The 461373-nt window shown below is 73.0% G+C and carries 369 protein-coding genes, 4 tRNA genes, 2 rRNA genes and 4 pseudogenes (2 of these 379 only partly in view); 199 read left to right on the top strand and 180 right to left on the bottom strand.

Going from position 1 to position 461373, the window contains the following annotated elements:
• The 4 genes from WMF31_RS20150 to WMF31_RS20135 form a co-directional block, all read left to right on the top strand.
• Nucleotides 1–243, top strand: the 3' end of a protein-coding gene (locus tag WMF31_RS20150; RefSeq protein ID WP_436606577.1) for a WYL domain-containing protein. It extends 837 nt beyond the left edge of the window; 243 of the gene's 1080 nt are visible here — the last part of the coding sequence; its start codon lies off the left edge, out of view; the stop codon is at nt 241–243.
• Between the two features lie 235 nt (nt 244–478).
• Nucleotides 479–652, top strand: coding sequence for a hypothetical protein (locus WMF31_RS20145; RefSeq protein WP_436603512.1), 174 nt, complete (start codon nt 479–481; stop codon nt 650–652).
• A complete protein-coding gene (locus WMF31_RS20140) occupies nt 649–903 on the top strand; it encodes a hypothetical protein (protein WP_436603511.1) in 255 nt (84 codons plus the stop codon). Before WMF31_RS20145 ends, WMF31_RS20140 begins: the two co-directional genes overlap by 4 nt.
• Nucleotides 900–1355 (top strand): type II toxin-antitoxin system VapC family toxin, encoded by a 456-nt coding sequence (locus WMF31_RS20135; protein WP_436603510.1) that lies wholly within the window; start codon nt 900–902, stop codon nt 1353–1355. The genes WMF31_RS20140 and WMF31_RS20135 overlap by 4 nt, the downstream gene beginning before the upstream one ends.
• A 317-nt stretch (nt 1356–1672) precedes the next feature.
• Here the strand turns inward: WMF31_RS20135 and WMF31_RS20130 are convergent, their stop codons facing one another.
• Nucleotides 1673–2299, bottom strand: a complete 627-nt coding sequence (locus tag WMF31_RS20130; protein ID WP_436603509.1) for a JAB domain-containing protein — start codon at nt 2297–2299, stop codon at nt 1673–1675.
• Nucleotides 2296–2847, bottom strand: a complete 552-nt coding sequence (locus tag WMF31_RS20125; RefSeq protein ID WP_436603508.1) for an RNA polymerase sigma factor — start codon at nt 2845–2847, stop codon at nt 2296–2298. Before WMF31_RS20125 ends, WMF31_RS20130 begins: the two co-directional genes overlap by 4 nt.
• A gap of 266 nt (nt 2848–3113) precedes the next feature.
• Between WMF31_RS20125 and WMF31_RS20120 the strand changes: the two genes are divergently transcribed.
• The gene (locus tag WMF31_RS20120; protein ID WP_129347920.1) at nt 3114–3407 is read left to right on the top strand and encodes a helix-turn-helix domain-containing protein; all 294 of its coding nucleotides are present in this window, start codon (nt 3114–3116) and stop codon (nt 3405–3407) included.
• A 363-nt stretch (nt 3408–3770) separates the two neighbouring features.
• Here the strand turns inward: WMF31_RS20120 and WMF31_RS20115 are convergent, their stop codons facing one another.
• The gene (locus tag WMF31_RS20115; RefSeq protein WP_436603507.1) at nt 3771–4721 is read right to left on the bottom strand and encodes an integron integrase; all 951 of its coding nucleotides are present in this window, start codon (nt 4719–4721) and stop codon (nt 3771–3773) included.
• Between the two features lie 410 nt (nt 4722–5131).
• On the opposite strand from WMF31_RS20115, the gene WMF31_RS20110 reads away from it, so the two are divergent.
• Entirely contained in the window at nt 5132–5653 is a 522-nt protein-coding gene (locus WMF31_RS20110) for a dihydrofolate reductase family protein (RefSeq protein WP_436603506.1), read from the top strand.
• A gap of 90 nt (nt 5654–5743) precedes the next feature.
• On the opposite strand, the gene WMF31_RS20105 is transcribed toward WMF31_RS20110, so the two are convergent.
• The 6 genes and pseudogenes from WMF31_RS20105 to WMF31_RS20080 form a co-directional block, all read right to left on the bottom strand.
• Entirely contained in the window at nt 5744–6097 is a 354-nt protein-coding gene (locus WMF31_RS20105) for a hypothetical protein (protein WP_129347919.1), read from the bottom strand.
• A gap of 106 nt (nt 6098–6203) precedes the next feature.
• Entirely contained in the window at nt 6204–6473 is a 270-nt protein-coding gene (locus WMF31_RS20100) for a hypothetical protein (RefSeq protein WP_129348459.1), read from the bottom strand.
• Nucleotides 6470–7306 (bottom strand): ExeA family protein, encoded by an 837-nt coding sequence (locus WMF31_RS20095; protein WP_129348457.1) that lies wholly within the window; start codon nt 7304–7306, stop codon nt 6470–6472. Before WMF31_RS20095 ends, WMF31_RS20100 begins: the two co-directional genes overlap by 4 nt.
• A gap of 86 nt (nt 7307–7392) precedes the next feature.
• Nucleotides 7393–8802, bottom strand: a pseudogene (locus WMF31_RS20090) (IS481 family transposase); the annotation flags it as partial.
• Between the two features lie 100 nt (nt 8803–8902).
• Nucleotides 8903–9592, bottom strand: a complete 690-nt coding sequence (locus WMF31_RS20085) for a hypothetical protein (protein WP_129348455.1) — start codon at nt 9590–9592, stop codon at nt 8903–8905.
• A gap of 116 nt (nt 9593–9708) precedes the next feature.
• Complete coding sequence (locus tag WMF31_RS20080) at nt 9709–9921, bottom strand: DUF6036 family nucleotidyltransferase (protein ID WP_436603505.1); 213 nt, start codon at nt 9919–9921, stop codon at nt 9709–9711.
• Between the two features lie 350 nt (nt 9922–10271).
• Here WMF31_RS20080 and WMF31_RS20075 point away from each other — a divergent pair, with 350 nt between their 5' ends.
• Together WMF31_RS20075 and WMF31_RS20070 are read left to right on the top strand one after the other, a co-directional pair.
• Entirely contained in the window at nt 10272–10622 is a 351-nt protein-coding gene (locus WMF31_RS20075) for a hypothetical protein (protein ID WP_436603504.1), read from the top strand.
• A gap of 336 nt (nt 10623–10958) precedes the next feature.
• On the top strand, nt 10959–11219 hold the full coding sequence (locus WMF31_RS20070) for an AbrB/MazE/SpoVT family DNA-binding domain-containing protein (RefSeq protein WP_436603503.1): 261 nt from the start codon (nt 10959–10961) through the stop codon (nt 11217–11219).
• Between the two features lie 191 nt (nt 11220–11410).
• Here WMF31_RS20070 and WMF31_RS20065 read toward each other — a convergent pair whose 3' ends face one another.
• A complete protein-coding gene (locus WMF31_RS20065; RefSeq protein ID WP_436603502.1) occupies nt 11411–11824 on the bottom strand; it encodes an LIC_13387 family protein in 414 nt (137 codons plus the stop codon).
• A gap of 1281 nt (nt 11825–13105) precedes the next feature.
• Here WMF31_RS20065 and WMF31_RS20060 point away from each other — a divergent pair.
• From WMF31_RS20060 to WMF31_RS20045, 4 genes are all read left to right on the top strand, one after another.
• Nucleotides 13106–13291 (top strand): hypothetical protein, encoded by a 186-nt coding sequence (locus WMF31_RS20060; RefSeq protein WP_436603501.1) that lies wholly within the window; start codon nt 13106–13108, stop codon nt 13289–13291.
• Complete coding sequence (locus WMF31_RS20055; protein ID WP_436603500.1) at nt 13236–13610, top strand: hypothetical protein; 375 nt, start codon at nt 13236–13238, stop codon at nt 13608–13610. Before WMF31_RS20060 ends, WMF31_RS20055 begins: the two co-directional genes overlap by 56 nt.
• 594 nt (nt 13611–14204) lie before the next feature.
• The gene (locus WMF31_RS20050) at nt 14205–14747 is read left to right on the top strand and encodes a hypothetical protein (RefSeq protein WP_436603499.1); all 543 of its coding nucleotides are present in this window, start codon (nt 14205–14207) and stop codon (nt 14745–14747) included.
• Nucleotides 14748–14813: 66 nt separating this feature from the next.
• Nucleotides 14814–15050: an AMP-binding enzyme gene (locus WMF31_RS20045; protein WP_436603498.1), complete on the top strand. Its 237-nt coding sequence runs from the start codon at nt 14814–14816 to the stop codon at nt 15048–15050.
• On the opposite strand, the gene WMF31_RS20040 is transcribed toward WMF31_RS20045, so the two are convergent.
• The 4 genes from WMF31_RS20040 to WMF31_RS20025 all read right to left on the bottom strand — a co-directional run bounded on the left by WMF31_RS20040 (nt 15019) and on the right by WMF31_RS20025 (nt 20137).
• Nucleotides 15019–15471: a hypothetical protein gene (locus WMF31_RS20040; protein WP_436603497.1), complete on the bottom strand. Its 453-nt coding sequence runs from the start codon at nt 15469–15471 to the stop codon at nt 15019–15021. The two genes, WMF31_RS20045 and WMF31_RS20040, sit on opposite strands and share 32 nt — an antisense overlap.
• Before the next feature lie 298 nt (nt 15472–15769).
• The gene (locus WMF31_RS20035; RefSeq protein WP_436603496.1) at nt 15770–18289 is read right to left on the bottom strand and encodes an ATP-binding protein; all 2520 of its coding nucleotides are present in this window, start codon (nt 18287–18289) and stop codon (nt 15770–15772) included.
• Entirely contained in the window at nt 18219–18899 is a 681-nt protein-coding gene (locus tag WMF31_RS20030) for a hypothetical protein (RefSeq protein ID WP_436603495.1), read from the bottom strand. Before WMF31_RS20030 ends, WMF31_RS20035 begins: the two co-directional genes overlap by 71 nt.
• A 968-nt stretch (nt 18900–19867) precedes the next feature.
• A complete protein-coding gene (locus WMF31_RS20025; protein WP_436603494.1) occupies nt 19868–20137 on the bottom strand; it encodes a hypothetical protein in 270 nt (89 codons plus the stop codon).
• A gap of 984 nt (nt 20138–21121) precedes the next feature.
• Here WMF31_RS20025 and WMF31_RS20020 point away from each other — a divergent pair.
• A pseudogene (locus tag WMF31_RS20020) lies at nt 21122–21562 on the top strand (IS21 family transposase); the annotation flags it as partial.
• Here WMF31_RS20020 and WMF31_RS20015 read toward each other — a convergent pair.
• Together WMF31_RS20015 and WMF31_RS20010 are read right to left on the bottom strand one after the other, a co-directional pair.
• Entirely contained in the window at nt 21514–21810 is a 297-nt protein-coding gene (locus WMF31_RS20015; RefSeq protein WP_436603493.1) for a hypothetical protein, read from the bottom strand. The pseudogene WMF31_RS20020 and the gene WMF31_RS20015 sit on opposite strands and share 49 nt — an antisense overlap.
• Before the next feature lie 176 nt (nt 21811–21986).
• Nucleotides 21987–22349 (bottom strand): hypothetical protein, encoded by a 363-nt coding sequence (locus tag WMF31_RS20010; protein ID WP_436603492.1) that lies wholly within the window; start codon nt 22347–22349, stop codon nt 21987–21989.
• Between WMF31_RS20010 and WMF31_RS20005 the strand changes: the two genes are divergently transcribed.
• The 5 genes from WMF31_RS20005 (at nt 22335) to WMF31_RS19985 (ending at nt 27205) form a co-directional block, all read left to right on the top strand.
• Nucleotides 22335–22619, top strand: coding sequence for a hypothetical protein (locus WMF31_RS20005; RefSeq protein ID WP_436603491.1), 285 nt, complete (start codon nt 22335–22337; stop codon nt 22617–22619). The two genes, WMF31_RS20010 and WMF31_RS20005, sit on opposite strands and share 15 nt — an antisense overlap.
• 484 nt (nt 22620–23103) lie before the next feature.
• Nucleotides 23104–23289, top strand: a complete 186-nt coding sequence (locus tag WMF31_RS20000; protein ID WP_436603490.1) for a hypothetical protein — start codon at nt 23104–23106, stop codon at nt 23287–23289.
• A gap of 205 nt (nt 23290–23494) precedes the next feature.
• Complete coding sequence (locus tag WMF31_RS19995) at nt 23495–23746, top strand: addiction module protein (RefSeq protein WP_436603489.1); 252 nt, start codon at nt 23495–23497, stop codon at nt 23744–23746.
• A gap of 742 nt (nt 23747–24488) precedes the next feature.
• Nucleotides 24489–25757, top strand: a complete 1269-nt coding sequence (locus WMF31_RS19990) for a peptidylglycine alpha-amidating monooxygenase (protein WP_436603488.1) — start codon at nt 24489–24491, stop codon at nt 25755–25757.
• Between the two features lie 530 nt (nt 25758–26287).
• Nucleotides 26288–27205 (top strand): hypothetical protein, encoded by a 918-nt coding sequence (locus tag WMF31_RS19985; protein ID WP_436603487.1) that lies wholly within the window; start codon nt 26288–26290, stop codon nt 27203–27205.
• A 32-nt stretch (nt 27206–27237) separates the two neighbouring features.
• On the opposite strand, the gene WMF31_RS19980 is transcribed toward WMF31_RS19985, so the two are convergent.
• Nucleotides 27238–27438 carry a hypothetical protein gene (locus WMF31_RS19980; RefSeq protein WP_436603486.1) on the bottom strand — a complete coding sequence of 67 codons (201 nt, stop codon included), beginning with the start codon at nt 27436–27438 and terminating at the stop codon, nt 27238–27240.
• A gap of 24 nt (nt 27439–27462) precedes the next feature.
• Here WMF31_RS19980 and WMF31_RS19975 point away from each other — a divergent pair, with 24 nt between their 5' ends.
• The gene (locus WMF31_RS19975; protein ID WP_436603485.1) at nt 27463–28098 is read left to right on the top strand and encodes a glutathione S-transferase family protein; all 636 of its coding nucleotides are present in this window, start codon (nt 27463–27465) and stop codon (nt 28096–28098) included.
• A 6-nt stretch (nt 28099–28104) separates the two neighbouring features.
• Here WMF31_RS19975 and WMF31_RS19970 read toward each other — a convergent pair whose 3' ends face one another.
• The gene (locus WMF31_RS19970) at nt 28105–28227 is read right to left on the bottom strand and encodes a helix-turn-helix domain-containing protein (RefSeq protein WP_436603484.1); all 123 of its coding nucleotides are present in this window, start codon (nt 28225–28227) and stop codon (nt 28105–28107) included.
• 113 nt (nt 28228–28340) lie between these two features.
• Between WMF31_RS19970 and WMF31_RS19965 the strand changes: the two genes are divergently transcribed.
• The gene (locus WMF31_RS19965) at nt 28341–28838 is read left to right on the top strand and encodes a DUF4260 domain-containing protein (RefSeq protein ID WP_436603483.1); all 498 of its coding nucleotides are present in this window, start codon (nt 28341–28343) and stop codon (nt 28836–28838) included.
• A 183-nt stretch (nt 28839–29021) separates the two neighbouring features.
• Here the strand turns inward: WMF31_RS19965 and WMF31_RS19960 are convergent, their stop codons facing one another.
• Nucleotides 29022–30968 (bottom strand): family 43 glycosylhydrolase, encoded by a 1947-nt coding sequence (locus WMF31_RS19960; protein ID WP_436603482.1) that lies wholly within the window; start codon nt 30966–30968, stop codon nt 29022–29024.
• Nucleotides 30969–31011: 43 nt separating this feature from the next.
• On the opposite strand from WMF31_RS19960, the gene WMF31_RS19955 reads away from it, so the two are divergent.
• On the top strand, nt 31012–31368 hold the full coding sequence (locus WMF31_RS19955; RefSeq protein WP_436603481.1) for a hypothetical protein: 357 nt from the start codon (nt 31012–31014) through the stop codon (nt 31366–31368).
• Between the two features lie 23 nt (nt 31369–31391).
• Here WMF31_RS19955 and WMF31_RS19950 read toward each other — a convergent pair whose 3' ends face one another.
• A complete protein-coding gene (locus tag WMF31_RS19950; RefSeq protein ID WP_436603480.1) occupies nt 31392–32948 on the bottom strand; it encodes a hypothetical protein in 1557 nt (518 codons plus the stop codon).
• Nucleotides 32949–33569: 621 nt separating this feature from the next.
• Between WMF31_RS19950 and WMF31_RS19945 the strand changes: the two genes are divergently transcribed.
• The 4 genes from WMF31_RS19945 to WMF31_RS19930 all read left to right on the top strand — a co-directional run bounded on the left by WMF31_RS19945 (nt 33570) and on the right by WMF31_RS19930 (nt 38591).
• The gene (locus WMF31_RS19945) at nt 33570–34124 is read left to right on the top strand and encodes a hypothetical protein (protein ID WP_436603479.1); all 555 of its coding nucleotides are present in this window, start codon (nt 33570–33572) and stop codon (nt 34122–34124) included.
• Between the two features lie 280 nt (nt 34125–34404).
• Nucleotides 34405–35376, top strand: a complete 972-nt coding sequence (locus tag WMF31_RS19940) for a hypothetical protein (RefSeq protein ID WP_436603478.1) — start codon at nt 34405–34407, stop codon at nt 35374–35376.
• Nucleotides 35377–36279: 903 nt separating this feature from the next.
• Nucleotides 36280–36888, top strand: coding sequence for a GyrI-like domain-containing protein (locus tag WMF31_RS19935; RefSeq protein WP_436603477.1), 609 nt, complete (start codon nt 36280–36282; stop codon nt 36886–36888).
• A 1136-nt stretch (nt 36889–38024) separates the two neighbouring features.
• On the top strand, nt 38025–38591 hold the full coding sequence (locus WMF31_RS19930) for a hypothetical protein (RefSeq protein WP_436603476.1): 567 nt from the start codon (nt 38025–38027) through the stop codon (nt 38589–38591).
• 114 nt (nt 38592–38705) lie between these two features.
• On the opposite strand, the gene WMF31_RS19925 is transcribed toward WMF31_RS19930, so the two are convergent.
• Entirely contained in the window at nt 38706–40460 is a 1755-nt protein-coding gene (locus WMF31_RS19925) for a hypothetical protein (protein WP_436603475.1), read from the bottom strand.
• Between the two features lie 332 nt (nt 40461–40792).
• Here WMF31_RS19925 and WMF31_RS19920 point away from each other — a divergent pair, with 332 nt between their 5' ends.
• From WMF31_RS19920 to WMF31_RS19910, 3 genes are all read left to right on the top strand, one after another.
• Complete coding sequence (locus tag WMF31_RS19920) at nt 40793–41791, top strand: hypothetical protein (RefSeq protein WP_436603474.1); 999 nt, start codon at nt 40793–40795, stop codon at nt 41789–41791.
• Nucleotides 41781–42965, top strand: coding sequence for an alpha/beta hydrolase family esterase (locus WMF31_RS19915; protein WP_436603473.1), 1185 nt, complete (start codon nt 41781–41783; stop codon nt 42963–42965). The genes WMF31_RS19920 and WMF31_RS19915 overlap by 11 nt, the downstream gene beginning before the upstream one ends.
• 787 nt (nt 42966–43752) lie before the next feature.
• Nucleotides 43753–45516, top strand: coding sequence for a trypsin-like serine protease (locus WMF31_RS19910; RefSeq protein ID WP_436603472.1), 1764 nt, complete (start codon nt 43753–43755; stop codon nt 45514–45516).
• A gap of 95 nt (nt 45517–45611) precedes the next feature.
• Here the strand turns inward: WMF31_RS19910 and WMF31_RS19905 are convergent, their stop codons facing one another.
• The 3 genes from WMF31_RS19905 to WMF31_RS19895 form a co-directional block, all read right to left on the bottom strand.
• On the bottom strand, nt 45612–46823 hold the full coding sequence (locus WMF31_RS19905) for a methylated-DNA--[protein]-cysteine S-methyltransferase (protein ID WP_436603471.1): 1212 nt from the start codon (nt 46821–46823) through the stop codon (nt 45612–45614).
• Nucleotides 46824–46980: 157 nt separating this feature from the next.
• Nucleotides 46981–47829 carry a helix-turn-helix transcriptional regulator gene (locus tag WMF31_RS19900; protein ID WP_436603470.1) on the bottom strand — a complete coding sequence of 283 codons (849 nt, stop codon included), beginning with the start codon at nt 47827–47829 and terminating at the stop codon, nt 46981–46983.
• 108 nt (nt 47830–47937) lie between these two features.
• Nucleotides 47938–51948, bottom strand: coding sequence for a serine/threonine-protein kinase (locus WMF31_RS19895; RefSeq protein WP_436603469.1), 4011 nt, complete (start codon nt 51946–51948; stop codon nt 47938–47940).
• A 256-nt stretch (nt 51949–52204) separates the two neighbouring features.
• On the opposite strand from WMF31_RS19895, the gene WMF31_RS19890 reads away from it, so the two are divergent.
• Nucleotides 52205–53218, top strand: a complete 1014-nt coding sequence (locus tag WMF31_RS19890; protein WP_436603468.1) for a hypothetical protein — start codon at nt 52205–52207, stop codon at nt 53216–53218.
• Nucleotides 53219–53692: 474 nt separating this feature from the next.
• Here the strand turns inward: WMF31_RS19890 and WMF31_RS19885 are convergent, their stop codons facing one another.
• Complete coding sequence (locus tag WMF31_RS19885) at nt 53693–55231, bottom strand: hypothetical protein (RefSeq protein WP_436603467.1); 1539 nt, start codon at nt 55229–55231, stop codon at nt 53693–53695.
• A gap of 331 nt (nt 55232–55562) precedes the next feature.
• Here WMF31_RS19885 and WMF31_RS19880 point away from each other — a divergent pair, with 331 nt between their 5' ends.
• Complete coding sequence (locus WMF31_RS19880) at nt 55563–56297, top strand: hypothetical protein (protein ID WP_436603466.1); 735 nt, start codon at nt 55563–55565, stop codon at nt 56295–56297.
• A 16-nt stretch (nt 56298–56313) separates the two neighbouring features.
• Here the strand turns inward: WMF31_RS19880 and WMF31_RS19875 are convergent, their stop codons facing one another.
• The 3 genes from WMF31_RS19875 to WMF31_RS19865 form a co-directional block, all read right to left on the bottom strand.
• On the bottom strand, nt 56314–57336 hold the full coding sequence (locus WMF31_RS19875) for an outer membrane protein assembly factor BamB family protein (RefSeq protein ID WP_436603465.1): 1023 nt from the start codon (nt 57334–57336) through the stop codon (nt 56314–56316).
• A gap of 271 nt (nt 57337–57607) precedes the next feature.
• A complete protein-coding gene (locus WMF31_RS19870; RefSeq protein ID WP_436603464.1) occupies nt 57608–58198 on the bottom strand; it encodes a Uma2 family endonuclease in 591 nt (196 codons plus the stop codon).
• A 139-nt stretch (nt 58199–58337) separates the two neighbouring features.
• Complete coding sequence (locus WMF31_RS19865; protein ID WP_436603463.1) at nt 58338–58964, bottom strand: CDP-alcohol phosphatidyltransferase family protein; 627 nt, start codon at nt 58962–58964, stop codon at nt 58338–58340.
• Between the two features lie 212 nt (nt 58965–59176).
• Between WMF31_RS19865 and WMF31_RS19860 the strand changes: the two genes are divergently transcribed.
• Complete coding sequence (locus tag WMF31_RS19860; protein ID WP_436603462.1) at nt 59177–61594, top strand: PQQ-binding-like beta-propeller repeat protein; 2418 nt, start codon at nt 59177–59179, stop codon at nt 61592–61594.
• 161 nt (nt 61595–61755) lie between these two features.
• Here WMF31_RS19860 and WMF31_RS19855 read toward each other — a convergent pair whose 3' ends face one another.
• The 3 genes from WMF31_RS19855 to WMF31_RS19845 all read right to left on the bottom strand — a co-directional run bounded on the left by WMF31_RS19855 (nt 61756) and on the right by WMF31_RS19845 (nt 64531).
• Nucleotides 61756–62118 (bottom strand): septal ring lytic transglycosylase RlpA family protein, encoded by a 363-nt coding sequence (locus WMF31_RS19855; protein WP_420878038.1) that lies wholly within the window; start codon nt 62116–62118, stop codon nt 61756–61758.
• Between the two features lie 215 nt (nt 62119–62333).
• A complete protein-coding gene (locus tag WMF31_RS19850) occupies nt 62334–62879 on the bottom strand; it encodes a hypothetical protein (RefSeq protein ID WP_436603461.1) in 546 nt (181 codons plus the stop codon).
• Between the two features lie 977 nt (nt 62880–63856).
• A complete protein-coding gene (locus WMF31_RS19845; RefSeq protein ID WP_436603460.1) occupies nt 63857–64531 on the bottom strand; it encodes a carbonic anhydrase in 675 nt (224 codons plus the stop codon).
• A gap of 109 nt (nt 64532–64640) precedes the next feature.
• On the opposite strand from WMF31_RS19845, the gene WMF31_RS19840 reads away from it, so the two are divergent.
• The 5 genes from WMF31_RS19840 to WMF31_RS19820 all read left to right on the top strand — a co-directional run bounded on the left by WMF31_RS19840 (nt 64641) and on the right by WMF31_RS19820 (nt 71383).
• A complete protein-coding gene (locus WMF31_RS19840) occupies nt 64641–65633 on the top strand; it encodes a bestrophin family protein (protein ID WP_436603459.1) in 993 nt (330 codons plus the stop codon).
• A gap of 222 nt (nt 65634–65855) precedes the next feature.
• On the top strand, nt 65856–67247 hold the full coding sequence (locus WMF31_RS19835) for a KamA family radical SAM protein (protein WP_436603458.1): 1392 nt from the start codon (nt 65856–65858) through the stop codon (nt 67245–67247).
• Nucleotides 67247–68566 (top strand): pyridoxal phosphate-dependent aminotransferase, encoded by a 1320-nt coding sequence (locus WMF31_RS19830; protein WP_436603457.1) that lies wholly within the window; start codon nt 67247–67249, stop codon nt 68564–68566. The genes WMF31_RS19835 and WMF31_RS19830 overlap by 1 nt, the downstream gene beginning before the upstream one ends.
• Nucleotides 68567–68663: 97 nt before the next feature.
• Complete coding sequence (locus WMF31_RS19825; protein WP_436603456.1) at nt 68664–68834, top strand: hypothetical protein; 171 nt, start codon at nt 68664–68666, stop codon at nt 68832–68834.
• Nucleotides 68822–71383 carry a hypothetical protein gene (locus tag WMF31_RS19820; protein WP_436603455.1) on the top strand — a complete coding sequence of 854 codons (2562 nt, stop codon included), beginning with the start codon at nt 68822–68824 and terminating at the stop codon, nt 71381–71383. The genes WMF31_RS19825 and WMF31_RS19820 overlap by 13 nt, the downstream gene beginning before the upstream one ends.
• Here the strand turns inward: WMF31_RS19820 and WMF31_RS19815 are convergent, their stop codons facing one another.
• Both WMF31_RS19815 and WMF31_RS19810 read right to left on the bottom strand, forming a co-directional pair.
• Entirely contained in the window at nt 71384–72163 is a 780-nt protein-coding gene (locus WMF31_RS19815; protein WP_436603454.1) for a sigma factor-like helix-turn-helix DNA-binding protein, read from the bottom strand.
• A gap of 238 nt (nt 72164–72401) precedes the next feature.
• Entirely contained in the window at nt 72402–72899 is a 498-nt protein-coding gene (locus WMF31_RS19810) for a MerR family transcriptional regulator (RefSeq protein ID WP_242516274.1), read from the bottom strand.
• 475 nt (nt 72900–73374) lie between these two features.
• On the opposite strand from WMF31_RS19810, the gene WMF31_RS19805 reads away from it, so the two are divergent.
• The 3 genes from WMF31_RS19805 to WMF31_RS19795 are packed head-to-tail and all read left to right on the top strand — an operon-like array spanning nt 73375 to nt 77848.
• Nucleotides 73375–74166: an alpha/beta fold hydrolase gene (locus WMF31_RS19805; RefSeq protein ID WP_436603453.1), complete on the top strand. Its 792-nt coding sequence runs from the start codon at nt 73375–73377 to the stop codon at nt 74164–74166.
• Nucleotides 74166–76805 carry an ABC transporter substrate-binding protein gene (locus tag WMF31_RS19800; protein WP_436603452.1) on the top strand — a complete coding sequence of 880 codons (2640 nt, stop codon included), beginning with the start codon at nt 74166–74168 and terminating at the stop codon, nt 76803–76805. The genes WMF31_RS19805 and WMF31_RS19800 overlap by 1 nt, the downstream gene beginning before the upstream one ends.
• The gene (locus tag WMF31_RS19795; RefSeq protein WP_436603451.1) at nt 76802–77848 is read left to right on the top strand and encodes an ABC transporter permease; all 1047 of its coding nucleotides are present in this window, start codon (nt 76802–76804) and stop codon (nt 77846–77848) included. The genes WMF31_RS19800 and WMF31_RS19795 overlap by 4 nt, the downstream gene beginning before the upstream one ends.
• Before the next feature lie 61 nt (nt 77849–77909).
• Here WMF31_RS19795 and WMF31_RS19790 read toward each other — a convergent pair whose 3' ends face one another.
• From WMF31_RS19790 to WMF31_RS19780, 3 genes are all read right to left on the bottom strand, one after another.
• A complete protein-coding gene (locus WMF31_RS19790; protein WP_436603450.1) occupies nt 77910–80843 on the bottom strand; it encodes a response regulator in 2934 nt (977 codons plus the stop codon).
• Between the two features lie 181 nt (nt 80844–81024).
• Nucleotides 81025–82815: a serine/threonine-protein kinase gene (locus WMF31_RS19785; RefSeq protein WP_436603449.1), complete on the bottom strand. Its 1791-nt coding sequence runs from the start codon at nt 82813–82815 to the stop codon at nt 81025–81027.
• 140 nt (nt 82816–82955) lie between these two features.
• The gene (locus tag WMF31_RS19780; protein ID WP_436603448.1) at nt 82956–84227 is read right to left on the bottom strand and encodes an SPFH domain-containing protein; all 1272 of its coding nucleotides are present in this window, start codon (nt 84225–84227) and stop codon (nt 82956–82958) included.
• A gap of 304 nt (nt 84228–84531) precedes the next feature.
• On the opposite strand from WMF31_RS19780, the gene WMF31_RS19775 reads away from it, so the two are divergent.
• Entirely contained in the window at nt 84532–85650 is a 1119-nt protein-coding gene (locus tag WMF31_RS19775) for a hypothetical protein (protein WP_129347980.1), read from the top strand.
• Between the two features lie 113 nt (nt 85651–85763).
• Nucleotides 85764–86189 carry a nickel-responsive transcriptional regulator NikR gene (nikR, locus tag WMF31_RS19770; RefSeq protein WP_436603447.1) on the top strand — a complete coding sequence of 142 codons (426 nt, stop codon included), beginning with the start codon at nt 85764–85766 and terminating at the stop codon, nt 86187–86189.
• Here the strand turns inward: nikR and WMF31_RS19765 are convergent.
• The gene (locus tag WMF31_RS19765; RefSeq protein ID WP_436603446.1) at nt 86186–87013 is read right to left on the bottom strand and encodes an SPOR domain-containing protein; all 828 of its coding nucleotides are present in this window, start codon (nt 87011–87013) and stop codon (nt 86186–86188) included. The genes nikR and WMF31_RS19765 overlap by 4 nt on opposite strands.
• A gap of 349 nt (nt 87014–87362) precedes the next feature.
• On the opposite strand from WMF31_RS19765, the gene WMF31_RS19760 reads away from it, so the two are divergent.
• Together WMF31_RS19760 and WMF31_RS19755 are read left to right on the top strand one after the other, a co-directional pair.
• A complete protein-coding gene (locus WMF31_RS19760) occupies nt 87363–88754 on the top strand; it encodes a hypothetical protein (RefSeq protein ID WP_436603445.1) in 1392 nt (463 codons plus the stop codon).
• A gap of 102 nt (nt 88755–88856) precedes the next feature.
• Nucleotides 88857–89459: a TetR/AcrR family transcriptional regulator gene (locus WMF31_RS19755; RefSeq protein WP_436603444.1), complete on the top strand. Its 603-nt coding sequence runs from the start codon at nt 88857–88859 to the stop codon at nt 89457–89459.
• Nucleotides 89460–89468: 9 nt separating this feature from the next.
• Here the strand turns inward: WMF31_RS19755 and WMF31_RS19750 are convergent, their stop codons facing one another.
• Entirely contained in the window at nt 89469–90206 is a 738-nt protein-coding gene (locus WMF31_RS19750) for an iron-containing redox enzyme family protein (protein ID WP_436603443.1), read from the bottom strand.
• Between the two features lie 263 nt (nt 90207–90469).
• On the opposite strand from WMF31_RS19750, the pseudogene WMF31_RS19745 reads away from it, so the two are divergent.
• A pseudogene (locus WMF31_RS19745) lies at nt 90470–91804 on the top strand (DNRLRE domain-containing protein); the annotation flags it as partial.
• Between the two features lie 271 nt (nt 91805–92075).
• Here the strand turns inward: WMF31_RS19745 and WMF31_RS19740 are convergent.
• A complete protein-coding gene (locus WMF31_RS19740) occupies nt 92076–93218 on the bottom strand; it encodes a helix-turn-helix transcriptional regulator (protein ID WP_436603442.1) in 1143 nt (380 codons plus the stop codon).
• A 202-nt stretch (nt 93219–93420) separates the two neighbouring features.
• On the opposite strand from WMF31_RS19740, the gene WMF31_RS19735 reads away from it, so the two are divergent.
• Nucleotides 93421–94374, top strand: coding sequence for an SDR family oxidoreductase (locus WMF31_RS19735; protein WP_436603441.1), 954 nt, complete (start codon nt 93421–93423; stop codon nt 94372–94374).
• 471 nt (nt 94375–94845) lie between these two features.
• Here the strand turns inward: WMF31_RS19735 and WMF31_RS19730 are convergent, their stop codons facing one another.
• The 3 genes from WMF31_RS19730 to WMF31_RS19720 are packed head-to-tail and all read right to left on the bottom strand — an operon-like array spanning nt 94846 to nt 97503.
• Entirely contained in the window at nt 94846–95283 is a 438-nt protein-coding gene (locus WMF31_RS19730; RefSeq protein ID WP_436603440.1) for a 23S rRNA (pseudouridine(1915)-N(3))-methyltransferase RlmH, read from the bottom strand.
• A gap of 7 nt (nt 95284–95290) precedes the next feature.
• Nucleotides 95291–96172, bottom strand: a complete 882-nt coding sequence (rsfS, locus tag WMF31_RS19725; protein ID WP_436603439.1) for a ribosome silencing factor — start codon at nt 96170–96172, stop codon at nt 95291–95293.
• Nucleotides 96173–96222: 50 nt separating this feature from the next.
• Nucleotides 96223–97503 (bottom strand): glutamate-5-semialdehyde dehydrogenase, encoded by a 1281-nt coding sequence (locus tag WMF31_RS19720; protein ID WP_436603438.1) that lies wholly within the window; start codon nt 97501–97503, stop codon nt 96223–96225.
• Between the two features lie 136 nt (nt 97504–97639).
• On the opposite strand from WMF31_RS19720, the gene WMF31_RS19715 reads away from it, so the two are divergent.
• The 12 genes from WMF31_RS19715 (at nt 97640) to WMF31_RS19660 (ending at nt 109140) form a co-directional block, all read left to right on the top strand.
• Nucleotides 97640–97963, top strand: coding sequence for a hypothetical protein (locus tag WMF31_RS19715; RefSeq protein ID WP_436603437.1), 324 nt, complete (start codon nt 97640–97642; stop codon nt 97961–97963).
• Complete coding sequence (locus tag WMF31_RS19710) at nt 97960–98256, top strand: hypothetical protein (RefSeq protein WP_436603436.1); 297 nt, start codon at nt 97960–97962, stop codon at nt 98254–98256. The genes WMF31_RS19715 and WMF31_RS19710 overlap by 4 nt, the downstream gene beginning before the upstream one ends.
• Nucleotides 98257–98326: 70 nt before the next feature.
• Nucleotides 98327–99901 (top strand): glutamine-hydrolyzing GMP synthase, encoded by a 1575-nt coding sequence (guaA, locus tag WMF31_RS19705; RefSeq protein ID WP_436603435.1) that lies wholly within the window; start codon nt 98327–98329, stop codon nt 99899–99901.
• Nucleotides 99901–100209 (top strand): PEGA domain-containing protein, encoded by a 309-nt coding sequence (locus WMF31_RS19700; protein WP_436603434.1) that lies wholly within the window; start codon nt 99901–99903, stop codon nt 100207–100209. Before guaA ends, WMF31_RS19700 begins: the two co-directional genes overlap by 1 nt.
• A gap of 177 nt (nt 100210–100386) precedes the next feature.
• On the top strand, nt 100387–100809 hold the full coding sequence (locus tag WMF31_RS19695; RefSeq protein ID WP_436603433.1) for a hypothetical protein: 423 nt from the start codon (nt 100387–100389) through the stop codon (nt 100807–100809).
• Nucleotides 100806–101783 (top strand): RNA polymerase sigma factor, encoded by a 978-nt coding sequence (locus WMF31_RS19690; protein WP_436603432.1) that lies wholly within the window; start codon nt 100806–100808, stop codon nt 101781–101783. The genes WMF31_RS19695 and WMF31_RS19690 overlap by 4 nt, the downstream gene beginning before the upstream one ends.
• A gap of 385 nt (nt 101784–102168) precedes the next feature.
• Nucleotides 102169–103818, top strand: coding sequence for a serine/threonine-protein kinase (locus WMF31_RS19685; protein WP_436603431.1), 1650 nt, complete (start codon nt 102169–102171; stop codon nt 103816–103818).
• A gap of 68 nt (nt 103819–103886) precedes the next feature.
• On the top strand, nt 103887–104891 hold the full coding sequence (locus tag WMF31_RS19680; RefSeq protein WP_436603430.1) for a hypothetical protein: 1005 nt from the start codon (nt 103887–103889) through the stop codon (nt 104889–104891).
• Between the two features lie 72 nt (nt 104892–104963).
• On the top strand, nt 104964–106337 hold the full coding sequence (locus WMF31_RS19675; RefSeq protein ID WP_436603429.1) for a 3-deoxy-7-phosphoheptulonate synthase class II: 1374 nt from the start codon (nt 104964–104966) through the stop codon (nt 106335–106337).
• Between the two features lie 174 nt (nt 106338–106511).
• Nucleotides 106512–107246, top strand: coding sequence for a hypothetical protein (locus WMF31_RS19670; RefSeq protein ID WP_436603428.1), 735 nt, complete (start codon nt 106512–106514; stop codon nt 107244–107246).
• Nucleotides 107247–107612: 366 nt separating this feature from the next.
• A complete protein-coding gene (locus WMF31_RS19665; RefSeq protein WP_436603427.1) occupies nt 107613–107996 on the top strand; it encodes a ribosome-binding factor A in 384 nt (127 codons plus the stop codon).
• A 16-nt stretch (nt 107997–108012) separates the two neighbouring features.
• Nucleotides 108013–109140, top strand: a complete 1128-nt coding sequence (locus tag WMF31_RS19660; RefSeq protein WP_436603426.1) for an RtcB family protein — start codon at nt 108013–108015, stop codon at nt 109138–109140.
• Nucleotides 109141–109190: 50 nt separating this feature from the next.
• Here WMF31_RS19660 and WMF31_RS19655 read toward each other — a convergent pair whose 3' ends face one another.
• On the bottom strand, nt 109191–111791 hold the full coding sequence (locus WMF31_RS19655; RefSeq protein WP_436603425.1) for a S8 family serine peptidase: 2601 nt from the start codon (nt 111789–111791) through the stop codon (nt 109191–109193).
• A gap of 423 nt (nt 111792–112214) precedes the next feature.
• Here WMF31_RS19655 and WMF31_RS19650 point away from each other — a divergent pair, with 423 nt between their 5' ends.
• The 5 genes from WMF31_RS19650 (at nt 112215) to WMF31_RS19630 (ending at nt 116576) form a co-directional block, all read left to right on the top strand.
• Nucleotides 112215–112847, top strand: a complete 633-nt coding sequence (locus tag WMF31_RS19650) for a class I SAM-dependent methyltransferase (RefSeq protein WP_436603424.1) — start codon at nt 112215–112217, stop codon at nt 112845–112847.
• Nucleotides 112844–113809, top strand: a complete 966-nt coding sequence (locus WMF31_RS19645; protein WP_436603423.1) for an NAD-dependent epimerase/dehydratase family protein — start codon at nt 112844–112846, stop codon at nt 113807–113809. The genes WMF31_RS19650 and WMF31_RS19645 overlap by 4 nt, the downstream gene beginning before the upstream one ends.
• Nucleotides 113810–113866: 57 nt before the next feature.
• On the top strand, nt 113867–114553 hold the full coding sequence (locus WMF31_RS19640) for a glutathione S-transferase N-terminal domain-containing protein (RefSeq protein ID WP_436603422.1): 687 nt from the start codon (nt 113867–113869) through the stop codon (nt 114551–114553).
• A gap of 254 nt (nt 114554–114807) precedes the next feature.
• Nucleotides 114808–115683 (top strand): MlaE family ABC transporter permease, encoded by an 876-nt coding sequence (locus tag WMF31_RS19635; RefSeq protein ID WP_436603421.1) that lies wholly within the window; start codon nt 114808–114810, stop codon nt 115681–115683.
• Between the two features lie 17 nt (nt 115684–115700).
• Nucleotides 115701–116576: an MlaE family ABC transporter permease gene (locus WMF31_RS19630; protein WP_436603420.1), complete on the top strand. Its 876-nt coding sequence runs from the start codon at nt 115701–115703 to the stop codon at nt 116574–116576.
• Between the two features lie 15 nt (nt 116577–116591).
• Here WMF31_RS19630 and WMF31_RS19625 read toward each other — a convergent pair whose 3' ends face one another.
• Nucleotides 116592–117332 carry an ABC transporter ATP-binding protein gene (locus WMF31_RS19625; protein ID WP_436603419.1) on the bottom strand — a complete coding sequence of 247 codons (741 nt, stop codon included), beginning with the start codon at nt 117330–117332 and terminating at the stop codon, nt 116592–116594.
• A gap of 219 nt (nt 117333–117551) precedes the next feature.
• Here WMF31_RS19625 and WMF31_RS19620 point away from each other — a divergent pair, with 219 nt between their 5' ends.
• Nucleotides 117552–118574, top strand: a complete 1023-nt coding sequence (locus WMF31_RS19620; RefSeq protein WP_436603418.1) for an MlaD family protein — start codon at nt 117552–117554, stop codon at nt 118572–118574.
• Between the two features lie 216 nt (nt 118575–118790).
• On the opposite strand, the gene WMF31_RS19615 is transcribed toward WMF31_RS19620, so the two are convergent.
• A complete protein-coding gene (locus WMF31_RS19615) occupies nt 118791–119006 on the bottom strand; it encodes an acetyl-CoA carboxylase biotin carboxyl carrier protein subunit (protein WP_129348010.1) in 216 nt (71 codons plus the stop codon).
• A gap of 455 nt (nt 119007–119461) precedes the next feature.
• Between WMF31_RS19615 and WMF31_RS19610 the strand changes: the two genes are divergently transcribed.
• From WMF31_RS19610 to WMF31_RS19600, 3 genes are read left to right on the top strand one after another with little or no spacing between them, the layout of a single operon-like run.
• Entirely contained in the window at nt 119462–120232 is a 771-nt protein-coding gene (locus WMF31_RS19610) for a hypothetical protein (protein WP_436603417.1), read from the top strand.
• Nucleotides 120233–120253: 21 nt separating this feature from the next.
• On the top strand, nt 120254–121033 hold the full coding sequence (gene pyrF / locus WMF31_RS19605) for an orotidine-5'-phosphate decarboxylase (protein ID WP_436603416.1): 780 nt from the start codon (nt 120254–120256) through the stop codon (nt 121031–121033).
• Between the two features lies 1 nt (nt 121034).
• Nucleotides 121035–121787 (top strand): TrmH family RNA methyltransferase, encoded by a 753-nt coding sequence (locus WMF31_RS19600; RefSeq protein WP_436603415.1) that lies wholly within the window; start codon nt 121035–121037, stop codon nt 121785–121787.
• Between the two features lie 745 nt (nt 121788–122532).
• On the opposite strand, the gene WMF31_RS19595 is transcribed toward WMF31_RS19600, so the two are convergent.
• Both WMF31_RS19595 and WMF31_RS19590 read right to left on the bottom strand, forming a co-directional pair.
• Nucleotides 122533–123753, bottom strand: a complete 1221-nt coding sequence (locus tag WMF31_RS19595; protein WP_436603414.1) for a cysteine desulfurase family protein — start codon at nt 123751–123753, stop codon at nt 122533–122535.
• A gap of 1 nt (nt 123754) precedes the next feature.
• A complete protein-coding gene (locus WMF31_RS19590) occupies nt 123755–125026 on the bottom strand; it encodes a hybrid sensor histidine kinase/response regulator (protein WP_436603413.1) in 1272 nt (423 codons plus the stop codon).
• Between the two features lie 297 nt (nt 125027–125323).
• Here WMF31_RS19590 and lnt point away from each other — a divergent pair, with 297 nt between their 5' ends.
• Entirely contained in the window at nt 125324–127081 is a 1758-nt protein-coding gene (gene lnt, locus WMF31_RS19585) for an apolipoprotein N-acyltransferase (RefSeq protein ID WP_436603412.1), read from the top strand.
• 222 nt (nt 127082–127303) lie between these two features.
• Here the strand turns inward: lnt and WMF31_RS19580 are convergent, their stop codons facing one another.
• The 3 genes from WMF31_RS19580 to coaE form a co-directional block, all read right to left on the bottom strand.
• Nucleotides 127304–127954 (bottom strand): DUF72 domain-containing protein, encoded by a 651-nt coding sequence (locus WMF31_RS19580; protein ID WP_436603411.1) that lies wholly within the window; start codon nt 127952–127954, stop codon nt 127304–127306.
• 172 nt (nt 127955–128126) lie between these two features.
• Nucleotides 128127–129629, bottom strand: coding sequence for a ribonuclease H-like domain-containing protein (locus WMF31_RS19575; protein ID WP_436603410.1), 1503 nt, complete (start codon nt 129627–129629; stop codon nt 128127–128129).
• A gap of 37 nt (nt 129630–129666) precedes the next feature.
• Nucleotides 129667–130296, bottom strand: a complete 630-nt coding sequence (coaE, locus tag WMF31_RS19570) for a dephospho-CoA kinase (RefSeq protein ID WP_436603409.1) — start codon at nt 130294–130296, stop codon at nt 129667–129669.
• 298 nt (nt 130297–130594) lie between these two features.
• Here coaE and WMF31_RS19565 point away from each other — a divergent pair, with 298 nt between their 5' ends.
• A complete protein-coding gene (locus WMF31_RS19565; RefSeq protein ID WP_436603408.1) occupies nt 130595–132655 on the top strand; it encodes a putative bifunctional diguanylate cyclase/phosphodiesterase in 2061 nt (686 codons plus the stop codon).
• A 29-nt stretch (nt 132656–132684) separates the two neighbouring features.
• On the opposite strand, the gene WMF31_RS19560 is transcribed toward WMF31_RS19565, so the two are convergent.
• Together WMF31_RS19560 and WMF31_RS19555 are read right to left on the bottom strand one after the other, a co-directional pair.
• Nucleotides 132685–133374 (bottom strand): cysteine hydrolase family protein, encoded by a 690-nt coding sequence (locus tag WMF31_RS19560; protein ID WP_436603407.1) that lies wholly within the window; start codon nt 133372–133374, stop codon nt 132685–132687.
• Nucleotides 133375–133447: 73 nt separating this feature from the next.
• A complete protein-coding gene (locus WMF31_RS19555; RefSeq protein ID WP_436603406.1) occupies nt 133448–134815 on the bottom strand; it encodes a nicotinate phosphoribosyltransferase in 1368 nt (455 codons plus the stop codon).
• A gap of 168 nt (nt 134816–134983) precedes the next feature.
• On the opposite strand from WMF31_RS19555, the gene WMF31_RS19550 reads away from it, so the two are divergent.
• From WMF31_RS19550 to WMF31_RS19535, 4 genes are all read left to right on the top strand, one after another.
• The gene (locus WMF31_RS19550; RefSeq protein WP_436603405.1) at nt 134984–135853 is read left to right on the top strand and encodes a bifunctional 5,10-methylenetetrahydrofolate dehydrogenase/5,10-methenyltetrahydrofolate cyclohydrolase; all 870 of its coding nucleotides are present in this window, start codon (nt 134984–134986) and stop codon (nt 135851–135853) included.
• Complete coding sequence (locus WMF31_RS19545; RefSeq protein ID WP_129348024.1) at nt 135850–136536, top strand: class I SAM-dependent methyltransferase; 687 nt, start codon at nt 135850–135852, stop codon at nt 136534–136536. Before WMF31_RS19550 ends, WMF31_RS19545 begins: the two co-directional genes overlap by 4 nt.
• A gap of 275 nt (nt 136537–136811) precedes the next feature.
• Complete coding sequence (locus tag WMF31_RS19540) at nt 136812–138023, top strand: RNA-binding domain-containing protein (protein ID WP_207213850.1); 1212 nt, start codon at nt 136812–136814, stop codon at nt 138021–138023.
• On the top strand, nt 138020–139027 hold the full coding sequence (locus WMF31_RS19535) for a ParA family protein (RefSeq protein WP_436603404.1): 1008 nt from the start codon (nt 138020–138022) through the stop codon (nt 139025–139027). Before WMF31_RS19540 ends, WMF31_RS19535 begins: the two co-directional genes overlap by 4 nt.
• A gap of 28 nt (nt 139028–139055) precedes the next feature.
• Here WMF31_RS19535 and WMF31_RS19530 read toward each other — a convergent pair whose 3' ends face one another.
• Nucleotides 139056–139514 carry a hypothetical protein gene (locus WMF31_RS19530; RefSeq protein ID WP_436603403.1) on the bottom strand — a complete coding sequence of 153 codons (459 nt, stop codon included), beginning with the start codon at nt 139512–139514 and terminating at the stop codon, nt 139056–139058.
• A gap of 138 nt (nt 139515–139652) precedes the next feature.
• On the opposite strand from WMF31_RS19530, the gene WMF31_RS19525 reads away from it, so the two are divergent.
• Both WMF31_RS19525 and WMF31_RS19520 read left to right on the top strand, forming a co-directional pair.
• Nucleotides 139653–140741 (top strand): DUF72 domain-containing protein, encoded by a 1089-nt coding sequence (locus WMF31_RS19525; protein ID WP_436603402.1) that lies wholly within the window; start codon nt 139653–139655, stop codon nt 140739–140741.
• Between the two features lie 319 nt (nt 140742–141060).
• Nucleotides 141061–142632 (top strand): phytoene desaturase family protein, encoded by a 1572-nt coding sequence (locus WMF31_RS19520; RefSeq protein ID WP_436603401.1) that lies wholly within the window; start codon nt 141061–141063, stop codon nt 142630–142632.
• Nucleotides 142633–142664: 32 nt separating this feature from the next.
• On the opposite strand, the gene WMF31_RS19515 is transcribed toward WMF31_RS19520, so the two are convergent.
• Nucleotides 142665–143567 (bottom strand): sugar phosphate nucleotidyltransferase, encoded by a 903-nt coding sequence (locus tag WMF31_RS19515; protein ID WP_436603400.1) that lies wholly within the window; start codon nt 143565–143567, stop codon nt 142665–142667.
• Nucleotides 143568–143687: 120 nt separating this feature from the next.
• Complete coding sequence (locus tag WMF31_RS19510; protein ID WP_436603399.1) at nt 143688–145292, bottom strand: protein kinase domain-containing protein; 1605 nt, start codon at nt 145290–145292, stop codon at nt 143688–143690.
• A 281-nt stretch (nt 145293–145573) separates the two neighbouring features.
• On the opposite strand from WMF31_RS19510, the gene WMF31_RS19505 reads away from it, so the two are divergent.
• The 3 genes from WMF31_RS19505 to gyrA all read left to right on the top strand — a co-directional run bounded on the left by WMF31_RS19505 (nt 145574) and on the right by gyrA (nt 150949).
• Nucleotides 145574–146224 (top strand): hypothetical protein, encoded by a 651-nt coding sequence (locus tag WMF31_RS19505; RefSeq protein ID WP_129348030.1) that lies wholly within the window; start codon nt 145574–145576, stop codon nt 146222–146224.
• Between the two features lie 599 nt (nt 146225–146823).
• A complete protein-coding gene (locus WMF31_RS19500; RefSeq protein WP_436603398.1) occupies nt 146824–147996 on the top strand; it encodes a hypothetical protein in 1173 nt (390 codons plus the stop codon).
• A gap of 295 nt (nt 147997–148291) precedes the next feature.
• The gene (gene gyrA / locus WMF31_RS19495) at nt 148292–150949 is read left to right on the top strand and encodes a DNA gyrase subunit A (protein ID WP_436603397.1); all 2658 of its coding nucleotides are present in this window, start codon (nt 148292–148294) and stop codon (nt 150947–150949) included.
• Here the strand turns inward: gyrA and WMF31_RS19490 are convergent.
• Both WMF31_RS19490 and WMF31_RS19485 read right to left on the bottom strand, forming a co-directional pair.
• Nucleotides 150946–151530, bottom strand: a complete 585-nt coding sequence (locus WMF31_RS19490) for a gamma-glutamylcyclotransferase (protein WP_436603396.1) — start codon at nt 151528–151530, stop codon at nt 150946–150948. The genes gyrA and WMF31_RS19490 overlap by 4 nt on opposite strands.
• A 98-nt stretch (nt 151531–151628) precedes the next feature.
• Nucleotides 151629–153305 carry an AAA family ATPase gene (locus WMF31_RS19485; RefSeq protein WP_436606576.1) on the bottom strand — a complete coding sequence of 559 codons (1677 nt, stop codon included), beginning with the start codon at nt 153303–153305 and terminating at the stop codon, nt 151629–151631.
• On the opposite strand from WMF31_RS19485, the gene WMF31_RS19480 reads away from it, so the two are divergent.
• Together WMF31_RS19480 and WMF31_RS19475 are read left to right on the top strand one after the other, a co-directional pair.
• Nucleotides 153228–155474 carry a protein kinase domain-containing protein gene (locus WMF31_RS19480; protein ID WP_436603395.1) on the top strand — a complete coding sequence of 749 codons (2247 nt, stop codon included), beginning with the start codon at nt 153228–153230 and terminating at the stop codon, nt 155472–155474. The two genes, WMF31_RS19485 and WMF31_RS19480, sit on opposite strands and share 78 nt — an antisense overlap.
• The gene (locus WMF31_RS19475; protein WP_436603394.1) at nt 155449–156462 is read left to right on the top strand and encodes a PEGA domain-containing protein; all 1014 of its coding nucleotides are present in this window, start codon (nt 155449–155451) and stop codon (nt 156460–156462) included. The genes WMF31_RS19480 and WMF31_RS19475 overlap by 26 nt, the downstream gene beginning before the upstream one ends.
• 60 nt (nt 156463–156522) lie before the next feature.
• Here the strand turns inward: WMF31_RS19475 and WMF31_RS19470 are convergent, their stop codons facing one another.
• Together WMF31_RS19470 and WMF31_RS19465 are read right to left on the bottom strand one after the other, a co-directional pair.
• Nucleotides 156523–157719 (bottom strand): saccharopine dehydrogenase family protein, encoded by a 1197-nt coding sequence (locus WMF31_RS19470; protein ID WP_436603393.1) that lies wholly within the window; start codon nt 157717–157719, stop codon nt 156523–156525.
• A 35-nt stretch (nt 157720–157754) separates the two neighbouring features.
• A complete protein-coding gene (locus tag WMF31_RS19465) occupies nt 157755–159215 on the bottom strand; it encodes an amidase (RefSeq protein WP_436603392.1) in 1461 nt (486 codons plus the stop codon).
• A gap of 213 nt (nt 159216–159428) precedes the next feature.
• Here WMF31_RS19465 and WMF31_RS19460 point away from each other — a divergent pair, with 213 nt between their 5' ends.
• Nucleotides 159429–159917, top strand: a complete 489-nt coding sequence (locus tag WMF31_RS19460) for a CBS domain-containing protein (RefSeq protein WP_436603391.1) — start codon at nt 159429–159431, stop codon at nt 159915–159917.
• A 51-nt stretch (nt 159918–159968) separates the two neighbouring features.
• Here the strand turns inward: WMF31_RS19460 and WMF31_RS19455 are convergent, their stop codons facing one another.
• Nucleotides 159969–160961 (bottom strand): hypothetical protein, encoded by a 993-nt coding sequence (locus tag WMF31_RS19455; protein WP_436603390.1) that lies wholly within the window; start codon nt 160959–160961, stop codon nt 159969–159971.
• 780 nt (nt 160962–161741) lie between these two features.
• Here WMF31_RS19455 and WMF31_RS19450 point away from each other — a divergent pair.
• The 8 genes from WMF31_RS19450 (at nt 161742) to WMF31_RS19415 (ending at nt 171607) form a co-directional block, all read left to right on the top strand.
• Nucleotides 161742–162176 carry a hypothetical protein gene (locus WMF31_RS19450; RefSeq protein WP_436603389.1) on the top strand — a complete coding sequence of 145 codons (435 nt, stop codon included), beginning with the start codon at nt 161742–161744 and terminating at the stop codon, nt 162174–162176.
• Between the two features lie 91 nt (nt 162177–162267).
• On the top strand, nt 162268–163977 hold the full coding sequence (gene ilvB, locus WMF31_RS19445; protein WP_436603388.1) for a biosynthetic-type acetolactate synthase large subunit: 1710 nt from the start codon (nt 162268–162270) through the stop codon (nt 163975–163977).
• Between the two features lie 128 nt (nt 163978–164105).
• Nucleotides 164106–164657, top strand: coding sequence for an acetolactate synthase small subunit (ilvN, locus tag WMF31_RS19440; RefSeq protein ID WP_436603387.1), 552 nt, complete (start codon nt 164106–164108; stop codon nt 164655–164657).
• A 50-nt stretch (nt 164658–164707) separates the two neighbouring features.
• The gene (gene ilvC / locus WMF31_RS19435) at nt 164708–165721 is read left to right on the top strand and encodes a ketol-acid reductoisomerase (RefSeq protein ID WP_436603386.1); all 1014 of its coding nucleotides are present in this window, start codon (nt 164708–164710) and stop codon (nt 165719–165721) included.
• Between the two features lie 42 nt (nt 165722–165763).
• On the top strand, nt 165764–167449 hold the full coding sequence (locus tag WMF31_RS19430; protein WP_436603385.1) for a 2-isopropylmalate synthase: 1686 nt from the start codon (nt 165764–165766) through the stop codon (nt 167447–167449).
• A gap of 84 nt (nt 167450–167533) precedes the next feature.
• Nucleotides 167534–169180: a citramalate synthase gene (gene cimA, locus WMF31_RS19425; RefSeq protein ID WP_436603384.1), complete on the top strand. Its 1647-nt coding sequence runs from the start codon at nt 167534–167536 to the stop codon at nt 169178–169180.
• On the top strand, nt 169177–170241 hold the full coding sequence (gene leuB / locus WMF31_RS19420; RefSeq protein ID WP_436603383.1) for a 3-isopropylmalate dehydrogenase: 1065 nt from the start codon (nt 169177–169179) through the stop codon (nt 170239–170241). The genes cimA and leuB overlap by 4 nt, the downstream gene beginning before the upstream one ends.
• 883 nt (nt 170242–171124) lie before the next feature.
• Nucleotides 171125–171607 (top strand): hypothetical protein, encoded by a 483-nt coding sequence (locus tag WMF31_RS19415; protein WP_436603382.1) that lies wholly within the window; start codon nt 171125–171127, stop codon nt 171605–171607.
• 270 nt (nt 171608–171877) lie between these two features.
• Here WMF31_RS19415 and WMF31_RS19410 read toward each other — a convergent pair whose 3' ends face one another.
• Nucleotides 171878–173254, bottom strand: coding sequence for an MFS transporter (locus WMF31_RS19410; RefSeq protein ID WP_436603381.1), 1377 nt, complete (start codon nt 173252–173254; stop codon nt 171878–171880).
• Nucleotides 173255–173483: 229 nt separating this feature from the next.
• Nucleotides 173484–175139 carry a serine/threonine-protein kinase gene (locus tag WMF31_RS19405; RefSeq protein WP_436603380.1) on the bottom strand — a complete coding sequence of 552 codons (1656 nt, stop codon included), beginning with the start codon at nt 175137–175139 and terminating at the stop codon, nt 173484–173486.
• A gap of 463 nt (nt 175140–175602) precedes the next feature.
• On the opposite strand from WMF31_RS19405, the gene dusB reads away from it, so the two are divergent.
• Nucleotides 175603–176589, top strand: a complete 987-nt coding sequence (gene dusB, locus WMF31_RS19400; protein ID WP_436603379.1) for a tRNA dihydrouridine synthase DusB — start codon at nt 175603–175605, stop codon at nt 176587–176589.
• A gap of 72 nt (nt 176590–176661) precedes the next feature.
• Here dusB and WMF31_RS19395 read toward each other — a convergent pair whose 3' ends face one another.
• The 6 genes from WMF31_RS19395 to WMF31_RS19370 all read right to left on the bottom strand — a co-directional run bounded on the left by WMF31_RS19395 (nt 176662) and on the right by WMF31_RS19370 (nt 181762).
• Complete coding sequence (locus WMF31_RS19395; protein WP_436603378.1) at nt 176662–178167, bottom strand: HAD-IG family 5'-nucleotidase; 1506 nt, start codon at nt 178165–178167, stop codon at nt 176662–176664.
• 162 nt (nt 178168–178329) lie between these two features.
• On the bottom strand, nt 178330–178884 hold the full coding sequence (locus WMF31_RS19390; protein WP_436603377.1) for an STAS domain-containing protein: 555 nt from the start codon (nt 178882–178884) through the stop codon (nt 178330–178332).
• 7 nt (nt 178885–178891) lie between these two features.
• Nucleotides 178892–179431, bottom strand: a complete 540-nt coding sequence (locus tag WMF31_RS19385) for a SpoIIE family protein phosphatase (protein ID WP_436603376.1) — start codon at nt 179429–179431, stop codon at nt 178892–178894.
• 23 nt (nt 179432–179454) lie between these two features.
• Nucleotides 179455–180084, bottom strand: coding sequence for an ATP-binding protein (locus WMF31_RS19380; RefSeq protein ID WP_436603375.1), 630 nt, complete (start codon nt 180082–180084; stop codon nt 179455–179457).
• 405 nt (nt 180085–180489) lie between these two features.
• Nucleotides 180490–181197, bottom strand: a complete 708-nt coding sequence (locus tag WMF31_RS19375; RefSeq protein ID WP_436603374.1) for a hypothetical protein — start codon at nt 181195–181197, stop codon at nt 180490–180492.
• Nucleotides 181198–181489: 292 nt separating this feature from the next.
• A complete protein-coding gene (locus WMF31_RS19370; RefSeq protein WP_436603373.1) occupies nt 181490–181762 on the bottom strand; it encodes a hypothetical protein in 273 nt (90 codons plus the stop codon).
• A 132-nt stretch (nt 181763–181894) separates the two neighbouring features.
• Here WMF31_RS19370 and WMF31_RS19365 point away from each other — a divergent pair, with 132 nt between their 5' ends.
• The 5 genes from WMF31_RS19365 (at nt 181895) to WMF31_RS19345 (ending at nt 185960) form a co-directional block, all read left to right on the top strand.
• The gene (locus WMF31_RS19365; RefSeq protein ID WP_436603372.1) at nt 181895–182635 is read left to right on the top strand and encodes a nucleotidyltransferase family protein; all 741 of its coding nucleotides are present in this window, start codon (nt 181895–181897) and stop codon (nt 182633–182635) included.
• Nucleotides 182632–183627 carry a GHMP family kinase ATP-binding protein gene (locus WMF31_RS19360; RefSeq protein WP_436603371.1) on the top strand — a complete coding sequence of 332 codons (996 nt, stop codon included), beginning with the start codon at nt 182632–182634 and terminating at the stop codon, nt 183625–183627. Before WMF31_RS19365 ends, WMF31_RS19360 begins: the two co-directional genes overlap by 4 nt.
• 65 nt (nt 183628–183692) lie before the next feature.
• Entirely contained in the window at nt 183693–184313 is a 621-nt protein-coding gene (locus WMF31_RS19355; protein ID WP_436603370.1) for a D-sedoheptulose-7-phosphate isomerase, read from the top strand.
• A 9-nt stretch (nt 184314–184322) separates the two neighbouring features.
• Entirely contained in the window at nt 184323–184937 is a 615-nt protein-coding gene (locus WMF31_RS19350; RefSeq protein WP_436603369.1) for a D-glycero-alpha-D-manno-heptose-1,7-bisphosphate 7-phosphatase, read from the top strand.
• A 30-nt stretch (nt 184938–184967) separates the two neighbouring features.
• The gene (locus WMF31_RS19345; protein WP_436603368.1) at nt 184968–185960 is read left to right on the top strand and encodes an AAA family ATPase; all 993 of its coding nucleotides are present in this window, start codon (nt 184968–184970) and stop codon (nt 185958–185960) included.
• Here WMF31_RS19345 and dnaE read toward each other — a convergent pair.
• Nucleotides 185953–189600, bottom strand: a complete 3648-nt coding sequence (gene dnaE / locus WMF31_RS19340; protein WP_436603367.1) for a DNA polymerase III subunit alpha — start codon at nt 189598–189600, stop codon at nt 185953–185955. The genes WMF31_RS19345 and dnaE overlap by 8 nt on opposite strands.
• 243 nt (nt 189601–189843) lie before the next feature.
• Between dnaE and WMF31_RS19335 the strand changes: the two genes are divergently transcribed.
• From WMF31_RS19335 to WMF31_RS19310, 6 genes are all read left to right on the top strand, one after another.
• On the top strand, nt 189844–190929 hold the full coding sequence (locus WMF31_RS19335; RefSeq protein WP_436603366.1) for a hypothetical protein: 1086 nt from the start codon (nt 189844–189846) through the stop codon (nt 190927–190929).
• 464 nt (nt 190930–191393) lie between these two features.
• Nucleotides 191394–192017: an OmpA family protein gene (locus WMF31_RS19330; protein ID WP_436603365.1), complete on the top strand. Its 624-nt coding sequence runs from the start codon at nt 191394–191396 to the stop codon at nt 192015–192017.
• A 204-nt stretch (nt 192018–192221) separates the two neighbouring features.
• Nucleotides 192222–192674: a c-type cytochrome gene (locus WMF31_RS19325; RefSeq protein WP_436603364.1), complete on the top strand. Its 453-nt coding sequence runs from the start codon at nt 192222–192224 to the stop codon at nt 192672–192674.
• Nucleotides 192675–192928: 254 nt separating this feature from the next.
• Nucleotides 192929–193294, top strand: coding sequence for a hypothetical protein (locus WMF31_RS19320; RefSeq protein WP_436603363.1), 366 nt, complete (start codon nt 192929–192931; stop codon nt 193292–193294).
• A gap of 513 nt (nt 193295–193807) precedes the next feature.
• Entirely contained in the window at nt 193808–193984 is a 177-nt protein-coding gene (locus WMF31_RS19315; protein WP_436603362.1) for a hypothetical protein, read from the top strand.
• A 93-nt stretch (nt 193985–194077) separates the two neighbouring features.
• Complete coding sequence (locus tag WMF31_RS19310; RefSeq protein ID WP_436603361.1) at nt 194078–195169, top strand: TIGR04552 family protein; 1092 nt, start codon at nt 194078–194080, stop codon at nt 195167–195169.
• A gap of 167 nt (nt 195170–195336) precedes the next feature.
• Here WMF31_RS19310 and WMF31_RS19305 read toward each other — a convergent pair whose 3' ends face one another.
• Entirely contained in the window at nt 195337–196077 is a 741-nt protein-coding gene (locus WMF31_RS19305; RefSeq protein WP_436603360.1) for a Crp/Fnr family transcriptional regulator, read from the bottom strand.
• Between the two features lie 233 nt (nt 196078–196310).
• Between WMF31_RS19305 and WMF31_RS19300 the strand changes: the two genes are divergently transcribed.
• From WMF31_RS19300 to WMF31_RS19255, 10 genes are all read left to right on the top strand, one after another.
• Complete coding sequence (locus WMF31_RS19300) at nt 196311–196823, top strand: DUF507 family protein (RefSeq protein WP_436603359.1); 513 nt, start codon at nt 196311–196313, stop codon at nt 196821–196823.
• 241 nt (nt 196824–197064) lie between these two features.
• Entirely contained in the window at nt 197065–197382 is a 318-nt protein-coding gene (locus WMF31_RS19295) for a hypothetical protein (RefSeq protein ID WP_129348066.1), read from the top strand.
• 23 nt (nt 197383–197405) lie between these two features.
• Entirely contained in the window at nt 197406–198452 is a 1047-nt protein-coding gene (locus tag WMF31_RS19290; RefSeq protein ID WP_436603358.1) for an NAD-dependent epimerase/dehydratase family protein, read from the top strand.
• 26 nt (nt 198453–198478) lie between these two features.
• Complete coding sequence (locus tag WMF31_RS19285; RefSeq protein ID WP_242516593.1) at nt 198479–199348, top strand: YicC/YloC family endoribonuclease; 870 nt, start codon at nt 198479–198481, stop codon at nt 199346–199348.
• 9 nt (nt 199349–199357) lie between these two features.
• Nucleotides 199358–199996, top strand: coding sequence for a guanylate kinase (gene gmk / locus WMF31_RS19280; protein ID WP_436603357.1), 639 nt, complete (start codon nt 199358–199360; stop codon nt 199994–199996).
• Nucleotides 199993–200880, top strand: a complete 888-nt coding sequence (gene mtnP / locus WMF31_RS19275) for an S-methyl-5'-thioadenosine phosphorylase (protein ID WP_436603356.1) — start codon at nt 199993–199995, stop codon at nt 200878–200880. The genes gmk and mtnP overlap by 4 nt, the downstream gene beginning before the upstream one ends.
• Before the next feature lie 166 nt (nt 200881–201046).
• Complete coding sequence (locus tag WMF31_RS19270; RefSeq protein WP_436603355.1) at nt 201047–201973, top strand: PfkB family carbohydrate kinase; 927 nt, start codon at nt 201047–201049, stop codon at nt 201971–201973.
• A gap of 94 nt (nt 201974–202067) precedes the next feature.
• A complete protein-coding gene (locus WMF31_RS19265; RefSeq protein ID WP_436603354.1) occupies nt 202068–202712 on the top strand; it encodes a hypothetical protein in 645 nt (214 codons plus the stop codon).
• Between the two features lie 145 nt (nt 202713–202857).
• Nucleotides 202858–204507: a serine/threonine-protein kinase gene (locus tag WMF31_RS19260; RefSeq protein ID WP_436603353.1), complete on the top strand. Its 1650-nt coding sequence runs from the start codon at nt 202858–202860 to the stop codon at nt 204505–204507.
• The gene (locus WMF31_RS19255; RefSeq protein WP_436603352.1) at nt 204474–205529 is read left to right on the top strand and encodes a hypothetical protein; all 1056 of its coding nucleotides are present in this window, start codon (nt 204474–204476) and stop codon (nt 205527–205529) included. The genes WMF31_RS19260 and WMF31_RS19255 overlap by 34 nt, the downstream gene beginning before the upstream one ends.
• 88 nt (nt 205530–205617) lie before the next feature.
• On the opposite strand, the gene proS is transcribed toward WMF31_RS19255, so the two are convergent.
• A complete protein-coding gene (proS, locus tag WMF31_RS19250) occupies nt 205618–207174 on the bottom strand; it encodes a proline--tRNA ligase (protein ID WP_436603351.1) in 1557 nt (518 codons plus the stop codon).
• Nucleotides 207175–207428: 254 nt separating this feature from the next.
• Between proS and WMF31_RS19245 the strand changes: the two genes are divergently transcribed.
• Together WMF31_RS19245 and WMF31_RS19240 are read left to right on the top strand one after the other, a co-directional pair.
• The gene (locus WMF31_RS19245; protein ID WP_436603350.1) at nt 207429–208322 is read left to right on the top strand and encodes an isoaspartyl peptidase/L-asparaginase; all 894 of its coding nucleotides are present in this window, start codon (nt 207429–207431) and stop codon (nt 208320–208322) included.
• Between the two features lie 13 nt (nt 208323–208335).
• The gene (locus tag WMF31_RS19240; protein ID WP_436603349.1) at nt 208336–209853 is read left to right on the top strand and encodes a phytoene desaturase family protein; all 1518 of its coding nucleotides are present in this window, start codon (nt 208336–208338) and stop codon (nt 209851–209853) included.
• A 48-nt stretch (nt 209854–209901) separates the two neighbouring features.
• Here WMF31_RS19240 and WMF31_RS19235 read toward each other — a convergent pair whose 3' ends face one another.
• Together WMF31_RS19235 and WMF31_RS19230 are read right to left on the bottom strand one after the other, a co-directional pair.
• Entirely contained in the window at nt 209902–211605 is a 1704-nt protein-coding gene (locus WMF31_RS19235; protein ID WP_436603348.1) for a sigma 54-interacting transcriptional regulator, read from the bottom strand.
• Between the two features lie 249 nt (nt 211606–211854).
• Complete coding sequence (locus WMF31_RS19230; protein ID WP_436603347.1) at nt 211855–212835, bottom strand: hypothetical protein; 981 nt, start codon at nt 212833–212835, stop codon at nt 211855–211857.
• A 245-nt stretch (nt 212836–213080) separates the two neighbouring features.
• On the opposite strand from WMF31_RS19230, the gene WMF31_RS19225 reads away from it, so the two are divergent.
• Together WMF31_RS19225 and murJ are read left to right on the top strand one after the other, a co-directional pair.
• Nucleotides 213081–214556 carry an alkaline phosphatase family protein gene (locus tag WMF31_RS19225; RefSeq protein WP_436603346.1) on the top strand — a complete coding sequence of 492 codons (1476 nt, stop codon included), beginning with the start codon at nt 213081–213083 and terminating at the stop codon, nt 214554–214556.
• Between the two features lie 81 nt (nt 214557–214637).
• A complete protein-coding gene (gene murJ / locus WMF31_RS19220; RefSeq protein ID WP_436603345.1) occupies nt 214638–216296 on the top strand; it encodes a murein biosynthesis integral membrane protein MurJ in 1659 nt (552 codons plus the stop codon).
• On the opposite strand, the gene WMF31_RS19215 is transcribed toward murJ, so the two are convergent.
• The 11 genes from WMF31_RS19215 to WMF31_RS19165 form a co-directional block, all read right to left on the bottom strand.
• Complete coding sequence (locus WMF31_RS19215; RefSeq protein WP_436603344.1) at nt 216262–216876, bottom strand: protein-tyrosine phosphatase family protein; 615 nt, start codon at nt 216874–216876, stop codon at nt 216262–216264. The genes murJ and WMF31_RS19215 overlap by 35 nt on opposite strands.
• Nucleotides 216877–217114: 238 nt before the next feature.
• Nucleotides 217115–217191, bottom strand: a tRNA-Met gene (locus WMF31_RS19210).
• A gap of 66 nt (nt 217192–217257) precedes the next feature.
• On the bottom strand, nt 217258–218694 hold the full coding sequence (locus tag WMF31_RS19205) for an energy transducer TonB family protein (RefSeq protein ID WP_436603343.1): 1437 nt from the start codon (nt 218692–218694) through the stop codon (nt 217258–217260).
• 219 nt (nt 218695–218913) lie between these two features.
• Nucleotides 218914–219708, bottom strand: coding sequence for a TatD family hydrolase (locus WMF31_RS19200; RefSeq protein ID WP_436603342.1), 795 nt, complete (start codon nt 219706–219708; stop codon nt 218914–218916).
• Between the two features lie 8 nt (nt 219709–219716).
• Complete coding sequence (locus WMF31_RS19195) at nt 219717–221984, bottom strand: PrkA family serine protein kinase (protein ID WP_436603341.1); 2268 nt, start codon at nt 221982–221984, stop codon at nt 219717–219719.
• A 154-nt stretch (nt 221985–222138) separates the two neighbouring features.
• Nucleotides 222139–222666 carry a hypothetical protein gene (locus tag WMF31_RS19190; RefSeq protein ID WP_436603340.1) on the bottom strand — a complete coding sequence of 176 codons (528 nt, stop codon included), beginning with the start codon at nt 222664–222666 and terminating at the stop codon, nt 222139–222141.
• A 136-nt stretch (nt 222667–222802) separates the two neighbouring features.
• Entirely contained in the window at nt 222803–224074 is a 1272-nt protein-coding gene (locus WMF31_RS19185; RefSeq protein WP_436603339.1) for a serine/threonine-protein kinase, read from the bottom strand.
• A 12-nt stretch (nt 224075–224086) separates the two neighbouring features.
• Nucleotides 224087–224842 carry a zinc ribbon domain-containing protein gene (locus WMF31_RS19180; protein WP_129348087.1) on the bottom strand — a complete coding sequence of 252 codons (756 nt, stop codon included), beginning with the start codon at nt 224840–224842 and terminating at the stop codon, nt 224087–224089.
• Between the two features lie 35 nt (nt 224843–224877).
• Nucleotides 224878–224951, bottom strand: a tRNA-Ile gene (locus WMF31_RS19175).
• Nucleotides 224952–225179: 228 nt separating this feature from the next.
• The gene (locus WMF31_RS19170) at nt 225180–226172 is read right to left on the bottom strand and encodes a formylglycine-generating enzyme family protein (RefSeq protein WP_436603338.1); all 993 of its coding nucleotides are present in this window, start codon (nt 226170–226172) and stop codon (nt 225180–225182) included.
• Nucleotide 226173: 1 nt separating this feature from the next.
• Nucleotides 226174–227259: an SUMF1/EgtB/PvdO family nonheme iron enzyme gene (locus WMF31_RS19165; protein WP_436603337.1), complete on the bottom strand. Its 1086-nt coding sequence runs from the start codon at nt 227257–227259 to the stop codon at nt 226174–226176.
• A 258-nt stretch (nt 227260–227517) separates the two neighbouring features.
• On the opposite strand from WMF31_RS19165, the gene uvrA reads away from it, so the two are divergent.
• Nucleotides 227518–230484, top strand: coding sequence for an excinuclease ABC subunit UvrA (gene uvrA / locus WMF31_RS19160; protein WP_436603336.1), 2967 nt, complete (start codon nt 227518–227520; stop codon nt 230482–230484).
• 126 nt (nt 230485–230610) lie between these two features.
• On the opposite strand, the gene WMF31_RS19155 is transcribed toward uvrA, so the two are convergent.
• Nucleotides 230611–230973, bottom strand: a complete 363-nt coding sequence (locus WMF31_RS19155) for a TraR/DksA family transcriptional regulator (protein WP_436603335.1) — start codon at nt 230971–230973, stop codon at nt 230611–230613.
• 450 nt (nt 230974–231423) lie between these two features.
• Between WMF31_RS19155 and WMF31_RS19150 the strand changes: the two genes are divergently transcribed.
• Both WMF31_RS19150 and WMF31_RS19145 read left to right on the top strand, forming a co-directional pair.
• Nucleotides 231424–232410: an NUDIX hydrolase gene (locus WMF31_RS19150; protein ID WP_436603334.1), complete on the top strand. Its 987-nt coding sequence runs from the start codon at nt 231424–231426 to the stop codon at nt 232408–232410.
• A gap of 3 nt (nt 232411–232413) precedes the next feature.
• Nucleotides 232414–233001, top strand: coding sequence for a response regulator (locus WMF31_RS19145; RefSeq protein WP_436603333.1), 588 nt, complete (start codon nt 232414–232416; stop codon nt 232999–233001).
• A 39-nt stretch (nt 233002–233040) separates the two neighbouring features.
• Here the strand turns inward: WMF31_RS19145 and WMF31_RS19140 are convergent, their stop codons facing one another.
• The gene (locus tag WMF31_RS19140) at nt 233041–234876 is read right to left on the bottom strand and encodes an N-acetylmuramoyl-L-alanine amidase (RefSeq protein WP_436603332.1); all 1836 of its coding nucleotides are present in this window, start codon (nt 234874–234876) and stop codon (nt 233041–233043) included.
• A gap of 192 nt (nt 234877–235068) precedes the next feature.
• On the opposite strand from WMF31_RS19140, the gene WMF31_RS19135 reads away from it, so the two are divergent.
• Entirely contained in the window at nt 235069–235485 is a 417-nt protein-coding gene (locus tag WMF31_RS19135) for a YbjN domain-containing protein (protein WP_436603331.1), read from the top strand.
• A 947-nt stretch (nt 235486–236432) separates the two neighbouring features.
• Here WMF31_RS19135 and WMF31_RS19130 read toward each other — a convergent pair.
• Nucleotides 236433–236849: a hypothetical protein gene (locus tag WMF31_RS19130; RefSeq protein WP_436603330.1), complete on the bottom strand. Its 417-nt coding sequence runs from the start codon at nt 236847–236849 to the stop codon at nt 236433–236435.
• 181 nt (nt 236850–237030) lie between these two features.
• On the opposite strand from WMF31_RS19130, the gene WMF31_RS19125 reads away from it, so the two are divergent.
• A complete protein-coding gene (locus tag WMF31_RS19125; RefSeq protein WP_436603329.1) occupies nt 237031–238494 on the top strand; it encodes a tetratricopeptide repeat protein in 1464 nt (487 codons plus the stop codon).
• Nucleotides 238495–239155: 661 nt separating this feature from the next.
• Here the strand turns inward: WMF31_RS19125 and WMF31_RS19120 are convergent.
• A complete protein-coding gene (locus WMF31_RS19120; RefSeq protein ID WP_436603328.1) occupies nt 239156–240586 on the bottom strand; it encodes a sigma 54-interacting transcriptional regulator in 1431 nt (476 codons plus the stop codon).
• Between the two features lie 118 nt (nt 240587–240704).
• Here WMF31_RS19120 and WMF31_RS19115 point away from each other — a divergent pair, with 118 nt between their 5' ends.
• The gene (locus tag WMF31_RS19115; RefSeq protein ID WP_436603327.1) at nt 240705–241499 is read left to right on the top strand and encodes a hypothetical protein; all 795 of its coding nucleotides are present in this window, start codon (nt 240705–240707) and stop codon (nt 241497–241499) included.
• A 101-nt stretch (nt 241500–241600) separates the two neighbouring features.
• Nucleotides 241601–242806, top strand: a complete 1206-nt coding sequence (locus WMF31_RS19110) for a Stp1/IreP family PP2C-type Ser/Thr phosphatase (protein ID WP_436603326.1) — start codon at nt 241601–241603, stop codon at nt 242804–242806.
• Nucleotides 242807–242814: 8 nt separating this feature from the next.
• On the opposite strand, the gene WMF31_RS19105 is transcribed toward WMF31_RS19110, so the two are convergent.
• Nucleotides 242815–243144: an FKBP-type peptidyl-prolyl cis-trans isomerase gene (locus tag WMF31_RS19105; protein ID WP_436603325.1), complete on the bottom strand. Its 330-nt coding sequence runs from the start codon at nt 243142–243144 to the stop codon at nt 242815–242817.
• Between the two features lie 117 nt (nt 243145–243261).
• Entirely contained in the window at nt 243262–244365 is a 1104-nt protein-coding gene (locus tag WMF31_RS19100; RefSeq protein ID WP_436603324.1) for a M48 family metalloprotease, read from the bottom strand.
• A gap of 139 nt (nt 244366–244504) precedes the next feature.
• Between WMF31_RS19100 and WMF31_RS19095 the strand changes: the two genes are divergently transcribed.
• Nucleotides 244505–245062 carry a hypothetical protein gene (locus tag WMF31_RS19095; RefSeq protein ID WP_436603323.1) on the top strand — a complete coding sequence of 186 codons (558 nt, stop codon included), beginning with the start codon at nt 244505–244507 and terminating at the stop codon, nt 245060–245062.
• Nucleotides 245063–245154: 92 nt separating this feature from the next.
• Here WMF31_RS19095 and WMF31_RS19090 read toward each other — a convergent pair whose 3' ends face one another.
• Complete coding sequence (locus tag WMF31_RS19090) at nt 245155–246210, bottom strand: hypothetical protein (protein ID WP_436603322.1); 1056 nt, start codon at nt 246208–246210, stop codon at nt 245155–245157.
• A 174-nt stretch (nt 246211–246384) separates the two neighbouring features.
• On the opposite strand from WMF31_RS19090, the gene WMF31_RS19085 reads away from it, so the two are divergent.
• From WMF31_RS19085 to WMF31_RS19070, 4 genes are all read left to right on the top strand, one after another.
• Nucleotides 246385–247908 carry a protein kinase domain-containing protein gene (locus tag WMF31_RS19085; protein WP_436603321.1) on the top strand — a complete coding sequence of 508 codons (1524 nt, stop codon included), beginning with the start codon at nt 246385–246387 and terminating at the stop codon, nt 247906–247908.
• A 200-nt stretch (nt 247909–248108) separates the two neighbouring features.
• Nucleotides 248109–249086, top strand: coding sequence for a pyruvate dehydrogenase (acetyl-transferring) E1 component subunit alpha (gene pdhA, locus WMF31_RS19080; protein ID WP_436603320.1), 978 nt, complete (start codon nt 248109–248111; stop codon nt 249084–249086).
• Nucleotides 249083–250066 (top strand): pyruvate dehydrogenase complex E1 component subunit beta, encoded by a 984-nt coding sequence (locus WMF31_RS19075; RefSeq protein ID WP_436603319.1) that lies wholly within the window; start codon nt 249083–249085, stop codon nt 250064–250066. Before pdhA ends, WMF31_RS19075 begins: the two co-directional genes overlap by 4 nt.
• A gap of 39 nt (nt 250067–250105) precedes the next feature.
• A complete protein-coding gene (locus tag WMF31_RS19070) occupies nt 250106–251464 on the top strand; it encodes a dihydrolipoamide acetyltransferase family protein (protein WP_436603318.1) in 1359 nt (452 codons plus the stop codon).
• A 94-nt stretch (nt 251465–251558) separates the two neighbouring features.
• Here the strand turns inward: WMF31_RS19070 and fxsT are convergent, their stop codons facing one another.
• The 3 genes from fxsT to WMF31_RS19055 all read right to left on the bottom strand — a co-directional run bounded on the left by fxsT (nt 251559) and on the right by WMF31_RS19055 (nt 257186).
• Nucleotides 251559–254429, bottom strand: a complete 2871-nt coding sequence (gene fxsT, locus WMF31_RS19065) for an FxSxx-COOH system tetratricopeptide repeat protein (protein ID WP_436603317.1) — start codon at nt 254427–254429, stop codon at nt 251559–251561.
• Between the two features lie 160 nt (nt 254430–254589).
• Complete coding sequence (locus WMF31_RS19060) at nt 254590–255651, bottom strand: ATP/GTP-binding protein (protein WP_436603316.1); 1062 nt, start codon at nt 255649–255651, stop codon at nt 254590–254592.
• 41 nt (nt 255652–255692) lie between these two features.
• Nucleotides 255693–257186: an SIR2 family protein gene (locus WMF31_RS19055; RefSeq protein WP_436603315.1), complete on the bottom strand. Its 1494-nt coding sequence runs from the start codon at nt 257184–257186 to the stop codon at nt 255693–255695.
• Nucleotides 257187–257490: 304 nt separating this feature from the next.
• Between WMF31_RS19055 and WMF31_RS19050 the strand changes: the two genes are divergently transcribed.
• Together WMF31_RS19050 and WMF31_RS19045 are read left to right on the top strand one after the other, a co-directional pair.
• The gene (locus WMF31_RS19050; protein WP_436603314.1) at nt 257491–258402 is read left to right on the top strand and encodes a formylglycine-generating enzyme family protein; all 912 of its coding nucleotides are present in this window, start codon (nt 257491–257493) and stop codon (nt 258400–258402) included.
• 61 nt (nt 258403–258463) lie between these two features.
• Nucleotides 258464–259408: a metallophosphoesterase family protein gene (locus WMF31_RS19045; protein ID WP_436603313.1), complete on the top strand. Its 945-nt coding sequence runs from the start codon at nt 258464–258466 to the stop codon at nt 259406–259408.
• 218 nt (nt 259409–259626) lie between these two features.
• Here WMF31_RS19045 and WMF31_RS19040 read toward each other — a convergent pair whose 3' ends face one another.
• Complete coding sequence (locus tag WMF31_RS19040; protein ID WP_012236438.1) at nt 259627–259833, bottom strand: cold-shock protein; 207 nt, start codon at nt 259831–259833, stop codon at nt 259627–259629.
• A 1048-nt stretch (nt 259834–260881) separates the two neighbouring features.
• Here WMF31_RS19040 and WMF31_RS19035 point away from each other — a divergent pair.
• Nucleotides 260882–263002 carry an ATPase, T2SS/T4P/T4SS family gene (locus WMF31_RS19035; protein WP_436603312.1) on the top strand — a complete coding sequence of 707 codons (2121 nt, stop codon included), beginning with the start codon at nt 260882–260884 and terminating at the stop codon, nt 263000–263002.
• A 51-nt stretch (nt 263003–263053) separates the two neighbouring features.
• A complete protein-coding gene (gene def, locus WMF31_RS19030; protein WP_129348109.1) occupies nt 263054–263566 on the top strand; it encodes a peptide deformylase in 513 nt (170 codons plus the stop codon).
• 84 nt (nt 263567–263650) lie between these two features.
• Here def and ribD read toward each other — a convergent pair whose 3' ends face one another.
• The 9 genes from ribD to WMF31_RS18985 form a co-directional block, all read right to left on the bottom strand.
• Entirely contained in the window at nt 263651–264796 is a 1146-nt protein-coding gene (ribD, locus tag WMF31_RS19025) for a bifunctional diaminohydroxyphosphoribosylaminopyrimidine deaminase/5-amino-6-(5-phosphoribosylamino)uracil reductase RibD (protein WP_436603311.1), read from the bottom strand.
• A 16-nt stretch (nt 264797–264812) separates the two neighbouring features.
• A complete protein-coding gene (nrdR, locus tag WMF31_RS19020) occupies nt 264813–265274 on the bottom strand; it encodes a transcriptional regulator NrdR (RefSeq protein ID WP_129348111.1) in 462 nt (153 codons plus the stop codon).
• A 24-nt stretch (nt 265275–265298) separates the two neighbouring features.
• Complete coding sequence (gene fabF, locus WMF31_RS19015) at nt 265299–266543, bottom strand: beta-ketoacyl-ACP synthase II (protein WP_436603310.1); 1245 nt, start codon at nt 266541–266543, stop codon at nt 265299–265301.
• 128 nt (nt 266544–266671) lie between these two features.
• Nucleotides 266672–266920, bottom strand: a complete 249-nt coding sequence (acpP, locus tag WMF31_RS19010) for an acyl carrier protein (protein ID WP_436603309.1) — start codon at nt 266918–266920, stop codon at nt 266672–266674.
• 146 nt (nt 266921–267066) lie between these two features.
• Nucleotides 267067–267813 (bottom strand): 3-oxoacyl-ACP reductase FabG, encoded by a 747-nt coding sequence (fabG, locus tag WMF31_RS19005; protein WP_436603308.1) that lies wholly within the window; start codon nt 267811–267813, stop codon nt 267067–267069.
• A 6-nt stretch (nt 267814–267819) separates the two neighbouring features.
• Nucleotides 267820–268761, bottom strand: coding sequence for an ACP S-malonyltransferase (gene fabD, locus WMF31_RS19000; RefSeq protein WP_436603307.1), 942 nt, complete (start codon nt 268759–268761; stop codon nt 267820–267822).
• 163 nt (nt 268762–268924) lie between these two features.
• Nucleotides 268925–269920, bottom strand: a complete 996-nt coding sequence (locus WMF31_RS18995; RefSeq protein WP_436603306.1) for a beta-ketoacyl-ACP synthase III — start codon at nt 269918–269920, stop codon at nt 268925–268927.
• 94 nt (nt 269921–270014) lie between these two features.
• The gene (gene rpmF / locus WMF31_RS18990) at nt 270015–270209 is read right to left on the bottom strand and encodes a 50S ribosomal protein L32 (protein WP_129348117.1); all 195 of its coding nucleotides are present in this window, start codon (nt 270207–270209) and stop codon (nt 270015–270017) included.
• Nucleotides 270210–270213: 4 nt separating this feature from the next.
• Nucleotides 270214–270942, bottom strand: a complete 729-nt coding sequence (locus WMF31_RS18985; protein WP_436603305.1) for a YceD family protein — start codon at nt 270940–270942, stop codon at nt 270214–270216.
• Between the two features lie 297 nt (nt 270943–271239).
• Here WMF31_RS18985 and WMF31_RS18980 point away from each other — a divergent pair, with 297 nt between their 5' ends.
• The 7 genes from WMF31_RS18980 to asnB all read left to right on the top strand — a co-directional run bounded on the left by WMF31_RS18980 (nt 271240) and on the right by asnB (nt 279617).
• Nucleotides 271240–272574, top strand: a complete 1335-nt coding sequence (locus tag WMF31_RS18980) for a hypothetical protein (protein ID WP_436603304.1) — start codon at nt 271240–271242, stop codon at nt 272572–272574.
• Nucleotides 272575–272766: 192 nt separating this feature from the next.
• On the top strand, nt 272767–273345 hold the full coding sequence (gene pyrR, locus WMF31_RS18975; RefSeq protein ID WP_436603303.1) for a bifunctional pyr operon transcriptional regulator/uracil phosphoribosyltransferase PyrR: 579 nt from the start codon (nt 272767–272769) through the stop codon (nt 273343–273345).
• On the top strand, nt 273342–274307 hold the full coding sequence (locus WMF31_RS18970; RefSeq protein ID WP_436603302.1) for an aspartate carbamoyltransferase catalytic subunit: 966 nt from the start codon (nt 273342–273344) through the stop codon (nt 274305–274307). The genes pyrR and WMF31_RS18970 overlap by 4 nt, the downstream gene beginning before the upstream one ends.
• Nucleotides 274308–274461: 154 nt before the next feature.
• Nucleotides 274462–275436 carry an NAD(+) synthase gene (nadE, locus tag WMF31_RS18965; protein WP_436603301.1) on the top strand — a complete coding sequence of 325 codons (975 nt, stop codon included), beginning with the start codon at nt 274462–274464 and terminating at the stop codon, nt 275434–275436.
• 291 nt (nt 275437–275727) lie between these two features.
• The gene (locus WMF31_RS18960; protein ID WP_436603300.1) at nt 275728–275988 is read left to right on the top strand and encodes an acyl carrier protein; all 261 of its coding nucleotides are present in this window, start codon (nt 275728–275730) and stop codon (nt 275986–275988) included.
• Nucleotides 275989–276010: 22 nt separating this feature from the next.
• On the top strand, nt 276011–277597 hold the full coding sequence (locus tag WMF31_RS18955; protein ID WP_436603299.1) for a class I adenylate-forming enzyme family protein: 1587 nt from the start codon (nt 276011–276013) through the stop codon (nt 277595–277597).
• Between the two features lies 1 nt (nt 277598).
• Nucleotides 277599–279617 carry an asparagine synthase (glutamine-hydrolyzing) gene (gene asnB, locus WMF31_RS18950; protein WP_436603298.1) on the top strand — a complete coding sequence of 673 codons (2019 nt, stop codon included), beginning with the start codon at nt 277599–277601 and terminating at the stop codon, nt 279615–279617.
• A 33-nt stretch (nt 279618–279650) separates the two neighbouring features.
• Here the strand turns inward: asnB and WMF31_RS18945 are convergent, their stop codons facing one another.
• The 9 genes from WMF31_RS18945 to WMF31_RS18905 all read right to left on the bottom strand — a co-directional run bounded on the left by WMF31_RS18945 (nt 279651) and on the right by WMF31_RS18905 (nt 291057).
• A complete protein-coding gene (locus WMF31_RS18945; RefSeq protein ID WP_436603297.1) occupies nt 279651–280886 on the bottom strand; it encodes a lipoprotein receptor in 1236 nt (411 codons plus the stop codon).
• Nucleotides 280886–281893, bottom strand: coding sequence for a hypothetical protein (locus WMF31_RS18940; protein ID WP_436603296.1), 1008 nt, complete (start codon nt 281891–281893; stop codon nt 280886–280888). Before WMF31_RS18940 ends, WMF31_RS18945 begins: the two co-directional genes overlap by 1 nt.
• Nucleotides 281894–281947: 54 nt before the next feature.
• Nucleotides 281948–283528, bottom strand: coding sequence for a protein kinase domain-containing protein (locus WMF31_RS18935; protein ID WP_436603295.1), 1581 nt, complete (start codon nt 283526–283528; stop codon nt 281948–281950).
• 134 nt (nt 283529–283662) lie between these two features.
• The gene (locus WMF31_RS18930; protein ID WP_436603294.1) at nt 283663–285042 is read right to left on the bottom strand and encodes a tetratricopeptide repeat protein; all 1380 of its coding nucleotides are present in this window, start codon (nt 285040–285042) and stop codon (nt 283663–283665) included.
• 167 nt (nt 285043–285209) lie between these two features.
• Nucleotides 285210–286574, bottom strand: coding sequence for a M16 family metallopeptidase (locus tag WMF31_RS18925; protein WP_436603293.1), 1365 nt, complete (start codon nt 286572–286574; stop codon nt 285210–285212).
• Nucleotides 286571–288025, bottom strand: coding sequence for a M16 family metallopeptidase (locus WMF31_RS18920; RefSeq protein ID WP_436603292.1), 1455 nt, complete (start codon nt 288023–288025; stop codon nt 286571–286573). Before WMF31_RS18920 ends, WMF31_RS18925 begins: the two co-directional genes overlap by 4 nt.
• 23 nt (nt 288026–288048) lie before the next feature.
• Entirely contained in the window at nt 288049–288684 is a 636-nt protein-coding gene (locus tag WMF31_RS18915) for a hypothetical protein (protein WP_436603291.1), read from the bottom strand.
• A gap of 99 nt (nt 288685–288783) precedes the next feature.
• Nucleotides 288784–290586, bottom strand: coding sequence for a translation elongation factor 4 (gene lepA / locus WMF31_RS18910; protein WP_436603290.1), 1803 nt, complete (start codon nt 290584–290586; stop codon nt 288784–288786).
• Nucleotides 290587–290841: 255 nt separating this feature from the next.
• Nucleotides 290842–291057, bottom strand: a complete 216-nt coding sequence (locus tag WMF31_RS18905; protein WP_436603289.1) for a ribbon-helix-helix domain-containing protein — start codon at nt 291055–291057, stop codon at nt 290842–290844.
• 290 nt (nt 291058–291347) lie between these two features.
• Between WMF31_RS18905 and WMF31_RS18900 the strand changes: the two genes are divergently transcribed.
• The 3 genes from WMF31_RS18900 (at nt 291348) to WMF31_RS18890 (ending at nt 294353) form a co-directional block, all read left to right on the top strand.
• Complete coding sequence (locus WMF31_RS18900; RefSeq protein WP_436603288.1) at nt 291348–292172, top strand: hypothetical protein; 825 nt, start codon at nt 291348–291350, stop codon at nt 292170–292172.
• Nucleotide 292173: 1 nt separating this feature from the next.
• Entirely contained in the window at nt 292174–292944 is a 771-nt protein-coding gene (locus WMF31_RS18895) for a hypothetical protein (RefSeq protein WP_436603287.1), read from the top strand.
• A gap of 266 nt (nt 292945–293210) precedes the next feature.
• Complete coding sequence (locus WMF31_RS18890) at nt 293211–294353, top strand: pseudouridine synthase (protein ID WP_436603286.1); 1143 nt, start codon at nt 293211–293213, stop codon at nt 294351–294353.
• Here WMF31_RS18890 and WMF31_RS18885 read toward each other — a convergent pair.
• Nucleotides 294265–295428, bottom strand: coding sequence for an AAA family ATPase (locus WMF31_RS18885; RefSeq protein ID WP_129348136.1), 1164 nt, complete (start codon nt 295426–295428; stop codon nt 294265–294267). The genes WMF31_RS18890 and WMF31_RS18885 overlap by 89 nt on opposite strands.
• A 176-nt stretch (nt 295429–295604) precedes the next feature.
• Nucleotides 295605–295679, bottom strand: a tRNA-Gly gene (locus tag WMF31_RS18880).
• A 457-nt stretch (nt 295680–296136) separates the two neighbouring features.
• Here WMF31_RS18880 and WMF31_RS18875 point away from each other — a divergent pair.
• On the top strand, nt 296137–297366 hold the full coding sequence (locus WMF31_RS18875; protein WP_242516303.1) for an FHA domain-containing protein: 1230 nt from the start codon (nt 296137–296139) through the stop codon (nt 297364–297366).
• 146 nt (nt 297367–297512) lie between these two features.
• On the opposite strand, the gene amrB is transcribed toward WMF31_RS18875, so the two are convergent.
• Nucleotides 297513–298781: an AmmeMemoRadiSam system protein B gene (gene amrB, locus WMF31_RS18870; protein ID WP_436603285.1), complete on the bottom strand. Its 1269-nt coding sequence runs from the start codon at nt 298779–298781 to the stop codon at nt 297513–297515.
• A 142-nt stretch (nt 298782–298923) separates the two neighbouring features.
• Between amrB and WMF31_RS18865 the strand changes: the two genes are divergently transcribed.
• Nucleotides 298924–299526 carry a YkgJ family cysteine cluster protein gene (locus WMF31_RS18865; protein WP_436603284.1) on the top strand — a complete coding sequence of 201 codons (603 nt, stop codon included), beginning with the start codon at nt 298924–298926 and terminating at the stop codon, nt 299524–299526.
• A 31-nt stretch (nt 299527–299557) separates the two neighbouring features.
• Here WMF31_RS18865 and WMF31_RS18860 read toward each other — a convergent pair whose 3' ends face one another.
• Complete coding sequence (locus WMF31_RS18860) at nt 299558–301732, bottom strand: RelA/SpoT family protein (RefSeq protein ID WP_436603283.1); 2175 nt, start codon at nt 301730–301732, stop codon at nt 299558–299560.
• A 136-nt stretch (nt 301733–301868) separates the two neighbouring features.
• Between WMF31_RS18860 and hemW the strand changes: the two genes are divergently transcribed.
• Complete coding sequence (gene hemW, locus WMF31_RS18855) at nt 301869–303116, top strand: radical SAM family heme chaperone HemW (RefSeq protein WP_436603282.1); 1248 nt, start codon at nt 301869–301871, stop codon at nt 303114–303116.
• A 16-nt stretch (nt 303117–303132) separates the two neighbouring features.
• Here hemW and WMF31_RS18850 read toward each other — a convergent pair whose 3' ends face one another.
• Nucleotides 303133–303918, bottom strand: a complete 786-nt coding sequence (locus tag WMF31_RS18850; protein ID WP_436603281.1) for a carbon-nitrogen hydrolase family protein — start codon at nt 303916–303918, stop codon at nt 303133–303135.
• Nucleotides 303919–303923: 5 nt separating this feature from the next.
• Entirely contained in the window at nt 303924–304343 is a 420-nt protein-coding gene (locus tag WMF31_RS18845; RefSeq protein WP_436603280.1) for a response regulator, read from the bottom strand.
• A gap of 325 nt (nt 304344–304668) precedes the next feature.
• Here WMF31_RS18845 and WMF31_RS18840 point away from each other — a divergent pair, with 325 nt between their 5' ends.
• Complete coding sequence (locus WMF31_RS18840; RefSeq protein ID WP_436603279.1) at nt 304669–309153, top strand: protein kinase domain-containing protein; 4485 nt, start codon at nt 304669–304671, stop codon at nt 309151–309153.
• Between the two features lie 36 nt (nt 309154–309189).
• Here the strand turns inward: WMF31_RS18840 and WMF31_RS18835 are convergent, their stop codons facing one another.
• Together WMF31_RS18835 and WMF31_RS18830 are read right to left on the bottom strand one after the other, a co-directional pair.
• Entirely contained in the window at nt 309190–310482 is a 1293-nt protein-coding gene (locus tag WMF31_RS18835) for a hypothetical protein (RefSeq protein ID WP_436606575.1), read from the bottom strand.
• A gap of 244 nt (nt 310483–310726) precedes the next feature.
• Nucleotides 310727–313615, bottom strand: a complete 2889-nt coding sequence (locus tag WMF31_RS18830; protein ID WP_436603278.1) for a transglycosylase SLT domain-containing protein — start codon at nt 313613–313615, stop codon at nt 310727–310729.
• 324 nt (nt 313616–313939) lie between these two features.
• On the opposite strand from WMF31_RS18830, the gene WMF31_RS18825 reads away from it, so the two are divergent.
• The 4 genes and pseudogenes from WMF31_RS18825 to WMF31_RS18810 all read left to right on the top strand — a co-directional run.
• Nucleotides 313940–314422 (top strand): MarR family winged helix-turn-helix transcriptional regulator, encoded by a 483-nt coding sequence (locus WMF31_RS18825; RefSeq protein WP_436603277.1) that lies wholly within the window; start codon nt 313940–313942, stop codon nt 314420–314422.
• Nucleotides 314423–314765: 343 nt separating this feature from the next.
• On the top strand, nt 314766–315929 hold the full coding sequence (locus tag WMF31_RS18820; protein WP_436603276.1) for a hypothetical protein: 1164 nt from the start codon (nt 314766–314768) through the stop codon (nt 315927–315929).
• 183 nt (nt 315930–316112) lie between these two features.
• The gene (locus tag WMF31_RS18815) at nt 316113–316913 is read left to right on the top strand and encodes a CDP-alcohol phosphatidyltransferase family protein (protein WP_436603275.1); all 801 of its coding nucleotides are present in this window, start codon (nt 316113–316115) and stop codon (nt 316911–316913) included.
• Nucleotides 316910–317761: pseudogene (locus WMF31_RS18810) on the top strand (phosphatase PAP2 family protein); the annotation flags it as partial. The gene WMF31_RS18815 and the pseudogene WMF31_RS18810, both read left to right, overlap by 4 nt.
• Before the next feature lie 50 nt (nt 317762–317811).
• Here the strand turns inward: WMF31_RS18810 and WMF31_RS18805 are convergent.
• On the bottom strand, nt 317812–318525 hold the full coding sequence (locus WMF31_RS18805) for a cob(I)yrinic acid a,c-diamide adenosyltransferase (RefSeq protein WP_436603274.1): 714 nt from the start codon (nt 318523–318525) through the stop codon (nt 317812–317814).
• A gap of 97 nt (nt 318526–318622) precedes the next feature.
• Between WMF31_RS18805 and WMF31_RS18800 the strand changes: the two genes are divergently transcribed.
• Together WMF31_RS18800 and moeB are read left to right on the top strand one after the other, a co-directional pair.
• Nucleotides 318623–320164: a hypothetical protein gene (locus tag WMF31_RS18800; RefSeq protein ID WP_436603273.1), complete on the top strand. Its 1542-nt coding sequence runs from the start codon at nt 318623–318625 to the stop codon at nt 320162–320164.
• A 134-nt stretch (nt 320165–320298) separates the two neighbouring features.
• A complete protein-coding gene (gene moeB, locus WMF31_RS18795) occupies nt 320299–321462 on the top strand; it encodes a molybdopterin-synthase adenylyltransferase MoeB (protein ID WP_436603272.1) in 1164 nt (387 codons plus the stop codon).
• 107 nt (nt 321463–321569) lie between these two features.
• Here the strand turns inward: moeB and WMF31_RS18790 are convergent, their stop codons facing one another.
• Nucleotides 321570–321905, bottom strand: coding sequence for a hypothetical protein (locus tag WMF31_RS18790; protein ID WP_242516307.1), 336 nt, complete (start codon nt 321903–321905; stop codon nt 321570–321572).
• A gap of 127 nt (nt 321906–322032) precedes the next feature.
• On the opposite strand from WMF31_RS18790, the gene WMF31_RS18785 reads away from it, so the two are divergent.
• From WMF31_RS18785 to WMF31_RS18770, 4 genes are all read left to right on the top strand, one after another.
• Entirely contained in the window at nt 322033–322545 is a 513-nt protein-coding gene (locus WMF31_RS18785; RefSeq protein ID WP_436603271.1) for a hypothetical protein, read from the top strand.
• 241 nt (nt 322546–322786) lie between these two features.
• Nucleotides 322787–323803: a tetratricopeptide repeat protein gene (locus WMF31_RS18780; RefSeq protein WP_436603270.1), complete on the top strand. Its 1017-nt coding sequence runs from the start codon at nt 322787–322789 to the stop codon at nt 323801–323803.
• 166 nt (nt 323804–323969) lie between these two features.
• Nucleotides 323970–324185 (top strand): hypothetical protein, encoded by a 216-nt coding sequence (locus WMF31_RS18775; RefSeq protein ID WP_436603269.1) that lies wholly within the window; start codon nt 323970–323972, stop codon nt 324183–324185.
• Between the two features lie 62 nt (nt 324186–324247).
• The gene (locus WMF31_RS18770) at nt 324248–325855 is read left to right on the top strand and encodes a hypothetical protein (RefSeq protein WP_436603268.1); all 1608 of its coding nucleotides are present in this window, start codon (nt 324248–324250) and stop codon (nt 325853–325855) included.
• A gap of 5 nt (nt 325856–325860) precedes the next feature.
• Here the strand turns inward: WMF31_RS18770 and WMF31_RS18765 are convergent, their stop codons facing one another.
• The 3 genes from WMF31_RS18765 to WMF31_RS18755 are packed head-to-tail and all read right to left on the bottom strand — an operon-like array spanning nt 325861 to nt 330816.
• Nucleotides 325861–327765 carry an ArnT family glycosyltransferase gene (locus WMF31_RS18765; RefSeq protein WP_436603267.1) on the bottom strand — a complete coding sequence of 635 codons (1905 nt, stop codon included), beginning with the start codon at nt 327763–327765 and terminating at the stop codon, nt 325861–325863.
• A complete protein-coding gene (locus tag WMF31_RS18760) occupies nt 327762–328748 on the bottom strand; it encodes a hypothetical protein (protein ID WP_436603266.1) in 987 nt (328 codons plus the stop codon). Before WMF31_RS18760 ends, WMF31_RS18765 begins: the two co-directional genes overlap by 4 nt.
• A 7-nt stretch (nt 328749–328755) precedes the next feature.
• Entirely contained in the window at nt 328756–330816 is a 2061-nt protein-coding gene (locus tag WMF31_RS18755) for a hypothetical protein (RefSeq protein WP_436603265.1), read from the bottom strand.
• A gap of 343 nt (nt 330817–331159) precedes the next feature.
• On the opposite strand from WMF31_RS18755, the gene WMF31_RS18750 reads away from it, so the two are divergent.
• The gene (locus WMF31_RS18750) at nt 331160–331633 is read left to right on the top strand and encodes a type II toxin-antitoxin system RatA family toxin (protein ID WP_436603264.1); all 474 of its coding nucleotides are present in this window, start codon (nt 331160–331162) and stop codon (nt 331631–331633) included.
• A gap of 81 nt (nt 331634–331714) precedes the next feature.
• On the opposite strand, the gene WMF31_RS18745 is transcribed toward WMF31_RS18750, so the two are convergent.
• Entirely contained in the window at nt 331715–332569 is an 855-nt protein-coding gene (locus WMF31_RS18745; protein WP_436603263.1) for an NAD-dependent protein deacetylase, read from the bottom strand.
• Between the two features lie 717 nt (nt 332570–333286).
• On the opposite strand from WMF31_RS18745, the gene dhbC reads away from it, so the two are divergent.
• The 5 genes from dhbC (at nt 333287) to WMF31_RS18720 (ending at nt 338990) form a co-directional block, all read left to right on the top strand.
• Nucleotides 333287–334540 carry an isochorismate synthase DhbC gene (gene dhbC, locus WMF31_RS18740; RefSeq protein WP_436603262.1) on the top strand — a complete coding sequence of 418 codons (1254 nt, stop codon included), beginning with the start codon at nt 333287–333289 and terminating at the stop codon, nt 334538–334540.
• Entirely contained in the window at nt 334540–336183 is a 1644-nt protein-coding gene (locus WMF31_RS18735) for a (2,3-dihydroxybenzoyl)adenylate synthase (RefSeq protein ID WP_436603261.1), read from the top strand. The genes dhbC and WMF31_RS18735 overlap by 1 nt, the downstream gene beginning before the upstream one ends.
• A 98-nt stretch (nt 336184–336281) precedes the next feature.
• On the top strand, nt 336282–337280 hold the full coding sequence (locus tag WMF31_RS18730; protein WP_436603260.1) for an isochorismatase family protein: 999 nt from the start codon (nt 336282–336284) through the stop codon (nt 337278–337280).
• 39 nt (nt 337281–337319) lie between these two features.
• Nucleotides 337320–338201, top strand: a complete 882-nt coding sequence (locus WMF31_RS18725) for a siderophore-interacting protein (RefSeq protein ID WP_436603259.1) — start codon at nt 337320–337322, stop codon at nt 338199–338201.
• Nucleotides 338202–338213: 12 nt separating this feature from the next.
• Nucleotides 338214–338990, top strand: a complete 777-nt coding sequence (locus tag WMF31_RS18720; RefSeq protein WP_436603258.1) for a 2,3-dihydro-2,3-dihydroxybenzoate dehydrogenase — start codon at nt 338214–338216, stop codon at nt 338988–338990.
• A 156-nt stretch (nt 338991–339146) separates the two neighbouring features.
• Here the strand turns inward: WMF31_RS18720 and WMF31_RS18715 are convergent, their stop codons facing one another.
• The 4 genes from WMF31_RS18715 to WMF31_RS18700 all read right to left on the bottom strand — a co-directional run bounded on the left by WMF31_RS18715 (nt 339147) and on the right by WMF31_RS18700 (nt 344524).
• Nucleotides 339147–340142, bottom strand: a complete 996-nt coding sequence (locus WMF31_RS18715) for a PepSY domain-containing protein (RefSeq protein ID WP_436603257.1) — start codon at nt 340140–340142, stop codon at nt 339147–339149.
• Nucleotides 340139–341386: a hypothetical protein gene (locus WMF31_RS18710; protein WP_436603256.1), complete on the bottom strand. Its 1248-nt coding sequence runs from the start codon at nt 341384–341386 to the stop codon at nt 340139–340141. Before WMF31_RS18710 ends, WMF31_RS18715 begins: the two co-directional genes overlap by 4 nt.
• 49 nt (nt 341387–341435) lie before the next feature.
• Complete coding sequence (gene mxcH, locus WMF31_RS18705) at nt 341436–344105, bottom strand: TonB-dependent siderophore myxochelin receptor MxcH (protein WP_436603255.1); 2670 nt, start codon at nt 344103–344105, stop codon at nt 341436–341438.
• 188 nt (nt 344106–344293) lie between these two features.
• Nucleotides 344294–344524 (bottom strand): hypothetical protein, encoded by a 231-nt coding sequence (locus WMF31_RS18700; protein WP_436603254.1) that lies wholly within the window; start codon nt 344522–344524, stop codon nt 344294–344296.
• 398 nt (nt 344525–344922) lie between these two features.
• Between WMF31_RS18700 and mxcG the strand changes: the two genes are divergently transcribed.
• The 3 genes from mxcG to WMF31_RS18685 are packed head-to-tail and all read left to right on the top strand — an operon-like array spanning nt 344923 to nt 351954.
• A complete protein-coding gene (gene mxcG / locus WMF31_RS18695) occupies nt 344923–349317 on the top strand; it encodes a myxochelin non-ribosomal peptide synthetase MxcG (RefSeq protein WP_436603253.1) in 4395 nt (1464 codons plus the stop codon).
• A gap of 47 nt (nt 349318–349364) precedes the next feature.
• The gene (locus tag WMF31_RS18690) at nt 349365–350687 is read left to right on the top strand and encodes an aspartate aminotransferase family protein (RefSeq protein WP_436603252.1); all 1323 of its coding nucleotides are present in this window, start codon (nt 349365–349367) and stop codon (nt 350685–350687) included.
• Complete coding sequence (locus WMF31_RS18685; RefSeq protein ID WP_436603251.1) at nt 350680–351954, top strand: MFS transporter; 1275 nt, start codon at nt 350680–350682, stop codon at nt 351952–351954. The genes WMF31_RS18690 and WMF31_RS18685 overlap by 8 nt, the downstream gene beginning before the upstream one ends.
• A 22-nt stretch (nt 351955–351976) precedes the next feature.
• Here WMF31_RS18685 and WMF31_RS18680 read toward each other — a convergent pair whose 3' ends face one another.
• Entirely contained in the window at nt 351977–352411 is a 435-nt protein-coding gene (locus WMF31_RS18680) for a TlpA family protein disulfide reductase (RefSeq protein ID WP_436603250.1), read from the bottom strand.
• 10 nt (nt 352412–352421) lie between these two features.
• Complete coding sequence (locus tag WMF31_RS18675) at nt 352422–352997, bottom strand: peroxiredoxin (RefSeq protein WP_436603249.1); 576 nt, start codon at nt 352995–352997, stop codon at nt 352422–352424.
• A gap of 195 nt (nt 352998–353192) precedes the next feature.
• Here WMF31_RS18675 and WMF31_RS18670 point away from each other — a divergent pair, with 195 nt between their 5' ends.
• The 7 genes from WMF31_RS18670 to WMF31_RS18640 all read left to right on the top strand — a co-directional run bounded on the left by WMF31_RS18670 (nt 353193) and on the right by WMF31_RS18640 (nt 362509).
• Entirely contained in the window at nt 353193–354248 is a 1056-nt protein-coding gene (locus tag WMF31_RS18670; RefSeq protein WP_436603248.1) for a hypothetical protein, read from the top strand.
• Nucleotides 354249–354351: 103 nt separating this feature from the next.
• A complete protein-coding gene (locus WMF31_RS18665; protein ID WP_436603247.1) occupies nt 354352–356349 on the top strand; it encodes a DUF2169 domain-containing protein in 1998 nt (665 codons plus the stop codon).
• A gap of 167 nt (nt 356350–356516) precedes the next feature.
• Nucleotides 356517–358847, top strand: coding sequence for a type VI secretion system Vgr family protein (locus WMF31_RS18660; protein ID WP_436603246.1), 2331 nt, complete (start codon nt 356517–356519; stop codon nt 358845–358847).
• 27 nt (nt 358848–358874) lie between these two features.
• Nucleotides 358875–359318, top strand: a complete 444-nt coding sequence (locus WMF31_RS18655) for a hypothetical protein (protein ID WP_436603245.1) — start codon at nt 358875–358877, stop codon at nt 359316–359318.
• Nucleotides 359319–359333: 15 nt separating this feature from the next.
• Nucleotides 359334–360323 (top strand): DUF2169 family type VI secretion system accessory protein, encoded by a 990-nt coding sequence (locus WMF31_RS18650; RefSeq protein ID WP_436603244.1) that lies wholly within the window; start codon nt 359334–359336, stop codon nt 360321–360323.
• 9 nt (nt 360324–360332) lie between these two features.
• Nucleotides 360333–361346, top strand: a complete 1014-nt coding sequence (locus tag WMF31_RS18645; RefSeq protein ID WP_436603243.1) for a hypothetical protein — start codon at nt 360333–360335, stop codon at nt 361344–361346.
• Nucleotides 361343–362509 carry a DUF2169 family type VI secretion system accessory protein gene (locus WMF31_RS18640; RefSeq protein ID WP_436603242.1) on the top strand — a complete coding sequence of 389 codons (1167 nt, stop codon included), beginning with the start codon at nt 361343–361345 and terminating at the stop codon, nt 362507–362509. Before WMF31_RS18645 ends, WMF31_RS18640 begins: the two co-directional genes overlap by 4 nt.
• 511 nt (nt 362510–363020) lie before the next feature.
• Here the strand turns inward: WMF31_RS18640 and WMF31_RS18635 are convergent.
• Together WMF31_RS18635 and WMF31_RS18630 are read right to left on the bottom strand one after the other, a co-directional pair.
• The gene (locus WMF31_RS18635) at nt 363021–363383 is read right to left on the bottom strand and encodes a DUF5615 family PIN-like protein (RefSeq protein WP_436603241.1); all 363 of its coding nucleotides are present in this window, start codon (nt 363381–363383) and stop codon (nt 363021–363023) included.
• A gap of 2 nt (nt 363384–363385) precedes the next feature.
• Nucleotides 363386–363622, bottom strand: a complete 237-nt coding sequence (locus tag WMF31_RS18630; protein ID WP_129348184.1) for a DUF433 domain-containing protein — start codon at nt 363620–363622, stop codon at nt 363386–363388.
• A gap of 200 nt (nt 363623–363822) precedes the next feature.
• Here WMF31_RS18630 and rlmN point away from each other — a divergent pair, with 200 nt between their 5' ends.
• The 3 genes from rlmN to tatC are packed head-to-tail and all read left to right on the top strand — an operon-like array spanning nt 363823 to nt 366676.
• Nucleotides 363823–365115, top strand: coding sequence for a 23S rRNA (adenine(2503)-C(2))-methyltransferase RlmN (rlmN, locus tag WMF31_RS18625; protein WP_436603240.1), 1293 nt, complete (start codon nt 363823–363825; stop codon nt 365113–365115).
• 44 nt (nt 365116–365159) lie between these two features.
• Nucleotides 365160–365795, top strand: a complete 636-nt coding sequence (gene tatB / locus WMF31_RS18620; RefSeq protein ID WP_436603239.1) for a Sec-independent protein translocase protein TatB — start codon at nt 365160–365162, stop codon at nt 365793–365795.
• The gene (gene tatC / locus WMF31_RS18615) at nt 365792–366676 is read left to right on the top strand and encodes a twin-arginine translocase subunit TatC (protein ID WP_436603238.1); all 885 of its coding nucleotides are present in this window, start codon (nt 365792–365794) and stop codon (nt 366674–366676) included. The genes tatB and tatC overlap by 4 nt, the downstream gene beginning before the upstream one ends.
• A 220-nt stretch (nt 366677–366896) precedes the next feature.
• On the opposite strand, the gene WMF31_RS18610 is transcribed toward tatC, so the two are convergent.
• The 5 genes from WMF31_RS18610 to WMF31_RS18590 all read right to left on the bottom strand — a co-directional run bounded on the left by WMF31_RS18610 (nt 366897) and on the right by WMF31_RS18590 (nt 370453).
• Nucleotides 366897–367835: a prolipoprotein diacylglyceryl transferase gene (locus WMF31_RS18610; RefSeq protein ID WP_436603237.1), complete on the bottom strand. Its 939-nt coding sequence runs from the start codon at nt 367833–367835 to the stop codon at nt 366897–366899.
• Nucleotides 367836–367837: 2 nt separating this feature from the next.
• Complete coding sequence (gene lspA / locus WMF31_RS18605) at nt 367838–368581, bottom strand: signal peptidase II (protein WP_436603236.1); 744 nt, start codon at nt 368579–368581, stop codon at nt 367838–367840.
• A gap of 147 nt (nt 368582–368728) precedes the next feature.
• Nucleotides 368729–369406 carry a signal peptidase II gene (gene lspA / locus WMF31_RS18600; RefSeq protein ID WP_436603235.1) on the bottom strand — a complete coding sequence of 226 codons (678 nt, stop codon included), beginning with the start codon at nt 369404–369406 and terminating at the stop codon, nt 368729–368731.
• A 123-nt stretch (nt 369407–369529) separates the two neighbouring features.
• A complete protein-coding gene (locus WMF31_RS18595) occupies nt 369530–370072 on the bottom strand; it encodes a DUF4398 domain-containing protein (RefSeq protein ID WP_436603234.1) in 543 nt (180 codons plus the stop codon).
• Nucleotides 370073–370099: 27 nt separating this feature from the next.
• Nucleotides 370100–370453, bottom strand: coding sequence for a DUF4398 domain-containing protein (locus WMF31_RS18590; protein WP_436603233.1), 354 nt, complete (start codon nt 370451–370453; stop codon nt 370100–370102).
• 384 nt (nt 370454–370837) lie between these two features.
• On the opposite strand from WMF31_RS18590, the gene WMF31_RS18585 reads away from it, so the two are divergent.
• The gene (locus WMF31_RS18585; protein WP_436603232.1) at nt 370838–373231 is read left to right on the top strand and encodes a DEAD/DEAH box helicase; all 2394 of its coding nucleotides are present in this window, start codon (nt 370838–370840) and stop codon (nt 373229–373231) included.
• A 35-nt stretch (nt 373232–373266) separates the two neighbouring features.
• Here the strand turns inward: WMF31_RS18585 and WMF31_RS18580 are convergent, their stop codons facing one another.
• Nucleotides 373267–374082, bottom strand: a complete 816-nt coding sequence (locus WMF31_RS18580; RefSeq protein ID WP_436603231.1) for an SDR family oxidoreductase — start codon at nt 374080–374082, stop codon at nt 373267–373269.
• Between the two features lie 298 nt (nt 374083–374380).
• Here WMF31_RS18580 and WMF31_RS18575 point away from each other — a divergent pair, with 298 nt between their 5' ends.
• Both WMF31_RS18575 and WMF31_RS18570 read left to right on the top strand, forming a co-directional pair.
• Nucleotides 374381–375979 (top strand): serine/threonine-protein kinase, encoded by a 1599-nt coding sequence (locus WMF31_RS18575; RefSeq protein WP_436603230.1) that lies wholly within the window; start codon nt 374381–374383, stop codon nt 375977–375979.
• A gap of 273 nt (nt 375980–376252) precedes the next feature.
• Nucleotides 376253–376960: a class I SAM-dependent methyltransferase gene (locus WMF31_RS18570; RefSeq protein WP_436603229.1), complete on the top strand. Its 708-nt coding sequence runs from the start codon at nt 376253–376255 to the stop codon at nt 376958–376960.
• Nucleotides 376961–377115: 155 nt separating this feature from the next.
• On the opposite strand, the gene WMF31_RS18565 is transcribed toward WMF31_RS18570, so the two are convergent.
• The 5 genes from WMF31_RS18565 to WMF31_RS18545 all read right to left on the bottom strand — a co-directional run bounded on the left by WMF31_RS18565 (nt 377116) and on the right by WMF31_RS18545 (nt 384395).
• Entirely contained in the window at nt 377116–378267 is a 1152-nt protein-coding gene (locus WMF31_RS18565) for a DUF1566 domain-containing protein (RefSeq protein ID WP_436603228.1), read from the bottom strand.
• A gap of 355 nt (nt 378268–378622) precedes the next feature.
• A complete protein-coding gene (locus tag WMF31_RS18560; protein WP_436603227.1) occupies nt 378623–379918 on the bottom strand; it encodes a pre-peptidase C-terminal domain-containing protein in 1296 nt (431 codons plus the stop codon).
• A 792-nt stretch (nt 379919–380710) separates the two neighbouring features.
• Nucleotides 380711–382399, bottom strand: a complete 1689-nt coding sequence (locus WMF31_RS18555) for an acyl-CoA mutase large subunit family protein (RefSeq protein ID WP_436603226.1) — start codon at nt 382397–382399, stop codon at nt 380711–380713.
• Between the two features lie 79 nt (nt 382400–382478).
• Nucleotides 382479–384041 (bottom strand): hypothetical protein, encoded by a 1563-nt coding sequence (locus tag WMF31_RS18550; protein ID WP_436603225.1) that lies wholly within the window; start codon nt 384039–384041, stop codon nt 382479–382481.
• 54 nt (nt 384042–384095) lie between these two features.
• On the bottom strand, nt 384096–384395 hold the full coding sequence (locus WMF31_RS18545; protein WP_436603224.1) for an FtsB family cell division protein: 300 nt from the start codon (nt 384393–384395) through the stop codon (nt 384096–384098).
• Nucleotides 384396–384686: 291 nt separating this feature from the next.
• On the opposite strand from WMF31_RS18545, the gene WMF31_RS18540 reads away from it, so the two are divergent.
• Nucleotides 384687–389978, top strand: a complete 5292-nt coding sequence (locus tag WMF31_RS18540) for a protein kinase domain-containing protein (protein WP_436603223.1) — start codon at nt 384687–384689, stop codon at nt 389976–389978.
• A gap of 342 nt (nt 389979–390320) precedes the next feature.
• Here the strand turns inward: WMF31_RS18540 and WMF31_RS18535 are convergent, their stop codons facing one another.
• The gene (locus WMF31_RS18535; RefSeq protein ID WP_436603222.1) at nt 390321–391160 is read right to left on the bottom strand and encodes a hypothetical protein; all 840 of its coding nucleotides are present in this window, start codon (nt 391158–391160) and stop codon (nt 390321–390323) included.
• Between WMF31_RS18535 and WMF31_RS18530 the strand changes: the two genes are divergently transcribed.
• From WMF31_RS18530 to WMF31_RS18520, 3 genes are all read left to right on the top strand, one after another.
• The gene (locus WMF31_RS18530) at nt 391105–392163 is read left to right on the top strand and encodes a Fic family protein (protein ID WP_436603221.1); all 1059 of its coding nucleotides are present in this window, start codon (nt 391105–391107) and stop codon (nt 392161–392163) included. The genes WMF31_RS18535 and WMF31_RS18530 overlap by 56 nt on opposite strands.
• A gap of 241 nt (nt 392164–392404) precedes the next feature.
• Entirely contained in the window at nt 392405–393121 is a 717-nt protein-coding gene (nth, locus tag WMF31_RS18525; RefSeq protein ID WP_436603220.1) for an endonuclease III, read from the top strand.
• A gap of 71 nt (nt 393122–393192) precedes the next feature.
• Nucleotides 393193–393486 (top strand): hypothetical protein, encoded by a 294-nt coding sequence (locus tag WMF31_RS18520; RefSeq protein WP_436603219.1) that lies wholly within the window; start codon nt 393193–393195, stop codon nt 393484–393486.
• 151 nt (nt 393487–393637) lie between these two features.
• On the opposite strand, the gene meaB is transcribed toward WMF31_RS18520, so the two are convergent.
• The 3 genes from meaB to WMF31_RS18505 all read right to left on the bottom strand — a co-directional run bounded on the left by meaB (nt 393638) and on the right by WMF31_RS18505 (nt 395908).
• Nucleotides 393638–394693 (bottom strand): methylmalonyl Co-A mutase-associated GTPase MeaB, encoded by a 1056-nt coding sequence (gene meaB, locus WMF31_RS18515; protein ID WP_436603218.1) that lies wholly within the window; start codon nt 394691–394693, stop codon nt 393638–393640.
• 61 nt (nt 394694–394754) lie between these two features.
• On the bottom strand, nt 394755–395111 hold the full coding sequence (locus WMF31_RS18510; protein ID WP_436603217.1) for a hypothetical protein: 357 nt from the start codon (nt 395109–395111) through the stop codon (nt 394755–394757).
• A gap of 50 nt (nt 395112–395161) precedes the next feature.
• On the bottom strand, nt 395162–395908 hold the full coding sequence (locus tag WMF31_RS18505; protein WP_436603216.1) for an arginyltransferase: 747 nt from the start codon (nt 395906–395908) through the stop codon (nt 395162–395164).
• Between the two features lie 534 nt (nt 395909–396442).
• Between WMF31_RS18505 and yhbY the strand changes: the two genes are divergently transcribed.
• Nucleotides 396443–396745, top strand: a complete 303-nt coding sequence (gene yhbY, locus WMF31_RS18500; RefSeq protein ID WP_436603215.1) for a ribosome assembly RNA-binding protein YhbY — start codon at nt 396443–396445, stop codon at nt 396743–396745.
• 90 nt (nt 396746–396835) lie between these two features.
• Here yhbY and WMF31_RS18495 read toward each other — a convergent pair whose 3' ends face one another.
• The 5 genes from WMF31_RS18495 to WMF31_RS18475 form a co-directional block, all read right to left on the bottom strand.
• Nucleotides 396836–400681 (bottom strand): FAD-dependent oxidoreductase, encoded by a 3846-nt coding sequence (locus WMF31_RS18495; RefSeq protein ID WP_436603214.1) that lies wholly within the window; start codon nt 400679–400681, stop codon nt 396836–396838.
• A gap of 331 nt (nt 400682–401012) precedes the next feature.
• Nucleotides 401013–402359: an acetyl-CoA carboxylase biotin carboxylase subunit gene (gene accC, locus WMF31_RS18490; protein ID WP_436603213.1), complete on the bottom strand. Its 1347-nt coding sequence runs from the start codon at nt 402357–402359 to the stop codon at nt 401013–401015.
• Nucleotides 402360–402382: 23 nt separating this feature from the next.
• The gene (accB, locus tag WMF31_RS18485; RefSeq protein WP_436603212.1) at nt 402383–402901 is read right to left on the bottom strand and encodes an acetyl-CoA carboxylase biotin carboxyl carrier protein; all 519 of its coding nucleotides are present in this window, start codon (nt 402899–402901) and stop codon (nt 402383–402385) included.
• Between the two features lie 60 nt (nt 402902–402961).
• On the bottom strand, nt 402962–403405 hold the full coding sequence (locus tag WMF31_RS18480; RefSeq protein ID WP_436606574.1) for a type II 3-dehydroquinate dehydratase: 444 nt from the start codon (nt 403403–403405) through the stop codon (nt 402962–402964).
• 20 nt (nt 403406–403425) lie between these two features.
• Complete coding sequence (locus tag WMF31_RS18475) at nt 403426–403785, bottom strand: roadblock/LC7 domain-containing protein (RefSeq protein ID WP_129348210.1); 360 nt, start codon at nt 403783–403785, stop codon at nt 403426–403428.
• 486 nt (nt 403786–404271) lie between these two features.
• On the opposite strand from WMF31_RS18475, the gene WMF31_RS18470 reads away from it, so the two are divergent.
• Entirely contained in the window at nt 404272–406245 is a 1974-nt protein-coding gene (locus WMF31_RS18470) for an aconitase family protein (RefSeq protein ID WP_436603211.1), read from the top strand.
• 71 nt (nt 406246–406316) lie between these two features.
• On the opposite strand, the gene WMF31_RS18465 is transcribed toward WMF31_RS18470, so the two are convergent.
• Nucleotides 406317–408386 carry a hypothetical protein gene (locus WMF31_RS18465; protein ID WP_436603210.1) on the bottom strand — a complete coding sequence of 690 codons (2070 nt, stop codon included), beginning with the start codon at nt 408384–408386 and terminating at the stop codon, nt 406317–406319.
• A 22-nt stretch (nt 408387–408408) separates the two neighbouring features.
• Nucleotides 408409–409518, bottom strand: a complete 1110-nt coding sequence (locus WMF31_RS18460) for a hypothetical protein (protein WP_436603209.1) — start codon at nt 409516–409518, stop codon at nt 408409–408411.
• Between the two features lie 77 nt (nt 409519–409595).
• Between WMF31_RS18460 and WMF31_RS18455 the strand changes: the two genes are divergently transcribed.
• The gene (locus tag WMF31_RS18455; RefSeq protein WP_436603208.1) at nt 409596–411089 is read left to right on the top strand and encodes a sulfatase; all 1494 of its coding nucleotides are present in this window, start codon (nt 409596–409598) and stop codon (nt 411087–411089) included.
• On the opposite strand, the gene WMF31_RS18450 is transcribed toward WMF31_RS18455, so the two are convergent.
• On the bottom strand, nt 411086–411214 hold the full coding sequence (locus WMF31_RS18450; protein WP_436603207.1) for a hypothetical protein: 129 nt from the start codon (nt 411212–411214) through the stop codon (nt 411086–411088). The two genes, WMF31_RS18455 and WMF31_RS18450, sit on opposite strands and share 4 nt — an antisense overlap.
• 302 nt (nt 411215–411516) lie before the next feature.
• Here WMF31_RS18450 and WMF31_RS18445 point away from each other — a divergent pair, with 302 nt between their 5' ends.
• Nucleotides 411517–412035, top strand: coding sequence for a hypothetical protein (locus tag WMF31_RS18445; protein WP_436603206.1), 519 nt, complete (start codon nt 411517–411519; stop codon nt 412033–412035).
• A gap of 127 nt (nt 412036–412162) precedes the next feature.
• Here the strand turns inward: WMF31_RS18445 and WMF31_RS18440 are convergent, their stop codons facing one another.
• Nucleotides 412163–412318 carry a hypothetical protein gene (locus WMF31_RS18440; RefSeq protein WP_020736650.1) on the bottom strand — a complete coding sequence of 52 codons (156 nt, stop codon included), beginning with the start codon at nt 412316–412318 and terminating at the stop codon, nt 412163–412165.
• Between the two features lie 379 nt (nt 412319–412697).
• Entirely contained in the window at nt 412698–413945 is a 1248-nt protein-coding gene (mutY, locus tag WMF31_RS18435; RefSeq protein WP_436603205.1) for an A/G-specific adenine glycosylase, read from the bottom strand.
• A 229-nt stretch (nt 413946–414174) separates the two neighbouring features.
• Here mutY and WMF31_RS18430 point away from each other — a divergent pair, with 229 nt between their 5' ends.
• The 4 genes from WMF31_RS18430 (at nt 414175) to WMF31_RS18415 (ending at nt 417296) form a co-directional block, all read left to right on the top strand.
• On the top strand, nt 414175–414786 hold the full coding sequence (locus tag WMF31_RS18430; RefSeq protein WP_436603204.1) for a hypothetical protein: 612 nt from the start codon (nt 414175–414177) through the stop codon (nt 414784–414786).
• 214 nt (nt 414787–415000) lie between these two features.
• Entirely contained in the window at nt 415001–415507 is a 507-nt protein-coding gene (locus WMF31_RS18425; RefSeq protein ID WP_436603203.1) for a hypothetical protein, read from the top strand.
• Nucleotides 415504–415989 (top strand): hypothetical protein, encoded by a 486-nt coding sequence (locus WMF31_RS18420; RefSeq protein ID WP_436603202.1) that lies wholly within the window; start codon nt 415504–415506, stop codon nt 415987–415989. The genes WMF31_RS18425 and WMF31_RS18420 overlap by 4 nt, the downstream gene beginning before the upstream one ends.
• Nucleotides 415990–416075: 86 nt before the next feature.
• The gene (locus tag WMF31_RS18415; protein WP_436603201.1) at nt 416076–417296 is read left to right on the top strand and encodes a phosphodiester glycosidase family protein; all 1221 of its coding nucleotides are present in this window, start codon (nt 416076–416078) and stop codon (nt 417294–417296) included.
• Between the two features lie 185 nt (nt 417297–417481).
• Here WMF31_RS18415 and WMF31_RS18410 read toward each other — a convergent pair whose 3' ends face one another.
• On the bottom strand, nt 417482–419770 hold the full coding sequence (locus WMF31_RS18410; protein ID WP_436603200.1) for an ATP-binding protein: 2289 nt from the start codon (nt 419768–419770) through the stop codon (nt 417482–417484).
• Nucleotides 419771–419774: 4 nt separating this feature from the next.
• Nucleotides 419775–422306, bottom strand: coding sequence for a hypothetical protein (locus WMF31_RS18405; RefSeq protein WP_436603199.1), 2532 nt, complete (start codon nt 422304–422306; stop codon nt 419775–419777).
• Between the two features lie 213 nt (nt 422307–422519).
• On the opposite strand from WMF31_RS18405, the gene WMF31_RS18400 reads away from it, so the two are divergent.
• Nucleotides 422520–424043, top strand: coding sequence for a serine/threonine-protein kinase (locus WMF31_RS18400; RefSeq protein WP_436603198.1), 1524 nt, complete (start codon nt 422520–422522; stop codon nt 424041–424043).
• Nucleotides 424044–424159: 116 nt separating this feature from the next.
• On the opposite strand, the gene WMF31_RS18395 is transcribed toward WMF31_RS18400, so the two are convergent.
• Complete coding sequence (locus tag WMF31_RS18395) at nt 424160–425242, bottom strand: hypothetical protein (RefSeq protein ID WP_436603197.1); 1083 nt, start codon at nt 425240–425242, stop codon at nt 424160–424162.
• A gap of 285 nt (nt 425243–425527) precedes the next feature.
• On the opposite strand from WMF31_RS18395, the gene WMF31_RS18390 reads away from it, so the two are divergent.
• A complete protein-coding gene (locus WMF31_RS18390) occupies nt 425528–427405 on the top strand; it encodes a protein kinase domain-containing protein (protein ID WP_436603196.1) in 1878 nt (625 codons plus the stop codon).
• A gap of 442 nt (nt 427406–427847) precedes the next feature.
• Complete coding sequence (locus WMF31_RS18385) at nt 427848–428108, top strand: GlsB/YeaQ/YmgE family stress response membrane protein (RefSeq protein ID WP_436603195.1); 261 nt, start codon at nt 427848–427850, stop codon at nt 428106–428108.
• Here WMF31_RS18385 and WMF31_RS18380 read toward each other — a convergent pair.
• From WMF31_RS18380 to WMF31_RS18360, 5 genes are all read right to left on the bottom strand, one after another.
• On the bottom strand, nt 428072–428887 hold the full coding sequence (locus WMF31_RS18380) for a hypothetical protein (protein WP_436603194.1): 816 nt from the start codon (nt 428885–428887) through the stop codon (nt 428072–428074). The two genes, WMF31_RS18385 and WMF31_RS18380, sit on opposite strands and share 37 nt — an antisense overlap.
• A gap of 296 nt (nt 428888–429183) precedes the next feature.
• A complete protein-coding gene (locus WMF31_RS18375) occupies nt 429184–430521 on the bottom strand; it encodes a serine/threonine-protein kinase (RefSeq protein ID WP_436603193.1) in 1338 nt (445 codons plus the stop codon).
• 416 nt (nt 430522–430937) lie between these two features.
• Nucleotides 430938–432386, bottom strand: a complete 1449-nt coding sequence (locus WMF31_RS18370) for a flippase (RefSeq protein ID WP_436603192.1) — start codon at nt 432384–432386, stop codon at nt 430938–430940.
• A 300-nt stretch (nt 432387–432686) separates the two neighbouring features.
• Nucleotides 432687–432759, bottom strand: a tRNA-Gly gene (locus WMF31_RS18365).
• A 217-nt stretch (nt 432760–432976) separates the two neighbouring features.
• Nucleotides 432977–433531, bottom strand: coding sequence for a hypothetical protein (locus WMF31_RS18360; protein WP_436603191.1), 555 nt, complete (start codon nt 433529–433531; stop codon nt 432977–432979).
• A 297-nt stretch (nt 433532–433828) separates the two neighbouring features.
• Between WMF31_RS18360 and WMF31_RS18355 the strand changes: the two genes are divergently transcribed.
• A complete protein-coding gene (locus tag WMF31_RS18355; protein ID WP_436603190.1) occupies nt 433829–434137 on the top strand; it encodes a hypothetical protein in 309 nt (102 codons plus the stop codon).
• A gap of 398 nt (nt 434138–434535) precedes the next feature.
• Here WMF31_RS18355 and WMF31_RS18350 read toward each other — a convergent pair whose 3' ends face one another.
• From WMF31_RS18350 to WMF31_RS18325, 6 genes are all read right to left on the bottom strand, one after another.
• A complete protein-coding gene (locus WMF31_RS18350; RefSeq protein ID WP_436603189.1) occupies nt 434536–435195 on the bottom strand; it encodes a sterol desaturase family protein in 660 nt (219 codons plus the stop codon).
• 119 nt (nt 435196–435314) lie between these two features.
• Nucleotides 435315–436469, bottom strand: a complete 1155-nt coding sequence (locus WMF31_RS18345; protein WP_436603188.1) for an iron-containing alcohol dehydrogenase — start codon at nt 436467–436469, stop codon at nt 435315–435317.
• Complete coding sequence (locus WMF31_RS18340) at nt 436466–437827, bottom strand: glutamine synthetase family protein (protein ID WP_436603187.1); 1362 nt, start codon at nt 437825–437827, stop codon at nt 436466–436468. Before WMF31_RS18340 ends, WMF31_RS18345 begins: the two co-directional genes overlap by 4 nt.
• 81 nt (nt 437828–437908) lie before the next feature.
• Nucleotides 437909–438583 (bottom strand): hypothetical protein, encoded by a 675-nt coding sequence (locus tag WMF31_RS18335; protein ID WP_436603186.1) that lies wholly within the window; start codon nt 438581–438583, stop codon nt 437909–437911.
• Complete coding sequence (locus tag WMF31_RS18330; RefSeq protein ID WP_436603185.1) at nt 438502–440457, bottom strand: serine/threonine protein kinase; 1956 nt, start codon at nt 440455–440457, stop codon at nt 438502–438504. Before WMF31_RS18330 ends, WMF31_RS18335 begins: the two co-directional genes overlap by 82 nt.
• 375 nt (nt 440458–440832) lie before the next feature.
• Nucleotides 440833–441060, bottom strand: a complete 228-nt coding sequence (locus tag WMF31_RS18325; RefSeq protein WP_436603184.1) for a hypothetical protein — start codon at nt 441058–441060, stop codon at nt 440833–440835.
• A gap of 733 nt (nt 441061–441793) precedes the next feature.
• Here WMF31_RS18325 and WMF31_RS18320 point away from each other — a divergent pair.
• The 4 genes from WMF31_RS18320 to WMF31_RS18305 all read left to right on the top strand — a co-directional run bounded on the left by WMF31_RS18320 (nt 441794) and on the right by WMF31_RS18305 (nt 446271).
• Nucleotides 441794–442180, top strand: coding sequence for an energy transducer TonB (locus WMF31_RS18320; protein ID WP_436603183.1), 387 nt, complete (start codon nt 441794–441796; stop codon nt 442178–442180).
• Between the two features lie 238 nt (nt 442181–442418).
• Nucleotides 442419–443627 carry a hypothetical protein gene (locus WMF31_RS18315; RefSeq protein ID WP_436603182.1) on the top strand — a complete coding sequence of 403 codons (1209 nt, stop codon included), beginning with the start codon at nt 442419–442421 and terminating at the stop codon, nt 443625–443627.
• Nucleotides 443628–443885: 258 nt separating this feature from the next.
• Entirely contained in the window at nt 443886–445481 is a 1596-nt protein-coding gene (locus WMF31_RS18310; protein WP_436603181.1) for a hypothetical protein, read from the top strand.
• Nucleotides 445482–445533: 52 nt separating this feature from the next.
• Nucleotides 445534–446271, top strand: coding sequence for an ABC transporter ATP-binding protein (locus WMF31_RS18305; RefSeq protein WP_436603180.1), 738 nt, complete (start codon nt 445534–445536; stop codon nt 446269–446271).
• Between the two features lie 159 nt (nt 446272–446430).
• Here WMF31_RS18305 and WMF31_RS18300 read toward each other — a convergent pair whose 3' ends face one another.
• Complete coding sequence (locus WMF31_RS18300; protein WP_436603179.1) at nt 446431–447366, bottom strand: lysophospholipid acyltransferase family protein; 936 nt, start codon at nt 447364–447366, stop codon at nt 446431–446433.
• Between the two features lie 231 nt (nt 447367–447597).
• Here WMF31_RS18300 and WMF31_RS18295 point away from each other — a divergent pair, with 231 nt between their 5' ends.
• Nucleotides 447598–448233 carry a response regulator gene (locus WMF31_RS18295; RefSeq protein WP_436603178.1) on the top strand — a complete coding sequence of 212 codons (636 nt, stop codon included), beginning with the start codon at nt 447598–447600 and terminating at the stop codon, nt 448231–448233.
• 16 nt (nt 448234–448249) lie between these two features.
• On the opposite strand, the gene WMF31_RS18290 is transcribed toward WMF31_RS18295, so the two are convergent.
• Nucleotides 448250–448522, bottom strand: coding sequence for a hypothetical protein (locus WMF31_RS18290; RefSeq protein ID WP_436603177.1), 273 nt, complete (start codon nt 448520–448522; stop codon nt 448250–448252).
• Nucleotides 448523–448991: 469 nt separating this feature from the next.
• Between WMF31_RS18290 and WMF31_RS18285 the strand changes: the two genes are divergently transcribed.
• Nucleotides 448992–452861 carry a serine/threonine-protein kinase gene (locus tag WMF31_RS18285; RefSeq protein ID WP_436603176.1) on the top strand — a complete coding sequence of 1290 codons (3870 nt, stop codon included), beginning with the start codon at nt 448992–448994 and terminating at the stop codon, nt 452859–452861.
• Nucleotides 452862–452942: 81 nt separating this feature from the next.
• Here WMF31_RS18285 and WMF31_RS18280 read toward each other — a convergent pair whose 3' ends face one another.
• Nucleotides 452943–454265 carry a hypothetical protein gene (locus WMF31_RS18280; protein ID WP_436603175.1) on the bottom strand — a complete coding sequence of 441 codons (1323 nt, stop codon included), beginning with the start codon at nt 454263–454265 and terminating at the stop codon, nt 452943–452945.
• A gap of 516 nt (nt 454266–454781) precedes the next feature.
• Between WMF31_RS18280 and WMF31_RS18275 the strand changes: the two genes are divergently transcribed.
• Nucleotides 454782–455093 (top strand): KGG domain-containing protein, encoded by a 312-nt coding sequence (locus tag WMF31_RS18275; protein ID WP_436603174.1) that lies wholly within the window; start codon nt 454782–454784, stop codon nt 455091–455093.
• A gap of 59 nt (nt 455094–455152) precedes the next feature.
• Here WMF31_RS18275 and WMF31_RS18270 read toward each other — a convergent pair whose 3' ends face one another.
• The 3 genes from WMF31_RS18270 to WMF31_RS18260 all read right to left on the bottom strand — a co-directional run.
• Nucleotides 455153–460096 (bottom strand): DEAD/DEAH box helicase, encoded by a 4944-nt coding sequence (locus tag WMF31_RS18270; protein WP_436603173.1) that lies wholly within the window; start codon nt 460094–460096, stop codon nt 455153–455155.
• 480 nt (nt 460097–460576) lie between these two features.
• Nucleotides 460577–460693 (bottom strand): 5S ribosomal RNA (rrf, locus tag WMF31_RS18265).
• Nucleotides 460694–460825: 132 nt separating this feature from the next.
• Nucleotides 460826–461373, bottom strand: a 23S ribosomal RNA gene (locus tag WMF31_RS18260) (it continues 2495 nt past the right edge of the window).

The raw sequence follows: 461373 nt of genomic DNA, 5'->3' as shown, positions 1-461373 counted from the left end.
CGTGAGGACGGAGTTCTCGTCCGCCTGCACGTAAAACCATGCCCCGAGCTCGAGAGCTGGATTCTCGGCTTCGGCGAGGAGGCTCGCGTCTTGAAGCCGGCATCGCTCGCGAGAAAGATCGCCGGACGCGTCGCTGCGATGGCAGCCAAGCACGGGCTCGTCTCCCGGGCGGCCCCCCCGGCTGGGACGTCGCCTTCCACTCGGAGGCGCTCGCGCCCGCAGAAACCGCGAACGCGACGGTAAGCGTGAGGCGGGTTCATCCGCGCGCCAAGACGATGCGCTCTGCGGTGAGGCGTCGTCAGAGCAGACAGCAGGGGGGATCGCCCGCTGATGCCGCCGGCGCGCAGGCGGTCTACGGAGGCGGCACGTGGGTGCGGGTCGACCTCGAGGCGGTGCCCTGCGTCGGTCCCGCGGTGGATCCACATGCGTCAGCGCCTCGTGCAGCCGCCGGAGGCATGCGGAGTTCCCGACCGGGGCGGTGAGCTGGATAGCGCGGCTGCACCGGGAGTTGCCCGTCTACGCGGAGTTCCTGGACGACGTGGCGGCGCTGCTCGCCGAGGACGCGGCCGCGCTCGTTCCGCCTGTTGAAACCATCTGCAACCGATCCTCGACTTCCTTCCTCGCTGCGGGGGTGGCATCCTGCCGGGCATGACCGTCGAGCAGATCGTCGCCGCCATCCGCGCCCTCCCTGTAACCGACCGGCTTCGCGTGATCGAGCTGGTCGCGCACGAGGCCGTCAGCGACGTCCCTGCTGCAGATCATCCACCTCGACGTGAGGGCGTCACCTTGACCGAGCGGCATGGCCTCCTGCTTGTCGACGCTGACGCCACCATGCCGGCCGAAGTGTTCGACCATCGCTCCGATCGCGATGAACGAGCGGACCGGATCCAGGGAGACTTGTGAAGCTCGCCTTCGATACGAGCGTGCTCGTCGCCGGACTGCACCGGGCGCATCCGCTCCACGGTCGCGCCGTCGTTTGGATCGACGCGGTGGCCAAGGGACGGGTGAGCGGCCTGGCCACCTGGCACGCCCTCGCGGAGCTCTGGTCCGTACTCACGCGCCTGCCGAAGCCGGCGCGAGCGAGCCCGGAGCAGGCGTTGCAAGTCGTCCGTCGGGTCCGGAGTGTGTACGACGTCCGCCCTGTGGATCCGGCCGTGTACGACGAGGCACTACAGCGGTGCACCGATCGCCAGCTCTCTTCCGGCGTCCTCTTCGATGCCCTGCACCTCGTGGCTGCCGAGCACGCCGGCGCGGATGCGCTCGTGACGTTCAACGGCTCGGACTTCCTCCGGCTTGCCGCTCCGACCTCTCCGCGCATCGTGATCCCTCCGGATCCACCCGAGGTCACCGTTTAACCCCTGACAGGGCTTCGTCCGGCGTGAGCTCTGTCCGCGACCACGCCTTACTTGCCGGACGATCCGCGCGAGCTCCGCGTGGAGGCGCCGGTCGTGGTGAGAGGCGGCGGGTCCTCGGCCACGAGGCGGAGTGACCCCCGACCGAGGTTGGGGTGACCAGGCCACGGCCAGTGGCTCCACGTGGTCCAGCTCGCCGTTCGGCTGCTTGAGTGCGCGGAGCTCCTGGCCGAGCCGGTCCTCTGGAGGCTGGCTGCTGGATGCGCAGGGGGGCGCAGGGGGCGCAGCGCCCCTTCACAGAGGTCTGCGCCCCGCGCGGCCTACTCGTGGACGGCGGCGTAGCGGCCGCTGGGGGTGACGATGACGTGGGCCTTGAGCGGGACGTTGAGCTCGGAGGCGAGGTGGCGCAGCGCCAGGGTCATCTCCTCGTCCTCGGGGGTGGGCGTGGGGTCGCCGCTCGGGTGGTTGTGGGCCAGGACGAAGCTGTGGGCGGCCATGTCCAGCGCGGTGCGCAGGACGGTGGCGGCGCCGACGTAGAGGCCGTCGTCGATGCCGCGGGCGAGCAGGCGCGTCTCGCGGACGCGGCCGTGGGTGTCGAGCGCGGCGATCCAGAGCTCCTCGTGGACCAGGGAGGCGAGCCTCGGGCCGAAGTACCGCGCCACGCGGGCGGCGTCGGTGAGGAGCGCGCCCCGGCGCGCGCGGGCGGCGTGGGTGCGGCGGCCGAGCTCGAAGGCGGCGGCGAGCCGGGTCGCGTCGAAGAGGGCGATCTGGGTGCGCTCGGCGAGCGCGGCGGGCGAGAGGCGACCGAGCGAGGCGAGAGCGGCCGTGCCGAGGAGGCGCGGGCCGACGCCGGGCAGGCCGAGCACCATCTCGAGGAGGGCGGCCTCGGTCGCGGTCGGCAGCTCGGCCGCCGTCTCGGCGGGGGCGTCGACGGGGGCGCGGCTCATCGGGCGCATCGGGGCCACCTCCGAGAGCGGGTGAGGGCGCGGGCGAAGAGGCGGCGCGCGAGGCGGAGGCGGGTGGCGACCGTGGGGCGCGGGAGCGAGAGGGAGGCGGCGATCTCGAGCGAGGAAAGGCCGGTGGCGGCGAGCGACAGGATCTCGCGCAGCTCGGGGCGGAGACGGTGGAAGGCCCGGAGGAGGCCGCGGGCGACGAGGCGGGCCTCGGGAGAGGGGGCGGCGAAGGCGGAGAGGCGGTCCGGGTCGACCGCGGGGAGCTCGTGGCGGCGGTGGGCCTTGTCGCGGTAGTGCGAGGCCTGCCGCGAGGCGATGCCGGCGAGCCAGCGGCGGAGGGCGTCGGCGGGAGGAAGCGCGGGCGGCGGGCGGAAGCGGTCGGCGCGCAGGCTGCGCCAGGCGCCGAGGAGGGTGTCCTGGGTGAGGTCGTCGAGATCGGCGGGGAGAACGCCGCGGGCGCGAAGGGTGCTGCGGATGAGCGGGCGCTGTTCGAGGAGCGCGGTGGGGTCGAGGTAGACGGCGGGGTGCGCGGCGGGAGACACGCGCCTGCCAGGCCAACGCCCGAGCGGGCGTGGAGCGCCGGAGCGGACGCGGCGGCAGGAGGGCGGATCGATCTCTTGGCCCTGTTCAGGGCGTGAACGTACTGTTCCCATGTCGGACCTCGTTCGAGCGGGGTTCGGCCACGCCGCCCGGGGTGTTACCAGCACCCGCGGGCGGCACTATTCGTGGTCCCGCAACCCTACGGGCTGCCGGCAGGAAGCGTCAAGGAAAAGCACGGTCGCGCCGCGTTATTCTGGGCCGGGCAAGGGTGTACGCCGACCTGGTGCGAACGCTCACCGTGGAGGCCGTTCTGGTCTACATCGCCGCGAATCTTCGGCGTCTGCGCCAGAAGCGCGGCATGACCCAGGAGGGCCTCGCGGAGGCTGCCGAGCTCGATCTCCGGACGTTGCAGGACATCGAGGGCATGCGGCAGAGCGTGAGCTTGGGCGCGCTCGTTCGGCTCGCGAACGCGCTCGACGTGTCACCAGCGGCTCTCCTCCGGCCGGCGGAGATGCCGGAGATCAAGCGCGGCCGGCCGCGCAAGCGTCCCGCCGGCAGCTGACAGCTAGACCCCAGTGTCCGCACCTCGACAGCCCCGGCCGTCCGCGCGCTTGGCTCAGCGTTGACGCGCGCTTCGCTACGACAGCGGACGCCGTCCCGCATGATGGATGACTCCGCAAGCCGCGGCAAACTGAATAGCCCCGCCGCTGATCGGCCGGACCTTTCCAGGGCTTCTTCTTCGGTTCGGAACGGCAGGGCGTCGTGGGCTCGGTCGCGCCTTCGTCCGGCGGAGACCCCGCACGCGCCTGCGCTGACCTCCTTGACAAGGTGGGGCAGCCGTCGGATACGCTATCTTTCCACGATGCGTGGGGGTGGCACGACGGCATGGGGGCGGAGTTCAAGGCGCTCCACGCGGAAGTGGCGATCAGCGGTCGAGAGGGCTGATCACGCCGAGAGGGCCGCGGTCGACGATGTGGGTGTAGATCATCGTGGTCCGCACATCCTTGTGGCCGAGCAATGTCTGGATCGTCCGGATGTCGGTGCCCGCCTCGAGCAGGTGGGTCGCGAAGCTGTGGCGGAGGGTATGGCATGTCGCGCGCTTGGTGAGCCCCGACGCCCGTCCGGCATTGTTCACGGCCCTTTGCACCGCCGATTCGTGCAGGTGGTAGAGGACCTGTCGACCCGTCGCTGGATCGGTGCAAGGGCGAGAGGCGGGGAAGAGGTACTGCCAGGGGAGGCTCGTGGCTGCTCCTGGCATCTTCGCTCGCAGAGCGTGGGGCAGGTCGACCTCGCCGCGGCCAGCCGCGAGTTCCTTCTTGTGCCGCTGCGCCACGGCGTCGAGCTGGGCCTGCAGCTCGTCGCGCGCCCGAGCGGGGAGCAAGGCCGGCCGATCGTGCTGTCCTTTCCCGCGGCGCACCATGATTTGCCGTCGATCAAGGTCGACGTCTTTGACGCGAATCGAAAGCGCTTCGAGGAGGCGGAGGCCGCTTCCGTAGAGGAGCTCGTCGATGAGCCGAAAAGGTGGGATCAGGTGCTCGAGCAAGGTGAGAGCGTCCTGTCGCGAGAGGACCGTGGGGAGGTGCTCCGGCCGGCGGGCACGCTCGAGCGCTTCGAGCCGGGGTATCTGCAGGCCGAGGACCCGTTTGTAAAGGAAGAGGAGCGCGCACAGCGCTTGGTTCTGCGTGGACGCCGCGCTGCGGCGCGCGACCGCAACATCGTTGAGGAAGGCCGTGACCTCTTCCGCGCCCATCTGCCGTGGGTGCTTGCCGTGATGAAAGCGAATAAATTCCCGAATCCAGTGGACATACGCCTCTTCGGTACGCGGCGAGTAATGCAGGCGCCGGATGGTGGCGCGCACGGCTTCGATGAGGGTCATGGGGGTGCTTCCCAGTGGTTAGGGCCGGTTCGTCGGACCCGCATTGACCCTTATCGGCGCAGGGCGGGCGCGAGTTGCGGCGGCCAGCGGATATTTGGGCCGCACATCAGTCGCTCGAGGCAATCAATTACAGGCACGCATTTTGCTTCTCGGCGCACCGTCGCCGTCCGAAGCCCCTCAACGGCGATACGTAGTTGTGCAGCGGCGGCCTATCTCCGGAGATGCGCAGATAGCCTGCGGAAGATCGCGACCTACCCGCGGGGATATCTAGATATGCTGCGGGGTGCCGCGACTCATCCGCGAGAACACGGTGATCGGGCACCGCGGTTCGCAGCCTACATGCAAAAACGCGAAGATATGTCGCGCGGCACAGATGATTGCGACGTTAGCCAGCAAGGGAGATCTACGCTATGAGAGGGTCCGTTTTTGTCGGTACCAGCCTCGACGGATACATTGCTCGCACAGACGGGACGCTCGATTTCCTTGATCCTTGGGCCGGTGAAGACGCAGGTTTCAAGGAGTTCTTGGCTTCGGTGGATGCGCTTGTTATGGGCCGCAAGACCTACGACATCGTCCTGGATGGCGGCACCTGGCATTACGGCGAGAAGCCTGTCTACGTCCTCAGTTCAAGGGATATCGCTCGACTCCCGGCTGGCGGCGTGGTGGAACGTATGTCTGGCACCGCCAACGACATCGCGTCAGCACTCGCCGTGCGAGGAATCGGGCACATCTATGTCGATGGTGGTGCCATCGTTCAGCAGTTTTTGCGTGCTGGGCTCATTCAGCGATTGATCATCTCTCGTGTGCCAGTTCTCATCGGTTCAGGAATTCCACTGTTCGGTGAGCTCGAACGTGATGTTGTCCTGAGGCATGTGGCCACTCGCAACTTTGCCAATGGTCTCGTTCAAAGCGAGTATGAAGTTGCTGGCTAACAACAGCATGCAGCGGACGGCGCTGCGCGCCGCCGCTGATGCTGGGCGTTGGGCGGCTTCCCCCCAAGCGGGCTTCGAGAGCGGGCGCGATCACGCCACCTTCAAGAACTCAGGCGGCGCGAGGATCCCGCGGCGCCGGAGCGGCTCCGGACCCTCCTGCTCGCAGAGCTGCCGAAGCCGCGGCATCGTTCGCGCGGCCTTCACCAGGCAGACAGGGGTGGGTGCCGCCTCGACCGTGCTCGTCCAGGGCGGGGGGGCCTGCCCGGCGCGCGCCGCCAGGAGCTCGGCGACACCGGCCGCGACACCGAGGGCGACCGGATCGAGGTCGGTCGGCGCCGGGATCGACGCCCATAGGATGCCCTGTCGGAGGCTGTCCGCGACCCACTGCCGGGCCACGAGCGCGTCGAACGACAGAAGGGCACGCACCAGGTCACGCAGATCCATGCTCGGCCTCCCAGAGATCACAGAAGGTGAGCATAACCACGAGAATTGAGGGGCTCTTGCGCACGGAGCTTGAGGGACGCGGAGCGTCAAGCGGGTAGCTTGCGCGTCAGAAGGGGATGCCGTCATCGTCGGGTTGTTCGAGGACGCGGTGGACGGCCGAGCGGTAGGAGCGGATGGCGCCGCGGAGCGAGCGGATCTGGACGAGCAGATGGCGTGCCGCGCACAGCGTAGGCGGCTCCGTCGGCTCGGCGAGCGTGTCGAGGGTCGGGTGCTCGAGCCGGAGCGCGGTGGAGACGGCATCGAGCGCAGCGGAGAGCAGCCGAAGCTCCAGGAGCTCGCGCGCGGCGTAGAGCCTGCGGCGGACCGAGGGGCTCATCGCTTCTTCGTCGATGCTTTCGGCCGCTGGGGCGGAGAGAAGACCTCGAGGTAGAGCTTCTCGTCGAGCCGTGGCAGGCCGCGGTCGGCGCCGGCGGCGAGCAGCTCGTCGCAGAGGTTCATCAGGATGCGGTAGTTGCCAGCGGCGTGATCGACGAGGGTGGCCTTCAGCTCCGGGGTCATCAAGGCGAGGTTGCCGGCGGCCTCGAGGAGATGGTCGAGACAGGCGGTGAGATCGTCGCGGGAGGCGTAATCGAGGTGGAGGCGGCGGCGGATGCGGCTGCCGAGGGGCAAGAGCTCGGGGGTACGCAGCCGCTCGGGCAGGCGGCCGTCGCCGGCGAAGATGACGCAGAGCAGCTGGCGAGCGTCGAAGTCCTTGCTGGCGAGGATGCGCAGCTCGCAGAGCACCTGAGTGAGCGCCTCCTGCGCCTCATCGAGGATGAGCACGGGGCGGCTGCGCGTCGTGCTGATGTGCTCGCTCCAGCGCGTCCGCAGCGCCTTGAAGCCGCCCCAGCGGTTATGGGCGCTCAGGGGCACGCCGAAGAGCTCGCCGAGCTCACGATAGAAGTCGGGCACGCGGCTCTGCGGGTGCTCGATGGTCCCGACCGTCACGTCAGGCAAGGTGCCGAGGTGCTCACGCACGAGCCTGAGCGCGACGCTCTTGCCGGTGCCGGGGTCGCCGGTGACGAGCGCGAAGCCGCCGTCGGTGACGCCGCTCTCGACGCGCCGCAGGAAGGTGTGGACCTGTGGCGTGACGTGGAGCGCCTCGACGGGGAGGTCGGGTCGGAAGGGGTTGAAGATGAGACTGTAGAGGGACAGGATCTTCGAGGTCATGAGAGGGCCTCCTCCGTCGATTCAAGACAAGGATCTTGGTTCGCTGGGTCGAGCGCGGCGCCATCCTCGGGAGCGCCGTCCTGCCCGCCGTCGTCGAGCGCCAGGTACGCAGGCGGCAACCCGGTGGCGGCGTACTCGGCCATCAGCGCCTTGAGGTGCGGCGCGATCCCGGAGCGCCGCGGCGCCGGCGCGGGCTCGGAGAGCGCGCGGCGCGCGCGATCGGCGTTCTTGACCTTGTCGAGCGGCCGGAGCGTGGTGAGGTGAGCGCCGGTGCGCGGGTCGACCAGATCGACATGGCTGAGGTCCCAGCGCGCCACGCGAAGGCGGAGCCGGTTCAGGGTGCGATAGGCAGAGGGGACCTCGTAGCGCACGCCGCACGCCGTCACGGTCCCATCGCTTTTGCGCTGGGTACGCGTGATCTCCATGCGAAAGGCGCGGCGCAGCTCCTCGGAGCCAGGGCTGGGCCGGCCGACGTCGGGACCGCGAAGGTAGCGTTCCAGCGGCGTCTCCTTGAGCTCGCTATGGACAGCGCGGTGGTACTCCTGCTCGATCCATGCCTGGGTGGCCTGGTTGAGCAGGCTGAGGGTCAACCCCTCGACGCCCTCGAGCATGGCGAGCAGGCGCTTTTCGATCGGGCCCCAGAAGGACTCTTGTTTGCCGTTCTGGGCGGGCGTGCGGGGCATCGTGTTGAAGTTGACGATGCCGAGGCGCAAGAGCCCCTCCGTGGTCTCGGCGGCGACCATCTGCGAGCCGTTGTCGTCGAGCAGGGCGCGCGGCAGTCCTCGCTTCTGGATCCCCTGCGAGAGCGCATGCACCAGGGCTTGCGTGTTCTCCTTGTAGTACCACTGCCCGTGGCAGCAGACCCGCGAGGCATCGTCGAGTACGCCGAGCATGACCGGCTTCACCCACGCGCCGGACGGGTGGAGCACCTTGAGCGAGCCCTTGTGGAAGTCGAGGTGCCACAGCCCGTTGACATGCTCGACCTCGAAGGACCTGACCTCGCGGGGCACGTAGCCCTCGCCCCGGGCGATACGGGTCTGCCGCTTCTTCTTCGTCAGGCCCTGGTCCTTCATGAAGCGGCAGATCGTCGCGTAACCGGGGAGCTTCCCGAGCGATGGATCCTGCTTCGCGCTCGCACAGAGGTTGTCATAGTGGAGCTGGTAACTCCAGGTCTCGTGCTCGGCGTGCTGCTTGCCGAGCGCGGCGGCGAGAGCCGGCGTGACGCTCGGATGGGTGCCGGCGTGCTTGGGCACCTTGCGTGCGAGCGCCCGAAACGGGTCGAGCTCGCTGCGCGCGGCGTAGTACCACCGCTCGATCGTCTTGGCGGAGAAACAGACCGTCTCGCCGGTCGTCGGGTGATGCCAGGGGCGGCCGGAGAGCTCGGCGATGGTCTCGCCGAGCCGCCCCCGCACCGCCGGCGAGGCGAGCAGCGGTCCGATGATCGAAAGGCGCAGACGTGCCCATCGCACGCGCGCTGGCGTGTCTTCGTGGCTCATGGGTCCTCTCCGCGGGCAGGGTCATCTGTCCGTGCGCCGCGAGGGAAACCCTACGCCAACCTGCGAATCCCTTCATTTTACATCTTCTGCGTGCCCCTCATCAGGCCCCAGCGCTCCTCAGAAATCGTGCGCCGTCAGCGACAGACCCCGTGCTCAGCGGCGCCAGCAGCTTGAGCAGCGCCGTGACCTGCTCGACGGCGCTGCCGGTCAGCCGCTCGAGCAGCGAGCAGGGCAGTCTCGCCGCGTCCACGGGCGAGGCGAGCAGCCCGCGCAACGCCACGAACAGGCCCGTGACCGGCAACTCCGTCTGCCACCACCTCGACCACCGCCCGAGCGTCCGCGCCGGGACCTGCGTCGCCGGGGTCCGTCTCGGCGAGGCCTGCGCCGGCGCGACCTCTGCCGGCGGCACGTCTGCCGGCGGGACCTGCGCCGGCGGACACGCCGTCGTGCGCCGCAAAAGCGCGCTCGCGCTCGCGACGATGACGACCGCGCCGAGGTAGACGCGCCGGCCCAGAAAGACGACCGACGGCGGCGTGCGCCGCCGCCGGCACCCCTCCCGGCGGCAGCAGTAGCTGATCCTTCGCACCGGCGGCTCCGCGGTCGCCGCGATGAAGCGATCGCCGCGGGGCTTGCGGTCATAGTCGCTACGATCCAGCGGGCCGCCGCACCGCGGGCACCCCGCCCGCGCCACCTGCCGCGCGATCTCCTGGTCGATCTCCTGGAGGCATGAGAAAAATTTGTCCCCGAGGACAAAGGCGAGCCAGCATGCATCCTCTCCGGTCTTCCACACCCGGAGCGGGCCCTCTCGGACGACTTATGGCAAGTTTTCTGAGGGGGCTTCGTCTTTTGTTCCTCGGCAAACCTGATCGGAATCGAGCGAACGCCCCTCCATCTTGAAGGCGCTGCTCAGTCCGCGACTCGCTGGACGGCCTTGCGGACGAGCGCCGGATCGATGCGGCTCAGGATCAGGGCATCGACGTCCTTCGTGGCCTCGCGGGCGCCGTACAGCAACACGACGGCCGCACCGCCGACGACCACGATCTCGCAGCGCGTAGACATGTCCGCGAGCTCGTCGGCGAGCGCCACGAGAGCGCGGCGGATGTCGTCACGCGAGAGCATGGTGCCATGCTACCGCGCTGCGCCGCGGAGCGCACGCTGCGACGTCCTCAAGGAGGTCGGTGCCGGCTGCGCCGGCGGCTCCGGCTGCCCTCGTTCACCACCATCTGCGCGAGCGGGGCCGCGAGCGCGTGGTGGAGGGTCCCACCTCATCGTTGCCCTTTCGGCCGCGCCCGCTCGGCGTACGCTCGTCCGCACCTGCCCCCCCCCCGCGACCATGCCGCCCAACCAGCCGCTGCTGCTGACGATCGCGCACAGGCGCGCCTTAAGCACTTTAGGTAGTTCCGACGCGGGATGCGACCGTGAACGGAATATGAACGAGATCGCTCGGCGCAACGCTAAACGGAGTGAAGATGAAGATCGAACGGTCACGAAACGTCGGAGCCGAAAATTGCGAAGAGTGTAGGGACCGCGAACCATGGGACAAGACCATCGCTGCCGTCGCGCGCCAATTGGCTGCACACGGCGTGACTTGGCCCGCGTTCGTCATCATGCACGGGCACGACCGTCGGTGCGCGGAAGCGCTGGGCGCGGAGAACTTCGATCGCAGTCACTACATTGTTGCGGTTGATGAAGAAGGCAAGAAAGCAAAGGACGCCTCCGTGTTCGACCGGAAGGACGGGAGCTTCGTCGGGGTGACCAGCGTCATCAACGGCAGTGCCTTCCACCGAGGAAGATCTTCGTGTGAGCGCTGCTCTCGATAGTCGCGTTGAGCATGGGCGGCGGCTGGGGTGGCGGAATGCGGCGAGGTTCTTCGTGACCGATGCCTGTCGCAGCGCAACGGTTCTCTGCGCCGCCCAACTCAGCGATGGAGACCGACGCGGTGGGCTGGCGAGCGAAGCTAGCCTGCCCACCGCGCGGCTCATCGCCAAATCGTTGGGCCGGCGGAGGCCCCGGTGCGGTACCATCGGGGCATCCCTGGAGGCGCACCGTCCGCGATGTTCTATGGGGCGGATATGGCTCGTCGCTTCCAGCCGGGCTCATCGACGGGCCGAGCGGCCGTCGTTTCTCAGGGCTCATTACCGTGGTACTGTGCCAGCATGAAGCTCGCGCAATCCAGGGTCACGGCTCAGGGGCAGATCTCGGTTCCCGCGGAGGTGCGCATGCGCCTCGAACTGGTGCCGGGATCCATCCTGGAATGGGATGCCGAAGGTGATCGAATCACCGTGCGGCGCGTTGGTCGGCACAGCTTCGAGGACCTTCACCGGGCACTGTTCTCGCGGGAACCTCAGCCGCGCAGCCTTGAGGATCTCAAGGAGGCCATCAGGCAGCGCATGAGGGCCCGCCATGCGCGCCGTTGACATGAATGTCCTCGTTCGCTTGCTGGCACGCGACGACGCCGCGCCGCACACGCCGAGCCCGCCCCTGCAGCCCGCCGCCCCGCGATAGCGGCGCGCTCCGCCGGAACCTGAACGAGCGATGCCGCAACGGTTCGTCCGACGGGCCGCTCGTGGCGACTGCGATGGGCTACAGGCTATCTTCGCCCGCACGCTCAGCGCACCACGAGCGCCGCGCCGAAGCACGCCGTCGCGACCCGCATGGTCACGATCGGCGGCGGCGGAAACGCGCGGACGGCGATGGCCAGCAGCGCCAGCGACACCGCCGCGTTCAGCGCCGCGACCGCAGGGAGCGCGGCGAGGGCGGGCGCGGCGAGCACGCAGACGGCGCCGTGCAGCGCGAGCACCAGGCCCATGGCCACGCTGACCCCCCTGAACAGGCCGAGCAGGTCGCGCGACAGCCCCATCATGGTCATCCGGTGCGCCCGCATCGCGCCGAGGACCGCGGTCTCCGCGGCGGGCGTCGCGGGGCGACCGAGCAGCAGCGCGGTGATCGCGAGGTGCCGGAGCCCGGTGACGACCCACGTCCACGCGCCCACCTGAGACAGCACCTGTGCACGGCACCTCATGACAGCCCTCGTTTCTTTGCCGCCGGTCCCTGGCGGGTGCGCTCCACATGCTGCCGTGTGGGCGTGGAGCACGGCCCTGGAGACTTCAATACGGCACCGGATGATCTCACCGGCCGACCGCGCCGGGCCGCCGTCGCGCCCGTCCTCCGCGCCGCCGGGCAATCCGTCAGCCCCGTTGCCGCCGATGCTCGAGAGCCCGCCGTCCGCCTCGCTGGGGCTCGCCGCCGTCGCCGCCCTGGCCACCGTCGGACGTCTCGATCTCGCTGTCGCGCACGGTCACCCCGGCGTGCAGCGCGACGAGGCCGATGCTCGGGTCGCAGGACGACGGAACGGAAGACGGCGAGCCGGAAGGGAGAAAGGCACCCGAGACGGCGACGGGGCTGCGCAGGAGACCACCGGGGCTGCGTAGGAGACCACCGGGGCTGCGCAGGAGCCGGACGGTTGTAACAAAGGACACCAATGGAGGCGCCCAGGAGGGGCACGGGGCCGCGTAGGACGGCGGCGACTGTTGCATAGGACACCAACGGCGGTGCACAGGAGGGCGCCGGGGCCGCGCAGGAGGGCGCCGAGGCCGCGCAGGAGGGCGCCGAGGCCGCGCAGGAGGGCGCCGGGGCCGCGCAGGACGGCCGACGGCGCTGCGCAGGACGGCCGACGCGGCCGCCCCGATCGAGCACGCCGTGGGACTCGCCCTGGACCGGCGTGCGCATGGCAAGTGTTGCCTTCATGGCAAGGCTTGCCAGCCCCCCGGGAGGCAAAAGCGGCAAGGACTGCCATCACGCGCCGATGCCCGCGCCCCGGACGCGACGAGGCGACCGCTCCCGCGCTCCGCCGGGACGGGCGCCCCCTCGTCGCGCCGGAGCGTCACAGGCCAGATCTCCGTGGCACGCTCGTTGCGATGTTGCGATGTCGCGATGTCGATGGGTGTACGCCGAGCGAGGTGAGGGCGCCGCTCCTATCACGGATCGGCCGCTCGCCTCGCATCCACATCCCACATGCTCCGCGTCGCGCAAGCGTCGCCGGAACTGCGTCGCAGGCGGCGGGTGGCGGCACGCGCCATGGGACCGGGAAAGCTGCCCGGCCACTCGGCCCCCTCCGTCCAGGAGTACGAGAAAGCCGCGCGCTGCATTCCCGTACTGAAGAACACGTGTGCGGACTTCCTCGATATCGACGCTCTGTTCGACTCGCACCCCGAGTGCTCCACGGTCTTCGTAGGCAAGGTGGCCGATGGCGGCGAATGCACCGATGACAACGATTGCAGCAGCGCGACCTCGATCAGGCAGGATGAAGCTCGTCGCCATGATCACCGAGCCGAGCAGCATCGCCCGCTTCCTCACCGCGCTCGGCGAGCCGACCGACGTTCCAGCTCGCTCACCCAGCGCCGACGCGGCGGCCGCCGTACTGGAAGAGCACCGTGCTCCGTCGCAGCGTTCCGAGCCTCCGGACGGATATCCGAAGGACCCAACGTGACGGCGGCATCCAGTTCCCAGCGCGGCCCCGACGAGGGCAGGACGGCCCTCGTGAGCACGAGCCGGAGGACTGGGCCGACATCGTCCAGAGGTTCGGCGGCGAGCCGGCGGTCGTCGTGAGCGCCGACGTGTCCGGGCGGCACCGCGGCGACGAGCAGGTGGCCGGGTTCGTGGCCGGGCTGCTGTCCCGGTTCAGCGGGGCGGCGATGGACGACGACACCGCGCACCTGGGGTCGCTGGACGAGCTACGGGGCGGGCACCGGGTTCAGGGGCACCCGTTCTTTGACTACAACGGCTGGTTCGCGGAGAAGAGCCGGTAGGGCCGGACCAGGCGCTGCACCCGACCTGGCGGGCCCGTAGGCCTTTCCTGATTCGTAGCTCCCCCCGCCCGCCGGGCAGGTGAGCTCGTGTGTCAGGCTCACAGCGCGAATCCCTGCAGGAACCCCCTGGCAATCGGTAACGGCGAACATGATCCTCCGCTCCTCCGCAGATCTTCAGCGCTGGCTCGCTGGCAACGGTTGGCTTCAGGATGCGGTCGTGGAACGCCTCGATCCACCGCCGACGTCGGCCCCGGGCTCCGCGCTTCCGGGCAGCGTACGCATGTCGCTCTGGATTCAGGCTGGCGGCAGCCATCGCGCGGGGGAGCAGCGGGTCGTCCGTCAGCTTGAGCTCCGCGCCATGGACATCGAACACCACTCGGTCTCGGAGGGCGGCTATGTCCCCGGGCACTGCAAGCCCATCGCAGCGCCGACGCATCTCCATGATCGGCTGCAGGTGTCACTGTTGGCGGCGGGAGGGAACAATTGCGCCCCGAAGGTCCCGCTCTGCCCCCTCCCTCGGCGGCCTCGGCGGCGGGCTCGACGCCGCGGCTCGCTCGCTGGACAGTGCGGCAGGCTGGTTCTAGGATGGATGGCGTGAAGGCAGAGATCGAGACCCGCTTCGCCGCGAACCTGGAGCGCGTCCGACACCTCGTGGACGTGTACCAACGCGCCGCGGCAGGGCCGGGACGCCGCCCGGTGGAGACGACCGACGTCCTGCGCGCGGCGGTCGTCTTCCTGCACGCCACGCTCGAAGACCTCCTCCGCAGCCTCCTGGAGTGGAAGCTCCCGCTGGCCGCCGCGGCACACCTCAAAGACGTACCGCTGGCGGGGAAGAGGCCACGATCGACCTTCACCCTGGACGATCTCGCGCCCTTTCGTGGCACGAGCGTGGACGACCTCATTGCTCGCTCCGTCCTGGAGAATCTCGAGCGATCGAACTTTAACGATCCGGGCGAGGTGGAAGGTGTCCTGGAGCGGATCGGACTGCCGAAGGTTCTGTTGGATCCCTACCGAGATAAGCTGGGTCCCATGATGAAGCGCCGGCACTGGATCGTTCACCGCGCCGACCGCAACACCGCGACGGGGCGTGGTCATCACGCCGCGCGCGCTCTCCAGCAGGAAACGGTCGAGGTGTAGAGCGAAGCGTTGGAGCAATTCGGCGCGGGTGTGCTGGCTCAACTGTAGGACGTCAGGAGGACGAACATGGCGACGCGAGCGGAACTGGAGCAAGCCCTCACCACGATGCCCAACGTCGACGAAGCGAACGTCGTCGGAGAGCAGAGCCTCATCGCTACCGTGGTGTCCGGGGCGTTCCGCGATCAGAACGAGGCGCAGCGACAGGAAACGGTCTGGAGCTACCTGCGCCAGCGACTTGGGTCCGGTGCCCTGCAGAATATCGAGTTCATCTTCACAAATACTCCGGAGGAGAACGCCGCATAGGCATCGGCCGGCGTTCCGCCCCCTGCGCCGCCGCCATGGCTTGCAGCCGGCGAGCACTCACCCCGCCACCGGGCGCAGCCCGTCGCCGAGCGCGCAGCTCGCGGCGGCCGGCCAAGCCAAGAGGTCTTCTCCTTGCCTGACACCGAGGTGTTCGAGGAGGTGCCGCGCCTCGCGTCGGTGCGGCCGGCCCCTCGAACATCGCGACGGCCTGCGCCTGGCGCTGCTGCGCGGCTTGCCAGCGCGATTGCGTGACGCGCAGGAGCTCGATCTTGTCGCGGAGCGCACGGATCTCCTCGCGTATCAGCGCGGGCTCGTCCTCGGGGAAGGGGGTGCGGACGAGATCGGCCGCGTCGCGCTCGGCGGCGAGCTGGATGCGGCTCGACCAGATGACCCGCCGAGCGAGCTTGCCGGGGAAAATCACGGTGTTGTCGCCCAGCGACTCGGCCTCGCGGAGGAGCTCGGCCTCGCGGGCGGCGCTCAGCGTGTACGCTGCTGCTCTCGTCGACGAGCGAGGCGCGGTCTCGCGCGAAGCGCGCTTCGTTGCGGCCTTGACACCAACCGGGGGGGGTGCACAGGAGGGCGCCTAGGCCGCGCAGAAGGGCCTGCGGGGCTGCGCAGGAGGCCCACCGGGGCCGCACAGGACGGCGCTGGGGCTTATCCAGGAGGGCCAATGGGCTGCGCAGGACGGCCCAGGGGTATCGAAGCGTGTGCGCACGCGGTCACCCCACGCGGTGCAACCACCTTCCGGCGAGCGCCACCTCCTCTGCGGCCGCAAGCACGGTCTCCTCCCCTCCGGCTCGACGCAAGAGGCCGGCGAGCTGCGCCACGCTCGCCCATCCCTGGAAGACACCGGCCAGCGACGGAGTCCCCGAGGCGTCCAGCAGGCTCGCCGAAAGCAGCCGCGCCGCATCGGCGGGGCTCATCCAGGGGGCGGCCCCGCAGAGATCGCCGAGCGCGTCGGCGTCGTGGCCTCCTGCCTCGAAGGCAAGCACCGCACGCCGTGCCGCCTCGGCGCGCATCGATTCAGGGAGCGCCCCTGCAAGCCGCGCCAGCGCGCCAGTCCGCGCATAGCTCCCGGAGGGCTCGACGCAGCCCTCCGCGATTCGTAAAGCCGCTTCGTCCCCCAGGAGCGCGACCGAAGCGGAAGGGTGCTCCTTGACCCAATTGCACCGCTCCTCCGGGGCGAGCTCCTCGAAGAGTGCCCGCACCTCCTCCACCGGCCGCCGGCCCGGAGGGAGCGCCTCACCAAGGCGAAGCAACGCGTCCGCCCGGTAGCCTGCGCTGCTCCCCGCCCACCGCAGCACGAGCGCGCGCGCCTCGTCCTCTCGCCCGACCGAGACCAGGCGTGCACCGAGAGCATGCACCGGCCAGACCGGGACCTCCTCGAGCGCCCTCTCCAGGAGAGGCTCGGACAGGTAAGGCGTCACGGCCTCGGCTTCCTCCCTGGTCTCGAAGCACCAGGGCGCCCAGCGTCGTTCGATCTCCTGGACAGCACGAACTCTCGCCTCTGCCGGCAGCGCGGAGAGCAACCGGGCGAGGACGCGGATCCGCTGGGGCGCAGGCAGGGAACGCGAAGCCCGCTCCAGCGCGACGGCGGAAGCTTCGCTCACCCTCGGCCCAGGCACGAGCGCGGGCGGCGCCCCTCCCGCGCGCGCGATGGCCTCTGCCGCGACCTCCTGGGCTTCCTCTTCGGGGAGCAGGCCCGCCGCCGCGACGAGCCCCCAGACCGCATCCCCCTCCTCCGACCGGCGCGCAGCGGCCAGCGCGAAGCGCGCAACCCGGATGCGCCTCTCGCCCTCCGCCGCCTCCGCCACGGCGACCAGCGCCGAGGGGCTTGACCACCCCGCGCCCGTGTTCTCGGCGATCTCGAACGCTCGCTCGAGGACCCCGGCTCGGGCGGACGGCGAGACCTCCGCAGCGAGGGCGAGCAAGGACAGCGCGCGCGCCGTGTCCGCCTCGAGCCATGGAGTCACGAGGTCTGCGTCCGGGGTCGCCCAGGGCTCCGCGTCTCCCAGCGTCGCCGCCGCGCCCTGCGCCGCCGCACAGCGGACGAGCGCTGCGGCGAGGGAGGGAGGCATGGAGCCGCAGCGCTCCACCTCCTCTCCGATACGATCGCGCAGGCGGCGGAGATCGAGGAGGGCATCGGCGAGCGCCTCGGCAGAGGCAGCCGCTACCCAGCCCGGCTCGGCAAAGGCGAGCATCGAGGCGGCGGGAGCGCCGCCGAGCGCGAGGTGCGCGCTCGCATGACGGCGGAAGTAGGCCGGCCGGCGGCGGGAGGTCTCCGCGGTACATCGCGCGATCGCGTCCCGGTAACGCGCCTCGATCGCCTCGTCGCGACCGGCGCTCCGCTGCGCCCACGCGACCCGCAGCGCCTCATGCTGGAACCTCAGCGCGCGCGCCGGCCCATCCCAGCGCAGGATCCGGTCAAGGGACGGTAGGACCACGTGCAGGAGACCGCGCGCGGTCAAGTCGTCAATCTCCAGGAGCTCCGCGACATCCTCTGCATCGAGCGGCGAGAGCGCGCGCGCCAGCAGGGAGAGCACCTCCAGCGCGACCTCTCCTCCGTCGAGGCGCCCGAGCTCACGCTCGACCTCCGCGGCGAGCGCCTCCGGTCCGCCGTCTCCCCCTGCCGCCGCCCAGCTCGGAATGCCTCGGCGCTCCGCCGCCGCGGGGGAAGGTGGTGCAACCTCGACGAGGAGCGCATCCGCGTCCTCCCATCCGAGGCGCTCCCTCCAGGCGTGCGCTTCGCCCTCTCCGCCCGAGATGGAGACCAGACATCGGACGCGCTGTCCTAGCTCCCGGAGCGTCGAACCCCGAGCGTCGCGAGGCCAGTCGACGCACTCGTCGAGACCATCGAGCACGAGGAGCACCTCGGGCTCGTCCTCGTCCTGGCCATTGGCCAGCCTGTTCCGGAGCTCGGAGCGCAGCTTCAGGACGTCCCGCGGAGGGTGCAGCACGTCCTCGCCGAGCTGCTCCAGGACCGACGCGAGGATCTCCTGCTCGAAGACGAAGGCGCTCGCCCGTCCTACCTGCACCGCGGCGACACAACCCCGCGTGCGCTCGACCGCCTCGTCAACGAGCCGGGTACACAGCGCCGTCTTGCCGGCTCCCGGAGGGCCGTGCAGCACGCACGCGGGGCCCGGAGCAGCGCGCCATCGCTCGAGCGCTTCACGGGCGCGCTCTTCCCCCTCGGTCCACGAGATGGGCGCGGGAGCTCTTTCCTTTTCCTTTTGATGCATGCGCACCTCGGCGTGGGGCGTTCGCCTCCGCTGTTCTAGGCCCTGTAAACGCCGTATTGGCCCTTCTTGCCCTTCGCCCCGATGACGTGCTCCTGAATGCCGAGCCTCTCGAACATCGCTCCGCATTTTCCACCACGTGACCACGGGACGTCGCCCTCCGGAGCGCAGTCCCGACCCGATCGCAGGTCACCTCGATCTGGAACGCCTCGCCGTCCACGACCTGCTTCTCCCCGATCACCCATCCGACCGCGTTGCGTCGAAGCTCGACCGTGCACCCGCTCCCCTCCGCCAGGATCACCTCGCCACGGCCGTTGTAGATGAACCGCTCCTCGGCCCCGTCGTCGTAGATCTTCCTCACCACGCGCCCGGCGAGGTCGCGCTCGAGCGCCGTTGACTCGCTGCCACGGCGGATCAGGAGGACGCGCCCGAGCGCGTCGCGTTGATAGCGGATCTCCCGACCATCGAACGTCCTCTCCGCGATCGGGAGGCCGAGGGCGCCGATCTCGATCGAGTACACCTCCCCCTTCGCGTTGTGGATCTCGACGAGTCGCTCCTGCCGTGCCGCCGGCCCCCTGTCCTCGCCCCTTGCCGCGGCCCGAGACCCCGCCACGCCCGCCGGAAACAGCGCCTCCGCCCATGACAAACACACCTGGGTTCATGCCAGGAATTGCCGGGATGTTCGGGACAGGGGCGGTGCGAGCCATGACGGGAATGCTGCCAGAACTCGAATGTAACCGTCAATCTCGCCGCCCCGCCGCGTCGAACGCGACTGCTCCGCCGCGATTCGCGTGCCGCGCTCGCTCCAGCGCGTGCGCGGAATGTCTCCCGGCCCGGGCGCGAGCGTCCGCAGGGTCGGCTGCACGAGAGCCAACGTCTGGGTGACGCCGCGGAGAGCAGAGGAACAGCGCCGCCATGTTGAGCGTGCGCGTGGGGAGGCCGGAGTACGACTCCGCCGCGCCGCCTGGGCCGAGCAGCGGATGGTCGTCAAGCGGCGTGACGAGGGAGGCGGGGGGCGATGCGCCGGAGCGGCCGTGGCGGCCGCCCGGATCCAGTGCCTCGACGAGCCCGAGCAGACGATCGAGGGGGCGAGGAGCGGCCGGATCTCGGTGTCGCGCACGGCCACCTTGGCGTGCAGCGCGACGAGGGCGATGCTCGGGTCCGTTCTCGCCCCCGTTGACGCGTCGTCCGCCTCGCCGCCGGCCCCGCCCGAGCCCCCCCGGCGCCCCCCTTGAACGCCGCGCCGCACACGCCGAGTTCGCACCTGCGGCCGCCGCCGCCTCCGCCGCCCTGGCACGGCGTGCCCCGGCCGCCGCCGCCGGCTCAGTCCGCTTCCCAGCCGGCGCCATGGCGCCGCCACCCCTGAGCTGGAGCTCCGCTCGCATTTCCCCGGCGTTTCGTGCCGGCATGGGCTTGGCCCGGATGGCGGTGCCCGTCGCATCCATGGCGAACCACGACCTCGAGAGCGCGTCGCTCCAGGTGGCATCGGCGATGCGCATCGCGATGCCACCACACTCGTACTGCCAGCGTGTCATGTTGCCGCGGCCGATGCGGAAGCCGCTCAGCGCATCCGCGGGTCGCTCATTCGTCCTCCTTCATCCGCGGTTCGAGGGGGGGGTCGAGCGCATCGCCATGGCCCCCGCGCAACACGATCGCGGCGTGTCGGGCTGCGTTTTCGACCGCATCGAGGGGATCCACACCGTATGTGGCAGTGCGGCGCCCATCGATGTCCACAGCGACGTCCCAAGGCCACTCTTCTCCCGGGAGGTTTCGCGTCGGCTCGTGGATGCGAACCACGATGTCGCGCGGCTCGCCCTCTTCTGGAGTCAACTTAAACGTCAGCTCGATCATCACCTGCACCTCTTGTCACAATCCCTGAGACACCGGATATATTCTTGGGAACACCTGTCCAGACAGGCCCTATCCCCCCTTGGGCAGTTTTTGCGGCAGAGCTCCGATATCCGATCGCACTTTTCCTTGCATGCCTCTTTGCAGTCGGACGACCTTGAGCCTGTCCCCCACTCGCAAGAGCCGCAAGACTGCGCTTCGGAGCCCTTCCCGACTCCGTAGGCCATCTCGCAATAGTCCTTGGCTTCGTCGAGTGACGCATGCTTGCCCTGGTACAGGGTCGTGCAGGTGGCTGCGCTTCCCCCGCAGATGCTCGAACCGGCCTTCCATGTGACCGTACACGTCACCGTTTGCGAGGCGCACAGATCATAGGAAGCATAGTCACCGTCGGTGCTTTGCGGCTTCCGCGGCACGTTGCCGAAGCCTCCTGCCCCCGTCGGGTAGATGATGCCGCCGCCAGCCCCGCTCGTTTCATCGCCAGGAAGCCAGCACTCACCGACGTCGAAATTGCAAGCAACACAAGACCAGCGAAAAGACTGACGAGCAGGACCGCAAAAGCTCTGTTCATCTCGACTCTCCCCCCAATCTCCAAACAGGCCCAGCAGCGACCATCGCCGCCCAGCTACCATGAAGCACGCGACTATCTCCGCCAGCCATGTGGTGGAGCTCGATCTGGAAGTCCTTCTCTCGGCGCCAGAGCAATCCGCCGAAGGGGCTCAGCGCGAGCCTCGGGCCGGTCCCGATCTGGAACCCGCCCACGCTCACGCCACCGCTGAGCTCGAGCGCCCTTGCCGGCGCCGGAACGACGACGAGCGCGCAGGCACAGACGCACAGCACGAGCGCCCTCGCCTGCCTCTTCGGCCCGTGGCCCATGCTTCACCCCCCATGGCCACCGTCCTCCTGCTGGAAGCCGGCGTCAACCGGCAATCCAGGACCCAATTGTGTCCACATTGTCACCGCGACTACGGCGAGCCGAGCGCTGGCGTGGGCGAGCAAGCGCAGGTCGACTGGGCGCACTTCGGCAAACTGGCTGTCGGCCGAGCGCTACGCCCGCTCTGGGCCTTCGTCATGGTGCTCAGCTACTCGCGGCGGCTCTCCCTGCGCATCTTCCCCGGCGCGGCCATGCCCTTCTTCGTGCGTGGGCACGTCGAGGCGTTCGCCGACTTCGGCGGTGTCCCGCGCGTGCTGCTCTACGACAACCTCAAGAGCGCCGTCGTCGAGCGCCACGGCGACGCGCTCCGGTTCCACTCCATGCTGCTGGATCTCTCGGCGCATTACCGCTTCGAGCCGCGCCCCGTCGCTGTCGCACGCGGCAACGAGGAGGGTCGCGTCGAGCGCGCCATCCGCTACGTCCGCGAGGCCTTCTTCGAGGCACGGAGCTACGCCGGCCTCGACGATCTCAACCGACAAGCGACCGAGTGGACCGCCTCCGCGTACGGCTTGTCGCTGATGTGACCGGCGGGCGAGACCTTGCCTCCCTCGCTGGGGTTCCTTCCCGTGTACGGCTTCGTGCTGCCGTCTTCATCCACGTACGTGAGGACGTTGCCGTCCCTGTCGAGGATGCGGGAATAGATGAGCCCATCGGGATCGACGAGGGTCCACGGCTGGTTGCGCGCGTACCAGTAGGCGTTCATCTCGCCGTCGATCTCCGTCGCCGACCAGGCATAACGCGTCACGTGCTCCTGACAGCCCTCGTTTCTTTGCCGCCGGTCCCTGGCGGGTGCGCTCCACATGCTGCCGTGTGGACCTGGAGCACGGCCCTGGAGACTTCAATACGGCACCGGATGGTCTCCGGTGCGCTTGTCGCCGTGACCGACAGCTCAGCCGGAGCCTCGGCGGGCGTCGTCTGGCATCAGCTCACTACGCGCGATCCGGACGCCGCCGCCATGAACGATTCGGCCCTCTTCGACTGGTCTTTCACCGAGAACGTCGATCCGGGCCAGCTCCGCCACCACCGACGCTTCGCGTTCGGCGCCGGCGAATCGAGCAGCGGGCTGCTCTCGGACGTCGAGGGGCGCCCCGGAGTCCCTCCCCACTGGCTCTTCTTCTTCTCCATCCCGTCCCTCGACGTCGCAGTCGACCGTGTGCGCAGGCACATCGGGCCCATCGAGCTTCCGAACGGCGTGCGGGTCGCGGCATGTGACGACGCGCAGGAGCGGCGTTCGGCCTCGATCTGCCGACTTCCCTGGTCGAGGCGCTTGTGCAGCTCGGCCACGACGCGGACTCGGTGCAGCAACCGCACGCCTCGGTCGCTGTGGTCGAGTCGTCGCTCGACCAGCTCATCCCGGTGGAGTACCGCGCCGATCTGGTGCTCGAGCTTCGCGACGAGCGCGACGCGCTGGTGCTGGCGATTGTCCTCGAGGTGCAGCGCGACGTGGACCCGGACAAGAAGTACTCATGGCCGGCGGCGGTGGCGCACGGCAACGGGCCGAGCGGGCTCACCGTGGTGCAGGCGGCGCTCGCTGCCCTCGGCCGGCTCGATTAGGCGCACGCGATGGTCTATTTTCAGGTCATCTGGAACGGGTTGCGTGAGCCGATGAGGCAGGCTCTGGAGGCACTGGTCATGGAACGGCAGATCGAAGGCGAGGCGACGTTTCCCCCGTCGTTGCAGAGGCTCATCGATCGCGGCATCCGCGAGGGCGAGCTGAAGGGCAAGAGGGACACGCTGTACCCGCGGTTGTGGCGGCGTGCCGCTGCCCCCGGGCCTGTGGACGCGCCGGCTTTCTCCCACCGACGCGGTTCGCCGGCCAAGCTCCGACTCCAGCGATGCAGGAAACCGCAGCACCTCCACGGCGACGCCCTCCTCGCCCGAGATCATCTCGCCCTCCTGGTCCCTGGCCGGGGGCGCCGACGGTGCCTCGCGCGCCGCAGATCCCGTAGTCGCCGTCCGTGCAGCCCACGTCGGCCACGTCCCCGCTTCCTCGCAGTCCGTATTTGCCGGGGTTCGGCGTCGGGGTCGGCTCGCCGTCGTGCCCGTCCTCGGCGCCGCCGGGAATCCGTCACCGCCCTTGCCGCCGACGCTCGGGAGCCCGCCCGCGCACGGGTTCACCACGGCAGCCCCGCCGGCCACGGTCTCCGCCGAGCACGCGTCGCCGCCGTACATCCCATCGGGGCCGTCGGGGGCGTTGCTCGGCCCGGGCAAGTCCTCGCCGTGATACCTCCCCCACCCGGCAGCGGCGCGAAGCCAGCCTCGGAGGATCTCGACCTCGGTGGTTGCGCGGCCCGGAGACGCATCGGCATGCCGGTACCATCGCCTGTTCTGGCCCGCGAGCAGACCAGCCTGGCTCGGGTGCGGCGGGCCATCGAGCTGGAGGTCGCATCGCCGTGCGTGGCGGACCCGAGCCGTGCTACATTTCCCCTGTGTCCACCGAGGAACTTCTCGCGCAGGTGCTGCTGTTGCCTCGCCACGAGCGGGCCCGGCTGGCAGAAGAAGTGCTCTCCAGCCTTGAGGAGCCCGACGCCGAGGAGGTCGCTGCAGCGTGGGCGGGTGAGCTGACGCGCCGAGCGCGCGAGGTCGCGGAGGGTAAGGTCCAGGCGGTCGACTGGGGCACGGCGCGAGCGGAGATCCTGAAGGAGCTCGAGGACCGGCGTGCGGGTCGAGCTTCATCCTGAAGCGCGCGCTGAGCTTCGTGCAGCGGCCATCTGGTACGACGAGAGGCGCCCTGGGCTGGGCGACGAGCTCATCGCCGAGGTCTCGTCGATGCTCGATAAGATGGTAGAGGCCCCGACATTTTTTCCGATCTGGCCAGGGACTTCTCCTGCGTCACGGAGCATTCGCAGAGCGATCGTCGACCGTTTTCCGTACGTCATTGCGTTCGAGGTGCACCCCGAGCACACGCTCGTGCTCGGCAACACGCGGCCGCGGTCTTCACCGATCGGACGCGGGACGCGATGATCACCGACAGCGGACCGTCTCGACCACGCTGCTCGCGCGCGCGCCGTGCGGATAGGACAAACAAACGCGTTCCGCAAAGTCAAGATTCTCGGAGCCGTTCCTGACTCGTGCAGTCCGACTGTACGAGCTCATTGACAGAACGGGCCTTATGCGATGGGGCAGGTCTTCCACGCCTGAAACGCCTGGGATTACCGCTGCGTAGCACCAAGAAGGCATCCTACCGTATAGCTGTACCCTACTGCCTCCTGGCGCGCGAGCGCCTCGATACCTTCCGCGTGAGCGCACCGTTGAACAGTCTCAGAGCGGGCGGGCACTCACCGAAGTAGCACCGACGCCAGGTCGCCGGCCCGTCCGTAGACCTGGGTCGCCGGTGCTCTCACGCGCCAAGTCTCCCGCTGTTCTCGGGAGCTCGCGGCGCGCTTTCTTCTTCCACCCAATTCTTTTCCCCGAGGAGCGCGCATGAATCGTAGTCGATATTTGCTCTCGGCGCTGTCCTTCCTATCCGCTCTCGTGGTCGTCGCGTGCAGCGACGCCGAGAACGGCAACGCGGAAGCGCTGCCGTGCGACGTCGACAAGATCCTCTCCACGAAGTGCCAGACCTGTCACGGGGCGTCCCCGAAGTTCGGCGCGCCGTTCCCGCTGGTCGACCGGAGCGATCTGCTCGCGCCCGCGGTGAGCGATCCCAACAAGAAGGTCTACGAGCTCGTCGCCGCACGCGCCCGCGACACCGCGCGCCCCATGCCTCCGCCTCCAACCGAGCGCCTGACCGCCGCGGAGCTCGCGATCTTCGATCAATGGATCGCCGCCGGCATGCCGGCCGGTAAAGACACGTGCGTCGACCCGGGCGGCGGCGGAACCATCGACCCTCCGACCCTGAGCTGCACACCGGATGTCCTGCTAGCGCCGTCCGCGCCTTACGTCATGCCGAAGGACGTCCAGGACCAGTATATGTGTTATGGGGTCGATGTAGAGATCGGCCAGAAACGACACCTCGTCGGGATCGCACCCCAGATCGACAACAGCACCATTGTACACCATATCCTGCTCTTCAAGGCGGATGAGGCGTCTCCCTCGACGCCCACGCCCTGTGAGGGGGGCGACATCCAGGGGGCTCTTTTGTCCGTCTGGGCGCCCGGCGGCAAGGCCACGGAGCTGCCGCTAGAGGCAGGCTTCCCGCTGGAAGGCACGGCACACTTCGTAGTCCAGGTGCACTACAGCAACATCAAGGGCCTCGACGGGCAGCAAGACAGCACCGGCTTCAACGTCTGCACGACGACGGAGCTCCGCCCCAACGACGCCGGCATCTTCTCGTTCGGCACAGAAGACATCAACATCCCGCCTCACGGCTCGCTCGACGTGAGCTGCGATTACCAGTTCCCGCGGGATATGGGGACGATTTCGGTAATCAGTGTTATGCCGCACATGCACAACCTCGGCAAGCACCTGTCGAGCAACACGGTGCCCACGGACGGCAGCGACCCGAGCAACCTGGGGCTCGCCGATCCGTGGAACTTCGACAACCAGATCTGGTACGACAACGATACCATCCTCCGAGGCGGCGACACCGTGAGGACGCGTTGCGCGTGGGACAACCCGGGCAACAGGGCCGTGGAATTCGGGGAGCGGACGGTGGATGAGATGTGTTATAATTTCGTGATGTACTATCCGTCTCAAGAGATAGAGTTGACTACTCCGACGGACGACGCGTCCTGTGTGACGACAAAATAGACCAGCTCGTGCAAGACGCGCGGCCTGTGCCCGAGCGGAGGCGCGCGCCGTTCGGTGAGAGCGCTCGTAAGCCTGGCGAACAGGAGCACCGCGCGCGCCGCCGGGCGCCTTCGAGGGTCTCTTCGATCCGCGCGCCACCCCGAACGGCCGCGTCGATCGCTTCGCTTTCAGCGAGCGGATAGGACAAGCAAACGCGTTCCGCAAAGTCAAGATTCTCGGAGCCGTTCCTGACTCGTGCAGTCCGACTGTACGAGCTCATTGACAGAACGGGCCCTATGCGATGGGGCAGGCCTTCCACGCCTGAAACGCCTGGGATTACCGCGACGTAGCACCAAGCGGAAGGCATCCTACCGTATAGCTGTACCGTACTGAGCTCGTCCAAACGGCCGCCGTCGCCGGCCCCGCCGCTCCCCAGCCGACGTCGCTGGCCGCCTGCGCCCGCCATGGCGCCGCCGCCCCCTGAGCTGGAGCTCTGCTCGCATTTCCCCGGCGTCTCGTGCCGGCATCGGGTGTGCTCGAGGCCGAGCGTCATGCCGACGCTCGAGCACAACGCCCTCGTCGAGATGTTCCGCGAGCACCCGGCGCTCGCGCCCCGCTTGCTCGCGACGCTCCTCCACGTCGAGGTGCCGCCGCACGCCTCGGTCGCGGTGGTCGAGTCGTCGCTCGACCAGCTCATCCCGGTGGAGTTCCGCGCCGATCTGGTGCTCGAGCTGCGCGACGCGAAGGGCAAGCTCGTGCTGGCGATCGTCCTCGAGGTCCAGCGCGACGTGGACCCGGACAAGAAGTTCTCGTGGCCGGCGTACGTCGCGGTCGTGCGCGCCAGGAAGCGCTGTGACGCGATCGTCCTCGTGGTCGCGCCGGACGCCGGCGTGGCCGCCTGGGCGGCGGAGCGCATCGACCTCGGCCTGGGCCGCGGCACCGTCACGCCGCTCGTGCTCGGTCCGGCGGTCGTCCCCGAGATCACCGACCCGGCCGACGCCGTGAAGGAGACCGAGCTCGCCGTGCTCTCGGCGGTGGCGCACGGCAACGGGCCGAGCGGGCTCACCGTGATCCAGGCGGCGCTCGCTGCCCTCGGTCGGCTCGACCAGGCGCACGCGATGGTCTATTTTCAGGTCATCTGGAACGGGTTGCGTGAGCCCATGAGGCAGGCTCTGGAGGAGTTGGTCATGGAACGGCAGATCGAAGGCGAGGCGACCTTTCCCCCGTCGTTGCAGAGGCTCATCGATCGCTGCAAGCTCGAGGGCATCCGCGAGGGCGAGCTCAAGGGCATGCGTGAGGGCAAGCTCGAGGGCAAGAGGGACACGCTGCTACGGCTGCTTGCGCGTGCGGGGATCGTGCTCACCGAGGACGAGAGCGCGCGCATCCAGGCATGCACGGACATCGCGACCCTCGACCGCTGGATCGAGAACGTCCTCGAGGCGAAGGCTGCCACTGAAGTGCTCTCCTGACGGTTGATGGTGCGGCCCGACAAGGCGATGGATCAAACGGGCTTTGCCGGCGGATGATCGGCGAGGCGTTGCACGGGCGCGGGCGAGCTCCACGCCAGCGATTCAGGAAACCGGCGCGTCTCCACGGCGACGCCATCCTCGGCCGAGCTCATCTTGCCCTGGTCGTCCCAGCGGATGCCGCCCTTGCCCGGCGGCCCCAGCGTGAAGGTGACCTGAGAATCACTCCCAGCCAAGGAATACAGGAAAGGCTTGCTGCGATGAGCGAACTGATCATCTGGACCTACGACTGGGTGCCTGAAGGCCCACGTGGTTTTGTGCGTGATCTGAGGCTGACATGGGCGTGTGAGGAGGCCGATCTCGCCTACACAGTCCAGACGGTCCCATTCGATGGCCGCGAGACCAATCACCTCGCGCGCCAGCCCTTTGGCCAGGTTCCGTTCCTGAGCGACGGAGAGCTGGAGATATTCGAAAGCGGTGCGGGGTTGCTGCACCTGGCCCGGAAGAGCGACAGGTTGATGCCCGCTGATCCGGCTGGAGAAGCGGAGACGCTGCAGTGGACGATCGCCGCGCTCAACTCGATCGAGATGGTCACCGTGCCGTGGTGGTTCTTGAAAATGTGCGGCGATCATGACAATCAACTCACCGGATGGATGGGCAAGCGCCTCGACCGGCTCGAAAAGGTACTGAGCGAGCGAGAATGGCTCGCGGCCGGCCGCTTCACCGTCGCAGACCTGCTGATGGCGGACGTGCTAAGGGTCTCGGAGGTCCGCGCTTTCGGCGATCGGCCGGCGACCGAGGCCTATGTGGCCCGTGTAACTGCGCGCCCTTCATTCAAGAAAGCCCAGGCCGACCAGATTGCGCTTTTCAAGGCGGCCGACGAGAAGAGGACATGAAAAGGGTCAGGCGAGCGGGTGCGTGGGCTGCGCGACGCCAAGGGCACGCGCCGCGGCGGAGAGGCTGCCGGTGCGCATGACGGCAAGGAAGGCACCGTAGAGGTCCCACGAGGGCTCGCCTGGGCTCATCAGAAAATGATGAGCGGATGGACGCATTTGTACAATGTTCATGAGCCCGCGCAGCGACCATGCTCTCCACGTCGCCGGCCCCCGCGCCGGTACCCACGACCAGGAGAACGACCATGACCACCGCCGCGACGCTCCCTGCGCTCGACCTTGCTCCCCCTCCCCGCCGCCCCGCGCCGCAGCCCACCTGCGAGGTCCCGGCGGGCGGGGCCAGGGGCATGCCGCGCGCGCTCCTGCGCCTCGAGGGCGCGCTCGTGCTCGGGGCCGCGCTGCTCGCCTACGCGCACCTGGGCGGGCGCTGGGGATGGTTCGCGGCGCTGTTCTTCCTGCCCGACCTGTCGCTGCTCGGCTACCTCGCGGGCCCGCGGGTGGGCGCGGTGGCCTACAACGCGGGGCACAGCCATCTGGCGCCGGCGCTGCTCGCGGTCGCGTCGGTCGCGCTCGGCTCGCCGGCGCTGCTGCTCGGCGCGGCGATCTGGGTCGGGCACATCGGCTTCGATCGGATGCTGGGCTATGGGCTCAAGTACGGGACGGCGTTCGGCGACACGCACCTCGGCCGCGTGGGCGCGAAGCGCTCTTCCGAGCAACGATGGTTTCAACGCTCGCCGAGCTGAAGACGGCTGCTGAAGCAACCGAGTGGACGGCAGGCAGCCCGGCTCGAGCCAGCCTTTCTCGCCCCCTTGCCGCCTCGTCCGCCGCAGCCGCCGGCCCTGCCAGAGCCTCCCCCGGCGCCCCCCTGGACGCCGCGCACGAATTTTCAAGGATGGCTGCTCGTGCCCGATTCCTCCACGAAACGGTCAGTCGCCGATCGTGTTCGCGCCGTTCAGGAGCGGTACGCCGAAGCTCGGCGTTCCATCCGCATTCCATTCGAGCCGCTGGACGCGCGTGTGGCGGTTCGGGTCGTAGAGCGGGTCCCCCGTGATCTTCTCGTAGTTCCGCGCGTGGTACACGAGCACGTCGAGCGATCCATCCGCCGAGGTCGTGAACGAGTTGTGGCCCGGGCCATACAGCCCGTTTGCGCTGACGAACACTGGATTCTCGCTCTTCGTCCATGATCTGGCGCTCAGCAGGTCGTCCGTCGCGCTCGCCGTGAGCAGGCCGAGGCAGTAGCGGTCGTCCGTCGCGCTCGCTGAGTAGCTGATGAAGACCCGCCCGTTCCGCTCGAGCACGGCAGCGCCTTCGTTGACCGCGAACCCCGCGGTCTCCCAGGCGTGCTCGGGTCTGGCGATCCGCACGTTGGGGCTGGCCAGCGTCCACGGGTTCACCATGGCCGCGATGAACAAGCTGCTGTTGTCGCCCTCGACGCTCGGGTCCTCCTGCGCCCACACGAGATACCGCTTGCCGTCGTGCTCGAACGTCGTCGCGTCGAGCGCGAAGGTGTCCGACTCCGTCGCGATCTGCCCTCGTTCGATCCACGTGCCATCCATCGGGTTGCCCGATGCGCTCTCGAGCACATACATGCGAATGGCCCAGATGTCGGTCGAGCTCCCGGCGGCGAAGTAGATGTACCACTTGCCGTCGATGAAATGTAGCTCGGGCGCCCAGATGTGCGCCGCCATCGGGCCGCTCGCGTGCTTCGTCCAGACGACCTTCGGCGTCGCGTTGGCCAGGCCTCGTATCGTGGTCGCGCGCCGGATCTCGATGCGATCGTACGTCGGAACGCTCGCGGTGAAGTAATAGTAACCGTCCGTATGCCGCGTGATGTGGGGGTCCGCGCGCTGCGAGATCAGGTAGCCGAGAGGCTCCAGCGCGAACGACGCCTCCGCGCTCTCGATCGCCGTGCCGTCGAGCGCGTGCGCATGGAGCTGGTAGTTCAGGTGCCGGAGATGACGCGTCGCATCCGAGTACCACTGAAGCGAGACCATCGTCGGATCCCCGTTCAGCGCGGGCACGATCCGGAACGTGGCGTCCCTCCGGAACGTGGTGGTGTCCGTGAACACGTCGATCCACAGAAGGTGACTCCTCTCATTGGATGGGGTCTGCCAGAGGCCGTCAGCCCGGTTGGACGTCTCGCTCTGCGGCGGGTACCGGGTCGAGTTCGCGCTGTCGACGTGCAGGTAGCGACCGCCGAGCCCCACGGGCTCGAACGACACCAGCGTCGGATCATCCGGGTTCGCGAGGCCGGGCACCACTCTCCACTGGAAGTCGTCAGGAAGCTGGTTGTTCGCCCTGTCGTCGAGGTTGGTGATCATCGCATGATAATAGGAGTGCGCGACGTAGAGCGGGGCGCCCTCCATGTGCGTCGTGCGAATGTGGTGCCCCCCTCCGACGTCGTCGTCGAGGTTGGAGAGCTCGAGATCAGCGGGGGCGGCGAGGGCCGCATACGCGGGGTCCTCGCTGGCCGGTGAGCCGAAGGAGACGCGCACGGGCTGAGCGCCGTCGGCCTGCCAGTCGTCGACGCTGCTCAAGGTCACGGTCTGCGCCGCGCTCCAGCTCGCCTCCGTGAACGTCAGGTCCGCATGGCTCAGCGTCGCCTCGGTCGTGTCGCTGACGCCGAGAGCGATCGTCACGGGCGCGCTCGGCTGCGACGCGAGGCGCACGGTGAACGTCACGGGCGCGCCGCGCTCGGCGAGGGTCCCCGACGGGTCGCTGACCACGATCGCTGCCGTCCCCGGACCGTCGTCGTCCGTGTTCGTGATGTCAGCGGACTCCGCGACGAGGCCGTCCCCCGCTGGGTCGACAGAGACCGAGGGCCCGAAGCGGACGCGGAAGATCCGATCTCCGTCGCGCTCCGCATCGTCCACGCCCGTGACCGTGATCTCTCGAGGGGCGCTCCAATCCTCCGCCGTGAAGGAGACGGTCGTCGGTGAGACGGAGCCTTCGGTCGCATCCGAGCTCGAGACCGGCACCGTGACAGGCCCGCTCGGCGCGGCGTCGAGCGCCACGCTCACGGTCACCCGCCCGCCGGACTCCGAGGTGCTGAGCGCTGTGCCCGCCGTCGTGATTCGCAACGAGTTGCCCGGTGATCCGGTCGACGCGTCCGGCGCATCGGTCGAGGGCCCCTCCGAGCACCCGACCGCCACGAGCAGCGCGGAGAGGGCGCGAGCTGCCGCCGTGAGCGCAACGCGTGGCGCAGAGAGGGGAGTGCACTCTGGGTGGGGAGATCTCGGTGCGCACATGATGAAGGGAGACTCCTCGCTGTAGGTGCTGCGAATCCGGCAGGATGCTCAGTAGTGGGCGATGAGCGCGTCGAGCTCCGCCTGCGTGACCCGGATCGCGTTCGCGTGGCGCACGCCGGACGGAAAGCTGTACTCTGCGCTCGGGAGCTCCGTCCAGGAGCCCGGATCCGTGTCGAGGTCCGTCGTGCTCCAGCACCCGAACACGCCGCCGTTCAGATAGTAGTCGGCGAACAGGTACCATCGACTCTGCCGCGGATCCTTGATGACGAACGGCCCCTCCGTCGCTCGTCTCCTGCTCTGGGTCGACCCGCGCGTGATGTAGTCCGGACTCCATCGCGTGAACGTCGCCGGATCGAGCGCGAGCGTCGGGGAGCGCGCGATCTGGATGTCCTTGCCCGATCCGGTGAGCGCGCTCCCGCTGCTGTCCGTCTCGTCCTTGAAGAAGAGGTAGTTGCGGCCGTTCCATTGCGTGATCGTCGCGTCGATGACGCTGTAGCCCGGGTCGAAGAGCACGTCGGGTGTCGGGTTGACGATGGTGACGAAGTCCTCGGTGTAGCTGACGTAGATGCGGTTCGCGCCCGTTGTATCGTTCCCGGACCAGATGATCGCATAGAGCTCGCGATCGGGGTCGTAGTAAGCCTCCGGGGCCCAGGCGTGCATCGGGGTGGAGCTGGGGCCCGGGAGGTTCGTGAGCGTGATCAACCGGGGATTGGTGAAGGTGATGAGATCGGTCGAGTCCGCCACGAAGATCTTGGAGCTCGGACGGTTCCAGTAGTTCGCGTCGTTCTCCGCGAGCGTCCAGTCCGTGGCGATATAGACGTACGTTCCGTCGTTCTTGCGGAACAGGAACGGATCTCGGATGTGATTCGTGCCCATCCCGGTGAGCCGGTACGCAGGCTGTCCATCGGCGAGGGCCGACCAGTGGAGCCCGTCGGTGCTGTAGGCGAGATGCAGCGAGTCGCTCCGCACGTCCTGCTGCGGCCCGAAGTAGCTCAGCACCCAGGCCCCGGGGGAGCAGCGGGTCGCGTTCATCGTGGCCGTGTGCTCGCCGTTCGTACACCTGAGGCAGCCGCGGTCCGTCGCGCTGCTCCCCTCTGCGCCGACGAACTCCCCTGGCACGCAGTCGGTCCACGCGACGCATGGCGTTGCGGGATCGGCGTCGTCGTCCCAGGTGCCGTCCGCGCAATCGACGAGCGCGGCGGTACCGCCTGCGCAGTACGTCCCCGGCGAGCAGGCGTCACACGGAGCGGGCGTGGTGTTCGTCCCCGGCGCGGTCTGCCTCGTCCCGGGCGCGCAGGGCGTGTGCTTCGCGCAGCTCGGGGCGTTCACCGTGTCGCTGAAGGTGTCCTCCGGGCACGCCGTGCACCGCCGGTCCGCCGTGGGCGAGCCCTCGGCGCTCGCGAAGGTGCCTGCGGTGCAGGCGGTCCATGCGACGCAGCTCGTCTCGCCATCGCCATCGTGATCCCAGGTGCCCTCGGAGCACGCGGGGGGCTCGGCATCGGGTCCTGCGTCTCCGCCGGTCGTCGTCGCCGGGTCGCTGCACCCGGAGATCCATGAGAGCGCCACCACCCATCGTGCTTTCGAGCTGCTCTTCCAACGTGCCATATCGCTCCTCTCGATTTCGCGCGTGGTTGCAGCGCCGATGGGCGCTCGCGTGAGGTGCTCCGGCGACAAGCGGGCGAGGCGTTCACGTGTCCTGCCCATCTGGCGAGCAGGTCCTGGACGTCGAGGACCTGCTCGAGCGCCCAGCGCGCACGACGGCCTGTCCTGTACGAAGCGAAAGGATCGTTCGGGAGCAACTGTGAACGCTCACATCGACGGCGTCAACCCAAATGGGGCGGCGACGAGCTCACGGCCGGCTCGTCCAGAGGTCCGATGCCAAATCCGCCTTCGGGCCGGCGCACGACGGCTCCTTCACGCCGCCGGACCGCACCGAGCGCCGGATCGTCGACCGTGCGCGTCGCGATGACTCCAGGGGCGATGGGGCGCGCACGCCGCCGGAGACGCGGCTCACGGCGGCGCCGAAGTCCGCCGCGACGCCCCCTGGGCTCGACCTTGCTGGTGCGACGGGAGGCGCCCCGGGGCGCCGCGACTCACCCGCAGGAATACGGGGATCGGGCGCCGCGGCGCGCGGCCTACCTACGGAGATGCGAAGAGCTGTCGTACGGCACGGTTGATTGCGACGCTGGACCGGCAGTACGTTGCGTAGCAGGAGGCTGAGTCGATATGTTGTTCGGGGATCGGCTGGACTTCGCCATCGAGGCGGACGTGGAGCCCAACCTGGCGCCCCCGAGCGCGGTGTGGGGGCGCATGTGCATCTGGTGTCGCGGGGTGGCCCTCGGAGACCTCGGGGAGTCGCACTGCGCGCTGTACCCGGCTTACCGCGCTTTTCGCCGGCTGCCCTCCAACCTCGACCGCCTGTGGTCCGAGAGGCTGGCCGGGTTGGACGACATCGCTGCCTGGAGCTTCCTCGACGGGCTCTTGTACGGCCATCATGGAGACGTCGAAGTGCCCGATGCGCGAACGGCCGAGGAGCACCGCCGGGACTTGACGTTCTGGAGCGCCCACGATTTCCTGACCGGCTGGGGCGAGCAGTTCAACGGGTGCAAAGCGTTCATCGTCTGTCCGCCCGGCGGCGCGGTTCGCATCCTCTCGCGCGAGCTACCCGGGCCCATGGGCCGCGGCGTGGAGGTGTCGCGGGCCGGGCTCGTTGCGGCCGTCGAGGGGTTCACCCGCTGGTTCGAGCAACAGGCGCGGCGTCTGGAAGGTGGTCGGGCCTGATGCATGCCGGCGGGGCCCGACGAGGGACCGGCCCCGCCCGAGCCTCCGCCCGCGCCCCGTGGACGCCGCGCCGCGCACGCCGAGCCCGCCCCTGGGGCCGCCGCCTCCGCCGCCGCCCTGGCCCGGCGTGCCCCAGCCGCCGTCGCCGCCCCGGTCCGCTTCCCAGCCGGCGTCGCTGCCCGCCTGCGTCCGCCATGGCGCCGCCACCCCTGAGCTGGAGCTCTGCTCGCATTTCCCCGGCGTCTCGTGCCGGCATCGGGTGTGCTCGAGGCCGAGCGTCATGCCGACGCTCGAGCACAACGCCCTCGTCGAGATGTTCCGCGAGCACCCGGCGCTCGCCCCCCGCTTGCTCGCGACGCTCCTCCACGTCGAGGTGCCGCCGCACGCCTCGGTCGCGGTGGTCGAGTCGTCGCTCGACCAGCTCATCCCGGTGGAGTACCGCGCCGACTTGGTGCTCGAGCTTCGAGACGACGGCGGCGCGCTCGTGCTGGCGATCGTCCTCGAGGTCCAGCGCGACGTGGACCCGGACAAGAAGTTCTCGTGGCCGGCGTACGTCGCGGTCGTGCGCGCCAGGAAGCGCTGTGACGCGATCGTCCTCGTGGTCGCGCCGGACGCCGGCGTGGCCGCCTGGGCGGCAGAGAGCATCGACCTCGGCCTGGGCCGCGGCACCGTCACGCCGCTGGTGCTCGGTCCGGCGGTCGTCCCCGAGATCACCGCCCCGGCCGACGCGGAAGCGGAGATGGCGACCAAGCTCGCCGTGCTCTCGGCGGTGGCGCACGGCAACGGGCCGAGCGGGCTCACCGTGCTCCAGGCGGCGCTCGCTGCCCTCGGCCGGCTCGACCAGGCGCACGCGATGGTCTATTTTCAGCTCATCTGGAACGGGTTGCGTGAGCCCATGAGGCAGGCTCTGGAGGAGTTGGTCATGGAACGGCAGATCGAAGGCGAGGCGACCTTTCCCCCGTCGTTGCAGAGGCTCATCGATCGCTGCAAGCTCGAGGGCATCCGCGAGGGCGAGCTCAAGGGCATGCGTGAGGGCGAGCTCAAGGGCATGCGTGAGGGCAAGCTCGAAGGCATGCGTGAGGGCAAGCTCGAGGGCAAGAGGGACACGCTGCTACGGCTGCTTGCGCGTGCAGGGATCGTGCTCACCGAGGACGAGAGCGCGCGCATCCAGGCATGCACGGACATCGCGACCCTCGACCGCTGGATCGAGAACGTCCTCGGGGCGAAGACTGCCACTGAAGTGCTCTCCTGACGGTTGATGGTGCGGCCCGACAAGGCGATGAATCAGACGGGCTTTGCCGGCTGGCGATCGGCGGGAGGCTCCGCGGACGCGGGCGAGCTCCACGCCGGCGATTCACGCAGCCTCGCCGATGCGCCCAGGCCCTGCGGCCCGGGACCCGCGTCGAGGCGGGCTCGGCGCGTGACCCGGCCGAGCTTGCGGCAAGCTCCCTGCATCTTGAAGGCGCTGCTCAGACGCCGGGGCTGCGCAGGAACCTCACCGGGGCTGCGCAGGAGCCGCACGATGGTGACGAAGGACACCAACGGGAGCGCGCAGGAGGGGCGCGGGGCCGCGCAGGACGGGGGCTGGCGTAGCGCAGGACACCAACGGGGGTGCGCAGGAGGGCCCCCAGGCCGCGCAGGAGGGCCTGCGGGGCTGCGCAGGACGGGGGCTGGCGTAGCGCAGGACACCAACGGGGGTGCGCAGGAGGGCCCCCAGGCCGCGCAGGAGGGCCTGCGGGGCTGCGCAGGAGACCTACCGGGGCCGCACAGGAGGCCGCCCGGCTGTCCAGGAGGGCCCATGGGCTGCGCAGGACGGCCGATGGCGCTGCACAGGAGGCCGCCGGGGCTTGTTGGTGTACAGGAGGCCGACGGGCTGTTCAGGGCTGGCGGCGCGGCCGCGGCCCGCGCGGCGGTTGACCGCGATGGTGGCGCTCGGCGCAGAGATGGAGCTCGATGCCGACGGCTGGTGCGAGCGCCTCCGTCGGCTCGACGGCGAGCTGGAAGGGCGGTGACCCTCCCGTCCGGCAACCTGCAGGACGATGTCGCGGTGGTCCTCGTCGAGCACGTCGGCTAACCTGCCGCCGCTGCCGCTTCGCGGCAGCGCGGCAGACGGTCAGGCCGCAGAAGCAGCCGTTGACCCTCATCAGGTGCGATCGTGTCGAAGGTTGATCTCAAGAGGGAGCTCAAGCATCTCTACCAGGCATCCGCGAAGGAGGTGGTTCAGGTCGACGTGCCGACATTCCAGTTCCTCATGATCGACGGCGAGGGCGACCCCAACACGTCACAGGCGTATGCCGAGGCAGTCGAAGCGCTGTTCTCCGTCTCCTACACGACGAAGTTCATGGTGAAGAAGGGGGCGCGAGGAGTCGACTACGCGGTCATGCCCCTCGAAGGCCTCTGGTGGTCGGATGACCTGTCCGTCTTCACCTCCAACGACAGGTCGCGGTGGAAATGGACGATGATGATCATGCAGCCTCACTTCGTGGAGGAGGCGGTGATCCGGGCGGCCATGGCGGAGGTGAGGCGAAAGAAGGCGCTCCCCGCGGTGGACGCGCTCAGGCTGGAGAGCTTCACCGAAGGGACGTGTGCTCAGATACTCCATATCGGACCCTTTACCGAAGAAGGGCCGACCATCCAGCGAGTCCATGATTTCATCGGGGCGCGCTCGGCGCTCGCAGGAAAGCACCACGAGGTGTATCTGAGCGACATACGCCGCGCCGATCCGGCCAAGTGGAAGACCATCATCCGCCAGCCCATGGAGTGATGGCTGACGCATCGCTCGAGCCGACGCCGCTTCGCGGCCCGGCTCGACTCAGGCGCTGCGCGGGCGGAGCGGCGCAGGACGCCGGAGGGAGGCGCCCCCGTCGACGGCGCCAGGGATCGGGGCCGCTTCGCCCGCCGCGCGGAGCGCGGAGCGCGGCGCAGCAGAGGAGATCGGCCGGCTGGGCGTCGGCGGGGCCACATGAACCACTTTCGCCGGAGCTCGCCGCCGCCGCCGCCCTGGCCCGGCGTGCCCCCAGCCGCCGTCGCCGGCCCAGCCCGCTTCCCGGCCTGTCAATGGCCCCGCGACCCAGAGGCTGTCCCTGCATTCCCCCTCCCGTTCCCCTGGCTTCTTGGCGCCCTCCTCGTCATGGCGGTTCGCTCCCCGGCTCGTCTCCCCGCAGCAGCGACAGCACCGTTTCACTCCTCGAACGCCGCCGTTCCAGCCCGCTGCCTGGCATCGCCCGCCGTGCCGCCGCATGCTCTGGACATGATCCGGTCGCGGTTGCGGGGCGGGTCGGATGCGCCTGTCTCCGGATCTCGGAACGCGGCGGGCCCATCTCGTGGCCCGCCGGTGCAGCGAGCATCACGGCCCATGGAGCCTGGCCTCGATGATCCGCCGCGGCGCTCCGGGCGCGTCCTTCCAGCGCGTGGGGCGCCCGCCGGCGCTGCGGCTCTCCTGCAGCCCGGCGCGGCGCGATGCTGTGGGCGCAGGGCTCCAGGATCCGTTCGCCCGCCGCATCGGCCGTCTCTCATCTTCGCGTGGAGGCCGGCGACGCCGTGAAAGGAGACGACGTCGCGCGCGGCGCGCGCCTCGCCGAGCTCTGGGACCCAGGAGCGAATTGCAGAGCCCGACGGAAGGCAAGGCCTGTTCTACCGACCGCGCGACTGGGATCAGATTGCTAGTTCCATCTCGACAATAGATATCCACGAACGACGACGCGTTCGTTTAGACATTGACAGCGTTTCCGCTTTTGAGAATGATTCCTCCGCGCTGGCCGACGAGGCACGGGACGGGCTCGCCACCGCGGAGCCCACAGCGCACCTCGCGGCGTGACCGAGATGCGCCGATGAACCCCTGCGCGCGGCCACGCGCCTGGCTTGGAAGCATAACCTATCATAACAACACATTGGTGAGACATGAAACACATCTGTCACATGACGCCCATGCGCGCCCTGTTCTGCAGCCTTATCGCCGGAGGCATCTCGCTGAGCGCACCCGCTCAGGCGCAGGCGCTGGAGTACGGGATATACGAGGGAGAAGGTTGCCCCGCAGGATACGCGCCGTTGACCCTGGCCGATGCCTTCTGGACGTTTTACGCCAGATGCGATGAGCTCCCCTATTCAGGAGTCTTTCGCCTCGCGGACGGGGCCTCGATCGATGGCCAGTGGAACAGCTGTCAGCTGAACAGCGGCGACACCCGCGAGCTGGACTACACGCTCTGCAAGCCCAACTACGAGCTCTTTGACATCGACGGGACCACCTTTGCGGTGGTGAGGGGCGGAGAGGAGTGCCTGGAAGGCTTCGAGCACGTGGACTTCGCTACCGCCTCCGCCTACTCGGCCGAGATATGCACGCACGTCGGGTACTGGGGGATCGCGAGGATCGGTGGAGGGGGCTCCATCGACGGGGTAGGTTACGGCTGCGGCATCCGCGCGACCGACTCTCGCCCGCTCGGTGACGCCATCTGCGTGGAGAGCGAGTAACACCCGCGCCGGAGGCGGCTCGCGCGCTCCCCACGAGCTTGGCGGCCAGGGTGCGCAGCAGCCGGTACATCGGCTTCGGGGCGACCTGCCCACCTGCCCCACCCCGCCCCCGCGTCACCGGTACGGCCCTCCCCGCCGCTCCCCCCGCATCTCCCGCGCCAGCGCCAGCATCGACCGCAAGACCTCCCGCGCCGCCGCCGGATCCGCGAGCAGCGCCGTGATCCGCACCGCGATCTCGCCCGGCTCCACCACGACCGTGTTCCCCGCCACCGCCCCGAGGCGCGCCGCCTGCTCCAGGATCGCCGCCACGATCGGCCCCAGCGCCGCGCTCGGCGCGCAGGCCCCGCCGCAGACGGGGGGCTCCAGCCGCAGCGCGATGCGTGTCCCGGCCGGCGCGGCCCCCTTGAACCGCGTCCTCAGCTCGAACCGCTCCCCCTCGAAGGTCCCCGACAGCCGCATCGGCCCCACCTGGAGCGCCCCGCCGCTCTCCTCCGCGAAGCGGCGCCACGCGGGCAGCCACGCCGCCATCGCCGAGGGCGGCGGCAGCGCCGCGCCGGCGTCGGCGATCGCCTGCGCGAGCGCCTCGACCTGCGCCAGAAACCCGCCGAGCACCCGCTCGTCGGACGCGCCCAGGGCGCTCCACGCCCGCACCCGCGCGTCGTCCACGTCCACCTCGCCGAACGCGCCCAGCGCCGCCCGCAAGGCGGGCGTGAGCGCCGCCAGCACCTGCGCGTCCTCCCGCCCCCACGCCCGGAAGCGCCGGTCGAACCGGGCATCCCCCGTGATCACCCCGACCCGCGCCCCGCCCTGCCGCGGCCGCACCTTGAGGCCGAGCCCCCAGGGCTCCGCGAACCACACCGTCGCGCCGAGCCCGGGCCCCGAGCGCTCCTGCGCCGGCGCCACGTCCACGACGCAGCCCGCGCGGACGCCGCGCAGCCCGAGCCCCTCGGCCTCCTCGCGCGCCGTGTACCCCGCCCGCTGCCCCGCGCGCGCCCAGACCGCGCGCCAGCGATCCGCGCCGACCCGGGGCCGCGCCCCCTCGTGCCGGCGCCGCTGCCCGAACGGGCCGACGATCACCGGCACCCGGTGCACCACCCGCCCCTCCGCGTGCTCGAGCACCGCCTCCAGCGCGTAGCTCAGCGAGACCTCGGCGGAGCTCCACGCCGGCGCGAGATCGATCGGCACGGCGATGCGGAAGGGCACCTCCCGCCCCTCGCGGACCGCCCCGAGATCCTGGAAGAACGAGAGCCGGTGGAGCTCGCTCGACGGGCGGCGCCCCCGCACCTGGACCCGCTCGACGCCGACCAGGGAGACGTCGAGCGCGCGGGGGCGGCTGCCCGCGAGGCCGCCGAACGCCACGGCGCCGGCGAGGACCTCGCCGGGCGCGAAGGCGCGATCCGGCAGCGAGACCTCGAGGAAGGCGCCGCGCCCCCGCGCGCTCGCGCTGGTGATCGGCGCGCGCCTCGGCCGCGCCGTGGTCGCGGGCCGGACGAGGATCTCCCGGCTCTCCTCGGCGTCGAGCCACCACGGGATGGAGACGCGCGCGCGGATCCCGCAGCGGAGCTCGGCGATCGCGCCGGCGTGGGTCGGCGGCAGGTCGCGCGGCAGCGCGAACGAGGCGCGGTACCGGTGCACGCCCGCGCCGAGCAGCCCCCGCCCGGCCACCTCCTCGCTGAGGCGGAGCCGGTCGCGCGTGCCGCCGATCACCCCGCGCGAGGGGTCCCACAACGTCTGCGTGCACTGCAGGGTCACGCGCACGAAGTCGATCGGGGTCTCCGAGGTGCTCTCGAGCAGGAGCTCGACGCCGAGCGTCTCGCCCGGGTGCACGACCTCGGGCAGCCGCAGCGTGATGAAGGGGCGGCTCCTCATCGCCGACCATCGTAGCCGAACCGCGATCCGACCCGGACGCCGCAGCGCGCTGCGGCTCGCTCGCCGGGCGATGCGCTCGCTCTACCCGCGCTGCAGCGCGCCGCCCCCGCGCGCCATGTACGCGGCGAACAGCGCCGGCGCGAGCTGCTTCATCGCGCGCCGACGCGAGCGCCGGGTCGAACGGATCGGCCCACGTCAGGCCCGCTGGCGGCCCCCCCATGCCTGCCGAGCTGCGCCCCTCCCCACGCCCGGGGGGCGTCGGGTTTGTCACTCCCACCGCTGGGCCGTGCCGCGTTACGCTCGGCGAGCCGCGCGCTTGTTCACCCAGTCGTATGACCGTCGAGCTGATCCAGGCAATCGTTCGTCAGACCACTGTCCTCATCGCTCAGCTGGCGACCTCGGGGGGCCTGCGTGCCCCCCTGGCCCAGCTCGCGGACCAGGTGTTCCAGGACCTGGCGACCGAGCTCGAGCGGCAGGGGGTCAGCCGCAAGGTGAGCGCCGACATGTTCGGCATGGGGCTCCGGAGCTATCAGCGCCGGGTCCGGCGGAACACGGAGGGCGCGGTCGAGCGCCGCCGCTCGCTCTGGGAGGCCGTGCTGGCCCACATCCGCCGCCGGGGGATCACGCCGCGGGCCGAGATCTTGAGGGCGTTCGCCAGCGAGGACGAGATCCTGCTCCGCGGGGTGCTCTTCGACCTGTGCGAGAGCCGCCTGATCTTCCAGGCGGGCCAGGGCGCTCAGGTGGTGTATCGCGCCGTGTCCGACGACGAGCTCGGCGCGCTCCGCGCGCTCCGCTCCGGCGAGGGGGTGGACGAGCTCGTCTGGGCGATCATCTATCGAGAAGGCCCGCTCACGCGCGACGAGCTGCTGCAGCGGACGCAGATCGAGCGCGCGGAGCTCGACGGCGCCCTGGGGCGCCTCCTGGAGTCGACGCGCGTCGAGCGGACCGGAGATGGGGCCGGGGCCACGTACAGCGCCGCGAGCCTCTACGTGCTGCTGGGCTCGCCCGTGGGCTGGGAGGCGGCGATCTTCGATCACTACCAGGCGATGGTGAAGACCATCCTGTGCCGGCTGCGCGAGGGGCGCGGCGCGCCGGGCCTCGGCGACCGCGTCGGGGGGAGCACCTATACCCTCGACGTGTGGCCCGGCCATCCGTACGAGCAGCGGGCCTACGAGACGCTGGGGCGCCTGCGCGCGCAGCTGGTCGAGCTGCGCGAGCAGGTCGAGGCCTACAACGCGGCGCACGAGGCGCCGGACAGGTACACGCAGGTCGTGCAGTACGTCGGACAGTGCTTGATCCAGCAGGACCCCGGGAGCGGCGATGAAGACTAGGGCGGTCGCGACGGCGTGCTTCCTCGCGAGCGCGGCGGGCGCGGCGCTCGTGGCCCCGGGCTGCCGGGGCGTCGGCCCCCAGACCGGGAGCGAGACCAACTTCCTCCGGAGCTGCGACGCCGGCTGCGGGGACGGCCTCGCGTGCCTCTGCGGCGTCTGCACGCGCGCCTGCTCGGCCGCCGACGAGTGCGCGGCGCTCGCGTCCGGCGCCGAATGCGTGGCCGCGGCGGAGCGGCCCGCCGGGGCGGCCTGCGCCGCGTCCGAGAGCGCCGCGGTCTGCGATCTCTCCTGCGGCGACGACGCCGGCTGCGCGCCGCTCGGCGCGTCGTTCCGCTGCCAGGGTGGCTACTGCCGGGCGTCCGGCGGCGGCGGCGCGGCGACCGCCTGCCCGGTCACCACCCTGGCGCTCGGCGACAACGATCGCACCGTGACGGTCGGGGACGCGACCCGCAGCTACGTCGTTCGCCTTCCGGAGAGCTACACGGGCGCGAGCCCCCTGCCGCTGGTCCTCGACTTCCACACGCTCGGGGGCACCCCGGCGGACGAGGCCGCGGCCTCGGGGTACCGTGAGCTCGCCGAGGAGGAGGGGTTCCTCGTCGCGTGGCCGCAGGGCATCGACGGCGCGTGGAACATCGGCCCGTGCTGCACGACGTCGCGCGACGTCGACGACGTGGGGTTCGCGCGCGCCCTGGTCCGGGAGGTCCAGTCGGAGGCGTGCGTCGACGTCCAGCGCGTCTACGCCGTGGGCGTCGCGAACGGCGCCGGGATGGCCTACCACCTGGCCTGCAACGCGGCGGACGTCTTCGCCGGGGTCGCGCCCAGCGCCTTCGACCTGCTGGCGGCGTCGGAGCAGCCCTGCCAGCCGTCGCGGCCGGTGACGGTGATCTCGTTCCGGGGAACCGCGGACACGCTGGTCCCTTACGAGGGCGGGGCGCAGCAGGCGCCGAACGGCGCGAGCATCACGCTGCTCGGCGCCGTGGGCACCTTCGAGCGGTGGGCCGAGCTGAACGAGTGCGCGGGCTCCCCGAGCGCGGCGGACGGCGACGGTTGCTCGACCTACTCGAGCTGCGCGGACGGCGCGGAGGTGACGCTGTGCACCACGGAGGGCGGCGGCATGACCTGGGGGAGCCCGGAGATCGGGTGGGCCACGCTGAAGCGGCATTCGCTGCCGTGAGGGCGTGACGCGCGAACGCCTGTCCGGCGCCCTGGAGCGGCGTGCGGCGCGCCGTCCCCGGGAGGGGGTGGCGGAATCCCAGCAGGCGATGCGACCCGTCGAGCTTGGATGAGCTTCATCCTATCCGGCGACCCGGCGGGCATCGGGTGACCGCGCTTCGGTTCCGCTCTGCCCCGCCCGTCCGTTGACGGGACCCTGCCTCGCCGGCGCTCTGGCGTTCGTGCGAGCCCCGCGCACCTCCCAGACCCGTGACATGTCACGCGACATGTCACGTGACATGTCACGCGACATCGAACGCTGGAGATGGAACCGCATCGGAAATCGCCCGGCTACTCTGGACTTGGCCCTTTGGCTCGGTTTTTGCGATCCATTCAATTACCAGTTACCAGTTGCCAGTTGCTCGCAGTCGCCCGCGGCGCTCCAGTCCATCCATCTCGCAGGTCAGCGTCCGCGGAGGATCACGGTGGTGTTCCACCACGCGCCGCTGGGGACCGACACCCAGGGGGCCCTCGTCGTCCGCGGCGATTCCCCTGAACGACGCGAGGGGTACATGTCCACGTCTTGAAACCGAGCTCGCTCTTGACATCCTCGATGTGAACGCGGCCCCGTCGATGCACGATGAGTTGTTGAATTTGCGTCGCTCTTCCAGCGGGTGTCGGATCGTGGAGTGGAATGGTCCATCAACCCGGGACAGGTAGGCCGAACACGAACGTGGGGCCCGGGCCGCGCTCCATTTCCATCCGAATCCATCCGACCCGCACTCTGTCTGAACCAAGGAGCTTGTTGAATGAAGACGTTCGCATTGCTGGCCCGTGGCCCGCTCGTGAAGTTGCTCGCCGCCGGCCTGGCCGCCGCCTCCGCTGGATGCGCCGAGCATGAGCCAGAGGGCGAGGACATCGCCGAGGCGACAGAGGAGATCATCGGCGGGAGCGCGGTGGACGTGGCGACCAGGCGCACCCTGGGCCTCGTCAACGTGAGCCCCTCAGGCTGCTCCGGCTCGCTCATCGCCCAGGACTGGGTGCTCACCGCCGCCCATTGTCTGGACTTCACGACAATCAACACCTTCTCGATACCGCGAGCGGACGGCATCCTCGAGTCACGCGTCGCGGTGGCGATGGAGCAGGTGGGGCCCGCGGACATTGCGATCGTGAAGCTCGAGCCGTTGGGGGGCGGCTCGCAGTGGCCGAACGTGACGCGCGATATGCACGTTGGGGACCCGGAGGACCTGGTCGGGGAGGACATCACCTGCTACGGGCGGGGCTACACCGGCTACGATACGCCGGACGGCCTCACCGGTTATGGCGAATGGCGGACGCTCACCCGCGAGGTCAGCTCGTTTGATGCTCCGAGCGGCCTGCTCATCACGGAGTCGAACAACGATGGCACCGAGACCCTGGCGCCCGGCGACTCCGGCGGCGGCTGCTTCGTCGACGGCGAGACGGTGGCGATCGCGGAGCGCGGCGGCTGGGACTGCACGAATGATACCACCCCGGATACCTGCAAGGCGACCATCACCAAGATCCACTGGTCGGGCTGGCGCTCGACCGCCGAGTTCAAGCAGTACATCGACCACGCGCCGCTCCGGCCCGGCGGGACGGCGACGTTCCGACCGCTCACCCTGGAGAACGGCTGGACCGGTCACCCCTACAGCACCACCGACCCCAGCGCGGCGAAGATCGCGAACACCGTGCACCTGCGGGGTGCGATCGCGACGAGCGGGCTGAACCAGGTGGCGTTCGTGCTGCCCAACGGCTTCCGCCCCTCGTCCGATGTCTACGTACCCACCACCCTGTGCAACGCCACGAAGGGCCGGCTGCAGATCACGCCGGCGGGTACGGTCATCGTCATGACCGACGGCGGCCCCTGGTCCAATGCGCAATGCTTCACGTCGCTGGAGGGGATCTCGTTCGCCATAGACAACACCGGGGCCACCAACCTCAGTCTTGCCAACGGCTGGTCGAACTCGCCGTACGGCACCCGCCCCGCGGCGGCCCGGGTGGACAACGGCGTCGTCCGGCTGCAAGGCGCGATCGCGAACGGGTCATCCTCGTACCCCTTCACCCTGCCCGTCGGGTCCAGGCCGCTGACGACGCAGTACATCCCGGTCGATCTGTGCAACGCGGCCAAGGGGCGGCTCATCATCTACACGAACGGCACGGTGGACATCCAGGCGTACGGCTCATTCAGCGACGCGCAGTGCTTCACCTCGCTCGAGGGCGTGTCGTTCGATACCGGCGGAGGCTACCTCGCCACATGGCCCCAGAACGGGTGGACCCTGTACGGGACGAGCGCTCCTGCCGTCAAGAACGTCGATGGCATCGTCCGGTTCACCGGCGCCATCCAGACCAGCGGCGCCAACCCGTGGGCGTTCACGCTTCCGCCCGAGTACGCGCCCGCCACGTCCGTGTACATTCCCGTGGACCTGTGCGGCTCGGAGCAGGGACGCCTGCACGTCTTCCCGAACGGCCAGGTTCACGTCGAGGCGCCCGCGGGCGCCTGGTGGGCGGCGCAGTGCTTCACCTCGCTCGACGGAGCATGGTTCGGCCTGTGATCTGAACGCGCTCGGCAGGGAGGGCGCGCCGCCGGCGGGCGCCCTCCCTGCCTCTCCCGCGCGAGCCCCCAGCGCCGCCCCAGAGCGACGCGGTCTCAGGGCGCCGCCCCCGCGCCCCCCGCGCCCTGCTTCGAGAGGTCCACGGCGCGCCACAGGTACCAGCTCGCCACGGTGCGGTACGGCCTCCACCGCGCGCCTCGCGCCTCGAGGGCCTTGGGCGTCGGCAGCTCGCGCTTCCTGAAGGCGAGCGCGAAGCCGTTGCGGACGCCGTAATCGCCCACCGGCAGCACGTCGGGCCGGCCGAGCCGGAAGATGAGCAGCATCTCCACCGTCCACCGCCCGATGCCGCGCACCTTCGTGAGGCGCTCGACGATCGCCTCGTCGTCCATGCGGTGCACCTCCTCGATCGTGGGCAGCTCGCCGGCCCTGGCCTTCTCGGCGAGGTCGCGCAGCGCGAGCAGCTTCGCGCGCGAGAGGCCCGCGCCGCGGAGCTGCTCGTCGCCGGCGCGCAGGAGCCGCTCGGGCGTGAGCCCCTCGTGCGCGCGCGGGAAGAGCGCGCACACGCGCGCGAAGATCGTCGCCGCGGCCTTCCCGGTGAGCTGCTGGTAGACGATCGCCTCCGCGAGCGCGCCGAAGACGCTCGGCGTGTTCTTGAGCTCCATGCGGAACGGCCCCACCGCGTCGATGAGCCGCGCGAGCGCCGCGTCGGACGCGCGCACGTGCGCGACCGCGGCGTCCGGATCGAACCCGAACGCGCCGTCGCCGCCGCCCCCGGGCGAGGGCGCGGCGCCCGCGCGCGCGCCCTCGAGCGCCAGCAGGCGGAGCTTCGTCGAGACGCCGCCGTTCGCCGTGAAGCCCCCGACCTTGCCGCCGGCCGCGAGCACCCGGTGGCACGGCACGAGGATCGCGAACGGGTTCCGCCCGAGCGCCTGCCCCACGGCGCGCGCCGCGCCGGGCGCGCCGAGCCGCGCCGCGACGTCGCCGTACGAGCGCGTCTCGCCCGGCGGGATGGCGCGCGCGACCTCGTAGACGCGGCGGTGGAACGGCGGGACGCGCTCCATGTCGAGCGCGACCGCGGAGAGATCGCCCGCCTCGCCGCGGAGGAGCGCGGCGATGCCGTCGAGCGCGCGCCGCACGTCGGGCGGCGGCGGCGCCTCGCGCGCGCCCGGGAACCGCTCCAGCATGCGCGCGCGCGTCTCGCCCTCGCCCGCCTCCGGGAGCTGCACGCCGACGATGCCGCGCCCGCCCCACGCGATGCCGCATCGACCGACCGGTGTATCGAAGAGCGTGAATTCGTGAGCCGTCATGGTGAGGCCCGGAGCGTAGCCCGCGCCGCGCGCGCCGCGCTTGGAGGATCTTGCGGTCGACCGGGCCCACAGGCCGAGGACCGGCCGGCCCCGCAGGCCGGTGGGCGACAGCCCGCGCTCGACGCGCCGCGGCGAGCTCGCCCTCCCCGGCCGGCGGTCACCGCGGCGGGAGCGCGGCGAGCCGCGCCTCGAAGATCGAGCGATCCCCCCGCGCCGCCTTCCGGAAGCCCCGGGGCGAGACCCCGGCGGCGCGGTGGAACGTGCGCACGAAATTGGAGAGATCGCCGAACCCGACGTCGAGCGCGATGTCGGTGATCGACCGGGCGCCGTCGGAGAGGAGGCGCGCCGCGCGGCGCAGCCGCGCGCGGACCAGGTACTGGTGCGGGGTCACGCCGAGCACGCCCGAGAACAGCCGCAGGAAGTGGAACGCGCTGAGCCCGGCCTCCCGCGCCGCGCCCTCGAGGTCGATCGGCTCGTGCGCGTGCGCGTCCAGCCAGAGCGCCGCCTCCACCGCGCGGCGGCGATCGCGCGGCCGCGCCGGGAGCGGCCCTCGCCTCCGCCCGGAGGCGACCTCGACGAAGCGGCCCGCGAACAGCACGCCCACCTCGTCGAGGCCGACGTCGCTCCGGCCCTCGGCGGCCGCCTGCGCGAGCTCGCCGAGCACCATCAGCTCGCCGAGCGGCGGCACGCAGCCGGCCCGCCAGGCCTCGGCCCGATCGCCGATCGCCTCGACCAGCGCCGGCGCGAGGTGGAACGACAGGCACTCATCGCCCGCCACGTGGTCGTGCGTGCACATGTACTCGTCGCCGGGGTGGCCGACCAGGATCGACCCGGCCACCAGCTCGAACGACGCGCCCCGGACGCGGCAGCCGAAGCTGCCCTTCCGCACGTAGGAGACGGAGAAGCCGCGGTGCTGCTCGACGAACGGCGCGTCGGCCGGGCCGGCGCTGCACCGGTAGTCGAGCACCGAGAGCGATCCGCACTGGAGCAGCGTCGTGATCAGCACCGCTCGCCGACTCTACCCGCGGCCGCGCGGCCGGACAAACCGGGCGGCCCTGGCGGTGGGCCCCCGGCGCGCCGCGCCACCGCAAGGAGAGGCGCGGGCGCCGCGCCCCTAGCCGGCCGGCTCGCCCAGCCACGACCGCGCGAGCGCGAGCGTGCGGGCGCTGTCGGCCGCGCTCTCGAGGAAGCGCGCCCGGAACGCCGGGTCGCTGATCTTCGCGGCGCGCGCCAGCAGCCGCGCGCGCGCGTCCGCGATCGCCCGCGCGGCCTCGGCCCGGCGCCCGCACGCGGCGAGCGCCTCGGCGTGGACCAGGCGCACCACCTCCTCGCCCTCCTCCACGCCCACCTCGTCGAGCAGCGCGCGGGCCCGCTCCGCGGCCGCGAGCGCGTCGCCCGCGCGGCCCTGGTCGAGCAGCGCGCCCCCGAGGACCGCGACCGCGTACGCGCGCATCGGCGGCGCCCGCTCGAGGAGCGCGTCCGCGGCCCGCGCCTCGCGCTCCGCGGCCCCGGGATCGCCCGCGAGGAGCAGGATGCGCGCGAGGTAGATGCGCGCGCAGCCCTCCATGCGCACGTCGCCGTGCCGCGCGAGCATCGCGCAGGCGGTCTCCTCGGCCGATCTCGCCTCGTCGAGCCGCCCGCGGTGGGCGAGCACCAGGCCGAGGTTCTGGAGCACGTAGGCCGTCGTGCCGTGGAGCTCCATCCGCTCCGACTCGGCGAGCGCCTGGCGCAGCGCCGCCTCGGCCGCCTCGAGCTGGCCGGCCTGACCGTACGAGTAGCCGAGGTTCATCCGCGCCATGCACGCCCTGCGCACGTCGCCGGCCTGCTCGAAGGCGGCGAGCGCCGCCTCGATGCCCGCGAGGCTCGCGCCGGGATCGCCGTGCGCGTGCGCGCGGATCGCGCGCGCCTCGTGCAGGTTGGCCACCGCGTCGAGGTCGAGCGGCGGGGCGCCCGGGAGCGCGCGCTCCGCGCCCTCGATCAGCGCGTCGGCCAGCGCGTAGCGGCCGCCGAAGACCAGCATGAGCGCCGCCGAGCTCAGGCAGATGCTCTTCGCGGCGCCGCCCTCCTCGATGGACGCGGCGGTGTCGCGCGCGAGGCGCGCCCAGCGCTCCACGCGGTCGTGGCCGCCCGCGGGGCCCGCGGCGACGACGATCTGGGTGAGCGCGGAGAACCAGGCGGCGGAGCCGGGCGCGAGGTGCTCCGCCGCGCGCTCCGCGCGCTCCTCGGCGAGCGCGAGATCGCCGCGCCAGAAGTGCGCCTGGCTCTCGAGGAGGCAGAGCTCGCCGACCGTGGCGGGCGCCGGATCGCACGCGACGCCGCGCGCCGCGCGCGCGATCACGGCGCCGAGGTCGTTGCCCCGGAGCGCCTGCCGCGCCGCCGCGAGGTACGCCGTGGCCGCGCGCGCGGGCTCGCCGCCGCGCTCGAAGTGCTCGGCGAGCGCCATGGGATCGGCCTCGCCGCGCTGCGCGAGGAAGCCGCCCGCGAGCGCGTGGCCGAGCCGCCGATCGCCCTCGGTCAGCATGCCGTAGGCGGCCTCCCGGAGGAGCGCGTGCCGGAAGCGGTACGCGGCGTCCCCCGCCGCGCCCCCCTCCCCGAGCCGCACGATCGCCTCGCGCCGCGCGAGCTCGTCGAGCTCGCGCGCGACCTCGGCCCGGCCCACGAGCGCGGCCGCGCCCGCCGCCGTGAACGCCTCGCCGAAGACGCTCGCGGCCCGGAGCACCCGCCGCGCCTCCGGATCGAGCGCGTCGAGCCCCGCCTGCACCACGGCGAGCACCGTCTCCGGCGGCGACGAGGTCCTGCCGCGGGCGGCGGCGCGGATCTGCTCCTCCAGGCAGAAGGGGTTGCCGTCGGCGCGCTCGACGAGCGTCCGCACGAGCCCCGCGCTCGCCCCGGGGCCGAGCGCCTCGCGCACGAGCCGCTCGCCGTCCGCGGGCGAGAGCGGCGGGAGGCGGATCTCCCGGGACAGGTGCGCCCCCCAGAGCCCCGGGAAGAGCTCGTGCACGGAGGGCCGGGCGAGCGCGAGCACCGCGAGCGGCCTGCCCTTCAGGTTGCGCAGCGCCGCCTCGACCAGGGCCACGGTCGGCAGATCGCCCCAGTGCAGGTCGTCGAGCACGAGGAGCACGGGCTCTCTGGCGCACTCGGCGTCGAGGAAGTCCTCCCACGCGAGGCGGAGCTGGTCGCTCATGAGCTGCGGGCGCCGGCGCGCCGCCTTGAGCTGCACGTCGTCGTCGTCCGGGAACGGCGCGCCCGCGAGCTCGCCGAGGAAGGGCGCGACGCGCGCGGCGGCGGCGGCGCCGCAGCGCCGCTCGACGCGCGCCCGGATCTTGCGCTGCCGCGACGCGAGCGGCTCGCCGTCGTGCAGGCCGAGGCCGCGGCGGAGCGCGCGCTGGAGCAGGCCGAAGGCGGAGCCCGCGCTCATCGGGTCGGCCTGGCCGATCCAGACCTGGACGGGCTCGCCGCGCGCCCGGAGCGCGCGGCGGAGCTCGTAGCAGAGCCGGGATTTGCCGGCGCCCACGGCCCCGGTGACCAGCACGGCGCCCGCCCGGGGCCCGCGGAGGCAGCGCGCGATCTCGGCCTCCAGGAGCTCGAGCTCGCGCGCTCGCCCGAGGTACGGCGTCGGCCGGCCGAGGAGCGACGGCGGCGTCTCGGGCTCCTCGCGCGCCCCGTGGAGCCAGCACCCCGACGCGTCGTGGGTCGTGTCGAAGCGCGCGCCGAGCAGCCCGGCGGTCATGTCGTCGATGCGGATGGCCGCCGGGCGGAGCGGGTCGCGACCGCCCTGGGCGAGCTGGACCAGCCGGTCGATCACCGCGCCGACCGGGAGCCGCGCCGCGAGCTCGGCCCGCCCGGTGACGAGCGAGAGGCGCGCGGCGCCGAGCAGCTCGCGGAGCGAGAGCGCGCAGCGGGCCGCCTGCGCCGCGAGGTCGGTGGGCTCGGCCGAGCCCGAGAGCGTGACGAGCAGCCACCGCGCCTCCAGGAGCTCGATCCGGCCGTGGTGGCGCGCGACGAGCTCGCGGATGGCCCGCGATCGGTCCTCGCCCTCGGCCGCCGAGAGCGTCGCGTCCGCGTCGGCCTGACCTTCGCGGGCCAGGAGGAGGCACATGACCTTCCGCTCGCGGGTCGTGATCTCCCGGGCGCCGGGCGGCAGCGACGAGGGCGGCGCGCCGGGGTGGAGGTGCGGCTCGAGCGCCTCCGCGGCGAGCTCCGCCCAGGTCTCGCCGGAGAGGTCCGCCCAGGCGTCGCCGGAGAGGTCCGCCCAGGCCTCGCCGGAGAGATCCGACGCGATCGCGACGGCGAGCTCCGTCGCGACCGCGACGGCGAGCTCGGCCGCGACGGCGCCGCCGTCGCGCGGCCGGCCCTCCCGCGCCTTCGACAGCATCCGCGCGACGAGCCGGTCGACGGCGGCAGGGACGTCGTCCCGGAGCTCGCGGACCCGCGGCGGCTCCTCGAGGAGGACCCTCATGAGCACCGAGAGCGGGTCGCTGCCCTCGAACGGGGCGCGCCCGGTCAGGCACTCGAAGAGCACGCTGCCGAGCGCGAACACGTCGGCGCGCGCGTCGATCTCGAGCTCGCCGCGCGCCTGCTCCGGGGCCATGTACTGCGGCGTGCCGCGGATCTCGCCGGGCGCCGGGGTCTCCTCCTCGCCCGCGGCGCCGGAGAGGCGCGCGACGCCGAAGTCGATGAGCTTGACGCGCGAGAGCGCGCCGCCCTGCAGGATGAGGTTCTCGGGCTTCACGTCGCAGTGCACGAAGCCCAGGCGGTGGACGGCGGCGAGCGTCTCGGCCACGCACGCGGCGAGCGTCAGGCTCTCGGCGACGGTGAGCGGCGCGCGAGCGAGCCGGTCGGAGAGCGTCTCGCCGTCGAGCCACTCCATCGCGAGGTAGAGCCGGCCCCCCGCGGTCGCCCCGTGCGCGACGTAGCGGGCGACGCCGGGGATCCTGAGCGTCGCCAGGGCGAGCGCCTCGCGCGCGAGGGCGCTCAGCGACGGCGCGGCGGCGGTCTGCAGGAGCTTGAGCGCGACCGGCTCGCGGGACTGCCGGTCGCGCGCGCGGTACACGCGCGCCGTCGCGCCCGAGGCGGCGTGCGCCTCGATCTCGAACCGGCCGTCGACGACCTCTCCTGCCTCCATCGAGCTGACGCGTTCCCGGGCATTCCGCCCCGTCTGGACAGCGTGCCAGGAGGACACCTCGCGCGTCCACTATCCCGCGCCCTGACGCTGCGCGCTGTCCGGACCTGCGCGGCGGGCGGCGGGGATCTCGGCGCGTCGCCGCCCTCCGCCATGGCGCCGCCACCCTCTGAGCTGGAGCGCTCCTCGCTTTCTCCCGTCGTTCCTCGCGCCCTCCCGTCGTTTCGCGTCGGCATGGGCCGTGCTCAAGGCCTGTGTCATGCCGACGCTCGAGCACAACGCCCTCGTCGAGATGTTCCGTGAGCGCCCGGAGCTCGCGCCCCATGTCCTCGCGACGCTCTTCCATGTCGAGGTGCCGCCGCACGCCTCGGTTTCGGTGGTCGAGTCGTCGCTCGACCAGCTCATCCCGGCGGAGCTCCGCGCGGACCTGGTGCTCGAGCTGCGCGACGCGAAGGGCGCGCTCGTGCTGGCGATCGTCCTCGAGGTCCAGCGCGACGTGGATCCGGACAAGAAGTTCTCGTGGCCGATGTACGTCACGGGCGTGCGCGCCAGGAAGCGCTGCGCCACGGTCGTCCTCGTGGTCGCGCCGGACGCCGCCGTGGCCGCCTGGGCGGCGGAGAGCATCGACCTCGGCCTGGGCGTCGGCAGCATCAAGCCGCTGGTGCTCGGTCCGGCCGTCGTCCCCGAGATCACCGACCCGGCCGTTGCGGAGAAGGAGACGGAGCTCGCCGTGCTGTCGGCGGTGGCGCACGGCAACGGGCCGAACGGGCTCACCGTGCTCCAGGCGGCGCTCGCGGCCCTGGGCCGGCTCGACCAGGAACACGCGATGGTCTATTTTCAGCTCATCTGGGACGGGTTGCGCAAACCCATGCAGCAGGCTCTGGAGGCGTTGGTCATGGAACGGCAGATCGAAGGCGCGGCGACTCTCCCCCCGTTCGTGCAGCGGCTCATCGATCGCGGCAAGCTCGAGGGCATGCGTGAGGGCAAGCTCCAGGGCATGCGTGAGGGCAAGCTCCAGGGCATGCGTGAGGGCAAGCTCCAGGGCATGCGTGAGGGCAAGCTCCAGGGCATGCGTGAGGGCGAGCTCAAGGGCATGCGTGAGGGCGAGCTCAAGGGCAAGAAGGAAACCCTCCTGCGGCTGCTGGCGCGCTCAGGAATCGTGCTCGCCGAGGACGAGAGCGCGCGCATCCAGGCATGCTCGGACATCGCGACCCTCGACCGCTGGATCGAGAACGTCCTCGGGGCGAAGACTGCCACCGAAGTGCTCTCCTGACGGGTGGCGGATGCGGCCCAACGAGGCATTGCACCCGACGGCCTCCGGCCGCGTGTGAACGATAGCGTTAGACCGGAGAAATCAGCCAGAGAGAGGTCTCGTCGGTCATACTCCCGACCGATCTTTCCGTCGCGTGCGCGGAGCGCGGGGTTGTTCCTGCTCTGCCCACACGTGACATCGCGGCAAGAAATATCGGGGCGACCGCGGGGGAGATGCCGGATCTGCACCAGGGCATGGTGAAGCAGCTCCACGATACCGCGAGGCAACACGGCCAGTCGTGGGGCGCAGCACGCATGGATGGCAGCGACGGTTCAACGGCTCTCAAGAGCGAGCGCGGCGGACGAGATCTGGTGATTGCGCCTGACGAGAGGATTTCCGGACGGCCCCGTCCAACAGCTCGAACGCTTCGATCTCGCTGTCTCGACGCAAGTCATCGCACTCGAGAGCCGAACGCACCGCCAATCGACGTCCTCGTCACCGGTCGGCGCGCCGCAGCACCACGTACCGCAGGTGGGGGACGCCGCTCACCGCCACCGGGGCGAACGCCTCGCCGGCGCCGGGCGCGCGCGCGACGCGCAGCTCCACCCCGCGCGCGAACCGCGACGCGGTCCACGGCGTCGCGAGCGCCTCCCCCTCGGCGAGCAGCAGCACCAGCGCGTCGACCCCGCGCGCGTCGAGCAGCCCGCCGGGGATCCGCTTCGTGGTGTGCCCGCCGGGCAGCGCCGCGATGGCCGGATCGGTGACCCCCGCGAGATCGACGATCGTCGCGCCCGTCGCGGCCCCGAGCCAGCCGATGTCGAGCGCCGCGACGACCTGCGCCCCGGCGAGCGGGCCGCGGAGCTCCTCGACGACGCGGAGCCGCTCGGGGCCTACGCGCGCGGCGGTGGGGCCGACGCGGACCATCACGAAGAGCTGTCCCGCGAGCGCGAGCGCGATCCGGAGCGCCGTGGCGCGCGCGCCGGCCTGGGACGCGACGTGGGCGGCCGCGAGCACCACCGCGGGCAGCGCCGGCACCACGAGGCGCGACAGCGGCATCCAGTCGCCGCCCGCGGCCACGACCGCGAGGAGGTGCGCCGCCACGGCCGCGAGCAGGCCGCGCGGCCACGCCGGGAGCGCCCGCCACGCGCGCGGCGCGACCAGCGAAAGAGGCCCGGTCAGGAGGAAGCAGGCGAGCGCGTACCGGGCCCCGAGCGCCGCGTCCGGCGCCTTCGCCAGCGCGGCGAGCGGCGCCGGCCGCCCGAACAGCGAGAGCCGCACCAGGGCCACGGCGACGAAGGGCAGGCCCGCGAGCGCGAGCGCGGCGAGCGCGCCGACCCAGCCCGGCCGCGCAGGCGGCGACGACGAGGGCGGCGATGATGAGGGCGGCGACGATGAGCGCGGCGCCGGCGCTGCGCCCTCCCCTCGTGGGGCCGCGCGCGGGGCCGCCTGGGCCGAGAGCGCGACGACGAGCGCGAACGGCAGGAGCTCCGGCCGGAGCGCCGCCGCGAGCCCGGCGCAGCCCGCGCCCGCGAGCGGCCTGCCGAGCGCCGGCAGCGCGACCGAGAGCGCCCCCAGCGCGAGGACGACGCCCGTCTCCATCCCGGCCGCGGACCACGCCCCGAGCGGCGCCGACGCCGGCAGGAGCGCGAGCGCCGCGAACCGGACGGGCCGGCCCGAGACCCGGTCGACCGCGAGCGCGAGCGCCCCGGCGGCGAGCGTCCACGAGGCCACGCCGATCACCCGGGCGGCCGCGAGCCCGGCGAGCGGGCCCTCTGCCGCGAACGGCGCCAGCGCGAACGCCCACCCGAGCGGCGTCACGCCGTCGGTCACCGGCCCGGCCGCGTTGAAGCGGTAGCCGAGCCCCAGCGCGAGGTGGTGCGCGTAGCGCGCGGTGATGAGCGCGTCGTCGACCGTGAACCCCGAGAGCGCGAGCGCCGGCAGGAGCGCCGAGAGCGCGCCCGCGAGCGCGACGAGCAGCGCGCGCGCCGTCGCCGTCACGAGGCGCGCGCGCGCGCGCCGCGCTCCCGTGCCCACGCGCCGCGCTCCCGTGCCCGCGCGCCGCGCTCCGGGCGCCGCGGGGAGCCGGCGCCGGACGAGCGCCCCGGCTCGGTCGCGCGCGCTCCACCGCGGACGCATGGACAGGAGAGCGGGCGTTCGGGTTGTACAGTTCTCCCCAAGCGCGGTGATCCTGCGACAGGCGCACGACGGACGCAATTGCGCTCGCCCGCCCGCGAGCGCGCGAACGTCGTGAACACCAGAGTCCGTCGCCGCTCCGCGCAACGCGCCGTGCCAGGAGGCGTCGGAGCGACTGCGTCGCTGCGCCTCCCGGCAGCCATGCGCCCTCGTGGACGGTATAGTTGCGCGCATGGCACTCCCTGCCGCGCTCCTCGCCGCCGTCGAGCGGCACTCCTGTTTCACCGGCTGCTATCGCAGCGAATCGGAAGTCCAGGTCTGCATCGACCCGGCGCAGGCGCTCGTGCCGACGGTGCCCGTCTGTTGCAGTGATTGCCTGAACTTCCACCCCGCGGCGCTCGTGAGCCTCCTGCCCCTCGGCATGACGTCGTACGCGCTGGCGAACGCGCTGACGGCGCACGTCCGCGCGCTGCGCGGGTACAAGTGGGCCACCGGCGGCTACCACACCGCGGGCACCGGCTTCTGGCTCAACGCGGCCTATTACGGCAACGGCCTCTTCCTCGTCGACGCCGCGCGCAACCGCAACACGCGGACCGACGTCGACATGCTGATCGAGGCCTTCCAGCACGGGGTCGTGCAGCCGGACGACGCGCGCATGCTCGATCCGTCGTACTACACGTCCGAGCTCGCCTATATCAACATGTCGAGGCCGATCCTGCCGGTCCGGTGCAAGCAGGATCTCCTCGCCTCCCCGCAGCGCAGCGCCACGCCGCGGCAAGGGTTCTCGCGCGTCTCGATCGTGGAGTTCCAGCCGCTCGCCGCCCTCGCTTCCTCCGCGGGCCCGTCGTCGGCGAAGCCGGCGCCTCCGCCCCGCGAGCTCACGCTCGGCGACACCTGCCCGACGTGCGGCGCCGTCGTGATGGAGCGCCCGCTCTTCTCGGGCACGTTCGTCGGTTGCCTCTGCTGAGCGCGATCCCGCCGGATCACCGGGGCCTGGGCGGGACGGTCGCGCGCCACACGGCGTCTCCGGTCGCCGGGTCGACGGCGCGCAGCGCGGCGCCGCTCACGATGTACACGTACGGACCGGACGCCTTCACCGCCGCGATCTTGCCGCCGAGGTAGCTCGCGGCGTGGTCGTACCGGATGGCGCCCGACGCGGGGTCGATGGCGAGGATGCGCGGCTCGTCGCCGCCCGCGGCGCCCAGCCCGAGCACGACGGCGGCGCCGCCGCTCGCGACCAGGAACAGGTCGGCCCGCCCTCCGGAGGTCGGCGCGCGCACCGGGAGATCCTTTTTCCAGAGCGGCTCGCCGCCGCGCCGCCCCTCGGCGGAGAGGCGCGGCGTCCCCTGGGTCTGCGCCGCGAGCACGACCTCCACGTCGCCGACCTGGACCCCCTGGGGGTTCCGCTTGCGCTCCCAGAACGGCCCCAGGATCGCCTCCGGCCGCGGCGCGGTCGCGCAGTCGACCGTCTCCCCGCCGTCGAGCCGGATCCCCGTCGCGGCGCCGTCCTTCAGCAGCACGGTCGCGCAGCCGTCGCCGCCGGCCACCTCGTCCGGGACGCCGGGCAGCTCCGCCGTCCAGCGCGCCTTGCCCGTGCGGGCGTCGAGCGCGAGGAGCGTGGTATCCCCGTCGCGGCCCGCGATCACCGTGGTCGGGTCCGGACAGGCGAGCGCGTCCGGGTTCTCGAGCTCCTCGGAGGACCAGAGGCCGTGCCCGGTGCGCCCGTCGACGGCCGTGACCTGCCCGCGCGTCTCGCCGTCGAGCCACAGCACCGGATCGGGCACGTCGTCGCCGTTCGCGTCGGCGAAGCAGAGCGCGGCCATGTACGTCGCGAGCGGCGTGCCGGCGGGGCCGAGGGGGCCGGCCCCCCTGCGCGCGGCCAGGGCGCCGGGGTGCGGCGGCGCCTTTCGCGGCGCGGGCTCCGGCGGCGGAGCCACCCGCGCGAAGAACATCACGGCGAAGCCGACCCCCACGAACGCCATCGCGGCGGCGAGGAGCACCTTCACCCTCCGCGACGGCCCCGCCCCGGGCGCGGGCCGGCCTCTCGGCGAGGCCGCGCCTCGGGCGCCCGGCTCCCCGGCGCCGCAGCGCGGGCATGGGCCCGCGGCATCCGGTGCTTCCAGCGAGGCGCCACAGCTCCTGCAACGTCGCATCGCGACAGTGTATCGCCGCGGGCTGCCCGCGATCGAGAGCGACCGCGCGCCGCGACGTCGGGGCCCGGCCGGCGCCGCGGCGTCGGGGCCCGGCCGCGCCCCGCCCGGGAGCGCGCGGGGCCTGTTACTTCGCCCAGAGCGCCGAGAGATCGAGCTCGATGGCGTCGAACGGCTCGACGCGGACGCGCGCCGCGCCGCGGTGGACCGCGCCGCGCTCCCAGCCCCGGCCCGGGACGAGCGAGAAGACCTCCAGCGTCCGCTGGAGGGGATCGACCAGCCACGCGTGCCGCACGCCCTCGCGCGCGTAGGCGGGCATCTTCTCGTTGCGGTCGAAGGCCGCGGTCGACGGGCTCACCACCTCGCAGATCCAGTCGGGCGTGAGCAGGAAATAGGCCGTCTCGGGCAGCTCGGGCATGCGCTCGCGGCGCCAGCCGGCCAGGTCCGGCACGAGCGCCTCCTCCTCGCCAGGCACCTCCGGATCGGGGAAGTGCAGCTCGGGCTCGTCCAGGATCCACCAGCCGCCGGGGCCCCCTCGCCCGCGCTGGAAGGCGCCGTGCAGGTCCGCCCCCAGCGCCGATGCGGCGTTCGCATGCCGCGGTGCCGGGCGGGGAAGCACGTGCAGGGTGCCGCGGACGAGCTCCGCCACCCTGTGCGGCGGGACGGCTTTCAGATCGGCGTACGTGGCGCGGCGCTGCTTCCCGGCGGGCTGGCCCATGACCCGAGCGTGCCGGGAGGCGGGCCGCGAGGCAAGGCGATGCCGCCTGGGCGCGGGCGTTCACCGGAGCAGCGCCCGAAGCGCCCGAGTCAGCGCGGCGCTCCCGCGGGCGCGCCACCGGTCGGCGCCCCCTCCCCGCTCACGGCTTCGGGATGCGCAACGTGCCGCTCACCATCGCGCTGCCGCTCACCACGTAGACCAGGCTGAGCGGGTGGAACGCCCACGGGCCCAGCGAGATCGCCCCGAGCCAGAGCTGCTCGTGCACCCGGCCCGTCGCGAAGAGCACCGCGAAGAGCAGCACGATGAGCAGGCTGGTCGGGATCGGCGTGCCCTCGTAATAACGCACCTTGCCGTGCTCGTCCGACAGCTCGGCCGCGGTCACGTTGTACCGGGCCAGGCGGCTGATCCCGCAGGCGACGAAGTAGATGAGCGCGGCGGCGTCCCACGGCCCGCGCAGGCCGAGCGCGTAGCCGAGGACCGCGGGCGCGACGCCGAACGAGACCACGTCCGCGAGCGAGTCGAGATCGGCCCCGAGCGGCGAGTGCTTGCGACGCCAGCGCGCGATGGTGCCGTCGAGCACGTCGCACGCGAGCGCGAGCGGCAAGAGCGCGAACGCCACCCAGACGTAGATGCGCTCGCGCTCGGCCACGTAGTGGAGGCACAGCAGGATGCTCAGCGTGCCGCTCGCCGCGTTCGCCAGCGTGACGAAATCGGCCAGCGCGAACGACCGGAGCATCGAGAAGTGGGGCGGTCTCTCGGGGGGCATGGCGCTCGGGCTGCGGAAGTGTTGCACGTCCGGTTGGATTGCCAACCAACCCGCAGCGCGCGCTCGAGCCGCGCCCTCGCGGCAGCGCTCGTCGCGCGGCGCGCGCCGGCCGCCGGGGCTGCTTAGTCAGGTGGCCCCCGCTTGTCCACTCCGCGGCTATCCGCGCACAAAACTTAGGACTCGGCTGCACGCTGCCTAGCATCCCACCGCGGATGCCCGGACTCTCTCTTGTCGCCGACAACACCCGATGCTCACCGGAGCCCGAGCGCACGTCGCTGCACGAGGTGCTCGACTTCGTCCTGGAGGGGGCGCGCTCAGCGCCCCCGCCGCTCGATGAGGCGGCGCTGCCGCTCCGCGCCGAAACCGAGGCGCTGCCGCTGCTCTGCGACCTCGCCGAGGCCGCGGCGGAGCTCGCCTCCGGCCGCCGCGCGCGCGCGGTGGTCCGCCTCTGCCTGGAGCCCGACGCGTGGGAGCTCGGGCTGGAGCGCGTGGGGCGCGATCTCCTCGTCACCGTCTTCCGCGGCGGCGACGTCCCCGAGATCGCCCTGCACGAGCGCCGCTTCGAGGGCGCCGCGCTCTCTGCGCGCATCCTCGCGGCCCTCGACCGGCTCGCCTCGCGCCGGGGCGCGGGCGCGCGCCAGGGCGCCCTCGCCGGCAACGACGCGGAGCACGGCGGGCTCGGCGAGCACCGGCTCCCGGCCGCGCGCCGCTGCCTCGCCGCCGCGCTGCCGTTCTCGCCCGACGAGCCGGCCGGGGAGCCCGCGATCGTGGGCGTCGAGCCGACCTCCGAGATCCCGATCGCCATCGCGGCCGAGGCGCTCCTGCGCACCTCGCCGGGCGCGGCCCTCGCGCAGCCGGCGGTGCTCCGGGCCGACCTCTTCTCGCTGCTCTTCCGGGGCAAGATCCGCGTGCTCGTGGGCGAGGAGGCGCGGGAGCTGCCCGACGTCTTCATCTTCCCGTTCGCCGAGCAGCTCGCGTCGCTCTCGCTCGAGTCGCTCGACGCCTGGGCGCGGCGGCAGCCCTATCACCGGCGGCTGACCGTCGGCGGCGCGATCCTGGGCGTGCGGCTGCACAGCGAGGGGGCGCTGTCGCTGACGCTGGGCGTGCCCCGCGCGGGCCGAGGCGCCTCCGCCGATCCGCGCGCGCTCGGCCCGGGCCGCGCGTTCGCCGCCGCCGAGGAGCGGGCCCAGACCTGGACGTTCCCGGCCGTCGATGTGGCGGCGCTCGCCCAGGGCGTCGTCGCGTTCGGGCGGGCGCTGGCGCGCAGCCTCGTGCGCCGCGATCGCGGGCAGGCGTCGAACCTGCGCCTCTTCGAGTTCCGGGCGCGGGTGCGCGCGCTCTCCGAGCGGCTCCGCGAGCTCACGCGCAACGACGCCAAGATCAACGTGGCGCCGGAGACGTACCGGGCGTTCGCGGCGGCGGCGCGCCCGCAGGCCGCGGCCGAGGACACGTTCGGGCGGACGCGGCTGCGCTTCACGGCCCGGTGGGTCGCGGCCATCCCGTCGCTCGACCTCCGCGCCACCTTCCTCTGCGGCGACGTGCTCGTCGTGGGCTCGACCCGCGAGCTGACCTGCATCGATCGCCGCACCGGCGAGTGCCTGTGGCGCACGCAGGCTCCGCGCGCGGTGTCGGTGATGACGCCGGTCGGGCTCGGCCGGCTCCTGCCCGACGGGACGCTGCAGCTGCACGAGCTCGCGACCGGCGAGGTCGCCTGGTCGGCGCGGCTGTCCCCGCGCGTCGGCGCGAACGCCTCGGGCGCGGTGGTGAGCGCCCCGGGCCTGCCCCGGATGCTCATCGTGAGCGAGGGGACGCGCCACCTCGCGGCCGTGGACCTCTACTCGGGCGAGGTGCGCTGGCGCTACGCCGCGCGGCGCGGCGAGAACTTCCGGCTGCGGCGCGCGGGCAAGCTCGTCGTGGTCGGCAGCGGCGAGCCGGCCCTCGTGGCGCTCGACGTGCTGAGCGGCGAGGTCGTCTGGCGCTTCTGCGACCGGCTGCCGTTCGCGTCGGCGGTGGCGGTCGATCACGACGCGCTGTTCGCGGTGGCCGGTGACGGGGCGTTCGTCGGCCGCGGCGGGGCGCGGCTGCACCACCTCGATCCGTGGTCGGGCGAGGCGCGGTGGACCGTCGATCTGCCGAGGCACGTGGCGCCGGTGGGCGCGCCGCTGCTCGGGCCCGAGACGGTGTGCGTGGTGACCCACGGGCGGCGCGGCACGGGGCTGGTCGGGCTCGACCGGAAGACGGGGGCGACGCGCTTCGAGCTGACCGCGTGCGCGGCGACGGCCTCGTGCCTCATGGTCGACGACGTGGTCGTGGTGAACAGCGAGGCGGGCGAGATCGTGGGGGTCGGCGCGCACGACGGCGCGATCCGGTACCGGCACGTCCTGGCGGGCGGCGTCGAGGGGGACCGGCCGCGGCGCCTGGAGCCGGTGCTCCGGTCGGGCGCGCTGTTCGTGCCGCAGAACGAGGTGCACGTGGTCCGGCCGCGCGACGGCGCGCTGCTCGGCAAGGTGCCGACCGATCTCATCCCGGACCTCCTGCGGGTCGACGAGCGGTGCGACGTCTACGTCGCCGAGGAGAGCGGTCATCTGGCCGCCTTCGCGGCGGCCCCGCGGCTCAGCCTGGTGCAGTGATCCTCCCGGCGCCGCGGGGGCGGCCCGACGGGGTGGCGCGGCGCCCGGAGGCTCCCCTCCGGGGCTTGCGTTCCGGCGAGCCCCTGTCGTGGCTCGCCTCCACTCCAGCCGCTCCGGGGAGCCCCCGGGCGCCGCGCCACCCCGTCAGGCCGCCGGGAGGGTCAGCGCGGCCGCTTCTTGGACGGCTTCCGGGCCGGCTTCCAGATGAGCTCGAGCGTCACGTCGACGACGCCCTCCTTGATGAGCCCGAGCCGCTCGGCGGCCTTGCGCGACAGATCGATGACCCGGCCGCGCTTGAACGGGCCGCGGTCGTTGATCCGCACGCGCACGCGGCGCCCGTCCCGGCGGACGACATCGACGAGCGTGCCGAACGGCAACGTCCGGTGCGCGGCGGTCATCGCGCGCGGGTTGTACGGCTCGCCGCTCGCCGTGGCGCGCCCGGTGAACTTGTCGGCGTAGTACGTCGCGCGCCCGCGCTGGATCGGGACCCCCTTCGTCGCGCGCCGGGCGCTCGCGGGCGCGATCGGGGTCGAGATGCGATGCTCGTCCTCGTCCGCCTCGTCGTCGCCTCGCTCCGGCGGCGCCGGGCTCGACTCGGGGACGAGCCTGGCGGGCGCGGGCACGTGGGCGGCGTCGTCGCCCGTCCGGGGCGCGATGGGCTGGTGCGCGGAGCAGGAAGAGATGCAGAGGAGAATCAAGGCCAGCGCCCGCGCCGCGCCACGGCGTCTCTCCAGCGCCGTCATGTCGCCTCGGGCGCGGCGCGGTCGGCCGACGAGGGATCGAGCTCGGCTGCGGGCGGGGTCACAGCGGCGACCAGCGAGAGGGCGGCGGGCTCGCTCCCGTCGCCGCCGGCGGGCAGCGCGGCCGCGGGCGCCGCCTTGGACCGCACGAACCGGGCCAGCCCGCGGAACGGCACGCCGGTCGGGCAGATCCGCTCCTTCTCGGCGAGGACCTCGTCCGGCACGTGCGCGAGGGCGAGCGCCGCGGCGTCGAAGTCCGGCATGCTCCGTGACGACGCGAGCACCACGGCCATGAGCCCCGGGTACGCCCCCCGGGAGGCGGCGATGCGCTCGGCCTCGCCGAGGTCGCAGCGGCCGCACGCGATGCAGCGGGAGAAGCCGGGCAGCGCAGCGCGCTCGGCGGGCGAGAGCGCCGGCAGCCGATCGGCGTCGTAGTTCTCGTGGAAGAGCGCGAGCCCGCTCGGGCCGTCGAAGAGGCGGCGCACCGCCACCTTGACGAGGGACCACGCGAGGACCGCGAGGGCGAGAGCACGACCGGAGAGCACCTTCGGTCCATAACCCGAAACAGGTCCGCGCGCAGAGCCAGATGCGCAGGGGTCGCCGGAACGAGGCCGCGCCGGGCGCATGGCTGGCTGGATCTTTCCTCCGGGAAGGGACCTGGCCGCCGGGCAGCGGAGGGCACGGCATGGCGCATCTCGGCGCCCTCTCTCCGCTCCGCCACGCGGCGCGCGATCGCGGAGCGTCGCCGGAGCGACCGGGCGCATCCACGGGCGACCGGTCTCCGTCTCGAGGAGTGAACACCTCGCCGGCGCCGCGCACCAGAGTCCGACAAGCGCTGCGAGCGCGAGATTCGATCGTCCACAACGAGGCCCGTCCGCCGGCATTCGTCCTGGCCGTTCACGGGCCCTGCCCTGGCGCTACTGCGGGTAGTCGGACCGAGAGGCGGGCCGCCATGACGCCAAGGGCGCCAAGAAACCAGGGAAGTAGAAGGGGAAAGGGAGGGACAATCCTTCCCCTCTCTCCTTGGCGTCGTTCGCGGCATGGCGGTTCTTCTGCCGATCCGGGGCCACTTCCCGCAGTCGTGCTAGCTCCTGCGCTCGCGGCGCAACTCCCCTTCTCCCGGAAAGGATGTCGTCGACGCGCCACGCCCCGAGGAGCCGACAGGCAGCCTGTCTCCTCGAAGAAACGACTGAATACCACGCCGGCGCCCAGCAACGGAGCCCAGCATGTTCTTCGAGGTCCTGTCGCACGCCGCGCTCCATATCCGCTCCTCCGGAGCCTCGCTGATCACGGCCCCCTGGCTCGTCGGCAGCGCGTACTGGCGTTCGTGGTGGAACTACCCTCCTCCCAGGAAAGACGTCTGCCATGGAGCGCTATCTCTGACCGCCGCTCCCCCGAGGAGGCCCACGGCCGGCGGCGCGGCGCGCCGGCTCGCGGCGCACGCTCGTGAACAGCGCCCGGGGTGCGGGGCGCCCGGAACAGCGCCCGGGGTGCGGGGCGCCCGGCGCCTCGCGCGCGGGCTTCACGGGCGATCGAGGAACGTCACCTCGCCGGTCTCCAGGGCGTACTCGGCGCCCACGATGCGCATCCCCTCCTCCGCGCACAGCCGCTCGATCAGGCGGCTGCCGTGCCGGAGGTGATCGCACGAGTTGCGCACGTTGGCGCGCACCGCCTCGCGCATCAGGGTATCCCTCGCGCACTCCCGCCCGGCGGCGCTCACCACCGTCTCCACGGGGCTCCGGCAGCGCTCGACGATGTCACGGATGTTGTCGGTGAGGACGTCGCCCTCCCCCTCGCCGAGCACGCCGTCGAGCGTGGACTTGATGGCCCCGCAGCGCGTGTGGCCCATCACCACCGCGAGGCGGGTCCCGAAGGCGGCGGCGGCGAACTCCACGCTGCCGACCAGCGAGGGGGCCACCACGTTGCCCGCCACCCGGATGACGAACAGGTCGCCCAGCCCCTGGTCGAAGATGATCTCCGCCGGCACCCGGGAGTCCGAGCAGGAGAGGATGATGGCAAAGGGGCGTTGGCCCTCGACGAGCGCCGCCCGGGCCGCCGGCCCAATCGCGATGTGCTCGCTCCGTGTGTTGTCCACGAAGCGTCGGTTGCCCTCCATGAGCCGCCGCAAGGCGTGCTCGGCCGAGACGACCGGGATCTCGGGGCCTGCGCTGGTGCTATGCGAGTCTCTCGTCACCATACCCCCGACGCTCCATGGTCGAGCGGGCCGCGGACGTCAAGGCAGGCGCCCTGCCTGTCGCCCTCGCGGGCTTGTGGCGCGAAGGCGCGCCCCTTACGTGGAGACGGCGATGACGTCCCCCGCGTCCGACGCCGCTTCGCCCGCTCGCCCGTCGATCTCCCCCGAGCAACGAGATCCGCGGCGATTCTGGAGCGATGCGCTCGCCTGGCACGGCGCGGTGACCCCGGTGGTGCTGCCGCGGGTGCTCGGCTTCGGGCTGTACGGCCTCGCGGTGGGCCTCGCGCACGAGGCGCTCGGCTGGCAGGGGCTGGAGGCTGGCCCGGTGCACTTCACCGGCGGCTTTTTGGCGCTGCTCCTCGTGCTGCGCACCAACGCGGGTTATGAGCGCTGGTGGGAGGCCCGCAAGCTGTGGGGCGGCATCGTCAATCAATCGCGCAACCTGGCCGTGGCCGGGCTCGCCTACGGCCCCGCGGACAAGGTGTGGCGGCAGCGCTTCGTGCGCTGGTCCGCGGCGTTCCCCGCCGTGGCGCGGCGGAGCCTCCGCGGCGAACGGGAGCTGCCCGACGTGGCGGCGCTGCTGCAGAGCGCCGAGGAGGCGGCGCGGCTCGCGCGCGCGGGGCACATGCCGTCCGCGGTCTCGCTCCGCCTCGGCGCGCTGCTGCGCGAGGCGCTCGATCGCGGCGCCATGCCCTCCATGGCGTTCTACTCCGCCGAGTACGAGCGGGCGCGCCTCATCGATCACGTGGGCGGCTGCGAGCGCATCCTCAAGACGCCCATGCCGCGCGTCCACACCATCAAGCTGCGGCGCTTCCTCGTCCTCTACCTGCTCGTGCTGCCGCCGGCGGTGGTGGGGCAGCTCTGGTGGACCCCCGCGCTGGTGACGATCCTCGTGGCCTATCCGCTGCTCGCGATCGATCAGATCGCCGTCGAGCTGGAGAACCCGTTCTCCAAGCGCAACCTCAGCCACCTGCCGCTCGAGGACATCTGCGGCACCGTCGAGGCGAACCTGCTCGATCTGCTCGGCCCGGAAGGTGGCCGCCCCGACGCGCCGTCTCCTCCCGCCGCGGGCGGCCCGCTCACGGGCGGACACGCCCTCCCATGACATGCCGCGGCGCGCGCCCGCCGCGCGATTGCGGCGCTGCCCGCGCGATTGCCGCGCTGTCCGCGCGATTGCCGCGCTGACCCGTGTCACCCGGGGCACACGGCGCGAGCGCCTCGCGCAGACCGCGTCGCTTTTCCTTGCAAAAGTTTGAGGTCAAACTAAATTCTAACCTCCACATCGAGGATGACACTGGGGAGGATGGAGGTCCGTTTGGGAGCCAGCATGAATTTCAGGAAGCTCAAGATCTATGAGGGACGGGACATCGATGATGTCCGGCAGCTCGCTCGGCTGAGCGAGCGCGATCGCGCCGCCATGAAGGCGGTGGCGGCCGTGTTGCCGTTCCGGGTCAACGATCATGTCCTCGAGGAGCTGATCGACTGGGACGCGGTGCCCGACGATCCGATATATCAGCTCACGTTCCCGCAGCCGGGCATGCTCGCGCCGGGCGATCTACAGCGCATGATGGGCCTCATGAGCGCGGGCGCGTCCCCGGCGCAGATCAGGGCGGCCGCGCGCGAGATCCAGCTGCGGCTCAACCCGCACCCGGCGGGGCAGATGGAGCTCAACGTGCCGCGGCTCGACGGCCAGCCGCTCAAGGGCATGCAGCACAAGTACCGGGAGACGGTGCTCTTCTTCCCCGCGCAGGGGCAGACCTGCCACGCCTACTGCACCTATTGCTTCCGGTGGCCACAGTTCGTGGGCCTCGACGACGAGATGAAGTTCGCGAGCCGCGAGGCCGAGACGCTGCTCGCCTACCTGCGCGCTCACCCGGAGGTCACGAACGTCCTCTTCACCGGCGGCGATCCGCTGCTGATGAAGACCGCCGTGCTGCGCCGCTACATCGAGCCGCTGCTCCGCGCCCGGCTGCCTCACCTCGTCAGCATCCGGATCGGCACCAAGGCGCCGGCGTACTGGCCCCACCGGTTCGTCACGGACGCGGACGCCGACGATCTGCTCCGCCTCTTCGAGGAGATCCGGGCGGCCGGGATGCACATCGCCCTGATGGCGCACTTCAGCCACCCGCGCGAGCTCGAGCCGCCCATCGCAGAGGAGGCCGTCCGCCGCATCCGGAGCACGGGGGCCGTGGTGCGGTGCCAGGCGCCGCTCATCCGGCACGTCAACGACGACCCCACGGCGTGGGCGACGATGTGGGCCGCGCAGGTGCGCCTCGGCGCCGTGCCCTACTACATGTTCGTCGAGCGGGACACCGGGGCGCGCGGCTACTTCGAGGTGCCGCTCGCGCGGGCAGCCGAGATCTTCCGGGTCGCTTACCGGAGCGTCTCCGGCCTCGCCAGGACGGTGCGCGGGCCGTCGATGAGCGCCACGCCCGGCAAGGTGCTCATCCACGGCGTGGCCCGGGTGGGCTCCCAGCAGGCCTTCGTCTTGCAGATGCTCCAGGCGCGCAACCCCGAGTGGGTCGGCCGGCCGTTTTTCGCCGCCTACGACCCGGCCGCCACGTGGTTCGATCAGCTCCGGCCGCTGGCCGGCGACGACGAGTTCTTCTTCGAGCGAGAGCTCCAGGCGATGAAGCGGGAACGGCGATCGCGCGACCTGGCCCGCCGGAGCCTCCCGGTCTTCGGCGTGCCCCCGCTGCCCCACGCCGCGGTGAGCTGATGGGCCGCGAGATCCTCGCCGAGGCCTGCCTCACGCCGAGGCTGAGCGGGCTCGGCGTGTCCCCGACCGTGGCCATGAACGAGCTCTGCGACGAGCTCCGGAGCCGCGGCCGCTCGATCGCCAAGCTCGGCCTGGGGCAGTCGCCCTTCGCCGTGCCGGCGCCGGTGGTCGCGGCGCTCGAGGCCAACGCCTGGCGCAAGGATTACCTCGCCGTCAAGGGGCTGCGCGCGCTGCGCGACGCGGTCGCCGACTACCACCGGCGCCGGCACGGCGTCGCCTGCTCCGGCGACGACGTGCTCATCGGCCCGGGCTCGAAGGAGCTGATGTTCCTGCTGCAGGTGGTCTACCGCGGGGATCTCGTGATCCCCACGCCCGCGTGGGTCTCCTACGCGCCGCAGGCCCGGATCATCGGGCGCGAGGTCCACCTCGTCCCCACCGACGCCGCGAGCGGCTGGCGCCTCCTGCCCGAGCAGCTCGAGGCGCTCTGCCGCGACACCCCGCATCGCCCGCGCGTCCTCATCCTGAACTACCCGAGCAACCCGACCGGCGGCACGTACACGGCGCAGCAGATCGAGGCGCTCGGGGAGGTCGCGCGCGCCCACGGCATCATCGTGCTCTCCGACGAGATCTACGGCGAGCTGCACTTCGAGGGGCGCCACGCCTCGATCGCGCGCAGCTACCCCGAGGGCACGATCATCAGCAGCGGGCTCAGCAAGTGGTGCGGCGCCGGCGGCTGGCGCCTGGGCACGTTCACGTTCCCTGCGAAGCTCAGGTGGCTGCTCGACGCGATGGCCATCGTCGCGAGCGAGTCGTTCACGACCACGAGCGCCCCGATCCAGTACGCCGCGGTGCGCGCGTTCGAGGGCGGGCAGGAGATCGAGGACTACCTGCGGCGCGCGCGGCAGATCCTCGCGGCGCTCGCCCAGGCCGCGACGCGCACGCTGCGCGCCGCCGGCGTCCAGGTCGAGCCGGCCGCGGGCTCCTTCTACCTGTTCCCCGACTTCGCGCCGCTCGCGGGCGCGCTGCGCGCCCGCGGCGTAGAGACGAGCGACGCGCTCTGCGCCCGCCTGCTCACCGACGCCGGCGTCGCGCTCCTCCCCGGCAGCGCCTTCGGTCGGCCGCCGCAGGAGCTCACGGCGAGGATCGCGCTGGTCGATTTCGACGGCGCCCGCGCGATGGCCGGGCTCGCCGCGGCGCGGGACGGCGAGCCGCTGGGCGACGACTTCCTCCGCACCTACTGCTTCACGGTGATGGACGCCATCGAGCGGCTGTGCGCGTGGGCCCGCCCGGGCGCGGCGCCCGATCCGCGCTCCGCCTGACGCCCGCGCCCCGGGCGCGGTCCCCTCGCTCCCTCTGGCGCTCGGCTCCCGCAAGGAGGATCGGCGGCCGTCGACCCTGTGGTATGAGCCGGGGCGGATGGCCTGTTCGCTCCGCACCCCCACCGCGCTCCTCTCCGCCGTGACCGCCACGGCGGCCGCCCCGCTGCTCACCGCGCGCGGCGGCGGCAACGGGGACGCCCCCTCGATCCCCCTCGCCGACATCGAGCTGGGAGACGCACCCGAGGCGGCCGTCGCATGCGCTCTCTGAGGCCCGCGCTCCCGCTCCCGTTGCTCGCGCTCGCGGCGGCGTGCCGCGGCCCCGCGCCCGCCGCCCCGCCGCCGGGGCACGCCCTCGCCTCGACGCCGGAAGGGAGCGTCGGGCGCATCGAGGTGCGCCACATCGAGGCGCGGCCGCGGCTGACGCTCGTCTCGCGCGACGGGGATCCCGCGCCCGCGCTCGTCGCCTCGGTGGCGACCGATCTCGGGTCGGTCGCCACGACGGCGCTCGCCAGCGTGGTCGAGGCGCGGCTGCGCGCCGCCGGCTTCGACGCCGACGCGCGCATCGACCGCAGCGCCTTCCGCGTGCGCCTGCTCGTCCGCGACGCGGCGCGCGTCGAGCCGTTCCTGCGCGCGCTGTCGGCGGCGTTCACGCAGCCCGTCGCGGCGGGCAGCCCGGAGGTCGCCCTCGCGATGGAGCGGGTGCGGGCGCTCCGGGCCAGCCCGCTCGACGCGCCGGAGCTCGCGCCGATCGCGGCGTGCACCGGCCGGCTCGGCCTCGCCGGCGCCGAGCCCGTCGTCGATCTGTCGACGCCCGCGGGCGTGCGCGAGCTCGACGGGTGGCGGACGGCGGCGCTGCACGCCGGGCGCACCTCGATCGCCGTGGTCGGCCCGGCCGCGTTCTGCGCGGAGGCGGCCCGCGCGGCGGAGCGCGTCGACGCCTGGCCCGCGGGCAGCCCGGCCACCGACGCGTGGCCCTCTGCGGACACGCTCGGCGTGTACTCGACGAACCAGCTCGGGCGGCGGGGCGCGCGCGTCACCGTGGCCGCGCGCGTCGCGAGCCCGCAGGCGGCGGTCGCCGCGGCGGAGCGGCTCGGCGCGCCGGGGTCGCCGCTCCGCGCGCGGCTCTCGGCGCTGCCTTCACCGTTCCGCACCGTCGAGGTGGTCGGCGTGGCCCGCCCGCGCGGCGGGTGCGTGAGCGTGACGCTCGAGGCGTCCGATCTGCCGGCGGCCCCGCCCGTCGAGACCTCGTCGGCGCTCGCGGCCGCGGTGGCGCGGCAGGAGATCCGCCGCGGCCTCGCGGCGCCGAGCGCCACCATCGCCACGCGGCAGATCCTCACGGCGCGGGACCCGCGCGACGCGGGCGCGCGCGCCGCCTGGTGGGCGCTCTCGGGGAGCGCCCCGGGCGCGCCGCCGGAGCGGTGGGCGACGGCGCTCGGCGTGCCCCCGAGCGCCGATCCGCCGCGGCCGTCGGCGCCGGAGTCGCCCGGCGGGAAGCGCTTCGAGGCCGAGCTCGGGCGCGCGCTCGCCGCGGGCGCCCAGCCCGCGCTGGAGCGGCGATCGCTGGTCGAGCGCGGGCAAGGCGAGGTCTGGGTCCTGCTCGCGAGCCCGTGCGGCGTCGCCGACGAGGGGCAGTACGACGCCGGCTCGACGGCGCTCGCCGCGCTCTCGGCCGTGCAGCTCCGGCGGCGAGAGCTCGACGTGACGATCGAGCCCTGGATCACGGCGGACGCGGTCGGGGTGATCGCTCACGCGCCGTTCCGCGACGACCGCGAGACGCCCGCCGAGCTCGCGCGCCGCGTCGCGAGCGCCGCCGCGCGGACGGTGGCGGCGACGACCGTGAGCCCCGACGCGCTCGCGCTCGCGCGCGCCGCGGCGCTCGAGCACCTGGAGCGCCTCGCCGGCGGGCGGGCCGCGGCGCTCGAGGCGTTCGCCTCCGCGCTCGCGCCCGATCACCCGTCGTGGATCGAGCCGCTCGGCGTCTGGGACCGGGTGGCGAGCAGCGCGATCGACACCGTGCGGCTCCGCTGGCAGGCGCTCGCGACGGGGCCGCTCCGGCTCGCCGTCCTCGCGAACGCCGACGCCTCGCAGGCGACGGCCGCGGCGGAGGCCGCCGAGCGCTGGCTCGCGCCGCGGCTCACGGCGCGCGGGTGCGGCTCGCCGGACGGCGCCGTGGTCGCTCGGCCCGGGCACCACGACGTCCGCCTGCCGGAGGGGACCTCCCTGGCGCAGGCCCTCGTCGGCGCGCGGCTCCCGGCCGCGCCCGCGGCGCACGATCTCGCCGAGCTCACGGTCGCCGCCCTCAACGGCAGCGACGGCCTGCTCGCCGCGGCGCTCAGCGCGGCGGCCTCGCCCGCTGCGGCCCCGGCGGCCTCGCCTGCTGCGGCCCCGGCGGCCTCGCCCGCTGCGGCCCCGGCGGCCTCGCCTCCGGCGGTGGCGGCCCCCTCGCCCCCGGCGCCGGCGCGGCCGCTCGCGGCGCGCGCAAGCGCTCGCCTCCTCGGCGGGACGCGCGCGGCGGCGCTCGCCGTCGAGATCCGGGCGCCGAGCGCCGAGATCGGCGAGGCCTCGGCCCGTGTGAAGGCGCTCCTCGCCGGCCTCGCCCAGCGGGCGACCGACGCGGACCTCCGCCGCGCCGCGGACCACGTCGCCCGGCACGAGCGCGACGCGCTCGCCGAGCCTCGACGCCGGCTGATCGACCTCTGGCGCGGCCCGGCGTCCGGCGCGCCGCCGGCCCGGATCACGCTGGCCGCGTGGCGCGCTTTCCTCTCGAGCGCGCTCGGCGCGGACGCGATCGTGACCGTCGAAGCCCGGCCCGACTGATCACTCCCCGCCGTCGAAGTCGGCGGCGTCCTCGATCGCGGCCATCCGGTCGGCGCGCCCGGCCCCGAGGCCGTCGTGATCCGCGTCGCTCGCGCCGCGCGCGTCGTCGTCGTCCTCGTCGAGCGCGACCTCGTCCTCGTCCTCGTCCTCCTCGGGCTGGGCCAGCACCGGGAGCCGGCGCTTGCCGACGGGGCCCTCATCGACGTAGTCGCGCAGCGCCATCATGTCCTTCAGCGCCTCGAGCTTCGCGAGCGCCTTGACCTCGACCTGGCGGATCCGCTCCCGCGTCAGGTTCATGATCGCTCCCACATCCTCCAGCGTCGTGCCGCCGCGATCGGCGACGTCGAGCGCGCACGTCTCGTTCATGTCCCAGACCTCTAGATCGGGGAAATTCAGCTTGATGGCGCCCGTCCTGGCCGACACGTCGAGATAGAGGTGGTGCTGGCACGACACGTACGGGCACGGCCTCGGGCCGTCGACGCACTCGGCGCGGGTCCGCGGCTTGTAGTAGTCGGTCTCGGGGTAGAGCATCCGGCCGATCTCGAGCTCGCGCTTGGTCATGCGCTTGACGCTGATCGTCCGCGCCCGGATCTCGCGCTTGCGCCGGGACCTGCGCTGCTCGCGCGTGATGGCGGTGCCCGACGGCTCGGGCTCCACCTGGCGCGCCAGCGCCCCCTCGACGACGGGCTCAGCCGCCCCCGCGGGCTCGCAAGCACCACCCACCGCATCCGCACCGTCCAGGCCGAAGATCTCGAGCTCGCTGTCAGACACCGTCGCCATGCGCTGCCTCCGTTTGGTAGCGTCTCCGCTCTCAAGCGCGCGCGTTCCCCTTGACGTCCGAGTCCCTGCTCGAGCGCCAGGGGCACCGCTCCATTGCCCGACGTAACGCCGGATGCCGTCCCCAGAAATTCGAGACGAAGCGAGCCGGAGCCCGCCCCGTCCACCGCAAAAGCCCAGGCGGGGCCGCTCGCGCGGCCCCGTTCACTTCACGAAAACAAAGATCCCGCGACTCGGCCTCTCAGGAAGAGGCCGCCTGTCTCGTCAGCCGCGCTTGCGCCATCAAGCGCTCTTCTATCAGCGCCAGCTTCGCGACGAGCTCCCGCGCGAGCGTCTCCGCGCTCGCGAGGTCCTGGGCTATCGCCCTGCCGCTCGTCTCGCTCCGCCGGTCCTTGGCAGCTTCCCTGAGCGCGTTGAAGACCTTGGCCATCGCGCGCTCGAGCTCCTCGATATCACCTCTCACGAACAGGAATTCACGCTGGATCTCTTCGATGGTGTAGTCCTGGGCCATCATCTCCTTGATGCGCTGAATCTGGCGGACTACCGTGGCCGGATACATGCCCTGCGAGCCCTGATGCTTGCCCTTTCGCCCCACGCGCACGCTGCGCGGGAGCAGGCCGAGCTGCACGTATTTCCTCAACGTCGCTTCGCTGAACTTGATGCCATGCGCCGCGAACAGCTCGAGGATATCGCTCGAGGTGATCCCCTGGGCGTGCTCGCGCTCGATGCGATCCAGCACGTCCTCGGGGATCCTCTGCACCGGTCCTCCCATCGTTGCCGGAGGCCCTACCCAACCGACGCGGGCGACTCTATTCCACTGAATGGAATACAGTCAATTGACGCGACGACGATTATTGTGTGGTCGTCGCGGAATGCGGTCCTTGCCCGCGGTTCCTGACGCACCTCGGACATTTTTCGTCCGCCGACCCGGATCGGCGATCCGCACGGCGCGGTGGGGGGTGGGCGTCGCGGTGAGGAACCCGGGGCGCGGGGCGCACGGAGCGCGAGCGACGGCGCGCCGGGCGCGCGGGGGAGGCTGGGCAGCGGCATCGCCCTTACCCTGACACACATCGGTCCTTTCAGACAAAAGGGCTGATACTCTCGCCGCCACCATGGCCAAGGCCCTTGCCAGCGAGGGTCGGGGGGCGGCCCCGCCTGCCGCCCCCCGACCGGTCGAACGTGTCGTCCGGGACGTTACAGCCCGGGGTGTCAGGATGCGGGTCCTGGTCGCCGGAGCCGGCAACGGCCCGGCGCTCCTCCTGGTGCACAGCTTCCTCGTGAGCCACCTGGAGTTCGACGACGTGATCGACGCGCTGGCCCAGCGCTTCCACGTCATCGCCCCGGACCTCCCGGGGTTCGGCGAGAGCGAGAAGCCGAGCCCGGCGCGGTACGCCTACGGGATCGAGACGTTCGCCGAGGCCATCGCCGACCTCATCGCGGCCTTCGGCGTCGGCCGGGCGCACGTCGTCGGCCACGCGATGGGCGCGGCCGTCGCGATCACGCTCGCCGCCGAGCACCCCGAGCTCGTCCAGCGGCTCGTGCTGGAGGACGCGCTCTGTTACCCGTTCCCCATGAGCTTCAAGCGGAAGCTCCCGCTCCTGCCCGTCGTCGGGGGCATCGTCTTCAAGCAGCTGCTCGGCCGCGGCTCGTTCCGGTCGTACTTCCGCGACGGCGTGTTCCGAGCGGACGCGGCGGTGCCGCTCTCGCGCATCGACCGGCACTACGACCTGTTCAACGCGCCGTCGGCGCGCGAGAGCGCCTACGCGGTGCTGCGCGCGGTGCTCGACGCGCGCCCCGTGGTCGCGCGCCTCACCCGGATCACGGCGCCGACCCTCGTCGTCTGGGGGCGCGACGACCGCATCTTCCCGGCCGCCGGCGCGCAGCGGCTGGCCCGCGAGATCTCGGGCGCGATGCTCGAGATCATGGACGCGGGGCACTCGCCCCACGAGGAGCGGCCGGAGGAGTTCGTCGCGCTCGTGACGCAGTTCCTCGAAGGGAAGCGGTGATGGAGCGCGCGGCCCGCGCCCTGCTCGGCGATGACGCGGCGCGGCGCTTCTGGCAGGACCGGTCGGCGCGGCTCGGCCTCGGCCTCGTCGCGCTGCTCGCGCTGTTCGCCGCGGCGGGGCCGGCCGTCATCGCCCACGACCCGAACGCGAGCGACTTCAGCCTGTCCCGCGACGCCTTCGGCGCGCCGCCCGGGCCGTCGGCCGCGCACTGGCTCGGGACGGACCCGCTCTTCCGCGACCTGCTCGCGCGCCTCGCGCACGGCGCGCGGCTCTCGCTCGTCATCGCGCTCTCGTCCACGGCGCTCGCCGTGGGGCTCGGCGCGCTCGTCGGCGTCGCCGCCGGCATGGCCCACGGCACGCGGGCGGCCGCGCTCGACGGCGCGCTCATGCGGCTCGTCGACGTGATCCTCGCCCTGCCCTACCTCCTGCTCGTGACCGCGATCGGCGTCGCCGTGGGGCGGGCCGACGTGGGGACGATCCTGCTCGTGCTCGGCCTCACGGGCTGGACCGGCGCGGCGCGGCTCGTCCGCGCCAAGACGATCGAGCTCGCGCAGCGCGACTTCGTGGCCTCGGCGCGCGCGCTCGGCGCCGGGCCGCTGCACGTCGTCCGGAGGCACATCCTGCCGAACGTCGGCGGCACGCTGCTCGCGCTCGCGACCGTCATCGCCGGGCAGATGATCCTCGCCGAGGCCGCGCTCGGCTACCTCGGCGTCGGCGTGCAGCCGCCGACCGCGACGTGGGGCCGGATGCTGCACGAGGCCGAGCCGTACCTCGGGGCAAGGCCGCTCCTGGTCGCGGCGCCGGGGTTCGCCATCCTGCTCGCCGTGCTCGGCTTCCACCGCGTGGGCGAGGGGCTCCGCGACGCGCTCGATCCGGCCGGCGCCGAGCTCCCGCGCGGCCGGCGCCTGCCGGTCGACCTGCTCATCGCGGGCGCGGCGCTGCTCCTGCTCTCGGGCGGCTCGCCGAGCCGCGTGCGCCCGCCGCGGGGCGGCGGGCCGCCGCCTGCGGCGCCGGTCCGGGGCGGGACCCTGCGCGTCGCGACCACGGTCCACGCGCGCGCGCTCGATCCGGCGATCTCCTACGACGAGCTCTCGGGCACCGTCGCGGATCACGTCTTCGCCCGCCTCGTCACCTGGGACCGGGGCGGCCAGATCGTGCCCGACCTCGCGCGCGCGATCGAGGTCGAGCGGGGCGGGCGGACGTACGTCTTCACGCTCCGCGAGGGCGTGCGCTTCCACGACGGCGCGGAGCTCCGCGCCGCGGACGTGAAGCGCTCGATCGAGCGGACGCTCCACCCGGGGACGCCGAGCCCCGGCGCGAGCCAGTACGAGATGATCGAGGGCTTCGACGCGTTCCACCGCGGCGCGGCGCCGCACCTCGCCGGCGTGCGGGTGCTCGGCGACGCCGCGATCGCGATCGACCTGCGCGCGCCGGACGCGACGTTCCTGCCGCGGATGACGCTCGCGTTCATGGCGCCGGTGTGCCCCTCGTCCGGCGCCGTGGTCGACCCGACGCGCCCGCCCGCGCCGTGCGGCGCGGGCCCGTTCCGCGTCGAGCGCTGGGACCAGGACGGCAGGATCCGGCTCGTCCGGCACGAGGGCTACTTCCGGCCGGGCCGGCCTTACCTCGACGCGATCGAGTGGCAGACCGGGATGCGCGCGACCACCCAGCGCTACAGGTTCGAGGAGGGCGAGCTCGACTACCTGCGCGATCTGACGGCGATCGACGCGGCGGCGTACCGCGCCGACCCCGCGTGGGAGGGCCAGCGGCGCTGGACGCCCCAGCCCAGGACCAACGCCATCTTCCTGAACACCGAGCTCCCGCCGTTCGATCGGCTCGCCGTGCGGCGCGCCGTGGCGCTCGCCGTCGACCCCTCGGTGCTCGAGAAGGTGAGGCCCGATCTCGTCGCCATCGACCGGGTGCTGCCGGAGTCGATCCCGGGCCCCCCGCGCGACGAGCCGATGCGACGGCACGACCTGCCGGCCGCCCTCGCGGAGATGGCCGCGGCCGGCTACCCGTACGATCCGGCGACCGGCCAGGGCGGCTACCCGGGGGTCATCGACTACATCGCCATCCCGGACACCATGGAGCAGGCGGTCGGCGAGATCTTCCAGCAGCAGCTCGCGCGGGTGGGGCTCCGCGTCCGCCTGCGGCTCGTCAGCTGGGCGACCTACCTCGCCGAGGCCTCGCGGCGCCGCACGATCCCCATGGGCTGGGCCGGGTGGCAGGCCGACTTCCCCGACCCGGCGAGCTTCTTCGAGCCGACGCTCTCCTCGCGGGCCATCCGCGACGAGGGCTCGCAGAACTTCGCCTTCTTCCGGAGCGAGGCGCTCGATCGCGCGCTCGACGCCGCCCACGTGGAGCAGGATCGCGCGCGGCGCCTCGCGCTCTACGCCCGGGCCGAGGCCATCGTCCGCGATCTCGCGCCCTGGGTGCCCACGTACACGCGGCGCCTGCTCGAGCTCTGGCAGCCTTCCGTGCGCGGCTACGAGCGCTCCGCGGTGCTCTCGCCGCGCTTCCACGACGTCTGGCTCGATCCGGCCGCGCGGCGCGCGGCGCGCGGCGGCGGGCCGCGCGCGGGAGGGCCGCTCGCCTCTCGGCCCCGCGCCCTGCTCGCGCGCGCCGGGCTCCCGCGATGAGCGCCGCGATCGCGCACCTGCTCCGGCGCCTCGGGTGGGCGGCGATCCTGATCGCCGGGGTCACCGCCGTCTCGTTCGTGATCGCGTACCTCCTGCCGGGCGACGCGGCGCGGATGCTGGTCGGGCCGCAGGCGTCGGCCGCCGACATCGAGCACGTCCGGGCGATCCACGCGCTGGATCGGCCGGTCCCCGTGCAGTTCGCGCGGTTCGTCCGCAGGCTCGTGCACCTCGGACCGGAGCGGGGCGACGGCCCGTCCGCGCGCGCGGGCGCGCGCGGGCACCCGGAGCACCGGAGCTGCGCGGCGGGGCCGCTCGGCGTGCACGTCGACCTCGGCTACAGCTTCCACTACCGCAGGCCGGTCGTCGAGCTGCTGGCGGCGAAGGCGCCGCGCACCCTGGAGCTCGCGCTCGCCGCCCTGCTGGTGCAGCTCCTGCTCGGCCTCGCGCTCGGGATCGTCGCGGCGGCGCGCCGCGGGACGGCCTGGGAGGACGCCGCGCTCGGCGCCGCGCTGCTCGGCGCGAGCGCGCCGACCTTCGTGATCGGCCCCGTCCTGCAGTACGTGCTCGCGTACGAGCTCCGGCTCCTGCCGTACGACGGGTACGGCGCCACGGCGGCCGAGCACCTCGGCTCGCTCGTCCTGCCGGCGCTGACGCTCGGCGTCTTCGGCAGCGCCCTCTACGCGCGCGTCGTCCGCGAGGAGCTCCGGACGCTGCTCCGCCAGGACTTCATCCGGACCGCGCGCGCCAAGGGCGCCTCTCGCCTGCGCGCGCTCGTCGTCCACGCGCTGCGCAACGCGCTGCTGCCGCTCGCCACGCTCGCCGCGCTGGACTTCGGCGCCCTGGCCGGCGGCGCGATCGTCACGGAGCGGCTCTTCCGCTGGCCCGGCATCGGGAGCATGGCGGTCGAGGCGCTGCAGAACCGGGACGGCCCGCTCATCGTCGGGACGGTGATCTTCGCGGCGACCGCCATCGTGCTCGTCACGGTGGCGCTCGATCTCGCGGCCGTGGCGCTCGATCCCCGCCTCCGATCGCGGTCTCGCTGAGCGCGCCGCGGCGGCGGGGCCCGCTCGGGGCTCGCCTCCGCGACGCGCGCGACCGGCGCGGTCAGGGCATGCCGGCGAGCGCGCGGCACTCGGCGCCGAGCGGGGAGTCGGGCGAGGACAGCTCGGCGCACTTGCGGAACGAGGCGCGCCCGCCGCGCCCCGCGGACTGCTCCGCGGCGCCGCGGAGGTGCCACGCGCTGGCGCTGCCCGGGGAGGCCGCCGTGAGCTGCTGGGCGAGCTGCACCGCCCTGGCGGCCTGCCCCGCCTCCAGCGCGCGCATCACGCGGGCGGAGAGGCTCCCGCCCTCCTCGGCCGGCGCGGGCGGCGCAGCCCGGGCCTGCTCTCGCGCTGGCGCGGCGGGCCGACCCGCGGTCGACGGAGCGGTCGGCTGCGGCGCCGCGACGACCGGCGTCGGAGGGCTCTTCGCGGGAGGTGCGCCGGCCGGCGCGCCCGCGCTCTCCGGGGCGGGCTCGGCCGGTGCACGGGCCGAGGACTCGGCGGGGCCGGGTACGGAGAGCGCCGGCGCGTCCGAGCGTTCTCCTTCCGGCGCGGTGGCGGGCTCGCCCTCTTTCGCGGTGGAGGCCGTCATGGTCGCCGCGGGGAGCTCTGCCGCCATGGGCGCCTCGACGTGCGGCGGAGGCGCGGGGCGCCGCGTCCGGCTGATCAGCCATACGCCGGCGCCGCCGATCGCGAGCGCCGTGACCAGGCCGGCCACGATCCGCGCGAGGCGCGCCCGGCGTGCTTCCTGCTGCGGTGGCCTCCAGAGCGACGCTTCGACCGCGCCGGCGGTCGTGTCGATGTCCTCGGCGCTCGAGGAGGCGTCCTGCGCCACCCCCCCCTCCGGCGCGCCCTCTCCGCGGAAGAAGAAGCGCTCGCTCTCGCTGATGGGCCCGGCGTCGCTCGGGGACGCGTCGTCCGGCGCCGTCCCGAGGCTCGATGTCTGCGCATCGCCTGCCGGCGCATCGCCCGCCGGCGCATCGCCCGCCGGCGCGGGATCCGGCGGCGCCGCGGCGGCCTCGGAGCGGAGCGGCTCCGCGGGCCTCGCCGGGTCAGGCTGGAGCGCCCGCGGCCGCGGCGTATCGCGCGGGATCGCGACGGCCGGCGGCGCATCGCTCGGCGGGCGCGGCCGGAGCGTGGGGATCGTCGATGCCGGCGCAGGGCGCTCCTCGGCGGCAGGCGGCGCAGCGCCCTGCTCCGCCGCGCTCTCCGGCGGCTGCGCGGCGAGCGCCTCGGGCGGCCTGGATCCGCCGCGCTGCTCGGCGGGAGCCACCGAGGCGGAGGGCCGGTCGCTCTTGCTCGCCAGCGGCCGCTCGCTCTTGCTCGCCGCCAGCGGCCGATCACTCTTGCTGGCCGCCAGCGGCCGCTCGCTCTTGCTCGCCGCCAGCGGCCGCTCGCTCTTGCTCGCCGCCAGCGGCCGCTCGCTCTTGCTCGCCGCCAGCGGCCGCTCGCTCTTGCTGATCGCCAGCGGCCGGTCGCTCTTGCTCGCCGCAAGCGGCCGGTCGCCCTGTGCGGCGCGCGGCCTCTGCGCGAACCCGCGCGGCGTCACCAGCGGTCGCGTGAGCGGCGCCTCCTCCATGCTGGCCGGCGGCGCCTCGCTGTCCCCGGCCTCGCGCTCCTTGCGGGCGCGCGCCGCCCGCTCCGCCTCGATGCGTGACGACGCGGCGCTCCGCGGCGGCTCGGAGGCCGGGCGCCCCTCCCCCGCACCGGCGGGACGCGGCGCGATCGCGCTCCCGGCGCGCGTGCTCGCCCCGAGCATCGCGCTGCGGGTCGTCACGGGGCGCGCGGCGGCCTCGGCCTCGAGATCCCCCGGCGGCGCGGGCGCCTCCGATGCGGACCGGAGGCGCGGGAGCACCGCGGGCGAGGCGCGCGTCGAGAGCGGCGCTGGAACCACGGCGGCGTCCTCGAGATCCTCGGCGCCGGCCTGCCCCGCGCCGCCATCCGGGTCGAACGATCGCCGCGCTCCCGAGAGCGAGGAGAGCGGCGAGAGATCGTCGTGGAAGGCCGTCTCCGGCTCGCTCGGCACGACGTCGTCGGGCGGGAGCGCGGCCGCGGGGATCAGCAGGCCCTCGAAGTACAGCTTCGAGATCGTGGAGAGCGTCGAGAGATCCTCGAACGGCGACGCATCGACCACCTGCATCAGCGTCCGCCTGCCGTCGAACAGGCGCAGGATCCCGTTCAGCTCGTCGGGGATCTCGTTCAGCCGCTCCAGGAGCTCCTCGCTGTCGACCTCGAAGACGGTGCTGAGCGACGGCAGCGCCTCGAGGAGCCGGCCCCACTCGTCGACCCGGCGCATGCCCTCCATCAGCAGGCCCTGGGTCGACGTCTCGATCACGTCCGGGTTGTCGACCTTGCAGAACTCGACCTCGAACGTCCCCTCGTTCCAGAGGAGCGCGCGGTAGACGGCCTCCTCGCCGCAGAGCCGGCCGAGCGTCGCGTCGACGACCTTGCCCTCGCGGAAGTAGACCTGCGCCTCGTGGTCCCCGTGCGAGAGGTGGACGATCCCGCTCTTCCGGCTGACCTCGAACGTCTGCAGGAGGTCGACGACGTTCATGTCGAGGATCGACCCGGAAAACCTGGTCCGGCCGGTGCTCGCGAAGTGGCGCGTCGTGATCCCCTCGCGCGTCCGGCGCGCGAGGAGCAGCGTCACCCGCGCGATGAGCTCGCGCACGAAGATCGGCTTCGTCAGGTAGTCCTCGACGCCGAGCTCGAGCCCGCGGATCTTGTCCTCGATGGACCGCTGGCTCGTCAGGAACACGACCGGGATCGAGGCCCAGTCGGCGCGCTCCTTCATCTTGCGGACGAGCGCATAGCCGTCGACGTTGGGCAGGCGGGTGTCGCTGAGGACGAGGTCCGGCGTCGAGACCTCGAGCTTCGCGAGCGCGTCCCCGCCGTCCATCGCGGTGGTCACGCTGTAACCGGCCTTCTTCAGGCTGACCTCGAGGACCCGAACGCTGCGTGGATCCGCGTCGACCAGGAGGAGCTGTTGCTTGGCCACTAGAGGTTTCCGCCTCGCGAAGGATGGCGAGCCCGAGCGGACGCTGTCAAGCGCTCCGCCCTGTGCATCGCAACCGCCGTCGATCGCTTGTCCCGCGGCCGTGGGCCCGGAGATCGACAGCGCGCATCGTGCGCACAGGACGCCGGGGAAGGCCAGGTTTCGTCGCGCGCCGGCCGCGCGATCAGCGCTCCCAGGGATCGATGATGTCGCCGTCCGCGTGCCGCCTCACCGCCGGCGCGACCGTCGCCGCCGGCCGTGCCGTCGGGGCAGGCGGCTTCGCGGCGCTCGCGGCGGGCGGCGCCTGCGACGCCTGCGGCCGCGGCGGCTCCTGGGCGGGCGGCGCGGCCGCCTGTTGCGCCGGCGGGGCCGGCGGCGGGGCGGCGGCGGGCGGCGGCTCGACGGGCGGCGGCTCGGCGGGGGGCGGGGGCTTCGCCTCGAGGGCGACGGGGAGGGCGTCCGGCGGCTGCGCCTCGTGCGCCGCGGCGCGCAGGGCGCGGACGCCGAGGGCGATGGCGATGGGCACGACGACCGCGGCGAGCGCGATCGCGACGCGCGCCCCCATCGACAGCCGCTCCGCCAGCCCTCCTGGCGCCTGGACCGGGCCGAGCCTGTCGTCGCGCTCGCGCAGCTCGGGCGGCTCGCGGCGAGGGGGGTCCTCCTGGGCCAGGGTGCCCGCGCGGCACGGCGCCTCCATGGCGAGCTCGATCGCGGCGGAGAGGTCGGCCATGGAGGCGAAGCGCTCCTCGGGGCGCTTCGCGAGGCAGCGCATGACGATCGGGCCGAACGCCCCGAGCGCGGAGGGGTCGGGCACCACCTGCTCGAGCGGCTCGGGCGCCGTGTACATGTGCTTGGTCAGCACGCCCATGTACGTGTCCGCCTCGAAGGGGACGCGCCCCGCGAAGCACTCGTACATGAGGACGCCGAGCGCGTAGACGTCGGCGCGGGCGTCGATGCGCTTCCCCTCGGCCTGCTCCGGGCTCATGTAATGCGGCGTCCCGAACACCATGCCGATGCGGGTGAGCCGCTTGCCGCCGGTGACCTTGGCGACGCCGAAGTCGAGCAGCTTGACGAACTCCTGGTCGCCGTTGCGGACGAGGTACACGTTGTCGGGCTTGAGGTCGCGGTGGATGACGCCCGCGGCGTGCGCGGACCCGAGCGCCGCGGCGCACTGGAGCATGATCTCCCCGACCCGCTCGGCCGGCAGCGTCTTCTCGGTGCGGAGCAGCGCGGCGAGGGAGGTCCCGGAGAGGAACTCCATGACGAAGAAGGGCAGCTCCGGCTGCCCCGGTTCGACCTCGATCGCGCCGAAGTCGCTCACGGCGACGATGTTGGGGTGGCCGATGGCCGCGGCCGCCTTGGCCTCCTGGATGAAGCGGGCGACGAGCTCGGCGTCCTGCGCGATGTCGCGCCGGAGGACCTTCAGGGCGAAGAGGCGGCCGAGCGACTTGTGTCGCACCTCGTAGACCGTCCCCATGCCCCCCTCGCCCACGACCGCCTGCACCTCGTAGCGGCCGTCGATCGTGCGCCCGACCAGCGGATCCGCCGCCGGGTTCCAGTCGGGCGCGTCGGCGAGCGGATCGCCGTCGAACGGGCAGAACCGGGAGTCCCCGGAGAAGGTGAGCTTGCAGGTCGGGCACCGCCGCGCGCGCGGGACCTGCTTCACCTTCCCCCGGCGCGCCGGGAGCGCGCGGTCACGGGTCGCGAACGCGTCGCTGCGCGCCGTCGGGGGCGCGGCGTCGTGGGCCGGCGGCGCGACGCTGTGGGCCGGGGGCGCGGCGCTGTGGGCCGGCGGCGCGGCGCTGTGGGCCGGCGGCGCGGCGCTGTGGGCCGGGGGACGCGGAGGGTCATCGGCGCGCGGCGACGAGGGGGTGAGCACCCCCTCTCCATGCGACCGTGCGATCTCTTCCCGATGGAACAGCTCGGCCGCCTCGGACTCGCCGGCGTTCATCTCGGGCTGATCATCCCCGGCCATGCGGACCGTTGCTGGCACCCCTGTGAGTCTAGCCGAAAGCGCGCGCCTTGTTCTGGATCAGATAGCAACAGGTGGGGGGGCGCGGTGAGCTGGCCACCTGACCGGGCACCGGGGGCGGCGGACAGGAGGCCGGGCAGCGCTCAGATCTCCTCGAGGATCTTCGCCTTGCGGGCCTGGAACTCCTCGTCGGTGATGAGGCCCTTGTTCTTGAGGTCCGCGAGGCGCTCCAGGCGCTGCTCGATCGTCGGCCCTGCGGCGGGCGCAGCCTGCGGCGCGCCCGGATAGCCACCTTGCGGCGCGCCCGGGTAGCCCCCCTGCGGCGCGCCCGGATAGCCACCTTGCGGCGCGCCCGGGTAGCCCCCCTGCGGCGCGCCCGGATAGCCCCCCTGCGGCGCGCCCGGATGCTGCAGGTGCGGCGGCACGAACTGGGGCTGGCCCTGCCCCGCGAGCGCGGGATTCATCCCCTGCGCCAGGCCCGCGCCGATCGCCACCTGGGCGCCCAGCGCCGCGACGCCGCCCCCGTCGCCGCCCTTCGCCATGCCCTCGCCGGCCCCCATCATCGCCTGGCCGGCCGCGTAGTTCTGCCAGTTGCCCGCCAGCTGCTGCACGTACCGCGCGTCCTGCTGGAAGCGCTGGTCCAGATCGAACTGCTTCGCGCGGGCTGCGTCCTGGGCGATCCCGATGCCCCGGCGCGCCTCGCCCCGCGCCTTGTTCGCCTCGCGGAGGAGCCGCTGGTCCTCGGCCGAGAAGTTGATGTTGAAGTTGCCGATCTCGAGGATCTTGCAGCCGATCTCCTCGAGGTTCGGCGCGGACTGCACGATGCGGGCGCCGAGCTCCATGCTCATGCCGCCGAGGTTGAGCAGGCTCTTCTGCTGCTGCGCGCAGACCTGGCCGATCACGGTCTTCACGCTCATGAAGAACTTGCCCTTGATCCAGCCGAGGATCACGTCGTTGTCGCCGCTGCCGCCGCACTGGCCGTGGTAGCCGACGACGAACCGGACCGGGTCGATCACGACCAGCGAGAACTCACCGAAGATGCGCGGCGTCACGAACTCGTAGAGGACGGGGTCCTCCATCGACTCCAGCGGCCCGCCGAAGGGCACGCCGCGGACCGGCTGCGTCTTCACGAAGAAGATCTCGGCGATGAAGACGTCGCCGCCCGTGAGCCGGTTGACGAGGTTGTTCAGGAACGGGATGTTCTGCGTTTGCAGCGTGTGCCGCCCGGTCGGCAGGTACCCCACGTAGCGGCCGTCCTTGAAGAAGAGGGCGCACTCGTCGCTGTCGACGGTGAGCTGCGACCAGAAGGGGATGTTCTGATCCGGATGCTTGTAGACGATGAGATGCTTCGCGGTGTCCGGGCGCGCGATCATCATCTCGCGGACGCCGCTCTTCACGAAATCGAAAATCCCCATGTCGCGCTCCTCTGCGTGTGCTGGATGTGCCGCAAGCGCCAGTGCCCTGCCCCCGCGGCCTCGGGCTCGTTCCGACAGCGGGCGCGCTCGGTCCTGCGTGTCGGTTCTCCGTTGACGATCGCCGCGCCTTTCGGGCACACAGCGGCCTCAGGATAATCCGCAGATCGCGGGGCAGCAATGCCCGCCGGGAGGACCGCATGCCCGTGGCTTCGCTCGCGTCACCTCCGCTCGTAGGCGCCGCCGCCTCCGCCGCTCCGCGCGCGGCGCGCGCGCTCGATCGCGGGGGCGCGCGGAGGGGCGCCTCATGATCGCCCCGATCGACGTCGGCGCCCTGTCGGCGCCCGCCCAGAAGATGGCGCAGCCGACCGCGCCGCAGAAGCTCCGGGACATGGCGGCGCGCGGCATCGCGCCCGGGCTCAAGCCGGGCGAGGTGGTGACGCTGCTCGTGCTGCTCGCGTCGCGCGAGGGCGAGCCCGCCCGGGAGACCGCCGAGAAGACGCTCGCCGCGCTCCCCGAGCCGCTCCTCCAGGGCGCGCTCGGGGGCGATCTGCCGCCGCTGGTCATCGACCGGCTGGCCCGCCTCTACGCCGACCGGCTCCCCGTCGCCGAGAGGCTCTGCGCGTCGCCGAACATCGCCGAGGAGACGCTCGAGGAGCTCGCGCGGATCGGCGGCGAGGCGCTGACCGAGCTCATCGCGGTGAACGAGGAGCGGCTGCTCAGGAGCCCGCGCGTCATCGAGAAGCTCTACCTGAACAAGAACACGCGGATGTCGACGGCCGACCGCCTCGTCGACCTGGCCGCCCGCAACGGGGTCGAGCTCACGGGCATCCCGGCGTGGCGCGAGGCCAGCCTCGCGATCAAGGACGAGCTCATCGCGGAGCCGTCGCCGGAGCCCACCCCCGACGACATGCTGTTCAGCGAGACGCAGGCGCTCGCCGAGTCGCTCGCGGCCGACCAGGCCGTGGACACCCACGTCGAGGACGAGGAGGGCAAGGAGGAGCTCAAGGAGCAGTACGTGCCGCTCTACAAGCGGCTCGCCGACATGACCATCTCGCAGCGGATCCGGCGGGCGATGCTCGGCTCGCGCGAGGAGCGCATGCTCCTCGTGCGCGACACGAACCGCCTCGTGGCGAGCGCCGCCGTGCGCAGCCCGCAGATGCAGGAGGAGGAGGTCGTCCTCATCAGCCGCAACCGGAACATGTCCGACGAGGTGCTGCGGATCATCGCGACGACGCCGGAGTGGCTGAAGAGCTACACGGTGAAGCGCAACCTCGTCGAGAACCCGAGGACGCCGGTGCTGCTGGCGACGCGGCTGATCCAGCACCTGCGCGAGTCGGATCTCCGGAGCGTCGCGAAGAGCAAGAACGTGACCTCGCCGGTGAAGGACGCCGCGCGGCGTCACCTCGAGCGGCGCAAGACCTGAGCGGCCAGCCGGGCCGCGCCGCTGCCCGCGCGGGCCACGTCCCTCCCCCGACCTCGTCCCCGGCGCGAGCCCCTTCCCGCCTGGACCTTCGCCCCGCTAGCCTGCGCCCCACGATGAGCGACCTGGTCCGCTTCGGCGTCGCGATGGAACGAGCGCTCCTGTCCGAGTTCGATCGGCGCATCACCGCGCAGGGCTACGAGAACCGATCGGAGGCGCTGCGGGATCTCGTCCGCGCGGATCTGACGCGCGCCGCCTGGGACGAGGGAGCGCTGGTGGCGGCGACGCTGACCGTCGTCTACGCGCCCGAGGTGCGGGAGCTCGTGGCGCGGATCTCCGAGCTGGAGGAGCAGCACGCGGGGTCGGTGGTCTCCAGCCTGCTGGTCCGCCTCGACGAGGGGCGGCTGCTCCAGGTCATGGTGCTGAAGGGCCGCGGCGCGGCGCTCTCCGAGCTCGCGGGGCAGCTCGCCGGGGCCAAGGGGGTGCTGTCGTGCGCGCTCACCCCCGCGGCGGCGCTCTCGAGCGCTCTCCCTGCTCGCTAGGCGTCGTCGCCGGGGGTCTCGGCCACCTTCACCGTCGTCTTCGGCGGGTCCACGATGAACGTCACGAGGCGCTCCTTGGCCTCGAACTCCTGCCGGTAGATGACCGCCGAGCGCTTGTACTTGAACGGGCCGATCCGCACGCGGTGCCAGAGGCCGCGGCCCTTGACGTACGCCGGCTCGACGTACGCCTTGTGCCCGCGGCGCCGCAGCGCCGCCGCGAAGCCCTCCGCGTCGCCCGGGTCCTTGAACGAGCTCACCTGGAGCTGGTAGCCGCCCGGCCCGCCCCGATCGGTCTCGGGGCCCTCCTCGCGCGCCACGTGGCGGGCCATCGCCGTCAGCGTGTCGTTCGGGGGGACCTCGCCGACCGCGGGATCGAGCACGTGCTGCGCCGGCAGCGGGACCACGGGGAGCCGGTCCGCGGCGGGCGGCGGGCCGGGCTCCGCGTCGGGCGGCGGGCCGGGCTCCGCCGCCTTCGCGGCCTTCCGATCGCGCACCGCCTCGAGCGCGGTCGTCGGGTTCTCCGCGTCGGACAGCAGCGCGGGGAACGTCACTTCATGCCCGATCGTGGCCCGCCGCGGGGCCGGCTTCACGCCGGCCGGGTGCGCGCGCGCGACCAGATCGCCGAGCGGATCGGCGCTGACCGGCTTCTCGCGGGCAGGAGCGCGCAGGAGCGCCACGGCCGCGAAGACGATGCACGCCCCGCCGAGCGAGGCCAGCACCAGCGCGCCCGCACGCGATGGACGAGCCCCGGGATCCTCTTCCTGGATCTCCTCGAGGTTCCGCACCGCCCCGGTGTCCATGCTCTCGCCTCTGCTGCGCCTCATGCTTCCTCCTTGGCCCGTCTATCCTGCCCGGCCGGGATACGACAACTTTCTCGTCATACCTTATCCTACATCAACTTACGTGACCTGGGCGCTCGACGGAGCGCGCCGCGCCCGGCGGCGCGCGCGGCTCGGCTCGGCTCGGGCCCGCAGCATCGCATGCGGGGCGCGCGTGGGAAAAATCCCTGGCGGCGCGAGGCTTTCGGGGGCGACGGGATCATCCCGCCCGCGATCTCGGCGCCCGCCATGGAACGGCGCGCGGGCGTCGACGAACGGCGATCTCGTCGGCGGTCGTTCCGCGTCGCGCCTCTGCTGAGCCGCCGCCCCCTCGAGGCGCTAAGACTCCGCCGCCATGAAGATCCAGCCTCCGCGGCGCGTCCTCCCTGCGCTCGTCCTGCTGCTCGTGGGCTGCGCCTCCGAGCCGCGGACGGTCACCGTCGAGGTCGTGCCCGGGCACGAGGCGGCCGCGTTCCAGGAGGACCCGCCCGTCGCCCGGATCGAGGTCACCGCCACGGCCGTCGAGGGGGACGTCGCCGTGTCCGCCTCGGCGGCGCCGGGCGGGACGCTCGACTTCGGCGAGGTCCCGGCGGAGCGGGCCTACACGTTCGAGGTGCGCGGCGCGGACGCGAGCGGGGCGACCGTGGTGCGAGGGCGCTCCGCGTCGGGCATCTACCTCGCGGCGTTGACGGGCGACGCGCTGCCCCTGTTCGCCCAGCGGCTCGGGCGATGGGCGCGGCCCCCGGGTGAGCTCGCCGCGTCGCGCGCCGGGGCGCCCGGCGGGACGCTCGCGGAGCGGTACCTGTTCCTGACGGGCGGCGCCGCGGCCGGCGAGGTCGACCCGGCGCGGCTCGACGCGTACGACCTCGCGGCGTGGGGCGGGAGCGCGTCCGGCCGAGCGCTCCCGCGGGCGGCGCGATCGCTCGTCGTCCGGGGGAACGCGGTGCTCGTCCTCGACGACGAGGGCGCCACCTGGGCGGACGTGGCGAGCGGGCAGACCGCGGACGCGCCGCTGCCCGCCGGGCTCGGCTCGTTCGCGGAGGTGGCCGGCGGCCGGACGATCGAGGCGACCGACGGGCGCTCGTTCGTGGTCGGCGCGACGCGCCCGGGCGAGGCCCCGGGCGCGCCCGGCGAGCCCACGGACGCGGTGCTCGTCGTGGCCCCGGACCGGAGCTTCTCGGTGGCGAGGCTCCGCGATGCGCGGGCCGGCGCCGCGGCGGTGTGGGTCGACGGGCTCGGCCTCGTCGTCGCCGGCGGGAGCGCGACCGGCGCGGGCCTGGAGGTGCTCGGCGACGGCGCGACCGCGTTCCTGCCGCGGCCGTTCCCGCCGGACGCCTCCCAGGGAGCCGGGGCCGCGGTGATCGGGCCCGGGGAGATCGCGCTCGTCGGCGGGGCGCTGGACGGCGCGGCGGCGCCGACCCGGCGGCTCGCGCCGGGGTGCGCCGAGCAGCGCTGCGCCGCGGCCGAGATCGAGGGCGCCGCGCTGCCCGCGGCGATCGCGGGCGTCGCCGCGTTCGCGCTGCCCGGCGGACGCGTCCTCGCCGTGGGCTCCGAGGCCGGCGCGGATGGGCTGACGAGGAGCTTCCTGGTCGACGTCGCGGCGGCGCAGGTCGAGGAGCTGCCGCTGCGGGAGCCGCGGCGCGGCGCGACCGCCGTGCCCGCGCCGAACGGGACGCTCGCGCTGCTCGGCGGGGTCCACCCGGACGGGACGCCGGCGCTCACGATCGAGACGTTCTTCCCGGAGTGAGCGCCCACGCTCGCACGCAACCGCCGGCCCCCCGCCGTGCGGGTGCGGAGGGAGCGCGCGACGCCCTTGCCCAGGCATTCGTAAGTTCCATGTTGGTCATCGATGGCTCGTCCCCGCGGCACCAGCGATGAGGAGATCCTCGAGGAGGCCCGGGCCTGCTTCCTCGAGCACGGGGCCGGCGTGTCGACGACCGTGATCGCGGCGCGGCTCGGCGTCTCGCACGCGGTCCTGTTCCAGCGCTTCGGCACCAAGGAGCAGCTCATGCGCGCCGCGCTGCTGCCCCCGTCGGAGCCGCCCTTCCTGGCGCGGGTGCGCGCGGGTCCGGACGACCGCGGCGCGCGGGTCCAGCTCCTCGAGCTCGCGGAGGAGATCTCCGCGTATCTCGAGCGCATCGTGCCGCGCATCGCGGTGCTCCGCTCGGCCGGGATGCACCTCTGTGCCGCGGCCGAGCGGCGGGAGGACCTCCCGCCGGTGCGCGCGCGCCGCGAGATCGCGGCGTGGTTCGCGCGCGCCGTCGCGCGCGGCCTGCTGCGCCCGGTCGCCCCGGAGCACGCGGCCGATCTCTTCCTCGGCTCGCTGCAGTTCCGCCCGTTCCACCAGCACATCTCGGGCAACGGCTTCGGCCAGGCCGAGGGCCGCGCGTACCTCGAGTTCGTCGTCGACGTGCTCTGCCGGATGCTCGATCCCGCAGAGGACCCGCGGTGACGCGAGCGGCTACCCGCGGCGCGGGAGCCCCATCGCGCGCGCCACCGCGTCCCGGTATTGCATCCACGCCGCGTGCGCCTCGGCCACCGCCGACGCGACCGCGTCCGCCATCGGGCCCTCGTCGGGGACGTGCCCCAGCACCATCGCCCACGCGTCCCGCCGATGCCCGCCCTCCACGGCCCGGTGCGCCCGCGCCAGGCGCATCCGCTCGGGCGGACATCCGTAGTGCCGCACCATCGGGTGCGCCCGGAGCGCCTCCTCGATGGGCGACATCTCCCGCCGTCCCAGGAGCTCCGCGCGCTCGTGCACGCTGCCCTCCACGAAGATCGTCAGCACCGCGGCGCCGACCACCCACGGCGGCGCCGCGCTCGCGCGGTCGAGCAGCGCGCGGTACGCGTGGGCCTCGGGCTCGAGCGGGATCGCCTCGTCCTCGATGGCCGCGCGCGGGATGCCCAGGCCGTCGATCATCTCCAGGAAGAGCTCCGGATGCGAGACGCCCAGCGAGAGCGCTCCGGTCTGCTCCTCGTAAAGGTTCTCCGCGAGGGCGCGGCGCACCGCGGCCGGCGGTGACTGGCCGAGCACGCGCGCGAGCAGCACCGGGAAGTCGCGCACGTAGACCCGGTACTCGTGCCGGAAGTGGACGGCGAGCTGGTCGCGCGTGAGGCCAGGGCCCGTGAGGTGCTTCCAGGCCCAGTGGTCCTTGCGGTCCATGATCGCGAGCAGGCGCTCCTGAAGACGGCTCGTCATGCGGTGGCTCCTCGGCAGGTGGAGCCTTCGTTGTAGCGCGGCGCGACGCGGCGGGGGCGCGCGGAGCGCGCGCGTTCGCGCTTGACGCGATCTCGCGGGTCACGAGATCATGAGCGGATCTTTGTCTTGCGCTCTCGCAGCGCTTCACGCCCCCACCTCGCCGCGTGTCCAGCGCTCGTGCCCCTGGGTCCTCCTGACCACGACCTCGCGACCGGCGAGGCTCGGCGCGGCGCACCACGACGGCTGCCAAGGAGAATGTCCGGATGAGAAACACGGTGAAGGTCTTCAGGACCCTATGCGCAGGCGCCACGGCCACGCTCGTGACGAGCTGCGGGCTCGATCCCGGCGGCGCGCCCGCGGGCCGCGCGGACGGCACAGGGCGCGCCGCGCAGGCGCTCGCGACCGATGGACAGGTGTGCGTCACGGTCCAGCGCGGCGCCGGCGCGGCCGGCGCTGCCGACGCCGTGATCTGGGAGGACGCGCCGAGCTGGAACGACAGCGCGAGCCCGACCCTCAGCACCGGGACGAGCGAGGCCGGCGGGCTCCGACGGAGCTTGATCCGGTTCGATCTCCCCGACCTCCCCTCGGGCGCCTCGGTCGTGTCGGCGAGCCTGTCGCTCTCCCAGACGTACAAGACGGTCGACAGCACGGTCCGCGTCCACCGGGTCACGAGCGCGTGGGACGAGCCGACGGTGAGCTGGGCGAGCTTCGGCGACGCCTTCGACCCCGCGATCGCCGCCTCGTTCACCTCCGGCGGGGGCGCCGGCGTCCGCTCCGTGGACGTCACGCAGCTCGCGCGGGCGTGGGTGAGCGGCGAGGCCGCGAACCACGGCGTCCTCCTCGAGGAGGATCCGGTCCTGAGGACCGACTACCACAGCAGCGAGAACGCGCAGATCGAGCGCCAGCCGAAGCTCGCGCTCTGCTACGTCACCTGCGACGACGGGATCCAGAACGGCGACGAGGACGGCGTCGATTGCGGCGGCGCGTGCGCTCCCTGCGGCGGCCAGCCCCCGGAGTGCGTCCCCACGGCCAGCGTGTCGCAGGTCAGGCCGTTCACCCTGTTCGTGGCGTTCGATCGATCCACCTCGATGCGACAGGCGTCGTTCGGCGTGAACGTGAGCATGCACCGGTGGATCCCGGCGACCGGCGCGCTCAAGGACTTCTTCTCCGATCCCGAGTCGGCGGGGCTCGGCGTCGCGTTCAGGTTCTGGCCGCACGACAACCCGGGCTCCTGCATCAACAACGTCTGCCCGCCCCCCGGCGGCGGCGGCTGCGCGCTGCCGCTCGTCCCGTTCGACGGCACCACGGCCCGGAGGTTGACCGCGGCCCCCGCCCCGTTCGATCAGCAGGAGCTCGCGCTCGTCAGCGCGATCGACAGCTTCCCCATCCCCCTCGGCGACACCCCGATGTACCCCGCGCTCGACGGCGCCACGACCTGGGCGATCAACTACAAGAACGCCCATCCCGCCGAGGAGGTCGCGGTCGTCTTCATCACCGACGGCAACCCGTCGCACTGCAACACCAGCCCCGACGCCATCGCGGGCCTGGCGCAGAACGCGTTCCAGAGCCACGGCGTCCGCGTGCACGCGGTGGGCTTCGGCGACTCGAGCGCCGCGCTCATCGACGCCATCGCGGAGCGAGGCGGCGGACAGGCGCACAACCTCACCGCCGGCCCGACGCTGCGGGCGGGGCTCCGCGACGCGCTCACGTCGATCCGCGCCGAGGCGTCCCCCTGCGAGGTCCCGGTCCCTGCCGCCGGGGTCGAGGATCCCGCCCTGGTGTCCGTCGTCCACGAGAGCAGCGCGGGCGCCGCGACCACGCTCACGCACCGGTCCGGGCCCGGCGCCTGCGGCGGCGGCGGCTGGTACTTCACCGACGCGACGAGCACACGCGTGAAGCTCTGCCCCGAGACGTGCGCCGACGTCCGCGAGAGCGCGGGCGGGGAGGTCCGGGCGATCGCGACGTGCCCGGCGGACAGCCCGCGCCCGTGACCACGGCGTGGGCCCGGCCTCGCTCCCGCGGGGCCGCCCGCGCCGCGCCGCGCGCCCCGTAGATCGCGCGTAGATCCGCCGCGATCGCCTCGAGCCGCGCCCGCAGCGCCGCCGGCTCCACCACCTCGACCCCCCTGCCCAGCCCGACGATCTGCGAGGCCGCGATCGACTCCCGCTCGAAGTCGACCGTCACGGTCCTCGCGCCGCGCCGCCCCCGCCCGACCTGCCCCCACCGCGCGTGCTCGCCGCGGGGCCGGACGTTCTTCAACGCCTCTTCCCCCTCCTCGGTCACGCGCAACGTCACGACATAGCTCGCCCTGCGCTCCGCGAACCGCTGACACCACGCCTTCCAGAAGATCGGCAGATCGAACCCCTCCGGGCGCGCAAACCCCTCTTCCAGGAGCCGCGCCCCCGAGACGCGCGCGCCACGGAACACGGTCGGCCCCCGCTCCGCCCCGGCCACGAGGTACCAGCGGTCGGCCTTGATCACGAGCCCGTACGGCGCCACCACCCGCTCGCTCTCGGCCCCGTCGAAGTCCCGGTACGCGAGCCAGACCTTGCGATCCTGAAAGACGGCCTCCCGGAGGAGATCGAGGTGGGGCACCACCTCCCTCCCCTGGAACCACCCCGACGCGTCCACGTGGAGCCGCTGCCGCGCGTGCTCGGCCGCCGACCGCTGCACGCCCGGCAGCCCGGCGGCCAGCTTGATCAGGCCGCTCTGGAGCGCCGCCGACAGGCCGATGTCGGCGAGCGCGCCCGGCGCCGTCACCGCGGCGAGCGCCTGCACCTCGGCCTGGGTCAGCCCGGTCAGGTTCGTCTGCCAGCCTTCCATCAGCACGATCCCGCCGCCCGGGCCGCGGTGCGCGTAGACGGGCACGCCCGCGGCCGACAGCGCGTCGAGGTCCCGGTAGATCGTCCGCGCCGAGACCTGCAGGCGACCCGCGAGATCCTCGGCCGTGAGCTTCCGGTTCTTCGCCTGCTGGAGGAGCAACAGCAGGCTGAGCAGCCGATCCGCGCGCATGACCGTCCGTGGCCTCCTGCCAGGTGATGGCCTCGTTCCCCGGCGACCGAGCCTACGCGGAATTCATGACAGCGGGTGTCAGGAATGCTCCCGTAGCGTCCCCCCGAACCGACCGGAGGCCGACCGGGGCCGCGCGGCGCCGCGCCGATGCCAGCGCCCGCACGTGCCCCGCGGCGCTCCGGTCCCGAGGAGGAAATTCCGCATGAGATCCCTTGAAGGACAGATCGCCCTCGTCGCCGGCGCGACCCGCGGCGCGGGGCGCGCCATCGCGTGCTCGCTCGGCGAGCGCGGCGCGACGGTCTACTGCACCGGGCGGAGCGTCCGCGGCCGGCCCGCCACGGGAACGCGCCCCGAGACCATCGAGGAGACCGCGGAGATGGTCAGCGCGCGCGGAGGGCGCGGCGTCGCCGTGCAGGTCGACCACACCGTCGAGGCGCAGGTCGAGGCGCTCTGCGCGCAGATCAAGCGCGAGCGAGGCAAGCTCGACATCGTGGTCAACGACGTCTGGGGCGGCGACGAGCTCACCGACTTCGGCGCGCCGTTCTGGAGGCTCTCCATCCCGAACGGCCGGCTCCTGCTCGATCGCGCCGTCATGTCGCACATCATCACGAGCCGCCACGCGGTGCCGCTCCTGCTCGAGCGCGATCGCGGCCTCATCGTCGAGATCACCGACGGCGACCACTTCGGCTACCGCGGCAACCTCTTCTACGACCTGGCGAAGATGTCGGTCATCCGACTCGCCTTCGCCATGGCCCGCGAGCTGCGCCGGCACCCGAGCATCACGGCGCTCGCGGTGACGCCCGGCTTCCTGCGCTCCGAGGCCATGCTCGATCTCTTCGGCGTCACCGAGGAGAACTGGCGCGACGCGGCCGCGAAGGAGCCGCACTTCATCGCCTCGGAGACCCCCTATTACGTGGGCCGCGCCGTCGCGGCGCTCGCCGCGGATCCGAACGTCGCGGCGAAGGCCGGCCGCGTCTTCAGCTCGTGGGACCTCGCCCGGGAGTACGGCTTCACCGACGTCGACGGCCAGCAGCCCCACTGGGGGGACTACTTCGAGGGGGCGCTCGGCCCGTACAACCGGGCCGACGAGCGGGCCTATGCGTCGTGGCTCAACGGGCCGATCGACATCGCGGAGCCCGACTGGCCCAAGGAGTGACCGGCGCCCGCGTCCTCCGCGCGCCCGCGCCGGCGGACGCCACGCCAGGCATCGGAGGACACCTGCCGAGGTATCCGACGACACCTGCCGAGGTATCCGACGACACCTGCCGAGGTATCCGACGACACCTGCCGAGGTATCCGACGACACCTGCCGAGGTATCCGACGACACCTGCCGAGGTATCCGACGATACCTGCCGAGGTATCCGACGATACCTGCCGAGGTATCGGACGACACCGGCCGAGGTATCCGCAGACACCTGCCGAGGCAGCCGCGGACACCGGCCGGGGAATGGGGTACTTGCCCCACCCTGCGGGGACACCGGAACCGCCAAGGCGCCATAAGACGCCAAGATCTTTGTGTTTTTCTTGGCGTCCTCGGCGTCTTGGCGGTTCAAAAGACCCCACCTTCAGCCAAGATCCCCCCCGACCCCCGAGGGGCTCGGGGAGCCACGGCCGCCACCGCCTGCGTCAGTGCGCGTAGGGCTCGCCGCGCAGCACGGTCATCGCGCGGTAGAGCTGCTCGACCAGCACGAGCCGCGCGAGGCGGTGGGGGAACGTGAGCGGCGACAGGCTCCACCGGTCGTCGGCCGCGGCGGACACGTCGGGCGGCAGCCCGTCCGCCCCGCCGATCAGGAACGCGACCACCCCCTTGCCGCGCGAGCCCCACCGCTCCACGCCGGCCGCGAACGCCTCGCTGCCGAGCGCCTTGCCGTTCACCTCCATCGCGATGACGCTCGCCCCCGCCGACGCGCGCGCGAGCAGCGGCCCGACCTTCGCCGGCGGGCCGTCCGGGATCTCGATCTCGTCGCACGCCACGTAGCGGCGGACGCGACCCAGGTACTCGTCGATCGCCGCGCGGAGCGGCCTGTCCTTCACGCGACCGACGGCCGCGACGACGAGGCGCATCGCGCGCTCAGCCCGGATCGAACCGCGGCGCGGGCTGCGCTCCGGGCGGCGGGGCCTCCTCCGGGACCGGGACGCGGCCCGCGTCGATCCAGAGCCCCTCGATGTCGTACAGGCGGCGCGTCTCCTCCTGGAAGACGTGCACCACGACGTCGCCGAAGTCGATCAGCACCCACGTCGCCGCGGCGAGGCCCTCCATCGACAGCGGCGCCATCTTCAGCTTGCGCGTCGACTCCTCCAGGCCCGTCGCGATCGCGTGGACGTGCCGATCGGAGCGGCCCGTCATGATCACCAGGTAGTCCGCGTAGTCGACGCGCCCCACCACCTCCAGGATCTCGACGCCGATCGCCTTCTTGTCGAGCCCGGCCGCCGCCAGCGTCAGCGCGAGCTCGCGCGCCGGGGCCGACGGCTGCGGGGCCGGCGGCGGCGCGCTGCGGCGCGCGCTGGCCCGCTTCGGCCCGGCGAGCGGCGACTTGCGCGCGGAGGGCCGCCCCGCGAGCGGCAGGAGCGCCTTCGCCCCGCCCTCCGCGCCGCCCCGCGCCGGCCGCGGCGCCGCGCCCTCGTCCCGCGCCGGCCGCCGCGCCCGCGCCGCCGGCCGGTCCGCCGGGATCGGCCGCTCCGATCGCTCCGCCTCGTCGCCCGCGCCCTGCGCGCGGCGCGCGCGCCCGGCCTTCGCCCCGGCCTCGCCCACGCCGGCGTGGGACGCGCGGATCCGCGGCGACGCCGGCCGCTTCGCCTTGGTCGCGGACGACGCCCGCCCGGCCGCGCCCGCCTTGGCCGTGCTCGCCTTCTTCCTCGTCGGCAGGCGCGGCTCCGCGCCCTCGTCCACCTTCGACCCCGACCTCACCCGCGGCTTGGTGCTCCCTGCGCCTGCGTCCTTCTTCGTCGCCAACGTCGTCTCGCTTTCTTCTGCCCGGCTCCCGGGCCCCTCGGTTGCCCGCGTCAGCGGGTCTGGCCCTCGCCGTACGCGATCCACTTGAGCGCGGTCAGGCTCGCGAGCCCCATGGGGCCGTAGGCATGGAGCTTCGTCGTGGAGATGCCGATCTCCGCCCCGAGGCCGAGCTCGCCGCCGTCGTTGAACCGCGACGACGCGTTCACGAGCACGCAGCTCGCGTCGACCTCGCGCAGGAAGCGCTGCGCGTGATCGTAGCGGGGCGTGCAGATGACCTCGGTGTGCGTCGACCCGTAGCGGGCGATGTGCTCGAGCGCCTCGTCGAGCGAGCGCACCACGCGCACCGCGAGGATGGGCGCGAGGAACTCGCGCCCGTAGTCGTCCTCCGACGCCCGGCGCGCCGACGGGACGAGCGCGCAGGTGGCCTCGTCGCCGCGCAGCTCGAGCCCGCGGTCCGCGAGGGCGGCGACGCGCGCGAGCAGCGGCTCGGCGACGCTCTCGTGCACGAGCAGGCACTCGAGCGCGTTGCAGACGCCGGGCCGCTGCAGCTTGCCGTTCTCGACGAGGCGGAGCGCCATGTCGAGGTCGCACCCGGCGTCCGCGTAGAGGTGGTTCACGCCCTTGTAGTGCTGGATCACGGGGACGCGCGCGTTCTCGGCCACGAACCGGATGAGCCCCTCGCCCCCGCGCGGGATGGCGAGATCGATGAGGCCCGTCATGCCGAGCAGCAGGCGCGTCGCCTCCCGGTCGAGCGAGGGGACGATCTGCACCGCCTCGGCCGGCAGCCCGGCCGAGCGCACGGCGTCGGCGAGCAGCGCGCCGAGCGCCGCGTTCGAGCGCGCCGCCTCCTTGCCACCGCGGAGGATCGCCGCGTTGCCGCTCTTCAGGCAGAGCGCCGCGGCGTCGACGGTCACGTTCGGGCGCGACTCGTAGATCATGGCGATCACGCCGAGCGGGACGCGCACCTGCCCGACGAGGAGCCCGTTCGGCCGCCGCTCCATCCCGATCACCTCCCCGACCGGGTCGCCCGCGGCGGCGACCTCGAGCACCGCGTCGGCGATGGCCGCGAGCCGCGCCTCGTCGAGCACGAGCCGGTCGACGAGCGCCTCGGACACGCCCGCCGCGCGCGCCGCGGCCACGTCCTCGGCGTTCGCGGCCAGCACCGCGGAGCGCTTGCCCTCGCCGGCCTCGGCGCGCAGCCGCTCGGCGATGGCGCGCAGCGCGCGGTCCTTCCGGGCCCGGTCCAGGGGAGCGAGCGTCCGGGCAGCCGCCCGGGCGCGCTGGCAGAGGGCGCGCAGCGCGCCCTCGAGATCGGGATTGCTCTGTTCCACAGCGGGAACCTAGCTCGCCTCCCTGCGCGGGCCAACCGTTCTCCTCCATGTCCGTGCTAGCGTACCGGCCGTGTCCGGGGATCTCCGAAGCTCGAATCCGCCGTCCTGCGCACCCCGCCCGTGCCCGCCCTGCCGCATGACGCGCGCGGCGCGGCCGCGCCGCGCGCCGGCGCTCCTCGCCGGGGCGCTCCTCGCGGCGCTCGCGCCCGCGGCGTGCGGCGGCGGGGATGTGGCCGAGGACGCGCCCGCGCCGCCGAGCACGGGCATCCCCGTCGCACCGCCGAACGCCCGCGGGGCGCCGCTCGATCTCGCGCCGCCGGCCGCCTCCGCCCCCGCCCCCCTTCCCCAGCCGTTCCGGCATGCGCCCTATCCTCCTGTCGCTCCCGAGATGTCGGAGGATCCAGCCCCTGCCGAGGGCGCCGCGGGCGAGGGCGCCCCGGAGAGCGGAGTCCAGCTATGACAACGGCTCGCCGCACCTCGCCGATCGCCGCGGTGGTCGCGATCGCCGCCGCGCTCCTCGCCGCGGCGTGCTCCTCCACGCCGCCGAAGCCGCTCCCGCCCGGTCCACCGCCCGAGTACGAGCCCCCGCGCGCGTTCGACGGCGGCGCCGGCGCGCCGGCGCAGGACGCGCCGGCGGGAGCGCACGACGCGCCGGCTGCCCCGCCGCCGGCGCCCGCGGCCCCACTGCCGCCGGCCTCCTCCTCGAGCCCGCCGCCGACCCCACCGCCGCCGGCCTCCTCGACCCCGCCCTGAGGCGCGGCGAGCGAGCATGCGGCGAGCGGCGCGCGCGGGGCCGCCCGGCTCTGGCGGATCCGCCCGCGCCATGCTAGCGGCAGCCATGCTCTCACCCCGGCGGGACTTCGTCGTCATCCTCGATTTCGGCTCACAGTACACCCAGCTCATCGCCCGGCGCGTGCGCGAGTCCGGCGTCTACTGCGAGATCCACCGCTTCGACATCCCCATCGCCGAGCTCCGCCGGCTCGCCCCGCGGGCGCTCATCCTCTCCGGCGGCCCCGCCAGCGTGTACGGCGACGGCGCGCCCCACTGCTCCCCGGAGGTGCTGCAGCTCGGCGTGCCGACGCTGGGCATCTGCTACGGGCTCCAGCTCATGGCCTTCCACCTCGGCGGCAAGGTCGAGCGCGCGCGCACGGGCGGCGAGTACGGCCCGGCCACGGTGCGGATCGAGCGCCCTTCGGGGATCTTCTCCCGCTTCGCCGAGGGCGACACGATCGACGTGTGGATGAGCCACGGCGACCGCCTCGCGGCGCTGCCCGAGGGGTTCGTGGCGCTCGGCACCACGGCCGGCAGCCCGCTCTGCGCCGTCGCCCGCGATCGCGACGAGCTCTACGGCCTCCAGTTCCACCCCGAGGTCGTGCACACCCCGCGGGGCAAGGAGATCCTCCAGGCCTTCCTCTTCGACGTCGCCGGCCTCTCCCCGACCTGGACGCCCGCGTCGTTCGTCGAGGAGGCGATCGCCGCGGTCCGCGAGAAGGCCGGCCCGAGCGACCGCGTCATCCTCGGCCTCTCGGGCGGGGTCGACTCGTCGGTCGCCGCCGTCCTCTGCCAGCGCGCCCTCGGCGATCGGCTCACCTGCATCTTCGTCGACAACGGCCTCCTGCGCGAGGGCGAGGCCGAGGCCGTCGAGCGGACGTTCCGCGACCACTTCCACATGAACCTCGACGCCGTCGACGCGTCGTCGCGGTTCCTCGAGGGGCTGCGCGGCGTCGTCGATCCCGAGCAGAAGCGCAAGACGATCGGCCGCATCTTCATCGAGGTGTTCGAGGAGGAGGCGAAGCGGGTCCAGGGCGCGAAGTGGCTCGTCCAGGGCACGCTCTACCCCGACGTCATCGAGAGCGTCTCGTTCAAGGGGCCGAGCGCGGTCATCAAGAGCCACCACAACGTCGGCGGCCTCCCCGAGCGGATGAACCTCGGCCTCATCGAGCCGCTCCGGGAGCTCTTCAAGGACGAGGTGCGGGCCGCCGGCGAGGCGCTCGGCATGCCGCGGGAGATCCTCTACCGCCAGCCGTTCCCGGGCCCCGGGCTCGCGGTGCGGTGCCTCGGCGAGGTGACGCCGGAGAAGCTCCGCGTGCTCAGGGCGGCCGATGCCATCTTCGACCACGAGATCCGCGCCGCCGGGCTCTACGAGTCGCTCTGGCAGAGCTTCTGCGTGCTCCTCCCGGTCCGCTCCGTGGGCGTGATGGGCGACGAGCGCACGTACGACGAGGCGATCGCGCTGCGCGCGGTGCACTCGACCGACGGCATGACCGCCGACTGGGCGCGCCTGCCCTACGACCTCATCGCCCGGGTGAGCTCGCGGATCATCAACGAGGTGCGCGGCGTGAACCGGGTGGTGCTCGACGTCTCCTCGAAGCCGCCCTCGACCATCGAGTGGGAGTGATGGGCGCGCGCTGGACGCGGGCCGGGGCGGCGCTCGTGATGCTCGGGCTCGCCGCGTGCGTCGCGCGGACGCCGGCCACGGTCTCGCTGCGGATGAAGGGGAACGTGCCCGACGCGTCGGTCACGATCGACGACCAGTACATCGGCGCGCTCGCCTTCGTCGCCGCCCGCGGGGTCGCGCTGCCGCCCGGCGAGCACCGCATCACCGTGGAGAAGGCGGGCTACTTCCCCTGGGACCGCCTCGTCGACGCGAAGAGCGGCGACCCGCCGATCCACCTGCAGGTGCAGCTGACGCCCGTGCCGGATTGACGCGCGGCCGGCCGCCGCGCCGGCACGGGCCGCCGCCGCGTCACCGCCGCGCGAGCGCAGAAAGCGAAATCATCCTCCGGCGCTCTCCGTAACTCCATGGCGATGGATGCGTGCAGCACGCGTCCACCCCAACCCCAACCTCGCGCGACCTCGCGCGACCTTGCGGCGGAGCGGAACATGCCGGATCGGAGCAGGCCGAGGGCGCTGCCCTGCGCGTCGTCCACGAAGCGAGCACCGCGGCGCGCGCCACGGCGCGCCACCCTCGACATCTGCGGCCCCGAGAGTCGACGCCCGGGAGGCCGCCTGTTTCACGCGCTGTGCGATCTCGCCGATCGCTTCCTGCAGCGCCGGGGAGATCCGTGGGCATCCCAGCTCGGCACCGTGCTGTTCTACGTCGCGTTCCACAGCGCGCGCGCGGCCGAGGACGACGACTTCCGCCTCTTGCTCCGGGCCTCGCTCGACATGCTCGTCGAGCTGGAGCCGGTCGAGCGCTGGCTCCCGCCGCCTCCTGCGATCGATCCGCCCGCGGGCCAGCCCGCGCCGGTCCCTTACCCGACCTACGCCGGCGCGCGCCCGCCGGCGTCGCGAGGCGCTCGATGATCGCGCCGCCCGCGCCGCCCTCTCCGCCGGCGCCCCCGTCGTTCGAGACGGTCTACGCCGTGGGCCTGCCGTTCCTTCATCACGCGCTCCGCTGGCTCGGCGTGGCGGAGAGCGACCTGGACGACATGCTCCAGGAGGTCTTCCTCGCCGCGTACCAGCGCCTCGGGAGCTACGAGCCGTGGCGCTATCACGCGCCCCCCGCGGGCGAGCGCCCCGCGGCCGGAGCGCCGCCCCTGCGCATCACGCCCGCGGCGGCGCTGCAGCGCTGGCTCTTCGGCATCGCGTGGCGAAAGATGAGCCACTACCACGCGCGCGCCTACCGCCGCCGCGAGATCCCTTCGGGCGCCGGCGCGTCCTGGCGCTTCGAGGGGCGCGATCCGGCGCCGACGCCGGAGCAGTCGCTCGCGGGCGCCGATCGCGCCGAGATCGTGACCGCGCTGCTCCTGAAGGTCGCGCCCGAGCGTCGCATGGTCCTCGTGATGTACGATCTCCTCGGCGTCCCGGTGGCCGACATCGCCCGCGAGCTCCGGCTCAAGGAGAACACCGTCCGCTCCCGCCTGCGGCTCGCCCGCGAGGACTTCCGCGCCGCGGTCGCGCGCCAGCCCGCCGAGCGGCGCAGCGCGCTCCGGGCCCTCTCCGCGTCGGAGCGCCCCCTGCACGCCGCCGCTGCGTCCCTGCTCCGCGCCGCCCGGGAGCCCCCGCCCCTTCCGGCGCCCATCACGCGCGCGCTGTGGCTCCGGCTCCAGCAGCGGATCCGCGAGCCCGCCCGTGCGCCCGTGCGCCCGTGCGCCCGTGCGAGATGCGAGATCGAAAGCGAAGCGAGCGGCCACCCTGTCCCCTTGACGCACCCGCACGTTTGTGTAGTCTCCCCGCCCCTCCCAGAGAAAGTCCTACGAACATGGCCAATACTCCGAAGTGGAATGTCCGTCTCCGTCACGAATGGCTCGCAACCCCGCTCAAGAAGAAGCGCCTGAAGCGCTGCCAGAAGGCACGGATCGGTCTGCTCGACGCGGAGCAGCGCAAGGCCGCCAAGCAGAAGCCCGTCCAGGCCGAGCAGCCCGCGAGCTGACCTCAGCACCGCCGCGCGGCGACGGCCCACCCCGCCGCGCACCTGCCTCACCATCGCGCTCCAATCAGCCCAAGGTCGGCGTCCTCGCTCGGCGCGATCCGTGATAGCTTCGGCTTCGCGGTATCCGCCTGAGCGTCGGCGATGAATCGTCGGTCCTCGCTTCCGCGATGGCCGACAGGATCCATGGGAGCGAGGCCCTGAGCGTGTCGGATTCGAGCTTTTCGCCCGGTCGCTCGGGCAGCCCTGCCGTCCCTTCGGCCCCGGAGGAGGGCGAGGGGCCGACCCGCGTCATGAGCGACACGGAGCGGCAGGCCGCGCTCGCCGCCGTTCGCGCAGCGCAGGCCCAGGCGGCCGCCGCGGCCGCGGCCGCGGCCGCGGATACGGTTCGCCCGCCGCCTCCCCCCGCCGGGAGCGAGGCGGCGGCGCAGCTGGCCGCCGAGACGGTCCGGCCTCCCCCCCCGCCCCCTGCGTTCGCGGCGGAGATGCCCCACGCCACCTCCGAGGCGGTCCAGGCGCCCGCCCCCGTCGCGAGCGCTCCGGCCGAGGCGGATCCGCTCCTCGGCACGACGGTGGCGGGCGCGTACCTCATCGCCCGGCTCCTCGGAGAGGGCGGCATGGGCCGCGTCTACGAGGCGCATCACACGCGCATCCCGGGCAAGCGGTTCGCCCTGAAGACGCTCCACCCCGAGCTCGCCCAGAGCCCCACCGTCCTCGCGCGCTTTCAGCGCGAGGCCGAGGCCGCGGCGTCGATCCGGAGCCCGCACGTCGTCGAGATCTTCGACGTGAACCGGATGAGCGATGGCCGGCCGTGCATCGTCGCCGAGCACCTGGAGGGCAAGGGGCTCGGCGAGGTCCTCGCGACCCCGGGGGCGCGCCTGCCCGTCGGCGCGGCCGTGCGCATCGTGCGCCAGGTCTGCGACGGCATCGCGGCCGCGCACGCCATGGGGGTCGTGCACCGGGACATCAAGCCGGAGAACATCTTCCTCACCGGCGATCCCGCGAGCCCGACGGTGAAGGTCCTCGACTTCGGCATCTCGAAGACCGCCGAGTCCTCTTCGCTGACGCAGACCGGCATGGTGCTCGGAACGCCCGCGTACATGGCCCCGGAGCAGGCGAAGGGGGAGCAGACCGATCTCCGGACCGACATCTACGCGGTCGGCGCCGTCCTCTACCACGCCGTGACCGGGCACCGTCCGTTCGAGCGCGACGACCCCACGGCCATGCTCCTCGCGGTCATGACGGAGGAGCCGCGGGCCCCACGGTCCCTGAACGCGGAGATCCCGCCGGGGCTGGAGCTCGTCATCCAGCGCGCCATGGCGAAGGAGCGAGAGCACCGCCACGCGTCGATGGGCGACCTCGCCCGCGACCTCGCGCCTTACGAGGAAGCGGCCGCGCCCGCCTCGGCGCGCGCGTCGATCGCGCGCCCGTCCCTCGTGCTCGGCAGCTCCTCCGCGCTCTCGCAGGTCCTCGGGCTGCCCGCGTCGGCGGCGTCCGAGGCGTACCTGACACGGCAGCTGGTGTTCCTCTCGGCGAGCCTTGGCCTGGCATGGCTCGGCGCGGGCCTCGTCAGCAGCCTCTCCGGGCTCGTGCGCGCGCTGGGGAGCGACGGCGCCGCGCTGTCGGGCGAGCGCGCCGCGCTGCTCACGTTCGGGGTCTTCGTCGTCCTCCTCTGTCCCGCGCTGCTCGGGGGCCTCTACGTCTACCGCCACGCCTGGCGGGACGACGCCAGGCTGAGCGCGCTCGCGCCGAGGATCTCGACGCCCATCGCGCTCGGGCTCCTGGCCTACGGCGTCGCGTCGCTGCTCGTGCGGCTCCTCGAGGCCGTGCTGCTGCAGCACGCCATCGGCATCGCCTGGCCGGTCTGGGATGCGCTGCTGTTCGTCATCAGCGTGGGCGCCGCGCTCGCGGCCGCCGTGTACCAGTGGCGAGAGCAGCGGTGAGGATCCGAGGCCCGGCCCGCGCGACGCCTGTCATGGGCCGCGGCCCGGCCTTGTGTTAGGAGCGGACCATGCCAGCGCAGGCGTCTGGGCCGGGCCCCGGCCGGGGCAGCACCCCCGACAGATCAGGCTCTCTCTCCGGGACCGGCAACGCGATCGCGGTGGACGGCAACGCCTCGGCGCCTCGGGGGTCCGCCCTGGCCGGGGCGCCGTCCGCGGCGCGATGGCTGATCGCCGGCGCGGCCGCCGTCGTGGCGATCGTGCTCGGCGCCGCCCTGCTGCGCGACGACGCGTCGCTGGCCACGCTCGAGGCCGCGGCGAGGGCCGAGCGCGCGGCGACCGCGGGCTCCGGGCCCCGGCGCCCGGTCGCGCCACCCCCGCGCGACGCGGCCCCCGCGGACGAGCTCGCGGCGGCGACCGCCGGCGGCGTGCTCGCTCTGGAGGCGCTCGGCGCGCGGTACCCCAAGGATCCGTCGATCTTCCGGGTCCTCATGCTGCGCCACGCGCTCCCGCCGCCGTACCACGCCGCCGCGCTCGCCGCGGCCAAGCGGCTCCTGGAGCTCGATCCCGGGGCGGCGGCCGACGGCGACGTGCAGCACGTCGTCCTGAGCGCGGCCGCCGGGCCGCCCGAGGCGGCCGCGGCCGCGCTCGATCTCATGGCGAGCGGCATGGGGAGCCACGGGCCGGACCTCCTTTACGACCTCGCGACGGGCAGCTCCGCGGTGAAGACGGGCAACCCCGCGATGAAGGAGCGCGCCGCGAAGCGCCTCGGCGAGGCCGCGGTCCTGGAGCGGGCGACGCCTGCGCTGCGCATCGCGCAGGAGCTCCGGCTCGCGCGCTCGTGCAAGGCGCGGCAGCCCCTGCTGGAGCGCGCGGCGGCGGACGGCGACCGGCGCGCGCTCGACGTCCTTTCGTCGCTTGTTTCCAGCAAAAGCAAGGGATGCGGCTTTCTGGGGCTGAGCCGCTGCGCCGCGCCGTGCGCGTCGATCGCGAAGGAGATCAAGGCGGCGATGAGCGCCATCGAGGCGCGCACCGGGCCGTCGCCCGGGGCGGCCGAGGCGCCCGCGAGCCGCTGAGGAGCGGCCCGCGAGGCGCTCGTTGACCGATGGTTGCGCGGGTGGGAGCCTTGCCATATCAGGTCTCGACTCATGTACGTTCCTGCTCAATCCTGGTCGCCCGATTCATGGCGCGAACGTCCCAACGCGGCGCCCGTCCCGTACGATGACACCGAGGCCGTGGAGGCCGTCGTCGAGAAGCTCAGGGCGCTGCCGCCGCTCGTGACCTCGTGGGAGGTCGAGCGGCTCAAAGGCCATCTGGCCCAGGCGCAGCTCGGCCGCCGGTTCGTGCTGCAGGGGGGCGATTGCGCGGAGACGCTCGACGACTGCCGGCCGAACATCGTCACGAACAAGCTGAAGATCCTCCTGCAGATGTCGCTCGTGCTGGTGCACGGCGCCCGCCGGCCGGTGGTCCGCCTCGGGCGCTTCGCCGGCCAGTACGCGAAGCCGCGGTCGAGCCCGGTCGAGACGCGCGACGGCGTGAGCTTGCCGAGCTATTTCGGGGATCTCATCAACCGCGCGCCGTTCGATGCCGGGTTACGCCGTCCGGATCCGAGCCTGATGATCGCGGGATATCAGCATGCGGCGCTGACGCTGAATTTCATCCGTTCCCTGTCGGAGGGCGGCTTCGCGGATCTGCATCACCCGGAATACTGGGATCTGAGCTTCCTGGAGCGCGCGGATCTGCCCGGCGAGCTGCGCGAGCGGTATCAGCGGATGACCGAGCAGGTCGGGGAGGCCCTTCGGTTCATGGAGGCGCTCGCCGAGGTGCCTGTCGGGGAGCTGTCGAGGGTCGAGTTCTTCACGAGCCACGAGGGGCTCAACCTGCACTACGAGTCCGCGCAGACGCGGAAGGTCGCGCGCCGGCCGGGCTACTACGACCTGACGACCCACCTGCCCTGGATCGGCGAGCGCACCCGGCAGCCGGACGGCGCGCACGTCGAGTTCTTCAGCGGGATCGAGAACCCCGTCGGCATCAAGCTCGGCCCGAAGACGGTCCCCGACGAGGCGCTGCGCCTGCTCGATCGGCTGAACCCGACGGACGAGCCGGGCAAGATCGTGCTCATCGTGCGCATGGGCGCGGGCCGCGTCCGTGAGGGGCTCCCCCCGCTCATCAAGGCGGTGCAGGCGGCGGGGCGCAAGGTGCTCTGGATGTCCGACCCGATGCACGGCAACACGCAGACGACGGCCAGCGGCATCAAGACACGGAATTTCGAGGATATCCTCACCGAGATCGAGGCCAGCTTCGAGGTGCACGAGTCGCTCGGCTCTCACCTCGGCGGGGTCCACTTCGAGCTCACGGGCGACGACGTCACCGAGTGCATCGGGGCGGGGCTCACGGAGTCCGATCTCGACCGGCGCTACGCGAGCCTGTGCGACCCGAGGCTCAACTACCGCCAGTCGCTGGAGATGGCGTTCCGGATAGCGCATCGCATGACGGAGTCGTCGCGGCGCGCGAGGGGCTGATGGCCATCGCGTGAGGGGGGCCGCGGAGCCCTGGGGGGGCGTGCGCTCAGCGCCGGGTATTTCGTCGGCGTCTTGAGTCTTCGGTTTCCCCCTCCGTTCGACCCCAATGCAGGAGCGATCCCCCCTGGCGTTCCGTCGAGGCTTCCCCAAAGGATCCTGCGGGGGTGGTACGCCATGCAGAACATCACGACACAACAAGGTGAGATCCGGCGAGAAGACGAACAGGCCACGACGGATGTCACGCTCGAGCAGCAGCAGCAGCAGCGCGCCGCCAGCAGCCGCACGCTGCTCGAGTCTTTCCTGCCGGATGCCGACATCGTCATCAACGACGAGATGGTGGTGATGGCGACACCGGAGGTGACCTACTCCGCCCTGAAGAGCGTGGATTTCACCCAGAGCCGCTCTCTCCTGCTGCGCGCGGTCCTCGCGCTCCGCGTGGCCGAGGCGCGGCGCGCCCGGCGAAAGCTCGGATTCGCGCCGCTGCCCGCGCGTGCGCGCGTGTCGCTCGAGAACGTCGAGGACTACGGTCATATCCGGCTGGCCGAGAAGGAAGGGGTCGAGATCGCGATCGGGGAGATCATGCGTCCGATGAGCGCAGAGAGCCTGTTCGAAGGGCGGACAGCCGCCGAGTTCAAGGCGTTCGATTGCCCCGGGTACATCAAGGCGGTGGGAGGCTTCGTCGTGATGCCCTACGGCGAGAAGCGGACGCTGCTCGTGTACGAGGCGCGGATCCGGGCGACGGACACACCGACGCGGCGACAGCTGGTCCTCTGGAACACCCTGACAATGCCGTTGGTCGCGCTCCTCACGACCCAGAAGCTCGCCCACGTGAAGCGGGCCGCGGAGCGCCAGTGCGCCGCGCCGGGGTACCGCCAGGCAATCAGCGCCCACAGCGCCCAAGCCGTGTAGCGCCCGGCCGGAGGCGGGCCTCCACCCGGGGCAGGCGCCACGGTCGAAGCGCCGTCCCCGAGGAGTCGCCTCCAGAGCGTGCGCGCGCGGCCCGACGGCAGAGGGGCGGGCCGCGCGCGCCGGACCGTGGTGAGCCCTCGCCGCGCGCGCCAGGTGCCGGGCGTCCTCCGCCCGCCTTGCGCGGCCGCCCTCGCTCGTGCACCCTTCGCTGCGAAGGAGGCCCGCCATGCACCCGATTGCATCGACGAGCCTCGGTCCGGCGCGCCGCTGAGCGCGCCGGCGAGGCTCAACCCCCGAGAGCACCTCGCGTGTCGCTGAAACCGCGCGACCGGCGTGCAGGCGCCGCCGCGCCCTCGGGAGCATGGCATGGGCAAAGATCGTTCGCGGAGCCGCGCCGGCGCGCGCTCCGGCGTGGATGCAGATTCGTTGTTCGGTGGGACGGCCGCGCGCAAGGCGCAGCGCAAGGAGCGACAGCTCTGCCGTCAGGTGCAGGAGGCGGTGAGCGACGCGCTCGCCGCGCTCCGCGATGATGTCCTGCAGGACGTCTGGGTGATGGATGTGGAGCCGGCGCCCGACGCGAGCCGGCTCGCGGTGATCGTGCGGGGCGGCCCCTCATCGCCGCCGGACGAGGTGGCGGCGCGGCTGGAAAGGGTCGCAGGCTACGTGCGCTCGGAGGTGGCGGCGGCGATCACGCGCAAGCGCACGCCGACGCTCACCTTCCAGGTCCTGCCGCCGGAGGTGGCGCGGTGAGCGCGCGGGTGGCGCGGTGAGCGCGCGCATCGCCACGTGGCTCCCGGACGGCGCGAGCGCCGAGCTCAGCGCCTCGCTCGCGCGGCTCGCGCGCACCGAGGACGTCGCGCACGTCGCGGTCATGCCCGACGCGCACGTGGCCGACGACGTGTGCGTGGGCACGGTCACGGCCACCACCCGCCGCCTCCTGCCGGCGGCGGTCGGCGGCGACATCGGCTGCGGCATGGTCGCGCTGCGGCTCCGCGCAGGCGCCGATCTGCTCGCGGATCGCGATCGCGCGGCGCGGCTCCTCTCGGGGCTGTACCGCCGCGTCCCCCACCTCGTGCACCCGGCGGAGGGAGCCCCGTCGCTGCCCGAGGACCTCCTCGCGCCGCGGCTCGGCGCTCCCTCGCTCGAGGCGATGAAGCGCCGCGAGGGCCGGACGCAGCTCGGCACCCTCGGCCGGGGGAACCACTTCCTGGAGATCCAGCGCGACGAGGAGGGCGCGCTGTGGCTGCTCCTCCACAGCGGGTCGCGCGCCATGGGGCCGGCGATCCGGCGACACCACGAGGCGCTGGCCGCGCGCGACCCCTCCGGCGTCCGCTTCCTCGACGCCGACAGCGAGGCCGGGCGCGCGTACCTCGATGACGTCGCCTGGGCCGCCAGGTACGCGCGGGCGAGCCGCGCGCGCATGGTGGCCGAGGCCGCGGCGCTCTTCGCGGAGCTGTTCGGCGTCGACGTCGACGCGCCGTCGCGCATCGAGGTCGACCACAACCACGTCCGGCGCGAGGAGCACGGCGGACGCGCGCTCTGGGTGCACCGCAAGGGCGCGATGGGCCTGCGCGCGGGAGACCTGGGCGTCGTGCCCGGATCGATGGGGAGCCCGAGCTTCCACGTGGAGGGACGAGGTCACCCCGAGGCGCTGGGCTCGTCGGCGCACGGCGCCGGGCGCGCCCTGCCGCGAGGCGAGGCGCGCCGCCGCATCGGCGCGCGGCAGCTCCTGCGCGAGGCTGGGGGCGTGTGGTTCGACCATCGCATCGCGGACCGGCTGCGCGACGAGGCGCCGTCGGCCTACAAGGACGTCGGCGCGGTGATGCGGGCGCAGCGCGAGCTCGTGCGCGTCGTCCGCCGGCTCTCTCCGGTGCTCGTCTACAAGGCCGCCTGACGGCGCCCCGCGCCGCACCGGCGCGCGGCCTGCGCGGCGGCGGGCCGACGTCACGGGCGATCGAGGGTGACGACGGGCGACGTCCACGTCTCCCAGTGCGCAGGGTTGTCCGGGTCGCCGAGCGCCCTGAGCACGCGGAGCTCGATCCGGTACGCGCCGTCGGGGACGAGCGTGGGCGCCCCGTCTCGGATCGTCCTGCCCTTCCACCCGTACCGCGCGGCCGCGGTCACCGACGCGCTCTGACCGACGCGGGACAGCGTCAGCGCGCGCCCCCAGGGCCTCGCCGTGGCGGCCTCGACGACATCGAGGATCAGGCGCTCCGCGCCGTGGTCGAGGTGGACCATCACGTACGGCAGGTCGCCCGACTCGAGCGTGTAGGTCGCGCCGCCCGGCTGGCGGACCATGCGCGTGCCGCTCAGCTTGCCGAGCCACGGCGCCCCTGGCCCCGACGGCGCGAGGACCGGCACGCTCTGGTAGTCGCCCTTGAAGCCCGCGTAGGGCACCCGCAGCACGCCGTCCGCCGCGCTGCCCCGCGGGGTGAACACCAGATAACCGCCGAACAGGCCGCCGTCCGCGAGCGCGTCGCTGGCCCGCACGGTCACGGAGACGGTCGCGCTCCCGCGGGCGGGCACGGTGACACTCGGGGCGCTGAGCTCGACCTGCGCGGCGCCGGTCGCCGCGCTCTGCGGCGCCCAGTGATCGCCCGTCGCGCACGCGGCGGGCGCGTGCGACAGGTCGTACGTGACGTCGCTCCCGCTCGCGTTCTCGAGCGTCAGCGTGCGCGCGACGGGGCCGGCCTCGCTCTCGCCGAGCGACAGCTTGCCCGGGGTGATGACCGTGGTCGCGCGGATCGATCGATCGACGCGGATCACCCCTGCCCCCTGCCGGTGCGTGCCCTCGAGCACCCCGGAGCGCGGATCGCCGCTCCACGGCGCGGGGACCGCGCTGTTCTGCAGGACGTCGCGCACGCGCGGCGCCGAGAGCTCCGGCCGCGCGCCGAGCAGGAGCGCGACCGATCCGGCCACGTGCGGCGCCGCCATGGAGGTGCCGTTGTACGTGTCGTAGCCGCCGAGCTCGAGCGGGATGGTCGAGTAGATCGCGCCGCCGGGAGCGGCGATGTCGGGCTTGAAGGTGAGCGCCGCGCTCGGGCCGTGCGAGCTGAAGTCGGAGACGAGGCCCGCGGTGCGGCTCTCCGCGGCCACGGCCCGATCGGTCCAGCGGAGCGTCACGGGCCCCGCGTCGAGGCGCGCGTGGATGCGCTCGCCGTCCGCCTGCGAGATCCCGACGACCGGGATCGTGATCGGGTCGCCCCCCACCACCGAGGGGTCCATGGTCCCGGCCCGGTCGTTGTAGAGCACGACGCCGACCGCGCCCGCCGCCTGCGCGTGCGCGGCCTTCACGTGAAACGGGCAGCCGCCGCGCCGGATGAGCGCGATCGCGCCCGCGAGGCTGCGCGCGGGGAGCGCGGCGCAGGCGTCGCGCGCGCTGGTCGGCGCCCCGGTGCGCGCCGCGGGGGCGCTCCCCGAGGGCGGCGCCGGCGGGCTGCCGACCGCGCGGGTGTACCCGATCGCGGCGTCGCCCGGCGTGATGATGAACGACGGGCGGGTGACGCGGGAGTTGTCGACCGACGCGGTGCCGATGACCGCATCGCCGACGCCGGGCGCGCCCGCGGCCCAGAGCCCCCGCTCCCCGCTGTTGCCGATGGAGGCGACGACCACGACGCCCCGCGCGACGAGCTCGTTCGCGGCGGTCGCGGTCGGGTAGCTGGGCCACTGGAACGGCGTGCCGATGCTGATGTTGACCACGTGCATGCCGTCGTCCGCGGCCCGCTCCATGGCCTTGAGCAGGAGATCCGCGCGCGAGCCGCCGCGGCAGCCGAACACGCGGTAGGCGCCGAAGGTCACGTCCGGCGCGACCCCCTGCACGATCCCGTTCGCGCCGATGATGCCGGCGACGTGCGTGCCGTGACCCAGGCAATCGTCGGGGTCGCTGTCCGGGACGGGCTGGGCGCTCGCGTCACCGGAGACGAAGTCGTCGCCGACGAAATCGTAGCCGAACGCCACGCGGCAGCCCGGGCCGAAGCAGCCGCCGAGGTCGGGGTGATGGTAGTCGACGCCGCTGTCGATCACGCCGACGCGGATGTCCTCGCCGGTCACGCCGAGCTGCTGACGCACGACGTCCGCGCCGGACATGGCGCTCGCGACCGCGAGGTCTGGCTCGAGCGCGGCGGCGGCGCGCGTGAACTCGAGCTCGATCGGCAGAACGGGATAGACGGCCTTGACGCCGGGCATGTCCGCCAGCGAGGCGGCGCCGTCGCGGGCGACGCGGAGCGAGATGCCGTTCCAGAGCGTCCCGAACGAGAGGCGCTGCCGGTACCGGAGCCCCCGCTCGGCGGCCGCGCGCCGGAAGATCTCGCGATCCACGTCGAGGAGGCCCATCGCGCGCGAGCCGCCCCGGGCGGCCGGCGCGCCCTCGAACTCCACGAACCAGAGCTCCGTGGGCTCATCGGGCGCGAAGGTCGCCTCGCCGGGATCCGGGGTGTCCGGCGGGGCGTCACGCCGATCGGACTCCTTGTCTCCAGGCTCTCCGCCGCACGCTGAAACAGCGATATAGAGAGAGGCCAGACCGAACCGGAGCACTTGATATCTCATAAACACCCTTCCCGTGCGCCGAGCGTCGATTCAGCTATGTTCGATCACGCGAATCGGTCAAGCGCGAGCGGCGCGAGGCCCGCTCGAGCGACGGGCGGCGCCGCGCGTCGAGCGTCGCGGGCTGAACGCCCGCGGCCCGGCGCGCGGCGAGATCGCGAGTTGCACAAGAATTACATTCCTCGTCCAGATACCCGTGTTGGGCGACCATCATGATCCACGGTCGCATCGGGTCTCCCGGCTTGCGAGGGCTCGCCGTTTCCTCCGGACGAGCCCGGGGCGCGAGGTTCGCGCCGCTCACGCTCGATGAGCGCCGCTCGCCCAGGCTCGTCCGTGGCTCCGCAAGGGCCATGCGCGGTGCTAGCGTGGCCGCCGCGGGCCGGCGCGGCGCGCGCGGACTTCCCCCGGGCTCGGATGGGATGTGGGATGACGGTCCTGGAACACGCCTTCTCTTCGTTGCACCATCGCCTCGTCCACGTGCCGCGCGTGGACCGCGTCGCGCGGGCGCTCGCCGCGCAGATCGGCCGCGCGACGTCGCTGCTCGACGTGGGCGCGGGCGACGGCGCGGTCGCGCTCGAGGTCGCGCGCCGGGTGGGCGCGCAGCGCGTGGCCGGCGTGGACGTGAAGGTGCGGCCCGGGGCCGCGATCGAGATCATCGCCCACGACGGCGAACGCCTCCCCTTCCCCGACGGGGCGTTCGAGGCGGTGCTCCTCTCGGACGTGCTGCATCACTGCGCGCGCCCCGGCGCGCTGCTCGCGGAGGCGCTCCGGGTCGCGTCGCGCGCCGTCGCGCTCAAGGATCACTTCCGGTTCGGACCGGCCTCGGAGAAGATCCTGCTCTGGATGGACCGCGTCGGGAACGCCGCGCCGGGCGTCGAGGTGCGGGGGACCTATTTCACGCCGGGCGAGCTCGTCGAGCTCACGCGCGGCGCCGGCGGGCGCATCACCGGCCTCGAGTGGCCGCTGCGCATCCACGACCTGCCGTTCCGCCTCGTGACCCAGGATCGCCTGCAGTTCGCGGCGCGGGTCGAGCGCGTGGCCGCGGGGGGCGGGCGATGACCGGGCTCAGGTCGTTCGTGGTGGGGGGCGCCGGGTTCATCGGGAGCCACCTCACCGATCGGCTGGTCGAGCGCGGCCCCGTGACGCTGTACGACAACCTCTCGGTCGGGCGCCGCGCGTTCGTGGCGCCGCACCTCGCCTCCGGGCGCGCCGCGCTCATCGAGGCGGACGTCCTGGATCTGGAGCGCCTCACCGAGGCCATGGCGGGCCACGACCTCGTCGTGCACCTCGCGGCGAACCCCGAGGCGCGCTGGGGCCTCACGCGGACGCGGCTCGACCTCGAGCAGGGGACGATCGCGACGTACAACGTGCTCGAGGCGATGCGGCGCGCCGGGGTGGGTCGGCTGATCTTCTCGTCCTCCGGCACGGTCTACGGCGAGGCGCCGCGGACGTGCGCGGAGGGCGACCTCGGCGCCCTGCCGATCTCGCTGTACGGCGCGAGCAAGCTCGCGGGCGAGGCGCTCATCAGCGCCTACGTCGAGTGCTTCGGGCTGACGGCGTGGATCTACCGCTTCGGCAACGTGGTCGGGCCGCGCGGCACGCACGGCGCGGCGCTGGACTTCCTCAAGAAGCTGCGCGACCGGAAGACGGAGCTCCACGTGCTCGGCGACGGGCGGCAGTCCAAGCCGTACCTCGACGTCCGGGACTGCGTCGATGGAATGCTGTTCGGGCTCGACCGCGCCGGAGAGCGGCTGAACATCTACAACCTCGCGCCCGAGGACGCGACGAGCGTCGCCCGCATCGCGGCGCTGTGTGTCGCGGCGTCCCCCTATCCGGACGCGGTGATCCGGTATCAGGGCGGCGAGCGCGGCTGGCCCGGCGACGTGCCCCGCTCGCGCATGGATCCGCGCAAGCTCGCCGCGCTGGGGTTCCGCGTGCGGCACACGAGCGACGAGGCGGTGCGGATGGCGGTCGAGGCGCTGGCGAGCGAGGTGTTCGGTGAGGAGCCGGGCGCGGGGTGAGCGCTCGTTTCGGCCGCGCGCGATGCGGCTCCGTCGGTCTCGGGGTAGGCTCCGGCCATGGCTGAGCTCACTCTCTACATCGGAAACAGGTCTTACTCGTCCTGGTCGCTCCGGCCGTGGCTCGCCCTGCAGCACGCCGGTGCCGCGTTCGACGAGGTGATGCTCCCGCTCCGGGGGCCGGGCGTGCGCGCGCCCGAGATCCAGCGCCGCTCCCCCTCGGGCAAGGTGCCGGTCCTGACGCACGGGGCGCTCACGATCTGGGAGTCGCTCGCGATCTGCGAGTATGCGGCGGAGCTCTTCCCCGAGGCGAGGCTCTGGCCGGAGGCGCGCGACGCGCGCGCCGTCGCGCGGGCGGTGAGCGCCGAGATGGCGAGCGGCTTCGCCGCGCTCCGGACGGCGCTGCCGATGAACGTGCGGCGCAAGATCCAGGGCGTGGCGATCACGGAGGCGGCGTCGCAGGACATCGCGCGCGTCCAGGCGATCTGGAACGACTGCCGGTCTCGCTTCGGCCAGGGGGGCGAGTTCCTGTTCGGGCGGTTCGGCGTCGCGGACGCGATGTACGCGCCGGTGGCGACGCGCTTCGACACGTACGGGGTCGAGCTCGACGCGGTCTCCCGGCGCTACGTGGCGACGATCCTGGGCCTGCCCGCGATGCAGGCGTGGATCGCGAAGGCCAGGGAGGAGCCGCACCTCATCGAGGCCTACGAGGCCATCGGCGTGGTGGGCGGCGACGCGGGGGCGTAGCGCGCTGCGCGCCCCCGCCGACGCGCTCGCCGCGCCCGCGCGACCTGCGCGTTCGCCCGCCGGAGGCGGGACTTGCATTGCGCGCGAAAGTCCGTGTTTACCATCCCGTGGAACGATCTCGAAACGAGGACGCCTGTCCGCGGGAGGCCGAGGGCGATCACCTGCCCGGGTCGCACTCCAGCGTTCTCTACGCGGTCGGAGCGCGTCGGATCCGCCGCGCTCCGCGGGAGCCTTGGGCTAAGCTCGGCCCGTCCATGACGCCTCCTGCTGGCCCAGGCACCGCCGCGCGCGCGCCGGGCGCGCTCGCCGCCACCGGCGGCCCGCCCCCGGGGCGGCGGCGCGCGCCGATCGCGAACGAGCCGTCCGGCCTGCACCAGCTCGGCGGCACCTTCCTCTCGATCGCCGCCACCGTGGGCGGCATGGCGCTGCTCGCGGGCCAGATCGCGGCCCGGGTGGCCACGCTCCGCGTCGACGGCGCCGAGCTCAAGCGCAATCTCTACAGGATGGGCGTCAAGTCGATGCCCATCGTCATCGTGACCGCCCTCTTCACGGGCGCGATCATGGTCATCCAGGCGGCGCCCCTGGTCGAGCGCTTCGGCGCGCACGGCCTGCTCGGCTGGGGCGCGGGCTTCGGCACGCTCCGCGAGATCGCGCCGCTGCTCACGGCGCTCATGATCAACGGCCGCGTCGGCGCCAACAACACGGCCGAGCTCGGCACCATGGTCGTCACCGAGCAGATCGACGCCCTGCGCGTCCTCGCGATCGACCCCGTGAGCTTCCTCGTCGCCCCGCGGTTCCTCGCGATGGTGCTGACGCTGCTGCTCTCGGCGATCTTCGCCGACGCGCTCGCCCTGGCCGGCGCCGCGTTCACCGGCGATCTCCTGCTCGGCGTCTCGCCGGCGGTCTTCTTCAACGGCCTCACGAGCGGCCTCCTCGGCATCGGCGACGTCCTCCACGGGCTCGTGAAGAGCGTCGTCTTCGGCGTCGTGCTCGCGCTCTCGAGCTGCCAGTACGGCCTCGGCGTGACCGGCGGCGCCCCCGGCGTCGGCCGCGCCGTCAACGCGACGGTCGTCGCCTCGGCCGCCGGCATCTTCATCCTCGACTACTTCGTCTCGTTCACGCTCGACTGACGACGGACCGGCGCCGCATGCACTCCTCCGACAAGAGCCACTCGGCCCCCGCGAGCGCGGGCGATCGCGCGAGCGCGGGCCCGCCCGAGAGCGAGCTCCGGGAGGCCGCGCCGGAGCTGTCCGGCGTCGCCGCGCTCGGCGCCGCGGCGCTGTCGCTCTTCCGGTCGGGGCGCGAGCTCTACTCCGTCTTCGTGAGGACGCTGTACTACTGCGCGCGAGGCCGCCGCGAGCCGGGCGCGGTCCTCCTCCAGATGTACGAGATCGGCAACAAGTCGATCTTCTTCCTCACGGTCGTGATGGGCTTCATCGGCATGATCATGGTCTTCCAGGCCGGACAGCAGACGAAGCGGGTCATCCCGGATCTGACCATGCTCGGCGCGAACTACCTCGAGCTGCTCGTCCGCGATCTCGCCGCGTCGATCGGCGCGCTGATGCTGGCCACGCGGGTCGGCGCCGGCATCGCGGCCGAGATCGGCTCGATGGTCGTCACCGAGCAGGTCGACGCGCTCCGCATGTCCGCCGCGGATCCGGTCGACTACCTGATCAAGCCGCGCTTCATCGCGAGCCTGCTCATGACCACGTGCCTCATCGTCTGGAGCGCCGCGGTCGCCTTCACGGCCGGGATGATCACCGCGTACAGCATGTTCGACGTGAGCCCCGAGACGTTCGTCAACGTGAGCCTCGTCGATGCCGGCGACCTCGCGACGGGGCTGGCGAAGTGCGTGGCGTACGGCGCCGCGATCCCGGTGGTCTCCGGCCACTCCGGGCTCTCGACGTTCGGCGGCAGCGAGGGCGTGGGCTGGGCGACGACGCGCGCGGTCGTGAACTCGTCGCTCGCGGTCATCGTGCTCAACATGCTGATCTCCGCGGCCGCGTTCCTGATCTTCCACTAGGCGCTTGCGCGCGGGTCACTCGATCGGCCCCTCGGCGCTCCCCGTGATGAACTGCTGCACGATCGGATCCGGCGAGCGCTGGAACGCGCCGCGATCCCCGAGCAACCGGACGAGGCCCTGGTAGAGCATGACGATGCGATCGGCGATCGTGAAGATGCTCACGAGATCATGGCTCACGACGATGCTCGTCACGCCGAGGGTGTCGCTGAGCTCGCGGATGAGCTTGTCGACGCGCCGCGCGCTCACCGGGTCGAGGCTGGTGGTCGGCTCGTCGAAGAGCACGTAGCGCGGGTCGAGCGTGAGCGCCCGGGCGATGGCGACGCGCTTGCGCATGCCGTCGCCGAGCTCCGGCGGGAAGCGCTCGGCGAACTCGCGCATGTGCACCTGCTCCAGCCGCCGCCGCGCCTCGGCGAGCGCCTCCTTCGGCTTGAGCCCCTTGTGCTTGCGGAGCGGGAGCGCGACGTTCTCGGCGCACGTCATCGAGTCGAACAGCGTCGAGTGCTGGAAGACCATCGCGCACTTCATCCGCACCGGGTACATCCGGGCCTCGTCGAAGCGGCTCACCTCCTCGCCGTCGAGCCAGATCTCCCCGCCGTCCGGGTAGAGCAGCCCCACGAGGTGCTTGATCAGCACGCTCTTGCCGACCCCCGACTGCCCGATGATGAAGAACACCTCGCCGTCCTCGACGTCGAACGAGACATCCTTGAGGACCTCTTTGGACCCAAAGGATTTCCTGACATTTCGGAAAGAAATCATCGCGGTTTCCGAGACAAGAACGGTTGCGTCAGGGGAAGTACCAGGTGACGCGGGTGACGCGGGTGACGCGGGTGAAACGGGTGAAGCGGATGAAACGGGCGAAACAGGTGAAGCGCGTGAAGCGTTGCATCATGAGCCGGGAATACCGCGCTGCGACAAGCGCATCATGGCCCATTTCGTTCACCGCCCCGTCGTCAGATCGGAGAAGATGACATGGCCATGGCAAGCCCGCGGTCGATCGAGGTCAAAGTCGGGATCCTCATCCTTACGGCGATCGGGCTCCTCGCCACGTTCATCCTCGTGATGGGCGGGGTCAACTTCCAGCCGAAGTACTCCATCTATGTCGAGTTCGACAACCCGGGCGGCCTGCAGACCGGGGCGCCGGTGAAGATCGCCGGCGTGGAGGTCGGCAAGCTCAGCGAGATCCACTTCCGCGGCGGCCAGCTCGGCGACGACGGCCGGCGCGAGCCGCTCGTCCGGCTCCTCGTGCGCATCGAGAAGCGCTATCAGCAGAGCATCCACGACAACGCCACGTTCTACGTCACGACGCAGGGCGTGCTCGGCGAGCAGTTCCTGGCCATCGAGCCCGGCTCGACCGACCGGCCGGTGCTCCCCGAGAACGCGATCGTCCGCGGGCTCGATCCGCCGCGCCTCGACATGCTCCTCGCCGAGGGCTACGAGCTGCTCCACGCGACCGTCACCGCGATGCGCGAGCACCGGGACGAGGTCGGCGAGGCGTTCGACGGGCTGAGGAAGACGCTGAAGGGCACCGGCGAGTTCATGCACCGGAACCAGGATCGGCTCGACCGCATCGCCGAGAACCTCGAGCAGATCAGCCTCGACGGCACGGATCTCGTGAAGGATGCCCGGCAGAAGTACGTGAACAACCCGCAGATCGATCGGATCCTCGCGAACGCCGATCAGGTGAGCGGCACGGCCGCGCGCGAGCTGCCGCCGCTCCTCACGGACGCGCGCGAGACGCTGGCGAACGCGCGGCGGCTCTCGGCCACCGTCGGCGGCGAGACGGAGCAGGCCAAGATCCGGAAGACGCTCGACGACATCGCCGAGATCGCGGGCAGGGCGAAGTCGGCGACCGCCGACGCGCAGGAGGTCCTGGCGCACGTGAAGCGCGGCAGGGGCACGGTGGGCGCGCTCGTGATGGACGAGCAGCTGTTCGACGATCTCCAGGAGCTCGCGCGCGACCTCAAGCACAACCCCTGGAAGTTCTTCTGGCGCGAGTGAGCGCGGCCGCCGCGCCCTCGCGCGGCGCCGCCCCCCGGCGAGACCGCGCGGCGCCGCCCCTTCATGGGGGCCGCACGCCGCCATGGCTGTGCGGCGCCGCTCCGGACGGCCGAGGCGCCCTCGCACGCTGGTAGACGTCGGAGGGCGCCCCCGCCCCCCGGTTATCTCACACCGGCGACATCACGGAGAGGCCGGGCAGCGGGCTGCCCGGGGCGCTCAGGCCAGCTTGATCAGCGGGGCGCCTTCCGTGACCGAGGCCCCCTCGGTGACGAGGACCTCCTCGACCGTACCCTCTTCTTCCGCCTCGACGGGCATCTCCATCTTCATCGACTCGAGGATGACGACCACGGTCCCCTCCTCGACCTTGTCGCCCGGCTTGACCTCGATCTTCCAGACCGTTCCGGTGATGTGCGCGTTGATGACCTTTGCCATGGGCGCGCGAACCTACCGGAGAGCCATCGAGAATCCAACGGGACCGTGGCCGGCGCGGCGCCGCCGCCCAGGCCAGACGGCCCCCTGATCGAGCACGCCCCACCGCGAGGGCACAGCCCGCCCGGCGCGCACATGCCCGGCGCGCACGTGCCCGGCGCGCGCGGGTGGTGGCGACGGGAGGCGCGCGATGACGTGGACACGCGACGGCAGGAAGGAACCGAGCGCTGCGATTTCCGCTGGTACGCGCGATGCGCCACGGCGATAATCCGGCGGACGACGCCGCGTCTCACCTGCATCACGGTGCTCGCGGCGGTCTCGAATCATTGCGTGAAAGTCGCCTTGCGGGTCACAATCCTCCACGCTCGGTGGGACCCGCCAGCGCGGCCTGCAGGGTCATCGCACCGCCCCCCCTGGTAGCCAAACCGCACGCGCTCGATCGAAGGAGCCACGAGGTCATGTCGGAACAGAAGGAAAGCTCGGTCCTGTTCTCGCTCAAGGAGCTGATGAGCCTCGAGGAGGATCGAATCAAGACCGAAGAGGCGCAGAAGGCCGCGGCGGCCGCCGCCGCCGAGAAGGCGCGGCTCGAGGCCGAGCGCGCCGCCCGCGAGGCCGAGGAGGAGCGCATCCGCCAGGAAGAGGAGCGGCGCCGTAACGAGGAGCGGCGCGCCCGCGAGGAGGCGGCGCGGCTCGAGGCGATCCGGCAGGCCGAGATCGAGAAGGCGCGGCTCGAGGCCGAGCAGCAGGCGCGCCTCGCGGCGATGGCCGCGCAGCAGCAGCACGAGCGGTCGCTCGCGGCGCTGCAGCAGGACGAGTCGAAGTCGCGGCTCCGCAAGATCCTCATCGGCGTCGTCGCGGGCGTGGTGATCCTGGGCGGGGTCTCCGGCGTGATGATCTACAACACGATCCAGAAGAACGAGCAGGAGCGCATGATCCAGGAGGCCCGCGCCCGCGAGGCCGAGGAGCAGGTGAAGCGCCTGGAGGCCGCGCGCAAGGAGTCGGAGGCCAAGGAGGCCGAGCTCCGGCGGCAGCTCGAGAGCGCCAAGGACGAGTCGACGCGCCTCGCCCTCCAGAAGCAGCTCGAGGCGGAGCAGGCCAAGCAGGAGCAGCTGCGCCGCGGCGGCGGCGGCAGCGCGCGGCCGGCCTCCGGCGGGGCTCCGGCGAGCGGCGGCGGCACCAAGGCGCCCTGCAACTGCGCCCCTGGCGATCCGCTCTGCAGCTGCCTTTAATCCACCACGGAACCACACCGTATGGCCAACATCGGCTCCGTCAGGCAGCGGACGAGCCTCGGCGGCAGCTCGCTCGACGAGGCTCGTCGCCGGCTCGTCTTCCCCCTCGACTACGCCAGCCTGGACGAGGCCAGGGCGGCGGCGGCCCGCGTCGCCCCGTCGATCGGCGTGCTCAAGGTCGGCCTCGAGCTGTTCGTCCGCGAGGGGCCGGCGGCGATCGAGATCGGCCGGGAGCTCGGGCTCGACGTCTTCCTCGATCTGAAGCTGCACGACATCCCGCAGACGGTGGGCCGCGCGGTGGCGAGCGCGGCCGCGCTCGGCGTCCGCTACCTGACCGTGCACGCGGGCGGCGGCGCCGAGATGCTGAAGCGCGCGGCCCAGGAGGCGGCGCGCTCCCAGGGGTTGATCCTCCTCGCCGTCACGGTGCTCACGTCGCTGGACGACGGCGATCTCGCGGCGCAAGGCGTCCAGGGGAGCGCGTCCGAGCACGTGCTCCGGCTGGCGCGGCTCGCGCGCAGCGCCGGCATCCACGGCTTCGTCGCCTCGCCGCACGAGGTGCCGGCGCTGCGACAGGCGCTCGGGCAGGGCGAGCTCCTCGTCACGCCGGGCATCCGCCCCGGCGCGGACGAGGGCGGCGCGCGCGGCGATGATCAGAAGCGCATCGCCACGCCGTCGGCCGCGATCTCGGCCGGCGCCGATCTCCTGGTGGTCGGCCGGCCGATCCGCGACGCGGCCGATCCGCTGGCCGCGGCGCGCGCGATCGTCCAGGAGATCGCCCACACGCTGCACCCGGCGTCCTGACGTGAGCCGGCTCGTCTACGGTCTGCAGCCGGTTCGCGAGGCGATCCGCGCGCACGGCGCCCGGGTCGGCTGGGTCCTCGTCCAGCGCGACGGGGGCCCGAAGCTGGACGCGCTCGCGCGCCTGGCGGAGGGTCAAGGCATCCCGACCGAGCGCGCCCCCCGGGGCGAGCTCGATCGCCGCAGCGCGGGCGGCCGGCACCAGGGGGCGGTCGCCTCGGCGCCGGAGCTCACGCTGGTCGGGGTCGACGCGATCCCGGTCGTCGACGAGGGCCAGCCGGGCGCCGGCGCCATCACGGTGGCCCTCGACGGCGTGATGGACCCGCAGAACTTCGGCGCGGTGATCCGCAGCGCCGTGGCCCTCGGCGCGCGGGCGATCCTGTGGCCCGAGCACAGCTCGGCGCCGCTCACCCCGGCGACGTTCCGGGCGTCCGCGGGCGCGATCGAGCACGCGACGCTCTGCCGGGTCCGCTCGCTGCCCGACGCGCTCGAGGCCCTCGCTGCGCGAGGCGTCACCGCGATCGCGCTCGACGCCCAGGGGCCGGCGGAGCTCGGCGATCTGCCGCTCACCGGACCTGTCGCGATCGTCATCGGCGCCGAGGACAAGGGGACCCGCCGCGCGGTCCGCCGCGTCTGCCAGCACGTGGCCCGGCTCCCCATGACCGGGCCGATCGCGTCGCTGAACGCCTCGGTCGCGGGCGCGATCGCGCTCTACGAGGTCGTGCGGCAGCGCCGCACGCTGGGGGCCCAGGCGTAGGCGAGCGGAGCCTTCCTTGGCCAGGGGCTCGTCCCTGGCTGGGCAGGAGGTCGTGCCGGGTTGCCCGGCCCAGGGGGAGGGTGTTCGCCGCGCGGGGTGGGGGCCCCGCCGAACTCGCCTGAGCCCTGTCTCCTCCGGCGCCGCCGGAGGAGACAGGGCTGTTGGGCTCAAACACGGCCGGTCCCCCACCCCGCGCGGCGAACACCCTCCCCCTGGGCCTACGCGATCGATGCAGAGCCAGGGGCGAACGGGCGCGGTGACGTCCCCGTTGGGTGACCGTCCCAGGTTGGGCCGCCGTCCCAGGTTGGGTGACCGTCCGCGCCGTCCCAGGTTGGGTGACCGTCCCAGGTTGGGTGACCGTCCCAGGTTGGGTGACCGTCCCAGGTTGGGTGACCGTCCCAGGTTGGGTGACCCGCGCAGGGTGACCTGCGCACGATGGCGCCGATGCCGCTCTTGCAGGAGCGCGATCGCACGCATGCACAAGCAAATATTATTAAATATCAACAACTTACAACCAAACCATCATGCAAATTCGAGCGCGTCGACCACGGCTGAACAGGCTCGCAGCTCAAGGGCCGGTTCGTTCCATTCAATGGATCGACCTGAAGAATCCACAGCCCCCTCAAAAAGTTGAATTTTTGCGCTGGGTTACCCCTGTGGACTCACCCTTTTCTCCGCGGTTGTCCGGAATGGCTCGAGGGATGGTTCAAGAACCCACGACCTCGCGATAAACCGCGGGATCGGCTCAGCTTCCGGCTGGAAACGATCGCAGGCGGGAGAGGACCCGGGCCACGCGGCGCACCGCCTCGGCGAGGTCGTCCTCGGTCGTCTCCTCGCCGAGCGAGAACCGCACGGCGGACGCCGCGCGCTCGGGACCGAGCATCGCCGTGAGGACGGGGGACGGCTCGGCGGTCCCGGCGCTGCAGGCCGAGCCGCTGGAGACGGCGACGCCCTCCAGGTCGAGGGCGGCGCAGAGCTCATCGCCGCGCCAGCCGGGCCACGAGAGGTTCGTGATGTGGGGGGCGCGCGCGCCCTCGCCGTTCCGGAGCGGCGTGACGCCGGCCTGCCGGCCAACCCGGGTGAGCTCCGCCTCGAGGCGGTCACGCAGCGGCGCCAGCGCCGCATACCGGGCGGGGGCGTCGCGCGCCCGCCGGGCGGCCACCGCGAAGCCGGCCGCGGCGAGCGCGTCCTGCGTCCCGGGCCGGAGCCCGCGCTCCTGGGCGCCGCCGACGAGGATCGGCCGGAGCCGGATCCCCGGCCGCACCGCGAGCGCCCCGATGCCCTTGGGGCCCCGGATCTTGTGCGCGGCGACCGACACGAGGTCCGCCCCCACCCACGCCTCCGGCGAGAGGCGCCCCACCGCCTGCACGGCGTCGACGTGGAGGCGCGCGCCGCGGGCGTGGGCGAGCGCTGCCGCCTCGGCGACCGGCTGGAGGACCCCCGTCTCGTGGTTGACCGCCTGGAGGCTCACGAGCCGCACGGTCGCGCCCTCGGCCGCCCGGTCCATGGCGGCCGCGAGCGCCTCCGGCGCCACCCGGCCGGACGGCTCGGGCTCGACCCAGGCGACCCGCACGCCGCGGGCGGCGAGCCCCTCGGCCGCCCGGATCACCGAGGGGTGCTCGATCCGCGAGACCACGAGGGCGCCCGCCTCCCGCGCGGCCCCGGCGCCCTGCGCCGGCGCGCCCGCCCCGGCGGCCTCGCCCCCGAACGCGTGCCAGAGCGCGAGGTTGTTCGCCTCGGTGCCGCCCGAGGTGAGCGTCACATCGCGGGCGTCGAAGCCGGTCAGCCGCGCCACCGCCTCGCGCGCCTGCTCGATGAACGCGCGCGCCCGCCGGCCAGGGCCGTGCACGCTCGCCGGGTTGGCCCACGCCACCTCGGCGGCGGCCTGCATCGCCGAGAGGACCTCGGGGTGCGGCGGCGTCGTGGCGTTCCAGTCGAGGTAGATGACGCGAGCGACCGGGCGCATCTCACAGGGACGAGGGATCGGCCGGCGGCGCCGAGGGCGACTCCAGGCGGCCCGGCGAGCTGCCGTCGTCCTGGAAGGGCGCCCGCCGGGCCACGGTCAGGTAGAACGCCGAGCCGGTCAGCAGCTCGCCCTCGATGAGCTCGTTGCTGGGCGACACGACGCGCACGTCGCCGCCGAGCCCCCGGGCGGTGCGCCGCGCGATCGCCAGGCCGACGCCGACGCCGCCGTAGGCGCGCGTGGCCGAGCCGTCGACCTGATAGAACGGCTCGAAGATGCGCACCTGGCGATCCGGGCGGACCCCGGGCCCCGTGTCGGCGACGCAGAGCTCGTAGTGCCCCGACTGCAGCACGGTGACCCGCACGCCCGCCGTGCCGCCCGGCGGCGTGAACTTCGCCGCGTTCTCGAGGAGCTGGATCATCGCCCGCTGCAGCCTCCCCGCGTCGCCCCACGCGGGCAGCGGGCCGCGCGGCAGGTCCTCGACGAGCTGCACCTTCCCCTCGGCGAAGCGGTCGGCCACCTGCGCCATGGCGCGGCGCGTGGTGTCGAGGAAATCGTACTCGGAGTGCAGGAAGCGCATCCGGCCCGTCTCGATGCCGGTCACGTCGAGCAGGTTGTCGATGAGCGAGCGGAGCCTGCGGACGCAGTCCTCCATGGCGAGCAGCGCCTTCTTCTGGGCCTTGTTGAGCGGGCCGAGCTCCTCGTCGGCGAGCAGCTTCACGTACCCGACGATCGGGGTCATCGGCGTCGCGAGCTCGTGCGAGATGTTGCGGTAGAACTCCGTGCGCGCGGCGTCGAGCTCGCGGAGCCGGGCGTTGGCGCGCGAGAGCTCGGCCACCTTCTGCTCCAGGTGGGCGACGATGCGCTGGCTCTGCTCGCGCAGCCGGAGCGGCCCCTGCGACGCGGGGAGCTCCTCGCGCGCGCCGCTGAGGTAGCGGCCGATGACCGCCGAGAACGAGCGCGCGTCGATGGGCTTCTGGAGGAAGCCGTCGCAGCCGACCGCGAGGCTCGTGTCCCGGTCGCCCTCGGCGGTGATCGCCACGATGGGGACGCCGGCGAGCGACGCCTCGCCCCGCAGGCGCAGCGTGACCTCGAACCCGTCGAGGCCGGGGATGTTCAGGTCGACGAGGACGAGGTCGGGGCGCTGGGTGCACGCGAGGCGCACCCCTTCGAGCCCGTCGGCGGCCTCGAGGACCTCGTGGCCGGCGTTCTGGAGCAGCTTGCGGACGAGGAGGCGGTTCGCGGGGTCGTCCTCGATATGAAGGATCTTCGACATGGGCTCTTACCAGCCCATCCTAGTCACGAACCACGGGGATCAGCACGTTCTGCGCGACTTTCCACCGCGCCGGGCGGACATTGGCTGGACCAGCGGGCCCGGCGGGCGCGGCGGCCTCGACGGACCGGCGGGCCCGGCAGGCCGACGGATCGGCCCCAGCAGGCCGATGGGCGGGCCGAGCGGGTTGACGGGGCGGCGGCGCCCCTTCAATACGGGGGCCGCCATGCCCGGCCCCCTCAGGTCCCACCGCACCGCCCAGGCAGCGGCGCGCGGCTTTCCCCCCTCCCAGCGCTCCCGATGACGACCGCGCACCAGCAAGAGAACGAGGCTGCCGGCGCGGACCCCGGGGGCGCGGCCCCTGATGGCGCGGAGGCCGCGGGCCTGCTCGCGCTGCCGGGCGGGCAGCCCGCCGCGACCACCGCGCGCGCGACCCCGGGGAGCGCCGCGCGGCCGCTGCCGGCGCGGCTCGCCTGCGCGCTCGCGGCGCTCAGCGGGCTCTTCTACTTCCTCGGGTTTCCGGGGATCGATCTCTGGCCGCTCTCGTTCTTCGGCCTCGTCCCGCTCATCGTGGCGCTGCGGGGGCAGACGCCCCGGCGCGCGGCGCTGCTCGGCTGGATCGCCGGCTTCGTCATGACGATGACCGGCTTCTACTGGCTGCTCGAGATGCTGCGGGTGTTCAGCGGGTTCCCCACGATCCTCTGCGCGCTCTTCATGGCGATCCTCTGCGCCTACCAGGCCGGGCGCATCGCCCTGTGCGGCTGGCTCTACGGCCGGGCCGAGGCGCGCGGGTGGCCGGGCCCCGTGGTCTTCGCGCTCGCGTTCGTGACGAGCGAGCTCGTCTACCCGCTGCTGTTTCCCTGGTACTTCGGCGCCTCGGTCCACAACGCGCCGGTGATGGGGCAGGTCGCGGATCTCGGCGGCCCCTACCTCGTCGGGCTGGTGCTCGTCGCCTCGAACCTCGCCATCGCCGAGCTCGTGAATTTCCGGCTGGATCGCGCGCAGCCGAGCGCCGGGCCCGAGGGGGCGCCGCGCGACGGCGGCGCGGGCGGCCCCGAGGCCGGGCCGGGGCGCGGCCGCCCGTTGAACCGCGCGTTGCTCGCCGTGGGCGTCGCGGCGCCGGCGCTCGCCGCCGTCTATGGCGTCCTCCGGATGCGGGCCGTGGACGCGGCCGCGGGCGCCGCCGAGCCGGTCCGGATCGGCATCGTCCAGCCGAACCTCGCGCTCTTCGACCGCCGGAACGCGGTCAAGATCCACGTGAACCGGACGCGGGAGCTCGCGCGCAAGGGGGCGGACCTCGTCGTGTGGAGCGAGGCGGGCGTGCCGCAGGCCTTCCGCGAGTCGACCTACCAGCGCGAGATCCAGCGGTCGCTCACGAGCCGCCTCGGCGTGCCCACGGTGGTCGGCACCGTCGTCCACCGGCAAGGGGCGACGCGCGAGGAGCGCGGCGTGAGCTTCAACACCGCGCTCATGGCGGACCAGGACGGCAAGATCCTCGGGCGTTACGACAAGCAGTACCTGCTCGCGTTCGGCGAGTACCTCCCGCTCGGCGAGACGTTTCCTTACCTGTACACGCTGTCGCCGAACTCGGGCCGCTTCAGCCCTGGCACGTCGCTCGATCCGCTCCCCTGGAACGGCCACAGGATCGCGGCGATGATCTGCTACGAGGACATCCTCCCGCACTTCGTGAACAAGCTGGTCGCGCACGGCGATCCGGACCTCCTCGTCAACCTCACGAACGACGCCTGGTTCGGCGACTCGACGGAGCCGTGGATCCACCTCGCGCTCGCGAAGATGCGCGCCATCGAGCACCGGCGTTACCTCGTGCGGGCGACGAACAGCGGCGTGTCCGCGATCGTCGATCCGGTCGGCCGGGTCGTCGTGCACAGCGACACCTTCAAGGAGCAGACGCTGCTCGGCGAGGCCCGGTTCATGCGAGCGACGACCGTTTACGGGACGGTGGGGGACATCCCCTGGTACCTCGCCGCGGTCGCGAGCGCGGCGATGGCGTTCTTCTCGCGACCCGCGCGCTTCCGACCCCGGCGCGGCGCAAGCTGAGCTGCGCGCGCCACGCGAGCGAGCGCTCGCGCTGGCGCGGGCCGCACGGGTGCGGCGGACGGCTGGAGCGACAGACGCGCCGCCTGAAAGGGTGGACAGAGCGGCGGTCACCCGCACAGGAGACGGGCCCAGATCGGCGTTTTCGGCGCGGAAGCGTACTCATGTACGCTGAGCACCGAAAACGTCGAGATGGGCCCGTATCCGAAGCGGGTGACCGCCGCTCTACAGCTTCATCGCCTTCTTGAACCGCTTCGCGTCGGCGAACATGTCCACGTTCGTGAACACGTACGTCGCGTCGTCGTGCTTCGCCCCGCGCGCGATCTCCGCGAGCCGCTCGATCGCCGGATCCTCGTAGCGCGACTTGTGCCCCGCCGGGCCGTGCAGCCGGTAGTAGGCGACCTTCAGCCGCGAGAGCCCCGCGTTCAACGGATCGCGCGCGGCGAGCGCGCCGACCTCCTGCGTGAGCTCATCGCACTCGTCCGGATCCCACCCCGGCGGCGGCTCGAAGACGACGCGCTCGAAGCGCTTCTTCACGTTGACCAGGAAGTCGCGCAGGATGGTCTTGTTCGCGCGCGTCGGCGTGAACTCCGGGGGGCCGACGAACACCGCGCTCTTCGCCTCGAGCTCGTCCGCCACGGCCTCGATGCTCTTCAGCGCCGTCTCGATCACCTTGCCGTCCCGAAACCCCTCCTGCCCGATCTCTCGCGGACCCAGCAGAGCGAAACGAAACCCGACCGGAGCTTCGCGCCGCCAGCGCCGGATCGTTCCAGGTCCCGGGAGGGACACATGGGTCTCCTGCACCTCCACGAACATGAACTCGCGGAAATAGCGCGTCGCTGGGACGGGAAAACCGGCGCAGCCGACGGTAATCATCGCCCCCACCCTAGCCCACGCGCGCGCCCGCGAGAAGCCACACGGAGGAATTTCTCGAATCGGCACGATCGAGGACCCCGGGGAGGCCTCCGCGGCCCGCGCCGCTCGCTCGACCCGGCCCGCCCCGACGCCCCGATCCGCCCCGCGCTCCAGGAGGAACTGGGGTGCCCGCTCACTCGTCGCCCTCACGTCGCGCCGCGACCGCGCCCCGGGAGCCCGCGCTCGCGCCGGCGGGCGCCACGGCCTGGGCTCCGGCGTCCGCCACGCGCTCGAACGGCAGCGCGAGCGCGCCGCCGGTGCTGCGGGCGAGCTTGCGCTGCAGCCGGGCCCGGCGGCGCGCCTGCGCGGGCTCGGGCTCGGCGGTGCCCTGGTCGGAGAGCTCGAGGGCGCGGGCGAAGGCGCGGACGTGGTGCTCGTAGAGCTTCGCCAGCTCGAGCCGCACCGCGGGGTCGTCGATCTCGGCGGCCAGCGCCTCGTAGTCCGCGAGCGCCCGCGCCTTGTCCCCCCGCGCCTTCGCGATGTCCCCGCGCGCGCGGCGCGCGGCGGCGCCGCCGCCGCGGTCGACCGCCGCGTCCGCGAGCTCGGCGGCGCGATCGAGCGCGCCGGCCTTGCGCAAGGTCGCGGCCACCCCGGCGAGATCGTCGCCGGCGAGGCTGCCGAGCGGCTCGCCGTAGAGGCCGACCAGCGCGACCATCGCGAGCACGTCGGCGGCGTTGTGCTCGACCACGCCGAGCAGCGCCTCCTCGTCGCCGGTGCGCAGGAAGTGGGCGTAGCACGCGACGATCTCGCCGCCGGGCACGTCGCCGACGCGCACCCGGCCGAGCACCTCGTGCTCGAGCGAGATGAGCGTGCGCGACCTCAGGCGGGCCTTGTGGATGCGCCGGGCGACGTGGACGAGATCGAGGTGCGGCGGCTCCGGCGGCGGCGGCAGGCGGTTCATCACGTAGCGCGCGCGCAGGAGCGGCATGTCGAACGCCTTGCCGTTGTACGTGATGATCATCGAGGCCTCGGCGAGGCGCTCGGCGAGGCGGCGCAGGATGGGCTCCTCCTCGCCGAGGCGGCGCAAGAGGAGCTGCTCCGAGATGAAGCCGTCGGACGAGGGCTCGCCGAGCGGCCCCGCGGTGGCCGCGCCGGGGTCGAACCAGGCGAGGCCGATCAGGAACGGCACGGTGCCCGTGCCCCCGGCCAGGCCCGTGGTCTCCGTGTCGAGGAACAGGGCCTTGCGCACGTCGCAGGCCGCGAGCGCCGGGTCGAGCGCGAGGAGCGCGAGCATCGCCGGATCGGCGTCGCGCGCGGCCACGAGCGGCGCGCGGCCCACGCGCGCGGCCGCGAGGGAGCGGGTGCGGCTCACGTAGAGAGGCCCGCCGGACGTCTGCTCGACGACGAAGGGGAGCTCGCCGCGCGCCGGATCGGCCCGTGGGGCGACCGGCGCGCCCCGGGCGACGATGCGGGAGATGCGATCGCGAAGCTCATCGAGCGACGGTCGCGCGTCGCCCGCGACCGGAGGCGCCGCAGGGGCGGATCGCGCCGCAGGCGCAGCGGGCATCGCAGGGACAGGTGGCGCCGCGGGCGCAGCAGGCACCGCCGGGGCAGGTGGCGCCGCCGGGGCCGGACGCGCCCCCGCCGCCGCCGGAAGCGGCCCGAGCCGCGCGAGCTTCGACTTGAACGACGTCATCCGCCGCGCGCGACCCTTCCACGCCCGGCACCGCGCATCAAGTCAGGGGCCGCGCGGCGACGCCGAACCGCGCCCGGATCGAGGCGAGCACCTCGTCCGCCTGCCGCTCGGTCGCGGCGCGCTCGCCGGCGTTGTCGATGACGTAGTCGGCGAGCGCGACCTTGTCGGCGAGCGGGAGCTGCGCGGCGAGCCGGGCGCGCACCTGCGCCTCGGTCGCGCCGTCGCGCGCCATCGCCCGGGCGACCTGGATCTCCTCCGGCACCGCGACGACCACGAGCGGGCGGAACGCGTCGGCGAGGCGGTTCTCCACGAGCAGCGCCGCTTCGTAGCAGGCCAGAGGCTCGCCCCGGGCCTCGATCGCGGCCGCCCGCTCCGCCGTGAGCGCCGCGATGCGCGGGTGCACGATCGCGTTGAGCTGCCGGCGCCTGTCCGGGTCGGAGAACACCATCGCGGCGACGCGCGCGCGATCGAGCGAGCCGTCCGGCTGCAGCACCTCCGGCCCCAGCGCGCGGACCACCTCGGCCAGCCCCTCCGTGCCCCTCGCCACCACCTCGCGGGCGAGCGCGTCCGCGTCGATGACCGGGAGCCCCTGCGCGCGAAAGCGCGCGGCCACCGTGCTCTTGCCGGACCCGAGGCCGCCGGTCAGCCCGAACAGGACGAGCCCCATCGCCGCCTCAGCCCCGCCCCCCGCCGTCCGACCACGACATGGCCGCGCAACGCAACGCGTCTACCCGTGCGCCCCCTGCCCTGCCGGGGAGCCGATCGAGCGGATGCGGCAGGCACAGCGGCAGCGGCGCCAGGGCGAAGGCGCCTCCGCGGGGCGCTGGCCGGGGGGGCAGGCTCTCCTCGTGACCACCCATGGTCCAGGAGCCTACCCCAGGGGTGCGCCGGAGCCCGCCAGATTCCGCGCCGTCGACGCTTAAGAAGTCCGCTTCTCCGGGAATGCAACTACCATGAAGGGCGTGGTGGCAAAGATCGGTGACCGGCCGGAGTCGAGCCTGCACGCCACGTTCGATCGCTCGGACGTGCACCGCGGCTCGCCGGACAAACAGCTCGCGGCGTGGCTGTCCGAGGTCGACGTCGGCGTGATCGAGCTCGACGCCGAGCAGCGCGTGGTGCGCGTCAACGGCGCCGCGGAGCGGCTGACCGGCTGGTCGATCGTCGAGGCGCGCGGCGCGCTCGTCGATCGCGTGCTCCGCCTCATCCCGGCGGCGGGGACGACCGGCGGCGATCAGGACGTCGACGACGGCGAGATGAACGAGCTGTTCGACGAGGGCGCGCCCGCGAAGGCGGCTCCGGCGCTCGTGCCGCGGCGCGAGCCCGCCGCGCCGCTCGCGCCGGTGATCATCGACGAGGGCGCGCTGCGCGCGCAGGGCGCGCCGGCGATCGTCGACGAGGGCGCGCTGCGCGCGGTCGACGAGGGCGCGCTGCGCGCGCCGGGCCCGCCGCTCGCCCCGCAGGACGCGGGCGGGGCGGGCAGGCCGAAGGCGCGGTACACCGCGCTGCTCGAGCGCCGCGACGGCTCGGTCATCCCCATCCTCCACACGATCGGCACCATCACCGGGCGGCCTTCGCGCGAGGGGCAGCGCGACACCAAGGCGCCGCCGCCGCCGGGGCAGCTCATCCTCTTCCGCGAGCTCGGCGCGCCGGGGCCCGTGCCGATCTACCCGGCCAAGCCGCGCTACGACGCGCTGACGAGCCTCCTCGATCGGTACGCGATCATCGATCGCATCGAGGACGCGCTCAGCGACTGCAGGAAGACCGGGACGCCCTACGCGCTCTGCTACATCGACCTGGACCGCTTCCGGCTGGTCAACGCGACCTGCGGGCACGAGGCCGGGGACGACCTGCTCCAGTGGGTCGCGACGCGCGTGCACGAGATCGTCGGGCCGAAGGACGCCGCGGGGCGGATCGGCGGCGACGAGTTCGTCCTCCTGCTCGCCGGCAAGACCGAGCGGGAGGCGGAGCGCATCGCGCGCGACCTGCAGATCTGCCTGCTCGAGTTCCGGTTCGGGTGGGCGGAGAAGACGTTCTCGATCGGCGCGAGCATCGGCCTCGTGGTGCTGGGCCCCCACTTCGAGCGCGCGGTCGACGTGCTCGGCGCCGCCGACCACGCGTGCCGGGTGGCGAAGGAGAACGGGCGCGGGCGGCTGCAGGTCTACCTCGAAGACCAGCAGATGACGACGAGCCGGCGCTCGATGCAGTGGGTCGCGAGCCTGCAGCGCCACCTCGCCGAGGGGCGGCTGCGCCTCTACGCGCAGGGGATCCACGCGCTCACGAAGCCGGGCGCGCCGCGCGGCCCGCGGGGCGCGCACTTCGAGGTGCTCGTGCGCCAGCTCGGCGACGACGGCCGGTTCTACTCGCCGGTCGGCATCATCCAGGCGGCGGAGCAGAGCGGGCTCATCCACGTCATCGATCGCTACGTCGCGCGGCAGGCGTTCCGGCTGATCGGCGCGCTGCCCCAGCACGCGCTGCGCCGCCTCGACACGTGCTCGATCAACCTGTCGGGCGTGTCGCTCCTGCGCGAGGGCCTGCTCGACTTCCTGGTCGAGCAGCTCCACCGGGCGCAGGTGCCGCCGAGCAAGATCTGCTTCGAGATCACCGAGACCGCGGCGCTCGCCAACCTCGGCGAGGTGCTCTGGTTCATGCAGGAGCTCGGGGCCATGGGGTGCCGGTTCGCGATCGACGACTTCGGCAGCGGGCACGCGTCGTACGGCTACCTGGAGAGCCTGCCGGTCGACTACGTGAAGATCGACGGCATGTTCGTGCGCGACCTGAAGGACAACACGCTCCACCGCGCGATCGTGGAGTCGGTGCACCGCATCGGCGACACGCTCGGCATCAAGACCGTCGCCGAGCAGGTGGAGAACCAGGAGATCGCCGACCTGCTCACGTCGATGGGGATCCACTACGCTCAGGGGTGGCACTTCGACAAGCCGCAGCCGCTCGTGGACCTCTGCGCGTCGCTGCGGGCCGAGGGCGACCCGCCCGATCCCGATCCGGCGGGCCCTCCGGCGGGCGGCTGACGCCCCCGCGCGCTGAGCGCGCTGCGCGCTCAGCGCGCGCCGAGCACCGCGGACGACGTGGCGAGGGTGACGCCGGCGGCCCGCATCTCGGAGAGCGCGGCGGCGACGCCGGCCTCGGTGATGCCGGCCGTGGCGTCGGTCAGCACCGTCGTGCGGTAGCCGCGCCGCGCGAGGCCGAGGGCCGCGGCGCGCACGCAGTAGTCGGTCGCCACGCCGTAGACGACGAGCTCCGTCCCGGCGCCGAGCGCCGCGACGAGGTCGCGCACGACCCCCTCGGCGAGCGGGTTCGCGAAGAGGCTGTACACCTCCTTCTCGAAGTAGACCGCGTGCGTCCTGCCCGTCGCGAGATCGCGCACCACCGCGTCGACCGGCGCGCTCGGGACGTCCGGGAGGAAGCGGAAGCGCGGCGGAAGCGTCCCCTCGACCTTCAGCCAGCCCGGCGTCCCCTTCACGCAGTGATCCGGGAAGCCCGGCTTGTCGCCCTCCGGCGCCGGCGTGTCGTTCGACGCGAACTCCCACGCGTCCCACGCGTGCGAGTCGACCGAGCCGACGATCGGGATCCCGCGCGCGACCGCGTGCTCCGTCAGCCGCCGGAACAGCGCGTTCGGCGAGCCCTTCACGTGGAGCGCGCCGGTCTCCTCGCAGAAGTCCCGCTGCACGTCGACGTCGACGAACACCCTGGGGGGCGGAGCTTGCCGGGTCATGTCGCCGCTCGCCATCTCTCCTCGTCCTCTCCTCTCGATCGAGGCGCCCGGGCGCGCGGCGGCCGACGCCGCCGGGCCCCGTGCGCCGCTACGCCGCGCCGGGCGCGACGCGGGCGCGCACCGCGTCCACGAGCGCGCGGAGCGCCGGCGACACCTCGGCCTCGAACGGCGCGTCCCCCGGGGCGTCGTCGAGGCGCCGCAGCGGCTCCGGGAGCGCGTCGAGCTGCGCGCGCACGCGCGCCCGGATGGCGCCGAGCCCCTCGGGCGGCGCGACGCGCGCGCCGCGCCTCATCACCGGCGCGAGCAGCGGCTCGGCGTCGGGGCCGGCGGGCTCGCTGTCGAGCGCGAGGACGTCGCGCGCGAGCTCCCCCCCCGGGCCCCGGAAGCGGTGCACCTGGTGCGCGCCGGGCAGCGTCGCCTTCCCCTCCGAGAACTTCGCGATGGGCGTGCGCTCGGCGCCCGGCTCGACGCCGCCGATCTCCACGAGCTTGTAGACGCCGCCGAGCGAGGGGGCGTCGATCGAGGTCACGAGATCGGTCCCGACGCCGTACAGATCGATGGGCGCGCCCGCGCGCCGGAGCTCGGCGATCCGGTGCTCGTTGAGATCGCCCGAGGCCACGATCTTCGCCGACGCGCAGCCGGCGGCGTCGAGGATCCCGCGCACCGCCACGCTGAGCGCGCCGAGATCGCCGGAGTCGAGCCGCACCCCCTTCAGCTTGTCGCGCGCGACCGCCGCCGCGCGCGCCGCCCCGGTGAGCGTGTCGTACGTGTCGATGAGCAGGAGCGTCGCGTTCGGGAAGACGGCGACGTAGCTCTCGAACGCGGCCTGCTCGGTCGGGTGGGCCATGGTCCACATGTGCGCGGCCGTCCCGAGCACCGGGATGCCGAAGCGCATGCCGGCCTCGACGTTCGAGGTGCCGACGCACCCCGCGGCGTACGCGGCCCGCGCCGCGTCGATCGCCGCCTCCGGGTGCGCCCGCCGGGTCCCGAACTCGACGACGCCCGCGTCGCCGGCGGCCAGGATCACGCGCGCGGCCTTCGACGCGATCGTGGTGGCGTGGTTGATGACCGACAGGGCAAACGTCTCGATGAGCTGCGCCTCGATGAGCGGCGCCGTGACGCGCACGAGCGGCTCGTTCGCGAAGAACACCGTCCCCTCGGGCATGGCCCACACGTCGCCGCGGAACCGGAAGCCCCGGAGGTAGTCGCGGAACGCGGGGGTCATCGCGTCCGCGAGCGCGGGGAGCGCGCCGAGGTAGGCGATCTCCTCGTCGGTGAAGCGGAGCCCCTCGAGGTAGCGCACGAGCCGATCGAGGCCCATCGCGACGAGGAAGCGGCGGTGGCTGGGCAGCCGCCGCACGAAGAGCTCGCACGTCGCGACGCGCGAGGTCATGCCGCGGTGGAAGTACCCCGCCGCCATGGTCAGCTGGTAAAGGTCCGTGTGCAGCGCGTCCACAGCTCATGGCTAAAGACGCTGGACGTACGGGTCAATCCGAAGATCGCGCCGCGGCGGTGCGGATCATCTCCCGCGCGGCCCCGGGCGCGGCCGGCGGCGTCCGGCGAGGCGCGCGCGCCGCGCGGGCGGCGTTCCCGACCGGGGCGCGGCTGATCTAAGCTCCGCCCCGTGGCAGCGAAGATCCTGGACGGCAAGGCGATCGCGCAGAAGGTCCGCGACGAGGTGCGGGAGGGGGCGGCCCGCTTCGCGGCGGCGCACGGCCGGCCCCCGGGCCTCGACGTGGTGCTCGTCGGCGACGATCCGGCCAGCGTGACCCACACGCGGAACAAGGAGAAGCAGTCGAACGACGTCGGCATGCGGGGCCGGCTGCACCGGCTCGCCGCCGACACGACCGAGGCGGCGCTGCTCGCGCGCATCGCGGAGCTCAACGCGGACGACACCGTCGACGGGATCCTCGTCCAGCTGCCGCTCCCCCCGCACCTCCGGGAGCAGCGGGTGCTCGACGCCGTGGACCCCGCGAAGGACGTCGACGGCCTCCACCCGTTGAACGCGGGGCTGCTCGCGATGGGCCGCCCGGGCGGCCTGGTGCCGGCCACGCCGAGCGGCTGCATGCGCCTGCTCGCCGAGGCGGGCGTCGAGATCGCCGGCGCGCGCGCGCTGGTCGTCGGGCGGAGCAACCTCGTCGGCAGGCCGACGGCGGCGCTCCTGCTCGCGCGGCACGCGACGGTCACGATCGCCCACTCCCGCACGCGCGACCTCTCGGCGCTCTGCCGCGAGGCCGACATCCTCGTCGCCGCCGTGGGCCGGGCGAAGCTCATCGCCGGCGACTGGATCAAGGAGGGCGCCACGGTGATCGACGTCGGCATGAACCGCGACGAGGCGGGCAAGCTCGTGGGCGACGTCGACTTCGACGCCGCGAGGGAGCGCGCCGCCTGGATCACGCCGGTGCCGGGCGGCGTCGGTCCCATGACGATCGCCTCGCTGCTCGCGACCACGCTGCGCGCGGCGGAGGCGCGCGCGGCGCGGCCGTCGTCGTGACGGCGCGCGCGGCGGCGTTCGTGGCGCGCGAGACCGCCGTCGCCTGCCCGCCGTTCGTCCCCGAGGTGCGCCTCCACCTGGCGACCGAGGTCACGCCGCTGTGGCGCGCGACCGAGGCGGCGCTGGCGCGCGCGGGGGTGCCGCCGCCGTACTGGGCCTTCGCGTGGGCCGGCGGGCAGGCGCTCGCGCGGTACCTGCTCGATCACCCGGCCGCGGTCGCCGGAAAGCGCGTGCTCGATCTCGCCGCCGGCGGCGGGATCGTCGCGATCGCCGCGGCCCGCGCCGGCGCGGCGCGCGTGAGCGCCGCCGACATCGATCCGTTCGCCGCCGCGGCGCTCCGGCTCAACGCGGCCCTGAACGGCGTCGCCCTCGAGGTGATCGCGGAGGATCTCACGGAGCGCGACGCACGCGGCGCGTGGGACGTCGTCGTGGCGGGCGACGTCTTCTACGAGCGCGCCATGGTCGCCCGGGTGCTCCCCTGGCTGCGCCGGTGCGCCGAGGGGCCGGCGGCCGTGCTCGTCGGCGATCCTGGGCGCGCCTACTGCCCCGCGGAGGGCGCCCTGGAGCTCGCGCGCTACCTCGTCCCCACGTCCCTCGACCTGGAGGGCCGCGAGCAGCGCGAGGCGCGGGTGCTGCGGCTCTGCCCCGCCGGGTGGCTCAGCCAGCCGCGCACGGTGGCCTGATACGCGTCGGGCAGCCCGGCAAGGCGCGTCATCTCCGCGCGACGCAGCATCGCCGCGTGATGGTGCAGAACGGCGCCCATCGAAGCGCGGTATGCCCGGAGGCGGCGGCGCAGCGTCATGAACCGATCCGCCACGGCACGATCGCGAGCAGAGCCTTTGCCGGGTCGTGCGCCGGCGAGCTCGGTCGCCGGCGATGCTCCAGGACGGCCGTGCGTCGAGCGGTGCGCGCGCCGGATGGGCCCCGAGCGGCCCTCGGTGGTGATTGGATCCATGCTATGAAGCTGTGGCCGGGGAGAGATATGACGGACGCGGAGCTCGAAGCGCTGCTCGTGGATCTGGAATCCGACCGCGTGGAGCGCAAAGAAACCGACGGGGATCGCGAGAAGATCAAGAAGACGATCTGTGCGTTCGCGAACGACCTGCCGGGCAACGGGCTCCCCGGATTCATCTTCGTCGGCGCGCGTGATGATGGGAGCGTCGCCGGGCTCTCGGTGACGGACGAGCTGCTCAAGCGCTTGTCGGACATGGGCGTGAGCGGTCAGATTCAGCCCTTGCCATCCATCGTGGTGCAAAAACGGATGCTCCGCGGGGCGGATGTTGCAGTCGTCCAGGTGCATCCATCGCCGTTTCCTCCAGTGCGCTACGATGGGCGCACGTTCATCCGAGTCGGCCCGACGACACGTCCTGCGAGCGCGGCTGACGAGCGCAGGCTCACGGAACGCAGGCGTGGCGCGCTCTTGCCCTTCGACCTGAGTCCCGTGCCGGACGCGACGCGAGAAGATCTCGATCTGGAGCTGTTCCACCGTGTCTATCTGCCCGCAGCCGTTGCGCCGGACGTCCTCGCGCAGAACCAGCGCCCTCTCGAACAACAGCTCGCATCTCTTCGCCTGAGCACCCTCGACGGAACGCCGACCGTGTGTGGCGTCCTCGTGCTAGGGAAGGACCCTCGGCGTCATATTCCAGGGGCGTACGTCCAGTTTCTCCGACTTGACGGCTCGGAGCTCCTGGATCCCATCAAGGATCAAAAGGAGCTCGACGGGCCTCTTCCGGATCTGCTTCGTCGCATCGACGAGGTGCTGGAGGCGCACATCTCCGTCGCAACGGACGTGAGGGCTCATTCCACGGAAATCCGCCATCCTGACTATCCCATCGTCGCCCTTCAGCAGATCATTCGTAATGCCGTCCTCCACCGCAGTTACGACGGGACCAACGCGCCCGTTCGCATGACATGGTTCTCGGATCGGGTGGAGATCTTGAGCCCAGGCGGTCCCTATGGGCAGGTGAACCCGCGCAATTTCGGACAGCTCGGCGCGACGGATTATCGCAATCCGCACCTGGCCGAGGCCATGAAGGCGCTGGGATACGCCCAGCGATTCGGCTTCGGAATCCAGATGGCCCGCCAGGAGCTCCAGAAGAACGGCAGTCCTCCCCTCGAGTTCACGGTCGCCGATCACCACGTGCTAGCGATCATCCGGAGCCGAACGTGAGCATTCCCATCATCGCCTTTTTCAACAACAAAGGTGGCGTCGGCAAGACCTCCCTCGTCTACCATATCGCGTGGATGTACGCGGAGCTCGGAATCCGCGTCCTCGCGGTGGATCTCGACCCGCAGGCCAATCTCACGGCGGCTTTCCTGGACGAGGACAGGCTCGCGGAGCTCTGGGACGAGGACGAGAAATCGGAGACGATCCACGAGTGCATCCGACCGCTCCTCGAAGGCACCGGGGACATCGGCAACCCTCACATCGAAGAGATCGGGGACAACCTGAGCTTGATCCCGGGAGATCTCGCGCTCTCCAGCTTCGAGGACGAGCTGAGTCAGCAGTGGCCCCAATGCGCGGACGGCAAGCCGCGGGCGTTTCGCGTCATCACCGCGTTCTGGCGCGCGATCCGGAAGGCGTCCCTCGCGAACGATCCCGGCGTTGTGCTCGTCGACGTGGGTCCCAATCTGGGAGCCATCAACCGCGCGGCGCTCGTCGCTTCGGATCACGTCGTCGTACCGCTGTCGCCCGATCTGTTTTCCCTCCAGGGCTTGAAGAACCTCGGGCCGACCCTTCGACGATGGCGCGCAGAATGGACGGATCGCGTGGCGAGAAACCCGGATCCGAAACGGATCGAACTCCCGGCGGGGAACATGTGCCCCGCCGGCTACCTCGTCCTTCAACATGCGGTGCGGCTCGATCGTCCGGTCAAGGCGTATGCCCGCTGGATGCGGCGTATTCCCGGCGTTTACCGGCAGTCCGTGCTCGATCAAGATCCCGGCGCCCCGATCCTTCCTGACCAGGATCCGCACTGCATCGGGCTGCTCAAGCACTACCGGAGCCTGATGCCAATGGCCCAGGAGGCGCACCGTCCGATGTTCCTTCTCCGCCCCGTCGACGGAGCCATGGGCGCCCATCAGGCCGCGGTAGGTGGCGCCTGGAACGATTTCTCCACGCTCGCCCGGCGCATCGCCGAGCGTACAGGGCTCGATTTTCCAGAGACGCTCTGATTCACCAGATGATCCAGGGGGGCGCGCGTCACCTGGCCCGGCTCGCCCCCTCCGGATCGAGCCGCCCCCCGGTCAGCCGGAGCGAGGTGAGCGAGAGCGCGAGGAGCGCGCCGCCGGCCACGAGCGGGAGCTCGCGCGCGGCGCCGGCCTCGGGCGCGCGGAGGAAGACGGCCAGGAGCAGCGCGTGGGCGGCGAGCAGCTCGCGGCGCGGGACCGGCAGCGCGCGCAGGAAGAACGTGGCCGGCGCGCGGAGCAGCGCGCGCGCCGCGGGCGTCCCGAGGAACAGCCAGCCCGCCCAGAGCGCGAGCCGGAACGGGAGCGACGCGCCGGCGAGGCCCGTGACCTGCGCCGCCTGCATCCCGTTGCCCCCGAAGAGGACGGCCGCGACGACCGCGACGCCCATGTAAAGCGGCATGGCGCGCGCGACGGCGTCCTTCCCGGCCGTCGCGGCCAGGGTGCGCACGAGGAGAACGAAGCGGCTCAGCACGTGACGGGGTCGTGGCGTAACAACCGTCCCTCCCGGCAATTCCCGGGCGCTCATCGTAATGCGACGCGCTCGCGCGGACGATCGCGTCGTCGTCGCGCGGGCGTCATTCCGAGGAGTCGACGAGGTAGACTCGTCGAAATGAGCCGCTCTCCTCGTCGCGAACCTCCCCCCTCGCAGCTCTCGCTCTTCGAGACGGCGACAGGGCCCGCGGCCGCAGGGACGGCCGCGGCGAGCGAGCCGGATCCGATGGTGCCCGTCTACGAGGACGCCGCCCGCGTCGCGGCGCGGCTGCCGAAGGGGCTGCACCTCGGCACGAGCTCGTGGAGCTTCCCCGGCTGGCAGGGCCTCGTCTACGCCGGGCGGCACGGCACGGAGGAGCTCGCGCGCAACGGCCTCGCCGAGTACGCCCGGCACCCGCTCCTCACGACCGTGGGCATCGACCGGAGCTTCTACGCGCCCGTCCCCGACGGCGACTTCGTCCGCTACCGGGCGCAGCTCCCGGGCGGCTTTCGCTGCGTCTCGAAGGCGCTGCACGCGGTCGTCTCCCAGACGCTCCAGCGCTGGCAGGCGCCGCCGGACGACGACCGCGGGCAAGGCGCGGGCCGCGCGGAGATCGAGCCGAACCCGGACTTCTTCTCGGTCCCGCTCTTCGTCTCGCGCGTCGCCGCGCCGCTGCTCTCGGTGTTCCGCGCCCACGCGGGGCCCGTGCTGCTCGAGCTGCCCCCCGTCGGCCCTCGCCACCGCCTGCCGCCGCGCGCGTTCTTCGAGCGGCTCGACGCCTTCCTCGGCGCGCTGCCGCGCGAGCTCACCTACGCGGTCGAGCTCCGGGAGCGCGCCTACTTCACGGGCGAGTACCGGGAGATCCTCGGCGCGCACGGCGTCGCCCACGCCTACAGCTACTGGCGCGCCATGCCGTCGCCGGGGGCGCAGGCGGACGTGGTGCCGGTCTCGAACGCCCCGTTCGCGCTCGTCCGGCTCTCGCTCAAGCCCGGGCAGCGCTACGAGGCGGAGAAGAGGCGGTTCGACCCGTTCAACCGCGTGGTCGAGCCCGATCCGGCGATGCGCGCCGAGGTCACGCGGATCGTGTGCGAGGCGGCGGCGCTCGGCGCCGAGAGCTTCGTGCTGGTGAACAACAAGGCCGAGGGCTCTGCGCCCCTCACGGTGCGCGCGATCGCCGAGCAGGTCGCCGAGGCGTGGCAGGCGCGCGGCGCGGCCGCGCCGGCGTGATGCGAGAGCTGGGGGTGACCGAACAGGACGGCGGCGATCGCGCAGGACGTCGGCGACCGAGCCGGACGGCGGCGATCGCGCAGGACGTCGGCGACCGAGGTCGACCGGCCCGCCGCAGCGCGGCTGCCCGGCGCGCCGGTCCGGGGACAGGCTGGAAAGAAGCCCGGCGCAGGCGGCTTCCGGGCCGGCGCGGCGCGCTCCCCAGGATCCGCGCCGTGAAAGGCCTCTCCTCGGCCCACCAACCGTGCAACACCACAGCGCGCCGCGATCCGCGCGCCCGCGCGCCGGGCCGCGGCAGAGGACGCGCACAACGTTGGAGATGCCAGTGAAACGCAGTGAAGCTCCGACCCGGGCCGACGTGGTCATCGTCGGCGCGGGCCACAACGGCCTCGTGGCCGCCATCCTCCTCGCCCGTCGCGGGCTCGACGTGGTGGTGCTCGAAGAGAAGGACGTCGTGGGCGGCGCCGTGAGGACCGAGCGCCCGTTCGCGAAGGCGCCGGGCCTCGGCGTCTCGAGCGGCGCCTACCTGCTCGGCCTCGCCCCGCCCGAGCTGCTCCGCGAGCTCGGCGTCGCGCTGCCCCTCCGGCGGCGCGACCCGCACTACTTCGTCCCGACGACGGACCGGCGCTACCTGCTCTTCGGCTCGGACCACGCCGCGATGAAGCAGCAGTTCCTCGAGTTCTTCTCGCAGGAGGACTGGGACGCGAACTGCGCGCTCCAGGCCGAGCTCGCCGCGCTCCGGGACGACATCGCCCCGACCTGGCTCGAGGAGCCGCTCTCGATCGAGGAGACCGCGGAGCGCCACGTGCGGCCCGCGCTCCGGCGGACGTTCGTGTCGCTCTGCCGCGGCACCATCTCCGAGTACCTCGCGCGCTTCGGCTGGAAGAGCGATCTCCTCCGGGCGATGTACGCCGTCACCGACGCCTTCTCGGGGCTCGCCGGCGGCTTCGACACGCCCGGCACCGGGATGAACTTCCTCGTCCACAACATGTGCCGCCTCCCGGGCGCGGACGGCACCTGGATGATCGTCGAGGGCGGGATGGGCACGGTCACCCGCCTCTTCGCCGACAGGGCGCGGGCCGAGGGCGCGCGGATCGTCACCGGCGCCCGCGTCGCGCAGATCGAGTCGACCGGGGGCGCCGCGTCGGGCGTGCTCCTCGAGGACGGCACGCGCATCGCGGCCAGGGCGGTCGTGTCGAACGCCGACCCGTACCGCACCCGCGCGCTCGCCGGCGAGGGGGCGATCGGGGCGGCGCTGTCGCGGCGGCTCGACGCGCTCGCGAAGGACGGCTCGACGCTCAAGGTCAACATGGCCCTGACCGGCCTGCCCCGGTTCACGTGCCTCCCCGAGGATCGCGGGCAGTACGGGCCGACGATCCACCTCCTGCCGGACGAGGACGTCGTGATCGACGTGCTGAAGCAGGCCCACCGCGACGCGATGAGCGGGCGCCTGCCCGAGTTCCCCGCGATCGAGTGGTACTTCCACACGCCGATCGATCCGAGCCTGCGCGACGCGGAGGGCCACCACAACGCCGCGCTCTTCGTGCAGTGGGTCCCCTACGCGCTCGCGAGCGGCGAGACGTGGGCCGAGGCCGCGCCGCGCTACGTCTCGCACCTGCTCTCGATCTGCGACCGCTTCGCGCCCGGGATGTCGGAGCTCGTGCTCGACACGTTCACGCTGGCGCCGCCGGACATCGAGCGGCACTTCGGGATCACGCGCGGGCACATCCACCACATCGACAACGGCTTCGGCTTCGCCGATCGGGTGCCGTACCGGTTCGGGCTCGCCGGGCTCTACGCGTGCAGCGCCGGCACGCACCCGGCCGGGTCGGTCATCGGCGCGGCGGGGCACAACGCCGCGAAGGCGGCGCTCGCCGATCTCGGGAAGTGACGCCCGGGCCGGCATGACGCGCGCGCCGGCGCTCACGCCGGCGCGCGCGCGACGGTCCCCCTCGTCGTGACGACCGCGCGCTCGAGCGGCGCGCCGGCGCCGACGGCGACCCGCGCGCCCGGCCACACCACGCACCCGCGCAGCGCGCCGGCCCCCTCGACCCGCGCCCCCGCGCCGACGACGCTGCCCGTCACGTCGACGCCCTCGGCCACGAGCGCCCCCGGGCCCACGTGGCTCGCCTGGCCGCAGCGCCACAGCCACCGCGCGTTCGCCGCGAGGTAGGCGGCGACCGTGCCGATGTCGTGCCAGACGGCGGGCGCCGGGAACGTCGCGAGCGCGCGCCCCTCGCGCAGCCACGGCAGGTACACGTCGCCGACCATGCACCCGCGCGACGGCAGCCGCCGCCGGAGCGCCTCGCCGACCACGTGCACGCCCACGAAATCGCCGCCCGCGGCCTCCTCGCCGAAGCGCTCGCCGCGCAGCCGGACCACCTCGCCGCGCGCGCCGAGGCCCAGGGTCCCTTCCCCGGCGGCGCGCGGCGCCACCGCGAGCGTCGCGGCCGCGCCGCGCTGCGCGTGCGCCGCCGAGAGCGCTGCCACGTCGAGGTCGATCAGGATGTCGCCGTTCCAGAGCACCACGTCCCCCTCGCCGAGGGCGCGCGCCGCGTTCGCGAGCCCGCCGGCGGTGCCGAACGGCTCCGGCTCGTCGACGAGGTCGACCTCGACCGGGAGCGCCGCGAGCAGCTCGCGCGAGAAGCGCTCCGCGAGGTGGGACCGGTTCAGCACGACGCGCCGGGCAGCGCCCGCGGCGAGCCGCGCCGCGATGTGCGCGACCAGCGGGCGATCGCCGAGCCACAGGAGCGGCTTCGGCAGCTCGTCCGTGAGCGGCCGGAGCCGGGTCCCGAGCCCCGCCGCGAGGATCATGGCAGCGGCCATGCGCGCTACTCTCGCCTCACCGCGAGGATCCTTCAAGAGACCGGGCGCTCCCCCGCCCCGCCCTCCAGGAAACCGGGGGCTCGCGCGCACTGCCGGGCGCTCGCGCTCCCCGCCGGGCGCTCACTCGCGCGGCTCGAGGAGCTCCCGCCACGCGCGATCGAGCAGATCGTGCCCGTTCACGTCGTCCTTCTCGAGGTACGCCGCGCCGATGCGGAGGACCATCCGGAAGGGCATCGACGGGATGCGCCGGAAGCGGTGCTCGCGCACCTTCTGGCCGAGCACCTTCGCGAACGCGCGCGCTCCGGTCTGGCCGACCTCGGGGCAGACGATCGCGAGGAAGTTGCGGCGGTAGCGCGCGAGCAGTCCGCCTTCCGGCACGTAGATCCGGACCACGCGGACGAGATCGCCGAGGATGCGCTCGACCCCCGCCCGGCCGTGCTGCTCCTCGATGCTCCGGAGCCCCTCCACGCCGAGCAGCAGCAGGGACAGCCTGCGGGTCCCCTGAACCCGGGCGCGCTGGACCTCCTTCTTGAGGAAAGCCCGGAGCCGCTCCTCGTGGGCGATGGCGTCGAGCGCCTCGTCGCGTTTCCGCGCGCTCCCAGGCTTCGGCCTGCCCTCCGCGAGCCTCGTCGCGCCCTCCGCGCCCCGCGGCGCGCCCTCCGCGAGCCTCGTCGCGCCCTCCGCGAGCCTCGGCGCGCCCTCCGCGAGCCTCGTCGCGCCCTCCGGCAACGCGGCGGCGCGGCGGGGCCGCTCCTCGCGCTCGGCCCCGCGGCGCGACGACGGCGGCGGGATGCTCGAGGGGCTCGACGCCGGAGGCGGCGCGGACGGGGCGGCGGTGGCGAGGGCCTCCGCCATGAGGGAGACCGCCGTGGTCGCGCGCTCGAACCGGTCCTTCGGGTCGAGCGCCGTGGCCTGCTGGAACCAGGCGTCGAAGGCGGGTGGCAGCTTGACGCCGCGCCGCGCCGCGCGGGCGCTCGGCGGCTCGGGCAGCCCCGACGCCATCCGCTGGAGCAGGGCGAAGATGGACGGCGAGACCCGGGCCTCGCTCATCCAGTAGGCGCTGCCCACGAGCAGCGTGAAGGCGACGTGGCCGAGCGCGTGGATGTCGGCCTTCGGCCCGATCGCGCCGTCGCCGCGGATCTGCTCGGGGGCCATGTAGAGCGGCGTCCCGACCAGCGCCGTGCGCTGCGCCATGCTGCTGTCCGCCGCGACCTTGGCCAGGCCGAAGTCGAGCACCTTGACGCACGGGGCGCCGTCGTCCCGCCTCGTGAGGAAGAGGTTCTCCGGCTTGAGGTCCCGGTGGACGATGGCGGCCGCGTGCGTCTTGTCGAGCGCCAGCGCGACCTGGGAGAGGTAGAGCACCACCTCCGCGGCCGGCAGCGGGCCGCGGCGCACGGAGAGGCTCGCGAGCTCCTCGCCCTGGAGCAGGTCCATGATGAGGAAGGGCATCCCGGAGTCGGCGTCGACGCCGGCGTCGGAGACCGGGACGATGTGATCGCTCTCGATCCCGCCGGTGATCCTGGCCTCCTGGGCGAACCGGGCGCGCATGCCGGCGTCCTGGATGGATCCCGGGAGCATCACCTTGAGCGCGCGGCGGCGGTCCGTGACCTCGTCGACGACCTCGTACACCGCCCCCATCCCCCCCGCCTTGATGCAGCGGACGACGCGGTATCGCCCGTGAAACAGCGCGTCGGGCTTGAGCGGTGCGAGGCTCGGCGGATCCATCGGGAGAGATCGAGGCCGGACGAGCATAGATCGGACCGGGTCGGGCCCGGCGCCCCTTCGCCATGCGCGCGGCGCTGGCGGCGAGACGTCGCGCGTCGGGGGACGCCGCGCGCGGTCGGAGAGCGCCGCGCCGGGCGGCTGTCCCCGCTCGCTTCCACCGTGGACGCCACGCCATCGGTCGCGCGGTCGGCCGTTCGGCCGCGCGGGGAGCGACGCGCGCGCTGCGGGCGGGCCCGGTCGAAAACTCGACGCCGCCGGGGCCAGCGTGGTAGCTCGGCCGGGTGGGATCGCACGCGCTCGCCGTCCGCTCCGCCGCGAGGCGGGGCTCCGCGTTCTGGGCTGCAGCCGGGTTGATCGGCCTCGGGGCCGCGGGCCTCGCGACACAGAGCTGCGGCACGGACGCCGTGGGCGTCGACGCGTGCCGCGAGATCGAGCGGGCCCGGTGCGAGGCGGCCGCCGCGTGTCCGGCGTGGGTCGATGGCGAGGACGCCGACGCGAAGGTGAAGGCGTGCGTCGAGTTCTACTGGGACCAGTGCCTGCACGGCCTCGGGCACCAGGGCGAGGGCGACGCGGAGGAGCCGTCGAACGCCGAGGTCGATCGATGCGTCGCCGCGGTCGGCGAGGCGCGCGCCTGCGCCGGCGCCCAGGTGGCGTCCATGGCGGAGTGCCCTGCGGCGCCGCTCGCGCCGGGCGAGGACGGCGCGCTCAGCCCGTGCGCGGTGATCACCGAGCGGGCGCACGCGCTCGATGCCTGCGCGTCCGTGGTCGGCCGGGCCGGCACGGGCAGCGGTGGCGGTGACGGCGCAGGCGGCAGCGGTGGCTCGGACGGCAGCGGCGGCTCGGATGGCACTGCAGGTGGCGGAGCCGGCGGCTCGGACGGCAGCGTGGGCGGCGGTAGCACGGGTGGCGGTGGCGGGGCCGGCGGCAGCTAACCGCCAGTCACATCCCGGCGGGCCCCGGCCAGGATCGCGGCGTTCCCGCCGGGGCAGGCCCCGCGGCCATCTCAGGGTGCCGAGGCGCACGCCATACAGGGCGCCTGCGGATGCCCGAGACGCCCGCCTCAAGGCTTGAAACGGGCGACTCGGTCACCGAGCGGGCGCTTTCAACGCTTGAAATGTGCTCCTCGGTGACCGAGCGGGCGCTTTCAACGCTTGAGATCGCCGACTCGGTCACCGAGCGGGCCATCTCAAGCGTTGAAATGGCCGACTCGGTGACCGAGTCACCCGTTTCAACGCTTGCATCAAGCCTTGCAACGGCCGGGGGCCTCGGCCCATCCGAGCCGGCCACGGCCCCCCCGAGCTCGGCCATGCGCCAGCCCCGCGCATCGGGAGGACGCCCCCCCAGCACCGCCGCCGCGCCCCCCGCGCATCACCACGGCGCCGCCGCGGCCCGATCTCGCCCCGCAGGCGGCCGCCGCAGGCGCCCCCGCGGCGCGTGCGGCGCGCGCGGCGCCGCGTTTCATCTGGCGCCGTTCCCCGGCTTGGACTAGTGCCCCCTGCCGATGGGCCGAGCTCGTGCTGGTTTCGGGACCTTGTTCGGTGCGGATCGCGGGCGCTGGCCGACGCCGCCGGCCCGGTCGGTCTTCCGCGCCCTTGCGTTTGCCGCCCTCGCGCTCGCCGCCCCCGCGCTCGCGGCCTGCGAGAGCGAGGGCGACGACGACAGCGACGAGCAGATCCAGACGTCGCTCACCATCGACCCGCTCGCCTTCCTCGGCGACGTGCGGTGCTCGAACGAGCCCGGCGCCATCCGCAGCTACGTCGCCACCCTCACGGACGTGAGCGCCAAGGGCGGGCCGGTCACCCTCGCCTCCTCCCCGCCCATCCCCTGCTCCTCGCGCGTCTCGTTCACCTTCGTCGTCGAGCGGCACGAGTACACGGCCAGGATCGACGGCTACGCGCAGTTCGCCGAGGAGCTCGAGCCGCTCGGCGACGAGACGTCCGGCAGCCGCCACATGCGGCTCGACGGCGCCCCGGTCGCGCCGCGCTGGACGTGGGCGTGCCCCGGCCCCGACGCCGCGGAGGACGCCGAGGAGCTCGTCGCGCGGGAGGGCGTCAACGTCGTGGTCGAAGGCTGCGTCGCGCTCGCCGGCGCCGGCGAGCCCGGGGGCGCGGCGATCGCGCTCGATCCTGCGGCCGCGCTCGGCGGGCTGCGCTGCGCGGAGGACGGCGGCCCGGTCGCGAGCTTCGACGTCCTCCCCGAGGGGAGCGCGCTCTCGCCGGTGCTCGGGGTCGCCTGCCCGCCCGCGGCGCCCGTGGTCTACGACCTCGGCGCCGCCCCGGAGCGCACCTACTTCTTCCGCCTCGAGGCCAGGGACGCCGCGGGCAACGTCGCGTTCGGATCGCGCTGCTTCGCCGCGGCGGGCGCGGGGCTCACCGCCGCCGCGATCTGCGATCCGCTCTCCTCGACGGGCGCGCTGGAGCTCGATCTCGGCGCGCTCCTCGCGGAGCAGGGCCTCGCCTGCGGCGGCAAGGCGTCGACCTACGTCGCGACCGTGCCGCTGCCCTCGGGCGACCAGCCCGCGACGGCGCGGACGGTCGGCCCCGTGCCCTGCGGAGGCCGCGCGCTCGTCTCGTCGCTCGTCCCGGGCGCGTACGCGGCCGAGGTCGAGGTGCTCGGCCCGGACGGGGCCTCGGTGCTCTCCGCCACCTGCAGCGGCGATGTCCGCCCGGGCGCGACGACCCGCGCCGGGTGCGTCGCGCGCTGAGCTCCGCGCAACGCCCGCGCCCACGCCCGCGTCGAACCGGCAGGAGCGGCGCTTCGAGGCCGGCAAACCCTTTGCGCCGGCCTGCCCCTTGGAGTACCTGAACGCCTCCGTCGCATCCCCTGAACAGCGCGGGTCATAGGGCGGGCGGCGGAGGCCGCGCTCCACCTCGTCGGTCGTCGATCGAGGCGACCGACGCCTCCACCGACCCGCTCGACGCTCGAGCCGCGCTGGGATGGGCCTCTACGCGGGGACCGCACGCGCCGCGCCCGCCCCCCGCGTCTCGGGTGCAGATCTCATGGAAGAGACGTCGAACATCCAGCAGAAGGTTCCGGTCAGCATCCAGGACGAGCTCCGGACGAGCTACCTCGACTACGCGATGAGCGTGATCATCGGCCGCGCGATCCCGGACGTGCGCGACGGCCTGAAGCCGGTGCACCGCCGGATCCTCTACTCGATGAACGAGCAGAAGATCGGCCCCACCGGCGCGCACAAGAAGTGCGCGCGCGTCGTCGGCGACGTCCTCGGCAAGTACCACCCCCACGGCGATCTCGCGGTCTACGACGCGCTCGTCCGCATGGGGCAGCCGTTCAGCCTGCGCTACCCGCTCATCGACGGGCAGGGCAACTACGGCTCGGTCGACGGCGACTCGCCCGCGGCCATGCGGTACACGGAGTCGCGGCTCTCCCGGATGGCGGTCGAGCTCCTGGCCGACCTCGACAAGGACACGGTCGACTTCGTCCCGAACTACGACGACTCGGAGCTCGAGCCGAGCGTCCTGCCGGCGAAGTTCCCGCAGCTCCTCGTCAACGGCTCCGGCGGCATCGCCGTCGGCATGGCGACGAACATCCCGCCGCACAACCTCGGCGAGATCATCGACGCGACGATCGCGATCATCCGGAACCCCGACGTCACCCTGGAGGATCTGCTCCACCTCGTCCCGGGGCCGGATTTCCCGACGGGCGGCCTCATCTACGGCAAGAGCGGGATCGTGCAGGCCTACACGACCGGGCGCGGCTCGATCACGATGCGCGGGCGCAGCCAGGTCGAGAAGACGATGAAGGGCGACCGCGAGCAGATCGTGTTCACCGAGATCCCCTACCAGGTGAACAAGGCCCGGCTCGTCGCGAAGATCGCCGAGTGCATGAAGGAGAAGCGCATCGAGGGGATCAGCGAGGTGCGCGACGAGAGCGACCGCGAGGGGATGCGGATCGTGATCGAGCTGAAGAAGGACATCTTCCCGCAGGTGGTCCTGAACCAGCTCTACCGGCTGACGGATCTGCAGGCGACGTTCGGCGTGATCAACCTGTCGATCGCGAACGGCCGCCCCGCGGTGCTGAGCCTGAAGGACACGCTGTCGCACTTCATCGAGCACCGGCGCGAGGTCGTGACGCGGCGCTGCCGCTTCGAGCTCCGGCAGGCGGAGGCGCAGCGCGAGCTCGTCGAGGGGCTCGGGATGGCGACGAGCGACATCGATCGCGTGGTCGCGACGATCCGCGCCTCGAGCGATCCGGAGGAGGCGCGGGAGAACCTGCAGAGGCTGCCGCTCCGGGGGCTCGGCGAGTTCCTCCGGCGCGCCGGCCGGCCGGAGCCCGAGTGCGCCGAGGCCGACGCGCGCGGCGACTACTTCCTGTCGGAGCGGCAGGCGAAGGCGATCCTCGAGATGCGGCTGTCGCGCCTGACCGGCCTCGAGCGGGAGAAGCTCGCGAAGGAGTACGGCGAGCTGTCGCAGACGATCGAGCGGCTGCGGGCGATCCTCGCGGACATGGGGCTGCTCATGAACGTGATCGTGATGGAGCTCGAGGAGATCAAGGCGCGCTTCGGGGACAAGCGGCGCACCGAGATCGTGCCGGCCGAGGCCGAGATCCAGATGGAGGACCTGATCCAGGAAGAGGACATGGTCGTGACCATCTCGCACGCCGGCTACCTGAAGCGGACGCCGACGTCGACCTACCGGGCGCAGCGCCGCGGCGGCAAGGGGATGGTGGGGATGGAGGCGCGCGAGGAGGACTGGGTGAGCCAGCTCTTCGTGGCGTCGACGCACTCGTACGTCTTCTTCTTCAGCGACAAGGGCAAGGTCTTCGTCAAGAAGGTCTACGAGATCCCGCAGGCGCCGCGGAACGCGAAGGGCCGCGCGATCGTGAACTTCGTCGGGATGGAGCCGGGGGAGAAGGTCGCGGCGATCACGCCGGTGCCGAGCTTCAGCGACGAGACGTTCGTGGTGACGTTGACCCGCCGCGGGCAGATCAAGAAGACGGCGCTGAGCGAGTACGAGAACTACCGGGACAAGGGGATCATCGGGGTCCGGATCGAGGAGGGCGATCAGCTCTTCACGGCGGCGCTGACCGACGGCAAGCGCGAGCTGGTGATCGCGACCCGGAGCGGGATGAGCATCCGCTTCCCCGAGGACCAGGTGCGCCCGACGGGCCGGGCCACGATGGGCGTGAAGGGCATCGAGCTCGAGGAGGGCGACGTGGTGGTGGGCCTCGGCGTGAGCGGCGACGGGCGCGACCGGGTGCTGGCGGTGTGCGAGCGGGGGTACGGCAAGCAGACGCCGCTCGAGGAGTTCCGGCTCCAGAGCCGCGGCGGCAAGGGCGTGATCCTGATCGACGCGAGCGAGCGGAACGGGCCGGTGGTGGGCGTGGCGATGGTGAGCCCGAGCGACGAGGTGCTGATCGTGACCGACCGGGGCCAGATGATCCGCACCAAGACGAGCGAGATCCGCGAGACCGGGCGCAACGCGCAGGGGGTTCGGCTGATGAACGTCGGCCAGGACGAGCGCGTGGTCGCGGTCGAGGCGTTCGCGGCAGAAGACGCGGCGGCGACGGCCGACGACGGCGGATCGACGCCGCCGGCGGCGGGGACCAACGGGGTCGACGAGCACGCGAACGGCGCCAGCAGCGGGGGCGCGGGCGTGGACGGGAGCGAGGGCGGCGGCAGCAGCGACGCGAACTAGGAGCTCGCTCCGGGCCGGGGGGGCTGGCGGCGCGACGGGGTGAGGGGCGCAGGGCGGCGCACGAGCGCCGCGAGCGCGGCCACGTGCTCGTCCTCCGCGCCCATCGCCGCGAGCGCCTCGGCCAGCCGCAGGACGTACTCCACGTTCGAGCCGCTCGGCCCGCTCGACGCGAGCACCTGCGCCGCGATGTCGGCGAGCGGCGCCGCGCCGAGATAGTGCGGGTTGTCCGCCGTGGCCACGTACACCGTGGCGGTCCGGGTCGTCGCGTGCGCCGGATCCGCCAGGGTGAGCGGCACGTCGTGGCGCACGTACCCCCCCTGCTCGCGATGATCCAGCGCGCGGAGCACCTCGTCGAGATCCGCCGCGGCGACGCGATAGGCCATCCCCCAGCAGCGCGCGCCGGGCTCCGGGATCAGGGTGACCACCCTGCCCGGCGCCCCAGGCACGCCGCGATGATCGGTGGAGCCCTGCCAGAAGCGGCGCGCCCACCCCGTGATGTACCCCGGCGCCCTCTGCTCGAAGCGGAACGCCGGCCGCCAGATCAGCGACCCGTAGCCGAAGATCCAGGTTTCGCGGTGCAAGGCGCCATTCTACCAGACCGGGCTGCCGGCCGGGGCCGCGGTCGGCGCCGGCCGCGATGGCGGCGCGCTCGAACGGGGCGAGCGTGGGCGACGCGGCGCTAGACCGCTTGCACCCGCACCGTCTTGCCGTCGAACGCCACGGCGAACGCGTGCACCGGGCTCGCCCCGGACGCGCCGAGCTCCGCCGCGTAACCCCGGTCCCGGATCTGCGAGACCCCCTCGGCGAGCGCCTGATCGAGCGTCTTCTTGACGGGCTTCGCCACCTTGAGCTCCAGCACCGCGCCCGGCTTCCCCGCCTGACGCGGGCGGATCGTCACGTCGGGCCGCCCCCTGCCCGACTCGCGGTTCGAGCGCACCTCGTGCTCCGGCTCCAGCGTCGCGAGCAGGCCGATCACGAAGGCATGGTAGACCTGCTCCGGCCGGAGCGCCGTGTCATGGTAGGAGAGCACGTTCTGCGTGAACCGCTGGAGCTCCTCCTCCAGCGACTCGGCGTTTCCTGAGAGCAGCGCCTGCTTCAGCCGATCGACGTCGCTCTCGCCGCCGAGCCGCTCGCTCATCCACTCGCGGAACGTCGACGTGTACACCTGTCGCACCTCGCGGTTCGGGATCGAGAGGCGATAATGCGGCTCCTCATCCAGGCCCAGCGAGCGCTTCTCGGCCTTGAGATAGCCCGAGAAGGTGAGCAGGCCAAAGAGCGCGTCGGCCCGCGAGCCGAGATCGGAGAGCACCACGTTCTCGTCCAGGCGGCGCTCGACGCCGCTCCCTTCGAGCAGCGCCTCGATGTCCTTCTGGACCTGCGACGCGTGGCGGACGAGCACCTCGCGCACGAGGTCGTTGGCGCTCGTCGAGACCCAGTAAGGCCGCGGCTCGGGCTCGGGGCTGTCGATGTAATTGAGGATGGACCAGGGGTTATAAACGACGGTGCCGCCGAAGGCGTAGCCGTTGCACCACGACCGCACCGTGGCCAGGCGATCTCGCCGCCCCGCCCGGTCGAGCAGCGCCTCCACCTCCGGCTCGGTAAAACCGAAGCTCGTCGCGAAATCGGGACGGAGCAAGGTGTAGACGGCGAGGTTGTTGAGGCCCGAGAAGATGCTCTCCTGCGCGATCCGGAGGATGCCGGTGAGCACCGCCTTGAACAGGTGCGGATTCCCCTTCAACCCGGCTGTCAGGAAGGCGCGGAAGAACTCGAGCACTTCCTTCACGTACCCGTTCGCGTGCCCCGCATGGATCGGCGCGTCGTACTCGTCGAGCAGGATGACGACCCGCTCCCCATGGTGCCGGTGGAGGAGGCGGGCCAGGTCGAGGAGCGCGTCCGCGCAGGTCGCATAGCTGGCCGTTCCATCCAGGATCTCCCGGTAGCGCCGGCCTTCGGCCTCGCTCGCCGTGGCCGCGTCCAGCACCGCGCGGTGCTCCTCGAACAGGGCGGCGAGCTTCTTCCGGATACCGTCCAGGCACCGCTCGAAGGTGGCGAAGCGCACGTCCTTGAAGGTCAGAAAGACGACCGGATACCGCTGGAAGTGCGCCCGATACGCCTCGCCCGCTTGCCAGATCGAGAGATCCGCGAAGAGGGAAGACACGTCCTCGTCGCGCTTCTCGAAGAAGCAGCGCAGCGTCGACAGGTTCAGCGTCTTGCCGAAGCGCCGGGGGCGAGGCAGCAGCAGGACCTGCGCGCCCTTGTCGAGCACGTCCCGCACGAGATGGGTCTTGTCGACGTACTCCATGCCCTGCTCGCGGAGCAGCCGGAAGTCGTCGATGCCGATGGGAATGGGGCGCATCACGGCGGGAACCGGAGGAGACGGTATCCCGCGACCGCGCCGACCGGCAAGCAGGCGGGCCAGGCGAGGCATCGCAGCGGCATGCCGCGCGCTCCCGACCAGGCTCTCGGGGTCGGCGATCGCCCTGCGCGTCGGCCAGGCCGACACGGGGCTCGACGATCGCGCACCATGACACGGATCTGTCGCACGTCGCTCCCGGCACACGGGCAGCCCCCCTTGTCCCACCGCGCGCCGCCCGCGGCGGCCCATCCCGGGCGACACGACCTGCCGTCTCTGGTAGATCTCCGCGACCGCCCGGTTTCCAGGCAGCTGGCGCGCGTTCTGCATATGCTCTCGCTCGAAGCAGGCAGCATCATCAGCGGCCGGTATCGGCTGGAGAGGAGGATCGCGCGCGGCGGCATGGGATCGGTCTGGGTCGCGCGCCACCTCCAGCTCCAGGTGGACGTCGCCATCAAGTTCATGGCGCCGGAGTTCGCCGCCTCGCCGGAGGCACGGGCGCGCTTCGAGCGGGAGGCGCGGGCCTCCGCGCTGATCAAGAGCCCCCACGTCGTGCACGTGTACGACTACGGCATCGAGGAGGAGACGCCCTTTCTCGTGATGGAGCTCCTCGATGGCGAGGATCTCGGGGCGCGGCTCACCCGCGAGCGGCGGCTCTCCCTGTCGGCCACGGCCGATCTCGTGGGCCAGGTCTGCCGGGCGCTGCGCAAGGCGCACGAGATGGGGCTCGTGCACCGCGATATCAAGCCGGGGAACATCTTCCTCGCGGGCAAGGCCGACGACGAGGTCATCAAGGTCCTCGACTTCGGGATCGCGAAGGAGATGGGCCTCGGGAAGGCGGACAGCACGACCAGGAGCGGCGTGCTGCTCGGCTCGCCGAGCTACATGAGCCCCGAGCAGGTGCGGCGGCACCGGGAGGTCGACCACCGCAGCGATCTCTGGTCGCTCGGGGTCATCATCTACCAGTGCCTCACCGGCGAGCTCCCCTTCGCCAGCCCCGAGGTCGGCGACGTGCTCGTCCAGATCTGCACCGCCGACGTTCGTCCGCCGGGGCAGCTCGTGCCCGGCCTCGGCCAGGAGGTCGATCGTTTCATCGCGCGGGCGCTCCAGCGCGATGCCGACGAACGGTTCCAGAGCGCGCGCGAGCTCGCCGACGCCTTCGCCGCCGCGGTGGCGGCGCGCACCCCGTGGCGCGCCGCCGCGCGCACCACCCCGGTGCCGGCGACCCCGCCGGGCCCTCCGGGCTCCCGCCTCGGCGCGAGCCTCCCGCCAGGCGCGAGCCCTCGGCTCGGCGCGAGCCCCCCGCTCGGCGCGAGCCCCCCGCTCGGCGCGAGCCCCCCGCTCGGCGCGGGCCAGCCCGCGCGCGACGCGACGGCGGCCGGCCCTGGCGCGCCTCCGTTCCTGGCAGGCGACCCCACGTCGACGGCACCCGCGGCGCTGTCCGCTGACCTCCTCTTCGGACCCCAGGTCCCCCAGCCCACCGAGCGGTTCGTCGCGCCTCCGGGGGGCCTCCCCGAGCCGATCGATCGGCCCGCCGACGCGATGGATCGGTCCCCCGAGCCAGGCCGCGTCGCCCTGCCGGACGAGGGCGCCCGCCTGCCGGGGTGGCCCACCGCGCCCGCCGGGACGCACGGGCTCCCGCCGCCGCCCGGCGCCGAGGGCACGCTCGCGCCGGCCGGGCGCAGCCTCGCCGTCTCGCCGAACCGCGGCAGGCAGCTCGGGATCGCGCTCGCGTCGCTGGCCGGCGTGCTGACCGTGGCGCTCTTCCTGGCGGCCATCGGCCTGCTGCACGCGTCCAGCGAGGACGCGGACAACGAGGAAGCGAGGCCGGACCTGCGCGCCGCGCCCTCCGCTCCCTCCGCCGCGGCCACGGCGGCGCCGGCACCGGAGGACTCGGCAGCCGCGGCGCTCACGCCGGACGTCGACGGCGCCACCTCCGCGGCGCCAGCCGCCTCAGGAACGCCGTCGCCCGCCGAGCCAGGGCCCGGCAGGACGGCGCAGGCGAACGACGCCCCGCCCCCCGCGCCGGCGCGGTCGGACCGACCGGACGCCCCCACCGCGAAGCCGGCCGAGACGAGCCCGCCGCGCTCCACGGCGAACCTGCCGCCCCGGCGCTCGGCTCCCCGGGCGTCGTCGAGAAAGACCCATGACCCGCTCGACCAACTCGACTAGCGCCCCGCGCCCCGCTCGCCGGAACGCGCGGCGAGCGCGCGCGGGCGGCGGTGCCCTCCTCGCCGTCCTGCTCACCGGCTCCGCCGCGCTCGCGGAGCCGTCGCCGCGCGATCGGGCGCAGGCCGAGGTGCTCTTCCGGACCGGGCGACAGCTCGTCCGCAGGGGCGACTTCGCCGCGGGGTGCCCCAAGTTCGAGGAGAGCTTCGCGCTCTACCCTGCCGCGAGCACGAAGCTCAACCTCGCCAGGTGCCACGAGCAGGCCGACGAGCTCGTGCTCGCCTGGCGCGCCTACCGCGAGGCGCTCACCCTGGTGGGCGACGTGACGCCGGAGTCCCGGCGGAAGGAGCTCTCGGAGATCGCGCACGCGGGGCTCGCGGCGCTCGACGCCCGCCTGGCGAAGCTGCGCATCGTGATCCCGAGGCCGCCGGGCGCGCTGAAGGTGCTCCGCGACGGGGCGCTCGTGCCCGCGTCGGAGCTGGGCAAGGCGCTGCCGGTCGAGCCGGGGCGACACGAGGTGAGCGCGAGCGCGCCGGGGCACCCGACCCTCACGCGCGCCGTGGTCGCCGAGGCGGGCAAGACCGCGACCGTCGCGCTGTCGCTCGAGCCCGTGGCGCAGCGGTCGCCGGAGGTCCCGGCGTGGGTGTGGATCACCGGCGGCGCGGGCGTCGCGCTCACGGGCGTCGGCGTCTACTTCCTCGGCACCGATCTCGCGGCGATCAGCGACCTCCGCGCGAACTGCCATGAAGACGGGGGCAAGACGTACTGCGCCCCAGGCTACGATCACGAGCGCGACAACGCGCGCAAGAACCGCGGCCTCGGCCTCTTCCTCGGCCTCGGCGGCGCCGGCGCGGTCGCGATCGGCGCCGCGGTGGTGGGGCTCCTAAAGGTGCCCTCCACGAGCGCACCGGGCTCGCGGGAGGCCGCGCTGACCGTCTCTCCGTGGGTCGCGCCGGGGGGCGGCGGCACCTCGATCTCCGGCGCGTTCTGACCGGAGCGCGCCGGCGGCGGCAGGGCCCCCGTTCCGCCGGCGGAGGGGCGCGCCGGGGGCTCACCCCTCCAGCAGCTCGAAGCGGATCCCCGCCGCCTGCAGCCGCTCGATGAGCCGCTCCCCCATCGCGACCGCCGGCGTGAGGACCCCGGCGCGCGCCGGCAGCCGCTCGCGGTCGAACGCCATGCAGAGCGCCGCCTCCGCCACCATCTTCGCGGTCTCCGCGTAGCCCGGATCGCCGCCGCTCACCCGCGTCACCACCCTCCGTGACGCGCTCTTGCCGTGGAACGTCACCTGGAACCAGCCGCGCGCCCGCTCCTCCGCGCTCGGCCCCTCCCCCGGGCTGCGCACCTTGCGGAGCAGCTCGCGCGTCGGCCTCACCTTGGCGAGCGCGAAGAGCGCGCCGAAGCCCGCCATCCCGAGCGCGAGCTTGAGCCCGGACCGGACCTGCATGAAATGCCCGTACCGGAAGTCCGGGCCGTACACGTCGAGCTCCCGCGCGCTCCGCAGCACGATCTGCGGATCGATGGTCGACAGCGGAGCGATCCAGGCGCGCAGCTCCTTCTCGTACCGGATGCGCGGCCTGAGCGGCTCCGCCTTGCGCGCGCCCTGCCCCCCCTCGGGCCGCGCGCCGCGCCTCTTGCGCCCCGAGCGCGCGACGATGTCGAGCAGCGTCTGCCAGGTGCCGCCGGAGAAGCTGCCGTGCATGCGCACGACGCCCTCCACCACGAGCGGCTCGCCCGCGGGGAGCTTCGTCACGGTGAAGAGCACCCCGAGGTCGTGCGGGACGCTGTCGAACCCGCACGCGTTCACGATCCGCACGCCCGCCTCGCGGGCGCGCCGATCGTGGCGCTCGATGAGCCGGTCGACGAACTCGGGCTCTCCGGTGAGGTCGGCGTAATCGGTGCCCGCGCGGATGCACGCCTCGACCAGCGGCTCGCCGCGATCGGCGTACGGACCGACCGTGGTGAGCACGACGCGCGCCTCGCGGGCCATGCGCTCGAGCGACGCCGCGTCCTCCGATCTCGCCTCGATGACGCCCAGCGCGGCGCAGGCCGGATCGATCGCCTCCATCGCCGCCTTCACCTCGGCGAGCCGCGCCGGGCTCCGGCCGGCGATCGCCCAGCGGATGGGCCGCCCCTCCGCGCCCGGGGCAGAGGCGTCCTTGCCCTTGGTGGCGAGGTACTCGGCGACGAGGCGACCGGTGAAGCCGGTCGCGCCGAAGACGATCACGTCGTACGTGCGGTCGCTGGTCATGGGGCAGCCTGATACCACGACCGCAGCCGGGGACGTCAGCGTCGGCGCCACGACAGCGCAGGCGGAACCCAGCCGCCGAACACGCGCTCCAGGTGCTGCGCCACGGCGATCGTCACGTGATCGTTGCCGTGGATCGCCGCCACCTGGACGCCGAGCGGCAGCCCCGCGCCGTTGAGGCCGAGCGGGACCTGCGTCGCCGGCATCTCCATGACGTTGAGCACGGCGGTGTACGTCCACTGGAAGGGCGGCAGGAGCGGCGCGTAGTGGCGGGGCGCGGGCTCCGGGTACGACGGGTAGAGCAGGACGCCCCGCTCGCCGACGCGCGACACGAGCTCGTCCCGGAGCGCCCTGCCGAGCTCGGCGGCGCGCCGGACGCGCGCGGGCACGCGCCTGCCGAGGTCCTCCAGCAGCGTGAGGCCGAGGGCGGGCAGCGTGTGCGGCGAGCGGCGGAGCGACCAGCGGGCGAGCTCGCGCGCCAGGCTCACCGGGCGGCCGCCCCCGAGCAGCGCGCGGAACGTCACGCCCTCGGCGGCGCCCACCATCGCCGTCCAGATGTCGAGCGTCCGCGCGAGCAGATCGATCCGCGCCTCGCGGACCGTCGCCCCCCGCGCGGCGAGCGCCCGGGCGGCCTTCCGCTGCGCGTCCAGGAGATCGGGGCTCACCGGGCGGACGCCGTCGTGCTCGATCGAGAGGACCGAGAGCCCGGCGAGATCGACCGCGTCCGGGTCGCCGAGCGGCATCGGCGCGCAGCTCGGATCGCGCCCGTCGGGGCCCGCGAGGACGCGGAGCACCGGCATGAGATCCTCGGCGCGCCGCGCGATCGGACCCGCCGTGATGAAGCGGAGCGCTCCCTCGCCCGGCAGCGGAAACTGCCCCGAGCTCGGCACGAGCCCGCCGGTCGGCTTGTGCCCGAAGACGCCGTTGAAGAAGGCGGGCATCCGGATGGACCCACCGATGTCCGAGCCGAGCCCGATGGGCGCGCCGCCCGCGCTGACCACGGCGGCCTCCCCGCCCGAGCTCCCGCCCGCGGTGCGCGTCGGATCGTAGGGGTTGTTCGTCCGGCCGTAGAGCCGGTTGTTCGTCTCCATCCACATGCAGAGCTCCGGGACGTTGGTGACCCCGAGCGGGATGAAGCCGGCGGCGCGCAGGCGCGCGACCGTCACCGCGTCCGCCCCCGCGCACACGCCGGCGCGGGCGACGAGGCCGGCGGAGTTCGGCATGCCCGCGACGGCGAAGCTCTCCTTGATGGAGCACGGGACGCCCAGGAAAGGCGGCGCGCCGGCGGCCCCCCCCCGCTCGAGGAGCGCGTCGGCCGCGCGCGCCTCGGCGCGGGCGGCGTCGAACCGGGTCGCCACCATCGCGTTGAGCGTCGGGTTCACGCGCTCGATGCGCCGGATATGGGCCTCCACGACCTCGGCCGAGGTCACGGCGCGGGCGCGGATCAGCGCCGCGAGCCGCGTCGCGGAGTGCCTTAAGAGCGGATCTCGTGACGGCATGGGTCCGGCCGCGGATCAGGCGCGGGACAACGACCGAGGTCAAGGGCTCGCCGCCACGCGCCGGACAGGGCCCTGGCCACGCGCCCGTTCCCGGCGGCGCGGCGCGCCCGCCCGGACGAGCCGGCGCGCCCGGGCAGGCGCCGGGCCGGGAGCGCTTCTTGCTGTGCCTCACAGCACATTCCCGACGCCCCAGCCACGGAGAGGGAGCCCTCCATGAGCACGCTGCGTGTTCGCGACATCATGACCGACGACGTCTACGCCCTGCGATCGGGCACCTCCGTCGAGGAGGCGGCCCGCGCGCTCGTCGCGCGCCGCATCGGCGGCGCTCCGGTCCTCGACGGCAGCCGCATCGTCGGCATCGTCTCCACGACCGACCTCGTTCGCCCGGGGGTCTCCCGCGCCGAGGGCGAGGTCGTGATCGACGCCGTGATGACGCGCGCCATCTACGCCGTCCTCCCCGGCGACCCCGTGATGACCGCCGTGCGCCTGATGGTCCAGGAGGGCATCCACCGCGTGGTCGTGGTCGCGGGCAGCGGCGCGCTCGCGGGGATGATCACGGCGATGGACGTGCTGCGCGCGCTCGCCCAGGGGCGCTCCGTGCAGGAGGGCGACTACGCCTTCGACGCGCGGCGCGAGGTGCACAGCGAGCCGGGCGTGGCGGTGAGCTACGTCGATCTGCGCACGTTCGAGCTCGCCGACTGATCGCGGCCGCGCGGGCCGAGCGCGGCCAGCGCGTGGGCCGCGCGCCCTCGCCTACTCGCCCGCCGCGCGCTCGCCCGCCGCGCGCACCGCGTGGCGAGCGGGCGGCGCCGCGGCGATCGCGGGCCTCCGCTCCCGCTGCGGGAACTCCCATCGCACGGCGCCGGTCACCAGCCAGTCGACGGCCCCCTGGCTGCCGACCTGGATCCCGGGATCGAGGTACACCTGCACGCGCTCGCTGAGCGCCGCGCCCACCTCGAGGATGCTCGTCGACACGACGCGCGGCCTGCCGAGATGGTTGAAGTGGAAGCCCTGGTCCGGCTGCAACCAGAGCCCTCGCGGCAGCTCGACGATCGCGAACGCCCGCGCCGTCGACGCCTGGATCGCGTCCCGCCGCGGATCGCCGCCGAACGACACCGCGTGCTGCAGGTGCAGCCCCAGGCGCGCCGCCCGCGCCACGCGGACGTACGCCTGGACGATGGGCGCTATCTGGTTCTTCCCCGCGCCGAGCGCGGGGCGCGTCGCCGAGTCGAGGACGAGATCCGAGCCGACGAGGAGCGCGAGGCGCGGCGTGCCGACGACGCGGACGAGCGGCCGGATCAGGACGTCGCCGAGCCCCACGTCGCGCTCGCCCTCGAGCCCGCCCGCGTAGGCGAGCGGCAGGTCGGCGCGCAGCGAGAAGCTCCGGTCGAACGCGTAGTCGCCGCGGAGCACCGCCGCGTTGAAGAACCGGCCCCTGCCGCGGGTGATGTAATCGTTCCGGAGCTCGACGAACGTGCCGAGGTTGGCGGCGGCCGCCCGGGCCGGCGCGCCCCGCGCCGCGGCGGCGGGCCGCTCCTCACCGCGCGGCGGGGGCGAAGGGGGCCGCTCGACCGGCGGCACGGGGCGCGCGGGCTGCGCGCGCAGCGCGGCCGCGGGCTCCTCCGCCGCGCCCGCCGACGCGCTGCCCAGCGCGAGGACCCCGATCGCGGCGCATGAGGCCGCGCGGCCGCAGAGCGAGAGCGAACGATCGGCCGGGCGCGCGTGCGCCGCGAGGTGCGGTTGCATGCCGGATCCATGGTGGCGTCGCGCCGCGCGCCGCAGTCGGTCCAGGGCAGCAGTCCGCACCGCGGGCGCGCACGAGTTGCGGTCCGGCGTTTGCGCACGGCGCCCCGGCGCCGTGACAACCGCACGCCCCGGGGCCGCTCATCTCCGGAGACGCTCACCGCGCCGCCGAACGACTCGGACGAAACGCGCCGCCGCGATCGTCGCGATGGACGATGGCGGTCGCTCGCGGCGCACGTCGTGAGCGTGGCGCACGTCGTGAGCGCGTCGCACGTCGTGCACGCTGCGAGCGCTCGACGATCGCTTCGGACATCGCGCGTTCGTTCGGAACGTCGCGTGCGTTCCGCGCTCCTCGGCTTCGCAAAAACCGCATGAAACACCGCGGAAACACGCGACCTGCAAAGAAACAGCTTGACGCGACGCAGCAGCTCCGTATGGTAGATGTACGCACGCCATGCAGAAGCCGAAGTGCACCGCCAGCGCTCACGCCTCCGGCGATGGGACTCGCGCTGAGAAGCTGGTGCGCAGGGCTTCGCCCTCGTGCTCGTCGCTGCGTTCGCTCGTCGTCGAGAGCGTCGTGTCCGTCGCGCTCCTAGCGGGGCTAGCCATTCCTGCGCTCGTCGGCCCGGTCGGGATTGTTGGGCTGATTCGCGTTGGAGACGGGTGCGGGCCGCCGCTCTGAGCAAGGCAGCATGGAGATAGGCCCCCGCACCGAGAAGGTCCGGGGGCCTTTGTTTTTCTGGCCTGTGGGTTCCGAGGAGCAGCCGTCGTAAGGAGGTTCAGGTGAGCAAGAATCAATCGAGGAAGCAAAGCGAGGACGCCTCGACTACCGAGGCCGTTGGCCAGCGCATCGCGGAGCTCGCAGAGCTCGTCGCCGCGGGCTGTGGATCGCCCGTCGCGTCGAGCGCCGTGCGGGAGGAGTTCGAGGCGCTGGTCGACGACATCCGCGCGCGCGCGAGCGGGGGCGCGATCCGCGCCCCCCAGCGCTCCTCGACGCACCTGAAGGGCGCGCGGCCGGGCGAGGAGCCCGCCGCGGCCTCCTTCGAGTTCCACGCCGACCCGCCCTCCGCGCGCGCCGGCTCCAGCCTGGAGCCCGACGGGGCGAGCTCCTCCCGCGTCGTGTCGCTCGACGACGCGCGCAGGGTGCTCGAAGCGATCCGCCGCGAGGAGAGCAGCGGCGGCGGCCCCCGGGAGGACCTGCAGCGGGCAATCGCGTAACTTGCCGAGCCACGGCGAAGCGGCGGAGCCCCGCGGCCACGGCGTCCACGGGCACCACCCCTCACCCGCGTGACTCGATGGAGTCAGGAATATGAAACGAACCGGCGCACAGATTATCTGGGAAGTCCTCGTACGCGAAGGCGTGGACGTGGTCTTTGGCTATCCGGGCGGCGCGATCATGCCCGCCTACGACACGATCCTCGGCTACCCGATCCGCCACGTCCTCGTCCGGCACGAGCAGGGCGCCGCGCACATGGCGGACGGGTACGCCCGCGCCTCGGGCAAGGTCGGCGTGGCGATCGCCACCTCGGGGCCGGGCGCGACGAACCTCGTCACGGGGATCGCGACGGCGATGCTCGACTCGTCGCCGATCGTCTGCATCACGGGGCAGGTCTCCTCGAAGCTGCTCGGGACCGACTCCTTCCAGGAGACCGACATCACGGGCGTCACCCTGCCCATCACCAAGCACAACTACCTCGTGACCGACGTCGCGGAGATCGCCCCCACCCTGCGCGAGGCGTTCTACATCGCGCGCTCGGGGCGGCCGGGCCCGGTCCTGGTCGACATCACCAAGGACGCCCAGCAGGCCTCCATCGACTTCGAGCCGCCGAAGGGCGAGGTCCGGCTCCCGGGCTACCGCCCCTCGTACCACGCCGGTCAGACCGAGATCGAGAAGGCGATCGAGCTCATCGACGAGGCCGAGCGGCCGCTCATCCTGGCCGGCCAGGGCATCGTCCGGGCGGAGGCGACGCGCGAGCTCCTCGCCTTCGTGGAGAAGGCCGGCATCCCGGTCGCGTCCACGCTGCTCGGCCTCGGCGGCTTCCCGGCGACCCACCCGCTCAGCCTCGGCATGATGGGCATGCACGGCGAGGCCTGGGTGAACCACGCCATCCAGGAGGCCGACCTCCTCATCGCGCTCGGGATGCGCTTCGACGACCGCGTGACGGGCAACCTCAAGACCTACGCGCTCAAGGCGAAGAAGATCCACGTCGAGATCGACCGCTCCGAGATCAACAAGAATGTCAAGGTGGACGTCGGCCTCGTCGGCGACGTCCGCGACGCGCTCCTGTCGCTCATCCCCGGGGTCAAGCAGCGCAACCGGAGCGGCTGGCTCGAGCGCATCAACGAGCTGAAGGGCGACTCGGCGGTCCGTGACATTCAACATTTGCCGTACCACGACAAACTGTACGCGGCGCACGTCTTGCACGACCTCTGGAGGCTCACCGAGGGCAAGGCGCTTGTGGTAACCGACGTCGGCCAGCACCAGATGTGGGAGGCCCAGTACTACAAGCACGACTACCCCCGGAAGCTCATCACCTCGGGGGGGCTCGGCACGATGGGCTTCGCCCTGCCGGCGGCGGTCGGCGCGCGCTTCGCGAAGCCGGAGGAGGAGATCTGGGTGGTCGTCGGCGACGGCGGCTTCCAGATGACCGCGTGCGAGCTGTCGACCTGCGCGCAGGAGGGCATCAAGGTCCACGTGGCCATCATCAACAACGGCTACCTCGGGATGGTGCGCCAGTGGCAGGAGTTCTTCTACAACCGGCGTTACTCGGCGACCCCGATGCGCAGCCCGGACTTCGTCAAGCTCGCCGAGGCCCACGGGCTCACGGGCATCCGGGTCACGAAGCGCGAGGAGATCGCGGACGCGGTGGCCCGCGCCCGCGCGACGCCGGGGACGGTGGTCGTCGACTTCCGCGTGGAGCAGGAGGATAGCGTCTATCCGATGGTCCCCGCCGGCGCCGATCTGCAGGACATGATCCGGCGCCCGAGCCCGATCGTGGAGACCGGGGAGGACCCGTGAACCCATCAGGAGACGCACGCGCAAGGAGCGCCCGTCCGGCGCCCCCGCAGAGCGAGCGGAGCGGGCCCGGGCGCGCCGCGGACAGAGCCGGGCGCACCACAGACAAGAGGGATTTTCAAGAGGCATCCATGGATCGACCCATCCTGCGCACCTTCATCGCCTACGTCGAAGATCGCCCTGGCGTGCTCAACCGAGTCGCCTCCCTCTTGCGGCGACGCGCCTACAACATCGAGTCGCTGAGCGTCGGGCGCACCCACCTCGAGGGGATCTCGCGCCTCACCCTCGTCCTCGAGGCCGACGAGGACGGGGCGCGCCGCATCGAGGCGAACCTGTACAAGATGGTCAACACGCTCTGGGTCCGGGACGTCACCCACACCGCCTCGGTCGCGCGCGACCTGGCGCTGATCAAGGTGAAGGCGGACGCGGCGACGCGGGCGCAGGTGCTCCAGCTCTGCGAGGTGTTCCGCGCGCGCGCCGTCGACGTCGCCCCCGAGGCGCTGACCATCGAGATCACCGGGACCAGCGACAAGCTCGAGGGCCTGCTCGAGGTGCTCCGCCCCTTCGGGATCATCGAGATGGTGCGGACGGGGATGATCGTGATGACCCGCGGGGCCGAGGAGGCCGAGGCCAGGTTCGACTCGATCCCTGCGCGCTCGACCGAGAACGGCGCCGCCGGATGACGTGAAGAAGGGGAGCCGCGAGGTGCGGATCCCTGTTGAAGGAGATGGAGATGGCGAAAATTTTCTATGATAACGACGCGGATCTGTCGCTCATCCAGAGCAAGAAGATCGCGATCGTAGGCTACGGCTCCCAGGGGCACGCCCACGCGCTCAACCTGCGCGACAGCGGCGCGTCCGTCACGGTGGCCCTCGCCGAGGGCAGCAAGAGCCGGCCGAAGGCGGAGGCGGCGGGCCTCCAGGTGGCCACGGTCTCCGAGGCCGCGAAGGCGTGCGACGTCATCATGATCCTCGCCCCCGACACGTCGCAGCCGCGCATCTACGCGGAGCAGATCGCGCCGCACCTCGGCCCGGGCAAGACGCTCATGTTCGCGCACGGGTTCAACATCCGCTTCAACACGATCACGCCCCCCCCGACCGTCGACGTCTCGATGATCGCGCCGAAGGGCCCCGGGCACCGGGTGCGCGAGACGTACGAGGCCGGCGGCGGCGTCCCGGCGCTCCTCGCCGTGCACCAGGACGCGAGCGGCAAGGCGGAGGCGCAGGCGCTCGCGTACGCGAAGGGCATCGGCGCGACGCGCGCCGGCGTGCTCTGCACGACGTTCGCCGAGGAGACGGAGACCGACCTCTTCGGCGAGCAGGCGGTGCTCTGCGGCGGCGCGAGCGAGCTCGTCAAGGCCGGGTTCGAGACGCTCGTGAACGCCGGCTACCAGCCGGAGATCGCCTACTTCGAGTGCCTCCACGAGCTCAAGCTCATCGTCGACCTCATGTACCGCGGCGGGCTCAACTACATGCGGTACTCGATCAGCGACACCGCCGAGTACGGCGACTACGTGTCGGGGCCGCGCGTCATCACCGACCAGACGCGCGAGGAGATGAAGCGCATCCTCGCGGACATCCAGAGCGGCGAGTTCGCGCGCCGGTGGATCGCGGAGAACGAGACCGGGCGGCCGAAGTTCGAGGCGATGCGGGCCAAGGAGCGGGAGCAGCGGCTCGAGGTGGTCGGGGCGAACCTGCGCCGCATGATGCCGTTCATCGATCCCGTGACCATCAAGCCCGGCGACTGAGCCTCTCGATCGTGGGAGGCGGCGGAGAACACCATGGCTGACATGAATCCGAATCAAGCGATGCCACCGTCCGATTACGTCCGTATCTTCGACACGACGCTGCGCGACGGCGAGCAATCGCCGGGCGCGACCATGACGTCGACGGAGAAGCTCGAGATCGCGCTCGCGCTCGCGAGGCTCGGCGTCGATGTCATCGAGACGGGCTTCCCCGCCGCCTCCCCCGACGACCTGCTCGCCGTCCAGACGATCGCCGAGCGCGTGGGCGCGGCCGCCGTGCCGGGCCGCCCCTCCGCGGACCCGCCGATCATCTGCGCCCTCGCCCGCGCCACGAAGGTCGACATCGACAAGGCGTGGGAGGGCGTCTCGCGGGCCGCGCGCCCGCGGATCCACACCTTCCTCGCGACGAGCGACATCCACCTCCAGCACAAGCTCCGGATGAGCCGCGCCGAGGTGCTCGACCGCGTCCGGGCCATGGTCGCGTACGCGCGCGACCTGTGCGCGGACGTGGAGTTCAGCCCCGAGGACGCCGGCCGGAGCGACCCGGAGTTCCTCTACCAGGTGCTGGAGGCCGCCATCGCCGCCGGGGCCACCACGCTCAACATCCCGGATACGGTCGGGTACACCATCCCGAGCGAGTTCGGCGCGCTCATCGCCGGGATCCGCAAGAACGTCCCCGGCATCGACCGCGCCATCCTCTCGGTGCACTGCCACAACGACCTCGGGCTCGCGACGGCCAACACGCTGGAGGGCATCCGCGCGGGGGCGCGCCAGGCCGAGGTGACCATCAACGGCATCGGCGAGCGCGCGGGCAACACCGCGCTCGAGGAGATCGTCATGGCGCTCGCGACGCGCCGCCCGGTCTTCGAGCTGCGCACCGGGATCGACACGACCCAGATCGCCAGCGTGAGCCGCATGGTCAGCGCCGCCACGGGCTTCAACGTGCAGCCGAACAAGGCGATCGTCGGCGCCAACGCCTTCGCGCACGAGTCGGGCATCCACCAGGACGGGATGCTGAAGCACCAGGAGACGTACGAGATCATGCGCCCGGAGATGGTCGGCGTCACGCAGACCCGCCTCGTCCTCGGCAAGCACTCGGGCAGGCACGCGCTCAGGAACCGGCTCGAGGAGCTCGGCTACCACCTCGACGAGGCGCAGCTCGAGGCGGCGTTCGCCAGCTTCAAGGCGCTCGCGGACAAGAAGAAGCACGTGACCGATCCCGACATCGAGGCGATCGTGTCGACCACGCGGCAGCAGGGGCCCGAGCTCTACACGCTCGACGCGCTCCAGGTCGCGTGCGGGACCACCGGGATGCCCACCGCCACGGTCCGCCTCCGCGGGCCGGACGGCGCGCTCCACGTCCGCGCCGCCATCGGCACCGGGCCGGTGGACGCCGCGTACCGGGCGATCGACGAGATCGTCCGCGTGCCGAGCAGCCTGCTCGAGTTCTCGGTGCACGCGGTGACCGAGGGCATCGACGCGCTCGGCGAGGTGAGCGTCCGCGTCCGGGCGGACGCGACCTCGGGCAAGCGGCACCCGCAGCACGACGCCGCGCAGCGGGTCTTCCACGGCCACGGCGCGGACACCGACATCCTCGTCGCCAGCGCGAAGGCGTATCTTGCCGCCCTGAACCGGCTCCTCGGCACCTACGGGGTCGAGGGCAGGGACGACGCGGCGTCAGAGAACAACCAGAGCGGCGCCCGCGGCGCCGCCGTCGAGACCGCGGGGTAGGTCCACGCGCGGAGCGCGGGAGGCCCCTCGCGGGGCCCCTCGCGCCCGGCGCGCTGCCCTCGCTGCACGAGAAAGTTGAGACTTATGAAACCGCCCGCCGAGGACGCTGAGCGGGGCTCCGGCCCCGCGGACCGCGTCGACATCTACGACACCACGCTACGTGACGGCACGCAGCGCGAGGGCATCTCGCTCGCGTGCGAGGACAAGCTCCAGATCGCGCGCCACCTCGACGCGTTCGGGCTGACCTTCATCGAGGGCGGCTGGCCCGGCTCGAACCCCAAGGACGCGCAGTTCTTCGAGCGGGCGAGCGACATCGAGTGGAAGCACGCGAAGATCGTGGCGTTCGGCTCGACGCGGAGGGCCTCGCTCGCGCCCGAGGACGACCCCGGGCTGCGCGCGCTCCTCGCCGCCGGCACGAGCGTCTGCACGATCTTCGGCAAGAGCTCGACGCAGCACGTGACGGCGGTGCTGCGCACGACGCTCGACGAGAACCTCCGGATGATCGAGGAGACCATCGCCTTCCTGCGCGCGCACGGCCGCCGCGTGATCTACGACGCCGAGCACTTCTTCGACGGGTTCGCGCTCGACCGGGCGTACGCCGCCGAGACGCTGCGCGCCGCCGTGCGCGGCGGCGCCGAGGTGCTCACGCTCTGCGACACGAACGGCGGCTCGATGCCGTGGCAGGTCGAGGCGGTGGTCGCCGAGATGAAGGCCGCGCTGGGCCACCCGCTCGGCATCCACGCCCACAACGACAGCGAGTGCGCGGTGGCCAACTCGATCGCCGCCGTGCGCGCGGGCGCCCGCCACGTCCAGGGCACGATCAACGGCTACGGCGAGCGCTGCGGGAACGCGAACCTGTGCGCGATCATCCCCAACATCGAGCTCAAGCTCGGCATGCGGGCGCTGCCGGACGGGGGGCTCCGCGGGCTCACCGAGCTCGCCCACTACGTCGCCGAGGTGGCGAACCTCGCCCCCGACGATCACATGGCCTACGTCGGCCGGAGCGCCTTCGCGCACAAGGGCGGCGTGCACGTCGCGGCGATGCGGCGCGAGCCGGCCTCGTACCAGCACATCGATCCCGCGCTCGTCGGCAACAGCATGCGGACCGTGGTGAGCGAGCTGTCGGGGCGCGGCAACCTCCTCAGCAAGGCCGAGGAGTTCGGGCTGGAGGTGCCCACGGGCGCCGAGGTGGAGGTGCTCGAGCAGATCAAGGAGCGCGAGGCGCGCGGCTCCTCGTTCGAGGCGGCCGAGGCGTCGGTCGCGCTGCTGCTCCGCCGGAGCGCACCCGGCTACAAACCGCCCTTCCGGCTCCTCGATTTCAAGGTCATCGCGGGCCAGCGCGAGGGCTCCGGCGCCTTCGCCGAGGCGATGATCAAGATCGCCGTCGGCGACGAGGTGGTGATCACGGCGGCCGAGGGGGCCGGCCCGGTCAACGCGCTCGACGGCGCGCTCCGCAAGGCGCTCGCGCCCGTCTACCCGGCCGTGCGCGACATCCAGCTGGTCGACTACAAGGTCCGCATCCTCGACGGGCGCGACGGCACCTCGGCGACCACGCGGGTGCTCATCGACAGCCGCGACGCGCACCGGCAGTGGAGCACGGTCGGCGCGTCCACGAACATCATCGATGCGTCCTGGCATGCGCTCGCGGACGGCATCGAGTATGGGCTCACGTTCGCAGCGAGAGAGCCAGCGCAGTACACATCCACGTTGCCTGCCAGCGAGGTCGCATGAAGGCCAGTATCGTTCTTTTGCCCGGCGACGGCATCGGCGCCGAGGTGGTCGGCGAAGCCCGCGCCACCCTCGATGCCGTCGCATCCCGTTTCGGACACAGCTTCACGTACACGGAGCACCTCATCGGCGGGTGCTCGATCGACGCGACCGGCACCGCGCTCGAGCCGTCGACGCTCGACGCGTGCCGCGCGGCCGACGCCGTCCTCCTCGGCGCGGTCGGCGGCCCCAAGTGGGACAACCCGAGCGCGAGCGTCCGCCCCGAGCAGGGGCTGCTCGCGCTGCGCCAGGGCCTCGGCCTCTACGCGAACCTGCGGCCGATCCGCCTGTACCCGGAGCTCGTCCAGGCCTCGCCGCTCAAGGCGGAGCGGCTCGCGGACGTCGACATCCTGGTCGTCCGGGAGCTCACGGGCGGGCTCTACTTCGGCAAGCCGCGGATCCGCGAGGAGGTGAACGGGCGGCGGCGCGCGGTCGACACGCTCGAGTACACGGACGAGGAGGTCCAGCGCGTCGTCGAGCTCGCCTTCCGCCTCGCGTCGTCGCGGCGGCGCCTGGTCACGTCGGTCGACAAGGCGAACGTCCTCGAGTCGTCGCGGCTCTGGCGGACGGTCGCGACGGAGGTCGCCGCGCGCTTCCCGGACATCCGGATCGAGCACCAGCTCGTCGACTCCTGCGCGATGCGGCTCATCACCGCGGCGGCCGCGTTCGACGTCATCGTCACCGAGAACATGTTCGGCGACATCCTGACCGACGAGGCGGCCGTGCTCGCCGGCTCGCTGGGGCTCCTGCCGAGCGCGTCGCTCGGCGAGGGCACGCGCGGCGTCTACGAGCCGATCCACGGCTCGGCGCCCGACATTGCCGGCAAGGGGATCGCCAACCCGATCGGCACGATCCTGAGCGCCGCGATGCTGCTCCGGCACTCGCTGCGGCTCGAGAAGGAAGCGGCCGCGGTCGAGCGCGCCGTGGCGCAGGCGATCTCGGGCGGCGCGCGAACGGCGGACCTCGGCGGCAAGATGTCGACCCAGGCGATGGGCGAGGCCGTCCGGGCGAAGCTCACCGACTGACCCTCCCCTGGACACGCGCCCGGCGGCCTCCGCGCCGGGCGCGCCCGCTCGCCCTTTCCCCTCCCCTCGCCCCTCGACGGCGGCTCGCCGCCCCTCCGAAGTACTCCCGCGCTGCCCTGTCGGCCGTCTTCTGTGCCCGGAGTTCGGCCAGGACGGGTCGAGGTGTGCCATCGGCGAGCTCGATGGCGACCCTGACCGCCTCCTGCGCGAACGAGCGGCTCATGTGCACGGCGAGCGCAGTTTTGCGCGGAGGATTCCGTCGTCCTCGAGCCGGAGAACCTGGGCAGACGTGATGATCTCGCGAACCATCATTCTGTGCCCTTTCCAGCGCACCGCACCTGCCGCGCGGCCATCGCGCAGGGCCAGCCACGCGGCTGCGCCGCGCCATCTCCGCGGGTCGAGCCGCCTGGACTCCTGGGCTCCACGCCCATAGCCGCGGAGGATGAGGTCTCGGAGGTCGGGTCGTCCGCCGCGGCGCTGCCCGACACGCGTCCACGGGGCGCGAAGCCCAGCGCGTAGCGCCGACCGGCGCTGATCTCCTCGCCTCCGGCCCGCCTCACCCACCCTGCGGGGAGCGCGCTCGCCGGCGCGTCGCCGCGCGCCTCCGGGACGCGCGCATCGGGCCGGGGAGCGCCGCGCGGCGGCTCGCCCCCGCTCGGGGCACAGCGCACCTCATCATCACCTCTCAGCCTCCCCGGGCTCGGCGTCGCCGAAAGCATCCATGGTGTCTCAGGTGTCCCGTCTGGGGCAATCGACATCACGCCCTCGACACCGCACATGATCCAGCGGCGGGGAAGCTCAGATCCCTGCGCGTCAAGGCCCGTCCCTGTGACGGACTTTGACTCCATTCCACATCATTGGACAGGCACAGGAGAATGGGAACATGAGCCAATTGACGAAGCTCGCGTCGCTCGTCGTCCTCTCGACGACGCTCTCCGCAGCCGGCTGCATGGCCGAGACGACGGAGTCGGGCACGACGACGGACGACATGACGGTCCAGATCGATGAGGCGAAGCAGGGATCTCAGGCCGGAGAGATGGATACTGCGGACCAGGCGCCGAGCGCGGCCACGATGATGGACCCCAGCTCGACGACCACCGGTGACGAGACGACCACCGGTGACGAGGAGAGCGTTGGCGAGACCGCCGACGCGTCGCGCATCTGGGGCTGGGGCGGCTGGGGCGGCTGGCGCCGGCCCTGGGGCTGGGGCGGCTGGGGCGGCTGGCACCGGCCCTGGGGCGGCTGGGGCGGCTGGCATCGGCCCTGGGGCGGCTGGGGCGGCTGGGGCGGCTGGGGCGGCTGGGGCGGCTGGCGCCGGCCGTTCTGGGGCGGCTGGGGCGGCTGCGGCTTCGGCGGCTGCTGGTGATGAGCGCGCGCGGCCGCGGCTCTCGCTGAGCGAGCGCGGACGCGCGCGGCCCGCGCCCGTCGACGGCGGCGCCGAGGCCCGGTCCTCCGCCGCGGCGCTCCGGGGCGGTGCCGGGCCACGCCGCGGCGAGGGCGCCCTCGCGGACGCGTGACATGCCCTGGCTCCCTCCGCGAGCGCGTGAGGGAGCCAGGGCCGCTGTCACGGCGCTCCCGAGGTGGCCGGCGGACGCCCCCCGCGGCGCCTCGGACCACCGCAGGCCCAGAGCGCCTCTCAGGCGTCGGCCTCGGCGAGGCTCGGGACGCGGTTCACGAGGAAGCGGGTCCTCATGTAACACCACCACGTGAGCCCCATGCAGGTGACGTAGAAGAGGAAGAAATAGACGAGCGCGGTCGTGGCCCCGCCCGTCGCCTTGATCGAGGCGCCGAAGCTGCGCGGGATGAAGAAGCCGCCGAGCGCGCCGATCGCCGACGTCAGGCCGAGGACCGCCGCGCTGTGGCGGCGCGCGGTGATCAGCGCCTCTTCGCGCGCCGCCTCGCCCTTGCCGTGCGCGGCGCGCAGGTGGTCGCGCCGGAACAGGATGGGGACCATCCGGAAGGTCGAGCCGTTGCCGACGCCCGTCGTGATGAACATGACCATGAACATCGCGACGACCCCGGCATAGCTCTTCTCGTCCAGGAAGTGGATGATCCCGAGCGTCGCGAGCCCCATCGCGGCGAAGTTCCAGAACGTGATGCGGGCCCCGCCCATCTTGTCCGCGAGGTAGCCGCCCAGCGGGCGCGCCACCGAGCCCACCAGCGCTCCCATGAACGAGAGCTCGAGCGTGACGGCGGGGAACTCCATCTTGAGCAGGAGCGGCAGGGCCGCCGAGTAGCCGATGAACGAGCCGAACGTGCCGATGTAGAGCCAGGCGATGATCCAGGTGTGCTTGTTCTTCGTGGCGGCCATCTGGTCCTTGAAGTTCGACCTCGCGGAGGCCAGGTTGTTCATGAAGAAGTACGCGCCGGTCGCCGAGAGGAGGATCAGGGGGATCCACATCAGCCCCGCGTTCTGCAGGTAGATCCCCGCCTCGGTGTGGTATCCGCCGATGGCCGCCGCGACCGCGCCGGGCCCGATGAGGATGGGCACGAGGAACTGCACGTTGCTGACGCCGATGTTCCCGCCGGCGGCGTTGAGCCCGAGCGCCAGCCCCTTCTTCTTGTCCGGGTAGAAGAACGAGATGTTCGCCATGCTGGAGGCGAAGTTGCCGCCGCCGAGCCCCGCGCTCGCCGCGGCGAGCGCCATGAGCCAGAACGGCGTCTCCGGCCTGGTCACGAGCACCGCGAGCGAGATCGTGGGGATGAGCAAGAGGAGCGCGCTGACGACGGTCCAGTTGCGCCCGCCGAACCTCGGGACGGCGAACGTGTAGGGGAACCGCATGAGCGCGCCGACGAGCCCCGGGATGGCCACCAGCAAGAAGAGCTGGTCCATCGTGTAGTCGAAGCCGACCTTGGGGAGCCGCGTGGCCGTCACGCTCCAGAGCATCCATACGGAAAAGCCGATGTTCTCGGCGATGATCGACCAGATGAGGTTTCGACGCGCGACGCGCTTCCCCGTCTTTTCCCAAAACACCTCATCGTCTGGGTTCCACTCGGTGATCAAGGTCGACATCAGTCCTCCTCGGGAGATCGAGCCACGGCCGCGATGAGGCACTGCGACATGACACGGCCATCTCCGGTCAGTCCATGCTCCACATCGACCCTCACGTCGTAGATGGGATGAGCCAACACCGGAGTTTCTCTGGTGTTTCTGATCCGTTTCGATGCACTTTTCCCGCGCGGCCAGTGTTTCTGAGCCGTTTCAATGCGCTCTCTCCGCGCGGGGCGCGCGATGTCCCGGGCTATCGGGCCGAGGCCGTGCGCGTCGAGCCGCCCGTCGCCGGGGTCAGGCGCCCGGGCGGCGCCTCGAGCTGGCCGAGCTTCTCGGCGCGATCGGCGATCCAGAAGCGCTCCGCGTCCGCCGCGCTCCACGCCGACTCGTCAATCAGCGGGAGGATCGCGTCGCACAGCGCGCGGGCGCTCTGGAAGCGGTGGCGCGGGTCCTTGGCGAGGCACTTGAGGACGAGGCGATCGACCGCGGGGGGGACGACAGGGCCCCGGCGCGCCGACGGCGCGTGAGGCGCCTTCGTCATGTGCGAGACGAAGAGCTGCCCCGACGACGAGCCCTCGAACGGGAGCTCCCCGGTGAGCAGGAAATAGAGCGTGCCCCCGAGCGCGTAGAGGTCGCTGCGCGCGTCCGCGCGGTCGCCGCGGCACACCTCGGGGGCCATGTACGCGGGCGTCCCGCAGAGCATGCCGCTGTTCGTCAGCTCGGCGTCCTGGCCGCCCTCGACCATCCGCGCGACGCCGAAGTCGAGCAGCTTCAAGAAATCGTGATCGTCGCCCACGCGGGTGACGAACAGGTTCTGAGGCTTGATGTCCCGGTGGATGATCCCGGCCTCGTGCGCCTCGATCAGCGAGCGGCAGGCCTGCACGGCGAAGCGCAGGGCGCGCGCCACGGGCATCGGGCCGTGGCGGCGCACGATCGCGGCGAGATCCGCCCCGCGCAGGTGCTCCATCGCGATGTAATAGATGCCGTCGTCGCTCGCGCCGAAATCGAAGATGCGGATGGTGTGCGGGTCGCTGAGCTTGCTGGCCGCGTGCGCCTCCTGCTCGAACCGCTTCAGCACCGCCGGATCCGGCGCGTCCCGCGTCCTGAGGAGCTTGAGCGCGACGTCGCGCTGGAGCGTCTCGTCCCAGGCGAGCCAGACCTCGCTCATCCCGCCCTTGCCGATCGGCGCCTCGAGGCGATACCTGCCGAGCTTGCGGGCCTGATAGACCTGCTGCTGCGCGGCCCACACGACGTGGCTCGACAGGGCGCCGACCACCCCCGAGGCGGGGACGAAGATGTAGTCGCTCGCGGCCGTGAGCAGCGCCGTGGCGTCGAGCCACGACGCCCGGATCGACGGGGAGAACACGGCGGCGGCGCCCATGATGCCCGGGAAGGCGAGGACCATCGGCGCGGAGGCGAGGAGCGCCTTGCCGAACGGCGCCGGCACGAGCGCCGTGCGGAGCAGCACGACGATAGAGAGCCCGTGCATGTACGCGCTCGAGAGGCCGCCGAATTCGATCGCCATGAGCGAGATGAAGATCGCGGCGGTGAGGAACGTGGCGTCGTACGCGAGGAGCACGACCCGCGCCGAGAGCGTCGGGCGCCCGGCGAGCCGGTACACGGCGACGGCGAGCGCCTGCTCGACGGAGCGCATGACGAGGCACGGCCACACCGACGCCGCCGGGTACAGCACGGTCGCCATGAACACGTCGACGAGCGTGAAGGCGGGCCAGATCCAGAACGCGACCCGGAGCGCGCGGCGGACCGCGCGGCGGACGCGCTCCGAGTCGTGGACGGTCGACTCGCTGCGCCGCGTGCCCACCGGGGGACTCTCGCGCTCCCTGAGCATGCGCGACGAGGCCGCGCGCTCGGCGCGGAGAGCCTCTCTGGGCAGCGCACGCTTCATCGGCGATCTCGAGGGTCGCCAGAGGCGCGCCGAAGGTCAAGCGACCGTTGCTGGCCGCTCGCGCGCCGATCGCCGCTCGCGCGCCGATCGCCGCGCGCCGCGCCGCGCGCGGGCCGCCGCCCAGGATGTCGCACCCGATGGGCGATGCGCCGCCTCGCGCTCCGCGCTCGCGATCCACACGCACACCGGAGCCGCGAGATCGTGAGTCACCTCCCGCGCACACCGCTCCGGCGCGAGGCGCTCCGCGCGCCGGTCTCCGGCCCTCGCCCCGCCGCCGCGGCCGGCCCCGCCGGCGCCGCGGCGTCCGCCCGCCTCGTCGTCCTTCCCTGGCCGCGCGCGAGCAGGCCGATGGCGACCGGCCGGAGGGCCCGCCGGGGCGCCGGCGCGTCCGCGGCGCGGCGCGCGCCCGGCCGGGCGGTCGCCCTGGTCAAAGGGTCGGATCCGTGCTTGAAAGCTCGCCACCGTGCCGCTCTCGCCTGAACGTTTCCGCGGGCTGTTCGCGAACCGCCCTGTCGTCCTCGCGCCGATGGAGGACGTGACCGACGCCGTCTTCCGCCGCATCTGCCGGGACCTCGGCGCCGAGCTGTGCGTGACGGAGTTCGTGAACGTCGAGGGGCTGCTCCGCGGATGCAGGAACGCGCGGCGCAAGCTCGCCCTGTCCGAGGGAGACCAGCCGACGGCGATCCAGATCTACGGCGCCAACCCGGACCGCCTCGCGGAGGCCGCGCGCATCGCCGAGGCGGCCGGGCCGGCGTTCCTCGACATCAACTGCGGCTGCTGGGTGCCGAAGATCGCGGGCCGCGGCGCCGGCGCGGGCTGGCTGCGCGATCCGGAGGCCATGGTGTCGATGGCCCGGCTCGTGACCCGCACGGTCGCGCTCCCGGTGACGGTGAAGACCCGCATCGGCTGGGGCCCCGAGTCCCACATGCCGATCGTCGACCTGGCCCGCCGCCTCGAGGACGCCGGCGTCGCCGCGCTCACGATCCACTGCCGCACGGCCCAGATGGGGCACTCCGGCGCGGCCGACTGGAGCTGGGCCGCCCGCGCGCGCGAGGTCGTGTCCATCCCTGTCCTCGTGAACGGCGACATCAAGTCCGCCGACGACGCCGCGCGCGCCCTCCGCGAGACCGGCTGCGCCGGCGTGATGGTCGGTCGCGCCGCGATCGACCACCCCTGGATCTTCCGCGAGGCCCGGGCCCTGCTCGACCAGGGCGCGCACATCCCGCCGCCGTCGCCCGAGGAGCGCCTCGCCCTCTGCCGCGCGCACCTCATCGCGAACACCGAGGCGCGCGGCGAGCCGCACGGCGTGCGCGTCACCCGCCGCCACCTGAGCGGCTATCTCCGCGGCCTCCCCGGCGCGGGCGCCCTCCGCCGCGAGCTCCTCTTCTGCGACAGCCTGGACGGCTGCCTCGCCATCCTCGACAGCGCCGCGCAGAAGCTCGCGGCCTGAGGCGCTCGCCCGTCACGGAGCGCCGACGCGGCGGGCCGGGCGTCGACGGGGCGCCACGGGCCCGCCGCCACGCTACATCCCGGCGGGCGTCGCGTCGTCGACCGGGGCGTCCTCGCCGGTCTGCCGATCGGCCCCCGGCGGGGCGCCCATGGGGTCGTGCGGCAGGCTCCCGCGGTGGGAGCGGATCAGCACGTGGGGGGTCGCCAGGAGAAAGTTGGAGACGCGGGACGTGTAGATGTCCGCCGAGCGCTCGATCTGCCGGGCCAGGTGGCTCTTGTCGTTCCCCGTGCGGAGGAGCAGCCCCCACCTCGGGTTCAGCGTCTCGGCCGAGGCCTTCGCGAGCGGCGCGATCCGCGCGTCGAGCGCCGCGAGGCTGGCCTTGAGCTCGTTCATCCGCGCCTGGACCTCGCCCTCCGTCACCCCGACGACCGGCCCGTACCCCGCCCGCATCCGCTGGAGCTCGAGGCGCAGCCTCGCGTAGAGGCGCTCCATGTCCTCCTTCTCCCGCATCCAGAGATCGAGGCGCGCCTCGGCGCCGCGCGCCTCCTCGATCGCGACGATCTCCTCCTCGAGCTCCCGGATGATGAGCGCCGTGCGCCACCGGAGCGCGCTCTTCGACACGTGCACGTCTCCATAGATGTGGTCGCCGACATAGAGGATCTCGTCGCCGGACACGCCGAGGTGGTGCTCGACGAGCCCCGCGTTGCCGCCCAGGTAGTGCCCCCCTTCGCGCAGCCGGCCCGCCGGCCGCAGGAGGCCGTCCTCCGTGACCACCTCGAACAGCGGCCCGCGGCTCGAGAAGAACTCCGGCTTCCGCGCGAACACGATGACCACGTCGAACAGGTCTCGCCACGTCATGCCGTCCGGCAGGAAGCGGTCGAACGCATAGCTCATCATCGCGCGCGTGTAGACCCACTCCGAGTTCGTGATCAGGAGGAGCTTCTTCCCGGCCTCCCGCTGGTCGAGCAACGTGAGCGGGGTCTCCGGGTCGAGCAGCACGAACCTGTCCGGATCGGCGATGATCTCCGCCTTGAGCTGCCCCTCCATGTGGGTCGCGTCGAGGCGGTCCTTCACGCGGCGGTAGAGATCGGTGTAGCCGAGCACCTCGGGCAGACGGCGCTGATCGAGCAGGTCGACGAGCTTCGCGTACATGCACCCTTCCGAGAGCGAGAAGAGCGTGTTCAGGAAGACGTAACGGACGTCCGAGAGGTCGACGATGGTCCGCGCGTAGATCGCGCGCTGGGTCTCGAAGTCGATCGGCTGCGTGCCGTGGAAGGCCCGCTTCACGTAGCCGAACCGGTTCACCTTGAGCAGGTTTCCGAGCTCGGTGTCGAGGATGAGCCCCCGGATCACGAGGTCTGGCTCGAAGGTCAGGTCCCCGACCGGCCAGCCCTCGCTCTCCAGCTGATGACGGAGATGCTCATACGCCCGACGCTCCCACGCCTCCACCCTGTAGTGGATCAGGGTGTAGTCCATGTCGTACCCGATCGCCTTGATCGAGCGGAGGTTCAGCGTCCGGTTGCAGAAGATCCCCCGCTGCTTGGGCGGCGGAGTGGCGAGGCAATCCAGCTTGTCCATGGGGGTGCGCCCCGCAGCCGCAGCGGGGCCGTGAGGAATACCAGGGACCTCGAGGGTTGCCCACCGGGACCAACGCCGCCGTCCGGCCGTCCGGCCGTCCGCGCGGCGCGCCGACACGCCCCTGTCGCGCCCCGGACGCGATCGTGGCACCCGCCCGCGGGCTCAGCCTCGCCGGAGGCGGCTCTTCGAGCCCTGCCGGCGCTCGGCGCCCGCGCTCCGCGAGGGCCGCGCGAGCGACGCCGCGCGCCGCGCCTCGCCGCGGTCGTCCCCTTCCAACCCGTCGTCCTCGTCGTCATCCTCGTCGTCGAAGAGGTCGTCGTCGTCCTCGTCGTCGTCCTCGTCGAGGGCCTCGGCCCGGCGCACCTCGAGCCCGAGCATCGTGAGCGCCTGCTCGAGCGTCAGCGCCGTCCGGACGGCCTCGAGCTCGACGCCCATCGCCTGCAGCGTCATCGCGATCTCCGGGCTGAGCCCGGACAGGATCGTCGGCGTGCCCATCAGCCTCGCGGCGGAGGCGAGGTTCGAGAGCACGGCGCACAGGTGGCTGTCCATGATCCATACGGCGGTGAGATCGATGACCAGCCCCTTCGCCCCGCTCTCGTGGATGGCCCGCAGAACCTCGGTGTTCAGCTGCTCGGCGAGATCGTCGGTCACGTCTCCCTGGATGGGCACCAGGATCCGGTCCCACAGGTTGATGATCGGAAGGCGCTTGAGCTCCATGGTCATCCTAAGGTTCGATGTCGGCGATCAAGACGGTCGAGTCATCGTGTGAGCGCCGGTGTCGGCTCATGAGGGCGCGGCACGCCTCCGCGGCCTTCATCCCACGAAACACCGAGAGATCGAAGCGGGGCGAGACCCCGTCCGAGAAGAGGACGAGCCGGTCGCCCGGCGCGAGCTGCGCGTCGAAGATCCGGACCTTTCCGAGCGACGCGCCCAGGATGCCCGGGCTCTGGAGCCACTGGACGCGCGTGCCCTGCGACGCGAGCTCGACGTTGCCGACGCCGCAGCCCTGGAGCCGCCCGTCGCGGAGGCGGCAGATCATCCCGGCGGCGCCGCGGGTGCCGCGGAGGCGCGCGTGGACGCGGTCCACGAGGGCGCGGACGTCGTCGCGCTCGGGCGCCTCGGCGAGCGCCTCGAGCGCGACACCCGACGCGGCCGCCGCGCGCTCGCCGTGGCCCAGGCCGTCGATCACCGCGAACAGGGCGCCGTCCTCGCAGGCGCGCACGTACGCGGCATCGCCGCTGACCCGCTCTCCATCCTTGGGCACGACGACGTGCTCCACCGCGACTCTCACAGGTGGACCTCGATTTCCACCCGCGTGCCCTTCGGTCCCGAGTCGATCTGAAAGCGATCGGACAGGCGTTTGATCCCGATCAGACCGCGACCCATTCCGGTCTTGCTCCTGTAGCGCCCCGCGAGGATCTCCTGCAGGTTCTGGATGCCCGAGCCCTCGTCCACGGCGGTGATGACGAAGCGGACCGGGCTGTCCCGGTGCACGCCGATCTCGATCGTCCCGCCGGGTGTATAATGGACGATGTTCCTGGCGAGCTCGCTGACGATGGTCGCGACCTTGTGTGACGTGAAGCTCTTGGCCCCGGCCGCGTCGCAAACGGCCTTCGCGCTCAGGCGCGCCGCGCTGATGTCCGCCTCCACGCTGATGGCCATGACCCTCGAGCGCCGCGAGGGCCGATCGCCGCCGACGGCCGCGATTTCCGCCTTCAGCCGCCCGAGGCGCGCCGGATCGACATAGAGGCGGGCACGGCGCTCGATGCTGGGGAGGATGTCCGGGAGATCCTCGATGGAGAACCTCTCCGGCACGATGTCCGCCTCGCGCATGGCCCGGAGCAGGACTCCCTCGGCGTTCATCGCCGAGAGATAGCCGAGCAGGACGTTGAGAATCTGTTCGTGCGCGGGAGTCATCCGGAGAGGACCTGGAGGGTCAGGTTACCGGGGCCCTGCCCCCGCGTCGAGAGCGCGGCGACGAGAGCGGCCCGGTTCGCCGGGCGACACGCTCCAGACGGCCGAGGCCGGCCAGACGCGGGTCCGTTCCGTCGGCTCGACGTCTGTCATCGCGCCTCGCGTCCATGCGGCCATCCTGGCCCGGCAGGGCGCCCGCCGGCACACGCTCGCGACGCCCGACCGCCCGGCGTCACCCCGCGAACGTCCAGCCTCCCCAGCCAAGCAACGCGCATGCCCGGACAGCAGGCTCGTCGTCGCAGGGGGAAGGCACGTCGGATACTCCCCGCGTTCCGGCGAGCCCCTTGTGTGGCTCGCCGGAACGTATGCCCCTCCGGTGAGCAACCCCGGGTGCCCCCACCTCATCGCTCAGGTCGGGTAGTACGCCGCCTGACCCTGGCGCATCTCCTCGGTGATCTTGTTTTCCTCGACAAGCCTCTTGATCGGCCCCTCGAGATCGGCTGCGGGCGTTCCCATCGCCAGCGCAAGCTCCTCGAGCCCTTGCCCCGGCTCGATCTCCACATGGGCGAGCAGCGCCTCGGCGATCTCATCTCCGGGTCCGGACGCCGCGACCTGCGGGGCCTCCGTCCCGGCCACGATCGCCTGCTCGGCAGCCTTCTCGCCTGCCGCGCTCTCCGCTGGTCGAGCCCCCGCGGCGTCCGCCCCCGCGGCGCCCGCCGTGCCCGCGTCGCTCGCCCTGGGCGCCGGCGTGGCCGCCCGTGGCCTGGCGGTCACGGCGGCCCGCGGCGCGACCGCCTTCTTGCCCGACGCGGCGCGCGCCGGCTTGCTGGGCGCCGGCTTGCTGGGCGCCGGCTTGCTGGGCGCCGGCCTCCTGGGCGCTGGCTTCTTGCGGGCCGGCGCAGCCACGCGGCTCGGCGCAAGCGCGCCCCCGACCTTGCGGGCCGGCTTGATGGGAGTCAGGGCGGGCTCGATGGATATCCCTGCGGCCCTGATGTCGACTTCCAGGTGCCGCGCCACGCTCTGGAGAATGTCCTTACGGACCAGCGCTCTCATGCCCTCCAGGAACTCGGCGACCGAAGCACGAATCTCATTCTCGATCTCGACATCGGATATCACGCAGCCGCCGTCTCACGAATCCCCGGGAATGTCAATGTCTTCGATGCGCTGTGGCTCGCGCCGCCCGGCGAACCGGTACGTCGCGATACCGGTCGGCCCCCGCGGCGTGACGCTCGGCTCACCCCGGGCCCGGCGGCAACGCGTCCAGTGTGAATTTGCCGCTCTACCAAATGAAATGTGGGCAAGAACTGAAACCCATCGACAAATCAACTCGCAGCCATTCGTCCACGCGCCTGGCAGAGGTTGACTTGCCGCTCGCGCGGCCGCGCCCCCGCTCGCCGTCCTGCACGGCTCAAGCCGCCTTGACGGCGCGGAGCGACGGACGGCGCAGCGGGCGGGGCGGCGCCGCGGTGAACGCCGCGCCGAGGGCGAGGCCGCGGAGCGTCAGCCGCATCCGGAGGGCGTCGAGGTAGCCCTCGCGGTGCAGGGCGGTGACCGCCTGGCGTACGTCGGTCCGGCGCACCTCGAGGGCGGCGGTCAATGTTTCGAGGGTCACGATTGCGCCCTCGCCCTGGAGGGCATACAGGGTTCGAAGAAGGTGGGGAGCGAGGTCGTTCATGGTCATGGCGCCCACGTTAACCGGGCGCCTGAACGGCTGTACAGTTTTCGGTGACGATTTTCCCGACCGGCGGCGGGTGATGCGGAGCCCCCCACCTCCCCCGCGGGACGCGGCGGCCATCTATGGTACGTCCCGCTCGTGCGCGCCGATGCCTCGCCTCCCCAGGCCGTGATCCTCGCCGGCGGGCTCGGCACCCGGATGCGCCCGCGCACCGAGCACACGCCGAAATTCCTCCTGCCGGTGGCCGGGAGGCCGTTCGGGGCGTGGCTCCTCGAGCGGCTCGCCGCCGCGGGGTTCGGCGAGGTGATCCTCTGCGTGGGTCACCTCGGCGACGCCATCCGGGGGGCGATGGGCGAGCGGTTCGCGGGGATGCCGCTCCGGTATGCCGATGACGGCCCCGAGCTCCTTGGCACGGCCGGCGCGCTTCGCCGCGCGCTGCTCCACCTGGCCCCCGTGTTCCTCATGACGTACGGCGACTCCTATCTCCCCTTCGACTACCAGGCCCCGCTCCGCGACCTCCGCGCGCACCCCGGCGCGCTCGGCACCATGGCCGTGTACCGGAACGCGGGGCGTCTCGACGCGTCGAACACCGCGGTCTCGGGCGACCTCGTGGCGCGCTATGAGAAGCGCCGGGCGGACGATCCGCCCGACCCCGCCCTCGACCACATCGACTACGGCGCCACCGCGCTCCGCCGCGAGGTCGTCGAGGCGCTGCCGGCGGGCGCGCCGCTCGGCTTCGAGGCGGTGCAGCGCGACCTCGCGGCGCGCGGCCGCCTGCGGGCGCTCCCGGTCGCCGAGCGCTTCTACGAGATCGGCTCCGAGCAGGGCCTCCGCGATCTCGAGGCGGCGCTCACGGCCGCAAGGGAGGGGCGAGGATGATCGTCTCAAGAGCCCCGGTGCGCTTCTCGCTCGGCGGCGGCGGCACCGATCTGCCCGCCTACTCCGACCGCTTCGGCGGCTACCTCGTGTCGGCCGCCATCGACAAGTACATCTACGTGACGGCCAACAAGCGCTTCCACCGCGATATCCGCCTCGCGTACTCCAAGACCGAGATCGTCCCGTCGGTCGACCGGATCGAGCACCCGATCTTCCGGGAGGCGCTCCGGATGGTGGGAGTCGAGCACTCGATCGAGCTGACGAGCGTCGCGGATCTGCCCGCGAACTCGGGCCTGGGCTCGTCGAGCTCGTTCACGGTCGCGCTCCTCAACGCGCTGCACACGTACCGGCGCGACTTCGTCTCGTCCGAGCAGCTCGCCCGCGAGGCGTGCGCCATCGAGATCGAGCGCCTCGGCGAGCCGATCGGCAAGCAGGATCAGTACATCGCGGCCTACGGCAACATCACCGCGTTCACGTTCTCGCCGGACGGCTCGGTCCACGTCGAGCCCGTGCCGATCCGCGACGAGGTGATGGACGAGCTCGAGAGCAACCTGCTCATCGTGTGGAGCGGCGTCGAGCGCCCGGCGAGGGTCGTGCTCTCCGAGCAGGGGAGGCGGCTCCACGACCTCGATCCCGACGTGGTCGGGCGGATGCACCGCATCAAGGAGATCGGCCGCGACGTGCACCGCCTCCTCGTCACGGGTCGTCTCGACGACTACGGCGAGCTCCTGCACGCCCACTGGACGCAGAAGCGCAAGCTCGCCTCCAAGATGACCGACGAGGCACTCGACGAGATCTACGAGATCGCCCGGGGCGCCGGGGCGCTCGGCGGCAAGCTGATGGGCGCGGGCGGCGGCGGCTTCTTCATGTTCTACGTCCGCCCGGCGGAGAGGCGCCGGGTGCTGGAGGCGCTCGCCGCGCGGGGCCTGCGCGTGCTGCGCTTCCGCTTCGACCTCGACGGCGCGCGCATCGTGGCGAACCTGCACCGCTCCTGAAGGGGCGCCCCGCCGGGGGCGCCTGCTCCTGGGCATTTCCGCCGGACTCTGGCTATACATCGAGCATGCCCCAGAGCACGCAGGCGTTCGTGGAACAGTACCTCCGCGAGACGGCCGAGATCGCCCTCGCGACGAGCCCCGAGGACATGGCCCGCGTCATCGAGATCCTGTTCGAGGCGTACCGGAACGATCGGACGATCTACACGTGCGGCAACGGCGGCTCGGCCGCCAACGCCAGCCACCTCGCCTGCGACATCGCCAAGTTCACGTGGGTGGAGGGCAAGCGGCGCTTCAAGTGCACCTCCCTCTGCGACAACGCGGCCCTCATCAGCGCCCTGACCAACGACGTCGGCTGGAGCCGGGTCTTCCTCGAGCAGCTCGACGGCCGCGTCGTCGCGGGCGACGTGCTCGTGTGCCTGAGCGTGCACGGCGGCGCGGGCGCGGATCGGGCGGGCCCCTGGTCGCAGAACCTGGTGGCCGCCGCGGATTTCGCGAAGCGGGCCGGGGCCAAGGTGGTCGCGCTGGTCGGGTACGACGGCGGCGCCCTGCGCCAGATGGCCGACGCCAGCGTCGTCGTGCCGCGGACGCGGGCCGGCACCACGTCGACGCCGCACGTGGAGGGCCTCCACGAGGTCTACCATCACCTCATCTGCGAGCGGCTCCTGCAGCTCGTGGCCGAGCGCTGAGCGCCGCGCGTGAGCAGGCGGCGCGGGGTCGTGCTCGACCGCGACGGCACCCTGATCGACGTGGTGCGCGACGCCGAGCTCGGCGTCGTGGTGACGGCGTTCCACCCCGATCAGATCCGCCTCTTGCCCGGCGTGCTGGAGGGCCTCCGGCGCCTCGCCGACGCGGGGTTCCTGCTCGCGATCGCGACCAACCAGCCGGGCGCGGCCAAGGGGCAGGTGCCGCTCGCGGCGATCGAGCGCACGAACCGCGCGCTGGTCGAGCGGCTGCGCGAGGCCGGCGTCACGATCGCGGCGCTCGCGGTCTGCCCGCACCACCCCGAGGGCGGCCCGGGCGGCGATCCGGCGCTGATCGGCCCGTGCGCCTGCCGGAAGCCGGCGCCGGGCATGCTCACGGCGCTCGCGCGCGAGCTCGATCTCGACGCCTCGGCGAGCTGGATGATCGGCGACGCGGCGAGCGACGTCGCGGCCGCGCGCGCCGCGGGCATGCGGTCCGGCCTGATCCTGGACCGGCGCCGCTGCGAGCTGTGCCCGCTCCGGGGCGAGGCCGCTCTGCCCTGCCCGGATCGCGCGGCGCCGCGCCTCGATCTCCTGGCGGAGGAGATCCTCGCCGGGCCGCGCGGCTAGGTGGTGCGCGGCGCGTGCTACCGTCCCGCCGTGACACCTCACGCGGATCACGACGGCGGCGCGCCCGGCGGCCGCGACGACACCCCGGCCTCCGCGGGCGAGCTCGACGCGCGCCTCGCGGCGGCCAGCTACATCTCCGATCAGGCGACCTCGCTCGCGCTCTGGCTCGCGCTGCGCATGGATCGGCCGCTCCTGCTCGAGGGGCCCGCCGGCGTCGGCAAGACGGATCTCGCCCGCGCCGCGGCCGCGGCGCTCGGCCGCGGGCTCGTCCGGCTCCAGTGCTACGAGGGGCTGGACGAGGCCAAGGCGCTGTACGAGTGGGACTACGCCAAGCAGATGCTGTACACGCAGCTCCTGCGCGACGCGGTCGCGAAGGAGATCGCCGGCGCGGCGAGCCTCTCCGACGCCGCGCGCGCGATCGCGGGGAGCGAGGCGTCGTTCTTCAGCGAGCACTTCCTGATCGCGCGCCCGCTCCTCGCGGCGCTGCGGAGCGAGGCGCCTGTCGTCCTCCTCATCGACGAGGTCGATCGCGCCGACCCGGAGTTCGAGGCGTTCCTGCTCGAGGTGCTCTCCGAGATGCAGGTCACGATCCCCGAGCTCGGCACGATCCGCGCCGCGCGCCCGCCGCTCGTCCTGCTCACGACGAACGCGACCCGCGAGATGACCGAGGCGCTGCGCCGCCGTTGCCTGCACGCGTTCCTGGACTACCCGCCGCCGTCGCGCGAGGTCGCGATCCTGAAGGTCGCGATCCCGGGGATCGAGCCCCGCCTCGCCGCGCAGGTCGTGGCGTTCGTCGGCGCGCTGCGGGCGATGGATCTGCGCAAGCTGCCCGCCATCAGCGAGACGATCGACTGGGCCCGCGCGCTGCTCCTGCTCGGGCGGCGCGCGATCTCGCCGGAGGTCGCCCGCGAGACGCTCGGCGTGCTGCTCAAGCACCAGCGCGACCGGAGCGACGCCGAGGCGAGGCTCGGGGCCCTCGTGAAGGCCGCCGAGCAGGCCGGCGCGGACGAGCCGGCTACCTGAGCTCGGCCACCTTCTCGCCGAACAGCTTCTCGAGCCGCGCGAGCATGGCGTCGTTCGGCTCGACGCGGAGCTCGCGCCCGAGCGCGAGCACCGCCTCCGCCCCGTCGTCGAGCTGGATCACGAGCTGCACCGGGCACACCCCGGGGCTCGCGCGCAGGAGCGCCCCGAGGCGGTCGATGTGCTCGCGCCTCGTGCTGCGCGACTTCAGCGTGATGGCCACGCTCCTGGTCTGCGCGAGGATGGCGTCGGAGAGCGGCTGCACCTCGTCGAGCAGGAGGGTCGGCTCGCGCGGCGCGGCCTCCGCCTCCTCGGCCCCCTCCTCCACCATGGGGAAGCTGACCTTCCCCGAGATCAGCACCGGCTCCCCGCGGTTCAGGAGCTCCCCGTAGAGGCCGATCTGCTTCTCGCGGACCTTGACCTCCACCCGGCCCGTGGTGTCCTCGAGCACGAAGAACGCGATCTTGCCGCCGCCCCCCTTGAAGATGCGCTCGCGGTAGCCCTCGACCATCCCGCCGACGCGCACCCTGGACCACGGATCCATGCCGGCCAGCGCGCTCACGGCCACCACGTCGAAGCGGCTCAGATCCACGCCGTACCGGTCGAGCGGGTGCCCCGAGACGTAGAACCCGAGCGACTGCTTCTCGCGCGAGAGCGTCTCGCGCAGGTCCCAGTCCTCGACCATCGGGTACTCGTCGAGCCGCTGCTCGACCTCGGGCGCCGCCTTCTTGAAGAGGCCGAACAGATCCGTCTGCCCCCCCTCGCGGTCGCGGCTCGCGCGGCGCGACCGCTCGAGCGCCTTGTCGATGGCGGCGAACGCCCGCGCCCGGGAGATCCCCCGCGCGTTGAGGCTCGCGTCGAACGCGCCGCACTGCACGAGCGCCTCGAGCACCCCCTTGTTGACCCGCCGCGGATCGATGCGCTCGGCGAAGTCGAACAGGTCCGCGAACGCGCCGCCCGCCTCGCGCGCCTCTAGCACCGCCTCGAGCGCGGACTCGCCGACGCCGCGGATCGCGCCCATCCCGAACCGGATCTTCGGGTTGTACGGGTCCTTCACCCGGGACCCGCCGCGGCGCGTGCCGGCCGCGCGCTTGCCGCTCGATCCCGGCGTCGCGCTGTAGACCACGGTGAAGTCCATCTTCGACTCGTTGATCTCCGGCGGCAGGATCTCGACCCCCCACGCGCGCCCCTCGGCGATGATCCGCACGACCTTCTCGATCTTGTCGCGGTCGGCCGTCATGAGCGCGCAGAGGAACTCGACCGGGTAGTGCGCCTTGAGGTACGCCGTCTGGTACGTGAGCAGCGCGTACGCGGCCGAGTGGCTCTTGTTGAAGCCGTACCCGGCGAAGTACTCGAGGAGGCCGAAGATGCGCTCGGCGTCCTCGGCCTTCACGCCTTGCTTGAGCGCGCCGTCGACGAACGTCGCCTTCTGCTTGGCCATCTCCTCGGGCTTCTTCTTGCCCATGGCGCGCCGGAGCAGGTCGGCGCCGCCGAGCGTGTAGCCCGCGAGCCGCTGCGCGATCTGCATGACCTGCTCCTGGTAGACGATGACGCCGTACGTCGGGACGAGGAGCTCGTCGACGAGCGGGTGCATCTTCTCGATCGGCTTGCGGCCGTGCTTGCAGTCGACGAAGTCCTTCACCATGCCGGTGCCGAGCGGCCCGGGCCGGTAGAGGGCCACGGCGGCGACGATGTCCTCGAAGGCGTCCGGCTTGAGGTCCTTGAAGAGCTGCTGCATCCCGCTCGACTCGAGCTGGAACACGCCGGTGGTCTCGCCCGACTGGAGCAGCGCGTAGGTGGCGGCGTCGTCGAGCGGCACGGCGTTCACGTCGAAGCGCCCGCCCTCCCGCTCGGCGATGTCCGGCCGCGCGTTCACGAGCCGCACGGCGATGTCGATGACGGTGAGCGTCTTCAGCCCGAGGAAGTCGAACTTGACGAGCCCGGCCTGCTCGACGTCGTCCTTGTAGTACTGCGTGACGAGCTGCTCGCCGTTCTTGAAGCACGGGACGTGGTCCCAGAGCGGCCCCTCGCTGATCACGACGCCCGCGGCGTGCATGCCGGCGTGCCGCGTCAGGCCCTCGAGCTTCTGCGCCTGTTTGAGGAGCTCCGCCACGGTCGGGTCGCTCTCCTTGAGCGCCTTGAGCTTCGGCTCGATCTCCAGCGCCTCGGGGATCGTGTACATGACGCCCGGCCCCTTCTGCGGGACGAGGCTCGCGAGCTTCTGCGCCTCGTTCGCCGGGAACGCCATGGCCCGGGCGACGTCCTTGATCACGCTCCGCGCCTTGAGCTCGTGGAACGTCGCGATCTGCCCGACCGACGGCTTGTCGGCCTCCTTGCTGTACTTCCTCGTGACGTACGCGATGACCTCGTCGCGCCGGTCCATGCAGAAGTCGACGTCGAAGTCCGGCATGCTGACGCGCTCCGGGTTCAGGAAGCGCTCGAACAGCAGGTTGTACGGCAGGGGGTCGAGGTCGGTGATCCCCATCGAGTAGGCGACGAGCGAGCCCGCGCCCGACCCGCGGCCCGGGCCGACGGGGATGCCGTTGTCCTTGGCGTACTTGATGAAGTCCCAGACGATGAGGAAGTAGCCCGGGAAGTCCATCTGCACGATGACGTCGAGCTCGATGTCGAGCCGGGCCCGGTAGGTCGCCTCGTCCACCTGGCGGCCCGACCGCGCGATCTGGGCGAGCCGCGTCGTGAGCCCCTCGTGCGCCACGTGGCGGAAGTACGAGGCCGGGTCGTCGAACCCGCTCGGCAGCGGGAACCGCGGGAGCATCGGCTTGCCGAGCTTGAGCTTGAGCGCCGAGCACCGCTCGGCGATCTCGAGCGTCGAGCGCACCGCCTGGGGGTAGTCGCGGAAGAGGTGCGCCATCTCGTCGGCCGGCTTGAGGAACATCTCGAAGCTGCCGTGGTGCGCCTCGCTCGCCTCGGCGAACGTCCGGTTGGCGGCGATGCACGACAGGTAGAGCTGCCCCTCGCCGTCCTCGCGCGCCCCGAAGTGCGCGTCGTTCGTCGCGACGAGCGGCAGGCCCAGATCGCCGGCCGCGCGCGCCAGGATGCCGTTGAGCACCGACTGCTCGACCAGCCCGTGGTCCTGCAGCTCGACGTAGAGGCTGCCGGGCTCGAAGCAGTCCCTGAGCCGGCTGAGCGCCTCGCGCCCCTCGTCCTCGCCCTGCTCGAGGATCCGCTGGGCGACCACGCCGCCCATGCACCCCGTCAGGCCGATGAGCCCGGCGCTGTGCTGCGCCACCGTCTCGAGGCGGACGCTCGGCGCGAGCCCGCTCGCGGGGTCGACGTGCCCCTCCGAGACGATGCGGACGAGGTTCTTGTAGCCCTCCTCGGACGCCGCGAGCAGCACGAGGTGATCGACGGGCGTCTCGTCCGCGCCCGAGCGCGACACCTGCCCCGCGGCGGCGCCCCACCCGCGCGCCACGTTCACCTCGCAGCCGAGGATCGCGCCGATGCCTTCGGCCTTGCACGCCTTGTAGTGCTGAATCGCCCCGAACATGTTCCCGTGGTCCGTCAGGGCGACGGCGCGCATGCCCAGCGACTTGGCGCGCGAGACCAGGTCCTTGATGCGCAGCGCGCCGTCGAGGAGCGAGTACTGCGAGTGCACGTGGAGGTGGATGAACTCAGCGGTCACGGCAGGCTTCCAGATAGCTTCTCATCGTGGTTCGACCAGGGAAATTCTGGCGATCGTGGAGGGCGGCAGAGGACGGAATCGCGAGGTATCGAGGCGAGTGAACACCGCACGCCAGCGAGCTCACACATAGCGCATTGCGCGGCCGGGATCGCCCTTGATGAGCCGCGCGAGCCGGCGCTAGCATGAGCGCCCGTTTGCGAGCACATGCCTGAGCTGGGGTGGGGATTCCAGAAAGTGAGGTCGATGATGCGTCATTCCCGTATCGCCGTCGCGGTCTATTTGACGACGGCGCTCCTGTCGCTGGCCGGTTGCGGCTCCGAGGCTTCAGCTCCCGCTGACAACCACGCCGACGTCGACCTCGGTCAGCCGCCCGCGCCGGGCCCGGCGCAGCCCGGCGAGAGCGGCGCGAGCGTCGCGTTCGCGATGGATCGGCTCTTCCTCGGCGACACGGATCGTGACGGGAACAAGGCGGCCGGCAGCTGGAAGGAGTACGGCCTCAACCTCGACGGCCTCGTGTCGAGCGCCGCGTCGACGGGCCTGTGCAAGCCGGTCACGGGCGCCGAGCCCTCGGACATCTATCCGGACGGCGCCGGCGGGATCGACAACTCGTTCGGCAAGAACCTCGTCGGCCTCATCGCCACGCTCCTGCCCGATCCGTCGACCCTGGTGAGCGACGCCATCGGCAACGGCGATTTCACCGTGATCCTGAAGATCGACGGGCTCGGGGAGCAGTCGTCGTACAACCCGCTCACCGCGAAGCTCTACGGCGGCGCCACGCTCGGCGCGGCGCCCGCGTGGGACGGCAGCGACAGGTGGCCCGTCGTTCCGGAGCTGCTCGGGGACGCGCAGGATATCGCGAGCGCCAGGGTCGTGTTCCCGGACAGCTACGTCGTCGACGACACATGGGTGTCGGGCACCCAGCCCCAGGGCACCTTCAAGCTGAACCTGACGATCTCGAACAACACCATCGGCCTCACGATCAGCAACCTGAGGATCACGATGGAGCTCGACCCGGATCACAAGAGCGTGGTCAAAGGCACCATCGCGGGCGTGCTCGAGACGGACGTCCTCGTCGAGGAGCTGCGCAGCGTCATCGGCACCATCGAGCCGAGCTTCTGCGAGAGCACCGGGCTCGACTCGACCCTCGATCAGGTGCGCCGCGCCTCGGACATCATGAAGGATGGCGGCCAGGATCCGGGCCAGGAGTGCAATGCCATCTCCATCGGCATCGGGTTCACGGCGAGAGAGGTCCAGCTCGGCGACATCGCGCCGCCTGCCGAGGCGACGAGCACCGCGTGCGGCGAAACCGCCCCCACGGACGGCGGCTGACCGCGGCGGATCGCATCACGACTCCGGGCCACCGCGCAGGGCGGCGAGGACAGGAGTCCCGCACGCCGGGCGCAGCGGAGCACCTCCCGCGCGCCCTTCCCGCCAGCTCTCCGCACCTCCTGCGACCCGGGCTGCTCGCCGGGCGCGAAGATCGTGCTCGCCCATGAGCCGTCGCGCGCCCGGCGCGCGTCTCTAGAAGGCCCCCCGCCCGTCCAGGGTACGCTCGGGCCGAACAGGCCCCTGCCGCGCGCCTCGGCGGTCCGCCCGCTGGCATCGCGGAGGCGCCCTCTTCCCGGTTTCGTTCGTCGTGACTTTTCGCTAGAAGGCGGCATCGCTTCGATGCGTCCACCACGCAAATACCCGATGGCGGTGAAGATTCATGGCGAGCTGCCGTCCACGGGCGTCAGGCCGGCGGGTTGCTCGACGCGAGCTGTGGCTCGTGCCCTCAGAGGAGAACAACGTCCATGCGTAGATACGTCGCTTCCGTTCTGTGCGCCGTGATGATGGTTGGCACCGCCGCCGCGACGGCGGGTTGCACGGCCCACGCCTCGTTCAACGCCGGCGGCGAGGCGGCGAAGGCCCCTCCGCCTCCCCCGCCCGCGCCCGAGCCGGCGCCCGAGCCGAAGGAGGAGAAGCCTCGCCGGCGCTTCAAGCTCACGTTCAAGCTGAAGGGCAACCAGGTCGAGCTGCCCGGCCCGGTGGTCTTCGAGACGGCCAGCGACAAGCTCGCGCCCGAGAGCGACGAGGTGCTCGGCATCGTCGACGACTTCCTGAATCAGCGGAAGGACGTCAGCCTGCTCCGCATCGAGGGCCACACGGACTCGGACGGTGAGGACGCGCTGAACCAGACGCTCTCGGAGAAGCGCGCGATGTCGGTCGCGCGGTGGCTCGTGGCGAAGGGCCACGACTGCAAGCGCTTCATCGCCGTCGGCTTCGGCGAGAGCAAGCCGGTCGCCGACAACAACACGCCCGAGGGCAAGGCCCAGAACCGCCGCACCGGGTTCTTCATCGCGGCAATCAACGGCAAGGCGGTCGACGGCGCCCCGGTGGACGCTGGCGGCAAGGTCGCCGGCGATCCCTGCAAGTGATCGCGCTCCGCCCGCGCGGCGCGCGCGCGACGCTCCTGCGCGCGCCGCGATGCGGTCGTCGTCCGCTGACGGCTGGCCGCCGCGGCTGATCGCGGATCCCCGCCGGCGCGCGGCGCGCGTCATGGCGCCGGGATCCGGCGCCGGATCCCGGCGCCTCACGTCTTCGCTTGCCTCCCCGCCCATCTTCACTATCGGTACTGCGCCATGCCGAGACGCCACGTCAGGGCCCTGGGTCGCCTCCTTTGCACAGCCGTCCTTCTTGCCGGGCTTTTCGGCTGCAATTCCGGATCGGGCGACGTCCGCGAATGGACGCCGGCCGATCACGATCCGCCGAACCCCGGCCAGGGCCAGCAAGCCCAGGGCGGCAAGGTCGCCCCCCGCCCCGCCGCCTCGAGCGAGACCGATCCCGGCTTGATCGAGCTCGCCTGGCAGCGGAACTGCGCCACCTGCCACGGCGCGACCGGCCGCGGCGACGGCCCGCAAGGTCCGATGGTCCGCGCCCCGGACCTCACGGACGCGGCATGGCAGGATCGGGTGGCCGACGGGCAGATGGCGGAGGTGATCAGGAAGGGCAAGAACAGGATGCCCCCGTTCGATCTCCCGCAGTCGGTGATCGACGGCCTGGTGAAGCGGATCCGGGCCCAGCGCGCCCGCTGAGGCGCGCGGCGGCGCCTCGCGCTCGGTCGCCGGCGGCCGCCCCGGCCGTGATGCCCCGAGCGCGCCGGCCCAGCAGGGTACCGGCCGCGCGCGGCCAGCAGATTGACAGCCCTCGTGGACCCGGCCACGTTGCCCCGGACCACGACGTGACCGACCCCCCGATGCCCGCCACCTCGCAGGAAGCTCTCCCCCCGGCCCCGGACCCCCCTGCCCCGGATCAGCGACAGGCGGAACCGGCCGAGCGGCCGCCCTGGATGCGACGCTTCGCCCCCCTGATCCTCCTCGCGGGAGCGCTGCTCGCCGGGAGCACCTTCCTCAAGAGCCTGCCGGAGGAACGAGAGATCGAGCTGCGGCTGGAGGACGCCGCGAGCATCGTGCACCTCGACGTAACGTGGACGGAACCATCGTCGGGCGACGGCGCGACGGACACGACGCCGGTCCATGGCAGCTCGTGGAATTTCGCCGAGGGGACCGCGCCCAGGTCGGTTCTCACCAAGGTGCGGCTCCCGGACGGCCTCTACAACCTCGAGATCGCGGTCGACAGGACGCGCGGGCGCGACACCACACGCCGGGCCGTCACGCTCGGGGACTCGACCCGGATCACGTTCCCCGTGCGCTGAGCCGCCGGCGCTGGCCTCCTGCCAGCGCCGGCTCGACCGAGACACCGGCGCTCCGGGGCGAACGCGGGCCCGTTCGCGGATCGCCCTGCCGCGCCCCCGCTCACCCTCCACCTGCGGTCGGCCGGTTCACGCGACCGTTGACTCCCGGAAGCTGACAAGCCAGGCACTGCCGCGAGTTGGAGGCGTGTCCCTGAAGCGTCACCTCGCGTCCCGGGGACCGCGCTCCACCGGTGAGACAGCGGCTTCGATTCTGTCAACAAAGTGTTGTTTTTGTTCGATTATTTCTGTATCCAGCGGCGGCGGCGCGTTCGGGAACGAAATGTGAGAACGAATTCGCTTGATGAATTCCCCAGGAAACCGCTACTTCTTGGCCCGCAGCAGCAGGGCGTGGCACTTTATCCTACAACCACTTACACGCTCTGACCGGGACGACCGTGATGCATCGAGGCGCCCCCCCGGCGGGAGCGTACATGCGACCTGTACAGTGTCGCTGGAAGCGGAGAAGGAGAACCGATGAGGATCACCCCGTGGTATCTGGCTGCGCTCGCCCCGTTCGCCGCCATTGGTTGCAGCGGCGCCTACCTTGGCCACGCGGCCGTGGTTGCGCTGACGATCGGCATCTTCCTCGGGACCCTTTCGCTCGGCCGCGCCCCGAGCTCCCCTACCCCGCCGAACGCCCCTGTCTCCTGACTTTCTCACCCAGCCACCGCCTGCTTCACTGCGAAGCGAACCTTTCCCAAGCGTTCTACAGCCCTGGCGCTTACGCTCGGGGACCGTGAGGTCATGACGCACGACGCCTCCGTCGGCCGGCTCAAGCGACTCGAAGAGTTCACGCTCATGGACCTGGAGTCCGTGCACCTCATCCTGCGCGGCGAATCGGTCATCGACTGGCGACGGCTCAACCTCGAGAGCGAGCAGGCCGCGCGCGAGCTCCTGCTCTCGCAGGAGTTCCGGCCCGACGAGCCCGGGGACCGCGCCCATCTGGAGAGCGTCAAGAACGAGGCGATCGCCTACCTGCGCCGCCACTTCGAGTTCCCGATCCCGAGCCCGGTGGCGCGCGCGTCGGTCGAGGACATCCTCCTGCTCGCCTCGGGCAAGGGTCACCGCCAGCTCTGCGCCTGCACGATCCTCAAGGCGATGCACATCATCCATCACCTTGCCGGGCGCGAGCTCCTCTTCTCGATCCCGATGTCCGACCAGGACGTCTTCCACCTCGTCGAGGAGAAGGTGTACCGGGTGATCGGCGGCATGCTCGCGGCGGGCTTCCCGATCACCGAGTTCATCGGCGGGCGGAAGAACAAGGACTCGCTCTACACGAAGCTCCTGTCGAAGTCCGACACGACCGCGGCGGCCATCTACGACAAGCTCCGCTTCCGGATCGTCTGCCGCACCGTGGACGATCTGCTGCCGGTCCTGCTGTACCTGTCCGAGCGTCTGTTCCCGTTCAACTACGTCGTGCCTGGCGAGAGCACCAACACGATCCTGCGCTTCCGGAGCTTCTGCGAGGCGCGGCCGTACCTGCGACCGAAGCTCGACGCGTTCCAGACCGACGTCGACGACGGGCTGGTGGCGGGGGACAACAGCTTCAGCGATCGGAGCTACCGGGTGATCCACTTCGTCGTCGACCTGCCGGTGCGCCTCCCCTCCGAGATCCTCGACATGGCGCCGCCCGCGGCCTGGGCGCTCGGGCCGATCATCTTCGTCCTCTGCGAGTTTCAGCTGATCGACCGCGAGACCGAGGCGGCGAACGAGATCGGCGAGGCGAGCCACGCCAGGTACAAGGAGCGGCAGAAGCAGGCGGTCATGCGCCGGCTCAAGCTCGGCCTGCGCTCCACCCGCGACCCGCTGATCGGCGGACCCAAGCGGGATCGCTGACCCTGGCCGCCGCAGGCGCGGCGGCCGTCGCGGGCGCGGGCGCCGCTGTGGCACCGGGAGCAGTCGGGCTGTGGGAAGTGGGCCGCCTGGCGGGCGGCCTGGACATCAGCGGGCGGCGCGCGGACGAGAGGATGAGCCTCCTCGACGGCGCCGCCGGGCGTACGGGCTCAGATGCGGCTCTTCAGCGCGTCGCGATCGAGGACGACGATCCGGCGGCGATCGATCTCGATCACCCCCTTGCGCCGGAGGTCGCCCAGGGTGAGCGTGACGGTCTCGCGCGTCGAGCCGATCATGCTCGCCATCTCCTGATGGGTGAACGGTGCGGAGATGAGGACCCCGCGCGGATCGGGGATGCCCCAGCGCGTCGCGGCCTTGAGCAGGAACTCACAGAGCCGGGCCTCCACGTTGCGGAAGAGCATCGAGGCCAGGCGCTCCTCGGTGTCGGTATGTCGCTCGACCAGGGTGGTCACGATGGCGGCGGCGAAGTTGGCGTCGCTCGCCATCAGGCTCCGGACCGTCGCGAGGGGAACGATGAGCGCCTCGACGTCCTCCGTCGCGATCGCGCTCTCCCGGTGGGCGGTGACACCGCCGAGCGCGGCCTCGCCGAGCACGTCGCCGGCCCCCCTGTAGCCGAGCGACAGGCTGCGCCCGTCGCTCATCCCCCGGACCAGCCGGACTCTGCCAAGGCTGAGCATCGCGAGGCCGGTCGCCGCGTCGCCCTGCGTCACCAGGTGGCGCCCTTTCGCGACGCGTTGAATCGTCCCCCCGTCGGCCAGCGCCGCCTGCGTGGCCGGGGATGCCGCGTTGCCGATCGCGCCGCGCCGGACAACCCGACGTTTGCGCGAGTCGAGGTCGAGTCCACCGTCGTTCCCGAGCGCGCCAGGCTGAACCCTGACGCTCCGTGCCATCGCATCCTTACCCATCATCATCGCGGCTGCTCCTGCGGTTTGCGGTGTTGCGGTCCGGCTGTCCCCGGGAGGCCCCCGCCGGCCGGGCGGTCCCGAACTGTGCCGGCACCTCCCACTTGCGTTGACATCTCGGATACGCGGCCCGTACCTTTCGGTCTGAGCCGGGCACGCCCCGTGAACGAACCCCTGCACGGGGGAGCCAGTTCGACCGCTCCTCCAGCTACGGACGTTGGATGCGCCTCTTTAGCGGCAAAATTACTCCTCTCACAGAAGAAATCGTCCGCGCGCTCGTGGACAATCGCGATATCGAGTGCGAATCGAAAAAAGAGGTCGCGCTCGACATCGAGTCGGTGTTCACGAGCTACCTGCAAGCGGAGCGGGAAGCGACCGAGCGGGCGAAAGAGATCCTCCAGGCACGCGGGCTCCCCCAGGGCGAGTTCAACCGGGTCAAGCGCCTGGCCGCGGAGCAGAAGGGGATCAAGACAGGCGAGGAAACCATGGATTATCTCCTCGACCAGCTGCTCGAGATGCTGATGTACTCGAACAACGTCGAGGAGGTCTTCGTCGAGGACCACGACCTGCGGCGCCGGATAAGGCCCATCCTCCGGAAATACCTCGAAATGGACGAGGCGCTCGACACGGAGGTGCGGGGCAAGCTCCGCCACGTGCAGGAAGGGTCCCGCACCTGGGAGATCGAGTACCAGCGGGTCATGGGCGAGATCCAGCGACGGAAGGGGCTGGTGTAGCCCGCCGCGCGGGCACGGACGGGCGAGCGAGGCAGCGCCCTGCCCAGGGCGCCTGCTTCGTCCACGGCGACCTGCCGCCCCGGCGTCCGGGCAGCGCCGCGCGGGCCTCGCGTCGGCCCTCGCGTCGGCCCTCGCGTCGGCCCTCGCGTCGGACAGAAAGGCCGCTGGCGCCGTCCAGCGCCCCGCTCCGGCATGTTCGGCCTGCCAGATCGGCCTCCGTCGTGGTACCGGATGGGACACCATGAGCTGGATTCCGAAGGTCGAGGCGAAGCGGCACTTCTGTCATAAATGCAAGAACGAGCTCATCTTCGAGGTGAAGCTCCAGCGTGCGGACACCTGCCCCCATTGCGGTGTCGACCTCCACTGCTGCAGGAACTGCGAGAACTGGGACCCCGCCGCTCACAACCAGTGCAAAGAGCACATCGCCGAGTACATCCCGGACCGGGAAAGGGCGAACTATTGTACTTTCTTCACGTTCAAGAACGGCGTACCTGAGGACAACTCGAAGCGGATCGCGGACGCTCGTTCCAAGCTCGACAACCTTTTCAAGAAGAAGTAGGCGCACGCCGGCGGAGCCCCCACATGTCCACGCCTCGCTACTTGATCACCGGCGGTGCCGGTTTCATCGGAAGCAACCTCGTCGCGGCGCTGACGGCCGCCGGGGAGCGGGTCCGCGTCCTCGATAACCTGGTCACGGGCCGGTGGGAGCACCTCGACGGGCTCCCGCACCAGTCGCTGATCGAGCGCGTCACCGGGGACATCCGGGACGCGTCCGCGGTCGCGGCGGCGGCGGCGGGCGTCGAGGTGATCTTCCACCAGGCCGCGCTCGGCTCGGTCCCGCGCAGCGTCGAGACGCCGGTCGAGGCGGACGCCGTCAACGTCGGCGGCACGGTCACCGTGCTCGACGTGGCGCGCCGGCAGGGCGTGCGCCGGGTGCTCTTCGCGGCCTCGTCGAGCGCGTACGGCGAGACGCCCGCCCTCCCGAAGCACGAGGGCATGGAGCCGATGCCGCTGTCGCCCTACGCGGTCACGAAGCTCGCCTGCGAGCACTACATGAAGGTCTTCGCGGACATCTACGGCATCGAGACCCTGAGCCTGCGCTACTTCAACGTGTTCGGGCCGAACCAGACGCCGGACGGCGCCTACGCCGCGGCGATCCCGCGCTTCATCGACGCGGCCCTCCAGGACCGGCCGATCCCGATCTTCGGCGACGGCGAGCAGACGCGCGACTTCTGTTACATCGAGAACACCGTCGCCGCGAACCTGCTCGGCGCGACGTCGTCGAAGCGGTTCAGGGGCGAGATCATCAACATCGCCGGCGGGCGCAGGATCGCGCTGAACGAGCTCTGCAGGGAGATCTCGCGGGCGCTCGGGCGCGACATCGCCGTCGAGCACCTGCCCCCCCGCGCCGGGGACATCCGCCACTCGCTGGCCGACGTCTCGCGAGCGGCCGAGCTCATCGGGTACGAGCCCCGCGTGCGCTGGGAGAACGGCATCGCGCCCACGGTCACGTACCTGCGGACGCTCCGCGAGGCGGGCCCCGCGGCCGCCTCGGCGACGCTCACCTCTGGCAAGGTTCCGCTGCCCAGGTCCAGAGGGGCGGCGGACACCGGGCACCAGGCGAGCTAGGTCGAGCGAGGCGGCGCGTGCGGAGCATGACCGGCTTCGGGCTCGGTGACGCTTCGCTCACCGAGGGGCGTGTCGTCGCCGAGATCCGCTCGGTGAACCAGCGCTTCCTCGACGTGCGCGCGCGGCTGCCGCGCGAGCTCGTCGATCTGACGATGTTCGCCGAGCAGGTCGCGCGCGAGCGGCTGCGCCGCGGGCGCATCGAGATCGTCGTGCGCACCGAGGGGGCGGTGCTGGCCCCGAGCGCGCTCGACAAATCGAAGGCGCGCGCGGCGTTCCGCGCGCTCGCCGAGCTGCGCGACGAGCTCGCGCCGGGCGCCGAGGTGCCCCTCTCGCTGCTCTGCGCCGTGCCGGACCTCTTCGCCCCCGTGACCGGCCACGAGATCGCGGCGGTCCGCGGCGCGCTCAAGCTCGCGATCGAGCGGGCTATCGACGCGATGGAGGGCATGTGCCTCCGCGAGGGCGAGGCGCTCGCCAGCGACATGCGCGGCCGCGTGGCGACGCTCCGCGCGCTCGCGTCCGAGGTGGTGGCGCGCGCGGACGAGGCGCGCGAGGCGCTCAGGCGGCGCCTGCGCGAGCGGGTCGAGCGGCTGCTCCAGGGGGTCGACGCCGGCTTCGAGGCGACGCGGATCGAGGCGGAGGTGATGCTGCTCGCCGAGCGCAGCGACATCACCGAGGAGATCACCCGGCTGCGGAGCCACCTCGACCAGTTCGGCGGGGCGCTTTCGGCGCCCGGGAGCGATCCCTGCGGAAGGAGGCTCGACTTCCTGCTTCAGGAGATGGTACGCGAGGCGAACACCCTGGGCTCCAAGGCGCAGGACGCCGCCATCTCCCAGCACGTCGTGGCGATGAAGGTGGAGCTCGAGCGCCTGCGGGAGCAGGTCCAGAACATCGAGTGACAGGAGAGCATGTCGACCGACGCACTCAGTGACGACTTCCTCCTCCTCATCGTGTCGTCCCCGTCCGGCGCGGGGAAGACGACGCTCTGCGGGAGGCTGCGCAGCGAGTTCCCCGACCTGCGCTTCTCGGTCTCCCACACGACGCGGCGGCCTCGCCCGAACGAGGTGGACGGCCGCGAGTACCACTTCGTCGACCCGAGCACGTTCGAGCAGATGATCCGCATCGGCGCGTTCGCCGAGTGGGCCCGGGTGCACGATCACCTCTACGGCACGAGCCTGAAGGAGATCGAGATCGCCCGCGCCACGGCGCGCGGGGTCCTCTTCGACATCGATCACCAGGGCGCGCGGCAGATCAAGGCGAGCCTCCCCGAGGCGGTCGCCGTGTTCATCCTGCCGCCGTCCCTGGCCGAGCTCGAGCGGCGCCTGCGCGGGCGCGGCACCGAGGACGAGCCCACGACGCTCCGCCGCCTCCGCAACGCGAAGGGGGAGATCGAGCATTACGGCTTCTTCGATTACGTGATCGTGAACGACGAGGTGGACCGCGCCTACGAGCAGCTACGCTCCCTCGTCTTTGCGGAGCGGTGCCGGCGCGAGCGGCGCGCGCTCCTGTGCGAGCGGCTGCTCGCCGAGCGGAGGTTTGAGCGATGAGCAAGGGTGAACGGAACGACGTGCTCGCCATCATCGGCGGCAGCGGCCTCTACGAGATGGGGTGGCTGGAGGGCGTCGAGGAGGTCTCGGTGTCCACGCCGTTCGGCCTGCCGAGCGACGTGGTGCTCCGCGGCCACGTCAAGGGCGGAGACGCGACGGTCCTCTTCCTGCCGCGCCACGGCCGCGGGCACCGCTTCTCGCCGTCGACCATCAACTACCGCGCGAACATCTGCGCGCTGAAGATGCTCGGCGCCACGCACGTGCTCAGCGTCAGCGCCGTGGGCTCGATGCGCGAGGAGATCGCGCCCGGCGACCTCGTCGTCGTCGATCAGTTCATCGACCTCACGAAGCGCCGGGCCTCGACGTTCTTCGACGACGGCGTGGTCGCCCACATCCCGTTCGCCGATCCGGTGTGCCCCATCCTGGCGACGGCCGTCCACGAGGCCGCGCTCACCACCACCGCGCGCGTCCACCGCGGCGGCACGTACGTCTGCATCGAGGGGCCTCAGTTCTCGACGCGGGCCGAGAGCCTCATGTACCGGGCGTTCGGCGCGCACGTCATCGGGATGACCAACATGCCCGAGGCGAAGCTCGCGCGCGAGGCGGAGCTCCCCTACGCCACGCTCGCGCTGACGACCGATTTCGACTGCTGGCGCGTGACGGAGGAGGCGGTGAACGTCGAGGCGGTCATCGCCGTGCTGAACCGCAACATCGTGCACGCGCGGAACGTGGCACGGACGCTCGCCCACGGCCTGCCCGACGTGTCGCGGAGCCCCGCGCGCAGCGCGCTGCGCAACGCCGTCATGACGTCGCCGGACGCGACCTCGCCCGACGCGCAGGCGCGGCTCGAGTGGCTCCTCGGCCCGCGGCCGAAGGCCGACTGACCGCCCCGCCCTGCCCGGCGCGCCGCCCAGGGCTGCCGGGCGGCCTGCCTCCCGGGCCGGCGGAAGGCCGCGGCCTCGCGCTGCTCGGCCCGCGATGACGGCCGCGGCGTCGTAGAAACGATGCGCGCCGCTAGCGGCTCCGCGGAAACCCCGCTAAGAGGCGCCTGTGACGACCTCATCCGCGATTCTCATCATCGGCTCGATGGCCTTCGACGACCTCGAGCTCCCCTCCGGCAGCGCCAAGGACGTCGTGGGTGGCTCGGCCACCTATGCGTCCTTCGCGGCCTCCTGCTTCGCCCCGGTGCGCACCGTCGCCGTGGTCGGCGACGATTTCCCCGAGGAGACGCTCGCGGCGATGCGCGCCAGGGGCATCGCCGTCGACGGCGTCGAGCGCGCGCCGGGCAAGACGTTCCGCTGGGCCGGGCGCTATGACGAGGATCTCATCCATCGCACGACGCTGGACACGCAGCTCAACGTGTTCGCGTCGTTCGCGCCGAAGCTGCCCGAGGCGTACCGCGACACGCCGTTCGTCCTGCTCGGCAACATCCACCCCGCGCTCCAGCTCGACGTGCTCGAGCAGGTCCGGTCGCCGCGCTTCGTGCTCGCCGACACCATGAACTTCTGGATCGAGGGCGAGCCGAAGGCGGTCGCCGCGATGCTGCGCCGCATCGACACGCTCGTGGTCAACGACGAGGAGGCACGTCAGCTCTCGGGCAAGTACAATATCCGCCGCGCCGCCAAGGAGATCCTGTCCCGCGGCCCGCGCCGCCTGATCATCAAGCGCGGCGAGCACGGGGCGCTGCTCTTCGACGAGGACGGCGTGTTCGCCGCCCCCGGCTTCCCGCTCGAGGACGTCATCGATCCGACGGGCGCCGGCGACGCGTTCGCCGGCGGGCTCATCGGGTACCTCGCGTGCCAGCCGGAGATCACGCCGCTCGCGCTCCGTCGCGGTATGCTGCACGCCACGGCGACCGCCTCGTTCTGCGTCGAGGCGGTGGGCACGCGGCGGATCGCGACGGTGACCCGGGCCGACATCGCGGCGCGGCTGAGCGAGATCCGGGCGCTGTACGAGTTCGGCGCGAGCTCCATGTGAGGCCGGCCGCGGGGGGAGCGGGTCGAGAGCCTGCAGGGGTAGTCGCGCTTCACCTTCCGGCGCATAGCCGTGCTAGACGAACGTCAAAGAGAACATGAACCTCACGACCCGAACACTCGCAGGCATTGCCTTGCTGGCACCCCTCGTCGTCGGCTGCGCGGCCCGCACGGCGCCGTTCGACGAGATGGACAAGGCGCAGGTGACGGTGCTTCGCCTCCAGGGGCAGGAGCCCACACCGGTGCCCACGGCGGCGGCCCAGACCCCGGCCCTGATCCCGGGGCTCCCGCCCGAGCTGCAGCAGATGGGACAGGCAGCCCTCCAGGGGCTGCAGCAGGTACTGCCCGGGGTCATCCCGCCCGGCCTCATCCCTGGACAGACCGCGGCGCCGGCGGTGATCCCGGCCCAGCCGCGCTTCAAGAACTTCGTCATCCTCAGCCAGCGCCAGCTCACGAGCGACGAGGTCGATGAGGAGCTCAAGGAGCAGATCCTCGACGTCTTCGGCGACGAGGACAGCTTCTCCGCCGACCGCAGCAACTGCTTCTATCCTGGCCTCGGGATCTCCATGCTGCGGCCAGGCAACCCCACGCCCGTCGACCTGCTCGTCTCCCTCTCGTGCAATCAGGCCATGGGCGACGGCTTCCGCTGGCCGTACCCGGTCAACGGGTTCACGTCCGAGACCCACCAGAAGCTCACCAAGATCTACGAGAAGCTGTGGGGGCCGGTCCCGCCTGGCGCGTGATCGCGATCGTCCGGCGTTGACAGGACGCCAGCGGCCCGCTCGTGTGTGAATGGCATCACATGGCGCTACCGCGGGGCCCGGATGCTAGACTCGCTCGAGCGTTTCGAGGTCCCCGCGTTTCAACCAGGAGCGCACCGCCATCGCCATGACGCCTCACCCCCAGCTGTTGCCGGGAAAGGAGCTCGGGCAGTACGAGCTCCTCCTGCCGATCGCGCAGGGGGGAATGGCCACGGTGTGGGCTGCGCGCCGCAAGGGGCTCCGCGGCTTCCAGAAGACGGTCGCCATCAAGACGATGCTGCCGTCGCTCTCGGACGACACCCAGTTCGAGACGATGTTCCTCGAGGAGGCGAGGCTGGCGTCGGGGATCCACCACCCCAACGTCGCCGAGATCCTCGACCTCGGCGAGCAGGACGACATCCTCTACATCGTGATGGAGTGGGTCGACGGCGAGGCGCTGTCGGTCATCGCGAGGGCGGCGAGCAAGCGCGACGTCGTCATCCCGCTGCGCATCCTGCTCCGCATCCTCGGCCAGGCTTGCCTCGGGTTGCACGCCGCGCACGAGCTCCGGGATCCGCTGAACGACGATCAGCTGCTCGGGCTCGTGCACCGCGACGTGTCGCCCCAGAACATCCTCGTGACGTACGACGGCCACGTGAAGCTCGTGGACTTCGGCGTCGCCAAGGCCACGAACCGGGCGCGCAACGACACGACCGCGGGGCAGATCAAGGGCAAGGTGCCGTACATGTCCCCGGAGCAGGCGCGCGGCGACCGGCTCGATCGGCGCACCGACATCTTCGCGATGGGGATCGTGCTCTACAAGCTCACGACGGGCGCGCACCCCTTCGCCGCGGAGAACGACCTCCTCACGCTGAATCAGATCATCTCCCGGCCGGCGCTGTCGCCTCGCCTGAGCGACCCGGACTACCCGCCCGATCTGGAGCACGTCGTGATGACCTGCCTGCAGAAGGACCCGGCCAGGCGCTACCAGACGATGCTCGAGCTGGCGAGCGCGGTGCAGGCCGTGCTCGCGAAGGAGCCGCTGGTGGCGGATCACGAGGTCGGGGTGTTCGTGCGCGAGCTCCTTGGAGACCGCATCCAGCGGCGGCGCGCTGCGCTGCGCGATACGGTCCGCATGCTGGACGAGCGGGCCTCCATCGCGCCGGAGGTGGTGCTCGTTCGCGATAGCATCAGCGAGCTCTTCTTCACGCAGCTCCCCTCCGGCCTCCCGAACGCGCAAGACCTCGCGCCCCGACCGAGCGCGCCCTCGATCGCGTCCGGGGTGCTGCCCGAGGCGCGGCCGCAGAGCTCGCCCGGCCGGGCGACATCGCTCGATCCAATCGAGATCCCCGCGGCGCGGCGCCGCGCTGGAACCGCGCTCGTGGCGGCCCTGTCGTTCACGCTCGTCGCGGCGCTGGGCGGAGCGCTGATCTGGCTCCGGCAGCCGGCGCCGCAGCGGCCGTCCGAGCAGATCATGAGGGTCGCGCGCACCGGGGGCCCGACGGCGGCCGCGTCCGCGACCGACGCGCCCGCGGTGTCGCCCGGCGCTGCCCCCGTCCCGACGAGCAGCGCCGGCGCCGCGCAGGCGGGCGCGAGCGACGCCGCTGCCCCCGAGGAGCGCGGCGCGAGCGCTCCGGCCCACACGGGCGAGGGCGCGCCGGCATCCGCCACGCCGCCGGGCGCCGCGGCGCCGGGCGCGACGGCCGCCGGCGCGAGCCCTCGGATCCAGCGAAGAACAACCCCGGCCAAGCCCCCCTCGACGCAGTGGGTCCCCACCGTGATCAACCCCGGGTTCTGAGCGACCGCAGGGCGCGGCAGCTCCGCGACGCGCTGCTCCTGACGGCGAGCCTCGGCGTCCTCGGCGGCGTCCTGCTGTTGCGCCGGGGCAAGGAGCTCAGCGCCTCGCCCGCCCCGGCGTCGGCGAGCGCGCCCGCGGTGTCGTCGTCGGGGCTCGAGGGCGGAGAGCCCGAGCCCGCGGCGCCCGACGCCCACGCGGCGTGCGACTTCGCGGACCAGGGCTTCGGCGCCTACGAACGCTGGCGGCCGCTCCCGCTGGGTAGGCTGCTCGTTCCGCCGGCACGCGCGATCGGCGCGGACGGCGGCTACGATCTCCTCCTTCACTTCCACGGCGCGGAGCCCGCGCGGAAGGTGCTGGCGCCCAGGAACCTCGATCTGGTCGTCGCCGGGGTCGATCTGGGGACCCGCTCGAGCGAGTACGCACGCGCCCTCGACGGCGACCGCTGGGACGCGCTGCTCCAGGCGATCGACCGCGAGGTCGAGAGCGCCGCCGGGATCGCGGGCGCGCACGCGCGCCGCCTGCTGCTGTCGTCCTGGAGCGCTGGCTCCGGCGCGGTCGGCCGGGTCATCGAGCGCGGGAGCCGGCCTGTCGATGCGCTGCTCCTCCTCGACGCGCTCCATGGAACCTACATGCCGGGGCAGACCTCGCTCGTCCCCGGGCAGCTCGCCCCGTACGTCGCCCTGGCCAGGGCCGCCACGCGCGGCGCGCCGCTCTTCTATCTGACGCACACGGAGACCCCGGCGCGCGGCCACGCGTCCACGGAGGAGACGGCCACGTTCCTGCTGAACGAGATCGGAGCGAGCCCCGTCGCGGTGACCGCCAGCGGCAACGGCGCGCCCGCCGGCACCCCGGGCAGCGGCACGGATGCGCCGGCAGGCGCGCCGCGGCTCACCCGGATGTACGACGGGGGTAGCCTCTACGTGCGCGGCTATGCCGGGACGGGCCCCGACGGCCGCTGCGCGCAGCTAGGGCTACTCCCCGCCATCCTGACGGAGCACGTGCTCCCGGCGCTCGGCCGGTGAGCCGCGCCGCATGCCCCGCGCGACGCGCCCCCGCCTCCAGCCGCGCGCGGCGCGGGCGGCGCGCCGGTGAGCCGGCGGGCGCCGCCGCTCAGTACGACTTCGCGAACACCACCCGCTGCGGGCTCGGCTTGCCGGTGAAGATGCACCGCCCTTCGCCGGCCACCGCGTCGGCCCACGGCGCCCCGTCGAACCCGCCGGTCGGGATGCAGCGGATGGTCACCTTGTAGGCGTTCTTCACCTCCGCCTCGATCTCGGGATCGCCGGACCAGTGCGCCAGCGCGAAGCCCCCTTGCGCCTCCTTGTCCCCCTTCGACGCGAAGAAAGCGTCGAAGTCGGCGCGATCGTTGATGACGTGCGTGTTCGCGTCGCGCATCGCGAGCGCGCGCGCGTAGAGCGCCGCCTGGATGTCGCCGAGGATCTCGGTGATGCGCCCCACGAGCTCCCCGCGCGCCATGCTCGACTTGTCCTTCGGCGGGCGATCCCGGCGCGCGACCATCGCCACGCCGCTGTCGACGTCGCGCGGCCCGATCTCGATCCGGAGCGGGATCCCCTTCTTGACCCACTCCCACTGCTTGTCGCCGCCGCGGATGTCGCGCCGGTCGATCTCGACCTCGATCCGCCGCTCGCCGAAGCGCTGCGCCCGGAGCTCCTTGGCGAGCCCGTCGATGTACTCGTCGACCTTGGCGCGCGTGTCCTCGCCCCGGTACACGGGCAGGATCACGACGTGCGCGGGCGCGAGGCGCGGCGGGAGCACCAGGCCGTCGTCGTCGCCATGGGTCATGATCAGCCCGCCGACGAGGCGGGTCGACACGCCCCACGACGTCGTCCAGGCGTACTCCTCGGTCTCCTCCTTGGTCTGGAACTTGATGCCGCTCGCCTTCGCGAAGTTCTGCCCGAGGAAGTGGCTCGTGCCGGCCTGCAGCGCCTTTCGGTCCTGCATCATCGCCTCGATCGCGTACGTGTCGATGGCGCCGGGGAATCGCTCGCTCGCCGTCTTCGGCCCCTCGAGGACCGGCATCGCCAGGAAGTCGCGCGCGAAGGTCGAGTAGACGCCGAGCATGCGCAGCGTCTCCTCGCGCGCCTCGTCCGCGGTCGCGTGCGCGGTGTGCCCCTCCTGCCACAGGAACTCCGCCGTCCGCAGGAACAGGCGCGTCCGCAGCTCCCAGCGCACGACGTTCGCCCACTGGTTGATCAAGAGCGGCAGATCCCGGTAGCTCTGGACCCAGCTCGCGAACGCCGCGCCGATGATCGTCTCGGAGGTGGGGCGCACGATGAGCGGCTCCTCCAGCCGGGCCTGGGGGTCGGGGATGAGCCCGCCGCCCGGGCCGGCCACGAGCCGGTGGTGCGTGACCACGGCGCACTCCTTCGCGAACCCCTCGACGTGCTCCGCTTCCTTCTCGAGGAACGACTTCGGGATGAACAACGGGAAGTAGGCGTTCTTGTGCCCGGTCGCCTTGAACATGCCGTCGAGCTCGCGCTGGATGTTCTCCCAGATCGCGTAGCCCCACGGCTTGATCACCATGCAGCCACGGACCGGGGAGGTCTCCGCGAGATCGGCCGCGCGCACGACCTGCTGGTACCACTCCGGGTAGTCCTCGTTGCGCGTCGGCGTGATGGCGGTCTTCGGCGCTTCGTTCTTGGCCACGGTCTCTGCTCTCCTCGATGGGCGGCGTCCGGCGAGGCCGCCGGCGCCCCGCGGCGGGCGCCCGGCCGGCGCCGGCCCCGCGGCGGGGCTGAACGCGCGACGTATCAGGAGCGCGGCAAGGTGTCGAGCGCAGCGGTCCGGCCCGGCACCCTCGCCGGCGCCCCGGTCGGCGGAGGCGCGCCTCGCGCCGCTCCGGCCGCATGCCCGGCCGGCTTCGCGGCGGCGCGCGGCCATGGTACGCGCAAGGGAACGACGTGAACCACGTCATCCTCACGCACGGCGGGGTGACCTCCCCGCAAAGCCACGCGGATACCTGCGCCGCGGCCGCCGACGATGCCCTCGGCGTGCTGAACGCAGGCGGAGAGGCGCTCGGGGCCGCGATCGCGGCGGTCGCGCGCCTGGAGGACGACCCGCGCTTCAACGCCGGGACGGGCTCGAACCTCCGCCTGGACGGGCGGACGATCGAGATGGATGCCGCCGTGATGGCCAGCGACGGGCGGTTCGGCGCCGTCGCGTCCATCGAGCGGGTGAAGAACCCCGTCCTCGTCGCCGCGAAGGTGCTGGAGACGCCGCACCTGCTCCTCGCCGGCGTCGGGGCGACCGCGTTCGCGCGCCGGCTCGGGTTCGACGACCACGACCCGGTCACCGAGGGGGCGCGGGAGAAGCACGCCCGCGCCCTCGCCGCGCTGGGCGGCAACGGGGACGGCGATTTCTCGAGCGACGCGGCGCGGTTCCATGCGCTCACCGCGAAGCAGTTCTGGAACTTCGACGCCGAGCCGATCGAGTGCGACACCGTCGGCGCCGTCGTGCGCGACGCGCACGGCCGCTTCGCCGCCGCGGCGTCCACCGGCGGCTCGACCTACATGCTGCGCGGCCGCGTCGGCGACGTGCCGCTCCTCGGCGCGGGGATCTACGCGGGCCCGCACGGCGCCGTGGCGGCGACCGGGATCGGCGAGGAGATCGCGCGCCGCTTCCTCGCGCGCACGGTCTACGACTGGCTCGCCGACGGCGTCGCGCCCGCGCGCGCGGCCCAGCGCGGCGTCGCCATGTTCCCCGACGTGCTCGCGATCGGCGTGCTGGTCGTCGGGAGGACGGGCCAGGCGGTCGCGTCGAACCGCGCCATGGCGAGCGCGCAGCTCGTGGGCTGAGGGACCGCAGACGATGCACAGCAGAGACCCTGACGCGATCGTGGTGGGAGCGGGGCCGAACGGCCTCACGGCGGCGGCGTACCTCGCCCGCGCGGGCCTGTCGGTGCTCGTGCTGGAGGCCGAGCAGGAGCCGGGCGGCGCCGTGCGCACGCGCGAGGTGACGCTCCCGGGCTTCCGCCACGACCTGGGCGCGGCGTTCTTCCCCTTCGGGCAGACGAGCCCCGCGCTGCTGCCGCTCGACCTGCCGGGGGCGGGCCTCGTGTGGCGCCACGCGCCGATCGACAGCGCCCACCCGGCGCCCGACGGGACGTGCGCGTCGATCGCGCGCGACGTCGAGGCGACGGCGCGGTCGCTCGGCGAGGACGACGGCCCCACCTGGCGCCGGATCGCCGGGTGGCACGCGCGCACGCGCGAGCGGATGCTGGACGCGCTCCTCTCCACGCCGCCCGCGCTCGGCGCGATGCTGCGCTTCGGTCCGCTCAACCTGCTCCGCCTCGCGCAGGTGGTCCTCTCGAGCGGCCGCGGCTTCGCGACGCGCACCTTCCGGACCGAGGCGGCCCGGCGCGTGGTCCCCGGCCTCGCCCTCCACACGGACGTGGGCCCGGAGGATCCCTGCGGGGCCATCGTGGGCTTCATGCTCACCCTGCTCGCGTCGAGCGGCGGCTTCGCGGTGCCCGAGGGCGGCGCCGGCGCGATCACGCGCGCCTTGCTCCGGCGCGTCGAGGAGCGCGGGGGCGGCGTCCGCTGCGGCGCCCGGGTCGAGCAGATCCTCGTCCGAGAGGGGCGCGCGGTCGCGGTCCGGCTCGCGGGCGGCGAGGAGATCCGCGCCCGCCGCGCGATCGTCGCCGACGTCGCCGCGCCGACGCTCTACCTCCGCCTGCTCGAGGCGGCGGTCGTCCCGGCCCGGATCCAGCGCGCCATGCGCCGGTTCCGCCGGGGGTTCGGCACCTTCAAGATGGACTGGGCGCTCGACGGGCCGGTCCCCTGGTCGCACGAGGACGCCGCGCGCGCCGCGGTCGTGCACGCGGGCGACAGCCTCGACGATCTGGCCGAGTTCACGCGGCAGGTGCGGGCGGGCGCGCTCCCCGATCACCCGTACCTCGTGATCGGACAGCAGTCGCTGGCCGATCCCACCCGCGCGCCGGCGGGGCGCCACACCCTCTGGGCCTACTCGCGCGTCCCCTCCTCCATCGACGGCGGCTGGGCGGCCTCGCGCGAGCGCTTCGCCGATCGGGTCGAGGCGCGGATCGAGGAGCTCGCCCCCGGCTTCCGGCGGCGGATCCTCGCGCGGGCGATCTGGTCGCCGGACGATCTCGAGGCGATGGACGCGAACCTCCTCGGCGGCGATCTCGGCGGAGGTTCCGCCGACATCCGGCATCAGCTCTTCTTCCGGCCGGTGTTCCCGTATTTCCGCTACCGGACGCCGGTCCGAGGCCTGTACCTGGGCTCGTCCTACGCGCACCCGGGCGCCGGGGTCCACGGCGCGTGCGGGCGCAACGCCGCGCTGGCGGTGCTGGAGGACGAAGGCTGATCCGCGGGCGCGTCGCCGCTTCGGACCGCCGCCTCGCGGCGAGGGCCCCTATTTCGAGCGCGACGGCGGGCCGTCCCGGTAGTCGGACCGCTTCAGCCCGTGGCTGGCGATCTTCTCCTGGAGCGTGCGCAGCGGCATCCTGAGCCGGCGCGCCGCCATGGCCAGGTTGCCGTTGGTCGCGCGGAGCGCGTCGAGGATGATCTCGGCCTCCAGGCGATCCATCTGCGCCTTCAGCCCGATCATCGGCGCTGGCCCGGGCGTCGCGATCTCGATGGCCGGCCGCTCCGCGGGCGGCGGCGGCGTGGAGAGCTTCCGCGCCGAGAGGTTGTGGAGGCCCTCCGGCAGGTCGAGCGGCGTGATGACGCTCCCCCGCGCGATGACGACGGCGCGCTCGATGGCGCTGCGCAGCTCGCGCACGTTCCCGGGCCACGGATACTGCTCGAGCAGCGCGAGCGTCTCCGGAGAGAGCGAGCGCACGTTCCGGCGGTGCACTTCGTTCGCCTGCTGGAGGAAGCGCTGGGCCAGCGGCCCGATGTCCTCCCGCCGCTCGCAAAGCGGAGGGATGCGCAGCGGCACCGCGTTGAGCCGGTAGAGGAGGTCCGGGCGGAACGTGCCCGCCACGCACATCGCCTCGAGGTCGCGGTGCGTGGTCGCGACGATCCGCACGTCCACCTCGATCTCCCTCGTCGAGCCGACGCGGACCACGCGACGGGTGTCGAGCACGTGCAGCAGCGCGGCCTGCGAGGAGAGCGGGAGGTCGCCCACCTCGTCGAGCACCACCGTGCCCCCGGCGCACGTCTCGAAGACGCCCTCGTGCGCCTGGGTCGCGCCGGTGAACGCGCCGGCCTCGTGCCCGAAGAGCGTGCTCTCCAGGAGCTGCGCGGGCACGCCGCTGCACCCGACGCGCACCATCTGCTTCTTGTGGCGCGGTCCGGCCTCGTGGATCAGCCGCGCGAACACGTCCTTGCCCGTCCCCGTCTCGCCCTGGAGCAGCACCGGGGCGGACGAGCGCGCGAGGCGCATGGCGGTCTCGAGCACCGGCCGCATGGCGGGGCTGCGCATCACGAGCCCCTCGTCGCTGACCGCGCGCATCCCGCCCGCCGGCGTCGGCCCGCCCATCAGGCCGTCGGCGCTCGGCAGCGGCGTCCGCTCCAGCGCGCCGCGAGGGGCGTCCAGCAGATCGAGGTTGAGCACCGGCAGCTCGGCGCTCGCGATCACGCGCAGCGACGCCGTGATCTCCCCGAGCATCACCTCGTCCCCCGGCTTCAAGACGCCCCGCTCGACGCGCTGCCCGCTCAGGAAGGTGCCGTTCGTCGAGCCGAGATCCTCGATGAGCACGTCGCCGCGCTGGAACGTGAAGCGCGCGTGACGTCGCGACAGGCTGCGTTCCATGATCGCGACGTCCGCGGTCGGATCCCGGCCGATGACGACCCCCACGCCTTCGGTCAACCGCACCGTCTCGGTGCCGTGCCGGTGGTAGATCATGAGCAGCACGTGCGGCTGCGGCGCGCGCCCGCGGCTCAGCTCCGCGAGCGCATCGCGGACCTGCGACATGGCGATCGGGTCCGTCTCGCTCGCGCGCGACTCGCTCCGGAGCTCGTGCGCCGCGGGGCCCTCGGCCTGCGCGGAGGGCTGCGGGGCCATCGCGGCCCCGGGCGCGTCGCCTTCCGCGCGCCCCCCCTCGGCCGTCGCCGGTCCGCCGACGTCCGGCGAAGGGTGACTCCTCGAAGCGGCCGGGCGCGAGTGATTCATTCGTTCTCTCTCATGCGTGCCCGAGGGGACCCCGGCGACGGATGCTGGCTCGCGAGCCCTGCTCGCGCTCATCCTTGATTCCATGACGATATGCCGCGGGGAGGTCATCGCGCAAGGCGTGAGCTGCCGGCCGCCAGGCGCCCAGGCGCTGGCCGGCCTCGGATCCTGACCAGCCTCGCGTCGCTTCAGGAGCGCGACGCCCCGCGCGCTCCCCACCCCGCGCGACACGGCGTCGCCGCGGCGATCGGCTCAGATGCGGCTCGCGACCTGCTCGCCGGCGCTGGACGAGCGAGCAGGCGACGCGGCCGGCTCCTCGGCCCGGCAGTGCGCGCCGAACCGCGTGCACGGAATGTCCTCGATGGGCGGAAGCTCGACGTAGCCGCGGTGGACGGCGATCTCGTTGAAGCAGCGCCCGAGCCAGCCCGGGATGACGAGCGCGTAGGTGCGCGCGAGCCGCCTGGGATCGTCCAGCGTGCGCAGCATGGCCTGGTAGGTGACCTCGCCATAGGTCGCCTTGAAGGCCGCCGCCTGCTCGGGGCGCGCGACCCAGTTCATGACGCCCGCGCGATCCGCCTCCGGGTGGAACTGGACCGCCTCGACGCCCGGCGCGACCTCCAGGCCGAGGATCGCCCGGCCCTTCGAGATGCCGTCACGGCTCTCGCGGGCAAGGAGCTTGCCCCCGAACGACGAGAGCCGTCCTTCGTCGAGATTCACCGCCTCCCAGTTGCGGTGCTCGAACGCGAAGAGGCGGTCACCGAAGGGAGACAGCAGCGGATGCTGCTGGCCAGCAGGGGTCGTGTAGATGGGCATCACGCCGAACTTGCGATCGGCGCGCGGGACGATGTCGGCCAGCCGGTAATGATGGACGACGAGCTCGAACGAGTAGCAAATCGCGAAGAGCGCGCGCCGGTCTGCGCCCCCCCGGATCGCCGACTCGACGACGCCGTCGAGCAGGCGTGAGAAGTCGCGCGTCCAGGGCTCCCCTTCCCCATCGAAGGGAGAGCCGGGCCCCCCCGACGAGAGGTACAGATCACAGGCCTCCGGGATCGGGGCGTTGGTGTCGCGGGGCGAGACCTCGACAACCTCGCAGATCATGCCCGGGTTGTGCGTCCGAACACGTTCGAAGAACGCCGCGACAATCCCGCGCAGGCAGCGCATCGCCTGGTTCACGTGGCCGTTGTTCATGTCCACGATGCACAGGCGCAGCGGCCGAAGCGACCGGCCGTTCACGACGGCATCTATCCCATCAGGTGAAGTTGGGAGCGGATTTGAGCTCATCGGGAATTGGCAGAGTGCGGACGCAGGCCCCCGCAACTCCCCTGCATACCATCTCTCCGCCTCAACGGAAAGAAGGGTTTTCCCGGACATGCGCTCGGCGTCATCAAAAGTCCTTCCTCGGCCCCGCGGTCCTGGGGATCCTGTGTGCGATGAAGAAACAGAATGTATCGCCGCGTGATCCTCTGACTCGCCGTGACGTGCTGACGGGGCTCGGCGCCGCGCTCGGCACCGCGACGTTCGGGTGCAACGCCGCCGAGAGCGCGGCGTTCCAGGGTGACGCGGCGTCGAGCGGCGGCAGCGACGGGTCCGGAGGCGCTGGCGTCGCGGAAGCGGAGGACGTCCCGGGAGGAGCGGGCAGCGCAGGACAGGTGGGAGACGGCAGGGGCGACGGCGCCGCCGCGGATCGCTGCGCGGAGACAGGCGACCTGAGCCCGGAAGAGCTGCTCGCGCCCATCAGCACCATCGTCGTCCTGTGCATGGAGAATCGCTCGTTCGACCACTACCTCGGCTCGCTGCTGCTGAGGGAGGGCCGGCGGATCGATGGACTGACAGGGATGGAGTCGAACCGCGCGCCGGACGGGGCGCTGGTCTCGCCGTTCCAGCTCGACAACTTCACGCCCGCCGACCCGCCGCACAGCTGGGACGCGGCCCACGCGCAGTGGAACCAGGGCAGGAACGACGGCTTCGTGATCGCCCACGCGGGGCCCGACCAGCGGGACGTGATGGGCTACCACGTGCGGGAGCACCTGCCGATCCTCTACGCGCTCGCGGACGCGTCGGCGATCTGCGAGCGCTGGTTCTGCTCGGTGCTCGGCCCGACCTGGCCGAACCGGCTCTACCTGCACGGCGCCACGTCGAAGGGCGTCTCCCGGAACGTGCCGGTCATCGGCTTCACGAGCGTGTTCGAGCTGCTGAGCGACGCGGGGATCCCGAGCAGGAACTACTACCATGACGTCCCGTGGTGCTCGGGCGCGTACTTCAGGTTCAAGGGCGTCGCGGGGATCGAGCGCTTCTTCGAGGACGCGGCCGCCGGGCTGCTCCCGCCGTTCTCCATCATCGATCCCCAGTTCTTCGGCGCCGCGGCGAACGACGACCACCCCGACCACGACGTGCAGCTCGGGCAGGTGCTCATCGCCAGCATCTACAGCGCGCTGGCGAGGAGCCCGCAGTGGGGACAGTGCCTCTTCGTGATCACGTACGACGAGCACGGCGGCTTCTTCGACCACGTCGCGCCCCCCACGGCGGTGGACGACGACCCGCGGTTCTCGCAGCTCGGCTTCCGGGTCCCGTCGATCGTCGCGGGCCCGTTCGTCCGCGAGGGCTGCGCGGTGAGCACGGAGCTCGAGCACGTGTCGGTCCTCCGCACCCTGGAGACGCGCTTCGGCATCCCCGCGCTGAACGCGCGCGCCAGCGCGGCGAACGATCTCTCGTGCTGCATCGATCCGGCGCTGCTCCGCTCGCCCCGAGCGCCGATCGTCCTGCCCCAGCTCGAGGTCTCCCTGTCGCGGCTGCGGGCGCGGACCGCGCCCCGGATCTCCCAGCCGGAGCTGTGGGAGGCGGCGGAGCGCGGGCTCATCCCGCGGCACCTGGACCGCCGGGACGACGGCCCGCAGATCGCGCGGCGGGTGCTGGCGCACGCCGAGCGGCTCGGCGCGGCGAGGATCAGGGACTGACCCGCGGCCGCTGGCCAGCCGCCGGGCGGCCCGCCGGCGCCGGGTTCGCCCGGAGGCGGGAGGTCTGATAGAAGCGCCGCCGTGCCGCCCGACCTCGATCCGCCCGCCGCCACGCAGGCAGCGACCCCGCCGGCGAACGCCGCGCCGGGCGCGCGCGCGCCGGCGGACGCCGCCCGGCCTGCGGCCGCACAGGCGACGCCGCCGAGCGCGGCGCGGTCGTCGGCGATGGTCACGGCAGGGATCATCCTGTCGCGCCTCGTCGGGCTGCTCCGCCAGCGGGTGACGGCGCACTTCTTCGGCACCTCCGAGCTCGCCGACGTGCTCACGGCGGCGTTCCGCGCGGGCAACATCACGCAGAACCTCCTCGGCGAGGGGACGCTCTCCGCCACGTTCATCCCTGTCTACGCGCGCCTCCGGGCGGCCGGCGAGGCGCACCGCGCGGCGCGCTTCGCGCTCTCCGCGCTCGGGCTCCTGCTGGTCGCGGCCGCGATCGCGTCCGCGCTCGGCGTGCTCGCGGCGCCGTGGGTGTCCTTCCTGATCGCCGCGGGCTTCAGCGAGGAGAAGCTCGCCAGCATGATCCGGATCGTCCGGATCGTCTTCCCGATGACCGGGCTGCTCGCGCTGTCCGCGTGGGGGCTCGGGGTGCTGAACGCGCACCGGCGGTTCTTCCTCCCCTACGCCGCCCCCGTCGCCTGGAGCGCCGCGCAAATCGCGGGGCTGCTCGTGTTCGGGGCGTGGCTCGGGGTGCGCGGGGAGCCGCTCGCGGAGGTCCTCGCGTGGAGCGCCTTCGGCGGCGCTGCGCTGCAGCTCGCGCTGCTGCTCCCCTCCGCGCGCAAGCTGCTCGGCGGGCTGCGGCCTCGGTTCGACTCGAGCGATCCGGGCGTGCGGGAGGCGGGGGTGAAGCTGCCCGCCGCGCTGCTCGGCCGCGGGATCATCCAGGTCTCCGGGCTCGTGGACACGCTGCTCGTGAGCTTCCTCGGCGCCGGCGCGAACGCGGCCTTCCACTACGCGCAGACGATCTATCTCCTGCCGATGAGCGTCCTCGGCGCCGGGGAGGCCGCGGTCGCCCTGCCCGAGATGGCGCGCGACACGGCCGAGGCAGACGTCGCGCGGCGCAACGAGGCGCTGTCGCGCCGCCTCGGGGCGTCGCTCGCGCGGCTCACGGTGCTGACCGTGCCGACCATGGCCGTGTTCCTGGTGCTCGGGCGGGAGCTCATCACGCTGCTGCTCCAGACGGGGACGTTCGATCGCGCGTCGACGGCGCGGGTCGAGCCGTTGCTGGGCGCCTACGGCCTCGCGCTGCTCGCGAACGCCGCGGGGCGCGTGCTGATCACCACCTCGTTCGCGCTCGGGGATACGAGGACGCCGGCGCGCTACGCCCTCTATCGAATGCTCGTCAGCGCTGGCATCGCGCTCGTCCTGATGCGGTGGCTCGATGTGCTCGGCGTCGTGCTCGGCGCCGTCATCGCCGGGTGGGTCGAGGCGATCGCCCTGGCGCGCCGCGTGCGGCGCGAGATCGGCGGGCTCGGGCTCGAGCAGATCCGGCTCGGCCGCGTCGCCGCGCTCACGGTGATCTCGGTCGGTTGCGGCGCCGCGCTGCGGGCGGCGCTGCCGGGGGGGCTCGCCGAGACGCCGTGGGGCGCCGCGCTCGTCCTCTCGTCGTGCGGCGTCGCCTTCGCCGTCGCGGCGCCCGCGCTGGGGCTCTTCAGCCTGAAGTCTCTCCTGCGCAGGGCGAGATGACGGCCCGCGCCGCGCGCGCCGGGCCCTCTCCCTGCGCGCGGCGCCACGCGACGTAGCGCTCGACGAACGCGGCCTGCGCGGGGCTCAGCGCCACGCGCGGGCGCCTCTGCTTCAGGAGGGCGATCGCCTCGTCGACCTCGAGGCCGCCGCGGGTCGCGAGGTAGCAGAGGGCGAGCGTGACGCTCCTGCCGACGCCGCTCGCGCAGTGGATGTGGACGCGGTGGCCAGCGCCGATGTGGCGCTCGAGGAACGCCACGCCGCGCGCGGCCTCCTCGAGCGTGGGCGCGCGCATGTCCCAGCAGGGGATGCGCATGTACTCGACGCCGGCGGCGCGCAGCGTGAGCACCGGGTCGTAGAGCTCGCGCGACACGTTGATGACCGCGCGGATCCCGAGGCGGCGGAGCTCGGCGACGTCGCCCGGGAGCAGGAACCCCCCGACCAGCAGGTCCGGGCTCACCCAGGTGCGCCAGGGGTGCTGCGACCGGAGCGACGCGACCGCGCGGCGTACCGCCAGGAAAGCATAGAAAAACACGGCATACGGCGCGAGCAGGAGCAATACCAGCGCGGGGCGAAGGCGCACGCCGCTCTCCTGGTGCCGGAGCGCGCGGGGCGCCAGCGCCGCACGGCGCCCCCTCGCTCATCATGCCGACGCCCCTCGGCGTGCGGTGTTGTTCCCCGACAGATCGGGCCGGAGAATCCAGAAAACCGGAACACCCCCCTCGCGGCGAGGAAGGGCTCCCTGTTCATATCCGACCCGGATGTTGCGGACCACAACCCACGGCTCCTTGCGGAGCCCAGTGGATTGCTTTCACCATCGCTGGTGCCGAAGGAGGGAATCGAACCCCCGACCCGGCGCGTATGAAACGCCTGCTCTAGCCGACTGAGCTACTTCGGCGGAAGTGAGGGCGGGTTCGTACCCTTCCGCCTTCACTCTGTCAAGCACTGTCCTGCGTGCTCCCCATCAGCGTCGTCTGGACGTCGATTCATCGCCCCTTTCCTCATCGCCCCTCCCCTCGATGCGCGCGGGGCGCCTCGGCAGGACCGCCGGGTTCCTCGCCTCGAACGGCATCGACCAGCGAAAGCTCTCGCCGAGCTCGGGGGGCAGCGGCGGGTACGGCGCGCCGCGGAGCACCGCGCGTCGGCAGTTCTCGTCGAACTCGGGAATGCCGCTCGGGCGCGTGATCGACGCGCTCCCCACGGTCCCGTCGGCGCGGATCACGAAGGTGACGATCACCGTCCCCTGGAGCCCTTCGCCCGCGGCCCACCTGGGGAACGCGTCGGCCCAGAGCGGGTCCAGCTTGGCCATCACCTGGCGCATGTAGAGGCTGCGCCGGCGATCGCGCGGGTCGCTGTCGAGCGGCCAGCCGCGCCCTGATCCGAGCGCGTCCGAGCGCGCCCCGCGGCCCGTCACGCCGCCCGAGCCCGTCGCGCCCGGTCCTGCCTGTCCTCCCGGACCGTGCCCGCGCGCTCCGCCGGCCGTGCTCGCGTGGACGAGCGACTGGATCGCGGTCGCCACCTCCTGCTCGCTGTCCACCGTGTCGCTCGGGCGACCGGCGGCGTCGGCGGGGACGGAGGGCGTCCCCGAGGCCACCATCGGCCGCGCCCGCGGGACCGCCGCGCTGTCGCGGTGCTCCACGCCGGGCTGCCCGTCGCGCACGCCCAGCCCCGCGGATGCGCGCTCCCCTCCTTCCACCGCCCCGCCGGCCGCGCGTGGCCTCACGCCCAGCGGCAGCGGCGCCTCGACCGGGTGCGGCGCTGCGGCCGCGCGCTCGACCCCCGCGGGCCGCGCGGCCGCGCCGAGCGCGCTGCCATGGCGCTCGGGCGCGCCGCGGTCGCGCGCCCCGAGCGACGGGTCGCGCTCGGCCGGCCTGCGTCGCTCGGCCCGGCGACCGGCGCGGCCGTCCGCGAGGAAGGTGAGCTCCATCGGCTCCCGGCTGGCTCGCCAGTCCTCGCGCGACGCGCGCCGCGACGCCGAGCGGATGCGCTGGACCTGGCTCCTGTCGAGGCGCGAGCGGACCTCCGGCGAAAGGAAGATCCCGTCGTCCCTGTCGGCGAGGTTCAGCGCGGGCAGCTCGGCCGCGTCCGTGCCGCCACGGCCGCGCGTGCCCGTGTCGGGCCGCGCCGTGCCCTCCCCTCCGCCCCGGGCCAGGCTCGCGGGCCGCTCCGGCGCGATCGCGGCCGCGCCGTCGAGCGTGCCGTCCGAGACCGCGGGCAGCTCGATCTCGATGGGCGCGCTCCTCGCGGCCGACAACCCGGCCGTGCGCGCGACGGCCACGTCCCGCGTCGAGAGCGAGCTCGCGACGAGCAGCGCGCCTGCCCCGACGAGCCCCGCGTGAGCCGCGACGGAGAGCGCCCACGCGGAGGCGAGCCGGCGACCGTCGCGAGACTCGTGCGCCATCGTCCTGTCACTATGCCTCGAATCGTGCCTGGCGCGAGCGCAGCGGGGCCGGCACGAGGGCTCGGCCCTGCTCAGGCCACACGAGGCGCGGCGCGCACGAGGCAGCCGCGGAGCAGGCGCCGTGTTCGGGGCGGAGGCCCGAGGCGAGCACGTGGGTGCCGAGCGCACCCCGTCACGGGGCGGCGGCCGGCGATCCGGCAGGGGTCGTGGTGCGCGGCGCTACCCGGCGGCCGCAGCGGGCGCCGGCAGCCGCAGGCGCCGGCGGGTGTTCTCCGCGGTGCGCGCGGCCAGCGTCTCGAACGGCTCGCCCCGGAGCTCCGCGACGAAGCGGGCGGTGTGCGTCACGTGCGCCGGCTCGCACCGCTTTCCCCGGAGCGGCACGGGCGCGAGGTAAGGGCTGTCCGTCTCGACCAGGATCCGGTCCCCCGGGGCCCACGCGGCCACCTCCTGGATCGCCCGCGCGCTCTTGAAGGTCACGATGCCCGAGAACGAGAGGTCGAAGCCGAGCGCGAGCGCCCTCTCGGCGAACGGGCGATCCTCGGAGAAGCAGTGGATGATGCCCCCGACGTCGCTCGCCCCGCTGCGCTCCAGGATCGCGAGCGTGTCCTCGGGCGCCTCGCGCGTGTGGATGACGATCGGCTTCCGGACCCTGCGCGCGACCGCGACGAGGTCCTCGAAGACGCGCCGCTGCGCGTCCCGGGGCGAGTGCATGTAGTGGTAGTCGAGGCCGATCTCGCCGACGGCCACGACCTCGGGGCGACGCGCGAGCGCCTCGACCTCGGCGAGCATCCGGTCGTCGACCGCGGCGGCGTCGTGCGGGTGGACGCCGACCGCGGCGTGCACGTCCGGCCGCCGCGCCGCGAGATCCACCGCGAAGCGCGCGGCGGTGAGGTCGGCGTCGACGCCGACGACCACGAACGCGTCCACGCCGGCGGCGCGCGCGCGGTCGAGGACGGCGTCCGCGCCCTCGCGGAAATGGAGCGGATCCACGTGGCAATGCGAGTCGATGAGCATGGTTCGCTTCAGGTGACGAGCTCCGCGAACCGCGCGCGGAGCAGCGCGCTGGCGGCGTCGAGCGCGCAGCGGTCGCAGTAGCCCATCCCGCGCAGCCGCTCCAGCGCGCGCGTCGCGTTCCTCCGCTCCTCCTCGCGCAGGGCGCCCCAGCCCTTCTCGGGGTCGCCGTCGCCCTGCGCGTCGCGCAGCAGGGTGACGAGGTCGCGGACGAGCAGCGCCACGCCCTTGCGCCGCTCCGTGAACACCGCGTCCCGCAGCTTGCGGATCTGCTGTGGGAACACGACCGCGTTCACGATCTTCTGCCCCGGGTGGTCGATGGCCCACGCCGCGATCGCCGAGATCAGCCCGCGCCGGTGGTCCTCGTGCTTCGTGCGGATCCCGAGCAGCGCCTCCACCTCGCGCATCATGCGCTCGTCGGGGTTCTCGAACTCGCCGGTGTGGGGGTTTCTGATCTTCTCCCCCTTCACCCAGACGCCGACGTGGGAGATGTACCGATCGAACAGCTCGGCGTAGCGGGTCTCGTCGACGAGGCCGCTGGCCGTGCGCATCTCCTCCTCGATCGTGTCGAGCAGGCGCGCGCGCACGACCTCGCGGAAGAGCCGGTGGTCGTGGTAGCCGCCGGCGAGCTGCTTCTCCTTGAGCCAGTCGTACTCCGCCTGCCGCTTGCAGAGCGCGTCGAGCTCCGACAGGACCGCGAACGGCGAGAGGCAGCCGTGATCCGGGCTCTGCGCCGCGTCGAGCAGGAGCGTCCGCACCTCCCGCGGCGAGACGCCGAGGCGGCCCTCGAAGTCCACGGACGCGTCGCTCTCGTGGTAAATGGCCTCGATGCCCGCGCGCAGGACCTTCTGCGCCTCCGCGTCGAACCGCTCGGGCGGCGTGCCCGTCGCGAACAGCTCCATCTTCTCGACGGCGGTGAGGCTCGAGACGAGCGGCGCGAGCGCGTCGGGGTACCGCTTCGCCTCCGGCTGGCGCATGCGGGTGAGCACGGCGAACTGCGCCGCGACGCGGGTCGCGTGCGGGGCGACGTGGCGCGTCACGAACGGCACGATCTGCGCGTCGTAGATCGCCTGCTCGTCGACGTAGCTCCGGAGGTAGGGCGCGCGCAGGAGCTCGAAGCGCCCGCGGAAGCTCGGGAACTCCGGGTGCTCCCGGAAGGCGTTGAGGTGGATGTCGTTGGCGCTGCCGATCATCACGACGTTCGTCTGCACGGTCTGCTGCGGCAGGCTCACCTCGCCCGTCTCCAGCGTGAGCTGGAGGTAGCGGAAGGCGTCGAGCGGGCGCTTCAGCAGATCGCTGAACTCGAGCACGCCGCCGGACGCCTCGATGAGCTCGCCGTGCGCCTCGAACAGCGTCGTCGCCTGGAGGGAGGTCGGGAGCGAGGCGAGCGAGCGATCCGCCGTGATCTGCCGCTCGCCGGCGTCGACGGAGAGCTCCGGCCCGATGGTGACCGCGCCGATCCGGTAACGCCGCGAGATGAAGTACCGCTCGACCTGGACGTGCCGCAGCGTCTCGACCAGCGAGCCGCCGCTCGCCACGAGCAGCGCCTCGAAGACCTGCTGGTTCTTGTGGGAGAGCTTGCCGCTCATCAGCCACTCGGGCGGCGGCTCGGTCGCCCCGGCGTCCTCGTAGAGCTTCAGGACCAGCGCCCGCCGCTCGCGCACGGGGAGCAGGAAGAGCGGGTGGTCCCTGAGCTCGATCACGAGGCGGGCGTCGATCTGATCATCGCCGAGGTGGGCGTAGCTCGACCCGTCCGCGGCGCTCGCCTTCACGTCGCCGCCGAAGCCGATCGAGCCGCGCATCGTCTTGCGGCTCGGGAACACCCAGTGGAAGCGGTAGAGCGCGCCCTCGTCGAGCGTCGAGTAGTGCTCCAGGGCGCGCAGGACGCAGGCGGCGAGCGTGCTCTTCGCGGAGCCGTTCGGGCCGTGCATCAGGATGAGCCGGTTCGCCCTGCCCTCGCGCACGAAGTTGCAGAGCACCCGGTACACCTCGGCCTGGAGCTCCTCGTGCCCGACCAGCGCGAAGTCCCGCCCGTGATACGAGCTCGCGCCGCGCGGCTGCGCCGGGCCGGCCGGCGGGAGCTCCCAGGGCAGGTCGAACAGCTGGAACCGGGTCAGCTCCCCCCAGGGCTTCTTGACCGTCCGCGTGCCGAAGTGATCGAACATGTCGCGGACGTAGCGGGCCGCGTCACGCCCGAAGCGCACCGGATTGGAAGCGAAGAGCTCCAGGTACTGCTGGAAGGAGAGGACCCGCTGCTCCTCGCTGAAGCGCTGGGCCATCGATGAGGCGATGGCGTCGAGCTCGGAGAGCGCTCTGCGAGCCCGCTCCGCCGCGCTACCTTGAACTGTCTGGCTGGGGCCGACCGCGCCGGGCTGGCCCTCCCGGAAACCGGAGGCGTCGTTATTCACGTGGGGGCCGAGTTTACCGTCGTGCTTACTGCACGTCGATAACCGCCTCGAGTTCCTGCTTCTGCATCAGGCAGTTCGCGGCGCTGCAGATGCTGAAGGAGAGCACGCCCGCCACCTTGGTCTTGCCCTTCTTGGCCGCGACGAACGGGACCTTGAGGACGCCCTTGTTCTCCTCGAACACGCCGTCTTCGCGCTTGAGCAGGGGCTTCGGGTACGAGACCCCCTCGGCCGCCGCCGCGGCGACCTTGAACTTGATGGGGTACTTGTCGTTGATGTGGTACTCGCCCTTCGACAGGAGCGACACCTCGACGACCCCCTCCTGGCCGGCCTTGTACGTCCCCGTCGGCTTCATCTCGAGGGTGTAGACAGCGTCCTCGACCTTCGATTTCCCTCCCTGGGGCTTCGCGGCCGGGACGTCGGCAGCGGGGCCGCGGGAGGTCGCTGCTTCGCTCTGGCTACAGCCCGAGCCGAGGACGGCCAGCCCGGAGAGCGCGATCGCACACGTCGCGACGGAGAGGGGCCTGCGGGTCCGAGTTGAAGGGTCAGTGCTCATGGTCAATTCAAATAACACAGGGGCGGCCAGCGCGCGAACGCGGGGGTCTCCGCGTCCAGCGCGGGCGAACGGCGATGGCGCACCGCGCCACGCCGCCTGAGCGCGCACGGGAGCGCGCGGCCCACGGCGTGCGCCGTCAGCGCGTCAGCAGCAGGGCGACGAGCGCGCAGAGCAGCACGGCCGCGCTGGCCGCCGCGGGGACGACCCACCGCGGCAAGCGCGGGGGCACGCCCATCACGATGTCCTCCGCGAACGCCTCGGGGGCGCCCGGGGTGGGGGCGGCGGACGCGGCGGTGACGGCCCGGACGGCCGGCCCCGGGGGGACAGCGCTCGCGCTCGCCGTCGCGTGCTGCTGGCGCGCCAGGACGCCCGGCATCGCCGCGCGGATCCGCTCGGCGAGGGCGTTCTGCGGTAGGGTCGCCCAGTCGCGGTGAGAGCCCGCGAGGCCGTACGCGTGCCCCACGCGATCGGCCAGCAGGCCGACGGACGGGAGGCGCGCCTCCGGGCTCTTCATGAATGCCTCCTCCATCACCGGATCGAGCGAGGCGGGCACGCCGTACGCCTTGCCCGCCTCGCTCGGAGGCAGCGGATCCTTGCCCAGGATGGCCACGAGGATCATGGGGCCGGTCGGCGCATGGAACGGGACCCTCCCCGTCACGCACTCGAAGGCGATCGCCGCGAGCGACCAGACATCGGCGCGATGATCGAGCGTGAGCAGCCCCTGCGCCTGCTCGGGCGACATGTAGAACGGAGATCCGATCGTCGTGCCGACGACGGTCAGCTTCTTCGCGCCCTCGCTGTTGTCGCGCACGCTGCCGAAGTCGAGGATCTTCACCCGGTCGCCGTCGTGCGTGCCGACGAGGAAGATGTTGTCCGGCTTGAGATCGCGGTGCACGACCTTGCGCTCGTGCGCCTCGGCGAGGCCGAGCGCGACCTGCGACAGCATCCGCACGAGGCGCTCGGGGGGCAGCACCTTGTCGCGCTTGAGGACCGTCCGCAGCTCCTCGCCCTCGAGGTACTCCATGACGAGCGCGAAGCTCTGATCTTCGGTCCGCTCGAAGGCGAGCACCTCGACGATGTGCTCGTGGGGCAGCGAGGCGCTGACCTCGAACTCGCGGCGGAAGCGCTCGAGGCTCACCTCGTCGAGCGCGACCTCGGGGTGGAGGATCTTCAGGGCGACGCTGCGGCCGGCCTGGAGGTCGAGCGCCTGATAGACGCGCCCCATGCCGCCGTCCGCGACGATGCGAAAGACCTGGTATCGCCCGCCGCAGATCGTCGCGCCGACGCGCCTGTCATCCGGGTGGGTGGGCGGGGTCGCCTCGGCGACCGGGACGAGGCGCTGGCCATCGACCGGGCAGAACCCGCTGTCGTTCGAGAAGAGCCTGTAGCAGGCGGAGCAGGTCTTCAAGCCGTACCCGGGTCAGGCGCGGGAAGGATCCGCGGCCGGCGAGCTGCCCGGCGCAGGCTCTGGCGGCATGTAATAGAGGATCCGGTGGCAGTTCGGGCACCGCTCGAACTCTTCCTGGCGGCGCATCTTCTGGAACATCATCGGCGGCACCGACAGGTGACAGCCGAGGCACGTGCCATCGTACGTGCGGGCGATCGCGACCGGCCTGCGCTGGCGGATCGACTCGTAGCGGCGGTACAGGACGGGCGGCAGCTTGCCGACCACCTGCTGGCGCGCCTCGGCGCGCTGGCCGCGCTCGGCCTGGAGCGCCTCCAGCGACGCCTGCGTCCCCGGCGCGCTGCCGTCGATCGCCCCGGAGAGCTCGACGCGCTTCGCCTCCGCCTGCGCGATCGCCGAGCGCGCGCCCTCGGCGGCCGAGCTCAGGCGCTCGATCTCTTCCTCGCGATCGCGGTGCAGCTTGCGCAGCTCCTCGATCTCGCGCTGCGCCGCGTTCGACTCGCGCTCGTTCCGGGAGCGCTGCAGCTTCTCCCTCGAGCGCTCGATCTGGCTGGCCATCTGGCGGGACTCGACGACGAGCTCGGAGCGCGTCTTCTCCATCGCCGCCAGGGTCTCCCGATCGCTCGTCAGCCGCTCTTCCAGCCGCTTCAGCTCGGACCGCATCCCCTCCAGGCTGCTTCGCTGTCTGTCGAGCTGCTCATCGATGCGGCGGATCTCGGTGTCGATGGCCGACAGCTCTTCGAGGAATGCGATCTGCTCGCGGATGCTCACGTGCTTCCTTGTCTCCTTGTGTTCCGTAGCTTTCGTGGGCCCACCTGGACTCGAACCAGGAACAGCCCGGTTATGAGCCGGGGGCTCTGACCGATTGAGCTATAGGCCCTGATGCAGGCGGCGACACCCCGATCGGGGCGGCCGACTGAAGCATCGGCGGACAACGTAGTCCAAGCCGCGCGCAGTTGGAAGGGGAGCGGTTCGGGTGGCACGTCTCCCACGCGGCGCCGGCGTGACCCGGGCGCGGCGGCGCCGGCCGCGGAGAGCGCAGCGCCCGCTCCGGCGCTCTCGCCGGACGCCGCGCCGGGCGCCGCGGCCTCGCCCGGGCCCACGTCCCTCACGGCCCCTGCCGTCCGCCCGGATCGGCCATCGGGCTGCGGCGCGGGATGCGGGCCGTCCGCTCGGCGGGGGTCACGGCCTTGCTTCCGTCGAGCGTGTCGGAGCAGCACCGGAAGCCGACCTGGTAGAACCGGAACCACCGGTTGTGCGTCGAGGTGATCGGGCGGCACCTCGAGCGGATGGGCCCCCAGTAGCCCCCCTTCAACGTCGAGCGGAACGGCTTTTCGTCCAGGTTGCCGAGATCGTTGTGGACCCACTCGTCGACGTTGCCGGTCATGTCGCGGACGCCGAAGGGGCTCACGCACCGCTGCATCTCCCCGGACGCGACCCGTCGATCCAGCCGCTCGACCTCCGCGGAGATCTTCCACGGGTCCGAGAACGTCTCGAGCGCGGGCATCGAGATCTTCCTGTCGATGTTGCAGGCGTCGGGATCGCGCGCGGTCCCGTAAGGATAGGGCCACATCTGCGGGCCCTCGCACGCGAACTCCCACTCCTCGACGGTGCAGAGCCGCTTGCCCTCGACCTCGCAGGCGCGCTTCGCCTCCAGCCAGCTCACCATCACCACCGGGACGACGCCCTCGATGTTCGGGTACTCGAACACGTCGATGCAGTAGCGCCGGCGCTGGAGGCGCCCCTCGCAGAGGACCTCGGGCGCGAACCGCGCGCAGATGTCCTTCTCCTCGTCGATGTAGGCGGCGCAGTGGTGCCCGACGTAAGGGCAATAGATGCCGTCGACGAGCACCATGCCCGCGCGGCATGCGGTGGCGCTCGCGGGGTTGACGCGCACGTACGCGGGCAGCGACGGGCGCGGCGGGGCGACGAGCGCGGAGGGCGGCGGCGCGGGCTCCGGCGGCGCGACGCTCGCCGCGGGCGAGATCGCGCTCGCCCCGACGGCCGGCTCCGGCGGCCTGCGGAGCCGGGGGGCGAAGAGCAGCGCGCTCACCAGCGCGGCGACGGCGAGGGCGGCGAGGAAGGCGATGCGCTCGCGCATGTCAGTCGTACACGCCGCCCTTCTCGCGAGCGCGCTCGCGGTCGCGCTCGATGAACGGCCGCGGCGGAGGTGTGCGGACGCCGTCGATCGTGTCCGCGCAGCATCGGAAGCCCGCCTGGTAGAACCGGAACGTCGGCCCGTGCCCCGCGGTCGTGAGGCGGCAGGTGTTGCGCACGGGCCCCCAGTAGCCGCCGTTCAGCGTGGCCGGGCGCGACGTCTCCGGATCGTCGGCGAGGTTGTCCGTCCACTCGTCGACGTTGCCGGAGAGATCGTACGCCCCGTAGGCGCTGACGCAGTTCGGGTGCGACCCGATCGGATCGGCCTGCCATAGCCGGGCGATCTCGTCCTCGCGGGTCGACTCGTCCAGGATCGCGCCGAGGTCGAACGCGACCGCGGCGCGATCGATGTTGCAGGGGCTGGGGGTGCGCACGAACCCCCAAGGATAAGGCAGGCGCTTCGGGCCCTCGCAAGCCAGGATCCACTCGGAGCGCCGGCAGAGCCGCCTGCCGATCGACGCGCAGAGCGCCTTCGCCTCGTACCAGTCGACGTAGACGCGCGGGAGCTCGCCGACGCGGTTCGGCCACTCGTGGCGGTCGATGCAGAACCGCCGGAAATCCGTGCGCGCACGGCAGCGTTGGCCGCGCGCGTACTCGGCGCACCCGTGGCCGACCCCCTCGGCCCCCCGGAGACAGACATACGGGAGAGCCGGGCAGAAATCGCCCTCCACGAGCGTCATGTCGGGCGGGCACGCGGCGAGCGCCACCGGATCGGCCGCGAAGCGATCGACGACCTGGGCGACGACCTGGGCGACGACCCGGGCCGCGGACGCCGGCGGGCGCGCGCCGCCGGGCGCCGGCGCCGGAGGGCTCGCGCCCCGAGGGGGCGCGGCCGCCTCCGCCGCGCGAGCGGCCGTTCCGGGCGCTGGCGCAGGGCGAGCCGACCCCGCGGGCTCCGCGGAATGCAGCGCGGCACGACCGGCCTCCAGCGGCTCCGGCGCGGCGGGCCGCGCGAGCAGCGCGCCGACCTCGGGGGCGTACCGTGCGACGAGCGCGACCGCGCCGAGCGCGACGCCGGCGCCCATCGCCATCAGAACGCTCCTCGTGCGCGCTTTCACATCACCCCGCGCGCCCCGTCATAGTCCAGCTCGCAGCGCACCGCGGTGAGAAGAATTGCAGGACATCCGGAAGACCACGTCCGCGGCGCCGCGCTCCGCGCCGCCCCCGCCACGGGCGACCGCGAGCGCGCGGGGGGGGACGATGGGGGAACGATGAGGGACGATGGCGAGGCGGCGAGCAGGTGCGCCGCCCCGCCCGCTTCCGTGTGTGATAGCTCTCCGGTTCCCCCTATGGATCGACTGGTCGTTCGAGGAGCTCGGCAGCACAACCTCAAGAACGTCAGCGTGTCGCTTCCGCGCGACCGCCTGGTGGTGATCACCGGCCCGAGCGGCTCGGGCAAATCGTCCCTCGCGTTCGACACCATCTACGCGGAGGGGCAGCGCCGCTACGTCGAGTCGCTGTCCGCCTATGCGCGGCAGTTCCTCGAGCAGCTCTCCAAGCCGGACGTGGAGTCGATCGAGGGCCTCTCGCCCGCGATCGCGATCGAGCAGCGGGCCCTCGCGAAGAGCCCCCGCTCGACGGTCGGCACCGTGACCGAGATCTCGGACTACCTCCGCCTGCTCTTCGCGCGCGTCGGGACCCCGCACTGCCCCGCGTGCGGCAAGCGGATCGAGGCCCAGACCGTGCAGCAGATCGTCGACCGGATCCTCGATCTCGGCGACAAGACGCGGGTCACGATCATGGCGCCCATCGCGCGAGGCCGCCGCGGCGAGCTGAAGCTCGACATCGAGCGGCTCCGCCGCGAGGGCTTCGTGCGCGCGCGCATCGACGGCGAGATCGTCGATCTCGGCGACGAGATCGTCCTCGATCGGACGCGCGCGCACGACCTCGACGTGGTCGTGGACCGGATCGTGGTCAAGGACGGCATCAAGGGCAGGCTCACCGACTCCGTCGAGCTCGCGCTCAAGCTGGGCGAGGGCCGGCTTCTCGTCGACATCTCCGGCGAGGGGATGAAGCTCGAGCCGCTCTGGATGAGCGAGCGCTTCGCGTGCATCGACTGCGGCATCTCCCTGCCGCCGATCGAGCCGCGGATGTTCTCGTTCAACGGCCCCCACGGCGCCTGCCCGGCCTGCGACGGCATCGGCGCGCGGACCCGCATCGATCCGGACCGCGTGGTGCCCGATCCGCGGCGCACGCTGCGGGAGGGCGCCGTGGTGGCCTGGGGTCGGCGCGGCTCGCTCTCGCTGGCGACGGAGACCGAGCGCGCCGTCAGCGCGCTCGGCTGCGATCCGGACGTCCCGTGGGCGAAGCTGCCCGCCGCCGTGCGGCAGGCGATCCTCGAGGGGAGCGAGCCCGGCGGCGGCCGGGGGAAGAAGAAGGCGGCCTACGAGGGCATCATCCCGCGGCTCGAGCGCCTGCTCACGAGCGGCGAGCCCGCCCTCTCCGACGCGGAGGACGCCGAGGCCGACGAGGACGAGAGCGCCCTCTCCGACGAGATCGGCCGCTTCGTGATCACCCGGGTGTGCGACGCCTGCGGCGGCCGGCGCCTGCGCCCGGAGGCGCTCGCGGTGCGGCTCGGCGATCGCAACATCGCCGAGGTCGGCACCCTTCCGCTGCGCACGCTGCGCGCCTTCCTCGAGGGCCTCATGCCGCCCCAGGACAGGGCGCCCGGGGCCTCCCGCGGCGGCGCCGCCGCCTCGGGCGAGGCCCCGGCCGACAACGCGCTCGCGCCGCGCGAGCGGGCGATCGCGGAGCCGCTGCTCCGGGCGGTGATCGCGCGCCTCGGGTTCCTCATCGACGTCGGGCTCGACTACCTCACCCTGGACCGCTCGGCGCAGACCCTCTCCGGCGGCGAGGGGCAGCGCATCCGGCTCGCGACGCAGATCGGGGCCGCGCTGGTGGGCGTGCTCTACGTCCTCGACGAGCCCTCGGTGGGCCTGCACGCGCGCGACAACACGCGCCTGCTCGAGGCGCTCCGGCGGCTCGTGGACCTCGGCAACACCGTGGTGGTCGTGGAGCACGACCGCGACGCCATCCTCGCGGCCGACCACGTCGTGGACATGGGCCCGGGCGCGGGCGTGCACGGCGGCCACGTCGTGGCGCAGGGCACGCCGGAGGAGCTCAGCGCCGACCCGGCGTCGATCACCGGCCCGTACCTGAGCGGCAAGAAGCAGCTCGCGATCCCCACGAAGCGCCGGCGCCCCGACGGGCGCGCCATCCGCGTGGTCGGCGCGCGGGCGCACAACCTCCGCAACGTGACGGTCGAGATCCCGGTCGGGCTGTTCTGCTCGATCACGGGCGTGTCCGGCTCGGGCAAGTCGAGCCTCATCGTCGACACGCTCCTGCCGGCCGCGAAGAACGAGCTGTACCGGAGCTCCGCGCCGATCGGCGCCTGCGACGGGATCGAGGGCCTCTCGCACATCGACAAGGTGATCTCGATCGACCAGGCCCCCATCGGCCGCACGCCGCGCTCGAACCCGGCGACGTACACGGGGGTCTTCGGGCTGCTCCGCGAGCTGTACGCGGGCCTCCCGGAGGCGAGGACGCGCGGGTACAAGGCGGGCCGCTTCTCGTTCAACGTGAAGGGCGGCCGCTGCGAGGCCTGCCAGGGCGACGGCGTGCTCCGCATCGAGATGCACTTCTTGCCCGACATCTTCGTCACCTGCGAGACGTGCGGGGGCCGCCGGTACAACCGCGAGACGCTCGAGGTGCTCTACCGCGGGATGTCGATCGCCGACGCGCTCGATCTCACCGTCGAGCAGGCGATCGAGCAGTTCGAGGCGCTGCCCCGCGTGCGCGAGCGGCTCGCCGCGCTCGCGCGCGTCGGCCTCGGCTACATCACCCTGGGCCAGCCGGCGACGACGCTGTCGGGCGGCGAGGCGCAGCGCGTGAAGCTCGCGCGCGAGCTCGCGCGCAAGGCCACAGGCCGCACGCTCTACGTGCTCGACGAGCCGACCACGGGCCTGCACTTCTCGGACATCGAGGTGCTGACCGCGAGCCTCATGAGCCTGCGCGACGCCGGGAACACCGTCCTCGTGATCGAGCACAACCTCGACGTGATCGCCTGCAGCGACTGGGTGATCGACCTCGGCCCCGAGGGCGGCGAGCGCGGCGGGACCGTCGTGGCGGCGGGCACGCCGGAGGACGTGGCGCAGGTGGAGGCGTCGTTCACCGGCGCGTACCTGCGCGAGGTGCTCGCGGCGGCCAAGCGCAAGGGCCCGCAGGCGCCGCGCGGCCGCGCCAGCGCCCGCAAATAACAGCACGGGCGTGGGCTCGCCCGGTCCGCGTCACGCGGACCGAAGGCGGGCGCGCACGCCCGACGACGCAGAGGCTCCGTCGCGCAGGGAGGCCCCCGAGAGGAGGCCTCCTCGCGCAGCGCAGCGTCAGCCGTAGTCCTTCTCGACCCTCTCCTGGTCCTCCTTGCAGCGGATGCAGAGGGTCGTCTCGGGGCGCGCCTCGAGGCGCTTCACCGAGATCTCCTCCTCGCACTCCTCGCACTTGCCGAAGGTGCCGTCCTCGATCTTCAGCAGGGCCTTGTGGATCTTGTCGAGGAACGACTTCTCGCGGCCCCGGAGGCGGAACGTGAACGACTGGAGGTACTCGCTCGACGCGAGATCCATCTCGTCCGGGAGATCGTTCGCGTCGAGCATCATGTCTTCGGTCAGCGTTTGCTTGGCCTTCTTGACGATCTCGTCACGCTTCGTCTCAAGCAGGGTCTTGAACTTTTTCAGCTGGGCCTTGTTCATAGGTCCTCTCGCGTCGAATGCGCCGTCCGGCGCTGCCGTCTGAGCTCCCCTGGCGCATGCAAGCCGCGGGGCGCTGACCCCCTTGCTGCGGGACGGGGCTTAGAGCTCCGCGACATGTCCGGAGAGGCCAGATAGCCCCCGAAATTGCGAGGCGCGGGATTCTAGTCGTGGATACCGCCCCGGTCAACGCGCCTCGACCGTGCCGCGCCACCGCGCCGTCACCGAGCGCAGCGTTCGTCCATGCGAGATCACCGCACCCTGGCGCTCGCTGAGCGCATGGCCGCGACGGCGCGCCCGCTACGGCATCGGTGTCAGGAGAGGTTGGAAAGAGTCCGCAGGCACGCCCCGATTGGCCGGAAAGGGCGGCCTTTTCGGCCTCGAACAGGCATGCTCACGCAAGAGCTTGCCGGAAATGAGACGCAGCGGACGGTTTGACGAAAGAAAGCTCACGTGGAACAAATTTATCCCATATTGCTGGATTTCGATCAGAACCGAAGCTCGCTCCCACCTCGTGACGCCGCCACGGTGATCATCCTCCGTGATGGTCCTTCGGGGCTGGAGGTGTTCTGCGTTCGCCGCCACGCGAGCTCGAGCTTCCTGGGCGGCGCGGTGGTGTTCCCCGGGGGGAAGGTGGACGCACAGGACGGCGCGGAAGTCTGGAGGGATCGGGCGACCGAACCGCGGGCGCGCGCCGCCGCGTTCGCGACCGACGCGATGCCAGCCCGGGCGCTGTGCGTGGCCGCGTGCCGCGAGACGCTGGAGGAGGGGGCCATCCTTCCGGTCGATCCGCCGGCGTCCGGCGACGAGGTCGACGCCATCGGGAGGGAGCTCGCCGCCGGGGCGCCGCTCGATGCCCTCCTCGGGCGACGTGGCCTGAAGCTCGCTCTCGCGGAGCTCGTCCCATGGGCTCGATGGATCACGCCCGCCGCCGAGTCGCGCCGCTTCGACGCCCGCTTCTTCCTGCTGCCCCTGCCGCCCGGCCAGGTGGGCCGGCACGACGGGCGCGAGACGACGATGAGCTTCTGGGCCGCGCCGTCGGAGGTCCTGGAGCGCGCCGCGCATGGCGAGTTCTTTCTCGCTCCGCCGACTTCACGCACGCTGGAGCTCCTCTCCGGGGTCGCGGACGTGCGCAGCGCCGTGGCGCTCTCGGAGCGCCAGTCGCTCTTGCCGATCTGCCCTCGCTTCGTCCCGGGCGACGGCGCGGCGCCGCCGTACCTGGCGCTGCCGGGCGACCCTTCGCACGAGATCCGCGAGCGGCGCACGGCGGGGCCGACCCGTTATGTCCTGCGCGACGGCCGCTTCATCGCGGAAGAGTGCTGCGCGCATGGATCCCCGATCCACATCAAACAGGAACGAGACACCGGATCGACGACCCGCTTCGACGCCCCCCCGGACGAAGCCCCCTCCGTACCGGCGACGCCTGATCTCGAGGAGTGAGCCATGGAAACGAACCCGAAAGAGAACACGACGCAGCCCGAGCTGTTCACCGCGAGCGACGTCGCGCGCTTCTGCCAGGTGGACCTCAAGACCATCCACAACTGGGCTGACAAGGGGGAAATCCGCCACTTCCGGACCCCCGGACGGCACCTCCGCTTCCGGCGGCTGGACGTGCTCGATTTCCTCCGGAAGTACGGCTACCCGATCCCGGAGATCCTCCGGATGGGGAAGCCGAAGGTCGTCGTGGTCGATGACGACCCCGCCGTCCTCGCCGCGCTCCGCAAGACGCTCTCGCGGAGGTTCGACCTGACGACGTTCCAGGATCCGTTCGACGCCCTGGTCGCCGTGGGCAACATCCAGCCCGACGCGCTGATCCTCGACGTCATGATGCCGGGGCTCGACGGCGTGCGCTGCCTGGAGCGCCTCCGGTCCATCGACGCGACCTCGCACATCCGCTGCATCGTGTACTCGAACCACGAGGACATGAAGAAGAACGCGACCGAGGCCGGCGCCTACGACTTCATCAAGAAGGGCGAGGCCGGCGAGCTGCGCGACTTGCTCGAGCGGCTGATGGGCCTGGAGCGAGGCTGAGCCGCGCGGCGGCGACGCCCGCGCGGGCCGGCCTCGCCCTCACTTGCCCTCGCGGTAGGCGCGGATCGCGTTCACGATGGCATCCGCCATCTTCTGCCGAAAATCGGCGGTGGCGAGGCGAGCCTCGTCCTCGGGGTTCGAGATGAACGCGGTCTCGAACAGCGCGGCCGGCATGTCGGCGCCCGCGAGGACGAAGAAGCCCGCGCCCTTGACGCCTTGGTCCTTCGTGTCGGGGTAGCGGGGCGCGAGCGAGGCGAGCGACGCCCGCTGGAGGAGCTCGGCGAAGTGGCGCGAGCGGGCCGCCATGTCGCCGACGTTGAGGTTCGACAGGATCGCCTCCACCTCGAGGCGCGCGCCGGGATCGCCGGGGCCCGCGCCCTGCCCTGCCCTCCCGGCGCGGGCCGCGTTCTCCCGCGCCGCGAGCGCGGCCGAGGTCGACTCGGGGTCGCGGGACGCGGCGAGCGAGAACGTCTGGACGCCGCGGGCGCGGCCGTTGTCGCTCGCGTTGCAGTGGATCGACACGAACAGATCGGCGTGGAAGGCGTTGGCGCGCGCGGTGCGGAGCTCCAGCGGGACGTAGACGTCGCTGTCGCGGGTGAGCAGCGTCTCGATCTTGAGCTCGCGCGCGAGCAGCGGGGCGACGCGGTGGGCGACGTCGAGCGTCACGTCCTTCTCCTTCAGCCCGGTGGGGCCGACCGCGCCGGTGTCGTTGCCGCCGTGCCCCGGGTCGATCGCGACGCGCCGCACCTCGCGCTCGCCGCCGGGTCGGCCTTCGTCGTCGCGCACCGGGGGGCGGGTGCTCACGTCGATGACGATCCGGAACGGATCGGGCAGGTAGAAGATGCGGCGGTAGAGGTCGGCGGCGAGATCGAGGACGACCCGCGTCCCCTTCGGCTGCACGCCGACGCGCACCCGCCGGAGGACGCCGCCGACCTCGATCTCCCGCGCGACGCCGCGCGACGTCGCCCCGGCGATGTCGACGAAGACCCGGGCGTCCTTGCCGGCGGCCTCGTCCGCCGGGAGCGTGCCGACCTCGAAGGTCGTCGGCGCGGAGAGCGCGACGACGACGCGCGCGCCCTTGTCCGAGCCGTGCCGCTCGATGCCGGTGATCTTCACCGCGCCGGGCGGCGCGGCGGGCGCCCGGGGCGCGACGACGAGATCGCGGGCGGCGCCCTCGCTCGTCACCTGCACCGGCGCCGCGCTCGCGGCGCTCGCCGGCGCGGCCGACGAGCCAGGCACGGTACCTGTCGCGAGCGCGAGCGCGATGCCCTCGACGCGGTGCCCCTCGTGCTCCAGCGCCCGCAGCGCGTCCCCGCTGGGCCGGTAGGCGGCCGCCTGCGCCAGCGCGACCGCGATCGCGCCGAGGCACGGCGACCGCGAGGGCGGCGCGCCGCCGGACGGCGCGGGCGCGGCGAGGGCCGCGTAGCGCCGCGAGACCAGGTAGAGCTCGCGGTACGCGACCGCGGCGTCGCGGGCGAGCTCGCCGGCGAGCAGCGCGCGGCGGCGGTCGGCCTGGCACGCGCGCTCGACGCCGGCGGGCTCGGACGAGGCGCGGAAGGCGGTCGCCGCGGCGCCGTAGAGCTCCATCGCCTCGCGCGCGTCGGTGGCCGCGTGATCGAGGCGGAAGAGCCGCACGCGCAGGTCGCCGGCGAGCTCCGCCAGCGAGGCCGCCTGCGCCGGCGCGCCCGCCCGCGCCGACGCGATCGCGACCGCATCGGCGAGGGCGACCGTCTCCGCGCGCGACGGCAGCAGCGCGCCCGGATCGAGCAGCGCGGCGGCGCGCTGCTCGTCGGAGATCGCGGCGCTCGGGGCCGGCGCGCCGCCCTCGTCGCCGCACCCGGAGGTGTGCACGGCCACCGTGAAAAGCGCGACCATCGCGAGGGCCCGGGCGTTACGATGCGGCTGAGCCGCGCTGGGCTGCCGCCGGCGCGCCGGGGCAGCCCCGCGCGCCGGGCCCATGGCGATGCTTCCCGGAGGTTTCACGTGCCCGACCTCACGCCCACTTCATCCACAGAACCCCTCTACGCGGATCGTGCGTCGGGGGAGAGGTTTGCCGACGCGAGGAGCATGGTCAACGCGTATCTCGCCCGGTACGCCGCTGGATCTCGGGGCGAGGGAGGCGCGTCGCGCGGAGGCGGCGCGAGCGCGCTCGATGAGGCGGGCTACGCGCAGCTCCAGCACGGGAGCGCGACCATCGGCGTCAACGTGCTCGAGGCCCAGGGCGTCCTGATGATCTTCTCCCCCATCATGGCCGTCCCGCGGAGCGGGCGCGAGGCGTTCTACCGGCGGCTGCTGGAGCTCAGCTTCATCGCGACCTCCGACGCCGCCTTCGCGATCGACAAGGCGCGCAACGAGGTGGTGGTGCGCTGCCTGCGGAGGTTGAGCGCGCTCGACTACGAGGAGTTCGAGGACCTCGTGGCGACGGTGAGCCAGGTCGCCGACACCTGGGATGACGCGTTGCTGCGCGAGTTCCACGGCGGATGAGCCATCCGGGCCCTCGCCGGCGCACCTTGGCCGCGGTGCGCCGGGCGCGCGTGGCCGCCGGCAGGACGCGCGGCCAGGTCGCGAGATTGCGGTGCGCCAGATGCGAATGATAAGTTCCTCACGGCAATGACTGCGGGGGAGCGACAGGCGACCGCGGAATCTGGTGAACGCTCGCTCTCCGCGGAGGAGGCGGACCGGATCGCGGCGTCGATCCGACCGTCGTGGGAGGCGTTCGACGAGCTCTCCGGTGCCGGGGCAGGCGGCGGCGCCTCGGGAGCGGAGGACAGGGGCGCCCCAGCGGACCGGGCCGCAGCACACGGCGCACCGCGCATCGAAGCTCCGGCCGAGGGGCGCCCCCCCGCGGCGCAGGCCGCACCCGCGGCGCAGGCCGCACCCGCGGCGCAGGCCGCACCCGCGGCGCAGGCCGCAGCGCGCGTGCGCGAGGCCCCCCCGGCCGGCGCGGCAGGCGCATCCGACACCGTGATCGACGGCGTCCCGACCATCGCTGTCGGCGACGAGCCGTCGGGCGCTCCGGCGGGCGAGGCCGCGGCGCGCGGTCCGGAAGGAGCCGCCGCTGGTGGAGAGCAGGGCAACCTGCGTCCATCCCGGCCGACCCCGGACGCCCGGGAGACCGGCGGCGCCGCGGACGGAGGCAACGCGAACGCAGACGCCGCGAACGCAGGCGCCGCGAACGCGGCCGCGGGTGACCCGGAGAAGCGGGGCCAAGCCTCCGCTCCCGCGGGCAAAACCCGCGTCGGGTTGGGTGAAACGGACGGCGAGCCCGGCGCGCGCGCAGCCGAGGCGCCGGCGCAGGCGCTCCCAGCGCCGGCGCCGCCTCCGGCCGATGAGCCGCCGTCGGCGCGGCCCGGGCGCACGCGCTCTCGCGCTGCGCAGGCCCCGGCGTCGAGCTCCGACGCCGCGCCCGCGTCCGCCGTCCGAACGGAAGATCACGATCCGATCGAGCTCCCCGTCTCCAGGCCGAACAAGGCCGTGCTGCAGCTCGGCATCGCGATCGTGGGCGCGGCCTTCCTGTTCTTCGTCGTCCGCGCCGTCGTCGCGCCACATCGCGACGACGCCGGCGCCGATCCCGCTCCCACCTCGGCTCCGTCAGCGGCAGCGTTGCCGACCGCGAGCCCTGCCGCTGCGCCCACGGCGCCGGCGCAGCCGGCCTCCACGACGGCGGAAGACGCCTCGGCGGCAGCCGCGCCGGCGCCGAGCGCCTCGGCGCTGGCGAGCACGCCGGCATCGACCGAGGCGCCACCGCCTGCCGCGACGGCATCGACCAGCACCAAATCAACCAGCACCAAGAAGACCGCGACGCCTAGCGTGCCCGCGCCTGAGCCGAGGCCGACGGCCACCGCCAAGAAGCCGGCGCCTCCGACGCCGACGCGGCGCGGGACCGGCTCGACCGGAGTCAACAAGAGCGGCGGCATCATCCGCGATGCGCCTTTCTGAAGCGCACCCGCTTCGCATCTCGGCGGCGAGGCGTGCTGCGGCCGTTGCCTTCCGCGGACGCCGACGAGGCGAAGCCCGACCTGAGGAGCCATGAAAATACGCGCCTGCGCCCCTGTCCTCCTGCTCTCGCTCGTTGCGCCCGGCCTGCTCACCGAGGCCGGCCTCTCCTCCCTGCTCCTCGCAGCGCCGCTGAGCTTCGCCCAGTCCGCCCCGTCGTCCGATCCCGTCACGGAGGTCGCGCGCCAGCGTTATGAGGATGGCGTCAAGGCATATGACGCCGGTCGCTTCGAGGACGCGCGCACCGCCTTTCTCCAGGTTTACGCGCTCAAGCGGCATCCGGCCGTGCTGCTCAACCTCGGACAGAGCGAGCTCCGCTCCAATCACCTGGAGGACGCCGGCAACCACCTCCAGCAGTTCCTGCGCGAGTACACCGCCGCGACGCCGGATCAGCGCGCCGCCGCGGAGAGGTCGCTCGCCGAGGTGAAGCGGAGGACGGGCTTCCTCATCGTGATCGCCGACGCGAACGGCGCGGACATCAGCGTGGATGGCACCCTCGTCGGCAAGGCGCCGCTGCTCGATCCGGTGTTCGTGAAGCCGGGCAAGCACACCCTGTACGCGACCTACCAGGACCGGTCGGCGACCACCCAGGTTGACGCGAAGATCGGCGTGGCCACCTCGGCGACGCTCATCCTGGGGACGACCGGCGCCCCCCCTGCGCCGGTGGCCTCTGCGCCGGCCACGCCGGGAGCGCCGACCATTCCGGGGGCTTCGACCGTTCCGGGGGCGTCGACCGTTCCGGGGGCGTCGACCGTGCCGGGAGCGCCTGCCACGCCCGGGGTGCCGAGCGTGCCGGGCGCGCCGGCCGGGCAGCCGCCCGCCGCGGCCACCCCCTCGCCTGCGCCGCCTCCTACGACCAGCGCCACGCCGCCGGCCCCTGGCGCGCCAGCGCCGGGCGCGTCGCCCGCGGCCCCAGGCGGCGCCTCGCCTGCAACCTCGTCGAGCTCCGGCGGCATCAGCTTCTCGACGAGCAACGCGATGGGTTCCATGGCGCCGGATCGGACCTCCGGGGCTCGTGAGCCGTTCTTCCACTGGTACACGCGCAAGCCGCTCGCCTGGGCGGGGACGGGCGTGGCGGGGGTCGGCCTGGTCATGGGGATCGTCGGCTCGGCCATCGCTGCCAACGCGAACGGCAACGCCGAGGACATCGGGCGCACGATTGAGCGCTTCGTCGCGCAGAACGAGAGCTCGATCCCCGAGAACCGCAGGACGCAGCCCTGCGGCCCGCGCGAGGATCCGTCGGGCGATCTTCCCCGCTTCGAGACCGCGTGTCAGAGCCTCCGAGGCGAGCTCGACACCTACGACGGCGCGCTCCCCTGGGCGATCACGGGCTGGGTCCTCCTCGGCGTCGGCGTCGTCGGCACCGCGACCTATGCGATGATCGACTGGTATCCCGAGAGGCAGCAGAGCGCCGCAGTTGACGGGCCGCGCATCACCCTGATCGCGCCCTCCGTGACGCCCGGCCAGGCCACCCTCAGCATCGCGGGCACTTTCTAGCTTCTCCGGTCAGAATTTCGCCACGGTCCTGCACGGTCGCGACTCGTGGACGGCGGACATGGCCCCGCGATGGCCAGTCCAGGACGGCGGCGTAGCGCCCGTTGGGCATCGCGATGACGCTCGCCGACGCGGCCGGAATCGCCCTTGGTTTCCTCCAGAAGGGCGAGCGCGCCAAGACCAGCGTGGAGGTGGCCGTCCTCGTGAGGTTGGCCGGCGTGCTCGGCGTCCGGCCTGGGGCGCTGTCCCGCCCGCGCGAGCTCCCGCCGGTGGAGCGGGGCCGGCCATGCGAGGCACGAGCCCGCGAGCACGACAGCAGGGCTCGCTGGTGGAGCGTTCTCGAATGCTGTCCCATCGCGACATGGCGCCGGGGAGGAGGGCGTGAGCGCCGGACGGGGGTGTGCGCGGCGGCGCGCAGGTGGGCGCGATCGAGCACCGACCGAGGTGCCATAAGGTCTCGGCGGGCTCCACGTCTCCGGCGCGCCTCGTGTGGCGCGCGACGAAACGTCGCAGGAGGCAAGGCCCGAAAGGAGACATGCCGGGCGGTGGTTCATGCGCAAGCGCCCCCGCCCCCGTCTTGGCGGATGGCCGAGCGCCCACCCGCGCGCCGCCGCGCACAGCCCCCCTCCGGCGCGTGCGCACGGGAAGGGCCCCTGCGCCGCGCTCATCTCTCCCGCGCAGCGCGGAGCAGATCACGCATCGTCGAGCGCGGGATCTCCGCGAGGCGGGCGGCGGCGCTGATGTTGCCGCCTACCTCCTCGAAGGCACGGAGCGCGTCGGCAGGCGTGATCTTCCGGCGGAGCGGGGGCTCACGATCGGCGAGGACGGCCGTGATGTGCTCCGGCAGCACGCAGCCGCGCGATCGGAGCGCCGCCTGGATGAGCACGTTCCGTAGCTCCCGGACGTTGCCCTGCCAGCGGTGCGCCCGCAGCGCCACGAGCGCCCCGGGCGACAGCTCGCGCGGGCCGAGCTCGGAGGTCGAAAGCAGGTGCTTGGCCAGCAGCGGGATGTCGTCCGGCCGCTCACGCAGCGCCGGGAGCTGGATGCGGCACACGGCGAGGCGCTCGTACAGATCCGCGCGGAAGCGGCGCTCGGCGACGAGGGTCTCCAGCGGCTCGCACGTCGCGGCGATGAGCCGCACGTTGACCCGCGTCGCGCTCTCCGAGCCGAGCGGACGGACCACCCCCTCCTCCACCACGCGCAGCAGCTTCGCCTGCACCTCCAGCGACAGCGACGCGATCTCGTCGAGGAACAGCGTACCGTGGTTGGCCTCGGTGAACGCGCCCCGCCGGTCGCGGAGCGCGCCGGTGAACGCGCCCCGCCGGTGGCCGAACAGCTCGGACTCGGCGAGGTCTCGCAGGATGGTGGCGGCGTTCAGGACCACGAAGGGCCGATCGGTCCGCGTGCTCTCCGCGTGGATCGCCCGCGCGACCAGGTCCTTGCCCGTGCCCGACTCGCCGCGCAGGAGCACGGGGAGTTGCAGCGGCGCCACCCGCCGCACCGCCGCGGCGAGCTGCCGCATCGGCCGCGAGCGCCCGACCAGCAGCGGCAGCGGCGGCCCTTCCTCGAGCGCAGACACCTTGCGGGCCGCCTCGATCGTGATCGCCGTGCGCCCGATCTCGAAGCAGCCGCCGGGGACGAGCATCGCCTGCCGTACCCGCACGCCGCCGACGCGGACCCCGTTGCGAGAGTCGTGATCCGTCACCTCGATCCAGGCGCCGCGGTGCGCGACACGGCAGTGATGAGCGCTCACCGCCGCGTCCCGGAGCGGCACGTCCACCCCGGGCGCGCTGCCCAGGAGGAGCTCGGCGCCCGGCACCACGGCGACGCGCGTGGGGGCGCCCGTCCCCGGGTCGTGCTCGAAGCGGAGCCACACCGTGGCGAGCGCCTCGCGGTCCTCGATGAGCTCGTGCGTGATGTCCCGCGGCGGCAGAGCATCGCCGCCGCGAGCCGCAGGGCCCGGGCGCTCGCCCCACGCTCCGGCGGAGTCGCCCCGGGAGAGCGCCGCGGCCGGCGCAGAGGCCACCGCGCCGTGAGCAGGCGTGACGTGGCCCGGATGGCTGTCCTGGTTGGTACAAAGCGAGGTGTCGTCCATGTCCAGGGGTTCTGTCGTCGCGGCGCGGCGGCAGTTGCGTCGCTCGCCGTCGAGCTCCTCCGCGCAGCCATGTCGCTCCCCCTTTGCGCTCGGGACCGCGCTGTTCTAGAGGCCGTTCGTGGGATCGCGCTCAACAGGACGGACCGCGCTGGCGCTCGGCGTCGCGGCAGCGGGCTGGGTGCTCTCGACCAACCAGGCCCTCGCCCAGTCGACCGATCGGGAGGCGGCATCCGCCGCGGCGGACGCGGCGGATGACGAGGAAGAGCTCGGCCCGGAGGCCGGCGCAAAGCGCCCTGCCGCGCCGGACGAGCGGGCCGGCCACGTCCTCCTCCAGGGGCGGCTCGGCCTGAGCCAGCCGTTCGGCGACGTCGCCGCCGGGCAGCCAGGCAGCCGCATCCTCTCCGGCGGGCTCGCGTTCGGCGCCCACGCCGGCGTCGGCCTGAGCCGCGTGACCGTCCTGGAGCTGAGCGGCTCCTACGCCCTGCTCGGCTGCAGCGACTGCACCGCGCGGAGCCTCGATCTGGGCCTCGGGTTCGCCTACCACATCGCCCAGGGCATCGCGTTCGACCCCTGGATCAGCTACGGCGTGGGCTACCGGCGGATCTCCTTCTCCTCGGACGGTCCGGCGGCCTTCGACGACGTGTACCACGGGCTCGACGTCGCCCGTGTCGCGCTGGGCGGCGACTTCTACCCCGTCCCGAGCTTCGGCATCGGCCTGTTCGCCGAGCTCGACGGTGGCACCTACCTCTCGCGGCCGGACGGGGGCTCTGGCATCACGCCCTACGGCTTCTTCCAGGCCGGCCTGCGCCTCGCCCTGGACCCGGTGCCCCGGGGCACGCGGCGGCCCGCCGCCACGGCCGGGACGTCCCGACCGATCGCCGTCGGCAGTGCACGGAGACCCTGGCGCCGCTAAAGTAGCCGGAATCTGGGCGGTCCGCAGGGGCGCGCAGGTATAATCGGCGGCGAATGGGCGAGTTCAGGACGAGCTGCCGCACCCGACCCGTCGCGGCTGCCGTGACCGACGTTGGACGCCAGCGCAAGCACAACGAGGACAACGTCCTCGTGAAGTCCGAGCTCGGCCTGTACGTCGTCGCCGACGGCATGGGCGGACACAACGCGGGCAACATCGCCAGCGCGCTCGCGACGAAGTCGCTCGACAACTTCTTCGAGGCGACCCGGGCCGGCAACCTGCCCGGCCCCGTCCCGGCCGACGAACAGGCGCTCGATCCGGAGGCACGGCGGGTCGTCGCGGCGATCCGCAAGGCGAACCACGACGTCTTCGTCATCTCGAACACCTACAGCCAGCATCAGGGCATGGGCTCGACGGTGGTCGCCGCGTATGTCTCGCGCGACACCGACCAGATCCACGTCGGGCACGTCGGCGACAGCCGCTGCTACCGGATTCGTCACGGCGAGATCGAGCAGCTCACGAAGGACCACTCGCTCATCAACGACGCCCTCGCCCTCAAGCCCGACCTCAGCCAGGACGAGCTGGCGAGGCTCCCGAAGAACATCATCACGCGCGCGCTCGGCATGAAGGACGCCGTGAAGGTCGACATCCGCTCGGAGCACATCGAGCCCGGCGACGCTTTCCTGCTCTGCTCCGACGGGCTGAGCGGGATGATCTCGGAGCAGCAGATGCTCGACGTCTTCGAGGGGACCCAGGATCCGCACGAGGCCTGCGAGATGCTCATCGCGCTGGCCAACGAGGCGGGCGGGACCGACAACATCTCGGCGCTGATCATCCGCATCCTGCCCGACACGGTGGACGAGCCGCAGCCCGACCCCGTGGAGATCGACGAACCCCGGCCTCACCCCATCGCCGAGCTCGGCGCCGCGCTCGCGCCGGGCGGCGCGGAGCGGGCGCCTGCCGCGGTGATCGATCTCGAGCTCGCCGCCTCGTCGGAGGACGAGCGCAGGGCGCCGCAGCAGGTCCACGCGCTCGCGGAGGGCGGCGCGGGGGGTCAGGTCCAGGGCGCTACCGCCGCGCTACGCGCCGCCGCCGTTCCGTTCACGGACCGGCGATCCAGGGCAGCCGCCGGGTCCGGCCGTTATGCGGCGGTGGCGACCGCGACGAGGGCCCCGGCCAAGGAGGGTCCGCCGTCCAGGCCGGCGAAGCGTCCGACCGAGGTGCGGGTCGCGCGCTGCGTGCACTGCAGGCACGAGCTCTTCATCGGCAACCGGTTCTGCGTGGAGTGCGGCGCCCCCATCAAGCCGTGAGCGGCGCCTCACCTGACCGAGAGCAGCTCGACCTCGAACAGGAGGGTCGAGTTGGGCGGGATCACCGGCGGGAAGCCGCGGGCCCCGTAGCCGAGGTCCGGCGAGATCGTCAGCTTGCGGATGCCGCCGCTCTTCATGCCGGCGACCCCGAGGTCCCACCCCTTGATCACCTGCCCGGCGCCGAGCTTGAACGAGAAGCCCTGGCCGCGGTCGCGCGAGCTGTCGAACTTGCGACCGTCCGTCAGCGTACCGACATAGTGCACGGTCACGAGCTGGCCGTGCTTCGCCTCGGCGCCCGTGCCCTGCTGAACGTCTTCGATCCCGAGCCCTTCGTGCATGATTGACTCCTTTCGGTGCGATGGGAGGAGCGCTGCGCGGTCGCGTCAAGCCGAAGCAGCGCGCGGCGCCCCGGGCGAGCGGCCACGAGGGCGCGGCCCCTCGAGAAAGGCCGCGCTTCAGCCGCCGAAGCCGGGGAACGGGAAGGCGATCGCGCCGCCGGTCAGCCGGAAGGTGTTGGCCGTCTGCTGGACGACGGGCTGGCGGAGCAGCGGGTGCGGGTGCGTCTGCTCGAAGGCGAACAGGATCGCGGCGGGCGTGAGCTGATCGAGCGACGCGAAGAAGCCGAGGGTGAGCATCGCGCCGCCCTCGGTCCACCGGTAGCCCTGACGCCGCGCGCCGGCGCTGAGCAGGTTGTTCACGCCGGCGACGTCCGCCGCGATCTCGTTCGGCTGGTTGAAGACGGGGAGCGCGCGCGACAGCATCCGGCCGAGATCCGCCGGCGAGACCCCCCGGCTCCCCCCCTGCCCGTTCGCGCAGCCCGTGTGCCCGAGGTGGTGGTGGCCGAGCTCGTGCCCGAGCACGAACGCGAGCTGCTCGTGATAGAGCTGGCGCTGCCGCTCGACCTTGCGCGCGTCCGTGTGCTGCAGCGGATCGATGAACCCCGCCGGCGGCCGGAGGATCGGCTGCCCCGGGCGCTGGAGCTGCGCCAGCAGGCGCAGGAACTCGTCGAGCTTCCGCGTGCCGAAGATCTCGTCGGTCGCCTTGAACTGCGCGATCTGCGCCTGGATCTCGAGGAGGCCATCCGTGATCGCCATGAACGGCATCCGCTGGTCGTCGCAGCCGGCGAACGCGTTCACCTCCCCGATCGTCGGGTCGGCGATGAAGGGGATGCCCCTCACCTTCTGCTGCGCGGCGGGCGGGAGCGCGCCGATCAGCGCCCCCATCACGACGCCGGCCTCGGACTGGAGCCAGCCGAGGTTGATGTCGTTGATGGGATCGTTCAGCACCGGCAGCGCAGGGACCGAGGGCGCCGGGAGGGTGGGCTGCGCCGGCGGGGTCCCGGGCTGCTGCGACGGGTACCCCGGCTGCTGCGGCGGGTACCCCGGCTGCTGCGGCGGGTACCCGGGCTGCTGCGGATATCCCTGCTGGGGCGCGCCGTAGGGCGGATAGCCCTGGCCGTAGGTCGGTTGCGACGCGGGGCGGCGCGAGCTGCCCCGCTCACAGCCTGCGATCAGTCCGAGAGCGAGGACGAGGGCGCCGATCGGTCGAAGCAGGTTCATCGCCGGCGAGCATAGCGCACCGGGCGGGCGCAAACCGTCGCCCTCGCGCGGAGGATCTTCCTGCGCGGCGCGTGAAACGGCGACGAGGCGCGGCGGTGAGCCGAAACCGGCGCGCCGGGCGTCAGGCGCAGGAGGACCGATGAACAGAACCCTGACCTGGTCTGCTGCCACCGCGGCCGTGTGGATGAGCGCCGCGGCGCTCGCTGGTTGCGGGGCCGCCGCGACGCCCGCCGAGGCGCCGTCGTCCGCCAGCCCGGCCGCCGTGGCCTCGCCGGAGCCGGGCTCCCTCGCGACGGCCGACGAGGCGCTCGCGGAGCTGGAGCGCGCGGAGAGCGAGCTCCAGCAGGCCCTCGGCGGTCCCGCGCTCCGGGGCGAGCTCCCCGCCGCGCCGCGGGCGGCGGCGCCGCGGCCTTCGCCCCAGCCGCCCCCGGCGGGGGCCGCGGAGGGCGCCCCCATGCCGCCCTCGCGCGAGAGCGCCGACCACGCGCCGTCGCGCAAGGAGCGCGCCGCCGAGCAGTCCTCCGCGAGCTCGTGCGAGACCGCGTGCCGCGCGCTCGCCTCGATGGAACGGGCCGCGCAGCACCTCTGCGGGCTCGCCGGCGACGCGGACCCGCGCTGCGACGGCGCGCGGACCCGGGTGGAGAGCGCCGCGGCCCGCGTCGCGGCGCAGTGCCCGCGCTGCGCCGGAGACGACTAGGCCCTGTCGGCGAGCCGCTGCGCGGCCCGATCCGTCGAGCGCCCGCTCGACGACCGCAGGGCGCCCCACGCGCCGTCCGCCGGGCGGCGATGTCAGCCCCCCGGCGCGAGGAGCTGCAGCAGGCGCACGTTCTTGTACATCGCGCCGAGCGAGCCCGACGCCTTCTCGCCGGCCTTCGCCAGCGCGTCGAGCTCCTCCGGGCGCACGTCCGCCTGGATCGAGAGCCGGCCCGCCCCCTGCTCCACCGTGAGCTTCGCGCGCTTCGCGATCTCGCCGAGCGCCACGCCGGCCTCCGGGCCGACGAGCGCCTTCAGCCCCTCGAGGTCCGCGCGCTTCTCCTCGAGGAGCTTCCGGAGCTCCTCGGCCGCGTCGGCCGACGCGGCGTCGATCGCGACGGTCGCCGAGAGCCCCCCCTCGGTCGAGACGCCGAACGTCACGGCGCGCGGGCCGGTGGAGCCGGTGAGGATCGCCCGGAGGCTCGGCTTGCTGTCGGCGAGCAGCGCGACGCCGAGGATCGGGTGATCCCACCCGACGTGCGCGAGGCGCGAGGTCGCCTCGTCCCGGCTCGCCAGCGACGTGCCGGCCGCCTCGGCGTCGATGCTCGCCCGGATCTCGGGCTCGGCGCCGTACAGCAAGATCGACCCGTCGCGCACCGCGATCGCGTCCTCGCCGGCGCGGAGCAGGTACTTCGTCCCCTTGTACTCCGCCTGGACGTAGCTGAGCTCCGCGAGGCGCGCCGCGAGCTTCTGCTCGTCGAACCGCCCGCGCGCGACCACGAGCGACGGGGAGAGGATCAGCTTGTCGACGTCGAAGCCGAGATCGACGCCCGTCGCCTTCTTGATGTCCTCGCGGGTGCGCTCGATGTGCTGCCGGACCGCTCCGCCCTCGGCGCCGAGCGACTTCAGCTCGATCTGGTGCGGGTCGACGATCAGCACGCCCTGAGCGCTGCCGTGGACGTACTCCAGCAGCGCCTCGTCCTTGGGGAACGCGGCGGCGCGCAGGCGCGCCAGGCCGAAGCCAAGCAGGCCGGTCTGCGCCGCGAGAAAGACGGCGAACGCGAAGCCGAGGAGCACGAGGTACCTGGCCTTGCCTCGCTTCTTGGTGGCGCCGGCGCCCCTGGCCGGCTTGGACGCGCTCTCGGTGCTCATCTGTGCTCGCTGCGCCTCTCTGGGGTGCCGCTCGCCGGGCCGCGCGGAGGCCGCCCAGGCAGAGCCTCCCGTGCTGTCCGCCGACCCGGAGCGCACCGCGGCAGAGCATAACCGGAAGCGGGACGCCGGCCAGGCCTTCCGCCGGGGCCGCCGGACGGATAGAAACGACGCGACGTGCCTGGATCCTCGTCCCCCGATGGCGGCCGCGGCGCGCTCGCACAGCCGAGCGACGGCGTCACGCTGCCCGCTGCCCTCGGCCGCTACCGCGTGCTGCGCCTCCTCGGCGAGGGCGCGATGGGGCGCGTGCTGCTCGCGCACGATCCGGTGCTCGATCGGGAGGTCGCGCTGAAGCACCTCCGCGACGACCTGCGCATCCCGCGCGACGTCCGCGAGCAGCTCGTCGTGAGGATGCGCCACGAGGCGCGCGCCGCCGCGCGCGTGACGCACCCGAACCTCGTCACGCTCCACGACGTGGGCGAAGATCCGGATTTCGGGCTCTACCTCGTCTTCGAGTACGTCGAGGGGCCGACGCTGAAGCAGCACCTCGTCGAGCGCCCGCTCTCGGCGGCGCAGGCGGCGCGCCTCGCGCGCGAGCTCGGCGAGGCGCTCACGATCGCGCACCGGGCCGGCATCGTTCACCGGGACATCAAGCCCGAGAACATCATCCTCTCCACGAAGGGCGGCAAGATCGCCGACTTCGGCATCGCCCGGATCCCGGACTCGACGCTGACGCACCAGGGGGGGCTCATGGGAACGCCCGCGTACAGCGCCCCGGAGACGTTCCGCGCCGGGAGGTTCTCGCCCGAGAGCGACCAGTTCTCGCTCGCCGCCGTCATGTACGAGGCGATCTCGGGCCGGCGGGCGTTCCCGGGCGACGACGCGGTCTCCGTCGCGTCGAAGATCGCGAGCGACGAGCCGCCGCCCATCGCGAGGGAGCTCTGCGTGCCGCCGTCGCTCGATCACGTGCTCGCGCGCGGCATGTGCAAGCGGCCGGAGGACAGGTACCCGAGCTGCGAGGCGTTCGGCGCCGCCTTCGCCGACTGCCTCGCGTGGGCGACGTCCAGCCAGATGCCGAGGCGCATGCTGGAGGCCCCCGCCGCGGCGGCGGCGCTGCCCTCGGAGCCGGACGCGCTGCGCGCCGATCTGGGCGACGACGAGTTCCCTCCTCGCGAGCGGAAGACAGGGCAGGTCCTCCTGGGCGCCGCGGTGGTCGTCGCGACGGCCCTGCTGCTCGTCCGCACGGCGCTGCGTTCGTCCGACGCGCCGGAGGAGCACCCGGCCGCGACAGCGATCGCGGCGCCGGCCGTGTCGTCCTCGCCTGCCCCGCCGCGACCGCGCGCCAGCCCGCCGGCGCGGCCCGCGCGCCCGAAGCCCGATCCGGACCACGCCGCCTCGCCCGCGGCGCGCGCGACGGGGAGCGCCGGCACGAGCGACGCCAGCGCGAGCGCTCCGGGCGACGCGGAGAGCCGGCCTGCCTCGATCGCCCTCCCCGAGCCCGAGCGGGCCGAGGATGCCGGCGCGCCGCATGCGGATGAGCGCGACGCGGACATGGACGACCCCGGCGCGCCGGAGACAGACGACCCCGGCGCGCCGGAGACGGACGACCCCGGCGCGATGGAGACAGACGACCGCGACGCGCTGGAGACACGCGCCCCCGACGCGCTGGACGCCGGCGCGCCGGATGCTGCTCCGCGTTGAACGACCGGCGCGGCGGACGCGTTGTCAGCCGGAGAGAACTCCCCTAATGGAGCGCAGGTAAGCGGCATCGCTGTCCGGAACGGCCGACGTCAAGCGCCTCCTCGGATCCCTTGCGGGCTCCGGCACATGGCCCTCCTCCGCGCCGACCGCCACGCTGGCGATTGCCCGGGATGGCCGTTCTGCCCAGAGAGAGCTCCGCGATGACTACCCCGACCCACGGCGACGATCTCCACCTGTCGCTCTATCGAGACATGTTCCGGATACGTCGCTTCGAGGAGGAGGCGGCGCGCGCGTACGCGCAGGGCAAGATCGGGGGGTTCCTTCACCTCTACATCGGTCAGGAGCCCATCGCCGTCGGGGCCTGCGCCGCGCTCCGGCCCGACGACTACGTGATCACGACGTACCGGGATCACGGGCTCGCGCTCGCCCGCGGGATGAGCCCGCGCGCGGCGATGGCCGAGCTCTACGGCAAGGTCACCGGGTGCTCGAAGGGGCTCGGCGGCTCGATGCACTTCTTCGACAAGGAGCGCAACATGCTCGGCGGATACGGCATCGTCGGCGGCCACATCCCCATCGCCGCCGGGACCGCGTTCGCGTCGAAGTACCGGGGCGAAGATCGGGTCTCGATGGTGTTCTTCGGCGAGGGGGCGGTGAGCATCGGCGACTTCCACGAGGGCATGTCGCTCGCGGCGCTATGGAAGCTGCCGATCGTCTTCGTCTGCGAGAACAACGAGTACGCGATGGGCACGCCGCTCTCCCGGACGCTCTCGGTCGAGGACGTGTCGCTGAAGGGGCTCGCCTACGGGATGGAGCGCGACCGCTTCAACGCCGAGCACGTCTTCCAGGTGCGGGATCGCCTCGCGGAGGCGATCGCGCGGGCGCGCACCCACTCGGAGCCGACGCTGGTCGAGATCAGGACCTACCGCTTCCGGGGCCACTCGATGAGCGACCCCGGCAGGTACCGGACGAAGGAGGAGCTCGAGGAGCGCAAGAAGAAGGACGTCCTCCTGCGCACGCGCGTCGAGCTCGAGGAGAAGGGGCATAGGTCCGCCCTCGAGGCGATCGAGCGAGAGGTGGAGGACGAGATCGCCGACGCGATCCGCTTCGCCGAGGAGAGTCCAGAACCCGGGCCCGAGGTGCTCGAGCCCACCACCTACGCAGGGCCGTTTGCGCGATGAGCGTCCTGAGATTCCGCGAGGCGGTCCGCGCCGCCATGGTCGAGGAGATGGAGCGCGACGAGCGGGTTTACCTCGTCGGCGAGGAGGTCGGGCACTACCAGGGCGCCTACAAGGTGACCGAGGGGATGCTCGACCAGTTCGGCGCCCGGCGCGTGATCGACGCGCCCATCACGGAGAGCGGGTTCACCGGCATCGCGATCGGCGCGGCGATCGTCGGGCTGCGGCCGATCGTCGAGTACATGACGTGGAACTTCTCCGCGGTCGCCTTCGACCAGATCCTCAACAACGCGGCGAAGCTCCGGCAGATGTCCGGCGGGCAGCTCTGCGTCCCGCTCGTGCTGCGGGCCCCGAACGCCTCGGCCCGCCAGGTGGGCGCGCAGCACTCCCACGCGATGGAGCACTTCTACGCGCACATCCCCGGCCTGAAGGTGCTCGCGCCCGCGACGCCGTCCGACGCGAAGGGGCTCCTCAAGTCGGCGATCCGGGACGACAACCCGGTGCTCTTCATGGAGAGCGAGACGCTGTACAACGTGAAGGGCGAGGTGCCCGACGACCCCGATCTCCTCGTCCCGATGGGGGTGGCCTCGATCGCGCGCGAGGGGACGGACGTCACGATCGTCGCCTGGAGCCGGATGGTGCACGTCGCGCTCGAAGCCGCCGCCCTGCTCGAGCGGGAGAACATCAGCGCGGAGATCGTGGACCTGAGATCGCTGCGCCCGCTCGACGAGGACGCCCTCGTGCGGAGCGTCAGCAAGACCCACCGCGCGGTCGTCGCGCACGAGGGCTGGCCGTACGGCGGCGTCGGCGCGGAGATCGTCGACCGCATCCAGCGCCTCGCGTTCGACGAGCTCGACGCGCCCGTGCTGCGCGCGACGACCCTCGATTTCCCGATGCCCTATAGCGCAAAGCTGGAGCAGTACGTGATCCCGCAGGCGTCGCGGATCATCGAGAACGTCCACCGCGTCCTCTACAGGAGCTGACGAGGGCGCGCGCGTCCCCGCTCCGAGGTGATAGGCCCAATGGCGAAGGTTCTGGAACTGCCGAAGCTGTCCCCGACCATGGAGGAGGGGCAGATCAGCGCCTGGCACAAGAACGAAGGCGACGCGATCGACGTCGACGACTTGCTCGCCGACGTCGAGACCGACAAGGCCACCATGGAGTATCGCTCCTTCGATCGAGGGACGTTGCTCAAGATCCTCGTGCCCGCCGGCAGCGTCGTGAAGCTCGGCCAGCCCGTCGCGATCATCGGCGCGCCCGGCGAGGACGTGAGCGGCGTCGCGGCGGCGAGCGGCGGCGGCGCGCCCTCGCCGACGCCGAGCGCGGCTGCGGCGCGCGCCGAGGGCGAGCGCGCGCCGCCGCCGGCCGACGGCGGCGCGGCGCCGCGCCGGGAGGCGCGCGGGTCCGAGGCGCCGGCCGCGCCGACGCAGCCGGCCGCGCCGCCGACGCAGCCGGCCGCGCCGCCGACGCAGCCGGCCGCGCCGCCGGCCTCCGCGGGCGGCCGCGTGAAGGCGTCGCCCTACGTGCGCAAGCTCGGCCGGGAGCGCGGGCTCGACCTCCGCGGCATCGAGGGCTCCGGTCCAGGCGGGCGCATCGTCGCCCGGGACCTCGAGGGGCTCAGGCCGGCGCCGGCCAGGGCGGCGACGGCGGCGCCCGCCGAGGGGGAGCTCGCGGCGCCGGAGGCGCGGCCGCTCAGCATGATGCGCAAGGCGATCGCCCGGCGCCTCACCGAGTCCAAGCAGACCGTCCCGCACTTCTACCTCTCGATCGACGTCGACGCCGATCCGCTGCACGCGCTGCGCGAGCAGATCAACGCGGACCTCGCGGCGAGCGCCGCCGAGGGCGAGAGGCCGAGCAAGATCAGCTTCAACGATCTGCTCGTGAAGGCGTGCGCGATCGCGCTCGTGCGCGTGCCGGAGTGCAACGCGCAGTTCACCCCCGACGCGATCCTCGTGCACCGGCGCGTCGACATCTCGGTCGCCGTGGCGGTCCCCGAGGGCCTCGTGACGCCGGTCGTGCGCGACGCGGATCGCAAGCCGGTGCTCGCGATCGCCGCCGAGGTGCGCGAGCTCGCGGCGCGCGCCAGGGCGAAGAAGCTGCGGCCCGAGGAGATGGCGAACGGGACCTTCTCGATATCGAACCTCGGCATGTTCGGGATCGACGACTTCGCCGCCGTCATCAACCCCCCCGAGGGCGCGATCCTCGCCGTGGGCCAGGTCCGCCGCGAGCCGGTGGTGCGCGGCGAGCAGATCGCGCCGGGCCGGCGCATGGGCATGACGCTCTCCTGCGATCACCGCGTCGTCGACGGCGCGGTCGGCGCGGGCTTCCTCAAGGTGCTGCGCCAGCTCCTGGAGCACCCGACGCAGATCCTGCTCGGCTAGCCCGCGCCTGACGCCCTGCCGCGCGGCCCGATCCGGAGGCCCCTCGGCCGCGGACCCGGGGCGCGCCTGGGCGGCGCGGGACCAGCGCGCCGGGTCAGGTCGCCTCGGCGCCGCCCCCGAGCGCGTCGCCGAGGCGCGCGAGGTTGCGCGAGAAGATCTGCACGGACGGGTGCGTCGGCCCGAGCGCCTTCGTGGCGATCGCCACGGCGCGCTCGATCTGCTGCCACGCGCCCGACAGGTCGCCGAGCGCCTGCAGGACGCGGCCAAGGTTGTTCACGATGCTCGCCACGACCGGGTGGTCCGGGCCGTAGGTGGCCTGCGCGATGCCGAGCGCCCGCTCGAGCTGCTCGCGCGCCCCGGGCAGCTCGCCGAGCGCCTGCAGCACGCTGCCGAGGTTGTTGCAGCCGATCGCGACCGCCGGGTGGTCCGGCCCGTACGTCGCCTCGGCGATCTTCAGCACGCGGGCGAAGTGCGCGCGCGCCCCCTCGAGGTCGCCGAGATCGCGCAGCACGCTGCCGAGGTTGTTGATGTCCCGCGCGACGTCGGGGTGATCCGGCCCGTAGGTGTCCTCGACGATCGCGAGCGCGCGCTCGAAGTCGGCGCGCGCCCCGGCGAGGTCGCCGAGGTCGCGCAGCACGCGGCCCCGGTTGTTCAGCGCCAGGGCGAAGCGCGGGTGGTAGCGGCCGTAGCTCTGCTCGTCGATCTTGAGCGCCTCCTCGAACTGCTCGCGCGCCCCCTTGAGATCGCCGAGATCGTGCAGCAGCCGGCCGAGGTTCGTGCGCCCGATCGCGACGGTCGGGTGGCTCTGTCCGTACGCGCGGATGTCGATCGCGAGGGCCCGCTCCAGGTGCACGCGCGCGCCCGCGAAGTCGCCGAGGTCGCGGAAGAGCGCGCCCAGGTTGTTGAGCCGTATCGCGACGCTCGGATCGTCGGGGCCGTACGTCGCCTCGTCGATCGCGAGGGCGCGCTCCAGGTGCTTGCGCGCGCCCGGAAGGTCGCCCTGATCCATGAGCACGCTGCCGAGATCGTTCACGTCGCGCGCCACGTCCGGGTGGTCAGGGCCGAAGCTCGCGATGTCGATCGCCAGCGCGCGCTCGAGGTGCCCCCGCGCGCCGCCGAGATCGCCGAGATCGTGGAGGACGCTGCCGAGGCTGCGCAGCACGGCCGCGACCCTCGGATCGTCGTGACCGAACACCGCCTCGTGCAGCGCGAGGGCGCGCTCCAGGTACCCCTTCGCCTCCGCGAACGCGGCTCGCCCCTGCAGGTACACGGCGAACCGGGCGAGGAGCCGCCCGCGCACCCCCTTCGCGACGTCGTAGGCCTCGGCGTGGCCCGCGGCCGCGAGCGCGTGCGGCAGCCAGCGCGCGCAGAAGGGCCACGTCTCCACGTCGTCGCTGCTCTCGGGGAACGCGTGATCGACGAGGCGGACCGCGGCCTCGGCCCACATCCGAAGGTCCTCGGGCGAGAGGCGATCCCGCACCACCGCCTGGACGAGGCGGTGCACCGAGAGCGCGCCCTCGTGCACGTCGATGAACGAGTAGCGGCGGAGCGCGGCGACCGCCTCGTCGAGCGTGAGCGGATCGCTCAGCGCCGCCGCGAGCGCCGGCGGCAGGTGCTGCGCGGCGTCGGCGAGGCCTTCGCGCGGGATGTCGTCCGGCGCGAGGAACGCGCACAGGCTCAGGAGATCGACCGCGACGGGCGAGAGGCGCTGCGCCTCCTGGAACGCGAGCCCCCAGGTGGTGGCGACCGGCGTCGGGTAGTCCATGGGCACGCCGCGGAGCAACAGCTCGCGCTGGTGGTCGCCGAACGCCGCGTGGTAGGTGGCGATCGACGACCTCGTCTCCTTGATGGTCGCCGCCGCCTGCACGAGCGCGAGCGGCAGATCGCCGAGCGTCTCCGCGAGCTTCTCGGCGGCGCGCGCGTCGCTCTGCCCGGTCCGGGCGAGCAGGAACTTCACCGAGTCGGCGCGATCCAGCGCCGGCACGGTGAGCGGCGTCGCGATGCCGCGAAAGCTCGGGTTGCGCGAGGTGATCAGGATGTGCCCGGTGCGCGGGTGCGGCAGGTACGGGGCGACGTCCTTCGGATCGTTGACGTTGTCGAGGACGAGGAGCCACCGGTCGTTGCGGGACAGCCAGGAGCGGACGGCCTCGATCGCGATCCGCTGATCGGCCTCGTCCTGCTCGGGGAGCCCGAGCGCGGCGGCGAGGCGGGCGAAGTCCTCGGCCGCCGTGGCCGGCTCCTCCGCGCGGACCCACCACACGACGTTGTACTGGCTCGCGTAACGGTGCGCGTACTCTGCCGCGAGCTGCGTCTTGCCGATCCCGCCGAGGCCGCTGATCGCCTGGGTGAGCGCCGCGGGCCCGCCGGTGGTGAGCGCGCTCCGCAGCTCGTTGAGGAGCTGGTCGCGACCGGTGAAGCTCGGATTGCGCGGCGGCAGCTTCTTGATGTGCGGCTCCGCGTCGGGCGAGCTCGACGGCCGGCGGGCGGCCGGCCACGCCGCCGGCGGCTCCGTCTCGCGGACGGCGCTCCGGATCCCCTTGGCGATCTCGGTGAAGGCCTCGCTCTGGTTGGGGTAGCTGGTCACGGGCCGCGCGCGGTGGGGCAGCGGCTGCAGCGCGCCGAGCACCGTCTTCTCCCAGGGGCAGGGCCGCAAGATGACCGGAATGACCCGACACTCCCCCGCCTCGTGCCGGGCGATCGCCTCCCGGATCTCCGGAGAGAGCCACGCGTCGGCGTGGAGGAAATCCGCGCTCACGAGGAGGAGGACGATCCGCGCCTCGCGCAGCTTCGCGGCGCTGGCCTCGCGCCGCTCCTTGCCGCCGCCGAGCGCGAACCCCTGGTACGTCCGGATGACCCCCTGCCGCTTGAGCGCGTCGAGGTGGGTCTCGAGCTTGGGCCGCAGGTCCTCGTCCCTCGGTGAGTAGGAGAAGAACACGTCGGCGGGGCTCGTCGCCAAGGCAACCATAGTTCCTCTCGCGGGCCTTAAAGTCTCACGACCGACCTGGAGCGCAACGAGAATACGCGGTCGGGAAAGACCCAGGAAGAGACGGTAAGTAGCACCCTCGGCGGATACATGCGGGTCGAACCTCCATGCTTTCTTGGCATGCTTTCCCGGGGAGTGCCCCCTACCCCGAATCTGGCTCCGTCCTGCCTTCGCGCTCCTCTTCCGTGCCGGGAAAGAACCTGCCGGAAGCCTGGACGATACGGCGCGCGGCTTCCATCCACCGCCGCCGATCGTCCCGCCGCAGCTGGTTGCGGACGACGACCTTCACGAGGCGGTGAACGCTGAGCGCGTGCGGCCGCACGTCGATCAGCGAGTGCAGGCGCAGCGTCGCGATCGCGTCGTCGAGCGCGAGCGGATCGTAGTCGCCGAGCGCCCGCCGCGGGATCGTGTCCATCGGGAGGAACGAGCACAGGCTGAGGAGCTCGGCGGCCGCCTGGTGGCTGAACACGGCGGCGAGCGCGCTCTCCCACGTGGTCGCGACGGTCACCGGGAAGCTGGCAGGGCGCTCCAGGAGCGCCGCGGGGCGCTGGCGAAACAGCGCGAGGTACTCCGCGAGCGGGCGGCCCGTCTCCTCGATGTACGCGCCGGCCTGCGCCAGGGCGAGCGGCAGATCGCCGAGCTCGTCCGCGAGCGCGTCGGCCGCCTCCGCGTCGGTCTCGCCCGTGCGCCGGAGCAGGAAGTTCACCGACTCGGCGCGCTCGATGCCGCGAACGTTCACCGTCGTGAGCCCGCTCCAGATCGGGTTCTGCGACGTCACGAGGATGTGGCCGCCGTGCGAGACGCTCGGGACGTACGGATCGACCTCGCTCGGCTCGCGCACCCCGTCGAAGAGGAGGAGCCAGCGCCCGCGGCGCCCGAGCTTGCTGCGCACCGCGGCGACCGCGCGGGCCGGATCCATCTGCTCGTGGTCGGGCAGCCGCATCTCCGCCGCGAGCGCGACGAAGCCGGCGTCCATCGTCGCCGGGCTCTGGCCGTCGATCAGGAAGACCGTGTCGTAGGCGCCCGCGTTGCGGTGCGCGTACTCGATCGCGAGCTTGGTCTTGCCGGTGCCGCCGAGCCCGCAGAGCGGCGCGATCCCGCGCCTCGCGAGCGTGGCGCCGATCTCGGCGAGCAGCGCGGCGCGCGCGGCCAGGTTCCGGCCCGTCCACGCGGGGACGCTCCAGATCCCTGGCGGGGGTGGCACCTCGGAGTGGCTCACCGGCTGGGCGCCGGCGCTCGGTGAGCCTACGAGGGGTTTTGGGTGAGCTGCTCGACCTGCTTCCGGATGCCCTTGGCGATGTCGGTGAACGCCTCGCTCTGGTTGACCCAGCTCGTCACCGGGCGCCCGCCCCGCGGAAGGCTGGCCAGCCTGCCGAAGGGCGCGCCCTCCCAGTCGCAGGCGTCGAGGATGACCGGGATGACGCGCGCCTCACCGCGCTCGTGGCGCTCGATCGCCTTCTGCATCTCGACGTCGTAACAGAAGTCCGACGCGAGGAAATCCGCGCTGATGAGCAGGAGGATGACCTTCGCGGCCTCGAGGTGCTCGGCGAGTGCCCTGTCGCGCTCCTCGCCGGCGCCGATCTCGCCGTCGTGCCAGCCCCGGATCACGCCCTTGCGCTTGAGGATGGCGAGGTGCGTCTCGAGCTTGTCGCGCAGATCGCGGTTGCTCTCCGAGTACGAGAAGAACACCTCGATCGGGCTCGCCGGGGGCTCGGAGAGCCGCGCGCGCCGCGGCGCGCCGAGCGACGCCGGGACCGAGACCGGGCCGTCGTCGCCGGACGAGTCGGGCGCGAGCTCGCAGGGCGAGACGCCCGGCGACGACGACGACGGCGGGAGCTCCAGGTCGGGGATCGGGGGGGGCACGATCGAGCGGGGCGGGCGCGACGCCAGGGCGCGCGGCGGGGCCGCGCTCAGGCGCTCGAGGATCGCGAGCGCCCGGTCGTGGCTGCCGTCGGACGTGTCGTAGGGCAGGAGCGCGAAGCCCTTGTCCACGAGCGTCGTGCGCCGGTACGGCGTCAGGCTCGCGCTCGGGGCGAGCACGAAGCGGGGCGGCGGCGAGCTGCCCGACAGCGCGTGGATGTCCGACAGCATCTCGTCGAAGTCGCCGTCGGCGCGCCCGAAGCCGACGAGCAGCATGGGGCACTTCGAGAGCACGGCCGTGAGCGCGCGGCGCACGGCGGGATCCGCGATCGACCTGCCGAAGCGCTCCCGCGTGAACATCCAGCTCTCGGGCACCTTCAGCGTGCCGTGCAGCTTGAGGATGAACCGCCGCCGCCACGCGACCTCGTCGGTGACGCGCCAGAGGGTGTCCCACTCGAACCCGAACGCGCGCTCGAGCAGGTGGTTGATGTTCGTCGTGAGCACCGCGCGCAGCCTGTCCCTGAGCGCGGCGATCGCGAGCGCGATCCGCGGCGGATCGAGCCCCTCGTCGTCGAGCGCGTCCTCCACGAACGCGTTGAACTCTTCCGGGCCGAGGGCGTGCTCCGCCGCGGCGATCGCCTCGCTGAACCGCTGCGATCGCGCGAGGTCGGCCACCTCGGCGACCACGAGCTCGTCGCCGACCTGGTCGCGCACCCGCTCGATGAGCAGGTCGACGAGCTGACGCCACGTCGGCAGCCCGGCCGCGGCCGAGATGCCGCCCCCCACGAAGAGCACGAGCTCCCCGCTCTCGAGCACCTCATGCAGCTCTTCGATCATCGCGGCGTCGTGCTCCGCGCTCATCGTGTTCGCGTTGTCCATAAGGGTTGGCATCGAGCCCCTCGAGTCTATCGCTCCTCGGCGCCCGGCGCACTTTTGCGGCGCGTCGCGCGGCCGCACGCGCGCGCCGCGCTGCGACGCGCGGCGACGGGTCGAGCGCGCGATCACCCGGACCGGCCCGGCGCGCGCGCAACGTCCGAGACGACGGACCGTCGCCGATCTGGCCGAGCTGCCGGCGCCCGAGGAGACGGAAACAGTCCGCGACCCTGGAGCATGCTACGCCTGCGACATGCGTCCGGCGCCGCTCCTTGTGCTGGCCACGCTGGCCTTGCTTTTCGCGGTCTCCATGATCGGAGCGGCCGCCCCGACGCGCCCCTCGCGAGCGCGCGCCCCGCGCCTCCCGGCGGAGGGCGAGGCCGTGCTCTCGACGGGCGCCGGGGGGCGGCGCGTGCGCGCCCCCTCGAGCGTCGTCGCGCTGCGCGCCCCCGGCCCCCCCGCCGTCCTCGTGCGCGCGGGCAGCTTCACGATGGGGTCGAGCGAGGTCGAGATCACGCACGCGGTGACGCTCTGCAAGCTCGAGCCGGCCGGTGAGCTGTGCGTCGACGAGCTCGAGGCGAGCTTCGCGAATGAGCTCGTGCCCCACGAGGTGTACCTCTCCGATTTCTGGATCGACCGCACCGAGGTGACCGTCGCCAGCTACCGGCGGTGCGTCTCGGCCGGACTGTGCAACGAGCCGCCTTACGCGTCCGGCGGACGGCGCTTCGATCGTCCGGACTACCCGGTGGTCCTCGTGTCGTGGAGCGACGCGCAGCGCTATTGCGCCTGGGCGGGCGGTCGCCTCCCGACCGAGGCCGAGTGGGAGCGGGCCGCGCGCGGCGCGGCGGGGCGTCGCTACCCGTGGGGCAACGTGTACAACCCCTTCCATGCGAACCACGGGAGGCTGTCGTTCGACGAGCTCGACGACGGCGACGGCTTCCTCGAGCTCGCGCCGGTGGGCTCGCTCATCGCCGGACGAACCCCGGACGGCATCGACGACCTCGCGGGCAACGTCGAGGAGTGGGTCGCGGACTACTACGCTCCCGAGTATCCGAGCGGCAGCGCGGCGAACCCGCGCGGGCCCGACATGGGCGAGGAGCGCGTGGTGCGGGGCGGCAGCTTCGCCCACGGCCGGCCCTGGCTGCGCGGCGCGGCGCGAGGGCACGACGCGCCGGCCAGCCGCCGCACCACGCGCGGCTTCCGCTGCGCGCGCGACGCCTGAAGCGAGCGGGGGGGCCCGCGCGGCGGTTGGCCGCGCGTCGAGGAGCCCCCATACTGCGCCGGTGAGGATCGCGCACCTCTCTGACCTGCACCTCCTGTCGCTCGAGGGGGCCGTCCCTTTCCGGCTCCTGAACAAGCGGCTCACCGGGTACCTCAACCTCCGCTTCCGGCGCCACGCCATCCACAAGCCGATCGCGGTGCACGCGGCGGCGCGGGAGATCCTACGGCTCGGCGTGGACCACGTGGTCATCACGGGCGACGTCTCGAACCTCGCGCTCGAGCGGGAGTTCGTCCTGGTCCGCAGCTTCCTGCAGCGCGATCTCGGGCTCCCGCCCGAGCGCGTGAGCATCGTCCCGGGGAACCACGACGCGTACACGAAGGGCGCGCACCGCTCGCAGCGGTTCGCCCAGTACTTCGCGCCGTACCTGCGCTCGGACCTGCCCCTCGACGCGCCCGCGACGGCGGGGGGCGCCGGGGCCGGCCGCGACGGCGCGGGCGCCACGTTCCCCTTCGTGCACCTGCGCGGGCCGGTGGCGATCATCGGCCTCTCGACCGCCTGGCCTCGCCCGCCTCTGGTGGCCTCGGGTCGGCTCGGCGCGCCCCAGCTGCGCGCGCTGGAGCACCTCTTGGCGCACCCGGAGGTGCGGCGACGAACGCCGATCGTGCTCCAGCATCATCCTTTCCACAACCCGGCGAGCCGCGCGAAGACCTTGCTGGAGGGCCTGGGGGACGCCGCGGCGGAGGGTCGCCTGCTCCGGCAGGTCAGCCGCGGCCTGCTGCTGCACGGGCACCTGCACCGGCGCATCCACCGGAAGGTGCACACCGAGCGGGGCCACATCGACGCGGTGGGCGCCACCAGCGCCTCGCTCCTCCACGACAGCGACGAGCGGATGGCGGGGTTCAACGTCTACGAGGTCGACGACACGGGGGCGATCAAGGGCATCACGTCGCACCGCTTCGTCCCTGGACAGGAGGCGTTTCGCGAGGTCCCCATCCCGCAGGGATGAGCCCGGGCGAGGCGCAGCAGCGCCGAGCGCGGCCCCACGGGGGGGGAGCGGCGATCCGACATCCGGGGCGCGCGGCCCCACGGGGGGAGCGGCGCTCGGATATCCGAGACGCGCGGAGCCCGCCTAGCGGGTGCGCGATGCTCGGGCTCGGAGGTGGGGTGGAGCGAGCGCAGCGGCAGCGCTGCGCCAGCAGGTGGGGGCGATGGCCAGGAGGTGGATCAGGCGGTGGCGCGGATCACGTTGACCGCCTGGAGACCTTTGGGACCTTCCTTGATCTCAAATTCGACGGTCTCGTCCTCGAACAGACGGCGGCGCCCCTCCCCGTTGATCTGCGAATAGTGCACGAAGACGTCGGGGCCAGTCTCCTGCTTGATGAAGCCCCACCCCTTCTCGTCGTTGAACCACTTTACCTTGCCAACTGCCATATTTCCTCCACTTCCGAGCTCGTCGATACCCGAGGCGCGCAGGCTGGGAGTCGGGAGGAGACCGTGTTGGCGGCCCCTGATTCCGATGTGGGCTTGGCTGCTTGCAGCAAACCCCCCTCGTAGACAAGTCCAAACTGCGCAGGGCGGCTGCCCAGCCGCTTATTGATGTGCTTGCGCGACAACTTCGACGATTCTCCCCGGTCCGAGCGGCGCCAACGTAAACGGCTCGATGCGCCAAGGTCAAGCGATGAAGGTTCGATCGGAGATCGCGGGACGCAGTGCTCACCTCACCCGCAGTGCCGTCCCGCAGCCGATCCCGACGAAATCATCCCGCCGTACAGCGGATCCCGGACACGAGCGAACGAATGACGCGAGCCATCCGGCGCGAAGCAGCATTCGCGGGGATGTCAAGATTTGCGCTCTTATCGAAGAGCCGAATGCGTGGGCGCGCGCGTTTCGTCGCGCTCTCCAGGGCGGCCTCGTTGCCTGACGCCAGCGGATCTCGCGAACGATGCCGGGAGACGGGATCTCCGCGCCTCGCCCCGCCCATGGCCGCGCCTCATCTCCGCCCCGCGCGCCGACCCGCGGCCCGTCCCCCGACGCGGCGCGCCGAGGGGCGGCCTGTCCCTCGCGCGGCGTGCCTTCGCCGAGAGCGCCCAGCATCCGCCGATGCGCCACCACGGCGAGGGCCGCCGCCGCGGCGGGGCCGCTGCCTCGGCGGGGTAGCTATCGCGGCGAGGGTCCCTGCGCAGGACGTCGTGCCGCGGGCCGGAGTCCGCTCAGCCCGTTCGCCGCCTGTGTGCGTCGGCCGTGCCTTCACGCACCTCCCGCCATGGCCACCGGGGCGCGATCCGCGGCGCCGAAGCAGGCCGGTGCGCTCGACGCCCCCCGGACGCAGCGGCGCGGCAGGGGCCGGGCTCGCGCCGGCTCGCCTCCTCGCCGCAGGAATCGAAGGCATCTCGTTGACATGTCTGTTCGAGCTTGCTCGTATGGCGTGGCGAGGGCATCGGGTCTCACCTCCGCCCTGGCCCCGCGAGGCGACGACGAGATGTTCTCGGTGATCATCAGCGAGAAAGGGGGCGCGGAGCGCCGCGAAACCTTCGACCGGACAGAGATCAACGTCGGCCGCGTGCAGGGCAACGACCTGATGCTGCCGAAGGGCAACGTGTCGAAGCGGCATGCGCGGCTGCTCTACCGGGACGGGCGCTTCATCGTCACCGACCTCAAGAGCACCAACGGCACGTACGTCAACGGCAGGAAGATCGCCCAGGCGACCATCGTCCGCGAGGGCGACAAGATCTACATCGGCGACTTCGTCCTGCGGATCGAGACCGCGGCGAGCGGCACGGCGCCCCCCGAGAGCGCGGCGCCCCCGGCGCGCGCGCCGGAGGACATGACCGCCGGGGACCCGGGGCCGTTGCCCGATCGGGCGCCGCCGTCGGCCGAGAAGGGGTTGCACCGCTCGGCGCCGCTGCCGCTGATCAACGAGAAGGGCGAGCCGTCGCGCACCAACCAGGGCGTGATCAGCCACTTCCCGCTGGAGAACGATCCAGACGAATCAGGCGATGCGCCCGGCCCTGTCCCCGGGCCGCCGCGCGTCCCCTCGCCTCGCCCGACCGTGGGGCCGAGCTCGCAGGGCAGCCTGACCGCGCCGCCGCTGCCGCTCGCCCCGGCGGCGCCCGGCGCCGCGCCGGCGCGCGACGGTCGCACCATCGCCCCCGGCAACGCGACCACGCAGCTGGCGCGCCCCGCTCCGACGGCCCCCCCGCTGCCGGGCTCGGGCCCCGCCGCGAACCCGCTGCAGGGCGCGCCGAACGCCGCCGTGCACCCCAGCGTGGTCCCCATCCCGAGCCGGAGAGCCATCCCGCCCGTCTCGGACCGGATCGACCGTGGCCAGGGCAACTCGACGCAGGCCGTGGCGCGCCGCAAGGCGCTCGGCCGCCTCATGGAACGGCTCGCCGCGAAGGTGGACCTCGCGCCGCTCGACCGCGGCGCGCCTCCGGACGCCGCGCTCGCCCGGAAGCTCGATCAGGCCGTCGCCGAGGGCGTGGACGCGATGCGCGCAGCGGGCGAGCTCCCGCCCGAGATCGACGCGGACACCCTCAAGGCCGACGCGCACCGGGAGCTCTTCACGCTCGGCCCGCTCGACCGGCTCCTCGACGAGGATGAGGTGAGCGAGATCCAGGTCTTCCGCCACGACCACGTGATCGCGATCCACGGGCGCCGGCGGGTCATCTCGGAGGTCGCGTTCAGCAGCGAGCGCGCGGTCGACCGGGTCATCCGCCGGCTCTGCGCGGCCGCCGGGCAACCGCTGGAGCAGGGGGCCACCTTCGTCGAGCGGACGCTGCCGAAGGGCAGGCGGCTCTTCGGCGTTCTCCCACCGGCCTCGACCTCGACGCTGATCCTCCGGAAGCCGCAGTGCCCCGATGTCACGCTCGAGGACCTGGTGCGCAACGGGACGATCTCGCGCGCGATGGCCGGGCTGCTCTCCCAGTGTGTCCTCGGGCGCGGCAACCTCCTCGTCACGGGGACGCGAGACGCCGGGACGAGCTGGCTGCTCGGCGCGCTCGCGGCCGCGGCGCCGCCGGACGACCGCTTCGTCGTGCTTCAGGACGAGGACGAGCTGGTCCTCAACCAGCCCCAGACGCTCTCGATCGCGCTCGGCAACACGACCGTCGAGCGGGCGCGGGCGGTGCAGGCGGCCGCGCGCATCCGGCCCGAGCGGCTCGTGGTGAGCTCGTTCTCCGGCCATGTCGCGGCCGAGGTCGTGGACGCGATCGGCGGCGGGATGGACGGCGTGCTGGCGGCCGCGCGCGCGCCGACGTTGCGGCAGGCCGTGACCCGGCTCCCGGCGGACATCGCCGCGACCCGGCCCGGGATCGCCCCGGAGACGGCGCGCGAGTGGCTGGCGTCGTCGTTCGACCTGGCGATCGAGATCGCGCTGCTCCGCGACGGCCGGCACCGGGTGCTCCGCATCGCGGAGCTCGCGATCGAGAGCGGGCAAATCGCGATCCGCGACGTGTTCACGTTCGTGGTCGAGCGGACGGCCGCTGGCGGCGCGCTGGAGGGGACGTTCCACCCCTCCGGGCTGGTGCCGGACATCGTGGAAGATCTTCAGTCCCGCGGGCTCACGGTCGATACCTCCGCGTCGTTCCGGAGGAACCGCTAGCGCGTCTTGACGAGCGCCGGCGAGGCGCGGAGGTTATGCTGTTCGACAGCCATGGCCATCCGCACCATTCTCCACTATCCCGACCCGCGCCTGCGCCAGAAGGCGCGGCCGGTCGGCGACATCACCCCCGAAATCACGAAGCTTATCGACGACATGGCCGAGACCATGTACGCGGCGCCCGGCGTTGGCCTCGCGGCCACGCAGATCGGGGAGCCGCACCGCATCTTCCTCGTAGACATCGCCGCCGAGAACGAGCCGAGCAACCTCCTCGTGTTCATCAACCCCGAGATCGTCCGGCAGGACGGGCAGCAGGTTGGCCCCGAAGGGTGCCTGTCGTTCCCCGGCATCAGCGAGGAGATCAAGCGCGCCGAGCGCGTCAGCGTCCGCGCCCGCGGGCGTGACGGCGCGACGTTCGAGCTCACGGCCGACGGCCTGCTCGCCGTGGCCATCCAGCACGAGCTCGATCACCTGGACGGCGTGCTGATGATCGACCGGATGGGCACGCTCAAGAAGCGCATCGTCCACCGGAAGATGCAGAAGCGGGGCGCAGAGGCGGCGACCTGACCGCCTCGCTCGCCTGGTCCGCTGCGCGCCGGGGAGAGAGCCGCGGGGCGCAGCGGCGGCGGGCTGACCGCCTCACCCGGCCGGTCAGCTGCGCGCCGGGAAGGCGAGCGGGCCGCTGACGTACGCGTCGCGACCGCAGAGCTCCCAGCGCGGATCGACGATCCGGGGCGCGTCCCCTGGCGTGTCCGGGCCCGCCCAGTCGACCGCACCGGGTCGGCCGCGGGGCCCGAGCAGGATCGGGGCGACGAAGGCGTGCAGCTCGTCCGGCAGGCGCGACGCGAGCAGGCTGCCGGCGAGCTCAGCGCCCCCCTCGACGAGGATGGAGACGATCCCCTGCGAGGCGCAGAGGCGCATCGCGGCCGTCACGTCGACCCGGCCCTCGGCCGAGGTCGGCGCCCGCAGGACGACGCAGCCCGCGTCGACGAGCACCTGCTCCGCGGCCTCGGGCGCGTCGGCGCCCGTGAGCACCCAGGTCGGCACCTCGCGCGCCGTCTGCGCCAGCCGGGTGTGGAGCGGCAGCCGGAGCCGCGTGTCGAAGACGAGCCGGATGGGGCTCCGCCCGCCGGGCGGGAGGCCGGCCTCGCGCAGCGTGAGGCGAGGGTCGTCGGCGAGGGCGGTGCCGATCCCGATCGCCACCGCGTCGTGCCGCGAGCGGAGCTCCTGCACCTTCGCGCGGGCCTCCGGGCCGGTGACCCACTTCGAGGCGCCCGTGCGGGTCGCGATGCGGCCGTCCAGCGAGAGGGCGAGCTTGAGCGAAATGTGAGGGATGCCCGTCGTGATGAACTTGGTCCAGGGCGCGATCAGCGCGCGGGCCTCCGCGCCGGCGACGCCGACCTCGACGGCCAGCCCGGCATCGCTGAGCCGCTGCGCCCCGCCGCCGACCACCGCGGGGTTCGGGTCCGGCGCGCCGATGACGACCCGCTTGATGCCAGCGCTCAGCACCGCGTCCACGCAGGGCGGGGTGCGCCCCTCGTGGTTGCAGGGCTCGAGGGTCACGTAGAGCGTTCCGCCCCGCGCCACCTCCCCGGCGGCCGCGAGCGCCAGCCCCTCCGCGTGCTCTTCGCCCGCGCGCGCGTGGTGGGCGACGGCGACGACCTCCCCCGCCGTGTTCACCACCACCGCGCCGACCGGGGGGTTCGGCGACGGCATCGCCTTGTGCGCCTCCTCGATGGCCAGGTGCATCATCGAGGCGTCGAAGTCGGGATCTGGGTTGGGGGGCTTCGCGGACATCGAAGTGCCGGATCTACTAGGGCGCCTTGGCCTTCACAAGCTTGCCAAGCTCGACCATGAACTGGTCGATGTCCCGAAAGGAACGATAGACGCTGGCGAACCGGACATAGGCGACCTCATCCAGGGTGCGCAGGTGGTTCATGACCCGCTCGCCGAGCTCGGTCGACACGATCTCCCGCCGCTCGGACTCCTGCACCTCGCGCTCGATGGCGTCGGCGATGGCCTCGATCTGGTCGGTCGACACGGGCCGCTTGTTGCAGGCCATCCGGAGCCCACGCACGAGCTTCTGCCGATCGAACGTCTCGCGCCGGCCGTCCTTCTTGACGACCGTCGGCAGGATGTCCTCGACGCGCTCGTAGGTGGTGAACCGCCGCTCGCACGAGGCGCACTCACGACGTCGACGGATCACCTCGCCGGCGCCGCCAGCCCGGGAGTCGATGACCCGGTCTTCGAGATGGCCGCAGAACGGGCACTTCATCGAGCCATCCAGCGCAAGGCGCGGTCAGCCGTCGAAGCGGGAGAGGACGAGCGACACGTTCGTCCCGCCGAAGCCGAAGGAGTTCGACATCACGTGCGTCAGGCGACGCTCGCGGGACTTGAACGGCACGTAGTCGAGCGTGCATTCGGGATCGGGATCGTCCAGGTTGAGCGTCGGCGGCACCGCTCCGTGGTGCAGCGCGAGCGCGCAGATCGCCGCCTCGACGCCGCCAGCGCCCCCGAGGAGGTGGCCCATCGCCGACTTGGTCGAGCTCACCCAGAGGCGCTTCGACGCCGCGTGATCGCCAAAGATCTTGAGGATGGCCCGGGTCTCCTCGATGTCCCCCTGCGGGGTCGAGGTGCCGTGGGCGTTGATGTAGTCGATCGCGTCGGGCGCGAGCCGGGCGTCGTCGAGCGCCATCTTCATCGCCCGCTGCGCGCCAGCGCCCTCGGGCGCCGGCTTCGTGATGTGGTACGCGTCGCACGAGGCGCCGTACCCCACGACCTCCGCGTAGATCTTCGCGCCGCGCTTCTTCGCGTGGGAGAGCGACTCGAGCAGCAGCGACCCGGCGCCCTCGGCGCAGACGAAGCCGTCGCGCCCCTTGTCCCAGGGGCGGCTCGCCCGCTCCGGCTCCTCGTTGCGCCGCGAGAGGGCGAACATAGCGCTGAAGCCGCCGATGCCGAGGCCGGTGATCGTCGCCTCGGCGCCGCCCGTGAGCATGATGTGCGAGCGCCCGCGGCGGATCCACTCGAACGCCTCGCCGAGCGAGTGCCCGCTCGACGAGCACGCGCTCGTGTTGCAGTAGCTCGCCCCGCGCAGATCGAGCGCCATCGCGACCTGCCCCGCGGCGAGGTTGGCGATGACGGTCGGGATGAAGTAGGGGCTGACCTTCTGGGGGCCCTTCTCGTGCAGCGTGATCGAGTGCTGGTACAGGAACTCGAGACCGCCGAGGCCGACGCCGATGAAGGTGCCGCACTGATCGCGATCCTCCTCGGTGAGCTCGATCCCCGCGTCCTTCATGCACATCTGCGAGGCGGCGACGGAGAGCTGGGCGAAGCGGCCCATCTCCTTGACCTTCTTCTTCGGAATGTACTCTTCCGGGACGAACCCCTTCACCTCGCCGGCGATGCGAGCCGGGAACGAGCTCGCGTCGAAGAGGGTGATGGGTCCGATGCCGGACTGACCAGCCAGCAGCGACTGCCAGGTGGCCTGCGTTCCGATGCCGTTGGGCGTGACGAGCCCGATGCCGGTAATGACAACGCGTTCCATGGCTCTTCTTGCCCTAGCGCCACCACGGAGGCGAGGACTCGTGCATCGACGAAGAGCGACCCCTCCGTCGACTCACGCGTCCCTCGCACCTCCATGGTGACGCCGCGTCCGGTAGGGCGGTTGGGACGCTACTTCTTGGTGTGCCTTTCGATGTAATCGATCGCATCCTGGACACTGCGGATCTTCTCCGTGTCCTCGTCCGGAATGTCGATCTCGAACGCTTCCTCGAATGCGAGGACAAGCTCCACCAGGCCCAGCGAATCGGCGCCCAGATCGTCGATGAACGTCGCTTCAGGCTTGATGTCCTTCTCGTCGACGTCGAGCTGCTCTTTGATGATCCGCTTCACTTCGGCCGTGATGTCGCGACCTTCAGCCATGGTATTCCTCCCGGGAAAACGGACCTCCTAGTAGCCCATCACCACCAGCGTTGCACCATCGAATTACCTGCGACCGCTTTTTTCATGACCGTCTGGTTTGCCGCCGACCGTGGACCCGGCCCGCCGAGGCCCGGCGCCCGCGCGGATCAGACGTACATGCCGCCGTTGACGCGGAGCGTCTCCCCCGTGACGTAGCTCGCCTCGTCCGAGCACAGGAATGAGATCGCCGCGGCGACCTCCTCGGGCCGCCCCGTACGACCGAGCGGGATCATCCTGGTCAAGCCCTCTTTCATCTCCGCGCCGATGGTGGTCGTCATGTCGGTGTCGATGAAGCCGGGCGCCACGGCGTTGACCGTGATGCCGCGCCCCGCGTACTCACGCGCGAGCGACCTCGTCACGCCGAGCAGGGCCGCCTTCGTGGCGGCGTACGCCGCCTGGCCGACGTTGCCCATCTCCGCCACGACGCTGGAGAGGAACACGATGCGGCCGGTGCGCGCGCGCATCATGACCTTCGTCGCGGCGCGGGCGCACGCGATCGCGCCCTTGACGTTCACCGCGAAGAGCCGATCGAGGTCCTCCTCCTTGATCCGGAGCAGCAGACCGTCGATCGCGATCCCCGCGTTCGCGACGAGGATGTCGAGCCGGCCCAGGCGCTTCGCCGCCTCGGCGATGGCCGCCTCGGTGGCCGCGAGGTCCGCGACGTCGAAGCCGAGCGCCTCGGCCTTGCCCCCGCGCGCCGTGATCGCCTCGACCAGCGCGCGCGCCTCGGCCTCTCCTCGCACGTAGTTGACGATCACGTGCGCCCCTCGCGCCGCGAGCGCCTCCGACGCAGCCCGCCCGATCCCCCGCGATCCACCCGTGACGATCGCAACTTTGCCCGTAAGGTCGAACATCGATGCCTATGCCTCCGAAAGGAACGCGCTCACGCGCTCAATCCCCGCCATGTCGCTCACGTTGAGCACCTTGATCTGCTTCGTGATCCGCTTCACCAGCCCCGCGAGCACCTTGCCCGGACCGAGCTCCAGGGCGTGCGTCACGCCGTCCGCCGCCATGCGCTCGATCGTTTGCGTCCACTGCACCGTCCCGTCGACCTGCCGCAGGAGCAGCGAACGCACCCGCTCCGGGTCGGAGTTCGGCGCGGCGTCGACGTTCGCGATCACCGGGAACGCGAGCGGCCTGAGCGGCGTGCGCTCGAGCTCGGGGCGCAGGCGCTCGGCGGCGGGCCGCATCAGCGCGCAGTGGAAGGGCGCGCTCACCTTCAGCGCGATGGCCTTGCCGCCGCGGGCGACGGCGAGCTCGCCCGCCCGCGCGACCGCGCGGTTGTGCCCAGCGATCACGATCTGGCCCGGCCCGTTGTAGTTGGCCGGCGACACCACGTCGCCCTGCGCCGCCTCCGCGCAGATGGCGAGCACCGCGTCCTGATCGAGCCCGACGAGCGCCGACATGGCCCCCTCGCCCGCGGGCACGGCCTCCTGCATCGCGCTGCCGCGGATACGGCAGAGCCTCACCGCCTCCTCGACCTCGAGCGCCCCCGCGGCCACGAGCGCGCTGTACTCGCCGAGCGAGTGGCCCGCCGCGTAGAGCGGCGGATCGAGGTTGGGCAGATGCTCGATGAGCGCCGCGGCCACGGCGCAGCTCGTGGCGACGATGGCGGGCTGGGTGTTGCTCGTCAGCGTCAGCGCCTCGATCGGCCCTTCGAAGCAGAGCCGTGAGATCGGCTCGCCGAGCGCGGCGTCCGCCCGCGCGAACACGCCGCGCGCCGCCGGCGAGACCTCCGCGAGCGCCTTGCCCATCCCCACCTCTTGCGCCCCTTGCCCCGGAAACAGCCAAGCGATCTTCACGTTGCCCTCATTTCCAAGCGGAGGAGGCGGACGTCGTCCGTCCTCGAACTACGTCACGAGGCCGGCTCGCGCCGGTCCCCACCCAAGCGAACGTACCCGGCAAGCCCGGCCGCAGAGACGCGCAGATCTCGAGCTCCACGTCGTCGCGCGCGCACGATACCGTTCACATCCGAACGACGGATGCGCCCCAGGAGATGCCTGCGCCCAGCGCGCAGAAGAGTACGTTGTGGCCCGGCTTGATGCGCCCGTCGCGGACTGCCTCGTCGAGGGCGATCGGGATGGAGGCGCTCGAGGTGTTGCCGTACTCCTCGATGTTCAGCACGAACTTCTCGAGCGGGAGGCTGAGCCGAGCGGCGACCTGGCTGAGGATCCGCAGGTTCGCCTGGTGCGCGACGACCCAGTCGAGATCGGCAGCCGTCATGCCTGCCCTCTCGAGCGCGATCAGCGAGGCGCTGGACAGGTTCTTCACGGCGACCTTGAAGATGTCTTGCCCCACCATGTGGACCTTGTTGCGGCTCTGCTCGATGCCCTCGACCGTGAGCGGCTCGGCCGTGCCGCCGCCCGGGATGACCAGCGAGCTCGCGAGCGCGCCGTCGCTGAAGATCCCCGTCGAGACGATGCCCCTGCCGTCGCCGGAAGCAGGCCCGAGCACGACCGCGCCAGCGCCGTCGCCAAAGAGGACGCACGTCGTGCGGTCCTTCCAGTTGAGGATGCGCGACAGCAGCTCGACCCCGATGACGAGGACGTGGCAGGCCGCGCCGTTGGTGATGAATTGGTCGGCGATCGTGAGCCCGTAGACGAACCCGGCGCACGCCGCCGAGATGTCGAACGCCGGGATCTCCCCGGCGCCGAGCTTCTGCTGCACGTGCACCGCGCAGGCGGGGATCGGGCTGTCGCCGCTGATCGTCCCGACGATGATCATGTCGAGGTCAGCGGCCGAGATGCCCGCCGCCGCCAGGGCCGAGCGGCCGGCAGCGGCGGCCATGTCGCTCGTGAGCTCTCCGTCGGCGGCGATGTGGCGCCGGCGGATCCCGGTTCGCTCGCTGATCCAGCTGTCGGAGGTGTCGACGATCTTCTCGAGATCGGTGTTGTGCAGGACTCGAGCGGGCGTGTAGCGGCCCGTCCCGAGGATGCGGCTCCTCGGCTGCGTGGCGATCATACGACGGACCGCCGCCCGGCAGCGTGGGTCAGCGCCGCGCCTGGGGGCGCGGGCGCCGCGTCCCGATGCGCCGGCCTCCGCGCCCCCGCCCCGGTCATGATGCCGCGGTCGCCTTCGTCGGCTTCGCCTTGCGCCCGTTGTAGTGACCGCAGGCGCCGCAAGCGCGATGCGGGAGCCGGGCTTCCCCGCAGTTCTCGCAGGAGACGAGCTGGACGGGGATCACCTTGTCGTGGTTGGCGCGCCGCATGTCGCGCTTGCTGGGGGTGGTTTTCCTCTTGGGGACGGCCACGGAGCTACTCCTTCTTGGTCTTCTTCTTCGGTGTCCCGGCCTTGGCCGGGGGGGTCGAGGCAGGCTGCGCGCGCTTGCCAGAGGCGACGGCCTTCTGTCCAAGCTTGTCTCGAAGCGCGCTGAGCGGCGCGAGCCGCGGGTCGAGGCCTGGGGCAGCCTCTTCGTCCTCCACCGCCCCGCTGACGAGGTTCGAGGAGCCGCCATCGCGGTCCTCTCGGGACGCGGCAGGACCGATACCCGGGCAAGCCTCCGAGCACAAGGGGAAGTTCGGCATCTCGAGGAGAATGGCTTCCCGGATGAAGGGATCGAGGATCACCGTCTCGCCGTCGTAGGTGTCGACGTCCGCCTCCTCGGCCGTAAACTCGTACTCGGGCTCCTTGACCTTGCCCCCTGCCTTCGCCGCTCCGTTGCGGGCGCCGTCATCCCGCCGGTGGCCGTGCACGTGGCCCTCGGCCTTGGGAGCCGGGCGCAGCAGGAGCGAGAGCTCGGCGTCGATCTCCAGCGGCGCGGGGGCGAGGCAGCGCGCGCAGGGGGTGGCGACGGGCGCCTTGACGCGACCGCGGACCACGATCTCGTTGCCGGATCGCGAGAGGCGGGCGGCGAGATGGCCCGGCGCGACCGCGGTGACGGACGCATCCGACAGCTCTGCGTTCAACCAGTCGGTCGGCAACGGCACGTCCAGCGAGAGGCCGGACATGTCGATGTCATTGGCGGAGACGGCAACCTGGGACATGGGTTCAGGGCGGTGAAAGCGGAGCGTTTAGCGCGGGGTGCGTTGGCTCGCAAGACCGAGCTACGGCCCACCGCCGCGGCGGGTGCTTCTTTAGTACACTTTACATCTCGCTCCTGTTGCTCGCCGTGCTCGCGTTCTCGCGCTTTTACGTTTCACGCGTCGCGCGCGCGACGCGGGCGGCCGATGGCCACCGCGATCCCGATCGCCGCGGCGGGCTCGTCGGCTGGGCGTCGGGTCCGGGTGGAGAGCCTCCCCGGCCGCCGTCGTGGCCGGGTCGCATGGTAGCGTCGCCCGCGCATGGACCGCACCGCCACGCCCGAGGCCCCTGCCGCAGGCGCGCCCGATCCCAGGCTGGACCCCTCCGGGGAAGGACGGCGAGCCCGCCGGCGCGCGGTCCTCGCGCTCGCCCTCTACGCGCTGACCACGCTCGTTTACGCGGTCACGTCGTCCCGCGAGATCTTCTCCGCCCACACGCCGTTCAACCACCATGCCCTGCTCGCGCAGGCGTGGCTCGACGGTCGCCTCGACCTCGGCGGACCGCCGCCGGCCTACGCCGGCGGCAACGACTTCGCCGTGTTCGGCGGCCGCACCTACGTCAGCTTCCCCCCCTTCCCCGCTGTCCTCATCGCGCCGGTCGTCCTGCTCGCCGGCGGCGCCGAGCGCGTGCGCGATGGGCAGTTCTTCCTCGCGTTCGCCGGGATCGGCCCGGCCGTCCTCTTCCTCGCGCTGGAGAAGCTCTCGGCGTCGCGCCGCAGCCGGCGCACGCAGATCGAGAACGCCGCGCTCGCGCTGCTCTTCGCGTTCGGGAGCGTGTACTGGTTCACCGCGGTGCAGGGGACGGTGTGGTTCGCGGCGCACGTGATCGGCGTCGCCCTCGCCTGCATCTATCTCTACTGCGCGCTCGACGCCGCCCACCCGCTCGCGGCCGGCCTCGCGATCGGCCTCGGGTTCGCTACCCGCACGCCGCTCGGCTTCGCCGTGCCGCTGTTCCTCCACGAGGCGCTCCGCGCTGGCCGGCCGGACCCGCGCACCATCGGTCGCCGGCTCCTCCTGTTCGCCGCGCCCGCGGCCCTCGTGCTGGCGGCGCTGCTCTGGCACAACCACGCTCGGTTCGGCGACGCGACCGAGTTCGGGCACCGCCACCTCCACATCGCCTGGCGCGCGCGGATCGACAGGTGGGGGCTCTTCTCGTACCACTACCTGCCGCGCAACCTCGCGGTGGTGCTCACCAGCCTGCCGTTCTCGCCCACGCAGGGCGCGCCCTTCCAGATCAACGCCCACGGGCTCGCGCTCTGGGTGACCACGCCGATCTACGCGTGGGCGCTCTGGCCCCGGCGCACGACGCCCGTGTTCTGGGCGCTCGCCGCCACCGCGGCCGCCGTCGCGCTGCCGAGCCTGCTCTACCAGAACACCGGCTGGATCCAGTTCGGTTACCGCTTCTCCAACGACTTCGCCCCGTTTCTCTTCGCCATGATCGCCGCCTCCGGCCGCCGCTTCGGCGCGCCGTTCTACGCCCTGGGCGCGGCCGCGATTGTCGTGAACGGCTTCGGCGCGCTCACGTTCCAGCGCGCGGGCTTCGAGCGGTTCTATTTCCTCGATCGGACCCAGCGCATCCTCCACCAGCCCGACTGAGCGCGCAGGCGCCAAGCCGGCTGAGCGCGCAGGCGCGGCGGCTCGCCTCCCCGCGGCCGCGCCGCTCGCGCAGCTCCCCTCCGGCAGGACCCGCGGCGCGGGGCGCTCCCGCGCGGCGCGCCGGATGATCCAGCCCTCGCCGCACGCGGCCCTTGGGTGCACGGCGCCTCCTGTGCTAGCCCTCGCCGCGCCATGGAAGCTCTGCTCGACCCGGCCGCCATCCGGCGCGGCCTGCAGCGCGTCGCGCTCCAGATCGCCGAGCGCGGCCGCGGCGTGGAGGATCTGGCGCTCGTCGGGATCCGGCGTGGCGGCGAGCCGCTCGCGAAGCGGCTCGCCGCGCTGCTCCTCGAGATCGAGGGGCACGCGCCGCCCGTCGGCGCCGTCGACATCACGCTGTACCGGGACGACGCCGCGACCGCGCTGCCCAACCCGCGCATCGGCCCGAGCCACATCAACTTCCCCGTCGAGGGCCGGCGCATCGTGCTCATCGACGACGTGGTCTACACGGGCCGCACGATCCGGGCGGCGCTCGACGCGGTGCTCGACTACGGGCGGCCGCGGCGGATCGAGCTCGTCGCGCTCGTCGATCGCGGCGGCAGGGAGCTGCCGATCCACCCGGATTACGTCGTCCGCGCGGTCGAGCTCGCGCCCGATCAGCGGGTCGACGTGGTCGAGCGCGCGGGCGAGCTGTGGGCCCTCGTCGCCGCCGCCGGCGAGCCGGCGTCGGAGCCCCCCTCTCGCCCAGAAGGGACACAGACCAGCGCATCATGAGGAGGATTTACCCGCACCGACACCTGCTCGGCATCGAGGGGCTCTCGCGGCCCGAGATCATGGCCGTCCTCGACGCGGCCGAATCGCTCTTCGAGGTCTCCCGGCGGAGCGTGCGCAAGGTGCCCACGCTCCGCGGCAAGACGATCGTGAACCTGTTCTACGAGCCCTCGACGCGCACGCGCACGTCGTTCGAGCTCGCGGGCAAGCGGCTCAGCGCCGACGTCATCAACATCAGCGTGTCCACCTCGAGCGCCGTCAAGGGAGAGACGCTGCTCGACACGGTGCAGAACCTCCAGGCGATGCAGCCGGACGTCCTCGTCATCCGGCACAGCGCCTCGGGCGCGCCGCACCACGTCGCCGCGCACACGCGCGCCGCGGTCGTGAACGCGGGCGACGGCATGCACGAGCACCCGACGCAAGCGCTTCTCGACGCGTTCACGATCCGGCGCGCCAAGGGCCGGCTGGAAGGGCTGGAGGTCGCGATCTGCGGCGACATCGTCCACAGCCGCGTGGCCCGCTCGAACGCGCACTTGCTCACGACGATGGGCGCGCGGGTCCGCTTCGCCGGTCCGCGCACGCTGCTCCCCGTCGCGGGCGAGTCGCTCGGCGTGATCCTCTACGATCGGCTCGAGCCCGCCATCGAGGGGGCGGACGTCGTGATGATGCTGCGGGTCCAGCGCGAGCGGCTGAGCGGCAGCTTCCTGCCCAGCACGCGCGAGTACAGCCGCACCTTCGGGCTCAACCCGGCCCGGCTCGCGCTCGCCAAGCCGGACGCGATCGTGATGCACCCTGGGCCGATGAACCGCGGCGTGGAGATCGATCCGCGGGTCGCCGACGGCAAGCAGAGCGTGATCCTCGACCAGGTCGAGGCCGGGGTCGCGGTCAGGATGGCCGTGCTCTGGATCCTCGCCGCGGAGGCCCACGAGCTCTCCGCGACCGGCGAGCCTCGACCCGCGGTCTGACGCTGGCGCGGGCGGCGGTCGGGCGAACCGCCCTGGTCATCACGACCCGCGACGTCGCTCGCGAGGCCGCGCACCTCCCTGCCCGCGAACGGGGTTCCCTGCCGCCCGCCGTTTCTATACGCTGGCCCATCTCCTTGAAAGGTGGATGCCAGCCATGTTTTCGCGAGACGTCCTCAGGATCGATGCCCCGGCGGTAGCGCACGAGATCGAGCAGGCCATCCGGGATCAGGTGTTCGGCGCGCTGCGGCGGCGCGGCGCCGTGGTCGGGATCTCGGGCGGGATCGACAGCTCCGTGGTCTCGACGCTGTGTGTCCGCGCGCTCGGGAAGGACAAGGTGCTCGGCCTCTTCATGCCCGAGCGCGACACCTCCGACGACGCGCTCCGGCTCGGCAAGCAGCTCGCCGAGCAGCTCGGCATCGAGGCGATCGTCGAGAACATCAAGCCCGCGCTGACCGGCCTGCGCTGCTACGAGCGCCAGGACGAGGCGATCCGGATGGTGTTCCCGGACTACAGCGAGAGCTGGAAGTTCAAGATCACGCTCCCCTCGATCCTCGAGGGCGATCGGCTGAACGTCTCGCAGCTGACGGCGCAGCCGCCCGGTGAGGAGCCGCGGGTGAAGCGGATGCCCCTGAACGCCTACTTGCAGCTCGTCGCGGCGACGAACTTCAAGCAGCGTATCCGCAAGATGATGGAGTACTACCACGCCGATCGGCTCAATTACGCCGTCGCCGGCACGCCGAACCTGCTCGAGTACGATCAGGGCTTCTTCGTGAAGCAGGGCGACGGCGCCGCGGATTTCAAGCCGATCGCGCACCTGTACAAGACCCAGGTGTACGCGCTGGCCGAGTACATCGGCGTCCCTGCCGACATCCGCCGGCGCGCGCCGACGACCGACACGTTCTCGCTTCCGCAGGGGCAGGACGAGTTCTATTTCGCCCTCCCCTACGACAAGATGGACCTCTGCCTCTACGCCTACAACCACAAGGTGCCGGCCAGGGAGGCGGCCCCGGCCGTCGGCATCACGCCGGAGCAGGTCGAGCGCGTGTACAAGGACATCGAGGCGAAGCGCCGCGTGGCGCAGTACCTCCACGCGCAGCCGCTGCTCGTGCGGGGCCAGGAGCACGCCTGATCCAGAGCGCCTCTCGCGGCGCACCGCTCCCCGGCGTGGCGAGCGACACGACATCGCGCGGGCGAGAGGAGACCTCACACAGGACCGGAACGACCTCGGGGTCCTCGAGGAGGACTCAGCGCTCAGGAAGAGGACGAATCGCGTCGTTCACCGCGGCGGCGGGCAGAGCCCCGCCGCGCTACGCCGCGGCCTGCGCGATACGCGATGCGGGCCGGACACCGCGCCAAGGTCGTGCCGCCGAGTGCCCTCGACAGGAAAGGCCGGGGGGTGATAGACGTGAATGCTAACTCCATGAGCACCTCCAGCATCGAGTCGACGATTCGCAATTTCCTTGTCACCTCGTTCGGATACAGGGGTGCCACCGCCGATCTGGGGGCCGAGGTTCCCCTGCTCGATCAGGGGATCCTGGATTCGACGGCCGTCCTCGAGATCGTCCAGTTCTTCGAGCAGGAGCTCGGGATCCAGGTCGCCGACGAGGAGATGGTGCCCGAGAATTTCGGCTCGATCGCCCGGCTCGTGGCCTACGTCAACGCGAAGAAGAGCAACAACTAGCCCGAGCACCCGAGGGGGGCGCATGATCACGCAGCACACCGCTCGTCGCGATCCGCGCTCGGATCGCTTCCTCATCGATTCGGCGCTGCGCTCGTTCGCCGCCTCGCGCCCCGATCACGTCGCGCTGGTCGCCGAGGGGCGGCGGCTCTCGTACCGCGAGCTCGACGGGCTCGCCGACCGCGCCGCCGCCCTCTTCCGCGAGGCCGGCGCGCAACGCGGTGACCGCGTCATCGTCGCGCTCGACAACGGCGTGGACGCGGTCGTCGCCTACTATGGCGCGCTCCGGGCCGACGCCGTGCCGTCGCTGCTCGGCACCGCGGTGCGGCCGCGGCGCTTCGGTCAGGTGCTGGCGCTCGCGGAGCCGCGCGTCCTCGTGGCGGCGCGCAGCATGCGCGACTGCCTCGCCGCCGTGGCCGACCTCCCGCCCGGCGCGAGGCCCGCGGCGACGTTCCTGAGCGGCGCCGCGCCCCCGGCCGCCGCCTCCCCCGCCGGCGGGCACGACCTCCACGAAGCGCTGGCCAGCGCGCCCAGCGAGGCCCCCGAGCGCCGCGCGATCGAGCTGGATCTCGCGACGCTCTGCTGGACGAGCGGCAGCACGGGCGAGTCGAAGGGGGTCATGCTGACGCACCAGAACCTCCGCAACAGCACCGCGGCGATCGGCGCGTACCTCGAGCACACGGCGGACGACGTGGTCCTCTGCGTGCTGCCGCTGTCGCACACCTACGGGCTCTTCCAGCTGCTCGTGACCCACGCGTTCGGCGGGACGGTCGTCCTCGAGAAGGGCTTCTCCATGCCCTGGCCGATCGTCCAGAAGATGGCCGAGGAGCGCGTGACCGGCTTCGCCGGCGTGCCGACGATCTTCGCGTCCATGCTCTCGCTCAAGAATTTCGCGAAGGCCGATCTCTCGGCGCTCCGGTACATGACGAACGCGGCGTACGGGCTCCCGGCGCCGCAGCTCCTACGCCTCCGCGAGCTCCTGCCCAGGGTCTCCTTCTACGCGATGTACGGCCAGACCGAGTGCACGCGCGTCTGTTACTTGCCGCCGTCCCTCGCGCTGGAGCGGCCCTCCTCCGTGGGCATCGCGATGCCGAACGAGGAGCTCTGGATCGAGCGGGAGGACGGCACGCGGGCGGACCCGGGCGAGGTGGGCGAGCTCGTCGTGCGCGGGCCGAACGTGATGCGCGGCTACTTCCGGAACCCCGAGGCGACCCAGCGCGCGCTCCGGCCAGGGCCGCTCCCGGGCGAGGTGGTGCTCCACACGGGCGACCTCTTCAAGATGGATGAGGACCGGTACCTCTACTTCGTCGCGCGCAAGGACGACATCATCAAGACCCGCGGCGAGAAGGTGAGCCCGCTCGAGGTCGAGTCCGTGATCTGCAAGGTCCCGGGCGTCGTCGAGGCGGCGGTGGTCGGCGTCCCGGATCAGGTGCTCGGGGTCGCGGTGAAGGCCGCCGTCGTGAAGGCGCCCGACGCCGCGGTGACGGCCGACGATATCCGCAGGACGGTGCGGTCCGAGCTCGACGAGGTCGCCGTGCCCAAGCTCGTCGAGTTCGTGGAAGCGCTCCCCAAAACGGCGAGCGGCAAGGTCAAGAAGAGCGAGCTCGTCTGATATGTGCGGTATCGCCGGCCTGATCAACCTACGCACCGACGCGCCGCTCCCCGACCGCGAGCTGGCCCTCAGGATGGCCCGGGCGCTCCGCCACCGCGGCCCTGACGGCTTCGGCATCTACCGCGATCGCCACGTGGCGCTGGCGCACGCCCGGCTGTCGATCATCGACCTCGACGGCGGTTGGCAGCCGATGGCCAACGCCGAGGAGACGCTCTGGGTCTGCTTCAACGGCGAGATCTTCAACTACATCGAGCTCCGCGAGGAGCTCGCGGCGAAGGGGCACCGCTTCCGGACGAAGAGCGACACCGAGGTGCTGATCCACGCCTACGCCGAGCACGGCGAGGCCATGGTCGATCGGCTGAACGGCCAGTGGGCGTTCGTCCTCTGGGACGCCCGGAGGCGGCGCGCGCTCTTCGCGCGCGACCCCGTCGGCATCAACCCGCTCTTCTGGACCACCCACGGCGGCGTCCTCCGGTTCGCCAGCGAGGTGAAGTCGCTCTTCCAGGACCCGGCGGTGCCGCGCGCGATCTCGCGCGAAGGCCTCGACGAGGCGCTGACGTTCTGGGCGCCGGTCGCCCCGCGGACGCCCTACCAGGGCGTCCACCAGATCCCGCCGGGCGCCGTCGCGACGCTCGAGCTCGATCGCGACGCCGCGCCGCGCGTCTCGGTCCGCTTCCGCCCCGAGTTCCCCGTCGAGCGCGCGCCGCGCGGCGACGAGGCGCCGCTCGTCTCCCGCGTGCGCGAGGTGATCCGCGGCGGCGCCACGATCCGGCTGCGCGCGGACGTCCCCGTCGGCAGCTACCTGAGCGGCGGGCTCGACTCCACCATCGTCGCGGCGCTCATCGCCTCGAACCGCGAGGTGCCGCTGCGCACGTTCTCGGTCGAGTTCACGGAGCGCGAGTTCGACGAGGCCGAGCACCAGCGCGCCGCGGTGGCGCACCTCGGCACGTCGCACGCTTCGATCCAGTGCGGAGACGCCGAGATCGCCCGCGTGTTCCCCGATGTCGTCTACCACGCCGAGGCCCCGCTCCTGCGCACCGCCCCGGCGCCGCTCTTCATCCTGGCGAACCTCGTCCGGCAGAGCGGCTACCGCGTGGTGCTGACGGGTGAGGGCGCCGACGAGCTCTTCGCGGGCTACGACATCTTCCGCGAGGACCGGGTCCGCCGCTTCTGGGCGCGCCACCCGGACAGCAAGCTCCGGCCGCAGCTCCTCCTCCGGCTCTACCCCTACCTGCAGCGATCGCCGGTCGCGCAGGTCGAGATGGCGAAGGCGTTCTTCGGCCGGAACCTGACGCAGACAGACGACCCGTTCTACTCCCACCGCCCGCGGTGGGACGCGACGAGCCGCATCAAGCTGATGCTCGATCCCGCGATGCGTGAGGGCGTCGGCGCGACGGCGGCGACCGATCGCCTGGCGGCGCAGCTCCCCGGCGACTTCATGCGCTGGACGCCGCTCGCGCGCGCCCAGTACCTGGAGATCACGACGCTGCTCTCCGGTTACCTGCTGTCCTCGCAGGGCGAGCGCATGATGATGGCGAACTCGGTCGAGGGGCGCTTCCCGTTCCTCGATCCCGACGTGATGGACGTGGCGGACGCGCTGCCGGACGCGCTGAAGCTCCGCGCGCTCGACGAGAAGCACGTGCTGAAGCGCGCGATGGGCGATCTGCTGCCGCGAGGCGTGCTGGAGCGGAAGAAGCAGCCGTACCGCGCTCCCGTGGTCCAGCCGTTCTTCGGGGCCGGGACGCCGGACTACGTGGAGGCGTGCCTGTCCCCCGAGGCCATCAAGGACGCGGGCATCTGGCAGGCGCAGGCCGTCGCGTCGCTCGTCGCGAAGTGCCGGAGGACCGGCGGCAAGTCGATGAGCAACACCGACGACATGGCCTTCTGCGCCATCCTCTCGACGCAGCTCATGGCGCGCGACCTCATCCAGGGCGCGCGGGTCGTCTCGGCGGGCGACGACACGTCGGGCCGCCTGGGCGTCGACGTCGATCGGGCGCGCGACGCGGGTCGCTCTCCCTAGGCTCGGGCCGCTCGCGACGCCGCCAGGCAGAGCCTACTCAGGACGGCGGAGCTTGAGCACCGCGCCGTCGGGGGTCGCGTTCACCCAGTACACGAAGTCGCCGTGGAGCACGATCCCGCGCGGGACGCCTCCCCTGTACAGCGTTTCCTGGTTCCCGCTGCCATCCTTGCGCTTCCGCCAGACGCGGGCAGCCCCCTGATCGGTCCAGTAGACGTAAGGATCCTCATCGTCCACGGCGATGCTGTTGGGCAGCTGGTTCCGCACGTCGTCCTCCCCGGAGGGTACCCAGACGGGCTTCGGCGCCTGCCGACCGTCCTTCGGCGCCCTCATCACGGCGCTCGCGCTCGGGCTGGAGTTGTTGGCCCAGTAGACGTGGTCACGATCCACGGCGACGGCGTACGGGAAGGACTGATCATCGGCCACCCGGGTCGTCGGGCCGCCGTCCCGCCGCGATGTCCTGTTCACCCCGCCGCGCTCGCGGCGATCGACCCAGTACACGTGGCCTTCGTCGAGCGCGAGGAGGTGCGGCGACGTCATGTCGTCCCTGCGGAAGCGTGCGTCCGCCTCGCCGTCGGGCATGCGGATCCGGCCGATGAGGCTCCCGTTCCCCGGAGTGCCGATCGAGCCCGCGCGCTGCGCCCAGAACACGTCCGCGTCATCGGCGACCACGCCGAGGGTCACGTAATCCGAGTCCACGACCCACCTCGGCTCCTCCTTCCCCTCGTGGTCCACCTTCATGACGCGCTTCGCGTTGAGGTTGGACCAGAAGACGCCGTGCGCGTTGACGGCGATCCCGTACGGAGCGTTCTGCCCGGCGGCGAGGCGCGTGATCGGCCCGCCGTGGATCGACACCTTGAGCACGCTGCCGGCCGCATCGTCGCCGGCCGTCCAGTAGACCTCGTCCTGGTAGATGGTGAGGAACGCCGCGTCGCTGTACCCGCGCGCGAGCTCCGTGACCCCGCTGCAGCCGTCGGCGCTGCAGGACCCGCCCGCGAGGCACACCGCGCCGCAGGCGCCGCAGTTTTGCGGGTCGGAGGTCACGTCCACCTCGCAGTCGTCGGGGTTTCCGTCGCAGTCCCTCCAGCCGGCCGTGCACGGCTGGGCCCCGCCCGTCGAGCTCGCGCCGCCCCCACCGGTCGCGCTCGCGCCACCCCCACCGGCTGAGCTCGCGTCGCCCGTACCGACATCGAAGTCCCCGAGCAGGCTGGTGCATGCGGCGACGGCGGTCGCGAGGCCGAGCATCCAACCGACCCTGAACACCTGACGCATCAGAACCTCCCCTTCGCCCCTGCGAAGCCGAGGCCGATCACGGGCGAGACCGACAGGCCCGCGCGCTGCGGCGACCTCGGCGCCGTGAGGATGAGGAACACGCCCGCGCCGACGCCCACGGCGCCGATGGCGAACCCGAGCGTCGAGAGGGTGCCCATCGCGTGATAGCCGTCGACGTCGTCCGCGAGCGACGGGTCGCACCGGCCGCGGGGGCAGCGCTCCGAGAGGTCACCGTGCTTGCTGACCGCGAGCGCGCCCGCCACCGCACCGGCCCCGAGGCCGATCCCGCCGAGCCCGAGCGCGACGATCCCGAGCGTCGTGCGGCCTCCGCTGGACGCGACAGGGCCCCTGTCCGGCGTCGAAGCCGCGCTCCGAGGGGGCGGCGCGGCGGCGAGCGGCGGCGCGGCGGCGAGCGGCGGCGCGAGCGGCCTGAGCGCCAGCGCGACGGTCTCGGTGGCGCCCTCCGAGAGCGTCACCTTCACCTCGACCGGGGAGAACCCCGCGGCCGTCGCGCGGACGGTGTGCTCGCCCGGATCCACCGGCCGCTTCACCCCGATCGCGGCGCGCGGCACGGGCTCCCCGTCGATCGTGACGTCGGCGGCGTCCGAGCCGCTCACCTGGATGAGCACCTGCGGGATCCGTGGCGCGAGCGCGTCGAGCTCCCGCTGAGCGGCCTTGATCGCCTCGAAGAACGGCTCGGGCGATCCCTCCGGTGCCCCCTCGCGGAGGATGCGGCTGTACGATTCCTGGGCCGCGATCCACTGGCCCAGGCCGACCTGCGCCCGAGCGACGCCGAGCAGCAGCGTGGGCGCGTGGATGATGGCATCGGCGCGGCCGAATCGATCGAGCGCGGCGGAGAAATCTCTCCGATCAAGGGCCTCCTGGCCCTCCACGGCGAGCGACCGAGCCGTCGCGCGGTCGGCGTCGGAGACCTGCGCCGGGGCATCGGAGCCCTGCGCCAGGGCGAGGGCGGGCGCGCAGGTGAGCGCGAGCAGCAAGGAAGCCATTCCGAGTCGACGAGCCATACGAGCGAGATCAGTGCGGAGCACAACGGGTGAACGTCAGATACCGAAGTCGGTCGGCTTCGGCTTCGGCTTCGGCTTGCGGCGCACGGTCCCCGAAGGCGCCGGGGTACGCGGCTTCACCTGAGCGGGCGACGCAGACGGCGTGCGCGCGCCGCTCGACGCCGGAGCCGCTCGCGCTGGAGCAGCCGTCGAGGAGGCCGACGGCGCCGGCACGGACGCGGCCGGGCGGTCCTCCGCCGCGGGCCGCTCAGGCTCCCGCTCGGGCGCCGCAGAGGACGCCACGACCTCGGGCCTCCCCGGCGCGCCGGGCGAGGAGCCCGCGGCGGCTGGTTGCGCGAGCGGCCGGGTTTCGCCGCCGGAGCTCTCGCCGCGCAGGAGAAAGAACCCGGCGACGAGCACGACCGCCGCGCCGGCGGCCGCGCCCGCGAGCGCACGGCCGACGACCCGCCGCGGTCGCCTGGCCGCGGGAGACACGACCGAGACCAGCGCGCTCGCGGTCTGCGATGGCGTCTGGCGGGCCGACATCGCGGGCGCCCCCTCCGCGCCGCCGGTGGAGCCGATCGGGACGGGGGAGCTCGCCGCGAGCTGCCCGGCCTCGGCGTCCGAGGCGACCAGCGTGGCCGCGTCGCCGAGCGAGGGCACCGCGCTCTCGGGCTCTGGATCGAGGAGCGCTGCGCTGCCCTGGGACCGCGGGGCAAAGCCGAGCTCCAACGACACGCGATCGCCGGACGCCCGGAACAGGCCGGAGAAGCTCGTCCGCTGGTCGAAGCTGTCGGTCGAGAGGTCGAGGGCCACGGCGAGCGCATCGCAGAACTCCTTCGCGCTCTGGAAGCGGGCCTCTGGCTCGCGTGACGCGGCGCGCGTCCACCAGGCGTCGAAGCCTGGCGGCACCGGGGCGAGCTGCGAGGGCACGGGCAGCGGCCGAACCATGATCTTGAGGAGCAGATCGCCGAACGCCTCGCTGTCGAACGGGAGCTTGCCGGTCAGGCATTCGAACACGACGACGGCGAGCGACCACAGATCCGAGCGATGATCGATGCTCTTGGTCCCCTGCGCCTGCTCCGGGCTCATGTACGCGGGCGTCCCGAGCAGCGAGCCGGTCTTCGTCGTGGAGGCGACCCGCGGCGTGCTGTCCTTCGCGATCCCGAAATCGAGCACCTTGGCGATCTCCCGGTCGTCGTCCCGGACGAGGAAGATGTTCGCGGGCTTGAGATCGCGATGGACCAGGCCCGCCGCGTGGGCTCTCGTGAGGGCGCGCGCCACCTGCGCCGTGATCGCCATCGTGTCGTGCGGATCGAGCCGCCCGACGCGCTGGATGCGGGAGTCGAGGTCCTCCCCCTCGAGGTACTCCATCGCGATGTAGGGGGTGCCCTCCCACACGCCGTGATCGAGGATCTGCACGACGTGCGGGCTCCGGATCTGCGCCGCGATCTTGGCCTCCCGCTCGAAGCGGAGCCGCACCTCCTGGGAGACGCCCTGCGCGTGCATGAACTTGATCGCGCACGGCATGTCGAGGCCGACGTGCTGGGCGAGCCACACCGAGCCCATCCCGCCTTGCCTTAGCGGACGCGTCAGGCGAAAGCGATCGGCAACGGTGGTCCCCGCGGCGGGTGTCACGCAGCCTCCCAGACCTCCGGAATACCACAGGGAGCCGCTCAGGGTCACGTTTGCGCCGCGCGAAAGTGAACCGTCGATCCGCGCGATCGTGAGCTGCGCCGCGGCGCGGGAGGATCGACGCAGCGCACGAACGGCTAGCGAGAGCCCGAGCTCGCGGCGGCCTTCGGCGGCGCTCCTCGCGCGTCGGAGCGGGCCGGACGCGGGCCTCCTTCACCGGCGCCGAAGGGCACACCCGTGGTCTGCGCGAGCTGCTTGCCCCGCGGATCCTCCGGGAAGGCCTCGACGAACTTGCGCACGTGGTGCCGCGACTCCTCCGTGACGCCCGCGCGGAACGTCAGGAGCGCGAGGTTGTAGCGCGCCTCGGCGCTCCGCGGATCGACCCTCAAGGCCGCGAGGTAGCCCTGGCGCGCGCCGTTGTAGTCGCCGCGCTGATCGGCGATGAGCGCGAGGTTGTAGAGCACGTCGGCGTCGGAGGGATCCTGCGTGGCGAGCGGCGTGAGGCGCGCCGTCGCTCCGTCGAGATCCCCGGCGAGGATCGCGAGCGCGCCCGCGAGGAGCTGCGCCTCTCGGCCGGCGCCGGCCGCGATCGCGCGCTCGACCTCCTCCCTGGCCTCCGGGAGGCGGCCCGCGCGCTCGTGCGCGAGCGCGAGCGCGTAGCGGAGCCGCGCCGGATCGCCCCCCTGCTCCAGCGCGGCGCGCGCCTCGGCCTCGGCCCGCTCCGGGCGGCCCGCCACGGCGAGCGCCTCGGCCAGCGTGGCCGCCGTGCCCACCTGGTCCGGGCATCGCGCGCGCGCCGCCTCCGCGTCGCGGAGGGCGGCGGCTGCGTTGCGGGCGCGCAGCCTCGCCTCGGCGCGCAGCGCGAGGCAGGCGCACGTGGCCGGCGCGGCGGGCGAGGAGGCGGGCGCGGCGCTCGGGTGCATCTTCAGGCAGCGCGCGGCGACGGCCGCGATCGCGCCGTGCTCGCGCTCGTCGAGCAGCGGCGCCGTGAGCTCGTCGAGGGCGCGCAGGTGCGCGCCGTCGCGGCGCAGCGCCGCCCACCACATCTTCTCGTGCGAGCCGAGCAGGGGCGCCGCCCCGAGCAGCTGGACGGCGCCGAGGCCGATCACGGCGATCGCCGCGCCCATCCGCCTGTGCTTGAAGGTCGAGCCGAGCCAGCGCTCCGCCGCGGCCGCGGCGAGCGTCGAGAGCGCCGCCCACAGCGGCACGGCGACGAGCACCACCCCCTGCGCGAGCGGGGCGCGGGGGCCGCGGTAGTGGAACGCCGCCGCGGTCGCCGCGGCGACCGCGAGCCACATCAGCGCCGCCCCGTTCCGGGCGAGCCGCGCCTCGGTCCGCGCAGCGAACCACGCCGGCACGCCGAGCGCCGCGACGAGCGCGGCCGCGGCCAGCGCCGCCGACAGCGCGAGCGCGCGCGGCGGCAACGGCTCGGGCGAGAGCCGCGTGGGAGCAACCGTGAGGACCAGGAGGTGCACCGTGCGGATCAGGTGCAGGGCGAGCTCAGCAGGCCAGGCCACGGGTTGACCTTAGCCCAGCGCGGATCGGGGACCAAACGGCGGCGGCCGGACGGCGCCGGGGATCCTCGGGCAGAGCGCGAGCCCTGCCCCGACCTCGCGAAGAAGCAGCGCCGTCGACGCCGCGCCGCGACCGGCGCTGCGGCCGCGGCCCCCGGTGGCGGTGACGGCTACTCCAGGTCGTACGGCTCGACCTGCACGTCCGAGAGCCGCGGGATCGCCGAGGCGATCGCCTCGCCGATCTCCGCGTGGGTCCCGACGACGCCGACCACGAGGTCGTCCTCCGGGATCCTGCGCCGCACGGCGGCGTTCGCCTCCGCGAGCGTGACCGCCTCGACGCGCTGCACGTACGTCTCGTGATACCCCTCGGGCAAGTCGTACAGCATCTCCTCGAGCTTCTGGTGGACGCGCTTCCTCGCGGTGTCGATCTCGAACGCGTGGGAGCGGACGAGGTACCGCTTCACGAACGTGAGCTCGTCCTCGGTGATCCCGTCGCGCCGCAGCGCCGCGAGCAGATCGAGCTCCAGGGAGAGGCACGCGGCGGCGTCCTGCGCCGCGGGGGCGGTCCACATGGTGAAGGCGTCGCGGTGCCGATCGAAGCCCGCGCGCGACGACGCGCCGTACGACCAGCCACGTTTCGCGCGCACCTCTTGCATGAGCCGCGACGAGAAGGTGCCGCCGAAGGCCGTGTTCGCGACCACGAGCGCGATGTGATCGGGATCGTGCGCGTCGGTGCCGAGGCCCCCGATGACCATCTGGGTCTGCGTCCGCTCGGGTTTGTCGACGAAGACGAGCCGCCGCCCCGGCCTCGCCGCGGGGTCCGGCACCGGGTCCGCGATCGCCTCCCCCTCGGGCAGACCGGACAGGAGGCGCTCCGCGATCGCGTGCGCCTCGCCGGGCTCGATGTCGCCCGAGATGGCCACGATCGCGTTGCGCCTGGTGTAGTGCCGCGCATAGAAGGCCGCGACGTCGTCCCGCGTGATCGCCCGCAGGGTCGGGATGGTGCCCGCGATGCGGCGGCCGTAGGGGTGCCCCGCGAACAGGGTCCGCCGGAACGCGCGGCTACAGAGCGAGCGATCGCTGTCGCGCGCGTCGACGAGCTCGGCCTCGGCCTCGCGCAGGAGCCGGGCGAGCTCGGGCGCCGCGAACGTGGGGCGCGCGAGGAGCGTGGCCCCGAGGTCCACGAAGCGATCGAGCGAGCGCTTGATCACCTCGAAGTGCGCCGACGTCGCGCTCGTCGCCACGTCCGCGCCGAACTCGCCGCCGAGCGCGTCGATCGTCTCCTCGATCTCGTTCGCGCTGTACCCCTCGGCGCCGCGGCGGAGCATGCGCGCCGTGATCCTGGCGAGCCCCTCGCGCCCCGCCGGGTCGTGCGCCGACCCGGAGCGGAACGCGACCACGATGCTGACCAGGGGGAGCGCGTGGCTCGTCTCCACGAGCACCGCCGGGCCGCGCGGCGTCACGCGCCCGCCCGGCGCTCCCCTGCCCTGCTCCTCCGCGCCCCAGGCGACGCCGCTCTTCACGCTCTGGCTCACGATGCCTCCTCGCTGTCCGCGTCCGCCTCTGCCGCGTCGTCGCCCCCGTCCTCGGCGCTCGATCCGTCCGGGATCACGTGGATCACGGTCCGCGCCGAGCTCACGAGGTAGCGGCGCGCGACGCGCAGCAGATCCCCCACGGTCGCTCGCCGGTAAGCGGCGAGCCGCTCGAACAGGGCCGCGGGATCGCCGAGCACCGTCTCGTAGAAGCCGATCTGCTCGGCCTTGCCGGCGACGGTCTCGAGCCCTTGCAGGACCGAGAGCTCGATGCGCGCCTTCGCCCGGTCGAGCTCCGCCTCGGTCACGGGGGAGCGACGCACCTCCTCGAGGATCGGCTCGAGGGCCGCGAGCAGCGCGTCGCCCGTGTGCTCACCGCGCGCCGAGAGGTAGATGTCGTACAGCGCGGGGTCGCGGAACGAGCCGACCCAGCCGCGGATCTCGCTGGCGATCTCCTGCTCCTGCACGAGCGCGCGGTGCACGCGCGACGACCGCCCGGAGAAGAGGATCTCGTTCAGCAGCACGAGGGGCGCGTGGTCGAAATCCCCGAGCGCCGGGGCGCGGTAGCCGATGGCGACCTTGTGCGTGGCGGTCGGCTTCACTACCTCGGCGCGGCGCTCCTCGGTCTGCGGCGGCTCGGGGCACACGTCCTCGACCGGAATCGTCGACGGCTCCTGCACGCCGTAGTGGTCCTGCACCGCCCGCAGCGCCCGATCGAGCGCGACGTCGCCCACGACGACGAGCGCCGCGTTGTTCGGGGCGTAGTACGTCCGGTAGAACTCGACGCAATCCTCGGTCGTGAAGCCCTTGATGTCTTCCATCCAGCCGATGGTCGGCCACCCGTACGCGTGCTTCCGGAACGCTTCCTTGTAGAGGAGCTCGCTGACCGAGCCGTCGACGTCGTCATCGACCCGCTGTCGCCGCTCGTTGGCGACGACCTCCTTCTCGCTCGACACCTGGGGGTCGCGGAGGACGAGCCGCGCCATGCGCTCCGCCTCGAGCCGGACGGTGAGCTCGAGCGCGTCCTTCGGCAGGTTCGTGTGGTAGTAGGTCCAGTCAAGGAACGTCGCCGCGTTCGTCTCGGCGCCGGCCTCCTCGAGCATCCGGTCGAACGCGCCGTGGGGGACGCTCTCCGTCTCGCCGAACATGAGGTGCTCGAACAGGTGGGCGATGCCGGTCTTGCCCACGCGCTCGTGGCGGGAGCCGACGCCGAACCACGTCTGCAGGCACACGACGGGCGCCGAGGGGTCGACGTGCACGAGCACCTTGAGCCCGTTGCCGAGGACGAAGCGCTCGACGCGCATGACGGGGCCGAACGAGATGCTGGCGTCGTGGCGCAGCCGGGCGAGCGGCGAGCGTCCTCGGTTCAGCTCGTCGAGCAACGCGGCGAGCGGATCGGTGCGGGGGAGCGCGTTGGCGGCTCCCGGGAGCGAGAAGGCGAGCGTCTCCTGCATGGCAGGGGCAGCCCATACCACGCTCAGCGCCGCGGCGCTGCGTGGCAGAGGACGTCGCCCGGATCCCGCGTCGACTGGTGGCACTCCCATTTGTCGTCGTGGCAAGAGATGACCAGGATGCCCGCGTCGAACGCCTCCTTGAAGGAGGAGCCTGCCCGCTGCGCGAGCAGGTTGGCCGGGGTCCGCTCGGTGCACCCCCGGCCCATGTCGACCTCGATCTTCCGGTTGCCCTTGGCCGGCTTCGCGGGATCGGGCGGCGTCTTGCCCTTGTCCGCGGTGCGCGCCGCGGCGGCGAGCTTCGGCAGGATCGCCTCGAGGTAGCCCTTGTCGACGAGCGGGTCGGTCGGCTGCGGCGACACCATGGCGAGCGTGTACTGGATCGCCATCATCTGTTGCTCCGGCGGAGCGCTCGGCTGGACGGGCCCGCTCGACCCGAGCGGGAACGGCCGCGGCGGCATCTGCCGCTTCGCAGCCCCGGTGGCGGCGGGGGGCGCGGCGGCGCTCGGCGCCGGCGCGGCGCTCGCCGTCGGCGCGGCCGGGGGCGAGGACGCGGGGGCCGCCGGCGCCTGGGCGCGCGGGTCGTCGCACGCGAGGACGGCGAGGGCGAGGAGCAGGGGCGCCGCGCAGCGGGCGCGCGGGCGGGCGGGGCTGGGCTGCATGAGCCGCTGTATACGGGCGACGGACGCGCGCCGCCACGCTCGCGTGGGCCGCGCCACCTCCTCCCCCGCGCGGAGGGCGAGCGCCGGGCCTCGGGTCCCTCAGTCGATCTTCAGGATCGCGAGGAAAGCCTCCTGCGGGATCTCGACGCTCCCGACCATCTTCATGCGCTTCTTGCCCTCCTTCTGCTTCTCGAGGAGCTTGCGCTTGCGGCTGATGTCGCCGCCGTAGCATTTGGCGGTCACGTCCTTGCGCATCGCCTTCACCGTGGTCCGCGCGATGACCTTCGTCCCGATCGCCGCCTGGATGGCGACCTCGTACTGCTGGCGCGGCACGATGTCCTTGAGCTTCACGGCGAGGTCCCGGCCCCGGGCGTACGCCTTCTCCCGGTGCACGATGACGCTCAGGGCGTCGAGCGGGTCGCCGTTCACCAGCATGTCGAGCTTGATGAGGTCGTCGGCCCGGTACCCGACGAGCTCGTAATCCATCGACGCGTAGCCGCGCGACACGCTCTTCAGCTTGTCGTGGAAGTCGAACAGCACCTCGCTGAGGGGCATGTCGTAGGTAATGATCACGCGGTCGGACGAGGCGTACTGGATCGACTTCTGCTCGCCGCGCCGCTCCTGGCACAGCGACAGCACGGCGCCGACGTACGCCGCCGGCACGTGGACGGTCATCCGGAAGATCGGCTCCTCGATGCGATCGATGAGGTTCGGCGGCGGGAGCTTCGCGGGGTTCTCGATCGACTTCATCGAGCCGTCGGTCAGGTAGCAGTGGTAGACGACGCTCGGCGCGGTCGTGATGAGGTCGAGGTTGTACTCGCGCTCGAGCCGCTCCTGGATGATCTCCATGTGGAGCAGGCCGAGGAAGCCGCACCGGAAGCCGAACCCGAGCGCCTCGGACGTGTCGGGCTCGAAGACGAACGCCGCGTCGTTCATGTGGAGCTTCGACAGGGCGTCGCGGAGGTCCTCGTACTGGTCCGAGTCCGTCGGGAAGATCCCGGCGAAGACCATCGGCTTCACCTCCTTGAAGCCGGGCAGCGGCACCGTCGCGGGGTGGACGGCGTCCGTCACCGTGTCGCCGATCTTCGTGTCGACCACGCTCTTGATGTTGCCGACGAGGAAGCCGACCTCCCCCGGCCCGAGCTCGGAGAGGGCGGTCGCGTGGGGCGTGAACACGCCCATCTCCGTGATCTCGTAGTCGCGGCCGGTCGCCATGAAGCGGACCTTCTGCCCCTTCCGGAGGGTGCCGTCGACGACGCGCACCATCACGATCGCGCCCCGGTAGCTGTCGTACCAGCTGTCGAAGATGAGCGCGCGCGGGGCCGCCTGGAGATCGCCCTTCGGCGGCGGGACGCGCGCGACGACCGCCTCGAGGATCTCCGTGATGCCGATCCCGGTCTTGGCGCTGGCGGGGATGGCGCCGGAGCAGTCGAGCCCGATGACGTCCTCGATCTCGCGCGTCGTCCGATCGACGTCGGCCGAGGGCAGGTCGATCTTGTTGAGGACCGGGATGATCTCGAGGTTGTTGTCGAGCGCGAGGAAGACGTTCGCGAGGGTCTGCGCCTCCACGCCCTGGGTGGCGTCGACGACGAGCAGCGCGCCCTCGCACGCCTGGAGGCTGCGCGAGACCTCGTAGTTGAAGTCGACGTGCCCGGGCGTATCGATGAGGTGCAGCCGGTACGTCTGCCCGTCCTTCGCGGTGTAATCGAGCCGCACGGTCTGGGCCTTGATCGTGATCCCGCGCTCGCGCTCGATCTCCATCTTGTCGAGGAATTGCTCCTTCTGCTCTCGGGTGGTGAGCGCTCCGGTCGCGTCGAGGATGCGGTCGGCGAGCGTGGACTTGCCGTGGTCGATGTGGGCGATGATCGAGAAGTTGCGGATGAGCTTGGGATCAGCGGGCATAGCGAGCTTCGGGGCGCGGCGCCCCGACCAGCGTTAGCGGCCGCCAGCGCGCGGCCTCGACCGGGATGTGAAGGAGCGGACCGCAGGTCCGCGCCTCATCATCAGAAAGCGGACCGCAGCGCGCGCTGGCACGAGCGCCGCGGGGCCATGTTGCACCACGGCGCGCTTGCTCCTAGCGCGACCGGCGCCGCGAAGCCATCCGCCCGGACAATACGCCCCCTCCCCGAGCGTCCCGGGGGCTTCCCGGGCCCCGGGTCATTTCTTCGCGGGCGGAGGTGGCGGCGGGAGGACCGACGTGCTCTCCAGGGACATCTGCCCCGGCAGCACGTGCTCGTAGTGCTTGAGGACCATGTCAATCCCTTCGCGGATGTAGACGGCGATCGGGACCTTGGTGCGTTCGTGCAAGATCTTCAGCCGCTCGGCCTGCTCGGGCGTGATGTAGATGGTCGTCGAGACTTTCTTCCGCGACATGTCACGCCCGGGGAGGGGAACCCGCCAGTCTCGAAGGGGTTGACTGACAAGACGTTACCCTAGATGCCGGTACGTATGATGTCAATCGGAATGGCGCTGGGTGGCCTCGTGGCGCTCGGCCGACGCGGGTTCCGATGTAGGTGCGGGCCGGCGAGCGCCCCCGTGGGCGTCTTGCTGTACGCACGGACGGCGGTCTAGACTCCGGCCGAAGCTGGTCCGCGTCGGGACGGCTCGCCCGGCGCGTCGAGCTCGTGTCCCGAAAATTCCGGGCCCGCTGGAGGAATCTCTTGATGATGCGATTCCCGCTCACCTGGCCGTCGCCCAGGTGCTCGCTCGTGGCCCTGATGACCGCCGCCGTCGCCGCCTGTGGGTCCTCGACGCCGGCGCCGACCCGCGCAAAGAGCGCCACAGGCGAGCGGGACACGACGATCGTCCACGAGCCCTGCGAGAAGGACTCTCCCTCGGCGGAGAAGGTCGACGTGAACGGCGATCGGGTCCCCGACATCATCCACGTCAAGCGGGATGGCCGGGAGGTTTGCCGGGTCGTCGACCTGAACCTCGATGGAGCGATCGACGCCTTCATCTACTACGACGCCGCAGGGCTCGAGCGCCGGCGCGAGTCGGATTTCGACCGCGACGGGCGCGCCGACGAGATCGCGCACTACGAGCGCGGCGTGATCGTGCTGAAGGAGCGCGAGACCAACTTCGACGACAAGCTCGACACCTGGGACCACTACGAGGGGCAGCGCCTCCTCCGCCGCGAGCGGGACTCGGACGGCGATGGGATCATCGATCAGTGGTGGCAGTTCAACAACCCGAACGACGCGAAGTGCGCGATCGTGGCGACGGACCAGAACGCCGACGGCAAGCCCGATCCTAACAGCGTGGTGGACCTCTGCGCCGAGTCGTACGGGACGCCGAGGGCGGCCGCGCCCCCGCCGGGCGGCGCCGCGCCCCCGCCGGGCAGCACCGCGCCGCCCGCGGGACAGGCCCCGCCCGCGGGCGCCGAGCCGACGAGCGCGGGGACCGGAGCGGCCCCCACCGGCGCGAGCCCGGCGTCGAGCGCCGCGCCCGCGGACGCCGCGAGCCCGAATGCCGCAACGAAGGGACCATGACATGACGAGACAGGAGCTCCTCGCGCTGGTCGCGCTCGGCCTGTTCGGCGCAGCTTGCGGCTCGGATCCGGGCTTCGAGGGGGCGAAGGCGCCCAGGCTCGAGGCGAAGCGCAACGCCGATGGCACCATCGACGATCGCTCGATGTGCGACTGGAAAGGCAGGGAGGACCGCGAGGCGAGCGAGACCGCGGGGCCGGGCGCGATCCAGCCCAACGTGCGGCGCGTCTTCCAGATCGTGGGCACGGGCGAGGACCGTCACAGGGCGCTCGTCTGCCGCGAGATCGACACCAACTTCGACGGGGTGAAGGACGTCGTCCGCCGCTACAACGAGAAGGGCGAGAGCCTGCACGAGGAGGCCGACTCGAACTACGACGGGCGGATCGACACCTGGATCACGTTCGCCACCGGCAGGCTGGCCGAGGTGAGGATCGACAGCGACCGAGACGGCAACCCGGACGAGTGGAAGTACTACAGCGGCGGCAAGCTCTCGCGCATCAAGCGGGACACGAACCGCGACGGCAAGCCGGACGTCTGGGAGATCTACCGCATGGGCCGGCTCGAGCGGATGGGCGTGGACCTCGACGGCGACGAGCGCGTCGATCGGTGGGATCACGACAACGAGCTGCGGCGCCGCGTCGAGGACGCCGAGCGCAAGAAGGAAGAGGAGGCCGCGGCCGAGGCGGCGAAGAAGGCCGCAGAGGACCAGGCCGCCGCGGACGAGGCGAACGAGGCCGTGGACAGCGGCGGAAGCGCCGAGCCCCCGAAGGAGTAGCGGGCGCCTCGTCCGATCCCCGTCCAGGTCCATCCCGCTCGCCTGGACTCACCGCGTCATCGTCGCTTCAGGTGTGGCGCAAGCAGCAGCGCTCGCCGGCGTCGCCACGCAGCGGCTCGCCGACGCTGCGCCCGCGTTCGCCCCGGCGGAGCGCAGGCCTCGAGGCCGGTCGACGCGGCGCACGGAGCGTGCTTATCAGAGCGGTCATCCATCATCGGAGCGGTCATCCCGCAGAGCAGCGTCGGCGGCAGGTCCAGAACAACACCATGGAAGAACGTCTTCAGAAGATCATCGCGCGCGCAGGGGTCGCCTCACGCCGGGCGGCCGAGGAGCTCATCCTCGCCGGGCGGGTGCGCGTGAACGGCCGTGTCGTGACAGAGCTCGGCCACAGGGCAGACCGGCAGAAGGACCGGATCGAGGTGGATGGCAAGCGCCTGGTCTCCGAGGCGCCGGTCTACGTGGCCCTCCACAAGCCGCGCAACGTGGTCTCGACCATGCGCGACCCCGAGGGGCGCCCGACGGTCGCCGACTACGTGCGCGGCGCCGGCGCGCGGCTCTACCCCGTCGGTCGGCTCGACTTCGCGACCAGCGGGATCCTCCTCATGACGAACGACGGCGATTTCGCCAACGCGCTGCTCCATCCGCGCGGCGGCGTCCCGAAGACCTACGTGCTGAAGGTCCAGGGCGTCATGGACGACGACGACCTCAAGCCCTGGCGCGAGGGGATCCGCCTCGAGGATGGCGTCACGCTGCCGGCCGAAGCGCGGCTGCTCCGTCACGAGGGAGACAAGACCTGGATCGAGGTAACCCTCCGCGAGGGCCGCAACCAGCAGATCCGGCGCATGGGCGAGGCGACCGGCTGGCCCGTGATGCGCCTCGCCCGAACGACGTTCGCCGGGGTTACCTCGGAGGCGCTCCGGCCGGGAGAGTGGCGCGCGCTGACCGTGGATGAGCTGCTCCAGATCCGCAAGGCGTTCGGTGTTCCCAAGCGGATCCGGGGCGCGGTGCTGGGCGCGTCGTCCGGACCGGTGGACCATCGCCGGGCTGCCGGCCTGGCGCGCTCGAGCGCGAGGGCGCCGCACCGGCCCGCGCCGGAGGGCGCCGGACCGGGCGCGCGGAGCCGGGCATCGGCGCCGCCGAACGCCCGGTCCAGGGCGAACGCCGCCGCGCCGAGCGCGCCCGCCGCGGGCGCGGCCAGGCCGAACGTCCGCTCCAGGGCGAACGCCGCCGCGCCGAGCGCGCCCGCCGCGGGCGCGGCCAGGCCGAACGCCCGGTCCAGGGCGAACGCCGCCGCGCCGAGCGCGCCTGCGCCGCCCCCGGCTAGATCTGCGCGAAGCGACCGCTCCGGAACGAAGCCTCGAGCAGCTGAGACACGCGCGCCTCGAGCTCGCGGGCCCGGGCGTCGTTGATCCCGGCGAGCGCCTGCTTGATCTCACCGAGCGCCTTCAGCTGACTGAACAGCTGCACGTCACCGAGGGCGGCGCCGCCCGTGAGGATCTGGCGGATGCGATCGATCTCCGCGGCGAGCGCCTCGACGCCGACGCCGAGCGCGCCGACGCGCCGGCGATCCGGGTGCTCGCGGAAGAACGCCTCGAGCACCGGCTGCACGATCCCCTCGAGCAGGGCCGCCTGATCCTGGTTGTTCCAGATGTGCTTGAGCACGAAGAAGTCGCTCGCGTCCGTCGTCTGGCGACCGTCGAGGTAGGCGCTCGCCGCGAACAGCTTGAGCATCTTCACGACCCGGCGGTCCGAGAGCGAGATCCCCTCGGCGCGGATCTGGAACACCAGCCCCTTGTAGGCCGAGAGGAACGCGTCGCCGAAGTTCATCCGGGCGCCGAACCCACGGCCGAGCTCGGCGAGCTCGCGCGCCGCCACGAGCGGGCGGAGCGGCTCGCCGGCCATGTGCCGGATCTCCTGCTGGATGCCGCGCTGGAGCAGCTCGCTGAAGTGATAGGCGTCGAGGTTGTCCGACTGCACGCGCAGGAGGAAGCGATCGAAGATCGCCGTCAGCGTCTCGTCGCCCGGCACCTCGTTCGAGGCCGCGAAGACGCTGATGAGCGGGCAGCGGAGCACCTGGCCGCCGCTCGAGAACTTGCGCTCGTTGAGCAGCGTGAGCAGCGCGTTCAGGATCGCGCTGTTCGACTTGAAGACCTCATCGAGGAAGACGATCTCCGCCTCCGGGAGCATCCCCGTGGTGTTCCGGCGGTAGACGCCCTCGCGGAAGGCGCCGATGTCGACCGGACCGAAGATCTCGTTCGGCTCGGTGAAGCGCGTGAGCAGGTACTCGAAGTACCGCGCCTGCATCAGCTCGGCGAGCGTGCGGATGAGCGCGCTCTTCGCGGTCCCGGGCGGGCCGAGGAGCACGCAGTGCTCACCGGCGACAACCGCGATCATGAGCAGGCGGATGATCTCGTCCTTGCCCAGGAATTGCCGCTCTAGGCTATGGGCAACCAGGCGCAGGCGCTCGTGGAGCGGAGCGGACATGAGGCCAATGCTCGTACCACAGGCCCGAAGGCTGGCGCATCGATCGCCGCAGCGCCTCGTGCATTCGTCGGCGAATCGTCGCGCTCGACGCGGAACAAAACGCGGAACAAAACGCAAGAGGCCGGTGATGCACACCGGCCTCTTGCATGGGCTCACCGTACGCCGAGCCTATGTCCTGGAGCGGGAGACGGGATTTGAACCCGCGACGTCAACCTTGGCAAGGTTGCACTCTACCACTGAGTTACTCCCGCGAACGTCACTCACCCGATTCAGCAAGCTGCTTCGAGTCAGCTTCAAGTCAGTCTCAAGTAGATTCCCAAGTCACATCGGGCGATGTCGCGCTTGTCAGAAAAATCCTGATTTGCGCCAGGTCATCACCGGAGGTCGTCTCCGTCGATGCGTGGCGGATGAGTACCAACCGACGTCACCGTAGTCAAGCACTGAAGTACGAATCCTTCAAACTTCCGTCGCCGGCAGGTTGCACGGCCGCTCTGGTCGAGTATTGTGTGGCCATTGCGAGCGAGGGGGCTCGCCAGGCACCCGGACCGGTGCCGCTCATAAAGCCTTCGCGTTCGCGACAGCGGCACCGTGTGGCGGGCTCTTACATCGAAGAGTTGCCCGCCGCTCGGCGTGCTCTTGGTTGGCCTGGGTCGACCAGGCAGGTCCTTTGGACTTGGGGGGATCATGAACGAACAGACTGCTTTGCGAGTGGACGTTGCGGAGACGGCGGCGCCGGCAATCCAGAAGGAGTACCGGTCCGGAGTCCACGCCAAGCGACAGGACGATGACGGCGGCTGGGGGCTCGTCCTCATCGGGCTCGATGCTCCGCCGCGCATCGTGAGCCTGATGGATGGCGCCGTGATCGGGAGCGCGGCGCGCGACGCGCGCATCGACGGCCAGGGCGTCGCGCCCGAGCACGCCAAGATCAGCGTCCGCTCGGACGGCTGCTACATCGAGGACATGGACACCCACGACGGAACGTGGGTGAACGGCGTCCGCGCCCGGCGCATCGGCGTGATGCACGGCGACGTGGTTCGCCTCGGTCATCAGCTCGCCGTCTTCGTCGAGCGGCACCTCGCGCTGTACGACGGCGCGCCGTCGCGGCTCGGCTCGCTCGTGTACGGCCCGAAGCAGCGCAAGGACTGGATCGACCCGGTGATGAAGCTGGTGCAGTCGGGCTCCAGCGTCTGCATCGAGGGCGCGCCCGGGGTCGGCAAGCGCACCCTGGCCCGCCTGGCTGCCGCGGTGCGCGAGGGGCTGGGGGAGACCCTCGTCGTCGACGGCAGCGCCGAGGTCAAGCCGGCCATCCCGCCCGGCGCGCGGCCGATGACCTGGCTGGTCATCGAGGCCGATCGCCTCCCGCGCCCCCAGCAGCTGGAGATCGCGCACTCGGTCGGCCGCTCGAGCGGCGTCAGCATCATCGCCACGACGGGGCAGCCGCTCGATCGGGCGGCCGGCGATGGGCGCGTGGCGCCGTGGTTCGCGTCGCTCTTCTCCGGAAAGCGGATCACGATCCCGACGCTCGAGATGCGGCGCGAGGACGTGCCGCTCATCGTGCGCGACATCGCGGAGCGCCACGCGATCGCCCTCGATCGCTTCACCCCGCAGCTCCTGGAGGCGCTCGTTCGCGCCGGCTGGCCGGGCGGCGTGCCGCAGCTCGAGTCCGCCATCGTCACCGCGGCCCAGGCCTCGCCGGAGGGGCCGCTCTCCGTCTCGCCGATCGCGGGGTCGCTCGCGCGGGGTCCCCGCGTGAAGCCGAACCTGCCGCCGGCGACGGATCCGTCGCTCGCGCGCGCCCGTCTCGAGGACGCGCTCGCCCGGGCCAACGGCTCCGTCGCCTCGGCGGCGCGCGCCCTCGGCATGTCGCGGCAGGCGATCTACCGCGAGGCCGACCGGCTCGGCCTGGACATCGCGCGCCGCCGGGTCCCGCGCGGTTGAAGCGCGCGCCGTCGGGTCCGCGCGGTTGAGCTGAATCACGTTCTGTCCGGGAGCTCGCCGGCACACCTCCCGTGCTGCCGGAATCGACGGGCTCCCGGCCCTGCTCCCTGCGAAGCGAGCGGCACGCCGCGCACGCGAGCGGCGCTTCACACGTAGAATCCAAGAGACGTGTGGCTGACGATCGACCCCTCCTCGGGGTCGATGCACTGGTCGTAGTGCAACAGCTCTCCGCGCGACGACGGCGGCAACGCGCGGAGCAACGTGTAGATCGGGCCGAGCCCGCAGACGCGACGCGTGCCGAGATCCTGCGCGACGTCGGCGAAGAAGCCCGGCGGATCGATCGACGTCGCGCGCTCGATGGATGCGTGATCGCGTTCGCGCAGCGCCCTTCGCTGGCGGGCGTCGAGCGGCGACGGGTCGCCGAAGCGCGGGCCGACGTGCGCGAGATCGGCCCCCGCGATCACCAGGACGCGACCGCGGCGCCTCGCCAGGGCCTCGCCGAGCGCCGTCAGGAACGACTCGGCGTCGTCATCCTGCGCGGGATCGCGGCGCCGCACCTGGCAGTCCGAGAGACCGCACAGGATGGGCACGATCGCCGCCGCGCGATCGCCAAGGAGGTGCCGCACGAACACGGCCTGGAACTCGACCGAGTGCTCGTTCTTGTGCAGGTACTGCTCCGCGCGCACGTCGAAGCGGCTCGCGTCCGCGAGCTCCGCGATCATCTCGCGCTCCGGATCGAGCGGGCCGAGCGGCGTCTCGAACGTCTTCTCGCAGACCGCGAACGGGCGACGCATCGCGGCGTGCGAGGTGCCGAGCAGCACGAAGGTGTCGATCGCCTGGAGCTCCGGCGTCGCCAGCGCATGCTCCAGCGCGGCGTAGGCGTGCCCGTAGCCCACCGCAGCGCGCCAGAGGTCCATGTGCGGCGCGCAGAGGCCGACCATGCGCGGAGCCGCGCCCTTCGCCGTCGCGCCGCGCGCGGCCCCGCCCTGCGGCCGCGCGACCGCGAGGCACTGGCGCTCGATGAAGTCGGCGAGCCGCGCTCGATCGCCGTGGTACGCGCCGCCCGCGTGCGCGGCCGTCCGGATCGGCGCCGCGTCGAACGATCGCACGACGCCCCGCCGGCGCGCGTGGAACCGAGGGCTGTCGAGCATCCACGCGCGCTCCAGCTCGTCGGCCAGCCGCGCCACCTGGTTGGCGTCCACGCGCTCGCCCGTCGCCCGGGAGGCGTCTCGCGCGATCTCGTCCAGCGAGCGCCTCCCGTCGAAGCGCGCGAGCACCGCCGAGCTCGCGGCGGGAACGATCACCTCCGACGGGGCGATCCCCTCGGTGTCGCGCAGCATCAGCGCACGGCCGTGGCGCTCATCCTGGATGACGATGATCTCCAGGGCTCGGAGCTTCGGGCGTAGGATCGACATCCGGCACGAGGATAGCGCGTGCGCGCTCGCCGCCCAGCTTGGCAGCCCTCGCGAGGCCTGCCACAGTGCCGGCCCGCGTCGAACGCCCGCCGGTCCCAGGGGCAGCTCGCCCCGGAACGGACCGGCTGGACATCTCCCTGCCATGCGCCGGACCGCGATCTCTGCCCCTCATCTCCTCGAAGCCGCTCTGCTCACCGAGCTCACGACCGTGTACGGCGAGGCCGAGGAGGTCTTCCAGGGCTGGAGCTGTGGGGCCTCGACCGAGTGCTGCCGGTTCGGAATCACGGGCCGCGAGCCGTATGTCACGTCCATCGAGCTCGCCGCCGTGCGGCGCGCGATCGCGGCCCGAGGGGGCGCCCGCGCGCTCCAGGGGATCGTGCGAGCCGACGGGGCCGGGGCGCCCGACCGGGCGAAGGCCGCCGGAGATCCGGATCGGCGGCGCGCGCTGCCGCAAGCGTCCGAGCGGCGGTGCCCGATGCTCACCGACGCCGGCCGCTGCGCGATCTACGCGGCGAGGCCGCTCGGGTGCCGCACCTTCTTCTGCGATCGCGCCTTCGCCGGCGCCCCGGTGCGCCACCACGACGTGACCCGGCTGGTCCGCAAGGTCCAGGAGATCGCAGCGCGTCACGCGCCGGGCGGCGACCTCGGCCGCCCCCTCACCCGCGCGCTCGCCGACAGCAGCGCGGCCCCCGGGGGTGCGCCGTCCAGGGCGGGCGCCGCCGCGCGTGCTCGCCGCGCGCGCTGAATCCGCGGTCGCGGCCGGCGGGCGTTCCGGCTCAGGTCCGCTCGACGGCCATCACGCCCGGGATCCGCTGCAAGCGCCGGATGACGCTCTTCAGCTGGGCGAGGTCGGAGCACAGAAAGGTGAACGTGTTCATCGCGCGACCGTCATCGCCCGCCCGACAGGTCGCCTCGCTGATGTTGATGCCCTGCTCGTGGAACGTATGGCCGACCGTCGCGAGGATGCCCGGCCGGTTCGCCGTCATCACCTTGATCTGCACCGGGCGGTTGATCTTCGCGCGCGAGTCCCACGAGATCTCCACGCGGCGCTCCGGATCCGTGTCGAACGCCTTGGCGCAGTTGCGGCGGTGGACCGTGATGCCGCGGCCGCGCGTGATGAACCCAACGATCTCGTCGCCGGGCAGCGGATTACAGCACTTCGTGTAGCGCACCAGGACATCGTCGATGCCGTTCAGAAGGATCCCGTGGCTGTCGCGCCCCGTGACCTTGCGCACGAGCGACTCGATCCGCCCTTCCTTGATCGACTCGGGCGGCGCCGTCGGGCTCCCCTTCTCGTTCTCCTTGGGGGTGGGGGCGAGGAACTCGCAGACCGCGCGCACGCTCACCTTGCCGTAGCCGACCGCGATGAAGAGCTCGTCGGCCGACGCGACGCCGAAGCGATCCATGACCTTGCGCAGCTCGGCCTCGGTCTTGGTGAGGCGGCTCAGGCTCATGCTCCGCTGGTGCATCTCCTTCTCGAGGAGCTCCCTGCCCAGCTTGAGCGACTTCTCGCGCTGCTCGGTCCGCAGGTAGTTGCGGATCTTCGAGCGCGCGCGGCTGGTGGAGACGTAGTCGAGCCAGTCCTTCGAGGGGTGCTGGCTCGGGTTCGTCATCACCTCGACCACGTCGCCGTTCCTGAGCTTCGAGCGGAGCGGGACGATGGCGCCGTTGACCCGAGCGCCCGAGCAGTGCTCGCCGACCTTCGTGTGGATCGCATAGGCGAAGTCGATCGGCGTCGAGCCGCGCGGGAAGACGCGCACGTCCCCCTTCGGCGTGAAGACGTACACCTCGTCCTGGAACAGGTCGACCTTGACGCTCTCCAGGAACTCGGCCGGATCCTTGAGCTCCTTCTGGAACTCCATCAGCTGACGGAGCCAGCCGAACCGCGCGGCGTCCTTCGGATCGATGCCGCCGGAGTTGTTCTCCTTGTACTTCCAGTGCGCCGCGATGCCCTGCTCGGCCACGCGGTGCATCTCGTGGGTGCGGATCTGGATCTCGATCCGCTCGCGGCCAGGGCCGATGACCGTCGTGTGCAGCGACTGGTACATGTTCGGCTTGGGCAGCGCGACGTAATCCTTGAAGCGGCCGGGGACCGGGGTCCACTGCGAGTGGATGACGCCGAGCGTCGCGTAGCAGTCGGCGACCGACTCGACGAGCACGCGGAACGCGATGACGTCGTAGACCTGGTCGAAGTCGCACTGCTGCACCTGCATCTTGCGCCAGATCGAGTAGAGGTGCTTCGCCCGGCCGGTCACGTCGACCGCGAAGCCCTGCTCGGCGAGCTTGGCCGAGAGCACCTTCGAGACCTCGTGGATGTACTTGTCCCGCTCCTTCGCCGTCGTCTTGACCTTCTGCGTAAGGTCCGCCCACGCCTCGGGCTCGATGTACCGGAACGACAGGTCCTCGAGCTCGCTCTTGAAGCGGGCGATGCCGAGGCGGTTCGCGAGCGGGGCGTAGATCTCCATCGTCTCCCGGGCGATCCGGTCCTGCGCCTCGGGCTTCATGAACTCGAGCGTCCGCATGTTGTCGAGGCGGTCGCACAGCTTCACGAGGAGCACGCGGATGTCGCGCGCCATCGCCACCAGCATCTTGCGGAAGTTCTCGGCTTGCCGGTCCTCCTTGGAGGCGAAGTTGATCTTCGAGAGCTTCGTCACGCCGTCGACGAGGAACGCCACCTCCTGGCCGAAGCTGTGCTCGACGTCGGTGGTCGTCGCGAGCGTGTCCTCGACGACGTCATGCAAGAGCCCGGCGCAGACGCTCGCCGTGTCCAGCTTGAGCTCGGTGATGATCGCGGCGACGCTCGCCGGGTGGGAGAAGTAAGGGTCCCCGCTCTTGCGGGTCTGCCCCTTGTGGGCCTCAGCGCTGTAGGCGTAGGCCCGGGCGATGAGATCGACGTCTGCAGCGGGCTGGTAAGTCCGAACGCGATCGACAAGCTCCGTCAACGTCAGCATGAAGAGTTCGGCGGGCGCGACGCGCCCCCTCCCTTTCGCACGCTAACACCGCGATCTACACCCCGCAATTGTGTCACCATGCGCGCGCCCGGCGCCGGACGCGCGCTCCCTTCATGTTTCATGATTCATGGATTTCATGGAGCCCATCACCGCGTACGTCCACTTCCCCTGGTGCCTGAAGAAGTGTCCTTACTGCGACTTCGTCTCGTTCGCCAAAGCGCGAGAGGAGATCGACCACCGCGGCTATGCCGACGCCGTGCTGGCCGAGCTGGCGAGGCGAGCGGAGGTGCTGGGCCAGCGCGAGCTCCGGAGCGTGTTCTTCGGCGGCGGGACGCCGTCCCTGTGGGAGCCGGAGGAGATCGGCAGGGTGCTCTCGGCCATCACCGCGGCCGCTGGCCGGCTCTCGCCGGACCTCGAGGTGACCGTCGAGTGCAACCCGACCTCCCTGGATGAGTCGCGGGCACGCGCCCTCCGGGCGAGCGGGGTGAACCGGCTGAGCGTCGGCGTGCAAGGGCTCGACGTCGAGCGCCTGCGCTTCCTCGGACGCCTGCACGACCCGGACGGCGGGCTCGGCGCGCTCACGGCGGCCCTGCGGTCCGGGATGCCGCGCGTGAGCGGCGACCTCATCTATGGAGTCGCGCTGGGGACCGCCGAGGCGGCGCGGGAGCAGCGCCCCGAGCACGCCGCCGCCGAGGCGCGCGCCGTGGCCTCGACCGGGGTGAGCCACATCTCGGCGTACAGCCTCACCATCGAGCCCGGCACCTCGTTCGGCGAGCTCGCGCGGCGCGGGCGCCTGCCGCTCGCCGGAGACGACGGGGTGGCGGAGACGTTCTTCGCGATCGACGAGGCGCTCGAGGCGCAGGGGTTCACGCACTACGAGATCTCGAACTACGCCAGGCCGGGCCACGAGGCGCGCCATAACCTCGGCTACTGGCAGGGCGTCGACTACCTCGGGCTCGGGTGCGCCGCCTTCGGGACGGTATCACGCCCCGATCCGCGCTGGGGCCTGCGCTCGGCGGGCGCCGGCGACCACGGTGAGGCGCCCGGCGAGGCGTTCGCGGTCCGGTACCGGAACCTCGTGAGCCCGGAGCGGTACATGGCGGCCATGGTCGAGGGGGGCCAGACGATCCCGGTGGCGAGCGACGAGCGGCTCGGCCCGGAGACCCGGCTGTCCGAGCGCATCATGCTCGGGCTCCGGCTGCGCGAGGGGTTCGACCTCGAGGCGGCCGCGGCCGCGCTCGGGGTGCCGGCCTGGAGCGCTGCGCGGCGGAAGGCCGCGGAGCGGCTCGAGCGCGCCGGCCGCCTCAGGGTGGACGGCGGGCGGCTCAGCGTCCCGCGCGCCGCCTGGGTGTTCGCCGACGGCATCGCGGCCGAGCTGTTCTGAACAGGCGTCGCGCTCGTCAGCTCAGGCGCCGCGCTGCGCGCGCGCGACGCGCTGCGCGCGCGAACCGCACAGTGGCGCGCGCCACGCCTGGCCCCGAGCCGGGCGGCGCCGCCGCGAGCAAGCGCCCTCGCGCGTCGACGATGCGCGAGCCGCCCTGCCCCTCCACCGCCGGGCGGGACGGCCCCCAGTTCGCGTTCACGATCGCGATGCCATGACGCCGGGCCAGCGCGGGCAGGAGCTCGGCGCGCAGGTCCCCCTCCCCGGGCGGATCGACCCAGGCCGTCGGGAAGAGCAGCAGCTCGGCCTCATCCAGCGCGCCGCCGGCGTCCTCGGAGAGGAAGTGGACGTCGAAGCAGATCGCCGTGGTGATCCGGACGCCGAGCAGATCGAGGACCGGCGTCCCGAGATCCCCCGGCGTCGCCCAGCGCTCCGGGTACCACGGGTGTCGCTTGCGGTAGTGGCCGACGCGCCGCCCCTCGCGATCGAAGACGAGCAGGGTGTTGTAGAGGCGCCCCTCGCTCTCCTCGACGAGCGGACCTGCCAGCGCGACCGCGTGCGCGCGCGCGAGCTCGGCGAGGCGCCCGGCGGAGTCTCCGTCGAGCGGCTCGGCGAAGCGGCGCAGATCGCTGTCGCCCCGCGGCGAGACGTAGCCGGTGAGGATGAGCTCGGGGAGCAGCACGAGCCCGGCGCCCGAGAGCGCGGGCGAGCCAAGGAGACGATCGATGTCGGCGAGGGCGCCCCGCGGATCGCCGAAGCGCTGCGGTAGCTCCAGCGCGACCACGTCGAGGGAGCGCGCGTCCACCGGGCTCAGCGGAGGGCCCGCGCCGCCTGGAGCTGGTGGAGGCTCACCGCCAGATCGACCTGGCGGCGCAGATCCGAGGCGATCCACGGCTTCGTGATGATCCGGAACGTCGCGCTCTCCCGGGAGATCTTCTGGATCTGCTCCACGTCGGTCGGCGCGCAGACGAGCACGGGCACGTAGCTCAGCCCCTGCCGCCGCAGCTCGCGCAGCAGCGCGAGCCCGCTGAAGTGGGGCATTCGATAGTCCGCGACGACGACCGAGGGAGGCTCCTTCACCGCCGCCGCGAGCGCGCGGCGCGGATCGCCGAAGGTGCGGACCTGGTAGCCGGAGCGGAGCGCCCGCTCCATGAGGTCCAGGTTGCTCTCCTCATCGTCGACCGCGTAGAGGAGGGTCCCTTGGCCCCGACCACTCGAAGGTGGCGGCATGCTGCCGGAATGCGGGGCATTGCCCATCGAGCGCGAGGGTACCAGACCTCGTTCTTCCGCACCACGCGGTCAAAACGAAGTAATCCCGGTTGTCTGGATCGCATCTGACGCGGGACGGCGGAGCTCGTCCCGCCGTCCTGCGGCCGAGTCGGGGCAGGTCGTCGAGATCGCCGAGGCCGGGCTGGGGGCGCCCTCACAGTCCCCGCGCTCGCTGCCTCCACCGCCCAACGCGACCTGGCCTCCGGTCGCCGCGAGCGCTCAACCTGGGCCCGCGCCGGCGTTCGCGGTCCACTCCGGCAGCGTTCAGCGGTAAGAAGAACAGGAGATGTCCGCTCGCGATGGATTGCTCGAGGTCGGCGCGCTCGTGGACGGCCGCTATCAGGTGCTCGGCCACCTCGGCAGCGGCGGTCATAGCGTCGTCTACGAGGCGCGCCAGATCGTGACCACCCAGCGCGTGGCGCTCAAGCTGCTGCGCCCCGAGGCGCTGCGGCGCTCGCGCGAGACCGGATCGCAGGCGGCGCGCTTCGAGCGGGAGATGCAGGTCATCGCCCAGCTGAGCCACCCGAACATCGTGCGGCTGCTCGACGCCGGGCGCCTGCCCGAGGGCGAGCTCTACCTGGCGCTGGAGTTCGTCGACGGCGAGACGCTCACGGCGCACTGCCAGCGCACCAAGGGCGTCGAGCCGCACGAGGCCAAGCGGCTGATGCTCGAGGTGCTCGACGCCATCGGCTTCGCCCACGAGCGCGGCGTCGTGCACCGGGATCTCAAGCCGCAGAACATCATGGTCGCCGGGTCGGGCCGGTGGACGCACGCCAAGGTGCTCGACTTCGGCATCGCCGCGCTCATCGGCGAGGCGCGCGCCGCGGATTACCGCGCGCTGACGCCCACGGGGGAGTTCAACGGGACGCCGGCCTACATGGCCCCGGAGCAGCTCGTGCAGTCCACGCCGACGGCCGCGGCGGACATCTACGCCTGGGGGCTCACCTTCCTCGAATGCCTGCTCGGCGCGCCCGTCATGCACGAGGCGACGGTCGCCGAGGTCATCTTCCGCCAGCTCAGCCCCGAGCCCGTGCCGATCCCCCGCGCCCTCCGCGGCCACCCCCTCGGCGCGCTGCTCGAGAAGGCGACCGCCAAGTCGCCGGCGCAGCGCTTCCGGTCCGCCCGTGAAGCCTACGAGCTCCTGGAGGCCTGCGACGTGTCGGCGATCCCGTGGCCCCTGCCGGGCGACGCGGCCACGGTGGCCGTCGGGTACGAGCGCGGCGGCGCGCCGGCGCAGCGGGCCATCGGGACGCGACCGGCGCAGCAGCTCGACCCCAACCAGGAGACCCAGCCCGTGCCGTCCGTCGTGGTGCCGTCACAGCACCCCGAGCGGAGGTCGCCGGAGCAGCAGCGGCAGCACGAGCGGCTCGGCGCGGCGCCGACGCTCGCGATGGCAGGCCGCGTGCTCGCGCCGGCCGAGCAGGCCGCGAAGCCGCTCCGCGGCGCGTCCGTCCACCCCGCCGCCCCGGAGAGCCCGATGACGCCCCTGGTCGCGAGCTTCACGCCGCGACCGAGCGTCGCGCCCGGGACGCGGCAGGGGACCGTCACGAGCCGCGGCGAGCGCCGGCAGCTCACCGTCCTGGTCTCGGGGATCGCCAGCGCCGAGCGCATCGCGGATACGGTCGACAGCGAAGCGTTCCACGAGCTCGTCCAGATGTATCAAGCCGCGTGCGCCCAGGTGATCGGCGCGCAGGAGGGCGTCTTCCTCCGCTCGCCCGGCGAGGAGACGGTCGCCTACTTCGGCCACCCCGTGGCGCGCGAGGACGACGCCCTGCGCGCCGTGCAGGCGGCGCTCGATCTGGTGGAGCACGTGTCCCGCCTGAACGCGCGCGCGATCGTGCCCGTGCCCCTGTCCGTGCAGATCGGCGTGCACACCGGGATCGTCGTCGTGACGGACGGCGACGCCGTGCCCTCGCTCGCCGGTCCGACGCTGAACGCGGCGACGCAGCTGAAGGCGCACGCGGAGCCGGGCACGGTGCTCGTCAGCCGCGCCACGCAGAAGCTCATCGAGGGCTACTACCACGTCGCCCCGCTCGGCGAGATCGGCCCGAAGGGCGCGCGTCAGCCGCTCGAGGTCTTCGCGGTGCAGGGGCGCACGACGGCGCGGGATCGGCTGGACGCGAGGATGCAGCAGGGCCTCACCCCGCTCGTCGGTCGGGACAGCGAGCTCGACCAGATCGCGGCCCGGTGGGAGCGGGCGTCGAGCGGCGCCGGCCAGGTCGTGTTGCTGACGGGCGAGGCCGGCATCGGCAAGTCGAGGAGCGTGCGCGCCTTCCGCGATCGGCTCGCCGGGACGCGCCACCTGTGGCTCGAGGCGCGGTGCTCGCCCCAGCTCCAGAACAGCGCGTTCTACCCGGTCATCGAGCTGCTCAACGCGCTGCTCGTGGGCGACCGCGAGCACGCGAGCACGCTGAGCGGCTCGGCGGCGTCCACGCAGCGCGGCGCCCCGTCGACGCAGCGCGGCGCCCCGTCGGAGCGGGCCGAGGACAGGCTCGCGCGGCTGGAGCGGCTGCTCGCCGAGGCGGACGCGGGGCCGCTCGCCGTGCCGCTGCTCGCCACGCTGCTGTCGATCCCGATCGAGGGGCGCTACGCGGCGCCGGCGCTCACCCCGCAGCGCCAGCGGCAGGAGACGATCGCGTCGCTGCTGCAGCTCTTCCTCGGGCTCGCCGATCGGCAGCCGCTCGTGCTCACGGCCGAGGACCTGCACTGGGCCGACCCGTCCACCCTGGAGCTGCTCGGCCGGCTCACCGACGAGGGCAGGCCGTCGCCGCTCCTGCTGCTCCTGACCGCGCGCCCCACGTTCGCGCCGCCGTGGCCGGTGCGGTCGCACTTCACGCAGATCTACCTCGCCCCGCTCGGCCACGAGCAGATGGAGGCGCTCGTCCAGCAGCTGGCCGGCGCCTACGCGACGAGCGGCGCGTCGGCCGCGCACGGCGCGTTGCCGAGGGAGGTGGTCCGGACGCTGGCCGAGCGCAGCGACGGCGTCCCGCTGTTCGCCGAGGAGCTCACGCGCATGATCCTCGAGTCCGCCGCCGCCAGGGCGGCCGCGGGCGCGCCGGCGGGCTCGCCGGGCGCGCCGACCGGGTGGATGGGCGCGCTCGAGATCCCGACCACCCTCCAGCACCTCTTGATGTCGCGCCTCGATCGCCTCGGCCCGGCGAAGGAGGTCGCGCAGCTCGGCGCGGTGTTCGGCCGCTCGTTCGGGTACGAGGCGCTCGAGCTCTGCGCGAGCGGCGCGGGCGAGGAGCCGCTGCTCGTCGCCTCGAGCCCCGCCGCGCTGCGCGAGGCGCTCGCCCAGCTCGTCGACGCCGAGCTGCTCTTCCAGCGGGGGCGGCCCCCGCGATCGACGTACACCTTCAAGCACGCGCTGGTGCAGGACGCGGCCTACCAGTCGCTGCTCCGCAGCACCCGGCAGATGTACCACGCGCGCATCGCCGCCGTGCTCTCCGAGCGGTTCCCCGACACGCCGCCCGAGCTGCTCGCGCGTCATTACACGGAGGCCGCGCTGCTCGGCCCCGCCGTCGCGGCCTGGCAGCGCGCGGGAGAGGCCGCGCTCGTGTCCTCGGCGCACGCCGAGGCGATAAGCCACCTGCGCCGCGGGCTCGAGCTCCTCAAGCAGCTGCCGGAGACGAAGGAGCGGACGCGCGACGAGATCACGCTGCAGACCACGCTCGGCGTCCCGCTGATGATCACGCGCGGCTACGCGGCGCCGGAGGTGGAGGCGGCGTACACGCGCGCGCACGCGCTCTGCCGCGAGGTCGGCTCGTCGCCGCAGCTCTTCCCGGCGCTGTGGGGGCTCTGGATCTTCTTCCATGTCCGCGGCGACTACGCGCTGGCGGAGCAGCACGGGGAGCAGCTGCTCGCGCTCGCCGAGAGCACGGGCGACGCCGGCATCGCGCTGGGCGCGCACCAGGCGCTCGGCGCGACGCGCTTCCTCCGGGGCCGCCTCCGCGAGGCCCGCGAGCACTTCAACAGGGTGCTCTCGATCTACGATCCCTCGCGCCACCTGCCCCTCACGTTCCTCTTCGGCCACGACGCCGCCGCGTTCTCCCTGTCCCACCTCGCCTGGATCGCGTTCCACCTCGGCGAGCCCGAGCGGGCCAGGGCCTCGATCGACGAGGCGCTCGCCCTCTGCGAGGAGCTCAACCAGCCCGTGAGCCGCGGCTTCGTCGAGCACTTCGCCGCCGTGCTGTGCTGCCTGCTCGGCGACTTCACGGGCGCGGAGGCGCACGCGCTCGCGCTGAGCGAGCTCTCCGAGGAGGTGGGCATGCCCCACTGGACGGCGCTCAGCCAGATCGATTTCGGCTGGGCGGCGGCCGCGCGCGCCGCGCAGGGAGCGCCCGGCGAGGAGGCGCGGGCGCGCCACGCCGAGGGCGCCGAGCGCATCCGCGGGGGCCTCACGCTGCTGATGAGCATCGGCAGCCGCGTGTCGCTGACCTACTGGCGGTCGGCGCTCATCGAGGCGGAGCTCGGCGCCGGCCACGTCGACGAGGCCAGCGCGCTGCTCGCGGACACGCGGGCCTTCGTCGAGAAGAGCGACGAGCGGTACTTCGAGCCCGAGCTCTACCGGCTCGAGGGCGAGCTCGCCCTCGCGCACGGCGCCCCGACCGCCGCGGAGGCGCGGGCGCAGGCGGATGCGGCCTTCCGGAGGGGCCGCGAGGTCGCCGAGCAGCAGGGCGCGATCGGCCTCCTTTCGCGCCTCGCCGAGCGCCGCGTGGCGCGGGCGGCGCCGGCGGACGACGCGCCGGACGAGGCGGAGCGGAGCGCGTAGGCGCGCCCCGCCCGGCGGGCGGGGCCGCGCGATCCGCTAGAGCTCGCCGTGGATCGGCAGGGGTACCCGCCACGCGACGATCTCGGCGTGCTGCGCGTGGTTGAAGGGCCGATCGAGCAGGCGCGAGCAGCTCTGCCGGGAGCGGAACAGCTCGAGGATGTAGCTCATTCGCTCGCGCAGCGACGCCCAGTCCTCGGCGCCGCAGCCGGCGGTCGACTGATCGTGGGCGTCGTACTCGCGAAGGAGCTCGTAGAGCTCGCGCTCCTCGATGGATGCGAGCTCCTTGCAGTGCAGGGGCGACCCGGGCGGCGCAGGCAGATCGGAGCCCAGCTCCAGGAGCTCGTCCGGGAGGCGCATGGTCATCATCTCCTTCGTGGCCAGCGTGCGCCACACCGCCTGGAGCTTCTCGATCTTGTCCGACACAAACGTGAGCAGCCGCTCGGGCAGGCAGCGCTCCGGCGACGCGAACAGCTCGCGCACGCAGCGGATGGGCGCGTTGAGCGCCCGCGCGATGTACGGCTGGAGGCGGATCTGCTCGTGCAGCCCGACGCGCGCGTTGGCGAGGAGGATGAGCTCGGCCTTCCTGTCCGGATCGTCGGTGAGCCGCGCCTCGTGGTAGTGCTCCACGGCGCTGCGGAGCAGCCCCTGCCCTCCCACCGCCGACGGCCCTTGTCGCAGCCCTTGGAGCACGGCGTCGAGCCGCTTCGCGTCCGGCTCCGGGCTATCCCGGTAGAGCTCGATCAGCTGGGCGAACAGCGGCCCGAGCTCCTCGAAGACCTTCAGGTTGCCCAGGGCGATGTCCGAGCTCAGCTCGTCCAGGATCCGCTCCGGGAAGTCCATGAGCCCGAGGCCATCGCCCCACCAGGACGTGGACAGGTCGAAGCCGCTCGGCCGCGGTGTGCTCTGGCGACGCGCCTCGCCCGGGGTGCGCATCCGCACGCCGCTCGCGCGCGGCGGGGGCGGGAGGGACCCCCGCTCGCCTCCGTCCGAGAGGATCAGCCACCGGAGCATCTCCGGCACCTCCTCGTTGCGGATGAACCGGCCGGCCGTCTTGGAGGCCCAGGTGGCGAACGTGCACCAGTGCGCGTTGCGCCCGCCGAGCAGGCTCACGAGCTCCACGGAGAGGTCGTGGTAGCACTGGGTGATGAGCAGGTTGCGCAGCACCGGATCATCGCGGAGCGCGATGATCGCGGGCACTTGATCGATCAGCGAGGGCAGCGCGGCGCTCCCGGACGGCGGCTCGCCCGGGGGCGACCTCATCGCGGCCCGCGACGCGCGCTCCACGCTGGCGCCGCGCGTCACGAGCGCCACGGGCGCCGCTGCCTCCACGGGCAAGAGGGGGACGCGATAGGCGTTGTCTTGAAGGGGCGCGGCACATTCGCTCGCTGACGCCGTAGACATCAGCGTCTTCGCAGTTCTCGTCATTCTTTCGTGCTATCTCCAAGTGATGCCAGGTGTCCATACCTGTCCATAAGTCCATAATAAGAAAGGCAGCTTTGGCGCGTGGGGGCTGAACGCGCGACGCCCCTGGCGTGGGAGGCTGAACATCGCGCGGGCGGCGCAGGCGCGAGCGCTACGGTGCGGGCGCGGGCGGCGCGGACCCGGGCGACGCAGGCGCGGGCGGCGCGGACCCGGGCGACGCAGGCGCGGGCGGCGCGGACCCGGGCGACGCAGGCGCGGGCGCGAGCGACGCAGGCGCGGGCGCGGGCGCGGGCGACGCAGGCGCGGGCGGCGCGGAGCCCGCGATGGCGAGGGCGCTTCCGCTCAGCGCACCCAGAGGCCAAGTCGTGATGCTCACCCGGTGCTCGCGGGCGAAGGTCCGGGCGACCACGGCGCGCACATCGGCAGGCCCGACCTCCTCGAGCGCGCGCAGGAGCCTCGGCAGGCTGTCCGGATCAAGCGCGGCGCGCAGCCGCAGATCCGTGACCGGACGAAGGGACGCGGGCGGCGCCGCGACCGCGGTGCGCCGCGCGAGCTCCTTCTCGAGATCGAGCTTGAGCAGCGCCTTCGCGAGGGACAGCTCCTTCCAGGTCGGCCCGGACGTCGCGAGCGCCGCGAGCTCGGCGTCGAGGCGCTGCTCGACCTCGGCGAGATCGCGCGACGGCGCAGGCGCGAGCTCCACCGCCGCCACGCTCGCCCGCGCGCCGAGCGACAGCCGCCCGGTCACCCCGGACGCGAGCTGCCCCTCGACCACCAGGGCCTTCGCGAGCCGCGCGACGCGCGGGCCCGTGAGGATCTCCATCGCCACCCGGAGCGACGCCTCGTCCGCCCCCGCCTCCGGCGGCGCGATCCAGCCGTAGAGCAGCCGCGGCGCCGGCACCGCGTCCTCGATGACGATCCGCTCGTCACGCGGGTGCGGGGGGACCGGGCGCTCCGGCTCCGCGGCGACGCGCTGGAGAGGGCGCGCGAGCGCCTGCTCGACCGCCGCGCGGGTGAGGTCGCCCGAGAGCGCGATCGTCGCCTGCGCCGCGGCGCGCTCGCGCGGGAGCGACTCGGTGAGCAGGAGCTCGCTGGCCGCCCGCGCGTCGTCGCGCGCCCCGATCAGGGTGCCCTCGAGCGGGTGGCCGGCGGGGAACAGGGCCTCTCCGAGCGCGATCCACGAGAGGCCGTAGGGGGTCCGCTCGAGCGCGCGCCGCGAGGCGGCGCTGGCCTGCCGCCTGAGCTCGGCGAGGCGCGCGGCGCTCGCCTCGCCGAGCAGGAGCCTGAGCCGCGCCGCGATCAGCTCGACGCCGACCGCGAGATCGCGCGGCGGCACCGTGATCGCGACCCGGGCCTCGCTGGCGAGCGCGGGCCCGTCGGCCCCGGCGCCGCCCGGCGATCGCGCCGGGACCGCGACGGCCGCGCTGATCGAGACGAGCGGCGCGGCGGGGTCTTGCCGGAGCTCGACGGCGACGCCGCTCGGGAGCCGGAAGCGCTGCACCTGCTCGCGGCCGAGCTCCGCGAGGAAGCCGAGCTGCTTCTCGATCGCCGCCTCGCGCCCCTTGAGGGCGGAGCGAGCGCCCGGGCCGCCTTCGCCGTCGAGGGTCGACGTGGCGACGAGGCGGCCGCTCATCACGCCGAGCGGATCGTCCTCGAAGGCGGGGCGCCAGCCGACGCCGCTGCCGATCATCATGACCGGGAGCTTCGCCTCCAGCGCCTCCGGGTTGCCGAGCAGCGGCATGGGCGCCGGCGTCTGGCCGGGCGGGACGAAGAGCGGGAGCCGGTTTCTGCCGAGCGACGCGGGGCGAGGCGGCAGCGGCGCATCCCCGAGCGCGAGCGCGCCGCCCGGCGGCAGCGCGGCGCCCAGCGAGGCGGTCGGGCTCCCGAGGCCAGCGGGCTCGTCGTCGCCGCCGAGCTCCTCGTGCTCGAGGTAGGCGGGGAAGAGGGCCAGGGCGCGCGCGACGCGCTCGGCGGGCAGCGAGATGAGGTGATCGACGCGGCCCGGCGGGACACGGTCGCGCAGGAGCTCGGGGTTGTGCTCGCGCAGCACGGCCGTCGAGATGCCCGCGGCGCGCGCGATGGTGCGGAGCCGCGTCCCCGGCGGCACCGCGACCTCGCCGAGATCCAGCGCGGGGAGGGGCGCGACGTCGGGCAGGTCCAGCCCGAAGCGCGCGCGGTTCGCCGCGACGAGCGCGAACGCGACGATCTGCGGCACGTAGTCCGCGGTCTCCCTGGGGATGGCGCCGGCCTGCGCCAGCTCGGCGAACCCGATCGGCCCGCGCGCCTCCGGATCGCGCGTCGCCGCGACCTGCGACAGCGCGCGAAGGACGCCCTCGTGGCCCAGGTTGTACGCCGCCAGCGCGAGATCCCAGCGACCGAAGCGCTCGTAGAGATCGCGCAGGTGGGCGGTCGCGGCGTGCGTGGCCCGCGCGAGGCTCATGCGCGCGTCGATCCAGTCGGACCGCTCCAGGCCGTAGGCCTCGCCCGTCCTCGGCATGAACTGCCAGAGCCCCGCCGCCCCCGCCGGCGAGACCGCCCGCGGATCGAAGCCGCTCTCGACCGCCGCGACCCAGAGCAGATCCTCCGGCAGCCCCGCCTCGCGGAGCGATCGCTCGATGAGGTCCCGGTACGCGCCGGCGCGCCGGTAGCGCCGCAGGAAGACGGCGCGCCCCTCCTCGGACTGCGCGAAGAAGCGGACGAACCGCATCGTGCGCCGGGTGAGCGGCACGCCGAGGTCCGGCATCGTCAGGGTGGCGAGCGTCGCCCCCTCGGGGTCGTCGAGATCGTCGTCCGTCGCGGGCTGGAACTCGCGCACGAGCAGCGTCGTGAGCGCGCGCGGCGCGTCGCCGACGGGCGGCGGTGGGCACGCGTCGGCCGGGGGCGCGTCGGCGGGCGCGCGGTCGAGCAGGCTGGGATCCTGGAAGGCGCGGTACGCCGCCGAGAGAGACGCGCGCAGCGAGGGCGCCCGGCCGACGGCCGTGCCGGAAGCGAGGATCAGCGCGCCGAGCCCGATCCCCAGAGCGGCTCGCCGTGCCCAGATCATCAGCGCCGATCTTGCTCCGAAACCGGCCGCGCGCGCTACGGCAAAGCGCGGTGACCGCGGCGGCGGCGCGTCGCCTGCCGCGCGACGCGTCGCCGGTCGCCACGACCACGCCCCGGCGCCATCGGCGGAGCGCCTGCCAGGGCTCCTTTCGGCGTTCCTGCCACGGCGCCTGACCGACGCCTCGCGGCAGCGCGCGCGGGCCCGGCCGGCCCCTCGGGCTCCGGCCCGCCCCCCCGCGTCCGCCGCGCGGCCCCGCGGCCGTGGCCGCCGATCCTGCGCCTGGATCTAGCGGCGTGCGCCCGGGCGAGCTAGCAAGCATCCGCGATGCGCTCGTCTCATGCCGCACCCCCATCCGAGAAGAGCTCCCGGCTGGGCGAGGTGCTCGACTTCATGAAGCTCCTGTGGGCCGTCGATCACGGCCTGCAGTCAACGTCGAAGCGCATGGAGGCCAAGATGGGCGTGACGGGCCCGCAGCGGCTCGTCATCCGCATCGTCGGGCGCTACCCCGGGATCTCCGCCGGGCAGCTCGCCGAGATCATGCAGCTGCACCCGAGCACGCTCACGGGCGTGCTCAAGCGCCTGCAGGAGCGCGGCATCATCGAGCGCCGGACCGATCCGAACGACGGCCGCCGCGCGCTCCTGGGCCTCACCGCGCGCGGGCGCGATCTCGACAGCCTCCGCACCGGGACGGTCGAGGCGGCCGTGCGGCAGGCCTTGAAGACGATGCCCCGGCGCAAGCTCGAGGCCGCGCAGGATGTGCTCGCGGCCGTCGCCGAGGCGCTGCAGCCACAGCAGGACGGCGGGTAGCGCCGTCGGAACCGCGCGCGCCGCGCGGGTTCCAGTCCGGGCAGCTGCCATCGGTGAGCGCCTTCTCGGCGCGCGCCGCGCGCGGCGCCACGATCAACGCCGCGTGGCGCCGCGCGCGGGGGCGCCGGCGCGATCGGCGCGCAGGTGCGCGGCTGCGCGCGACAGGCCGCCCCTCCGGACATCGAACGAAGGAGCAGCGGTCGTCCCGCACGGCGACCCGCTTCCACCGTCCCGGAGACGGAGGATGTCGCCGCGCCGGACCAGAAACCGGGGCCCTCCGGCGCGGCCTCCGCCCGGCGCGCGCCGCGCCGAGGGCCTCTCACCACCAATCACGGGGGAACGAATGCGGCACTGGATTCTTGGCACGATCGGCGCGGCGAGCATCGCCGCGGCCGCGTGGGGCTGCGGCTCCGGCAAGACGGGCGGCGGCGCCGGCGCGGAGGGAGGCGGCGGGAACACGCCGGGGGTCGCCTCGGGAGGCGGCGAGAGCGGGAGCCACGGCGCGGCCTGCACGCTCGCCGCCCAGGGCCTCGAGGTGAGCGGCGGCCGCGGCATCGCGCCCGCGATCGTTTGGACTGGGGAGGGCTTCGTCGTCGCCTGGCAGGAGCGCGTGGCCGACGAGGGCGACATCCACCTCGCCGCGCTGGACGCGGACGGCAACAAGCTGGGGGAAGAGGTGATCGAGGGCGGACCGAGCGCCTCCAGCCACCCGAGCGTCCACCGCGACGGCGCGGGCCTGGTCGTCCTCTGGCAGGACCGGGAGGGCGCGGGGAGCGTCGTGCGCGGCCGCCGCGCCACGCTGGCCGGCGTCCCCGAGGGCGCCGCCTTCGAGGTGGCCCGGAGCGGCGCGGCCGAATCCTGGCCCGTCACGGCCGCGAGCCGGGACCGGGTCATGGTGGCGTGGATGGATGCGGGCGGGGCGCAGCTCGGCTTCCTGAACAGCAGCGCGCTGGAGAGCGCGATGTCTCTGCAGGAAGCGCAGTTCCCGGCGGTCGCGACCGACGGCGAGAGGACCGCGCTGGCCTGGGCCGAGGGCGACGCGATCGCCTTCGCCAGGCCGAGCCCCGGCAGCACCGCGCTCGATCCGATCACGCACGAGGGCGTCGCCGCGAAGGTGACGCGCGTGGCGCTCGGCGGGGACGACGCGTTCGTCGCCTGGGAAGACACCCGCAGCGGCACCGAGCAGATCCGGGCGATCCGGATCTCGGCGCAGGACGAGGTCTCCCGCGAGGTGCTCGTCTCGCAGGGCGAGGGCAGCGCGAACTGGCCGGCGCTCGCGTGGACCGGGCGGAACCTGGCCGTCGCGTATTACCAGTTCCGCGGGGGCCCCTCGGCCGTCTTCGTCGCGCTGCTGAGCCCGGATCTGACGCCGGTCGGCGTCGAGCTCGAGGTGAGCGGCGACGCGCCCGCCCGGTACCCGGCGCTGGCCTGGACCGGTCAGGAGCTCGGCATCGCGTACGCGGTGACCGACCAGGGCATCCGCCTCTCGCGGGCGAGCTGCCGCTGACCTGGGCGCGGCCGCAACCAGGTTGCGCCGCGGCCGCTCAGCCTGGGTGCCCCGCACGCCCGCTCAGCCTGGGTGCCCCGCACGCCCGCTCAACCCGGTCGCATGCGGGCTCGGATCGAACCCTGCAATCCCCACCGCGTGGCTCTCGTCTTCTGCGTCGGTGCGATCCTAATCTGCACAGCCGTGCTCGGCGCCTACGCGGTGCGCGTCGCGCGCCACGGCCGGCCCGCGATGCCGCGGCTCGGCGCCTCCCCGGGGAGCGCGCTGCTCCCGGGCCCGGTGGTCGAGGCGTTCTACTGGTCGTTCCACGCCCCCGCGCGCGCTCTCGCCCGCCTGGGCGTCTCGCCGGACGCCCTCACCTACCTCTCGCTCGCGCTGTCGCTCGCCTGCGCGCCGCTGCTCGCCACGGGGCGCTTCCGGACCGGCGCCGCGCTGCTCGTGACCAGCGCGATCCTCGACGCGCTCGACGGCATGGTGGCGCGCGAAATCGGCAAGGTGTCGCGCGCCGGCGCGGTGCTCGACTCGTGCGTCGACCGCCTCTCCGACGCCGCGCCGCTCATCGGCCTCGCCCTCTTCTACCGCGAGCACGCCGCCGCGCTCGCGGTCCCCCTCGCCGCCCTGGTCGCCTCGTCGTTCGTCAGCTACGCGCGCGCGAAGGCCGACATCTACCGGGTCTCGCTGCCGAACGGGCTGATGCGCCGACACGAGCGGATCACCTACCTCGTCGCGGCGCTCGTCTTCGGCCCGGCCGTGCCGGCCACGCGCCTGACCGGCGCGCTCCCCTTCCCGCTCACGCTCGCCTGCGTCGCCCTGATCGCTTTCGTCGGGCTCGCCGCCGGCGCGCGGCTCGTGCGGCGGACGCGCGCCGCCCTCGCCACGGCCGACGCGGCGGGGCTGCCCGACCCGAAGGCGACCTCGCGCGGCGAGGGCGGCGCGCGCCGGCGCCTCCTCGGCAGCGGCAAGGCGTCCAGCGCGCCGCTGTGATCCTGCTCCGGCACGCGCGCGCCCTGTGGGGCCGCTTCTTCTGGCTGCCGCCGCTCCCGTGGCTCGCCTACGCGGCCGTGCTCGCCGCGCGCGGCGCCGCGCGGTGGGACCACCTCGCGGTGGCCGCCCTGGTCACGACCAGCGCCTACGCCAGCCCGCGCTCGCGACGGTTCTTCCTGAACGCGCTGCCGTTCCTGCTCGTGTTCCTCGCGTACGACGCCCTGGGGCAGCTCGGCGGGCGCGTCGCGCCCGACGACGTGCTCGCCTGCGAGCTGCGCGACGCGGAGCGCGCGCTCTTCGGCGTGCGGGTCGACGGCGGGCTGCTCACGCCCAACGAGCTGCTCGCCCGGATCACGCACCCCGCCCTCGATCTGCTCTGCGCCCTCCCCTACGGCGGCTACCTGCTCGTGATGGGAGCGCACTGGCTCCACCTCTACCGGAGCGACGCAATCGCGGCGCGCCGGTTCGCCTGGCTCGCGTTCGCGACGCACCTGCTCGGCATCCTCACGTACCGCCTGCTGCCCGCCGCGCCGCCCTGGTACGTGCAGGCCCGCGGCTGCGCCGTCGATCCGGCCGCCCAGACCTCCCCCGCCGCGCTGGTGCGCGTCGACGCGATGCTCGGGATCACCTATTTCCGCGACCTCTACAGCCGCGGCGCGACCGTCTACGGCGCGCTCCCGTCGCTCCACGTGACGTACCCGCTCTACGGGCTGCTCGTGACGCTCCGCAGGGCGAGCGCGCCGTCCCTGGCCCTCCAGATCGCGTACGCCGCGCTCATGCTGTTCGCGGCGATCTACCTCAACCACCACTGGCTGCTCGACGCGCTGCTCGGCTACGCCTACGTCGCGCTCGCCTGGGCGGCCGTCGGGCGCGCCCTGCCCGACCGGGGCGCCCCGGCTCAGGCGGTCGGCGCCTTGCCGCCGCTCGCGGAGGCGTCGGGCTCCCAGAGGATCTCGGGCGTGCCGAGGAGCGCAGCGGCCCAGCGGCTCCAGACGAAGAGCGCGTCGCTCAGGCGGTTCAGGTAACCGATCGCCTGCGGATCCGCCTGGACCGCCTGGGCGAGGCGCACGCAGCAGCGCTCGGCCCGGCGGCACACGGTCCGCGCCAGGTGCAGATCCGTGTTGAGCCGCGAGCCGCCCGGGAGCACGAACGACCGCAGCGGCGCCAGATCGTCCTGGCAGCGGTCCATCTCGGCCTCGAGGCGCGCGATCTCCGCCTGCGTCACGCGCGGCTGCTTCGGGTGGACGTCCCCCGGCAACGTCGCGAGGATCGAGCCCAGGTTGAAGAGCTCGTGCTGCACGCGGAGCAGCGCGCGCCCGAGCTCGCCGAGCCGCTCGGCGCTCGCGGCCGGCGCGGACGGGAGCACCTCGAGCAGCGACTGCCGCGCCGCCCCGATCAGCGCGTTGAGCTCATCGACCGTCCCGTACGCCTCGATGCGCGCGTCGTCCTTCGGGATGCGCTGTCCACCGACGAGCCGGGTCAGCCCGCCGTCGCCCTGCCGCGTGTACACGCGGTTGATCGTGATCCGCGGCGCGCTGAAGACCCGCGTGCCGCTCGCGTCCTCGACCTGCCCCCCGGCGGCGCCCGTCCCGCGCGTATCGTCGTCGCTCACGGGAATTTCGCCTAGAGCATGAGCCCATCCGGGTCAAGGAACGCGGGCCGCGCGCCGCGGTGGCGAGCGAAAAGACGCGGTGGAACATTCGTGTCCCATGCGATCGCCAGGGCCGCGGATCCCCTCCTCTGCTCCCCTCCTCCTCATCGCCGCGCTCGCCGCGCCGGCCGGCTGCGCCGCCGAGGCCGCCGCGCGACGCGAGCCGGACCCCGCGCTCCAGGCGGAGCTCCGGCGCATCGACGAGAGCCGCGGGCACATCGACGACGCGAGCCGCGCCGTGTCCGGCCGGCGGTACGCCGACGCGCGCGCGCTGCTCGACAGGGCGAGCGCCCTCGGCGTGGACGCGCACCGGTACGAGATCGGCGAGCTGCGCGAGAAGCTCGACCGGCGCGAGGCGAAGCTGTGGGCCAACGAGGCGGCCGAGCTGCTCGAGCAGGGGGACTGCGAGGCCGCGTTCCGCCTGCTGTCGGCGCGGATCGCCGAGCTCGGGAGCGAGGCGTTCGCGCGCGAGGCGCGGCGGCTCGTGGGACGAGCGGCGGTCGCCTGCGCGAGCGCGCAGGTCGACGCGGCGACGATCGCCGGCCGGTTCGCGGAGGCGCGCGCGTTCCTCGCGGCGGCGCCGACGAGGACCGTCCTCGGGGCGGCGGGCGCCGAGCGGCTCACCGCGGAGCTCGACGCCACGATCGCCGAGGCCCTGTACGGCCAGATCGAGGCCGACGTCGCGGCCGCGCGCTGGGCGGCCGCCGTCGAGGCGATCGAGGCCGCCGTCGCGCGGGGGGACGCCCCCGAGGAGCAGGGGCGCGCGCTCGTCGGGCGCGTCCGCGAGGCCGCGGCGCCCAGGCTCGCCGAGCTCGCGGGCAAGGCGATCGGCGCGCGGGGCGCGGCGGCAACGCTGGAGCGGATCGACGCGGCCATCGCGCGGCTCGGGTGGGAGCCGGCCGCCGCCGCGCTGCCGGGGAGCAACGCGCTGCCCGAGCCCCTCGCCCGGAGGCGCGCCGCGCTCGCCGCGTGGGTCGAGGCGGTGCGGCTCCAGATGAAGCCCATGAAGCGGCCCTCGATGCGCTGGTCCCACGGCACGGTCGCGGTCGCGCCACCCTCCGACGCCGACGGCCCGCCGGCGCGCAGCCTCGCGCCCTCGACCGCCGTGTGGGTCATCGGCCAGACGAAGCAGCGCGCCCTGGTGACCGCGGTCGACCCCGGCACGGCCGTGCTCACGAGGGCGCTCGACGCGGCGATCGGGTGGGTGCCGCTCCCGCGCCTCGCGCCGGAGCCGACGCTCGACTGGCTCCCGCCGGACGATCAGCTGAAGGGCGCGCGCGTGTGGGGCCCGCTCCGGGAGGGGCAGCCGACGCTCGAGCTCGGCGTGGTGAGCGAGGTCCGGGGCGCCGACGTCATCGTCCGGCGGCTCGCGGACGACGCGGAGATCCCGCTGCCGCGCAGGCAGCTCCGCAGCGGGCGCCTCGCCCCGGGCACCCGGGTGCTCGCCCTGTGTGAGGCGGAGAACCAGCCGGCGACGATCGTCGAGGTGCCGCCCACCGGCCGCGTGGCGCGCATCCAGTGCGACGGGGGGACGCAGAAGGAGGAGCCGCTCGCCTCCCTCCGGGCCAGGCCCGACTTCCTGCCTCGGCGCGGCCGCTAGCGCGGCGCTGTGGGCCGCCCCCCGGGCCGGAGCTCCGCGCCGGGCTCGGGCGCAGGCCGAACGCACCGCCCCCGTCGTCCGAAGTTGACTCGTGGCGCCGCGCACCTAACTCTCCCGATCTCTGAGGAGCCACGATGCCCACGACCTATAGCGACCTCATCTCCGACGTACGCAAGTCCATCCGCGAGCTCTCCCTGAGTGAGCTCAAGCGCCGCCTCGACGAGAAGGCCCCCATGGTGCTCCTGGATGTGCGCGAGAAGGAGGAGTACCGCGCCGGCTACATCCCGGGCGCGATCTCGATCCCGCGCGCCTTCCTGGAGATGCAAGTCGAGCAGAAGCTGCCGGACAAGTCGGCGCCGATCGTGGCCTACTGCGCCGGCGGCACGCGCTCGGCGCTCGCCGCGAAGACGCTCCAGGACCTCGGCTACACCAACGTCGAGAGCGCCAACCCCGGCTTCGTCCGCTGGAAGGACCTGAAGTACCCGGTCGAGATGCCGCCCAGCCTCACGGAGGCGCAGCGCGATCGGTACTCCCGCCACCTGCTCCTGCCCGAGGTCGGCGAGGCCGGGCAGGCGAAGCTGCTCTCCGCCAAGGTGCTCCTCCTCGGCGCCGGCGGCCTCGGCAGCCCCGCGGCCCTGTACCTCGCCGCCGCCGGCGTGGGGACGATCGGGCTCGTCGACGCCGACGTGGTCGACACGTCGAACCTCCAGCGCCAGGTCCTCCACACCACGTCGCGGGTCGGCACGCCCAAGGTCGACAGCGCGGAGAAGGCGATCCTCGACCTGAACCCCGACGTGAAGGTCGTGAAGTTCCAGGAGCGGGTCGACAGCTCGAACGTCGATCGCATCTTCGACCCGTTCGACATCATCGTCGACGGGTGCGACAACTTCCCGACGCGCTACCTCGTGAACGACGCGTCGGTCTTCAAGAAGAAGCCGGTCGTCCACGGGTCCATCTTCCGCTTCGAGGGCCAGGTGACGACGTTCATGCCGGGCGTCGGGCCCTGCTACCGGTGCCTGTACCCCGAGCCGCCGCCCCCGCACCTCGCGCCGAGCTGCCAGGAAGCGGGCGTGCTCGGGATCCTGCCCGGCCTCGTCGGCATGATCCAGGCGACCGAGGCGGTGAAGCTGATCCTCGGCAAGGGGGCGCCCCTCATCGGCCGGCTCCTCACGTACGACTCGCTGCGGATGAAGTTCGGCGAGCTCAAGCTCCGGCGCGACAAGAACTGCCCGATGTGCGGCGAGTCGCCGACCATCACGAGCTACATCGACTACGAAGGGTTCTGCACCCTCGGCTGATCCCCGACCGCCCACGCCCCGGCGGCGCGGCGGCCCTCCCGCCGCGGCGCCACGACGGGGCCGCGCGTCACGGTGTCACGAGGGGGCCGCGCATCGGGGCCTCCGCCTCACGACGGATACTGCATCACGTCGCCCTTCTCGGGCCGCTCGATGCGCTCGACGCGGCTCGTCACGATCTGCCGCTCCACGCCGTCCTCGTCCCGCTGGGTGAAGTAGATGCCGGCGCCGATGCGCGGGCTGTTCGGCTCCGGGATCACGACGCCGTTCGGGTTGATCCGGACCGCGCCCTCCAGCTTGAGGCGGAGCGCGATGTGGCTCGACCGGAACTTCCGGGCCTGCCGATCGCGGACCGCGACGCAGATGTTGTCGCGGACGTGATACTCGGTGTTGCGGGTGATGAAGACCCGATGCCTGCGGCGCTCCGTGCCCGTGTAGCTCATCATCGCTCGTCGCTCCTCTGCGCTCCCCTGCGCGGCGCGCATCGTGACAGCGCGCGCCGCGCACGGCCAAATTCGCGGCGATCGCCGCGCGCGCTGCGTCCCGCACAAAAGCGCGCGCAGCAGCAACTTTGTGCGAATCGCTGCGCGCTTCTGGGACGCCGCGCGCGGCGATGCCACGATCGCGATCGCCATGCAGATCCGCGAGCGTCCACCCGGTCCAGGACTGGCGAAGGTCCAGAGCCCGCCCCTGCTGCAGCGGCGGCGCGTCGAGCTCGTGGCCTGCGCGGCGGGGCCGCTGCGCGCGCTGTTCGATCGCGCCGACGTGCTGAGCGAGGGGAGCACCCGCGACGAGCACGGCGCGCTCGTGTATTACGGGTCGACCAGCTTGCTCGTCACGCTGCCGCAGGACGCGCCGCGCTCGACGACGCTCGACCGGGCGCTCGCGTTCGACCCCCACCTCCGCCTGCGGGCGCTCCGCGTCGCGCAGCGCGAGGCGGCCGCGCGCGCGGGCGGCCCGCTCGGACCGCTCCACGCCGAGATCCGCGTGGGGCCCGCGCCGCGCGCGATGACGACCTCGATCGCGCTGACCGTGGACGTCACGGCGCAGGTGCTGCTCAGGACGGCGCGCCCCTCGCGCGCATGACCATCGACATGCGAACCGAACCTCGAACACCGCTCGCCCACGCGCACCGCGCGCCGTCGATCCCCGCCGGCGCGCGGGACGGCCACCGCCACCTCCACCGCGGCCGCGAGGAGCGCGCCCCTTGCCCCCTTGACGCGCGTGCGCACGTGGAGAACGGGAGCGATCCGGCTCGTGGCGAGGTACGCTCCACACGACGCGCTCTGCCTCCGCCGAACCTCGGGGTCGAGCCGGCGACGCTGCGATGAGCAAGAAGGACCGTTCCGCCTCCGGCGACTCCGACAAGGTGATCCACGTCGTGTTCGGCCCTGGTGGGGGGCGGGTGAGCTCGCCCTCGCCCGCCCTGCGGGCCAGCGAGCCCGCGGCGCCGCTCCCCGCGCCGACCTCTCGCGAGCCGGTGACCGACATGTTCACCGGCCCGGAGGTCGCGCGGCTGCTCGGGATCTCGCCGGGGCGACTGCGCTCGCTCGATCGCGCCGGCATCGCGTCGCCGAGCGGCCGGCGCCGGGGACGGCGCGCCTACACCTTCTCGGACCTCATCGCGCTGCGCGCCGCGCGCGACCTCATCGCCCGCAAGGTGCGCCTGCGCGACGTGGCGCGGGCGATCGAGAACATCCGCGCCGCGCTCCCCAAGGTGACGCGGCCCCTCGCCGAGCTCCGCGTCGCCTTCGACGGGAAATCGGTGGTGGTCCGGGGCGCGGCCGGCGCCTTCGAGCCGCTCACCGGGCAGATGGTGCTCGACTTCGAGGTGAAGGACCTGCGCGACGACGTCGTGCGCGTGCTCCGCCCGAAGGTCGGGCGGGAGCGCGCGCGCACGGCGTACGAGCTCTACATGCAGGCCAGCCAGCTCGACGAGGATCCGGCGACGATGGACGAGGCCGAGGCGCTCTACCGGCGGGCGCTCGAGATCGATCCGTGGCTGGCGATCGCCTACACGAACCTCGGCAACATCTGCTTCCGCCGCAACGCCGAGGAGCAGGCCGAGGCGCTCTACATGAAGGCGCTCGAGCTCGACGCGAGCCAGCCGGAGGCGCAGTACAACCTCGGCTACGTGATGCTCGAGCGGGGCCGCGCGACCGAGGCCATCCGCTACTTCCGCGGCGCGATCGAGAGCGATCCGCGGTTCGCGGACGCGTACTACAACCTGGCGATGGCCTACGAGCAGGTCGGCGATCCGGCGCGGGCGCGCCCGTGCTGGCGCAGGTACCTGGAGATCGAGCCGACCGGCACGTGGGCGGAGATCGCGCGCAGGCACCTGTGAGGCGCGGCGCGGGTGAGGCGCTCGCCCCGCCCGCGAGCGGCCCGCCTTCGGCGCGCACCGACGAGGTCGCCGACGCGCCGGCGACGTGGCAGTCCTTGACGGTCAGAACCAGCGACGGGGCGCGCGGCATGAGCCGCGCGCGAGACCCGAGGAGAGAGGAGAACGGATGAGCGATGTGGGATCGGCCCGGCGGGCCAAGGAGGAGCTCAAGGCCAAGATCAGCGGCGAGCCGTGGTGCGTCGGCGTCGGCGTCGAGCGAGAGGACGGGGTCGGCTTCATCGTCCGCGTCACGATCAGGTCCGGGGCGCTCGACGCGGCGCGCGCGGCGATCCCGGAGCGGCTCGGCGACGTGCGGATCAAGGTGATCGAGAGCGACCCCTGAGCACGGCCGATCCGCGGTCTCCGTATCGCCAGGCCGCGCAAACCGTGTAAGCTGCGCGCCTCGTGAACGAGCGCAACCTCTCCCGCCGACTTTCCACGAGCATCGTCGATGCGTTGAAGGCGCACGGGCATATCCTCGTCGCGAGGGGCGGCGCGAGCGCGCTCGCGCGCGAGCTCGAGGAGAAGATGTCCGAGGACATCGCGGCCATCGCACCCCGGCTCGAGCCCTGGGCGCTCGTCGACGGGGAGGTGACCACCACCTTCGGCACCGACGAGATCGACGATCAGGTCGAGGAGCTCGTCGCGACCCTCACGAGCACGCTGATGGAGTCCGAGCACGTGGAGGACATCTTCACCGAGGACAACGTCATCAAGCGCGACGTGTTCCGGGTGATGCGCGACACGCTGCTCGGGCCGCGGCGCGGGCTCGGCTTCGAGGACGACGGCCCGGTGCATGTGCGGCTGGACACGCTCGGGTACGTCGCCTCCACGGTCGGCAAGCGCGCGCCGGCCGAGGTGCTGCGCGAGGCGCTCACGCGGGCGGCCCAGCACGCCGGCGGCAAGCTGACGGGCTACGATCCCGAGCTCCGCGAGGCGACGTTCTCGGTCGAGAGCAGCGACCCCGACGCGCGGCTCGAGATCGAGGAGGCCGTGGCCGACGAGCTCGCCGATCTCGTCGAGGCCAAGGTGGTGACGCTGCCCATGATGGAGCGTCGCGTCGACTTTCCGCGCAGGATCGAGCTCGGAGAGCGCGGCTTGCGCCAGCGGATCGACGCCGCGGCGTCGCGGATGCTGCGCGAGGGCGGCTGCGCCGCCTCGTGGGAGCTCGTGGGCGACCGGACCCTCAGGCTCCGGATCACCCCGCTGTCCGAGCAGGACGCGCTCGAGGTCGACAGCCACATGACGGCGTTCACCCGCGAGATCGCGTCGCTGCTGGGCGGGTCGCTGAACGCGCTCGGCGAGGCGGCCAGGCCGGCCGCGGCGCCGCTGCGCGGCGAGGCCCCTCCCCCGCGCCACCGGGGGCCGGAGAGAGCGCCGGTGGCCGCGGCCGAGGACGGCGAGGACGAGGGCCTCGGCGAGGAGGATGAGGAAGAGGCGACGGAAGAAGAGGCCGTCGCGCCTTCCAGCAAGCCCGCGGTGCTCGTGAAACCCCGTCGACCGGCCGAGCCGGCGGAGGAACAGGCCGCGGTGAGCAAGGCCAAGGGCCAGGCCGTGGCGATCCGGAGCGCGAAGGAGCCCGCCGCGAAGGAGCCCGCGCGTAAGGCCGCCGCAGCGAAGGAGCCCGCACGCCAGGCCGCCGCAGCGGAGGAGCCCGCACGCGAGGCCGCCGCAGCGGAGGAACCTGCACGCAAAGCCGCTGCAGCGAAGGAGCCCGCCGCGAAGGAGCCCGCACGGAAGGCCGCCTCAGCGAAGGAGCCCGCCGCGAAGGAGCCCGCACGGAAGGCCGCCTCAGCGAAGGAGCCCGCCGCGAAGGAGCCCGCACGGAAGGCCGCCTCAGCGAAGGAGCCCGCCGCGAAGGAGCCCGCGCGCAAGGCCGCCGCGGCGACGGCGAAGGTCGCGGCGAGCGCTGCCAAGAAGACGGCGAAGGCTCCCGCGAGCAAGGCCCCGTCGCTCCCGGAGAAGAAGGCGGCGAAGACTCCGGCCAAGAAGGCGCCGGCGACGAAGCGCTGACGAGCTCAGCGCGCCGGGTTCCGGTAGACCAGGATCACCGGCACGCCGTCGAGCCCGGCGATGTGCTCCGGGGCCGTCGTCCCGAAGGCGACCCACGCCTGGTACGCCTGCCCGAGCATGTGCTTCTCGTGGTGATAGAGGGCGAAGTCCGCGCCTGCGAGGGTCCCGACGCCGCGGATGTCCTTCCGCAGGCGCCCGTCGCGCTGGAGCATGTCCCACGCCGGGCCGGCCGTGTCGTGGATGTAGACGGTCCCCCGCGGCGGGACGTGCGCGTTGAGGTACGCGACGACCGCGCCCGTCGTGTACCCCCAGAAGGTGCGGTTCAGGCCGAGGGTCGCCGCGCCGGGCGCGCCGCCGACGAGCGGCGTGTAGCTCGAGAGCGCCCACGGGTGCGCGTGCAGCGTCTCGGCGATCGGCGCCGCGACCACCGCCGCGCCGAGCAGCGCCGGGAGCAGCGGCCCGCGGGCGGCCCGCGCGAGCCCGGCGCGCCCCACGAGCCCGGCGCGTCGCGCGAGCCCGGCGCGTCGCGCGAGCCCGCCCGGGCCGCGCCGGTCGCTCGAGAGCGCGCGGAGCCCGATGCGCGCGCGCCTCACCGCGGCGGAGAACGCCGCGCCGGCGAACAGGGTCATGAACGGGTAGGCCGTCATCCAGTGCTTCGTGCCGCCGAAGATCGGCGTGCGCGGCGAGAGCCAGGCGCCGTAGACGGCGGCGATGGAGAGGAACCAGAGGAGCGCCGTGCCGCCCGGATCGTCCGCGGGCGGACGGAGCCGGGCGGCGAGGGCGCGCGCCGCCACGAGCGCGGGCCTCCGGCTGGCCGGCGCGAGCCGCGCCGCCGCGCAGGCGAGCGGGTACGGGAGGCGCTCGCGCGCGCCGGCGCAGAGCCCCGCGACGAAGAGGACGAGCGTGACGAGGGGCACCGTCGCCGCCGTCATCACCGGCGCGTAGGCCCGCGGCATCGGCGGGGTCCAGTGGTTCCGGCCGAGGAACTCCATGTTGTAGTACTCGTGGTTCAGGTGGAACGACGCGTACTCGCGGAGGCGCGGGAGCGTGTCGTGCCAGATCCACGGCCAGAGCGCGAAGAAGACGAGGGGGCCGAGCGTCGCCATGGCGGCGAGCGCGGCGAGCGCCCGATGGGACGGCCGCGGCAGCAACGGCGGCCGAGGAGCGGAGGACGCCGGCGGCGCGCCGTCCACTGCGGCGCCCGACGCGCCCTCCGCTGCGCTCCGCGGCGCGACGATCCGCTCCCTGAGCGCCACGGCGATCGCGTGCGCGACGCACACGATCGGCAAGAACCAGGAGTTGTGCTTCGTGTCGAGCGCGAGGCCGAAGGCGACGCCGGTGAGCACCGGCCACAGCAGGCCGCCGCCCTGCAGCGCGCGCCAGTAGCAGTAGGCGCACAGCGCCCACACGGTCACGATCGGCGCGTCGAAGCACGCGAGGTGCGCGTGGTAGAAGTACCGCGGCAGCATCGCGAAGAGCACGGCCGCGCAGGCGCCCGCGATCCGATCGCGCGCCTGCGCGCCCCAGAGGTAGACGAGCGCGACGCCCGCGCCCGACAGGACCATCGCGGGGAACCGGTAGCTCGTGCCCTCCTCGGCGAAGAGCCCGAGCCGCTGCTGCAGCAGGAGGTTGGAGAGCGCGAACAGCGACTTGATGAGCCCGGGGTGCTCGTGGTTCACCGACCACGCGGCGTCGATGACCTCCGGGGCGAGCGCCGCGCGCGGCGCCTCGAGGAGCAGCTTGAACCACGACGCGTAGCGGTCCGCGGCGAAGAAGTAGAACCCCTCGTCGCGCGCGTACCCGAGGTCGCCCGCGGTCGCGAGCAGGAGCGCGACGTACGCCGCGGCGAACGCGAGCGCGACGAGGCCGTCGGCGAGCGCGAGGGGAGCGGGCCGCGCCGTTCGGTTCATCGGGTGTCCGCCTCGAAGCAGTAGTGGCGGTGCGTGTAGTCCGAGGTCCTCACGGCGAACTCCACCTCGGCCCCGGCCGCGCCGGCGTGGGCGCCGAGCGGGAACTCGAACGGCGCCCACCCGTCGCCGTCGACGTGCGTCGCCTCCCCCACGGTCTCGCCGTTCACGCGCACGGCCAGCGTGACCGGCGCGCCCTTCCGCTCTCGCTCGATGATCCAGTACATGCCCGCGTGCCCCCGGATCACGTCGCCGAGCGGGACGCCGCGGAAGCGCGTGACGATCTCGCCGGCCCTCGGCGGGTGGGACCAGATGCACCGGCGCGGGCGGAACTCCTCGTCCGCGATCACGGTGACGCCGACGTTGAAGAAGAGGCCGCCAGGGCACTCGAAGCGCTCCGCGGGGAACGTCGGGTGGCCGCCGAGGCCCCCGGTCGCGATCCGCGCGCGCGGGTTCCAGCGGCACGCGGCCGGCGGATCGGTGACGCGCACGTCCGCCGACGGCGGCGCGACGTGCTCGACGAAGTCGTACACGACGCGCGCGGGCCGCGGGTTCACGAGGCGCCGGAGCACGAACGGCCCGTGCTCCTGCCGGGCCTCCTCGCGAAAGCCCGCGAGCTCCTCGGCGCGCTGGCCGAGGGCGCTGATCTCGACGGCGGCCGCGTAGCGGGTCTCGTCGGGCCGCGCGGCGTCGCGGAGCGGCGAGAGCGCGTCCCCGAGCGCGCGGCGCGCGGCCGGATCGGCCCACGCGGGCGCGACGACCACGAGATCCCCGGGCCGCTTCATCGCCGCGAGCGGCGCCGCGAGCGCGCGGTAGGCGTCGAGATCCGGCGCGCCCTCGCTGAAGCGGACGTGCGCCGCGAGCTCGCCGAGGCCGAGCGCCGGGAGGCCGGCGAGCGCGAGCAGGCCCCACCGCCGCGCCCGGCGGCGCGCCCGCGGAGGTCCGCCCGCGGACGAGGTCGTGTCGTGGGGCTGCGCCGGGGCCACGGCGCCCCTAGCGCTCGATCGCGTAGACGACGCTCCCGAACGGCATGCGCTGCATGCGCTCCTCGATCACGCCGCGGAGCGTCTTCCACGCCCCGTCCCCGTCGACGTAGGCCTCGCGGAGGCGCAGCACGCCCGCCTTGTCGCCGCGCGCCTTGATGCCGAGCACCGTCCTCGCGAGCGCCTCGGCCGCGGCGGGCAGCCTGTCTGCCTGGATCGAGAAGCACCCCTTGTCCTCGCCGTTCGCGGCCACCTCGCCGCGATGGAAGGCGAGCGCGCCCGCGTCGAGCAAGCTGCCGAGCTGGATCGCCGCGAGCTGGCCGTAGGGCCGCGCCTCGCCGCCGGCCGTGTACATCCCCCGCCCGGCTTGCCCGAGGGCCCACACGATGTCCCGCGCCTCGATCCGGCGCGCGAGCGAGGGATCGATCACGCCCTTCCGGGCGAGCCAGTCGGCGAAGTAGAGCGCCCCGGTCTGGGCCTTGAGCTCCTCGAGCATGGAGGCGAGCGGGCCGCCGAAGATCTCGTCGTCGGTCTTGCCCTTCACCTCGTACCCCTGCGCCGGGCCCAGGTTGTGGGCGGCCTCGTGCAGCACCGTGCCCATCGTCGCGACGGATCGCTCGAACGACATCCCCTCGAGCGTGGCCTTGCAGACGAGCGACGACGTGGCCTCCCGGAGCGCGGCGCGGCTATCGTCGTCCTGGAGGAAGTTCGCCATGACCACGGTGCGGCCGCGCCCCTCGGTCGCGACCGGGCCCCAGTTCGGCAGGCTCTGGCCCGCGGTCCCGCCCGTCGCGGCCCGCGACTCGCCGGCGTTCAGCACGATGTCGATGAAGTCGGGCAGGTGGAACGCGACCTTGCGCGCCTTGTAGGGCGCGCCCGCGAGCTCCGCGAACGCCGCCTCCATGTCGGCCTTCACAGGGTCGAGCTTCCTCTGCCAGACGAGCGACTCCTGGTTGATGCGCGCGAAGCTCACGTGGAAGCCCGCCTTGCGGCTGCACGGCTCCCAGTAGGTCTCGTCCGGCCCCACCCGCAGGTACCAGGCCGAGTTCTCGGCGTTCATCTTCGCCCAGGGCTCGTCGGCGAGCTCCCAGCGGTCGTCGAGGAAGGCCTGCGCCGCCGCGAGCAGGTACGCCTTGAAGGCGGCCTCGCCGGGGCTCTGGATCGCGTCCGCCGCCGCCCTGAGCTCCCGGCTCACGGCCTCCATCTCGGGCCGGTACGCCTGGCTGTAAGGCACGGCCTTGAGGGCGCCGTTCTCCTCCACCACGACGGTGAACGGCGACAGGAGCGCCTTCTGGTCCGGCCGCGCCTCGAGCGCGGCGCAGAACTTCTTGTCCTGCTGGAGGCGCGCCGGGTAGACGCCGGTGAGGCGCGGCGGCCGGTCCGGCAGCGCGCTGCAATCGGGGTTGTCCCGGGTCTTCGGCTGCTCGCACCAGGGCCCCTGGTTGCGCCAGAAGAGCGCGCGGCTCGCCGGATCATCGGGCGGGATCCGCTCGGCCATGCCGGTCGTCCCGCGCTGCTTCGCGTGGATCTGCTCGATGAGCTCGGCGACCGTGAGCAGGTGGCCGACGATGGCGCGGTCCTCGGCGGACGCCTCGCGGAAGTCCGAGCGGAGGAGCGACGGGCGGCCGCCGGCGAGCTCGGCGAGGACCGCATCGCGGCGGCGCTTCTCGGCGTCGTCGAGGCCGGCGCGGGGGTGGCCTTCGGCCTTGATCCGGGTCATGGCCGCGTACGCCGCGGTGAACGCCGGCGTGAACGCCCCGGAGGCGACCCAGGCGGGGGGCGTGGTGTGGTGCCACGGCGTGGCGATCTCGTCCGGATCGACCGCGCCCGAGCCGTTCCGGTCGGCGATCCAGAAGAGCGGCAGGTCGAGCTCCACGGCGAGGCGGTTGAGCTCGGGCCGCGTCAGCGGGTCGGGGCGCGGCGCCTCTGGCGCAGCCTGCGTCGCAGCGGCCGGGGCCCTGGGCGCGGCCGCGGGCGGCGCGGGCGCCTTCGCGGGGGCGCAGGAGGCCACGGCGGCACAGGTGGCGGCGAGCACGGCGAGCGAGGGGGCGCTCGGGAGGATCATTTTCATGAGAGGGAGACTCCGCTCAGAGGCCCCCGGGCGTCAGACCGAAAGGGCGCCGGGAGCGTAGATCAGAATCCCCTCACGCGCCGCGGAGACGCTCCTCCGCCTCCGGCGGGGGGATAGTGCGCGAACTTCTGCCCCCGATCGTGAGCCTCCGAGCCATCGGAGAGGATCTCGACCAGGACGCTCGGGTCGAGCGATGCGTCCTTGTCGTCGGGATCGCGCTCGAGCTCCCCGTAAACTCCCCTTTCCGGAGCCGCTCGATCGACCCTGGACGTGCGCGCGCACAGGCCCGCGGCGCGCGGCGCGCGCTCGCCATCGCGCGCGCCGCGGCCCTATCCTGATCATCATGCCCACGGTCCACAGCACCGCCGAGATCAACGCCCCTTCCGACGCGCTCTTCGCGCTGTCCCAGGACTACGACCTCCGGATCGAGTGGGACCCCTTCCTCAGCGAGATGCGCTTCTGCGACGGCGCGACCGAGCCCGCCGTCGGCGTGCGGGTGTGGGTGCGCGCGAGGAACGGGCTGAGCATGGAGGCGCGGTACATCACGCTGAACCCGCCGGAGCAGGTGGCCATCGCCATGGTCGAGGGGCCGCCGGTCTTCCGCCGGTTCTCGGGGGCGTGGCTCTTCAAGGCGCTGTCGCCCGAGCGGACGCGCGTCACCTTCCGCTACAACTTCACGGCGCGGCCGCGGATCCTCGGATCGGTGATGGCGGCCGTGCTGCAGCGCGACGTCGCGAAGCGCCTCGCCGGGCTCAAGGCGAGCGCCGAGACCACGGACATCCTGAAGCGCCTGCCGCACCGCTGCGGGGCCCGATGAGATGCACGGCGGCGAGCGCAGGCCGGATCGCGCGGGCGCGCCGGGGCTCACCCGCCCCGGGCGCGGCGCCCGGAGGCGCCCTCAGCGGGCCCCGCAGCCCAGCGCCTCGGCGAGGCGCGGCAGCACGTGGCCGGCCATGGCGTCGATCTTCAGCGCGCTGAGCTCCTCGCCGCGCGCCGAGCCCAGGTTGATCATCGCGACCGGGATGCCGCGCTCCGCGGCGCGCAGCACGAAGCGGTAGCCCGAGTAGACCGCCAGCGACGAGCCCACGACGAGCAGCGCGTCCGCGGCGTCGACCAGGGCGAACGCCGCGTCCACGACCGGCCGCGGCACGTTCTCGCCGAAGAAGACGACGCGCGGCTTCAGCGGCCCGTCGCACCGCAGGCAGGGCGGCGCGTGGAAGCGGGCGACGTGCTCGGCCGGCAGATCGGCGTCGCCGTCGGGGGCGAGGTCGGCCGCGAGGCGCAGCCAGCCGGGGTTCCGCGCGAGCAGCCGCGCCTGCACCGCCGCGCGCGGCTCCACCGCGCCGCACGCGAGGCAGCCGACCTCGGAGAGCGTCCCGTGCAGCTCGATCACGCGGCGGCTGCCGGCGGCGTGGTGCAGCCCGTCGACGTTCTGCGTGATGAGGCCGTCGAGCAGCCCGCCCTGCTCGAGCCGCGCGAGGGCGCGGTGCGCGGGGTTCGGCTCGGCCCGGGAGAACCGCTCCCAGCCGAGCACCGCGCGGGCCCAGTAGCGCTGCCGGATCTCGGCCGAGCGGGAGAACTCCCGGCCCTGGATCGGGTTGCGCGCGCGGCGCCGCGTCTCGGGCCCCCGGTAGTCCGGGATGCCCGACTCGGTGCTGCACCCCGCCCCGGTGAGCGCCACGAGCCGCCTGCCGCGCACGAGCGCGACGAGGTCGTCGAGGCGGTCCGCGGCGGGCGCTTCGCTGGGCAGCATGCGCCCCCGTTCTGATCCGTTCGGCGGCACGCCGCCACAGCCCCGCGGCGCCACAGGGCCGGCGCGCCGCCACAGGCGCGCGGCGCCGCAGGGCCGGCGCCCCTGCCCTCCTGGAGACCCCGGCAAAGAAGCGGTCTTACGCACATGACGCAAGCACTTCTTGACAGCGCTTCCGGAACATGGCATGAGCCACTTGAAACTGAAACTGATTTTCTATATCAGTAGCCAGTCAGGAGACGAGCGGCCCGCGACTTGACGTCCAGAGCCCGATGACCGGAGCCCCTGCGGCTCACGCAGCCCATCGGAGCTGGGTGTGACGACAAGCCCTTCTCGACGATCGAGCCGACTCCGCTCTCGCGCGCCGTCCGCGCCACGCGAGCCTTCGTTCGCGCCGCGCGCCCCTGCGCGCCACGACGGCGCCCGCTCACTCGGGCGCTCGTCCGGCGCGGGGGCCAGCGCGGTGGGGCCCCTGGCCCCCTCGAGCGCCGGCCGATCGGCGGGAGTTGCGGCCTGGCCCACGCCCCCCGACGGCATGTCGAGACGCCACCTCTCGGGCGCCGCGCCGCTCCGCGCGCGGACCTGCGCAGGCCCGGGCGCCGTGGAGACGCCCGCTCGACGCCCCCCGGCGACGCGCGCGCGGCGGCGTCGGGGGGCGTCGCGCCGGGCGCCGGGCCAGAGCCACCATCGATTTCAAAGCCTTTCGAGGAGAACCGCCTCATGACGACGACCCTGTTCGTGCCGGACGCTGCCGAGAGACCCGCGTCGAACGCCGCGCAGCTCCTGGAGCAATACAGCCCTGAATCCTCGTTCTTCTTCGCGTCGCCGACATGCACCCTGCTCGCGCAGGGCGTGCGCGAGATGAAGCTGGAGCCGGAGCGCGGAGACCGCCTTGCGGGCCGCGTCGCGGCGCTGCTCGCGGCGTCGGAGGGCGCCCGGTATCCCCGTCCCATCGTGGTCGGCGCGGTGCCGTTCAACAACACGTCTCCCGCGCGCCTCATCGTCCCGAGGACGATCCAGAGCGCCGGTCCGCTCGGCGCCGCCGCGGTCGCGCTCCGGCCGCGAGCACCGGTGTCCATCCGGACACTGCGCATGATCCCCGAGCCCCGCGACTACGTGCGCGGCGTCGAGCAGGCGGTCTCGCTGATGCAGACCGGGGCGCTGTGCAAGGTCGTCCTCTCCAGGATGATGGAGCTCGTGCTCTCGAGGCCGATCGACCTCCAGGACGTCCTCAGGCGCCTCGCGCAGCACAACCGGAGCGGCTACACCTTCGCCGCCAACCTCTGGGAGAGCGCAGAGCGGGAGCCCGGTCCGGAGGGCGACACCCCGACGGCCCGGCCGCGGACCCTGATCGGCGCCAGCCCGGAGCTGCTCGTGTCACGGTCAGGGCTGCAGGTCGTGGCCAATCCGCTGGCCGGCTCCGCGGCGCGCAGCCCGGATCCCGAGGAGGACCGGCGGCGGGCCAACGCCCTGCTCACCTCCAGGAAGGACCGGCACGAGCACGCGATCGTGGTCGAGGCCGTCACCGCCGCGCTCCGGCCGTTCTGCCGGCGCCTCCACGTCCCCGAGGCCCCCTCGCTCACGCACACGGCCACGATGTGGCACCTGGCGACCCGGGTCACGGGGGAGCTCGACGATCTCTCGATCTCCTCGATGAAGCTGGCCATGGCCCTCCACCCGACGCCCGCCGTGTGCGGCTATCCCGCGGAGCGCGCCCGCGCCGCCATCGAGTCGCTCGAGCCGTTCGATCGCGGGTTCTTCACGGGGATCGTGGGCTGGTGTGACGCCGCCGGAGACGGCGAGTGGGCGGTCGCCATCCGCTGCGCCGACATCGCAGGTCGGTCGGCCCGGCTCTATGCCGGGGCCGGGCTCGTCCTCGGCTCCGACGGGGACATGGAGCTCGCCGAGACCTCCGCCAAGCTCCGCACCATGGGGAACGCGCTCGGCCTCGATCTGGCGCCGGAGATGGCGTGATGCATCGAGAGCCATCGCGGCGATCCGGCGCGCTGGACGGCTGGACCCCCTGGCCCGCCGACCTCGCAGAGCGCTACCGCCAACTCGGCTACTGGCGCGGCGAGACGCTCGGCGAGATGCTGCGCGACCGGGCGAGGCAGCACCCCGATCGCGTCGCGCTCGTCAGCGTCGGGCGCCGCCTGAGCTACGGCGAGCTCGATCGGCGCGCCGATCGCCTGGCCGCTGGCCTCCTGCGCCTTGGCGTCCAGCCGGGGGATCGCGTGGTGGTGCAGCTCCCGAACATCGCGGAGTTCTTCGAGGTGTGCTTCGCCCTGTTCCGGCTCGGCGCGCTGCCCGTGCTGGCCCTCCCCGCGCATCGACGCGCCGAGATATCGTATTTCTGCCAGTTCACCGGGGCGGTCGCCTACGTCATCGCGGACCGGGACGGCGGGTTCGATTACCGGGAGCTGGCCGGGCAGATCCAGCAGGAGACATCGACCCTGAAGCACGTGCTGGTGGTCGGCGATCCGGGCCGGTTCACCGCGCTCTCCAGCGTGGACGCGGAGCCCGGAGAGCTCCCCGGGCCCGCGCCGGGCGACGTCGCCTTCTTCCAGCTCTCGGGCGGGAGCACGGGTGTGCCCAAGCTGATCCCGCGGACCCACGACGACTATCTCTACAGCGTGCGGGCCAGCGCGGAGATCTGCGCGCTCGACGCGGACAGCGTGTACCTGGCCGTGCTCCCCGTCGCGCACAACTTCACGCTCAGCTCCCCCGGCAGCCTGGGGGCGCTCCACGCCGGCGGCCGCGTGGTGCTCTCCCCTCGCCCCAGCCCGGACGAGGCGTTTCCCCTGATCGAGCGGGAGCGGGTGACCCTGACCGCGCTGGTGCCGCCGCTCGTGCCGGTCTGGCTGGACGCGGCCCGGGCCCCCCGCCACGATCTGTCGAGCCTGCGCGTGCTCCAGGTGGGCGGGGCCAAGCTCTCCCCCGAGGTCGCGCGCCGGGTGCGGTCCACCCTGGCCGGCTGCGCGCTGCAGCAGGTGTTCGGCATGGCCGAGGGGCTGGTCAACTACACCCGCCTCGACGATCCGGAGGACCTCGTCGTCGAGACGCAGGGCCGGCCGATCTCGCCCCACGACGAGATCCGCGTCGTGGACGACGAGGATCGCGACGTCGAGCGCGGGCAGGTCGGACACCTGCTGACGCGCGGGCCCTACACGATCCGCGGCTATTACAAGGCCGACGCGCACAACGCGGCGGCGTTCACGCGAGACGGCTTCTACCGCACGGGCGACCTCGTGCGCCTCACGCCGTCCGGCCACCTGGTCGTGGAGGGGCGCGCGAAGGACCAGATCAACCGCGGCGGCGAGAAGATCGCGGCCGCGGAGGTCGAGGATCACCTCCTCGCGCACCCGGCGGTGCGCGACGCGGCGCTCGTCGCCATGCCGGACGCGCTGCTCGGCGAGCGCTCCTGCGCGTTCCTCGTGCCCCACGGGCAGCCGCCGGCCCCGAGGGAGATCAACGCCTTCCTGCGCGAGCGCGGCGTCGCCCGCTACAAGGTACCCGATCGCATCGAGTGGGTCGACAGCCTCCCCAAGACGAGCGTCGGGAAGGTGGACAAGAAGGCGCTCCGGAGGCGGATCGCCGAGGGGCTCGCGCAGCCCTGAGACCCGGGCGGAGGCGGCGACGGCGCCGTCACGCCCCCTGACCCGACGCACCGGCCCGAGAGGCCACAAGGAAGCGAAGAGAACAGAGAGGATCGATCATGGGCATCCCGAGAATCCAACCCTATTCCATGCCGCGCGCCGATGACCTCCCGGAGAGCCGGGTGTCATGGAGCCCAGATCCGGGGCGTTCCGTCCTCCTGATCCACGACATGCAGCAGTACTTCCTCGATTACTACGACACCCAGGCGTCGCCCGTGGTCGAGCTGCTCGCCAGCATCCGGCGGATCCGGCAGCGATGCGCGGCGCTGGGGATCCCGGTCGTCTACACGAAGCAGCCCGCGGAGCAGACGCCGGAGCAGCGCGGCCTGTTGACGGATCTCTGGGGGCCCGGGCTGACACGGCACCCGGATCGGGAGGCGATCGTGGGCGAGCTCTCGCCGGGCCGCGGCGACACCGTCCTCACCAAGTGGCGCTACAGCGCCTTTCAGCGCACCGAGCTCCGCGATCTCATGCGCCTGTGGGGTCGCGATCAGCTCATCGTCTCCGGCGTCTACGCGCATATCGGGTGCCTCATGACCGCCTGCGAGGCGTTCATGAACGACATCCAGCCGTTCTTCGTGACCGACGCGACCGCGGATTTCTCCCGGGAACAGCACGAGATGGCCATCGCCTACGTGGCGCAGCGCTGCGGGGTCGCGCTCCCGACCCGGGAGGTCCTGGCCGCGCTCGACGGTCGCCGCGGCGCCGAGGGCGTCGCCCCGCCCCGCCCCGCGCAGGCCGCGGCGCCGACGCCGCGTCAGGAGAGCCACTCTCCCTCGCTGGACCGCCTGCGCGGCGACGTCCTCGAGCTCCTGGATCAGCCCGTATCCGGGGTGTCCGAGCACGAGAGCTGGCTCGACCTCGGGCTCGACTCCATTCGCCTCATGACCCTCGTCGAGCGATGGCGCGGCGCGGGGGTCGACGTCACGTTCGTGGAGCTCGCCGAGCGCCCCACGCTCGCCGCGTGGTGGGAGCTCCTGTCGCCCCGCCTGCCGCGCGCGCCCGGCCGCGCGCCGGGGCGGAGCGCCGAGGCGGCCAGCCACGAGGCCCTCGGCTGACATGTCACACCAGGAGAACAGCGAGGCGGACGGGTCGACATGAGCGGCACGACGACCTCACCCCGGGAGACGACTTCACCCCGGAAGGCGGCCTCACCCCAGAAGACGGTGGCGCGCACGCCGCCGCGCCTGCTCGAGGTGCTGCGCACGACCGCGATCTCGCCCCGCATGCGGCGGATCACGCTGGGCGGCGACGCGATCGCAGGGTTCCCCGCGGGCTGCGACGGCGCGCACATCAAGGTGTTCTTCCCGCGCGGCGATCAGGCGGTGCCGGAGCTGCCCACGCTCGGTCCAGAGGGCCCCATCTGGCCCCCGATGCCCCGGCGGCCGATCACGCGCACGTACTCGGTGCGGCGGTTCGACGCGCGGGCCGGAGAGCTGCACGTGGACTTCGTGCTGCACGGGGACGAGGGCCCCGCGTCGCGGTGGGCCGCGCGCGCCCGGCCGGGCGACCGGCTCGGCATCGCGGGGCCCGGCGGCCCCGATCCGATGCTCGGGCCCGCCGACTGGTACCTCCTCGCCGGGGACGTGACCGCGCTGCCGGCGATCGGCGCGCTCCTCGAGGCCCTGCCCCGGGCGGCGCGCGGCCACGCCGTGATCACGGTCCCCGACGCGGCGGACGTGCAGGCGCTCGATGCGCCGAGCGGCGTCTCTTTGACCTGGCTCCCGCTCGATGGACAGCACACCCCGAGCCCGCGGCTGGAAGAGGCCGTCCGCGCCGTCGGGTGGCAGGACGGCCGCGCCTTCGCCTGGGTCGCCGGAGAGGCGACCTCGGTCCTCGCGATCCGCGATTTCCTGCGGAACGAGCGCGGGCTCAAGCGTGATGCGATGTACGCGATTCCCTACTGGAGAGCCAGCCTCTCGGAGGAGGCGTATCACATGGAACGGCACCGCGTCATGGACGAGCTCGACCAGAGCTGACGGGAACGAGCGATGGAGTTCAAGGACAGGACGGCGCTCGTGACGGGCGCGGCCCAGGGGATCGGCGAGGCCGTCGCGCGCGCGCTCGCCGCGCGCGGCGCGCGGGTGGCGGGGCTCGACGCGAACGAAGAGCGCCTCTCGGGTGTGATGGACGATCTCGGGGCGCGCGGCCATCGCGCGGCCGCGTTCCCGGTGGACGTGGCGGACAGTCAGGCCGTCGAGCGCGCCGTGGACCGGGCCGAGCGCGCGCTGGGGCCGATCGAGATGCTGGTCAACGTGGCGGGCGTGCTGCGCATGGGCCAGGCCGTCGCGCTGAGCGACGAGGACTGGGAGCGCACCTTCGCGGTCAACACCCGGGGGGTGTTCCACGTGAGCCGGGCCGTGGCGCGGCGCATGATCCCGCGCCGGTCGGGGGCGATCGTGACGGTCGGGTCCAACGCCGCGAGGACGCCCCGGATGCACATGGCCGCTTACGCCGCGTCGAAGGCGGCCGTGACCATGTTCACGAAGTGCCTCGGCCTGGAGCTCGCGGAGCACGACATCCGCTGCAACGTGGTGTCCCCGGGCTCGACGGACACGCCGATGCAGCGCGCGCTCTGGGCCGACGATCGCGGCGCGCAGGCGGTGATCGCGGGCTCCCTCGCCGCCTTCCGGCTGGGGATCCCGCTGAACCGGATCGCCACCCCCGGCGACGTCGCCGATGCGGTGCTGTTCCTGCTCTCGGATCGGGCGCGGCACATCACGATGCACGATCTCTGCGTGGACGGCGGCGCCACGCTCGGCGCCTGATCCAGGCGAGCCGGCGTCCGTGGGGAGCTGCCCTGGGGGCGCTCGCTGGAGGGGCTGTCGTGCAGGCGAGCCACGACCGGGGCTCGCCGGAACGCAAGCCCCGGAGGCGAGCGCCCCCAGGGCAGCTCCCCACGGACGCCGGCCTACCCACCGCGCTCAGGGGCCCTCTTCCGCGACGTTCCCGAACAGCACATCCGACGCCGTGCCGCTCATCACCACCGCCGCCACGGCGAGGGCGACCGCGATCCCGGCGGCGCCGATGACCCGCGTGGGCTTCATCTGCCACCACATGGCGAGACCGCTGAGCGCCCACAGGACCAGCGTGACCCCGGTGACGTCCGCGAACAGCGCCCAGAGCCAGGTCATGCCGCCGTGAACGGGGTAGTGATGCGTCGTGTGGAGCTTCTCGAGCACCTCCACGAAGCGCGGCTGCCCCTCGGCGTCGTCGAGCCGCCCGTCGAGCCGGCCCGTGCCCAGGTTGTACGTGACGTTCCACGAGCGCGCGTCCGCGTCGCGCACGCGGAAGCGCAGCTCGGGGCTGACCTTCGGGTGGGCGCGCAGAGGCCCTCCGGCCTCGACGCCGAGCCTGGGCAGCAGCTCCTTCACCTGCTCCTGCACCGCGGCCATCCGGTGCTCGGGCAGATCGATCGCCGCGCCGGCGAACGGGGCCGGCGGGGCCTCCGGATTGGGGGCGTGGCGGGAGAGCGTCGCGCTGCCGTCGTCGAGGTTGAGGATCAGCACGTGACGCCCCCCGTCGCCGCCCGGCGCGGCGAAGATCGGCCAGCCGGAGAACGCGGGCGACCCCTCGTCGAGCTCGTAGGGCGAGGGCGACCCGGCGTTGAGCTGCCCGACCACCTGGCGCGCCAGGTCGCCGGGCTCCCAGGGCCGGAAGCCGGTGAGCGCCGACAGCTCCTCTCCGGAGAGCTGCCGGCGGTCGATGTCGCGCCCGATCTCGGGGTGATTGAACAGCATACCGCTGATCCCGAACAGCAGGATCCAGGGAAACAGCAGCAAGCCGAGGTACATGTGCAGGCGCCGCACGACCTTCATGGCCGCGCCGTAGCGCGGCCGCCCGCGGGGGCGCCGCGCCGCTCGCGGCCCCCGCGCGGGGTCGTCCGTCGCCGCCTCGTCGCGATCGGGCGCGAGCATCATCGCATCTTCACGGCGGAGAACACGAGCCCCTCCGTGCTCAGGGTCGCCTCCCCGGGCCCGTCCGCGGTGATCTCGAGGAACGTCGTGGAGCTCTGGCCCTGATAGAGCGGCGCGAAGCTGCGGTCGCCGAGCTCCAGCATCACGACGCTCCCGCCGGTGGGCTCGGCGCCCAGCACCGTGGCCGTCGGCTCGTCGCCGAGGGTCACGCTGGCCCACCGCCACGCCGCGGCGCTCGCCAGGACGCGCGGGTGGGTGTCTTCCTTGATCTCGAAGGCCTCTTCGTCGAGCACGCGCAGGAACGCCTCGCCGCCCGGCCCGCGGATCAGCGAGCCGGCGGCGCTGCCGTCGAAGAGCGAGGAGAGCTCGACGTGGAAGTCGGGGTCGAACTCCCTCGTCTCCGGGTCGAAGCGCAGCATGCAGGCGGCCGCCGCGCTGTCGGGGTTGAGCCGGTGCACCGCCGCGCCGTACGCCTCGGTGGCCACGTAGATCTTGCCGTCCGGCCCCAGGGCGCCGTCACGCACGTAGCCGCAGCGGTCGTCGGTGACGACGGTCGCCTCGTCCGTCGCGCTGTCCACGACGACGATCGCGGCCTGGCTCGGGACCTCCGGCCCCTGCCGCCAACCGGCGAAGGTGATCACGTCATTGCCCTGTCGCAGCGGCGCCGCGGAGAACGTGAGCGTCGCGTCCGCGAGCACGAGATCGTCGAGCGGGATATCCCCGGTGACGGTCATGTCCTTCGGATTCCAGACCACCACCTGGGCGGTGGGGCCGTCGAAGAAGTAGGCCTTGGTCTCCGACACGAACTGGAACTGGCCGCCGTACTCGCCGATGCTCGCGAGCCCCTTGCCGAGGAAGCTCACCGCGCTGCCCTTCTTCAGGCTGCCATCTGCCTGGAGATCGTACCGGGTCACGGTGGGCTCCGCGTCGCCCGCCACGAACACGGCGCCGCCGCCCTCGGGCCCGACGCCGAGGGCGCGCCCCACGATCTCGATGCCGTCGCCGAGCGACAGCGGTGTGCCCGCGTCGAGCGAGTCGGTCACGACGACGTAGCTGAGCGAGTCGGCCGTGTCGCTGCCGAGCACCTGGGTCGTGATCGCGAACCGCGGGCCGGACGCGGCGCCGCCGCCCCCCGCCCCGGCGGCGCTGGTCGCGCCGCCGCCGTCCTCGTCGTCGCCGCACGCGGCGAGGCATGGGACGATGAGGATCATGAAGAACGCTGTCGCCCTGGACCACGGATGAAACATCGAGTCGTCTCCTTTTGGCCTCGCTCGCCGGTCGAGCGGATGCCGGATCTCACATGTCGAGGGTGAGCTTGGCGTAGGCCGCTCTCCCCGGGCGCTGGACGCCGTGGTAATCGAAGGTCTTCGCGTCGGTGAGGTTCTGCACCTCGAGGGTCGAGCTCACGGACCACCCGCCGTGCTTCACCAGGTAGGTGAGCGCGAGCGCGTGCGAGAGCTGCGATGGGATCTGCTTCTTCGTCTCCCGGCTCCCGTGCTTTCCGAGGCCGAGGAAGAACTCGTGCACGTAGCGCGCGCTCCACGTCAGGGACAGCGCGTCGTCCCGCAGGAGGGGCCCGGGCCACGTGACGCGGGCCGCGCCGTCGGCGAACAGGAACGGGCGGTTGGGGAGGCGCTCGTCGCTCGAGGTGTCCCGGAGGTCGTGCCAGCTCACGTGGCCGTCGAGCGAGAGCCACTCGCCCGGCGACGTCCACCCGGCGGAAGACTCGAAGCCGAGCGACCTGGCCGAGGCCACGTTCATGTACTGGGCGTAGCCGACGCCGGGATAACCCCGCCAGATCAGCCCCTCGGCGAACCGACCGAACGCGTTCACGTTGAACCGGAGCTGGCCGACGCCGAGGTCCGCGCGCTCCAGCGTCACGCCGAGGTTGACGTTGTGGCTCACCTCCGGATCGAGGTGCAGGTTCGCGACGATGGGCACGTCGCCGTCGGCGCCGAACAGCTCCTCCGGGCTGGGCAGGCGGGTGGCGAGCTCGTACGACGCCTTGGCGTAGAGCGCCTCCGTGAAGCGGAAGCGCAGGCTGTCGCCGACCCCCATGCGGAAGGTCCCGCGATCGAGATCGCGGAGCAGGCCGCTGGGGAGCTGCTCCTCGGTCCGGAGCGCCTGCACATACCCCTTGGCGAAGGCGATGTTCGCCAGCCGGCCCTCGAGCGGCCGCGCCTCGTGCTCGACGCCCACGACGGCGCTCAGGAGATCTCGCCGCGCGGTGAGCGGATCATAGACCCCCTCGGGGTGCTCTCGATTGCGCCCGGTGCGGGTCGCGAAGGTCGGCGCCGCGCCGAAGCGCACGAGGTGATCGGGCGCGGGGATCCACAGGAGGTTGAGGCGCGCGAACGCGGTGTGCTGGTGGACGCGCTGGTCGATCGCGCGCGCGTCGCTCTCTCCCGGCTGCGGGAGCCTGGCCAGGCAGCGACCGGACCAGTCGTGGCGGCAGGTGCCCAGGTCGCGAAAGTCCGTGCGCGCGTACGCGTACCCCGCCACCGTGTCGAGCCGCATCGCGCGGGAGAGCGGCTGGGCGTACCGGAGGTGAGCGCCCCCGGTCTGCCGGCCGAAGGTCACGTCGCCGTAGGGCACGGTCATGTGGAGGTTGTGCTGCACGTCGCGCTCGTGCACCGCGTAGAAGGCGCGGAGCAGCAGGCGGTCGGCCCACGGGCGCCGGACGACCCCCACCTCGACGCCGCCGCCGGCCGCGCGGTAGCCGTCATGGAACCTGCGGACCCGGGCGGGCGACAGCCGCCCTTGCGCGTCCACCAGCTCGACGTCGACCGGGTAGTCGTTCCGCGCGTGGTCGAGGAAGCCGTTCGCGCGGGCGACGAGGCCGCTCGGCTCGTGCACGTGGTGCCCGCCCAGGGTCAGCCGGTACGTGCCGAAGGAGCCGACCTGGTACGACGCCGCGGCGTGCGAGCCGCGGACGTTCCGATCGGTCACGAGGTTCACCGCGCCCCCCAGCGCGTCGGCGCCGAAGCGCACCGGGACGACACCGCGGTAGATCTCGGCGCGCTCGACCAGGTTGACTGGCACGTTGGCGATCCCGAACGCGTAACCCGAGAGATCGAGCGGCACCCCGTCGAGGAAGAGGCGAACCTGGTCGTCGGCGAGGCCGTTCAGCGAGAGCCGCGCCGTGGAGCCGAGCCCGCCGCCGCGGCGCACGCCGACGCCCTCCGAGCGCGAGAGGACCTCGCCGAGATCCGCGGACTGCCGCTGCGCCGCTTCGGTGTCGATGACATGAACGGCCTCCGCCGAGCGGCGGAGCCGCTCGGCGACGGAGGCGCCGCGCACGCTCACCTCGAGCGGGGGCCGGGCCGGCGCGGGGACCGGGCCAGGGGCCGTGTCCGCCGCCTGTCCTGCGGCGCCGGGCGAGGCGGCCTGTGCCCCGGGCGAGGCGGCCTGTGCCCCGGGCGAGGCGGCCTGTGCCCCGGGCGAGGCGGCCTGTGCGATCTGGCTCGCCGCGGCGGGCGGCTCGGGCAGCCGGAAATCGTAGCGGTAGAGGATGCGCGACGCGACGTTCTGCTCACCGCGCCGGGCGGGCGTGAAGCGGAATCGCAGCGCCGCCTCCCGCGCGGCCTCGTCGAGCCCATGCCCCGCGGGGGTCGCGACCTCCGCCCGGGTGACGCGCCCTCCGGCGTCGATCGTCAACCGCAGCACCACACTCCCCTCCTTGCCGGCCGCGCGCGCCTCCTCCGGATAGGCCGCCTCGACGCGCTCGATGAGCTCGGGAGGATGCACCTCGGGCGCGGCGCCGACCTCGGGCGCGGCGCTGTGGCGCGGCGCGTCCGCTCCGGCCTCCCCGAGCGCGCGCCGCTCGCCCCCGTCACCGGGAGCTTCGCTGTCCGCGCGCGCGTCCTGCGCGAAGGCCGGCGAGCCACCGAGGAAGAGGGCCAGGGCCATGAGCCCGGCGCAGAGCGGGGAGCGTCCTCGAAACATCCGGGTCCTCGGCCTGCTCATCGAAGCGTGATGGGGAGACGCGCCGGGCGGCGCTGCGCGGTGTCGTTGTCCATGGCGGCCTGTTTACCAACCGGACCCCTCTCTGCGGGGAATACCGAGTCTGCGGGGAATACCGAGTCTGCGGGGAATACCGAGCGCGATGTCCGGAGGCCGCCGGCGCGATGTCCCCTGTCGGCGCTCGACGGGGTTCAACCCGTCACGCCCTCCTCGGACACGGCGCTCTCCTCTGCCGCAGAGAGCGGCACGACGACGACGCGCTTGCACCGCCGACACTTCAGCTCGATGCCGCCGGGCACGAGCCGGGCGAGCATGCTGCCGCAGTCGCAGCGCAGCGCATCGCACCCGGCGTCGCTGGCCACGCCGCAGTGAACGCACCGGCTGGCGAGCGGCCCCCTCTCCTTCTGCGTCGGGTCGCTCATGCCTGATCTCTTTTCAATAATGAAAGTCACTTTCAATCTCTACAATGCATGAGTAGCACGGTGATTTCCCTGATGTCAAGCGGGCATGCGTCTCCTGATCAATTTTTATTGACAAATCCAGAATGCTCAATTAGTGAACTTGAAAGTAGTTTTCACTTTCTCGTTCGCCTTCGTCGACGGACGATTGGCTTTCAGCGCAGCGCGCGGTGGTCGCTGTCCGGCGTGATCTCGGGGCCAGGGGCCCTGCCCCGCCGGCGGGCGCCGCGCGCCCCGGCGGCGTGGGATCCGCGCGTCGCGGCCGCCTCGGCGCCGTGACGGCCTCCGCGGCGCCCGCGCCCTGCCCGCCTCGCGCGGGCGCGGCGCGGATCGCGCGCCGGCTGAACCAGGAGGGACTGTCCATGGTTGATCCTCGAGAGGCGCGCTGGCCCCTGTCGGCCGCGCAGCACGGCATCTGGCTCGGCCAGCAGCTCGACCCGGCGAGCCCGGTCTACAACGCGGGCGAGTGCATCGAGATCCTCGGGCCCGTCGATCGGGCGGTCCTCGAGGCCTCGGTGCGTCAGGCCGTGTCGGAGGCCGAGGCGCTGCACATGCGCTTCACGAACGAGCCGGGCGGACCGCGGCAGATCCTCGGCCCCTCCTCGGACGGGCCGGTGCACCACGTCGACGTCAGCGCGGCGCCCGACCCGTGGGCGGCTGCCCTCGCGTGGATGCGGGAGGATCTCGGCAAGACCGTGGACCTCGGCCGCGGGCCGCTCTTCGCGGAGGCCCTCTTCACGGCGGGGCCCGATCGCACCTTCTGGTACCAGCGCGCCCACCACGTGGCGCTGGACGGCTACGGCTTCTCGCTGATCGCGCGGCGCGTGGCCGACCTCTACACCGCGCGGATCCAGGCTCGGCCGTGCGGCGACAGCGCCTTCGGCCCGCTGCGCCGGGTCGTGGAGGAGGATCTCGCCTACCGCGCGTCCCCCGCGCTCGAGCGCGATCGCGCGTTCTGGTCACGGCGCTTCGCCGACCGGCCCGCGCCGGTGAGCCTGACCGACCGGCCCGCGCCGATGTCGCGCACCTTCCTCCGGCAGACGGCCTCGCTCTCGCCCGCGTGCATGGACAGCCTGCGGGCGACGGCGCGCCGCGCGGGCGCGAGCGCGAGCTGGCCCGACGCGATCGTCGCCGCGACCGCGGCGTACCTGTCCCGCCTCACCGGCGCGCCCGAGGTCGTCCTCGGGCTCCCCGTGATGGGGCGCCTGGGCTCGGCGTCGCTGCGCGTCCCGAGCATGGTGATGAACATCGTGCCGCTGCGCGTGCCGGTCCGCCCCGGCGCGAGCCTGACCGAGCTCACCCGGCTCGTCGCGGAGGAGGTGCGCGCGATCCGGCCCCACCTGCGTTACCGCTACGAGCAGCTCCGCCGCGATCTCAGGCGGATCGGCGGCGAGAAGCGGCTGTTCGGCCCGGTGGTCAACATCATGCCGTTCGATTACGACCTCCGGTTCGCGGGCCAGCGGGCCATCGCGCACAACATCTCCGCCGGCCCGGTCGAGGACCTGTCGATCGGCGTGTACGCCCGGTCGGACGGGCGCGGCCCGCGGGTCGATCTCGACGCCAACCCGGCCTGCTACGGCGCCGACGAGCTCGCCGCGCACAAGGAGCGCCTGCTCGCGTTCCTCTCGGCGCTCGCCGCCGCGCCCGACCAGGCGGTCGACGACGCCGCGCTCGACGATCGCCCCGGCGCCGGCGCGCCGCCGCCCGCGCGCGGCGCGCTGCTCGACGGCGGGCCGCTGCCCGCGCCGGCGCGCTCCGTCGTGGAGCAATTCGCCGAGCGCGCGCGCGAGCGGCCGGCCGCGATCGCCCTGGAGCACGGCCCGCGGCGCGCGACCTACGGCGAGCTCGAGCGCGCGGCCCGGGCGCTCGCGGCCCGGCTCGCGGCGCACGGCGCGGGGCCGGACACGCTCGTCGCGGTGCTCCTGCCGCGCAGCGTGGACGCCATCACGGCGATCCTCGGCGTGCTGCTCTCGGGCGCGGGCTACCTCCCGCTCGATCCGGCCGGGCCGGGGTCGAGGACCGCGGCGATCCTCGACGACGCCGCCCCTGCCCTCCTGGTGACGACCTCCGAGCACGCCGCGCAAGCCCGCGCCCTGCTGGAGGGCGCCCGCGCGACGCGCCTCGTGCTCCTCGACGACGAGGCGCCCCCGGCCCGGGCCGAGGCGCCGGCGCCGGCGGCGGACGAGCACCTCGCGTACGTCATCTACACCTCCGGCTCCACCGGCCGCCCGAACGGCGTCATGGTGAGCCGCGGCGCGCTCGCCCACTTCGTCGCGGGCGCGACGCGCCGCTACGACCTCGGCCGCGACGACCGGGTGCTGCAGTTCGCGCCGCTGCACTTCGACGCCAGCGTCGAGGAGATCTTCCTCACCCTGTGCGCGGGCGCCACCCTGGTGCTGCGCACGGACGAGATGCTGCAGTCCGTGCCGCGGCTGCTCGAGGCGGGCGCCGAGCACGGGATCACGGTGCTGGACCTGCCCACGGCGTTCTGGCACGAGCTCGCGTACAGCGTCTCGACGGGCGCGGCCTCGCTCCCGCCCGGCGTCCGCACGGTCATCATCGGCGGCGAGGCGGCGCTCCCGGAGCGCGTCGCGCGCTGGCGCGCCGCCGTGGGCCCCACGGTGCGGCTGCTCAACACCTACGGCCCCACCGAGGCCACCGTGGTCGCCACCGTCGCGACGCTGAGCGGCGCCGGCGCGGGCGACGACGCCGGCGACGAGGTCCCGATCGGCACGCCGCTGCCCGGCGTCCGCGCGGCCCTCCTCGACGCGCGCGGCCGGCCGGTCGCGCGGGGCGCCGTGGGCGAGCTGCACCTCATCGGCCCCGCGCTGTCGCGGGGGTATCTCGGGCGTCCGGAGCTCGACGCGGCGCGCTTCGTCCGCCTCGACCAGCTCCCGGGCCGCCCGCGCGCCTACCGCACCGGCGACCTGGTCCGGGCGAGGGACGACGGGCAGCTCGTCTTCGTCGGCCGCGTCGACGACGAGCTCAAGATCAGCGGCCACCGCGTCGACCCGCTCGAGGTCGAGACCGCGCTGCTCCGCCACCCGTCCGTGCGCGAGGCGGCCGTCGTCGGGCACGCGTCGCCGGACGGCAGCAAGCGGCTGACCGCGTTCGTCGTCGCCGGCGATCCCGCCCCGCCTCTGGCCGATCTCCGCCGGCACGCGCGGTCGCTGCTCCCGGCCGCCGCGGTCCCCACCGCCTTCGTGCTCACCGACCGGCTGGAGAGGACCAGCTCGGGGAAGATCGACCGGGCGGCGCTGCGCAAGGCGCCGATCGCGGCCGCGGCCTCGACGGCCGCCGCCGGGGCGACGGCGCTCGAGCAGGCCGTGCTGCGGGTCTGGGAGCAGGTGCTCGGCGTGAGCGACCTGTCGCCGCACGACGATTTCTTCGAGCGCGGCGGCCAGTCGCTGCAGACGATCCAGGTCGCCAACCGGCTCAGCGTCGAGCTCGGGCGCGAGATCCCCGTGGCCACGGTGTTCCGCCACCCCACGGTCGCGGAGCTCGCGGGCGCGCTCGAGCCCTCGGCGAGCGCGGCGGCGCGCGGCGGGCCCCACGACGCCATGCTCGCCGACGCCGAGCTCCCCGAGGACGTCGTCCCCCGGTCGCTCGCGCCGTCCGGATCGCCCCCCCGGCCTCGCCAGATCGTGCTCACCGGCGCGAGCGGCTTCGTCGGCGCGCACCTGCTCCACGAGCTCCTGACGCAGACCGACGCCCGCGTCGTCTGCCTGGTGCGCGCCGAGAGCGAGGCGCACGCCGCCGCGCGGATCCAGCGGGCCCTCCAGGATCAGCGCCTGCCGGCGGCCGATCTCGCGTCGCGGGTGGTCGCCGTGCCCGCGGACCTCGCGCTGCCGCTGTGCGGCCTGAGCGCGGAGCGGTTCGACGAGCTCGCCAGGGGGAGCGACGCCATCTACCACGACGCCGCGGTGGTCAGCGTCGTGCGCGACTACCGGAGCCTGCGCGCGGCCAACGTGCTCGGGACGCGCGAGGTGCTCCGGCTGGCCGCGGCGGCGCGCCCGAAGCCGCTGCACCACGTCTCGACGCTGGCCGTGGCCCCGTCGGTCGCCGCGAGCCCCGAGGTCCCCGAGGCGTTCGTGCCGCCGCACCCGGGCCTCTCCGACGGCTACCAGCAGAGCAAGTGGGCCGCCGAGCGCCTGGTCCAGCAGGCCGGAGAGCGCGGCCTGCCCGTCGCCGTCTACCGCCTCGGCCGCGTCGTCGGCGCGCCCGGCGAGGGCCTCGTCAACGAGCAGGACCTGGTCTTCCGGCTGCTCAGGGCCGGCATCCCGGCCGGGCTCCTGCCGGATCTCGACGTGCGGGAGGTGTGGACGCCGGTCGACTACGTGGCACGCGCGATCGTGCGGCTCTCCCTCGCGGAGCCCGCGCAGGGCGCCGTCTACAACGTCGCCCCCGGGCCCGAGGTCCGGCTCGCGGAGGTCTTCGGCTGGGCGCGCGACTACGGCTACCCGGTCGAGCGGTGCCCGGTCCCGATCTTCCGCGCGCGCCTCCGGGACCGCGCCGACGCCGCCGACAGCGCCACGCTGGCCTTCTTCGATCTGCAGCCCGGCGCGACCGGGGGCGAGGCGACCTTCGGCCTCGGCCGCGTGCGCTGCGACAACGTGACGCGCGGCCTCGCCGGCAGCGGGGTCGTCTGCCCGCCGATCGATCGCGCGCTCCTCCACCGCTACCTCGACCACTGCGTGGAACGAGGCCTCCTGCCGCGCCCTCCGGGCCCGGGGCAGGCCCCGCCGCGCGCCCTGTGACCACGCCCCACCGAGACAACGCGAACGAGCTTGAGAGGACGACCACGATGACCACGCAGACGATCGACGCAGGAACCAGGACGCCGGGACGAGAGCTGCCGCGAAAGGCCGGGGAGGCCTTGCGGCTCGACCGCTCGAACGCGCTGCTCGCCGAGGCGCGCCGCCTCATCCCGGGCGTCACCCAGTCGCTCATGAAGCGGCCCGAGATGTTCTCGCTCGGCTCGTTCCCGGTGTACCTCGAGGGCGGCGAGGGCGCGCTGGTCCGCGACGTCGACGGCAACCAGTACATCGACTACATCTGCGGCCTCGGGGCGAACACGCTGGGGCACAACCACCCCGCGGTCGTCCGCGCCCTCCTCGAGCGGCTCGACCGGGGCCTCCTGCACTCGCTGCCGACGGAGATCGAGGTCACCGCCACCCAGGAGCTGATCTCGCTGATCCCGGGCGCGGAGATGGCGCGCTTCTTCAAGACCGGGGCGGACGCCACGTCCGCGGCCATCCGGCTCGCCCGCCACGTGACCGGCAAGGAGAAGGTCGTCACCATCGGCTACAACGGCTGGCACGATCACTTCATGTTCGACACGCCCGGCGTGCCGGCGGTGCTGCGCGAGTACACCTACCGCATGCCGCTCATGGCCGAGGCCGACGAGCCGCCGCTGCTCGACCTGATCGCGAAGGAGGGCTCGGAGCTCGCGCTCGTGCTGCTCTCGCTCCCCTACAAGCGGTGCGTCTCGGCGGAGTTCCTGCGCACGCTCAAGGCGCGGTGCCGCGAGCGCGGCGTGCTGTTCGTCCTCGACGAGGTGGTCACCGGCTTCCGCCTCGCGCTCGGCGGCGCGCAGCAATACTACGGGATCACGGCGGACTTCGTGTGCCTCTCCAAGGGCATCGCCGCGGGCATGCCGCTGTCGGCCATCGCCGGGCCGCGCGAGGTGATGAGCAAGCTGGCCGATCTGCAGGTGTCGACGACGTTCGGCGGCGAGATGCTCTCGCTGGAGGTCTGCAAGGCGGCGCTCCGCGAGTACCGCGACACCGACTACATCACGCGGATCGCCGCGCTCGGGCGGCGGCTGCGCGAGGGCATCAACGAGCGCGCGGCGCGGGCGGGCTTCCCGCTGCGCGTCCTCGGGTACGACGCGATCCCGTTCTTCCTCTTCGCCGACGACCTCGCGCTCCACACGAGGCGCGCGGAGCCGTTCGTCGGCGCGATGGCGAGGCGCGGCGTGCTGCTGCGCCGCGACGTCAACTTCCTCTGCGGCGCGCACACCGAGGCGCAGATCGATCACACGATCGACGCCGCGCACGACGCGCTCCTCGAGATGGCGAGCCGCGGCCTCCTCGAGCCGGGCGCGGGCGACAGGGCCCGTGGTTGAGCGGGGCGCGCCGGTCGTGCCGAGCGCTCGCTCCGAGCGGAGCCTCCTCTTCCTCGTCGCGGCGGTCCAGTTCGTCAACCTCCTCGATTTCATGATGGTCATGCCGCTCGGGCCGGACTTCGCGGTCGCGCTCGGCATCTCGATGTCCGACATCGGCCTCATCGGCGGCAGCTACACCGCGGCGGCGGCGCTCTCGGGCGTCGCCTGCGCGTCCTTCCTCGACCGGTTCGACCGGCGCAGCGCGCTCCTCGTCGCGCTGCTGGGCCTCGTCGCCGGCACCGCGGCCGGCGGCCTCGCCACGGGGCTCTCGAGCCTCGTCGCGGCGCGCGTGCTCGCGGGCGCCTTCGGGGGGCCGGCGACCGCGATCGCCTTCTCGATCGTGGCGGACGCCATCCCGCCCGAGCGGCGCGGCCGGGCGATGGGCGTCGTGATGGGCGCGTACTCGTTCGCCGCGGTGCTCGGGGTGCCGGTCGGCCTGGAGCTCGCGCGGCGCGGCGGCTTCCAGATCCCGTTCTTCGCCGTCGCGGCGCTCGGGCTGCTCGTCGCGGGCCTCGCGCGCCTGCTCCTGCCCCCGATGCGCGGCCACCTCGCCGGCGCCCGGGCGGCGGGGAGCGCGCTCCGCGAGCTGCGCGCGCTCGTCACGCGCCCGCTCGTCTCGCTCGCGTACGCGGCGACGGCGGCCGTCACCATGGCGGCGTTCCTCATCATCCCCAACATCTCGGCCTACGCGCAGCACAACCTCGGTTACCCGCGCGAGCGGCTCGGGCTGCTCTACCTGGCCGGGGGCGCGCTCAGCTTCGTCGTCATGCGCGTCGCCGGCGTGGTGATCGACCGGATCGGCGCGTTCCGGACGAGCGCGGCCGGGGCGGCGCTGCTCGTCGCGGTCCTCTACGCCGGGTTCCACTCCTACGTGCCGGGCCTCCCCGTGCTCGTCGTCTTCGTCGGCTTCATGACCGGCAGCACCATCCGCAACATCGCCCAGAGCACGCTCGTCTCCAGGGTGCCGCGGCCCGCGGAGCGGGCGCGCTTCGGCGCCATGCAGTCGGCCCTGGATCACCTCGCGTCCGCGCTCGCCGCGTTCCTGTCCGCCAGGATGCTGCGCGAGCTCCCGGACCGGCGCCTCGACGGCATGGAGGGCGTGGCCGCGCTGGCGATCGCCTTCACGCTCGCCTCGTTGCCGCTGCTGCTCTGGATCGAGCGCCGCGTCGCCGTGTCCTCGGCGGCCGGCGCCGGCCCTGCGCGCGCGCTGCGCGGCGAGGGCGCGTAGGCCGGAGGCGCCCCGCCGCCGCTCAGCCGCCCTCCCCCGGCGCGAGCTGCTCGAGCGTCCGCTCGAGGTGCGAGAGCGCCGCGGCGCCCGCGGCCCGCGACCTGAGCTTGCCGCTCGCGTCGAACAGGAAGTACACGGGCCAGAGGCCGTCGGTCTGGAAGCGGTCGCCGATCGTGTGGTCGTTGTCGATGGCGACCGGCTCCCCCATGCCGCTCTGCTTCACGAAGGCCTCCACCTGCTCGACGCGCGTGTCGGACTCCTGGCGCGGCATGTGGACCGACACGAAGCGGACGCCGCGGGGCCCGTACCTCTCCTTCCACGCGCGCAGCGTGGGCAGGTTGTCCTTGCAGATGGAGCACGACAGCGCCCAGAAGTTCACGAGGACCGGCGCGCCCGAGAGCGCCTCGCGCGTCGGCTCGCCGTGCAGCCAGCGCGTCGCCCCGTCGAGCGAGGGCATGGGCGCGCCGCTAGGCAGCACGGCGCGGCCCCGCCCCGGCGTGGATCGTCTCCTTGCCCGGCTTCCAGTCGGAGGGGCAGAGGCCGCCGGTCTGCAGCGCCGCGAGCACGCGGAGCGTCTCGTCCGTGGAGCGGCCGATGTTCAGCGAGTGGATGACCGCGTACTGGAGGATCCCCTTCGGATCGATGATGAAGAGCCCGCGCAGCGCGACGTGGACGCCCTCGATGAGCACGCCGTACGCGCGGGCCACCTCGCCCGAGTGATCGGCGCCGATCGGGTAATTCACGCCCGAGATGCCGTTGTGCTCCCTGGGCGTCATGGCCCAGGCGCGGTGGGTGTGGATCGTGTCGGTCGAGCAGCCGAGGAGGCTCGCGCCGAGCTGATCGAACTCCGCTCTCCTGTCGGCCAGCGCGAGGAGCTCGGTCGGGCAGACGAACGTGAAGTCCATCGGATAATAGAAGAACAGGAGCCATCGACCGCTGTAGTCGGACAGGGAGACGCTGAGATCGAAGTTGTTCGGGGCGGCGGGATCGAACACGGGCATGGTGAACACGGGGGCGAGCTCACCCACTCTGGCGATGGACATGGTTCCTCCGTGGCCTGGTCGAGGAAGGGCTCGAGCGGCCGGCGCGCTGGCGACAGCGTCAGCTCGGAGGTCGTGGTGCAGGGGCCCGCGGCGTCAACCGTGCCGCGCGGCGGGCGGGCTGGTCGCGCGGCCTGTCGCGCGGCGGACGACCGCGCGCTTCAGGGCGCCTGCGCGGCCGGAGTACACTGCTCCCCGATGGCCTTCCGCGAGCCCGCCCGCAAGCACGCCACGGGCAGCATTCACTACGGCCCGTTCCCCATCCGCCCCGGTCGCCTCGGCCTCTCCCTCGTGATGTTCCTCGTCGCGCCCCTCCTTGCGCTCGTCGCGCTCGAGCGGGATCGCCTCGTCTGCACGCCGGGCGCGAGGTGCGTCGTGACGCACACGATCGCATCGAGGACGCGCGGGTTCCCGATGTCCGCGCTGCGCGACGCGCGCGCCGACATCGTGCGGGGCTCGAAGGGGGGGAAGAACGGCGCGGTCGTCCTCGTCCTCGACGGCGGGCGCGAGCTCCGCCTGATGCAGGTGACGCCCGAGCGGGCCGGAGAGGCCGTCGCTGCCATCCGCGCGGGCCTCGCGGGCCAGCGGAGGATCGACGTCACGCTGAGCGGCCCGTGGTGGATGCTCCTGCTCTCGATCGGGCTGCTCGGGTTCGGGCTCACGATGGCGTACCCGTCCCTCAAGGGCCTCGGGCGCTTCCGGATCGACGTCACGCACGGCGGCGCCGGGCTCCGCGTCCGCCGCCATCTCCTCGCGCTGCCGGTCTCGTCCCGTGAGGTCTCGCTCGAGGGCGTCACGGAGGTCCGCGTCGAGGCCGGGGTCGTCCGCGAGGTGGGGCTCAGCAAGGGAGAGGCGCCGATGCCGGCCGGGCGCATCGTGCTCGTCGACCGCGCCGGCGCGACGCGCCCGCTCACCGCCGCCGCCCTCCCCGGCCAGGCCGTGCACCTCCGCGCCGCCTCCGAGCTGCGGGCGCTGCTCGGGCTCGAGCCACGGCCTCACGGGGTCGAGGAGCAGCTCGCGTCGCTGCCGCCCCTCAGGACGCCGCCCGGGGCCCGCGTCGCGCACGCGTGGATCGGCCTCGCCGTGGGCGCGCTGGTCGGCCTCGGGCTCTTCGGGCTCGCCGGCGTCGCGCTGGGCCTGCTCCGCGCGAGCGATACACTCGAAGGCTGGCACCTCGCGGTGGGCGGCGGCGGCGGCGCGATCGTGGGGGTCGCGCTCGCCCTGCGCCTCACGCGCGAGCGGCCGCCGCCCTGAGCGACTGGCGCCGCACATCGCGCTCTCGTCCTGCGTTCCCGCGCGAGCCCGCGCTGGATTTCATCCCGCGCTCCCGCGCGAGCCCGCGTTAGACTCGCCGCGCATGGATGTCGTCTCGGCCTGTCCTCTCAGGGTGGCGTCCTGCTTCTGGCAACCCCAGCCCGGCGCGTGGGCGCTCACGATCGTCTGCAAGGCGACCTACACGCTCACGCCGGGTGAGTCGCCGCTCGCGCAGGAGCAGGACGAGCCCACCACGACGGACGTCTACTGGGAGGACGACCGTCGTTGCAGCCTGTACCTGGCGAGCGATCTCGCCCCCTTCAAGCGGCGCGCGGACGTGCTCGTCGTCGGGCACGCCCACGCGCCCGGCCGGCAGCCCGTCACGTCGCTGATCGCGCGACTCGCCGTGGGCGCGATCGACAAGTCGATCGCGGTGCTCGGGGATTGCGCGCTCACCGCGGATCGGACGCCGACCGAGCCCGCGCCGTTCGCGAAGATGCCCCTCCGGTGGGAGCGCGCGGCCGGCGGCTCCGGCACGGCGAACCCGGTGGGCATCTCACCGGGCGCGGCGCCCGACGGGCGCGGGGCGGCGCCCGCGCCCAACCTCCAGCCGGCGGGCCCCCACGTCACGGGTCGCCTCGACGTCCTCGAGCCGGCGGGCCTGGGGCCGATCGCCCCCGACTGGCCGAGCAGGGCGCACTGGCTGGGCTGGCACGCGGCGACGTGGGATCACGAGCGCTGGCACGAGCAGCCGATGCCGCACGACATCGACGCGAGCTACTTCAACGCGGCCCCGCCCGATCAGCAGCTCGACGAGATCTGCCCCGACGAGCGCATCGTGCTGGAGAACCTGCACCCGATCCACCCGCGGCTGGTCACGCAGCTCCGGGCCGCGGTGCCGCGCGCCCTCGTGCAGCTGGGCGGCGCGACCGCGCAGGAGCGGAGGCTCCGGTGCGACACGCTGTGCATCGACACGGACCGGGGCACCTGCACGCTGACGTGGCGGGCGAACGTCCTCCTGGATCACCCGCAGCAGGCCGGGCAGGTGGTGATCACGCTCGCCGAGGCGGATCGAGCGCCGGCGTCCGCCGCGCCGGCGAGCGAGCGCGCCGTCACCGACACGCTCCCCACGGGGCTCACCGCGCCGCCGCAGGGGGTGCTCCCGTTCGGGGGCACGGCGGCGAGCGCGCCCCCTGCGCCGCCGTCCGCGCCGCCGCCGCACGGGGTGCTCCCCTTCTCGACCACGATGGACGTCGCGGCCTTCGCGCCGCAGGCCGCGTCGCCGCACGGGGTGCTCCCCTTCTCGACCACGATGGACGTCGCGGCCTTCGCGTCGCAGGCCGCGGCGCCGCACGACGTGCTCCCCTTCTCCTCGACCGTGACGGGGCGCACCACCGCTCCGCCATCGGCGCCCGAGCTCGCCCCGCCCCACGCGCCGCCGTCGTCTCCGTCGCTGGAGACCGCCCCGCACGAGCCCGTGAGCGCGCCGGAGGCCGCCGGGCCCTCGCCGCCTCCCCTCGCGGCGCCCGTCGAGCCGCCGATGCTCGGCCCGCTGGCGCGGCTCGAGGCGCTTGCCCGCCCGGAGGCGCCGGCCGAGGGCGACCGAGCGCCCGCGATGCTCCCGGCGCCGCCGGCGACCGCCGAGCTTCTGACCGCCGAGGAGCAGCCCGAGGCGTCGGCGGAGGAGCTCTCCGTCGAGGCGTGCGCGGCGCTCGACGCCTCGCTTTCGCTGCGCCCGCGCGACAGCGAGCGCATCCTGCGGGAGACCCGGCTGACCGAGCCCGCGTGGGCGCGGCTCCGCGCGCGCTGGGCGGCGGAGATCAAGCGCGAGCTCGGGCGAGGCCGGAGCGGGCTGCTCCGCGCCTACGACGCGGCCTACGTGGCGCAGCTCGAGCGCGAGCGCGGGCCCATCTCGCCCGATGAGCTCGCGCGGATCACCGTGGCCATGGAGCGCGGCGATCTCGCCGAGGCGCTGCGCGACATGGGGCTGCCGGGCGAGAGCGCGATCCGCGTCCAGCGCACGTGGATCGGCAGGATTGCCCGCGACGCGGCGCTCGGCGACGCCGTACGCCAAGCCGTGGCGAGGGCGCGGGCAAGCTGAGGGGCGCTCCGCGCCGAGCGCCTCGCCGCCTCGCGCAGGGCCCGCTCCGGAGGTCTCCGCGGCCAAACACCGCGCTTGCAGCCGTGGCACGCGCACCTAACATGGAGCGTCCGTCCTTCACGCATCCGCCTGCCGGGCGCCATCCTGCCACCCTGTGAGATGAGGTCATGACCACACCCTCTTCACACCTCCTGTCGGTCCAGATCGCCTCCGGCGACGCGCTCGACGTGCGGAAGTTCCAGGTCACCGAGCGGATATCGAAGCTGTTCTCGGTGACCCTCCTGGTGCACAGCCCCAATCCGGATATCGATTTCGATGCGGTCGTCGGGTATCCCGCCTCGTTCACCATGTACTTCGGCGCGGAGGTGCCGGCCTCGCGGACCTGGTCCGGCATCTGCACGTCGCTGCAGCAGGTCGCCGTCGAGCCGGACGGCCTGTCGACGTACCAGATCGAGATCGCGCCGCCCCTCTGGCTTTTGACGCAGCGCCGGCGCAACCGCATCTTCCAGCGCCTGTCGGAGCTCGAGATCGTGGAGCAGATCCTGGGCGAGTGGAGCGTCCCGTTCGACCGGCGCATCTCGCTCGAGCACAAGAAGCGCAAGTACCGCGTCCAGTACGGGGAGAGCGATTTCGCCTTCCTCTCGCGGATGCTGGAGGACGCCGGGATCAGCTTCTATTTCGACGCCGCCTCCGGCGACAGCAAGCTCGTGCTCTGCGACGCGCCGCAGGGCGACGAGGCGCGCCGGCCGATCCGGTTCCTCGACGCGCCGGGGGGCCGCGACCTCGAGCACGTCACCGCCGTGCGCATCGGCCGGAGGGTCCGGCCGGGCAAATACACGCTGCGCGATCAGGACTACCGCAGGCCTCCGGCGTACCGCCTGATGCAGTCGAAGACCGACGGCAACGCGCCGGAGCAGAACCTCGAGCGGTATCATTACGTGCCCGGCGCGTTCCTGTTCGAGAGCGCGAAGGGGGACGACACGCCGGTCGCCGACGACAAGGGGAAGTACCGCACCGAGGAGCGCGTCGGCGCGGAGATGGCCCAGAGGCGGCTCGCCGCCAAGCGCGCGACGGCCAGGACGGTCGAGTTCGAGACGAACTGCCATGATCTGGCGCCGGGCATGGTCGTCACCTTCCTCGACCACCCGAAGAGCGAGGTCGCGCCCGGCAAGAAGCTCCTCGTCACGTCGGCGGAGCTCTCCGGCACGTACGGCGGGGACTGGACCCACGCCTGCCGGGCGGTCAGCGCGGAGGTGCCCTATCACCCCCCGCTCTCCACGACCAAGCCCAAGTCCCAGGGGATCGAGACGGCCACCGTCGTCGGGCCGCCGGGCGAGACGATCCACGTGGACGAGTTCGGGCGCGTGCGCGTCCTGTTCCACTGGGATCTTGAGGGGAAAGGGGACGACGACTCGTCGTGCTGGATCCCGGTCTCCCAGACGGGGGCGGGCGGCGGCTTCGGCCACATGAACATCCCGCGCGTGGGCCAGGAGGTGATCGTCGACTTCCTGGGCGGCGACCCGGACAGGCCGGTGGTGGTGGGCCGCGTCTACACGAACCTGCAGAAGGTGCCTTACGCGCTGCCCGCGCAGAAGACCCAGAGCGGGTGGCGGACCCAGACGATCGGCGGGTCGGGGTACAACGAGATCATGTTCGACGACGCGCCGGGCAGCGAGCTCATGCGCGTCCAGGCCGAGCGCGACGCGACGATCCTGGTCAAGCACGACGAGTCCGTGACCATCTGCAACGATCGGACGACGACCGTCGGGAACAACGACTCCCTCACGGTCGGCAACGACCGCACGCACACGGTCGGCAACAACGAGTCCATCCAGATCGGCAACAACCAGACGGTCGTCATCGGCGTCAATCAGTCGATCACGGTCGGCGCGGACCAGACCATCACGCTCCCGGCCGGCAACCAGACCGAGACCATCACCGGCAACCGGACCTTCACGCTCACCGGCGATCTCACGGAGACGATCGTCGGCGACAGCACGCTGACGCAGACGGGCAACCAGACCGAGGTGGTGACGGGGGACTCGTCGCGCACGCAGACCGGCAACCACACGGTCACGCTGAAGGGCGATCGCACGCACATCCAGGTCGGCAGCCAGACCGAGCTGCAGGCGGGTGCCCAGACCTCTCTCCTGCTCGGCGACCGGACGGAGGTGCAGATCGGCGGCCGCAAGGACTTCCAGCTCGGCAGCCGGCTCGACGTCCAGCTCGGCGGCACGACCCGCGTCCAGATCGGCGCGCTGAGCGACTCCGTCATCGGCACGCGCACCACGGGGACGAGCGCCGACTCGACCGAGGACGTCGGCGCGGCCAAGACCGTCACCGCCGGCACGTGGACCGTGAACACCGGCGCGGCCAAGGTCGACGGCGGGGCGTCGTTCGAGGCGAAGGGCGCCGCGGTCAAGGTGACCGGCGACTCCATCAACATCGAGGCGAGCGGCGAGACCGTCATCAAAGGCAGCATCATCCGCCTCAACTGAGAGCAGCCGAGCCCCGCGAGGACCTTGATGAGCGCGCACGATCCGGAAGGCACCTCCCCCCCCGACGCCGCGCCCGAGGGGGGCGCCGCGCCCCACACCATCGCCCTTGCGCACGGCCACTCGCTGGTGGTCGAGGGGGGCCACGGGCGCAACCACCTCCACCTCGTGGACGCGAGCGGCGCCGCGCACCTGGAGATCTCCATCGGCCCGGAGGGCATCCGCCTCGCGGTGCGCGGGGCCGACCTCTCGCTGGCGACGACGGGGGCGCTCGCGATCGAGGCCGACAGCCTGGCGCTCCACGGCAGGAACGGCGTCTCCCTCACGACGGACGGCGACGCGCGCGTCCAGGCCGCTGGCCGCCTCGAGACCGTCGGGCACAGCCAGCACATCCGCTCGGCGCGCGGCGACGTGCGCATCCAGGCCAACGACGACGTGCGGGTCGAGGGCGAGCGCATCCGGCTGGGCTCCTGAGCGGATCGCGAGGACATGGAGCTCGAGAACCACACCCGCTTCCCCGCGCGGCTGTTCCGCACGGCCATCGACGACGACCGCATCGCGGCGTCGCTCGTCACCAAGATCACCTACGACCTCCGCGGGACCGAGCTCGTGCCCAGCGAGGAGCAGCCGTGGCGGATCTCGGCGGAGCCGTGGGAGAGCGAGCACGGCGTCATCGACACCGATCAGCTCTTTTACCGCGGCGGGGTCGATCTCTTCCTCTTCGGCCACGCGCGCCCCGACGCGCCCGGCGCGCGGCGCTTCACCCTGTCGATCCTCGTGGGCCGCGCGTGGAAGCGGGAGATCGAGGTCTTCGGCGTACGGGTGTGGCGAAAGGGCGTGTCGGGGCTCTCGCCGACGTCACCGCTGCCGATCGAGGCGATCCCCCTGACGATGGCCCACGCCTTCGGCGGCAAGGACACCTGGGACGGGCTGGACGTCCCGTATCCGCTCAACCCGGACGGGGTGGGTTGTTATCTCTCGCAGCAGAGCGCGGAGGACCGGCCGCTCCCCAACCTGGAGGAGCCCGATCAGCTCATCTCGTCCTGGGACGACAGGCCGCTCCCGGCGGGCGTGGGCCCCTGCCCTCCCGCGAGCGGCCTCCGCCTCGCGCGCCTCGCCGGCCCGTCGCTCCGCGCGCACGCGGCGGGCAAGCCCGACCCCGCGGCCGCGGGGCCGCCCATCCAGTTCGACGCCACCTTCTTCAACGCGGCCCATCCGCGCATGATCGTGCCCACCATCGAGCCGGGCACGCGCATCGCCGTGAGCGGCGTGACCGGCGGCGCGCCGCTCGTCATCGACCTCCCGGAGGCCCGCCCGCGCGCCCGCGTCCGCTTCGAGGACGAGGTGGACGAGCGCCCGCTCGCCATCGACCAGGTCGGCGTCGAGGCGGACAAGGGGCGTGTCTTCGTCAGCTATCGGTTCCCCTTCCGGTACGTCGTGGTCCCGGAGCAGATCAGGGAAGCCCATCTCTTCCTTTGAGGCCGATCCATGTACTGCAACGTCCTCGTCCACGTGAACCCGATGTTCGGCGTCGACCCGCACACGGCGCTCCCGCCGCCGGTCGGCCTGCCGGTGATCCCGATGCTCCCTCACATCACGTTCGGGATGAACCACTGGGCGATCTGGGGCTTCGCGACGGCGAAGGACAGCGCCACGGTGCTGTGCGACGGCAACAAGACGATGCAGCGGGGGACGGACATCGGCTTCTTCGTCATCCACGTCCCGATACCGCTCATCCCCCACTTCCTGCTCCCCATCTGGAACACGCTCACCGGGTCCAAGTCGGAGTTCGGCGTCAACGCCGTGCTCGTCGAGGACGCGCCTGTCGCGGTGGCGGTCGCCAAGATCGTCAACCTCAACCTCAACTGCTTCGGGTACACGTCGCCGGTGCCGGGCGTGGGCGTCGTGGTCACGTGGACCAGCGTGCAGGCGAGCATGACGCTGGCGGACTTCCTCGCGGGGCTCGCCGCGGCGCTCATCGACTGGGCGCTGCAGGCCCTCGTGAACAAGCTCACGTCGACGAAGCTGTTCGGCAAGGGGATCGACCGGCTCACCGCCCCGCTGTGGCGCCGCATCGCGCCCGGGCTCGTCGAGCGCCTGCCGACGGCCACGCTGCTCACCTCGGCCCTCCATGCCCGGGGGTGGAACCGGTACGCGGCGTATTTCGCGGGGAACCTCCCCGCCGCGGCCATCAGCATCCTCGGGCACGGATCGCCGATCGGGTACTCGGCCCCCTGGACGCTGGGCGGCGGCCTCAACCTCGGTGAGACCTCGTATTTCGATCCGACCGGGTGGGCGCACAGCGCGGTGTACGACTACTTCAACAGCAGCTCGGTCCCCGAGTATCCGTCGTCGCCGGCCGGGCCCACGCCTGCGCCGGCGCCCACGCCGACCCCCGGGCCCACGCCGACCCCCTCGGCGACGCCCGCGCCCACGCCGACCCCCGCGCCCACGCCGGCGCCGACCCCCGGGCCTGCGCCCACGCCCACAGGCACGCGATGAACGAGCAGCACTCCACCCCGGGTCCCACGGCGCGCCAGCTCTCGGCGAAGGCCCCTCAAGGCGAGCCGATCCTCTCCGTGGTCTGCAAGCGGACGTACCTCGTCGACGATCGCGGCCGCCTGTCACGCGCGCCCGAGCAGATCCCCCTGTTCGACGATCTCATCGTCGCGCCGGACGCGCCCGCGGTCCTCGTGCACGACACGGACCTGGTCGCCTGGAAGCCGCTCACCGACGTGCTGGTGCTGGGGCACGCGCACGCGCCCGGCGGCGCCGCCTCGTCGGTCCTGACGGCGGTGCGTATCGGGGAGCGCTCGAAGCAGGTGCTCGTCCTCGGCGACAGGCGCGCCTCGCTGTCGCACGCGGGGCATCTGCTGTTCTCGGAGCCGGCGCCGTTCGAGCGCATGCCGCTCGGCCACGATCGGGCGTACGGCGGCATCGACGCCGTGGCCGAGGCGCGGCTCGGCGATCCCGCGGCGCCGATCAAGGCGTGCATGCCGCGCGAGGCGCAGGGCCCTGGCGCCAGCGAGTACAGCTATCCGCGCAACTTCGCGGGAAAGGGCTACCTCATCGAGGCCACGCCGGACGCGCTGGAGGCCCTCGAGCTCCCGAACCTGGAGGACCCCGAGGACCGGCTCACGCCCGAGCGCCTCGTCGTGGGCAGCACCAGGGCGTGGCCCCGGATGCCGCTCCCGGCGTCGTACGGGGCGCTCGACTATGGATGGTTCCCTCGCCTCGCGTACATGGGGGTCGTGCCGCTCCACGATCAGGAAGATGCCGTGTTCCAGGAGGTGCGGCGTGGCCTCGCCCCCGCGTCCGTCCTGAAGGAGACCTTCCTCGACCCGGACCACGACGTCGACTTCCGCATCACGTGCTGCGGATCTCTGGGGCTTCAGCTCCCGTACCTCTCGGGCGGCGAGGAGATCGTGCTCTACAACCTGCACCCGCGGCACCCGAAATGGGAGATCCGGCTCCCGGGCGAGCGGCCGGAGATCTCCACGGACGGCCGCAACGGCAAGCTGAACAGGACCGATCCGGTCATCCATACGCTCACGATCGAGCCCGATCACGATCGGGTCACCGTGGTGTGGCGGGGCGCGGCCAGGGCGCTCCGGCCGTACATGCCGGCGGAGCTGGCGACGATGCCGCTCCGCGTGGCGTGGTGAGCGCCGGCGCGCGAGCACCGAGGATCCGCTCGTAACGTACGCCTCCCGCGTCGAGGAGGGCGCGATCGTCGCGTGCGAGCCCGCAGCCGGCGCCTCCCCGCGGCGAAGAGTGCGCGGAGGAGCCCCGGGAGGCGCGGCCCGGGCGCTGGCGGATGCGGGGCGCCCTGGAAAACGTGTCCACGCTTACATTCATGCATGCGAAATGACACTACGTGTGTACCGACGTTTACAGATCTGCGTGCGAAATGACACTACGTGTGTACCGACGTTTACAGATCTGCATGCGAAATGACACTACGTGTGTACCGACGAGCCGGGGGGCGCTGGGCACGTGGGAGCATCGGGGTGGTCAATGGACGCGGATCCGCTGAGCGCAACGGGAAGCCGCATGGCGATGAGCGCCTTTTCAGGCCTTCCCCTTTCGCGCCTCTCCTGGATCCGGCGTCATGCCAGATTCAACCCCTCGTGGGACGAGCTCTCGCTATGCGGGACTGCGGATCTGTTGCCCCGTCTAGGGTCGCTGTTTTTCCGAGAGCTTCCGGATCCGAACGCGACCATCGGCGGATAGAACCGTGAAAGCTCCCTCTAGCTCTGCGCCGTATTCGCGAAAGAGCCCGGATACCATCTCGGCCCGCTTCGCATAAGGAACGCCTGCGAGCCGCAAGAGGACTACCCCGCGGTGAGCGCATCCTGCCCGCACGACGAGCTCACCGAAGTCCTTGTCATCGGTCAGGACGATCGCCTGACGCTCCGCAGCCAGCCGAAGGATCTCACTGTCAGAGATCGTCGGGGCGATCTCCGCGACATGTAGGACGGTGATGCCGTCCGCGCGCAGGCGCACCAGGATGGGCGCAGCGATGTTCTCGTCGGCCAATATCACGAAGCGGCCCGGAGCGCTCCGAGCCGCTCGAGGCGCACGGCGTCGACGGCAAAGGCGACGGCCGCCGAGAGATCTTCCCGGGTGAGCTGGGGGTGGGCCGCGAGCAGGTCGTCAAAGGTCATGCCGCCGGCGAGCTCCTCGAGGACATGCTCCACGGTGATGCGGGTCCCACGGATGACCGGTTTGCCCATCATCACCTCGGGGCTGCTCGTGATCCGATCCGTCTCGTACATGCCGTCCTTCCTCGCCCATCCTAGCACCGGTCGGCGCGCCATGCGCCGCGTCCCGCTGCGCCACGCGCCTGCTCGGAGCGCGACGATCGCCCCTGCGAGCCCGAGCGTGACACCGCGCCGCGCCGCGCCGCGCGGCTCGGGCGGAGCATCCGCTGGCGGCCGTAGACTGGGCCGCTCCGGCGCGCTAGTCGGTAGCCCCCGTGGATCGCCCCCCCCTGAGCCCCCTGGACGAACGTCGCGCCCGCCTCGCGCTCCAGGCCGTGCTCCCGGCTGACCTCGCCGCCGCGTGCGGCATCGACCTCACCGACGCGCGCCGCATCGTCTCGCTGGCGCACCGCCTCGGCGAGCTGCCCGCGCGCGCGCCCGCGACCCTCCGGCGCGCCGCGCTCGAGGCCGCGCGCTCGGCCGGCGAGATCCGGACGCTCGCGCTCGTGGAGCGGCGCGCGAGCGCCGAGGATCCGTTCGTCAAGTACGCGTTCCGCCTCGACGACGGCGCGATCGTGGAGTCGGTGCGCATCCCGCTCGAGCGCCCCGGCCGGTACTCGGCGTGCGTGAGCTCGCAGGTCGGCTGCGCGCTCGCCTGCGCGTTCTGCGCCACCGGGCGCATGGGGCTCACGCGCAACCTGGAGGCCTGGGAGATCGTCGAGCAGGTGCGGCTCATCCGCCGGGATCTCGCCGCGTCCCCCGGGGGCGCGGGCGGCGCCGCGCGCGTCCACGGCGTGCTGTTCCAGGGCATGGGCGAGCCGCTCGCCAACGCCGACCGCGTCATCCAGGCGATCCGGGTGCTCTCGGAGCCGAGCGCGCAGGCGATCGACATGCGCAACATCACGGTCTGCACCGCGGGGCTCCCGTCCGGCATCCGGCGGCTCGCGGCCGAGGTCCCCGCGGTCCGGCTCGGCCTCTCGCTGGGCTCGGTGCGCCCCGGCAGGCGGCGGCAGCTCATGCCGATCGACGGCGCGCACCCGCTCGAGGAGGTGCTCGCCGCCGTGGGCGAGCACGCGCGCGCGACGGGGCACGCGCCGATGTGGGCCTACACGCTGCTCGCCGGCCAGAACGACACGGACGAGGACGCCGCGTGCCTGGCCGCGCTCGCCCGCCGCTTCGCGGAGCAGCACGGGATCTCCCCGCGCCTGAGCCTCATCCCGTACAACGCGATCGGCGCGGCCGGCGCCCCCCTGCCCCCGGCGGCCGGCGCCCCCGTGCCCCCGGCGGCCGACGCCGAGGGCGGGATCGCGGCGGTCGACCCGTTCGCGCGCTCGGCGCGGCTCGAGGCGTTCCGCGCGGTCCTCTCCGCCGCCGGGGTCGGATCCATCGTGCGCTACTCGGGCGGAGGCGACGTGGGCGCGGCCTGCGGGCAGCTCGCCCGGGCGCAGGATCCCGCGCAGCGGCCGGGCGGCCGCCGGGCTTCGCCCCGGCCTGAAACGGCGCCGGAAGCAGCCTCCGCCCCGCCGGGCGCGCCGCCGCGGCCCGCGTCGCGCCCGCGTGAGGCGTGAGGGTCGCTATGGATCCCGGCCCTCGCGCGCGCTAGCTTGCGCGCGTGTTCGGCTTCAGCTTTGGCGAGATCGTGGTGCTGCTCATCGTGGGCATCGTGGTGGTCGGCCCGCGACGACTGCCTGCCATGATGCGGACGGCGGGCAGCTGGATCGCCAAGCTCCGCCGCATGACGACCGACCTCCGGTCGCAGAGCGGCATCGACGATCTCATCCGCCAAGAAGGGCTGGAGCGCGAGATCCGCGAGCTCCGCGCCCTGTCGCGCGTCAACGTGATCGAGACGCTGGTCCAGCCCGTCATCGGCGCCGCGTCCGCTGGCACGGTGGTCTCGGCCACGCCGCGCATCAGGCCCCCCGAGCCCGAGCCCGAGCCTGATCCCGCCGTACAGCCGCTTCGCGAGCGCGAGTACCCCGTCCTCGGCTGCGACGCCTACGGGGCGGTCATCGACGGCGAGCCCGACGGCGCGGCCAGGCTCGCGGCGGCGCCGGAGGCCGCCACGGCGGCGAGCGCGGAGACGACGGCGAGCGGCGCGACCACGACGATGGCGGCGATCTCGGAGACCACGGCCACCGTGACGACCACGGCGACCGCAGCGATCACGGCAGCGACAGAGATCCCTAGCATGGCAGAGACCCGAGCGGCGCCCGAGGGCCCGACGGCCGGGAGCGGAGCGGCGTCATGAGCCAGGAGCAGGCGGCGGCGAAGGGCAGTTCCCCGGACGCGACCGGGGCCTCCGCGGAGGAGGAGGCCGGCGAAGACAAGCCGATGTCCTTCTGGGAGCACCTCGACGAGCTCCGCAAGCGGCTCGTCCGGAGCGTGCTCGTCTTCTTCTTGGCCTGCATCGTGGGATGGGAGGTGCGCGAGAAGCTCCTGCACTTCCTGACCGTCCCGTTCGTGGAGGCGTGGAAGAGCGAGGGCCTGGCGGGCAATCCGTCGCTCCACTTCGGCGCGCCCGCGGCGGCGTTCGTCGCGTACTTCAAGCTGTCGATGCTGGGCGGCGCAGCGCTCGCCTCGCCGTTCATCTTCTACCAGCTCTGGGCGTTCATCGCGCCCGGCCTCTACGCCCGCGAGAAGAAGTTCGTCATCCCCTTCGTCCTGTTCTCGACGCTCCTGTTCGTGGGCGGCGGCCTCTTCGGCTGGCGCGCGGCCTTCCCTATCTCGTTCGGCTACTTCCTCAGCATGGCCGGCACGGTCGGCAGCGGCGAGGGGGTCACGATCACGCCGACGGTCATGATGGGCGACTACCTCGACTTCGTCGCCCAGCTCCTGCTCGGCTTCGGGATCATCTTCGAGATCCCGCTGATCGTGCTGTTCCTCTCCATCGCCGGGGTCGTCAACTACCTCCAGCTCATCCTGTTCGGCCGCTGGTTCGTGCTCGTCGCCTTCATCGTGGCCGCCCTCCTGACGCCGCCGGAGCTCACCAGCCAGCTCGTCATGGCCGTGCCGATGTGCCTGCTCTACGTCCTCTCGATCGGCCTCGCGTATGTCTTCGGCAAGCCGCCGACCGAGGCGCAGCGCGAGGCGTACAGGAAGCGAAAAGAGACGGAAGTCACCAAGGGCTGACGCCCGGCGAGGCGACGGCCCCCGGCGAGGCGACGGCCCCCGGCAACGGATGGTGAGGTACCTTGGCTGAAGGTGGGGTCTTTTGAACCGCCAAGGCGCCGAGGACGCCAAGAAAAACACAAACATCTTGGCGTTTTATGGCGCCTTGGCGGTTCCGGTGTCCGCGCAGGGTGGGGCAAGTACCCCACTCCCCGGCGAGGCGCCCCCCCGGCGAAGCGGCTCAGGTCGCGGGCGCCGCCGCCGCGGCCGCCGCCTTGCGGCTCCGCGCCACGTGCAGCGCCACCGCGGCGCCGGCCATCGCGAGCCCGATGAGCTGCGACGTGGACAGGCCGAGCAGGCCGCCGCGATCGTCGGCGCGCGCGAACTCGAGCAGGAAGCGGCCGAGCGCATAGAGGCCGAGGAACGTCACGAAGACCTGCCCGTCGTACCGCTTCCGCCCGTGCACGTAGAGCAGGCAGAACGCCGCGATCGCGAACGACATGGCCGACTCGTAGATCTGCGTCGGGTGCACCGGGTGCGACGGCATGCGCGCGCTCGCGAGCTCGTGCAGCTTGAACTGCGCCTCGCTGGCGGGGCTGTTCGGCGGGAAGGAGAGCCCGAACGCCCCGTCGGTGCGCAGGCCGAAGCAGCAGCCGGCGAGCAGGCAACCCATCCGGCCGAACCCGAGGCCCAGCGGCACCGCGAAGCCCGCCATGTCCGCCGCCTTCCAGAACGGGAACCGATCGCGCTTGAGCAACCAGTACGCCGCCGCCGACGCGCCGATGAAGCCGCCGTAGTACGTGAGCCCGCCGGCCCAGAACTTCGCCCACGCCAGGCAGTCGCGCTCCGTCGGGTGACAGACCCCCTTCGCGGCGTCCCAGACGCCGTGATAGCGCGGCTCGCAGAGCGCCTGCTCCACCTTCCAGTCGACCTGCGACGGATCGGTGCAGAGGTGCACGTAATCCCAGAAGTACCCGTCGGCGATGACGTGCAGGAGCCGGCCGCCGACGACGCCCGCGAGCATGCAGGCGAGCCCCAGGTCGACGATCACGTCCGGATCCTCGCCGATGCGCCGCGCCCAGAGCGCGCCGAGCGCCGTCGCGAACAGGAACCCGGTCAGGAGCAGCAGGAAATAGGCAGGGAACGCGACGTCGAGCAGGCGGAACAGCTCGGGGCGCATGATCAGCCCGCGGACGCCTTCGCCCCGGGCGCGCCGAGCTCGGCGCGGCGCGGCGCGAACATGTCGATCGCCATCAGCCCGACGCCCACGACGATCGCGATGTCGGCCACGTTGAACGTCGGCCACACGAACGTCGGCGTGAACCGGACCTGGATGAAGTCGATCACGTACCCGTAACGGACCCGGTCGACGAGGTTCCCGAGCGCGCCGCCGAGCACGAGCGGCAGCCCCCACTTGAGCGCGATCTGCGACGGATGGAGCTTGCGGTACAGCGAGACGATGAAGACGATCGCCGCGAGCGACACGATCAGGAAGAACGGCCGGCGGATCGCCTCGCTCTCGTCGCCGAGGATGCCCCACGCCCCGCCGTGGTTCTTCGCGTAGACCAGGTTCAGGTGGTCCTTGATCACCTCGATCTTCCGCAGCGCGAGCGGCCGCACCCCGTCGGCGAGATCCGTGAGCGGCCGCGGCTCCAGCCGGTCCTTGGCCCACCACTTGGTGCCGAGATCGGCGGCCAGCGTGATCAGCGCGACGGCGAGCAGGAACCCGTACGCCGGGCGATGGGCGGGCGCCGCCGGCGCGACCACCTCGTCGGCGTCGTCCTCCGGCGAGGCGGCGCGCCCCCCGTCGTCGCGGGGAGCCGGCGGCTCATCGTCCGGCGACGGCACGGGCGCGGAGCGCTCCGGCCCCGCGCCTTCGCCCTTCGTGTCAACGTCAGCATCTCGCGGCGTTGCGTCTTCGGTCATGCGGAACGCGTTCCTCTACGACAAACCGAGCGCTCCCGCAAAGGCTTCCCTCCGCGGGCGCGCAGCCATCCGATTCATCTCCGGGTTCCGGGCGCGCGCACCCCCACCCCCACCTCCACTTCCGGGCGCGCGGCCCGCTCCTGCGCGTCAGCTCGCCGGCGGGGCAGGCGGCGCCTCCGTCGAGAGCGGCGAGGACGCGGCGTCGCCGCCGGCCGGATCCGCCGATGCGCCCTGAGGGGACGTCGCGGGCGCGTTGCGGGCGGAGGCGATCATGTCGATCGACATCAGGATGACCCCGGCGACGATCGCGATGTCGGCGACGTTGAACGTGGGCCAGTGGAGCTCCTGGCCGCCGCGGGCGATGTACACGTCGATGAAGTCGATGACCCAGCCGTAACGGATCCGGTCGACCAGGTTGCCCATCGCGCCGCCGAGCGAGAGGGCGAGCCCCCACTTCATCGCGGTCTGGTCCCTGTGGACGCGCCGGTAGATCGAGAAGATGAAGACCATCGCCGCGGCGGAGACGAACAGGAAGAACGGCCGCCGCAGGCCGTCCGGGAGGCCGCGCAAGAAGCTCCAGGCGCCGCCCGGGTTCTGCGCGAAGATCAGATCCAGGTGGCCTGGGATGACCGTGAAGATCTTCGCGCCCGACCGCTTCATGTCGAACCCGGCGAGGTTCGCGTGCGCCCACGCCTTCGTCGCCAGATCGGCGGCGCACGAGGCGAGCGCCACGACCGCCATGAACGCGATCGAGGCCCGCTCGCCCGGGGGAAGCTCGTCCGGCAGGTGCGCGACGGACGACCCGCGCGGTGCATCGGAGGACATCTCCTCGCTTCTACGCGATGGCGCAGCCCGGGGCAAACGACCTCCGGCGTGGCGGCGGGCGCCCTCGTCCGTTCGTTCGACGCTGCCTGCCGCCCGCCGCCGCGCCACGCCGCCCAGGGCCGCTCATCGCCAGTTCACGATCCTCGGCGGACGCTCCGCGTCACGCGGTCGCTCCGGCGTCTTCGCCTGCCGGCCGGGCCGCGGGGAGCGGGGATCCTCCGGATGTCGAGGGTCTCGCGCCCGGCCGGCCTCGCTCGAGGCTCCGGGGTCCTCGGACCGCTCCGCCTCGCGCCGCAGGAGATCCGCCTCCCCCCGCTTGCGCAGCGCGAGGTGCACCTCGCCGTACGCCTGGAGCGCGGCGCCGCGCTGCCGCTCCGCGGCCGCCGTCTTCCCGAGCGACTCCGCGAGCTGCGCCCTGCGCTCCGCGACGTAGGCGAGATCCCTCGCCTCGATCGACCCGAGCGCCCCGGTGAGGGCGCGCTCGGCGCGCTCGAGCGCGTCGCGGGCGCTGCGCAGATCCGCGGGCGCGAGCTCCGCCGCGGCGCTCGTCCGGGCGCGCTCGTAGCTCTTCCTCGCGCTGACGAGCTCCGCTGGCGGCGGAGCGCTCGCGCACCCCGAGAGCCCGCCGAGGAGCAGCATGGCCATCGTCCACTGATCGCATCGCATGACTCCGCACCTCCTTCCGAGAGCCCGCTACCGGAGCCGGTGCTGGATGGCCTCGACCTCCGCGAGCGCCTCGTGCGCGCGGGCCTCGGCCCGCGCCTCGCGCGCGTAGGCCAGCGCGAGCTCCGCGTCCGCCTGCGCGCGCATGAGCATGAGCTGCGCGCGCTCGCCCGCGCCCTCGGCCGAGAGCCTCCTCGCCCGCTGCACCTGCTCCCGCGCCAGGTGGAGGTGGGCGTCCGCGCGCGGGATCGCCTCGGCCCCCACCTCCTCGGCGGCCCGGATCGACGCCTGCGACGCGCTGAACCGCTCGCTGAAGGCCGGCGCGCGCGCGGCGCACCCCGCCGCCGACGCGCACACGAACGTCACGATCACTGCCTCTCTCATCGCTGCACACCTCGTGGCCTGCCCCGGCGGCGATCGGCCGAGGCAGGCGGGTCAAAGAGCGGATGGTGGTCTCGACGCCGGCGCTCCGGCGCCGAGCCGCCTCGACCTTGAGGCAACCGGCACACCAGCGCCGCCCGCGATCGGGCCGCGCCCTGCCACGCGTACCAGGCGAGCCGGCCGCGGTCCGTCGACGCAGCAGGGGAAGCGGCGAGGCCGGGCCCCCGGCGCACGCGCCGTATCCACGCTGCCCAGCCGTCGCGCGTGTTGCGCGCAAACGCGCCACGCAGCGGTCGCTCGCTCGGCGCGCGGCGCGAGCAGGCTTGAGCCGCGCCCCTGCCCGATCCGGTTGAGCGACACGGCGCATCTGTTTAGTATGCCGCTGTCATGCCGTCGCCCCCCTGGAAGATCGAGACCGGCGTCGAGTCGGTCATCGCGTCGTGGCTCGCCTCCGGCTACGTGCGCCCCTGTTTCACGGCCGATCGCGAGCTGCCGCCGGCCGAGGCGCGCACGAGCCCCATGCCCGCGACGCTCTCCCCGGCGCTCCGCGGCGCGCTGGAGCGCCGCGGCATCGGCCGGCTGTACGAGCACCAGGCGCGGGCCTTCTCGGCGGCGCGCGCGGGCGGCGCGGCGGAGCCGGGCCGGGCGGGGCGGCACGTGGTCGTCGCGACGCCCACGGCGAGCGGCAAGAGCCTCTGCTTTCACCTGCCGGTGCTCGACGCGCTGGCCGAGGGCGCCGCGTCGGGCCAGGGCGGCAGCGCGATCTACCTGTACCCGACCAAGGCGCTCGCCCGCGATCAGGAGGCCGGCCTGCACGCGCTCATCCGCGAGGCGGGGCTCACGATCCCGGCGATCGTCTACGACGGGGACACCCCGGGCGACGCGCGGCGGGCGGCGCGCGAGCGCAGCCCCATCGTGATGACCAACCCCGACATGCTCCACGCGGGCATCCTGCCGCACCACGCGCACTGGGCGCGGACGTTCCAGCGCCTGCGCTATGTCGTGCTGGATGAGCTCCACACCTACCGGGGCGTGTTCGGCTCCCACGTCGCCCACGTGCTCGCGCGGCTGCGCCGCGTCGCCGCCTTCCACGGCTCGAGCCCCACCTTCCTCTGCGCGACGGCGACGATCGGCAACCCGCGGGCGCACGCGGCGCGGCTGCTCGGCGTGGCCGAGGACGAGATCGAGCTCATCGACGAGTCGGGCGCCCCGCGCGGGCCGCGGCGCTTCTTCCTCTACAACCCGCCCGTGGTGAACGCGGAGCTCGGGGTGCGCGCCAGCACCCTGAAGAGCGCCGTGCGCCTCGCCGGGGATCTCGCGCGCGCCCGCGTCCCGACGCTGGTGTTCGGCCAGTCGCGCAACTCGGTCGAGATCATGCTGAAGTACCTGCGCGAGGGCGTCGGCAAGGAGATCGGGGCGGAGGACGCGATCATGGCCTACCGCGGCGGCTACCTGCCCGAGACGCGCCGCCGGGTCGAGCGGGGGCTCAGGGAGGGCGAGATCCTCTGCGTCGTGGCCACGAACGCGCTCGAGCTCGGCATCGACGTCGGCGAGCTCGACGCGGTGATCTGCGCCGGCTACCCCGGGTCGGTCGCCGAGACGTGGCAGCGCTTCGGCCGCGCGGGCCGGCGCGGCAAGACGAGCATCGCCGTCCTGTGCGCGACCAGCGCGGCGCTCGACCAGTACCTCGCGAGGAACCCCGACTACCTGCTCGAGCGCGCGGCCGAGTCGGCCCGGATCGATCCGCAGAACACCGAGATCCTGGTGCAGCACCTCAAGTGCGCCGCGTTCGAGCTGCCGTTCCTCAAGGGGGAGCCCTACGCGGCGATGCCGCCGGACGACACCGTGGCGGCGCTCCGCTTCCTCCAGGACAACGGGGTCGTGCACGAGTCGAACGACCGCTTCCACTGGGCGACCGACGCCTATCCGGCCAACCACGTGAGCTTGCGCTCGGTGGGGTGGGACAACTTCGTCATCATCGACAAGGCCCTCGGCAAGACGCTCGCGGAGCTCGACTGGCGCGCCGCGCCGACGATGCTCCACGAACAGGCCATCTACCAGCACGACGGCGAGCAGTACCAGGTCGAGCGGCTCGACTACGAGAACCACAAGGCCTTCGTGACGAAGGTCGTCCCCGACTACTTCACGACCGCCCTCACCCACCGCAAGGTGAGCATCCTCGACGAGAGCGCGACGGCCCCGCTCGGCCGGGCGACCGCGGCGCTCGGCGAGGTGAGCATCGTCGAGAAGGTGGTGGGGTACAAGAAGATCAAGTTCTACTCCCACGAGAACACGGGTTACGGCGACGTGCGATTGCCGGACATCCAGATGCACACGACCTCGTTCTGGCTCACGGTGCCGGAGCCGCTCTGCGAGGAGCTCGGCCTCGGCCGCGCGACGGCCATCGACGGGCTGCGCGGGATCGCGAGGGCGCTGGAGACGGTCGCGACGCTCTCCTTGATGTGCGATCCGCGCGATATCGGCCAGACACTCGAGGACGGGAGCGAGGCCCGGGCGCCGGGCGCCCCGCCCGGGGCCGAGGTGGCCGGGGTGTTCGATCCGACGCTGTTCCTGTTCGACAACGTCCCCGGCGGGGTCGGGCTCGCCGAGCGCATCTACGAGCAGCGCGAGGAGCTCCTCGCGCGGACCCGGCAGCTCATCGCGGGGTGCGGGTGCGACAGCGCGGGCTGTCCGCTGTGCGTCGGCGCCACGGAGGCGGTGGACGGGCTCCGCAGGCGCGCGGCGCTCCGCCTGCTGGAGCTCCTGCTGCACCAGGCGTGAGCCCACGCCTCGCCGCGTGGCGCAGGGCGAGAGGGCTAGTCGCGCTTCACGGCGAAGCCGGCGAACGCCTGCATCACGGGCATCAGCTCCAGGCGGTTCACGTTGACGTGCTCCGGGAGCGTCGCGCACCAGACGACCGCCTCGGCCACGTCCTCGGCCGAGAGCGGCTTCACCCCCTTGTACACGGCGGCGGCCCGGTCCCGGTCGCCCTTGAACCGCACCAGCGAGAACTCCGTCTCTGCCAGGCCAGGCTCGATGTCGGTGACGCGCACCCGGCTGCCGAGGAGGTCCGCGCGCAGGTTCAGCGAGAGCTGGGCCACGAACGCCTTGCACGCGCCGTAAACGTTGCTCCCGGGATACGGCGTCTCGGCCGCCACCGAGCCGATGTTGATGATGTGCCCCCGGTCGCGCGCCACCATGCCAGGCAAGATGGCCCGGGTGCAGTGGAGCAACCCCTTGACGTTGGTGTCGACCATCTGCTCCCAGTCGTCGGGGTCCGCCTCGTGCGCCGGCGCGAGGCCGATCGCCCCGCCCGCGTTGTTGACCAGCACCGACACGTCGGAGAGCTCCGGCGGGAGCTCGGCGACCGCCCGGTCCACCGCGCCGCGGTCGCGGACGTCCAGCCGCACGAGGTGGATCGCCGTCGCCCGCGCGCGCCCGCCGGCCGACGAGCCCGCGCCGCCGCCCGAGAGCTCGGCGGCGAGCGCCTCCAGGCGCTCGTAGCGGCGCGCGGCGAGGATCAGGCGGGCGCCCAGGCCGGCGAAGCGACGGGCGATCGCGGCGCCGAATCCGGCGGAGGCGCCGGTGATGAAGACGACCGGAGGCGGATCGGTCTGGGCGGCATGCGTCATGTTGCGCGGCCTTGTACCAGACCGACGCCGATCCAGCGACCCCCGGAGGCCCGCGCGACATTCGCCCCGGACGGGATCGATGCCTGACGTGTGCGCAGCAGGTACGGCAGGCACCTCCGGGATGGACGAAGGAGCATGGCCACCCCGGGTCGATTTCTACAATCGACCTCGCCGCACCGCGGTGGTCGAGCACGGTCGCCCCTTTACCCGGCCCCTCGGTGCCCTTTAGAGTCGGAGCATCGTGGAGCGCGCGCCATCGAGGGGGGCTGTGCTGGGGCGTTATGCCATCGGACCGCGGATGGCGCGCGGCGGGATGGGGGAGGTGTTCCGCGCCGCCGCGCTCGGGCCGGATGGCACGGAGCTCCCGGTCGCCATCAAGCGAATCGTCCCCATGCACGCTGGCCGCGACGCGCTCAAGGAGCTGTTCATCGCCGAGGCCAGCATGATGACGCGGCTCGTGCACCCCAACCTCGTTGAGGTGCTCGACTTCGGCGTCGACGATGGAGGCGATTTTTACCTCGTGCTCGAGCTCGTCTCCGGGACGGATCTCGGGCGGCTCTGCAGGTGGATCTGGGCGCGCGGGGAGACCGTCCCGGTGCCGGTCGCGCTGTTCGTGGCGTCCGAGGTGCTCAAGGGGCTGGGCTACGCGCATGAGCGCTCGGCCGCCGAGGGGCAGCTCCTCGTGCATCGCGACGTGAGCCCGGGGAACGTGCTCGTCTCGCTCGGCGGCGCGGTGAAGGTCGTGGACTTCGGGGTGGCGATCGCCACGCCGGGCGAGGCGGGCGACGCCGCGAGGCGCGATCTCGTCGGCAAGCCCAGCTACATGCCGCCCGAGCAGTTCGACGGGGAGCGGGTCGACGCCCGCGCCGACCTGTTCGCCCTGGGGGTCGTCCTGTTCCAGATGCTCACCGGCGCGCGGCCGTTCGCCGGGACCAGCGCCACCGCGCGGATGGCGGCGGCGCGCGAGGGGCACCTCCAGCGGGCCAGCGAGTTGCGCCCCGAGGTGAGCCCCGCGCTCGAGGCGGTCCTCGCGCGCGCGCTCGCGCCCCGCCGGGAGGACCGCTTCCCCGACGCCCGCGCGATGCTGGAGGCGATCGAGGCGCTGCGCGACGCCGGCCACGCGATCGGCGCGCCGGCGGACCTCGCGGCCCTCGTGACCGCGGCGCTGAAGGACCCGCCCGAGTCGCGCCAGGCAGGCCACCCCTCGTCCGATCTGCCGTCCGCGCTGCCCGACGACGACGACCTGGAAGGGCGCGAGCTGACGCGCGCCGGCGCGGCCAGCCCCTTCACCCTGCGCGTGACGGGGCGGCCCGGCGCGCTGTCGCCGCTGGCCGCCGACGAGGCGGAGCCGCTCGACGGGCCCGACGCGGCGTTCACCGAGCCGCCAAGCGCCTCGCCGAGCAGCGGGTTCCACGCGGTGGGCCCGGCATCGGCGGACGAGGGCACGCTCGATCCGCTCCTGGGTCCGGCCGTGAAGGCGGCCACCTCCACGACGGAGCGGTCGCGGGACGAGCTCCGTTCGCCGTCGGCACCGCCCGGCGCCGTCGTGTCGGCGGCCGGGGCGTGGCGGCAGCGCCTGCTGGCGGCGGCGATCGCCTGCGCCGCGCTGGCGGGGATCACCGTGGCCAGCGTGCGCGTCGCCAGGGGCCGGATGGGCGCTGCGCCCCCCGCGGCGGCGATGCGCGCCGCGTCCGTGGCGCGGCCGGGGCTGGCCGCCGCGGCGCGCGCAGCGCTGTTGCCCTCGCGGAGGGCGGCCCCTCCCGCGAGCTCCGCCGCGCCTGCCGCGCCCACCGCGCCTGCCACGCCCGGCACGCCCGCTGCGCCTGCCGCGCCCACCGCGCCTGCCACGCCCGGCACGCCCGCTGCGCCTGCCGCGCCCGCTCCGGCCCATCCGTGACGCCCGACGCTCGCCGATCGCGGACGCCGCGGACACGACCGGCTTGCGGCCACCTGCCCGCTCGGTTAGCAGCGAAGCGTGCGACACCGCCACCTTCTCTTCGCCCTTGCCCTCACCTCGCTCGCCGGCTGCGGCGCCGCGCCCCCCTCGACAACGCCTGGTCCGGCTGCCGCGCCTGCCGCTGCCCCGTCGGCTGCGCCCCCCGCCGCGGCCCCCGCGCCGGGTGATGTGAGCGGCCCCGGCCCGGCCGAGGCGAACGGCGCGGCGCCCTCCATGGCCACCTCGATCGATGTGCCCGCTGCCCTCCGCGCCGTCGTGGACGCGCCGGACCGGACGGAGGCCGATCGGGCGCTCGATCCCGGGCGCAAGCCTGCGGAGACCCTCGCCTTCTTCGGCATCCAGCCGGGCATGAAGGTCGCGGAGCTCATGGCCGGGGGCGGCTACACGGCCGAGCTCCTGGCGCGGACGGTCGGGCCGACGGGCGTCGTCTATGCGCAGAACAACCGCTTCGTCCTCGATCGCTTCGCCGAGAAGCCGTGGAGCGAGCGGCTCAAGAAGCCCGTGATGAAGCCGGTGGTCCGGCTCGACCGCGAGATCGACGACCCCTTGCCGCCCGAGGCGCGGGATCTGGATGCGGTGTTCCTCCTCCTCTTCTACCACGACACGGTGTGGCTGGAGACGGACCGGGCCGCGATGAACCGCGCCATCTTCCGCGCGCTCAAGCCCGGCGGCGTGTTCGCGGTCATCGACCACAGCGGGCGCGACGGGACGGGCGTCACCGAGGCGAAGACGCTCCACCGCATCGAGGAGAAGGTGGTGCGCGAGGAGATCGAGCGGGCCGGCTTCCGGCTCGCGGCCGAGGCGAGCTTCCTCCGCGTCCCCTCGGACACGCGCGACTGGAACGCCGCCCCCATGGCGGCCGGCGACAAGCGGGGCATGAGCGATCGCTTCGTCCTGAAGTTCGTCAAGCCCGGGGGCTGATCGGGTGGTGGTCACGTTTGGGGTGCTCACCTCCGGGGCCTGCGTTCCGGCGGGCCCCTTTTGTGGCCCGCCTGCACTCCAGCCCCTCCGGTGAGCACCCCAAACGTGACCACCACCGCTGAGCGACGGCGCGCCCCGCGCCCTTCGGGCGGCGATCACCCGTCGGACAGGTCGGAGCGGACGCAGCGCACGAGCCGCGGATCGCGGAGCGAGGCGCTCAGCGAGGCGCCGTTCGAGAAGTTGACGAGGAGCGCCCTGTCGGCGCTCTCGAGGGCGGGCGTCGACGACCAGAAGACGCCGGGCTCCGCGCCCGGGAACGCCTCCGGATCGATCGCCGGCCCCGACCGCGCGTCGTCGACGAGCGTGAGCAGCTCCTTCGCGCTGGGGAGTCGCCAGTCGGTCCGGCCGGCGAGCTCCAGCTCCTCGCAGTGCGCGAGCGCGTCGCTCCAGGAGAACTTGGAGAGCGCGGACTGACGCTGCCAGACGAGCCCTGTGGAGAGATCCAGCACCCAGCTCTCGGCGACCGACAGCTCGACCGGCGCGAGCTTGCTCTCGCCCCCGACGCACAGCGCCCGCGCCCTGGTCGCCTCGGTCTTGTCCAGGTACCCGAGCGACGCGTTGCTGGCGAGCACGCCCCAGGCACGGGAGTCGTCGTCGGCGACGTCGGTGGCGGACCAGTAGAAGCCGTCCTGGTAGGGCGTCACGATGTCCGGGAAAGCGGCGGTATGGCCGAAATCCATGAGGGAGACGAGCTCGCGCCGCGTGGGGAGGCGCCAGTCGTCGCGGCCGCCGAGGCGGCTGGCGGCGATCGCCTCGCAGTGCTGCAGGGCGCCCGCCATGTGGAACGAGCCGTCCTCGGCCGCTTTCTCCCACACGAGCCCGGTCACCGAGTCGGTCACGACGCCGTCGCCTTCTTCGTAGGAGGGGACGGTGATGAGGTAATTGCCGTCCTGTCCGAAGAGGGGCTCCGACGGGCCGGGGCACGCCTCCACCACCGTCGTCCCGTTCGAGCAGCGCCTCGTCATCGAGTCCGGCCACGTCACCGGGACCGCCGGCGGTCCGCCGCCCTCCCCGCCCCCGGCGCCGCCCCCGCCGATCGGCTCGCCGCCGCCCGCGCCGCTGCCGCCGCTGCCGCTGCCGCTGCCGCTGCCGCCGTTGCCGCTGCCGCCGTTGCCGCCGGGCCCCCCGCCGGAGCCGCCGCCGACCTGGAAGGGATCACCAACACATCCGGCGAGCCCGGCGGACTCCAGGAGCAGCACGGCCATCAAGCAGGTGATGCGGAGGGCGTAAGGGGTCTCGTTCGGCATGGGCGGGCAGCAGCGTCGGTTGGGAAGGATCCGGGCGCGCAGCCTATCATCCGCCGGGGCGCGGCGGTCGATTTCCTCGCGAACGAGCCGCGTCCCGCAGGTTTTCATCGCGCGGGCGGGTGATGCTGCACGTCGGGTGCTCACCTCCGGGGCTCGCGCTCCGGCGAGCCTTTCTGTGGCTCGCCTGCGGGTGGAGCGGCCCCATGGGGCTCACCTCCGGGGCTTGCGCTCCGGCGAGCCTTTCTGTGGCTCGCCTGCACATCAGCCCCTCCGGTGAGCCCCCAAAGGGCCGCTCCACCCGCCTGCGCTCCGGCCCCTCCGCGACGGCCCCGGGACGAACCTGGGGGACGCAGTGCTAGGGAGTCGTGTAGTCGACGTTCACCGTGTACGTGCTGTCCGAGTACCCGTGCACGAGGAGGAAAGCCTCGGACGCACCGTCCGGGACCGTCAGATCGCACGCCTCGTCCGCACCGTCGAGGTAGGGGCGGCAGTCGAACGCGCTCAGCGTCGGCGCCTCGCCGAACCGCACGTAGAGATCGGGATCCCCGCTGCCGCTCATCACGGCCCGGAAGGGCGTGCCGGGGACGACCGCGATCGGCCCGTGGGACGCCTCCTGGCGCCGCGCGATCGAGCCATCGAAGCTCGTCGACGTCTTGGTGCCCTCGCCGCCGCCGGTCCCCGGCGCGGAGTAGCTCACCTCGACCTCGTAGGTCGCGGCCGTGTAGCCGTGCACCTTGATGAAGGCCCGCGTCTCGCCCTCGGGCACCTCGAGCGTGCAGGTCTCGTCCGCGCCGCTCAGGTAGGGTCGGCAGTCGAACGACCTCGAGGTCGGCGCAGCGCCGAACTTCACGAAGAGATCGGGATCTCCGGTCCCGCTCATCACCACGGTGAAGGTCGTCCCGGGCACGACCTCGAACCCTTCCTCGGGCCCGACCGTGTTGGCCACCCCACGCGCGACCTGGCCGCTGAAGGACTCGGTGATCGGCTCCCCGTCGCCGCCGCCGCCGCCGCCGCCGCCGCCGCCGCCGGCGGGACCACCGTAGAGCGACTGAATGCCGTCGATGTCCTTCTGCGTGAGGTTGAGCGTGCTGTCGCCGGTCCCGTTGCACTGGGGATAATGCATCACGGAGGCGCCGTCGTAGGAGGTGAGGGCACGCCAGTTGTTGTCCTCGAAGCAGGCGCCGGACTCAGGCCGGGTGTGCTCGTGCCGGAAGCCGAGGGTGTGGCCGAGCTCGTGGCGGAGGATGCCCGTCAGCGTCGGCCGGGTGCTGCCGAAGGCGGTCCCGTCGATCAGCACGTTCCGCGTCGACCTCGACTGACCGGGGAAGAAGGCGCGCGCCAGGTACTGGCCGCCCGTGTTCACGGGGTTCACGTCGAACAGCACGCTGCTCGTGCTCGACGTGCAGTTGCCATCCGCGGAGTCCACGTGGATGAAGTCGACGTCGGCGACCTCCTCCCACGCCTGGACCGCCTCCGTCATCGCGGCGACGACCGCCTCGTAGTTCTGCCCGAATCTCGTGCTCACGCAGTAGGTGAGGTTGTGCCGCTGCTCCGTCGTCCAGACGATGTCGCTCCCCCCCGACTGGTTGACGATCAGCGCACCATCGCGCACATGGGTCTCCCAGAACTCGCGTAGATGCTTGACATCCACGACCGGGGTGTCCCCGTTAACAATGTAGACACCTGTGTCAGCCTCGCGGAATACCGTCCGCTCGAAGTGGTCAAATCCCAACTGATTCGTACCGATCGCTTCGGTGGCTGTGTCGTCGACGTCTGCCGAGCAGCCAGCCGCGACAGCGGCAATACCAGCGACCACCACTGCGAGCTTACGGGTGACCACACTGCTCTCGTGCGGCTTTGTAGGATGCATTTGAAGCTCCTTTCCGGGGAGGCGAATCACGCTGTCCAAGCGAACTCGTTGGAGACCCAAATGCCTTAACCCGATTTGACCTGCAGTCGGATAGCCAAATCTGACCAGCGTTCAGAAAAAGGGTTCCGGGATGTAAAAAATTTCGAAATGGCCGCAACGAGTTACCCCGTGGCGAGAAAATTCCCGTCACATGCAAAATGGAGAGATCCCATCGGACAGACACACTGGAAAATCACACCCCTTGAGTTCTGGCGACGCGCACTTGCACGTCGTCAGGCGTCGGGATCCTCCTTCCCGCGTTGCGCGGATGAAAGCCGCGGCGCGCATCCGTGCAACGCGACGCCCGCGATCGCGCGACGACGACGACGGCGGCGCGGCCGCAAAGAAGGCGCAGGTGCGGCCGCAAAGAAGGCGCGGGCGTTGCCCTAGCGCACGCGCAGGAGCGCCCTGAAAGCAGGCGCGGGGACGGCCGCAGCGCGCGCCCGCGCGCCGCCGCGATCGCCGAGCAGCTGCAACGGCGATGCAGCACGCCGGGGCGCCGCGCGGGGGCGGCGCCGGCCGGATGACCCGCGTTCAGATCGTGAGCGTCTCGCGGTGCTCGCCCCAGATCGCGCGCAGCACGTCGCTGATCTCGCCGACGGTCGCGCCCGACCTCACGGCGTCGAGGATGGGCGGCATCAGGTTCGCCTCGCCGCGCGCCGCGGCGTCGACGCGCGCGAGCGCCTCCGATCGCGCGGGGCCGTCGTGCGCCGCGCGGAAGGCGCGCGTGCGCGCGATCTGGTCGCGCTCCAGGGCCGGATCGACGCGCGTCACCGGGACGGGCGGCGCGTCGGACACGAACTCGTTCTGCCCGACGATCACGCGGCGCCGCTCCTCGATGTCGAGCTGGTAGCGGTAGGCCGTCGCCTGGATCTCGCGCTGAACGTAGCCCTGCTCGATGGCGGCCACCATCCCGCCGAGATCGTCGATGCGGCGGACGTAGGCGTAGGCCGCCTCCTCGAGGCGCTTCGTGAGCGCCTCGACCGCGTAGCTGCCGCCGAGCGCGTCGACGAAGTCGGCGACGCCGGACTCGTGCGCGATCACCTGCTGCGTGCGCAGCGCCAGCGTCGCCGCCGCCTCCGTGGGCAGGCCGAGCGCCTCGTCGAAGCCGTTCGTGTGCAGCGACTGGCAGCCGCCGAGCACCGCGGCGAGCGCCTGCACCGTGACGCGCACCACGTTGACGAGCGGCTGCTGCGCCGCGAGCGTCATGCCCGCGGTCTGGCAGTGGAAGCGGAGGGCGCGCGCGCGATCGGTCCTCGCGCCGAAGCGCTCGCCCATGATCGTGGACCACATCCGCCGCGCGGCGCGGAACTTCGCGATCTCCTCGAGGAAGTTGTTGTGGCCGTTGAAGAAGAACGAGAGCTGCGCGCCGAAGCCGTCCACGTCGAGCCCCGCGCGGACGGCGTTCTCGACGTAGGCGACGCCGGCCGCGAGCGTGAACGCGACCTCCTGCGCCGCGTCGCACCCGGCCTCGCGCATGTGGTAGCCGCTGATCGAGATCGTGTTCCACTCCGGCACCTCGCGCTCGGCGAAGGCGAAGACGTCGCGGATCAGCCGGAGCGACGGCCCGGGCGGGTAGATGTACGTGCCGCGCGCGACGTACTCCTTCAGGATGTCGTTCTGGATCGTGCCGCGGAGCTTGCCGCGCGGGACGCCCTGCTCCTCGGCCACGGCGATGTAGAGCGCGAGCAGGATCGCCGCGGTCGCGTTGATGGTCATCGACGTCGAGACGCGATCGAGCGGCAGCCCTCGCAGCAGGGTGCGCATGTCGTCGATCGTGTCGATCGCGACGCCCACGCGCCCGACCTCGCCCAGCGCGCGCTCGTGATCCGAGTCGCGCCCCATCTGCGTCGGCAGATCGAACGCGACGGAGAGCCCGGTCTGGCCCTGCGAGAGCAGGTAGCGATAGCGGGCGTTCGACTCGGCCGCCGTGCCGAACCCGGCGTACTGGCGCATCGTCCAGAGCCGCCCCCGGTACATGTTCGGCTGGACGCCCCGCGTGAACGGCGGCTGCCCCGGGAAGCCGAGATCGCGCGCCGGATCGAAGCCGAGCGCCTCGAGCGTCGCGGCGTCGTAGAGGTCGTCGGCGTCGCGCGCGAGCTCCCCCGGGCCGCCGGCCAGCACGCCGGCGCGGCGCCGCGCCTTCTGCCTCGCTCCTGCGAGGCGCGCCTCGAAGCGGGCGCGCTCCTCGTCCCTCGGCTCGTGTTCGTCGTTGCGGCTCATGGCGGCGATCAGACCTCGCTCTCTCCCCGCGGCCCCCTCGGCCCGGCGGGTCGGCCCTAGCGTGAACCGACCGGCGACGCTACCCGGCGCGCGCGGAGAGGATCCGGCTGAACGCCTCGCCCACGGCGCGCGCGAGCTCGTCCATCCTGCGCACGCCGCCCACGGGATCGATGAGCCGGTCGGCGACGAGGATCATCGCGGGCCTGCCGGCGACCTGGACGGCGACGGCGGCGACGTCGAGGCTCGGGTTGACCATGACGTCGAGCAGGGGCGCGTGGGTGGGCGTGCCCGGGATCGGCCCGACGTAGAGGTGGGTCGCCACGGCCGTGGCGAGGATGCTCGGCTGGTCCATCGGGAGGGTGAGCCTCCGCAGCGCCTCCTGCTCGCCGAACTCGGCGTTGCAGGCGAAGCCCCGGAACACGCCGCGGTGCGCGGCGAAGATCGCGACGCGCCGCGCGAGCAGGCGCAGCCCGCGCAGCGCGAGCCGGACGACGTCGTCGCGCGTGCGGGCGAGGTACAGCGCGTCCTTGACGTCGCCCAGATCGAGGAACGGCTGCGGCGGCGGCTCGTCGTCGTCGAGGTAGTCGGAGAGCTCCGGCTCGGGCGCGGGGGGCAGCGCCGGGAGGCGCCCCGAGCGCCGGCTCGACGGCGGCCCGCCGACCTCGGGACGCCCGCCGCCCTCGGGACGACCGCGGCGCGACGAGGGGGCCGGCTGCCGCCCGGCGCTGTCGGGCGCCGGATCGGGGTCCGGCGAGCTCTGCGGGAGGATCGCGGCGAGCAGCTTGAAGGCCGGAGAGATCTCCACGGGCGGCGGCGGGAAGGAGGCGACGGCGGGCCCGGCGTCCGGCGCGCGCGGGGCGGCGGGGCGCGCGGGCGATCGCGCGCCGGCGCCGCGCTCGGCGTCAAGGGGGCGGCGGGCGCCCGGCGGGGCGCCCCGCGCGCCGGGCGCCGCCTTCGTGTGGCGGAGCGGCAGGATCGGGTCCTCCAGCGATGGGGGCGCGTCCGCCGGCGGGGCGCGGCGGCCGTGCGCCGGGCCGCGGCGCCCCGGGGGGCCGCCCGGCGCGTCGTGGGCGCCGGGCTCGTCGAAGGAGGGCACCGCGGCGCGCCGGATGAGCGGGATGGGCACCTCGTGCGAGGGCGGCGGCGGGATGGTCGACTGGGGCGCGCCGTGCGGGAACGCCGGGGTCGCCCGGCGCGGGCGGGCGGGCGCCTGCTCCCGCTCGTCGAGCTCGAGGGCGCGGATGGCCTCCTCGATGGCCGCGATGGGCGCGCGGAAGATGCGCACCGGCGCGCCGAGGTGGAAGCTGAGCTCGTCGGCGACGTGGCGATCGAGCGGATCGGCGGCCGCGACATCGACGGTGCCGGCGCCGGGATCGGCGCGGAAGGGGACGGCGCCGAGGCGGCGGCACATCGCGCGCGGCAAGCGCGCGACGAGATCGCGGGCGCCGACGACCTGCCGCAGCGCGAGGCCGCCGCGGCGATCGAGCGCCTCCTCGAGGGCGCGCTCGCTGAGGGCGGCGCGGTCGATGAGGGCGCGCGGGAACGGGATGCCCCGCAGGACCGCCACGAAGAGGGCGGCCTCGACCTCGGCCTTGGAGACGGCGCCGGCGGAAATCAGGAGGCGGCCCAGGTCCAGTGACACTCGCCACACGATACCAGAACCGACCTGGGGAGAGGAGCGAGAGGCGAGGAGTCGTCAGCGGGAGAACTGAAACACCACCTCGCTCTGCCGCACGAGGCCGAGGTTGTCGCGCGCGATCCGCTCCACGGCGGTCGGGTCGTCGCGGAGGCGCGCCACCTTGCCGCGGAGCGCCTCGATTTGCCGCCCCAGCTCGGCGTTCTCCTCCTCGACGTCGGTGAGCTCTCTCTCGAGCTCACGCAGGCGCGGCAGGCCCTGTGGCGAGAAGATCATGACCGGGGCGCCCACGACCGCGACGACCAGCACCGCGATGGGGAGCGTCCGCTCCAGGAAATGCGCTATTCGACGCACGAGCATCCGCTCGCACACAACCCGCGATCTTGTCAACTTTCCTCCAGGGATCGCGCGACTCCGCGCCACCTCGCGTCCCGTCTCGGATGGATATCCAGCGTTCGCGACCGGCGCGCGCGCCGGCGAAAGGCCGCCTCGTTCGTCCTCATCGCGCCGCGGCGCCGGCGAGCGCCGGAGGGCCGTCGGAGGTCGCATGGCGCCATCCGCTTCGCTAGCATGACGATCGCCCCGCCGTCCGGCAGGCTCGCAGCGCACTCGCCAGCCCGAGGGGGGGCGGCCCGAGGGAGACCCATGTCCATGGATATCGTCCGAGGCGAGCTCGAGCGCCTCTTCTCGCTGGATGAGATGGTGGCCCTGTCATCCGACCTCCTCGGGTTCAACCCGGCCGAGGTCGGCGGCGGCGCCTCCAAGGCCTCCTTTGCGCGCGCCCTCACGGACCATTGTGTCGAGCTCGACGCCATCGAGGCCTTGATCGACGCCATCATCGCCTCACGCGCCGAGGTCGACACGCGCGTACGTGCCCTCGGAGCCCGAGGGCTCCGGCTACCCGAAGAGCTCGCGGTCGGTGAGACGTTCGGCGATTACACCATCACGCAAAAAATCGGGGAAGGGCCGCGGGGCCTGGTCTACGAGGCGACCCGGGGAGACGAGCCGCGGACGCTCAAGGTGCTCCGGCGCGAGGTGACCCGGGATGGCCGGGCGGTGCGCAGGTTCCTCACCCACGTCCGCCTGGCCGCGCGCGTGCGCCACGAGAGCCTGGCGAGCGGCGTCGAGGCGGGGCTCGTCGGCGGCCGGGCGTTCGTCGCGTACGCGCCCGTCGACGGGCAGCCGCTCTCGGCGCGCGTCGCGCGCTCGGGTCCGCTCCACCTCAACGAGGCCAGGCCGCTGCTCCGCGGCATCCTGGGCGGGCTCGCCGCGCTCCACGAGCAGCGCCTCTTCCACGGCGCGCTCAAGCTGGAGAACGTCCTCGTCGCCCACGGCGACGACGCGCAGCCGCGCCCCGTCCTCGTCGATGTCGGCGGCGACCGGCTCGGGGCCGGGTGGGAGAGCCCCGCGCTCGCCAGGACCGCGAGCCCCGAGCGGCTGCGGGGCGGGGACGTCGGCGCGGCCAGCGATCTCTACGCCTTCGGCGCGCTGCTCTTCGAGCTGCTCACCGGCAAGCCCGTGTTCCCGGGCGACACAGCGGTCGACGTCGCCCTCGCGCACCTCACCCAGGCGCCGCCCCTGCCGAGCGCGGTCGCGCCGCGCGGGTGGGTGGGCAAGGACATCGACGCGCTCTGCGAGCGCCTGCTCGCGAAGTCGCCGGACGCGCGGCCGAGGGGGGCCCGCGCGGCGCTCGAGGCGCTCGAGCCGCCCGGCGAGCCGGGGCGGCGCGGCCCGGCCTCGGCGCTCGGCGAGCAGCGGCTGAACGACCTCATCGATCGGCTCGTCGCGAGCCCGACCGACGTGGACCTCGCGCTCTCGGTCGAGGCGGCCGTCGACGAGGGGGCGGACCCGGGCCGGGTCGCCGAGGCGCTCGAGATGGCCGCCGACCAGATCGAGGCCCGCGCGGGCGAGGCCGGCGATCCGGCGGCCTCGGCGAAGAAGCTCCTGCTCTTCCGGGCCGCCCGCGTCCACGAGAAGGGGAAGCGCCACGACAGGGCGGAGGCCGTCTACCTGGCGCTCCTCGAGCTCGATCCGGGCGACGACATCGCCTTCAGCGCGCTCGAGGAGCTCAGGAGGTCGCTGGGGAAGCACGAGGAGCTCGTCGAGATGCTCCTCCAGCGGAGCGAGCGGGCCGGGAGCCCGGCGGAGCGCGCCCGGGCGCTGAACGCGATCGGGCACCTCTACGTGCGGGAGCTCGACGACAAGGACCAGGGCGTGTTCGCCTTCGCCCAGGCGCTCGCGCAGGACCCGGAGCAGGACGCGTACGCCGCCGATCTGGAGCGCGCGGCCGGCGGCGACATGAAGATCTGGGCCGAGGCGCTCCAGATCCTGAGCCAGGCGAGCGCCGACGCGGCCATGGCCGCCGCGCCGAGGATCGCGCTCTTCAACCGGCTCGGGCCGTGGTACGCGGACAGGCTCGCGCGGCCGGATCTCGGGCTGCCGTGCTTCCAGTTCGTGCTCGGGCTCGACCCGGCGAACGAGAGGGCGCTGGAGGGGCTCGCGCAGGTCTACCGCCGCGCCCAGCAGTGGCAGGAGCTCGGGGCGGTGCTGCTCTCGCGCGCCGATCGCGCCGCGACGCCCGGCGAGGCGCGCGACCTGCGCGCCGCGGCGGCCGAGCTCCTAGAGGCGAAGCTGAGCGAGCCGGGCCGCGCGCGCGACCTGTACGAGCAGATCTTCGCCGAGGATCCCGGGCACACGCGGGCGTGCGACGCGCTGCTCAGGATCTACCGGCGCCTCGACGATCACGAGGGCTGCGCCCGGATCCTCGAGCGGCGCGCCGGGGCGCTGCGGGGCGAGGCGCGGGTCGACGCGATGTGCAAGCTCGCCGAGCTCTACGAGGGCCGCCTCGGCGACCTCGACGAGGCGATGCGCCGCTACGAGGCGGCGCTCGAGCTCGATCCGACCAGCCTGACCGCCCTGCGCGGCCTCGATCGCATCTACGGCCGCACCGAGCGCACCAGGGAGCTGCTCGAGAACCTGGAGCGGCAGATCGAGCTCAGCGCGACGCCGCGCCAGAAGATCGACCTCTACCAGCGGATCGCCGGCCTCCACGACGAGGAGTTCCTCGACCACGCGAGGGCGGCCGAGGCGCTCGAGGCCATCCTCGAGATCGACGGGGCGCACGAGGGGTCGCTCGCGGCGCTCGGGCGGCATTATCGCGCCCTCGAGCGGTGGGAGGACGTGGTGCGCCTCTACGAGCGGCAGCTCGGCGTCGTGTCCGACGACGGGCGCCGCGAGGAGCTCCTGCTCGCGATGGGGCGGGTGCTGCTGGAGCAGATCGGCTCGCCGGAGCGCGCCCGCAAGGCGTACGAGCGGGTGCTCGCGATCGACCCGCACCACGCCGGCGCGCTCGAGTCGCTGGCGCACGTGCGGGCCGCGACCGGCGACGCGGCGGCGGCGCTCAGCGCGCTCGAGGCGCTCGCGGCGGCGGCGAGGACCGCGGGGAGCAGGGCCGAGCTCTGGATCCGCGCGGCCAGGCTGCTGGAGGAGCGGGGCGACCGGGACGGGGCGATCGAGCGCTACAAGATGGCCCTCGACGCGCAGCCGGAGAACGCGGGCGCGTCCTCGGCGCTGCGCGCGGCCTACCTCGCCCGGGGCGACGCGACGAGCGCCGTCGAGCTCATCGCGCGCGAGGCCGAGGTCGCGGAGGGCAACCTCGCCAAGGCCCGCCTCTACGGCGAGATGGCGCTCTTGCTCCGGGAGCGCCTGAAGGACGACGCGCGCGCCGAGGAGGCGGCGAGGCGGGCCGTCGACCTCGACCCGACCAGCACGCCGGGGCTCATGATCTCGGGCGATCTCGCGTTCGAGGCCGGCCGCTTCTTCGAGGCGGCGCGGCACTACGAGCCGCTGACGAGCCGGGCCGACGCCCTACCGAAGGAGCAGGGCCTGAGGGTGCTCTTCCGCTACATCGACGCGCTCGGCAAGAGCGGCTCGAGCGCCAGGGCGCTCGGCGCCGCGCAGGCGCTGCTCGCGCTCGCGCCGGACGACCCCGCGGCGATCGCGCGCGCCGGGAGGGTCCACCTCGACGCGGGCAAGGCGAGCGAGGCCGCGGAGCTCTACCGGGACGTCGTGGATCGGCTCGGCGCCCGCCTGCCCGGGCCGGAGCGGGCCGAGGCCCTGCTCGGGCTCGGCGAGGCGAGGCTCGCCGCGGGCGACGCCGAGGGCGCGATCGGCCCGCTGACCAACGCCGCCGATCTCCTCCCGGAGTCCCCTGCCCCGCTCGCCCTGCTCTCCAGGGTCTTCGAGGCGCGGGGGGACTGGGAGGAGGTCGTGCGCCTCAAGCACCGGCGGCTCGACGTGGCGGTCGGCGAGGAGCGGAGCGCGCTCCTGATCGAGATCGGCGACCTGCTCGCGACGCACCTGAAGGACCGGACGCGCGCCGCCAAGAGCTACGTGGCCGCGCTCGACGAGCGCCCGGACGACCGGAAGATCCTGACCAAGCTGATGCAGCTCTACAGCGAGGAGAAGGACTGGTCGAAGCTCATCGACGTGGTCCTCAAGCTCGCGGCCAAGATCGAAGACCGGCCGCAGAAGGCGAAGTACCTGCACACCGCGGCGATCGTGAGCGCGCGGCAGCTCGGCGATCTCGGCCGGGCCGCCCGGTTCTACGACGAGGTGCTGGAGCTCGACCCGTCCCTCACCCGCGCGCTCTCGGAGGCGATCGAGCTCCGCGCTCAGAAGGGCGACCACGAGGACGTGGAGCGCCTGCTCAAGCTCGATCTCGACCAGGCGACCGAGCAGAACGACACGGCGAGGATGCTCTCGACGTTCGACCGGCTGGGCGCGCTCTACAAGGACAGGCTCGGCTGGATGAGCGAGGCGATCGACGCCTACGAGGCGGCGCAGACGCTCGATCCGGACAACGACGAGCGGAACGCGCTCCTCGCGAGCCTCTACGCGAGCAACCCGGCGGAGTACCTGGACAAGGCGGTGGCCGCGCAGATCCCGATCCTGCGCCGCGACCCGTACAGGCCGGAGGCGTACCGGCTCCTGCGCAAGCTGTACACCGAGGCGAAGCGGGCCGACGCGGCCTTCTGCGTGTGCCAGGCGCTCTCTTGCCTGAGCGCCGCCGGACCGGACGAGGAGCGCTTCTTCCGGCGCCTGCGCCCGGACACGGTCGCGGCGGCGCAGCGGCCGCTCGACGAGGAGGCGTGGGCGACCGCGCTCATCCACCCCGACGCGGATCCGCTCCTGACCGCCGTCTTCCGCGTCATCGAACCCGCCGTGCTGCGCAAGAACGGGCAGCCGCTGGAGGAGCTCGGCTACGAGGCCGCCTACCCGGTCGACCTCGCGCAGGACCCCTACCCGATGTCGCAGACGCTCTACTACGCCGCGGGCGCCCTCGGCATCGCGCCCCCGATCACGTTCCAGAACCCGAACGACGGCGGCGGCGTCTCGTTCCTCCACGCGCACGAGCCGGCGATCGTGCTCGGCGCCGCGGCGCTCCAGGTGGATCTGCCGACCCAGGCGGCCGCGTTCATCGCCGCCCGCCACCTTACCTACTACCGGCCGGGCATGTACCTCCGCCACCTGGTGCCGACCGGCACCGGCCTGCGCGCCTGGCTGTTCGCCGCCGTCAAGCTCATCACGCCCACGTTCCCGGTCACGAAGGAGCTGGAGGGGCCGGTGATGGACAACCTGTCGGTCCTGGAGCCCACGGTCGTCGGGCCGGCGCGCGATCAGCTGGCGAGCGCGGTGACGAAGCTGCTCCAGGCCGGCGCCATCGACCTCAAGCGCTGGGTATCCGGCATCGACCTGACAGCCGATCGCGCCGGTTTCCTCCTCGCCAACGACCTCGAGCTGGCGCAGGAGATGATCAAGGCGGTGGATGAGGCGAGCTCGGCTGTACCCCGGACCGAGAGGCTCAAGGAGCTGCTGCTCTACGCGGTCAGCGAGGAGTACTTCGCCGCCCGGGAGCGGCTCGGCGTCAACATCGACGGCTGAGCTCTCCGCACGGATGGCTCCCGCGTGGGTGATGCGGCCCTTTGGGGGCTCACCTCCGGGGCTTGCGTTCCGGCGAGCCCCTTTTCGGGCCCGCCTGCACTTCAACCCCTCCGATGAGCCCCCAAAGGGCCGCACCACCCACGCGTGCTCCCCGGGAACGCCCGCCAGCGCTGCCACGGGCGCTTCCCGGCGGAGCGTGCTAGGTGGATCGAGCGCGATCCACGCGATCCAGTAGAGGGGACCGCCGCTTGCGACTTCCGCACCGGACTGGTTGACGGATAAATCCTCAAATTGCTAGGCTGCTGGCCGGCATTCGGCCATTAGGCCCCCTTCGATCGTATGTTAGCTCGCCGCAGGTGGCAGCGGGCAGCCTGAGCGATTGTGTGAAAGCACGCCCATGGCGGCAAAGAAGACCCGAAAAACCGCGAAAAAAGACCGGAAGAGAGCGACCAAGGCCAGCGCGGCGAGCTCGAGGCGAGCGGCGTCGACGGCGCGGACGCGGAAGGCGAAACCTGCCGCCCGCCCGGCCGCGCGCAAGCCGAAGCGCAAGGCTGCGGCCTCTCGTCCTGCTGCCCGACGCACCTCCGCAGCCAAGGCCGCAAAGCGCCGGAAGACCACGACCAAGCGGGCGACGGCCCGCAAGGCGGCGACCCCGGCGCGGCGCAAGACGACGCGCACGCCGGCCCGGACGACGACCCGCGCGAGCGCCAGGAAGAAGCCGGCGGCCAAGAAGGCGAAGAAGACGACGCGCGCCGCCGCGAAGCGGGCCAGCGCGACCAAGGCGAGGAAGACCGCCGCCGCCCGGACGAAGGCGAAGTCGACGCGCAGCGCGGCCAAGCTCAGGACCGCCAAGGCCAGGGCGAAGAGCAAGGTCGCGAAGGTCAAGGCGCGGGCGGTGAAGGCCAAGGCCACGAAGGCCAAGGCCACGAAGGCCAGGGCCACGAAGGCCAGGACGACGCGGGCCCGGGTCGCGAAGCCGAGGGCGGCCAAGACCAGGGTCGCCGCCGGACGGGCGCGGAGCACGAAGGCCACGAAGACCAGGCTCGCGCGGGGCAAGGCCGCGAAGCCGAAGGCGGTCAGGAGGAAGGTCGCGGCGCGCTCCGAACGGGCGCTCGCGGCGCCGGCGGTGGAGCCGAGGAAGCTCCGGAAGAAGCTGCGCTCCGAGGAGCAGCCGAAGCTCAAGGAGAAGCTGAAGCTCAGGAGCGCGGAGCAGGAAGCGCCGCTCGAGGCCGAGCGCCCGCGCCGGACGAGCGACAAGCCGCAGCGCGCGAGCGACAGGCCCGTTGCCGAGAAGAAGCTCGTGCGGCCGGGCGCCGGCAAGGCGAAGGGCGCCGGGGCGTCGATCGAGCGCCGGCGCACCCCGCTCCGGGAGACGCCGCGCGTGGTCACGCTGCCCCTCCCGATGCTGCCCCCGCCGCGGCGGGCCACCATCGAGGAGCGCAGCGCGATCATCGAGCAGCGGCTGAACGCGCAGACGGAGGAGTTCCGGCGGCGCTACGTCGACAGCCTCGATATGTCGTGGATTTACCACGACAGCGCGCTCGAAGGCGTGGTGTACACGTTCGAAGAGCTGCGCGCGGCGCTCACCGGCCCGGCCCCGCTCGTCGCGGACTCCAGCCTTCAGCCGACCTACGATGACATCCGGCGTCACAAGGAGGCCATCGCGTATGTGCGTGAGCAGGGAGAGAACAAGCGCGCGCCGATCACCGTCGACTGCGTGAAGAAGCTCTACCTGATCCTCCATCCGGAGGAGGGGGATCTCAAGACGGTGAAATACCGAAAGGACATCCCCCAGCACCGGCTGTACTTCCACGAGTACGCGCCGCCGGACAAGATCGCCTACAAGATGCGGCAGATCATCGATTGGCTGAACGATCCCGAGACACGGAAGACGCGGAACGGCATCCGGATCGCGGCGCGCGCGCACTACGATCTGCTCCGGGTCTACCCGTTCCCGAACGACAGCGGCAAGGTCGCGAGGCTGTTCATGAACATGCTGCTGCTCCGCAGCGGTCTGCCCCCGTCGATCATCCACTCGACCGAGCGGCAGCGCTATTACGAGGCGCTGAAGGGCTCGGCGACGACCGTGCTCCAGATGGTGCAGGAGTCGGTGGAGAACGCCCTCGCGAGCGTCGAGAAGCTCCTCGATGAGCATGAGACGCGGAAACGCGCCTTCGTCAGCTGAGACAGCGGAGCGCGGCGCCCGGAAGCCGGCGGCGGCCGGGGCGGCCCGCGCCCCGAAGCCGAAGCCTCGGACGCCGGCGGCCCCCGCGGCCTCGGCCCGCGCTCCGAAGGCCAGGAAGCCGGCGGCGCCCGCGGCCCCCGCGGCCTCGGCCCACGCTCCGAAGGCCGGGAAGCCGGCGGCGCCCGCGGCGGGCGCCCGCCCCGCGCCGGCTGGCGCGCGGCCCGAGGCATCGCCCCAGGCCGTGTTCGCCCGGCTCCGCACGCTGCACGCGGACGCGCACTGCGAGCTCGATCACCGGTCGCCCTTCGAGCTGCTCGTCGCGACGGTGCTCAGCGCCCAGACCACGGACGTCCTGGTCAACAAGGTGACGCCCCACCTGTTCGCCTCCTATCCCGACGCGCGGGCGCTCGCCGGCGCGGATCCCGCCGAGGTGGGCGCGCTCCTCAGGCGGCTCGGGATGGGCATGTTCAACCAGAAGGCCCGGAACATCGTGGGCCTCGCTCGGGGCCTCCTCGAGAGGCACGGCGGCGAGGTGCCGCGCTCGCTCGCCGAGCTGGTGAAGCTGCCAGGCGTCGGGCGCAAGACAGCGAATGTCGTGCTCGGCGTCGCGTTCGGAGCGCCGGAGGGCGTCGTGGTCGATACCCACGTGCAGCGCCTGTCGCAGCGTCTCGGGTGGACGAGGAGCGACAAGCCCGAGCAGATCGAGCGCGATCTCGTGGCCCTCTTCCCGCAGCGCGACTGGGATATGCTGTCCCACACGCTGATCTTCCACGGCCGCCGGCTCTGCTTCGCGAGGAAGCCCGCGTGCGGAGCCTGCGGCATCAACGACGTGTGCCCGGTCGCGTTCCGCGCGGAGCACGTGGGGAGAAAGCCCCCGCGCCCGCGCCGCCACGATGCGCAGCAGGAGGCGACTGCCCCTCTGCGCAAGGTGGGAGTCGAGCGCACACGCGCGAGATAGGCCGGCCGGCGCCCGCCCCCGTCCGGCGCGCTGGTTGCCCCGGCGCCGAGGACGCGGGGTACCATGAGTCCATGAAGGCCCTTCACCTGCCCCTCGCCCTCGCCTGCCTCCTCACCGCCGCGTGCAGCCCCATCGAGAAGGATCTCTGCGACTACAAGTGCGACTGCGAGGGGTGCAACGACCGTGAGTTCGAGGAGTGCCTCGATCGGTACGATCGCAGGTACGCAGATGCGGACTACCGCGGCTGCGCCCACCGGTACGACGCGCTCCTCGCCTGCGAGGACGACACGGCGATCTGCCGCGACTACAAGTGGGAGACGTCCTGCAAACCCGAGAGAGACGCCCTGGATCGGTGCATCGATTGACCAGGCGCGGCGGGCGGGCGTCGCAAGCGGGCCGAGCCCGGAGCGCGCCAGCGAGAAGGCCGCCCGATCTCCGGCGAGCGCGAGCGGCGGCTCGGGCCGCGCCAGAGCCCCGCGGACGGCGCCTCTCCGGTACGGGCCGCCGACGGACGGCTCAGGCCCCGGTGCCCGGCGCGACGGCGCCGGCACGGAACGCCTCGACGAGCTGCTCCGACGCCGTGTAGGGGTCGATCTCTCGCCGCGCGACGGCGCGCACCGCCGCGTCGAGCGCGGGCCCGAGCGCGGCGACCGCGGCGTCGGTGAGCGCGTCGCGGAGCTGCACGTGCATCGCCTCGCGGAGGCGCTCTTCCCGGCGCGCCGCGCCGGCCTCGGTCCCGAACAGCCACGCCCGGTGCGCCTCCAGCCTCGCCACGAGCGCCGCCACGCCCTCGTTGCGCGTGGCCACGGTCCGCACGATCGCGGGCCCCCATGGCCCCTCGGGCGGCGCGCCGCCCGGAGCCGCCGGCTGCGCCGCGCGGGCGTGGAGCGCCGCCGCGCTGTGCCCGCGCGCCGGCCCGGTGGCCCTCGCCACCTCGCCGCCGAGGGCGATCATCAGCTCCAGGTCGCGCACCGCCGCGTCGGCCCCGTCCCTGTCGGCCTTGTTCACGGCGAAGACGTCGGCGCACTCCAGGATGCCGGCCTTGATCGCCTGCACCTCGTCGCCCATCCCCGGCGCCGCCACGACCAGGGTGGTGTGCGCCATCCGCGTGATCTCCAGCTCGTCCTGCCCGACCCCGACGGTCTCGACCAGCACGACGTCCGCGCCCCACGCGTCGAGCACCCGCGCGACGTCCGCGGCCGAGCGCGATAGCCCTCCGAGCGCGCCGCGGGTCGCCAGCGACCGGATGAACACATCGGGATCGCCGAAATGGGCCTGCATGCGGATGCGGTCGCCGAGGATGGCGCCGCCGGTGAACGGGCTCGTCGGATCGATCGCGACCACGGCGACCCGGCGCCCCTGCTGCCGGAACGCGCCGATCAGCCGGTCGGTGAGCGTGCTCTTGCCCGCGCCGGGGTTGCCCGTAACGCCGACGACCCAGGCGCGGCCGGTATGGGGGAAGAGATCCTTCAGGATCGCGACGTGGTCGCCTGCGCGATCGTCGACGAGCCTCAAGGCCCGCGCCGTCGCGCGCGTGTCGCGTGCGAGGACCTTCTCTGCGAGCGGATGCACCCGAGCGGTCTACGCGCGGCGAACCGAGGACACAACCGGGCGCGCGCGCTCTGGCCCCTCCCTACCTCGCCCCGCCGCCGGCCGTGCCGTCTCCAGCCTGGCCCCCCTCGCCGGCCTCCGCACCGCCGGCCCCGCCCTCGCCGGCCTCCGCACCGCCGGCCCCGCCCTCACCGGCCTCCGCGCCGCCGGCCCCGCCCTCACCGGCCTCCGCGCCGCCGGCCCCGCCCTCACCGGCCTCCGCGCCGCCGGCCCCGCCCTCACCGGCCTCCGCGCCGCCGGCCCCGCCGTGCCCGTCGGTCGGCGAGGCACCCCCCCCGGCCTCTCCTCGGTCCACCATCGGCCGCGTCTCGCCGCACGCGACGGCGAGCAGGGCAGAGAGCGTGATGCAAGCGGTGACGGCGAAGGCGCGATTCCACATGGCGCACGTTCTGGAACGTCGCGCCCGCGAAATCCAGCGGCGAGCTTCCGTCAGGGGGGCGCGGGCCGGTCGAAGCGCTGCCACCGGCCGTCGATGAGCCGCTCGTGCGGCAGGTACCGCGCCTTGTAGACCAGCGGCGAGCATTTCTCGACGTACAGGCCGAGGTAGAGGTAACGCAGGCCCCAGGTGCGGCAGAGCTCCACCTGCTTCAGGATCGAGAAGACCCCCGGGCTCAGCGGCTCGAGCTCGGGGTCGTAGAAGGAGTAGACCGCCGACAGCGAGTCCTGCCCGCGGTCGACGATCGCGACCCCGACGAGGCGCCCTCCGATGTGGTAGCGCATCTCGAACGTCTCGCAGCAGCTGTCCACGAGGAACGCCTCGTAGCCGGCGGCGCCGAGGGGGCCATCGTCGCGCATCAGCCCCCGGCCGTGCTTGTGCAGGTTGTACAGCGCGATCTTCTGCCGCGTGATCGTGGGCGGGCCGATCTCGACGTCGATCACCTGCTCACCGCGGCGCAGCACCCGGCGCTGCGTGCGCCCGGGGACGAAGTCGCGCACGACGATCCGGATCGGCTCGCAGGCGCGGCACGAGGGGCACTCGGTGCGGTAGAGCAGCTTGCCGTGGCGGCGGTTGCCAGCGGCCAGCCTGCGGTCGAACTCCGCGCGCGTGAGGGGCCGGATCGGCACCCGGAGCGGCATCCGCGCCTCGGCCTCGGGGAGGTACGGGCAGGGGCTCACCTCGTCGTGGACCGTGAGCTCGAGCGGAACCGCTACCTCGTCGCGCCGAGGGCGCTCCACGTCATGCCCCGATGCCGCCTCTCGCTCGCCCGATGACCCCATGTCGCCGCTGATCCGAGCGCTCGAAGCCTCATCGAGACGCTGGCCGCCAGAGCCAGGGGAGGCGGTTTGTGCGGCCACGTCAAGCAAAACCCCGGGCGCGACCGCCGCCGCGCGTAGCGCCGGTGTCCCCTGCACCCTTCGTCCGTCCGTTCCAGCCCTCTACGCGCTCCTGCTTCGCCCTTTTTGCGCACATACACATACATCGGCACACGTGACTCGCGACCGCGTCCCCCGCAGCCCGTGCGGGCGCTGGTGGTGCGGCCCTTTGGGGGCTCACCGGAACGGCTGAAGTGCAGGCGAGCCACAAAAGGGGCTCGCCGGAACGCAAGCCCCGGAGGTGAGCCCCCAAAGGGCCGCACCACCCGGGCGCTCGCGCGCGTCCCCCCTTTCCCTCGTGCCCGCGGGCCGGTATGACGCCGCGCGCGCGCCCGCGGAGCGGCGGTCCCGGGAGGGTCCCGCCCGGCGCGAGCACCTCAAGAAAGGCCGGATGTTTTGGACCTCACAGGAAAGCAGCGCCGCCACCTCCGGGCGCTGGGGCATCACCTCGACCCGATCGTGCAGCTCGGCAAGGCCGGCCTGACCGACGGCGTCGTCGCGGCCGTCGACGCGGCGCTGGAGCAGCACGAGCTCGTGAAGATCCGCCTGGGCACCGAGTGCCCCGACGACCAGAGCGACGTCGCCGACACCCTCGCCGAGCGGCTCAACGCCGGGGTCGCGCAGCTCCTCGGCCGCACGATCCTGCTGTACCGGCGGCACCCGAAGGAGCCGAAGATCAAGCTGCCGCAGGGCAACTGACGGCGATCGCCCCCGGCCGCGCGGCACGCCCGCGCGGCGGGAGCCGGCCTCGGGCGCGCCCCGGATCGCCGGGCCACCCGGGGGCCGCGGTCACACGTGCCGCAGCGCGGGGCGCTCCGAGAGCAGCTGATCGAGCCAGGCGTTCGACAGCTTCTCCTGCACCGTGTTGGCCCGGAGCCGCGCGGCGAGGTTCTTGAAGTCGACGTGATCGATCGGCTGATCCTGGTTGAAGCACGAGAAGATCAGCGTCTCCTTGCCGGTCTCCGGATCGACGTGCCGCTGGAGGCACTGCGCGCAGACCTCCTTCAACATGCACTGCATCGGCGAGTTGATGCTGGCGATGCCCACGTGCTTCGGATCGAGGTGGGGCGCGAGCGCGCCGTGCCGCGCCTCGCGCACGGCGTTCATCATCTTGTCCGAGCCGATGGCGATGATGCGCCGGACCTCGGAGAGGCACGCCAGCTCGCCGCCGATCCGGCGCTCCGCGTACGCCTTCATCGCCTCGACGATGTTGCCGCGGAAATGGCGATCCGTGGGCCGCCGCGGGGCGATCTCCGCGCCGCCGTCCGTGCACCAGATGACCTGATCGGTGGCCACCTCGATGTCGTCCTGCTTGAAGAGATCCTCGCCCCGCCGGTAGCCGGCGAAGTAAATCACGCGGGCGCCGCGCGCCTTGAGCGCCTTCGCGATCGAGAACAGCACGGCGTTGCCGAGCCCGCCGCCCGCGAGCAGCACGGTCTCTCCCTCGGGGATCTCCGTGGGCGTCCCGGTCGGCCCCATCACGACGACCTGCTCGCCCGGGCGCAGGGCCGCGAGCAGCCGGGACGACGCGCCCATCTCGAGCGCGATGAGCGAGAGCAGCCCCTTCTCCTTGTCGACCCACGCGCCGGTGAGCGCGAGCCCCTCCATCGCGAGCCGCGTCCCCCGGACCACCGGCGAGCGCACCTCGTAGTTCTGCAGGCGATAGAACTGCCCGGGCTCGAACTTCCGCGCCGCCGCGGGCGCGCACACGACCACCTCGACGATGGTCGGCGTCAGCCGCACGACCCGCTCGACCACCGCGACGAAGTCGTGGTCGAGGCGGGCGAACAGGTCGCGCCTCCGCGCGTCGCGCGCCGCCTGCGGCTCCTCGCCGAGCCGCGCGAGGTCGCGCCGGAAGAGCGCGACGACGTGGGGGTACGCGTCCTTGGCGCTCGCCATCGCCCGCACGACGCTCCCCGCGTAGTGCGGGTGGTTGTCGCCGTAGAAGCTCACGGCGTGCTCGCCGTCGTTGTAGCTCGTGAAGAAGCCCTCCCTCGGGTAGGCCGGCTCGACCTTGAGCGCGCCGTCCTCGCCGACGTACGCGCGGTGCGGCTGGAAGAACTGCCGCCACTTGTCGAACGCAAACGACCCGGGCCGCTCCTTCTCGTACGTGACGTTGGGGCTCGTCCCGGCCGCCACGCACACGGTGCGGGCCGGGATCGTGACCGTCTCGCCCGCGCTCCGCCACTTGCCGTCCACGAGCTCCTGGCGCTCGAACACGAGCGACGCCACCGCCCCGCGCTCGTCGAGCACCGCCTCGACCGGGGCGAGGTTCTCGATGTAGCGGATCCCCTCCTCGAGCGACTTGGCGACCTCCTCGTGGTTCAGGCGGTAGGCCGGCGAGTCGATGAGCCGCTTGCGGTACACCAGCGAGACGCCGCCCCACGCGTCGATGAGCGGCTGGAACCGCGGCGGCCGCCCCTCGCGCGCGGCGCGCGCGCGCTCGTCGCGGATCTCCTCGGCGTGGCGCCGCTGCTCCGCGAGGAACTCCCGCTCCTCCTCGTCGAACATCGCGAGCACGGACGCCTCGCCGCGCTCGGCGATGAGCGCGTCGAGCCGGTCGGCCGTCTTCTCGACCTGCACGACGTAGTACGCGGCGAGCTCGGTCGCGGTGTCGATCGCCGTCAGGCCGCCGCCGATCACCACCGCCGGCAGGCGCACCTGCAGGTTCGCGAGCGCCGAGCGCTTGTAGGCGCCGGTCAGCTGGAGCGCCATCAGGAAGTCCGAGGCCTTGCGGATGCCGCGCGCGAGGTTGTTCTTGAGCGGGATGATCGTCGGCCGCCCCGCGCCCGCCGCGATCGCGACGTGGTGGAAGCCGAGCCGGAAGGCGTCCTCCAGGTCGATCGTCCCGCCGAACCGCACGCCCCCGTAGATCCGGAGCAGCCGCTGCCGTGCGAGCGTGATGTAGAGGACGGTGAGGAAGTTCTTATCCCACCGCACCGTGATCCCGTACTCGCTCACGCCGCCGAAGCCGAGCAGGACGCGCTCGTCGAGCTCGGTGTAGAGCTTCTTGAAATCCTTGATCGGCCGCGGCGGGCGCGCCTCGTCGCCCGTGAGCTCGACCGGCAGGGGCTCGATCTTCAGCCCGTCGATCGCCGCGCACGCGAAGCCCTCGCGCGTGAGGTGGTGCGACAGGGTGTAGCCGGCCGGGCCGAGGCCGACGACCAGCACGTTCTTGCCGTTGTACGGCAGCGCGTGCGGCCGGAGCACGTCGAGCGGGTTCCACCGCGTGAGCAGCCCGTAGATCTCGAGGCCCCACGGGAGCGAGAGCACGTCCGTGAGCACCGCCGTCTCGACCTGCGGGATGTCGACCGGATCCTGCTTCTGGAAGACGCACGCCTTCATGCAGTCGTTGCAGATGCGGTGCCCGGTGCCCGGCGCCATCGGGTTGTCGATGCAGACGAGCGCGAGCGCGGCGAGCGCGTCGCCCCGCGCCCGCATGGAGTGCATCTCGCTGATCTTCTCGTTGAGCGGGCAACCGCGCAGCTCGACGCCGAGCGGGTTCGCCTTGATCGCCCCGGTCTTGTCGCGCAGGCCCTTCGAGCACGAGTCCTTGTCGCGGTCGTGGCAGAGCAGGCAGTAGTCGACCTGGCCCTCGACCTCGCGGGCGCCGGCGCGCCGATCGGTCAGCGTGAAGCCGTCGCGGTCCCGGCGCTCGTGCTCCGGACCGACGAGGAGCTCGGCCGAGCTCGCGCCGCCGTTCAGGCCCTTGCGGCGGATCTGCACGAGCTCCTGATGGTCGAGCGCGCGCGGCGCCTTCAGCGTCGGCCAGCGCCGCGCCGGATCGTGTTCGTCGCCGCGCCGCGCCGCGAGCCACGCCTCGACGGCGTCGAGGGCGAGCGCGACGACCGCCGCGTCCCCGGCCTCCGAGGGCGCCGCGCCCCCGACCGCCGCCGCCTGCGCCGCGCGCTCCGCGAGCGCCGCGTCCTCCAGCAGCGCGGCGCGGACCTTCGCCGCGCGCGCGCGGAGCTCGTCCGTCCACCGCGCGCCGCCGGCCTTCGCGGCCTTGCGCGCGACCTCGTCGACCTCGATCAGCGCGAGCACGGCGCGCGCGACCGCGAGCTCCTCCGCGTCGGTGCCGCCGTCGAGCGCGCCCGTCGGCGCGCCCACGGCCGCGAGCGCACGCCGCGCCGCGTGCGCCGCCTCGACGGGCGTGCCCTGCCACGACTTGCCGGCGCTCGGCTTGAACAGCCGCTTCTTCGAGAACTCGCGCTTGAAGTCCCAGAGCACGCTGCGCGAGAGGGCCGCCTCGACGAGCGCCTGCGCCTCCCGCTCGACGCGGAACAGCGAGGCCACGAAGCGCGCGACGTAAGGCGCCGCCGCGAGGAGCGCCTCGGAGATCTGCTCGGGGGTGAGCGCGGGCCGGTCCGCGGCCTCGCGCGCGGCGCCCGGTGCCCCGGAGGAGAGCGCCCGCTCGGCCCGCACGGCGGCCCGGTACGCGTCGAAGCGCGCGTGAGCGTCCTCGTTCGACGCGCGGAAGTACTCGTCGAAGCGCTCCGTCAGCTCGGCGAGCTTCGCAGGCTCGAAGAGATCGGCATAACCGAAACCAGGGACGCCGAGCTCGAGCTCGGAAACATCGGAGGTCGCCTGGACCCACGAAGAGAAGTCAGCCTGCACTTCAGCGTTCGCTTCCATACCCGCGGCAAATGCTTTCATTTCAAGGGGTTCGCTCACCCGAACGGCGGAACACTGCAAGATAGCACCGGGCGGTCCGCCCGACCTGCCCTTCGGGGATGATGCTGCACTTAGGGTGCTCACCGGAGGAACTGAAGTGCGGGCGAGCAACAAACGAGGCCCGCCGGGACGCGAGCCCCGGAGGTGAGCGACTCGATCGCGGCCCCCCTGTCGGTCGGCTGGAGGAGCGGCGCACGGCGCGCCTGTCGCGGCCTTCGGCGCGTCGGCCGGCGGACGCTCACCGGGCCGCGAGGACGGCGGCCCGGGCGAGGCGGCGGCCGGAGCGTCGCGGTCAGAAGCCCTGCGAGACCACGCGCTCGATCGTGTGGGTGGAGATGTTGCCGGCGATGACGTCGGGATCCCGCAGCAGCGCCTGGTGCAGCGGGATGTTCGTGCGGATGCCGCCGATGATGAACTCGTCGAGCGCGCACCGCAGCCGGGCGATCGCCTCGGCCCGGTTCGCGCCGTGCGCGATCACCTTGGCGACGAGCGAGTCGTACGAGCTCGGCACCCGGAAGCCCCCGTACACGCCGGAGTCGACGCGGACGCCGACGCCGCCGGGAGAGTGATACTCCGTGATGAGCCCCGGCCACGGCGCGAACGTGCGCGGATCCTCGGCGTTGACGCGGCACTCGATGGCGTGGCCGCGGAAGCTCCAGGGCCGCGTGTCGGGGAGCGAGATGCGCTCGCCCGCGGCGGCGAGGATCTGCTGCGCGACCAGATCGACGCCGGTGACCATCTCGGTGACCGGGTGCTCGACCTGGACCCGCGTGTTCATCTCCATGAAGTAGAGCTCGCCGCGCTCGTCCATCAGGAACTCGAGCGTGCCCAGGCCCGTGTAGCCGGTCTCGAGGATCGCGCTCCGGATGATCTCGCCCATCCTGGCGCGCTTCTCGTTGTCCATCGCCGGGCTGGGCGACTCCTCCATCACCTTCTGGTGCCGGCGCTGGAGCGAGCACTCGCGCTCGCCGAGCGTCCACACGCCGCCGTGCTGATCGGCGAGCACCTGGAACTCGATGTGGCGCGGCGACTCGACGTAGCGCTCGAGGTAGACGTCCGGGTTCTTGAAGCCGCTCATCGCCTCCTGCGTCGCGAGGTCGAACGAGCGCTGCACCTCGCCGGCGTGGCGGACGATGCGCATGCCCCTGCCGCCGCCGCCGCCGGAGGCCTTCATGATCACCGGGTAGCCGACCCGCTCGGCCTGCTCGGCCGCGTCGGCCGCGCTCTTCAGCACGTCGGTGCCGCTCAGGAGCGGGATGCCGAAGCGCTTCGCGACCGCGCGCGCGGAGACCTTGTCGCCCCACGTCCGCATCGCCTCCGCGCTCGGCCCGATGAAGGTGAGCCGGCACTTCTTGCAGAGCTCGGCGAACTTCGCGTTCTCCGAGAGGAACCCGTAGCCGGGGTGGATCGCGTCGGCGCCCGTGACCTCGGCGGCCGCGATGATCTGCGGGATGTTGAGGTAGCTCTTCGACGCGTCGGCCGGGCCGACGCACACGGCCTCGTCGGCGAACCGGACGTGCAGCGCCGCCGCGTCCGCCTCGGAGTGGATCGCGACCGAGCGGATGCCGAGCAGGCGGCAAGCCCGGATGACACGCATCGCGATCTCGCCGCGGTTGGCGATCAGGATCTTCTGGAACACGGCACCCTTGCCCCCGGGCAGCGCTAGCTGCGCCGCACCTTGAAGAGACGCTGGCCGAACTCGACCGGCTTGCCGTTGTCGACGAGGATCTCGACGATGGTGCCGGTGCAGTCCGCCTCGATCTCGTTCATCAGCTTCATCGCCTCGATGATGCAGAGCGCCTGCCCCTCGCGGATCGCGCTGCCGACCTCGACGAACGGGGGCGCGTCAGGCGACGGAGATCGGTAGAACGTGCCGACGAACGGCGAGGTGACGTACGTGGCCCCCTCGTCGCTCGCCGCGGCGGCGGCCGCCGGCGCTGGCGCGGCCGCAGGCGCGGGCGCCGGCGCCGGCGCGGCCACAGGCGCGGCGGCCGGCGGCGCGACCGGCGCGCTCTGGACGTGGAGGGCGGCGGGCGCGAGCTGTGTCACCACGCCCTGGGGCGCGACGCCGCCCCGCGTGAGGCGAATGCGAACGTGCTCGTCCTCGAACTCGAAGTCGCTCACGTTGCGCTTCTCCAGGAGGCGCACCAGCACACGCAACTGCTTGAGGTTGATGTTCATTGAAGAAGGACGTTCGGCCATCGATGTTTGCCGCCTTTCAACCAGAGTGACGGCGCATGTTCAATCTCTTTCGTCGAGGCGCTGCTTCTCCAGGTGCCCGAGCAGCCCGAGGAGCGCCAGCACGTAGGAGCTCGGGCCGAAGCCCGCGACGCGCGCCATGCAGGCCGGCGCGATGCGGGAGCGGCGACGAAACGGCTCGCGGCCGTCCGGGTTGGAGATGTGCACCTCGACGGTAGGGAGAGCGCTCGCGCGGATCGCGTCGTAGAGCGCGATCGACGTGTGCGTGTACGCGCCGGCGTTGAGGAGGATGCCGTGGAAGCCGCGATCGCCGGCGTGGCTGATCGCGGTCACGAGCTCCCCTTCGCAGTTCGACTGCATGCACGACACCGAGGCGCCGTGGGCCTGAGCGGCCTCCTCGACGGCGCGGTGGATGTCATCCAGCGTGGCCGTGCCGTAGATCGCCGGCTCGCGCTTGCCCAGGCGATCGAGGTTCGGGCCAGAGATGACCGAGATGCGGAAGCCGCTCAGGAGAGCTCCTTCAGCAGCACCGGGACCCGGGTGCGCAACAGGTACCGCGCCTTGCCGATGTTCGCGTCGGGCGACATCGAGAAGGCCACGAAGTACGAATCGTTCACGACGCGGATCAGCGTCGTCACCTTCTCCGCCTGGATCGCGATCTCGGCGGCGTTGCCCGCGTCGAGCATCTCGGCGGCGCGCCGGATCGACTTCAACACGACGCTGAACTCCGCGCCGATGGTGGTGATGTCGAACGCGGCGCCCGGCTTGGAGTAGCTGTCGACCGCGATCCCCTCGAAATCCATGAGAAGGGTCGCAATGCCGCCCTCGGTGTTCTCCACGACTTCCTTCAGCAGGGCCTGGAACATGCGCCGAGACTACCCAAGCGCGGCACGTTCGGGAAAACAAACAAGCGCGGCTCGATGGTCCGCGCCTCCACCCGGGCGGGGCGAGCCTTGCGCGCGCGTCCCCGGCCGCCCGCGCCGCCCGGCGGATGCGCCGGTGACGCGCGCGCAAGGCTCGCCCCGCCCGCCCGGCGGCGGCGCGGAGAGGTTGAGGAGAGGTTGAAGGAGAGGGCGCTTTGCCTCTTGCATCCTGGTCCCAGCCGGGCGATTCCCGCCCCTGGGGGCCCGCTCCAAAGCACGCCTTGACCCTTGTCCCGGCGAGCGGCTAACGTGCGGCCGTTCTTTCGCCCCGCGGCGCGTCCGGGGGCGGACCCCGCCGACGCGTCTCGCCGGCGGGACGGCGTCAACGTGGTCCGGGAGCGGCGCGTGCCGTCCCCCCCCAGCTCATCAAGACAAAGTAAGGACGGCCCAACATCTATGCGTGCGCGAGCCGGGGATCCCCCCCGCACGATGCCCCAGAAGATCCTCGCCGGGCGGGCGACGGATCCGCAGCTGCGCGGTGATCTGGTCCAGGTCAAGGTCGACCAGGTGATCCTCTCCAGGGCGCCATCGCGCGCGCTGGCCGAGGCCATCGCCACGGGCATGAAGAAGACGCCGGTCGAGGTCGCCGTCGCCTATGACGGCACCTGCGTGGCCGACGCGAGCTCTCTTCGGGACATCGACGAGGGGAGCCCGCACTCGGTGTCGCCCGAGTTCCCGTCCTACAACATCCCGATCGCCCGGCCGGGCATCGGCTTCCCCGCGCCGGTGCACCTCGAGCGCTTCGCGGCGCCGGCGCGGCTGGCCCTCACCGACGACCCGCGCCTCGCGACGGTCGGCGGCATCGGCATGCTGGCGCTCGTCGTCTCGCCGAGCCAGCTCGGGCAGGCGCTCGCGACGGGCTCGGCCTGGCTGCGGCCGCCCAGGAGCGTGCAGATCCACCTCTCGGGCAAGGTGCGGCCGTTCGTGTGCGCGAGGGACGTCGCGCTCGAGCTGCTCCGCAGGAACCTCGACGAGATCGTGCGGCGCATCGAGGGTGAGCACCACGCGCCCGTGATCCTCGAGTTCGCCGGGCCGAGCGCGCGGCTCCTCTCGGTGGGCGATCGCGCGGTGCTCTGCGGCATCGCGCCGCAGGTGGGCGCGGCGGCGGCGCTGTTCGTGAGCGACGAGAAGACCGAGGTCTTCCTCCGCGATCAGCGCAGGTCGAAGGCCCACCGCGCGCTCGTGCCGGACCCGGGCGCGCCCTGCGAGGAGGTCGTCTCGATCGACCTCGGCGCGGTCGACCCCCTGCTCATGGACGAGGAGGGCGTCGTCCGGCCGGTCCGCGATCTCGCCGGCAAGCCGGTGTCGCAGGTCGTGCTCGGGGGCGACTCCGGCGTGACGTTGCGCGACATGCTGGCCGCCGCGCTGCTGCTCAAGTCGAAGCGCGTCCCCTCGCGGCTCGATCTGCTCGTCGCGCCGCCGTCGCGGCAGGTGCTCGAGGTGCTCGCGCAGTCGGGCGCGCTCGTCGATCTCGTCGCGACGGGCGCGCGCATCATCGAGCCGGATCGGCGCGTCGTGACGTCGGAGATCTACCCGCCGCCGCCCGGCGGCGTCTCGCTGCGCACCGCGGATCCGGAGCCGCGCATCGCCGGCGCGCCGGCGTTCGTCGTGGCCTCGGCCGAGACGCTCGCCTACGCCGTGGCCACGGGCGCCGTCGGCGATCCGCGGTCGTTCAAGCGGCCGGTGCGGGTGACCGTGCCGCGGGCGCTGCCGACCGACGACGTGCTGATCCTCCGCGACAAGAAGGGGGAGCAGGTGAGCACCAAGAAGCCGCCCGCGGCGCCCCCGGCGGTGCCGTGGAAGGGGCCGCTGACGCTCGACGTGCTCGCCGGCGTGCCCAAGCCGAACGGGCGCGCGACGATCGGCGCGCGCGCGCGCAAGGCCCCTGCCGTGGTCGTGGCGGCCGCGCTGGCCGCCGACGAGAAGGCGCAGATCGCGCCGGCCGCGGACGAGAGGGCGCAGGCCGCGCCGGCCGCGGACGAGGGGGCGCAGGCCGCGCCGGCCGAGGACGAGAAGGCGCAGGCCGCGCCGGCCGAGGGAAAGACGACGGGCGGGCTCGCGCTCGTGCTGTCGACGCTGGACGAGGTGCGGGCGGTCGCGGAGCGGGCGACCGATCTCCAGGCCGTGCGCGCGGTGGTCGCGCCGTTCGTCCCGAGCACGGCGGTGTCGGCGTTCGCGAGCGAGGGGATCGCCACGTTCCTCGTGGGCGCGGACGCGCTGGGCAGCATCAAGGAGCAGAAGAGCGTGGAGCTGCCCGCCCCCGCGCAGTGGGGCGATCGCGTCGCGGCGGTCTTCGGGAGCGAGCGCGTCGAGGTGGCCTGGCTCGCGACGGGCCTTGAGCGGAGCTGGACGCACGCGGGCACGGTGCGGCAGCCGTCCGGCGCCAGCAAACCGGCGCGATAGCGGGGCCGCGCTCCCGGTGGGCCGAGCTCCCGGCGAGGCGCGGGCTCCTCCCCCACCGGGAGCGAACGGGATCAGGGCGCCGCGCGCACGGGGGAGAGCGGGGCGAGGAGCTTGATCTCGCGCGTGAGGTCGCGGAAGCGGATCTGCTGCTCGTTGATCTGCATCTCGAAGACGATCACGCGCTTCGTGATCTCGTCGAGGCGCGCGGACGCCTTCGCGAGCCGCTCCGTGAGGTCGCGCCGGAGCGCGTCGGCCGTCCTGTTCTTCTCGATGGCGCGGAGGTTCTGCCGGAGCTCGTGGCTCTGCTGCTCGAGGTGCTGCCGCTCCGCGATCAGCTTGTCGAGCTCGTCGAGCGCGGGGCGCAGCTTGCCGCGGACGTCCCAGGCCTGCCCGAGCTGCCTCGCCACGGCCGCGTCGGCGCGCGGGTCGTTCAGGTAGGCCTTCACCGCGTCGTCGGCCAGCTGGCTCAGCCAGTCGATCTGCTGGCGGAAGGTCCGCCGCTCGTCCACGTCGAGCACCGCCGTCCCCCGCCGCGGCACGTCGATCGGCACGAGCGCGCTGCCCGTGCCGAGGTTGTCCTCCGTGCCCTTCGGGGGGCCGTGCAGCCGCGTCCCGTGCAGGCGCGGGTGCTTCACGAGCGTCCGCGCCGGGAGATCGCCGCCGTTGCGCACGGCGTACTTCGTGTGGGTCACCCAGTCGCGCTCGATCTCGAGCGCCCCGCCCTCGATCTTCGCGAGGCGCGCGCCCTCCGCGTTCTCCTCGCGCGTCGTGTCGACCGCGAGGCTCCGCTCCAGCGCGAACGGCACGGTCGTGGTGGCCCCGGGGGGCAGCGGCTCGACCATGCCCTGACCGAGGAACGCGCCGTCCTCGAAGACCGCGATGGGGCCGCGCTCCAGGAGGCCCTTCGTGTCGTTCGTGAAGCGCGCGACGCGGAACGGGTGCGAGCTCGACGCGGGCACGCCGCCGTCGGGCGCGAACAGGAAGATCGACTCGCCGGGCACCTGCTTCGCGAGGAGCAGGACCATCGTCGCGCTCCTGTCGGGGATGTCGACCGGGAACGGGATGTCGTAGCGCGTCGTGCCCGCCTCCATCGCGACCGCGGCGAGGGCGCTCACGTTGCGCGGCGGAGACGGGTTCATCGGCGCCGCTTCCGCGGGCATCGCCGATGGCTTGAGCGACTCGGCCCGCTTGACGGCCGGCGCCGCCGGGGCCGGGGCCGGCGCGCGCGCAGGGACGCCCGCCTTCAGGCGCCGCCGCTTGGCCTCCAGGTCGAGCGCGCCCGCGCCCCGCCCGCTGTGGCTGCCGCCCGGTCGGTCCGCGTCCTCATTGAACGCGTACGCGTACCCCTCGCCCTCGTCCGCCGGCGCCGCGGGCTCGGACTGTGGGGCGGGAGGTGGCGGCGGCGCAGCCTCGGCGGCCAGCGTCGTCTCGCTGGTCGGCACGGACACGATCACCTCGCCCTGATCGCTGACGATGGGGCGCGGCGGGATCGCCGCCTGGTCGAGCGTCGCCTGGAACGCGAGCGGCGCGCCCGCGACGAGCGAGAGCTTCACCCCCTTCCAGTCCTCGCCCGACAGGTTCTGCACGATGCCCCACGCCTGGAGGTGCGCCTGCTTCGCCCGCGCGCCCGGCTCGCCGCCCGCTCGCCCCGCCGCCCCGATCACGAGGCGGTACGAGGGCCGCCACACCGGTGTCTCGGCCACGTAACCGACCACGAGATCGTGCTCTCGCCCGTCGAGCGTGAGCTTCACGTCCTCGAGCTCGTCCTTCTTCTTCGCGCCCCGGTCCCGCGGCGGCTCGGGCCCCTGCGTCATCTCGGGCCGCGGCGCCCCGGGCGCCTCGTCGTCCTCGTCGACGAGCTCGACCGGGAACGACGCGCTCCGGACGCTGCTGCCGCCCGCCTCGATCACCGCGAGCGTCGCCAGGAAGTCGCCGACCTTCTCCTTGCGGACCCGGAAGGTCACCTGGTCGGCGTCGATGAGGCCCCGGCGCTCGAAGTACGCGACGCCGTTCCTGTAGATGACCACGCGCCGGAGCGCGAGCCCCGAGGCGTCCACGTCGGGGCCGCGCGCGCAGCCGGCGAGCAGCGAGAGGGCGAGGAGCAGGCCTGAGCCCGCGCTCGCGACATCGTACCGTCTCATCTTGTCCCTTGGCTCTCTTCGCTCAGCTGTCGGAGGGCGCCGTCGAGGCGCGGCGCCAGTCGGGCGGCAGGTCGAGAAAGCCCTCGTTGCAGAGGAACTCGTAGAGCCCCTCGCAGACCTCGCCGCAGATCATGCTGAAGAGGTGCGGATCGGTGATGAAGAGGATCGTCTCGTCCCGCTCGGCGCCCGCCGTGTCGGCGAGCTGCGCGACCAGCTCGTCCTCGGCGAAGCCGACGAGCAGCACCATCAGGTGGCGCTCGAACGCCGCGCGGAAGCGGAGGAACGCGTCGCTCGTCACCTTGTACGCGAACGCCCTGCCCTCGAACGTGCGGGCGTCCCGCACGACGCGCGCGGCCACCTCGCCGAGCCGCGGGGCGAGCCGCACGCTGAAGAAATCGACGAGCACCGCGTGCACCACCGAGACGATGCGCCGGAGCTCGCTCGAGCGGCGCGACAGGAAGGCGTCCTGCATGTCCTTCGTGAGCTTCGCGAGCAGCTCGAACGACTGCTGCCGCGCCTCCTCGGACGCGAACTCGAACCCGCCGAGCTCGGCCTCGATCCGGTTCTTGTAGCGGGTCAGCACGTAGAAGAGCGCCTGCTCGCCGTGGTGGATCACCTTGGGCGCGCCGTCGCGCCCCCGCGTCTTCTCGTGGAGCTCGGACTGGAAGAACAGGCGGGCGAGGTTCCTGTGGATCCTCTTGAGCCGCCGCTCCACGAGCAGGGAGATGCCGTCCTCGCGGATGACCCGCTCGAGCAGCGCGCGGAGGATCCGCTCGTGCGAGCTCTGGATGGCGTCGAGGTCCTTCGTCCCGCGCGGGGCCGCGCCCGCGGAGGCCTGGATCACCTTGAGCTGGGCGACCACCTGCGCGGTGACCGCGTCGAGCTCGGGGTTGGTCTCGAGATCGGCCTTGTAGTGGACGATGCGGGCCTGCATCTGCTCCTCGAGCAGGCCGAGCGCCATCTCGGTGATTTGATCCTTGAGCGCCTGGCTGACGTGCTCACCGACGCGCCGCGGCGCGTCGGGCGGGAGCGATCGCGGCCGCTCCGACGCGGTCGGCTCCCCGGGCCTCGCCGCGGGGCGCGACCGGCCCGCAGGCGGCGGCGGTGGAGGGTTCCGAGGACCCGGGGCCATGAACGGAGAGCATACCGGAAGTCGGCCGCGGTGTGCGGCTTTGGCGGAGCGGCGCGACTCGGAGTAAGACGGCGACCATGTACACGGTCGCTTCACGCACGCATGACCGGGAGCCCGGGGGAACACGCGCCGCGCCCTCCGCGCCGCTCGGGGGGCATTCACGTCGAGCTCGCCGGCTCCTCGCGGCGCTCGCGCTCGCGGCCTTCGGGGCCGGATCGGGCTGCTCACGCGAGGGCGACGGCCAGCCGCCGCCCCCGCGCACGCCGGAGCCCGCGGCGCGGCCGCAAGCCCCCGCCGCGAGCGGCGCGCCGGCCGGAGGCGGCGAAGGGAGCGCCGCGCCGGCCGCCACGGCCGCCGCCGCGGAGGGCAGCGCGGCGGCGGCGCCGGCCGGGCGCCCCGCGAAGACGAACGTGCTCGTGATCTCGATCGACAGCCTGCGCGCGGACATGCCGTGGAACGGCTACGCGCGGGACATCGCGCCCACGCTGACCGCGTTCGAGAAGGAGGCCGTCAGCTACACGCGCCACTACGCCGTCTCGTCGTACACCTCGATGAGCGTCGGCGGCTTCCTCGCCGGCCGCTACCCGAGCGAGGTCGATCGGAGCGGCTACTTCTTCGGCAACTACCCGGACAGCGTCCTCATGTTCCCGGAGCTCCTGCAGAAGGCCGGGGTGCGGACGATGAGCGCGCACGCGCACTTCTACTTCGACAAGAAGGCGGGCTTCCGGCAGGGCTTCGACGTCTACGAGATCGTGCCGGGGCTCTCGGCGGACAACACGACCGACCGGAACGTCACGAGCCCGAAGCACCTCGAGCTCGCGATGAAGATGCTCTCCGACAAGGCCAACATTTCGGGCACCTTCTTCGCCTACTTCCACTTCCTCGATCCGCACGACGTGTACATGACGCACGAGGAGATCGAGCCGTTCGGCAAGCGCGCCCGGGACAAGTACGACGGCGAGGTCAAGTTCACCGACATGCACGTCGGCAAGCTGCTCGACTTCGTCGCGCAGCAGCCGTGGGGCAAGGACACGACGATCATCGTGACCGCGGACCACGGCGAGGCGTTCGGCGAGCACAAGATGTACCGCCACGGCTTCGAGGTGTGGGACGTGCTCGTCCACGTGCCGCTGATGATCAAGGCGCCCGGCATCACCCCGCGCCGGATCGACGAGCCGCGCAGCTCGATCGATCTCGCCCCGACGATCCTGGAGCTGACGGGCGCCCCGCCCGAGCCGTCCTTCCAGGGCAAGAGCCTCGTACCCGAGCTCTACGGCGCGGAGCCCGAGCCGCGCGACGTCATCGTCGACCTGCCGCGCACGAGCGACAACGACCGGCGGAGGGCGCTCATCCACGGGCGCTACAAGCTCATCGCGTACGGCGACGACGACGCCTTCGACCTCTTCGACGTGGTCGCGGATCCCGGGGAGCTGAAGGACCTCAAGCGAGAGCAGAAGGCCGTCTTCGAGGAGATGAAGGCGCTCTACAAGGAGCGCTCCGCCGCCATCAAGGACGTGTGCCCGAAGAACACGGCGAAGCTGAAGGGCAAGAAGAAGCACAAGAAGTGCTAGAGCGCCGGCGGAGCGGGCGCGGCGGCGGCCATCGTGACCGCGTCGCCCTCGCCGACGCCGCCCGCGGCGCGCCCCGCGAGGCGAGCCCTCGCCGACGCCGGCCGCGCCCCCCGTCCTGTGGGCACAAACTGCACTCGGTCGGGACGAGCGCCGCCTCGTCTGCCGCGTCGCCGCGGAAGCTGCCGCGGATCGCCTTCCGCGGCATGTGAAGGCCCACCTCGCCGTGGCGGATCAGCGGGCAGCTGCCCGGCGGAAACTCCGGCGCTGCGCTCCGCCTTCGGCGCCGACCTCTCCCCCGGCGCATCCGCCCCCTTCACCTGCGGACCGGACCCTGCATGGAGAGGCCGCCGTGAGCAATTCAAGCACCCGAGGCAGGCAGAGCACCGCCGCACATTCGCCGGCATCCCGCGCGCCGCGCACGAGCCCGATGCATCGCCAGGAACGAGAAGATCGCAACCAGCCCGGAAGGCTGCGCAGGGAGGCAGGGCCACCCCGGCCCCCGCAGGCCGCCGCGCGGCGGGCCCGCGCGGGCGAGCTCGACGAGCCGTTCACCTCCGACATGATGGACGCCGAGGCGGCGCCGCCGCTTCGCGGCAAGGTGAACCCGCGCAGCGAGCTCAGCGACGTGATCCCGACGCTCGACGACGAGGTCCGGGGCTACCACCACCACCCGAACGACGCCGGCAGCATCGAGTTCGAGGTGAACCCCGACGCCGCCGACGCCGCCGCCGATCTGGCGAGCGATCTGGGAGCGGAGTTCCTCGAGGGCGCGACGAGGGGCCAGGACCTCAGCGAGGTCATGATGTCGCACGAGGACGAGGAAGGCGATCTGCCGTATCTGCTGGAGGACGAGGAGGTCGAGGCCGCGGGGCGAGAGTCTGAAGGAGACGAGGAGGTGGAGGATCAACCCGTCACCGAGCGGGTGAGACGGCACGCGCGCGGATAGGCGGGGCGTGGCGGGCCGCGCGCCGCACCAGCGCAGCCCGGCCGCGCGGCGTGCCCGCCGGCGGCGGCGCGCTGGCGGCGGCGCGCTGGAGGAGGCCGCGCCGGAGCGCGCCTCGGGCCCCGCCCGGTCACGCCTGGCCGAGCACGGGCAGCTCCGCCACCACCTCCCCGTCGATGCGGATGAACGCCAGCAGGCCCTCATCCTCGTAGGCCAGCACGTCGAGCACGATCCGCTCGCACAGCGGCAGCACATACAGCGCGCCGTCGTCCGCCATCACGGTCATGGATCGCACAGGTGCGCTCGCCGTCGGCAGCATCTCTGTGGTCCGTCGTCGCGCATCCATGTCGCTTGAGCTCCCAGGCTTCAATCGAGCCCCGGCCATCGCCGGCGCCACGAGGCTAGAGGGCCTACCCGCCCTCCCACCAAGCGCCTTCCGTGCCACGGCGCTCGCGCCAGCGCGTCAAATCCGGAGGCGTTCCATGGCGACATACGCGTTCGCCCTCGATCCGCCCCGCTGTGTCACGGCGGCCCGGCGAGGCGCGACGCCGCACCCCGCCCTCGGCGGAGCGAGGCGGGGACCAGACGCCCCGGACCCATGATTTCAGGCCGTCTCGGGTCTCTCCGGGGACCGCGGCTCGGCGCGCCCCGCTCGCCCGTCGCGCTCACCGCGGCCGGCGCGCGGCGCCGACGTCCGGCGCCGATGCGGCGGACAGGACCTTTCGCGCGAGCTTGGAAACGCCGAACTCCAGCACGCCCGGATCGAGCCACGCCGCCTTCTCGTAGGGGGAGGCAAGCTTTGCCCGGCAGCGCCAGGGGGCCGGCACCTCGGCGCGCGCCACGGTCACGTCGAGCCTCCGGTGCGTGAGGATGTGGCGCACGCGGGCGATCTCGCGGAGCGGCGCGTCAGGAGCGACGCCGGCGCGCTCGAGGAGCGCGCGGGCGTCCGCGAGCGCGGGCGCCTCGACCATGGGCGGCTCCCAGAGCCCGCCGAACAGGCCGCCCTCGGCGCGCCGGACGAAGAGCACGCGATCACCCGAGCGCACCACCGCGGCGACCATCGCTACCGCCGGGACATCGCGCTTCGGCGCGATCACGGGCAGCTCCGCCTGCCGTCCCTGGGCGCGCGCGACGCACGCGCCGTCGACAGGACAGGCGTCGCACCGCGGATTCCGGGGCGTGCACACGGTGGCGCCGAGCTCCATCAGCGCCTGGTTGAAGCGTCCTGGTTGGACGCTGCCGGCCGCGGCCCGCACGAGGCGCTCCGCGGTCGACCAGAGCCTGCGCGTGCCCGCGGCGCCGCGGATGTCGTCCTCGATGCCCTCGACGCGCGACAGCACGCGGGCGACGTTGCCGTCGACGAGCGGCGCCGGCTGATCGTAGGCGATGCTCGCGATCGCGCCCGCGGTGTACGCGCCCACGCCGGGCAGCGCGCGGAGCGCGGACACGTCGCGAGGGAGCGCGCCGGCGTGGCGCACGGTGACCTCGCGCGCGGCGAGGTGGAGGACGCGGGCGCGGCGGTAGTAGCCGAGGCCGCTCCACAGCGAGAGCACGTCGTCGATCTCCGCGGCGGCGAGATCGAAGACCGTCGGGTAGCGGGCGAGGAAGCGCTCGTAGTACGGGATCACCGTCTCGACGCGCGTCTGCTGGAGCATCACCTCGCTGAGCCAGATGGCGTACGGGTCGCGCGTCCTCCGCCACGGCAGATCGCGCGCCACGCGGCCGAACCAGGCCGCGAGGGCGGCCGCGATCTCACGATCCCGCTCGCCCGGCTCGACCTCCGCCCCCGGCGCGTCCGGCGGCGGCGGGCCCGCGCCCCGCTCGCCGGCGCCGCGCTCGCCGGAGGCGGCGCGGCCGCGGCGGGGCGCGCGGCGCTGGCCTGCGCCCGCGGGCGCTCGCTTCGCCGTGCTCACGCGCGAAGGGCCCGCTCGGCGCCGAGGGGCCGGGCGCTCGGCTCAGAAAACGCTTCCATCGCGCGGGACTCTAGCGCAAGAGCCGACCGCGGTGTCGTGCCGGCGCCCTCGCCTATCGTCGTATCTCCCTCGGGCCGCGCGCCTCTGCGCCGCCCTGCTCGTCGGGTGCGCCACCTCGGGGTGCCGCGACGCGCCGCGCCCCTGGGAGGGCCAGGCTGGACCTGCGCCCGTGCTCTCGGCGACGCCGCCAGAGGCCACGGCGCTGGTCGAGGCCGGCGAGCTGCCGGAGGCCGCCGCCCCCCAGGCCGAGGGCGACGCCGGCGCGCTCGAGGATCCGGATCTGCCCGTCCCGCCGGTGCGCGTGGGCGGCCCGTGGGTGCGCTGCTATGGCAACTTCCGGCTCTCCGGCGACCCGCGGAAGGACGTCACGCGCCTGTCGCTGCTCTGCGGCCCGGCGAACGGCATGCGGCGGCTCTCGCCCGAGGCGATCGAAGGGCACGTGGCCGAGGGCGGCGCGATCGTCACCGAGAAGCTCCAGCTCGTCCGCGGCGCTTGCTACCGGGTGTTCGCCGTGGGCGGACCGGGGATCATCAACCTCGACGTCGCCGTGCGCAGCAGCCGCGGCGCCATGGTCGCGAGCGACGGCAGCGAGGACGCGTGGCCGATCGTCCAGCCGGATCGCCCCGTCTGCGCGCTCGAGGACGACGACGGCGCCTCCGTCGAGATCAGCGCGAGGCGCGGGGCGGGCCGGTTCGCGGCGGAGGTGTGGGTCCTGAAGTCGTACAAGCGAACGCCGGAAGATGATGTTTACGAGGACCAGGACGCCTATGACGGGCTCTGAGCCGCCGGGTCGGCGGGGGGCGACGTCCCGGTCAGCGCGGCGTCCCGCCCGCGCGGGGCGTGAAGGAAGAGCCCTCTCGCCCGCCGGGCGCGAGCGAAATGCTCCCCATCTTCATCAAAATCCGGCAGATCCATGGCCCATGGCGCGACGCCGGCACCCCGCACGAACCCCCGCATTGACGTGGCCGCCCCGTCCCGCTAGGGGAGCCCGAGCCATGGCCGACGACACCGACCCGCCCCGCGACGACGAAGGGGACAAGGTGGAAGGCGAAGGCGAGAAGAAGCGCCTCTTCGAGCGTGCCATCCCGGAGATCTTCAAGCGGGTGGTCGAGCGTGCCGTCGAGAGCGGCATCGACAGGCTCAGCGAGGGGCCGGAGAACCTCCGGAATTTCGTGGGTGATCTCAAGCTGCCCAAGGAGGTCCTCCATTACCTCTACACCCAGATCGACGACACCAAGAACGGTCTCTACCGGGTGGTGGCGAAGGAGATCCGGGACGTGCTCGAGCACACCCAGTTCGCGGACGAGATCACGAAGGTGCTGACGAAGCTCTCGTTCGAGATCAAGACCGAGATCCGCTTCGTTCCCAACGATGCGGCCAAGAGAGACGACAGCCAGGACGAGGCGAGGACCGGCCTCCCAAAGCCGGAAGTGAGCGCCCAGGTGAGTGTGAAGGACAGAAGCAAAGAGACCGGGCGAGACCGGCGCCGCGAGGAGAAGTGACGACGAAGAAGCTCAGGACCGGTGGCGAGGTCGACGCGTGGTGCACCAAGTGCCGCCTCGACCTCACCCATCGGATCATCGCCATGGTCGGCGACGTGGTGAAGAAGGTCGAGTGCAAGACCTGCATGTCGCACCACCTCTACCGCCAGCCGAAGAGCGAGCGGGAGAGCCGCGCTGCCGCGCGCGCCGCCGCGCGCAGCAGCGAACCGAGGTCGTCGTCCTCGTCGCGCGCAGGGGGCGTGGAGCGCCTCACCGCTGCGCAGCGCGCCGAGCGCGACCAGACGCTCGCGTGGGAGCGCGCCATCGCGGGGCAGCCCTCCGGGGCGTTCAAGCCGTACCGCATCAACCTCACCTTCGGTGAGGGCGAGCTCATCCACCACAGCAAGTTCGGCGACGGCGTGGTCGCGAAGGTCATCGATCGGGGCAAGATCGAGATCCTGTTCAAGGATGGGCCCCGGACGATGGCGCACGGGCAAGTCTAGACCCGCGCGGCGCCGGCGAGCTCGACCGGCGGCGCGGGGGCCCAGAACTTGGGCCCGTCCGCACGATGGGTTACCTTCGTCGTGCCGTGGACAGCCCCTCGCCCCCCGACGCCAGCCGACCTCAGCGCGCGCGGCGCCCCCGCGCGCGCTGGCCGGAGCGCGCGCTGCGCGGCGTCGCGATCGCCGCGATCGCCGTCGAGGCGCTCTGGTACGGCATCCACGAGGTCCGCGGCTTCGGTCCGGCGCTCGCCGACGGCGTGCGGGCGGTGCTCGGCCCCGCGCCCGTCGCGTGGGCCGAGGACGTGGCCTACGGCGTCGCCGACCGGCTCAACCAGGCCCGCTACCGCAACGCGACGCCGAAGACGTTCTGGGAGCCCGCGCCCGCGGCCGCGGCGGAGGGCACGGAGGACGTCGAGCCCATCGAGGAGGAGTCGATCTCGTCGCCCTCGCCGTTCGAGCCGCCCTTTGCCGAGGTCGCGGCGACGGGCGACGGCGTCTGGGTACCGATCCGCGACGCCGTCCGGCCGAACGACGCGCCGGTGCTCTGGAAGAGCGTCGTGCACCCCGATCCGAGGCGCTCGTTCTCCGCGATCGCCGTGGTGGCGATCGATCTCGGGCGCGTCGACCTCCAGCTCGTCGCGGGCACGAAGGAGCCGTTCTCCCCGGACGTCCCCGCCGAGCGGCGCCCCGGGCTCATCCCGGAGGCCCACGCGGCGGAGCTCATCGCGGCGTTCAACGGCGGCTTCAAGGCGATGCACGGGCACTACGGGATGATGCTCGACGGCGACACGTTCCTCCCGCCCCGCAACATCGCCTGCACGATCGCGCTCTACCGCGGCGGCGCCGTGCGGATCCGCACCTGGCGCAAGATCCGCGGGGACGAACCCCGCATGATCGGCTACCGGCAGACGCCGCGCTGCCTGGTCGAGCAGGGCGAGCTGCACTACCTGCTCTACGACTCGAACCGCGACTGGGGCGCGACCGTGAGCGGCGAGACGGTGATCCGGCGCTCGGCGCTCGGCATCGACGCGACGGGCAAGCTGCTCTTCTACGGCCTCGGCGAGGCGGTCACGGCGCGCACCCTGGCCCAGGGGATGAAGGCCGTGGGCGCGCGTGACGTGGCGGAGCTCGACGTGAACCACGCGTACCCGCGCTTCCTCCTGTACAGCCGAGGCGCGGACGGCGCCGGGCCGCGCGCGACGTCCGCGCTGATCCCGGACGTGCAGTTCAAGCCGGAGGAGTACATCGCCGAGCCGTCGCCGCGCGATTTCTTCTACCTGCGGCGGAAGACCGGCTCCAGCTCGTAGCCCCGCCACCGGCCAGCACGACTGCGGGGAGTTGCCCCGGATCAGCAGAAGAACCGCCATGGCGCCAACGACACCAAGAAGAGGGGGGAAGGGTTGTCCCTCCATTTCCCCTTCTACTTCCCTGGTTTCTTGGCGCCCCTGGCGTCATGGCGGTCCGCCTCTCGGCCCGACTTCCCGCAGCAGCGCTAGCGCCGATCGAGCAGGTCGCGCACGCGCTGCGCGAGCATGTCCGGCGTGAACGGCTTCTGCAGCAGCACGGGCTCGCGATCGAGCGCGGCGTCGGCGAGGACATCCTCGGCGTAGCCGGACATGTACAGCACGCGGGCGCGCGGGTGCAGGGCGAGGGCGCGCTCGGCGAGCTCCCGGCCGTTCATGCCCGGCATCACGAGGTCGGTGAGCAGGAGGTCCATCTCCTCGACCCCCTCGTGCGCGAGCGCGACCAGCGCCTCCTCGGCGCTCGCGGCCGCGACCACGCCGTAGCCGCGCCGCTCGAGCACCTCGACGACGAGCTTGCGGACCGCGTCGTCGTCCTCGACGACGAGCACCGTCTCGTCGCCGCCCGAGGGCGACGGCCGGGCGCGCGCGGGCGCCGCCTCCCAGCGGTCCGCGACGCGCGGCAGGTAGACGCGGAACGTCGTGCCGCGCCCGATCTCGCTCTCGACCTCGATGAGCCCGCCGCTCTGGCTCACGACGCCGTAGACCGTGGCGAGGCCCAGCCCCGTGCCCTTGCCGCGCCCCTTCGTCGTGAAGAACGGCTCGAACAGGTGCGAGAGCGTGTCGTGATCCATCCCGCAGCCGCTGTCGCTCACCGCGAGCACGACGTACGGGCCGCCCGCGGCGGGCGCGCCGCCCGCGTCGGGCTCCGCCGGCGCGAACGACCTCGCCGCGGGGCGCTCGCCGGGCTCGCCCAGGGAGGTCTCGACGACCAGCGCGCCGCCGCCCGGCATCGCGTCGCGCGCGTTCACGACCAGGTTCAGGAGGACCTGCTCCAGCTGGCTCCGGTCGGCCCTGATCGCGCCGAGGTCCCGGCCGACGATCGTCTGCAGATCGATGTTCTCGCCGATGAGGCGCTGGAGCATCGCCTGCATGTCGAGCACCACGGCGTTGAGGTCGAGCACCTCGCGCTGCAGCGCCTTGCGCCGGCTCACCGCGAGGAGCTGCCGCGTGAGCGCCGCGGCGCGCTCCCCCGCCTTCGTGATCTGGAGCGCGTCGCGCCGGAGCGCGCTCTCGGGCCCGAGCCGGCGCAGCAGGAGCTCGCCGTAGCCGAGCATCACCATGAGCATGTTGTTGAAATCGTGGGCGATGCCGCCGGCGAGCCGGCCGAGCGCCTCCATCTTCTGCGACTCGCGCGAGCGCTCCTCGCGCTGCCGGAGCGCCTCCTCGGCGCGCCGCCGCTCGGTGATGTCGCGGAGGAGGACGAGCGCGTGCCCGTCGAGGAACGGCATCGTCCGCGCCTCGACGTGGCGCTCGCCGTCCGCGAGCGGGGCGGCGTGCTCGAGCGCGACCACCGCGCCCGCCCCGCGCGCCTCCTGGATCGCGCGCGTGAGCCGCTCCCCGAGCTCGCCGGGAAGCGCCTCCGCCACGCGCTCGCCGAGGAGCGGCGCCGGCTGGACGCCGAGCTCGGCGAGCCGCTGCGCGCTGTAGTCGACGATCCGGAGCCCGGCGTCGACGCGGAAGCAGAGATCGGGGATCGCGCGGAAGAGCGCGCGGAGCTCCTCCCGGGTCCGCGCGCTTTCGCGCTCCGCGCGCCGCCGCGCGATGCGCTGGCCGAGCTGGCTGCCCACGGACGAGAGGACGCGGAGCAGCTGCTCGTCACCGCGGGGCGGCGCGCGGCGCCTCATCTCCAGCACCCCGGCGCAGCCGTCGCCGACCGGGATCGGGACGGCGCAGGCCGCCCGGAAGGCCCCCCGCGTGCGGCCGGGATCGCCGTCGCCCGCGGCGCCGCCGTCGCCAGCGGTGTCGCCGTCGCGCCCGGCGTCGCCGTCGCGGAGCACCGGGGCGCCGCGCCGGAAGACCTCGACCGCGAGCTCGGGCTCGGCGGCGAGGGCGAGCTCCTCGAGGCGCGGCCCCGCGAGCCCCTCCCGCTCGAGGCCCCTCGCCGCCTGGATCTCGACGCAGCGGAGCGCGCTCCCGCCCGGCCCGGCGCCGGGCGCCGCCTGCGAGGCGGGCGCGCCGCAGCCCGGACCCGCCGGCTCGCGCGCGGCGCTGGCCTCCGGCTCGGTCAACCAGAGCGCCGCGACGTCCCAGCCGAGGTGCTCGACGAGCGCCGCGAGCACGCGCGGGGCGGCCTCCGCGAGCGAGCCCGCCTCGGCCAGCGCGCTCGCCGTCGCGAGCTGCGCGGCCAGCCTGCCCTCGGTCTGAACGAGCAGGGCGCGCAGGTCGTGCGGCGGGGCGTCGCCCCGCGGCGCCGTGGCGGTGCAGGCTCCCTCGGGCTCGAGCGCGGCGCCCTTCGCGTGGAGCGGTGGAGCCCCCATGCCCTCAGCCGCCGGTCTTCTCCGCGGCGCCGCTCTCCAGGTGGACCGTCCAGCAGCCGGCGTCGGGCGACGGCTCGCCGCCGGGCGGCCCCACGCTGACCTCGACCTGCGCCGGCCCGACCGCCCGGATGTAGAGCCGCTGCCCGACGGCCCCGCGCCCGAACGCGCAGACCGCGCGACGCACGCGCGGGTCGTCGGCGGCGACCTCTCCCTCGTCCTGGGCCGCCATGAACAGGATCTCGACCTCGGGCTTCAAGCACGCGCCCATCTCGCGCCAGGCGTCGTAGTCGACGGACGGATCGAGCACGTCGGCGAGCTGCCCGTGGCGGCCCCGCCCGACGCGGTAGCGGAACCCGTCGCGCTTCTCCGCGCGCAGCGCGGCCCCGATCCGGTCGAGCCGCAGCGACAGCGCGCCGAGCGCGGTCGCCATCTTCACGGTGGGCGCGCCCAGGTTCGCCTTGTCAGGCTCCTTGAAGCGGTGCAGCTGCACCCCGCCGGGCAGCGCGCTGGCAAGGAGCTCCGCGAAGCGCTGGTTCATCCCGACGCGCCCGCCGAGCAGGACCCGGAGCCCCTCGTAGGGCTCCGGCGCGCGCCCGATCTTGGCCACCGCGCCGTCGAGGTGCTGGCGGATCAGCTCGACGCCCTCCCGGAACCATGCGTCGATCGCCCCTCCGAGCGCGGCGCGATCGATCGAGAGCGGCACGAACGACGTCGCCCCGTCGAGCCCGAACAGCGTGATCCCCTCCTCCACCGGCGCGCTCGATCCCCGCTCGAGCAGGGGCCGGACGAGCTCCTTGAGCGCCCACGTGTTGGCGCGCGCGTCGGGCGACGGCGCGAAGAGCTCGTCCACGCCGTCGAGCGCGCCCTCCTCGGGCGGGCGCTCGAACGGCACGCGGCGCTCGCGCATCGCGTCCTGGTTGGCCACGTACACCCGGTAGGCCAGCCGGTGGAGGAGCCGCTCGCCCCCGAGCCACGGGATGGCCGCGGGCTCGATGTACTCGACCATCCGCTCCAGCCCCCTCACCACCTCGTCCCCCTTCGCGCTCCGCAGGATCCCGAACGCGAGCCCCATCTCGCTGGCCCCGGCGTCGATGGCGCAGAACGGGACGCCGCCGTCCCGCGGCTGGATCCCGAACGTGCGGAACGCCTGCACGGCGTGCACGATCGCCGACGGCCCCGCGTCGACCACCGAGAGCGCCTCGAGATCATGGTACTCGCAGAGGCCCGCGGGCAGGCTCCGGAAGAGGCCGCGGCGGAAGGCGACGAGCACGCTCTGGCGGCGCTCGGGCGACCAGCCCGTCGGCATCGTGATCGCGTAGCGCGTGTAGAGCCCCCGCGCGCGCTGGTTCAGGTGCAGGCCGACGTAGTAGGCGTAGAGCTCGATCGGATCGAACGGGTCGTGCGCGCCGATCCCCTCCTCGTCGATGATGGGCGGCGCCGGCTTCTTCAGCGCCTCGGTCGTCTCCGGATCGCCCTTGCCCCGGAGCCGGAACGGCTCGCCGCGCTCCGTCCGCTCGCGCAGCAGCGTGAGCGCCGGGAGCGACGCCGCGGCGCGCTCGTGGAGATCGGCGCCCGGCCGCACGCGCATGTCGCGCGCGGCGTGCCCGACGAGCACGTCGCCCCAGCGCGTCATCGGCAAGATCACCCGGTCGCGCCACGCCTTCGTGGTCCGGGCCAGCGCGTCGAACGCGACCTCGGTCGGGTTCTCGTTGTCGGCCGAGACCCGGACCGGCGCGTCGGCCCCGATCCGGACGAACTCCGCGCCGCCGCGCTCGCCCCGCACCGCGACGACCGTCGACGCGGCCCCGACGTCCACGGCGACCCAGTCGCTGCGCACGTCGAGCCGCGGGTCGCGCCGCTTCACCTCGGGCGGGAGCGGATCCTTGTCGGTCTTGCCCGTGCGGCGGTGCAGCCCGACCACGCGGCCCTGCCGGAGGATGGCGATCGCGGTGGCGCCGAGGAAGCGCGCGCCCGTCCAGAAGCCTTGCGCGGGATCGACCAGCGTCGTCCCCTTCACCGGCTCGAGGTTCGCCACGACCTTGGGGAAGAAGTCCGAGATGAGCTCCGGCGAGGCCACCCCGTCGTAGCGCTCCACCTTGATCGGCGGGGAGTAGTAGTTCTGGAGCCCTTCGCCGTAGATGCGCGGGCTGACGTGGATCAGCTTCAGGTACGGGATCGGGCACGTGTGCTCGTCCAGCCTGAACTCCTGGTAGAGCTCCGGCGGGGAGATCGCGTTCTCCATCTCGGGCGCGATGCGGGGCACGCTCGCGCTCATCTCGGTGCCGAAGTACATGAACTTCGTGCCCGCGCGCCCCGTGAACGCCGCGATCCTGACCTCGTTGAACGTCGACTGCGAGACGACGAGCGGCGGCAGCGCGATCGCGTAGTCGAGCACGAGCGTCGTGATCCACGGCTGGTCGAAGAGGCGCGACTCCCAGCGCATGACGAGCGTCGGGAACGCGCGCCCCTCGAGCGACACGACCGCCTCGGCTTCGCGAACCAGGGCAGCATCGACCGAGAGCTCGTAAACCGGCATACGCCGGCGACGTTATCACGAAGATCCCCTGATCCAGCCCCGGGGATGCCGATCGCGGGGCGTCCACCGGCGGGGGTCCGCCCGCGCGCCGCGTGATGTCGGTGCGCCTGCGCGGGCGTCGGTCTGCCCGCGCGCCGCGAGGGCATGGTCGGGGCTCGGACGACCGTGCTAGTCTCGCGGTGTGTTCTGCTGCTCCGAACCCGGAAAGCCGTCATGGGCCCGTTGATTGGCGAGATCATCGACGGCAAATACCGGATCATCCGGCTGCTCGGTCAGGGGGGCATGGGCGCCGTGTTCGAGGGCGAGAACGTGCGCATCCGGCGCCGCGTCGCCATCAAGCTGCTGCACGCGAGCATCTCGAGCCAGGCCGAGTCGGTCGCGCGCTTCGAGCGCGAGGCCCAGGCCGCGGCGCGCATCGGCTCCGATCACATCTGCGAGGTGCTCGACCTCGGCGTGCTGCAGGACGGCACGCGCTACATGGTGATGGAGTACCTCGAGGGCGAGACCCTCGGGGCCAAGATCCAGCGGTTCGGGCGGCTCGGGCCCGAGATCACCGTCCCCATCATGGCGCAGGTGCTCGAGGCGCTCGGGGCCGCGCACGCCGCGGGGATCATCCACCGCGATCTCAAGCCGGACAACATCTTCATCGTCCCGTCGAAGGCCGGCCTCAGCAACTTCGTGAAGGTGCTCGATTTCGGCGTCTCGAAGTTCTCGCAGCTCGCCGGCTCGGAGATGAGCATGACGCGCACGGGCGCGGTCGTCGGGACGCCGTACTACATGTCGCCGGAGCAAGCGCGCGGGTCGAGCCCCGTCGATCAGCGGACCGACATCTACGCCATGGGCGTGCTGCTCTACCAGGCGACGACCGGCCAGGTGCCGTTCGACGCGGCGAGCTTCAACGAGCTGCTCTTCAAGATCGCCCTCGAGACCGCGCCCCTGCCCCAGCAGCTCGTGCCCGATCTCGATCTCGAGTTCTCCGGGATCATCCAGCGGGCGATGGCGCGCGAGCCGGGGAGCCGCTACCAGAGCTGCGCCGAGTTCAAGAACGCGCTGCTCGCCTGGGCCGCGGCGCGGCCCAGCCTGGCCTTGCTGACGACGGGGCGCACCTCCTTCCCCCGGCTGGTCCTGCCGTCCCAGCCGGAGACGAGCCCGCCGCTCCCCCGCACCGAGACGCCGTGGGTGAGCCCGAACGGATCGGTCGCCCCTGGCCTGGGCCACACGCCGCAGCTGACCGCCAACTCGTGGGGCGCCTCGTCCGGGGGCACGGGCCGCTCGACGCGCCCCCCGTCCAGGGTGTCGCTGCTCGCCGCGATCGCCGCGGCGGCGACCCTGTGCGGCGCGGGGCTCGCCGCGTGGCTCGCCTTCGGCCGCGGCGCGGCGACGACCCCGGCGACCGCCGACCCGATCGCCCTGAGCGCGACGGCGACCCCGGCCGCGCCGCCGCCGTCCGTATCCGAGCCGCTCGTGACCGCGAGCGCCGTGGCCATCGAGCCCGCCCCGCCGGCGAGCGCCGTGGCCATCGAGCCCGCCCCGTCCGCCACCACCGAGCCCAGCGCCGCCCCGGCGGCCTCCGCCGCCCCGGCCGCCTCCTCGGCGCCCGCGAAGCCGGCTGTTCCGCCGCGGCCTCCGCAGACCAAGGTCCCGCCCGCCACGAAGCCCGTCCAGACGGCGCCGCCGAAGCCGGCGAAGCCGGCGAAGCCGACGAAGCCGGGCGTTCCGGGCGACTTCGGGTACTGAGCGCCGCAGAGCGCGCGGCCCGGGACCGCGCGCCGCTCAGGCGTGCACGAGCGCCTCGGGCGCACGCCGCTCAGGCGCTCGGGCGCACGCCGCTCAGGCGCTCGGGCGCACGCCGCTCAGAACGCGCCACGCACCCCGAGCCCCGTGGGCGCCACGTAAGGCGCGATCCAGGCCGTGCGCGACGGCGCCGACCTGGACGAGAGCTCCAGCACGATCAGCGTGGTGCCGCCGACGAGGAGCGCGCCCCCGGCGATGAGGCCGATCGCGCCGGTCGTCTTCTGCGATGCCGCGTCGGTGTCGAGCTTCCTGATCCTCCCCTGGATGAGCGGCGTGCAGCTCTGGCCGACGCCGTTCGGCGACTCGCAGCCGTGGGTTGCGCTCAGGTCGTTCGCGTCCTGCTGCGTCCCGCCCCCTTTCGCGAGGAACACCGCGCCGAGCACGGCGCCGCCGAGCCCGAGCGCCGAGGCCGCGATGCCCCCGCTCAGCATCGCCACGTTGGCCGTGCGCTCGCCTCCCGCGCTCGGCGGTCCGGAAGGCGGCCCCCCGCTCGGCCCGCCGCCCCCTGGACCCTGGCCGTTGCCCGGGCCGGCCAGCGGCGGGGCCATGGCCGGGGCTTCCGGGATCGGGATCGTCAGCTCCTTCTTCTCGCCGTCCCCGAGGGTGATCGACTGCTCGATCGGGCTCAGGCCCGGCGGAACCACGGTGATCCCGTGCGTTCCAGGATCGATGGGGCGATGCACGCCGAGCAGCGCGTCCGGGACCGGCTGCCCGTCCAGCATCACGCTGATCTTCCGGTCGCCGGCGCCCTCGAGCGCGATGCGCAGCGACGCGATCCGGGGGTCGACCGCGGCGAGCTCCTCCCTCGCCTCCTGCTGGGCCTTCCTGAAGGCCAGAGGCGCCGTGGGCGGAAGCTCCTCGCGGACGATCTTGAGGTAAGTCTCCTTCGCGGCGACGAGCCGGCCAAGCCGCGTCTGCGCGCGCGCGATCAGCAGGAGGTGCGTCGGCGCGTGCACGAGCGCCTCGGCGCGGGTCAGCAGATCGATCGTCTCGTCGAAGCGGCCGGACGTGAACGCCTCGGCCCCCTGCGTGGCCAGCGATCGGGCTGCCGCCTTGTCCGCGTCGGACTGAGCCCGCGCCTCGCGCGTCGGGAGCATCAGCATCAGCGCCGCAGCGAACGGAACGCATCGTCTCAAGAGCACTCGGGCCTCCTCGCGCGCCACGCTATCACAGGCCGTCGACGACGGAACATATCAGGCACACGCGCATCGCGCTCCGGCGCTGCCGGTGTCGTCTCCCTTCCGGCGCGCGACGCGCTCGGCGTTCGTTGCGGCGGCACCGGCCGCTCCGTCCGTGGGCCGCTGTGAACCGTCCGCACAGCGCGGTGGCACCCATTCTGCTGCGTGGAGGCCGCCATGGATTGCCTCCGCCCCTCGGCTCCCCTCGACGCGGGATTCCCGTCCTCGGAGCAATTCCTCAGGGGACGTTTGCTCGGAGGTCGTTACCTCATCGAGCAGATGATCGGCGCCGGCGCGATGGGGCGCGTCTACCGCGCGCGGCACGTCGGGCTCGGGCGCGCCTGCGCGGTGAAGATCATCCGCGAGCGCATCGCCTCGCCGCCTTCGGGCGGCGCGCCGCCCCGCGAGAGCACGACGCTGCGCTCCGCGCCGTCGCGCCGCGCGGGCGCCCCCTGTCGGAGCGCGATCGGCGCCGGCGCGCGATCGCGCACCGGCGCGAGGTCGCGCTCGGGCAGCGCCCCGGAGGGCGACGCGGTGCTGCGGTTCCACCTCGAGGCGCTGGCGGCGAGCCGGCTCGATCACCCGAACATCGTGCGGGTCCTCGATTTCGGCTGCGAGCCGGCCGACCCGCGCGGCGCGGGCGCCGGCGGCTCCGACGCGGAGGCGCCGAGCCTCTGGTACCTCGTCACGGAGCACCTGGACGGCGAGGACCTCATCGATCTCCTGAACGCCGAGCCGGTCCTGCCTGCGGAGCGCATCCTCTCGATCATGCGCCAGCTGTGCTCCGCGCTGCAGCACGCGCACGACGCGGGCGTCATCCACCGCGACGTCAAGCCCGAGAACATCCGCCTCGTGCACCGCCGCGGCGACGACGGCGAGCCGTTCGAGCAGGTGAAGCTCCTGGACTTCGGGACCGCGAGGCTGCTCCACGACGACCTGACCGGCGCGCTCTCGGGCGCGCGCCTGCTCGGCGTGCCCGACGAGGACGACGCCGGGCTCGTCATCGGGACGCCCGCCTACATGAGCCCCGAGCAGGCCGCGGGGCAGGCGGTGGACGCGCGGAGCGACATCTATGCGTGCGGCGTGCTGCTCTTCGAGATGGCGACGGGGCAGCTCCCGTTCGAGCGCCCGACGCCGGTCGCGCTCGCGGCCGCGCACGTCGAGTGCCCGCCGCCCTGGCCGAGCGCCTTCAACGAGGCGATCGATCCCGATCTGGAAGCGCTGATCCTCCAGTGCCTGCGCAAAGATCCCGAGGATCGCCCGCAGAGCGCGCGCGCGCTCCGCGAGGCGCTCGGGCACATCGCGCAGCGCCGGGCGCGGGACGGCGCGGCGGGCCACGCCCCGGCGAACCTCCACCGGACCCTGGCCCGGAGCGCGCGCGCCGAGCCAGCGCCCGCCTCGCGCCGCGCGCGGTCCACGGACGGGGTGACGACCGGGCAAGCCGCGTACGCCGCGTCCGCGCCGCACGCCTCGACGTGGGTGGGGCATCGCCCCTCGTCGCGGCCTGCGGGCGCGCCCCCGGAGCGGCCCTGCGCGCCGCCGTCGGGCGCGGCGCGCCCCACCTCGTCGGCGTCGACCTGGGTCGGCCACCGCGCGTCGTCGTACCCGACGGCCGCTCTCGCGGAGCGCGCCCTGCCCTGCGCGCCGGGCGGCGCGCCGTTGCCGGGCGGGGCGCCGGCCTCCGCCGCGCGGCCGCCTGCCTCGCTCGCCCCGGCCCACCCGCGCCGCCCCCTCGAGGTCGACGCGCAGCCGGCGCCGTTCATGCTCCTGAGGGCGCGCCTGTCCGCCGGGCGGCGGAGCCAGGCCGGCGCGCGTCGACGACACCGCCGGCGGCTCAGCCCGCTCGTGGTCGGCACGATCGCGGCGACGATCCTCGGCGGCACGCTGTGCCTCCTCCTCGGCGCTGCCGGCGCCGCGCGCGCCCCGTGCACCTCGCCCCCGCCGGCACACGCGGGCGCGCCGGCGCACGCGGGCGCGCCGCCCCCGGCCAGCGCGTCGCACGGAGACGCGCCAGGGCACGGCGGACCGGCGGGCACGGCCGACGCACCCGCGTCCGGGCGCCCTGCGCCCTTCGCGATCCCCTCGCGCCTCGAGGCCGACGAGGAGCCGAGCGACGACGGCGATTGAGCCGCGCAGTGTTCCTTCCGCGCTCAGTCTGCGCCCGACGTGCGCCGGCGCCGCCCTCGACCTCTGCCGCGCTCGATCCGCCGCGCGGCGCTGTGCCCTCGATGCCCAGCGCCGCGCCGCGGGATGACGCCGCAGCTCACGCGGACCGCCGCGCCGTCGCCGCAGTTCACGCGGGCCGCCGCGCCGTCGCTGAACCCTGGTGCGAACGGAGCGCACCGCGTCCGGCACGTCGTCTGCAAATGCAGACGACTGCGACGACTGCGACGACGGCACGTCGTCTGCATCGCCTGCAAACGATGCAAACGGCGGCACGTCGTCCGTGGTTCATCGGGAAACAACGTGAACGACGGGCGATGAACGACGAACGACGAGCGACGCGCTCGTCATCGCGTTGACACGGGAGGGCGCCCTCGGCGTGCCCCGGAGTCGAGAGGAGCGAACCATGTCCGTGCTACTGTGGATCCTGTTTGGGCTCATCGTCGGCGTGATCGCCAAGCTGCTGACCCCTGGGCGCGACCCGGGTGGCTTCGTGGTGACGACGCTGCTGGGCGTCGCTGGGGCCTTGCTCGGCGGCTTCATCGGCCGGGCGATTGGTCTGTATCCCTCGTATCAGTCGAGCGGGGGCTTCTTCATGTCGATCCTCGGCGCCATCCTTATTCTCGCCATCTACAACGCGACGATCGGCCGGAGAGCGCGGCCCTGATCGTCCGCGCCCCGGGGCGGCTCGTCCTTCCGGGGACTGGCGAGCTGGGGAGGAGCGAGCCGGGGACTGGCGAGCTCGGTAGGAGCGGGCTGGCCCAGCAGCGCGGCGGCGGGCACGACGCGGGCCGGCCCGGCGCGCCGGTCCAGGCGGAAGTCGAGGGCGACGTCCGGCGGCAGCGGCCGGATGGCGCCCGCGCCGTAGCAGCGGCGGTAGACGAGCTCGCCCGGCCCGGCGCCCTGACCGCCGAGCTGATGGCTCCACCACCGCGAGTAGACCGTCGGGCGCTCGGCCTCGATGGACAGCAGGTCGGCGCGCTCGAGCCGCACCTCGCTGTGATCTCCGCGATCGGCGACGCCGTGCTCCACGGTGAGCCGCCCGTCCTCCGCCATGCGGTAGACGATCCTGAACCCCTCGACATCGCCTTTTCCATAGGCGAAGCGCTGGACCCCCGGACCGAGGAACAGCGAGTGCGTGTAGACGAGGTCCACGGCGATCGCGGGCAGCACCGTCCAGGTGAGCCAGTTGTTTCCCCAGGGCCGCTCCTCGGAGAAGAAGGCGAAATACCCGACGGAGATGTCGCCGTGCTCGTCTGTCGAGGTGCGGTAATAGAGGACATCGCCGAGCTCCCCCGCGCTCGCGACCGTGGAGCCGACGCAGACGGCCTGTCGCTCGATCGCCGCGTCGATCTCGCTCGTCGCCCCCGGCGCGCCGGGCTCTACCCGCGGGAGCGAGCTCCCCTGCGCAGAGATCGCCAGGAGCGGGACAGGAAGCGCGATCATCGTAAGGACGCGACCGAGAGCAGTACGGACAGCCATGTAGGCCGGCAAAGCTAGCGAGCCCTTCGCTGCCTGCGCCACCGCAAAAGGCCGTTCGCGTCCTGTACCTCACCACGCCGGCTTCGAATTCCGTTGGTCCCGGTAGTTCGGCGGAGCCCCGCGCCGCGCGAGGAACGCTCTGTTCATGAGCCGGGCAGCACGGCATCATCTCGCGTGCCCCGAGCGCCGTCCACCCGCCCCAGGCGCCCCCTCCAGCGACAAGCGCCTGCCCGACGCGCGCCCTATCCCGCGACGCGGGGCTAGCCGAGCGCCTTGGCCGCGAGGGCGCCGGCGATGAGCGCGACCGCGGCGATCACGAGCCACGGCAGGAGCCGCCCCCGCCGCGCCGGGCGCGCGCCTCGCCAGTGCGGCGTCGCGGCCTGCCTGGCCGCCTCGAGATCGTCGCGCTCGCCCCCGTCGTCCAGCGCGCTCGCCCCCGCCCCCGGCGCCGTCGCCCGCGGCGGCGCCTCGTCGCGGCCGTCCCCCGGGCGCCCCGCGGCGGCGCGCCGCACCCCCGTGCGCCCGCGGAGCCCGCCGGACCGCCGGCAGCTCCGCACGAGCAGCGACCGGTGCCGATCGCGGCCGCTCACGACCTCGCGCACGAGCGCGGCCAGCTCCTCGCCCGCGAGCAGGCCGCGCTCGCTCGATCTCGGCTCCTCGCGCTCGCCGGGCGCGCGCCGCAGCGAGGCGAGCACCTCCGCGAGCGTCTCTTCCATCTGCGCCGCGGACGCGAAGCGGCCCTCGGGCTCGCGCGCGAGCGCGCGCCGCACCGCCTCCTCGAGCAGCGCCGGGCACGCCGGCCTGAGCGGCGCGATCGCCGGGACCTCGCCCGACAGCACCGCGCTCATCGTCTCGCCGTCGTCCTTGCGGTGGAACAGCCGCCGCCCCGTCAGCAGCTCGAACAGGATCACCCCCACCGCGAAGAGATCCGCGCGCGCGTCGATCCTCTCCCCCCGCAGCTGCTCGGGCGCCACGTAGCCGAGCTTGCCCTTCACCATGCCCGAGCCCGTCGACAGCGTCGCCCCCCCGGCCGAGCGCAGCAGGGCGGGGCACACGGCGTCCTCCGCCGCATCCATCACGGTCATCTTCGCGACGCCGAAGTCGATGAGCTTGATCTCGCCCTCGAGCGAGAGCAGCACGTTCTGCGGGCTCACGTCGCGATGCACCAGGCCGACGAGCCTGCCCTCGTCGTCGCGGAGCCCGTGCGCGTGACCGAGCGCCCGCAGCACGCCCAGGCCGATCTCGATCGCCGCGTCGATCGGAAACGGCCGGCCCTCGGTGGAGAAGACGCGCGCGGCCGCGGCGAGATCACAGCCCGGGACATACTCGACCACGAGGTGATGGTGTCCCTCGTGGAAGATGAAGTCGTGGAACCGGATCACGTTCGGGTGCTGGAGCCGGGCGCTGATCCAGGCCTCGCAGAGGAACATCCGCACGATCGACGGATCTCGCCGCGCCTCGGGGCGCAGCCGCTTCACGACCACGGGGTGCGCGATACCTGCCGGCCCGCGCCGGCACGCGAGGAACAGCTCGGCCATGCCGCCGGCGGACAGGCGCGCGAGCAACGCGTAGCCGCCTTCGCCCATCGGCAGGTCCATGTCCCTCGCCCTCCGCGGTTGCCCCGCCGCGCTCACCTCGTCTTTCCGCGGCCAGCCGGGGACGCGGAGCGAGGACGGCCGTCGCGCCACCCACCTCCGGAGCCGCCCTGCCCCGGCGATCCCCCCGAGCTGCCCGCGCCGCCCCATCCGGCCGTCGTCATTCACGCTGCATGCCACGGAGAGGGCCGCGGCACCGTCACCTCCGAGCCACGGGCGCCGTGCTCCCGCGCGCGGCGCGCGCCGCGGATGAGAGCGCATGTCGGCAATCGCGCGGCCCCCGCGGCGAGAGCCGCATCCATCGAAAATGGGGAAATCGGCTCGGCCCGTGTTCCGCACAGCGGCGCAGGGGCCGCGGGCGACGCGGAGGACCACGGCGGGGCGCCGCGCGGCGGGCCCGCCCCTGGCGGATCGGCGGCTCAGGTCGCGGCCGCGGGCGAGGCGCGGACGCGGCGCGCGAGCAGCGCGCGCAGCTCGCGGAAGGACACGGCGCGCAGCGCGACGAGGAGCACCACGTAGACGGCGACGCCCACCGCGATCGACGCCCACATCCCGGCGAGCGCGCGCGCGACGTAGGCGGCGACGCCCATCAGCGCCGTCGCGGCGAGGATCGCGAGGACGCGGCCGGGCGCGACGAAGCGGGCCCAGCGCGCGGTCATGATCCACGACGCGAGGAGCGAGCCCGCGCTCGTGGCCAGCGTCGCGCCCGCGGCGCCCAGGGCCCGGTAGCGGGGCAGGAGGAGCAGGTTCAGCGCGACGTTGGCGACGAGTGTCAGCGCGAGCAGCTTGACCATCGCGACCTCGCGCTTCGCGGCGAGCAGCGGCAGCGTCACGACCTGGAACGCGAACATCACCGGGACGCTGCAGGCCAGGATCCGGAGCACGTCCGCCGCCGGGGCGTAGTCGGCCGCCGTCCCGTAGACGAGCCGGATGACGTCCGGCGCGAGGAGGAAGAGCCCGGCGGCGACCGGCAGCCCGACGAGCGCCGCGACGAGCATGCAGCCGCTGTACAGGCGCCCGAACGCCTCCCCATCCTGGGCGTAGAGGCGCATGCCCGCCGCGAACGCGGCGCCGAGCAGCACGTCGGGGAGCATCCTGAAGTTCTCGCTGAGCACCCAGGCGGCGCTGTAGACCCCCACGGCCTCCTCGTCGCAGAGGGCGCGGAGCATCACGCGGTCGGTCTGGAGGAGCGCGCTCGCGAGCACCCCGAGCGCGCCGATCGGCAGGCTGCGCTTCGTGATCTCCCAGAGCTCGGCGGGGGGCGTCGACAGCTCGGGCCGGTAGAGCCGGGCGCGCAGGTAGTGGTAGGTGATCCCGAGCTCCAGCACGTTGCCGAGCAGGAACGCCGTCGCCGCGGCCACGACGCCGAAGCCGAGCGCGAGCAGGGCGGCCGCGAGCGCGATGACGAAGAGCCTGGCGCCGAGCTCCGCGTAGAGGATGTACTGGAACCGCTCGTGCGCCTCGAACGAGAGCCACATCGTCGAGTAGAGCAGCGTCGCGAGCTGGGACGCCGCGGCCAGCACGACGAGCTGCGCGCCGAGCCCCGAGCGGGTCGCGAGCGCGACGGCCGCGGTCGCGCCGAGCACCAGCGTCCCGGTCACGCCCCGGATGGCGAGCGCGGCGCCGAGGTGACGGGGCCCGAGCTCCGGCCGCACCGCGACCTCCCGGGCCAGGTATCCCCTCACCCCGACGCCGGCGACGAGCGTGACCATCCCCGCGGTCGCGAGCGACGCCTGGAACTCCCCCCAGGCGGCGACGCCCACCTTCCGCGCGAGATAGCCGACGAACACGACGCCGAGCACGGCCATAATCGCCTGCTTGAGGAGCATCAGCGCCGCGTTCCGCGCGATGCGCCGGCCATCCTTCATGAACAACACCTCCGAGGTGTCGCCATGGTGCGGGGCGCCGCGATCCGCGCAGCGGGAGCGCCCCGGGTTCAGGCGTCGGCCGCCGCTGGAGCGCGTCCGTCTCTCGTGGCGCGCGTGCCAGCGACGGCCCGGCGCCGTATCGCGCCACGACGCCGCGCGCGGACCGCCGCGCGGACCGCCGCGCGGCCACGCGCGTCTCGATGCGCGATCACGGTGATCGCCATCAGGAGACGGTCCTGGGCCTCGCGGCACCCGACAGCACGAGGATCGCCAGCGCAGGAGGGAGCCGGCGATCCTCGGAGCGGGACACGGGATTCGAACCCGCGACCCTCAGCTTGGGAAGCTGATGCTCTACCAACTGAGCTAGTCCCGCACGAGGTGGAAGACCTTCTACACAATCCCGAGCTGCAGGGCAACCCCCTTCGCCACGAAGATCGCTGCGACGTTTCTTTTTGTCGGGCGCAGGCGCTGACCCAGGCCGCAAGGCGCTGGCCAGGCCGCAAGGCGCTGGCCAGGCCGCAAGGCGCTGGCCAGGCCGCAAGGCGCTGGCCAGGCCGCAAGGCGCTGGCCAGGCCGCAAGGCGCGGGCGCTCAGCGGCGCGCGCGGACCGCCTGCGCGCGGAGCATGTCGCTGGAGAGCGGCGCGCGGGAGCGCACCATGCTGTCGCAGTCGCTGGTCGCGGCCTCGATCGCGCGGGTGATCTCGCCGGGGGCGGCGTCCGGCGGGATCCAGGGCAGCTCGAGCAGCGCCGGCCTGTCGGGCGGCACCCAGCGCAGGCTCCTCGTCACGAGCACGACCGGGTGGTTGGTCTCCACGAGCTCGCTCGCGAGGCGCACGCCGCCGAGCGGCGCCGGCGGGAGATCCAGGCAGACCAGGAACGCATCGAACCGCTCGGTCGACGAGGCGAGCAGGGCGTCGTCGATCGACGACGCGTCCACGATCTCGACGTTCGCCATCGAGGACTCGAGCGCGAGCGCGAGCGCGTCGCAGGTCGCGGCGCGGGCGTCGTGCGCGAGCAGCACCCGGAAGCCGCGCGCCGCGCGCGGTCCGGGGCCGCGCGGCCCGACGACCTGCAACTTCTCGGACGCCGGCAGCCTCTCTGAGGCCGGCGTCGCGCGCTCACGAGCGGCACGTCGAGCGATCATGAACTCCCCTTCCTCGGCCACACCAAGGCGACCGTGACCCAGGCTAACACCCCTTGAGCTCAAACTGTTCAACCTTTATAGGAGGGCGCGCCTCTTTCCATGGCATCCCCCTGGCATGTCTCTGGTAGATGGAGCGCGCACGAGCACGTCTCATGGACATCCCGTGGCACCCGCGTTTCACCGGCACGCTTCATGGGCACGCTTCATGGGAACGGGCACGCTTCATGGAACCCATGGCACGCCGCGTCGCGGCATGCCGACACGTTTCACGGAAACATCTACGAAGGACGGTCACGCATGAGTCGGTTTCTCATCTCCACTCGTTGCGAGTGCCAGGCAACGCTGTCTGCCACCCTGGACGAGCACCGGCACGTCACCGCGGGGTGGGCGGTCCGCGGGCGCCCGGCGAACGGCGGGGCGGACAAGGAGCTCGCTCCGGCACACAGCATCAACGCTCACCTCGACCGGTTCGACGTGGCATGGCTCTGCCCCTATTGCGGGCGCAACACGCTCCGGACCTTCTATGCGGGCGCCATGAGACGGCTGCCTGCAGGCGCTCCTCCTGCGGCAGAGCCGGCCCGGAGCGGCACCGCCTCCCCGACGTGATGTGCCCGCTGCGCTTCGGGCTCGTCGGGCCCCATGTCAAGCGGGCCCAGAATCCACCCGCTTGATTCTCCTCCTCGACCAGGACCCGCGCGGGGCCACCCCTCGCCGAGCACCGCGCGTTCCGCCCGGTGGCGCGGCGCACGGGCGCGCGGCCCCCGAACCTCTCGAACATCGCTTCGTCCCCTCACCTGGATGCGCCGCGGCGAACACGCTGTGTTGTTGCGCCGCGTCGGCCGCGCGGCAGAAGCGCCCGGACGCGACCGATTCACGGCCCATCCAACCTGCCGCATCAGCGACGCATTCCCACCTTTCTGGCGATCCCCCCCGGAGCGCCTGGAGGTGGCGCGTCCTGGATGTTCCCCGCCGGGGCTCGCGTCCGGCGAGCCCCGCTCAGCCGCTCAGCCGCCCTTTCCCGTGGTCGAGCTGCCCATGGTCCCGAAGACCCAGTCCCAGAGCGGGGACGACACGCCCCACCGCGCGTTTTCCCCCGTGTGGTGATGGACCATGTGATGGCGCTTGATCCACTTTCCCAGGCGGGAGCTCATGCGGAAGTGGTGAATGGCATAGTGCGTGCCGTCGTACACGAGGTAACCGAGGCCGAAGCCGACAAATAGCGGATCCGCTGGAACAGGCCCAAAGGAGGCGCGGAACAGCATGTAGAACACGACGCCGAGGGGAATGCTGGCGCCGAGCGGCATCACGAGGCGGTCGGCGTCCTGCGGGAAGTCGTGGTGCACCCCGTGGAGGACGAAGTGCATCCGCCGCTGCCAGAGCCGCGGGCCGACGTAGTGGAACACATAGCGGTGCAGGACGTACTCGGCGAACGTCCACAGGAACAGGCCGGCCAGCGCGAGCCCGAGCCCTTCCAGGAGGCCGACCCCATGACGCGCGGCGCGAACGCCGAGGTAGCCGTAGACCGGCAGCCAGAAGACGAACGGCGTGATCGGGTGAATCCGCGAGAACCGCTCGATGAGCGGCGTCTCGAACATCTGGCACGTCGCGGGACGAGCGGTGCGCTCCGTGGCGGTGACGGTCATCGTGCCCCCCTGGTACCTCATTTATCCATTCTCGGCCAGAGGCAGGCCGGCCCCCCGCGCCCCCCTGGATGCCGGGAAATCCCCATACCCCGGCGCGCCGCCCCCCCCACCGGCGTCGCCCGTTGCGCACCGCGACAGCGTCAGCCGGCGAAGGACGCCTCGTAGAGCCGGCGGAGATCGTCGCGCGAGCACGGCCGCGGGTTGCACGTGTGGCACGCGTCCTGCGCCGCGAGATCGGCCAGCGCGTCGAGCTTGCCGGCCGGGACGCCCGCCTTCTCGAGGCCCGCCGCGAGCCCGACGCGGGCGCGCAGCGCGCGGACCGCCTCCGCGCACGCCGCCGCGTCCTCCGGGGCGCCGAGCAGGGCGGCGACGCGCGCGAGGCGCGGCGCCGCGGCCGCGACGTTGAACTCGACCACCGCGGGCAGGCACAGGGCGTTGGCGAGGCCGTGGTGCAGCCCGCACTCGCTCGAGAGCGGGTGGGCGAGCGAGTGGCACGCCCCGAGCCCCTTCTGGAACGCGACGGCGCCCATCATCGCCGCCTTCATCATGCCGCCGCGCGCCTCCAGATCGTCGCCGTGCGAGACCGCGCGCTCGAGGTGCGCGGCGGCGAGGCGGATCCCCTCGAGCGCGATGCCGTCGGCCATCGGGTGATCGCCCTTCGCGACGTACGCCTCGAGGCAGTGCGTGAGCGCGTCGAAGCCCGTCGCCGCCGTCAGGAAGGCCGGCATCGACCGCGTCATCTCCGGGTCGAGCAGCGCCGCGTTCGCGAGCAGGTGCGGCGAGAAGATCACCGTCTTCCTGTGGTTCACGTCGAGCGTCACCACGCCCGAGCGCCCGACCTCGCTGCCGGTCCCGGCCGTCGTCGGGATGGCGAGCATCGGCGGCACGTTGGACGTGATGAGCCGATCGCCGCCCGTGGCGTCATCGTAGTCGACGAGCGGCCGGTCGTGGTGCACGCCGAGGCGCACCAGCTTGCCGACGTCGAGCGGCGAGCCGCCCCCGAGGGCGACGACCAGATCGGCGCGGGCGTCGCGGAACGCGGCCACGCCGTCGTGCACGTTCTTCTCGACCGGGTTGCCGAGCACGTCGTCGAAGACGGCGACCTCGAGGCCGGCCCCCCGCAGCGACGCGGCGACCGGCTCGAGCAGCCCCGAGCGGACGACGCCCTTGTCCGTGACGACGAGCGCCCTCGTCGCGCCGAGCCGGCGCGCCTCGGCGCCGGTCTGCCCGACGACGCCGGCGCCGAAGAGGATGCGCGTGGGAAAGCTCCACACCGTGAGCTGGCTCATGATCACACCGCCTCGAAGTAGCGTTTCAGCTCCCAGTCCGTGACCGCGCGATCGTACTGCCGCACCTCCCAGTCGCGCGTCTGGACGTAGTGGTCGACGAACGTCTCGCCGAGGATCTCCCGGGCGCGGCGGCTCTCCGCGAGCAGCCGGGTCGCCTCCGCGAGCGAGCGCGGCAGCGCGTGCCGCGAGGACGCGGCGGACGACGCGTCGCCGCCGGACGGCGGCGGCGGCTCGATGCCGTGCTCGATGCCGTGGAGCCCCGCGGCGAGGCACGCGGCCATGGCGAGGTAGGGGTTGATGTCCGCGGCCGTCTGCCGGTACTCGACGCGGGCGCCGGGCGTGCCGAGCCCGATGAGGCGGATCGCGGCCGTGCGGTTCTCGACGCCCCAGCTCGCGGTGAGCGGCGCCCAGACGCCGGGCACGTACCGCTTGTAGGCGTTGATCGTGGGCGAGTAGAGCGCCGTGAGCTCGGGCATGAGCGCGATCTGACCGCCGATGTAGTGGCGCAGCGCGGCCGGGATCCGGCCGGGCGCCGACGCGTCCTGGAAGACGTTCTGGCCGTCCTTCCACAGGCTCTGGTGCAGGTGGCCGCTCGAGCCGGGCAGATCGGCGTTCCACTTCGCCATGAAGGTCACCGACAGCCCGTGCTCGTGGGCGATCTGCTTCATGGCGACCTTGAAGAGCGCCGCCTTGTCCGCGGCGCGGAGCGCGTCGTCGTAGCGGATCGCCGCCTCGTACACGCCCGGGCCGGTCTCGGTGTGCAGGCCCTCGATCTCGACGTCGAATGCGCGCATGCCGTCGAGGATGGCGGCCATCAGCTCCCGGTGCTGTCCCTCGCGGACCCACGAGTAGCCGAACATGCCGGGGCTGAGCGGCGAGAGGCCGGCGAAGCGCTTCTCGTGCAGCGAGCGCGGCGTCTCGTCGAAGAGGAAGAACTCGTACTCGCACGAGAGCTTCGCCGAGTACCCCATGCGCTCGGCCCGCGCGAGGACGCCCCGGAGCAGCGAGCGCGGGCACGCGGGGTGCGGGCCGCCGTGCTCGTCGCGGAAGTCGGCGAGCATCGCGGCGGTGCCCGGCTCCCACGGGATGTCGCGGAGCGTGCTCGGATCGAGGACCGCGTGCGCGTCCGGGTAGCCCGTGTGCCAGCCGGTGACCTTGGCGTTGTCGTAGAGGACGTCGGCGATGTCCCAGCCGAAGATGACGTCGCAGAAGCCGAAGCCGCCCCCGAGCGCGCTCTTCAGCTTCTCGAGGGAGACGTACTTGCCGCGGAGGATGCCGTCGATGTCAAAGCCGCCGATCTTCGCGCGGGTGATGCCCCGCGCTTCCAGATCGGAGACGAGCTTCTCGGAGGTCGAGGCGGTCATGGGCCGCGACGATAGCAGGGGACCCGGGAGGAAGGGAAAAGGACAGGCGCCGCCCGCGCCTCGCGGCCGCGCGGCGACGGCTCACTTCACCCGGACGCTCTGGATGGGATACCGCTCCGCGAGGGGCACGAGCACGCGCTCGACGATCGCGCGGACGCGCACGTAACGCCGGTGGTTCGTCACGGCCGGATTTCGCTTCGAGTCCACCACACCGATGCGGATGTCCAGCGTGCGCGCGTCCTCGACGCCGCCCGTGACGAACACGTCCGGGTGCACCTTCTCGAGCTCGGCGTTGAGCTGCGCCGTCTCCGGGACCGCGGCGGCGGGGCTCGCCTCCGAGGCGTCCCGGTAGGCGGCGCCCGGGGCGCCCGGGGCCCGCGCGGCGAAGGTCACCTCCAGCGCCTCGCCCAGGCCGTTCAGCACGGCGTTCATGTTCTCCACGGGGAACGGCTGGCGCGCGAGCCACGCGACCACCTCGCGCCGCGCGCCGCGCAGCGCCACGCTGGCGACGACGGCGACCGCGATCGGCGCGGCCGCGAGGGCGCCGAGCGCGCGCACGAGCGTCGGCCCCGCGTCCCGGCCGAGCGCCCCGAGGAGCGCGAACAGGAAGACGCCGGTCGCGAGCGACACGACCGGCGGATCGGTGAGCACGCCCCACCGCGAGGCCGACGCGTTCATGAGCCGCGTGAAGCGGACCGACACGCTCTCGTCGGCGCGCTGCGCCGCGAGGGCGCCGCCGCTCGTCGGGTCAGGCATCGTTGGGGTCCCCGAGCATGCGCCAGAAGAACAGGCCGACGCCGAAGAGGAGGAGCACGCCGGCGACCCAGAACGAGCGCACCGGGCCGAAGCTCAGCCCCTGGCCCGAGCTCTTCATGATGAGGTCGGCCACCGTGAGCAGGCACGCGAACACGATGCAGGCCACGGGCAGCCCGAGCTGCTGGAGCAGGGTCGGCGCCGGGCGCTGCTTCGGGTCCGCCGCGGGGCGCGGGCGCATGTCCGACGGCGAGCGCGGCGGCAGCCGGTACCGGGCCGACGGCATCTCCGAGCCGGTACCGGGCCGACGGCATCTCCGAGCCGTACCTGGCCGACGGCAGGTCCGAGCCGTACCGCGCCGACGGCAGGTCCGAGAGGGGGCGCATCGACGGCGGCATCGAGGTCGTGCGCGGCGAGGCGCCGAGCGCCACCTCCAGCGGTGGCGGGCTCGCGATGCTCGCCATGCTCCCCATCGCGCCGGCGCGCGCGCGCGCGCTCGGCGGGGCGCTCTCCAGCCCGCCGATCCCGCCGGCGCGGGGGATCGCGCCCACGGGCGTCGCCTCCGCGAAGCCGGCGGCGCCGGCGCGGCCGCGCGCGCTCCCGGGGCAGCCGTCGCCGACCGCGCCCATCAGCGCCCGGCCGCGCGCGCTCGGCGGGGCCTCGGGCAGATCCATCTCGAGCCCGGCCGAATCCGAGGGCGGCGGCGGGTGCGCGCTGCTCTCCGGGCCGTCCCGGCGGCCCCCGCGGGGCGCGCGCATCGAGGCGGGGGCCACGTCGAGATCGATCTCGAGCGATCCGGAGTCCCTGGGCGTGTCGAGCCAGACGTGCGCGGCGTGCTTGGCCGGCCCGGGCGCGCGCATCGACGACGACGGCGGCGGCGGGGACGCGGCGTACGCGTCGTCGAGCGCGCTGCCCCGCGGGCCGAAGGTGGGCGCGAGCCCCAGCGCCGCCTCCAGCTCGGACCAGAAGGTCTCGATGTCCCTGGTGCGGTCGCGCGGGCTCACGGCGAGCGCGCGCTCGAACACCGCGTCGATCTCCGGCGCGATGCCGACCCCCTCGGTCCGGGGCGTCGGCCGCCGCTTCACGTCGAGCGCCGTGCCCATCATGGCCTGCGCCTCGCCCTCGATCACCTGCCGTCCGACGAGCGCCTCGACCATCGTGAGCGCGAGACCCCAGACGTCGGTCCAGGTCCCCGTCTGCCCGAACCGCTTCGGCGCCCACTGCTCGGGGGCGCCGTAGGCCGGGGAGAACGCGTTGAGCGGATCGCCGTTGGTCACGCGGCCGACCGCCTGCTCGGCCAGCGACTTGGCCTGCGCGATCCCGTAGTCGAGGATCTTGAGGCGCTCCACGCCTTCCTGGTTCGTGATGAAGATGTTCTCGGGCTTGAGGTCGCGGTGGATGATCGACACCGTGCCGCCCGGGCTCGGGAAGCGGTGCGCCCGCGCGATCGCCTGCGCGATGGGGCGCATCATCTTCATCAGCTTGTGGAGGGGGATCGGCGGCTCGCCGTGGAGCCTGCGGCGATCGATGACCCGGTCGAGCGACTCGCCGTCGAGCCACTCGAGGGCGAGGAAGGGGACGAACTCCCCCCGCTTGAGGTGCAGCACGTCGACGTGGAGCGGACGGACGACCTCCGGGATGGAGGCCGAGAGCCGGAAGAGGAGCTGGGCCTCCTCGCGGAATTTCTCGAGGAAGAGCTGGCGTTCGCGCGGCGTCTTGGCCTCGGAGACCTTCAGGCACTTCAGGGCGACCGGCGCGCGGAAGCCGGCGTGGATCGCCCGGTACACCACGCCGAATCCACCCTCTGCGACCACCTGCTCGACGTGGAAATTACCCGCCTGCGTGGTTCCGACGATGCCGAAGACGTCGTCCGCCATGCTCCTTGAGCCATAGCGCACGGCGCCGCTGGACCGAAGCGCGAAACCGAATTTCCTGTTCGATCGGGCCCGTGTCGCGCCGGCGCGGACCGGGGTGACGAGGTGGCCAGATGAGCGCGGAGGACCGAGATAAGGAGCGAGGCCATCCGTACTGGATCCGAGCGGCCATCGGGCGGCCCGTCCGAGCCGACGCGCTGCGCGGCCCTGCGTCCGTGGCCTGGCGCTCGCGGCCGGCGTCCGTGACCGGGCGCTCGCGATCCCGTGGTCGCGGGCGCCTGGCCGCCGAGGCGATCCGCCTCGACCTCGGCGCGGGAGGGGCTCGGCTTCGGGGGTGGCCGCCGAGGCGATCCGCCTCGACCTCGGCGCGGGAGGGGCTCAGCTCCGGAGGTGCGAGGAGGCGTCGCGCTGCGCCCGGTCCTCCTCCTGGAGGATCGAGAAGACCAGCCCGGCGCCGACGATCGGGAGGAGCCAGATGAGCTGCGCCTGCCAGACCTTCTGCTTGGGCTCGTAGAGGCGGCTGCGGAAGACCCGCACGGTGACGTAGGTCTGGAAGGCGAGGAGCGCCGCGATCGCGGCGCCGAGGATGATGTCGAAGGGCGTCATGGGATGGCGCGCACCAGCCTAGCCACGAAGCGCGCGCCCGCAACCAGGCCGGGTGCGTCCGGAGCGATACCGTTGCGGTGAGCACAGAGTTGGCGCGCAGGCACCGGGCCGACCCCGGCGGCGGCCGTCGCAGGACAAACCAACTGGCCCGGAGCGCCCCCAGGCGGCGCCTCGGAGCAGGTCAACTGACCCGGAGCGCCTCCCGGTGGCCTCACGATGTGAGACAAATCACACAATACCACCTGGCAGCGGTCGGGGCAAGTCAACTGACCCGGAGCGCCTCCCGGTGGCCTCACGACGTAAGATGTCTCACCGCAAGCGCAGTCGACCGCCAGCGCAGCGCCAGTGGCCTGCCGCGACCCAGAGCCGTTCGGGTCCGATTAAAAATGCCAGTTCACTCGGCCTCACAACAAGACGGTTCAACGCCGGCTGGCCCGGCCCCGACGGGATTGTGAATGTCTTCTGGCTCGATCGGCGTACCTGTCGAGGAACACCAACGTCGAGCGGCCCGCGATGTCCATGCATCGGCCCCCGCTCGCGCGCGGACCACGCCAGCGCACCGATCGAATTGAAGCCCAGCGGGAACTGGCCAATAAGAAAGAAGACCGACCAGTCCGGCATCCCAGGGAATGAGCGCCAGGCGATCTGGTTCCGCAGATCGCGTCGGGCGCCAGAAGAGAATATGCGATGGCCAACGCTCGCTTCGCGCATGCCTCGATGATACTGGTCGCCCATGGGACGACTCAGGGGGTTGATCGCCACGCTTCTGATGCTGTCCGCGATGACCGCGACCGCGTGCGACGCCACGACATCCGCGATGCCCGCGGCCTCGCAACCGGGCGCACGACGCGTGCATCGCCAGGCTGGAAGTAGCTGGACCTGTGCTTTCCCCGAGCAGACGGACATGGGCCGCATCGATGGACGCACCGTCGTCCTCCGCGTGTACGTGGACGCCGACGGAACCGCTCGCGCGGCGCAGGTCCTGAAGGATCCGGGGAACGGTCTCGGGGAAGCCGCGGCCCAGTGCGCCATGATCAAACGCTATGTGCCAGCGAGGGATCGCTCCGGAGCACCCGTTGCCGCATGGACGCCCCCGATCTCCGTCCATTATCGGCGGTGAGGACCATGATCGACCGGACACGAGCCCGCGGCCCCACTCGATCCGCTGACGTGCGCAGGTCTCAGCGTCGCCGGAGGCCCGCCGGTGCGTGCGCTCGCCATCACGAGCAACGAGCGGCTCGGCCATCGTCCACCGCCAGAAGCCAGCCCCCCGCCCGCGCGCCTCGCCCCGCGCCCCGCCCCGCCCGACAGGCCAGAAATTCGGCGGGATCCCCGGCATGCGGCACTAGAGTGCGCCCATGGCTCGAGCTCGACCCGGAATCCGCGCGCGACGAACCTCGACGCTCCACCCCTTCCGGCTGCGCCACGGCAGCGCCCTCCTCGCCGCGGCGCTCGCCGGCGCCTGGCTCGGCGCGGCGTGCTCCACGCCGTCGTCCGGGGTCGACGGCGGCGACCTGCTCGGCGTGTTCGAGCGGGACGCGGGAGCCGGCGCCGCCTCGGCGCGGCCCTCGGCGGCCCGGCGAGACGCCGGCCCCGGCGGGACCAGCGCCCCGGCCGCGCAGCCGCCGAAGCCGCCCGAGGTGAGGCCGCCCAGCGAAGGGAGCTGCGTCGCCGAGCAGGGGCGCCCCCGTCGAGAGCTCCGCAAGACGCTCGGCAGGCCGCCCTGCCGCCGCGCCCAGGTGCTCGAGGCGCGCGACGCCGAGGGCTCGCCCCGCTACGCCTGCGTGATCGCGCCGAGCGGCGTCGAGACGCGCGCCCCGCTGCCGCTCATCATCTTCTTCCATGCCGAGGGCGACAGCCCGACCAGCGTCGACAAGAAGACGGGCCTCCGCAAGCTCGGCGCCACGTGGAACCTCACCGGCGACCCCGCGCACGCGGGCTTCATCCTCCTCGCCCCCCAGGGCCGCGCCTTCAAGGCCCCGAGCCAGGCCGAGCGCGAGCGCGGCGCGACGCCCTACACGCCGAGCGCGCCGTTCGACACCGAGTTCACCGGCGAGGACAACGTCGATGTCGCGACCGTCGACACCTTCGTCGACCAGCTGATCCAGCGGAAGCTCGTCGATCGGCGGCGCGTCTACGCGCTCGGCGCCTCCTACGGCGGCCACATGGCGGCGACCTACGCGATGCTGCGCGCCGACCGCGTCGCCGCGTTCGCCACCTACGGCAGCGACGCCCCGACCGCCACCTGGGCGTGCCCGGGCCCTCCCCCGCCCGCGATGGTCGTCTACCGCGCCTGCGACGACCTGTTCCCGTGCGCGTCGGTCGAGCGGTGGCTGCGCGCGCGCGACGCCCTCTCCGCCCAGACCTCGTTCCTGCGCCTGGATGCCGCCAACCGCGACGAGCCCCACTGCGCGCTCCGGAACCGCTGCTCCGCAAAGAAGGGCACCCTGAACCACCTGCGCTGGCCCAAGTCGCGAGAGCCCGACCTGCTCCGCTTCTTCGCGGGGCACGCCCTGGCCGTCCCCGCGCAGGTCGCGGGAACCGCCGAGCCCGCCGTCGCGCGCTGACCCCCTCCCCGCGCGCCGACATCCTTCACGCACACGGATATCCTCCACGTGCACTGATATCCTCCACGTGCACTGATATCCTCCATGCACACTGACATCCTGCACGTGCACTGACACCCTCCACGCACGCTGACGCCATCAACGCACGCTGGCGCTGCTCGACCCACGCGGGCGCCCGAGCTTCGCAGCACGTTCACCACAAAGCGTCGCGTCCCGGCGTTGAGTGGACCGGCCGTGTTGTCGTAGTGTTGCTGCCCGATGCCTGCTCAGGTCCAGCCTGCTCCCCTCTCCCCCTCGCCGGTCGGCACCTCCATCCCCGCCGGGACGCTCCGCGCCGAGATGGAATCGCGTCGCGCAACCGGACGCCGCTTCGACGTCCGCGAGGCCGTCGGCCTCGCGGTGCCGCTCTGCACGCAGCTCCACCAGCTGCACGCGCAGGGGCGGCCCCTGTTCGTGCACCCATCGTGCCTCGGCTACGGCGCGGACAGCGCCGTCCAGGTCATCGAGGAGCTCGCCCACACCGCGCCCGTCCTGCCGCGCGACCTCGCCTGCCTCGCGCCCGAGGCGCGCAAGGGCGGCGGGGGCGACGCGCGCGCGAGCGTCTTCGCGGTCGGCGCCATCCTGTACGAGATGCTCACGGGCGGCAGCGTCGGCCCGGGGATGCGGCGGCCTGCCGAGGTGGTCCCGGACCTGCCGCCCGCCCTGGAGACCGTGCTCGGCAACTCGCTCGTGGCCGATCCGAGCCACCGCCCGGCCGACCTCGCCGCCCTCGCGCAGGCGCTCCACCAGCTCGCCGCGAGCGCGTCGGTGCGGCCGCCCGGCGCCGACGCATCGCACGGCGACGGCGACGTCGAGGTCGATGTCGCCCTCTCCACGGCGCCGCCGACCGGGCCTGCGCAGGAGCCGCGCGTCCCGTCCGCGCCGTCCATGCCGAGGATCCAGGCGGTCTCCGGGGACGGGCCGTTCGCGGTCGCCATCCCGGTCAGCCAGCCGGCGGGCCTGCGCGGCAACGACCCGACCCGCAAGCTCGCCGACCTCAAGGCCGCGCTCGAGTCCGACCCGCGCCCGCGGTACGTCGTCATCAAGGACGGCATGGACCACGGGCCGTTCTCGGCCGTGGAGCTGCTCCAGCAGATCGCGTCCGGCTCCTTCACGGGCGATCACGTGCTGCGCGACGCGATCTCCGGGGGGGAGCGCGCCATCCAGGAGTACGAGGAGTTCGCCCAGTTCGCCGAGCAGGCGAAGCTGAACCGGGACATCGTGCAGGAGAAGCGCGCCCTCGACGCCGTGGTGTCGGCCGAGAAGCAGGGCGCGCAGTACAAGGCGCTCATCGGCATGGCGCTGATGGGCGTCATCCTCGCCGCGGGCGCGGGCTGGTGGTACCGCGAGCGCGCCCACAAGGAGCAGGAGCTCGCGGTGCGGGACGCGACCGACCGCGTGGCGATCGAGGTCGACGCCGGCCTCGGCGGCGCCAAGGCGGCGCGCGCCGGCCGGGCGCGGCCGAGCGGCGGCGGCAGCTACCCGACCCTCGGCGGCGGCCTGAGCTGCGAGGCGGCGCAGTCGCGCTACGTCGAGGAGTACAAGCTCGGCAACAACGGCCCGCCCGATCTCACGGCCGGCGCCTACGGCAACGTGCTGAACCGCGGCACCTACCTGAACGCGTGCAACGTGCCGTCGAGCATGGAGGTGAGCGTGTGCGCCGCCGTGCAGAACGGCCGCGCCGTGGGGGTCACCGTCACGACGCGCCCGTCGAACCCGGGCGTCGCCTCGTGCGTGTCGAGGCAGATCCGCGGTATGTCGTTCCCGTCGCACCCGCGCCTCGACGTCGCCCGCACGACCTTCTCCGCCAACTGAGGCGGGCGGGCGCGTCCCCTCCCCGACGACCGTGCCCGTGCCCCCGCCCCCGATGATCCGTATCGAGCAGCTGACGAAGAGCTTCGGCGCCATGCCCGTCCTCCGGGGCGTCGACCTGGAGGTGCCCGCCGGCTGCCTGTACGGGCTGATCGGGCCGGGCGCCGCGGGCAAGAGCGTGCTCCTCAAGATGATCACCGGCCTGCTGCGGCCGGATCGCGGGCGCGTGCTCGTCGACGGGAAGGACGTGCACGCGCTCAGCGAGATCGAGCTCCAGGCGTTCCGCCTCAAGTTCGGGATGCTGTTCCAGAACAACGCGCTGTTCGACTACATGACCGTGGGCGAGAACATCGCGTTCCCGCTGCGGCGGCTCTACGACCTGAGCGAGGAGGAGATCCAGGAGCGGGTCGCGGAGCGGCTGCGCGTGGTGTCGCTCGCGGGCTTCGAGGACCGGACGCCGGCGGGGCTGTCCGGCGGCCAGAAGAAGCGCGTCGGCGTGGCGCGCGCCACGATCACGCGCGGCGAGATCGTCCTGTACGACGAGCCCGCCGCCGGGCTGGATCCGGTGACGTCGCAGCGCATCTTCGAGCTGCTCCGCGCCGAGCAGCGGGCGATGAACGCGACCGTGGTGATGGTCTCGAGCGATCTCGATCGGCTGCTCACGGTTACCGACCGGGTCGGGATGCTCTTCCGCGGCCGGCTCATCTTCGACGGCACGACGGAGGAGGCCAAGGCGAGCGACGACCCGCGCGTGCGGCAGTTCGTCCACGGGCTGACCGAGGGACCACTTTAGAGCGCCGAACAAAACCGGACCGAGCCAGGCGGCCGAGGGTGGGTGCAGCGCTAGGCGCGACGAGGAGCCCTACTGAAGTAGGGCGACGAGGAGCAACGACGCGATGCGCCCGCCCTCGGCCGCCTGGCGACGGGAGGTTTTGAGAGGCGCTCTTAGAACCTACGGCGCAGCCCCCCGGCGCGCGGCGGGCTCGTCGACGGGGCCCTCGCCGGTGAAGTGGAACCACTGCGTCGGATGGGCCCGGACGAAGCGCTCCATCGCGCCCATCATCTCCGCGGCCGCCCGGTCCCGCTCCGCCTCGGTCGGGCGGCGCGAGAGCCGGATCGGCGGCGCCACGACGGCCTCATACTCGAGGAAGCCCAGCCGGCGCGTGAACACCGGCAGGATCGGCGCGCCGCTCAGCGCCGCGAGCGCGAGCGGCCCCTCGGGCGCGCGCCAGCGCCCGCCCAGGAAGGTGACCTCGCGGCTGCGCATCCCGGGCGGGACGCGATCGATCTGCATGGCGACCACGCCGCCGCGCCGCAGGTGATAGAGCAACGGCAGCCCGTCGAGCGGCCCGTCGCCGATGTGCACCACCTGGACGCCCGCCCGCCGCCGCGCCGCGTCCTGGATGGCGCGCGCCTCGGGATCCCGCTCCCGCTGCATCGCCAGCACGACGCCGGCCGGGTGCACCACGCCGAGCACCTGGCCGGCGATGTCCCAGCCCCCGGTGTGCGCCGTGACGATGAGGACCCCGCGCCCGGCCGCCGCGGCCGCGTGGTAATGCTCGACGCCCCGGGTCCGGCTGACCACCGTGTAGCCGCGGTCGCTCGCGAGCAGGAGCGCCTCGGTGATGCAGCGCCCGTAGGTGGCGAAGACCTCGGCGGCGTCGAGCAGGTCGACGACGCGCGACCGCGGCCCGCGGACGCGGCGGAGGGTCTGCTCGACGCGCCGGCGCACCTCGGGGAGCGCGGCCGCGAAGAGCACGCCGAAGACCGGCGGGCTGTGGCGCACCCACGGCTCCGGCCCGCGCGTGACGCCCGCGGTGAGGGCGCGGCGCCAGAAGGCCGAGTCGGGGCGGAGGCGGGAGAGGAGAGCGCCGCGCAGGCGAGGCATGCGCCGCCGATCTAGCGCAAACGAAACGCCCGAGGGAGGGGCTTCGAGCTGCGCTGTCTCACTCGCCCCGTCGCCCCGCCCAATCGGCCGCTCGTCCGAGGCGCTCTCGCGAGGAGCCCAGTCCGGCCGCACAGGAACAGCGCGTGGCGCCAGGCAGATCCCGACCGAGAAAACAGGTTCATCGGGCGCAAAGCCTTCTGTTACAAGGCAACTCGCAAGGGGGCGTTTGACATGAATATCCTGCTCGTCGATGACCAGCACGTCGTACGGGAGGCGCTGGCGCATGCGCTCGCGTCCCAGCCAGGGGTGGCCGCGGTCGTCCAGGCCGGGAGCGCGCGAGAGGCGCTCCGCGCGCAGGAGCTCCACCGCTGTCAGGTGGCGGTGATCGAGCTCTGCCTCGCCGACCGGAGCGGCACGGAGCTCATCCGGGAGCTCAAGGCCATCGCCGAGATCCGCGTGGTCGTGCTCTCGATGCACCGGGACGAGTTCCGGGTGGCGGAGGCGATGCGGGCAGGCGCGGACGGCTACCTGTCCAAGCAGAGCCGGCTCGCCGACGTCATGGAGGCGCTGCGCACCGTGGTCCGCGGGCGCACGGCGGTCTCGCCGGACGTGAGCGCGGCGATGGTGCGCGCGCTCCAGCGGCGCGACGCGGCAGGAGGCGACATGGTGGCCACGCTGAGCGAGCGGGAGCGGCAGGTGCTCCGGTTCCTCGCGATGGGGCGCTCGGCCAAGGAGGTCGCCGCGCTGCTGTCGATCAGCGTCAAGACCGTCGAGACGCACCGGGCGCGCCTCTGCGCGAAGGTGGCGACGCACAGCGTGGCCGACCTGACCCGGCTGGCGGTGCGATCCGGCCTGGTCGAGGCCTAGCGCCTCGCCGCGGACCTCACGCCGCGGCGGTGGCCGCCCGCGGAGCGACCCGGAGCGCAGGCAGGGTCTTCCCGATCAGCGCCGAGCCGATGGCGAACCCCGAGAGCGTGAGTCGCATGCGGAGCACGTCCAGCATCCCCTGATGATGGAGCACGGTCAGCGTGCTGCGGACATCCCTGCGGCGGACGCGCAGCCGTTCGACCAGCGTGTCGAGTGTCTCCGTGCGCCCCTCGATCTGGGCGAGGGCGAGCGCCTGCAGGAGAGTCGCGGCCAGGATTTTCTTGTCCATGAGAGCACCCTAGGAATCTCCACAGGGAGTGCCCACTTTTCGGTGACGATTTCTTGTGCCGGGAGGTCAATCACCCATCGGGCCACGGGCACCCCGTAAGCGGCTCATCCTGCGCCCGATACCTACCTGCGTGCCTCGGTGGAATACCTGGCCCCCCGCGGTCCGCGCCGCCGCGCGGGAGCGCGCGCGGCTGGAAAGACTCCGATCGAGCAGGGGAGGCTCCCCGGACGGCGCGTCATCCAGTGAATCCACGCGTCGCGCGGATACGCGATCTCGCGGGACGCGTCGAGGGCGCCTTCCGCTCGAGACGGCGCGGAGCTCCCGTGACGCGTCGTGTGGTCAGGCTCTCGATGCGTCCTGATCTCTCCGCCTGCGGTGCTGGCGCTCACCGGCGGCCGGCGTCGGCGCGCGATCGGGCCCGATGCCGTCGCCGGGCGGAGCGCGAGCCGCGCTATGCTGGAGCGCCCCCATGCGCGCAGGAACGATCGTCGGCGACAGGTTCGAGATCGAGCGCCTCGCGGGCTCGGGCGGCATGGGCGATGTGTACCGGGCGCGCGATCGGTGGAGCGGCGACACGGTCGCGATCAAGATCCTGCGGCGCTCCGGAGAGATGGAGTCGAGCCGCTTCCTGCGCGAGGTCAGGGCGCTCGCCGCGCTGCAGTCCCCGGGGATCGTGCGGTACATCGCCGACGGCGTCACGGGCGCGCAGGAGATGTACCTGGCCATGGAGTGGCTCTCGGGCGAGACGCTCTCGCAGCGCCTCTCCCGGGCCGAGCTCACGATCGCCGAGAGCCTCGCGCTCGGCGCGCGCATCGCGGCCGCGCTCGGCGTCGTCCACCGGGAGGGCATCGTCCACCGCGACCTGAAGCCGAGCAACATCTTCCTCGCGGGCGGCGCCGCCGAGCGCGTCACCCTGATCGATTTCGGGATCGCGCGCGTGTCCGGCGTCGAGCAGCGGCTCACCGCGACCGGCGCGATGCTCGGGACCCCGGGCTACATGGCGCCGGAGCAGGCGCGCGGCGAGCCGGACGTCGACGCCCGGGCGGACGTCTTCTCCCTCGGCTGCGTGCTCTTCAAGTGCCTCACCGGGCGCGCGCCGTTCCTCGGCCTCGATCCGCTCTCCGTGGCGCTCAAGATCGTCCTGGAGGAGCCGCCGCGGATCCGGGAGCTCCGCCCGGAGCTCCCGGCCGCGGTCGACGCGCTGATCGCCAGGATGCTCGCGAAGCTGCCGGACCGCCGCCCGCGCGACGGCGACGCGGTGGCGGCCGAGCTCGCCGCGCTGAGCGAGCGCCTGCTCGAGTGGCCCAGCGCGTCCTCGATGAGCGCGCGGTCGCGCGAGATCACGAGCAGCGAGCGGAAGGTCGTGAGCCTGGTCCTCGCGCGCGACGCCGTCACCCAGGGGGCCCCGGCGGCCCGGGCCCCGGAGCTCGAGCGGCGGGCGCGGGCGCTGCGCGCGGTGGCGGAGCGCTACCAGGGGCAGCTCGAGATCCTCGCCGACCAGTCGCCCGTCGTCGTGCTCTCGAGCGCGGGCGCCCCGACCGATCTCGCCGCGCGCGCGGCGCGCTGCGCGCTCTCCCTCCGGGCGGTGCTCGGCCGGGCGCCGGTGGCGCTCGTCTCCGGGCGCGCGGAGCTCTCGCCGCGGGCGCCCGTCGGCGAGCTGATCGACCGCGCGGTCCTCCTGCTCGCCGCGGATCGCGGCGCCGCCGGGGCGGCCCCGATCCTGCTCGACTCGGTGACGGCGGGCCTGCTCGGCGGCCGGTTCGACGTCGCGCCCGCCGGCGCGGCGCACTGCCTGCGCGGGGAGCGGGACGACCTCGACGCGCCGCCGCTCCTGCTCGGCAAGCCGACGGCGTGCGTGGGCCGCGAGCGCGAGATCGCGCTCCTCGAGACCGCGTTCGTCCAGTGCGTCGAGGAGTCGCTCGCCAGCGCGGCGATCGTCGTCGGGCCGGCCGGGTCGGGCAAATCGCGGCTGCGCTACGAGCTGATCCAGCGGCTGCGCGCGCGCGGCGACGGGGCGCAGGTGTGGATCGGGCGGGGCGACCCGATGCGCGCCGGCTCCGCCTTCGGGCTGCTCGCGCAGGCGCTGCGGCGCGCGATCGGCCTGTTCGACGACGAGCCGCTCGCGGCGCGGCGGCAGAAGATCCGGGCGCGGATCGAGCAGCGCGGGGTCAAGGACGGCGCGCGCGTCGCCGCCTTCCTCGGCGAGATGGTCGGCGCGCGGTTCCCCGACGACGACGACGTGCGGCTCCGGGCGGCGCGGCGCAACCCGGTGCTCATGAACGATCAGCTCCGCGTGGCCTGGGAGGACTTCCTCCGGGCCGAGTGCGCGCGCGGGCCGGTGGTGCTGGTGCTCGAGGACCTGCAGTGGGGCGACCTGCCCACGGTGACGCTCGTGGACGGGGCGCTGCGCAACCTGAGGGAGCTGCCGCTGCTCGTGCTCGCGCTCGGGCGGCCGGAGGTGCGCGAGACGTTCCGGGATCTGTGGACGAGCCACGGCGCGCTGGAGGTGCGCCTCGCGACGCTGCCGCGCCGGGCGAGCGAGCGGCTGGTGCGGCAGGCGCTCGGGCAGGACGCGAGCGACACGCTCGTGCAGGCGCTCGTGGAGCGCGCGGACGGCAACGCGTTCTACCTGGAGGAGCAGATCCGCGCCGTGGCCGAGGGCAAGGGCGCGGGGGTGCCGGAGACGGTGCTCGTGATGGTGCAGGCGCGCCTCGAGGCGCTGGATCTCGAGATGCGGCGCGCCCTGCGGGCGGCGAGCATCTTCGGCGAGACGTTCTGGCGGGGCGGCGTCGCGGCGCTGATGGGCGGCGCGGACGCCGCGCGCCCGCTCGAGATGCTGGAGCAGCGCGAGCTGATCGTGGGCGGCAGGGGGGAGAGCCTCGCCGGCGAGGTCGAGTACAGCTTCCGGCACGCGCTCATCCGGGAGGCGGCGTACGGGATGCTCACCGAGCGCGACCGGGAGCTCGGGCACTGGCTCGCGGGCGAGTGGCTGGAGCGCGCGGGCGAGGCCGACGCGGCGCTGCTCGCGGAGCACTTCGAGCGCGGCGGGGACCCGGGGCGGGCCGTGGTCTTCTACGAGCGCGCGGCGGAGCAGGCGCTGCGCGGCAACGACCTGGTCGCCACCCTCGATCTCGCCGAGCGCGGCGTCCGGTGCGGCGCCGCCGGGGAGCTGCTCGGCGCGCTGCGGCTCGTGCAGGCCGAGGCCCACGTCTGGCGCGGCGAGTTCGCGCAGGGCGAGCAGCGCGGCGTCGAGGCGGCGGAGCAGCTCCACCCCGGGTCCGCGCCGTGGTTCCGCGCGGTCCAGCAGTCCGCGGTCGCGGCGGGCAAGCAGGGGTACTACGACCGCGTCGAGCGCTGGGCGAGCAGGGCGACCGCGGAGCCGCCCGACGAGGGCGCGGAGAGCGCCCGGCTGGCCTGCCTGGCGGAGTGCGCGGGCTTCGTCGCCTTCGGCGGCAACTACGCCGCGGCCAACGCGCTGATCGAGGAGCTCAGCCGCGGGGTGAGCCAGCAGAGCGCGCCGGACCCCGAGCTGATGGGCAGGCTGTACTACGCGCGATCGGTGGGCCTCCTGGCCTCCGGCAGCCTCGGCGATTGCCTCGAGTGCACGGAGGCGTCGCTCGCCGCGTTCGAGCGCGCCGGCGATCGCCGCAACGCGTGCGTCGCGCGCAACAACCTCGGCTCCTTCTACGCGGAGCTCGGCGCGTTCGATCGCGCCGAGGAGGCGCTGCGCACGTCCATGGCCGAGGCGGAGCGCATGGGGCTGCACGATCCGGCGATGCTCGCCCTCGCCAACCTCGGCCACGTGCTCGCGTACCGCGGCCAGCTCGCGGAGGCGAAGCGGGCCCTGCGGAGGGCGATCGAGGCAGAGGAGCGGCAGGGCGACCCGCGCGCCGCGGGCACGTCGCGGACGTACCTCGCCGAGGCCGCCCTCCTCTCCGGCGAGCTCGACGCGGCCGAGCGCGACGCGCGCGCGGCGGCGGCGGCGCTGGACGTGGTGCCGCCGCTCCGCGCCGCGGCGCTCGCGGTGGGGGCCCAGGCGCTGCTCGGCCTCGGGCGCGCCGGCGAGGCGCTCGCGGCGGCGGAGGAGGCGATGTCGCTGCTCCTCTCGCTGGGCACCGTCGAGGAGGGCGAGTCCCGCGTGCGCCTCGCCTACGCCGAGTCGCTCGCCGCGAACGGCAAGCAGGCCGAGGCGACGGCCGCGATCGTGGCGGCGCGCGAGCGGCTGCTCGCGCGCGCCGAGCGGGTCGGCGCGCCGGCCTGGCGCGAGCGCTTCCTGGCCCGCGAGGAGAACGCCCGGACGCTCGCGCTCGCCGACCAGTGGACCGGCGAGCCCGCGTGACGGTGGTGGGGCACGTCGGGGGCTCCCGGTGGTGAGCACCCCAGACGGGTGATTGATGAGGACGATGGATGAAGAGCGGGGCTACAGCTTGCCCCGGACGTAGGCCCGCTGGAGCGTCAGCTTCGGGGGGCCGGACGCGACCTCGAACGATTCCGGCCTGCCGTCCGGGGCGAGGCTGCCCACGAGGCGCATCGTGCGAACAGAGACCGAGACAGTGCCCGACGCGTCCCGTTGATACCGGACGTCCACGGGCTTCGTCGGGTCGATGGACGGCGCGTACTCCTGCTGCTTGAAGTCGAAGGACCCCTTCTTCTTCAGCAGGCGCGCGAGCGCCGAGGCGGTGCCGATCGGCGAGGGCAACCACGCCTTGGCCGCGGGGGAGAACGTCCCCTGGACCTTCTTGCCCTCGACCTCGCCCGAGTACTCGTACTGGAAGTTCGCCTTCTGCGACAGCTCGATCCGGTGGTTCGCCTTGCCCTCGGACGACTCGATCCAGACGCCCCCGCGGAGGCGCCCCGCAGCGTCGACGAGCACGTTGGACGCCTCGTCCTCGATACGCAAGGTCTTCGGGTCCGTCGGCGCGAGCATGGTCGCGCGCGTGAACCACCGCCGCTGGCCGCCCTCGTCCTTGAGGAGATCGCTCGTCTCGAAGCCGATGGGGACCTCGCCGACGCGCAGGATCAACGTCTCGGTGTACTCGGGCTTCGGGCGCGCGTCCCTCGCCTCGAGGGAGTCGAAGAGCTCCTTGGAGAGCCGCTCGAACGTGCGGACATAACCGAGCTCGTCGTGCACGCAGGCGATGGGGTGCGCCCTGTCCGCGTGCATCGCGATCTTGAGCAGGCCGGCGGCCTTCCCGCGCTCGGTCGCGGCCAGGTAGAGCGCCTGGACGAACATCGCGGGGCTCTCCCGGTGCACGCTGGCCTCCCACGGCTGGATGCGCGCGATCTCCGCCTTGCCGGGATCGAGGAGCTGGATGAACTGCCGTATCGCCTCGCCCGAGTCGAGCATGGAGCTGTAAACGAAGCACTCGACGGGGCTCGCCGTGCCGATGGGGATGGAGAGCGAGACCATCTTGTCCTTCTCCACGACCCTCGGCGCCCCGGCCGCGAGCGCGCGCACCGACCACGCCGCGGTGCGGACGTCGCGGGCGCTCAGCCCGGAAGCCTCGCGGGCGAGCGCCTTCTCGAGATCGAACGGCTCCTGCGAGGCCGGCGCGGGGGCCGGCTCGGGCTCGCGCGCCCCCGTCGAGGCGGCGGACCCGCCGCATCCCGCGAGCAGCGCCAGAGACAGCGCGGTGAGGGCCGCGCCGCGCGCCGACCGCGAGGGGCGGCCGCGCGAGCGGCTCGTGTTCGGTGAGGAGAGCTGGCGCTCGGTGGGCCGAGCTCCCGGGATCGGAAACGCCATCGTGGGATTCTCCTGCGATGTCCCCTGCCCCCCGGGAGCGTCCCTTGGCGGCTCCAGGTGCACGGAAGGACGAAGCGCGGCCACGAGACGGCAGCGGTACCGTGATGTCAAGGCGCGATGCGTCGGCCCCGGCGCGCGCTGATGCCCCCGAGCCAGACGGCCCATGGAGGCCGAAGCCGCGTCACTGGAAAATGACATCTCCAGGACACGCAGGCGGCGCGCCGAGGTGCCCCCTCGGCGAGGCACTTCATCTCAACGCCTGGGGCGGCTTCGCACGTGAGCACGCACAGTGGGGCAGTTTGCCGCAGCCAGAACCTCGATGAAACGCTCGCCCCGACCGGGTGGCGCTCGACGACCTCTCCCGTTTCTTCCCCGGGATTTCTTCGATCTCTTCCGTCTGGCACCCACGTTGCAGCGCTTGCCAGGGTCGCCGGTTCCGCCGGCGCGACGTGGCGAAGCAGCAGGCGGTCACGTCGTAGGTGACGTTCACGAGGCAACCTATCCGAGGAGTGGATCATGGGACAGAGCGGCGAGAGCAAGCGGGGATTCGCGGCGATGAACGCGGAGCAGCAGCGCCAGATCGCGAGCCAGGGCGGCAAGGCGGCGCACGAGAAGGGCACGGCGCACGAGTTCACGTCCGAGGAGGCCCGCGCGGCCGGTCGCAAGGGCGGTGAGGTCGTCAGCCAGAACCGCGAGCACATGGCCCAGATCGGGCGGAGGGGCGCCGTGGCCCGGAGCCAGGGGCTCGGCCTGGGCCGGGGTCGCAACGGCCAGCGGGGCGGCCGTGAGCAGCTCGCGAGCGCGGGCGAGCAGCAGCAGGAGACCTGAGCCACAGGAGCGCGCCGCTCGAGGTCCTCGAGCGCCGCCTCCCATGACGAAGAACCGCCCTACTCCGACCGCTCGTCGACCCCTGCCCCTTCCTCGAGCAGCGGATCCTCGCACAGCGGGTCGTCGTCGAGCGCGAGGTCGTCCTCGCCCGACGCGCCGTCGTCGGCCGCGCGCGCGCCGGCGGCTGCGGCGCCGGCGGGGGGCATCCGCCACCCGCCGGCCACGGAGCCGGGCGGCCAGGCCCTGAGCCCGGGCGGCGGCGTGAAGCCATCGAGGTCGTCTTTCGCGTCGTGCCCTGCCGCCGCCGCGCGGAGGGCCCACCCGGGCGCGTTCGCCGGCGCCGATCGCGGCCGCCACGAGGCCGGCTCGGGCGTCGGGGCGCGCTTGAGGTAGCCGTGCGCTCCCGAGGTGAAGCCGGCGGCGGCGAGCGCGGACGAGAGCGGCGACGCGTGCGCCGGCTCGCCGTCGATGGTGGCCACGAGGACCGCGCGCCGCCGCCCCTCGTGGATGAGCGCCGCGAGCGCCGACGCGATGGCCCGGATCGCCGCGCCCCGCTCGGGCTCGGCCCCGGGCAGGAACGTGATGAGGCTCCGCTCGGTGCGGCCCATCCAGGCGAGCAGCCTGCCGTCGCGCAGGATCACCAGGGCCCCCGCGGCGCGCTGCGGGCGGACCGGGCCGCGCGGCGACGCCCCGGCGCCGTCGTCGCCCGCGCGCGGCGCGAGCTCCGGCCACCGGAGGGCGGAGCCCCAGGGGTTCGCCGGGTCCGTGGCCGCGAGCACGAGCGTGCGCGGCTCGTCGGACGGCTCGCGGCACGCCCGGAGGCGATCGTCGGCGCCGGGCACCGCGAACTGCGCGGCGCCCAGCCCGGCGATGAAGTAGCCGCGCCGCGCCTGCCCGGCCTCCTCCATGGCGCGGAGCACGTCGTACACGGCCGAGAAACCGCCCGCGAGCCCTTCGGCCGCCGCGGCCTCGCGCGTGAGCACGCCGTGGCGCGCGAGCAGCGCGCGGGCGAGCGCCGCGCGGCGCTCGGTCTCGCCGGGCGCGCCGGCCGCCCCGGGCTCGCCGGCCGCGGCGCCAGGCGCGCCGGCCTCACCCCCGGGAGGCGCCAGGAGCGACCAGCGCCCTTCGCTGCCGGGCGGGCCGATCCGGCGCGCCCGCAGGGCGGGCACGCCGCGGCCCGGCGCGGCACGGTCGCGGTCCCGCCGCCGGCCGCCGCTCGACCGGGCCTCGCGGCCGAGGGCGCGCAGCGGGGCGAGCGTGTCGTTCGTCACCTCGCCGGCCCACACGAGGTCCCAGAGCGCGGCGAGCAGATCGGCGCCGAAGGCGCCGGTCTCGCGCGCGAGATCCGAGAAGAAGAGGGCGCCGCGGCGCGCGAGCGCGGCGCGGATGCGCTCGGCGAGCGGCCCCTCGGCGCGGCCGGGCGGCGGGACGAGGTAGGGGTAGGCCTCGGCGAGGTAGAGCGCGACGCGGCCGTCGCCGTCGCCGACCGGCTCGATGCCGCGCCAGAGGACCTCGCCGGCCGCGCAGAGCGCGTCGAGGTCGCCGGGGCGGTAGCCCTCGACCCGGGCGGGCAGGATCTCGGCTTCCAGCGCGAGGGCCGGGAGGGGCGCGCCCTGGAGCTGCTCGATCACCGCGAGCAGCCCGTCGATGCCCCGCCGGCGGCGGTGCAGGCCGTGCCAGTCGGCGAGGAAGCGGGCGTAGGCCTCGGGCGGGACCGGCTCGACCTCGGCGCGGAGCCGCGCGAGCGAGCGGCGCTTGAGCGAGCGCAGGACCTCGGCGTCGCAGAACTCCCGGCCGCGGCCGCCGGGGAGGAACTCGCCCTCGATCACGCGGCCGCGCTCCGCGAGCCGCGCGAGCGCGGAGAGGACCGGCGCCGGGCCGAGGCCGAAGCGCCGGGCCACGTCGTCCGCGCGGAAGGGGCCGTGCGTGCGCGCGTAGCGGGCGACGAGCTCGCCGAGCGGATCCGCGCCGGGCTCGAGGAACGCGGGCGGCAGGTCGGGCGGCGGCGCGATCCCGAGGGCGTCGCGGAGCCGGCCCGCGTCCTCGACGGCGGCGACGCGGCGCTCGCCGGCGATCTGGATCTCGATGGCCCGCCGGTCGCGGACGAGCTCGTCGATCCACGCGCGGGCGCGCTCGCGGGCCGCGCCGGGCGGGACGTCGGGGCCCTCGGCGCGCCGGGCGATCTCGTCGCGCGAGAGATCGCCGAGGGAGAGCAGGAGATCGTGCGCGTGGTCCTCGTGCTTGAGCGGCGCGCGGCCGTCGAGCCGCTGGAGCGACGCCTCGAGCGCCGCCACGGCCTCGGCGTCGAACAGCTCGCGCAGCTCGGCCTCGCCGAGCAGCTCGCGCAGGCGGGCGTGATCGATGGCGAGCGCCTGCGCCCTGCGCTCGGCGAGCGGGAGGTCGCCCTCGTAGATGAAGTTGCCGGCGTAGGCGAAGAGCAGCGTGGCGGCGAACGGGGACGGCGCGCGGACGTCGACCGTGACGACGCGGACCTCGCGGGCCGCGATCCGGCGGAGGAGGCCCTCGAGCGCGGTGAGGTCGAAGACGTCGCGCAGGCACTCCCGGTAGGTCTCGAGCAGGATGGGGAAGGAGCCGTAGCGGGACGCGACGGCGAGCAGGTCGGCGGCGCGCTTGCGCTGGGCCCAGAGCGGCGAGCGCTTGCCGGGGAACTTGCGCGGCAGGAGCAGCGCCCGGCCGGCGCACTCGCGGAAGCGCGAGGCGAAGAGGGCGGTGCCGCCGAGGCCGCGGACGAGCAGGTCCTCGACCTCGTCGGCCTGGGGCAGGAGCTGCTTCGCGTCGGGGGGCGCCTCGGACCCGGGGAGGCGCAGCACGATGCCGTCGTCGGTCCACACGGTGTCGACGGCGAGGCCGAGCTCGAGCCGGCATTTCTCGGCGATGCAGGTCGACAGCGGGGCGTGCACGCGGCCGCCGAACGGCGAGAGGAGGCAGACGCGGTGGTCGCCGACCTCGTCGACGAAGCGCTCCAGGACGAGGGTGCGGTCGCTCGGGACCTCGCCGGTGGCGGCGGCCTGGTCGCGCACGTAGCGGACGAGGTTCTGGGCCGCGCGCGCGTCGAGGCCGTGCTCGTCCGAGAGCGCGCGCCCGGCCTCGGCGTCGGGCAGGGCCGCGAGGCGGCGCGCGAGGGCGCCGATGGAGGCGCCGAGCTCGACGTTGCGCCCGGCCTGATCGCCGCGCCAGAACGGCATCTTGCCCGGCTCGCCGGGCGCGGGGACGACGAGGACGCGGTCGTGGGTGATGTCGGTGATGCGCCACGAGGAGGCGCCGAGGAGGAAGACCTCGCCCTCGCGGGCCTCGAAGACCATCTCCTCGTCGAGCTCGCCGACGCGGCGGCCGGGGCGCGCGGCGTCGCCGCCGGTGTCGAGGAAGACGCCGTACAGGCCGCGATCGGGGATGGTGCCGGCGTTGACGACGGCGAGGCGCTTCGCGCCCTTCCTGGCGCGCACGGCGCCGCCCACGCGGTCCCAGACGACGCGGGGGCGGAGCTCGGCGAACTCGTCGGAGGGGTAGCGGCCGGAGAGCATGTCGAGCACGCCCTCGAAGCTCGCGCGGGGCAGGTCGGCGAAGGGGGCGGCGCGGCGCACGAGGGCGAAGAGGGCGTCGACGTGGAGGGTGTCCATCGCGACGGCGGCGACGATCTGCTGGGCGAGGACGTCGAGGGGGTTCCTCGGGTAGAGCGTCGCCTCGACCTCGCCCTCGCGCATGCGGGCCGCGGCCGCGGCGCAGGCGAGGAGGTCGCCGCGGTGCTTGGGGAAGACGACGCCGCGCGACGTGCCGCCGACCTCGTGGCCGGCGCGGCCGACGCGCTGGAGCCCGGCGGCGACCGACGGGGGCGCCTCGAGCTGGATCACGAGGTCGACGGCGCCGAGGTCGAGGCCGAGCTCCAGCGAGGAGGTGGCGACGATGCACGGCAGGAGGCCGGCCTTGAGCCGCTCCTCGATCTGCTGGCGCTGCTCGCGGGCGATGGACCCGTGGTGGGCGAGCGCGATCTCGGCGCCGGCGGTGTCGTTGAGCGCGGCGGCGAGGCGCTCGGCGAGGCGCCGGCTGTTCACGAAGATCATCGTGGTGCGGTGGGCGCGGACGAGCTCGACGAGGCGCGGGTGGATGCTCGGCCAGATGGAGCGCTGGGGCGGCTCGGCGGGCCCCTTCGGCGGCCCCTCGCCGGCGCGCGCGGCCTCGCCGAGCTGGGTCATGTCCTCGACGGGCACCTCGATGCGGAGCTCCAGCGCCTTCTGGGCGCTCGCGTCGACGAGGGTCACCGGCCGTGGCGCGAAGCGCGCGCCGTCGCCGGCGCCGACGATCTCGCCGCCGCCGAGGAGGCGCGCGACCTCGTCGAGCGGCCGCTGGGTCGCTGACAGGCCGATGCGCTGCATCGGCCGGGTGGTGTTTCGGAGGGCCTCGAGCCGCTCGAGGGTGAGGGCGAGGTGGGCGCCGCGCTTGGTCGCGACGAGCGCGTGGATCTCGTCGACGATGACGGTCTCGACGGCGCGCAGCCGCTCGCGCGCGGCGGAGGTGAGCAGGAGGTAGAGCGACTCCGGGGTGGTGATGAGGATGTCGGGGGGTTTGCGGGCGAGGCGGGCGCGGTCCTGGGGGGCTGTGTCACCGGAGCGGACGCCGACCTGGGGGACGCGGTAGGGCAAGCCGAGGCGCTCTGCGGCGGCGGCGATGCCGGCGAGCGGGGTGCGCAGGTTGCGTTCGACGTCGATGGCGAGGGCCTTGAGCGGCGAGACGTAGACGACGCGGCATCGCTGGTCGGGCTCGGGCTCTTGCGAGGCCATGAGCCGGTCGATGGCGACGAGGAAGGCGGCGAGCGTCTTGCCGGAGCCGGTCGGGGCGAGCAGGAGGGTGGAGGCGCCCTCGAGGATGGGGGGGAACCCCTGCGCCTGGGCGGGGGTGGGAGCGGCGAAGGCGCCGCGAAACCACGCCTGGGTGGCGGGGTGGAAGTGGGCGAGCGGGTCGGCGACGGGGGGTCGTTTCCTGGCCATGAGCGGCGATCGCGCGGCCCCGGCCAGCGCGGCGCTGGCCCATGCGTCTCTGCGGGGTCGCCTTGTCTGAGCGGGGGCCTGGGTGGATGGATGGAAGAGCCATCCCCCACCGCGTCACCGCGCGCAACCATTCCATCAGCGCGCCGGCTCGCCAGGCTGCCCGGCCCAGGGGGGCGGTCTCGCCAGGCTGCCCGGGCCTACCCGAATCGATGCAAAAACCAGCTCTACGCAGGACCGGCGACGCTCGATGCGGAATCGGCAACGCGGAACCAGCGACGCTTGATGCAGAGTCACCGACGCAGAACCAGCGACTGAAGAACCCCGCCTCCCCCTCGCCAGCGACCGACCAGGCAGCTCGGACTCCCGGCGCCCCCCTCGCCGCCAGCCGGACGAGCGCTTCCGCGGGCGCCCCGCAGCCCGGACCGCGATGGACAAAAAAAACCTGCGCACAGGAACACCTGTGCGCAGGTTCGAAGAAAATCCCGGCGACGTCCTACTCTCCCACCAGGTCACCCTGGCAGTACCATCGGCTCCAAGGAGCTTAACTTCCGAGTTCGGTATGGGATCGGGTGTGGCCTCCTTGACATCATCACCGGAAACTTGTGGGTGCGTCCCTGGAACGGAGCCCTGCGGAGCCGTCTTCTCTCCTCGCTCAACGCAGGACCAGCTGTGTCACGCTGCTCGTCACCCGAGCTCCGGGCGCGACGCTTCGATGTTTGCCTTAGAAGTATGGTCAAGCCGCACGACCTATTAGTACCGGTTAGCTCCGCCGATTGCTCGGCTTCCACACCCGGCCTATCAACCTCGTGGTCTACAAGGGGTCTTTAGGGGCCTCGCGGCCCGGGACACCTGGTCTTGAGGCCGGCTTCCCGCTTAGATGCTTTCAGCGGTTATCCGTTCCGTACATGGCTACCCGGCTATGCCCTTGGCAGGACAACCGGCGCACCAGAGGTACGTCCACCCAGGTCCTCTCGTACTATGGGCAGCTCCTCTCAAGTGTCCTACGCCCACGGCAGATAGGGACCAAACTGTCTCACGACGTTTTAAACCCAGCTCGCGTACCGCTTTAATCGGCGAACAGCCGAACCCTTGGGACCTGCTCCAGCCCCAGGATGCGATGGGCCGACATCGAGGTGCCAAACCGCGCCGCCGATATGAACTCTCAGGCGCGATCAGCCTGTTATCCCCAGAGTACCTTTTATCCGATGAGCGATGGCCCTTCCATACAGAACCACCGGATCACTAACGCCTGCTTTCGCACCTGTTCGACCTGTCGG

The organism is Sorangium sp. So ce1036, assembly GCF_051369805.1.
In the GTDB taxonomy this organism is placed as follows: Bacteria; Myxococcota_A; Polyangia; order Polyangiales; family Polyangiaceae; genus Sorangium; species Sorangium cellulosum_F.
Note: the sequence above shows the minus strand (reverse complement) of the source record. Positions and strands in the feature narration are given on the sequence as shown.

Bases quoted from the DNA above. Each gene is read 5' to 3' on its own strand.
- WMF31_RS20140 (WP_436603511.1), top strand. From the start codon at position 649: ATGACCGTCGAGCAGATCGTCGCCGCCATCCGCGCCCTCCCTGTAACC.
- WMF31_RS20130 (WP_436603509.1), bottom strand. From the start codon at position 2,299: ATGAGCCGCGCCCCCGTCGACGCCCCCGCCGAGACGGCGGCCGAGCTG.
- WMF31_RS20115 (WP_436603507.1), bottom strand. From the start codon at position 4,721: ATGACCCTCATCGAAGCCGTGCGCGCCACCATCCGGCGCCTGCATTAC.
- WMF31_RS20110 (WP_436603506.1), top strand. From the start codon at position 5,132: ATGAGAGGGTCCGTTTTTGTCGGTACCAGCCTCGACGGATACATTGCT.
- WMF31_RS20105 (WP_129347919.1), bottom strand. From the start codon at position 6,097: ATGGATCTGCGTGACCTGGTGCGTGCCCTTCTGTCGTTCGACGCGCTC.
- WMF31_RS20100 (WP_129348459.1), bottom strand. From the start codon at position 6,473: ATGAGCCCCTCGGTCCGCCGCAGGCTCTACGCCGCGCGCGAGCTCCTG.
- WMF31_RS20095 (WP_129348457.1), bottom strand. From the start codon at position 7,306: ATGACCTCGAAGATCCTGTCCCTCTACAGTCTCATCTTCAACCCCTTC.
- WMF31_RS20080 (WP_436603505.1), bottom strand. From the start codon at position 9,921: ATGCTCTCGCGTGACGACATCCGCCGCGCTCTCGTGGCGCTCGCCGAC.
- WMF31_RS20075 (WP_436603504.1), top strand. From the start codon at position 10,272: ATGAAGATCGAACGGTCACGAAACGTCGGAGCCGAAAATTGCGAAGAG.
- WMF31_RS20070 (WP_436603503.1), top strand. From the start codon at position 10,959: ATGAAGCTCGCGCAATCCAGGGTCACGGCTCAGGGGCAGATCTCGGTT.
- WMF31_RS20065 (WP_436603502.1), bottom strand. From the start codon at position 11,824: ATGAGGTGCCGTGCACAGGTGCTGTCTCAGGTGGGCGCGTGGACGTGG.
- WMF31_RS20060 (WP_436603501.1), top strand. From the start codon at position 13,106: ATGAAGCTCGTCGCCATGATCACCGAGCCGAGCAGCATCGCCCGCTTC.
- WMF31_RS20045 (WP_436603498.1), top strand. From the start codon at position 14,814: ATGGCGACGCGAGCGGAACTGGAGCAAGCCCTCACCACGATGCCCAAC.
- WMF31_RS20035 (WP_436603496.1), bottom strand. From the start codon at position 18,289: ATGCATCAAAAGGAAAAGGAAAGAGCTCCCGCGCCCATCTCGTGGACC.
- WMF31_RS20025 (WP_436603494.1), bottom strand. From the start codon at position 20,137: ATGATCGAGCTGACGTTTAAGTTGACTCCAGAAGAGGGCGAGCCGCGC.
- WMF31_RS19990 (WP_436603488.1), top strand. From the start codon at position 24,489: ATGAATCGTAGTCGATATTTGCTCTCGGCGCTGTCCTTCCTATCCGCT.
- WMF31_RS19985 (WP_436603487.1), top strand. From the start codon at position 26,288: ATGCCGACGCTCGAGCACAACGCCCTCGTCGAGATGTTCCGCGAGCAC.
- WMF31_RS19975 (WP_436603485.1), top strand. From the start codon at position 27,463: ATGAGCGAACTGATCATCTGGACCTACGACTGGGTGCCTGAAGGCCCA.
- WMF31_RS19970 (WP_436603484.1), bottom strand. From the start codon at position 28,227: ATGAGCCCAGGCGAGCCCTCGTGGGACCTCTACGGTGCCTTCCTTGCC.
- WMF31_RS19965 (WP_436603483.1), top strand. From the start codon at position 28,341: ATGACCACCGCCGCGACGCTCCCTGCGCTCGACCTTGCTCCCCCTCCC.
- WMF31_RS19950 (WP_436603480.1), bottom strand. From the start codon at position 32,948: ATGGCACGTTGGAAGAGCAGCTCGAAAGCACGATGGGTGGTGGCGCTC.
- WMF31_RS19945 (WP_436603479.1), top strand. From the start codon at position 33,570: ATGTTGTTCGGGGATCGGCTGGACTTCGCCATCGAGGCGGACGTGGAG.
- WMF31_RS19940 (WP_436603478.1), top strand. From the start codon at position 34,405: ATGCCGACGCTCGAGCACAACGCCCTCGTCGAGATGTTCCGCGAGCAC.
- WMF31_RS19930 (WP_436603476.1), top strand. From the start codon at position 38,025: ATGAAACACATCTGTCACATGACGCCCATGCGCGCCCTGTTCTGCAGC.
- WMF31_RS19925 (WP_436603475.1), bottom strand. From the start codon at position 40,460: ATGAGGAGCCGCCCCTTCATCACGCTGCGGCTGCCCGAGGTCGTGCAC.
- WMF31_RS19920 (WP_436603474.1), top strand. From the start codon at position 40,793: ATGACCGTCGAGCTGATCCAGGCAATCGTTCGTCAGACCACTGTCCTC.
- WMF31_RS19915 (WP_436603473.1), top strand. From the start codon at position 41,781: ATGAAGACTAGGGCGGTCGCGACGGCGTGCTTCCTCGCGAGCGCGGCG.
- WMF31_RS19910 (WP_436603472.1), top strand. From the start codon at position 43,753: ATGAAGACGTTCGCATTGCTGGCCCGTGGCCCGCTCGTGAAGTTGCTC.
- WMF31_RS19905 (WP_436603471.1), bottom strand. From the start codon at position 46,823: ATGACGGCTCACGAATTCACGCTCTTCGATACACCGGTCGGTCGATGC.
- WMF31_RS19895 (WP_436603469.1), bottom strand. From the start codon at position 51,948: ATGGAGGCAGGAGAGGTCGTCGACGGCCGGTTCGAGATCGAGGCGCAC.
- WMF31_RS19890 (WP_436603468.1), top strand. From the start codon at position 52,205: ATGCCGACGCTCGAGCACAACGCCCTCGTCGAGATGTTCCGTGAGCGC.
- WMF31_RS19880 (WP_436603466.1), top strand. From the start codon at position 55,563: ATGGCACTCCCTGCCGCGCTCCTCGCCGCCGTCGAGCGGCACTCCTGT.
- WMF31_RS19870 (WP_436603464.1), bottom strand. From the start codon at position 58,198: ATGGGCCAGCCCGCCGGGAAGCAGCGCCGCGCCACGTACGCCGATCTG.
- WMF31_RS19865 (WP_436603463.1), bottom strand. From the start codon at position 58,964: ATGCCCCCCGAGAGACCGCCCCACTTCTCGATGCTCCGGTCGTTCGCG.
- WMF31_RS19860 (WP_436603462.1), top strand. From the start codon at position 59,177: ATGCCCGGACTCTCTCTTGTCGCCGACAACACCCGATGCTCACCGGAG.
- WMF31_RS19845 (WP_436603460.1), bottom strand. From the start codon at position 64,531: ATGGTGACGAGAGACTCGCATAGCACCAGCGCAGGCCCCGAGATCCCG.
- WMF31_RS19840 (WP_436603459.1), top strand. From the start codon at position 64,641: ATGACGTCCCCCGCGTCCGACGCCGCTTCGCCCGCTCGCCCGTCGATC.
- WMF31_RS19835 (WP_436603458.1), top strand. From the start codon at position 65,856: ATGAATTTCAGGAAGCTCAAGATCTATGAGGGACGGGACATCGATGAT.
- WMF31_RS19830 (WP_436603457.1), top strand. From the start codon at position 67,247: ATGGGCCGCGAGATCCTCGCCGAGGCCTGCCTCACGCCGAGGCTGAGC.
- WMF31_RS19825 (WP_436603456.1), top strand. From the start codon at position 68,664: ATGGCCTGTTCGCTCCGCACCCCCACCGCGCTCCTCTCCGCCGTGACC.
- WMF31_RS19820 (WP_436603455.1), top strand. From the start codon at position 68,822: ATGCGCTCTCTGAGGCCCGCGCTCCCGCTCCCGTTGCTCGCGCTCGCG.
- WMF31_RS19815 (WP_436603454.1), bottom strand. From the start codon at position 72,163: ATGGCGACGGTGTCTGACAGCGAGCTCGAGATCTTCGGCCTGGACGGT.
- WMF31_RS19805 (WP_436603453.1), top strand. From the start codon at position 73,375: ATGCGGGTCCTGGTCGCCGGAGCCGGCAACGGCCCGGCGCTCCTCCTG.
- WMF31_RS19800 (WP_436603452.1), top strand. From the start codon at position 74,166: ATGGAGCGCGCGGCCCGCGCCCTGCTCGGCGATGACGCGGCGCGGCGC.
- WMF31_RS19795 (WP_436603451.1), top strand. From the start codon at position 76,802: ATGAGCGCCGCGATCGCGCACCTGCTCCGGCGCCTCGGGTGGGCGGCG.
- WMF31_RS19785 (WP_436603449.1), bottom strand. From the start codon at position 82,815: ATGGCCGGGGATGATCAGCCCGAGATGAACGCCGGCGAGTCCGAGGCG.
- WMF31_RS19780 (WP_436603448.1), bottom strand. From the start codon at position 84,227: ATGGGGATTTTCGATTTCGTGAAGAGCGGCGTCCGCGAGATGATGATC.
- WMF31_RS19775 (WP_129347980.1), top strand. From the start codon at position 84,532: ATGATCGCCCCGATCGACGTCGGCGCCCTGTCGGCGCCCGCCCAGAAG.
- nikR (WP_436603447.1), top strand. From the start codon at position 85,764: ATGAGCGACCTGGTCCGCTTCGGCGTCGCGATGGAACGAGCGCTCCTG.
- WMF31_RS19765 (WP_436603446.1), bottom strand. From the start codon at position 87,013: ATGAGGCGCAGCAGAGGCGAGAGCATGGACACCGGGGCGGTGCGGAAC.
- WMF31_RS19760 (WP_436603445.1), top strand. From the start codon at position 87,363: ATGAAGATCCAGCCTCCGCGGCGCGTCCTCCCTGCGCTCGTCCTGCTG.
- WMF31_RS19755 (WP_436603444.1), top strand. From the start codon at position 88,857: ATGGCTCGTCCCCGCGGCACCAGCGATGAGGAGATCCTCGAGGAGGCC.
- WMF31_RS19750 (WP_436603443.1), bottom strand. From the start codon at position 90,206: ATGACGAGCCGTCTTCAGGAGCGCCTGCTCGCGATCATGGACCGCAAG.
- WMF31_RS19740 (WP_436603442.1), bottom strand. From the start codon at position 93,218: ATGCGCGCGGATCGGCTGCTCAGCCTGCTGTTGCTCCTCCAGCAGGCG.
- WMF31_RS19735 (WP_436603441.1), top strand. From the start codon at position 93,421: ATGAGATCCCTTGAAGGACAGATCGCCCTCGTCGCCGGCGCGACCCGC.
- WMF31_RS19730 (WP_436603440.1), bottom strand. From the start codon at position 95,283: ATGCGCCTCGTCGTCGCGGCCGTCGGTCGCGTGAAGGACAGGCCGCTC.
- WMF31_RS19715 (WP_436603437.1), top strand. From the start codon at position 97,640: ATGACGCGCGCGGCGCGGCCGCGCCGCGCGCCGGCGCTCCTCGCCGGG.
- WMF31_RS19710 (WP_436603436.1), top strand. From the start codon at position 97,960: ATGACAACGGCTCGCCGCACCTCGCCGATCGCCGCGGTGGTCGCGATC.
- guaA (WP_436603435.1), top strand. From the start codon at position 98,327: ATGCTAGCGGCAGCCATGCTCTCACCCCGGCGGGACTTCGTCGTCATC.
- WMF31_RS19700 (WP_436603434.1), top strand. From the start codon at position 99,901: ATGGGCGCGCGCTGGACGCGGGCCGGGGCGGCGCTCGTGATGCTCGGG.
- WMF31_RS19695 (WP_436603433.1), top strand. From the start codon at position 100,387: ATGCCGGATCGGAGCAGGCCGAGGGCGCTGCCCTGCGCGTCGTCCACG.
- WMF31_RS19690 (WP_436603432.1), top strand. From the start codon at position 100,806: ATGATCGCGCCGCCCGCGCCGCCCTCTCCGCCGGCGCCCCCGTCGTTC.
- WMF31_RS19685 (WP_436603431.1), top strand. From the start codon at position 102,169: ATGAGCGACACGGAGCGGCAGGCCGCGCTCGCCGCCGTTCGCGCAGCG.
- WMF31_RS19680 (WP_436603430.1), top strand. From the start codon at position 103,887: ATGCCAGCGCAGGCGTCTGGGCCGGGCCCCGGCCGGGGCAGCACCCCC.
- WMF31_RS19675 (WP_436603429.1), top strand. From the start codon at position 104,964: ATGTACGTTCCTGCTCAATCCTGGTCGCCCGATTCATGGCGCGAACGT.
- WMF31_RS19670 (WP_436603428.1), top strand. From the start codon at position 106,512: ATGCAGAACATCACGACACAACAAGGTGAGATCCGGCGAGAAGACGAA.
- WMF31_RS19665 (WP_436603427.1), top strand. From the start codon at position 107,613: ATGGGCAAAGATCGTTCGCGGAGCCGCGCCGGCGCGCGCTCCGGCGTG.
- WMF31_RS19655 (WP_436603425.1), bottom strand. From the start codon at position 111,791: ATGAGATATCAAGTGCTCCGGTTCGGTCTGGCCTCTCTCTATATCGCT.
- WMF31_RS19650 (WP_436603424.1), top strand. From the start codon at position 112,215: ATGACGGTCCTGGAACACGCCTTCTCTTCGTTGCACCATCGCCTCGTC.
- WMF31_RS19645 (WP_436603423.1), top strand. From the start codon at position 112,844: ATGACCGGGCTCAGGTCGTTCGTGGTGGGGGGCGCCGGGTTCATCGGG.
- WMF31_RS19640 (WP_436603422.1), top strand. From the start codon at position 113,867: ATGGCTGAGCTCACTCTCTACATCGGAAACAGGTCTTACTCGTCCTGG.
- WMF31_RS19635 (WP_436603421.1), top strand. From the start codon at position 114,808: ATGACGCCTCCTGCTGGCCCAGGCACCGCCGCGCGCGCGCCGGGCGCG.
- WMF31_RS19630 (WP_436603420.1), top strand. From the start codon at position 115,701: ATGCACTCCTCCGACAAGAGCCACTCGGCCCCCGCGAGCGCGGGCGAT.
- WMF31_RS19625 (WP_436603419.1), bottom strand. From the start codon at position 117,332: ATGATTTCTTTCCGAAATGTCAGGAAATCCTTTGGGTCCAAAGAGGTC.
- WMF31_RS19620 (WP_436603418.1), top strand. From the start codon at position 117,552: ATGGCAAGCCCGCGGTCGATCGAGGTCAAAGTCGGGATCCTCATCCTT.
- WMF31_RS19615 (WP_129348010.1), bottom strand. From the start codon at position 119,006: ATGGCAAAGGTCATCAACGCGCACATCACCGGAACGGTCTGGAAGATC.
- WMF31_RS19610 (WP_436603417.1), top strand. From the start codon at position 119,462: ATGTCGGAACAGAAGGAAAGCTCGGTCCTGTTCTCGCTCAAGGAGCTG.
- pyrF (WP_436603416.1), top strand. From the start codon at position 120,254: ATGGCCAACATCGGCTCCGTCAGGCAGCGGACGAGCCTCGGCGGCAGC.
- WMF31_RS19595 (WP_436603414.1), bottom strand. From the start codon at position 123,753: ATGCGCCCGGTCGCTCGCGTCATCTACCTCGACTGGAACGCCACGACG.
- WMF31_RS19590 (WP_436603413.1), bottom strand. From the start codon at position 125,026: ATGTCGAAGATCCTTCATATCGAGGACGACCCCGCGAACCGCCTCCTC.
- lnt (WP_436603412.1), top strand. From the start codon at position 125,324: ATGACGACCGCGCACCAGCAAGAGAACGAGGCTGCCGGCGCGGACCCC.
- WMF31_RS19580 (WP_436603411.1), bottom strand. From the start codon at position 127,954: ATGATTACCGTCGGCTGCGCCGGTTTTCCCGTCCCAGCGACGCGCTAT.
- WMF31_RS19575 (WP_436603410.1), bottom strand. From the start codon at position 129,629: ATGACGTCGTTCAAGTCGAAGCTCGCGCGGCTCGGGCCGCTTCCGGCG.
- coaE (WP_436603409.1), bottom strand. From the start codon at position 130,296: ATGGGGCTCGTCCTGTTCGGGCTGACCGGCGGCCTCGGGTCCGGCAAG.
- WMF31_RS19560 (WP_436603407.1), bottom strand. From the start codon at position 133,374: ATGGCGAGCGGCGACATGACCCGGCAAGCTCCGCCCCCCAGGGTGTTC.
- WMF31_RS19540 (WP_207213850.1), top strand. From the start codon at position 136,812: ATGAAGCTGTGGCCGGGGAGAGATATGACGGACGCGGAGCTCGAAGCG.
- WMF31_RS19525 (WP_436603402.1), top strand. From the start codon at position 139,653: ATGAGCCGCTCTCCTCGTCGCGAACCTCCCCCCTCGCAGCTCTCGCTC.
- WMF31_RS19520 (WP_436603401.1), top strand. From the start codon at position 141,061: ATGCCAGTGAAACGCAGTGAAGCTCCGACCCGGGCCGACGTGGTCATC.
- WMF31_RS19515 (WP_436603400.1), bottom strand. From the start codon at position 143,567: ATGGCCGCTGCCATGATCCTCGCGGCGGGGCTCGGGACCCGGCTCCGG.
- WMF31_RS19510 (WP_436603399.1), bottom strand. From the start codon at position 145,292: ATGGATCCGCCGAGCCTCGCACCGCTCAAGCCCGACGCGCTGTTTCAC.
- gyrA (WP_436603397.1), top strand. From the start codon at position 148,292: ATGGAAGAGACGTCGAACATCCAGCAGAAGGTTCCGGTCAGCATCCAG.
- WMF31_RS19480 (WP_436603395.1), top strand. From the start codon at position 153,228: ATGGGTCTTGTCGACGTACTCCATGCCCTGCTCGCGGAGCAGCCGGAA.
- WMF31_RS19485 (WP_436606576.1), bottom strand. From the start codon at position 153,305: ATGCGCCCCATTCCCATCGGCATCGACGACTTCCGGCTGCTCCGCGAG.
- WMF31_RS19475 (WP_436603394.1), top strand. From the start codon at position 155,449: ATGACCCGCTCGACCAACTCGACTAGCGCCCCGCGCCCCGCTCGCCGG.
- WMF31_RS19470 (WP_436603393.1), bottom strand. From the start codon at position 157,719: ATGACCAGCGACCGCACGTACGACGTGATCGTCTTCGGCGCGACCGGC.
- WMF31_RS19465 (WP_436603392.1), bottom strand. From the start codon at position 159,215: ATGCCGTCACGAGATCCGCTCTTAAGGCACTCCGCGACGCGGCTCGCG.
- WMF31_RS19460 (WP_436603391.1), top strand. From the start codon at position 159,429: ATGAGCACGCTGCGTGTTCGCGACATCATGACCGACGACGTCTACGCC.
- WMF31_RS19455 (WP_436603390.1), bottom strand. From the start codon at position 160,961: ATGCAACCGCACCTCGCGGCGCACGCGCGCCCGGCCGATCGTTCGCTC.
- ilvB (WP_436603388.1), top strand. From the start codon at position 162,268: ATGAAACGAACCGGCGCACAGATTATCTGGGAAGTCCTCGTACGCGAA.
- ilvN (WP_436603387.1), top strand. From the start codon at position 164,106: ATGGATCGACCCATCCTGCGCACCTTCATCGCCTACGTCGAAGATCGC.
- ilvC (WP_436603386.1), top strand. From the start codon at position 164,708: ATGGCGAAAATTTTCTATGATAACGACGCGGATCTGTCGCTCATCCAG.
- WMF31_RS19430 (WP_436603385.1), top strand. From the start codon at position 165,764: ATGAATCCGAATCAAGCGATGCCACCGTCCGATTACGTCCGTATCTTC.
- cimA (WP_436603384.1), top strand. From the start codon at position 167,534: ATGAAACCGCCCGCCGAGGACGCTGAGCGGGGCTCCGGCCCCGCGGAC.
- leuB (WP_436603383.1), top strand. From the start codon at position 169,177: ATGAAGGCCAGTATCGTTCTTTTGCCCGGCGACGGCATCGGCGCCGAG.
- WMF31_RS19415 (WP_436603382.1), top strand. From the start codon at position 171,125: ATGAGCCAATTGACGAAGCTCGCGTCGCTCGTCGTCCTCTCGACGACG.
- WMF31_RS19410 (WP_436603381.1), bottom strand. From the start codon at position 173,254: ATGTCGACCTTGATCACCGAGTGGAACCCAGACGATGAGGTGTTTTGG.
- WMF31_RS19405 (WP_436603380.1), bottom strand. From the start codon at position 175,139: ATGAAGCGTGCGCTGCCCAGAGAGGCTCTCCGCGCCGAGCGCGCGGCC.
- WMF31_RS19395 (WP_436603378.1), bottom strand. From the start codon at position 178,167: ATGGACAAGCTGGATTGCCTCGCCACTCCGCCGCCCAAGCAGCGGGGG.
- WMF31_RS19390 (WP_436603377.1), bottom strand. From the start codon at position 178,884: ATGGAGCTCAAGCGCCTTCCGATCATCAACCTGTGGGACCGGATCCTG.
- WMF31_RS19380 (WP_436603375.1), bottom strand. From the start codon at position 180,084: ATGACTCCCGCGCACGAACAGATTCTCAACGTCCTGCTCGGCTATCTC.
- WMF31_RS19370 (WP_436603373.1), bottom strand. From the start codon at position 181,762: ATGACCATGAACGACCTCGCTCCCCACCTTCTTCGAACCCTGTATGCC.
- WMF31_RS19360 (WP_436603371.1), top strand. From the start codon at position 182,632: ATGATCGTCTCAAGAGCCCCGGTGCGCTTCTCGCTCGGCGGCGGCGGC.
- WMF31_RS19355 (WP_436603370.1), top strand. From the start codon at position 183,693: ATGCCCCAGAGCACGCAGGCGTTCGTGGAACAGTACCTCCGCGAGACG.
- WMF31_RS19335 (WP_436603366.1), top strand. From the start codon at position 189,844: ATGATGCGTCATTCCCGTATCGCCGTCGCGGTCTATTTGACGACGGCG.
- WMF31_RS19330 (WP_436603365.1), top strand. From the start codon at position 191,394: ATGCGTAGATACGTCGCTTCCGTTCTGTGCGCCGTGATGATGGTTGGC.
- WMF31_RS19325 (WP_436603364.1), top strand. From the start codon at position 192,222: ATGCCGAGACGCCACGTCAGGGCCCTGGGTCGCCTCCTTTGCACAGCC.
- WMF31_RS19320 (WP_436603363.1), top strand. From the start codon at position 192,929: ATGCGACGCTTCGCCCCCCTGATCCTCCTCGCGGGAGCGCTGCTCGCC.
- WMF31_RS19315 (WP_436603362.1), top strand. From the start codon at position 193,808: ATGAGGATCACCCCGTGGTATCTGGCTGCGCTCGCCCCGTTCGCCGCC.
- WMF31_RS19310 (WP_436603361.1), top strand. From the start codon at position 194,078: ATGACGCACGACGCCTCCGTCGGCCGGCTCAAGCGACTCGAAGAGTTC.
- WMF31_RS19305 (WP_436603360.1), bottom strand. From the start codon at position 196,077: ATGGCACGGAGCGTCAGGGTTCAGCCTGGCGCGCTCGGGAACGACGGT.
- WMF31_RS19300 (WP_436603359.1), top strand. From the start codon at position 196,311: ATGCGCCTCTTTAGCGGCAAAATTACTCCTCTCACAGAAGAAATCGTC.
- WMF31_RS19295 (WP_129348066.1), top strand. From the start codon at position 197,065: ATGAGCTGGATTCCGAAGGTCGAGGCGAAGCGGCACTTCTGTCATAAA.
- WMF31_RS19290 (WP_436603358.1), top strand. From the start codon at position 197,406: ATGTCCACGCCTCGCTACTTGATCACCGGCGGTGCCGGTTTCATCGGA.
- WMF31_RS19285 (WP_242516593.1), top strand. From the start codon at position 198,479: ATGACCGGCTTCGGGCTCGGTGACGCTTCGCTCACCGAGGGGCGTGTC.
- gmk (WP_436603357.1), top strand. From the start codon at position 199,358: ATGTCGACCGACGCACTCAGTGACGACTTCCTCCTCCTCATCGTGTCG.
- mtnP (WP_436603356.1), top strand. From the start codon at position 199,993: ATGAGCAAGGGTGAACGGAACGACGTGCTCGCCATCATCGGCGGCAGC.
- WMF31_RS19265 (WP_436603354.1), top strand. From the start codon at position 202,068: ATGAACCTCACGACCCGAACACTCGCAGGCATTGCCTTGCTGGCACCC.
- WMF31_RS19260 (WP_436603353.1), top strand. From the start codon at position 202,858: ATGACGCCTCACCCCCAGCTGTTGCCGGGAAAGGAGCTCGGGCAGTAC.
- WMF31_RS19240 (WP_436603349.1), top strand. From the start codon at position 208,336: ATGCACAGCAGAGACCCTGACGCGATCGTGGTGGGAGCGGGGCCGAAC.
- WMF31_RS19235 (WP_436603348.1), bottom strand. From the start codon at position 211,605: ATGAATCACTCGCGCCCGGCCGCTTCGAGGAGTCACCCTTCGCCGGAC.
- WMF31_RS19205 (WP_436603343.1), bottom strand. From the start codon at position 218,694: ATGGCGCACGAGTCTCGCGACGGTCGCCGGCTCGCCTCCGCGTGGGCG.
- WMF31_RS19200 (WP_436603342.1), bottom strand. From the start codon at position 219,708: ATGCTCATCGACTCGCATTGCCACGTGGATCCGCTCCATTTCCGCGAG.
- WMF31_RS19195 (WP_436603341.1), bottom strand. From the start codon at position 221,984: ATGGCCCAGCGCTTCAGCGAGGAGCAGCGGGTCCTCTCCTTCCAGCAG.
- WMF31_RS19190 (WP_436603340.1), bottom strand. From the start codon at position 222,666: ATGAGCACTGACCCTTCAACTCGGACCCGCAGGCCCCTCTCCGTCGCG.
- WMF31_RS19170 (WP_436603338.1), bottom strand. From the start codon at position 226,172: ATGCGCGAGCGCATCGCCTTCCTCGCCGCCCTCGCCGTCGCCGCGCTG.
- WMF31_RS19165 (WP_436603337.1), bottom strand. From the start codon at position 227,259: ATGGCGATGGGCGCCGGCGTCGCGCTCGGCGCGGTCGCGCTCGTCGCA.
- uvrA (WP_436603336.1), top strand. From the start codon at position 227,518: ATGGATCGACTGGTCGTTCGAGGAGCTCGGCAGCACAACCTCAAGAAC.
- WMF31_RS19155 (WP_436603335.1), bottom strand. From the start codon at position 230,973: ATGAACAAGGCCCAGCTGAAAAAGTTCAAGACCCTGCTTGAGACGAAG.
- WMF31_RS19145 (WP_436603333.1), top strand. From the start codon at position 232,414: ATGGAAACGAACCCGAAAGAGAACACGACGCAGCCCGAGCTGTTCACC.
- WMF31_RS19140 (WP_436603332.1), bottom strand. From the start codon at position 234,876: ATGGTCGCGCTTTTCACGGTGGCCGTGCACACCTCCGGGTGCGGCGAC.
- WMF31_RS19135 (WP_436603331.1), top strand. From the start codon at position 235,069: ATGGTCAACGCGTATCTCGCCCGGTACGCCGCTGGATCTCGGGGCGAG.
- WMF31_RS19125 (WP_436603329.1), top strand. From the start codon at position 237,031: ATGAAAATACGCGCCTGCGCCCCTGTCCTCCTGCTCTCGCTCGTTGCG.
- WMF31_RS19120 (WP_436603328.1), bottom strand. From the start codon at position 240,586: ATGGACGACACCTCGCTTTGTACCAACCAGGACAGCCATCCGGGCCAC.
- WMF31_RS19105 (WP_436603325.1), bottom strand. From the start codon at position 243,144: ATGCACGAAGGGCTCGGGATCGAAGACGTTCAGCAGGGCACGGGCGCC.
- WMF31_RS19100 (WP_436603324.1), bottom strand. From the start codon at position 244,365: ATGAACCTGCTTCGACCGATCGGCGCCCTCGTCCTCGCTCTCGGACTG.
- WMF31_RS19095 (WP_436603323.1), top strand. From the start codon at position 244,505: ATGAACAGAACCCTGACCTGGTCTGCTGCCACCGCGGCCGTGTGGATG.
- WMF31_RS19090 (WP_436603322.1), bottom strand. From the start codon at position 246,210: ATGAGCACCGAGAGCGCGTCCAAGCCGGCCAGGGGCGCCGGCGCCACC.
- pdhA (WP_436603320.1), top strand. From the start codon at position 248,109: ATGACTACCCCGACCCACGGCGACGATCTCCACCTGTCGCTCTATCGA.
- WMF31_RS19075 (WP_436603319.1), top strand. From the start codon at position 249,083: ATGAGCGTCCTGAGATTCCGCGAGGCGGTCCGCGCCGCCATGGTCGAG.
- WMF31_RS19070 (WP_436603318.1), top strand. From the start codon at position 250,106: ATGGCGAAGGTTCTGGAACTGCCGAAGCTGTCCCCGACCATGGAGGAG.
- fxsT (WP_436603317.1), bottom strand. From the start codon at position 254,429: ATGGTTGCCTTGGCGACGAGCCCCGCCGACGTGTTCTTCTCCTACTCA.
- WMF31_RS19055 (WP_436603315.1), bottom strand. From the start codon at position 257,186: ATGGACAACGCGAACACGATGAGCGCGGAGCACGACGCCGCGATGATC.
- WMF31_RS19050 (WP_436603314.1), top strand. From the start codon at position 257,491: ATGATCGGAGCGGCCGCCCCGACGCGCCCCTCGCGAGCGCGCGCCCCG.
- WMF31_RS19040 (WP_012236438.1), bottom strand. From the start codon at position 259,833: ATGGCAGTTGGCAAGGTAAAGTGGTTCAACGACGAGAAGGGGTGGGGC.
- WMF31_RS19035 (WP_436603312.1), top strand. From the start codon at position 260,882: ATGTTCTCGGTGATCATCAGCGAGAAAGGGGGCGCGGAGCGCCGCGAA.
- def (WP_129348109.1), top strand. From the start codon at position 263,054: ATGGCCATCCGCACCATTCTCCACTATCCCGACCCGCGCCTGCGCCAG.
- ribD (WP_436603311.1), bottom strand. From the start codon at position 264,796: ATGTCCGCGAAGCCCCCCAACCCAGATCCCGACTTCGACGCCTCGATG.
- nrdR (WP_129348111.1), bottom strand. From the start codon at position 265,274: ATGAAGTGCCCGTTCTGCGGCCATCTCGAAGACCGGGTCATCGACTCC.
- fabF (WP_436603310.1), bottom strand. From the start codon at position 266,543: ATGGAACGCGTTGTCATTACCGGCATCGGGCTCGTCACGCCCAACGGC.
- acpP (WP_436603309.1), bottom strand. From the start codon at position 266,920: ATGGCTGAAGGTCGCGACATCACGGCCGAAGTGAAGCGGATCATCAAA.
- fabG (WP_436603308.1), bottom strand. From the start codon at position 267,813: ATGTTCGACCTTACGGGCAAAGTTGCGATCGTCACGGGTGGATCGCGG.
- WMF31_RS18995 (WP_436603306.1), bottom strand. From the start codon at position 269,920: ATGATCGCCACGCAGCCGAGGAGCCGCATCCTCGGGACGGGCCGCTAC.
- WMF31_RS18985 (WP_436603305.1), bottom strand. From the start codon at position 270,942: ATGTCCCAGGTTGCCGTCTCCGCCAATGACATCGACATGTCCGGCCTC.
- WMF31_RS18980 (WP_436603304.1), top strand. From the start codon at position 271,240: ATGGACCGCACCGCCACGCCCGAGGCCCCTGCCGCAGGCGCGCCCGAT.
- pyrR (WP_436603303.1), top strand. From the start codon at position 272,767: ATGGAAGCTCTGCTCGACCCGGCCGCCATCCGGCGCGGCCTGCAGCGC.
- WMF31_RS18970 (WP_436603302.1), top strand. From the start codon at position 273,342: ATGAGGAGGATTTACCCGCACCGACACCTGCTCGGCATCGAGGGGCTC.
- nadE (WP_436603301.1), top strand. From the start codon at position 274,462: ATGTTTTCGCGAGACGTCCTCAGGATCGATGCCCCGGCGGTAGCGCAC.
- WMF31_RS18960 (WP_436603300.1), top strand. From the start codon at position 275,728: ATGAGCACCTCCAGCATCGAGTCGACGATTCGCAATTTCCTTGTCACC.
- WMF31_RS18955 (WP_436603299.1), top strand. From the start codon at position 276,011: ATGATCACGCAGCACACCGCTCGTCGCGATCCGCGCTCGGATCGCTTC.
- asnB (WP_436603298.1), top strand. From the start codon at position 277,599: ATGTGCGGTATCGCCGGCCTGATCAACCTACGCACCGACGCGCCGCTC.
- WMF31_RS18945 (WP_436603297.1), bottom strand. From the start codon at position 280,886: ATGCGTCAGGTGTTCAGGGTCGGTTGGATGCTCGGCCTCGCGACCGCC.
- WMF31_RS18940 (WP_436603296.1), bottom strand. From the start codon at position 281,893: ATGGCTTCCTTGCTGCTCGCGCTCACCTGCGCGCCCGCCCTCGCCCTG.
- WMF31_RS18920 (WP_436603292.1), bottom strand. From the start codon at position 288,025: ATGCAGGAGACGCTCGCCTTCTCGCTCCCGGGAGCCGCCAACGCGCTC.
- WMF31_RS18915 (WP_436603291.1), bottom strand. From the start codon at position 288,684: ATGCAGCCCAGCCCCGCCCGCCCGCGCGCCCGCTGCGCGGCGCCCCTG.
- lepA (WP_436603290.1), bottom strand. From the start codon at position 290,586: ATGCCCGCTGATCCCAAGCTCATCCGCAACTTCTCGATCATCGCCCAC.
- WMF31_RS18905 (WP_436603289.1), bottom strand. From the start codon at position 291,057: ATGTCGCGGAAGAAAGTCTCGACGACCATCTACATCACGCCCGAGCAG.
- WMF31_RS18900 (WP_436603288.1), top strand. From the start codon at position 291,348: ATGATGCGATTCCCGCTCACCTGGCCGTCGCCCAGGTGCTCGCTCGTG.
- WMF31_RS18895 (WP_436603287.1), top strand. From the start codon at position 292,174: ATGACGAGACAGGAGCTCCTCGCGCTGGTCGCGCTCGGCCTGTTCGGC.
- WMF31_RS18890 (WP_436603286.1), top strand. From the start codon at position 293,211: ATGGAAGAACGTCTTCAGAAGATCATCGCGCGCGCAGGGGTCGCCTCA.
- WMF31_RS18885 (WP_129348136.1), bottom strand. From the start codon at position 295,428: ATGTCCGCTCCGCTCCACGAGCGCCTGCGCCTGGTTGCCCATAGCCTA.
- amrB (WP_436603285.1), bottom strand. From the start codon at position 298,781: ATGTCGATCCTACGCCCGAAGCTCCGAGCCCTGGAGATCATCGTCATC.
- WMF31_RS18865 (WP_436603284.1), top strand. From the start codon at position 298,924: ATGCGCCGGACCGCGATCTCTGCCCCTCATCTCCTCGAAGCCGCTCTG.
- WMF31_RS18860 (WP_436603283.1), bottom strand. From the start codon at position 301,732: ATGCTGACGTTGACGGAGCTTGTCGATCGCGTTCGGACTTACCAGCCC.
- hemW (WP_436603282.1), top strand. From the start codon at position 301,869: ATGGAGCCCATCACCGCGTACGTCCACTTCCCCTGGTGCCTGAAGAAG.
- WMF31_RS18845 (WP_436603280.1), bottom strand. From the start codon at position 304,343: ATGCCGCCACCTTCGAGTGGTCGGGGCCAAGGGACCCTCCTCTACGCG.
- WMF31_RS18840 (WP_436603279.1), top strand. From the start codon at position 304,669: ATGTCCGCTCGCGATGGATTGCTCGAGGTCGGCGCGCTCGTGGACGGC.
- WMF31_RS18830 (WP_436603278.1), bottom strand. From the start codon at position 313,615: ATGATCTGGGCACGGCGAGCCGCTCTGGGGATCGGGCTCGGCGCGCTG.
- WMF31_RS18825 (WP_436603277.1), top strand. From the start codon at position 313,940: ATGCGCTCGTCTCATGCCGCACCCCCATCCGAGAAGAGCTCCCGGCTG.
- WMF31_RS18820 (WP_436603276.1), top strand. From the start codon at position 314,766: ATGCGGCACTGGATTCTTGGCACGATCGGCGCGGCGAGCATCGCCGCG.
- WMF31_RS18800 (WP_436603273.1), top strand. From the start codon at position 318,623: ATGCGATCGCCAGGGCCGCGGATCCCCTCCTCTGCTCCCCTCCTCCTC.
- moeB (WP_436603272.1), top strand. From the start codon at position 320,299: ATGCCCACGACCTATAGCGACCTCATCTCCGACGTACGCAAGTCCATC.
- WMF31_RS18790 (WP_242516307.1), bottom strand. From the start codon at position 321,905: ATGATGAGCTACACGGGCACGGAGCGCCGCAGGCATCGGGTCTTCATC.
- WMF31_RS18780 (WP_436603270.1), top strand. From the start codon at position 322,787: ATGAGCAAGAAGGACCGTTCCGCCTCCGGCGACTCCGACAAGGTGATC.
- WMF31_RS18775 (WP_436603269.1), top strand. From the start codon at position 323,970: ATGAGCGATGTGGGATCGGCCCGGCGGGCCAAGGAGGAGCTCAAGGCC.
- WMF31_RS18765 (WP_436603267.1), bottom strand. From the start codon at position 327,765: ATGAACCGAACGGCGCGGCCCGCTCCCCTCGCGCTCGCCGACGGCCTC.
- WMF31_RS18755 (WP_436603265.1), bottom strand. From the start codon at position 330,816: ATGAAAATGATCCTCCCGAGCGCCCCCTCGCTCGCCGTGCTCGCCGCC.
- WMF31_RS18750 (WP_436603264.1), top strand. From the start codon at position 331,160: ATGCCCACGGTCCACAGCACCGCCGAGATCAACGCCCCTTCCGACGCG.
- WMF31_RS18745 (WP_436603263.1), bottom strand. From the start codon at position 332,569: ATGCTGCCCAGCGAAGCGCCCGCCGCGGACCGCCTCGACGACCTCGTC.
- dhbC (WP_436603262.1), top strand. From the start codon at position 333,287: ATGACGACGACCCTGTTCGTGCCGGACGCTGCCGAGAGACCCGCGTCG.
- WMF31_RS18735 (WP_436603261.1), top strand. From the start codon at position 334,540: ATGCATCGAGAGCCATCGCGGCGATCCGGCGCGCTGGACGGCTGGACC.
- WMF31_RS18730 (WP_436603260.1), top strand. From the start codon at position 336,282: ATGGGCATCCCGAGAATCCAACCCTATTCCATGCCGCGCGCCGATGAC.
- WMF31_RS18725 (WP_436603259.1), top strand. From the start codon at position 337,320: ATGAGCGGCACGACGACCTCACCCCGGGAGACGACTTCACCCCGGAAG.
- WMF31_RS18720 (WP_436603258.1), top strand. From the start codon at position 338,214: ATGGAGTTCAAGGACAGGACGGCGCTCGTGACGGGCGCGGCCCAGGGG.
- WMF31_RS18715 (WP_436603257.1), bottom strand. From the start codon at position 340,142: ATGATGCTCGCGCCCGATCGCGACGAGGCGGCGACGGACGACCCCGCG.
- WMF31_RS18710 (WP_436603256.1), bottom strand. From the start codon at position 341,386: ATGTTTCATCCGTGGTCCAGGGCGACAGCGTTCTTCATGATCCTCATC.
- mxcH (WP_436603255.1), bottom strand. From the start codon at position 344,105: ATGAGCAGGCCGAGGACCCGGATGTTTCGAGGACGCTCCCCGCTCTGC.
- WMF31_RS18700 (WP_436603254.1), bottom strand. From the start codon at position 344,524: ATGAGCGACCCGACGCAGAAGGAGAGGGGGCCGCTCGCCAGCCGGTGC.
- mxcG (WP_436603253.1), top strand. From the start codon at position 344,923: ATGGTTGATCCTCGAGAGGCGCGCTGGCCCCTGTCGGCCGCGCAGCAC.
- WMF31_RS18690 (WP_436603252.1), top strand. From the start codon at position 349,365: ATGACCACGCAGACGATCGACGCAGGAACCAGGACGCCGGGACGAGAG.
- WMF31_RS18680 (WP_436603250.1), bottom strand. From the start codon at position 352,411: ATGCCCTCGCTCGACGGGGCGACGCGCTGGCTGCACGGCGAGCCGACG.
- WMF31_RS18675 (WP_436603249.1), bottom strand. From the start codon at position 352,997: ATGTCCATCGCCAGAGTGGGTGAGCTCGCCCCCGTGTTCACCATGCCC.
- WMF31_RS18670 (WP_436603248.1), top strand. From the start codon at position 353,193: ATGGCCTTCCGCGAGCCCGCCCGCAAGCACGCCACGGGCAGCATTCAC.
- WMF31_RS18665 (WP_436603247.1), top strand. From the start codon at position 354,352: ATGGATGTCGTCTCGGCCTGTCCTCTCAGGGTGGCGTCCTGCTTCTGG.
- WMF31_RS18660 (WP_436603246.1), top strand. From the start codon at position 356,517: ATGACCACACCCTCTTCACACCTCCTGTCGGTCCAGATCGCCTCCGGC.
- WMF31_RS18655 (WP_436603245.1), top strand. From the start codon at position 358,875: ATGAGCGCGCACGATCCGGAAGGCACCTCCCCCCCCGACGCCGCGCCC.
- WMF31_RS18650 (WP_436603244.1), top strand. From the start codon at position 359,334: ATGGAGCTCGAGAACCACACCCGCTTCCCCGCGCGGCTGTTCCGCACG.
- WMF31_RS18645 (WP_436603243.1), top strand. From the start codon at position 360,333: ATGTACTGCAACGTCCTCGTCCACGTGAACCCGATGTTCGGCGTCGAC.
- WMF31_RS18640 (WP_436603242.1), top strand. From the start codon at position 361,343: ATGAACGAGCAGCACTCCACCCCGGGTCCCACGGCGCGCCAGCTCTCG.
- WMF31_RS18630 (WP_129348184.1), bottom strand. From the start codon at position 363,622: ATGTACGAGACGGATCGGATCACGAGCAGCCCCGAGGTGATGATGGGC.
- tatC (WP_436603238.1), top strand. From the start codon at position 365,792: ATGAGCCAGGAGCAGGCGGCGGCGAAGGGCAGTTCCCCGGACGCGACC.
- WMF31_RS18610 (WP_436603237.1), bottom strand. From the start codon at position 367,835: ATGCGCCCCGAGCTGTTCCGCCTGCTCGACGTCGCGTTCCCTGCCTAT.
- lspA (WP_436603236.1), bottom strand. From the start codon at position 368,581: ATGACCGAAGACGCAACGCCGCGAGATGCTGACGTTGACACGAAGGGC.
- lspA (WP_436603235.1), bottom strand. From the start codon at position 369,406: ATGTCCTCCGATGCACCGCGCGGGTCGTCCGTCGCGCACCTGCCGGAC.
- WMF31_RS18595 (WP_436603234.1), bottom strand. From the start codon at position 370,072: ATGCGATGCGATCAGTGGACGATGGCCATGCTGCTCCTCGGCGGGCTC.
- WMF31_RS18590 (WP_436603233.1), bottom strand. From the start codon at position 370,453: ATGAGAGAGGCAGTGATCGTGACGTTCGTGTGCGCGTCGGCGGCGGGG.
- WMF31_RS18585 (WP_436603232.1), top strand. From the start codon at position 370,838: ATGCCGTCGCCCCCCTGGAAGATCGAGACCGGCGTCGAGTCGGTCATC.
- WMF31_RS18580 (WP_436603231.1), bottom strand. From the start codon at position 374,082: ATGACGCATGCCGCCCAGACCGATCCGCCTCCGGTCGTCTTCATCACC.
- WMF31_RS18575 (WP_436603230.1), top strand. From the start codon at position 374,381: ATGGCGCGCGGCGGGATGGGGGAGGTGTTCCGCGCCGCCGCGCTCGGG.
- WMF31_RS18570 (WP_436603229.1), top strand. From the start codon at position 376,253: ATGGCCACCTCGATCGATGTGCCCGCTGCCCTCCGCGCCGTCGTGGAC.
- WMF31_RS18565 (WP_436603228.1), bottom strand. From the start codon at position 378,267: ATGCCGAACGAGACCCCTTACGCCCTCCGCATCACCTGCTTGATGGCC.
- WMF31_RS18555 (WP_436603226.1), bottom strand. From the start codon at position 382,399: ATGAGCCGCAACGACGAACACGAGCCGAGGGACGAGGAGCGCGCCCGC.
- WMF31_RS18545 (WP_436603224.1), bottom strand. From the start codon at position 384,395: ATGCTCGTGCGTCGAATAGCGCATTTCCTGGAGCGGACGCTCCCCATC.
- WMF31_RS18540 (WP_436603223.1), top strand. From the start codon at position 384,687: ATGGATATCGTCCGAGGCGAGCTCGAGCGCCTCTTCTCGCTGGATGAG.
- WMF31_RS18520 (WP_436603219.1), top strand. From the start codon at position 393,193: ATGAAGGCCCTTCACCTGCCCCTCGCCCTCGCCTGCCTCCTCACCGCC.
- WMF31_RS18510 (WP_436603217.1), bottom strand. From the start codon at position 395,111: ATGTGGAATCGCGCCTTCGCCGTCACCGCTTGCATCACGCTCTCTGCC.
- WMF31_RS18495 (WP_436603214.1), bottom strand. From the start codon at position 400,681: ATGGAAGCGAACGCTGAAGTGCAGGCTGACTTCTCTTCGTGGGTCCAG.
- accB (WP_436603212.1), bottom strand. From the start codon at position 402,901: ATGAACATCAACCTCAAGCAGTTGCGTGTGCTGGTGCGCCTCCTGGAG.
- WMF31_RS18475 (WP_129348210.1), bottom strand. From the start codon at position 403,785: ATGTTCCAGGCCCTGCTGAAGGAAGTCGTGGAGAACACCGAGGGCGGC.
- WMF31_RS18470 (WP_436603211.1), top strand. From the start codon at position 404,272: ATGCCCCAGAAGATCCTCGCCGGGCGGGCGACGGATCCGCAGCTGCGC.
- WMF31_RS18465 (WP_436603210.1), bottom strand. From the start codon at position 408,386: ATGAGACGGTACGATGTCGCGAGCGCGGGCTCAGGCCTGCTCCTCGCC.
- WMF31_RS18460 (WP_436603209.1), bottom strand. From the start codon at position 409,518: ATGGCCCCGGGTCCTCGGAACCCTCCACCGCCGCCGCCTGCGGGCCGG.
- WMF31_RS18455 (WP_436603208.1), top strand. From the start codon at position 409,596: ATGTACACGGTCGCTTCACGCACGCATGACCGGGAGCCCGGGGGAACA.
- WMF31_RS18445 (WP_436603206.1), top strand. From the start codon at position 411,517: ATGCATCGCCAGGAACGAGAAGATCGCAACCAGCCCGGAAGGCTGCGC.
- WMF31_RS18440 (WP_020736650.1), bottom strand. From the start codon at position 412,318: ATGACCGTGATGGCGGACGACGGCGCGCTGTATGTGCTGCCGCTGTGC.
- WMF31_RS18425 (WP_436603203.1), top strand. From the start codon at position 415,001: ATGGCCGACGACACCGACCCGCCCCGCGACGACGAAGGGGACAAGGTG.
- WMF31_RS18410 (WP_436603200.1), bottom strand. From the start codon at position 419,770: ATGGGGGCTCCACCGCTCCACGCGAAGGGCGCCGCGCTCGAGCCCGAG.
- WMF31_RS18405 (WP_436603199.1), bottom strand. From the start codon at position 422,306: ATGCCGGTTTACGAGCTCTCGGTCGATGCTGCCCTGGTTCGCGAAGCC.
- WMF31_RS18400 (WP_436603198.1), top strand. From the start codon at position 422,520: ATGGGCCCGTTGATTGGCGAGATCATCGACGGCAAATACCGGATCATC.
- WMF31_RS18385 (WP_436603195.1), top strand. From the start codon at position 427,848: ATGTCCGTGCTACTGTGGATCCTGTTTGGGCTCATCGTCGGCGTGATC.
- WMF31_RS18380 (WP_436603194.1), bottom strand. From the start codon at position 428,887: ATGATCGCGCTTCCTGTCCCGCTCCTGGCGATCTCTGCGCAGGGGAGC.
- WMF31_RS18375 (WP_436603193.1), bottom strand. From the start codon at position 430,521: ATGGACCTGCCGATGGGCGAAGGCGGCTACGCGTTGCTCGCGCGCCTG.
- WMF31_RS18370 (WP_436603192.1), bottom strand. From the start codon at position 432,386: ATGAAGGATGGCCGGCGCATCGCGCGGAACGCGGCGCTGATGCTCCTC.
- WMF31_RS18360 (WP_436603191.1), bottom strand. From the start codon at position 433,531: ATGATCGCTCGACGTGCCGCTCGTGAGCGCGCGACGCCGGCCTCAGAG.
- WMF31_RS18355 (WP_436603190.1), top strand. From the start codon at position 433,829: ATGAGTCGGTTTCTCATCTCCACTCGTTGCGAGTGCCAGGCAACGCTG.
- WMF31_RS18350 (WP_436603189.1), bottom strand. From the start codon at position 435,195: ATGAGGTACCAGGGGGGCACGATGACCGTCACCGCCACGGAGCGCACC.
- WMF31_RS18340 (WP_436603187.1), bottom strand. From the start codon at position 437,827: ATGACCGCCTCGACCTCCGAGAAGCTCGTCTCCGATCTGGAAGCGCGG.
- WMF31_RS18335 (WP_436603186.1), bottom strand. From the start codon at position 438,583: ATGCCTGACCCGACGAGCGGCGGCGCCCTCGCGGCGCAGCGCGCCGAC.
- WMF31_RS18330 (WP_436603185.1), bottom strand. From the start codon at position 440,457: ATGGCGGACGACGTCTTCGGCATCGTCGGAACCACGCAGGCGGGTAAT.
- WMF31_RS18325 (WP_436603184.1), bottom strand. From the start codon at position 441,060: ATGACGCCCTTCGACATCATCCTCGGCGCCGCGATCGCGGCGCTCCTC.
- WMF31_RS18320 (WP_436603183.1), top strand. From the start codon at position 441,794: ATGGGACGACTCAGGGGGTTGATCGCCACGCTTCTGATGCTGTCCGCG.
- WMF31_RS18315 (WP_436603182.1), top strand. From the start codon at position 442,419: ATGGCTCGAGCTCGACCCGGAATCCGCGCGCGACGAACCTCGACGCTC.
- WMF31_RS18310 (WP_436603181.1), top strand. From the start codon at position 443,886: ATGCCTGCTCAGGTCCAGCCTGCTCCCCTCTCCCCCTCGCCGGTCGGC.
- WMF31_RS18305 (WP_436603180.1), top strand. From the start codon at position 445,534: ATGATCCGTATCGAGCAGCTGACGAAGAGCTTCGGCGCCATGCCCGTC.
- WMF31_RS18300 (WP_436603179.1), bottom strand. From the start codon at position 447,366: ATGCCTCGCCTGCGCGGCGCTCTCCTCTCCCGCCTCCGCCCCGACTCG.
- WMF31_RS18295 (WP_436603178.1), top strand. From the start codon at position 447,598: ATGAATATCCTGCTCGTCGATGACCAGCACGTCGTACGGGAGGCGCTG.
- WMF31_RS18290 (WP_436603177.1), bottom strand. From the start codon at position 448,522: ATGGACAAGAAAATCCTGGCCGCGACTCTCCTGCAGGCGCTCGCCCTC.
- WMF31_RS18285 (WP_436603176.1), top strand. From the start codon at position 448,992: ATGCGCGCAGGAACGATCGTCGGCGACAGGTTCGAGATCGAGCGCCTC.
- WMF31_RS18280 (WP_436603175.1), bottom strand. From the start codon at position 454,265: ATGGCGTTTCCGATCCCGGGAGCTCGGCCCACCGAGCGCCAGCTCTCC.
- WMF31_RS18275 (WP_436603174.1), top strand. From the start codon at position 454,782: ATGGGACAGAGCGGCGAGAGCAAGCGGGGATTCGCGGCGATGAACGCG.
- WMF31_RS18270 (WP_436603173.1), bottom strand. From the start codon at position 460,096: ATGGCCAGGAAACGACCCCCCGTCGCCGACCCGCTCGCCCACTTCCAC.